This is a genomic window from Streptomyces xanthochromogenes, assembly GCF_014650455.1.
Lineage (GTDB): Bacteria > Actinomycetota > Actinomycetes > Streptomycetales > Streptomycetaceae > Streptomyces > Streptomyces xanthochromogenes.
Genome location: NZ_BMUZ01000004.1, coordinates 341,491 through 719,429, shown reverse-complemented (window position 1 = coordinate 719,429; position 377,939 = coordinate 341,491). Strand labels below are relative to the sequence as shown.

The window sequence follows — 377,939 nt, the reverse complement described above, 5'->3', positions numbered from 1 at the left end:
CGGTGCGGGCCGCGGCGGGGGCTGGGGCACGGGCGGCGCCGGCGGTGGCGGCGGTTCCGGCGGCCGCGGGGTGGGGGTGGGCGTGGGATGCGGGTGGGGGTGCGGATGCGGGTGGGAGTGCGGCGGCCAGGGGCACCGGTGGCCCGTGCCGGCGACCGCCCAGGGCGAGCCGCTGCTGCCCTGCGTCACGGAGGCGTAGGCACAGGCGTCGGCCTGGGTGGCCGGGGCGGGTGCCGACAGGAGCACGGTGAAGGCCGTTGCGGCGAGCAGCCGTCCGGCGAGGTGTCGTCCTTGCGCTAGTCGTCCTTGCACCAGGTGATCATCGGGCTGTTGAGCCGCCGCCATAGGGGGCGTAGAACCGATTCGCCTGAAGGGGGGAGTTCCCGGCGGATGTGCGTTCGCCGCGTTGACCGGCTGTTCGGGCCCGTTCGGAAAAATTTCCTCGTCCGGGTTGAACGCACCGTCACCCGCCGCCCGTACTTAGGGCCATCAACCGGCGCACCCCGCGCCTCAACGGCCTTACGGACAACGGGAGTTGACATGGGTACCTGGCGCAGCGCAGCGCTCGCGGCAGCGGCGGCGGCAGTACTGGCACTCACCGCGACGGGCTGCGGCCAGGACAAGGGCAGCAGCTACGCGGGCAGTGGCAACGGGCAACCGGTCGGCAACGCGAGCACCGCACAGCAGCCCGGCGACAACGCCTATGGTTCGAGCGGCGGTTACGGGCAGGCGGGCGGCGCCGAGGCGGCCGCGAAACAGGCGGGACAGCTGACGGTCAGCGACAGCAAGGAGCTCGGCAAGGTCCTCACCGACAGCGCCGGGTTCACGCTCTACCGCTTCGACAAGGACACCGCGAGTCCGCCGAAGGCCACCTGCGAGGGCGACTGCGCCAAGGCGTGGCCTGCGGTGCCCGCCGACGGCGTCACCGCGGCCGCGGGCACCGACGCCGCCAAGATCGGCTCGGTCACCCGCGCCGACGGCACCAAACAGCTCACCATCGGCGGCTGGCCGATGTACCGCTATGCCAAGGACACCAGCCCCGGCGACACCAACGGGCAGAACGTGGGCGGCACTTGGCACGCCGCCGCGCCCGACGGCAAGAAGGCCTCGGCCGAGGCCGCGCCGGCGCCCGCCGCCGCGCTGCCGGGCCTCTCGGTCCGCAAGGACGCCAAGCTCGGCGACGTCATCGTGGACGCCCGCGGCATGACCGTCTACCGCTTCAAGAAGGACTCGGCCTGGCCCATGAAGTCCGCCTGCACCGGCGCCTGTCTGCAGAAGTGGCCGGCGGTCGCGCCGGTCGGCAAGAACGACACCAAGGGCATCGCCCTCAAGGGCTTCGTCACCTTCGACCGGCCCGACGGGGTCAAGCAGCAGTCGATCACCTGCTGGCCCGTCTACACGTTCTCGGGCGACACCAAGCCCGGCGACACCAACGGCCAGGGCGTGGGCGGCACGTGGTACGCCGTGTCCCCCGAGGGCAAGCTCGTCGGCGCGCCCAAGTAGCCCGGGGCCCAACGCCGTCGGCCCGTCACCGCGACCCCCCACGCGGCGGCGGGCCGACGCACGTGTCCAGCCGGCGATACGATGGCGCGCGCTCTTGTGCAGACCCGTACGATACGGCGCACATGCCGTGGGCGTGTGACTAATAACGGACGAGCATTTTCCGTTTTTACTCGCTCTCTTGGCGGACGATCAGTAGCCTCAGGCGCAAACAATGGTCATGGTCATGGCCGTCCTGCGGCGACTTGTTGGAGACATTGATGGAGCGTCCCGCCTGGGCCCCTCAGGGCATCGACATCTCGGTGCCGAGCGTGTCCCGCATATACGACTACTACCTGGGCGGTTCGCACAATTTCGAGGTCGACCGGGAAGCGGCCCGCGAGGCCATGCGCTTCATGCCGGGCCTTCCCAAGGTCATGCAGGCGAACCGGGCCTTCATGCGCCGCGCGGTGCGATTCGCGGTGGACGAGGGAATCACCCAGTTCCTGGACATCGGATCCGGAATCCCGACTTTCGGAAATGTCCACGAGGTCGCCCAGTCGGCGAACCCCGAGGCCCGCGTCCTGTACGTCGACCACGACCCGGTGGCCGTCGCCCACAGCCACGCCGTCCTGGAGGGCAACGGCCGCGCCGGGATCGCCGCGGCCGACCTGCGCAAGCCGCAGGACATCCTGAGCGCCGCCGAGGACTCCCAACTCCTCGACCCGTCCCGGCCGGTCGCGCTCCTCCTGGTCGCCGTGCTGCACTTCGTCGAGGACCAGGACGACCCGTACACGGCCGTCGCCACCCTGCGCGACGCGCTCGCCCCCGGCAGCCTCCTGGTCCTCACGCACGCCGCCTACGAGGGCATCCCGCTCAGCGAAGAGGAGGCCGGCGGCACGGTGGGGGTCTACCGCAACATCAAGAACCCGCTCGTGATGCGCTCGCGCGAGGAGGTCACCGGGTTCTTCGACGGGTTCGAGGTGCTGGAGCCCGGCGTGGTCTCGATGCCGCTGTGGCGGCCGGAGGGCGAGGCCGACCAGGAGGATCCCTACGCCTTCTCGGGCTTCGCCGGTGTGGGGCGCAAGGCGTGAGCAAGTCGCCCAAACCGCAGGCCCCGGTCCTCGCGCCGGACAGCCCCGAGGACCGGCTCAGACGGTTCGCGACGATATGGAGCCGGGCGATCTTCCCGGTCACCGCGACCTCGCTGACCCGCCCCGAGTTCGAGCAGCACCTCGTCCCCCTCGCCCGCCGGCTCATCGACGCCCTGCACGGGCGGCACTTCGACCCCTCGCCCGCCCAGGAGATCGGCGCCGCCCTGGTCGCGGTGCACTGCACCGACCCGGATGCGCTGAGCCGCACCCTCGGCGTGGTCGAGTCCTATCTCGTCCTGTACTGCGGCACGGGCGACGAGCTGTCCGCCGAAGAGGCACGGGCCCGCTGTGCCCGGCTCCAGCACGCGCTCGCCGCCGGCTTCGCCGTGGCGCTGCGCGAACGCACCCGCTCCGAGCAGGAGGCCATCGCCCGCTCCGCCATGTCGGCGCGCAGCGCGGCCCTGGACGCCCTGCACGCCACCGAGGCCCGGTTCCGGGCCGTCTTCGAGGGCGCCGCGATCGGCATCGGCATCGCCGACCTCGAAGGCCGGGTCCTGGAGGTGAACGAGACCCTCACCCGCATGTTCGGCGGCATCGAGGGCCAGCTGCGCAGCCGCAACGTCAGCGAGTGGGTGCACCCCGAGGACGCCCCGCAGGTCTGGCGGCTCTACGACGAACTCGTCCGGGGCGAACGCGACCACTACCGGGTCGAGAAGCCCTACTACCGCGGCGACGGCACCGTCCTGTGGACCAATCTCACCGTCTCGCTCCTCCGTGACGCGGAGGGACGCCCGCAGTACCAGCTGGCGCTGATGGAGGACACCACCGAGCGTCGGCTGCTCAATCTCCGGCTGCGCTACGAGGCCACGCACGACGCGCTCACCGGACTCCCCAACCGCACCCTGTTCTTCGAGCGCCTGGAGAAGGCCCTGGCGCCGGGCGACGGCAAACGGTTCGGGCTCTGCTACCTGGACCTCGACGGCTTCAAGGCGGTCAACGACAGCCTCGGCCACTCGGCCGGGGACCGGCTCCTGGTCGAGGTCGCCGACCGGCTGCAGAGCTGTGCCACCGGGCCGGGCGAGATGGTGGCCCGCCTCGGCGGCGACGAGTTCGTGGCGCTCACCACGGGCCCGGACACCGCGTTCGAGGCCGACGAGCTGGCCGCGCGCATCCTGAACACCCTCGCCACCCCGATCCGTATCGAGGGCCGCGAGCTGACCGTGCGCGGCTCGATCGGCGTCGTCGAGGGCCCGGCGGGCGAGCGCAGCGCGGCCGAGGTGCTGCGCAGCGCCGACATCACGATGTACCGGGCCAAGTCGGCCGGCGGCAATCGCTTCGAGTTCGCGGACGCCGAGGCCGACGCCCGCGCGATCACCCGGCACGGGCTCACCAACGCGCTGCCGGCGGCCCTGGAGCGGGGCGAGTTCTTCATCGAGTACCAGCCGCTCGTGCACCTCGGCGACGGGAGCGTGCACGGTGCGGAGGCCCTGGTCCGCTGGTCGCACCCGCAGCACGGGGTGCTCGGGCCCGACCGGTTCATCCCGCTCGCCGAGCACACCGGGCTGATCGTGCCGCTGGGCCGCTGGGTGATGCAGGAGTCCGTGCGCCAGGCCCGCGCATGGCAGCTCGCCCACCCCGGCGCCACCGACGGCGGCCCGCTGCGCATCAACGTGAACCTGTCGCCGACCCAGCTCTACCATCCGGGACTGGTCGCCGACACCGTCGAGATGCTGGAGCGCACCGGGCTGACCCCCGGCGCGCTCTGCCTGGAGGTCACCGAGTCCGCGCTCATCGGCGCCGACGACGACCTCCTCAAGCCGCTGCGCCAGCTCGCCGAGATGGGCGTCGACATAGCCCTGGACGACTTCGGCACGGGGTACTCCAACCTCGCCAACCTGCGCCGGCTCCCGGTGAGCGTGCTCAAGCTGGACCGCTCCTTCACCCAGTCCATGCAGCAACTGCCCGCGGACCCGGTGGACATCAAGATCGTCGAGGGGATCGTGTCGCTCGCGCACAGCCTGTCGCTCGCGGTCACCGTGGAGGGCGTCGAGACGGGCGCCCAGGCCGAGCAGCTGAAGGAACTGGGCTGCGACACGGCCCAGGGCTGGTACTACGCGAGGCCCGGCGCCCCGGACCGGATCCACTCGCTGGCCCTCGTGGACGCGGTCTAGGCGGAGCCGCCGCACCTCGCTGCGCCCTGACCCCGCCCGGGCCGCCGTCCCCACGGCGCCCGGGTGGGATCGGGCGCGGCGCGGCCCGACCGCCGACGGGGCCGATGACGCCGCCGTAGCCCACGCGGCCCCGCCCTGTCAGCCCGTAAGGTTCCGGATTCACCGCCCGAGAAGCGCGTCGCTACCTTCCGAAGCGCTCGGCACCCGACGGTTGGACGGACCGTCACCGAGCTTCCCAGGAGGTCACGTTGACCGCGCGCCACCCCACCCGCGTCCGCGGACCGCTCGGCCGCGCCGGGTCACCGCACAGGCCGTTCGCCGCGCGCCGCGCTCGCAGAGCGCCCCACCGGGCCGTCGTGGCGATGTTCGCCTCCGTGCTGCTCGCGGCGGGCATCCTGGCCGGGGCCTCGCCGGCGTCGGCCGCCCCCAGCGATCTGTGCGCCCAGGTCGGCTACACGGCCGGCTTCCGCGGCGACGCCCTGGTGACCGCCGTCGCCGTGGCCCTGGCCGAGTCCAGCTGCAACCCGACGGCCACCAACGTCCAGAACAACACCCCGCCCTCCACGGACCGGGGCCTGTGGCAGATCAACAGCTACTGGCACCGCGAGGTCGACGACAACTGCGCCTTCGACCCCCAGTGCAACGCGAACGCCGCCTACGCCATCTCCTCCGGCGGCACCGACTGGGGGGCCTGGTCCACCTACAACCAGGGCGCGCACCTGCGCCACCTGGGCGAGGCGCGGGACGCGGTGGACCGTCTCGGCCACCACGAGCCGGGCCCGGCCCCGCTGGTGTTCCCCTCGGAGTCCGGGCGGGTGGTGTCGGCCCGTTCGGCGGACGGCCGGCTCGAGATCTTCGCGGCCGGGGCCGACGGCATTCATCACGCCTGGCAGGTCGGGGTGAACGGGACCTGGTCCGAGTGGGAGTCCCTGGGCGGCCCGGCGGGCGCAGAGCTGGCGATCGGTGCGAACGCGGACGGCCGGCTCGAACTCTTCGCGATCAACGGCAGTGTGTTCCAGCACCGGTACCAGACGGCGCCCTCGGCCGGCTGGTCCGGCTGGGAGGACTTCGGCGGGGGCGGCAAGGACATAGCGGTCGGTGCGAACGGCGACGGGCGCATGGAGGTCTTCGCCTCCGGCCCGAAGGGGCTCTTCCACCGGTACCAGACCGCGGCGAACAGCGGCTGGTCGCCGTGGGAGTCGGCGGGCGGCGGCCCCGCCGACAGCCGGATCGAGATGGAGAAGTCGTCCGACGGCCGGCTTGAGGTCTTCGCCATCAACGGGGACGTGTTCCAGCACCAGTTCCAGACCGCGGTCAACGGGGGCTGGTCCGCATGGGAAGAATTCGGCGGCGGCGGAGCCGATCTGACGGTGGATCACAATCAGGACGGCCGGCTTGAGGTCTTCGCCTCGGGGCCCAAGGGCGTCTTCCACAAGTACCAGACGAATCAGACGAGTTGGTCCGGGTGGGAGGCGACCGGCGGTCCCGCCGGCGCCCAGCTCACCAGCGAACGCTCGCCGGACGGCCGGGTGGAGGTGTTCGCGATCAACGGCAGCGTGGCCCAGCACCTGTGGCAGACCGGGGTGAACGCCCCGTACGGCCAGTGGGAGACCTTCGGCGGCGGCGGGTCCGAAGTCGTCGCCGCGACCAACGCCGACGGCCGCATCGAGGTCTTCGGCACGAGTCGGGACGGCGTCCACCACCGCTGGCAGACGGGCTTCTCGTCCTGGTCGGAGTGGGCCTGGCTCAACACCACATCGGGTCCGCCGGTCGGCTGATCCCGGCCCGGGACCGGTCAGCCGCCCGAGCGCAGGCCGGTCCCGATGCTCAGCAGGACCCGCTGCAACTCCCGCGCGGCGCGCGGCGGGTCCACGTCGCTGCGGTGGGCCAGGGCGATGGTGCGGCGCAGGCCGGGGCGGGCCAGCGGGGTCACCCGCAGGTCCCCGGTCCGTGCCGCCACCATGCTCGGCACCACCGCCACCCCGAGCCCTGCCCGCACGAAGCCGAGCACCGCGTCCATCTCGCCGCCCTCCACCGTGAAGGCGGGCTCGAAGCCCTCGGCGCGGCAGGCGGCCACCGTGAGCTCCCGCAGGTCGTAGCCGTGCCGGAACATCACCAGGGGCGCCTCGCGCAGGTCGGCGATGCGCACCGACGCGTCCGTGCCGGGCGGCGGCTCGGCGGCCGAGGAGACCACCACCAGGTCCTCCTGGAGCAGCTCGATCGTGGTGAGCGCGGGGGACGCGGCCGGCAGTGGCAGCACGATGAGCGCCAAGTCCAGTGCCCCGCGCGCCAGTTCGCGAACCAGATCGTGCGAGCCGCCCTCCTCGATGAGGAGCTGGATGCCGGGGTGGCGGTCGTGGAAGGCGCGCAGCACGTCCGGCAGCAGGCCCGTGCAGAGACTCGGCGTCGCGCCGAGCCGCACCCGGCCCCGCCGGAGCTGGGCCAGCTCCTGCACCTCGATGCGGGCGGTGTCGGCGTCCGCCAGGATGCGCCGGGCCAGCGGCAGCAGCGCCTCGCCCGCGTCGGTGAGTGCGATGTTGCCCCGGGCGCGGCTGAACAGCTCGGCGCCCAGCTCGTTCTCCAGCGCCTTGATCTGCTGGGAGAGCGAGGGCTGCGAGACGTGCACGCGCTCGGCGGCCCGGGTGAAGTGCCGGGTCTCGGCGACCGCCACGAAGTAGAGGAGCTGCTGGAACTGCATACTCCTACGATAGGCCATCCCTATGGAGATGAGCCGAACCATGTCTTGGACCTCTTGGGTCGTTCGCCTCTAGCGTCGTTGGCATGGCTCTGGCAACGCGCACCGACAAACGGACGGACAAACGCCCGTCCCTGCCGCGCACACTCTGGGACTCGACCGTCGGCAAGAAGACGGTCATGGCCGTGAGCGGTCTGATCATGCTGTCCTACCTGGTCGTGCACATGATGGGCAACCTGAAGATCTTCTTCGGGGCCGGCCAGTTCGACTCGTACGCGCACTGGCTGCGCACCATCGGAGAGCCCTTCCTGCACTACGAGTGGGCGCTGTGGCTCATCCGCGTGGTGCTCGTGGCCGCCGTCGTGGGCCACGCCGTCGCCGCGTACCAACTGAGCCGCCGGGACATCAGGGCGCGGCCCCGGGGATACGTCCACAAGCGGGCCCGGGCCAGTTACGCGACCCGCACCATGCGCTGGGGCGGCATCATCCTCGCCCTGTTCATCGTCTGGCACATCCTGGACCTGACGACCGGCACCGTGCACTCCGGCTTCCGGCCCGGCCACCCCTACCAGAACGTCGTGGACACCTTCTCCACGTGGTACGGGAACACGATCTACATCGTGGCGATGGCCGCGCTCGCCCTGCACGTCCAGCACGGATTCTGGAGCGCGGCCCAGACCCTCGGCGCCGGCAGCGCCACCCGCGACCGGGTCCTGAAGACCCTCGCGGTCGTCCTCGCGGTGCTGCTCTTCGCCGGATTCGTCTCCGTACCCGTCGCCGTCATGACCGGAGTGGTGAGCTGACATGACCTCGTACACCGACTACACGCTGGGCGACCCGGTCGCCGACGGCCGCGCTCCCCGGGGGCCGATCGCGGAGCGCTGGGACACCCGTCGCTTCGAGGCCAAGCTGGTCAATCCGGCCAACCGCCGCAAGCACACCGTCATCGTGGTCGGCACCGGCCTCGCGGGCGGCTCGGCCGGAGCCACCCTCGCCGAACAGGGCTACCACGTCGTCCAGTTCTGCTTCCAGGACTCCCCGCGCCGCGCCCACTCCATCGCCGCCCAGGGCGGCATCAACGCCGCGAAGAACTACCGCAACGACGGCGACTCCGTCCACCGGCTGTTCTACGACACCGTCAAGGGCGGCGACTTCCGCGCCCGGGAGTCCAACGTCCACCGCCTCGCGCAGATCTCCGTCGAGATCATCGACCAGTGCGTGGCCCAGGGCGTGCCGTTCGCCCGGGAGTACGGCGGGCTGCTCGACACCCGCTCGTTCGGCGGCGTCCAGGTCTCGCGCACCTTCTACGCCAGGGGCCAGACGGGACAGCAGCTCCTGCTCGGCGCCTACCAGGCGCTCTCCCGCCAAATCGCCGCGAGCAACGTGGAGTTGCACGCCCGCACCGAGATGCTCGACCTGATCGTGGTGGACGGCAGGGCCCGCGGCATCGTGGCCCGCGATCTCGTGACCGGGAAGATCGACACGTACTTCGCGGACGCGGTGGTCCTCGCCAGCGGTGGTTACGGCAACGTCTTCTACCTGTCCACCAACGCCATGAACTCCAACGCGACTGCGATCTGGCGGGCCCACCGCCGGGGCGCCTACTTCGCCAATCCCTGCTTCACGCAGATCCACCCGACCTGCATCCCGCGCACCGGCGAGCACCAGTCCAAGCTCACCCTGATGAGCGAGTCGCTGCGCAACGACGGCCGGATCTGGGTGCCGAAGGCCAAGGGCGACAGCCGCCCGGCGGCCGAGATCCCCGAGGACGAGCGCGACTACTACCTGGAGCGCATCTACCCCGCCTTCGGCAACCTGGTGCCGCGCGACATCGCCTCGCGCGCCGCCAAGAACGTCTGCGACGAGGGACGCGGGGTCGGCCCTGGCGGACAGGGCGTCTACCTCGACTTCGCCGACGCCATCGCGCGGATGGGCCGGGCCGCCGTCGAGGCCAAGTACGGCAACCTCTTCGACATGTACGCGCGGATCACCGCCGAGGACCCGTACGGGACGCCGATGCGGATCTACCCCGCCGTGCACTACACGATGGGCGGCCTCTGGGTCGACTACGACCTCCAGACCACCGTGCCGGGCCTGTTCGCGATCGGCGAGGCCAACTTCTCCGACCACGGTGCCAACCGCCTCGGCGCCTCCGCGCTGATGCAGGGCCTCGCCGACGGCTACTTCGTGCTGCCCGCCACCATCAACGACTACCTCGCGCGCAACCCGCACCACGAGCAGGTCACCGCCGCGCACCCGGCGGTCGCCGAAGCCGTCGCCGAGACCGAGGACCGCCTGAACCTGCTCCTGGCCGTGGACGGCGACCGCACCCCCGACTCCTTCCACCGCGAGATCGGCGAACTCATGTGGGAGTACTGCGGGATGGCCCGCACCGAGTCGGGCCTGCGCAAGGCGCTCGACCGCATCCCGCAGATCCGCGAGGAGTTCTGGCGCCGGATCAAGGTGCCGGGCGTCGGCGAGGAGTTCAACCAGGCCCTGGAGAAGGCCAACCGCGTCGTCGACTACCTGGAGCTCGCCGAGCTCATGTGCCTCGACGCGCTGCACCGCGTGGAGTCCTGCGGCGGCCACTTCCGCGAGGAGTCCCAGACTCCGGACGGCGAGGCCGAACGACGCGACGCGGAGTTCTCGTACGCGGCGGCCTGGGAGTTCGCGGCCACCGGCGAGGCCCCCGTTCTGCACAAGGAAGACCTCGTCTTCGAGTACGTCCATCCCACTCAGCGGAGCTACGCATGAAGCTCACCCTGCGCGTCTGGCGTCAGAAGGACGCCAACTCGCCCGGCGCCATGGCCCTTTACGACGTCGACGACATCTCGGCCGACATGTCGTTCCTCGAAATGCTCGACACGCTCAACGAGGAGCTCATCCTCAGGGGCGAGGAGCCGGTCGCCTTCGACCACGACTGCCGCGAGGGGATCTGCGGGGCCTGCTCGCTCGTCATCAACGGCGACGCCCACGGCCCCGAGCCCACCACGACCTGCCAGCTCCACATGCGGTCGTTCCGTGACGGCGACACCATCGACGTCGAGCCCTGGCGTGCGTCGGCGTTCCCGGTGGTCAAAGACCTGGTGGTGGACCGCTCGGCCTTCGACCGGATCATCCAGGCCGGCGGCTACATCAGTGTCCCGACCGGTGCCGCACCCGAGGCGCACGCCACCCCCGTGCCCAAGCCCGACGCCGACTTCGCCTTCGAGCACGCCGAGTGCATCGGCTGCGGCGCCTGCGTGGCGGCCTGCCCCAACGGCTCGGCGATGCTGTTCACCTCGGCCAAGGTCAACCATCTGAACGTGCTGCCCCAGGGCGCCCCCGAGCGTGAGACCCGGGTCCTGGACATGGTCGGGCAGATGGACGACGAGGGCTTCGGCGGCTGCACTCTGACGGGGGAGTGCGCCACGGCGTGCCCCAAGGGCATCCCGCTGCCGTCGATCGCGGCCATGAACAAGGAGTGGCTGCGGGCGACGCGGAAGGCGCGCAAAGTGGGCCGCTGACACGGGTGGGGCGCGCCCCCGGGGGTACTCCGGGGGCGCGCCCGTGTTCTCAACCGGCCCGTCCGAGAGCCGAGTCGACTAGGCCACGGACAGGTCGTCGCCGTACACCGCGCCCTGGCCGTACCAGCCGTGCAGGTAGACGGTGACGGTGCCCGAGGCGCCGGTCGTGAACGGCACGCTCAGCTTGGACCAGCCGGTCGAGCTGGTCCAGGCGCTGGCGGTGGCGCCGCCCCGGACCCCGAGGTAGGCGTAGCTGCCCTGCACCCAACCGCTCAGCGTGTACTTGGTGTTGGGGGCCAGGGTGAGCGTCTGCGCGCACTCGCCGGTGGCCGCGGAGGTGGGCGCGGTCTTCACGGCGTGCGAGCCGCCGTGCACCGGGCTCGCCACCACGGCGGCGCCGCTGTCACAGGTCCACGGAGTGAGCGAGCCGCTCTCGAAACCGCCGTTGACCAGAGCCCCGGTGTTGCCGCCGGGGCCCGACACGGTGAGCGTGAACGTCGTCGAGTGGGTGAGCGTGCCCGCCGCGCCGGTGAGGGTGATCGGGTACGTTCCGGGCGCGGCCGATGCCGATGCCGCGACGGTGAGCTGGGCCGAGGCGCCCGCCGTGACCGAGCTCGGCGTGAGCGTCGCGGTGACCCCGGCGGGAGCGCCGGTGGCGGTCAGCGCCAGGGACTTGGCGCTGCCGGAGGTCACGGCCGTGCTCACCGTGGCGGTGGTGGAGCCGCCGGGTGCCACGGAGGCCGAGCCGGGCGCGACGGCCACCGAGAAGTCGTCCTGGACCGGCCCGCCGCCCCCGGTGAACGGCTCGAAGGTGTGGCTGAAGTACCACGGGTCCTGCGCGATGCCCGAGCAGGTGTCGGAGCCGCCGGTGCCCGGGCAGCCGCCGTTGTCACGCTGGAGGGCCCAGAAGGAGAGGGTGTTGATGCCCTTGGCGGTGGCCCAGTTGTAGACGGCGGTCGCGTCCGCCGTGGTGAACGTCTCGGCCGGGCCGTAGTCGTCGATGCCCGGCATCTCGGTCACGCCGACCATGCCCCACAGCTGGGTGGACGACTTGCCCGGGTAGAGCGAGGCCAGCTGGTTGTAGAGGCCGGTCGCGGCGGTCTGGGTGTCGTTCGCCATGTTGTGCGTGGCGCCGTCGTAGTAGTCGAAGGTCATGATGTTCACGACGTCGACCTTCGCGCCGTACTTGACCGCGCTGTTGAGCACCGCGAGCCCGCTGTCGGCGAGGCCGCCGGTGGTGGTGGGCAGGGTGTAGGAGATCTGCACGGAACGCCCGTTGGCGGCCGCCCAGTCCTGCACCTTCTTGATCGCCTGGTTGCGGCGGTCGATGCCGGCCTTGTTGGTCAGCGAGTTGTCCTCGATGTCCATGTCGAGCCGCGACAGGTCGTAGGTGGTGATGACCTTCTCGTAGGCGGCGGCGATCGAGTCCACGTTGGTGCAGCTGTCGGCGATCTCGGTGCCGCCGTTGTCGGCCGCGTACCCGCCGAAGGACGGTATGACGTCACCGCCGCGCGAGCGGATGGTGGAGATGTCGGCACCGAACACGGAGGACGAGATCGGCTGACTGGTCGAGCCGTTCCAGTAGGGGGTGCAGGACCCCTTGGCCTCGGTCTGCACGAACGCCATCGTCAGGTACTTGGCTCCCGACTTCTGCGCCAGGTCGGCGGGACTGTCGGAGGAGTACGCCTCGAAGTACGGCGCGAAGACATGCGCGGGCAACGGGGTCGCGGCGTGCGCGGCACCCCCGGCCCCGAGCACGAGGCCGGCGGACGCGGCGACGGTACTGAGCGTGGCGAACAGGGCGCGGACGGATCTCGGACGTCTCATCGGGGCTCTCCGACGGGGGGTGAGAGAAGGGTGCGGACGCCCCATGATTGGTCTGGACCAACGACCGGTCAAGGGTCTAGGCCAATTCATTCCGCGCGCTTTGCCTTGGGGCCCAACTGACCTGCGGGGCAAGGGAGTCGGTGTGGTGACGTCCCGTCGGGGACGGCCGCGGCTGTGACTCCCGCCGGAGGATTTTGGCCCCTCGGACGGAACGAAGGGGTGGCCGCTCCGCGCTCCCCTCCGCTAGCGGGCCCCCGTGCCGCCGGCCAGCGCCCTGGCGAGGTAGGGCGCGGTGCGGCTCGTGCCGGAGGCGGCGACTTCGGACGGGGGGCCCGCGGCCACCACGCGGCCGCCCTCGTCGCCGCCGCCGGGGCCGAGGTCGACCACCCAGTCGGCGCCCGCGACCACGCCCATGTCGTGCTCGACGACGATCACCGAGTGCCCCGCGTCGACCAGGCCGTGCAGCTGGCGCAGCAGGATCTCCACGTCGGCGGGGTGCAGACCCGTCGTGGGCTCGTCCAGGACGTACAGGGTGTGTTCGCGGCGCCGACGCTGCAACTCCGTTGCCAGCTTGATGCGTTGGGCCTCGCCGCCCGACAGTTCGGTGGCGGGCTGGCCCAGGCGCAGATAGCCGAGGCCGACGTCCAGCAGCGCGCCCAGACTGCGGGCGGCCGATGGCGTGTCCGCGAAGGCCTCCGCCGCCGCCTCCACCGTCAGGTCGAGCACCTCGGCGATGTTGCGGCCCCGGTGGGTCACTTCGAGGGTCTCGGTGTTGTAGCGGGCGCCGTGGCAGTCCGGGCAGGGCGTGTACGTGCTCGGAAGGAAGAGCAGCTCCACCGAGACGAACCCCTCGCCCTGACAGGTCTCGCACCGGCCGCCCGCCACGTTGAAGGAGAACCGGCCCGCCTTGTAGCCGCGTGCCTTCGCCTCCGGTGTCTCCGTGAACAGCTTGCGCACGACGTCGAAGAGGCCGGTGTAGGTGGCCAGATTGGAGCGCGGAGTGCGCCCGATGGGTTTCTGATCCACCCTCACCAGACGTCCCACGCCCGGGAGTTGTTCGGAGATCGCATCCACGAGGGTGGACTTGCCGGAGCCGGAGACGCCGGTGACCGCCGTGAACACCCCGAGCGGGAACGCCGCGTCCACGCCGTGCAGATTGTGCCGGGTCACACCGGTCAGTTCGAGCCGGCGCAGGGGCTCGCGGACCGTGCGGCGCGGCGCGGGGGAGCGGTCGAACAGGAAGCGCCGGGTCGCCGACTCCTCGACCCGCGCGAGGGCGTCGGGCGGCCCGCTGTGCAGCACCCGGCCGCCGTGTTCACCGGCCAGCGGGCCCACGTCCACCAGCCAGTCCGCGTGCCGCATCACATCCAGATGGTGCTCGACGACGAACACCGAATTGCCCGCCGCCTTGAGCCGGTCCAGGACCGCGAGCAGCGCCTCGGTGTCGGCCGGGTGCAGCCCCGCCGACGGCTCGTCCAGGACGTACACCACGCCGAACAGACCCGAACGCAACTGGGTGGCGAGCCGCAGGCGTTGCAGTTCGCCCGCCGAGAGGGTGGGCGCGGTCCGGTCCAGGCTCAGGTAGCCCAGGCCCAGCTCGACGACCGGGGCGATGCGGGAGAGCAGATCGCCGGTGAGCACGTCCGCGGTCGCACCGCCGCCCGCTTCGGCGAGCAGCGCGGCGAGGGCGGTGAGCGGGAGGGAGACGACGTCGGCGATCGTGCGGCCCGCGAACGTCACGGCCAGCGCCTCGGGCCGCAGCCGGCGGCCCTCGCACACCGGGCAGTCGGCTGCGGTCAGGAAGCGCTCGGCCTTCGCCCGCAGCGTCTGGCTCCTGCTCTCCGCGAACGTCTTCATCACATAGCGCTGCGCGCTGAAGTACGTTCCCTGGTAAGGGCGTTGGATGCGCCCCGCCTCGCGCACCGGATGCACGGTCACCACCGGCTGCTCGGGCGTGAACAGGATCCAGTCCCGGTCCTCCTGGTCGAGCTCGCGCCAGGGCCGGTCCACGTCGTACCCGAGCGTGTCGAGCACGTCGCGCAGGTTCTTGCCCTGCCACGCGCCGGGCCAGGCGGCGATCGCGCCCTCGCGGATCGAGAGCGAGGGGTCGGGCACGAGCAGCGCTTCACTGGTGCGGTGGATACGGCCGAGCCCCTGGCACTCCGGGCAGGCGCCGACGGCCGTGTTGGGCGAGAAGGCGTCCGAGTCCAGGCGCTCCGCCCCCGCCGGATAGTCCCCGGCCCGGGAGAACAGCATCCGCAGCGAGTTGGAGAGCGTGGTCACCGTGCCGACCGACGAACGCGAGCTGGGCGCCGAGCGGCGCTGTTCGAGCGAGACGGCGGGCGGCAGGCCCGAGATCTCGCCGACCTTCGGCGCTCCCACCTGGTGGATCAGCCGGCGCGCGTACGGCGCGACCGATTCGAAGTAGCGGCGCTGCGCCTCGGCGTAGATCGTGCCGAAAGCGAGTGAGGACTTCCCCGATCCGGAGACGCCGGTGAACACGGCGAGACAGTCACGCGGAACGTCGACGTCCACCCCGCGCAGATTGTGCTCACGGGCACCGCGGACACGGACGTACGGATCAGAGGGGCTTTGCATACCGGAATTCTACGGCCGGACGCGCATCCGTGATCTTCAGCCCCGAGGTGTCGGCCGCCCGTGGTCCTCGGACCCGGACGCCGCGTCCAGACCGGCGAGACGGGCGAGCCGACGGTAGGAGCCCAGCAGCGCCGTGCGGTCGTACGTGCTCGTGGTGACCAGGAACTCGTCGGCGCCGCTGTGTCCGATGACCTTCTCCAGGGCGTCGGCCACCTCCTCCTCGGTCCCGTACACCTGGCCCCGCAGCGCCTCCTCGAACAGGGCCCGCTCGCGGTCGGTCATCGTCGACGTGGGGACGTCCTCGGCGGGGGTGAGGGGCGGGAACTCGCCGCGGGTGCGCGAGTACGCCGTCGACCAGGCCTCCGGGAGCAGGATGCGGCGCGCCTCCCGTGTGCTGTCGGCGACGGCGACCGTGCCGGAGACCACGATGTACGGGCGCTCGGACCGCGCCGAAGGGCGGAAGGCGGCGCGATAGTCGTCGATGGCCCGCAGCATCGCGTCCTCGCCCCGTACGTTCGCGATGACCAGGGGCAGCCCGGCCTCGGCGGCGATCCGGGCGCCCTTGCCCGTGGCCAGCACGAACGCGGGGACGGCGAGGCCCTCGGCGGGGCGGGCGTGCACCTGGGGGTGGGCCTGCTGGGTCCCGTCGAAGTAGCCGAGCAGTTCGGCCAGCTGTCCGCCGAAGTCGTCGGCGTCCTCCTTGCCCCGGCCGAGGGCCTTGCGTATCCCGTCGGTGAAGCCCACCGACCGGCCGAGCCCCATGTCGATCCGGCCCGGGAAGAGCGAGTCGAGCACCCCGAACTGCTCGGCCACGACGAGCGGTTGGTGGTTGGGCAGCATCACGCCGCCGGTGCCGACCCGGATCGTGGCGGTGGCCGAGGCGACGGCCGCGGCCAGCACCGCCGGAGCCGATCCGGCGACGCCGGGCACCGAGTGGTGCTCGGACACCCAGAACCGGTGATAGCCGAGCCGCTCGGCCTCGCGGGCCAGCGCCACGGTGTCCCGCAGCGCCTGCGGGCCGTCGTGCCCGGCACGGACGCGCGAGCGGTCGAGTACGGAGAAGCGGGTTGTCGCGATCACAGAGCTCACACAGGGGTCAACGTCCGCGCCGCCCGGGGATTCCCGTGCGGCTCGTGCGGGGCGGGACGGCCCCTCGTGACGCGCCCGCGGCGGACCCGCCCGACGCGGGTCCGCCGCCCGCGCCCTAGCCTGGGCGCGTGATCGACAGAACCCGGCCGTACGCCGTCTTCGACCTGGACGGCACCCTCGCCGACAGCTCGCACCGCCAGCGTCACCTCGACCGCAGGCCGCGCGACTGGGACGCCTTCTTCGCCGCCGCCCCCGCCGACCCTCCGCTCACCGAGGGCGTGGCGCTGTGCCTGGCGGCCGCCGAGGAGTGCGAGGTCGTCTACCTCACCGGGCGGCCCGAGCGCTGCCGCCGGGACACCCTGGAGTGGCTCGCCGGGCAGGGCCTGCCGGCCGGCACCGTGCACATGCGGCGCAACGACGACCGGCGGCCCGCCCGCCTCACCAAGCTGGAGATCCTGCGGAGGCTGGGCCGCGGCCGCGAGATCCGGATGCTGGTCGACGACGACGAGCTGGTCTGCGACGCCGCCGAGCAGGCCGGATTCCGGGTCGTACGGGCACGCTGGACCGGGGCCAGTGCCGCGCTGAAGGACGCCCAGGAGCGCGAGGGCCGTACCTGAGGGCGCACCCCCGGCCATCGGCACTCCGGCCGCACGCGGTCCCGGAGGTCCCGGAGGTCAGACCTCCGCGTCGTCGTCCAGCCGGAAGCCCACCTTCAGCCCGACCTGGTAGTGCTCGACGACGCCGTTCTCGATGTGGCCGCGCACCTGGGTCACCTCGAACCAGTCCAGATTGCGCAGGGTCTGCGCCGCGCGGGCCACACCGTTGCGGATGGCCTGGTCCACGCCTTCGTGGGAGGTGCCGACGATCTCGCTGACGCGGTACGTGTGGTTGGACATGGAGGTGCTCTCCTCTCGTCGCGTCACTCCACCGTGCCCCACCCGGCCGCACTCCGCGAGACAGCGGCGCGCGGCCCGGCGCCGCCCCGTCCGCGGTTGGCCGGAAAAGTTCGGCACCCGCCGGGTCTTGACCACCTGATTGGTCCATACCAAACTCACGAGGCAACACCCGAACAAGCCCTTCGCGCTTGCCCCCCATGTCGGGTCATGACTGCTTGCCCACACGCAGAAGGTGACCTTTCGTGAGGATCCATCGCGCCCTTGCCTGCTCGCTCGCGCTGGTGTCGGTCTGTGCCGCCGGCGGCTGCGGCACACTGCCGGGATTCGGCGACGACACCACCAAGGTGACCGTCTGGCTGATGCGCAACAGCGCGTCCGACGATTTCGTCCAGCGCTTCGAGCGCGACTTCGAGAAGCAGCACAAGAACGTCGAGCTCGACGTCCGGATCCAGGAGTGGACCGGCATCGGCGAGAAGATCGACGCCGCCCTCAAGGGCAAGGACGCACCGGACGTCATCGAGGTCGGCAACACGCAGGTCCCCCAGTACGCGGCCAGCGGCGGCCTGCTCGACATGACCCTGGAGTCGATCCGTGACTGGGGCAGCGACGCCTGGCTGCCGGGCCTCGCCCAGCCCGGCAACGTGGACGGCATGCAGTACGGCATTCCGTGGTACGCCGCCAACCGCGTGGTCATCTACAACAAGGACCTCTTCGCGGCTGCCGGGATCACCAAGCCGCCGAAGGACCGCGCGGAGTGGCTGGCCGACACGGCGAAGCTCAACTCCGGCGGAAACCAGGGGATTTACCTCGCCGGTCAGGACTGGTACACGCTGGCCGGATTCGTCTGGGACGAGGGCGGGCAGCTCGCCCAGGAGGACACCGGCGACTGGAAGGGAGCCCTCGACAGCCCGGCCGCGCTGCGCGGCATGCAGTTCTACAAGCAGCTCCAGGCGCTCGGCCAGGGGCCGAAGAACGCCGACGAGGAGACCCCGCCGCAGGCCGGCGTCTTCGCCCAGGGCAAGGTCGCCCAAATGATCGCGGTGCCGGGCGGGGCCAAGGCCATCCAGAAGGCCAACCCGGCCCTCGCCGACAAGCTCGGCTACTTCCCGATCCCGGGGCCCACGGACGCGAAGCCGGGCGCGGTCTTCACCGGGGGCTCCGACCTGATCATCCCGCGCAGGACTCCGCACCGGGCGGAGGCCGTCCAGGTCGTCGCGGCGCTGACCGGCGAGAAGTGGCAGACCGACCTGGCCACGACGATGAACTACGTGCCCAACAAGTCCAGTCTGGCGCCCGCGGTCGAGGGCCAGGCCGGCACTGCCACGATGGCCAGGGGCGCCGCGCAGGGCCGGGCCACCCCCAACGCGCCGCAGTGGCCCGCCGTCGAGGCGGACAACCCCATCAAGCCGTACATGACGGCCGTCCTGAACGGAGCCGATCCGAAGAAGGCCGCGAAGACCGCCTCGGACCGGATCACGTCCCTGCTGTTCCCCTGAGCCGGCGTGCGCCCGTACGGAGAAGCGCAGGTTCGCAGGGGCCTGATTCTCCGCGGGCCGCGCCCGTGCGCGGGGCCTGGTTTCGGGTCGTGCGGAGGCGGTGGGGCGAGCCGGGATCGAGCCGCGGGACGGCGGATGTCAGGATGGGGCCCATGCAGAACGTTTACTTCGACATCACCATTGACGGCGAGAACGCCGGCCGCATCGTCTTCCGGCTCTTCGACGACGTCGTCCCGGAGACGGCCCGCAACTTCCGCGAGCTGTCCACCGGCCAGAACGGCTTCGGCTACGCCGGCTCCACCTTCCACCGCGTCATCCCCGAGTTCATGCTCCAGGGCGGCGACTTCACGCACGGCAACGGCACCGGCGGCAAGAGCATCTTCGGCGCCACCTTCGCCGACGAGAACTTCGACCTCAAGCACGACCGGCCGTTCCTGCTCTCGATGGCCAACCGGGGCCCGGGCACCAACGGCTCCCAGTTCTTCGTGACGACCGTCGTCACCCCCTGGCTGGACGGCAAGCACGTCGTCTTCGGCGAGGTCGTCGAGGGCGAGGACCTCGTGAAGAAGATCGAGGCGCTCGGCACCCGCAGCGGCGCCCCGCGCGCCACCGTCGTCATCAGCGACAGCGGCGTCGTCGCCTGACGTCCCACCCGCACACGAACGGCGCCGTCCGACCGGAGCGATTCCGGCCGGGCGGCGCCGTTTCGCATGGCCGGGTGGCGGCATTCGGTGGTGCGCCCGCGCCGGGTTGATCACTATGGGGATGTTGACGAACGCCGGTCAGGGGCACTCGGGCAGTGGACGGGCCCAGTTCTCGTCCCCGTTCTCAGGTCCCAGGGAAAGGACGCACACCGTGGCACGACCGAGGATTCTCGTCGTAGGCGCCGGCTTCGCCGGAGTCGAATGCGTACGGCGCCTGGAACGCCGCCTCCAACCGGGAGAAGCGGAGATCTCCCTGGTCACCCCGTTCTCGTACCAGCTCTACCTGCCCCTGCTGCCCCAGGTCGCCTCCGGGGTGCTCACGCCCCAGTCGGTGGCCGTCTCCCTGCGGCGCAGCGCCAAGCACCGCACCCGGATCATCCCGGGCGGGGCCATCGGCGTGGACCCCAAGGCGAAGATCTGCGTCATCCGCAAAATCACCGGAGAGACACTCGACCAGCCGTACGACTACATCGTTCTGGCCCCCGGCAGTGTGACCCGCACCTTCGACATCCCCGGCCTCGTCGAGCACGCCCGCGGCATGAAGACCCTGGCGGAGGCCGCGTACATCCGCGACCACGTCATCTCCCAGCTCGACCTGGCCGACGCCAGCGACGACGAGGACGAGCGGGCCTCGCGGCTGCGCTTCGTGGTGGTCGGCGGCGGCTACGCGGGCACCGAGACGGCCGCCTGCCTCCAGCGGATCACCACGAACGCGATCAAGCGGTACCCCCGTCTCGACCCGCGGCAGATCAAGTGGCACCTCATCGACATCGCGCCCAAACTCATGCCCGAGCTGGGCGACAAGCTCGGCAGGGCCGCCCTGCAGATCCTGCAGAAGCGCGGCATCGAGGTCTCGCTCGGCGTCTCGATCGCGGAGGCCGGCCCGGACAAGGTCACCTTCACCGACGGCCGCGTGCTGCCCTGCCGCACCCTCATCTGGACGGCGGGCGTCGCCGCCAGCCCGCTGGTCGGCACCCTCGACGCGGAGACCGAGCGGGGCCGGCTCCTGGTCACCCCCGAGCTGACCGTGCCCGGGATGGACGGCGTGTTCGCGCTCGGCGATGCCGCCGCCGTGCCCGACCTCGCCAAGGGCGAGGGCGCCTTCTGCCCGCCCACCGCACAGCACGCGATGCGCCAGGGCCCCAGGCTCGCCGACAACATCGTGGCCTCGCTGCGCAACCAGCCGCTCGCGCCCTACATCCACAAGGACCTCGGCCTCGTCGTGGACCTCGGCGGCCGCGACGCCGTCTCCAAGCCGCTCGGCATCGAACTGCGCGGCCTGCCCGCCCAGGTGGTGGCGCGCGGGTACCACTGGTCCGCGCTGCGCACCAACGTGGCCAAGACCAGGGTCCTGACCAACTGGATGCTGAACGCGGTCGCGGGCGACGACTTCGTGCGCACCGGCTTCCAGGCTCAAAAGGCGGCCACCTTGAAGGACTTCGAGTACACGGACGCCTATCTGACCCCCGAACAGGTCCGTGCGCACACGGCCTCACTGACCGTACGAGGCTGAGGCGGGCGGCGCCTCGCAGCCCGCCCCGCGGCGGCTCTCGCGGGCCAGGCGACGGCCGGAGGCCGCGTACCACCGCAGCCCGACGACGGCCGCGAGGGCGATCTCCACGAGGTCGCCGCCGTAGTACATGAGCTCGGCGGCGGCCGCGAGGTCGCGCGCGCCGAAGGCGGTGCCGGGCGGGGGAGCCGCGTACAGGGTCCTGGCGAGGACGGCGTGCGCGGCTCCGGCGCCGACCAGCGCCGCCCCTCTGAGGACGATGCCGGGCCGGCTCGGCAGCGGGTCGAGCGCGCAGACGACGGCCGCGAACAGCAGCCCCGCCGCGAAGACGTGCACATGGATCAGGGCCCCGAGCCAGGCCCGTTCGTGTGCGGCCGCGAACAGCGGGCCGCGGTACAGCAGCCAGAGGCCGCCCACATCGAGGAGCGCGGCCACCGGTGGATACGCGAGCGCCGCGACCGGCCGGGAGCGCAGCACGGCGAGGAGGCGCCGCCGTCCGCCCGGTGGCAGCGAGCGCAGCGCGAGCGTGACCGGACGGCCGAGGACGATCAGCAGCGGGGCCACCATGCCGGTGGCCAGGTGCTGGGCCATGTGGGAAGTGAAGGTGCCGCCGGGCGGCGCGATGAGGGCGACCGCTGCCAGGACCGCCGCCCCGGCCGTGAAGGAGAGGTCCCGCAGCGGCGACCAGCGATCCCCGCGGCGCCGCAGCCGGGCGGCCGCGAGTGCCTGGACGACCGCCCCGCCCACCGCGAGCCCGGCCGCGAGAAGGGCCAGTGGGCCGTCCTGCTGATGCTGCATCAACTCGATTGTGCGGAAGCCGAGTTGAGGCCTCGCGCGGCGCCGCGGAGCAGGACGGCACCGACGCCGATGAACACCACGGCGAGGACGTTCCACGTCAGGTCGTACGGCACGAGGTCGACGTGGTACCTGATCTGGTGCAGCCCCATCAGCTTGTGCTGGACCGTGCCGTCGTACAGCTGGAACGCCCCCGCGCCGGCCAGGATGCCGCCGACGAGCGCGCGTCGCACCAGGCCCGCCCGCTGGCGCAGATCGGCGACCAGGACCAGGCCGATGACCACGGCGAACCAGCCGAAGGCGTGGAACAGACCGTCGGAGACCAGGGCGACGCCGGGCGTCGAGCGGTCGTAGAAGTGGTGCCAGTGCAACAGCTGGTGGAACACCGTCTCGTCGACGAAGGCGGCGATGCCCACCCCGATGAGGGCGCCCGACCAGGCCGAACGGGCCCGCAGCGGACGGCCACGCGAGGGCTGGGCAGGGGGCTGGGAAGCGGCTGGAGTCGCCATCGGTGGCACATCCTCGGGGGAGTCTGCGGAAGATCGTCCGACGCGGAACTGCACATCCCGTCCGCTGCCCGCAGCCGTAACGGGCAAGCGTTCGAATCAGGCCTTCCTGTCCGCCCGGCGGATTCCGGCCTTCCTGTCGTGCGCCGGTGTCCCGCGGCGCGCAACGCGGACGTCGCGGGGAAGATGAGGGGAGCCGACGGCGTTCGCACAGAGGCCGGCCGAAGCACGGCCGGCCCCCAGGTTCACGGACGAAGGGACCCCACCATGCCTCTCGACGGCGAGTACGAGCCGACCCCCACCGAGTGGGTGCGCAAACAGGTCGACCTCATCGAGCGATCCGGCGGAGCCGAGGGAATGTCGCTGAACGGCATGCGGGTGGTCCTGGTGACGACGCGCGGCGCCAAGAGCGGCAAGCTGCGCAAGACCCCGGTGATGCGGGTCGAGCACGACGGCCGCTACGCGGTGGTCGCCTCGATCGGCGGTGCTCCCAAGAACCCGCTCTGGTACCACAACATCGTCGCCGATCCCCGCGTCGAGCTCCAGGACGGCACCGAACGCCAGGACATGACGGCCCGTGAGGTGACGGGCAAGGAGAAGGCCGAGTGGTGGGAGCGGGCCGTCGCGGCGTTCCCCAACTACGCGGAGTACCAGGAGAAGACGGACCGTGACATCCCCGTCTTCGTCCTGGAGGCGGTGCCCGGCGGCCACTGATTCCGGGCGGGGCGCGGAAATGTTCGGGCACGGGATGCCGTACGGCCACGGCCGCGCACGGCCGCTGGTTCGGTAGAGGCGCGGGCCCGGCGGTCGCCAACGACCGCAGGGCCCGCGCGCCCGGCTCAGCCGGCCGTCGCCAGGGAGAGCGCGAACCGTCCGGCGGCATCCGTCCACCAGTGGCCGGGCACGAACCCGGCGGCGCTCAGCTCGGCCCGTACGCCCTCCTCGCGGAACTTGGCCGAGATCTCGGTGCGCAGTTCCTCGCCCGCCGCGAACGGGACCACCAGGTCGAGTTCCGGGATCTTCACCACCACGTCGCGGCGGGCCCGCAGCCGCATCTCGATCCACTCCTCCTCGCGGTTCCACAGCGCCACGTGGTCGAAGTCGTCCGGGTCGAAGTCCGCGTCCAGCTCCCGGTCGATGACGTCGAGCACGTTCTTGTTGAACGCGGCCGTCACCCCGGTGGGATCGTCGTAGGCGCGGACCAGGACGGACTCCTCCTTGACGAGGTCGGTCCCGATGAGCAGCGAGTCACCCGGAGCCATCAACTTCCGTACGGAGGTCAGGAATTCGGCGCGCTCGGCGGGCAGCAGGTTGCCGATGGTGCCGCCGAGGAACGCGACGAGCCGGGGCCCGGGTGCCTCGGGGAGTTCGAGGACCCGGGTGAAGTCCGCGATGAGCGCGTGGACGCGCAGGTCCGGGTGGTCGGCGAGCAGCCCGTCGGCCGCCCCGGTCAGCGCGCTCTCGCTCACGTCGACGGGGATGTACGTGAGCGGCGTGGGCAGCGCGTCCAGGAGCAGCCGGGTCTTCTCGGAGGAACCCGAGCCCAGTTCGACCAGCGTGTGTGCCCCGGTCGCGGCGGCGATGTCGGCAGCGCGGTCGGCGAGGATCTCCCGCTCGGCGCGGGTCGGATAGTAGTCGGGAAGCCGGGTGATCTCCTCGAACAGCTCGCTGCCACGAGCGTCGTAGAACCACTTCGGCGGAAGGGACTTGGGGGCCCGGGTCAGACCGTGCAGCACATCGGCGCGCAGTGCGGCCCCGGTGGCGTCCTCGGGCAGGGTGCGGGTCAGCTGGAACGGGCGCACTACTGGGGCTCCTTGAGGGGGGTGAGGAGGACGTCGGTGCGGCTGGCGGTGAGCAGGGTGCGGTCCGGCACCTCGCGCCAGTGCGGATCGTCGTCGTGGGGCTCGGAGGCGACGACGGTGGAACGGCCGGGCTCGTGCAGATACCAGAGGGTGTCGCCCCAGGCGGTCGCGGTGATGGTCCCGCCGTCGGTGAGCAGCAGGTTCAGTCGCGAGCCGGGTGCCGCGGCGGCCAGTTCGACGACCGTGTCGGCCAATGCCTGCCCCGGCTCGTCACCGCTGTCGAGTCGGTGCAGGACCAGTGCCCACACGAACGCGGAGTCACAGCGCGCCTCCAGGCGGAGCAGGGCTTCGGCGGGCAGTGCGGCAGCCGGTCCTGCCACACTGCCGGGCCAGCCCCGCAGGGCGCCGTTGTGGCTGAACAGCCGGCGCCCGGAGGCGAACGGCGCGGCCGCCGCCTCGCCGTCCGCGCCCGCCTCGGTGGCGTCCCGCACCGCGGCGAGCAGGGTCCCGGTCCGCACCACCCGGGCCAGGTCCGCGAAGTTCGGGTCGGCCCAGATCGGCCCGGCCCGCCGGTAGCGGGCCGGGGCGGGGTCGCCGTCCGCGTACCAGCCGACGCCGAAGCCGTCGGCGTTGACCGTGCCGTAGCGCTGGCGGCGCGGCGCCCACGACTGCCGGTACAGGGCGTGCGACGGCCGGACGAGAAGCGTCTCCAGCGCCAGCGGCGGTCCGGTGTAAGCGATATGACGGCACATCAGGCGTCATCCCGTGCGGTGCGGAAGCCGGCGAAGATCTGCCGGCGCACCGGCAGGTCCCAGTTGCGGAAGGTGCCCCGGCAGGCGACCTCGTCCACCGAGAACGCCCCACCGCGCAGCACCTTGTGCCCGGGGCCGAAGAACACCTCCGAGTACTCGCGGTAGGGGAAGGCCACGAATCCTGGGTAGGGCAGGAAGTCGCTCGACGTCCACTCCCACACGTCGCCCATCAACTGCCGGATTCCGAGGGGGGACTGTCCCTCCGGGTAGGCGCCGGCGGGCGCGGGACGCAGATGGGTCTGGCCGAGGTTGGCGTGCGCCGCGGTCGGGTCGGCGTCGCCCCAGGGGTAGCGCCGCGAGCGGCCCGAGACCGGGTCGTGACGGGCCGCCTTCTCCCATTCCGCCTCGGTCGGCAGGCGCCGCCCGGCCCAGCGGGCGTAGGCGTCGGCCTCGTACCAGCTGACATGCAGGACGGGCTCGTCCAGCGGCACCGGCTCGGTCACCCCGAAGCGGCGCCGCAGCCACTGGCCGCCTTCCCGGCGCCAGAACAGCGGTGCGTTCAGGTCGTGTTCGCGGACCATCGTCCAGCCCGCGGGGTCCCACCAGCGCTCCTCGCGGTAGCCGCCGTCCTCGATGAAGCGGAGGTAGGCGCCACAGGTCACCGGGGTCGTGTCGAGGTGGAAGGAGGAGACCACGCGATGGTGGGCCGGGCGCTCGTTGTCCAGCGCCCAGGGTTCGGTCGAGGTGCCCATGGTGAACGGGCCGCCAGGTACGAGGACTTCGGACGGCAGACCCTCGGTGGAGCCGGGCGGCGGCTCGGGGGCGGTGAGCGCGGCAGGGCCCGACCGCAGCTGATGGGTAATCAGCATGGTCTCGTCGTGCTGCTGTTCATGCTGGGCGATCATGCCGAAGGCGAACGCGGCGTCCGTCAGCGGACCGCCGCGCAGCGGGGTGCTCTCCAGTACGTCCAGGGCCCGGCCCCGCACATCGGCGGCGTACCGGCGCGCCTCGGTGGGGGCGAGCAGCGGCAGGGTGGGGCGCGCGGCACGCGGATGCTCGAAGGCGTCGTACAGGGAGTCGATCTCCGGCCGGATCGCGTCCTGGCCGGCGACGGCACGCAGCAGCCACTGCTCCTCCTGGTTGCCGATGTGCGCGAGGTCCCAGACGAGCGGGGACATCAACGGCGAGTGCTGTGCGGTGAGTTCGTGGTCGTCGACGCTTGAGGTGAGCGTGCCGGTGCGGGCGCGCGCAGCGGTGAGCGCTGTCAGGGCGCGGGCCCTGAGCAGCTCCGGGTCGGTCATAGGTGGAGGTCCTTCGGTGCGGCGGGCGAGGGTGTGTCGTCGGCCGGACATCGGCCTCGTGCGACATGGCGATCGGTGAAGTCGGCCACCCGGTCCTGGACGTCCCGGGTGGCGCCGAGCCGGGGGAGCGCGCCGAGCGCCGCCGTGAAGCAGGCCATGGCCGCCTCGCGCAACTCGGGGTCGGCGAGACCGTCGTGGGCCGCCGCGCGCCAGAGCGGATTGCGTGGCGCGGGCTGTGAACCGGCGCGCTCGGCTAGGGGTTTGACGGTCCGGTAGGCGAGCTCGGCCGCCTCCGGGTCGTCGAAGAGCGCGGTGGTCACGGCGAGCGGCACGGTCCATCCGTCGTCGCCGGGCTGTGCGTCGATCATGCGCAGTTCCAGATGGCCGCGCGGCCGGACCGGCGGGAACAGGGTGGTGAGGTGATAGTCGAGATCGGTGCGGGTGGGCGGCCGCGGCGCCTTGGTGCGCAGCCACTGCCGGAAGGTGAGGCCCGGCGGGGCGGACCACGGCCCGTGGTCGGAGCGCACGCACATGACCGGGGCGTCCAGGACGTGTGCCGCCCAGGACGCGCGCGGCGGGGCGTGGAGCGGTGGGGCGAGCGCGCACACCGGGTCGATGGCGCTCCAGTTGGCCTGCCGCACCGAACGCCAGCCGGTCGAACGCCCCTGCTGGAAAGGTGAGTTGGCGAACGCGGCGACCAGGACGGCCCCCAGGAGGTGGGCCATCAGCCAGCGCCGCCCGAAGCCGAGCGGGCCGGGCTCCTCGTACCCGGCGTCGAGGCAGACCTGCACGGACGCCGAGGAGCACATCATGGCCCGGCCCGCGGGACCCGTGCGGTCGAACCGGGCTTCCATGGCGTCGTACCGCGCCTCGCGGAGCATGCGGCGCGGGGGATGCCGGGGTTCCTGGCCGAGTCCGACGAGGGTGAGGCCGCGCTCCTTGAGGGCGCCGCGGACCGTCATCAGGTCCGCGGAGACGGTGGAGATGCACTCCATGAGGGATGCGGCGGGCAGCGAGCTGAGCTCAAGCTGACCGCCGGGTTCGACGGTGAGGGGCGTGCGCACCGGCAGGGCGCGCAGGGCCGCGTAGGCGGATCGGAGTCGGTCGTGCGGAACGGGGAGCAGGGGCTGGTGCAGATCGTGGACGAGCCATTCCAGCTCCACGCCCACGGTGCGTGGCGGACCCGTCTTGAAGCAGATACATCGCAGCAGGTCCTCGGCCTCTGTCTCGGTCAACTCACCTGCGGTCATGGGCGGATGTCCGCCTTTCCGGGGGCTCGGATACACATGGCGTCCCACCTAAGTCTTCGGCGCCGCCGCGCACAAGAGCGCCTCCCCGGGCGGATATTCGATTGCGACAATCTTTCGCACAGGTTCACGATGCCGTTCATGAGTGTACGATTGCGCGCGATTGCCCGCCACACGGTGGAGATCACCGACATCGGCCGCTACGTGACCGGGAACGGCCGTACGGTCTCGATCGCCGAGCCGGTGGCGGCCGCTCTCGCCGGGACCACCCTGCACGGCCCGGACCCCGTCCCGGTCACCCCCGACCGCGACCGCGCGACCCGTGTCCAGGTCACCCCGGAGAGCAGCCTCGACGCGGCCCGGCGGATGGTCCACGCGGACGGAACGGGCAGGGTCGCGGTCCTCGCCTTCGCCTCCGCGCGCAACCCCGGCGGCGGTTTCCTCAACGGGGCCCAGGCGCAGGAGGAAGCGCTGTGCCGCTCCTCGGCCCTGTACGCCACGCTGCTGCGCGTCCCGGAGTTCTACGCCCACCACCGCGCGGACCGGGACGTCTTCTACACCGACCGCGTCATCCACTCGCCCGGCGTCCCGGTGTTCCGCGACGACCGCGGCCGGTTCCTGGAGGCGCCCTTTCGGGTGGGCTTCCTGACCTCGCCGGCGCCGAACGCGGGAGTGATCAGGTCCCGTACGCCCGAAGCGGCACCCCGCATCGGGCCCGCCCTCGACGCGCGGGCCGAACGCGTGCTGGAGACGGCCGCGCTGCACGGCTACCGGCGTCTGGTGCTCGGCGCGTGGGGCTGCGGGGTGTTCCGGAACGACCCGGCGCGGGTGGCCGAGGCCTTTCGCACCCACCTGACGGGGGAGGGCAGGTTCGCGGCCCATTTCGACGAGGTCGTCTTCGCGGTCCTCGACCGCGGCAGCGAACGGGCCACGGTGCGTGCGTTCGAACGCGCCTGGACATAGCGGTGCGCGCCGCGCCCGTGCGCCGGGGCCGATGCCCCTGCCCGGAGCGATGGCGGCGGGCAGGGGCGCCGGCCCGGAACGAGGCCGTCTAGCGCCAGCCGTACCGTTCCCGCAGCCGCTCCGCGACCAGGGCGAAGCGGGGCAGGTCCAAGGCGCAGGCCTCGCGGCGCATGCCCTGTTCGTGCAGCCGCAGCACCCGGTCGAGGTCCACCCAGGACTCACGGCCCTCCCGGTCCCACGGGCCGACGCCGATCGGCACCCATTCGCGGTCGTGGTCGTGCCGCTTGCTGGACAGCTGCACGGCGAGCAGCGTGCCGGCCGCCTCGCGGGCCACCACCAGCACCGGCCGGTCCTTGCCCCGCCCGTCGTTCTCCTCGAACGGCACCCAGGTCCACACGATCTCGCCGGGATCGGGATCGCCGTCACGGTCCGGGGCGTAGTCCATGCGCACGGCCGCCACCTCGTGGGGGTCGGCCTGGCTGGTGGCGGTCGGGCCGCTTCGGCCGGGCAGCGGCGGGCGGTCGGTGTGATCGTCGAGATACGCAGTCATCCGGACACCGTAGGGCCTGTACGGCCCAATTCGTGGCGCGGGCGGGCCGGTAGGGCCGCAGGCTCGGACGCATGCCCCTTCGCTCCGGCGCGCGAACGCGCCTCGCCGCCCTGTGCGCCACCGCCGCGACCCTGACCGCCCTCCTCCACTCCCCGGCACGCGCCGGCGAACCACTCCCCGCGCCCCCGTCGCGTACCGTCTCCGGCTGGCTCCCGTACTGGGACCAGGAGGGCGCGTACGCGGATGTGCTGCGGCATGCCGACCAGCTGCACACCGTCAGCCCGTTCTGGTACCAGGCGAAGGCGGCCGACCGGATCGACGGCCACCCGGGCGCGGGCGAGACCCGCATCATCGACGGCTTGCACCAGGCGGGAATCAAGGTCGTGCCGACGGTCATGGAGACGCTGAAGGCGGGCGAGCTGGCGGCGATCCTCACGGACCCGGCCGCCCGTACCACTCATGTCGAGACGCTGCTCGCGCTGGTGCGCAGCCGGGCGTACGACGGGATCGACATCGACTACGAGTCCATCGCCCCGACCGGCGACGCCGACTACCCGGCGGTGCGCACCGCCTATGCCGCCTTCGCCGGCGAACTGTGCGGGCGGCTGCGCGCGTTGGCCAAGAGCTGCGTGCTCACGGTGTCCCCGCAGACCGCGACCACCGGACGGATCTGGGACTACGCGGCGCTCGGCCGGGTCGCCGACCGGGTCCGCATCATGGGGTACGACCTGCACTGGCAGGGCGGCGACGCGGGCCCGCTGGCCAGCCCCCAGTGGTACGACGACATCCTGCGCCGGGCCACCGTGCTGATCCCTGCCGACCGCCTGGAGATGGGCGTGCCCGCGTACGGGTGGGACTGGATGGAGGGCGGGAAGACCCGCCACGTGACGTGGAAGGAGGCCGAGGCCCTGCGCGTGGCGAAGGGTGCGCCGTACCGCCTCGACCCCGATTCCGGCACGCCCCACTTCACCTACGAGGAGGACGGCGCCGTCCGGCAGGTCTGGTACCAGGACGCGGCGGGCCTCACCGCGGACCTGCCGGTGCTGAGCCGCTACGGCATCCACCACACCGCGATCTGGGCCCTCGGCTTCGAGGACCCCGCGGTGTGGCCGGTCCTGGGACGTGTCTGAACATGGCTGGATCCGGGCGGAGCCGGAATACACCGGCCCCGGCTCCGAGCATGCGCTCGGCCGCGGGTGCTCAGGGCGCCGGGAGCGGTTCGCCCGTCTCCAGGAGGGTCTTCAGGCTGGACAGGACCGGCGGCCAGCCCTGGCTGCACATGCCGTGCAGGATGCCCTCGGGGTCGAAGTCCTGGGTCACGGTCAACTTGACCTGGCGGCCCTGGGGTTCGAGGTCGAACGTCACGGTGGAGCGGCGCTCCACGGCGAGTTCGGCCCGCACCTCCTCGGCGATGTCCACCGCCCGCGCCCACTGCTCGGTGAACGTGTGCCAGGTGTAGGCGAGTTGACGGTACGGGTCGGAGACGATGACCACCTGTTCCGGGTCGCTCATCGTGGCTCCGCCCTGCTTCCAGACGAGCGGGGCGCCCGTGGTCCAGTCGCTCTCGAAGGCCACGCCCCAGTAACGCTCGGTGAAGGCGGGCTCGGTGAGCGCCTGCCACAGGCGCTCGGGGGTGGTGGCGATGTAGGTCGTGTACACGAACGTCTTGCTGTCCATGGGGCTCTGCTCCAGTGCTCTCTTCAGATCCGCGAGGGCGGTGACCCGGCCGCGGTCGAAGCGGCTGATCCACCGCTCGGCGATGGCGTTGATGGGGACGGCGTTGAGGTAGTGCAGCTTTTCCCGCCCCCGGCGCTCCGTGGTGACAAGACCGGCGCCCTCCAGGGCGGCCAGGTGCTTGCTCACCGACTGGCGGGCCATGTCGAGCCCGGCGCACAGCTCCCGCAGGGTCTGCCCGTCGTGGTCCCGCAGCCGGTCGAGGAGCCGACGTCGACTCGGGTCCGCCAGGGCTCTGAACACCGCGTCCATGTGTCTTCACCCCCAGTCATGCAGCTGTCCGGCTGCCTCTCCATGATTGGCACCCGGACGGCTGCATGTCAAAAGGAAGGCCGGTCAGCTCCCCGCCACCGTCGCCGTCGGCACGTTCCACCCCGACACCCGCAGGCGCGGCGCCGCGCCGTGCAGGTCCGCGGTGCGGTAGGTCGCGGTCAGGGTCGCCGACTCGCCGGGCCACAGGGTCACCTGGTTGTCCGACCAGCGGACCGGCAGGACCGGGGTGCCCTTCGGCTCCACCAGGTGTACGTCCGTCAGGAGCGCCGGGGTCGCACCGGAGCCCGTGTTCCGCACGGTCACCGTCGTCGTCGAGGTGCCGTCCACGGCCGTCGTGCTCACGTCCGTCGCCCTCACCTGCGTCCTCGGCATCGCGGACAGGCCCCTGAGGTCGGCGTAGGACGTGGTCGGGGTGTGGAACCAGTCGGTGTGGGCGTAGTCGAGGGTGTCGGGCCTGGTGGATAGCCAGTACACATTGCGGCTCACCTCGCGGCCCGAACCGTCGGTGAGGACGAGCTTCGCCAGATAGGTCGCGGGGAGGCCGCTCACCGCGGGGACGGTCAGGGCCGTGCTGCTCGCGCCGTCGCCGGCGACGTCGACACCCGTCACCGTGCGGTCGTACTTCCGGATGCCCTCGGGGGTGAACAGCGAGACGCGCGCGGTCAGTCCGGAGGCCGCGGCCGGACGGCTGTTGACCACGGTCACCGCGCGGTTGTCGTAGGAGTACTGGATGTGCAGCGGCTCGTTCGCCTTCTTCGCGCCGAAGTAGGCGCCGCCCTGGTCGAGGTAACGGTCCGTCAACTGCCAGTGCAGGGACGTCCATCCGCTGTTGAACATCCAGTACACGACACCGGTCGCGGGTTTCGAGGCGTCCTTGGCGTTGCGGCCGTACGCCTCGAACTGGGCCCGTACGTTCTCGTACTGGGCGAGCTGCGCCTTGCGTACGTAGTCGTCGAGGCCGGCCGGGGCGCCGTAGCGGCCGGTCAGGGCGTCGTCGTACAGCTTGAGGGTGGCGAAGGTGGCGGAGGGGGAGCGGTGGTACTGCTTCGCCGAGGGGGACTTCCACAGGGTGGCGAGCTCGGCCGGTGACAGCATGCGGCGCAGGGTGTCGAGGGTGGGGATGTCGGGCCCCGCGCTGGTCTCGGAGTTGAAGCCGGTCGCTCCGCCCTCCCGCTTGTCGTACCAGTAGTCGGGCGGCACCCAGTCGTAGGGCCCGGTCATCTTCATGCCCGAACTGCCGCTGATCGGGGCCGAGTTGTCGGACGCGGCGGCGACCACCGGTGTCGGCCAGTCGGCCGCGTCCAGTGCGTCCACATACGTCTTCTCGATCGTCCTGTCCGGCGCGAAGTCGCTGCCGATCAGGAACGAGATCACGCTGGGGTGGTCGCGCAGGCGGGCGGCCTCCGCGGCCATGGATGCCCGCGCCACCGGGTAGTCGGCGGCCGTCCACGGGTCGCCCGTCTCGTCGCCGTTGACCTGTCCCTCCCACTTGTCGCAGCACTCCCAGCCGGGGAGGGTGAGGATGCCGTAGCGGTCGGCGAGGTCGAAGAACTCGTCCGGCTCGATGTGCCCTTCCAGGCGGATGGTGTTGAGCCCGAGGTCGAGGGCGTACCTGAGCCGGTCCTCCACGTAGGTGCGGTCCCAGCGCAGGTACGCGTCGGGGGACCAGCCGCCACCCTTGATCAGCAGGGGGCGCCCGTTGATCGCGTACTGGCGGGCGCCCGCGGCGTTGAGCGGGGCCTTCACATCGCGGATGCCGAACGTCTCGTGCGCGGCGTCGGAGGTGCGGGACGAGACCGACGCGGTCAGGTCGAGGGCGTAGAGGGGCTGCGCGCCCATGCCCGCGGGCCACCACACCCGCGGTGCGGCCAGGCGGAGCCGGGGATGGGTGGCCGGGGTGAAGATGACCGGTTTCGTCTCGTGCGGGGCGAGCGTCACGTCCTGGCCGAAGGAGATCTCGCCGATCGTGCCGCGGATCCTCGCCGTGACCGGGGCCGCCGAGTCGTTGCGGGCCTCGGCCTTCACGGTGAGGTCGGCCGAGGAGAGGGACGGCACCGCGAGGGCCGTCACCACGTGCGCGTCGCGCAGCGCGACCGGGCCGCCGCGCCGGACCAGCACATCGCGGACGATGCCCATGTTCTCGTCCGGAGGCGGCTGCAGCCAGTCGATCCAGCCCATCGTGAGGTTCTTCTTCGGGTCGTTGGGCTGGACGCGGAAGGCGACCGTGTTCGTGCCCGCCTTCACCAACTCGCTCACGTCCAGCTCGTGTCGGGTGTACGCGCCGGTGACGGCGCTCTTGTCGGCGACCTGTTTGCCGTTGACGTACACGTCGGCCGCCGAGATCACCCCGCTGAAGTCGAGACGGGTGCGCGACGCGGTGTCGGTGACGTCGAAGTCCGCGCGGTACCACCACGGGACCGTGAAGTCCGCCTTCGGGATCTTCTGCTGGTTGGTCGAATAGAAGGGGTCGGCGTAGGTGCCGGCCGCGAGCAGCGCGGCGAGGACCGTGGAACGGGGGCCGGCCGGGTACCAGCCGGCCGTCGAGTAGCCGGGGCTCGAAACGGCGGCGGGGGAGTCGGTGACCTCGGCCGTCGACCGGACGGCGTACCCGGCGAGCGCGGTCGCGCGGCCCGGGGCCGGATCGACGGAGGTGGCGGGGGTGGGGCGGGGGTGGGCGACGGGTGTGGCCGACGAGGTGCCGGCGGTCAGGGCGAGGAGCAGCCCGAGCACCGCTACGGCGGCGGTCCTCGGGCGTACGGAGACGGGGCGGTGGAACACGGTGGTCTCCCAGGGGGCTGGTCGGGACTTCCGCGCATCGCTACGGGTGGACGCCCAGGCGGCCACCCCAAGTAAGGGAACCTTACTGACTTCTTGGGGACGCTGGAGGCGCTGATAGGCGCATGTCAATCACAGGCCCGAGGAGTGACACCGTGTCCTCAGTGCGCCGTGCGCCGCTCGAAGGCCACGTCCCGTGCCGTGCCGAGAGCCGTGGCCACCGCGCCGAGCAGCACCGCGTCCTCACCGAGCGAGCTCCGCGCCACCTTCGGCCTGAGCGGGGTGAGTGCTCGCAGCGTCTCGCGGACGGGGCGCAGCAGCAGGTCCGCGCTGTGGCCGACGCCCCCGCCGAGCACCACGAGATCGGGGTCGAGGACGGCCGCGACGACGGCGACGGTGTGCGCGATCCGCTCGCCCTCCAACCGAACCGCCTTGACTGCGGCGGGCGTTCCGGCCCGCGCCGCGTCGAAGACGTCCTTCGCGGTGAGCGTGCCCGCCATGCCGAGCGAGCGGGCGGCCGCGACGACCGCGTCTCCGGAGACCGCGTCCTCCAGGGTGTCCGGCTGCCGGCCGCCCGGCCACGGCAGGAAGCCGATCTCGCCGGCCCCGCCGTGCGCCCCGGTGAAGGGCTGGCCCTCGCTGACGACGCCCATGCCGAGACCGGTGCCGATCATCACGTAGACGAAGAGCCTGCTGCCGGCGCCGATGCCGAAGGTGTACTCGCCGAGGGCCGCCAGATTGGCGTCGTTGCGTACGGCCAGCGGTATGCCGAGCCGGTCCCGCATCTGGTCGAACAGGCCCGGTCTGCCCCAGCCCGGCAGATGCTGGGCGTAGCGGACCCGTCGTTTCTCGGCGTCGTACACGCCGGGCGTGCCGACCACCGCCTGGGCGACCTTGTCCGCGTCCACGCCCGAGCCCTCGACGAGCCGGTGGGCGCTGGTGACGACGAGATCGGCCATGGAGGCCGAGGTGCGCGCGTGGTTGCGGACCTCGGAGCGGGCCACCACCGTGCCGTCGAGGTCGGCGAGGGCGATGCGAAGCCAGGCCCGGCCGATGTCGATGCCGAGCGCGTAACCGGCCGTCGGGTCGGGCGCGTAGAGCACGGCGGCCCGGCCCCGTTCGGGGGTCATCGTGCCCGCCTCGCGGACCAGGCCGGCCGCTTCGAGCGAGGCGAGTGCGCTGGACACGGTGGGCTTGGACAGACCGGTGTCGCGGGCGAGCTGGGCGCGGGAGGCCGGGCCCTCGGCGCGCAGCCGGTCGAGCAGCAGGCGCTCGTTGGAACTGCGTTGGCGCTGGGGGTTCCAGGGCAGGTCGCCACCCTCGTCGCTGCTGGTCATCACATCATTCTCACGCATCGCTCCGAGCGGCTCGTTGACGACCCCTTGACGGTGAAAGTAAAGGTACTTAACTTAAGCACGCCCCCTGCCGAGGGGAATCCCTGCGCCACGCGTCGGCAGTAGCTTCCTTATCCAGACATCAGCCCAGGGAGGACCCCGTGTCCGCAACCCCTCCGCCCGCCGGCGGCTTCGTCCGCCGGATCGGGCTCTTCCAGGCCACCGCCATCAACATGAGCCAGATGTGCGGCATCGGCCCCTTCGTGACCATCCCCCTGATGGTCGCCGCCTTCGGCGGCCCCCAGGCCGTCATCGGGTTCGTGGCGGGCGCGGTCCTCGCGCTCGCGGACGGTCTGATCTGGGCCGAACTCGGCGCCTCGCTGCCGGGCTCCGGCGGCAGTTACGTCTATCTGCGCCAGGCCTTCCAGTACCGCACCGGTCGCCTCATGCCGTTCCTCTTCGTCTGGACGGCGATGCTCTTCATCCCGCTCGCCATGTCCACCGGCGTCGTCGGCTTCGTGCAGTACCTCGGCTACCTGGCCCCGGACCTCGGCAGGACCGCCGGTGACCTGATCGGGCTGGGCATCATCGCGCTCGTGGTCCTGCTGCTGTGGCGGGGGATCGAGAACATCGCCCGGATCACCGCCGTGATGTGGGTCGTGATGATCGCTTCGGTGAGCCTGGTGATCATCGCCGCCGCCACCGACTTCAGCCCCCACCTCGCCTTCCACTACCCCGCCGGCGCCTTCGAGTTGACGAGCAGTCACTTCTGGATCGGGTTCGCGGCCGGACTCACCATCGGCATCTACGACTACCTCGGCTACAACACAACGGCCTACATGGGTGCCGAGATCAAGGACCCCGGACGCACCCTGCCGCGCTCCATCATCTACTCCATCTTCGGCATCATGGCGATCTACCTGCTGCTCCAGATCGGCACGCTCGGCGTGATCGACTACCACCGGATGCTGGACCCGAACGACATCGCCTCCTCCTCGGTCGCCTCCGCGGTCCTGGAGAAGGCCTGGGGCAAGACCGCCGCCGACGTGGTGACCGTCCTCATCCTGATCACCGCGTTCGCCTCGGTGTTCGCGGGACTGCTCGGCGGCTCCCGGGTCCCGTACGACGCCGCGCGCGACAAGGTGTTCTTCCGCCCCTACGCCAAGCTGCACCCCCGGCACCGCTTCCCGATGCTGGGCCTCGCCACCATGGGCGTCATCACCGCCATCGGCTTCATGATCGGCCGCCGCACCGATCTGACCACCCTCATCCAGCTGCTCACCACGGTGATGGTCATCGTGCAGGCGCTCGCCCAGATCCTCGCCGTGACCGTGCTGCGCAAGCGCCAGCCCGCACTGCGCCGCCCGTACCGGATGTGGCTCTACCCGCTGCCGAGCCTGGTCGCCCTGGTCGGCTGGCTCACCATCTACGGATACTCCGACAAGAACTCGCCGGGCCGCCATCCCATCGAATGGTCGCTCGCCTGGCTCGCGCTCGGCTGCGTCGCCTTCCTGCTGTGGGCGCGCTTCGAGAAGGTGTGGCCGTTCGGGCCGCGCGAGATCCACGAGGAGTACCTCGACCAGCAGGCCGCCCGGACGCTCCCGGTCTGACCCGGTGCGCAGGGTGGCCCCCACTCCGACGCGCCGGTCGGGTGGGGGCCGTCCGGCCGCCCAACAGGCCTAGTTCCGGCCCCCGTTGACCTCCTCGGTGATCGGTATGGGCTTCGAGCGGGGCGAAGGAGCGGCCGGGGACGGCCCGTCGGGGGCGTCCCCGTTCTGGTTCATCGACGCGAGCAGCTGGCGCGCGAGACCCAGGCCCGTGCCGCCCATCGTCAGCGCCTTCGCGAACATCTCCGACATGCCCTCGGCGCCGTTCAGGAGCACCATGTGCTCCACATTGCCGAAGGCGGAGGCGCCCGCCTCCACGATCTGGGGCCAGTTCTCGGCGAGTTGCTGGGCGACCACGGCCTCCTGGTTCTCCGCGAGGGCCGCCGCCCGCGCCTTGATGGCCTCGGCCTCCGCGAGGCCCTGGGCCTTCGCCGACTCGGCCTGCGCGAGGCCCCTGGCCTGCGTCGCCGCGGCCTCCGCCTCGCCCGTCGCCCGGGTCGCCTTCGCGGCCGCGAGCCCGCGCGCCTCGGTGGCCTGGGCCTCGGCGGCCGCGGCCGCCTTCACCCGGGTCGCCTCGGCCGCCGCGGCGAGCTCGGTCTCCTTCGCCTTGGCCTGGGCGGCCGAGATGCGGGCGTCACGCTCGGCCTCGGCCAGCGTCCGCTTCTCGTACGCCTGGGCGTCGGCCGGCTTGCGTACGTCCGCCTGGAGCTGCTGTTCGCGCCGGTGGGCCTCCAGTTCGGCGACCCGGGTCTCCTGGACCACCACTTCCTGCCGGGCGGCGGCGTCCGCGAGCGGACCCGCCTGGCGCGAACTGGCCGCGGCCTTGTCCCGCTCGGCCTGATAGCCGGCCTGCAGGATCTCGCTGTCCCGGGTCGCCTCCGACATCCGCGCGAACGCGGCCTGTTCGGCCTCGGTCGCCCGCAGGTTGGCCTCGGCCTGCGCGATGCGCGCGTCCCGCTGCACCGCCGCGGCGTGCGGCATCGCCAGGTTCTTGATGTAGCCGGTCGGGTCCTCGATCTCGTGGATCTGCAGCGAGTCGACGATCAGGCCCAGCTTCTCCATCTCCGTACCGCAGGCCGCCCGGGTCTGCCCGGTGAGCTTCTCGCGGTCCCGGATCATGTCCTCGACCGTCAACCCGCCCACGATGGAACGGAGATGACCGGCGAAGACGTTGTGCACCCGGTCCGACATCATCTTCTGCTGGTCGAGGAAGCGGCGGGCCGCGTTCGCGATCGACACGAAGTCGTCGCCCACTTTGAAGATGACCACGCCGCGCACCCGCAGCGGAATGCCCTGCTGGGTCACGCAGTCCACCGACAGCTCGGTCTCGTTGAGATCGAGCGACAGCTTCCTGACCGCCTGTACACCGGGCAGTACCAGGGTCCCGCGACCGGTGACGATCCGGAACCCCATGCCCTCGCCGAGCCCCTCGGTCCGGTGCTTGGACCCGGAGATGACGAGTGCTTCGTTCGGTTCGGCCACCCGCCACATGAGCTTGAACAGGCCTACCAGAACGATGATGGCGGCGAGAACGAGTCCCGCCGCGACGCCGATGACCATCGGCATACGCCCCCTTCACGCAGTGCCGCTCGGCACTGACGAGGGGAGTTTGCTCCCGGCCACCGGTGGCGGGAAGACGCTGACGGTTCCTTGTCGCAATCTTGATACGCACCGGCGAACACGCAGGTGAAGGCGGGGGCCAACGTGAGCGTGGGAGTGCTCAGTTGTCGTATGCGGCCATCACGTACACCGTGCGCGGAGGCAGATATTCCACCACCGTCACGACCGTCCCCGTCTCCAGCCGGCCGGTGCCCGGCGCGGGGTGGGCCAGGAAGTGCTCCGCCCCGCCGCGAATCCTGACGATGACCTCACCCACGAGCCCGGGCCCGATCGTTCCGGTCACCCGGCCCGGCAGCCCCACCATGTCCTCGCTCATCGGGGGAGCGTAACCGACCCGCCGGGCGCACGTTGCGGGTGCGGCATACGGTACTGCCCATGACGCAAAGCGACGGCGACCTGGACGGCCTGGTACGCAAACGGATCCGCGCCCTGCGCCTGGCCCAGGGCTGGTCCCTCGACGAGCTGGCCTCGCGGGCCAACCTCAGCCAGTCCACGCTGAGCCGGATCGAGAACGGGCAGCGCCGCCTCGCCCTGGACAGCCTCGTCACCCTGGCCCGCGCCCTCGACACGACGCTGGACCAGCTCGTGGAGACCGCCGCCGAGGACGTCATCACCAGCCCGACCATCGACGCCACCCGCGGACAGATGCGCTGGCCCGTCAAGGCGGACCCCGGGATGAGCGTCATCCGCCAGCGCATGACCGAGCCCCCGCCCGACAACCCGGCGCGGATGCGGGCCCACCCCGGCCGCGAATGGCTCGTCGTCCTGTCCGGCACCGCGGTGCTGCTGCTCGGCAACCGCCGCATCCGCATCGAGACGAACCAGGCCGCCGAGTTCCCCACGATGCTGCCGCACGCCATCGGGGCGGAGGGCGGCCCGTGCGAGGTGCTCGGCATCTTCGACCGCGATGCCCGGCGCGGTCATCAGCGCGGTGACAGCGGTGGTGCGGACACCGGCTGAGCATCGCCGGGCCGCCGCGGGCCGGCGGATCTCTTGCGCGTTCGGCAGCCGATCGGGGCATCGTCTTGCGCATTCGCGGGCGCGCCGCGCCGCGGCCGCACGACCGGCTTAGCGTGGGCGTCATGAGTCACGCAAGCCCGCACACGGCACCCGACCACCACACCGGCCACGGCCACGGACCGCACGCCCACCCCTTCCGGCACGACGCCGACGGCGAGGCGGAGATCCTCGACCTGGACGCGGCGGTGCTCGCCGAGCACATCGCCTCCATCACCGCGACGCTCCCGCTCACCGCCGACCCGCACCACATCGTCGACCTGGGCTGCGGGACCGGCACCGGCACCTTCGCCCTGCTCGCCCGCTTCCCCGGGGCCCGGGTGACCGCCGTCGACAGCTCGGCGGACCATCTGCGGCGCCTGCGCGAGAAGGCCGAGGACAAGGGAGTGGCCGACCGGGTCCGTACGGTGCGGGCCGACCTCGACATCGACTGGCCCGACCTCGATGCGCCCGAACTCGTCTGGGCCTCGGCCTCGATGCACCACATGGCCGACCCGGACCGCACCCTGCGGGCGGTCCACGACCTGCTCGTGCCCGGCGGCCTGTTCGCCGTCGTCGAACTGTCCAGCTTCCCGCGCTTCCTGCCCGAGGACGCCCCTGCCGAGCGCCCCGGTCTGGAGGAGCGCAGCCACGCCGCGAGCGAGCGCCACCACGCCGAGCACGTGCCGAACCGCGGCGCCGACTGGGGGCCCATGCTGGCCGGAGCCGGGTTCACCATCGAGGACCACCGCACGATCACCGTCCACCTCGACCGCTCCCACAGCGACGCCGTCGGCCGCTATGCCCTGCAGAGCCTGCGTCGTATGCGCGACACCGTGGTGCGGAACCTGTCGGCCGAGGACCTCGCGGCGTACGACCAACTCCTCGACACCGAAAGCCCGCAGAGCATCCTGCACCGCGACGACCTCGCCGTACGGACCGAGCGCACGGTCTGGGCCGCCCGGCGCCGCGACTGAGACCGGCGTCGCGACCGGGACCGAAGCGACCGGGACCGGCGCGACCCGGCGCGGTGGACGGGACGGCGGAGCGAAGGGGACGGGCCCGACCGGCGCGACCGCCGCGGCGCCCGGGGCCGGCCCGCCGACCGGATGTCCGCATGTCCGGATGTGACAGGGAATCGTCATTGCGGCCACGAGGCGGTGCGAAGAGGATGGGTGCATGCCCACTTCGCACCGGGTCGTCATCGCGGTCTTCCCCGACGTCGACCTCCTCGACGTCACCGGACCTGCCGAGGTCTTCGCCCTCGCCAACCGGGAGACCGGCGGCCACGCCGGGTACGAGGTGTGCCTCGCCGGCCCCGCCGCCGGCGAGGTGCGCACCTCGGCGGGGGTGCGGCTGGTCGCCGACCTGTCGTTCGCGGAGGTCGGCCGGCGCGTGGACACCCTGCTCGTGCCCGGCGCGGTCGACCTCACCGACGCGGGGCCCGTCGCCCGCATCGACCCGGATGTCGTGTCCTGGGTGAAGGACACCGCACCGCACGCCCACCGGGTGGCGTCGGTGTGCGTGGGCGCCCACGTCCTCGCCGCGGCCGGACTCCTCGACGGCAGGACGGTGACCACCCACTGGCTGACGGCCGCCCAGCTCGCCGCCGAGCACCCGGAGGTCACCGTCGACCCGGACCCCATCTTCGTCCGCACGGACCGGGGACGGCTGTGGACCGGCGCCGGGATCAGCGCCTGCCTCGACCTCGCCCTCGCGCTGGTGGCCGAGGACCAGGGCGAGGAGGTGGCCCTCGCGGTGGCCCGGCAGCTGGTGATGTACCTCAGACGCCAGGGCGGCCAGAGCCAGTTCTCCGTGCCGCTCAGCCGGCCCGCCACCTCCCGGCGCGACATCGACGAGCTGCGCCTGTGGATCGCCGACCACCTCGACGAGGACCTGTCGGCCCAGGCCCTCGCGGCCCGCATGTGTCTGAGCGAGCGGCACTTCGCCCGGGTCTTCAAACAGGAGACCGGCGCCAGCCCCGCCGCCTATGTCGAGGCCGCCCGGGTGGAGGCGGCCCGGCGCCTGCTGGAAACCAGCGACTGCCCGCTCGACGAGGTCGCGAACACATCCGGGCTCGGCTCGGTCGAGACCCTGCACCGGGCGGTCAGACGCCAGCTCGCGACCACCCCGGCCGCCTACCGCCGCCGCTTCCGCACCCAGCCCGCCTGACCCCCACGAGTCCTCCCGAGCGCGAACCCGACGGCTTCGCCATGCCCGGAACACGACCACCCTTCCACCTGATGATGCATCAATTCCCTTACGAGAGGCTCCAGATGAGCACCGAACAGAACTCCGGCAACCGTCCTTCCGCACCCCTGCGCGAGGTGGTCGGCCTCGACAGCCGGCCGCCGAAGCTCGGCGACAGCGTCCTGATCCTGGTCGACTACCAGAACACCTACCGCACCGGCGTGATGGCCCTGGAAGGTGCCGAGGAGGCCCTCGCGGCCGGGGCGCGCCTGCTGGAGAAGGCCCGCGCCGCGGGCGCACCGGTCGTGCACATCATCAACGACGGTGGCGAGGGCGGACCGTACGACATACGTGCCCACATCGGAGCCATCAGCGACGAGGTGGCCCCGAAGGACGGGGAGCCCGTGGTGGTGAAGCAGTTCCCCAACTCCTTCCACCTCACCGACCTGGAGCAGACCCTCACCGAGCTCGGCGCCGCCCCGGGCAGCGGCAAGGACCTGGTCATCGCCGGATTCATGACCCACATGTGCGTCAACTACACCGCACAGGGCGCCTTCAACCTCGGCTACCGGCCCACGGTCGTCGCCGAGACCACGGCGACCCGCTCGCTCGCCACCCCCGCCGGCACGGTCCTGCCGGCGCACGACCTCCAGGCCGCCGCGCTCACCGCGATCACCGATCTGTTCGGGGTCGTGGTGCCCACGGTCGACGCGCTCCCGGCCTGAGTGGGAACGTCCGGGCGGCCGGAACGGGGGTCCGGCCGCCCGGCGACATCAGATCCAGCCGTCGAGCGAGGCCATGAAGCCGTCGAAGTCGTCACGGTGGATGGTGTGCCCGGCGCCCTTGACCGTCCGGACCTCGAAGCCGCGCGCCTCCAGGCGGGCCGCCTCGGCCGCGTCGTAGAGGAAGCTCGCCTCGGCGAGCTGGACGAGGGAGGGGACGACGGCCTTCGCGGGGACCAGGTCCGAGCCGAACATCGCGGCGAGACCGAGAGCCGTGTTCTCGTCCCAGAGCCCGAGCGTGGCCAGCTCGATGTCGACGTCCTCCTCCTCCCAGCGCGGGTTGAGCTCCGCGACCATCTCCCGGGTCGCCGCCTTGAACTGGGCGAAGATCTCCGGACTCACGCTCTCCTGCGGGGAGTTGACGTTCCATGCGGGGTCCGAGTAGACCGCGCGGGCCGGCCGCAGCCGCTCGGCGGCGAGCGAGAGGGAGAGCGCGCCGAGCGAGTGGCCGATCGCCAACTCCGCCCCGGAGGGCAGGGTTTCGACGAGGTCGTCGGCGAAGAGCTCGGGGCGGTACTCGCCGCGCCCGCTCGCGCCGTGGCCCCGCAGGTCCACCGCGATGACGCGATAGCCGCGCCCGGCGAGCGCCGGGCCCACCTTCCGCCAGGTGCGGTGGTCGGCCATGATCCCGTGGATCAGGAGCGCGACACGGTCGCCCTCGCCCCAGGTGCGGGTGTTGAGCTGCACGATGTTGCCTTTCGGTACGGGTGTTGCCGTCGGTCGGAGGGTGTACGGGCCCGGGGCGGGCGGTGCGGTCAGGTGCGGGCCCGCCCCGGAACCGTACGGATACGGACCCCGGACCGGTGCGCGTGTCAGGCGCGCGCGGGCCCCGGACCCGTACGTCTGTCAGCGCACGGACCTGATCGGGCGCACGGCGAGCGCGCCCAGGACCGAGAGCACCGCTCCGGCCAGGAAGAGTGCGGTGTAGCCGCCGCTGGCCGAGACGATCAGGGAGGCCGCGAACGGGGCGACGATCTGCGGGCCCGCGTTGGCGACGTTCAGGACGCCCATGTCACGGGCCGCGTCCTCGGCCTTCGGCAGGACCAGGGTGACGAGTGCGGTGTCGACCGCCATGTAGCAGCCGAAGCCGAGGCCGTTGACGACCGCGAACGCGATCATCGCGGGCCAGCTCGGCGAGACGGCCGGGATGATCAGGGCGGCCGCGGAGAGCGCCGCCGAGGCCCCGACGAACAGCTTGCGCCGGTCGTGGCGGTCCGACAGCCAGCCGCCGAGCACGGTGGAGACCACCATGGCGACGGCGTTGACCGGTGTCAGGACCGCCACGGCGTGCTCGGGCGAGAGGCCCGCCGGGAGGTGGGTGTGGTCCTGGAGGATGTAGAGCTGATATCCGGCCACCGAGAAGTACCCGAGCACGAGCAGCGCCCGGCCGATGAACGCCCAGCGGAAGTCGTGGTCGTGCAGCGCCCCGGTGAACGCGGCGAGCTGTCGGGCGAACGGCAGCGGCGCCTTCGCCGGCCGTCTCTCCTCGCGGGTCCCGGCCGTGAAGACGACCGCGGCCACGGCGATGAGGGCGCCGAAGACGAGATATCCGGTGCGGTAGTGGTCGGAGAAGGCGGCGCCGAGCAGCGCGCCGACGGTGGAGCCGAACGGCAGCCCGAGCCCGACGGCGGCCGACGCCTTTCCACGGGCGGAAAGCGGCACCCGGTCGGGGACCACCGAGGTGAGAGCGGCCTGGTAGACGTTGAGGACGGCCTGGCCGAGACACCAGACGATGGTCACGAGCAGCAGAGTGTGGACCGTGCCGAGCAGCAGCATCACGGGCAGCGCGAGCAGGCCGCCGCCGAGTATCCAGGGATTGCGGCGCCCCGAACGGTCGGAGAGCGCGCCCGCCACCGGGTTGAACACGGTCGCGAAGATCGCCGAGACACCGGAGACGAGGCCGAAATCGGCGACCTTGTGCGCGGCGTCGATGTGCTCGATCTGCAGCGCGAGCAGCACCCCGGGGACGCCGATGTAGAGGGCGTACATCGCGGTGTTGCCGAGCAGCAGCAGGGGAAGCAGCCCGCGTGCGGGCCGGGAAGCCGGTTCGGTGACGGCCAGGGGGATGCCGGTACCGGGGGAGGAAAGGGCCACGCTGCCCTCCGAGGAGTGGGAAGAGGCGGACGAGGGGCACGAGCGCGTGCGGCGCGGGGCCCGACCGGCGCGGAACGAAGGTTCCGGACGGCGGAGGACTCCTGGTGACACCGGTGACCGACGGGACGACGGCCTCCGACCGGCGGGGCCACGACCCGGCTGGTTCATGACTCATGCTTACACGTGTCAACTGCTCGTGTAAGCACTGTGTAGCATCGAATTCAGGCCATCCGCTAGACCCCGGCCCGGACGCGTCTGGAAAGATGCCGATCGCGATGAGCCAGACACCCAAGCAGCCTGCCGACCGTCCCGTCCCGACCAGTGCCGATGTGGCCCGGCTCGCCGGGGTCTCCCGGGCGACCGTGAGCTACGTGCTCAACAACACCTCGGCGGTGCGGATCAGCGAGCCCACCCGGATCAAGGTCCGGGCCGCCGCCGAGGAACTGGGCTACGTCCCGCACGCCGCGGCCCGCAGCCTGCGCGCCGGGCACACCCGCATCGTGCTGCTGCCGACGGCCCACATCCCGGTGGGCCCGCTCTACAGCCGGTTCTTCAACGAGCTCCAGTGGGAGTTGCGCCGGCTCGACTACACGGTCGTGCAGTACGGCAGCCTCGGGCTCGGCGCCGACGAGGCGGCCCGTGCGTGGGCCGAACTGCGGCCGGTCGCGGTGGTCTCGCTCGGTGAGATCGAGCTCACCCCGCAGGGCGTCCAGCTCCTCAAGCGCTCAGGGGCCCGGGCGGTCATAACGCTGGGCCCGCAGCGCGTCGAGGGCGCCCACGCGCTCGTGATGGACCAGCGCGAGGTCGGCGGGAGCGCCGTGGCCCACCTCCGCGAGCGGGGCCGCCGCCGGATCGGCGTGCTGATCCCCGAGGAGCCCGGCCTCGAACTCTTCTCCCGACCCCGCCTGGCCGGCGCCCGCAAGGCCGTGCACGGCACGGACGCTGTCGTCGAGCCGGTGCCGATGGCGTACACCGAGGAGTCCGCGGCCCAACTGGCCGCCCGCTGGCGCGAGTTGGGCCTCGACGCGGTGTTCGCCTACAACGACGAGTACGCGATGCTCCTGATGCGCGCCCTGCAGGACGCTGACATCGATGTCCCGGGCGAGACGGCGGTGATCGGCGCGGACGACCTCCTGCTCGGCAGACTGCTGCGCCCCCGCCTCAGCACGGTGCACGTCGAGATGGTGACCGGCCGCCACCTGGCCGAACTGGTCGACCGCGTGGTACGCGACCCGGACGGCGCCCCGGAGCGGCACGACCTGATGGGCGCCCGGGCGCTGCCGCGCGAATCCAGCTGAGCGGGTGCGCGGGACGGGGTGCGCCAGGGGCGCCGGGTGTCTAGCGTTCGGAGCATGAGCCATCAACCGCAGTACGCGAACCGGCCTCCGCAGCGCTTCGAGATCCTGCTGGTTCCCGAGCACGTCGAATCCCGGGGCGACGCCTCCGTGGTCGACAGCGCCGTACGGTCCGCCGTCGTCGAGGCGACCGGCGAGACGGGGGTCTCCGGCTACCCCCGTTACGCGGGGCACGGCATCGAGGCCGAGATCGACTCCGCCGGGCGGGCGGTCGAGGCGCTGCTCGTCGACGGGTCCGAACTGGACATCGGTCTGACCGCCGTGGTCAGGGACGTCCCGCCCCGGCCCGGTGGCTGATCGGGTTCCGGCCGGGGCCCGTTGACAGCGGACGGCGAGGGGCAGAGACTCGGGCGCAGCCAATCATGAACATCACTTCACTGGACGAACAGGCTGCTGTGGTGGCCGCGGAGCGGTGAAGAGATCCGTGGGAGAGACCCGATGAGCATCCGCGACGTGTACATCGTCGACGCCGTCCGCACCCCGATCGGCAAGTTCGGCGGCGCCCTCGCGGCGGTGCGGCCCGACGACCTCGCCGGCCATGTGGTCAGGTCCCTGGTGGACCGGACCCCGGAGCTCGACCCGGCCCGCATCGACGACGTGTATTTCGGTGACGCGAACGGGGCGGGGGAGGACAACCGCGATGTGGCCCGGATGGCCGTGCTGCTCGCCGGGCTGCCCGTCTCGGTGCCCGGAGTCACCGTCAACCGGCTGTGCGGCTCGGGCCTGGAGGCCGTCATCCAGGCGGCCCGCGCCATCGCCGTCGGCGACGCCTCGATCGCCGTCGCGGGCGGTGTCGAGTCGATGTCCCGTGCCCCCTGGGTCCTCCAGAAGCCCGAACGCGCCTTCCCCGCCGGGCACCAGCAGATGTTCTCCACCACCCTCGGCTGGCGCATGACCAACCCGAGGATGCCCGAGCAGTGGACGGTCTCGCTCGGTGAGGGCGCCGAACTCGTCGCCGACCGGCACGGCATCACCCGCGAACAGCAGGACGCCTTCGCCCTGGAGAGCCACCGCAAGGCCGCCGAGGCCTGGGCCAAGGGCCTGTACGACGGCGAGGTCGTCCCGTACGACGGGGTCGAGCTCGCCCGTGACGAGTGCATCCGCGAGTCCTCCCTCGAAGCGCTCGCCCGCCTCAAGCCCGCCTTCCGCACGGACGGTTCGGTCACCGCCGGCAACGCCTCGCCGCTCAACGACGGGGCCGCCGCCCTGCTCCTCGTCGACGAGGAGGGCCTGCGCGCCACCGGGCGCGAACCGCTCGCCCGCATCCGGAGCTCCGCCGTGACCGGCATCGAGCCCCAGCTGTTCGGGCTCGGGCCCGTCGAGGCGGTCCGCACGGCACTCGCCAAGGCCGGCAAGGGCTTCGCCGACCTCACCACCTTCGAGCTGAACGAGGCGTTCGCCGCCCAGTCGCTCGGCTGCCTCGCCGAATGGCCCGGCCTCGACCCGGCCGTGGTCAACCCGCGCGGCGGTGCCATCGCGATCGGCCATCCGCTCGGCGCCTCCGGCGCCCGCCTCGCCGGGGCCGTGGCCCACCAGCTCGCCGCGGCCGGCTCGGGCACGGGCCTCGCGGCCCTGTGCATCGGGGTGGGCCAGGGTCTCGCCCTCGTACTGGAACGCTGACCGGCCCGGGGGCCGGCGGCGTCCGCGCAGGAGACCTCAACGTGCCCGCGCCGTACAGGACTTGACCGGTCGGTCCGAATCGCCGCCCATCGCAAGCGACTTCACTCCTCCGAACAAATCCCCCGGCACGGGGCCTCACCCCCCCCCGACGCGAATCGCCGCCTTCCACAAGGGGCTCCATCCCCCCGACGCGAATCGCCGCCTTCCACAAGGGACTTCATCCCTCCGACGCGCAAGTGACTGGAGAGCCCTCATGACCCTGCTCGACCCCAAGACGTGGCAGCCCGCACGGCTCGCCGGGGATGAGTACGAGGTCGTCGAGCCCGCCACCGGCGAGTCGCTCGGCGCCGTCACCCTCGCCGACGGCGAGGACGTGGCGGCGGCAGCCGCAGTCGCCGTCGCGGCCCAGACCGCCTGGGCACGCACCCCGCACCCCGCACGCGCCGCCGTACTGCGCCGCGCCGGTGACCTCTTCGCGCACCACGCCGACGAACTGCGGGAATGGCTGGTGCGCGAGTCCGGCTCGGTCCCCGGCAAGGCCGACTTCGAGCTGCACGTCGCCGCCCAGGAGTGCTACGAGGCGGCCGCCCTAACCTCCCGGCCGCTGGGCGAGATGCTCCCGAGCGAACAGCCCCGGCTGTCCTACACCCGCCGGGTCCCGGTCGGCGTGGCCGGGGTGATCGCCCCGTTCAACGCCCCGCTCATCCTGTCCGTCCGCTCGGTGGCTCCCGCGCTCGCGCTGGGCAACGCGGTGCTGCTCAAGCCCGATCCGCGCACCGCGGTCTGCGGCGGCCTCGCGGTCGGGGCCGTGTTCGCCGAGGCCGGGCTGCCCGAGGGACTGCTGCACATCCTGCCCGGCGGCGCAGGGACCGGCCAGGCACTTGTGGCCGACCCCCGGATTCCCGTCATCTCCTTCACCGGGTCGACCGCCGCCGGCCGCCGTGTCGGCGAGGCGGCCGGACGCCAACTCAAGCGCGCCCACCTGGAGTTGGGCGGAAACTCCGCGCTCGTCATCCTCGCGGACGCGGACCTGGAGGGTGCCGTCGCCCAGGCCGCCTGGGGCTCCTACTTCCACCAGGGCCAGATCTGCATGACCACGGGCCGGCACCTCGTACACGACTCCCTGTACGACGAGTACATCGAGCGGCTCGCCGCCAAGGCCGAGGCGCTGACCGTCGGGGACCCCTACCGTGAGCGGGTCCACCTCGGCCCCGTCATCGACCGGGGCCAAGTCGCCAAGATCCACGCCCTGGTGGAGTCCAGCACCGCACGCGGCGCCCGGCTCGTCGCCGGCGGCAGCCACCGCGACCTCTTCTACCGCCCGACCGTCCTCGCCGACGTCGACGACCGCACCCCCGCCTACACCGAGGAGGTCTTCGGGCCGGTCGCGCCGGTGCGCTCCTTCGCGACCCTGGACGAGGCCGCGGCGCTTGCGGCGAGCGGCCCGTACGGTCTCTCGCTCGGCATCGTCACCCGGGACACCGCACTCGGCCTGGAGCTCGCGGACCGAGTACCGACCGGGATCGCCCACATCAACGACCAGACGGTCAACGACGAGGCGGTGGCCCCCTTCGGCGGGATCGCGGCCTCCGGCACCGGTGCCCGCTTCGGCGGGGGTGCCAACCTGGACGCCTTCACCGAACTGCGCTGGACCACCGTGCGCCGCGAGCCCGCCGACCACCCCTTCTGACCTGCGGGGACCGCTGTCCGCACAGCGCGACCCCGATCGCGAGGACCGGACACCGGTCGGGCATCCTTGGCCCGGTGCACTCGGTCTTCTCCGGATTCCTGCCCATCTGGACCATCACCGCGTTCGGCTGGGTCGCCGGGCGGTACGGCCTGCTCGGCGACCAGGCCCAACAGGTGCTCGGCCGCTTCGCGTTCACGTTCGCGATGCCCTCGCTGCTGTTCCTGACGATGGCGAAGTCCCGGCCCGGGGACCTCGCACAGCCCGGCGTCGCGGTCTTCGCCCTCAGCCTGCTCGCCGTCTTCGGGGCCGGCCTGGTGGCGAGCGGGCGGCTCTTCGGACGCAGGCGGGCCGAGCAGGCGATCGGAGCGATGGGCGCGTCCTATGTGAACTCGGCGAACCTCGGCATCCCGATCGCCGTGCACGTCCTGCACGACACCTCGTTCATCGTGGCCGCGGCCCTCTTCCAGATGCTGTTCATCACGCCGCTGATCCTGGTCCTCATCGAACTCGACGTACGCCGTGACGCACCCAGGCGATGGCTGCGCATGCTCCAACTCCCCCTGCGCAACCCGGTGGTCGGGGCCTCGGCCGCCGGGGTGGCCGTCGCCGGGCTCGGCCTCCACCCGCCCGCCGAGGTGACCTCACCGCTCACCATTCTCGGCGGCGGCGCCGTCCCCGCCGCCCTGTTCGCGCTCGGCATGTCGCTCACCGCGCGGACCACGGCCGCCCCGGGGGAGCGGGCCGAGCGCGCCCTGCTCGTCACCCTGAAGACGGCCGTGCAGCCGCTCCTGGCCTACGCGTTGGGACGCTGGGCCTTCGGGCTCGGCGGGCCCGAACTGTTCGCGGTGGTGCTCTGCGCAGGGCTGCCCACCGCACAGAACGCCTTCATCTTCGCCTCCGAATACCGCCTCGACACCGCGCTGCCCCGGGACACCGTGCTGCTCTCCACCCTCCTGTCGATGGCGTCCCTCTCGTTGATCGCGGTCCTGCTCGGCTGAGGGCGCAACCGTCTCAGCAGGGCTGACGCCACACGTCCAGCTTGAGGTTCTTGCGCATCGAGGAGAGCCCCAGCTTGTCGGACTCGGCACAGAAGTCCTTGGTGGGGAGCTCGTACTCGACGTGGAACACCGCCTTGTCCGCCTTCACGAACGGTGTGAGCTTCGCGCACTCGTCGTACTGCGCGCACTGCTCGTTGACCGCGAACTCGAAGTCGGGCACCAGCTCGGGGATCTGCTGGAGGTCGTTCTTGAGCCCCACCGCGAGGCCCCGCGCATGGGCGATCCCCGCGAGCATGCGGTTGTACGCCAGCTGGTCCGCGGCCGTGAGCGGGAAGCCCGTCTTGTTGGCGTAGCCGTCCATGAGGTCGGGCTCGACGCCGTCGAAGCCCTTCTGCTGGCACATGTCGAAGCGGCGCTCCATCAACGGCCGCAGCACATCGATCTGCCGGATGTCGAGCCAGCGCTCGCCCTCCCAGCCGTTGTTCTCGCCCTGCACCGAACTCGGGAAGTCCCCCTTGTCCGACCGGAAGTTCTCCCAGGCGCCGGCGTTGATGTAGCAGATCGCCTTGCGGCCCTGGCTGTGCAGCTTGGCGACATCGGCCGCGGTGTTCTCGAAGCCGTCGATGTCGTACACCGCGACGTCGGGGCCGTCCTGCACCCGGCCGTTGAGCTGCCACTGCCAGGCGGTGCCGGGCCTCGGCTGCCAGATCTTCGCCTTCGCCGGGCCGCTCGGAGCGGGCGGCGCGGGCGAGGAGGGCGACGAGGAAGGGGCGGTGCTGCCGGGCGACGGCTTGCCCGGTCTGCCGGGGGCCGGGGTGTGCGTGGGCGCGGGTGCGCTCGACGTCGGTGTGGGTTCGTCCGGGCCGTCCGCGTCGTCGTCGGAGGTGCCGGACGAGCAGGCGGTCGCGAGCAGCAGGAGCGTGACGGCGGTGCACAGCAGCGCGGTCGAACGGCGGGGCGGGGTGCGGTTCATGGTGTCTTTCCGGGAAGCACGGGCGGCAGCGCCGCCCACGGGTTGGGCAGCTCGCGCTCGACCACGCAGCACACGCCGGCGCCACGGTCCCCCGTCGTCCGCAGGGCGAGCGCGAGGAGCGCCCCGGGCACGCCGTACACCAAGTGGCAGAGCCGCTCGGGCGGTTGGCGGTCGGCCCAGCCGGGCCGGGAGAACGTGGACACATAGGTCGTCCAGTGTCCCTCGAAGGTGACCACCAGATCCGCCAGGCGCAGATAGCCGGGCGCGGGATGCACTCCCGGGTTGAGCACCAGCGTCGTGGTGCCCGCCTTCCGCGCGGCCCGGGTCACCTGCCGTACGAACGGCAGGCCGGTGCGGTCGGCGGGTGCCCGGTCGAAGAAGCAGCCGTCGGTGCCGTACCAGGCGCGATGACGGTCGATGTCCCGGACCACTTCGTCCAGGGGCCGGGCGCCGTAGTCCAGGTCGACATAGCCGAGCACCCGTACACCGGCCGAGCGCAGCGCCTCGACCGGGCCGGTGAACGCCGAATCCGGGGCGGTGCCCGGGCCGTCGGCCGCGTTCAGCACCACCCCGTACACATCGTCCGCCGCCTCGGCGAGCCGCCGCCAGGCGGCCGGGTCCTCGGCGGGGTGGACGTAGAGGGGAACCAGCAGCATCAGTGCACCGGTTCCCGGTCCGGCTCGGCGCACACGGCCGCCCACAGTGCCGCCACCGAGCCGGCGAGGTCGTGCCGGGGCGACCAGCCGAGCGTGGTGCGGGCCGCGGCCGGGTCGGAACACTGCCAGGGCACGTCCGCCGAGCGCGCCGAACCCTCGGCGTTCTCCTCGATGTGGCCCTTGAACCCGGCCGCGCGGGCCAGCTCGTGCACCAACTCCCGGACGGGTACTGCCTGTCCACGGGAGATGTTCAGGATCGGGGGCAGCGGGCCGCCGCCGGTCGCCGCGAGGACCGCGGCGTGCGCGACGTCCCGCGCGTCCACGAAGTCGCGGTGCGCGGAGAGGTCGCCGAGGCGTACCGAGGACCGGGGTCCGAGGTCGCGCAGTTGACGGGCCAGCCGGCCCGGCAGCCCGGCGGCGGGCGCGCCGGGACCGACCGGGTTGGTGATCCGCAGCACCACGGCGTCGAGCCCCGACGAGGTGACGGCCAGGGTGCCGGCCAGCTTCGTGGCCCCGTACAGCGTGGTGGGCCGGGCCGCGGTCTGCTCGGTGACGCGTTCTCCGATGCCGCTCGGCCCGTACTCGGCCGCGGAGCCGAGGTGGACGAGCCTGGCGGTCGGGGCCGCCTCGCGCAGGGCCGCGCACAGCACGGCGGGGCCCCGGACGTTGACCTCGGCGAGGGGCACGGACTGCGGGCCGACCGCGCCCGCGCAGTTGACGACCGCGTCGGGCGCGAACGAGAAGAGCTGTTCGGCGAGTTGGGCCGGGGCGACGGTGGCGAGGTCCACGGCGAGGTCCGACGTGGAGCTCCGGCCCGTGCCGAAGTACCGCACGCCGGGCAGGGCACGCAACTCCTGGGCGACATGGCCGCCCAGGTAGCCGCTGTGCCCCAGTACGAGGATGCGCATGGGGCGGTCAGGCCCCCTTCAGCAGGAGGGAACGGTGGGTGGTGAACTCGGCGTTGGCCCGGTCGTAGTCGTCCGGGCGCCCTATGTCCAGCCAGTAGCCCTCGAACGCGTAGGCGTGCGGCGGGGTTTCGGCCTTGAGCAGGTCCAGGACCAGCTCGTCGAAGCCCAGCGGCAGGCCGGGCGTGTAGTTGGCCAGCGTGTCGAGCGACAGGCCGTACACGCCCATCGACACCCGGTAGTCCATGCTCGGCTTCTCGGTGAAGGCGACCACCTTGGTGTCGTCGGTGGTCAGCACCCCGAAGTCGATGTGCACCTTGCGGGCGTAGGTGGCGATGGTCAGCGGCGCGCCGCTGGTCCGGTGCTGGGTGAGCACGTCCGCGTAGTCGAGGTCGGTCAGGATGTCCCCGTTCATGACGAGGAAGGATTCCGGCAGCCGGTCCCGCATGGTCAGGAGCGGGCCGATGGTGCCGAGCGGGCTCTCCTCGGTGCTGTAGTCGATGTCCAGGCCCCAGCGTTCGCCGTCGCCCACGTAGGCGCGGATGATCTGGCCGAGGTGGCCGATGGCGATGGTGCAGCTGGTGAACCCGGAGGCCGCGAGCTGGCGCAGCACGATCTCCAGGATCGCGTGCTGGTCGCCGATCGGGACCAGCGGCTTGGGCAGCGCCGTGGTGTACGGCCGCAGCCGGACGCCCTTGCCTCCGGCGAGTATCACTGCGTGCATGGGAGCCTCCCTAGGGTGGGGACTGCAGAGTCAGATGTTGTAGATGCCGGTCTTGTAGCGTGCGAGGTTGCCCGGGTCGCGGAAGAACTCCGCGGTCCGCTCAAGGCCCGACTCCAGGCCGAACCCCGGCTGCCAGCCGGTGGCCTCGGTGAGCCGGCTCGCGTCCGCCACCAGACGCATCACTTCGGAGTTGGCGGGCCGGATGCGCTGCTCGTCCTCGCGGACGTCGAGCTCGGCGCCCATGACCTTGCCGATGAGCCGCACCAGGTCCCCGACCGATATCTCGGTGCCGGTACCGGCGTTGAACGTGCGCCCCACGACGCGCTCGGCGGGGGCGGTGCCCACCGCGAGGAAGGCCCGCGCGGTGTCGGCGGCGAACGTGAAGTCCCGGGTGGGGCGCAGATCGCCGAGTGTGATGGTGCGTTCGCCCGCCGCGACCTGGCCGATGACGGTGGGGATCACGGCTCGCATCGACTGGCGCGGCCCGTAGGTGTTGAACGGCCGCAGCGTGACCACCGGCGTCGCGAAGCTCGCGAAGTAGCTGTCCGCGAGCCGGTCCCCGCCGGCCTTCGAAGCGGCGTACGGGGACTGGGTGTTGATGGGGTGGTCCTCGCTGATCGGCACGGTCTGCGCGGTGCCGTACGTCTCGCTGGTGGACGTGTGCACCAGGCGCGGCGTGCCGAGGGCGCGGACCGCCTCCAGGACGTTCAGCGTGCCCGTGACGTTGGTGTCCACGTAACTGTGCGGGGCCTGGTACGAATACGGGATCGCGATCAGGGCAGCCAAGTGGTAGACGGCTTCGGCGCCCTCGATCAGACCGCGTACCGAGCCGGGGTCGCGGACGTCGCCGAGGACGATGTCCACCTGGTCGAGGACCTCGGGGGACAGCGTCTCCAGCCAGCCGTAGGACGAGAACGAGTTGTACTGGGCCATCGCGCGGACCCGGTGGCCCGAGGCGACGAGGGCCTCGGTCAGGTGGCTTCCGATGAAGCCTTCGGCTCCGGTGACGGCGACAAGCGGTGCGGAGGACAACTGCCGCTCCTCTCAAGGTGGTTCGGTACGTGTGGTGATCGTTCGCGTGCGGTGTGTGAGGCCCGTGGTCCGGCTGGGGCGCCGGGTGGGGCCGTGGTGCGGGGTCAGGCGTGTGCCGTGGGCCGCCCGAGCAGGTGCAGGGTGGTGCCCGTCAGGGCCAGGGCGGCGGCCGTACAACAGAGGAACTCGGTGAGCGGTCCCGGCGGCGGTGCGGCCAGGGCCGCCGAGGCCACCCCGGTCGCGGCCGCGAGGCTGACCGCGGCCGGCACCCAGGCGATGCCGAACGCCTGGAGCAGCAGCGCCGTCCACAGCAGGGCGGCGAGCGCGAGCAGGGGTGCGGGCTCCGCGCCGGTGAGCAGTGCGGCCGGGATCAGGGGCAGCAGGTAGACGAGCAGGCAGCCGCCGAGGACGGCGGCCGAGCGCCACCGGAAGGCGGCCGGGGTGGCCGTCGCCCGCAGCGCCGCGACCGACAGGCCCCGGTAGCGGTAGAGCAGCCACTCGGCGGGGCCCATGCTGAGGGTCAGTGCGATCACCGCCAGTGGATGCTGCTGCCCGGCGAAGGCCACCAGCACTCCGGCGGCGAGCCCGAACAGGCCGTACGGGAGCGATGCCACCAGCGGCGGACTCACCGGGGCGGACGCGGCGGGCAGCTTCAGCGTCCCGCGCAGACAGTGGGCGGCGGCCCCGGCCACCAGGACGAGCGTGAACACGCTGATCCCGATCCGCAGCGGCGCGCCCGGCTCGCGGAACGGCAGCGCGGCGGCCCCGACCATCAGCGGGGCGAGCGCGCCGAGCAGGAGCCGCTCGCGGGCCAGGACCAGCAGGACGCCGGCCGCCGCGAGATAGCAGGACTGACCCGCCACGAAGAACGCGGCGGGGCTCGGCCCCACGATCGCCAGGCCCGTCACGAAGGCGAGCAGCGCACCGAGCGGCGCGCCCGCCATCAGGGTGCGGGCCGCCTCGGCCCGGCCCGAGGCCATCCGCAGATAGGCCCGGTGGCCGAGCCCCTGCCCCCAGGCCCACGAGATCAGGCCCGCCACGACCAGGGCGAGCACCGCCCGGTCGCTCTGCCACAGCCGTGCGGTGAGCGGATAGGCGAGCCCGGGCAGCGCGAACAGCGCGCCGCGCAGCCCACAGCGCACCGGGTCGGGCTTCCAGGGGTCGGCGGCCGCGGGCGGCTCCGGGAAGCTGCGCGGTACCCGGCCGTACAGGTCCTCGGCCAGCGCGAACAGATTGCGGTGGCCGTACTCGTCCGCGATCTGCTGGGCCGTCAGGCCCTCCGACTCCAGGACCGCCGCCACCTCGTAGGCGTGGACGGCGGGCCCTATCTGATCGGCGAGTTCGGCGGCGAGACGGTCCACCGCCGCGTCCTTGCCCCACCGTGCGGGCCGCCGGCCCGGCAGGCGGAGCGTCATCGTCGACTCGGTGGCGAGCCGCAGGGTCAGGGTGTCGTCGCGGCCGTCGGGCGGCTCCAGACGGATGGGCCCGCTCACCCCGCCACCCGGCTCAGCTCATCGGCCGGCACCCCGGCCCGTACCAGGCGCAGCGCCATGGTGGCGTCCTCGCTGTCGTCCCTGCGCCGCGCCGGGACGAGCCGGTCGCGTGCGGAGAGTTCGAGATAGATGGCCCGGAAGGTGTCGACGGTCTGGCGCAGGGTGAACTGCTCGACGACGCGCAGCCGCGCCGCTTCCCCCATCGCCGCCCGACGGGCCGGATCGCCCAGGAGCTCCAGAGCGGCCGCCGCCATCGCGGCCGGATCGCGCGGCGGCACCACGAGACCGGTCTCGCCGACCGCCTCGCGCACCCCGCCCACATCCGTCGAGACCGTGGCCCGGCCGCAGCTCATCGCCTCGATGAGCGTGAAGGGGAAGCCCTCGCTGATGCTGGACAGCATGACCACGTTCCCCGCGGCGTAGGCGTCCCTGATGTCCTCGACGCGGCCCTCGAAGGTGACCGCCCCGCCTTGGTCGAGCGATTGGGCGAGCGCCTCGCAGCGCTCCCGGTAGGCCTCGCCGCCCCGGGGCGTGCCGCCGAACAGCCGCAGCGTCGCCTCGGGCAGCTCGGCACGCACCTTGGCGAAGGCGCGGATGAGCGTCTCCAGGTCCTTGATCGGGTCGACCCGCCCCGCCCAGCTGAGCGTCGGTGCGGTCGGCTCGGGTCCGGCGGGCGGGAATGCCGCCGGGTCGACCCCGTTGTAGACGGTGCGTATGAGCTGGGGGTCGGCCCCGCCCTGCTCCTCCCACAGCCGGTTGTACTGGTTGCCCGGCGTGATCAGCGCGGCCCGGCGGTACGTTTCCTCGGCGAGCAGCCGGAAGAACCCCAGCAGGACGGCCTTGACCGGCCAGCGGTAGGGCGCGGTGCGGTAGCCGAGGTAGCGCTCGCGCAGATAGACCCCGTGTTCGGTCAACAGCAGCGGCACGCCGTGGAGTTCGGCGCCGACGAGGCCGGGAAGCACCGCCACGCCCCCGCTGACCGCGTGCGAGACGCCGTGGGTGGGCGGGGCCGCGGCGAGCGGCCGCAGCGCGTGCTCCAGGAGCGCGGTCGCGGTGACCGCGTCGTGCAACGTCGGCCGGGCCTCGCGCACCGCGAGCCCCGGCCGGTTCCACACCTCGGTGAGGACCCGTATCGCCGCGTCACCGCGCAGCGCGGGGCTGAGCTGTCCGTCGCGGGCGGCCCGGGCCATCTCGTACAGGGCCGGCCCGAAACCGTCCTCGGCCGAGGGGTCGAGCAGGGCGGTCAGGAAGCGTTCGTACGCGGCCATGAGGCGCCGTTCCTGTCGGCCCCGCGGGGCCGAACCACCGGGCGCGGGACCCCACATGGGGACCGAGACGGCCTCGGAGGCGTGCGGCGGGAGGTCCCAGACGGTGGCTTCGCGTCCGGTACCGGTGACCGCGATGATGTCGAAGTCGATGTCGGGCATTCCGGTGACGAGCTGGTCGCACCAGACGCTCACCCCGCCGTGGCTGTGCGGATAGGTGCCCTCGGTGAGCAGGGTGACCCGCGCCGCGCCGGAGCGCGGCGCGCGGTGTGGTACGTGCATGCATGCGCTCCGCGGCTGAAGAGAGCGGTGGGTGGTGAATACGGCCCCGCGGTCCGCCGCCGCGGTGGCGGCGGACCTTCGGAGCTGGAGCGGACCGGTGTCAGCGCCGCTCGGCGCTGTACGGAACCGGCTTGGTGACACCGGCGGGGACCGGCGTGTGCGGTGCGCTCCCCGGTGTCGCGCGCCCGGCGGAGGCCGCCGGGCGGGACTGCGGGGCCAGGGCCCGCGCGGGGGCCGGAGCCAGGGACAGGGCGACGCTGCTCTGCCCGGACGCCGGCGACACCCAGCCGGACACGCTCCCGGCATAGGCCTGGCCGAACGCGGTGGTGCCGCTGCCCAGGACCTGGCTGGTGCCGTTCGGCATCGTCGCGGTGACGGCCACGCCCGAGGGGGCCTGCACGGTCACGCTGTCGCCGATCCGGTACGCGGTGACCTGGCCGGCCTTGACCGCGGCGTTCCAGGCGCCCCGGTTGCGCAGCTCGGCGCCGATGTCCTTCATCCGCAGGTTCACCAGCGGCGCGCTCGCCGCGTACAGCGCCTTGTACTGGTCGAGCACCCCGTCGAGCACGGGGTAACCGATCCGGTCCTCGGCGAGGTTGGACTGGTGGATGAAGTGCGGCCTGGGGTCGTTGCCGAGCACATGGCCGAGGGCGACCCGGGTCTCCAGGGGCACGATGTGGCCCGCGTACCCGGTGGCCGGGTCGAGCGGCGCGGGCAGACACGTGGTGTTCGGCAGGTCGTCGCACAGACCGCTGCCGCCCTGGGTGCGGCTGGTGTAGATCCAGTTGTACTCGTCGACCTGCTCGGTGGCGTGGCCCGCGTTGTAGAAGATGTTGATCGGGTAGCGGGCGACGGTGAGCGCCGGGCCGACCTGTCGCTGCTCGGGGTCGCGCGACATGTCGGCACCCAGCCACGCGATCCTGTTCGTGGTGAGGGAGGGCGCCAAGTAGGGGTTGTCCTGCGGCTGTTGGGGCAGGAGCTTCATGCCGGAGTGCTCTCCGGTGACCAACTCGTCGGACTCGACCGGAAGTCCGGCACCCTGTGCCCACTGCTGGTTGTCGGATATCTCCTTGGATATCTCCGACTGGCTGACGTACTTGGTGGAGCCGTCCGGGTTCGTCGCGCACTTCCACGGCACGACCGTGACGTTCTGCTCGCAGCCCAGGAAAGCGTGGTCGTAGGTGTGGTTGATCCAGCGGAAGTCGCCCTTGGACGCTACGAATTCGTCGGCCAGCTCGTCGGCGCCGTTGTGGTTCTCGCGGTACTCGACGCTGCCGCCGCCGTTGTAGGCGAGGTCGAGCGTGAAGCCGCGGGACTTCTCCCAGGCGACGGCGTTCTTCACGTCGGCCGGGGTCATCCGGATGGAGTCCTCGACGCCCTGCCCGGGCGGGCAGTCCACGTCGCCCGGCGTGCAGTTGAGGGTGGAGTCCCACCGGTCGTCACCGGCGAAGACGTCGTCCACGTGGACCGCGAAGTAGTTCCGGGAGGCGCCGAGCCGGACGTTCTGCGTCATCCAGTCGACGATGCCCCGGGCGAGCAGCTTGAACTGCTCCTGGTACTGGTTGTACGCGAAGGTGACGACCAGCTCGCGGCGCCCGTCGTGGCGGTATTCGCCGACGAGGCTGCCGTTGCCGGACTTGCCGGGGATCGGCGCCTCGACGTAGCTCGTGAAGTCCGCGCCCGCGGCCGGCTGGGCGAGGAAGGCGTAACTCTCTCCCACCGAGGGGGAGTTGTCCTCGAACGGCACGCTCCCGTTGAGGTAGCCGAACGGTCCGGTGCCGCGCCCGGCGGCGGTCACCTGGGCCTTGATGCCGTCCACCGAGCCGCTGTAGCCGCTCGTGGCGGCCGGCTGCAGACCCACCTGCGGACGCGCGTAGGTGTAGGCGTCGACCTGGGGTATCGCATACGTCTTCTCGTACGCGGAGAGCGCGGCCATTTCGGCGGAGCCGGCCGGGAAGGGGTTGTCGTTCGGCAGCACCACGGCCTGGAACTTGGCCCGGGGCGCGCCGTTCACGGTGTCGGCGAGGAACGCCTGGTCGATCACGGGGCGGCCGGACTGCGTCAGATCGACCTCGGTGTACGGAGTGCCCTCGCCGTCGAGCTCGGCGGTGATGGCATCGGTGGCGGGCCCGCCGTCCGACACGACCAGGACCTTGAGGTCGACGCGCGGCGCGGGCGTCGCCGAGTACGCCGGCGCCGCCGGTAGGCCCATGGCCAGCAGAACCGTGCCTGCAGCCAGGCCGGTGATGTGTCTGCTGCGGTGTGTATTCCGCTTCACGCGGTGAAGTCCCCTCCCCTGGAGGTCCGTTCGGCTCCCCTGCCTGTGCGGACCCCGCCCACGGCGCAACGGCCGCGCCCCGATGAGGAGGGCCTGCCGTTCCGCTCTGACGCGTCACATAGTGCGGGTCTTCGAGGAGTTTTCGAGTGGCTACTGTGAAACATGACGAAAAAATGTGGGCTACGTGATGGGGCGCAGGCCGGTGCACGAACCGGTGTGAGCCGTTCCGGTCCTTCGCGCCGGGATGCGCCGGGCCCGGAAAATCGGAGCAGTCCGGCGGGGTAACCGCTTTCGGTACAGGGGGCGCACGCGGGCGCAAACCACCAATGGTCCAGACAACCAGGCGTTCCGGGACGTATACGGTTTTCGGCCACACGAGCGAAACATCCGCTCGAATCCGCGCCGTCGAAGGTGGTTTTCAGACACACGAAACCGGCCGACCCGGGGGGATGGGCCGACCGGCGAACGTGGGCCGCGGAGAAGGGCGGCCGGTGTGGTGCTAGCGGGTGCCTGCCGGGGTGGGAGTGGCGCAGTTGACCCGCAGCGTCGGGGAGTTGAAGGTGCCGTCCTTGTGGCTCTGGCTGTCGTTGTACTCGTAGTAGACGTACGAGTAGAACGCGATGTTGCCGTTGCAGCCCGAGTCCGCGGCCACCTGGACCGGGATGGTGACCGTGCGGCTGGTGCCGGGCGCGACCGGCACGGAGTAGTTGACCCCGATCGTGGTGGTGCCGGTCCCGGTGCAGGTCACGCCGGTCCCGGAACACGAGGCGAGCGCGTACTTGAGGTCGGCGCGCTGGGTGGTCGCCCAGGTCGGCTGCACCGACTGGTAGACGAACCACACATCGGTGGTCTGGTTGTTCGTGAAGGTCATGCTCAGGTTGACCGTGCTGCCGGGCGTGGCCGTGGTCGCGTCCGCGCTGAAGCTCACGTCCGGGGTGGCGGCACTGGCGGACTGGCCCATGCCGAACAGGGCGAGGGAGGAGGCAAGGGCAGCGGCGAGGCCGAAACGCCTCAGGTGTGTGATTCGCATGAGGACGGAGAGTAGGAGGAAGACCACGCAACGTCCGCCGGATCCGCACATGGTGAGGAGCTGCTGGCTCGAACCCGGCGGGCACGAACTGGCCGTCGGACGAAGCCGGTTGGGCTCTTGACGGAATACCGTCCGCAGCCCGGAGGGGGCGCGGCCCACGGCCGCGGCCGAACGCCTGACCGATAATCGATGCTGCCCGGCACACCCAGCAATGGCGCATTCCGCCCCCGGACGCGGCACGGCCCCCTGCCCCGGAAGGGGAGGGGGCCGTGCGCCGCGGGAGGGCCCTGCGGCCGCGCGTTCAGTCCTGCTGCGGGGTCTGCTGCTGCGCCTGCTGCTGTGCCGCCTCGACCGACTTGCGGACCTCGTCCATGTCCAGCCCGCGGGCCTGGCCGATGACGTCCTCCAGGGCCGCCTCGGGCAGCGCGCCCGGCTGGGCGAAGACCGCCACGTTGTCGCGGACGATCATCAGGGTCGGGATCGACCGGATCTCGAAGGCCTGCGCCAGCTCCTGCTGGGCCTCGGTGTCCACCTTCGCGAAGACGAGGTCGTCATGGCGCTCGGACGCGGCCTCGTACACCGGGGCGAACTGGCGGCACGGGCCGCACCACGACGCCCAGAAGTCGATCAGCACGAACCCGTTGTCGGACACGACCGAATCGAAGTTCTCCTTGGTCAGCTCGACAGTGGCCATCACTCACACCTCTTCCCGGCCCCGGGGGTGGGACCGTTTCGCACAACCGCGTGCTCGGACGCGGTATTCCATCCTTGGCGGGTGCCCCTGTGGCCACCGAGTACACCGGGCACCAGACTGTGCGTATGACGGAAGCCGAGGAATACGACGTGGTGGTGCTGGGTGCGGGACCGGTGGGCGAGAACGTCGCCGACCGGGTGCGCGCGGCCGGCCTGAGCTGTGCGGTGGTGGAGAGCGAACTGGTCGGGGGCGAGTGCTCGTACTGGGCCTGCATGCCCAGCAAGGCCCTGCTCCGCCCGGTCGTCGCGCGGGCCGAGGCCCGCAGGGTGCCGGGACTGCGCCAGTCGGTGCAGGGCCCGCTCGACGTCCAGGCCGTCCTGGAGCACCGCGACGACTACACCTCGCACTGGAAGGACGACGGCCAGGTCGAGTGGCTCGACGGCATCGGCGTCCACCTCTACCGCGGCCACGGGCGTCTGTACGGCACCCGCAAGGTCAGCGTCACCAGCCCCGAGGGCGAGCACCACGTCCTCACCGCCCGGCACGCCGTCGCCGTCTGCACCGGCAGCCGCGCCCAGCTCCCCGACCTTCCGGGCCTCGCCGATGTGAACCCCTGGACCAGCCGCGAGGCCACCAGCGCACAGCAGGCGCCGGGCCGGCTCGTGGTGGTCGGCGGGGGAGTGGTGGCCGTCGAGATGGCCACCGCCTGGCAGGCCCTGGGCTCCCGGGTCACCGTCCTGGTGCGCGGCGAGGGGCTGCTGCCGAAGATGGAGCCGTTCGCCGGGGAGCTGGTCGCCGACGCGCTGCGCGAGGCGGGCGCCGAGCTGCGGACGCACACCTCGGTCACGGACGTCGTACGCAATGTGTCGACCGGCGCGGTGACGGTCTCGGTGCGCGGGCCCGAGGGCGACGAGCGCCTTGAGGCCGACGAGATCCTCTTCGCGACCGGCCGGGCCCCCCGCACGGACGACATCGGCCTGGAGACCGTCGGCCTGGAGCCCGGCTCCTGGCTGCCCGTCGACGACTCCTGTCGCGTCGAGGGCAGCGACTGGCTGTACGCGGTCGGCGATGTGAACCACCGGGCGCTCCTGACCCACCAGGGCAAGTACCAGGCCAGGATCTCGGGCGCGGCCATCGCGGCCCGTGCCGCCGGGACGCCGGTCCTGGAGAGCGACCCCTGGGGCGCCCACGCGGCGACCGCCGACCACGCGGCCGTGCCGCAGGTCGTCTTCACCGATCCCGAGGCCGCGTCCGCCGGGCTCACCCTCGCCGAGGCACAGGCCGCGGGCCACCGGGTGCGGGCGGTCGACTACGACATGAGCGGCGTCGCAGGCGCCGGGCTCTACGCCGACGGCTACACGGGCCGGGCCCGCATGGTCGTCGACGAGGACCGGGGAGTCGTGCTCGGAGTCACCTTCGTCGGGCCCGGCGTCGGCGAGCTGATCCACTCGGCGACCGTGGCCATCGCGGGCGAGGTTCCGCTGGAGCGGCTGTGGCACGCCGTCCCCTCCTACCCGACGATCAGCGAGGTGTGGCTGCGCCTCCTGGAGACCTACCGGGGCTGAGCCCGGCCCGGGGCCGCTCGACGGCGACCCGATCCGCCGGACGGTCCCTACGCGGCGAACACGTCGACGCCGGTCAGCTCGGCGGACAGCGCCCACAGGCGGGCGGCCTGCTCGGGGTCGGTCGCGTGCGGGCGCACACCGGCGGTGAGCGCTTCGGCGTCGAGCTCCCCGTCGGTGACCCCGTTGGCACCCGCGGCGGCGGGCTCGGCGACGTCGCAGTCCTCGCAGTAGACGCCGCCGAGGCCGGCGAGCTGCGGGGAGGTCGCCGCCCAGACCTGGGTGGCGGCGCCCTGCTCGGGGGTCTTGAAGTCGAGCGACCAGTTGCCCTCGGCGTCGACCCAGCCCGCCGCGACGCGCTCCTCGTCGGTGACGTGGCGCACCAGCGGGGTGTTGATCTCGCCGGGGTGTACCGCGAACGCGCGGACTCCGGCGTCCCGGCCCAGCCGGTCGAGGTGCACGGCGAACAGCACGTTGGCGGTCTTGGCCTGCCCGTACGCCTGCCACTTCTCGTAGCCGAGCCGGAAGTGCGGGTCGTCCCAGCGGATGGCGGAGAGCTGGTGGCCCCGCGAGGAGACAGCCACGACCCGGGCGCCGCCGTCGGCGAGGGCCGGCCACAGCCGGTTGACCAGGGCGTAGTGCCCGAGGTGGTTCGTGGCGAACTGGGCCTCCCAGCCCGGGCCCACCCGGGTTTCGGGGCAGGCCATCACACCGGCGCTGTTGATCAGGACGTCGATGGTGCGGCCGGAGGCGAGGAAGCGGTCGGCGAAGGCGCGCACGCTGTCGAGGTCGGCGAGGTCGAGCGTGTCGACCTCCGTGTCCGCGATGTCCGCGACCGCCGCTCGGGCGACGTCGAGCCGCCGGGAGGGGACGACGACGTGGGCGCCCGCCTCGGCGAGCGCGCGGGTCGTCGCCAGGCCGATGCCGGAGTAGCCGCCGGTGACGACCGCGAGCTTTCCGGTGAGGTCGGTCCCGGCGAGCACGTCCGCCGTGGTGCTGCGGGCTCCGAAGCCCGATCCGGTGCTGTGCTGAGGGGTGTACCGCTCGGAAGTGGTCATGTCGACGAAGCTACGAGTTGAAGTGCACTCTCAGTCAACTGGCTTTTTCTGCCGGTGGGTTGACGGTCATCGTCCCTCTAGATCGCCCTTCGGCCCGGGAGCGGCCTCGCCCTCGGACCGGTGCTCGGGGGAGCGGGGCTGCACCGCTTCCGGGTCGGCCGCCACCGGCTGCCACACCCGGGGCCAGCGGCGCTGGACGAGGGCCGCGACCAGGCCCGCCGCGATGCCGGTGATCATGGGCTCGCCGTGGCCGTCGCCGAGCAGCAGCAGGAGGGCGCCGTCCACGACGATCGCTGCGGCGAGCAGATAGTGGCGCCGACCGGGACGGATGAGCAGGGCGAGTCCGGCGATGCTGGTGGCGAGCCGGAAGGTGAGCCCCGAGTTCCCGCCCCCGGGAGGCCCGTGGACCAGGAACGTGTCCACGCTGAACACGAGCATCAGGGCCGGGACGAACGCCAGCATCATCCGGCTGCCCCACACCCGCTCGGCGGCGTATCCGATGAGGGCCAGGACGAAGAGGTTGAACGCGGTTCCGCCGACTCCGCCGTCCTGCACCATGAAGGAGGTGTACGCCCGCCACCACTGGCCATGATCGATGATCTTGTCCGAGTCCCGGTGCAGGACGTCGTAGATCCCCGGGAACGCGAACTGGAGCAGCGAGGGAATCGCGACGATCAGCCACAGGCCGATCGCCACCTTCGGCGGCTTGCGAAGGCTGAACGTCCGCTGGGGCAGACCGTCCATGACCTTCATGACCGCAACGATCATCAAGACGTACAGGACGGGCGACAGAAAATGGTCGGTCATGACCCTTATCTACCCCGAGCCCCTCCCGGCCTGCCCCCACCACGCGGTATCGGCCACGCCCGCCGGGCACTCCGAACACCCGTTGCGGTAGGCCGCGTACGCCTTCAACTGGTCCCCGGGGCGCGGGAATTCGGCTTGATCCCGTCGGCGGGCGCGAGTGCCTGGCGGGGCTGGAGTGCAGCCGGGGGCGGAGGAGCACCGCCGGTGCGTAATACTCCCTGTATGACTTCACGCATTACGTCGCCCCGGGTGGGAGGCGGGCTGGACATTCGGCGCGCGACCGCCCGGGACGGCAAGCGGCTGACCCGTCTGGTGCGAAACTCCCGCGCCTACGAGGGCCCGTACGCGCCGATGGTCGACGGATACCGGGTGGGGCCGGACTACATCGAGACCCACGAGGTGCACGTGGCGGTCGACCGCGACGGCCGGGTGCTCGGCTTCTACGCGCTGGTCCTGACGCCGCCGGAGCTGGATCTGCTGTTCGTCGCTAACGATGCCCAGGGGCTCGGCGTCGGCCGTCTCCTGGTCGGTCATCTGCGGGAGCGGGCGCGCGCCGCGGGCCTCGACCGGGTGCGCATCGTCTCGCACCCGCCCGCCGAGGGCTTCTACCTCGGGGTGGGCGCGCACCGGATCGGTGTCGTGCCGGCCGACCCGCCCGCCGTGATGTGGGACCGGCCGGAGCTCGAACTCCCCGTGGGCGAACGGGGTCATCCGGTTGCCCCTGGCCGATATGCCGGATAAGCCCACTTGCGTTATGAATCGGCTTGGCAGGCCATCCGCGACTGCCACCGCGCCGGAGGGGGCCCTCCGTGCGATGGGGCCGCGGGGCTCCGAGACGGCCGAGAGAGGGCGACATGGCGGACAGCGCGGGACAGCCGGGGGACGACGGCGTGCGGGGCGACCGGAGCGGCCGTGGCGCGGTGCCTCCCAGCGGCGCGACGGCGGTCGGCCGGCGGCGCCGGCTGCCGTGGAAGGCCCGCAGTGATCTGACGGCTCATCAACTCAAACGGCGCAAACTGGCCACGCGGGGTGCGCTCGCGGCGTGCCTGCTGTGCGTCGGCGCGGTCGGCTACTCGGTGGGCGAGGCGCTGACGTACCCGGGCGACGACAGCACGGCGGCCCGTCTCGCCGGGTGGGCCCGCGAGCACGAGATGGGCGTGGTCGTCGACAAGCTGGAGAACCTGCAGTACCGGATCGACCCCCCGGAGGTCGGCGGCTCCCTGCCGAGTGCCGCCCTGGCCCGGATGCGGGCGACGGCCCCGCCGGTCCCGGTCCACCACCAGAACGTGCCGCTGCGCGCCCCGATGCGGCCACTGGTCAGCCCGGGGCTGCCGGGCGAGGGGGTGTGGCGGGTGCTCAGCGCCGCGCACGGCGACCCCGTCGTCCAGGGCACCTATGTGCGGCCCGACGCCGACCACACCTCCTACCAGGCGGCCATCGCCTGGATCAGCGGCAAGAAGGCGCGCTTCGAACTGCACCCCGGGGTGCGCGAGCCCGGCGGCACCTTCTCCGTCCCGCCCAACGTCCCGGAGGGGAGGCGCACCGGCCTCCTCGCCACTTGGAACGGCGGCTTCAAGGTCACCGACGGCGGTTCGCGCGGCGGCTTCTACCTCGGCGGAGAGACGGCGGGGGAGCTGCGCGACGGCGCGGCGTCGGAGGTCTTCTACAAGGACGGATCGATCAGGATCGGCCAGTGGGGGCGCGACATGCGCATGACGCCCGATGTGGTCGGCGTGCGCCAGTGCCTCGACCTCATGGTCGACGGCGGCAAGGTCGTGCCGGACATCGACGTCGACTCCAAGTGGGGCGCCACCGACCAGAGCCGCATGTTCGTCGAGCGCTCGGGCGTCGGGGTGACCGCGCAGGGCGATGTCGTCATGGTCGTCGGCCAGGCCCTCACCGCCCGCACCCTGGCCGAACTCATGCAACACGCGGGTGCCGTGCGCGCGATGCCGCTCGACATGAACCGGGCCTGGCCCTCCTTCATGAGCTACGACCCCACGAAGAACCCGGCCAACCCCGAGCCCACCAACATCCTCGACTTCGACAACCCTCCGGAGCGCTACTACAACCAGGCGACCAGGGACTTCGTGGCCGTCTACGCGAAGTGACCGGACCGGCCATGCCTCTACTTGCACGGATGTGCAAATAGAGGCTACGGTCGACACGTCAGGACGGAGAGACCGGGAACCAGGCCCAGGGGGTGAGGACATGGAGCGAAGTCGCGGCGGCGCGGACCGGCATCGGACGCGCGACCCCCTGTCCCCACACCCCCGCGGCCCCCGGTAACGCCCCTCGGCGTGCCGCGAGGCCGGCACGTCCGGCCGCCCGCGGCCGGGTGAGAGGAGCTTTCCGTGTCCACCCTCACCACCTTCGACTTCGCGCTGCGGCTCGCCGTCGGCGTCGGCTGCGGCGCGCTGATCGGGATCGAGCGCCAGTGGCGGGCCCGCACCGCGGGGCTGCGCACCAACGCCCTGGTCGCCGCCGGGGCCACCCTGTTCGTGCTCTACAGCGAGGCGGTCGGCGACGAGACGAGCCCCACCCGGGTCGCCTCCTACGTCGTCTCCGGCATCGGATTCCTCGGCGGCGGCGTCATCCTGCGCGACGGCGCCTCCGTGCACGGCCTCAACACCGCGGCCACACTGTGGTGTTCGGCCGCGCTCGGAGTCCTCGCCGCGTCCGGCCGGCTCGACCTCGCGCTGATCGGCACCGCGGCCGTCCTCGCCGTGCATCTGCTGCTGCGCCCCGCGGGCCGCCTGCTCGACCGGGCGCCCGCGCCCCGTTTCGGCCCCGAGACGTCCGAGGTCGAGGACGTACGGGACGAGGCCCGGGCCCCCGCCGGATGCGACCGGCCGGTCGTGGGCCGGCCGTCCGTCAGGTTGCCGGCACGCCGACCTGGGACCAGGCCTTGAGCACCGCCTGGATCTCGTCGCTCTCGCCGTAGAGGCTGCGCGCGGTCGCCGCGGTGAGCCGCGCGAAGTCGGCGAACTGGGCGTCCTTGTCGAGTTCGCCGCCGGTGAGGGTGGCGTACCAGATCTTCCCGGCGCGCTCCCAGGCGTTGCCGCCGAGCGCGGTGGCCAGCAGGTAGAAGGCGTGGTTGGGGATGCCCGAGTTGATGTGCACCCCGCCGTTGTCGCGGCTCGTGCGGACGTAGTCCTTCATCGTGCCCGGCTGCGGGTCCTTGCCGAGCTGCGGGTCGTCGTACGCCGTGCCGGGCGCCTTCATCGAGCGCAGCGCCTCGCCGTGGACGCCGGGGCCGAGCAGGCCCGCGCCGATGAGCCAGTCGGCCCGGTCCGCGCTCTGGCCGAGGGCGTACTGCTTGATGAGCGTGCCGAACACGTCGGACACCGACTCGTTGAGCGCACCCGACTGGCCGAAGTAGTCGAGGTTCGCCGTGTACTGCGTGACCCCGTGCGTCAGTTCGTGGCCGATGACGTCGACCGGCAGGGTGAAGTCGAGGAACAGCTCGCCGTCCCCGTCGCCGAACACCATCTGCTCGCCGTTCCAGAAGGCGTTGTCGTACTTCTCGCCGTAGTGCACGCTCGCGACCAGCGGCAGCCCGGAGTCGTCGATGGAGTGGCGCCCGTACGCCTTCAGATACAACTCGAACGTGGCACCCAGGCCCGCGTGCGCGCGGTTGACGGTGGCGTCGTTCGAGGGCTGGTCGCTCTCCGCGTGCACCTTGGTGCCGGGCAGCGTCTCCTGGTGCCCGGCGTCGTAGATGGTGCGGTCGGGCTTGTCGGACGGCGAGCCGGTGGGGGCGGCGGCGCCGCGGACCGTGGTGATCCGGCGCTGGGTGCGCAGCTGGGCGTCGTGCTCCAGGGTGCGGCGCGCGGGCCCGTACACGGCGGGGTCCTCGTGCTGGGCGAGCCGGTCGAGGATGTGAGGGGGGATGACGGAGCAGAAAACGGCGGGATTGTTCATGCCCAGCAATGTCGCACAGGGTGACGCAACTGTCACCGCACGCAGTCGAGTTGGCTGGAATATGACGTCCGAAGGGCGCCCCTGGTCGGTCAGGGGCGCCCGTGCCGTCCGTGGTCCGCGGGCCCGCGCCCGCGAGCCCCGTCGAGTGCGGGACTCAGGCTCCGGACTCGGGGAACTCGCCGGCCATGGCGGCGGCCATCCGCAGATGCGGAGCCGCCTCGGCCGGGCGGCCCTGGCGCTCCAGGGTGCGGCCCAGCATCAGTGCGGCGTACTGCTCGACCGGGTCGCGGGCGAGCACGGCCCGCAGTTCCGCCTCGGCCTTCTTCAGCTGGGCCGAGTGGTAGTAGGCGCGGGCCAGGAGCAGGCGGGGTGCCACCTGCTCGGGCACCTCGGCGACCAGGCCGGTCAGGATGCCCGCGGCCGTGACGTACTCCTTGGCCTCGAAGAACATCAGGGCCCGGCTCCAGCGGTCGGCCGCGGTGCCGAACTCGTAGTAGCTGTCGGTGACTTCATCGCGTGCAGTGGTCATGGGGCGTCCTGTTCCGCGGCCCCGGGGGTGGGGGCCTTGCGTCTCGCTCAACACGAGAGCGTTGTTGAACATTCCACTACCCTGTGGAGGGCGCGCCGCGGACCCGGTTCGCTCAGCGCGCGGCGGCCCTGTGCCGCTTCGCCAGTACGGCGACCAGGGCCACGATCGGGACGATCAGGGCCAGCGTGACCGGGCCGGTGCCCCAGCCCAGACCCGCCCTGCCGGCGGGTACGCCCATCCAGTCGGCGAACGAGGCGCCGAGGGGCCGGGTGAGGACGTACGCCCACCAGAACGCGGCCACCGCGTTGAGCCCGAGGTAACGGCCGGCCAGTGCGGGCACGGCGATCAGAGCGGCGAAGAGCACGCCCGACGTGAGGTACCCGAGGTGCAGCGTGCCCGCCGTGAGGTCGCCGACCGCGGTGCCGAGGGCGAAGGTGGCGAGCACGGCGGCCCAATAGAAGGTCTCCCGGCGGCGGGTGCGGATGCTGTGGATCGACAGCGTCCCCTCGCTCAGGCGCCAGGCGACGAACACCGCGGCCAGCGTCACGGTGAAGGCCGTCGTCGAGACCGCGTACGGGACGCCCGCGATCACGTGGACCACATCGGCGGCCATGGTGCCGAACACGCTGACCATGACGATCGCCGACCAGTAGGTCCAGGGCCGGTAGCGGTCGCTGCGGAACTGCGCCACGAGCGCGACGGCCAGGCCGGTGAGGCCGAGGGCGCCGGCGGGGACGGGGCCCAGGGTGCGGCCGAGGTAGTCGGAGGCCGTCTCGCCCATGCCGGTGGTGAGCACCTTGACGATCCAGAAGAGGGCGGTGACCTCGGGCACCTTGCTCAGGGCGGAACCGGCCGGGCGGCCTGCCCGGTGGGTGCGCCCCTCCGGTAGCGGCCTCGCCATCGCCTCACTGCTGGGCTGCCCCATGGTCGTTCCCGCCCTCCCGGCGCGCCGCGCCCGGCCTCAACTGCCCTGATTCCGGGCATGGTTGGGCCCACCGTGTCCGGCCGGGCGGCGATCGCGACCCGGCGAATGTCTACGTGACTGTAGACGATGAAGCTGTGGGGTGGGCGAGGGGGTTCCCCGGCTCGCGCCATGCGGTGCGCGGCCGCTGTGCAGGTTTGTGACCTGGGGTGACTCCCGCGTGAAGGTCCGGCTGGCTGGGGAGGGGCTGCTGGGGCTGTGAGGTGGGGAACCGAAAGGAGACTGGGCCGACGGAATCAATGGGGCCGCCAGGACTGACAAGACCGACAGGGGTGACAGGGGTGACAGGGGCGGCGGGGGCCGACGGGGCCGGTAGGTGCGGCAGGGGCCGGCGGGGCCGGCGGGGCCGATGGGTCGAGGGGCGGTTCCGATCGGCTCGGCGCCGTTGCCGGATGGCGATCGCGCTACGCTCGCCGAACGGCGTCGGCCGCCCGGTAGATCGGGTACCACCTGCGGCGATACCCGATGTCGTGGGCCGCTCCCGCCGAACGCGGCACGGCGGGCCCGCGAGGGAATAGGTTGGCCGCATGAGCAATCTCGATCGCCAGCCCGCGCTCTCCGTCTGCGGCGGACGCGGCTTCGTCGTGGCCGAGCCGGTGCGCGAGCTCCTCTCGCCCCGCACCGTGCGGCTCGGCGAGTCCACCGAAGTACGCAGGCTGCTGCCGAACCTGGGCCGCCGGATGGTCGGCGCCTGGGCCTTCGTCGACCACTACGGCCCCGACGACATCGCCGACGAACCCGGCATGCAGGTGGCCCCGCACCCGCACATGGGCCTGCAGACGGTGAGTTGGCTGCACGAGGGCGAGGTGCTGCACCGCGACAGCCTGGGCAGCCTCCAGACCGTACGCCCCCGGGAACTGGGCCTGATGACCTCCGGCCGGGCCATCAGCCACTCGGAGGAAACCCCCAAGTCGCACAGCCGCTACCTGCACGGAGCCCAGCTGTGGGTCGCCCTGCCCGACGCCCACCGCAACGTCGAGCCGCACTTCCAGCACCACGCCGATCTGCCGCATGTGACCGCGCCGGGTTTCGACGCGACGGTCATCCTCGGTGAACTCGACGGCGCCGTGTCACCGGGCAGCGCGTACACACCCATCGTCGGGGCCGACGTGACCCTGACGGCCGGGGCCGAGCCCAAGCTCCCGCTGAACCCCGACTTCGAGTACGCCGTCCTGTCCATGTCGGGCGAGGCCCACGTGGACGAGGTGCCCCTGCTCCCGGGCTCGATGCTCTACTTGGGCTGCGGCCGCACCGAACTCCCCCTCCGCGCCGCCTCCGACGCCTCCCTGATGCTGCTGGGCGGCGAGCCGTTCGAGGAGGAGATCGTCATGTGGTGGAACTTCGTCGGCCGCTCCAACGACGAGATCCAGCAGGCCCGTTCGGACTGGATGACGGGTTCGAGGTTCGGCGAGGTGAAGGGCTACGACGGCCCTCCGATCCCGGCGCCGCAACTCCCGGGAGTGCCGCTGAAACCGCGGGGTCGGGCGCGCTGATCCGGGCTCATGTGCGATGGGTCCGACTGATGGGGAACGGATCACTCCGCCCCGGCGTCGACCCTTCGACGGCATACGGCACCGCGTCGACCCGTCGACGGCATACGGCACCCTCCCGTTCGAGTGCGGGCCGGCGGCCGGTTCCCCCGTACGGTCCCTACCGCGTTGCAGAGCTCGGTGGGCCGTCCTTGTGTGGAGGTGACACGACAACCACAACCCGTGTCACACGAAAGGATTGTCATGCGTCTCCGCAAAGGCATCGCCGCTCCGGTCACCGGCCTGGCTGCCGCAGCTGTACTCGTTCTCTCCATCAGCCCGGCCGCGGCCGGTACGGACCCCACGCCACCGGTCGCCCCGCCGGCCGTGCCCGCCCTGCCGGTGACCCCGCCGGCTCTCCCGGTGACGCCGCCTTCGCTGCCGGTGACCCCGCCGGCTCTCCCGGTGACGCCGCCTTCGCTGCCGGTGACCCCGCCGGCCCTTCCGGTGACGCCGCCTTCGTTGCCGGTGACCCCGCCCGCCAAGTAGCGGGGCGGAAGCTCGCGATGTCTCCGGGCCGCGGCTGCTTCAGTGGTCCACTCCGGCCGTGGGTCGTGCCCGCTGGTCTGGGTCACCGCTGGGCAGCCCGGTCCGGGGCACCGGGGGCGGTGGCGGTGGAGTCGGGACCGCTGCCCCGCGCGGACGACTCCTGCGGTATGTGAGCGCACCGGCCGTATGGGGGCGCGAGTCTCACCGTGCCGTCGTGACCCCCGCACTCGCCGCGTGGTCATGGGCGCTCCACCCGTCGCGCCGGTTGCGGTGGACGGTGAAGCGGTCGAAGAGCACGGGCGTGGGGAACGGGTCGGCCGTGGTCGCCTCCCGGGAGTGGTAGTAGCTGACGGTGATGCTGGTCCGGCCGCCGGGAACCCGGCCGGGGTCGACGTCGAAGACGGCCATGCCGTAGGGGTGGGCGGTGTCGGGGTCGCGTACCGCCGACCAGGTGGCCTTCTCCTTGGCGTCCGGGTCGGCCTTGAACGGCAGCCGCTTGGTGCGCACGAGGGCGTCCGGCACACCGCTGCCGTCCGAGTCGCCGAGGTACGTGTCGTCGTGCGAGGCCGTTCCGCCGCCGCCGAGAATCAGGTGCACCGTGCCCTTGGAGGTGTCGATCTCCTTCAGCCCGTCGTCCACGACGCTGGGCCGCAGCAGGCTGCCGGGGTCGGTGCCCCGCACCGGGTGCGTACGCTCGTAGTCGTGGTCGTGGCCGCACAGGACCAGGTCGACCGCGTACCGGTCGAACAGCGGAAGCAACTGTTCGCGGATGCCGATGTCGCCGCCGTGGCTCGCGGCCGAGGACGACATCGCGAACTGGTGCATCGACACGACGACCCAGTCCACTTCCCTACCTGCCCGAGCCCGTGCCAACGTCCTTTCCAGCCAGCGTAGTTGGGCACCCTCGCTGTAGCCGCTGATGTAGACCGACCGACCGGTGGCCGGATCGACGCTCGCGTCGTCCTCGATCGCGATGTCGTTGCCGTCGACCGAGAGGAACAGCACCGAACCGACCTGGAAGCTGTACCAGTTGCCGCAGTGGTCACGGGACTGGTTGTCCGGCAGGTCGAACCGGGCGTGGTACGAGGCGTATCCCAACTCCCCGCCCCCTGCCTCGACTTCGTGGTTGCCCGGGGCCGGCATCCAGGGGCGGTTGCGCGCCGAGACCGACATGTTGTTCATGAACGCGTTCCAGCACTGCGGCTGCTGGTCCTGGTTGTTGTTGGCGTACGCGAGGTCGCCGTTGAGGAGGTGGAACAGCGGGTTGAACCGCTCGACCTGGCGCACCGCGGCCGCGCCATGGATCGCGGACTTGCTCCAGGAGGCCGATCCCGTGCCGAGGTCGCCGAAGCTGGTGAACCGGAACGCGGCGCGCTCCCGGCCGGGGGCGGTGCGGAAGGACCCGCGGACCGGGGCGGCGCCGTCGTGGACGATCTCGTAGACGTACGAGGTGTCGGGGTGCAGGCCGTGCAGCCTCGTGTGGTGGGTGTACGTCTCGACCTTGTTCAGGCCGTCGACGTAGGTCCGCGTCCGCGCCGGGAAGGTGTGGCCGAATCCGCCGTGGGCCGTGCCGAGCCGGAGCCGGGGCCGGCGCACCGAGGCACCGCTCGCCCAGGAGACCGTCATCTCGCGCGAGGGCTCGTTGCCGTACTGCAGGTGCACCTGCTCGGGTCCTGCGGTGCCGGCGACGGCGGGCCGGCTCCACAGCAGTGCGGAGGCGGGCACCGTGGCGAGGGCACCGGCGGCCGCCGTGCTTCTGAGAACCGTCCTGCGCGAGGGATGTGTCACTTGCGGCCTCCTGAAGTCCCGGAAATCGTCCGGAGACTGACAGCGGGGGCCGACGTCACGGACAGCGGGGCAGGGCCGCATGGCGAACAGCAGGTGAACGGGCTTGCCGGACAGGGCAATTGCCGACGGACCGGGGCGCCCGGGGCCGCCGGCCCGCAAGACCCCGACCGCTCAGGCTCTGGTGGCTCCGGCGCGTTACGACGGCTCGGACCGTTGCCGGTACTGGAGCGGTGAGCAGCCCAGGTGCTTTCGGAATACGCGGGCGAAGTTGCCCGCGTTGGGGAAGCCGCAGCGGGTGCCGACCTGGGAGATGAGTTCGCCGCTGGTGGTGAGGAGATGGCACGCGGTCTCGACACGTAACTCGGTCAGGTACTGCACCGGTGTCTTTCCCGTGGCGGTGGAGAATTGGCGAACGAAGTGGTAGCGGCTGAGCAGGGCCTCCCTGGCCATGTCTTCGAGGGTGATGTGTGCGGCCAGGTTCTCGCGCATGTAATCGGTCACCGCGAGCAGGCGCTCCGGATTCAGGCCATGGGTGTCGGACCGCTGGTCGATGTGTGGGTGGAGCAGATGGGCAGTGAGGTAGTGCGCCGCTCTGAACGCGTAGTGCTCACCCACGCCCGCATCGTGCGCACGCAGCAGACCGGGGGCCATGGCCGCGGCCACGGGGTCGAAGACCCGAGGAGTCTCCAGGCTCGACAGGTCGCGAAGGTCTACTTCCGGATGCTCGTCCGCGTAGTAGCGAAAGTGTTGGGTGGGCAGTGCGATGAAGGCCACCTCGGCGCGCTGTTTCCCGGCCGGCGGCTGCCACAGCCGCACCGCGCTCTTGCCGACGAGGCGTGAGGTGTCTCCGGAGACGAGCGTGGTCCGGTGCCATCCGGAATCGTCCGGGTACTCGAACTGGCACAAGCCTCTCAGGGGAGCCACGATAGTGAACCAGTCCTGGCGCGGCTGATATGTCATACGGCCCTGATCAGGAATGATTCGCCGCTCTATGGTCAGCGAATCCCACAGCGGAACACCACGAGAGTTGGCCATCTCCGTGTCGCCTTTCCGGTCGGTACGACATGGGTGCTCACCGCCAGCGTCCCGGGGCCTCGCCGAAGCCGGGTTGAGTGGGTGAAGCCGCTGTTCACAGGAGACGACAAGGTTGGGTGGGCGCGGTGCGAACAGGTCGAGGCTCCCGTTGCGGACGGATGACCTTGGCAGTCGTCGTCCTGAACCGGAGCCTCGATGTGCGGCCAGTCTGCCATTGCTCGATTCGCCAAGTCGCCTGTGTTGGCGCGAAGTTCACCGTTGTCGTCGGCCAATTGGCCAGTTCGACTCGTGGTCCCACGCCGTTGCGGCGGCAGGCGTCGTCCGTTCGTGAAGGTGCTGCTGATCGTCCCGTCCGAGGTGGTGACGGATATGCCTTCGTCATCGGCGCTCAGGATGCGGGTGGGGGACCGCTGCCCGGACCCGATCGGCCACGGGCGAGAAAACATGGCCGGATGGCGGGGAGGGCTTTCGGGCCACCCCTTGTGCCGATTCGGCCAGCGGGCCGATTGCTCCACGGGCCCCGGTGGGAGGCCCGGTCGCCGAGTTCCGGGGCGAGTGCTCAGCGCTCTCGGCCGCACTTCGGCGGAGGTGTCGCCGTCCCGTACGCGTCCGGTGCGATTCCGTCCCGGTCAGCGCCCTGCCGGTGCCCGTACTCATCAATTCGGCCAGCTGGACCGGAAACCGGCCCGGAGGGCCCGGTTCCGGCCCATCGCACGGATGGCGATGCGTGCGATCCCCCGACCGGTCCGGCCGTCGGGTTCACCGCAAGATGCCGTGGACCGCTCAGCCCACCTCGTACGCACGTTTCGCGAGGGCGTCCGCGGCCGTATAGCCGCCGTCCACGGTGATGTCGGTGCCCGTGACGAATCGAGCGTCTTCGGAGAGCAGGAATGCCACGACCGAGGCGATGTCGTCGGGGAAACCATTGCGCCGCAGCGGGGTCAATCCGGCCGACTCCGTGGGTGCGTCGGCGTCGATGTGGCAGGGCGAGACGGTGTTGACCCGGATTCCGGACGGCCCGAGCACATTGGCGAGGCTCTTCGTCAGGTTGGTGAGCGCGGCCTTGCTCGCCGAGTAGGCCAGTGAATCGAAGGAGCCCAACGCGCCCGCCGTGCTGGATATGTTGACGATCGAGCTGCCGGGCGGCATGACGGGGGCGAGCGCGATCGTGGTGGCCAGTGGGCCGCGGACGTTGACGTCGAAAACCCCGTCCCAGGAGTGCAGGCTCGACTCCCAGGAAGCGAACTCGATCACTGCGGCATTGTTCACGATCCCGTGGAACGGGCCGCTCGATGCCAGGTGGCCGAGTGCCGCGGCGGATTCCTCCCGGTCACGGAAATTGAGGTGGACCATTTCCTTGATGCCGAGGGAAAGGAGTTCCTCCGCGTCGGACGCTCCGGTGTTGTAGGTGCCGACGACGGTGGCTCCCTGCCTGGCCAGCTCCAGTGCGATGCCGCGGCCGATGTCCTTCGAGGCTCCGGTGACCAGCACGCGCTTGTCCGTGATCATCACGCGTCCACCGTCGCTGTCGCTGTCGCTGTCGCTGTCGCTGTCGCCGGGCGGGCCTGCCGGTCGGGAGCGGCGGCCAGGATGTGGGCCAGCCGCCGTGCGAGGGCCAGGGTCGTGAGCGAGGGATTGGCGGCGCCCATGCGGGCGAAGGTCGCCGGTCCGCAGGCGTAGAGGCCCCGGACGGCGGCGAACGCGTGGTGCTCGTCGAGCACGTCCCCCAGCCGAAGCGTGCAGCCCTCGTGGTCCTCGGTGCCCAGCAGACTCGACCAGGTGAAAGGCCCTTCGGAGGCCTCGGCGCCGATCGACTCCGGCAGTACGAAGGCGTTCGTGCGGACCGGGTGGTCGAAGTCGTCGAAGACCAGGGGCTCCGCGGCGAGGCCGAAGTCGGCGGCCAGCAGGCTCCAGACCTCGCCCAGCACCGTGCGCTGGCGCTCGATGACGTCACGGTCCGGTGGGGCCGGCTCCGCCGTGACGGTGGTGCGCCACGGGAAGTCCCCGGACGGCTCGCACGTGACGTGGCTGCCTGCCGTGGGCAGTTGCTCGCCGGTGAGCCGCACGTCGAACTGGACGACGCCGGGTTCGGGCCGCTCGACGGTGACGAACAGGTTGGACCGGACTCCGTCGTCGCATGCGGTGATGTACGAGCCCGGTGCGACATCCCGGGGCCCACGGGACGCCCCTTCGCCGCGGGATTCACGGTCGGCCGCGTCGGCGTCGGCCGAGTCCCGCACGCGCAGGAAGAAGCCCTGGACGATGTGGTCGGTCAGCCCGTCCAGCCGGGGCGTGCGGCCGGGGTCGGCCACCTGAAGCGCCTGGATGGCCAGTCTGGTGCTCTCGATGGTCCCCGCCGCCAAGACGACCGAGTCCGCGGTTATGCGGCGGCCCGCGCCGTTCGAGCCGGCGTCCCGGACCTGTACTCCGCGGGCCTGTCCGTCCCCGATGTCGACCGAGAGGACCTCGGTGCCGCACAGGAACCGGATGCCGGGTGGGCCCTCGATCGCGGCGCCCGACACGGGGTGCCGCCAGTGGTCAAGCGGCGAATACGCGTACCAGCGGCCGCTGTCACCGAACCGGGTTTCGGCCTGCGGAGTGCGAACCAGACGGAACTCACCCACCTGCAGGGCGAGTTGCTGCGAAACGAGCGGGGCCGGATCCACTCCGAGGTCGGCCGCGACCCGTTCGTACAGCGGTCTGCCGCCCTGCCAGGAGCCGCGCAGATCCGTCACGATCGACTCGGGCCAGTCGGTCAGCGCCCAGTCCTCCACCGGAAGGGCCGCGCCGTACCAGTACAGGGAACGGCCGCCGAGGCGCCGGCGCAGGCCCGCGCTGCCGGCGTAGTGCGGGGCGGATGCCGATGTCCAGGAGCGCTGGAAGTGCGGGTCCCCGGCGGGATCGAGGAACGTGCGCAGCGCCTGGTCGGGATCGTGCGCGGAGTTGATGTGCAGCAGATCCCGCGCCGGTCCGGCTTCGACGACCAGGACGTCGTCGACACCGAGCGCGGCCAGGTGCCGGGCGACTTCGAGGCCCGCGAGCCCGCCTCCGACGATCACCACCCGACAGTGCGGGTCATCGGTGTGCGGAGCCGCGGGCCACTGCCACGCGGCGAGATGTGGCGGGAGGTCAGCTGTCGACACGGTGGTTCTCCGTCTTGGGTTCGTCGGGTCCGTGCTTGCGGCCCACGGACAACGGTCGATCGAGAGGTGAACGGGACACGAAAGGGTGTGGCCGGTCCTCGCGCGGATGTGTTCCGGGAAATTCCCGGGAGAGGAGACGCAATCGCCCCAGGGAGAAGGGGAGGGGATCGGCCGGTTCGCCGAAGAATCCTTGATGAAGGTCCCTCGGCGGCAAAGTCACCTGGACGCCCGCTGTCCAACTCTATGGATTCAAGTGAACTGCGGTTGACGGAAGTTGCGCAGTCCCCGGCCGATGTTGCGAGGGCATCGCCCCGCATTGCCGAGCCGCACATCCGGCACCTCGCAACATCGAGCATGTACTGCGCAACTCCGGTCAACCGCAGTCCACTTGAGTGCTTAGAGTTATGTCCTCGACACCACGCACCAACAACAACCCACTTCTTCCACCAGCAGAGCACGGTCGATTCGACCCGCCGGCCGTGTCCGTTCCCAGCTGATGCCCTGGGGCGACCACGCGTCCGCACGGCGCGCACCACCTCACCCATCGCCGTCTGTCCGCTCCCTGTCAGCCTGTAACCGGAGGGCGACTTGGACTCAGAGAAACCCGGCTCCGTCACATCGGATGTGGCCTCGTCGGATGGAGAAGATCCGTCGTTCCCGAAGGAGGACCGCGATATGGGCGGCGCGTCGCCGGATCGTGTGCACGATGCCCCCTCGGTCACGGCCTTCGACCACATCAGACTGGACGTGGCCGACATCGATGTCGCCGAGCGGTTCTACGCCGACGCGCTCGGACTGTCCAGTGTCGTGCGATACGAGCTGGCCGATCGCGTCATCCTGCAGATGGCTCCGGACGGCAGGCCGGCCGGTGTGGAGCTGTGGCAGCAGCGAGACCTCGTGCCGGACCCGCACCCGACCCACCACGTCGCGTTCCGGGTCGCCGACGTCCCGGCACTGGTGGAACACATCCGCGCGCTCGGCTACCGAGTGATCGCCGAGCCGTACCGGATCGAGCAGGAGACGGTGGCGTTCGTGGCCGACCCCGACCGTCACACCATCGAACTCAACGACTTCCTGGGGCGCCCAACAGTAGGAGCACCGGCATGACGGCCGACACCTCGACGGCTACCGACCACCTGAGGCAGCTCACCACTGCCCTGCCCGAACTCGACCTGTCCCGCGTCACCAACTGGGGCGTGCGCCTTGCCCAGTTGGGCGGTGAAGGGCGACGCCTGCTGGTGGCCGGCAACGGCGGGTCCGCGGCGCAGGCCCAACACCTGACGGCCGAGCTGGTGGGCCGGTTCGAGACGGAACGCCGGCCGATGTCCGCGCTGTCGCTGCACGCCGAGACGTCCTCGGTCACCGCGATCAGCAACGACTACGGTTACGAAGAGGTCTTCGCCCGGCAGGTCCGGGCGCACGCCCGCCCCGGCGACATCGTGCTGCTCATGTCCGGCTCGGGCCGCAGCACCAACCTGCTGCGCGCCGCGGAGGCCGCACACGAGGCCGGCGCGGCGACCTGGGCGCTGACCGGACCGGCGCCCAACCCGCTGGCAGAGGTGGTGGACGAAGCGGTGGCCGTGGCGGCGCGGGCGGTGTCCACGGTGCAGGAGTGTCATCTCGTGGCGATCCACCTGATGTGCGCTGCCATGGACGCCGCGGTTGCCGCCCGGGACGACTCCGTCACGAACGGCGCCGCCGCTGCCGTGCCGTCCACGTCGTTGCCCACGCCCGCCCCATCTGCCGCTTCGGGCAAGGCTGTTGAGGGGCTGAGGCCGACCGCGGCACGTGGGGACCGTACGCACGTAGTGGTGGTCGGCGACGCCTTCCTCGACCGGGACCACCTCGGGCGGGTGGAGCGGGTCGCGTCCGACGAGCCGGCCCTGGTCGTGACCGGCGGCACCACCCACGTACGCCCGGGCGGTGCCGCACTGGCCGCCGTGCTGAGCGCGCGGCAGGGGCCGGTGACCCTCGTCACCGCGCTGGGCCGGGACGCGGCCGCCGACCAGCTGCGCGCGCTCCTGGACGACGCGGGGGTCGAGGTGGTCGACCTCGGGCTGGACGGATCGACCGCGGTGAAGACACGCATCCGTGCGGCCGGGCGCACCGTGGTCATGCTGGACGAGCACGACGTCTGCCCCCCGGTCGGGCGGCTTGCCGAAACGGCCCTGGACGACGCGCGGCGCGTACTGACCCAGGCCGGGGCCGTCCTGGTCTCCGACTACGGTCGCGGCGTCGCAGCGCACCCGGACCTGCGTGCCGTACTGACCGAGGCGGCCCGGCTTTCGCCCCTGGTCTGGGACCCGCATCCGCGCGGTGCGGCGCCGGTCTCCCACACCGCGGTGGTCACCCCCAACAGTCGCGAAGCCCGGTTCGTCGCCTCCTTCGAGGGCGGCGACACCCTGTCCGACGACATCGAGGCGGCGCGCGCGGTGGCCCGGGAGTGGGGACCGGTCCAGGTGGCGCTCACCCGGCACGAGCACGGTGCCGTCCTGCTGGCCGATGCGGATCTGCCGCCGTTGGTCGTGCCCACGACGGTCGCCGCGGGAGTGACGGCCGATCCCTGCGGCGCCGGCGACTTCTTCGCCGGTCACCTGGCCACCATGATGGCTCGCGGCCAGCTGCCCAGCGAGGCGGTGGCTTCGGCGGTGGAAGCGGCATCGGCGTACGTCGCTGCGGGCGGTCCCAGGTCCCTGGACCTCCCGCCCGAGGACGATTCACCCCTGCCGGGAGCCCCGGGCGCAGGTCCCGTCGCGGGCGCGCAGGGACCGGTCGAGCTCGCCGGTGCGGTCCGTGCCAGGGGCGGCACGGTGGTCGCCGCCGGAGGGTGCTTCGACCTGTTGCACGCGGGACACGTCCGGCTCCTGGAGCAGGCGCGCCGGCTGGGTGACTGCCTCATCGTCTGTATGAACAGCGACGACTCGCTGACCCGGCTGAAGGGCCCCTCACGGCCCATCGTGCCGGCGGCCCAACGCGCCCTCGTACTCGAAGCACTGTCCTCGGTGGACGCCGTTCTCGTGTTCGACGAGGACACCCCCGAAGAGGCCATCCGCGCGCTGCGGCCGTCGATCTGGGTCAAGGGCGGCGACTACGCGGGCATGGACATTCCGGAGGACAAGCTGGTCGGCTCCTTGGGCGGACGGACCGTCGTCGTGCCCTTCGTCGCCGGCTGGTCGACGTCGTCCCTGATCGAATCGGCAAGGACCCGGTGATGACGCGACGCCCTTCCCCCCACCCGCGACGGCAACTCCCCGTCAGGACACACGAACCGGACCAGAAGGGCGGCAGGCGTGAGTGAACAGAGCGTGCTCGTCACCGGGGCGGCCGGCTTCATCGGGCGGCATGTGGCGCGGGCCTTTCTGAGCGCCGGGTACCGGGTGACCACGGTGGACCTCACCACCCCGCCCACCGATCTGTGCCGGGACACCACCGTGCACACCGGTTCCTTCGACGATCCGGCGGTGCTCGGGGCGGTGGCGGCCGGGCGGTTCACGGCCGTGGTGCACCTCGGCGCGATCAGCAGCACGGTCGAGGACAACTGGCAGGCGCTGGAGCAGACGAACATCACCGGCCCCGCGGCGCTGGCCGACGCCTGCGACCGCAGCGGTACGCGTTTCGTCTATGCGTCCTCGTCCAGCGTCTACGGCGAGATCGCCGAACGGCGGCCGCTGCCGGAATCCGCACTGGGGTCCGCCGCGTGTTCCGGCCCGCTGAACGCCTACGCCCGCTCCAAGGCCCGGTTCGACACCCACATGTCCACGCGGTTCACCGCCGGTGGCGGGCCGGGGTGGGCCGGACTGCGGTTCACCAACGTCTTCGGCACGGGGGAGCGGCACAAGAAGGCGATGGCCTCCATCATCGGCCAGTTGCTCCTCGCCGCCGCCCGGCAGGAGCCGCTCACGCTCTTCGCCGACACCCTGGAAGCGTGCCGGGACTACATCCCCGTCGCCACGGTCGCACGGACCTGTGTCCTCATGGCGGACCCGACGGCGCCCCGCGGCGTCTTCAACCTCGGATCGGGCCATGCGACGAGCTTCGCCGAACTGCTGCGCTGGTGTGCGGAGTTCACGAATTCACCGCTGAACGTGCGGCTGGTACCGAACCCCCACATCGGCCGGTACCAGTACTGGACCTGCGCCGACATGTCCGCGCTCGACGCGTCCCTTCCGGCGCGCCCCCGGCCGGGCCCGGGCGACCTACGGAACGCCGCCCACGAGCTGTACCGGCATTTCACACACACGAACGACCGTAGCTGAAGGCACGTCAGCCGGGGCACGGATGCAGTCGATCGATGGAATCACCGCAGGGATGGAGATCACGTGAGTATTGAGACGGTCGTGCTGAGCAAGGACCAACTGGACATGCTCATGCCTTTGATTGTCGAGCAGCAGCACGACTGCGGGAAGGAGGTCGACCTGGACAGTACGCGCACCTTCTTCGAGGGCCTGGTCGGCCATGAGGCGACCTTCCAGATCGTGGCGGTCGAGGACGGGGTCGCCGTGGGGCTGGCGATGGTGGACCCCATTCCGAACCTCCAGTTCGCCGACAACGTCGCGTACATCCACGACGTCTACGTGACCGAGGCCCTGCGCGGCAGCCGTGGCATCGGGGCGCTCCTGGTCGCCTCGTCGTTCGTCGAGGCGATGCGGCGCGGCTACGAATTCGCCGAGGGCGAGACCGAGCCGGACAACAGTCCCGCGCGCAAGCTCTACGCCCGTCTGGCCGCGAAACTGGGGGTCGGCTTCAAAGAAGTGGACTCCATGCGCTACCTCCTGGACCTCCGTCCCGCCATCGAGCGGGCACACAGCGAGCCCGAGTACCTCGACCGGCTCGCCACTCCCCGGCTCCTCAGCCGGCTGAGCGCCCGGCCGTGAGCCGGTGGCCGGCGCGTCGTCCGTGGCGCGCCGGTCGGCCCGGTCGATGACGGCCGCGCCCGCGCCACCGCCATCCGTATGGCGCACGACCCGTACGCCGCACGACCCGGGCCGGCCGTCGACCGGCCCCTGGACGCCGACTTGGAAGGGCAAGCATGCGCACGGCAATGGCCGTCATCAACGAAGGCGTGGGCAACGGGATCATCGCCGCACCGCTCCTGGCCGCGTTCGAGCGGAGCCACCCGGGATGGCGCTACTTCATGGCCCCGAACGTCGCACTCGACACCGCATGGGTGCGCGGGGCAGCCGGTATGCGGGGTGCCTCCGGGACCTTCCCGGCACTGTGGCGACGATTCCTGCCGACCCACCGGCGGGAGCTGTGGGACTTCGTCGAACGCGAAGGTGTGGACCTGGTCGTCAACCTCAGGATGGAGTCCGCCGACGAGGACGGCAACTACTTCGAGTTCCGGGCGGAGGCGGCGAAACGGGGCGTCGAGTGCTGGGATCTGCACGAGCTGGGTGACCGCCCGCAGCGGCTGCCCTTCGGTGAGCAGGCCGCGAGTCTCCTGCGCGCGCACGGCGTGCCGGTCGACCTGACCCGCCCTGCCTGGCTGGCCGAGCGGCGGCAGCCCCGCCCCGGGGTGGTGGGCTGCTACGTCGGTGCCAGTGCCGAGGTCAAACGCTGGCCCGCACAGGACTGGTCGGCTCTGATCACGCAGCTGAACGAACGAGGCCTGAACGTGGAAGTGGCGGTGGGCCGCGCCCCGGACGAGCAGGCACTGGCACGGCGGTTGTCCTCGGAGCGGGGCGTCACCGACACGGTGTTCCTGCACTCGCTCGAAGCCCTGCGCGACTGGATCGCGGGACTGGACGTGCTGGTCAGCAACGACACGCTGGCCGTGCACCTGGCCGCCGCGTTGGGGTGCCCGGTGGTCACGCTCTACCTGGCGACCGACGGCGACATCTGGTCACCGGCCGCGCCCCCCGAGGTCTCGCGGATCGTGCAGAGCGCCTTCGCCCTGACGTGCTCCTACATGAAGCCGAACGGCACCTGCCGGCGCTACTACACCGGCTGCCCGGCCCCCTGCGCGGCCGATGTGCGGCCGGCCGACGTGCTGATCGAACTGGACCAACTGGAGTGGAGTGTGCGGCAATTGAGTCACCAGAAGGTGGTCAAATGACCCGCCGACGCGCGATCGCGGTCCTCGGCGGCCGGCCCGGCAACGCGGGATCGGACGTGCTGCGCCTCGCGGAAAAGGTCGGCGAAGAGCTCGCCCGGCGCGGCTACGGCCTGATCAGCGGAGGCGAGGGAGGCGTGGCGGCCGCGGCCAACAAGGGCTGCCGGGCGGTCGGCGGCGACACCCTCGCACTGCTGAAGTGGAACCGCCTGGCCGACGCCGAGGACGGGACCACCTGGGCGCTGCCCACATCGATGGACCTGGCCCGGAGCAACATCCTCAACTGGTGCGGCGACGGCATGATCGCGTTCGAGGGACGCTACGGCACCCTCACCGAGATCGGCCTCGCCCTGGACACCGGACGGCCCCTGCTGGTTCTCGGCCACCACCCCTTCCTGACCGCCGAGGCGTTCGCGGCGCCCACCTGCCGCGTCGTACCGGACCCGAGCCCCGAGCAGGCCGCCGAACTGGTCGATCTGCTGGAGGAGTTGATCGCGGCGGGCGAGCGGGCATCGGTGCGGCCCGGCGCCGCCGTCGTCGAGGACGACCAGGTGGACGAGAGCGGCATCGGGTTGCGGCGGGCGATACCGGAGGACCTCGATCTGTTCCGCCGGACGTTCGGCGATGCCGACGTGCAGGCGTGGCGGGCGCTGGAGCCCAGCGACGGGGTGCTCAGCAGATTCCAGCACGAGCGCTGCCTGGTGATCCTCGAACGCGGTCGTTCCGTCGGCTTCCTGGAGTACCGCAAGGAGGAGGACCCGGAGTTCGACCACATCCGGATCGAGGCGCTTGCGGTGTGCGACCCGGCCGACCGGGGCCGGGAGATCGCCACCCGGGCGCTGAGCCTGTTCGCCCGGTCCGTCTTCGCTGCCGACGGGCACCGCGTCACTGCCGCGCCGCCCGCCGACAACGCGGCTGCCGTGCGCTGCCTGGAGAAGGCGGGCTTCCGGTCGGTCGGCCGGATGAGGGCGTACGAACGCCACCGCGAGGCCTGGCGGGACGCTCTGCTGATGGATCTCGTACCGGGCGACCTGGCCGGCCGGCCGCCGTCGGAGCCGGCACGGGCAGCGGTCGGCCGCCGATAACAGGACAGAGTCAGACGAGGGAGGGATCGCCATGGCAGGACCAGGAGTTTCCCGCATCGGCCCGGAGGAAGAGGCCGAACTGCTCAGCGTCGTAAGGGAACGAGAGCTGAGCCGGTACCGCTTCGACGACCACGACGGGGTCGCGCTGCCGTCGAAGGTGTCCCTGTTCGAGCAGGAATTCCGTGCCCTCACCGGTGCACGCCACTGCCTGGGCATGAACAGCTGCACCAGTGCCCTGTACGCCGGGCTGCTCGCCGCAGGCATAGGTCCCGGCGACGAGGTGATCGTGCCGGGCTACACCTTCATCGCCTCGATCGCCGCCGTCGTCCATACGGGGGCCGAGCCGGTGCTCGCCGAGATCGACGAGGGGCTGCTGCTCGACCCGGAGGACGTGGCCGCGAAGATCACGTCACGTACGAGGGCGGTGATCGCCGTGCACATGCTCGGAGCGCCGTGCGACCTCGACGCCCTGGACGCGGTCACGCGTGAGCACGGGCTGCTACTCGTGGAGGATTGCGCGCAAGCCGGCGGCGGCACCTACCGCGGCCGCCATCTGGGTACGGTCGGTGGGTTCGGGGCGTTCAGTCTCAACGTCTTCAAGACCTTCACCGCGGGCGACGGCGGCGTGCTGCTCACCGATGACGCCGAGCTGTACGAGACGGCGTTCGCCCTGCACGACCACGGCGCCGCGCCGCTGCGGCTGGGTGTCACCGACGGGCCGCCGCTGTTCGGTCTGAACCTGCGGATGCACGAACTGACCGGTGCGCTCGCGCTCGCCCAGGTACGCAAACTGCCGGACATTCTGCGGACGTTGCGAGCCAACCGGGACAGGTTCGCGGACGCGATCGGCGATCTGCCCGGGGTGACGCGTCGCAAACTGCACGATCCGGACGGCGACTGCGCCACGGTGCTCGGGTACACCTTCGCATCCGCGGCCATGGCCGACGAGGTGGCGGCCCGGCTCGGCACGATCACCCTGAGCCGGTCCGGCAAACACAACTACGCCAACATGTCCCAGCTGCGGCCGGACCTGGTCGCCCCGGCGGATTCCGCGCCGCGCAGGCCGGATCGCGCCGTCGTGCGGCGCTCGTATCCCCTCGGCAGCCTGCCGCGCACGGACGACCTGCTCAGCCGCAGCATCGTGTTGAGTGTCGGGGTGGTCGACTCCTATCTCGGCAGCGGCGTGGGCATCGACGTGGACGCCGACGACGACACCATCGAGGCGGCGGCACGGCTGTTCAGGACCACGGTGGAGGACGTGGCCAAGGCGGCGTCATGACAGTGCTGCGGGAGCGCGGCCGCGGGGTGGCCGCGGCCGGAGCGCCTCTGCCGCCCGCCGTGGCACAGGCGTTGGGGTGGAAGGGACGCGCCGGATGAACGGCGTCGCTTTCGAGCACGGGGCACGGGCGGCAACGCGTTTCCTGGACACGCACCGGCTCTCGGCGCGGACGCCCTTCCAGACGGCGGGCTGGTGGCGGGCATGGATCCGTGAGGCCGCGGACGCGGAGGGCACGACCCCGGTGCTGGTCCATGTGACACGTACCGACCGGCCCACCCTGGTGGTCGGCCTGCAGTTGCACCGGGACGCCGACACCGCGCTCCTGCGCCCGTTGTCCTGGCCCTGGGCCGACTACAACGAGGTCGCGGCGGTGGACGACGCCTCGTCCACCGCACCGGAGCCGGACATAGCCGGGCTGGCCGACGCGATCGACCGGTGTCAGCGGGAGTTCGGTGCCCGGCTGGAGCTGAGCAACCTGCTTCTCGGCGGTCCGTTGCTGCGGGCCGTGTCCGAGCTGGGCGCCACGCCCCGGCCCTCGGACACCGTCTTCCGGCTCGACCTGACCGACCCCGACATCGTGCGACGCGTCAGTGAGCGGAGGGACATGCGGCGAAAGCGCCGCCGCATCGAGCGTCTCGGCACGCTCCGGCTCACCTGTGCGGACACGCCGGATCGGGTCGCCGCCAGACTGCCTGACTTCATAGAGCTGCACACGCGACAGTGGGGCGAACGGCCCGACACCGTCGCGCCGTTCGACGGGGGAGTGGTCGACCGGACGTATGCGGCCATCGCGGCCGAGCCCTCCAGTACCGCGCGCATACACGAGTTGTGGCTCGACGACACCTTGCTCGCCGGATGGTTCGGCTTCCTGCACGAGCGCACCTACTACGCCTACCGGGCGGCCTACGACCCGGGCCACGCCCGCGACTCACCGGGGCACCTGCTGACCGCCGCGATGGTCGGCGAACTCGCCTCCGGAGGGACGGACACCTTCGACCTGACCCGTGGCGCCTACCCCTACAAGCTGGAACTGCCCAGCAGCCAGGAGCCCACGATGACGGTGGGCCGGGAGCAACCGTGCCCGGTGTGACTCCCCCCGCGCGAAGGCGCCCTGCCCAGGTGCGCACCCTCGGCCGGTCGTCGCTCCGCCGGAGTCCTCACCGCCGTCACCGCACCGGCCGGGGGCGGCCACGACCGTGCTCGGACTTCAACAACTCGGACTACGCACGACGATGGGGTGCCTGTGGAACCGTTGGCCGAAGTGGAGACACTCGTGGTCGGCGCCGGAATGGCCGGCCTCGCGGTGGCGGCGGAACTCGGCCGAAGGGGCCGGGAGTCCGTGACCGTGCTGGAGGCCGGGCCCGACCGGGGCCGCGCACACGTCCAGGCCGAACACACCTCGGACGAAGCGCTCCGGCTCTGGCTGCGACCGGAGTCCGACCCCGACTTCCGACGCCCCTACGAGGGTGACGACGGAGCCTACGGTGACCTGGCGGGCCTGCGCCGCCGCGTCGGCGGACGCTCGCTCTACTGGGGTGGCGTACTGCTGCCCGTCGAGCCATGGGCCCTCTCCGAGCAGTGGCCGAAGGAAGTCGTCACCGAACTCACCGAGACGTGGGACGGCGGGCCGTCGCTGTACCAGCGGGTCGTCGACGACATGGTCGGCTGGGGCGCCGAGCCTCCGGGTGCTCCCGGACTGACCCTTGGCGCACTGGACTTCGACCGCACACCGCACGCCACCCGCCCGGAACCCGCCGGAGGATGGAGCGCGTTCAGTCCATTGGCCTGGTGGGAGGACGACGGTGACCCGAGGGTGCGCCGTGTGCCGATCCTCGCCGAGCACGATGTGCTCGGGGTCCGGGTCGACGACGGCAGGGCGACCGGTGTGCTGGTGCGCACCGAGGACGGTGAGCCGCGCGAACTGCGGGCGAACCGGGTGGTGCTGGCCGCCGGTACGGTCATGAACAGCCGGCTGGCGATCCAGGCTCTGGCCGCCTCGGACGCCGCGGCGCCGCGTGAGCTGCCGGGGCTCGTGGACAAGATCTCGCAGGGCTTCACGGTCGCCTTCGACGCCGATCGGCTCCCCGATGCCGTGCGGGCGGCCGCTCACGACGGCCACGTCTACCACCGGACCGGCACCGCCGACGGCCGGTCCAACCAGTTCGTGCGCTTCAGCGAAGGTGTGAACGGCCAGGTGAACATGGACAGTTGGACCATGGGCGAGCAAGTCCGCGGCCCGCACAGCCAGGTGCGCTGCACCGGCCGGGACGCCGGCGAATGGCCCTGGCCGACGGCGGTGCACGCCCCGCTGGACGCGGCCGATGCGCCGGTGCTCGCCACGCAGCGGCGCCTGCTGGGCGAGCTGTGGTCCGAGATGGCGCGGCTGCTCGGCGTCCCGGCCGAGCCGCTCCGGTTCTCGCCGCGGCACGGATCGCCCGACCTGGCCGCCCGGCTGACGGCGGTCCGCACACCGAAACCCCTCACCTATAGCTTCCCGCTCGGCTCCGAGCAACACGAGGCGGGCACACTGGCCTTCGGCGAAGTCCTCGACGAGCAGCACCAGTTCACCGCCGTCGCGGGTCTGTACGCGTGTGGGCCGTCGGTGATGCCACGCACCGGAGCGGCGAACCCGTCCATGACGACGCTCGCGCTCGGCAAGCGGTTGGGAGCGATCCTCGCCGGGTGACGGGTGACGGGTGACGGGTGACGGGTTCCAGAGACAGAGAGCAGAGCGGGTTCAGGGACAGAGAGCAGAAGGGAGTCCTGATGCGGGAAGCGACGAAGCGCGGCATGTCGATAGCGGTTTCCGGCACCGAATTCACGGACGCCGACGGTGTGGACGGCCTCATCGAGATGGCCAGGTCCGCTCAGTGCGACGCGGTGGAATTCTGGTATCCGAAGAACGGCCGGCGGGACGGTGTCGACGCCGCGCTCCACAAGCTCGACCGTGCCGGGCTGTCCATAGCCTGCGTGTCGACGCCAAGTCATCTGTACGGCGCGGGCGGTGCGGACGGCGTCGCGCTGCTTCACGAGGCGATCACCTTGGCGGCACGAACCGGCGCCAGCCGGGTGAACACCTACTTCGGCCACGCACCGGTAGTCGACGACGAGCGGGCGATCGCGGCATACGCCGACGCGCTGGCCCCGGTCCTCGACCATGCCGCCGCTCAGAAGGTGGTGGTGGTCCTGGAGAACGAGTTCGACGCGTTCGGGTGGGACCCGCTCGGGTCCGACATCACCAGGCGGCCGACAGCGTTGGCGGCACTGTTCACCCGGGTGGGCTCGCCCTGGTTCGGCCTGAACTTCGATGCCGCGAACTTCCTCTGCGCGGACGTCTCCCCGGGCCGTGACGCCTTGCCCCTGCTGCTGCCCTGGGTGCGCTACGCCCATGTGAAGGACGTACGCCGAGCGTCGCTCGAAACCCCCCGCGAGGGCTGGGTCCGCTACACCGATCACGGCAGGGCGTACGACACGACGTCCCTCGGCACGGGGGAACTGGACTGGCCGACGATGATCACAGGCCTGGCGGCAGTGGGCTACGACGGCTACCTCACACTGGAGCCACATTGCAGGCCGTCGGGCCTGCTTGTCGAGACGGCTCACGCGGCCGACCACCTGCGGGACCTGATGAAGGCCCATGCGCCGTCTCGTCGATGACCGGGGAATCCGGATGCCGCGCGGCCATGGGGCATCCCAACTGACATGTCTCTCAACGAAGTTGAGACATCCACATCTTCTGCTCTCGGCCGGTCCGACGAGTGATCGGGTCGAGTCGGCGTCGGCCGGTCGGAGTCGGCCGGGACGGCCATCGAGGTGGCGGCGGTTGCTCTCGGGGCACGTCGTCCGTAGGTGAAGCGCTCCGGGAAAGACCTTCGACGAGGAGTACACCGCCTTGCTCAACCGTCAGCACCCCCGCCCCGGCGCGGACGTCGTGACCTCCACGGGCGGCGCGCCATCGCTGTGGCGCAACCGAGACTTCCTGACCCTCTGGAGCGGTCAGGTCGTCTCCACGCTCGGCGCCCGGATCAGCTCGACAGCGATGCCGCTGCTCGTCCTGGCCACGACCGGCTCGCCCGCCGACGCGGGGCTGGTCGGTGCCGCAGGCACCCTGCCCTTCCTCATCGCCTACTTGCCGGCCGGGCCACTCGTGGACCGGTACGACCGCCACCGGATTCTGCTGACCAGCGAGATCCTGGCCGGCCTCGCGCTGTCCACCGTGCCGATCGCCCTGTGGCTCGGGCTACTGACAGTCGCTCAGCTCATCGTCGTCGCGTTCGTCCAGGGGCTGTGCTTCGTGTTCTTCAGCGTGGCGGAGACGGCGGCCCTTCCCCGGATCGTGCCACCCGTGCTGCTGCCCGCCGCCGTGGCCCAGAACGAGGCCCGCAGCCGGGGCGCGGCGCTGGCCGGCGGGCCGCTGGGCGGGCTGCTCTTCGGAATCGACCGCGCCCTGCCCTTCCTGGCCGACGCGATCTCGTACGCCGCCGCCTCCATCGCGCTCCTGTTCCTCCGCAAGGACCTGCAGGGCAGGACGACCGCGCCGGCCGAGCCGCTGTGGCAGGCGACGCTGACGGGCCTGCGGTGGATCTGGCGCCACCCGCTGATCCGGACGGCGGTCCTGCTGATCACCGTGACGAACATGGTCTTTCAGGCGCTCGTCCTGACGGTCGTCGTCCTCGCCCAACGCCACGGTGCCGGTCCCAGTGCCATCGGCACGATGCTGGGCATCTACTCCGGAGGAGGGCTCGCCGGTGCACTCGTCGCCGTCAAGGGCCACCGTTACTTCACCCCCAAAACGGTCATCATCGGGGTCAACTGGATCTGGGCGGCGCTCCTTCCGCTCTTCCTCTTCACCACCAACCCCCTGGGGATCGGCCTGATCGGCGCGGCGACCTCGTTCATCAGCCCCGTGTGGAACGTCGTGATCTTCAGCTACACCGCGCTCCTGGTCCCCAACGACATCCTGGGCCGGGTCACCAGCGCCGCGATGACCCTCGCCTGGGGCGTCATGCCCATCGGTTCGCTCGCCGCGGGACTGCTGCTGACCGCGGCAGGCCCCCGCGGTGCCGTCCTCGCCCTCACGGCCGTCATGGTCGCCACGGCGGTCGGCGCGACCATCAGCCCGGCCGTCCGGCACGCCCCGCCGCTGAGCCCGCCCGACGCTGTTGACGACACCAGCCCGGCACCATGACCGACCCGGCACGCACCAGGGCCCCGCGACGGCGGGCGGTGTTCCTCGACCGCGACGGCACGCTCACCGAGCCGCGGCACTATCCGTCGCGCCCCGATGACCTGGTACTCCAGGCGGGCGTGGGGCCGCCGTTGCGCACCCTCCGGCGTCACGGGTTCGCCCTGATCGTGGTCACCAATCAGAGCGGACTGGCCCGGGGCCTGATCGACGAGGCCGCCGTCGAGCCGATGCACCGGCGGCTGCGGGAACTCCTGGCCCGCCACCGGGTCCAGCTGGACGGCATCTATCTGTGCCCGCACCATGTGGCCGGTATCGTGCCGCGTCTGTCCATCGCCTGTTCCTGCCGCAAGCCCGCTCCGGGCATGCTCCACCGGGCCGCCGACGAGCTCGGCTGCGACCTGTCCTCCTCCTGGATGATCGGCGACTCGCGGTGCGACATCGACGCCGGCCACCGCGCCGGAACCCGCACCGCCCTGGCCGGCCCGCGGCTTCTCGCCGGTGCCGCACCGACCCTCCATCGGACGACGACGGCCCGGGCGCTGCGTGCCGTCGCGAGCGCGGAGAGCCTTCCCGTAGGGAAGTAGGACTCAGCCGATCACCGGGAACTCCCTGATGTCCGACCGGACCAGGAGCAGGCATCCTCCCCTGCGGAACGAAGGGGTTGTCGTGCCCGACCCGGCCCTGGCGCCGTGACCGCAATACCGGGCGTCGACCAGGCAACAAGTGCCAACTCCTCGCTCGGAGGGCGGCCTACCCTTTCTGTTCATGTCAACCCTCCCCGACATCGTCACCTGGTCCATACCCGCCTTCGTGCTGCTCACCGTCATCGAGATCATCCTCGTCCGGCGCCATCCCGACGACGAGGACGCCGGGTACGAGGCGAAGGACGCGGCGACCAGTGTCAGCATGGGGCTCGGCAGTCTTTTCTTCGGCTTCCTCTGGAAGTTCCAGGACGTGGCGATCTACAGCGTCGTCTACGAACTGACGCCGCTGCGCGTGCCGTTGCTGTGGTGGACCCTTCCACTGATGTTGATCGCACAGGACTTCTTCTCCTACTGGTCCCATCGGAGCCACCACGTCATCCGGATCCTGTGGGCCTGTCACGTGGTCCACCACTCCAGCCGGAAGTTCAATCTGACCACCTCGCTGCGCCAGCCCTGGATGACGTTCACCGTGGGGTTCTTCTTCCTCCCGATGGTCGCGGTCGGAGTGCATCCGGCGGTGCTGGCCTTCTGCAACTCCCTGAACCTCGTCTACCAGTTCTGGGTCCACACCGAGCGCGTCGACAAGATGCCCCGGTGGTTCGAGTTCGTCTTCAACACGCCGTCGCACCACCGTGTGCACCACGCGTCGCAGGGCGGCTACCTGGACCGGAACTACGGCGGAGTCCTCATCGTCTGGGACCGCCTGTTCGCGACGTTCGTCCCGGAGGGCGAACGTCCGGTCTACGGGCTGACCAAGAACATCCGGACGTACAACCCGCTGAAGGTCGCCTCGCACGAGTACCTGGCCATCGTCAAGGACATGAAGGCGGCGGCCAGTTGGCGTGCACGGATGGGCCACATGTTCCACGAACCCGGCTGGCGTCCGCAGGAGGGGGCTCCCGCGTCGGTGGTGTCGCTCATCAAGGAACCTGCCGGGCAAGGGCGTTACTCCTCGGGCAGTGAGGCCATGTCCTCATCGGGCGCGTGACCCGCTGCCCCCGGAGCGGATGCCGCGGCACCGCGTAGGCAGGCCGAGCCAGGGGCGGTCGCCGGTCGGTGACCGGCGGTCAGTTCGCCGCTGAGCGTCTTGTGCAGGTCGGCGCTGGGCGGGTTCAGTCCGACGATCTCGACCCGCTTGCCGCGCTGCCCGTACTTGGTCTCGATCGCGTCGAGGGCGGCGACGGAGGAGGCGTCCCAGATGTGGGTGGCGGACAGGTCGATGACGACCTCGTCCGGGTCGGTGGCGTAGTCGAACCGGGTGACCAGGTCGTTGGCGGAGGCGAAGAAGAGTTCGCCGGTGACGGAGTAGACGACCCGGCCGCCGTCGGGGTCGGTGACCGATGTGATGTCGACCAGGTGCGCGACACGCTTGGCGAAGATCACCAGCGCGGTGATCGACCCGACGACGACGCCGACGGCGAGGTTGGAAGTGGCGACCACGACGGCGGCGCCGGGACCACCCTGCTGACCCTGGGGAAGAACACCAGCAGCAGCAGGCCGCCGGCGATCAGCGGGTAGACGGCCCACGGCACGTCGTGCATCTCGGGAACCTGCGCCATGAAGACCAGGATCGCGAGCGCGTTGACGAAGCCGACCATGACGGAACGCGGCACGAACCGCATCAGCTTCGCCACGCCGAGCGCGCCCAGGGCGATCTGGAAGACACCGGCCAGGATCACGGCCGCGACGAGGTAGCCGAAGCCGTACTCCCGGTTGAGCGGGGCGATCACCAGGGCGACGGCACCGGTCGCGGCGGAGATCATCGCGCGTCGGCCGCCGACGACCGAGATCGTCACGGCCATGGTGAAGGAGGCGAACAGACCGATCGCCGGGTCGACCCCGGCGATGATCGAGAACGAGATCGCCTCGGGGATCAGGGCGAGCCCGACGACCAGGCCGGCCAGGATCTCGGTGCGCCACACCTTCGGGTCGGAGATCCATTCGGGCTTGAGGCCGCGCATCCGCGCCATGGCGGATGCGGCGGTGGAGGCAGACAAGAGCGGCAGTACCTGTCAGGGTCGGGCACGCCGGGCGTCACCGGTGCGCGCGGAAAGATGCGGAAGGGCCGGGCCGGGGTTCCGCGGTCCGAGTGCGGCGGCCCGAGGTCGCAGGAGCGCAGGCGCAGGACGTACGGCCGCTGTGCGGCGAAGGGTCATGGCGGGCAGGCGGCGCAACTCGTCGTCGGCATGCGCACGTTCTCTCCTGCCGGCATCGGTCCTCGGCGGGGGCATCGTCGGCCCCGACACGGCTGACGGTCACGGGAGGAATCCACCCCGAGCCGGGGGAGGGGTGGTTTGGGACCGGCCCCGACGATCACTTACCCTACCCTAACGTTAGGGTAGGGATTGGCGTCGGCCGCCTGTGCCCCCTGGTGACACAACCCCTGGTGACACAAGAGGAAGGGCGCCCGCGTGAGCGAGCACATGCAGATCGGTGAGGTCGCCTCGCGTACGGAGCTGTCGCTGCGGACCATCCGGCATTACGAGGACACCGGACTGGTGATCCCCTCCGCCCGGTCCCAGGGCGGCTTTCGCCTCTACACGGAGGCGGATGTCGTTCGGCTGATGGTCATCCGGCGGATGAAGCCGCTCGGCTTCACCCTCGACCAGATGCGCGACCTGCTGGATGCCACCGGCCGCCTCGACGCCGCCGACCCGGCGGAGGGCGCCGAACGCCAGGAACTCGTCCGCCGAGTGCGGGAGTACGAGCAGGCCGCCGTCCGGAAGATCGATGAGCTGCGCGTCCAGTTGGCCCGCGCCGAGGACTTCGTCTCCACTCTCCGCACCCGACTCGACCAGGACGGCTGCACCTCCGGCTCCTGAAGTCCCCGTCGGCTACGGGCTGCTGGGCCCGCGCCGGTGACGGAAACCGGTCACGGCGGCTCGGCGGCGGCAACAGGCTTACGAGGTGGCCGACTTGGGCACGTGGGGCGGCGCGTTGCGGGGATCGGTGGTGGCGCGCCCCGCCCGCCCCGGGGGGCGTCAGGTGCGGTGCGCGGGGAGCCAGCCGTTCTGGACCGCGTGGACGCCCGCCTCGAAGCGGCTGTGTGCCTCCAGGGCCTCCATGAGCTCCGCCGCGAAGCGGCGCGCGGTGCGGGTGGAGACCCCGAGGCGCTTGGCGATGGCATCGTCCTTGAAGCCCTGGGCGAGCAGCCGCAGGGCCTCGCGGTGCTGCGGGGTCAGGCCGTCGGGGTCGCGTTCCACGGTGGGCACCAGCGGGGTGGCGGCGTGCCAGGTGCTCTCGAACAGCTCGCACAGAGCCGTGAGGATGCCGGGGCCCGTGAGGACCACCGCGCCCCTGCTCGCGTCGGTGGGGTCGAGCGGGAGCACGGCCTCCTTGCGGTCCGCGATGATCATCCTGATGGGCAGGCCGGGAGCCGTACGGACGTGTCCGCCGCGCTCGCGGAGCCACTGCACGTGATGGAGCGTGGGCTGGTGGTTGCGGATGCTGTCGAGGTACACGGTCCGGACGGTGACGCCGCGTTCCAGCAGGGTGGCGTTGGGCCCCCGGCTGGCTTCGAGGTCGCTCTCCGTGTGGGCGCCGCCCGGGGCCAGGGTCATGATCTCCTGCCGGACGTCGGCGGCGAGCCTGGCGAGGCGGTCGCGTATCTCCTCGGCGCCGGTCAGTTCCTCCGTGTGGAGGCCGGCGGAGGGTCCCTGCAAGGAGGAGCATTCGGCGACGAGTTGTGCGGCAGCCGCCCGAGCGGTTTCGACGCGTTCCTGATGGGCGGCGAGCTCGGCCTGCTGGCGGGAGAGCAGCAGGCTCATGGCCTGTTCCGGCCCCAGTACGCGGAAGGCGGACTCGGCTTGGCCGGACGGTCTGACGAGCGCGAGGGCGTGGAGCCGGTCGAGGCAGTCGCGCAACTTGTCCTCGGGCAGCCCGAGTCGCTGTGACAGCGCGCACAGCCCGTCGTCGCGATGGGCCAGCATGGCGCGGTAGACGCGTTCGGTGTCCGTGTCGAGTCCAAGTACGGCCAGCATGAGGAGTGTCCCCCGATCGGTGATCGTGTCCATGAAGGGCGGTGGAGGGTCGGCGCGGTGAGCTCCGCGACGCGCGTGACTGCGAGGTTGATCAGCCTCTGGGCGGTCCTGCGGACAGGCCGCGGCGACTTCGGGTGGGTGCATGGGGCATGGAATGAACTTCCGTTGCGTCCGTGATCTTGTCAAGGTCGTCTTTCGGCCCCGGGGCGCCGCGAGGAGTGGCCGGGTGTCTCTGTCGTGCCTGGTCAGAGCCCGTCAGATGGCCCCGGCCGGTCGTCCCTCGGCCAGGAGGCCGATGCCGGCCGGAATTCATACGCCGCTGCCGGACGCTTCACCTGTTGTCGGTCTGCCTCCCTTCGGGCGTCACCGAATCCGTCCCGGGCGTCAGCGGGCCCGACGACGGCCGCGCACCCGAGGACGGCTGCGCACACCAAGATGCGGACCTCGGCCGTATGGCTCCGGGGTCCGCTCCTGTCGAGTCCTGTCGAGTTCCGCCGATCACGGTTTGCGGGATGTGGGCCGCTGTCCGGATGCCCGGAAAACGCGGCGTGATTCATTCGACGGCGAAGAACCAACTGCCGGGCCCCGGCACATCGCGGTCCGCGAAGGTGCCGCGCAGGCACGGCAGTTGCTCCCGGCGCGACGGCCGGGCTCCGGCTGACGGCGTCGGGGTGACGCCATCGGTCACGGGGTGCGGCCGGTCACGGGGTGCGGCCGGCCTCCGTCGTCGGTGTGCCGGGCGCGCCGGGGAGTGCTCCCTGGTCCTGCGCCGGCTCCGCCTCGGGCGACTTCTGCGATCCGGTACGCAGGCCGAAGAACCAGGCGGCGATCGTCGTCAGGACACTGAGTGCCCCGGCCGCCATGAACACCGGCCGCGGGTTGCCGTGGTTGAGCGTGGTGAGCGCTCCGCCGGCCAGGGCTCCGATCGGACTCGCGGCGAGCGCGGCCACCCTGGCCGTCGCGGTGACGCGGCCCAACAGGGCTCGGGGGACCAGGCGTTGGCGCAGGGTGCGGATGAGCACCACCGCCGTCACGGTGGAGCCGCCGAGCAGCAGGTTCAACAACAGCAGCGGGACCAGGGACGTCGCCACGCCGAGGCAGGCCAGCGTGGTGCCCAGACAGGCCGCGCTGAACGCGATGAGCGTTTCGTGCCGCATCCTGCGGCCGAGCCGGAGCGCCACCGCGGTGCCGAGCACTCCGCCCACACCGCCCGCCGCGACGACCGCGCTCGCGGCGGAGGCGCCGAGGTGGAGGGTGTCGCGCAGATAGAACACCAGGAGGTAGCCGACGGCGAGGAACAGATTGGCACTCGCCTGGAGGCAGGTCACCACGAGCACCACCCGCAGGGACCGCAGGCAGCGGAACCCCTGGACCAGATCCCCGCCCACGCCCCGCAGGGCCGTTCGCAGCGGCGGGGTGGCGGCCCGGCCCGTGCGGTCCCTGCCGTCCAGGACGCGCAGCACGGTGACGAAGGAAACGGCGAACGTGCAGGCGTTGACCAGGAGCGCCACTTGCAGGCCCCACAGCGCCGACAGCACGCCGACCAGACCGGGACCGACGATCTGCGCGCTCTGATTCGCCGCTTCCAGAAGGGAGTTCGTCCGTACGAGCCGGTCCTCCTCGACCAGGTCGCGCACCGCCACCGTCAGCGCGGTCTCGAAGAAGACACCGGCCCCCGCCGCCACGAACGCCAGGGCGAGGATCACCGGAACCGACAGGTGCGAGGAGGCCGAAAGCACGGCGAGGACGAGGAAGATGCCGAACCGTATGACGTCCATGGCCAGCATGACGTTGCGGGGGTTCAGCCGGTCCACCAACGCACCGGCCGGCAGGCCGACCAGCAGATAGCCGACGGTACGGGGGATGGCGGCCATCACCGCGGCGTAGGGGGAGCCGCTGACTTCGAGGACGAGCAGGGGAATCGCGAGGATCGCGAGGCCGTCGCCGATCAGGGACACGCTCTGCCCGCCGAGGAATACGCGGAACGCCAGGGGCGAGGGGCGGACGGGTGCCGCTTGGGCTGTGGCATGCGTCATGAGGGCTACCGTCTCTGCCGATCGTTCTGGACAGCTCGTGTCCGCGGGCACCGTGTCCGCGGGCGACTTCGAAGACACGAGTCACACAAAGGGAATCGATGCGCGATGGTGCCGTCGATCCGCGCCGGATTCCGGAGTGTCGCCGAATTCACGGCGTCGCACCCGCAGAACACATTGCATTCGGTGAACGGACAGGATCAACCCTTCGGGTCTGGACGGTATCGGCCACTGCATCCACCGGCCAGTCGTAGAACAGGGCAGAACGGGCATAGTTGGGCGCGTGGCCGAATGGAGGGGAAAGGCTCCGGGGCTGGGCGGAGCCGGGAAGTGCGGAGGGGCCGGCTTCGGCGGTGGCGTCCGGAAAAGGGTCCCCATGTCTTCATTGGTGGTGTATCAATGGTCAGTCGGAAACCGGACGGATCACCGGTCCCTGCGGCCACCGCAGTGCAGATCGGCGCGATTCCCGGCACCCCGGGCAGCCGGACCCCGGGCATGAACCGTCCACCTTGTCGCCGGACCAGGCACCACCCTCGTGGGCCGCCCGGTGCCGACGTCCCCGAGGTGGCAACTACCGTGGCCGTTGCGGGCGTCGATGCCGTACGAGTGTCGGCCGAGGCGATTCCAGGAGATGGCCCGGACGTTCTCCGGACGAATGAACTGTGCTGAATCCCAAGGCACTTGTGCGTACGGGCCGGTGCACGGGGGCTGCCTCCCGTCGGGCCGTGGACTGCGCCGGCGCGCGAACACACGTGATCGGGAAGGGGGAACCATGTATCTCGTACATGTCCGTCTGGACGGGCCCGCGGAGACGCCGCTGCCCTGTGGGGCGGCGGCTCTGTTGATGGGCTGCGCCGACCCCGACGACGGTCTGGAACACGTCAGCGTGGCTCCGGACGGCGCGGGTGGGCCGGTTCTCGGCCTCTTTCTCGTCGCCCCCAGCCTGGTCGTCGCCGAACGGGTGGCCGCGACCGTCTGTACCCGCGCACTCGCCCGGCATTCCCCGCTGGCGCCCTTCCGGATGGCCTCCTGCGGTGTCGTACTGATTCCGGAGTACTGGGACATGCTGGCTTCGCCGGCGCCGCTGGACGGGATAGGACACAACATGTTCCGTCCACCGGATTCCCCTTCCGGAGCGGCCGGCGAGTGGGCAGAGTAGTCGTACCGGCGAGGCGGGACGAGCCAAAAGCGCTCCTGACGGACGCCGGTAGTTCGCCGAAAGTACAGAAAGCAATTCACCGAAAGGTCCTTCTGTGAGCCTCACCCCGACTTTCAGGACCGTCGCTTCCGGCTGCATCGCGCTCAGCGCACTCTTCTTGGCGCAGGCGGCCCTCGCGGGTGTTACTCCGCCGTCCATCACGCAGGTCCGTGCCGGCGGTTCGTCCGTCGTGTCCGCGCCCGACGGCACCACGTCCCGCCCCGCCGCCGGCCTGAACGGCACGGACGATGTGACCTGGGGCAGCTGAGCCCCGAGCCTCCGGCCCCGCGGGGGAGTGGAGCGGCACCCCGACGCCCCGGCCCCGCGACGAGCATGCGCACGGCGTCCTCGGGACGCGCACTCCGTCACCTCCCCCCACACATGCAGGGTCGGCCGAGCAGTACGGCCGGGCCCGACGCGCAGAACCACGCATGGACGAGCCCGGGCCGATCCGCGTCGATCGCCGCGATCCGCCGCGCGCCCGGGCTGCCGGCCCCCTTCCCCGACGGCGCCGCGCCCCCACCCGCCGCACCCGGCCCATGCGTCCCCACCCTGGAACTGACATGGAGCAGCACAGACCATGACGACTGTCATCACCCCGCGCACCAAGGAACTCCTCGACCAGGGCTACACCCTGCTGGAGGGCGTCACCACCGACGACGAGGCCGCCGAGGCCCTGCGTGACCTCGGCACACTGGTACCGCAGTACGACGGGCAGTTGCGCTACCAGGTGAAGGCCGCCCCCGGTTTCGAAGACCGGCGGTACTCCAAGAGCACCAACACCATCCTCGTGCACACCGAGGCCCCCGGCTGGAACCCGCCGCCCCGCTATCTCGCCCTGCACTGCCGGGTCCAGGCCAAGTGCGGCAGCGGACAGACCGAGCTCGCCGACGCGTACGCCTTCACCGCCTCGCTCAGCCAGGCCGAGCGTGACGTGGTGCACGGCGAGAGCATCGACTGGGTGGGACACAACACCGGGGGAACCGGTACGGCCGGAGTCCGCCGCCCCGTGGTGGAGCGCACCCCCGAGGGCCGTGACATCGTCCGGTTCAGCTACAACCTGCTGACGGCCGGCCACTACGACCCGCCGGTCGACGCCGAAGTGGCGCACGAGGAACTGCCGTTGGGTGCCCTGGGGGCCGAACTGGCCGTGCGGGCCGAGACGTTCTTCCGTGAGAACAAGGTGTCCGTCCTCATCCCGGAGAACTCGATCCTCGTCTGGGACAACCAGCGGATGCTGCACGCCCGTTCCTCCTACACCGACGCGCGACGTCACCTGACGCGCTACTGGCTCCAGTAGTCCCGAGCGCGGCCCCCGCCGCAGCCGGACGCGGCCCGATCACCAGTGGTGCCGGCCGGCACCGCCGTCCCCGTACTCCTGCGCTCCCCGTACTCCCTGTGAGGAATGTGATGAACCGAGACTCCCCCACCCTTGAAGGCGCTCCCGACGAGGCCCTCGTGCAGGAGATGGAGGGCTCGCCGCTGCCCGAAGGGGTCCCTTCCTTCGACCCGAACGACCCGGTGGAGAACGCCGTGATCCGCCGACTCGTCGGCAACTGGCACCGCCGGGCCACCGTGAAGCGCGAAGAGCCCGACCTCGACGAGCTCTTCGACACATCGCGGGCCGACTACCCCGAGCAGATCCTGCCCTTCCACGACCACCCGACCTACCTGGCGCTGGCTCCGGAGAAGCGGTCCGAACTGCTGAGCTGGGCCTGGATCGCGTACAACCGGCACACCGTCATGGCCGAGCAGAAGGTGGCCAATCCCGCCTTCGCCCTGGTCATGGAGGGGGAGTACCCGGGCCTCAGCGGGGAGGCGCTCAACCTGTCGCTGGCCCAGGCGATGGTCGACGAGCAGTACCACACGCTCATGCACCTCAACGCGAGCGCCGTGACCCGCCGCCGGCGGGGCCACGCCCTGCCGGACGCCGCGCTGCCGCTCTCCCACACCGCGCGCGTCCACCAGGAACTGCGGGACCGGGCCGGCGGGCGCGCGGAGAAGTCCCTGACGACGCTGGCCTTCGCCACCGTCTCGGAGATCTCCATCAACGCGTACCTCGACCTGCTCGCCGAGGACACCGCGATCCAGCCGATCAACAGCACGACCGCGAAGCTGCACAACCGCGACGAGTACTGCCACGCGTCCATCTCGCACGTGCTCGCGGAGATGGTCTACCACCACCTCGACGCCCCGCAGCGCAGGTACTTCCTGGACATGCTGATGGAGGGCCTCGACGCCTTCGTGGCCAACGACTACTCGACCTGGCACCGGATCGTCGACCTCGCGGGCATCGACGGTGGGCACGAGATGCTCGCCGACTGCCAGGCGGAGGCGGGCCGCAAGCGGCTGGTACGTGACTACACCGGACTGCACAAGCTGGTGGAACAGATGGGTGTGGCCGACCAGGTGGACTTCGACTGGTCCCGCTCCCACATCGCCTCCTGACGCCGCCCTCGCAACGACGGGTGGCGGATGCCCCGCCACCGAGGACCCTTGAGGATTCCGTGTGAAGACCTACTCCCACGAACGCCTGGCGGCGCTCGCTGCCGACCGCGGGATGTCCGACGAGTACCTGCGCGACCTGCGGGTCGTCTCCTCCGTACTGCCCTTCAAGGTGAACGAGTACGTCGCCGACCAGCTCATCGACTGGTCGGCGGCGCCCGACGACCCGATCTTCCGGCTCACCTTCCCGCACCGCGACATGCTGCCGCCGGAGGTCTTCGACAGCATCGTGGCGCTGCACGACAGCGCCGCGCCGCGCGAAGTCCTGCGCAAGGCCGCCGCCGACGCCCAGGAGCTCCTGAATCCACACCCCGGCGACCAGCTCGAAGCCAACGTGCCGACCCTGGACGGACGCAGGCTCGACGGGCTCCAGCACAAGTACGCCGAGACGCTGCTCGTCTTCCCCTCGCAGGGCCAGACCTGCCACGCGTACTGCGGATACTGCTTCCGCTGGGCCCAGTTCGTCGGCGTGGCCGAACTCCGCCAAGCCCTGCGTTCACCCGCCGACCTCACGGGCTATCTGGCGGCCCACCGCGAGGTGACCGACGTCCTGTTCACGGGCGGCGACCCCATGATCATGAAGACGGCGGTCCTGAAGCGCTGGATCGAGCCGCTGCTCGACCCGGCCATGGAGAGCGTGCGCACCCTGCGCTTCGGCACCAAGGCGCTCTCGTACTGGCCGGCCCGGTTCACCTCCGACGCCGATGCCGACGATCTGCTGCGGCTGCTCGAACGCTGTGTCGCGGCCGGCAAGCACGTCGCGGTGATGGCGCACTTCTCGCACCCCAGGGAGCTGGAGACCCCGGTCGTGCGGGAGGCGATCGCCCGCCTGCGGTCGACCGGCGCGGTGATCCGCGCCCAGGCGCCGCTGATCGCCCACGTCAACGACCGGGCGGAGGACTGGTCGCGGATGTGGCAGCAGCTGGTGGAGCTGGGTGTCGTGCCGTACTACATGTTCGTCGAGCGCGACACGGGTGCCCGCAGCTACTTCGGCGTCCCGCTCGCCAAGGCCCTCGACATCTACAACGACGCCATCCGCGGAGTCTCGGGCCTCGCCCGCTCCGCCCGTGGCCCCGTGATGTCGGCCTCGCCCGGCAAGGTGCTGCTCGACTCCGTGAGCACCGTGGCGGGGGAGCGGGTCTTCTCGCTGCGGCTCCTCCAGGCCCGCGACCCCCAGCTCGTAGGGCGGCAGTTCTTCGCCCGGTACGACCCGGAGGCGGAGTGGTTCGACGATCTGCGCCCCGCCCTCGGGTCCTGGTTCCCCGGGCAGCCGGACACCGGTGCGCACCCGGCGTCGCAAGCGGGCGACCTGTGAGGATCACCGCGCACGAGACCTCTCTGACGCAGCGTCACCTGTGGCGCTCCGCCCGGGAAGCCATCCCGATGACGCGCACCGTGATCGTCGAGGCCGAGCAGGACGGCGTGTCCGGCTACGGCGAGGCGTCCTGCTTCATGGCGGACCACTACAACTCCGGCCTGGACCGGATGCACGCCGATCTGCGGCGGACGGCGCCCCTGCTGGCCACGCTCGACGTCGACGCTCCGGGAGGGGCCGACGCCGTCTGGCGCAGGCTGGCCGCCGCGCTGCCCGCTTCGCCCTTCGTGCTCGCGGCCCTCGACTGCGCGATCCACGACCTGCGGGCCCGCCTGCACGGGGTGCCGCTGTGGAAGTCCCTCGGCCTGGACCGGCCGCAGGGCCTGCGCTCCAGCTACAGCATCGGCCTCGACACCCCCGAGGCGATGCTCGGCAAGCTGCGCGAACGGCCGGGCTGGCAGGCGTACAAGGTCAAGCTCGCCGACCCCGGCGACCTCGGCATCCTGCGGGAGCTGCGCCGCGAGACCGACGCGCCCTTCCTCATCGACGGCAATTGCGGCTGGGAACCGGCGCGGCTGGTTCCCGCCCTCCCGGACCTGCACGCCCTCGGGGTCCGGCTGATCGAGCAGCCCTATCCGCGCGACGCCTGGGAGCAGGCCCGCGCCCTCAAGGAACTCAGCCCGATCCCCGTCATCGCCGACGAGAGCATCACCTCGCCGGCCGACCTGGACGCCTGCACCGCGGCCTTCCACGGCATCAACGTGAAGCCCATGAAGTCCGGCGGCATCACCCCGGCCCTCGCCCTGCTGCGCGCGGCCCGGGAACGCGGCCTGATCACCATGCTCGGCTGCATGCCCGAGTCCGCCGCCGGCGTCTCCGCCACCGCGCACCTCGGCGGCCTGGTCGACCACCTCGACGTCGACGTGGTCGACCTGCTTGCCGTCGACACCGGGCAGGGACTCACGCTCGACGCCACCGGCCACGTCGACCTGCCGGAGCGCCCCGGCTCCGGGTACCTCCCGGACCCCACGGCCCACGGCTGGTACGTCCACCAGGTCCCGGCCGAGCGCGTACACCCCGTCCGCCGGTCCGCCGGGGGCCCCGCCCAGCCCACCGCGAGTCCCGCACCTTCGCAGGACGACCACCCCGGCACCCGGCACCTCGCGGTGCTGCGGCGGGGCCGTGCGGTCGGTGCCGCCTCCCTGTACGCCGAGGACCCCCCGGACGGGTACGCCGTACCGGGGGCGCGGCCCGGGCGCGGACGACGCCTGCACGGCGTGGCCACGCTGGAGGAGGTCCGCGGCACCGGAGCGGGCGCCTCGCTCCTGCGCACCGCCCTCACCCTCGCCGCGCTGGACGGCGCCGACACCGTGTGGGCCCAAGTCCCCGACGCGGCCCTCGGCTTCTGCCGCAAGCACGGCTTCGACACCCTCGGCCGGCCCCTGGACCTGCCGGACACCGGCCGCCACCACCTCGTGCACAGGAGCACCCGTTGATCACCGAAGAACTGACCGGGACACCCCGCGCCGAGTCCGCCCCGCCCGCCACGGGCCGCACGATCCCGTCGCGACAGGCACGCACCCTCGCGCGTGAGGCACTCGTCGCGCAGGGCCTGCCCGCCGCCGAGGCGGAGCAGGTGGCCGACGCACTGGTCACCACCTCGCTGCGCGGCATCGACACGCACGGCCTGCGCCTGCTCCCGCAGTACGCCGCGGAGTTGGCCACCGGCGTGGCCAAGGCGGGGGCACGGCCGACCGTCGTACAGGACAAGGGCGCCGGGCTGCTTCTCGACGCCGACGGCTCGCTGGGCGTGCTGGCCGGCCTCGCGGCCGCACGGCTCGCCGCCGAGCGCGCCGCGCGGTTCGGGGTCGCCGCCGTCGGCGTCCGCAACTCCAACCACTTCGGCGCCGCCTCCGTCTACACGCGCACCCTGGCCCGCACCGGCCTGGTGGGCATCGCCGTCACCTCGGCCGCCTCCCGGGTGGCGCCGTACGGGGGCGTCGAGCCGCTGTTCGGCACCAACCCCATCAGCGTGGCCGCCGGCAGCGGCGACGAGGAGTTCGCCCTGGACATGGCGACCAGCCAGGTCTGCTTCGGCGAGGTGAAGCAGCGCCGGACCGAGGGCCGGGACCTGGACGGCGGCTGGGCGACCGACCGGCACGGGCGGCCCACCGCGGAACCCGACGCGGCGTACGCGCTCTCGCCGCTGGGCGGCTACAAGGGCCAGGGCCTGGCGATGGCCGTCACGCTGCTCGGCGCCGTCCTCACCGGCACCGCCCCCGACTGGCGGCTCTCCCAGGTCGGCGAGGGCACCCCCGGCGAGAGCAGGGGCATCGGGCACCTGGTGCTCGCCCTCGACCCGGCCGCGTTCACCGGCACGGACGGCTTCGCCGCCGGCCTGACGGATCTGCTGACCACCGTGCGCGCCTCGGCCCCGGCGACCGACCGTCCCGTCCTGGCCCCCGGCGACCCGCAACGCGCCCATGAGCGGGACCGGGAGGCCCGGGGCATCCCCCTGGACGCGGGCACCGCGGCGGCTCTCGACGAACTCGCCGCACGCCTCGGCCTCCCCGGGACCGAGGAGGTCCCCGCGTGATCCTCGTACTGATCAGCCCACGGCAGGCGGGCCTGCCGTTCGCGCAGTGGCTGCCGGAGGAGGCGGGCCGGCTCGTGGCGGTCACCGCGTCCGGCGTCCCCGTCGGCCCCGGCTTCGCCGACGTCGTCACCGTGGACGACTACACGAACGACGACGCCGTCCTCGCCGCCGCCCGGGAAGCCGGCCGCAGGCACCGGCCCCGGGCCGTGCTGGCCCTCGCCGAGGCCGACGTCGAGCGGGCCGCCCTGCTGCGCCACGAGTGGGGACTCCCCGGCCTCGACACCACCGCGGCCGCCGCGTACCGCGACAAGGTACTGATGAAGCGGTACGCGCGCACGGCGGGCATACCCGTGCCCGCCTTCGCGCCCGTCGACGATGTGCGCGGCATCACGGACTTCATGGCCGCCCACCCCGGCCGGGTCGTCGTCAAGCCGAGGGGCGGGTCCGGATCGACCGGCGTGCACGTGCTCGACGCACCCGGCCGGGCGGACGACCTCGCCGGTCAAGTGGCGGGCGGTTCCTACGAGGTGGAGGAGTTCATCGAGGGCGCCCTGCACCACGTGGACGTCTTCCGGGTGGCGGGCGAGCCCGTCGCGGCCGTCGCCTCCCGGTACACCGGCGCCGGCTGCCTGACCCACTGGGCGGACGCGCCGCTCGGCTCCCGCAACCTCGACCCCGTCGACCCGCTGCACGAGCGGCTGGTCGCCGAGACGTGGCGCCTCATCGACGCGCTGCCCTCGCCCGACACCGTGTGCGCGCACGCGGAGTTCTTCGTCACCGACGAGGGCCGGATCGTCCTGTGCGAGGTCGCCGCCCGCATCGGCGGCGGCCCCATTCCCGCCATGCTCCGCCACGTCCTCGGCACCGACCCCAGGGAGCTGTGGGCTCGCGTGGAGTGCGGGCTGCCCGTCGCGCTCGACACCGTGAGGGAGCACGCGCGCACCGCCCCCCGAGCCGCGTTCTGCGGCATCCCACCGAGGCACGGCCGAGTCCTTCGACTGCCTCAAGTGCCGCCCGGTGTAAGGGACTTCGTGCTCAGCACCCAGGTCGGCGACGACTGGAGCGGAGAGCGCTACCGGCTGCGCAAGTCCGGCGACTTCCTCGCCACCTGGGTGGTGACCGACCCGGACCCCGCAGCCCTGGACGGCCGTCTCGACGCCACCGCACAGCTGGTCGGTGCGGGCTTCGGCTGGGAGGACGTCGACGAGCCCGGCCCGGTCGCGGCCGGGTCCGGTGCCGCTGACGGGGGAGTGCGATGACCGGGACCCCGACCGTGGCGATCCAGGACGGCCCCTACACGGCCCGGCTGTTCGCGCCCGACGACCACCCGGAACGGGACGACACCACCGGCCACGACGAGCAGGAACTCGTCTGGGACGACACCCGGTGGCTGCGCTTCACCGCGCACACCGACCTCCACGAGACCCACTGCCTCCAGGTGCTCGAAGGGGACCGGCCGGTGGCGCTCGCCACGCTGCTCCTCACCCGCCGGGCCGGCGGCCTGCTCTTCTACGACGCCCCGCGTCTCGCCGGCACCGCCTCGCCCATGGCCGAGCCCGAACTCCTCGACCCGGCCGAACGCGAGCACTGGGACCGGCTGACGGCGTCGCTGCCCGAGGGCCGCCCCGACCAGTACCCCTCGCTGGCCCTCGCCACCTTCGGCAACCACCACGGCGTGGCCCACGCCCGCGGGCGCTCCCCGCGACAGCGCGCGTCGGTCATGGCCGCGCTCCCCGCTCTCGTGCGACAGGCGGCGGCCCAACTGGGCTGCCGCAGCGCGGCGTTGCTGTACGTGGGGGAGCCCGAGGCCGAGGCGGTGGACGCGGCCGCCACCCGCGCCGGATACCGGGCCACGCTCCTCGGGGCCGACGCCGTACACGAGTTGAACGCCGACACCTGGGACCAGTACACGGCAGGCCTCGGCAGTCGACGCCGCAGGGGCCTGCGCAAAGAGGTCGGCGCCTACGAACAGAGCGGCTTCCGTACCGTGGCCACCACCGGCCCGGCGGCCCTCGACGACACGGTGATCGACCTCCAGGTGGCCCACCGCGAGAAGTACGGCCTGCCCGGCGGACTCGACCGCGTACGCCGCGACTTCGCCGCCCTGCGCGAGGAGATCGGGGAGTCGTGCGTGGTGCTCGGCGCCGTCCGCGAGGACCGGATGCTCGGCTTCGCGCTGTACCTCCGGGCGGGCGACTCGCTCTTCCTGCGCACCGTGGGCTTCGCCCCCGAGGGTGCGGGCTGCTACCTCGCCCTCACCTATCACGAGTCCACCCGCTGGGCCCTGGAGAACGGCATCCGCCGCATCCACTACGGGCTCGCCACCTACGAGGCGAAGTTCCAGCGGGGCTGCCAACTCCGGCCCCGCTGGGGCTGGTTCGCCTTCCAGGAGCCGGACGCCGCCGCCTACCGCGAGGTGCTGGACCTCCAGTCCCGCAGCATCGAGCGCCGTCTGGAACGCGTCGGCGCCCCGGCAACCCCCCTCCCGTCCCGCCCTTCCCCGCCCGCACCGACGCCTCTCGGAGCCGCACGATGAAGCTCACGCCCACCAGCGACATCTGGATGGACGGCAAGTTCGTCCCCTGGGACCAGGCGCAGGTACACGTCCTCACCCCCAGCCTGCACTACGGATGGGGTGTCTACGAAGGCATCCGCGCCTACCCGACCGCCGAGGGCCCCGCCGTCTTCCGGCTGCGCGAACACCTCCAGCGCCTGCACGACTCGGCCCGCGTCTACCTCATGGACCCCGGCCACACCGTCGAGGAGCTCACCGAGGCCAGCCTCGAACTCCTGCGCCGCACCGGCCTGGAGAGCGGCTACCTGCGCCCGCTGGTCTACCTCGAATACGGCACCATGGGCGTCGCCCCCCGCCTCGACAGCGCCAGGGTCGCCATCGCGGCCTGGCCCTGGGGCTCGTACCTGGGCGAGAAGGCCGAGCAGGAGGGCTGCCGGCTGATGGTCAGCAGCTGGCAACGCAACGGGCTCCACTCGGTCCCGCCCCTGGCCAAGGCCACCGGCGCCTACGTCAACTCCGCACTGGCCAAGGTCGCCGCGGTCCGGGCCGGCTACGACGACGCGCTGATGCTCACCCCCGCGGGGCACGTGGCCGAGGCGTCCGCCGCCAACGTCTTCTCCGTACGCGACGGAGTGATCGTCACCCCGCCGGTCAGCGACAACATCCTGCCCGGCATCACCCGGGACACCGTCATCACGCTCGCCCGCGACCTGGGACACGAGGTCAGGGAGCAGAGCCTGACCCGCAGCGAGCTCTACGTCGCGGACGAGGCGTTCCTCACCGGCACCGCCGCCGAGATCGTCCCGATCGCCTCCGTCGACGACCGTCCCGTCGCCGAGGCGGGCTGCGGGCCGGTCACCCGCCAGCTTCGTCAGGCCTTCCAGGACGTCGTCCACGGCCGCACGAGCGACCCCCACGGCTGGCTCACCCGTCTGTGAGAACCCCCGCACGCCCCCTTTCCACGAGGTGAACCTGCATGCCCGAGCACGTCCTGGTCATCGGCAGCGGCCGAGACCTCCCCACCCGTCTGCGCCGCTCCCGGGCCGGCACCCGGACCACCGTCGTCTGCCGTCTCGACTACCTCTCCAAGCTGCGGGAGACGACGGAACACACCCGGATCATCGGGGTGCGCCCCGAGGCGCCGGCCGAGGAGTGGACCGAACTCGCCGAGGCCGTGCATGCCCGTGACCCGTTCACCCGGATCGTGGCCTTCGGCGAACGCGACCAGGACAAGTGCGCGGCCGTCGGCCGGGCCCTGGGGCTCGCCGCGCACTCCCCGGCCACCGTCGCCCTGGTGCACGACAAGCACGCCATGCGCGTCCGGCTGCGCGAGGCCGGCGTCGACTCCACAGCCTCCGCCGTGGTCTCCGACGTCGACGAACTGCGGGCGTTCCTCGCCGCGCACGGCACCCCCTGCATCGTGAAGCCGGCCGAAGGCTCCTTCAGCAAGGGCATCGCCCTGGTCCGCGAGATCGACGAGGCCGCGGCCGCCTTCGGACGGGCCAGTGGTGAACTCGGCGACCTGCACGGCACCGAGGTCCTGGTGGAACAGTTCCACGAGGGCCCGCAGTTCAGCGTGGAGGCCTTCTCCGAGGCGGGCGAGCACCAGATCGTCGCGATCACCCGCAAGTACTCGGACCCGCGGAACTTCGTCGAACTGGGCCACGTGAGCCCCGCACCGCTCGAACCCGCCCAGGAGAAGCAGGTCCACGACTACGTGGAGCGGATTCTCGACGCCCTCGGCATCGCGTCCGGGGCCACCCACACCGAAGTCGTCCTGAGCGACGCCGGGCCCCGGGTGATCGAGACGCACGTACGCATGGGCGGCGACGAGATCCCGGCCCTGGCCCACGACGTGACCGGCGTCGACCTCGCCGAATGTCTCATCCGGCACACCCTCGGCGAGCAGGTCCTGCCCGGCATCCGGGCCACCCTCGCCGCACCCCGCACCCCGAGGAGCTCGGCGATCTGGTTCGCCGCGCTGCCCGCCCCCGGCGTGCTCGCCGAGATCACGGGGCTGGCAGCGGCCCGCGAGGTGCCCGGCGTCACGGAGGTGGAGTCGCTGGTCGAGCCGGGCGCCGCCATCGAGACCCTGGAATCCTCCGCGTCGCGGGTCGCCCACGCCCGCGCGGTCGCGCCGACCGCCGAAGCGGCCCTGGCCGCCGCCCGGGAGGCGATCGGCCGCCTCACCTTCCACGTGGGCGTACGCGCCGCGGACCAGGGAGCCCTGTGACCACCGCCCCGCCGCGCCCCCAGCGCATCACCCTGGCCGACTTCCACGAGGCCGCCCGCGCGGTGCTGCCGGCCGACGCGTACGACTACCTCGAAGGGGGCGCGGCGGACGAGCGGACGGTGCGCTGGAACGCCGAGGCGTACGAGCGGCTGGCCCTGCTGCCGAGGGTGCTCACCGGCACGTCGGGCGTGGACACGCGCCGCACCCTCTACGGCACCGAACTCCCCTCGCCGGTACTGCTCGCCCCGACGGCCTCGCACGGCTTGTTCCACCCCGAGGCCGAGGCGGCCACGGTGCGGGGCGCGGCTGCCGCGGGAGCGCTCACCACGGTGAGTACCTTCTCCACCCTGACGCTGGAGGAGATCGGCGCCGCGGCCACCGGACCGTGGTGGTTCCAGCTGTACGTGCAGCGGGACCGGGCGCTCACCGCCGATCTGGTGGGGCGGGCCCGGGCGGCCGGGGCGAGCGCCTGCGTCGTCACTGTCGACACCCCGGTCACCGGGCTGCGGGAACGGGACCTGCGCAACGGCTTCGCGCTCCCTTCCCACGGAACTCCCGCCAATCTGGCGGGAGTTGACGGCTCGGCGGACCGCGACAACTCCGATCCGGTACACCGCGGCATCCACGACCCGCGCATCGACCCCGCGGTCGGCTGGTCGGACCTCGAATGGCTGCGTACGGTCTCCGGACTGCCGGTCCTCGCGAAGGGCGTCGTGCGCCCCGATGACGCCCGCCGGGCCGCCGAGGCCGGGATCGGGGTGTGGATGTCCAATCACGGCGGCCGCAACCTCGACACGGCGATCGCCCCCCTTGCCATGCTGCCCGCCGTCGCCGACGCGGTGGCGGGCCGGGTACCGGTGCTCGTCGACGGAGGCATCCGCCGCGGCACCGATGTGGTGAAGGCGCTGGCACTCGGCGCGGACGCCGTGGCGATCGGCCGCCCCTACGTCTGGGGCCTGGCGGCGGACGGTGCCGAGGGTGTCACCGCGGCCCTGCGCGCCCTGCACCGCGAGACGGAACTCGCCCTCGCCCTGCTGGGCGCCCCCGACCTGGCGTCCCTGACCCCGGACCTCGTGCGCCCGGCCCGGTGAGCGCCTCGTAGCCCCGGAACTCCCGGCCCGCCCCCCTTCGCGCCGACGATCCGCAGGCGAAGGGGGCGGCCGGAGCCGCCGTTGTCCGCGAGCGCCTCCGGGCCGACAGCAGCCCGGTGACGTGCATCTTTCCCGGGAAAGCGGTAACAGGGAGGAACGTGGAGCTATTGACGATTCGGACGGTACTGGGGCTGACCATCGCACTGGTCGGCCTGTTGTGTGTGGGTGCGGGACTCCTGTGGCCCCGGTTGGCGCGCCATCTCTCGGGCGGGCGATCGTGGAGCGCCGTCTCTCCTCGATGACACCGGGTGCACGGCCTGTTCGCTTCCGCACTGGACTTACTAGGACGTCCAACTATATGTTCGGTGCAAGGCCCGCGGTGTCAGGGAAGCCGGTGTGATTCCGGCGCGGTCCCGCCACTGTGACCGGGGAGTGCGTTCTCGTCGAGACGTCCGCCACTGACGGAGACACCCGTCGGGAAGGCGTGAGGGCGCGCGCTGATCCGGGAGTCAGGATACCGGCCGCGGGGTGTTCCGTGTTGTCCACGAGGATGGAGCAGACACGCATGGCACCGGTCCGTACCCACGACCCAGGTGATCCGGCGGAGCGATCGGCGATGCCCGTACACGGCGTCGACTCCTAGCTCCGCGACGGCTCTTCGGCCTTCGCGTCCCATGGCCCGTACCTCCGCGCGCCCCACCGGGCGGCGCGGTGGCCGAGCCGTGCCATCCCCGGATCCCCACCTGACGAGAGCAGGCTCATCGTGGTCCGTGAACTCACCCACTTCATCGGCGGCAAACGCACACCGGGCACCTCCGGGCTCTTCGCCGACGTGTACGACCCCAACACCGGCACCGTCCAGGCCCAGGTCCCGCTGGCCGGGCGCGCCGAGACCGAGGCGGCCATCGCCGACGCGGAGGAGGCCCAGCGGGGCTGGGCCGACTGGAATCCCCAACGGCGTGCCCGGGTCCTGCTCAAGTTCCTGCAACTCGTCGAATCCGAACGGGACTCGCTGGCGCGGCTGCTGTCCGCCGAGCACGGCAAGACCGTGGCCGACGCCCACGGGGACCTCCAACGCGGCCTGGACGTCGTGGAGTTCGCCGCGGGCATCCCCCATCTGCTCAAGGGCGAGTTCACGGACAGTGCGGGGACCGGCATCGACGTGCACTCGCTGCGCGCCCCACTCGGGGTCGTCGCCGGCATCACCCCGTTCAACTTTCCCGCGATGATCCCGCTGTGGAAGGCCGCCCCGGCGATCGCCTGCGGCAACTCCTTCGTGCTCAAGCCGTCCGAGCGCGACCCGTCCGTGCCGCTCAGGCTCGCCGAACTGTTCGTGGAGGCGGGGCTCCCGCCCGGCGTCCTGAACGTCGTCAACGGCGGTAAGGAGGCGGTCGACACGCTGCTCGACGACCCCAGGGTCCAGGCGCTCGGCTTCGTCGGCTCCACGCCGATCGCCGCCCACGTCTACGCCACCGCCGCGGCCCGCGGCAAGCGCGCCCAGTGCTTCGGCGGCGCCAAGAACCACATGATCGTGATGCCGGACGCCGACCTCGACCAGGCCGTCGACGCGCTGATCGGCGCCGGCTACGGCTCGGCCGGCGAGCGCTGCATGGCGATCTCGGTCGCCGTACCCGTGGGGGAGGAGACCGCGGACGCGCTCGTCGCCCGGCTGAAGGAGCGCATCGCCGAGCTGCGCATCGGCCGCTCCGACGACCCCGATGCCGACTTCGGCCCGCTGGTGAGCCGGGACGCTCTCGACCGGGTGCGCCGCTACGTCGACATCGGCGTCACCGAGGGTGCCGAACTCGTCGTGGACGGACGGGACTTCACGCTCCCCGGCCACGAAGGCGGCTTCTTCGCCGGGGCCTCACTCTTCGACCGGGTCTCCCCGCGCATGCGCATCTACCGCGAGGAGATCTTCGGCCCCGTGCTGTGCGTGGTGCGCGCCGCGGACTACGAAGAGGCCCTGCGCCTGCCCAGCGAACACCCGTACGGCAACGGCGTCGCCCTGTTCACCCGCGACGGGGACACCGCCCGCGACTTCACCCGCCGCGTCAACACGGGCATGGTCGGCATCAACGTGCCCATCCCGGTACCGGTCGCCTACCACACCTTCGGCGGCTGGAAGCGGTCCGGCTTCGGCGACCTCAACCAGCACGGGCCCGACTCCGTCCGCTTCTACACCCGCACCAAGACCGTCACCTCGCGCTGGCCCTCCGGGGTCAAGGAGGGCGCGAGCTTCACGATCCCGACGATGGGATGACCGCGATGCACGCCACCCGCGCCCCCGACCGCGGCGCCCTCACCCCCGACCAGCTCGCCCTCGTCGAGGTCACCCTCGACTTCACCGAGGAACACCTCGCGCCGCACGCCGTCGCCTGGGACCGGGAGAAGCACTTCCCCGTCGACGTCCTGCGCAAGGCCGCCGGACTGGGCCTCGGCGGCGTGTACGTACGCGAGGAGTCCGGCGGCACCGGGCTCACCCGCGCCGACGGCGTCCTCGTCTTCGAGGCGCTGGCCACCGGCTGCCCCTCCATCGCCGGCTACCTCTCCATCCACAACATGGTCGCCTGGATGATCGACCGCTACGGCGACGCCGCACAGCGCGCCCGCTGGCTGCCCGGCCTCTGCGCGGCCGAGTCCCTCGGCAGCTACTGCCTGACCGAGCCGGGCGCCGGATCGGACGCGGCCGCCCTGCGCACCCGCGCCGAACGCGACGGCGACCACTACGTCCTGACCGGCGTCAAGCAGTTCATCTCCGGCGCGGGTGCCAGCCGGGTGTACGTCGTCATGGCCCGCACCGGCGAGGCGGGCCCCGGCGGGATCTCGGCGTTCGTCGTGGAGCGCGACGACGCCGGGCTCTCCTTCGGGCCCAACGAGCCGAAGATGGGCTGGAACGCCCAGCCCACCCGCCAGGTCGTCCTCGACGGCGTCCGCATCCCCGCCGACCGCAGGCTGGGCGCCGAGGGCGACGGCTTCCGCATCGCGATGAACGGGCTCAACGGCGGCCGCCTCGGCATCGCGGCCTGCTCGCTCGGCGGCGCCCGGAGCGCGCTGCACCGCAGCGTGGCGTACCTCGGTGATCGCGAGGCGTTCGGCGCGCCCCTGCTCGACGCGCAGGCACTGCGCTTCACGCTGGCCGACATGGCGACCGAACTGGCCGCCGCCCGTGCCCTGGTCCGCCAGGCCGCCGACGCTCTCGACCGGGGGGACCAGGGCGCACCCCAGCTGTGCGCCATGGCCAAGCGGTTCGCCACCGACACCGGCTACTCCGTCGCCGACCGGGCGCTCCAACTGCACGGCGGATACGGCTACTTGAGCGATTACGGCATCGAAAAGATCGTCCGGGACCTGCGCGTCCACCAGATCCTGGAAGGGACCAACGAGATCATGCGACTCATCGTGGCACGCGAACTGAGCGGGGCCGGCCGGTGACCGGCGCACACACCGAGGAGACCGTCCTGCGGCGCACCGAGGGACGTGCCGCCCACCTCGTCCTCAACCGTCCCAAGGCCCTCAACGCACTGACCCACGCCATGGTCCGGTCCATCGACCGGGCGCTGACCGACTGGGAACACGACCCGGCGATCGAGGTCGTCGTCCTCACCGGCGCGGGTGACCGCGCCCTGTGTGCGGGCGGCGACATCCGCGCCATCCACGAGGACGCACGCGGCGGCGACGGCACCGCCTCCCGGGACTTCTGGCGCGACGAGTACCGCCTCAACGCCCGCATCGCCCGCTACCCGAAGCCGTACGTCGCCGTGATGGACGGCATCGTCATGGGTGGCGGGGTGGGCGTATCGGCGCACGGCAGCGTGCGCCTGGTCACCGAGCGCTCCCGTGTCGCGATGCCCGAGACCGGCATCGGCTTCGTCCCCGATGTCGGCGGCACCTACCTGCTGGGCCTGGCACCCGGGGAACTCGGCACCCATGTGGCGCTCACCGGAGCCCAGTTGGAAGCCGGCGACGCCCTGCTGTGCGGCCTCGCCGACCACTGCGTCCCGTCCGTCGAACTGCCCGGCCTGCTGGCCGGGCTCGCCGACCGGCCGCTGCGGGAAGTCCTCCAGCGGTACGTCGGGGAGGCACCGCCGAGTGCGCTCGCCGCCGAGCGGGACTGGATCGACGACTGCTACGCGGCCGACACCGTCGAAGAGATCCTCGGAAGGCTCCTCGCCCACGGCGCGCCCGCCGCCAAGGAGGCCGCCGAGACCCTGCTCGCGAAGTCGCCCAGCGCGCTCAAGGCGACCTTGGAGTCGCTGCGCCGGGCGCGCCGCCTCGCCTCCCTGGAGGAGGTCCTCGACCAGGAGTACCGCGTCTCGTGCGCGGCCCTCTCCACGCCGGACCTGGCCGAGGGCATCCGCGCCCAGGTGATCGACAAGGACCGCGCTCCGCACTGGAACCCCGGCACGCTCGCCGAGGTCGCCGACACGGACGTGGCCCGGTACTTCGCCCCGCTCGGCGACCGGGAACTCGGCCTGGGCGCCACCACCCGCGCATCGGAGGTCCCGTGGTGAACGGCAAGGTCATCGCATTCATCGGGCTCGGCCACATGGGCGGGCCCATGGCCGCCAGTCTGGTGCGGGCCGGACACCGGGTCCTGGGCTACGACGTCGTCACCCGGTCGCTGGACGCCGCCGCGGCCGCCGGTGTGACGCCCGCCGCGTCGGCGGCCGCGAGCGCCGCCGAGGCCGACGTGGTCGTCACCATGCTGCCCAGCGGCCGGCACGTCCTCGCCCTCTACCGCGAGGAGGGGCTGCTGGAGGCCGCCCGTCCCGGCACGCTCTTCATCGACTGCTCCACCATCGACGTCGCGGACGCCCGCCTCGCCCACGAGGCCGCGACGGCCGCCGGACACCGGGCGCTCGACGCCCCCGTGTCCGGCGGCGTGGTGGGCGCCGAAGCCGCCACCCTGACCTTCATGGCGGGCGGCTCGCCGGACGAATTCACGGCAGCGGAACCGCTGTTGGCCGCCATGGGCAGGAGGTCGGTGCACTGCGGCGGCCCTGGTGCGGGGCAGGCCGCGAAGATCTGCAACAACATGATCCTCGGCATTTCGATGATCGCGGTGAGCGAGGCCTTCGTCCTCGGCGAGAGCCTGGGCCTCACCCACCAGGCGCTCTACGACGTGGCCTCCACCGCGTCCGGCCAGTGCTGGGCCCTGACCGTCAACTGCCCCGTACCGGGCCCCGTCCCCACCAGTCCCGCCAACCGCGACTACCGGCCGGGCTTCGCGGCCCCGCTCATGGCCAAGGACCTGGGGCTCGCGGCCAACGCCGTCCGGTCGGCAGGGGTACGGGCCGAACTCGGCCTCAGGGCGGCGGAGTTGTACCAGGCGTTCGCGTCCGGCGCCGGAGCGGACCAGGACTTCTCGGGGATCGTGGAGTCGATCAGGCAGCGGTCCGCCGACGGCCCCGCCCGGCGGGAAAGGGAGGGTGCGGGCTCATGACGTACGAGACGATCCTCGTCGAGCGCACGGGCCGTGTCGCCGTGCTGACACTCAACCGGCCGAAGGCCCTCAACGCGCTCAACCTCCAGGTGATGCGCGAAGTGGTCGAGGCGGCCGGGTGTCTGGACCGTGACCCGGAGGTCGGCTGTGTCGTGATCACCGGGTCCGAGAAGGCGTTCGCGGCGGGCGCCGACATCAAGGAGATGCGGCCGCAGGGCTACCTCGACATGTACCTGAGCGACTGGTTCGCCGCGTGGGACCGGCTCGGCGACCTGCGCACTCCCACCGTCGCCGCGGTCTCCGGTTACGCCTTGGGCGGTGGCTGTGAACTGGCCATGCTCTGCGACATCCTGCTCGCCTCCGACACCGCCGTGTTCGGCCAGCCCGAGATCAAGCTCGGTGTCATCCCGGGCATCGGTGGCTCCCAGCGGCTCACCCGGGCCGTCGGGAAGGCCAAGGCCATGGAGCTGTGTCTGACCGGGCGCACCATGGATGCCGCCGAGGCCGAACGGGCCGGGCTGGTCTCCCGCGTGGTCCCGGCCGGGAACCTCCGCACCGAGGCCCTGGCCGTCGCGCGGACGGTGGCGGAGATGTCGGCGCCGGTGGCGATGATGGCCAAGGAGGCCGTCAACCGGGCCTTCGAGACGACCCTGGCGGAGGGCGTCCGGTTCGAACGGCGCCTGTTCCACGCGGTGTTCGCGACGGAGGACCAGAAGGAGGGGATGGCTGCCTTCACCGACAAACGGCCGCCCGCTTTCCGTCACCGCTGACGCCGCTTCCGGCCGGACCCCGGACCGTGTCGTCCGGCGGCCCGGCCGGGGTCACCCCCGCTCGCCCGCCGTGTTCACCGCGTGGGGCACGTGGGTCCGCCGGTCGGGGTCGACGGACAGTCGGCCGTCGGCCGGTGGACGGGCCCGTTGGACGTCGAGATGCCGAGTACACGGGCCAGTTCGACCCGGGTCGTGCCGCGCTCGGTGCGCAGCCTGCGCAGTTCGGCGTGCGCGCAGATCTTCCGAAGGGGAGGCCGCGCCATGGCGATGCGCCTCCTTGTCCGCTGGAGTGGCTCCGGCACTCCTTGCGCCGCGTCGGTGCCCGTGTGGTGAAGCCACCATCCGCACCTTTCGCAGCATTCGCAGTTCCGCGGCGCACGGGCGGACGGATTTCGCAGATGGGAGGGGTGGCTCACGGGCCGGGCGTGGAAATGATCGTGGTGAAGGGCACGAGGCCCGGGACAGCGGTCTCGGCCCGTCCGTGCACCCATGAGGAGCCTCGTGATCGACCATCAGGTACGTGTCCACCCCAGCGCCGACCGGCTGCCCCGCCAGGAGCAGCTTGCCTGGCGGCTGGCCGCCGTTGCCACCGCCACCCAGGAGGCCGCGGAGCTCGACCCGGAGGCCGCCGCGATGGCCGTCAACCGCGTGATCGACAACGCGGCGGTGGCGATCGCCTCCCTGCGCCGCCGACCGGTCGCCGTGGCCCGCACGCAGGCCGCGCCGCACCGGGCCGCCCCGGGTGCCTCCGTGTTCGGCACACGCGGACGGATCTCCCCGGAGTGGGCGGCCTGGGCCAACGGCACCGCGGTGCGCGAACTCGACTTCCACGACACCTACTTGGCCGCCGACTACTCCCACCCGGGCGACAACATCCCGCCGCTGCTCGCCGTCGCCCAGCACACCGGATGTTCCGGGGCGGACGTGCTCCGGGGCATCGTCGCCGCGTACGAGATCCACGTCGCGCTCGTGAAGGGCATCTGCCTGCACGCCCACCGCATCGACCACGTGGCGCACCTCGGCGCCGCGACGGCGTGCGGAATCGGGGCGATGCTGCGGCTGCCGGTCGAGACGGTGTACCAGGCGGTCGGACAGGTGGTGCACACCACCACCGCGACCCGGCAGTCCCGCAAGGGCGAGATTTCCAGCTGGAAGGCGTTCGCCCCCGCCTTCGCGGCCAAGGCGGCGATCGAGGCGGTGGACCGCGCGATGCGCGGAGAAGGCGCGCCGTCGCCGATCTACGAGGGTGAGGACGGCTTCCTCGCCCGGATGCTCGACGGGCCCGGCGCCGCGTACACGGTCACGCTGCCGGAGCCCGGCGAGGCACGCCGGGCGATCCTCGACACGTACACCAAGGAACACTCGGCCGAGTACCAGGCACAGGCGGTCATCGACCTCGCGCGGCGGCTGCGCGAAAAGGCCGGACCGCTCGACCGGGTGCGCTCGGTGGTGCTGCACACCAGCCACCACACCCACCACGTGATCGGCTCGGGCGCGAACGATCCGCAGAAGTACGATCCGGCCGCCGGCCGCGAGACCCTCGACCACTCGGTGCCGTACATCTTCGCCGTCGCCCTGGAGGACGGCGTCTGGCACCACGAGCGGTCCTACGCCCGTGAGCGGGCCCGGCGTCCCTCGACGGTCGAGCTGTGGCAGAAGATCTCCACGGTCGAGGACCCGGACTGGACCCGCCGCTACCACGACCCGGACCCGGCACGGCGCGCCTTCGGCGGCCGGGCCGTGATCACCCGGGACGACGGCACGGTCCTGGAGGACGAACTCGCCGTCGCCGACGCCCATCCGTCCGGTGCCCGGCCCTTCGACCGCGACGGCTACACCGGCAAGTTCCGCACCCTCACCGAGGGCATCGTGACCCCGGCCGGCCAGGACGCGTTCCTCGGCACGGCGAGCCGTCTGGCCGAGCTGGACACCGAGGCGCTCACGGGCCTCTTCCCGGAGGCCGACACCGAAGCGGTCGCCGCGTACGACGCGACGCTCCCGAAAGGACTTTTCTGATGCCGCACACCCGCACCACGCCCACCGGACGCCGCCGGGCCCTGCGCGAAGGGCTCGCTTCGGGGCGGCTGTTGCGCATGCCGGGAGCGGTCAACCCGTACACGGCACGGCTGATCCAGGAGCACGGCTTCGAGGCCGTGTACCTCTCCGGGGCCGTCCTCGCAGCCGAGTTGTGCCTGCCGGACATCGGCCTGACCACATCCACCGAGATCGCGGCCCGGGCCCAGCAGGTGACCCGGGTCACCGATCTGCCGGTCCTCATCGACGCCGACACCGGATTCGGCGCACCCGTGAACGCCGCCCGCACCGTCCAGCTCTTCGAGGACGCCGGGCTCGCCGGGATGCACCTGGAGGACCAGACCGCCACCAAGCGCTGCGGGCACCTCGACGGCAAGACGCTCGTGACCCGCGACGAGATGGTCCGGCGGATCCGCGCCGCCGTCGGCGCCCGGCGCGACGACGACTTCCTGCTGATGGCCCGCACCGACGCGCGCGCCGTGGAAGGGCTGGACGCCGCCATCGAGCGGGCGAAGGCGTACGTCGACGCCGGAGCGGACGCCGTCTTTCCCGAAGCGCTCTCGGGAGAAGCCGAGTTCGAGGCGTTCCGCGAGGCCCTCGACGTGCCGCTGCTCGCCAACCTGACCGAGTTCGGCAAGAGTCCCCTGCTGACCACGACCGCACTGGAGAGCCTCGGCTACAACATCGCGCTCTACCCGGTGACCCTGTTCCGTCTCGCCAACGGGGCCGTCGAGGACGGGCTGCGGACGCTGGCGGCGGAAGGCACCCAGGAGTCCCTGGTGCCTCGCATGCAGACCCGGTCCCGGCTCTACGAGGTCCTCGGCTATGCCGACTACACCGCCTATGACAACGCCGTCGCGGACTTCACCCTCCCGCCCGGTGACTGACGTCCGTCCGCGCGGCCCGTACCCCGTGCTGGAGGACCCCATGACCACCGCTTCGCCCCTGCACACGCCCCTGCGGCACGCCGTGATGAGCCGCATCACCGGCTGGACCGCACACATCACCGAACAACTCGCCCACAACGCTCTGATCCGCCCGCCGGCCTCGTAGGACGGTCCGGATCAGCGGGCGGTGCCCGGCGCGGTGTAGGGCGCGGCGGGAACGGGCCGGCCTAGCGGCCGCTGGAGCGTGTTCGCTTCGAGGGGGTCGGCCGCCAACCGTGTTCGAGCAGGTCGAAGGCCCGGGTGACGGCTTGGCGGGGGTCGTCGTGGCCGCGTGCGACGCGGGGTGCTTCGAGTGCGAAGTGGGCCAGTGCCGTGCAGCCGGGATCGTCCTCGGGCAGGCCGCACTCCTGCGCGATCGCGCGGGCGAGTGCTCCGGTGTGCCGGAGCCACATGGCCTGCACGTAGTCGCGCAGCGCCGGGGTGGTGTTGATCAGCTCGAAGAACGCGGTGAAGCGCGCGTCCGTGCCGGTCGCCGCCATGCGGTAGCGCAGCGCGTGCTCGCACAGGGCCGCGGGGATCGACTGCCCCGCCGGGCGTTCGCGCACGGCGGCGAGCAGGCGGGCTTCCTGGTCGGCTTCCTCGTCGAAGACGAGGGCCTCCTTGACCGGGAAGTGCTTGAACAGGGTGGTGGTGGACACGTCCGCCTCGTCCGCGATCTCACGGATGCCGACGTCGTCGTATCCGCGCTCCAGGAACAGGCGCAGCGCCGCGTCGGCGATGGCCTGTCGGGTGGCGGCCTTCTTGCGCTCGCGGCGCCCCGTCGGCGCTGCGGTGGGGGACTGGCTCTCGGGCATACGGCCGATCATACCGTTAAGGTTGCTCGACTTTAAAAGTGAAACCGTTGCACTTAGTGATTCGTTGTGCTTTTCTGGAGGAGGAGCCCGGCCGGCGGAATCGGCGCCGTGCGAGGCCAGATCTCCGCGGCCCGGCTGCGGCTGCGGCAGCGCTCGTCGTCATCGAAGCGCCGCTCGGAAGCCCGGCCCACCCGCGCCATCACCCGCCGGGAAAACACTCCGGTCCGCGCGGCCCACCGACACCTCTTCAGCGCCGCGCACGCCGGATCGATCCCGGCCGTCCACGGTTATGAACGGAGCACACCATGAACCCCACCCCGCGCATCGCGATCATCGGCGCCGGCCCCGGCGGCCTCACCTGCGCCCGCATCCTGCAGCGGCACGGCATCGCCGTCGCCGTGCACGACCGCGAGAACGGACCCGGAGCCCGCGACCAGGGCGGGAGCCTCGACCTGCGCGAGGGCGACGGTCAACTCGCGCTGCGCGAAGCCGGACTCCTGGACGAGTTCGTCCGTCTGTCCCGGCCCGAGGGGCAGGAGATGCGCCAGTTGGATCCGGCCGGGAAGCTGCTCTTCCACCACACCCCGGACGCGGACGAACGCTTCAAGCCCGAGATCGACCGCGGCGACCTTCGAGACCTCCTCCTCGACTCCCTGGAGCCAGGCACCGTGCGCTGGGGTCACACCCTCCGCTCCGTCGACTGGCCCGCCGAAGGTCCCCGGCGGCTGCGCTTCGCCGACGGGACCGTGGTCGAGGCCGACCTCGTCATCGGCGCGGACGGCGCCTGGTCCACCGTCCGTCGTGCGGTCTCCGACGCCACCCCCGAGTACAGCGGTGTCAGCTTCCTGGAGGCGTGGTTCCACGACGTCGACAACGAACACCCCGACATCGCCGAACTCGTCGGCCAGGGCGGCGCAGGCGTGGCCGACGGCGAGCGCGGCCTGTTCGCCCAGCGCAACAGCGGCGGCCACGTCCGCGTCCACCTCGTCCAGCGCGTCCCCTCCGGCTGGATCACCGACGCCGGCCTCACCGCCCAGGACACGGCCGGCATCCGCGCGCTCCTCCTCGACCGGTACCGAGACTGGTCGCCCCGGCTGCGCCGGATGATCACCGACAACGACGGCCCGTACGTGCAGCGGCCCATCCACGCCCTGCCCGTACCGCACACCTGGGACCAGAACCCCGCCGTCACCCTGCTCGGCGACGCGGCCCACCTCATGCCGCCGCTCGGAGTCGGAGTCAACCTCGCCCTGCTCGACGCCTGCGAACTCGCCCTGGCGCTTGCGCACAACGACACGGTCGCCGACGCCGTCCGCGCCTACGAGGCGACGATGGTCCCCCGATCCCACGAGATGCAGAAGCTCCTGGACCACGGCGCCGAAGAACTGATCTCGGCCGAACTGCCCGACTTCGCAGCCGACATGACCGGCTGAAATCCCCAATGCGATGCCTTTGCCAGGGAAATGCCGCACCACGTTTTCGGGCGCCGGCGAATTCCCGGGCGACAACATGCCTGTGGGCTCCCCGCCTTGTTCCTGACGGGGAGCCCACATTTCGGCAATTGCGCGCCGTGCGCCTACCAGCGGTACCAGCGGCCGCTTCCTCCCTTGGGCCGGGCGACGAAGCCGACCAGCCAGACGACGAGCACGATGATCGCGATCCACCAGAGAGCCTTCAGTGCGAAACCCGCGCCGAAGAGGATCAGAGCCAGCAGAAGAACGAGAAGCAGGGGAACCATAGTTATCAACCTCCGAGCCACCGAATGCCCCCGTGTGACAAGCCCACACACGTTCGAGGCGGCTGTTTACAAGTTTCTCGGCCGGGCAACGGTCTTTGCCCTCTCCGGTGCGCCGCAGCGGTGCCGGGCTCGGCCGGCCGGCTGCCCGGGGGGCGATCACCCCGCCTCCTCGGATGGCTTAAAGTTCCGGTGGGGTCGCTCGATCCCCGCGAAGAGAGGAGCCCTGTGGCCGACAAGCACGTCTCGGAACGTCTGATCGCTCTGCTGTCGGGCCGGGGTGAAGACCTGGGCGCGGAGTGGGCGGAGAAGGTGACCGGTTCGCTGGGCGGACGGGTGGCCCGTGCCGAGGTCGAGCGCGAATTGCGCGAGATCTACGCCGCGCTGGTCGCCGCGCTGAGCGACGGCAGTGTGGACGGGTACGACGAAGCGTTCGGTGAGGTACGTGCGCTGCTGACCGAACTGTCCCGCAACCGGGCCCTGCAGGGCTTCACTCCCACCGAGACCGCGGTGAGCGTGTTCGCGCTCAAGCAGGTTCTGGAGCCGTCCCTCGTCGGCGAGGACAGCGATGCCGATGCGTACCTGCGGTTCGCCGCCCTCCTTGACACCCTCGGCCTGTTCACCATCGAGGTCTACTCCCGCACCCGCGAGGAGCTGATTGCCGCGCAGGCGGAGCAACTCCTCGAACTGTCCACCCCCGTCGTGAAGCTGTGGGAGGGCGTGATCGGCGTCCCCCTGGTGGGCACCCTCGACTCGGCGCGCACCATGGTGGTGATGGAGAAGATGCTCCAGGCGCTCATCGACACCGGGTCGGAGCAGGCGATCATCGACATCACCGGTGTCCCGACGGTGGACACCGAAGTCGCCCAGCACCTCCTGAAGACGGTGGTGGCGGCGCGTCTGATGGGCGCCGAGTGCACGATCTCCGGCATCCGTCCGCAGATCGCGCAGACCATCGTCGCCCTTGGCATCGACTTCGGAGACATCGTCACCAAGTCCACGCTCGCCGACGCCCTGCGCCACGCGCTGCGCCGATCCGGCACCACCGTCTCGCGTACGGCGCCGCAGGCCGGTGCGCGGTGACCGAACGGGTTCCCATCCTGAGGATCCGGCAGGTACTGCTGGTGTCCATCCAGACCGACCTGGACGACCAGGACGTGCTGCTGCTCCAGGACGACCTGGCCCAGGCGGTGGTGGACAGCGGGGCGCACGGCGTGGTCATCGACATCACCGCCGTGGAGATCGTCGACTCGTTCGTGGGGCGGATGCTGGCCACCATCGCCTCGCTGTCCCGCTTGCTCGACGCGCAGACCGTCCTGGTGGGCATGCGTCCGGCCGTCGCCATCACCCTGGTCGAACTGGGCCTCTCCCTCGGTGGCGTGAGGACCGCGCTCACCTTGGACAAGGGGCTGCGCATGCTGGAGGACGACCGGGTCGAGCGGGGCTCCGAGGGCACCGCGCCGGATGCCGTGGCCCACGCATGACCGGCCCCTCCCGTACCTCGGAGGTACTGGAGATCACCACCACCGCCGGGGTGGTGCAAGCCCGCCAGCAGGTGCGCGTGCTGGCGCAGCAGTGCCGGCTCTCCCTGGTGGACCAGACCAAGCTGATCACCGCCGCGAGCGAACTGGCCCGCAACACCCTCGTCCACGGAGGCGGCGGCACGATGACCGCCCTCCTGGTGGAGGAACGCGCCAGGCGCGGCGTACGGCTTTCCTTCGCCGATCACGGTCCGGGGATCGCGGACGTGGACCTGGCGTTGACCGACGGATGGACCTCCGGCACGGGCATGGGCCTCGGCCTGTCAGGCTCCAAACGCCTGGTCGACGACTTCGTCCTGGACACCACGCCCGGTGAGGGCACCACCGTCACCATCACCAAGTGGGGCCGATGACCCTCACCCGTCCACCGGTCCTGGTGGACTACGAGGACGTGGCCTGGTTCCGCGACCAGCCCGAAGCGGCCAGGGGCGCGGCCGCCGCGCTGGGGCGAAGGGTCGGCCTGGGTGAGCAGCGGACCGCCCAACTGGTCCTCGCGGTAGCCGAGTTGACCGGCAATCTCACCAAGCACGCCATCGACGGCTCCCTCCTGCTGCGGGTGGTGCGCACGCACCCCGAACCGGGAGCGGACGCGTCGGCCGGGGTGGAGGTGATCGCCGTCGACGGCGGCCCCGGCATGGCCGACATCCCGGCCGCCCTGCGCGACGGGATGTCGACCAGCGGCACCCTGGGCATCGGCCTGGGCGCGGTCCAGCGCCTCGCCGACACCTTCGACATCCACTCCCGGCCCGGTACCGGCACGATCCAACTCGCCCGCTTCTGGCCGCGTCCCGCGCCGCGGTCCGCGAGCGGCGAGCCGGCGGTGGCGGGCCTCACCCGGCCGATCAGCGGCGAACAGACCTGCGGTGACGCCTGGGCCGCACGCGCCGACAGCGGACATGTGCCGTCCGGCGGCGGCCATGCACCGGTCGGCAGCGAGCGCGTGACGGGCGGCGGTCACGTACCGGCCGCCCGAGACCATGTGCCGACGGCCGGACCGCGAGGGGGCGGGGCCTCCACGCAAGGCCGGTCCGGCGCGGAACGCCCCAGCTGGTCGGCCCTGACCAACCCCCGCTCGTACCAGGCGCGGCCGGCCGTCCCGTCGCGCGCCGGGACCCCGCCGGAAGCACCGGCGTGGCCGGGCCCGAGCGATGTCCGGCCCGCCGTGGCCGGCCGGACGGCTCCGGTGCGGGCCGCGGTGCCGGGGCGCGGGGAGGGCCTGCTCGTGATGTGCTGTGACGGGCTCGGGCACGGCCCGCAGGCCGCACTGGCCGCGCAGGCCGCCGTCCAGGCATTCCATGCCGCGACCGGCCGCACCCCCGGGCAGGTGATGGAGCACGTGCACCGGGCGCTGCGCGGCACCCGCGGCGCCGCCGTTGCCATCGCACGTCTGGAGCCGGACGGGCGGCTGCTGTTCTGCGGAATCGGCAACATCACGGCGGCCCTGGTCACCGCGGCGGACCGCACCACGCTGATGTCCCAGCCCGGTATCGTCGGCCATCAAATGCGTCAACTGCGCACGTATGAAACCGAGTTGCCCGCCACCGGCGTTCTCGTCATGCACTCCGACGGGCTGAGCGAACGCTGGAGCGCCGCCGACCTGGCGGGGCTGCTGCACCATCCGCCCGGGGTGATCGCCGCGAGCCTGCTGCGCCAGGCCGCGACCCGCCGCGACGACGCCGGCGTGGTGGTCGCCCGTACGCCCCGCTGAGGACACGGTCGCCGACCCGTCCCGCGCGGGGTACGCCCTGGCCCGGGGACGTACCGGCCTGGTCGGGCCGATCTCAGCCGAGACCGCGATGGGCGGCCCACAACCCCGCCGCGCGGTCGGCGGCGTCGGCGATCAGGGCGGCCAGTTCGGGTCGGTCGGGCACGGAGAACGAGACGTACCCGCTCCGCCCGCCGCCGACCGGTCGGCCGTAGGCCTTGGCGGCGAGGTGACCGTCCGGGAGGAGCCGGACGTTGAGTGTGGTCAGGGTGAACTCCTGGCCGCGTCTCGTGTCCGTCCAGCGAAGTGCCTCCGGGACCGTGACGTTGATCGCCAGAGCACTCACTTCCAGGTCGTTGCTCATGAACGGATGCTCTCACGCACCTCGGTGCGGGCAGGGGCCTTCGCGCGAGCCTCAGCGAGTGGGGCGGGCAGCGCCGTTGCCGTCCGCGCCCCGTCCCGGGGGTGTCGGCGCACGCCCCGGGCCGTGCGGGCTTCTGGCCAAGGGCTGACACGGTGGGCTCGTGGATGGCACAGTGGAACAATGCGCCCACGCTCTACCTCCCAGTCGCAGAAGGCAGCGGACACCGCGGCAGAGGTGAGTGGGCTGCTCGGTGTGCTGTTCGGACGGGCTCAGGCGAAGGCTCCGGCCGGTCCCGTATCGGCGTCGCAGACGCGTGCCCTGGTGGCGATCGAGCGTCTTGAGGGCGGAAATCTGCGGGCGTTGGGCCAGGCGCTGGGATCGAGTGCTCCCGCCACGAGCCGGCTGTGCGACCGGTTGGAGGCAGCGGGCCTCATCGAGCGACGTCTCAGTACCGCGAGCCGCCGGGAGCTGGAGCTGTCGCTGAGCCGGCAGGGGCGTGCGCTGCTCGACGAAGTGCGCCGACGCGAGATGTCCGAGCTCCAGCCCGTGCTGGGTGCGATGCCACCGGAGGCGCTCGACCACCTGGCCAAGGGGCTGGCCGCCTTTCGTGAGGCGGCGGCCGCGGCCGTGGACGGAGCCACCGAGGACGTGCGCCGGACCGTGGCGCAGGACCCCGCGGACGAACCCCGCCTGCGAATCGCCCGCCCCGCCTGAACCGGCGGTGCGGCCGCCGGGCGGGAGCGTGTCCCCGGGTCGGCTTGAGTCCCCGGACGGGGTCGTGCCCCGGGCCGGGTGCCCGGACTGGGGCAACTGTTGCGAAAAAGCAACTGATCGTCCTAGTCTCGTCACCCGTCAGGAGAAAGCTGCGGATTCCCACGGAGATGGTGAGCGCCCGCGCGTGCCGCCGATCGAGGCCGAGGCCGGCGACGCCGTGCTCGTGGAGGAACCGGTGCCGGACAGTGCCGGGGCGCGCCTCTCGATCTCGTACGGGCGTGGTCGTCGGCGGACGCACTCGTGCGGCGCGGAAGGCATGTCGCGCGTCACCCGCGCCCGCGCCCACCAGCGGCCGACTCCTTCGGCGACGACCTCGTCCGCACGGCCCGGACCTCCGCCGTACCCGGCGGCCCGGCCGACGACGGGGCAGTGCTGCTATTCGAATGGACGGTATGACTTCCGAACGCGAACAGACGTCGACAGCCGGTGCCGGGTGGCGCACCTTCACGGTCAGGAGGTGGTTCCTGCTCGCCCTGGGGGTGATGGGGGCCATGACGCTCGTCACGGCCGGTGTCGGAGCAGCCGTTCTGTCGCGTACCAACGAAGCGGCCGACCGCCTCGTCCACAACGTCGCACCGGCCCGGACCGCGGCCTTCCAGCTGCAAGCGGCGCTCCTCGACCAGGAGACGGGTGTCCGCGGTTTTCTCCTGACGGGTGACGAGACGCTGCTGGCCCCCTATGAGCGCGGTCGCACGGCCGAGAGCGGCGCGCGAGCCCAACTGGACACACTGGTAAGGGAGATGGGGCTCCGCTCGGACACGCTCTCCGCGCTCGACGGTGCGGTGAAGCGCTGGCAGGAGAGCTTCGCCGTCCCGGCCGTCGCTGCCACCAGGGCCCACGCCGGCACCGTCTCCGTGGCGCAGGGCAAGGCCGAGTTCGACCAGGTCCGTACGCGCCTGGCCACCGTCCAGAGGCAGTTGCAGACGGAGCAGGAGCGGGCCGGGGCGCACCTGGCCGATGTGCGCGCGCAGCGCGACCACACCTTCCTCGCCGCGCTGGCGCTGTTCGTCCTGATCGGCGCGGGGCTCGCGCTCCTCCTGCAGTTCACCGTCGTCCGCCCGCTGGAGGAAGTGCGTACGGCTTCGCGGCGCGTGGCCGACGGGGACTTCGACCATCCCATCCCCGCACACGGGCCGGCCGACGTCCGGGGGCTGTCCAAGGCGGTCGAGGCCATGCGCCTGCGCGTGGTGGGGGAGTTGACCGCCGGCCGGCGCAGGGAGGCCGTACTCGCCGAACAGGCGACGGAAATGGACGCACAGGCAGTCGAGCTGCGCCGCTCCAACGCCGAACTCGAACAATTCGCCTACGTCGCCTCGCACGACCTCCAGGAGCCGCTGCGCAAGGTGGCGTCCTTCTGCCAGCTCCTGGAGAAGCGCTACGGCGACCGGCTCGACGAGCGCGGTACGCAGTACATCGCGTTCGCCGTCGACGGCGCGAAGCGCATGCAGACCCTCATCAACGACCTGCTGACCTTCTCCCGCGTCGGACGCGTCAACGACGCCTGCGACGCCCTCGACACCAACACCGTCGTGGACCGCGCGCTGCGCAACCTGGCCGCCGCGGTGGAGGAGCACAATGCCCGGATCGACTGCCCGGAGGATCTGCCCGGGGTGACGGGCGACGCCACCCTGCTCACCATGCTGTGGCAGAACCTGCTGGGCAACGCCGTCAAGTTCCGTCACCCCGACCGGGTTCCGCACATCCGGGTGAGCGCAGAGCCGGACGCGGAAGCGGGTTTCGTGCGGTTCGCCGTCGCCGACAACGGGATCGGCATCGCCCCCGAGTTCGCGGAGAAGGTGTTCGTCATCTTCCAGCGTCTGCACAGCCGGGACGCCTACGGAGGCACGGGCATCGGTCTCTCCGTGTGCCGGAAGATCGTTGAGCACCGGGGTGGCCGCATATGGGTGGACACTGCCCATACGGACGGGACACGGATCGTCTTCACGCTCCCCGGCGCCTCCGCGCCCGACGGCTCGACACTGCCCGCACCGCAATCCGAAGGAGTCGCCTGATGACCACACCCCCGCCGCAGCCCATCGAAGTCCTGCTCGTGGAGGACGACGCGGGCGACGAGCTCATGACGCGTGAGGCATTCGAGGACAACAAGATCGGCAACACCCTCCATGTGGTCCGCGACGGCCTGGAGGCGCTCGACTTCCTCTACCGGCGCGGGGACCACACCGAGGCGCCCACGCCGGACCTGATCCTGCTGGATCTGAACCTGCCGAAGTACGACGGCCGTCAAGTGCTCGAACAGATCAAGGCGGACCCGGAACTGAGCCACATCCCGGTGGTCGTGCTGACCACCTCCTCGGCCGAGGAGGACATCCTGCGCAGCTACAAGCTGCACGCGAACGCCTATGTCACCAAGCCGGTGGACCTGGACCAGTTCATTCTGGCCATCCGTCAGATCGACGACTTCTTCGTCACGGTGGTCAAGCTGCCGAAGGGCTGATCGCCGGACGTTCCCGCGGTTTCCGCCCGGCCCTAGACGTGAACGGGGCCGTCGCGGAGCGCCGCGGCCCGGCCGGTGTGGATGGCGAAGACGCCGCCCATGCCGAGAATCCGCAGGAGTCGCAGCACGGGCCACGACGGCGCAAGGAGGCGCAGGCGGTCGCCGAGACCGGAGCGTGCCCGCAGGAGGGTGTTGACGATGGCGGTGTCGGCGAACAGGACGGCCGACAGATCGACCACCACGGGTCCACGGCCGGAGCGGGTCGCTTCGTCCAGCGCCAGGCGCAGGGGCTCCGCCGAATCGAGGTCGATCTCCCCCGCCACGGACAGAACCACTGTGTCCGTCCCGTGGTGCGTGCGGAGGAGCATGCGCTGATCGATGACTGGGGTGTCCAAAACTGGCCCCTCGGATGGTGGCGGTGAAGCCGGTTGAGGCCCGATGGGGAGCTCAAGAACTCCCGTCGTCGTAAGGGGAGGCCCCGTCAGGAAGGCCCGATCGGGCGACTGTCCCAACCGTAGCGCCAACTGTTGCGAAAGGGCAACAGTTCTTGTGGGTTAATGATTGGGTCAAGGAAGCATCCCGGTGCGGGTACTCCGGGGAACACGTGCTGGGCGGCCGCAGCGGGCCGGTACGCTACGGCGTCCGGACCGCACCCCCTGATGACGAAGGCAGGCTGACGGTGAGCCGTTTCCTGGCCGTGGAACGAGCCGTGCGCAGTGCGCCCCCGCACGCCCTGCTCGACGCCGCACGCAGCGCACTCGTGGAGCACTACGAGGCCCACGGCGTGGAACTCCTCATGGCCGACTACGGCCTCACCGTCCTGCAACCGGTCACCGCACTGCCCCACACCGCCCGGCCGCTGCCCCTGCACACCAGCCCCGAGGGGCGCGCCTTCGGCAGCCAGGAACCCTTCGGCCAGTACGCCGCCGAGGACGGGGCGGTGGACCTGCACCTGCCGGTGACCGTACGCGGCGACAGACTCGGCATCCTCACGGTCCGCCTGCCCAAACACAGATGCAGCCCGCAGGCCGTCGATGAACTCACCAGCCTGGCCGAGCTGTTGGGGCACGAGATCATCGTCGCCGAGCGGGACACCGACCTCTATCTGCAGGCCCGACGGGCCAGCCGCCTCACCCTCGCCGCCGAAATGCAGTGGCAGCTCCTCCCCGGACGCTCCTGCGCCCGCCAGGAATACGCGATCGGCGCCCAACTGGAGCCGGCCTACGCCATCCACGGCGACAACTTCGACTGGGCCACCACCGCCGAGAGCCTCACCCTCACCATCACCAACGGCATGGGTGAAGGCATCCAGGCCTCGCTCCTGACCAACCTCGCCGTCAACGCCCTGCGCAACGCACGCCGTGCCGGCATCGGCATCGCCGATCAGGCCGCCCTGGCCGACCAGGCCCTCTACGCCCAGCACGCCGGCGCCCAGTACGTGTCCACCTTGCTGCTGTCCTTCGAACTCGCCACGGGGCACGTCCGGATCGTCGACGCCGGGTCCCCGCAGCTGTGGCGTCAGCGCGACAAGGCCGTCGAACGCATCCCCATCGAGGCGCAGTTCCCCCTGGGCATGTTCGACGAGACGCCCTACGTGACGCAGGACTTCCAGGTCCTCCCGGGCGACCGGCTGATCTTCGTGAGCGACGGGGTGTACGCCGCTGCCGGCCAACGGGGCGAGGCGTACGGGGAGCGCGCGCTGGCCCGGGCCATCCAGGCGGCGAGCCTGCTGGCCGCGGCCGCGGTGCCGCGCGCCATCCTCGGTGAACTGTCCGCCTACCGGGGCGACGCGGCGGACGACGACGAACTCGTGGTCTGCCTCGACTGGTTCGGCCGCGGGACCCCCGAAACCCGGTAGACGGCCGCGGCAGCCCCGAGGTCCGGCAGATGAGCGTGCTGCGCCCCGCCGCCGATCGGTGACACTTGCCTAGTTGCGCAAGTGGTGCTTAGATCCGGGCAACTGGAGAACAGGGGCCTGCCGCATGAAGATCTCACCTCACCGACCCGGGGCGGTCGGTACGGCTGCCGCAACCCTCGGTCTCTGCGCGGCGATCGAGGCGCTGGGCTTCGCGTACGCCCCGCCCGGAGCGCGAACGTTGCTCTGCAGCGCCGTGGCCGGCACGGCCGCCGCCGGACTGGTCCTGTTCGTCGCCCACCGACGGGCACGGCGGAGCGGCCCACGGCCGAGCTTCGACGTCATGGCGGCAGGCGCGTGCGGCGACGCCCGGCATCAGGACCACTTCCCGATGGACGCTCTGCGGCCGCTCCTGCTGGGGGCGGATCCGCCCAGCCTGAACAGCTGTTACACGGCTTGGACGCTCGCCCTCCACGGCCACGACGCCCCGAGTGTCATCGGACTGCTGGGCCTCCGGGCCGACGCCGCGTGGCTGCTGGCCGAGCGGGCCGCCAAGTGCCGTTCCCGTACGCCTGCGACTCGTCCCCACCGGACTCCGCGCGCGTACAGAATCCGGTAGCCGTCCGGTAGTTGGAGCACCGATGTGAGATCAGCGACAGCTGCTCGACTCCGACGAGATCCCGCCACTCCGGACCGGCGCGTCGGGGGCGCCGCGGGCCCCGCGCCATCGCCCCGCCCGCGTCGCCGCTTCCTCGCGGGCGCCGGTGGGTAGGAGTCGTGCATGGCTGACGCGGTAGATGCAGATGAACTCCTGAGGCGCATTCGCGGAGCCCGTGACTGGGCGATCCAGGAAGAGGGCCGGCTCCTCGCCGAGGCCGAGGCCGCCTCCGGGCCGGACGGGGCTGCCGTACCCGCCGGGACGGCGAAGACGTTCGCCGTGGTGCGATCGGTGCTCGACAAGATCATCGAACCGGGCAGGGACCCCGACACCCCCTGACCGCCCCGGCGAAGCGTGCGCGGATGCCCGGCTCACCCCGACGACGCGAAGGGGGCGGGGCTCAGCTGTGCGGCGGGCGGGTCGCCGTCTCGAGGTAGAAGGTGTCGATGCTCTGCACCGCCTGCTCGAACTCCTGGAGGTTGACCGGCTTGGTCACGTACGCGTTGGCGTGGCTGCTGTAGGCGTCGGTGACGTCGTCGGGCGCCGAGGACGTGGTGAGGACGACGACGGGAATGGTCTGGAGGTCCTCGTCGGTCTTGAGGACGCGGAGCAGCTCGCGGCCGTTCATGCGGGGCATGTTGAGGTCGAGCACGATGAGATCCGGGCGCACGCTGTCGGGGTCGCGCAGGTGCTCCAGGGCGGCCACTCCATCGGTGGCCTGCACGAGATTGCGGGCTCCACGCTCGGAGAGGGCTTCCTCGATGAGCATGGCGTCGGCGATGTCGTCCTCGACGAGCAGGACGTCGAAGGCGCGGGCGGGGGCGGTCGTCATCGGTTGCTCCGTAGGTGCTTCGGGGGAGTGGCGGAAGAGTTCCGGCCAACGTCGGCGGGCGCCCTGACGGGTCAGGCCGCATGCCTCGCCGATTTGCGGGTATCCGGCACCAGCCTGTGCTGCTTGTTCGGCCGCGGACCGCTGGAGACGTTCGGCGGACCGCTGGACCTGGACGAGGACGTGCAGCAGTGTCAGCGCGGGTGCTGCGCCGGCGGCATCCGGCTGTCCGGGATCTCGCAGCATCTGCTGGACGATGCGCCGCGCAAGGATGCCGACCGCCGCGTCCGTGACCTCGGCCGTCGCAGGGGACGGGGTCACGGACGGGAAGTTCTTGCCTGGCATGTCTGGCACCTTAGGCCTCTGAGCGGCCCCGCGACAACATCTGTTGTCGTAGAGGCTCTACAGTGTCCGCGGCGCCGATTCGTGGCGGCACAGGCGGAGGGGTGCAGGGATGACCGGCGACGAGGAGCTGCCGCGGGAGCGGCGGCTTTCCGGGTGGACGACACGGCGGTGGCTTCGCGTCGGGGTGGCCGGCTCTTTGGCCGTGCTGGCCGTGCTGGGTGCGACCGGGGCGTGGGTGCTGGGGCGTACGACCTCGCTCAGCGACACCCTGGTGAACGTCAAGTCTCCGGCCCTGAGCACCTCGTTCCGGCTGGAGTCGGCTCTGCTCAACCAGGAGACCGGCATCCGGGGCTACGGGCTGACCGGGACTCCTGACTTCCTCAAGCCGTACCAGCAGGGCCTTGCCGATCAGGCGACGTACACCGTCACGCTCTCCCGGCTGGTGGGCGGCGACGACGCCGAGTCCGCTGATCTGCGCAGCGTGCAGGACGCGGTCGAGAAGTGGCAGGCACGGATCGCCCGGCCGATCGCGGCCACACCCGCCGGGGTCGCCTCGCCGCTGGCCTCCGAACGCGCCGCGGAGGGCAAGACGGACTTCGACGCGCTCCGGGCCGCGATGGCACGGCAGCAGGAACGCCTCCGGACCGACCAGGCCCGGGCCCGCGAGGACCTGGCCGCCACCATGCGGCTGCGCAACTGGGTGTTCGTCGCGATCGCGCTGGTCATCGTCGCGCTGGCCGGGCTGATCTTCGAGGCCATGCGTCGTGGCGTCACCAAACCGCTGGAGCGCCTCGGAAGGGATGCCCGCAGCGTGACCGACGGCGACTTCACCCGCCCCATCGTCGCGACCGGCCCCGCGGACCTGCGCCGGCTGAGCGGGGAGATCGACTCCATGCGGCAGCGCCTGGTGCGGGAGCTGGAGGTCAGCGAACAGGCACGGCACCATCTGGACACGCAGGCCGCGGAACTCCAGCGCTCCAACGCGGAGCTGGAGCAGTTCGCCTACGTGGCCTCGCACGACCTGCAGGAGCCGCTGCGCAAGGTCTCCAGCTTCACCCAGCTCCTCCAGCGCCGCTACGCGGGTCAACTCGACGCCAAGGCCGACCAGTACATCGCCTTCGCGGTCGACGGCGCGAACCGCATGCAGACCCTGATCAACGACCTGCTGGACTTCTCGCGGGTCGGCCGGGTGCACCACACCCACGAGAGCGTCGCGCTCGACGCCGTGGTGGAGCGGGCCGTGTCCGCCCTCGCGGTCAGCATCGAGGAGACGGGCGCCGAGATCAGTTGCGAGGAGTTGCCGACCCTGGTCGCCGATCCCACGCAGATGGGCATGCTGTGGCAGAACCTGATCGGCAACGCGGTCAAGTTCCACCGCCCCGGACAGCCGCCGCACATCCATGTGTCGGCGGCGCGCGAGGGGGCGCTGTGGCGGTTCTCGGTCACCGACGACGGCATCGGCATCGCGCCCGAGTACGCCGAGAAGGTCTTCGTCATCTTCCAGCGGCTGCACACCAAGGACGCCTACAGCGGCAGCGGCATCGGCCTCGCGATGTGCAAGAAGATCGTCGAATTCCACGGCGGCGCCATCGCCGTCGACCAGGAATACGCGGGCGGCACCCGCATCACCTTCACCCTCGCCGAAGCGCCTCCGGCGACCGCCGAACCACTACCGGCGTCCGAACTGCCCCGTGGGGACGGCTCGTTGGGGAGGGGTGCGGGCGAGCGGCCGACGGCGGTCCGCCCCGGGACGGAGCCGACGCCATGACGAGCGCGGCCGCCACCCTGCCCGGCGCACGGCCCGGTGAACCGGTCTACCGGGTTCTCCTGATCGAGGACGACGAGGGCGACGCACTGCTCGTCGAGGAGCTGCTCCACGACACCGGCCTGCGCTTCCAGCTCACCAGCCGGGCCAGCGTGGCCGACGCCCGCGCCGAGCTGGCCGCGGCGCCCCTCGACTGCATCCTGCTCGATCTGCACCTGCCGGACGTGTCGGGCACCGACGCCGTCACCACCGTCCGCGCCCTCGCCCCGCACACCGCGGTGATCGTCCTGACCGGTCTGTCCGAGGCGCAGGCCGGCCCCGAAGCCATGGCCGCCGGAGCCCAGGACTATCTCGTCAAGGGCAAGGTGGAGGCGGAACTGCTGCGCCGCACCCTGAGCTATGCCGTCTACCGCAGCCAGACCGAACGCGCCGGCGCCGAGGCACAGGCCGCGCGGCTGCGCGCCGAGGAGATGGCCCGTCTGGAGCGGGGGCTGCTGCCGCAGCCGATCCTCGACACCTCCACGGTCCGGGTCACCTCGCGCTATCTGCCGGGCGGCGAGCTGGCCCTGCTCGGCGGGGACTTCCTCGACGTCGTGGAATGCGACGACGGCCTCCTGTGCGCCGTGGTGGGCGACGTCAGCGGGCACGGTCCGGACGCGGCCGCACTCGGAGTCTGCCTGCGGATCGCCTGGCGCTCACTGGTCCTGGGCGGCCACCGCGGCCCGGATCTGCTGCACCTCATGGAACGCATCCTGATCGCCGAACGGGACAGTCACACCCTGTTCGCGACCTGTGCCCTCCTCACCATCGAGGAGAAGGCCCGCACCGCCACCCTGCACCTGGCCGGCCACCACGAGCCGCTGCTCACCACGTCGCAGGGAACCCAGGAGGTGGCCGCGGCCCACGGCATCGCCCTGGGCATCGCCCCCGACCAGCGCGACTGGCCGGCCACCGTGATCCCGCTCCCCGACAGCGGCGCGCTGACCCTCTACACCGACGGCCTCACCGAAGGGCACAACGGCAAGACGAACGGCCGGCTCGGCGTGGAAGGCCTGCTCGGCCTGATCGACCGGCTGCCGCCGACCGACCCCGCCGCCCAGGTGGACCGCCTCATCGAGGAGACCCACGCACTGAACGCCGGACGCCACTCCGACGACCTCGCCGTGCTCCGCCTCGACTGGGGAACGGCCTGACGACCACCCCGTGGCGGGGAGTCCCGCAGCCCGTGCCATGACCGGGGCGCCGAGCCGGGCTCGGCTAGGCTCAACACGTCTGTGAATACTCTGCCGAGTGGTCGAGCGGCGGCCGGAAGGGGGTCAGGTGAGGACGGCGCGGGCGTTGGCAACGCTGGACGAGGTCGAGCTCGGGGATCATGTCTGCTGGCGCAGGGACCCGGCAGCGGCGCTCCTGGCCGACGCACGGGCCTTCGTGGCCGACGGCGCCCTGTACGGAGACAAGATCGTCGTTATCGGCGGCATGGGCGAGACCTTCGACATTCCGCGTGATGCCGTGCCCTCGGCCTCGGTCGTTCTCGATTTCTCGGAGGTTTCTGACACCGCCTCGGTCCTGGCCGCGGTGCGCCGTGAGGCGCGTACCGCGCTGCGTGAGGGTTTCCGCTCCGTACGCGTCCTGACCGAGCGCGGTCCCAAGGCGGCCCCCGACGGGGTCGAGGAGCTCCTTGATCAGGAGCTCAAACTCGACCAGTTCGCATCCGAGAGCGGTGCGATCGTGGTCTGCGCCTTCAGGCCGTCGCAGTGGAACGAGCCTACGCTGGAACACGTGGCATGTGTGCACCCTCACGAGGTGGGCACACGCGCTGAGCGCCCGGCCTTCCGGATGTTCAGCACGGGTGCCGACAGTTGGAGCGTGGACGGGGTGATCGACTCGGAAGGCGCATCGGCGTTCAACGCGGCGCTGCGAGCGGCCATCGCGCAGGCGCCCACGATGACGCTGCGGTTCGACACCCTCGAAATGATCGACGCGGCCGGTATGCGCGCCCTCGTCGACGCGGCCCGCCGTCTGCCCTCCCGCCGCATCGTCGTGGAGGGCGCCAACGAAACCGTGCGCCTGTGCTGGGAACTCGCCGGCTACGAGGCGGCCGACCTCTCGGTGGTGATGGGCGCATGAGCGTCCCCCTGACTTCGAAGACACCCGCCGGGCAGGAGCCCTCCTTCCGCCACGAGCTGTACCCGTACCGAGGCGACACCCAGTTCCTGACCGGCACCCTGGGCTTCATCCGCGAGGCCCTCGACGCGGGGGAGGCGATCATCATCGCCGTGCCTGCCGACAAGGCGTCGCTGCTGCGCGAAGAGCTCACCGACGAGCCGGCCGTCACGTTCGTCGAGACGTCGAAGGCCGGTGCCAACCCCGGCCGCCACATCGCGGCCTGGACGGCCTGGATGAGCGAGCAGGGCGAGGGGGGCCGGCCGGTCCGTGGCATCGGCGAGACCGCGTGGCGCCTGGCGCGCAACGCCGCGCACCTCTCCGAACTGCGCTACAACGAATGGCTGCTCAACCGGGCCTTCGCGCGCAGCCCGGCGTGGTCGATGCTGTGCCCCTACGACGCCGCCGACGAGGACCGGAGTGCGCTGCGGTCCGTCTCGCGCTGTCACCCGCTGATCCACCAGGACGGACAGTCCGTGCGCAACGAGGGATATCTCAGCGCCGACGACTACGTCTTCGACGCACTGCCCGACCCGTGTGATCCGCTCCAGGAGCTGGCCTATACGCACGGCGACCTGTCCGCGGTCCGGTCGAAGGTGTCCCGATGCGCCGCCGACGCGGGTGTCCCCGAGGACCGGCTGCCCAAGCTGGCGGTGGCCGTCACCGAGATCGCCACGAACAGCATCCGGCACGGGGGAGGGCGGGGAACCCTGCGGAGCTGGACCCAGGACGCGACGTTCCTGTGTGAGTTCCGGGACGCCGGATACATCTCCGACCAGCTGGCCGGCCGCACCCGCCCCACCGCGGAGCAGATGGGCGGACGCGGCCTCTGGCTCGCCCACCAGCTGTGCGATCTGGTCGAGATCCGGTCCACGCGGGACCAGGGCACCACCGTCCGCCTCCACATGGACATCCCGCAGTAACCGCCATATGGACATCCCGCCGTGGACGGGGCGGCGGCTGCCCGTTCCGTACCCTGGGGGGCATGCGCATACGTCCCACTCTGAGCTGGACCCCCACCGGGGAGCTCGCGCCGGGCACCACGGACCTGGGCCCGGTCACCGAGGCGCTGAGCGGCGGGGGCGTGCTCGTGCTCAGCGGGGCGGGCATCTCCACGGAGTCGGGCATCCCGGACTACCGGGGCGAGGGCGGGAGCCTGAGCCGCCACACCCCGATGACCTACCAGGACTTCACGTCCGGCGCTCGGGCCCGGCGCCGCTACTGGGCCCGCAGCCACCTCGGCTGGCGTACCTTCGGCCGCGCCCGCCCCAACACCGGACACCGGGCCGTGGCCGCCTTCGCGCGGCACGGCCTGCTCTCGGGCTTGATCACCCAGAACGTCGACGGGCTGCACCAGGCCGCCGGGAGCGAGGACGTCGTGGAGCTCCACGGCAGCCTGGAGCGGGTCGTCTGCCTCTCCTGCGGCGCCTTCAGCCCGCGCCGAGAGCTGGCGAGGAGGCTGGAGGAGGCCAACGCGGGCTTCGCGCCGGTCGCGGCCGCCATCAACCCGGACGGTGACGCCGACCTCACCGACGAGCAGGTCAAGGACTTCCGAGTGGTGCCCTGCGCGCTCTGCGGCGGCATCCTCAAACCGGACGTGGTGTTCTTCGGCGAGAGCGTCCCGCCCCAGCGGGTCGAACACTGCCGCGCGCTGGTCCGCGAGGCGTCCTCGCTGCTGGTCCTCGGGTCCTCCCTGACGGTGATGTCCGGTCTCCGGTTCGTCCGCCAGGCGGCCGAGGCCGGACAGCCGGTACTGATCATCAACCGGGACCCGACCAGGGGCGACCGGCACGCCGCCGCGCGCATCGCCCTCCCGCTGGGTGCGGCCCTCACCACCGTCGCGGAAGAGCTGGGTGTCACCATCCGCGACTGAACGCGCCGGCGGGCCCCCGAGTACGCGCCGGGCCGGCCACCGGATCACTCCGCCGGGACGGCCCCCGCTCCCGTGGTGCCGGCGGCGTGGGCGTAGCGGGTGGCCAAGGCGCTGAAGGCGGCGGCCAGTTGGGCCGGACCGATGACGTCGATGTCGGCGTCGAAGCGGCCGACGGCGGCGGCGAGACCGGTCCAGGACCAGGAGCCGAGGGTGAGCCGGCAGCGGTGGGGGCCGAGCTCTTCCACGATGGCGTCCCGGGCGAACGGGGCGACCGCGGCGGCCGGGAGGTGGAGCACGACCACGCCTTGGCACGGCCAGTCGGTGGTGGTGCCGTCGGTGCCGCGGAACCGGCCGGTGACGAAGGCCGAGACGTTGCCACCGGGGAGGTCGCGCGGGGTGAAGCGGGGGCCGGTGGGCGTGCGGGGCCGAATGCGGTCGACCCGGAAGATGCGCCAGTCCTCGCGGTGCAGGTCCCAGGCCACCAGGTACCAGTGATGCCGCCAGGCGACCAGGTGGTGGGGCTGTACACGGCGGGGCCCATCGGCCGGGCTGCCCGCGCCCTGCCCCGGGGCGAGGTAGCCGAAGCGCAGCTCCTCGCGGGCGCGGATGGCCCGGCCCAGCTCCACCAGGACCCGGGCGTCGGCGTGGGCGTGGTCGGCCTTCTCGGGCGGTTGCACCGCGGTGATGCGCAGCAGATCCATGTGGTGGCGCAGGCGGGGCGGGATGACCCGGCCGAGGGTCGCCAGCGCGCGGGCGGCGTCTTCGGCGACGGGGGTCCCGGCGGCCGCGGTCTGCAACGCGACGGCGAGGGCGACGGCCTGCCCGTCGTCGAAGAGCATCGGGGGTAGATGGGTGCCGGCCTCCAGGCGGTAGCCGCCGGCCGGCCCTTTGACGGTCGTGATCGGGTAGTCGAGTTCGCGCAGCCGGTCGATGTCACGGCGCACGGTGCGCGCGGTGATGCCGAGACGCGCGGCGAGGTCGGCGCCGGACCAGTCACGGGGCGTCTGAAGAAGCGAGAGCAGAGCGAGCAGCCGGGCCGACGTCTTGTGCATGACGCCCATACTCCACGGAGTACCGGACACGTCCTGTCCGCTACTCCTGCCATCGTGGCGGACGAGCCGCTCGGGGTGCGCCCCAAGAGCACCCCCGGTCGCGGCAGCCGCCTTCCTTCGAGGCGGATCACACCCCGCCGCCCTCCCTCACCCGCCGGAACTCCCACACGATCTCCCACACGCCCCTGCGACGACGCCCGTTCCGCCAGCGGGCCGCCGCGTGAGAACGCCGAGAAGGCCCATGACTGTCCTGGACGCCCGCGCCCTCAATCGCGCCACCCTCGCCCGCCAGTACCTGCTCGCACGCGGCGACACGACCGTGCCTCAGGCGGTGGCCCATCTGTGCGGGATGCAGGCGCAGGAACCCCAGGAGCCCTTCATCGGGCTGTGGTCGCGCCTGTCCGGCTTCCAACCCGGGCTCCTGGACGGCGCGTTGACCGCTCGCGCGGTGGTGCGTACCCATCTGATGCGGCGCACCGTCCACCTCGTCACCGCCGCCGACGCGCTCGCCTGGCGATCCCGCCACGACACCATGCTGCGTCAGCGGGTGCTGGGAACCTACCGGCGCGAACTGGCCGGGATCGACCTGGACGAGGTCGCGGCCGCCGGCCGCGCGGTCATGGCCGACCAGCGGCCCCGCACCATGACCGAGCTCGTGCGGGCGCTCGACGACCGCTGGCCCGGTCCACCGCGCCGGGTTCTGGGCGAGCTGCTCGTCGCCGCGCTCGTCCCCATGGCCCAACTCCCGCCCCGCGGCCTGTGGCAGCGGACCGCCGGGGTGCGCAACCTGCCGCTGAGCAGCTGGCTGGAGCGGGACATCGACCCCTTGCCCGCCGATGCCGGTGATCCGGTCGGACAGTGGATGCTGCGCCGCTACCTCGCCGCTCACGGGCCCGCCGCCCGTGCGGACGTCCGCGCCTGGTGCGGACTCGCCGGACTTCCCGCGGCCGTCGAAGCCGTCCGGGACGAACTCGTCGTCTTCCGCGACGAACGCGGCCGCGAACTGCTCGACCTGCCCGGAGCGCCCCGCCCCCACCCCGACACCCCGGCCCCCGTCCGGTTCCTTCCGGCGTTCGACAACGCCATCCTCGGCTACCACGACCGCAGCCGCATCATCGACGCCGCCCACCTCGGGCTGTCCGTCGCGGGTCACCGCACGGTTCTCGTCGACGGACGGGTCACCGCCACCTGGACCGTGCGCGAGCGCCAACTCCGCATCAGCGCCCTGCGCCCGCTGACGGCCGCTGAACGAGAGGCCGTTCACACCGAGGCGCAGGACCTGACCGCCTTCCTGGACGACGGCATCGAGCGCATCCGACTCGACGCGGAAGGCTGACGGTCCGGGCCCCCAGCGGCAGGCGATCGGCAGGCCGTCCGCCCACGTCCGGAGTGCCGGACCCTGCCTCTACGGTGGAGGCATGATCGATCGAGTGCCGCTACCGCCCGTCCTGCACCCGCTGTTCCCCGACGGCGCCACCGCCCGTTCCACGCTAGGTGCTTCGCTGCCGCCGGGGCGGCTGATCGTCCCCGCGGGATCAGGGGGAGCGCCGGTGATGTGGCTGAGCGACGGACCCGCGCCGGCCGGGCTCTGGGAGGAACTCCAGCGGGAGCACCCGCATTCGGGGCTGTGGCCGCTGCTGCTGACGCATCCGGCGGGCGACCTCGACTTCCGCCCCTGGGCCACGGGTGAACTCGCCCCGGAACAGGCGTCCTTGGCGTTCGGCCACGACCCCGCCGCCGTGCTGCGCGACTGGTGGAACTCGCCGTCCACGGCCCGCCCCGACGACCCCGGGGAGGCGGCGGACCGGCTGCGGATGCTGGAGCCCTACGGCCACGAGTGGCCGGGCCCGGCCCCTTCCCCGGCCCCGGCGGAGAAGGGCGACCCGATGGCCGCCGCGGCCGCTGCCGCACAGTGGCTGCTGCACCACGATCCCAAGCTGCGGATCGGCCTGGTCCGTGCGGACAGCGGCGCCGAAGCCCTGGCCGTCTGCGGCTGGACCGGAGCGCGGAACCACACGGGCGCCGACCGGATCGGCGCCGTCCTGCGCAGCTGGGAGGAGCGGTACGGCGCCCGGCTCGTCGAAGTCGGCCTCACCGGGCTGCGGTTGAGCGTGCCGTGGCGGCCGGCCGACCTGGACGAGGCCCTGCCGCTGGCGGCCGAGCACGTCGCGTTCTGTCCCGGCAACGTGCTGCGGGGCACCGAGAGCCTCATCGACTACGCGGAGGAACTCGTCGTGGAGAAGTGCTGGTCGTTCTGGTGGGCCTGACCGCGGCCGGTGCCCGCGGTCAGGCGTGCAGCGCGTCGATGGCGTCCTCGACGGTGGGCTGGAAGGTGAAGAGCTGATCGAGGCCGATGATGCGGAAGACGTGCATCAGGTCGGGGTTGACGGCGACGAGCGACAGGGAGCCGCCCTCCTGGCGCGCACGCCGGTCGGCGCCGATCAGGACGGTGATGCCGGTCGAGTCGCAGTAGGTGAGCTCGGAGAGGTCGATCAGGACCGGGACTTCGGGCCCGAAGGACGTGTCCTGGATGAGCCGGGAGAGCTCGGGCGCCGTGTGGTGGTCGAGCTCTCCGGCGACGGCCAGCACCGTGGCCCCGCGGGAGTGGGTGTGTCGGGTGGCGGTCAGAGTGGGGTCGGTCACCGGTTCTCCTGAGCGGATGGGGGCGTGCGGTGGGGCGGGACGGGCAACGTGGTGTCTTCACTCACCCCAGTACCCGGTTCGGCGAAGAGCTTGTGCACCTTGGGCGGCGAACCGGCGGTGGCGCGGGCGGACGCCGGGCGGGCCGGTCCCTTCTCGCCGAGCGGGCCGACGCTCGGGGTACGGGCCTCGCCGAGACGGCCGGAACCAGCCCCCGGCACGTCGACCGGCGCGGTGAGCCGTCGCGGCCCGTCCCGCACCACGGCGTGGACGTCCCGGTGCACGGCGTATGCGGCCGCCGCCATGTCTCCCCCGCCCCTCCTGGTCGACCGTGCCTGTTGGTGCGAGGCGCGGCTGTCCTATCCTACGGATCACGTCAACGGCCTCGGCTCGGATGGTCCGGCGATCATGCGGGTATCTCGAGGTCAAGCGGGCCGTGGCACGCTTCGGGGACGGCAGTACGACGGGCGTCGGCAGGTGCTCCGGCACCGGCCGTCGTGAACGATAGGGGTGGGCAGTGACGCGTTCCGAGGATGCCGAGTCGGCAGCGACGCCGACGGCCGGAACCGATGTGTTCGCCGCGGACACGGCGATCGCCCGGGATCTGGCTCTGGTGGACTGGGCGGCGACCACCCCGCTCGGGGACCCGGAGGGCTGGCCGCAGAGTCTGAAGACGACCGTGAGCATCCTGCTGTCGTCGAAGTTCTCGATGTGGATGGCCTGGGGACCGGAGCTCACGTTCTTCTGCAACGCCGCCTACCGGCGCGACACCCTGGGCCGCAAGTACCCGTGGGCGCTGGGCAGGCCGGCCCGTGAGGTCTGGGCGGAGATCTGGAACGACATCGGTCCCCGTATCGACACCGTGCTCACCACCGGCGAAGCCACCTGGGACCAGGCGCTGTTGCTGTTCGTGGAGCGCTCCGGGTATCCGGAGGAGAGCTATCACACGTTCTCCTACAGCCCGCTGCGCGACGACGCCGGTCTCGTCGTCGGCATGCTGTGCGTGGTCAACGAGGAGACCGAGCGGGTCATCGGGGAACGGCGGATGGCCACGCTGCGCGACCTGGGATCCGATCCGAGCGTCGTGCGCACCGAGCAGGAGATGCTCGACTTCGCCCGCGTCCAGCTGAGCCGGAACCCGCACGACCTGCCGTTCACGCTGACCTACCTCCTCCAGGACGACGGCAGTGCCGCACTGGCCGCCCTCACCGGCATCGATGACGACCACCCGGCCGCCGTGAAGCTCCTCCCCGCGGGCTCGGAGACGGTGTGGCCGACGGAGGCCCCGGTGCGGGGGGATTCCGTGCTGACGCCGCTGGACGGCGCCCTGTTCGCGGACCTTCCGACGGGCGTGTGGGCCGAGGCGCCCGTGCAGGCGCTGGTGGTGCCGCTGCGGCAGCAGGGCGGCGCCCCGTACGGGTTCATGGTGGTCGGCCTGAACCGGTACCGGGATCTCGACGAGGGATACCGCGGCTTCGTCGAACTGGTCGCCGGACATGTCGCCACCGGTGTCGCCAGTGCCCGCAGCTACCAGGCGCAGGAGCGCCGCGCGGAGGAACTCGCCGAGCTGGACCGGGCGAAGACGACGTTCTTCTCCAACATCAGCCACGAGTTCCGTACGCCCCTGACGTTGATCATGGGGCCCGTCGAGGAGCTGAGGCACCGGCTCACGGACGGGGAAGCCCGCGAGGAACTGGAGGTGATCCACCGCAACGGGCTGCGCCTGGGCAAGTTGGTCAACACCCTCCTCGACTTCTCCCGCATCGAGGCCGGCCGGATGCAGGCGCAGTACGAGCCGGTCGACCTGGCGGCGGTGACCGGTGAACTGGCCAGCGTGTTCCGCTCCGCCGTCGACCGGGCAGGCCTGGACTTCCGGGTCGACTGTCTTCCACTGCCCGAGTCGGTCTTCGTCGACCGGAGCATGTGGGAGAAGGTGGTTCTCAACCTGCTCAGCAACGCGCTGAAGTTCACCTTCGACGGCTCGATCCGGGTCGCAGTCGGCGTCGAGGACGGCATGGCGGTGGTGACGGTCGACGACACCGGGATCGGTGTCGCTGCGCACGAGATGCCCCGCCTGTTCGAACGGTTCCACCGCATCGAGAACGCCCGCTCCCGCTCCAACGAAGGCAGCGGCATCGGTCTGGCCCTGGTGAAGGAACTGGTCGGACTGCACGGCGGCGACATCAGTGCCACCTCTGTCGAGGGCCGGGGCACCAGGTTCACCATCCGGCTGCCCTTCGGCTCCGGGCATCTGCCCGCCGGTGCCGTTCTCCGGGAGGCGGGCACCGGCCCGACCGCCATGACCGACCCCTTCGTGCAGGAGGCCCTTCGCTGGCTGCCCGACGAACAGGCCACGACGATGTCCGTCACGGCCGGGAGCGTCGTCGACGGGAGCCCCGACGCCCCGGCCCCCGGTGCGGAGGCGGCCCACGTACTGATCGCCGACGACAACGCCGACATGCGCGAGTACCTCACCCGCCTGCTGCGCGGTGCTGGGTATCGGGTCAGCGCGGTGGACGACGGCCGACAGGCGCTGCGCACCATACGGGCGACGGCCTTCGACCTGGTGATCAGCGACGTCATGATGCCCCACATGGACGGCCTCGCCCTGGTCGCGGCCCTGCGGGCCGACTCACGAACGGCGTCGGTCCCAGTGCTGCTGCTGTCCGCGCGGGCCGGTCAGGAGGCCTCCATCGAGGGGCTGCAGGCCGGCGCCGACGACTACCTCGTCAAGCCGTTCGCGGCTGCCGAACTCCTCGCCCGGGTACGCGCGAACATCGAGCTGGCGCGGCTGCGCAGCCATCACGCCCGCTGGCGCACCGCGCTGGTGGACTCCCTGCAGGAAGCCTTCTTCGTCTGCGACGAGGACGGTGCCGTCGTCGAGATCAACAGGGCGTTCACCGACATCCTGGGGTACGGGCCCGAGGGCCTGCCCTACCGGGCGATCCACCCCTGGTGGCCCGACGCCACCGACTCCGAGGCGCATCAGCAGGTCAGCGACGCCTTCGCCCTGCTGCTCGGCAGCACCAAGGGCTCCTACACCATCCCGATCACCCACCGGGACGGCCACCGGCTGTGGGCCACCGCCACGTTCAACCAGGTCGACGATCCCGACACCGGCCGCCGCGTGACCGTCGGCACCTTCCGCGACGTCACGGCCGAGCACTACGCGATCCAGCGCGAAAGCGCCCTGGCCGCCCTCGGCACCTGCCTGGCCCGAGCCACCAGCCTGCCCCAGGCGCTGGCCGGGGCCCTGGACGAACTGAAGAAGCTCTGGCGCGCCCGAGGGGTCATGGCAGCCGTCTTCGACCACGGCGACGAACCCACCCTGACCTCCACCGACGGGACGCCGGTCTGGGCGGAACTGCCCGCCGAACGGCGTGGGACGCTCGACTCCCTTCGCCAGGGGCCGGTCCTGACCCCGGCCGTCAACCCCACCGGAGCCGGCATCCTCCTGGAGTTCCCCGACGGCCCGCTCGCGCTGTGGATCGACCTGGGGGAGAACCGGCCGTTCACCGGAGAGGACCAGCTGCTGCTCTCCCTCCTGGCCGGTCATCTCGCCCAAGGCCTGAACCGTGCCCACCAGATCGACCAGCAGCGCGAGACCGCCATCGCCCTGCAGCGGGCCATCCTCGGCCCCGCCCAGCTGCCCGACGGATTCGCCGTACGGTACGAGCCCGCCACCCAGCCCCTGGAGGTCGGCGGCGACTGGTACGACACGGTCAGCCTGCCGGACGGCCGCATAGGCATCGTCGTCGGGGACTGCGTCGGCCGGGGCCTCGAAGCCGCCAGCGTCATGGGCCAGTTGCGCAGCGCCTGCCGCGCCCTGCTGCTCCAGGACGCCAGCCCCGCCCAGACGCTGATGGCCCTGGACCAGTTCGCCGCCGGCGTTCCGGGCGCGGCCTGCACCACCGTCTTCTGCGGTGTCCTCAACGCCGACACCGGACAGCTGACTTACTCCAGCGCGGGCCATCCGCCCGGCATCCTCGTCCAGCCGGACGGCACCACCCGGCTCCTCGAAGACGGGCGGTCCCTCCCGCTCGCCGTCCGCACCGGCAAGCAGCGGCCCGAGGGCACCTGCGTCATATCGGCCAGGTCCACGCTGCTCCTGTACACCGACGGGCTCGTGGAGCGCCGCCGCCGTCCGCTCAGCGCGGGCATCGACCAGGCCAGCGAAGCCCTGCAGGACGGCCGGAATACCGCGGTCGACGAGCTCGCCACCGATGTCATGGCAAGGCTGGCTCCCGTCGGCGGCTACGACGACGACGTCGCCCTGCTGCTCTACCGTCACCCGGCGCCGCTGGAGATGTCGTTCCCCGCCGAGTCCTCCCAGCTCGCCCCCGTACGCAAGTCGCTGCGCAGCTGGCTCGACCAGTGCGACCTGCCCCCCACCACCGTGCAGAACGTCCTGGTCGCCGCGGGAGAGGCCTGTGCCAACGCCATCGAGCACGGCCACCGCGACGCCCCCGGCGCGACCATCTACTTCCGTGCCGAGGCCTATGTCGACAATCTGCGACTGACCATCGCCGACACCGGCCGCTGGAAGGCCCCGCAGCCGGAACTCAACACCCACCGCGGGCGGGGGATGCGACTGATGCGGGCGCTGATGCACCAGGTCACCGTCACTCCGGGTCCGTCCGGCACCACCGTCGACATGCACGCGAGGATCGTCTGATGACCACTGCCCTGACCCTCTCCCACGGACGACGGTCCGACGGAACGGAGCTGCTGACCGCGGTCGGCGAGATCGACATGAGCAACGCCGCCGAGCTGGCCCGCGCCCTCGCGGGCACGGCCGGCCCGTTGGTCCTCGATCTCACCGAGGTCGAATACCTCGACAGCGCAGGCCTCAGCGTCCTGTTCCCGCACGCCGAGCGCCTGCAGCTCGTCACCAATCCGCTCCTGGACCCCGTCCTGACCATCTCGGGCCTCAGCGACCTCACCACCGTCCACGGCGCATAGCCGCTGCGGGGCGGGTCGGCCGAGGCATCGCCCGCTTCAGGTGAGGGCGATGACGAGGAGGGTGAAGGCGGCGACGATGACGGCGACGCGGACGTAGTGGTAGCGGTCCCAGCGGTGCATCTGCTGCTTCCAGTCGGCGGGCCGGTTCTCGGCGGTCCAGGCCTTGCCCCGGTTGTTGATCGGGACGAGCAGCAGGAGCGACATGATCACGCTGACGATCAGCAGTGCGGCGGCGACGATGACGAGGCCGGTGCCGTCATGGTGCCGTCCGGCGACGGCCCAGATCGCGGCGAGCACCAGTGAGCCGATGTACCAGAACGGCATCACGGCGCCGAGCATCCGGCCCCCGTGGGAGCGGGCGCTCTGATTGCTGTCGTCGGGGAGGCCGTTGAAGATCGGGTTCATGACGAAGGCGACGGAGAACTCCACCCCCACCATCAGGCCGACGACCACGGTGGTGATGACCTCAAGTGCGGTGAGCATGATGACCCTCCGGGGGTTCTAGCGCTGCTAGGTGATGAGGCAACGCTAGACCTGCAACCGCTCGCTTGTCTAGCGATGCTAGAATTCAGTCATGTCGGTACAGGAACGCAAGGAACGCGAACGGGCGGACCGCGAACGCCTCATCGTGGCGGCGGCCCGCGAACTCGCCGAGCACCAGGGCTGGGACGCGGTCACCACCCGCCGGCTCGCCGAGCGCATTGAGTACAGCCAGCCCGTCCTCTACAGCCACTTCCGCGGCAAGCGAGAGATCATCGGCGCCGTCGCCCTCCAAGGCGCGAGCGAGCTGGCCGCGGCGGTCCGGGCCGCGACCGCCGCGGCGGACGGCTCCCGCGCCCGGGTTCACGCCCTCGCCCACGCCTACCTCGACTTCGCCACGCGCAACCCGGCGGTCTACGACGCCATCTTCCAGCTCGACGGCGGCCTCCCCTACGCGCGGGAGGACACCCCGGAGCCGCTGAAGGACGCCTTCGCCGCCCTGCTGGAGACGCTCGGCGAGGTTGCCGGCGACGGCATCGAGCCGGGTCTTTTCACCGAGACGGTCTGGGCGTCCCTGCACGGCCTGGCGACCCTGGCCAGGTCGGGACGGCTCCCCCCGGAGGACGCCGAACGAAGGGTGGAGCTGCTCGTGGACCGGCTCGCCAGGATCTGACGGTCCGTCCGGACGGGCCGGGCGCTCAAGAGCCGGACCGGCCGCCGGTCCGCACGCCGGCGCCCCGATGGCGAGCGCCGGCGTCGGCGGCCGGCGGTGGCCGCCGTCTCGTACGCGGTCAACGTGCCTGCATCAGAAGGCACTTGACCCGTGACGGCTCACCGGGCGGGCTTCCCCGGCTGGTCGTGGGTCGAGCAGTGGATGCCGCCGCCCCCGGAGGCGATGGTGTCGATCTTCACCATCACGACGTCGCGGTTGGGGAAGTGCTCCTGGAGGATGCCCTTCGCGCGGTCGTCGGCCGCCGCGTCGCCGAAGCGGGGCATGAACACGGAGTCGTTGGCGACGTAGAAGTTCGCATAGGTGGACACGAACGCGTCGCCCCGCCCGGTGATCCTGTCGAGGTCGGGCTGCGGCAGGTCGATGATCTCAAGTCGCTTGCCCCGCGCATCCGTTGCCTGCTTGAGGGCCGACCTCGCCTGGTCCGCCGACCGCGACCAGACGTCCGGCGGGCTGCCGGGGAAGGCCTGGTCGACCAGGACGACGCCCGGCGCGGTGAAGCGGGCGATGCTGTCGACGTGCGCGTCCGTGATGTCCTTGCCCCGCACACCGGCCAGCCAGAGCACCTTCTTCACGCCGAGGCTGCTCTTGAGCTCGGCCTCGATCTGGTCCCGCGACTTGCCGGGGTTGCGGTTCTTGTTGACCACCGAGCTCTCGGTGACCATCAGCGTGCCCTCGCCGTCGGTCTCGAAGGAACCGCCCTCGGCGACCAGCGGCGCCTTGGTGCGCGCGATGCCGTACTTCGCGAGCAGCAGACGGCCCACCTGGGCGTCGTTCGAGTGGACCTGCTTGTTTCCCCATCCGCTGAAGTTGAAGTCGACGCCCAGCGTGTGCCCGTCCTCCTCGACGAAGACCGGCACCGTGTCGCGGGCCCACAGGTCGTCCACGGCCAGCGGAATCACCTCGACCTGGGAGCCGCACGCCTTCTGGGCCGCCGCCTGCTGCTCGGGCCTGGCCATCAGGACCACCGGCTCGTACTCCGCGACCGCCCGTGCCACCCGTGCGATGTCCGCGCGCACGGACGGGAGTTCCTCGCCCCACACCGAGTCGAGCGCGGGCCACGACATGAACGTACGGGCGTGGCTGTCCCACTCGGCGCCGAAGTGGCGGCCCGCCGCCTGCTCGCCCGCCGACGCGGGGGAGGCGGAGGACTGCCCGGCCGGGGCATCCCCCGGGCTGCAGGCCGCGGTGGTGAGGGCGAGGGCGCCGAAGCCGGCGAACGCGCGCAGCGCGGTGCGACGGGACATGGGGGGAGGGGTCACGGTGAAGCTCCTGCGTCGTGCTGGTGGGGCGCCGTTCGGGGCGTACGAAGCCGGACTGGTGCCGGGCAGAACCCGAAGAGCGGTCCCTTGGGAGGAAAGTAGCCGAGGGGGTTTTTCTTTTCGCGCACCCGGGGCGCGCGTGCGTGTTGGGCGGCTGCGCGGGCGGGCACCCGGTTCGCGGGCGGAGAGCGGATCAGGGGTGCGGCTGCTGCATCGTCGAGCAGTGGATTCCGCCACCGCCCTCCATGAGACGGTCCACGTCCAGCTGGACCACCTCGCGGCCGGGGAACGCCTCGGCCAGGGCCCGGCGTGCCGCGCCGTCCTTCACGCTGTCGCCGAACTGTGCCGTGATGACCGCGCCGTTGACGAGATGGAAGTTGAGGTAGGAGTCGACGAACGCGGAACTCCGTGACCGCACGGTGTCGGGACCGTCCACCCGGATCACCCGCAGACGTCGGCCGCGGGCGTCGGTGGCGGCCGAGAGGATCGCGAACTGCTCGCGCGCGTCACGGGCCCAGACGTCGTTGCGGTCGTCGGGCGGCAGCTGCACCATGACGACACCCGGGCGCACGAAACGGGAGGTCACGTCGATGTGGTTGTCGGTGATGTCCCGGCCGCGCACTCCGGGAACCCAGATCATCTTCTCGGCGCCGTACGTCCTGAGCACGGCCTCCTCGATCTCGGGGCGGCCGAACCCGCGATTGCGGTTCTTGTTCACGAGACTGCTCTCGGTGGCCATGACCGTACCGTCGCCGTCGGTCTCGACCGAGCCGCCCTCCCCGACGAACCCGGCCCAGTGGAACCCGAGGCCGGTGAACTCGGCCACGTGCGGGGCGACTTCGGCGTCGTCGCCGTGGCTCTGCTTCCGGCCCCAGCCGTTGAAGTTGAGGCCCACGGCGTCGAGGCCGCCGTGACCGTCGCGACGGAAGACCGCGCAGGTGTCACGCATCCAGAGGTCGTCGGTGGGGATCGAGTCGATGACGGTGACGCCCGGCCCGCACGCGGCCCTGGCCTGCATGGCCGCGTAGTCGTCCGGAGCGCACAGGACGACGGGCTCGTACGCCGCGACCGTGCGGGCGATCAGCGCGATGTCCTGCTGGACGCCCCCCAGCCGACGCCCCCAGATGGACCGGCGCGACGGCCAGGACATCCAGGTCCTGGCGTGCGGCACGTCGTCCGCCGGCACCCGTGCGGCGCCGTCCGCGCGACGCGCGGCGGGTTCGGCGGCGGGGCTCGTGCCGAAGAGGGCATCCAGCAGACGCCTGCCCGTGGGGAGGTGGCTCATGGGTGGTGCTCCGCATCAGGTGCTTGTGGATCGGGGGGGTGGGCCTGCGGTGTACGGGAGCCCTCGGCGTGCCGATGCCGCGCGGGCCGTCGCTCCCGTGTGTACGGCGATGGGTGCGTCCGCACACCGGGACACACCGGAAGCCCGGGTGCCGGTCGTGCCTCCACTTTGACACTGACTGAAAATTCAGTCAAGAAGGTCGGGCTGGGCCGGGACGCACTCGGCGTGACGGATTCCGGGCCCGGGCGAGACCTACGCGGCGGGAAGGAGCTCCCTGTTCAGGGCCGCCTCCACATGGGCCCTCGCCTCCAGGGTCGTGATCAGGCCGGCCAGCCAGCGGCCGCTCAGCCCTTCGACCAGGGCGGTCAGCCGGATCGCGGCGGCCCGCGAGTCCACGGACGCCGGGATGGTGCCGTCGTCCTGGCCGTCGGCGATCAGCTCGGCCAGGTCGACGAGCCAGCGTTCGGTCAGCGCGGTCAGGACCGGCCGCAGCCCTTCGTCGAAGGTGGCCGCGGCGCGCACCTCGGCCCACACCGCCGAGTTCTCCCGTACCGCGGCGTCGTCCTGGAACTCCGCGGCCAACAGCCGCAGGAGCAGTTCCCGGGCGGGGGAGTCGTCGTCCTCCGCGATGTCCGCGTACCCCTCGGCGCGGTCGTTGACGTACTCGAGCGCGCTGGTGACCAGGCCCGCGCGGTCGCGGAAGTGGTAGTAGATCAGCGTTTTGGAGACGCCCGCCTCGGCGGCGACGTCCTCCACCCGCAGCCCTCGGACGCCCCGCAGGGCTATCACTCGGCAGGTCGCTTCCAGCAGCTTGGCGCGTCGAGTACTCACGTTCGTACAGTAACCAGTCAACAGCGGTGCGCTCGCCGTGCGGCACGCACCGGGCCCGCCGTTACGGGTGGTCCAGCCGTTCCAGCTCGACGGCCACGGCGTCGAGCAGCAGGGTGCGGGCGTGCGCCGGCGGAAGGATGCCGCTGAGCCAGCGCATGCTGAGCCCTTCGACGAGAGCGGTGAGCCGCTCGGCGCAGGCGGCCAGGCTCGCGGCGGGGGACATGGGGCTGACCCGGCCGAGCAGTTCGGCGATCTCCTGCACCCAGATCAACGTGGCCTTGGCGAGGTCTTCACGGAGTTCGGGATCGAAGACCGCGTTCGCCCGCAGCTCGCCCCAGGCGGTGCTGTTCTCCCTGACCAAGGGTTCGTCCTGCAGCTCCAGGAGGAGGGTCTGCTCCAGTTCCCGGCGCGGGTCGAGGGGTTCGGCCCGGGGCTCGCGCTCGGTGGTGTAGCGCTCGGCCCGGTCGCTGATGAACTCCAGGGTGCGGCGCAGGATTCCGGCCCGGTCCTTGAAGTGGTAGTAGATCAGCGCGGTGGACACCCCGGCCTCGGCGGCCAGCTCCTCCACCCGCAGTCCCCGCACACCGCGCCGGGCGATGACCCGCGCGGCTGCTTCCATGATCGCTGTTCTACGGTCACCCACGGTTCCCCACCCTATCTGCCCCATCTGCCGTAGCGGGCCGAGTGGTGACGGGCAGGTACGGCAGGCGGGGCCCGGCGGCCGGGGTGCCGCCGAGGAGGAAGGCGAAGCGCGGCACGCATCGGGCCGCCTGGTGTGCGTAGCGCCTTCGGCGCGGTCGGCTGTCGGTTTGGGCTGTCGAATCTATTGACTGAATTTTCAGTCAGTGAGATGTTCAGGCCACGCGCCGCCGACCCGCAACGGAGTCGGCCCGCATCGAAAGAGGACTCCCTCATGCTCATCCAAGCCCTTCTCCCGGCATCCGCGCCGGGCCTCAAGCCGGAGCCGCGGACATGCGGTTGACCCCGACGGAACGTGACCGGCTGCTTTTGTTCGGTGCCGCGGAACTGGCCCGGGCCCGTAGGGCCCGGGGGCTGCGGTTGAACGTGCCGGAGGCGACCGCGCTGATCGCGGACACGGTGTGCGAGGCGGCCCGCGACGGCGCCCGCCTCGCCGAGGCCGTCGCCGCGGCCCGCAAGGCCCTCAGTCCCGAGGACGTACTGCCCGGCGTCCCCGACGTCGTCACCGAGATTCATGTGGAGGCGGTCTTCGACGACGGAAGCAGGCTGGCCGTGGTCGGCGATCCCTTCGGCGGCGGTGGCGGCCTCGGCGAACTCGCACCGGGCGCGCTGCTGCCCGTCGCCGGGGACGTCCGCGGCCCCGAGCCGGTACGCGTGCTCACGGTCCGCAACACCGCATCGGTCCCGATCAGTGTCACGTCGCACTTCCATTTCTTCGAGGCCAATCCGCGGCTGGATTTCGAGCGGGCTGCCGCGTATGGGATGCGGTTGTGTGTGCCGGCGGGGTCGTCGGTGAGGTTCGGGCCCGGGGAGAGTGCGGAGGTCGGCCTCGTGCCCATCGGCGGCGACCGCATCGCGATCGGCTTCGCGGGCCTGGTCGACGGCCCCCTTGACGCGCCCGGCGCCAAGGACGAGGCCTTGCGCAGGGCCGCCGCCTGCGGATACCTCGGAACCGGCGCGCGAGAGGGAGACAAGTGATGGACCCGTACGAGTACGCCTCCGTGCACGGCCCCCGTGCCGGGGACCGTGTCCGGCTGGGGGACTCCGGTCTGACCGTGCGCGTCGACTCCGACTCGCAGGCCCCGGGCGACGAGTTCCTTGCGGGCTTCGGCAAGACGGCCCGGGACGGGCTGCATCTGAAGGCCGCCGCCGTCCGCGAGACGTGTGACGTCGTGATCAGCAATGTGGTCGTCATCGATGCGGTGCAGGGCATCCGCAAGGTGTCGATCGGTATCCGTGAGGGGCGGATCTGCTCGGTCGGGCGGGCCGGGAATCCGGACACGCTCGACGGGGTGGACGTGGTCGTCGGTACCGGCACGTCGATCGTCTCCGGTGAGGGGCTGATCGCGACCGCCGGGGCGGTGGACACTCATGTGCATCTGCTGTCGCCGCGCATCATGGAGGCCTCGCTCGCCTCGGGTGTGACCACGATCATCGGCCAGGAGTTCGGCCCGGTCTGGGGTGTGGGCGTGAACTCGCCGTGGGCGTTGCGCAACGCGTTCGCGGCGTTCGACGCGTGGCCGGTCAACATCGGTTTCCTGGGCCGGGGTTCGTCCTCGCATCCGGCTCCGTTGGTGGAGGCTTTGGCGGAGGGCGGGGCGTGCGGGTTCAAGGTGCATGAGGACATGGGCGCGCACACCCGGGCGCTGGACACGGCGCTGCGGGTGGCGGAGGAACACGATGTCCAGGTCGCCCTGCACAGCGACGGGTTGAACGAGTGCCTGACCGTCGAGGACACCTTGAAGGTGCTGGAGGGGCGGACGATCCACGCCTTCCACATCGAGGGGTGCGGGGGCGGGCATGTGCCGAACGTGCTGAAGATGGCGGGGGTGCCGAATGTGATCGGCTCCTCGACGAATCCGACGCTGCCGTTCGGGCGGGACGCGGTCGCCGAGCACTACGGGATGATCGTCTCGGTGCACGATCTGAAGACGGATCTGCCGGGGGACGCGGCGATGGCCCGGGACCGTATCCGGGCGGGCACGATGGGTGCCGAGGACGTGCTGCACGACCTCGGTGCGATCGGGATCACGTCCTCGGACGCGCAGGGCATGGGCCGGGCCGGTGAGACGGTGCGGCGCACGTTCGCGATGGCCGGGAAGATGAAGGCTGAGCTCGGTGCGCTGGAGGGTGACGGGGACGGTGATGACAACGCGCGGGTGCTGCGGTACATGGCGAAGCTGACCATCAACCCCGCGATCGCGCACGGGCTCGCGCACGAGATCGGGTCGATCGAGGTCGGCAAGATGGCCGACATCGTGCTGTGGCGGCCGGCGTATTTCGGTGCGAAGCCGCAGATGGTCCTGAAGTCCGGTTTCCCCGCCTGGGGTGTCACCGGTGATCCGAACGCGGCCACCGACACCTGTGAACCCCTCGTGCTGGGGCCGCTGTTCGGGGCGCACGGCGGGACCGCGGCCGAGCTGTCCGTCGCGTTCGTGGCGAAGGCCGCCCTCGACCAGGGCGGCGACCTGCTGCCCACCCGGCGGCGCCGGGTCGCGGTACGCGGCACCCGCGGCATCGGCCCCGCCGACCTCCTGCTCAACTCCCGTACCGGTGCGGTCGGCGTCGACGGCCGTACCGGGCTCGTCACCCTCGACGGCGACCCACTGCGCTCCGAACCGGCCGACTCCGTCTCCCTCAACCGCCTCTACTTCCTGTAGACGCATCGACGCATCGACGCATCGACGGATCGCAGCATCGAGGCACCGCCGAGCTGCCGGCGCGCCGAGGAACGGACGAGCCGCCGAGCTGCCGACCCGCTGACGAGCGGCCGAGATCGTTCGGTGTCATGTCTTGACTGAATTTTCAGTTCGGTGGAGTATTCCGGGCACACCAGCGGTCAGCACGGTCATCGACCCGCTCGGCGAAGCCCCCCGGCTGCCGAACCGAACCGGCCACGCACCCTCGTGGCCCCCTTTGCCGCCCCTTCCTTTGCCCTTCCTCGCGAAGGCCCGTCGAAGACCAGACGAAGACCTGACGAAAACCTACGAAAAGAGCTGTGATGACCTTCCGCATGCCCGCCGAGTGGACCGAGCACGAGCGCTGCCTGATGGCCTGGCCCACGCGCGGCGATCTCTGGGGCGCCGTCCTTGAGCAGGCGAAGCAGGAGTACGCCCAAGTGGCCCGAGCCATCGCCGGGTTCGAGCCGGTGACCATGGTCGCGCCGCCCGGCCACGGCGAGGAGGCCCGCACCCGGTGTGGCGAAGGCGTCGACGTGATCGAACTGCCTCTGGACGACTCCTGGTTCAGGGACTCCGCACCGATCTTCGTGCTCGACCCCGATGGCCACCGCGCCGGCGTCGACTTCCGGTTCAACGCCTGGGGCCGCAAGCACCACCCGTACGACGCCGACGACCGGCTCGGCGCGCTGCTCCTGGAACACCTCGGCGAGGCCGGGATCCGTTCCGAGATGATCCTCGAAGGCGGTGCGATCACCGTGGATGGCGAAGGCACTCTGATTACCACCGAGCAGTGTCTGCTCCACCCCAACCGCAATCCGGGCCTGACCCGGGACGAGATCGAGGCCGAGCTGAAGACCCGGCTCGGTGTCACCAAGGTCGTGTGGCTGCCGTACGGCGGGCTCCTGGACACCGAGACCGACGGCCATGTCGACGGCGTCTGTGCCTTCGTCGCTCCGGGCAAGGTCGTGGTCCAGCTCCCGGACGATCCCGCGCACCCCGACTACGCCCGGATGCGCGCCAACCGCGCGATCCTCGAAGTCACTCCCGACGCCCAGGGCCGCACCCTGGAGATCGTCGACCTTCCGCAGAGCGCGTTCACCGAAGTCGACGGCGCCCCCGTCGAGGTGGGCTACCTCAACTTCTACGTGGCCAACGGCGGCGTGGTCGTCCCGGTGGCAGGCCTGCCCCAGGACGCCGAGGCGCTGGCCGTGATCGCCGCCGCCTGCCCCGACCGCAAGGTCGTCGGGGTGCCCACCACGGCGCTCGCCCACGGTGGCGGCGGCATCCACTGCATCACCCAGCAGGTGCCCGCCGCGCCCCGCCGCACCTGATCCCTCCCGCAAGCGCCGCCCGCCCGGCCCTGACCGCCCAGGCCCGGGCCGGCCCCCCCGCCCCACCCCATCGCGCCCGTACGGAGAGGAACCGCGCCGATGCCCACCCCACCGCCCCGGCCAGGAGTACGCCGTCCCCACCGGCTCGCCCTGATCGCCGCGGCTCTGTCCGCCGCCCTCCTGATGTCCGCCTGCGCGGGGCCGCCCGGCACCAACTCCCCTGCCGCGGCAGCGGACTTCGAGCTGTCCGCCGGTACTCCGCCCGCGAAGGGCGAGATCGACTCGTTCGGCTGGGCCCTGTACGCGGAGCCGCCGACGCTGGACTACATCTCCGCCTTCGACTACCCGCAGAACATGATCCTCTCCAATGTCTGCGAGAGCCTGATGCGCTGGACGCCCCAGCTCAAGACGGTGCCGGGGCTCGCAGAGAAGGCGAGCAACCCCGACCCTTCGACCTGGATCTACGATCTGCGATCCGGCGTGCGCTTCCACAACGGGGCCACGATGACCGCGGACGACGTCGTGTTCAGCCTCGGCCGGCAGATGAACCCCGACAACGGGGCGTCCTGGGCGCAGGTCTTCGAGAACGTCGCCTCCGTCACCAAGACCGGCCCACTCCAGGTCACGGTGAAACTGAAGCGGCCCGACTCCCAGTTCCCCCAGTACATGGCGACCGCCGCGGGCGTGGTCGCGAGCCGGGCCGGGGTCGAGGCGGCGGGCAAGGACTACGGCACATCGGGCGGCCTCGGCTGCACGGGACCGTACGAGCTCGGCAGGTGGGAGAAGGGCCAGTCGATCGAGCTCGACCGGTTCGCCGGGTACTGGGGGAGCAGGGCCAAGTCCGGCACAGTGGTGTTCCGCTTCCTCACGGACTCCTCGGCGCGCACGAAGGCGATGCTCAGCGGTGAAGTGGACGGCGGCTACCTCATCCCCACCGAGAGCTACGGCGCGCTGCGCTCCAGTGGCGTGGGCACCCTCTACTTCGGCGAGGGCCTCAGCACCGACAACGTCAACGTGACCAACATGCACGGCGTGCTCGGCGACGTCCGCGTGCGGCGCGCCCTGTCCCTGGCCCTCGACCGCAAGGGCTTCGTCAAGACCGGCCTGGGCGGTGGCGGGACCGTCACCCACTCGCTCACCACCAGAGCGGCCTGGGCCGAGGCGCCCGAGCAGAGCCGACAGGCCGCCTTCGCGGGGCTCCCCTCCACCGAGCCGGACCTGGGAGAAGCCAGGAGGCTCATCAAGGAGGCCGGGGCCACCGGGAAGAGGGTGACCGTCGCGACCAGCGCGATCGGACAGGACGTGTCCCTGCTCGCCACCGCACTCCAGGCGGCCGGCACCCAGATCGGGCTCGACGTCCGGCTGAAGACGATCGCCCCGAACGCGTTCACGGCACTGTTCACCGACCCCAAGGCACGCGAGGGCATCGACCTGTTCCCGGAGACGTACTACGACTCCGTCACCGACCCGCTGGACCTGCTGAGCAACTTCCGTACCGGCGCCTACCAGAACTACGCCGGGTACAGCGACCGCTCGTACGACCGGCTCGTGGACCGGGCGCGTGCCGCCTACGACCCGGCCACCCGGTTCGCCGTGGAGGCGAAGCTCCAACAGAAGGCCGTCGAGCAGGTGTTGTGGATACCGGTCGCCGAATGGCCGACCACGGTGTTCCTCAACAAGCGGATCACCGGCGCCCCCACCACCATCTCCTACCTCTACTACCCCTGGGCGGCAGACGTGGGGGCCGCACGGTGAACTTCCTCAGATTCGGCCTGCGTCGCCTCGCCGAGATGGCGCTCACCCTCCTCGCGGCCTCGTTCGTCATCTTCGGCGCGATGTATCTGGCGCCCGGCAGCCCGGCCGACTTCCTGCTCTCGGGACGTTCCGCGTCCCCAGCCGCACTGGAGGCCGTCAACCGGCAGTACCACCTCGACGAGCCCTTCGCCGTACGGTATTTCCGCTGGCTCGGCCAGCTGCTGCACGGTGACTTCGGCCGCTCGATCACCTACCGCACCGATGTGTCACGGCTGCTCGCCGACCGCCTTCCCAGCACCCTGCTCCTGGTCGCCATGGCCTTGGTGCTCGTCGTGGTCGTGGGGCTCGTGCTCGGCCGGATCGCCGCGGTGCGCGGCGGCGCGGTGGACGCGACGATCCTGGTCACCACCACGCTCGCCGTCGGCACCCCGTCCTTCGTCGCCGCCGTGATGCTCCAGGGCCTGTTCGCGGTGCGGCTGCACTGGTTCCCGGCCGGCGGGACCGGCGACGGGTTCGTCCAGATGCTCTGGCACCTGACGCTGCCCGCCGTTGCGCTCGCCCTGTACCTGATCGGCATGCTCGCCCGGGTCACCCGCAGCGCCATGGTCGAGGTCCTCGGACAGGAACACGTGACCGTCGCCCTCAGCCGGGGCGTGCCCCGGCGCAAGGTGATGGGCCGTCACGTGTTCCGCAACGCGCTCGGCACCGTCCTCACCACCGGTGGCCTGATCGTGTCCACGCTCCTGGTGTGCACGGTCCTCGTCGAGTCGGCGTTCGGTGTCGGCGGCATCGGACAGCTCCTCGAACTGTCCATCACCACCAAGGACTTCCCCACCGTGCAGGCCATCTCGCTCACCATGGTCGGCCTGTTCATGGCGGTGAACCTCGCCGTCGACCTGGCACACCCCCTGGTCGACCCGCGCATCGCCCTCGCCCCCCGGAGGTCACCCGCATGAGCGTCGCCGTCCTGCGGCGCCCGGGCCTGTCCCGGCTCCGCACCCCTCGCGCACCCCTGTACGCGCTGTGTCTCGGTTTCGTCACCCTCGTCGTGCTCGCGGCACTGCTCGCCCCCTGGATCTCTCCCGCCGACCCCAACGCCGTGGACCTGGGCAACGCACTCGCGGGCCCCTCCGGCGCCCACCCCTTCGGCGTCGACTCCTCCGGCCGCGACACGCTGGCCCGGCTGGTCACCGGCGCCCGCACCTCGCTGCTCGGGCCGCTCGGGGTGGTCGCCTTCTCCACCCTGGCCGGCGTGGCCATCGGAACCACCGCGGCCTGGCGCGGCGGCTGGCTCGACTCCGTACTCTCCCGCAGCACGGAACTCGTCTTCGCCTTCCCCGGCATGCTCCTCGCGATCCTGATCGTCGCGGTGTACGGGGAGGGGCTCACCGCCCCGGTCGTCGCGCTGGCCGTCGCCTACCTCCCGTACGTCAGCCGACTCACCCGCTCCCTGGTGCTGGCCGAGCGCCAACGCCCCTACATCAGCGCGTACTTGGTGCAAGGTCACTCCGCAGCGCAGATCTGTCTGCGGCACGTCCTGCCCAACGTCGGACCCGTCGTCCTCGCCCAGTCCACGATCAACTTCGGGTACGCCCTCATCGACCTGGCCGGGCTCTCCTTCCTCGGCCTGGGAGTGCCCGCACTCACACCCGACTGGGGCCGCATGGTGCTCGACGGCCAGACCGCCATCCAGCGCGGCTACCCGCTCTCCGCGATCTGGCCGTGCGTCGCGATCGTGCTCACCGTCGTCGCGTTCAACGTCGTCGGCGAGCGGTGGGCGGACCGTGTCGCGAGGAGGGACCGATGAACACCCGTGACAGGCACGGCAGTTCCGCGCCCGCGGACTCCGTCACCGCCTCGCCCGTGCTCGACATTCGGGGGCTGCGCCTTCGTCTTCCGCGCACCGCACGGCCCGTACTCGACGGCGTCGACCTCACCGTCGCCGCCGGGGAGACCGTCGCCCTGGTCGGCGAATCGGGCTCGGGCAAGACGCTCACCTCGCGCAGCGTGCTGCGCCTGCTTCCGCCCGGCGCCACCGCGGAAGGCGTCGTCGAGGTCGCGGGCGAGGACGTGCTCGCCATGAACGCCGTACGGCTGCGCGCGCTGCGCACCGGCACCGCCGCGATGATCTTCCAGGACCCCCGTGCGGCCATCAACCCGCTGCGCCGGATCGGGGACTTCCTCACCGAGAGCCTGCGCCTGAACACCGGGACGCCCGCCGAGGAGGCCGAGCGGCGCGCGGGGGAGATGCTCGTGGCGGTCGGGCTCACGCCGGCCGCGCTGCGACGCCACCCGGGACAGCTCTCCGGCGGCATGCTCCAGCGCGTCATGATCGCGGCCGCGTTGATGGGAGAGCCCGCGCTCCTCCTGGCCGACGAGGCCACCACCGCCCTCGACGTCACGACCCAGGCCGAGGTGGTCGCCCTCCTCGGTGACCTCCGCGACCGCTTCGGCACCGGGCTGCTCTTCGTCACCCACGATCTCGGCCTCGCCGCGACCATCAGCGACCGGGTGTACGTGATGTACGCCGGGCGCATCGTCGAGACGGGCCCCGCCGACGTCCTGTTCGCCCGGCCCCGGCACCCGTACACGGCGGCCCTGCTCGCGGCCACCCCGAGACTCGACGCACCGCGGGGACGGCTGAACGCCATCGACGGCCAACCCCCGGATCTGCGAGCCGAGTTGAGGGGGTGCCCCTTCGCGCCGCGCTGCGTCCACGCCACCGCGCTGTGCACGGAAGAGGCGCCCGAGGACCGGGTGTTCACGGACGGCCCCGGCGGGCCCGCGCACCGGGTCGCCTGCCACCACAGCGACCGCGTCCGGCAGGGGGCCGACCATGGCTGAGACCGTGCTGCACGTCAGCGGCCTGCACCGCCGGTACGGAAGCGTCCGGGCGGTCGACGACGTGTCGTTCTCCCTCGCCAGGGGCGGCTCGCTCGGCATCGTCGGTGAATCCGGCTCGGGCAAGACCACCACGGCGCGGATCGTGGTGGGTCTCGAGTCCCCGGACGAGGGCCACATACGGATACGCGGCGACGAACGTACGGGCCGGGTGCGGGGCAGGGCGGCCCGGTTGGCGCGGGCCCGCGAGATCCAGATGGTCTTCCAGGACCCCTTCCTCTCCCTCGATCCGAGGGTGAGCGTCGAGGCCGTGCTGCGGGAGACCCTGCGCCTCCACTTCCCCGGCATCGACCACGCCCGCCGAATCGCCGAACTCCTCGACCAGGTCGGCCTGGGCTCCAGGACCCGTGACGCGCTGCCCCGGCAGCTCTCGGGCGGGCAACGCCAGCGCGTCGCCATCGCCCGCGCGCTCGCCGTGGAACCGGCCATCCTCGTCCTGGACGAAGCCGTGGCGGCCCTCGACGTGTCCGTGCAGGCCCAGATCCTCAACCTGCTGGCCGACATCCGCGCGGAGACCGGCGTCGGCTACCTGTTCATCACCCACGACCTCGGCGTAGTGCGCTGTGTCACCGACGACGTGATCGTCATGCGACAGGGCCGGATCGTCGAAGCGGGCGCCACCGAGCGGGTTCTCGCGGCGCCCCAACACCCGTACACCCGGCTTCTGCTGGAGTCCGTGCCGCGTCCCGGCTGGGACCCGCACGCCATCGCGGCCGCACGCCGGGCCCTGCACCACGCCCCGGCCGGCCCGGACCGCACCAACGGACAGAGCACCGTACTCAACTGATCGGAGATCAGAGATGAACGACCACTCTGCACCACGCGTTCCCGCCCCCGGCCACGTCGGCAGGCGCACCTTCCTGGCCGCCACCGGAGCCGCCGCGGCCTGGGCGGTCACCGCGGGCGGCCGGGCGCATGCCGCACCGGCTCCGGCCGCAGCGGGCTTCGCCGTGCCCGTCGACACCACTTCGCACACCCGCACCTGGATGGCGTGGCCCGACAGCAGTGCCATCTGGGGGCGCCAACTGGCCGGCGTCCAGGCCGATATCGCGCTCATCGCGAAGACCGTCGCCCGGTACGAACCCGTCACGCTCTGCGCCAACCCCGCCAGTGTGGCGAAGGCCCGCAGCGCCTGCGGCCCGGCCGTGACCGTGATCGGCTCGATCCCGGTCGACGACTGCTGGATGCGTGACACCGGACCGGTCTTCCGCACCAACGGCGCCGGCGGTCTGGACGCCGTGGGCCTGAACTTCAACGGCTGGGGCAACAAACAGACCCACGCCAAGGACGCCCTGGTCGCCCAGCGGATCGCGGCGAGCCTCGGGGTCCCGTTCACCGCGGCGGCCCTCGTCGGTGAGGGCGGTGCGGTGGAGACGGACGGGAACGGCACCCTCATGGCGACCCGGAGCAGTCTCATCAACGCCAACCGCAACCCCGGGCTCAAGCAGGCCCAGATCGAAGCGGCGCTGTGCGACGCGTTCGGCGCGGACCAGGTCATCTGGTTCAACGGCGTGACCGGACGGGACATCACCGACGACCACGTGGACGCGACCTCCAGGTTCCTGGCGGCCGGGTCCGGCCTGGTCCAGATGCCCCTGGCGACCGACACCGACGCCTGGGCGAAGGACGCCCGCCAGCAGTACCAGATCCTGTCGAAGGCCAAGGACGCCGACGGCGATCCCATCAGGGTCGCCCAGATCCAGGGCCCCGACTACGGCCGCATCCGGTCGAGCGACCCCGACTTCGTTGCCGCGTACGCCAATTACTACGTGTGCAACGGTGCGGTGATCTCCGCCCAGTTCGGCGACGCGCGCGCGGACGCCGCGGCCAGGTCGAGCCTGCAGCGACTGTTCCCGGGCCGGGTGGTGGAGCAGCTCGACATCGACAGTCTCGGCGCGGGCGGCGGCGGCATCCACTGCGTCACCCAGCAGCAGCCCCGCCCCTGAGCGGGGGCAGGGCTGCCTGCTTTCACACCCCGCGGAGTGCGGAACGGCCCGCATAGCGGGCCGAGTCGCCCAACTCCTCCTCGATGCGGATCAGTTGGTTGTACTTCGCCGTGCGGTCGGAGCGCGAGAGCGAGCCGGTCTTGATCTGACCGCAGCCGGTCGCGACCGCGAGGTCCGCGATGGTGGTGTCCTCCGTCTCGCCCGAGCGGTGCGACATGACGGCCGTCCAGCCCGCCCGGTGGGCCGTCGCCACCGTGCCGAGGGCCTCGGTGAGCGTCCCGATCTGATTGACCTTGACCAGGACCGAGTTGCCGACGCCGGTGCGGATGCCCTCGCTCAGCAGCGTCTCGTTGGTGCAGAAGACGTCGTCGCCGGTGAGCTGACAGCGGTCGCCGACGCGGGCGGTGAGCTCGCGCCAGCCGTCCAGGTCGTTCTCCGCCATCGGGTCCTCGATGGAGACCACGGGGTAGCCCTCGATGAGCGCGGCCAGGTAATCGGCCTGCTCGGAGGGTGTGCGGCGGACCCCCTCGCCCGTGTAGTCGTACACCCCGTCGCGGAAGAACTCCGACGACGCCGGGTCCATGACCAGGCCGATGTCCGTACCGGGCCGGTAGCCGGTGCGCTCGATGGCGGCCACCACGAAGTCGAGCGCCTCCTCGGCGGTACGCAGCGCGGGTGCGAAGCCGCCCTCGTCTCCGACGCCCGTGGAGTGCCCGGCGGTCAGCAGATCGCGGCGCAGGGTGTGGAAGACCTCGCTGCCCATGCGGACGGCCTCGGCGAAGGTGTCCGCACCCACCGGCGCGATCATGAACTCCTGGAAGTCCAGCGGGTTGTCGGCGTGGGCGCCGCCGTTGACGATGTTCATCATCGGCAGCGGCAGGAGGCGGGCGTCGGCGCCGCCGAGGTAGCGGTAGAGCGGCTGGTGGTGGGCCGCTGCGGCTGCCTTGGCGGCGGCGAGGGAGACACCGAGGATCGCGTTGGCCCCGAGCCGGGCCTTGGTGGGCGTGCCGTCAAGGGCGGTCAGCGCCGAGTCGAGCCCGGCCTGGTCCACCGCGTCCCGGCCGCGCACGGCCGACGCGATCTCCCCGTTGACGTGGGCCACCGCCCGGTCGACGCCCTTGCCGTGCCAGCGTGCGGCGTCGCCGTCGCGCAGTTCCACGGCCTCCCGGGCGCCGGTGGAGGCGCCGGAGGGGACGGCGGCACGGCCCAGGGACCCGTCCGCCAGGACGACGTCGACCTCGACCGTCGGGTTGCCCCGGCTGTCGATGATTCGGCGGGCGCGGACGGTCTCGACGGTGGTGTCGGCGGTGCCGACCGGGCGTGCGGACATGGGAGTTCCTTCCCGTTGTCGTATGTCGGGCCCCGGCTGCGACAGCGCTGGCGCTGAGCCCGACAAGGCGGACCCTACAGCAATACTGCACAGCATTGCTGCTCAGTTTTGCTGCACAGCATCGCTGTGCAGGTCGGCGGGGCAGCCATACTGACCAGCGGGTTAAAGTGCCCTATGCCCACGGAAGCCGCCGCCATCGCCACCGAACTGCGCACCGCGATGGGCAAGCTCACCCGACGCGTCAAACACGAGGACCGCATCCCGTTGGGTCAGGCCGCCGTGCTCGGCGCGCTCGACCGCAATGGCGCCATGACCACCAGCGACCTCGCCGCCGACCAGCGCGTACGCCCCCAGTCGATGGCCCGGGCGGTCGGGCTGCTCATGGAACAGAGCCTGGTCACCCGCCGCGCCCACCCCACCGACGGCCGCAAGTCGCTGGTCGAGCTCTCCCCGGCGGGCAGGTCCGCGCTCGAAGCGGAGCGCGGCCGCAGGGCCGGCTGGCTCGCGCAGGCCATCGAGGCCGAACTCACCGATGAGGAAAGGGAGTTGCTGGCTCGGAGCGCCGCCCTGCTGGAGCGCCTCGCCACGCGCTAGCCGGGCCGGATCGACTGCCGACGTACGCATCCCTGCGCACCGCCTGCCCGCAGTGCCTGACGGTACGTCAAGAAGTGTGCCGCAGAACCAGGATGTGGTCGGTGACCTCCGCCTTGCGGCCGTCGGGGCCGGTCGCGATGCGGCGGGACGGCTCCGCGCGTTCGATCGCCCAGGCCGACGGGTCCAGGTCGAGGCCGGCCGCGACCTGGAGCGGGGTCGGGAAGTACGCGTCGGGGTCCTGGTTCCACGACCAGGGAGCGGTCGAGCCGTGGTCGACGACCAGCAGACGGCCGCCCGGGCGCAGCGCGTGTGCGGCGCCGCGCAGGACCTTCGACCGGTCCAGGTCGAAGGGGGTGTGCAGGTAGTGGGCGTTGATCAGGTCGAACCCGCCCAGGGGAAAGGACTCGTGCAGATCGTGCTGCCGCGCGTCGACCCGCTCGCCCAGGCCGCCCGAGCGGGCGAGGTCGCCGAGGCGCTCGACCGCCACCGCCGAGATGTCGACGGCGGTCACCTGCCAGCCCCGGCGGGCGAGCCACAGCGCGTCGCCGCCGCTGCCGCAGCCCAGGTCCAGGGCGGCGCCGGGCCGCAGGGCCGAGACGATTTCGGTGAGTCGGACGTTCGGGCGCGGATCGGCGGCCATCGGTCGCTTCGCGTAGACGTCCTGCCAGTACGTGACCGCGTCGGTCGTTTCGGGGGTGCTCACGGCGGGCTCCTCGGGTGTCGGTACGGATGCGCCCAGTCTCGGCGGACCACCTCGGGTTGGCACGAAAACTTGCCGCTCCGGCAAGATGGCCGAATGGACCGTGGAACAGAGGACGTGCTCGGCGCGGTGGGCCCTCGGCTGCGTGCGCTGCGGCGCGAACGCGGGATCACCCTGGCCGACCTCGCCGCGACGACCGGCATCTCGGAGAGCACCCTGTCCCGGCTGGAGAGCGGGCAGCGCAAGGCGACCCTGGAGCTGCTGCTGCCGCTGGCCCGGACGTACGACGTCCCGTTGGACGATCTCGTCGGCGCCCCGCGCACCGGCGATCCCCGCATTCATCTGAAGCCGGTCCAGCGGTTCGGGATGACCTTCGTGCCGCTGTCCCGGCAGCCCGGCGGCGTACACGCGTTCAAGATGATCATTCCCGCTCGCCCGGAACCGCCGGCGCCGACCCCGCAGACGCACGAGGGCTTCGAGTGGCTGTACGTGCTCAGCGGCCGCCTGCGGCTGGTGCTCGGCGAGCGGGATCTGACCCTGCCGCCCGGTGAGGCGGCCGAGTTCGACACGTTCCTTCCGCACTGGCTGGGCAGTTCCGACGGCGGCGCGGTCGAGCTTCTGGTCCTGTTCGGTCTGCAAGGGGTGCGTGCGCATGTGCGGGACGGCTTCCGGGCGTCGTTCCGGGGCGCGCCCTAGCGGCGTGCCGGGGGAGTGTCCGCGCGGAGCGCTCCTCGGGTTCAGCCGTCCCTGCGCTCCGTCACGAGCAGCGTCTGAAGGACCCGGCCGCAGTCGCCCGACCCGTCGTACATCAGCCCCGTCGCCAGGCCCGAACCGGCCGGGCTCGACGCCGTCTCCGAGCGCAGGCACAGCCATTCGCCGACCGGGTCGCGGTGCAGGGCGAGCGTGACGTCCGTGTTGATGACCAGCCCTTCACGGTGGTCCAGTTCGAACGCCACCGCCCAGCTGCTGTCGGCCAGCGTGAGGGCCCGGGTCAAGGCGGTGTCCCGCTCCCCGGCCACCAGGGGGACGCGCTGGCGGGCCCAGACGGTGCCGGGGCCGGGCGAGTCGAAGCTCCGGCCGTCCTCGAACCGCCATTCCATCGCGGAGACGTAGCCGCCCAGGTACGCCCCCGTCATGCTGCCGAGCGGTCGCGGCCCCGGCAGGGGCGGCGCGGCGGGCCCGTGCCGCAGTGAGGGCGTGTCGTCGGGGCTGGCCACCATCCGCCAGGCGCGGGCGAGCAGCACCGGCTCGCCGTCCGCCGTCAACTCGCCCTCCAGGAGCTCGACTCGGGCGCCGGTGCGCACGGCCCGCACCTCTACCCGCAGGTCCGCGACCGGCACCGGACGGAGCAACTCCACGGTGACGCGGGCGATCCTCGAACCGGGCCGCCCGGGGTGCCGTTCCATGGCCCGCCCCACGAGGGCCGACGGAGGACCGGCGTGCTGGGTCTTGGGACTCCACGGGCCTGCGGTCGCCGGTGTGCTCTCGAAGTAACCGTCGGCGAGCTCGCGGTAGAAGGAACCGGGCCGTGCGGGGGAGGCGGATTCGGGTTCAGGGCTCATGGCGAAAATCTGTAGACCATGAGGCATCGGAGGGGCAAGGGGCCTTCGGCCACGAGATCCGCCTCGCACCTTCGACGCGGCCATCAGCACCCTCGGAACGGCGGCGCAGCCGCCCGGCGCCATCACCGTCGACGGGGAAGAGCGGTCGACGGTGAACCCGCCCGCCGGCGCGCCGTGGGCGAAGGCGGCCTGGCAGCACGACGTGAACACGACGGAGGAGGCTTCGGGCCGGCGCGCGCCGACCGGTGCTCAGGCCGGCAGGCGGCTGGAGTGGGAGGACCGGCGGGCCGCGGACAGCAGGGCGTGGATCTGGGGGCCCGCGTGCTCGATGTCCTTGACGGGCCGGGGGAAGGGCAGCCGCACGTCCTGGTGGGTGGCCGGGTACTCCAGGCGCAGGGTCAGACCGTAGCGGTCGAGGGCCACGGGAAGGACGCGGGACAGCGAGCTCTTCACCTGCGGCCGCACGAGCCGGAGCAGCAGCGGAACGAGGTCCTTGTGGCTGTCGACGAGGTGGTTCAGCATGCCCGCCTCGCGGGTGGCCAGCGGGTCGAGCTCCGTCTCCTGGAGCGCGTCCAGGGAAATGTCCGTACGCCCCTGTGCGTCCTCGATCCAGGCCCCGGCGAACTCCATGCAGGTGCTCTCCGTGGAGCCGGGGTCGTAGGGGGCGCTCAGCAGCCCCGCAAGGGTCACGCGGGCGCGCATCCGGTCGCGTACCGGGGTGGGGGCGATGTCGGTGAGCTCCAGGCGGGTGGACAGCGGGCCGGTCCGCCGTGCGTGGCCGAGGTCGCCGGGCTCGTGCAAGTGGATGCGGCCCGCCGCGCCGCCCTCGCCGGCGCAGTAGACCTCGTGCCGGCCCTCGTCGGTCACCACGGTCATCGAATGGGCCGCCGCGAGGATCGACCGTACGCGCTCGGCGGCGGTCGGCGTGGTGGAGCGGACGCGGAAGGGGCGCATGCGGGTTCCTCCTGGGAGGCGGCGTCGATACCCAAGCCCTCTGCTTAGGTATGCCTAACCTAACCCATCCGCGTGGACTCGTCGTCGGCGCCGTGGCGGGAGGGGCACGAGAGGCGCGCGATTGACCCGGCTGCGCAAGTGAAACCCCGTGCGGACAACGGGAATTGCCCACTTTTGAGGGACAGCACGGCTCGTCGCTGCCTCGCTACGATCGGCGGCACCCCCGGGTTCCCTGAAATTTCACCGCCATGGGGTCCGCGCCCGACGGCGGAGGGCACCGGGGCTCGACGCGCGCGGGGCAGGCAACGGCTCGCGCAGTTCAGACGGAGAGAGGCGGTAGCGAATGGCAGGCTATGGCAACGGCGTACGGGCCGACGAGATCGCGAACGCGGTGTGGGTGAAGGCGACCGCGAGCGATGCCTACAACGACTGCGTCGAAATTGCACGGCTTCCCCAGGGGGAGGTGGCACTGCGCAACTCCCGCTTCCCGCAGGGGCCGGCGTTAGTCTTCACCTCCTCCGAACTGGCGGCCTTCCTTGATGGCGCGCGCAAGGGGGAGTTCGACGGAATGGTTGGCTGAAAACCCGTAGAGACGGGTTGTGGCGGCCACCCCGGTTCCTCAGGATGGGCGCGTATCGGCGACGGTCGCCGTGCGCTGGAGGAGTCAGGGTGGCCGCACGCGTTCTCGATCCGGTTCCGGACGAGGAGCCCGGGAAGCCGCGTGCGAGCGCCGCCCCGCCCGCGCGCGTGCTGGGCATCCGGCTGCGCGAGATGCGGCTCGAAGCGGGGCTGCGCGGCCAGGACGTGGTGGCGGCGGGCGCGATCGGCTCGGCCTCCAAGCTCAGCCGGTACGAGACGGCCAACGGCGATGCGAGGCCCGACACCGAGACCGTGACCCGGCTCGCCACGCTCTACGGCTACGACGACCGGGAATCGCTGAGAGCGCTGACCAGCCTCGTGGACGACGCGAACCAGCACCGCTGGTGGACGGACTACCGCGATGTGGTGGACAAGTCACTGCACAACCTGATGGCGGTCGAGAGCGCCGCGAGGGAGATCCGGACCTTCTCCGACTCGCTGGTGCCCGGTCTGCTCCAGACCTCCGACTACGCCCGCGCCATCATGCAGGCCCCCTATCTGGGCAAACCGGACCATCCCACGATCGACCGCCGCTGGGAGGTGCGGCGGCGCCGGCAGCAGATACTCGAATCGCCCGAGGCGCCGGACTTCTCGGCCGTGATCGCCGAAGGGGCGCTGCGCAAGTGGGTGGGCGGTCGCAAGGTGATGCGCGGTCAGCTGCGGCACCTGTTCAACCTCGCGGAGAACCGCGACCGGGTGCACATCCGCATCTTCACCGACCGGGCCTGCGCGCGGGTGTTCCCGCCGACGACCGCGATGACGGTCTTCAAGTTCCGGCCGCGGGAAGAGCCGGACATGGTCTATACGGAGGGGTTGAACAGCGGCGGGACCTGGCTGAGCGAGCTCGCCGACGTCGACCTGCATGCCGCGTCGATGACCGAGCTGATCCAGCACAGCCTCGGCAAGCGGGAGACGCTGGTCCTGTTGGAGCGGCTCATCGCCGGGTTCGCCGACGACGAGGGGCGGGCCGGGGACTAGGGCCGGACGACCTTCCCGACGCCGCCGTACTCGATCCACTCCTGGGTCGCCTGGCGCGGGAAGATGTCGGTGTCCGGGTACCAGGTGGAGACCTCCACGGGTTCCTCGGCCTTCTGCAGGGCGAGGCCGTCGAAGTACCGCCGCACCTCGGCGGTGGACCGCACCCGCCCCCACGTGCCACCGGTGGTCTCGCGCATGAACTCCGTCACCTCGTGCCGGAGTTGAGCATGGTCACTGGCGAGCTGTGAGACGACCAGATGACTGCCGTCGGGCAGCCGGTCGGCCACGTCCTTGACCAGCTGCCAGGGGTCGTCGGCATCGGGGATGCAGTGCAGGACGGACACGAAGAGCGCGGCGACGGGCTCCCCGTCCTCGATCAGGCGGCGCACCTCGGGCCGCCCGAAGTTGCCGTCGACGTCGCGCATGTCGCCTTCGATGACCGCGGTGGTCTTCAGGTCCTCGGCGAGCATGAGCCGCCCGTGCGCGTGCACGAGCGGGTCGTTGTCGATGTAGACGACCTGGGCCCCGGGCTGGGACTCCTGGGCCACCTGGTGGACGTTGGGGCGGGTGGGCAGCCCGGAGCCGTGGTCGATGAAGCGACGGATGCCGCACTCCTGGGCGAGGTAGCGCACCGACCTCACCAGGAACGCCCGGTTGATCAGGGCGAGTTCACGGGTGCTGGGCGCGATCTCCAGTAGCGTGCGGCAGGCTTCCCGGTCCGACGCGTAGTTGTCGGTTCCGTTGATGAGGAAGTCGTACATGCGCGCCACGCTCGGCGTGCTCACATCGATGGAAATGGCTCTCTCCCTGGTCGGGCGCGGCCGTTCGACCGGGCCGCGGCTGGAACCGGTTGACAGGAGAGCCATGCTAGGCCCCAACTGATGTGCTGTGGAGCCCAGTTGGGGGTGCGTGTGGACGGCCCCGGCGATTCTCGGCCGGTCCGACTACAGCCGGGTGACGCGGAGGTAGATGACCACGGTCCGGTCCGCCCATGCCATCGGCGCGGCCATCACCAGCGCCTCCGGAGGCAGCCCCATCCACACCACGCCCGCCACCGTGGCGGTCACCAGCACCGAGGCCCAGCGGGCCGTGACGGCGAGTATGCCGACCACCGCGGTCTGGGCGATCACCTGCAGTGGAAGGGCGGTGTCGGGCCGCTCCGGGAGCAGCAGGACGAGCTTCCGGTAGACGCGTTCGAGCACGACGTTCTCCTCGGGGTGGTTCGGTGGTCGTTGCCGCCCGAACACAACCACCGGTCGGGCCGGGCTCGCCAACGCGGGAAAACCCTGAAAGCCCGGCGGGAACTCCACCCGGGCTCCTCGCCCCACCGCCCGCCACCTCCGCTTCACCGGGCTGTGTGCGCCGGCGCACCAAGAAGCTTTCACACAAGGGGTGTTGGGGCCGAGCCTCGACTCAACCCGAACGTATGAACATGGGAACGCCGTAACCAATGGCGGCCGAAATTTCACGATGCCCAAGTGGCGGGGGTGTGAACGCGGAAGAGCGACGCCCCGGGTGGGGGCGCCGCTCTCGGGTTGGTCGCTGTCGCTGTCGCTGTTGCGAAGGGGTCAGACCCGGTCCGCCGCGATGAGGACGTACTGGAACGAGCCGTCCCGGTAGGAGTTGATGAACGCCTCCTCGATGCCCGTGACGAGCGAGGACGTGGCCCGCAGCTCCCAGTAGGGCAGGGTGTCGGGGGTGAGGTCGATGACGGCCTGCGGGACCAGGCGGTTGTCGGCCATCGCGCGCAGGTACTCGCGGCGCGAGTGGATGTTGCACTCGAAGTGCGCGTTGATCTGCGAGACCCACTTCGAGGGCTGGCCGTACCGCGGGTTCCAGCAGCCGGTGATGGTCACATAGCGACCGCCCACCCGCAGGATGCGGGAGTGCTCGGCGAACAGGTCGTCGAGATCCACGTACATGCTGGACTCGTTGTTCCACGAGCCCGCGGCCTGGCCGGTCTCGAAGGGCGTGGACAGCATGTTGCAGACCCGGGAGCGGACGTGGTCCTGGATGCCGAGTTCGCGGGCCCGGTTGTTGGCGAAGTCGGCCTGCTTGGCCGACAGGGTGACACCCTCGACCTTGCACCCGAAGCGCTGGTGCGCCATCACCATCGAGCCGCCCCGGCCGCAGCCGGCGTCCACCAGGGTGTCGTCGCGTCCGATCTCACCCAGGTGCCCCAGGAGGACCTCGGCCTGCGCCGACTCCAGCCGGTGCAGCTCGCTGATCAGCTTCTTCTCACTCTCGCTGTCACTCGGGTCGCCGAGCGCGGAGTGGTCGACGTCGCCGATGCCGTAGTGATGGTGGTAGAGACCGTCGACATCGCCGAGACGCAGGTTCACGGGCCTGGCCTCGCCGTCCCAGTAGCGCGCGATGTCGCCCTGGTAGGGCGTAGCCGGGCCGGGGATGAAGAGGGAGGCGTCGGTGGCGGTGAGTTCGGTGCTGGTCACAGATGAGTCCATTCTTCCTACCAGAAGTCGGGCAGGCTGTAGCGATAGGTGTTCGTTTGGTGCCAGTGGTGGTTTCCGTCGACCCAGGCGGCCACGCCGCGCAGGAAGCGCTGCACGTTCGGGAGGGGGCAGTCGGTGGCCAGGGCCTCGGCTGCGGACTCGAAGTCGTGCATGAGGTCGTTGTGGACCTCGACCGACTTCAGATAGGCCTCCCGGTCGGAGAGGTCCTCCCGCTCGGCGATCACGACGGGCAGGTTCAAGTGCCGCCCGGGTGCATCGAGTTCCTTGGTGTACGAGTACAGGTCGTTCACGATGGTCGTCGCGTTGCCGGCGAGCGCGATGACCTTCTGCATGTCGGCCCGCGCGTGCAGGTCCGCCGGCAGTTCGTAGCCACCGACGGTGTCGGTGATGGTGGGACAGGGGCGGAAGTTGTTGAACTGGCGCATCGCCAGGTACTCCCACACCTCGGGAACCCGGTCCTGCTGCGCCCAGGCCGCCTCGGCGAGGTACCCCAGGTGCAGCCGGGCCATGTCGTGCCGGTACCGGTCGGACTGTGAGTCGCTGGCCGCCCGGACGAAGTACTCCATGGCGGAGCGGTATGCCCGCCGGGGCGCGTCCGAGTGCAACGACCGGGCCCACTGGGACTGGTACTCCCCGGTCGTGTACAAGGGGTCGAGGGCGGTGTGGGCGAGCAGCAGCCGCTCGCCGAGGCCGATGGGCGAGCCGCCGTGGTCCTCGCAGTAGCAGTCGTCCACCGCGTTCTCGGCCACCATGAGACGGGTGGCGAGCATCAAGTGGTCGACCGACGGGGCGTCCGGGTGGCAGACGACCATGTAACGGCCCACGGAGAAGCCGTCGAACTCCTCCTCCCAGTCGTCCGGGTACAGCGAAACCTCGTCCAGCGCCCAGGACTTGATCCTGCGGCTGACCTCCTCGACCCGGACCGGATCGGGTTCGGCCACCGGGTGGTAATAGAGGCCCGGAATCGGGGTGCCCTCGACCACCGGCAGCTCTGCCGGTACCGGCGTCTCCTCGCGCAGGGTCAGGCGAAGGCCCGACGTGCCGATTCCGCGGGGGCCGCGCAGGAGCCGGTCCAGGTCGGTGCTCTGCGGCGGCACCTCGACGTCCGGCAGCCCGGCCGCGGGCACGGCGGGGGGAGCGGGGGAGGGTGGGGCCGGTGCCGTCGGGGCCGAGATGGGCGCGGCCGGGACGGGAGGGGCCGGAGCGGTCGGAACGGCGATGGAAGGTACCGGAGCCGGGGCAGGTGCGGTGGACCGGCTGGGCACGCCCGGTGGCGCACCCGTGGCGGCCTTGATGTCACGGGCACGGGCCGCCGCGTCGGCGAGGGTGTAGGCCCCGAAGTGGGCGACGGCCTCGGGCAGACTCGACTGAGGAGGTGTCAGATCGGGAGCGGGCAATCCAGGACTCCTTGGTGCGGTGGGCGGCTGTCCCCGGGCGGTTCGGGCATGCTCGACCGGCCCCGGAGGCAGTGCGGGGTCGCGCGGTGTCGGGCGGGCCGGGCCGGCTAACTGGGCCGGCGGGCGATCTGCACGTTCTCCAGGACGCCGACCGCGTCCGGCACGAGAATGGCGGCCGAGTAGTAGGTGCTGACGAGGTAGGAGGTCATCGCCTTCTCGTCCAGGCCCGTGAAGCGGACCGAGAGCCCCGGTTCGTACTCGTCCGGCAGGCCCGTCTGCCGCAGACCGATGACACCCTGGCTGTCCTCGCCGGTACGCATGATGAGGATGGAGCTGGTCATCTCCGGGGTGATGGGGATCTTGTCGCAGGGCAGGATCGGCACCCCGCGCCAGGCCTGCACCAGGTGACCGTCGAGATCGACCTGGGCGGGGCGCAGGCCGCACGCGTTGAACTCGCGGCCGATCGCGGCGATCGTCCTCGGGTGGGCCAGATAGAACCTGGAGCCGCGGCGCCGACAGAGCAACTCGTCCATGTCGTCCGGGGTCGGCGGGCCGGACCGCGGCTGGATGCGCTGCTTGAAGTCGGCGTTGTGGAGCAGGCCGAACTCCCGGTTGTTGATGAGCTCGTGCTCCTGGCGCTCGCGCAACGCCGCGATCGTGAGCCGGAGTTGCTCCCCGGTCTGGTTCATCGGCCCGTTGTACAGGTCGGCGACCCTGGTGTGCACCCGCAGAACGGTCTGAGCCACCGAGAGCTCGTACTCGCGCGGAGTGGCCTCGTAGTCGACGAAGGCGCTCCGCAGTTCGTGCTCGCCCTTGTGGCCGGCCGACATCGCGATCTCGGCCTCGCCCTTGTGGTTCTGCCGTCGGCGCGGAAGCGTGACGAACCGCTCCACGTGGTCCCGCAGGGCCGGTGCCGAGGAACGAACACTGTCGAAGTCGGCGCGGGAGAGCGTGAGCAGGGTGCCCGAGGTCTCGGCGGTCGCGGTGTGCTCCCAGCGGGCGGTCTCGTCCAGCAGGCCGTGTTCGCCGAAGTGGTCGCCGTCGCCCAGCACGTCGAAGGACAACTCGTCCCCGTACCCGCCGACGGAGGTCTGGCCGATGCGGCCATGGGCGATCAGATACAGCCGGTCCGCCGGGGAGCCCCGCTCGACCAGCGTCTCGCCGGCCGCGAAGTCCCGCTGGACGCAGCGGTCGGCGAGCGCGGTGAGCACCTCCACGTCGTCGAAGCCGCGCAGCAGCGCCAGTTCACCCAGCTGGTGAGGGATCACCCGGACCGTGGCGCCGTCCTGGACGAACTCCACCCGACCGTCGCCGACGGTGTAGGTCAGGCGCCGGTTGACGCGGTAGACCCCGCCCTTGGCCTCGACCCAGGGGAGCATCCGCAGCAGCCAGCGGTCGCTGATCTCCTGCATCTGCGGGGCGGACTTGGTGGTGGTGGCGAGGTTGCGCGCGGCGGCCTTGCCCAGGGACTGCCGTGGCGGCTCCAGTCGAGTGTCCGGGCTCGAGTCAACAGTCATCGGGCGAGCGCTCCTTGGTCGGGTCGGCGACGGGCGTACGGGACGCGCCGGGCAAGAGGAGGGAAAGGGGGTATACGAACGGATTCCGTCCAGAGCCAGAAGGACACTAACGGCCGGTTCGCCCACCGGACCAAGGGAAGCCGGGGACATTAACTCGATACGATGATCGCGCCTTCGTGATGTTTGCCCGGGTACCGATGGGATTCGGTCAGGCTGAACACCGCCTCCGGACCTTCCCTCGGTGCGTGTACGGGGCGTGGGGCCGGGCTCCCCGAGCCGGCCGGGACGCCGTCCACACAGGTGGGCCGCGCTGGGCAGGGGCGGGAGAGCGGCCGGGGCTGTTCCTGCCCCGCACACCGCCGCGGGTCTCCCCGGCAAGGGGGCAGCGGAAACGCGTCATGGTCCGTCCGCGCCTTCGCACAGTTCGAGATTGGGGCCGGGCGGAACGTGAACACATCGGCGCCCTGCCCGCCGCGCTCCGTCCACCCCGTGGGCACCCGGGTGGCGGATCTCGCCCGTCGCCGGGGGAAGCCACAGGTCAACGACATGGTGGTCCGGCGCGAAGTGGCGCAATATTGCGGCAACACCACGGGGACGGCCCGCCCGGTACGTTCCCTGCCATGCCAGCAGAACCCGCTCCCGCCTCGCTTCCGGTCGCCGCCGCGCGCCGTCGGCGACTGCGCGCCGACCAGGCCCGGCAGCTCGCCGACCTGCTGCGCCACCAGATCCTGGCGGGCGGCTTCCCCGGCGGTGTGCTCCCGCTGGAACACGCCGTCGCCGCCGACTACCGCGTCAGCCGCAACACCGTGCGCCAGGCCCTGGAGATGCTGCGCGACGAGCAACTGGTCGAGCGCCAACCCGGCGTCGGCACCGTGGTGGTCTGCGAGAAGAAGTATCCGCACGGCCTGGACCGCCTCCAGGGCCTGGCCGAGACCCTGCACGAGCACGGCAGGGTCACCAACGAGGTGCGCACCGTCGGCCCGGTGCGTGCCCCGAGTCCGGTGGCGCACCGGCTCGGCCTGCCGGAGCAGAGCGATGTGCTGTGCGTCGAGCGGCTGCGCCGGCTGAACGGGCTTCCGCTCTCGCTCGATCTGTCCTACCTGCCGCTGGACGTGGGCGGTGAACTGCTCGGCTGCGACCTGGAGAACACCGACGTGTTCCGCCTCCTCGAATCCCTGACCGGCGGCCCGCTCGGTCACGCCGAGGTCTGCATCGAGGCCGTCAACGCCGACGCCCACTCGGCGGCCGTGCTCCAAGTCCCGCGCGGTGCGGCCGTGTTGATGCTGGAGCGGATGACCCATATGCCCGACGGGCGACCCGTGGAACTGGAGTTCATCCGCTTCCGCGGGGACCGCATCAGCATGAGCGGCGTGCTGCACCGCTCCCTTTGAACCCCGAACCCGCCTTCCCCGAACCCGCCTTCCCTGCGCCTCTTCCCCCGCGCCCCTTTCCTGGAGACCCCCATGCCTCTCGTACCGCAGCGCGCCGATGTGCCGGTGACGATCGACGAGTCGAAGTGCATCGACGGCTGCACGCTCTGCGTCGACATGTGCCCGCTCGACTCCCTCGCGATCCACGCGGACAGCGGCAAGGCGTACATGCACGTGGACGAGTGCTGGTACTGCGGCCCCTGTGCCGCCCGCTGTCCCACCGGCGCGGTCACCGTCAACATGCCCTATCTGCTCCGGTGAAAGGCCCAACCACCATGTTCCGCAGGCGAGTTGCCACGCACCTCGCCCTCGCTCTGGCCCTACCGCTCGCCACCGCCTGCGGGGGTGGGGCCGGCGCCGACGCCGGGGGCGGGGCGAAGACGGTCACCGTCACCGTCGGCTACCAGTCCAAGACCATCAACACCGTCACGGCGGGCACCCTGCTGCGCTCCCTCGGCTACTTCGAGCAGGAACTCACGGCCCTCGGCAAGCGGGACGGCACCACGTACGAGGTGAAGTGGCAGGACTACGCGACCGACGCCCCGATCACCGCCCAGATGGCGGCGGGCAAGATCGACATCGGGTCGATGGGTGACTTCCCGGTCCTGCGGATGCCCGGCGAGATCGGCGGGATGGGCGCGCGCACCCCGCACGAACTGATGCGCTGCGCCGAGGTGTCGTTCATCCGGGACTGCGCCGAGATGGCGGCCCGCGCCTCGCTGGCCCGCACCGAGTCCCGCTGGGGCCTCTACCACGAGCGCCTCGACCACCCCGAGCAGGACGACGCGGGCTGGCTGCACCACCTCGATCTGCGCAAGTCCCCTTCCGGGGCGATGGAGTTCACCGCCCGGCCGGTCGAGCCGTACGTGGTCCCCGTCCCCGAGTTCGCACCCGTCGGCGGGCCCGAGCGGCCGCTCGGACAGGTCGCGCTGATCCCGGTGGCCACGGCGGGCCCCGGCGCCGCCGCCTCCCGTCCGGCGGGTGCCGCGGCTCCGGCCCCCGCGGCTCCCGGGGCGGCATCCGACCCCGCCCTGCTGCGGCTGCTCACGCTGGCCGAGGAGTCCCCCGATCTGGACGCCCTCCGCCCCTACCTCGCCGACCCCGACCCCGCGGTCCGCACGGCCGCCGTCACCGCACTCGGCGAGACCGTGCCGTCCGGCGCGGGGCCCGTACTGGCCGCGCGCCTGCGCGACAACGCGCCCCAGGTGCGCTCCGCCGCCGCGGCCGCCCTGCGCGAACTGGTCGAAGTACTGCCCGCCGAGGCCGAGTTGGGGGCCGCGCTGCGGGCCGCGCTCGACGTGCCCGACCCCGCCGTGCGCACCGCCGCCCTGGAAGTGCTGCGGGCGCTGCGCCTGGGCGGGGCGCCGGTGTACGCGGCCGCGCTCGCGGACGCCGACATCGAGGTCCGCATCCACGCGGTGCGGGGCCTCGTCTCGGTGGACGCGACCGGGGACCTGGCGTCGGCCGCGTTCGACGCCGCCCGCGAGGTGCGGGTCGCGGTAGCCCGAGGCCTCGCGGCCGTACGCACCCCCGAACCGGCACCGCTCCGCCCGCTCCTCGCCGACCTCGACCCGCTGGTCAAGGCGGCCGCGTTCGCCGCGCTCGCGGTGACCGGCTGCCCGCCCGCATACACCGGACCGGCCACGAGCGCGCTCATCGATCCCGCGTGGCAGGTCCGGGCCGGGGCCGCCGCCGCGCTCAGGGCGGCCGAGCCCGCCGAGGCCGTACCGGCGCTGGCCGGTGCCCTGGCGGACGCCAACGCGGACGTGCGCAAGGCGGCCATCCAGGCCCTGCTCGCCCACCGCGCCCACCCGGAGGCGCGCGACGCACTGGCGACCGCGACCGGGGACAGCGACGCCGACGTCCGCGCCTACGCGGCCCGCGCAACCTCCTGACGCGATCCGGGCAGCGACGGCCGAACCGGGCCTTTCCGGAGCCGGGTTCACGCCGGGCGGGAGAGGAAGATCACGCCAGGTGGGACGGTCTTGGCCAGTTCCCGGCCGCGCGGTACCGTCAGTCCGATATCGACGACGCCAGAACGGAAGCCGGTGGAAATCCGGCACGGTCGCGCCACTGTGAACGAGTCGCCCAGGAGAGGCGGATCGGAGTCAGACCCGTAGCCGTCGTCATGTGCACCACCGAGATGGGACGCGAACTCCCAGAGGAGGCCCCTGCCATGGCGCAGCATGTCGCCCAGCCGACTGCCACCACCCCCGCCCTTCCCGCAAAGCTGCCGCTGAGCGCCGTCGCCCCCTGGGCGGCCTTCTTCGGCATCCTGATGCTGGTCCTGCTGTACTTCGTCGGCGCCGAACAGGGCGCCACCTCCGTCGTCAACGGCGCGGGGGTCCACGAGTGGGTCCACGACGCCCGTCACCTGCTCGGCTTCCCCTGCCACTGATCGAGGGACGCCGAACACCCATGAACTCCGCAACGGTCAGAAACCTCCTCGTGCGGGGCATGCTCGCCGGCCTCGGTGCCGGCCTGCTCGCCCTCGTCGTGGCGTACTTCCTCGGTGAGCCCGGCGTCGACAGCGCCATCGGCTTCGAGGAGGCGCACGCCCCGGCCCACGAGCACGAGGTCGAACTCGTCTCGCGCTCCCTGCAGTCCACCGCCGGTCTCGCCACCGGCGTCCTGGTCTACGGGATCGCCTTCGGCGGCATCGCCGCGCTCGCGTTCTGCTTCGCGCTCGGCCGGGTCGGCCGCTTCTCCCCGCGCGCGACGGCCCTGCTCCTGTCGGGAGCGGCGCTGCTCGCCGTGTACGTCGTGCCGTTCCTGAAGTACCCGGCGAACCCGCCGTCGGTCGGCGACCCCGACACCATCGGCAAGCGGACCTCCCTGTACTTCCTGATGATGGTGCTCAGCGTGCTGCTCGCGATCGCCGCGACCATCCTGGGCAAGCGCCTCGCGCCGCGCCTGGGCACCTGGTACGCCACGGTCGTCGCGCTGGCCGTCTTCGCCCTGGTGATCGGCCTCGCGTACGCGTTCCTGCCGGTCATCAACGAGGTGCCGACCGACTTCCCGGCCACCCTGCTGTGGCGGTTCCGGCTCTCCGCACTGGCCATCCAGGCCACTCTGTGGGGCGGACTCGGCCTGATCCTCGGCGAGTTGGCCGAGCGCCTGCTCAACCCGAAGCCGGCGGCCGCTCCCACGGGGGCGGTACCGGCGGCGAACTGAGCCGCACCGCCCGGGTCCTTCGGGACCGCACCGGCGAAACGCGCGCGGGCGCGAGCGACACCGGCACCTACTGAGAGGGCCCCCGGACGGATCCGGGGGCCCTCTCGGTCTCCGGCCCTCTCCCGTCCCGCCGGACCCCGCTCGACGCAGGGATCGCCCCGACCCCCGGACCCCGCTCATGATCGTTCGCGGTGACCGCTAAATGTCGACTCGACCGGTATGTGCAGACAGGCAAAAGACCGGGCCGCGGCCGGGGCGGTGGTGCCGCTTGCATCGAGAGAGCCACGGAGCATACTGGTCGGGCCCCGATCACTCACAGAACGACTCCATGGCCAAGAACAGCACCTCCCCGACCACCGTCCCCGACACCGCGTGGCTGGGGCGCGGGCGCCACCTCGGGCCCGAGCCCGAGCGCGACGTCCGGCGCAACCTGATCGCCCTCAAGGCGGCCGGGGTGCTGGACGACTTCCTGGACCTCGACCCCGTCGAGGCGGCGCGCCCCACCGTCCTGTACCCGCGGGACGAGTCCGCCGACCCCGGCCCGTCGGCCCGCCGCCTCTTCGAGGCCCGCTGGCGGGTGTCCGACGACGTCACCGTGCGCGCACAGCTGACCACGTACGAGCCCGACAGCCGTCGCAAGGGGGACGAGGGCGTCACCTGGGTCCTGGCCGCCGAGGCCGAGCGGGCGTGGGACGCGCACTGGCCGTCGCCCGCGACGATGTTCTGGCCGGACAGCGACCAGATCGACTGGGACCACGACACCGTGGCGAACCTGCGGCTGCGGACCACGAACCACCTGCCGAAGGACGACGACGAGCTGCGTCACCTGCTGCGGGACTGCACCCGGCAGAGTTGGTACATCCATGTCGTGGTGCACGAGGCGATGACGCCGGACGCCCGGGGCCAGCGCCCGATCTCGGCCTTCCTGCCGGCGAGCCTGCGCCACCGGGTGATCGAGCACCGGGGCACGCCGGAGCAGGCGCAGATCGCCGACCACGCGATGAAGCGTGAGCTGAGCGTGCGGATGCCTCGCGGTGGCGGCGTCGTGCTGCCCACGGCGCCGCCGAGCGCGTGGTACGACGCGGACCGCTTCACTGTGCGCACCGTCTTCCTCGACGGCTCGGAACCGACCGAACTCCTGGACAGAATCCGGGAGTTCGCGGCCCTGCCGCAGCCCCTCGCGGCCGACGCCGAGCAGGCGCTGACCCGCCTTCGCCGGGGCTGGCACCTGCTCGACCCGCAGGAGGAGCTGGCCCACGCCCAGGCGATGGCCGCCCAGTACGCGGAGGCACTCGACGCCATGACCCACCAGCGCGACCTCTATCGCGAGGCGGCGGAGGCGGCCCACGCGGCCCTCGCCGAGGCACCCGGCGTGGACGCCCCCAGGCTTCCGGGCCCGAGGCCGGTGAAGGCGGAGGCCTCGCCCCTGAGCGGCCTGACGAAGGCGTTCGGGCGCCTGCGGGGGCCCGGCAAGTAGCCGACGACCGGGCCGGGGCCGCCGCTCGCGCCCCGGCCCGGCCGGCCGCCGCTCACGCCAGGTCGAGCAGGCCCGTGTACGTGCCGCCGAATCCCCGGTGCTCGTCGACCAGGTGGATCTCCAGGACCCAGTGCGCCTGCCGGCCCTCGTCGGTGGTCCTGCGCAGGGGCCGGTCGTTGTCCGGGGAGATCCAGGCCTCGGCCCGTACCGCGTCCGCCCGTGCGGGCGGGGTGGCGTCCGTCAGACGGCCCGCGTGCCATCCGCCCAGCGTCCAGCCCGCCTTGGTGGCCAGGGTCCGGGCCTCGGCGTACAACGCGGCTCCCGTCATGGGGAGTTCGGCGTGGAAGGCCTCGCGGACGGCCGTGAAGACCCTCGGCAGATCGTCCAGGAGCCGGAGCCGGTCGGGGTCCCGCCCGGCAACTGCCGTACGGGCGAAGGCGGTTCCGTAGCCGGCGAACATCGGGCCGAGGTCGGCGATCACCAGGTCGTCCGCCTCGATGACCCGGTCGTCCGTGGGTTCCTGGCCGCCGGGCAGGACGCACTGCGGTCCCGACCGCACCACCGGAAGCGGACGGCGCGGGACCCGGGGTGACATCTCGCGGGCCAACTCCCATATCCGGTAGGCCACTTCGCTCTCCAGCCACCCGGGGGCGATCAGCCCCCGGGCGGTCACCTCGGAGAACAGGGCCCGGGCGGCCCGCTGCCCCTCGACCAGCCCCAGGGCCCGCAACTGCTCGTCCATCCGGTCCGGTACTGCCATGGTGCCGTTCCTCTGCTTCCGCTGCCTCGCGTACGGGTGCTTACGGCACGGCCCGCACGACCACCAGGGAGCCCTCGTAGACCGGCCGGTGGCGCAGCGACCCGAACTCCTCGTCCCACGCCCCGGAGGCCAGATCGCGGCGCAGGTCGGTGTCGAAGCGTTCGCGGGCCAGGTCGTCGACGAAGCTCCAGGCGGAGCAGGCCTGACGGGCTGCCGGGTCGAGGAGCTTCTCGGGGCGCCCGTAGTAGGCCTCGTTGAAGCCGTCCGTGCAGTCCAGCGGGATGGGCACGGCCCGGACGGTGCAGTTGCCGCCCAGGGCGGCGGCCACCTCCTCGACGGCCGGGTAGCGCCGTGCCTCGGTGTCGAGGACCTCGGGCGCGTACCGGTACAGCCAGAAGTCGCGTACCAGGGCGGGATCGCAGGTGAGGACGACCACGGGGCCGCGGGTCACCCGCCGCATCTCGCGCAGCCCGGCCCGGACGTCCGACCACTGGTGCACGCTGAACAGCGTCATCGCCCCGTCGAACTCCCCGTCCGTGAACGGCAGGTTCTCGGCCACGGCGTCTATGGCGCGCACCAGGCGGGCGGGCCGCTGGGCACGCATCGACTCCGAGGGCTCCACCGCCGTCACCGCCTGCGCCGCGTTCTCGTAGGATCCCGAGCCGGCGCCGACGTTGAGGACTGTCCGGGCGGTGCCGAGCGCCTCGGCGATGTGCCGGGCGATCCGCTCGTCGGGGCGGCGGTACGTGGAATACCCGGAGCCGATGGTGCCGTAGTCGACGTCTCCGGCGCTGCCGTCCTCGGTGCGTGTGGTCATGGGTTTGCCTCGCTTCGTGAGCAGGAACCGTGGAAGGGTCCCGCGCGCCCCTCGGTTGTGCCGGGCGGGAGCGGGGGACCGGCAGGGGGGGACTACGACCAGAGCCGGAAGCGTTCCCAGCCCTGCTCGGCCCGCTCGTACCGCAGCCGCGTGTGGACGCGGCTCCTGGCCGCCTGCCAGAACTCCACCTCCGCCGGAGCGAGGGTGTAGAGCGTCCAGGCGGCGTCGACGAGCGCCGGCTCGCTCCGGACCTGGGCGAGGGACTTCTCCAGAGCCTCGTCCCGCTCGGCGGTGTCCGCCAGGTACTGGCTCTGCCGTCCGAGCAGTGACTCGGCGCGGGCGGTCGCCGAGCGGCTCAGGAAGTCGGCCGCGTTGTCCTCGGTGGAGCCGGGCACCACGGCCCCGCGCAGCCTGACCTGCCGCCCGTGCTCGGGCCAGTAGAAGGTGAGCGCGGCTCGCGAACGGACCGCCAGCTGACGCCCCTTGGGGCTGAAGCCGTGCCCGGCGAACTGCCAGCCGCCGGCGTCGACGCCCTTCAGGATCAGGACGCGTGCGTCCGGGTCGCCGGCCTCGTCGACCGTGGACAGGGTCATCGCGTGCGGGTCGCGCAGCCCGTCCCGCACGGCCTCGGAAAGCCAGGACATGAACAAGGTCGTGGGATCGGCCGGTGCCTGCTCGGGCTCGAACTCGGGAAGCGGGCCTGCGAACACCTCGATGTCCCGCAGCCACGCGCGCACGGCAGTGCCGTGATCCCCGTAGTCCATCTGTTGCCTCCTCCGCGGGACACCGTCAGGGTCCATCCTGCATCTACGGCTGAAATTCGACAATTATCTGGCAGATGCTTGGGTGATGGCCCAAATGGCATGGCATGCGCGCCCTGGAATTTGGAGGTAGGGACAAGCGGAGCGGTGTATTTACGTGGCTTGTTCCGTCCGGTCGGGTCGCTTCCCCCTCCAGGGCCGCGTCCCCCCGGTTTGGCTGGCCAGGGTCGCGCGGGCCAGGAAGTGGCCGGAGGCGTCCTCGTACTCGTCCAGGTGCCAGCCCGTCGCCGTCAGGGCGGGTCGCAGATTGTGCTCGGCGAGCAGGTCGGCGGGGTCGAGTGGCCGCCCGTGGCGGGCGGCACGCTCCGCGCGGCCGGAGGGGTGGAACAGCAGGAGCACGCAGTCGCGTGCGGCCACGCGGGCCCACTCGGCGAGGGCGGTGCGGGGATCGGGCAGGTGGTCGAGGAGCCCCGCCGAGAAGATCCCGTGCACACAGCCGCGCGGCACGGGCAGCCGGGTGCAGTCGGCCGTGAGGAGATGCCCGTGGCCGGTACGGCCGTGCCGGGCGGCGGCGAAGAGCATGGCCGGTGTGACGTCGACGCCGATGACCCGGCCGCGCGGCCCGACCAGTTCGCGCAGCGCGGGCATCGCGCGGCCGGTGCCGCACCCGAGGTCCATGGCCGTGGTGCCGGGCCGCAGGCGCATGCGGGTGACGGCGGCGGCGTAGGCGGGGGCCTGGTGGGCGAAGCGGTCCTCCCAGGCGTCCGCACGCCGGGTGAAGAAGGCCCGGGTGACGGTGCGTTCGGCCCGCGCGGCCACCAACTCGGCGAAGCGGCACAGGAGTTGCTCGCACCCTTCGCCGGGCGCGGCATCCTGGGCGCCTGCCGGTCCTCCGGTGGGCCGCACGCCCCACGCGCTGCCGCCGAGACGGAAGGTGTGGGGCGGCGGCTCCGATCCGGCGAAGAGCGCGTCGGTGGCGGTGGCCGCGGTGGCTTCCAGGCCTCCGCCGAGGGCGTCGGTGGCCGCTGCCCGCGCCGCGGACCCGGTCAGCAGCTCGGCACCGGCGCCGAGGGCCAGGACCGGCACCTGCGCGGCGATCGCGGCCCACACCAGGGCCGCCGCCGTGGTGTCGGCGCGATCGGGGGCGTCGAGCAGGATCAGGCCCTCCGCGTCACCGAGGTCGAGGGGCGCGGCGGCCCCCGGTCCGACGCGTACGCGCCGGACGGCGAGGCCGGCCGCGTCGAGCGCGCCGCTCACCGCCGCGGGGGTCTCTGCGGACGCCTGCTGCATGACGACCACGGCCATCGCGCGCTCCTCACATACGAGCCCTTCCGGCCGTACCGGTTGGCATCTATGCAAGGATGTGCCCACCCGATCCGCATATGCCAGACCATCTCTGGTGCTGAGACGTCGTGTCATGCGAAGGACAGGTGCCGGGGGGTCCCGCCGGGGGAAGTCCTAGGAGGCCCCGCACCGAACCGCGAACGGCGTGGGGCCTCCTGCCGGGTGTCCCGCGACGGCGAGAGCCACTCAACCGCCCCGTCCCGGTGCCTCAAGTGAATCAAGGTGCCCAGGAGGCGGGCTACTGGAGCAGGACACAGAAACAAGCCCGTGTGGCCGGGATGTGCACGGTCAATCATCCAAGAGGAGATCTGCGCATACCAGGTAGCATTTGCGAGGCAGAAGGGGGTTTTGATCTTGCTGTTGCCGGTTCGGATGAGGGGTGAGGTGCGTGGCGGTCAGTGAATCCGTCCCTCCGGGACACGGGCCGGTCCCGCCGGGTCGGGGGCCCGTTCCGCCCGGCGGGTGGCCCGTTCCGCCGGGGCAGCGGGTGGTGAAGGGGTGGCCGGTCTCGCACTACGGGCCCGTGCCCCGCTTCCGTGCCGAACGCTGGAACCTCCAGGTCTTCGGATCCACCGCGACGGGGGAGAAGTACACCTGGAGTTTCGACGAGATCATGGCGCTTCCCGCGGCCACGGTCACCACGGACCTGCACTGCGCCTCGGGCACCACGACCCTGGACCACGAGTTCTACGGCGTACCCGCGTCCGTCCTGCTGGAGCTCGCTCCGCCCGACCCGCGGGTCACCCATGTCATGGCCTGGGCGGAGTACGGCTACAACGCCAATCTGCGGCTCGCTGACTTCGCCTCGGAGCGGACCCTGATGGCGACGCACCACAACGGCGAGCCCCTCACCGTCGAGCACGGTTTCCCGCTGCGGCTCGTCGTGCCGCAGCTGTACGGCTACAAGGGGCCGAAGTGGCTGCGCGCCATCGAGTACATGACCCAGGACCGGCGCGGGTTCTGGGAGGAGCGGGGCTATCACAATCTGGCCGACCCCTGGACGGAACAGCGCCACTCGTACCAGGAGGACGAGTAGCGCTGTCGCACGGCCGGCCGGTGCCGATCAGGCGCCGGCGGGCGCCCCCGCGGAGCGCGCGCGCCGCCGCTGGTCCATGGCCAGCCAGACGCGGTCCCGGGTTACCGGCATCTCGGTGAACCGGATGCCGGTGGCGTCGCGCAGCGCGTTGGCGAAGGCGGGGCCCACCGGGTTGAACGGGCTCTCGCTCATCGACTTGGCACCGAGCGGCCCGATGGCGTCGGTGGTCTCCATGAAGTGCACCTCGGTGCGCGGCACGTCCGCGTACTGCGGCAGCCGGTAGCGGCGGAACGCGGCGGTGGTGACCTCCCCCCGGTCGTCGACCCGCACGTTCTCGAAGAGGGTGGCGCCGAGCGCCTGGGCGACACCGCCCTCGACCTGGCCCCGGCACTGCATCGGGTTCATGACCTTGCCGGCGTCGGCGGCGTGCACACTGCGCAGGATGCGGATCTCGCCGGAGTCGGGGTCCACGGCGAGCCGGAACCACTGGGCGTTGAAGGCGACCGAGCGGGGCGAGCCGCCCCAGTGGCCGTCGGCGGCGATCTCCTCCTCGGCGCCCGCCGCGATCGCCGCCTCGTGCAGTTCCTTGAGCGTCACCACACGACCCGCGCAGTCGACGGCCTCCGCGCCGAGCACGCACAGATGCCGGGCCACCCCGGTGTGCCGGGCCGCGAACGTCCGGAGCCGCTCCGCCAGCGAACCCGCGGCCAGCAGCACGGCCTTGCCGGCCACGACCGTGCCCGCCGAGCCGAAGGCGCCGGTGTCGTGGCGGACCACGTCCGTGTCGGACTGCCGGATCGTGAGCCGGTCCTCGGTGGTGTTGAGGGCCCCCGCGGTGATCTGCTTGTGGACGGTGGTGGTGCCGTTGCCGAACTCGGCCGTGCCGACGGCGATGTCGTACGTTCCGTCGGAGAGCAGCGACACCCGGGCGTCGGCGTAGTGCCCGCCGGGCGGGCCGGTCGCGATCATCGCCATCGCCGTGCCCTGTCCGACCAGCCAGCCCTCGGGTGCCTTCGCGGAACTCTCGTCCTCGGCGAGCGTGTTGCGGACGACGTCCAGGCACTGGTCGAGGCCGTACGAGGCGATGTGCAGGTCCTCCTCCTCACCGATCGGGCTGTGCATCGGCTCGCCCGGACCGATGATGTTCTTCTCCCGGAAGACCAGCGGGTCGATGCCGAGCCGGCGGGCCAGCTCGTCCATCACGGACTCGACGGCGAAGGTGACCTGGCCGAGGCCGTAGCCCCGGAAGGCGCCCGCCGGAACCACGTTGGTGTAGACCGAGAACGCGTCCACCTTCTTGTGCGGGGCCCGGTAGACGGCGAACGACTCGCCCACGCTGTGGAACATCACCGCGGGTCCGTGGTTGCCGTACGCCCCGGTGTTGGAGACCACGCGCATCTGGATCGCGGTCAGGATGCCGTCGGCGCGAGCGCCGACCTTGATGCCGATGGTGAAGGGGTGGCGGGTGGTGGCCCCGTAGAACTGCTCGGCGCGGGTGTACTCCAGCTTCACCGGGCGGCGCAGCTTCAGCGCGGCCAGCGTCACGATGTCCTCGGTCAGCATCTCCTGCTTGCCGCCGAAGCCGCCGCCCACCCGTCCCGCGACCACCCGGACCTCGTCCTCGGGCAGGTCGTACAGGGCGCACAGGGCGCGCCGCGTCAGGAACGGGGTCTGGGTGGAGGAGCGGACGGTGAGTCGCTCGCCGGTGCCGTCCTCCTTCGGCTCGAAGTAGGCGACACAGCCGTGCGTCTCCAGGCTGGCGTGCTGGACGCGCTGGGTGCGGAAGGTCTCCTCGTAGATCACGTCGGCCTCGGCGAAGCCGTCCGCGACACAGCCGATCTCGCCGTGCACCTCGCCCGCCACGTTGTTCTCCACGCGGGCGATCCGCACCTCGGATCCCTTGCCCTCATGGATCACGGGCGCGCCGGGGGCCATCGCCTTCTCCGGGTCGACGACGTACGGGAGCTGCTCGTAGACCACTTCCACCCGGCGGCAGCCCTCCTCGGCGGCCTGCTCGCTGTCGGCGACGACGGCGGCGACGCGCTGGCCGACGTAGCGGACGGTGTCGTCGAGGACGCGGGTGTCGTCGGGGTCCTCGGTGGGGTGCTCGTGGCGGGCCGACGAGTACAGGGTGTCGGGCGCGTCGTGGTGGGTGAGCACGGCCCGCACCCCGGGCACGCGGAGCGCCTCGGTGGTGTCGATGGAGACGATCCGGGCGTGCGGATGCGGGGAGCGCAGCAGCTTCAGGTGCAGCAGGCCGGGCACCTCGACGTCGAAGGTGTAGCGCGCGGTGCCGGTCACCACCTGGGGGCCCGCCGGTGCGCCCAGACTCTTGCCGACCGCCTTGCCCGCACAGGGGCGTTCGGTGTGCCGCACGCCGCGCACCGCGTCCTCGATGGCGCGGTAGCCGGTGCAGCGGCAGATGTTGCCCTTGAACGCGCGGGGCAGGTCGGCCAGTTTTCCGTCGTCGTGCTCGGTGCCCCGCTCGGCTTCGAGGGCGGCCGTCGTCATCAGGAATCCGGCGGTGCAGAAGCCGCACTGGAAGCCTTGCGCGTCGAGGAACTTCCTTTGTACGGGGTGGAGTTCACCCTCCGGCGAGGCCAGTCCCTCGACCGTGGTGACGCTGCGGCCCTCGGCCCGCACCGCCGGGTACAGACAGCTGTGGACCGGTTCGCCGTCCACATGCACGGTGCAGGCCCCGCAGTCGCCCTGGTCGCACCCCTTCTTCACACCGAACCAGCCGCGCTCGCGCAGATAGGTGCGCAGACACTGGCCGGCGCGCGGCTCGGCCTCGAAGCGCTGGTTGTTGACCTCGATGTCGAAACTCATCGCACACCGTCCCTGGAGAGCTGAGTCAGTTCGTGGCGCACTTCCTCGGCGAGGCGCAGCCCCATGTGGTGCCGCCACTCGGGCAGTCCGTGGATGTCGTCGTACCAGTCGTCCTCGCGGACGGTCGCCTCGATGACCCGCCGCAGCTCACCCTTGGTCGGGGGCAGCGGGAACCAGAAGCGGAAGGGCCGCACGGTCGCGGCGCTGATCGTCACGGCCATCGACCCGTCGACCGGGTCGAGCGTGCCGATGACCAGGGCGCCCGAGCGGCCGAGCCCGTACAGGGATGCCTGGCGGTAGGCGGTACGGCAGTCGAGGGCCCGCGCGGGCAGGGTGACCGAGCGGAACAGCTCGCCCTCCTGGAGGACCTTGCGGCCCGCACCGGTGATGAAGTCGACGATCTTGACGGTGCGCGTCGCGCCGGTCTGCGACTGGAGCAGACACGAGCCGTCGAGCCCTGCGGTCAGCGAGATCATGGGCCCGGCTGGCAGCCCGTTGCACAGGTTCCCGCCGACGGTCGCCATGTTCCAGATCTTGAACGAGGCGAGGAACGCCCGGCAGCACTGGGAGAACAGAGGAGCGGCCTCGGCGGAGAGGGTCCGCCCGAACCGGTACAGCTGCGCGATGGTGCAGGTGGCCGCGATCTCCAGGGAGCCGTCCGGATCGAGGATCAGCGGCTCCCAGCCCATCCGGCTCAGATCCACCAGGCGCCGCAGCTGAGGCTGCGGCTCCGAGAACAGGTAGGTGCCGCCGCCCAGCCACGCGTCCCCCGGCTGCCAGGGCTCGCGAAGCCGTGCGTCCCGCACGTCCGCCACCGTGTTCAGATCCATGTCTCCCCAACGCCCTTCGGCCGTGCCATCCACGCCAGTGAAGCCCGGGGGGAGGCCGAAAACGACTGGTTCAGCACACGGAAAACGTCTCGGTGGCGGGCGGTGCACTGGATGAATCACCAGGGTGGGGAGCGACGCCCGGCCGAAAGGCGACAGCCGTCCGGCCGCCGCATCCCTGGGGCGCGGCGACCGGGGACCTGCCGGTGATTCAGCGGGGGCTGCCGCCGTGCTGCGCCTCGGCGGCGGTCTTCAGGTCGCGGAGCCAGCCTTCGAGGCCGGCGCCGAGGATGCTGGTCGCGGCGGGCACGTTCGCATCGACCTGCGGGCCGGTGTGGGTCTCCTCGGTGCGGACGAGGACGCCGCCCCTGACCTTGGTGAAGTTCCATACGTGGACGCCGTCGATGTGCAGGCCCTGCCCGTCCGCGGGGCCGGTCCAGCGGATGCACGAGCCGTATTTCATCTGCCGCACGGTCGACGTGATGGTCAGGCTGGTGGCGGGAGTCGAGGGGTTGGGGGGAACCGGAGTGGTCCACCGGAAGGCCGCGCCGGGGCGCAGGGGGCCGTGGTAGAGCCGCTCCATCGTGGCGACGGGGCCCTGCCAGGACGGCCAGCGCCCCACCTCGGTCTGGAGCTTCCAGATGGTGCTGAGCGGGGCGTGGATCACGGCCTGGGTGCGGTAGCGGACGGCGGCGCCGGAGTCGACGCCCTCCCTGCGGCAGGTCAGGGACGCGGCGGACCCGGAAGCGGCCCCGGCGGGTGCCGCTGCGGCGCCGAGCGCGGCGAGAACGAGCGGGACGGCGAGCAGGGCGGCGCGGGCGCGGCGGGTGCTGAGCATGACGTATCCCCTTGAATGAGAAGGCGTGCCGTTAGTTATAAGTTCTAACACTCCGCCGAAGTGGGCGTCAACAAGGATGGTGAGACCCTCTAACTGGATGCATCGCGGGCGGAGTTGGTGCGTGCCGATCGACAACGTCGAGTACCGGCCCGATCGTGGGGGCGTGCCGGCCCGATCGCAGCCGGCGCTGGACCGGGTGCGGGCAGGCACCGCACCCTGGTCGGGTGTCCGAGATCGGCTCCACCCTCCATGTCCCGTCCGCCCCGCCCGTTCCGCCCTGGTTCGCGCGGCCGGGCGCCCGAACCATCCGGCTCTCCGAGCCCGCGCCCGCCGGGGTGCGCGCCTTCCACACCGGGCTGCCGGACTACGCACCCACGCCACTGACCGAACTGACGCCCCTGGCAGCCGAGTTGGCGGTCGGCAGGGTCTTCGTCAAAGACGAGTCGTGCCGTCTGGGGCTGCCCGCGTTCAAGGCGCTCGGTGCGTCCTGGGCGGTCCATCGCATCCTCGCCGAGCGCGCGGAGGCGGCCGGCGGCACCGCCCCCGGCCCGCTGACCCTGGTGACCGCGACCGACGGCAACCACGGGCGCGCCGTGGCCCGCGTGGCACGCCTGCTCGGGCAGCGCGCGCACGTCTTCGTCCCCCGGGGCGTGCACCCACGGGCGTTGTCCGCCATCACGGCCGAGCGGGCGGAGGTCACCGAAGTCCCCGGAGCCTACGACGAAGCGGTACGGCTCGCTGCCGAGGCGGCCGGGCAGGCGGACGCGGTCCTGGTCCAGGACACGGCCTGGCCGGGCTACGAACAGGTCCCGGGGTGGATCGTCGAGGGCTACTCCACCCTCTGCGCCGAGATCGACGAGCAGTTGACGGGCGCGGGCGTCGACGCCGGACCCGGCCTCGTCGCCGTGCCCGTGGGCGTGGGGTCCCTCGCCCAGGCGGTCGTGAGGCACTACCGAAGCCGCCCCTCCGGGCCCGCGCTGCTCTCGGTCGAACCACGGGCCGCGGCCTGCGTCCTGGCCAGCCTCGCGCGGGAGGCGCCCGTCAGCATCGCCACCGGACACACCAGCATGGCCGGACTGAACTGCGGCACCCCCTCCAGCATCGCGTGGCCCCACCTGCGCGACGGGCTCGACGCCGCCGTCGCCGTATCCGACCGCGAGGCCGCCCTTGCCGGGGCGCGCCTCGCCGAACTCGGAGTCTCCTCGGGGCCCTGCGGCGCCGCGGGGCTCGCCGGGTTGCGGGCCGCGCTCTCCGGGCCGGGAGGCGGCCGGCACCGCAGGGCACTCGGGCTCGGCCCGTCCTCCGTGGTCGTCCTCCTCAGCACCGAGGGCGCGGCCGCGAACCCGCACGCCGCGCACGGCAATCCGGGCTGAGCGGGGTACCGGCCCACGCGGCTCGGTCGGGTGCCCGGCCGTCGTGGCCCGGCCGAGGTCCACCTCGCGCACGCGCGGGGGCCGTCCGCACCGTGGGCGGCCTCTGGGCAGCGGCGGCCCGGTTTGCTAGCTTCGGGCCATGGTCCCGCAGGCTGAGAACTTCGCGTCGCGTCGCTATGTCGACCTGCGACGCCAGGGCACGGCCACCTGTCGCACCGGCTGAGGCGGCCGGGAGCAGCGCGTCCCGAGCCGCCGAGTACGAGACGGCGCGGTGTCGGACCAGCTCCCCGAGGAAGTGCCCCATGTCCCGTTCAGCGGCCCCCCTTTCCCTACTCGATCCGCCCGCCGCACCGGCAGCACGCCGGGCCGCGGACGGTGCCCGGCGCCGGACCAGCGCCAGCGCGGTCCTGCGTACCGTCCTTGAGCACGGGCCGGTCGCCCGCAGCACCATCGCCCGCCTGACCGGCCTCTCCCCGGCATCGGTGACCGACCACTGCGCGCGCCTGGACGCGCTCGGCCTGATCCGGGAGACCGCGGCGCCGCGGAGAGCCAAGGGGGCCGGGCGCCCCCATGTGCCGGTCGACCTGGACGCCGACCGGTTCGTGGTCGGCGGGGTGCACGTGGCGGTGCCCTACACCAGCGTCGCCCTGCTCGACCTGCGCGGGCGGGTGGTCGCGGAGCGGCGCCTTAGCCATGACGAGGGCACCGAGCCCGGCCGCGTACTCGCCAACGCCGCCCGAGGACTGGGCGCGCTGCTCTCCGAGGCCGAAGGGCGCCTCCCGCTGGGTGTCGGAGTGGCGGCGGGAGGCTGGGTGGACCGGGATTCCGGGACGGTCGTGGAGCACGCACTCCTCGGCTGGCGGGACGTCGCCGTACGCGACGCGATCAGCGAACGCACCGGCCTCCCGGTCCAAGTCGACGGCCACGCGCGGGCGTTGGTGAACGCGGAGCGCCTGTTCGGGCGGGCCCGGGGGAGCCGCAGCATGCTGCACCTGTTCGTGGGCAACGTGGTGGACGCCGCCTTCGCCACCCATGACGAGGTGCACCACGGCCCCCGCTCACAGGCGGGAGCCATCGCCCATCTGCCGCTCGCGGGCGCCACGGAACCGTGCGAGTGCGGCCAAACGGGATGCCTCCAGGCCGAGTTGAGCGAGCGCACACTGTGCCGCCGGGCGCGTGAACGCCGGATCATCCGCTCGGCGAACCCGGTGCACGTGGTCCGCGCCGCGGCCGAGGGCGACCCGGCCGCTGCCCGCCTCCTCGTGGAGCGGGCCGGGATGGTCGGGCGGGCGGCCCGGCTGCTGCTCGACGTCCTCAACCCGGAGACCGTCGTCGTCACCGAGGTCGGCGTGATGTCCCGGCAGGACTGCCTCACCGCGCTGCGCGAGGCCGTGGGGCGCCGGGACGCGCTGGTCGTGCCGAGCAGTTTCCCGGACTCCGTCCTTGCCGTGGCGGGCGGCTCGGTGGCCCTCGACGTCCTGTACCGCGACCCGTTGAGCGTGCCGGCGGCGCCGAAGAGGAACTCCGCGGAGCCGGCCAGGAGTTCCGAGGAGTCGAATTAATTCAGAAACTCCGAATGTTGACAGGCATTGTGGGCGGAAGCGAGGATTCTCGGCATGAGCAGCGCGCAGGAATTCTCCCCGGTGATCATCCGGTCGCGGCAGGTCCGCTACCGGAGCGCCGGTGTCGCGCCGATGCCATCGCGACCGGTTCTCCTGACCAGGTGCCGGGTCATCGACCTGATGCGGATCGGCCGCACCCTGTGTTGCTGATGCGCCGGTGCGGCCGCGGCCGCCCGTCGGTGGTGCGCCGTTGAATTGCCGCGCCGCATAAGGCTATTGAGTACTCGGGCGTAAATGCCACCCGCACGATCGCATGCGCATGCCCGGCGTCGTCCCGGCCCGTCGAGGTCTTGGCGTCGTGACTCGCTGACGGCGTGCGCCCGCATTTCTCTACTGTGCCGCGTCCGGATTTCGCCCACGCGTTTTCCTTTCCGCGCCCTTTTCCGTGTCCTTTCCCGGCCCCGCCGTGTCCGCACGCCCCGCCCCGCCCTGCCCGCACGCGATGCGGCGCGCCCCTGTTCCTCCTGCCATCACGGAGTTCTTCCATGCCACCAGCGTCCCCAGCCGTGCCCGGTGTCGACCGGCGGCTGTTCCTGTCCTCACTGCTCGGCGTCGCCGCCGCTGCCGGTCTCAGCGGCTGTGCGGGTGCCCAGGCCGCCGACACCGTGACCAAGGGGTCCGCGTCCGCCCCGCTGTCCAGCACCGTCCCGGCCGGCACACGCCTGAAGATCGCCTCGTACCAGGGAGTACAACAACTCCAGTTCAAACTGGCCGGGTTGGAGGACCTGCCGTTCACCGTGTCGGACTGGGTGAACACCGGCGCCGGCCCCGACGTCATCAACGCCTTCCGCGCCAAGTCCCTGGACGTCGCCAACAACGCGGGAATTCCCCCGATCCAGGCGCACTTCCAGGGGTACGACGCGAAGATCGTCGGGATCGGCATCACCCGGAAGCCCACCTACGTCTTCGCCACCAAGCCCGGCAGCGACATCAAGGACGTCCAGGGTTTCAAGGGCAGGAAGCTGGCCTTCTCGCAGGGGCAGGCGCAGGGTGTCGTCCTGCTGCGGGCCCTGAAGCAGGCCGGGTTGACGGATGACGATGTACAGCTCGTGCCGCTGACCAGCAATCAGTTCTTCACCGCGCTCCAGGCCGGCCAGGTCGACATCGCCCCGCTCGCCAACAGCCAGGCGCCCGCCTATCTCAAGCAGTACGGGCCCAAGGGCGCGCACAGCATCACGACCGGCGTGGTCGACCTGCTCAACCTGCTGTGGGCGCCGGCCTCCGTGCTCGCCGACCCCGCCAAGGCGGCCGCGGTCGCCGCGTACGTACCGCGCTGGGCCAAGGGCCAGGTGTGGGCGTACGAGCACCCGGACGTCTGGAACGAGGAGTTCTACGTCAAGACCCAGAACCTCACGCTCGCCCAGGCCCGGTCGATCACGGCGCTCGCCAACAAGCCGCTCTTCCCGCCCAGTTGGGAGGAGGCGATCCGGTGGGAGCAGGAGACCGCGGATCTGCTCGCCGAGGGCGGCTTCGTGAAGAAGTTCCAGGTCGGCTCGCTCTTCGACCGCCGCTTCGAGGGCCTGGCGGCCAAGGCCGTCGCGGCCGAGTACCAGAGGTGACCGCCGTGACCACCACCGCGCCCACCCCCCTGGTGTCCCCGCCCGCCGCGGCGGCGGCCCCCGTCCGCGGGCCCGGGCGCCGCGCGCTCGCGCCCGGCAGGCGGCTGCCCGCCGCGCGGTTGATCGGACCCGGCCTGGTCCTCCTGCTGTGGGCCGCGGCGTCCGCCGCCGGGCAGCTGGACCCCGCCGCGATCCCCGCGCCATGGACGGTGCTGCGCACCGCCGGCCACCTGTGGAGCGACGGCACCCTGTCCACCGATGTGCTCACCTCGCTGGAACGCGCCGGATACGGCTTCGCCCTCGGGCTCACCGGCGGAGTGGTCCTCGCGCTCGCGGCCGGGCTCAGCCGGGTCGGGGAGGCGCTGATCGACGGGACGGTCCAGCTCAACCGGGCGATTCCCACGCTCGGACTGATCCCCCTGTTCATCCTCTGGCTCGGCATCGGCGAGACCTTCAAGATCGCGATCATCGCCATCGTCGTCTACATCCCGATCTACCTCAACCTGCACGCCGCCCTGTCCGGCATCGACCACCGGTACGTCGAACTGGCCGAAGTCCAGGGCCTGTCCAGGGTCCGTTTCATCCGGCAGATCGTGGTCCCCGGTGCCCTGCCCGGCTTCTTCGTGGGGCTCCGGCTCGGGGTGACCGGGTCCTGGCTCTCGCTGGTCGTCCTGGAGCAGATCAACGCCACCAGCGGCCTCGGCTACCTGATGTTCCAGGCCCAGAACTACGGCCGCACCGACATCATCCTCGTCGGCCTGCTGATCTACGGCGTCTTCGGCCTCGTCTCCGACAGCGCGGTCCGCCTCGTCGAACGGAGGGTGCTGTCATGGCGACGCACGCTGAGCAACTGACCACCGCCCAGGCTCCCGCGGTCCGCCTCACCGGGCTCACCCGGTCCTTCGATGGCCGCACCGTCCTCGACGGCATCGACCTCGACATCCCGGCCGGCCAGTTCACGGCCCTGCTCGGGCACAGCGGCTCCGGAAAGAGCACCCTGCTGCGAGCCATCGCCGGACTCGACCACCAGGTCACCGGAAGCGGTGAACTCACCGCCCCGGACCGGGTGTCGGTGGTCTTCCAGGACTCCCGCCTGCTGCCCTGGCGCCGCGTCCTCGACAACGTCCTGCTGGGCACGGACGGCAAGGAGGCCGCCGAACAGGGCCGTGCCGCACTCGCCGAGGTCGGGCTCGCGGGACGCGAGCGGGCCTGGCCCAACGAGCTGTCCGGCGGCGAGGCACAACGCGCCGCACTGGCCCGCTCGCTGGTCCGCCACCCCGAACTCCTGCTGGCCGACGAGCCGTTCGGCGCCCTGGACGCGCTGACCCGCATCCGCATGCACGTGCTCCTGCGCGAGCTGTGGCAGCGCCACCGGCCCTCCGTCCTGCTCGTCACGCACGACGTGGACGAGGCCATCGTCCTGGCCGACCGGGTCCTGGTGCTCGACCGGGGCCGCATCGGCCTCGACCTCACCATCGACCGCCCGCACCCGCGCTCGTACCGCGACCCGCTCCTCGGCGAGTACCGCGAGCGCCTGCTCACCGCGCTCGGCGTCACCGCACACGAGGAGCGGCATCCGGACCGCACGCCTCAACAGCTCGCCCACCACCAGGAGGACCCCCAGTGACCCGGCGCCAACTCCATCTCAACGCCTTCCTCATGAGCACCGGGCACCACGAGGCGTCCTGGCGGCTGCCCGAGAGCGACCCGTACGCGAGCCTCGACCTCGACCACTACCGCGAGCTCGCCCGCATCGCCGAGCGCGGCACCTTCGACTCGCTCTTCCTCGCCGACGGGCCGGTCCTGTTCAGCCACGTCGGCCAGCGCCCCGCCGGCGTCCTGGAGCCGCTGACCCTGCTCACCGCGCTGGCCGTGGCGACCGAGCACATCGGTCTGATCGCCACCGCCTCCACCTCGTACAACTCGCCCTACAACCTGGCCCGCCGGTTCGCCTCGCTCGACCACATCAGCGGCGGCCGGGCCGGCTGGAACATCGTCACCACCGCGGGCGCGGAGGCCGCCCGCAACTTCGGGCTCGACGACGAACCGACCCACGCCACCCGGTACGAACGCGCCGCCGAGTTCCTCGACGTGGCGCTCAAGCTCTGGGACAGCTGGGAGGACGACGTCGTCGTCGCGGACAAGGCGGCCGGTGTCTGGGGCGACGGCGAAAAGATCCATCCGCCGCGCCACCAGGGCACGTACTTCAGCGTCGAGGGCGCGTTGAACGTCCCGCGCAGTCCCCAGGGTTACCCGCTGCTGGTGCAGGCGGGCTCCTCGGGAGACGGCAAACGGTTCGCGGCCCGGTACGCGGAGGCCGTCTTCACCGCCCAGCAGACGCTGGGGGACGCACAGGCCTTCTACGCGGACCTCAAGTCACGGGCCCGCGCGGCGGGACGGGACCCCGAGCACATCAAGATCCTGCCCGGCATCCTGCCGGTCATCGGCTCCACCGAGGCCGAGGCGCGTGCCCACGAGCAGGTCCTGGAGGACCATATCGTCCACGAACACGGCCTCCACCGCCTCGAACGGCTGCTGCACCTGGAACCCGGCGTCCTTCGGCTGGACGCCCAACTGCCCGCGGATCTGCCGCCGGAAAGCGCCATCGAGGGGGCCAAGAGCCGCTACACGCTGGTGGTGGAGCTCGCCCGCCGCGAGCGGCTCACCGTCCGCGAACTGATCGGCCGCCTCGGCGGCGGGCGCGGCCATCTGACCTTCGCCGGCACACCCGAGCAGGTGGCCGACGCGATCGAGAGCTGGTTCACGCTGGGCGCCGCCGACGGCTTCAACATCATGCCGGCCGTCCTGCCGTCCGGCCTCCAAGCCTTCGTGGACCACGTCGTGCCCATCCTGCGCGCCCGTGGCCTGTTCCGCACGGAGTACGGCCCCCGGGGCACCCTGCGCGACCGCTACGGCCTGCCCCGCCCCGCCAACCAGCACACCGTCCCGGCCCTCAGCCGGGTCTGAGCCACGACCGAAAGGACCCCGCACATGTCCGGCATCGAGATCCGCAAGGTCACCGCGCACATCGGCGCCCAGGTGTCCGGCGTCGACATCGCCAGGCCGCTCGACGAGGAGAGCGTGGCAGCCGTGCGCGCCGCCCTCAACGAGCACAAGGCCCTGGTCTTCGACGGCGTCGAGCTCGACGACGAGGGCCAGCAGGCCTTCGCCCGCCACTTCGGCGACCTCACCACCGCCCACCCCACCGTCGCCGCCGTCGCGGACGCGCCCAACGTGCTCCCGGTGGACAGCGAGCGCGGGCGCGCCAACCACTGGCACACCGACGTCACCTTCGTCCTCAACCCGCCGCAGGCCAGCACCCTGCGCAGCATCACGATCCCGCCGTACGGGGGCGAGACCCTGATCGCCAACTCGGCCGCCGCGTACCGCAGTCTGCCCCAGCCGCTGCGGCAGTTCGCCGACACGCTGTGGGCCGAGCACACCAACGACTACGACTACGCGGTTCCGGAGGAGGACGTCGACGACCAGAAGGCCGAGCAGCGCGCCCAGTTCACCTCGATCAACTTCCGCACCGCCCACCCGGTGGTCCGCGTCCACCCCCTGACCGGTGAACGCGGCCTGTTCATCGGCGGGTTCGCCCAGCGGATCGTCGGTCTCTCGGTCGGAGAGTCGCGCAAGATCCTCGATCTGCTCCAGGCGTACGTCGTGCGCCCGGAGAACGTCCTGCGCTGGCGCTGGTCGCCCAACCAGCTCGTCCTCTTCGACAACCGGATCACCCAGCACTACGCCATCGACAACTACGACGGGCTGCCGCGCCGCCTGAACCGCGTGACGGTCGCGGGAGACGTGCCGGTGGGCATCGAGGGCAAGGAGAGCTACTCGATCGCGGGGGACGCCTCGCACTACACGTCCGTCGCGGCCGTGTAGCCGTGCAGGCGTGCAGTTGACGGGATGGGGGCGCGTCAGGACGTGGTGAGCACCTGACGCGCCAGGGTCAGGGCCGAGTCGCGGCCGTGGGCGAGGTCCTCCTCGGTGAAGACGGGGACGCGCAGCCGGGGCGGGATGCCGGGGCCGTCGAAGGTGCGGCCTCGTGCGTCCAGGTACTTCTCGTTGGGCAGGAACACCGCCCAGTCCTTGCCCTCGGGGTCCTTGCCCAGGGGGCGGAACAGCACGTCGGAGAAGACACCCTGGGTGTTCTCGCCGATCCGGGTCACCCCGGGGGCGCGGCCCATGAGGGCCTGCGCGAAGGTCTCCGCCGCGCTGACCGAGCTGCCACTGGTGAGCAGCGCGACCGGCCCCGTCCAGCGCGGGGCCGTCGACGGCCGGACGGTGATCGGCTGGGGCCTGGTGAAGCGGGTCGGGTCGTCGGGGTCGTTCCGGGCCACCTTGCGGTAGGCGGTGTACGCCCGGTCGGTCAGGCGCGAGGCGATCCGCAGGCCGAGCGCGTCCGACCCGCCGCCGTTGAGCCGGACGTCGATCACCAGGCCGCGCAACGGGTCGGCACCCGTCGTCGCGCCGTGGGGGAGCAGCGCGTCCAGGGCCCGGTCGAGCTCGGCCGTCTGCTCCTGGAAGCTGTCACCGGCGGCGTACCCGTCGAAGGAGTCGACCCTCAAATAGCCCAATCTGTACGGCAGTTCACCGACCGCGAGCTTGCCCTGCCCGAAGGTCCGGGCCGGAGCGACGAGCTGACGGGCGACGTTCGCCGCGGCGCGGGTGCGCAGGTCCGTGGTCGGAACCCGGGTGCCGGGCCGCAGGCCGAAGTAGACCGTCCTGCCCTGGTGGACGAGTGCCGTGTGCGCGTCGCCGAGCGGGCGGATCATGTCGATGAGGATCTGCTGGAGCTGTGCGTCGGTGGTGTCCGGTGTGACGAGCGGACGGTAACGGGCCCTGACCGCCTGCCAGTCGATGCCTTTGGCGGCGAAGAACGGGTAGTTCTCCGCGAAGGTCGCCCAGAACCGGTCGAAGACGGCGAGCGGCCCCGCGTCGACGGGCTGTCGGCACCGTTCGGGCAGCGCGGGCAGGCGTTCCAGGCGGCGTACGCCGGCCGCGTCGTCGAGCGCGAGCACCGCATGCCTGCGCCCCTCCGGCGTGAAGGTCATCGATGCGGCCGGCCCCTGGCCGTACCGGGTCGCCCCGTTCGCTCCGGGGCTCCCCACCTGCCGGGCCGTGAGCGCGCCTGGCAGACAGCCGGCACGGGTGGTGTCGTACGTCGTAAGGCTGCCGTCCGAGACCGTGACCAGGGTGCCGTAGCCGTCCATCCGCCACACCCCGTCGAGCGGGCCGTTCCCGGCCGCCGATGCGGGAACCACCCCCAGGGCACCGACGGATAGCGCCAGAGCCACCCCGATCGCCGCCGCCCGGGCCACTGCCGCCCCGCCCGCCATCCGTGCGCCCACCTCTGCACCCTTCTCCGCCGATCACCCTCCCCTGCGACGCTAGCGGCGGTCCCGGCGCGACACATCCACCACGCCGGTGGGGTGCCCCCCTCCCCGAGGAGGAGTTCGCCATGGCCGACCGGCACCTGCGGAGGATCGACGGCCTAGGCTTCCCCCTGGCATCAGCCCCGACCCCAGGAGCGCACATCGTGTTCGACCCCGCACCGGAGCACCCCTACCCCGACAGCGTCCGCCCGGACGAGGTGCCCGCCCCCCACGCGCTGCTCGCGCCCGTGCTCGGCCTCCTCGGCCGCTGGTACGGCCGGGGCGAGGGTGAATACCCCACCCTCGACGGGGACTTCGCGTACGCGCAGGAGGTCACCTTCAGCCACGACGGCCGCCCCTTCCTGCGCTACGAGGCCCGGGCGTGGCTGCTCGACGCGGAGGGCGCCCCGCTGCGCCCATCGGCGCGCGAGAGCGGCTGGTGGCGACTCCAGGCCGAAGGGCGGATCGAAGCCCTGATCACCCAGCCCACCGGCATCGCGGAGATCGCGGTCGGCGCCGCGAGCGGCAGGACGGTCGACCTCGCGACCCAGGAGGTGGCCGTCACCCCCACCGCGAAGCAGGTCGACGCCACCCGTCGCCGCTACGAGCTGACCGCCGACGACACGCTGGCGTTCACGCACGACCTGGCCGCGGTGGGCCAGGCGCTGCAGCACCACCTCTCGGCCCGACTGCGCCGCCGCGACTGACCGGGGCTAGCAGGGGGTCGAAGCGCCGTGCTGGCGGTTGATGTTGTCGTTCGACATCCAGCCGGCGGTGCTTGAGCCCTCTACGCGCACATAAGTCCACCTGTTTCCATAGGCGTTGGTCACATAGCAGTGGTACCAGAGCTTGGTGCCGGACTTGGCGAGCGAGACCGCCGGGCAGTTCCGGTACGGGCCGCTCTCCAAGTGGTAGTCCCCGGCCATGTACCCGTACGAGCCCGGTGCCGGGTCCTTGTGGCTCCAGCCGCCACAACTCGTGGACACGGGACTGGCCTTGGCCGATGCCGGGGGTTTCGAGCTGCTCGGTGTGGCACTGGGCTTCGCCGAGGAGCTCGGGCGCTTCGAGGGCGAGGGTGACGGTTCGGCCTTCGTGGTCCCGGACTTCGAGGGGGTCGGGCTGCCGCTTCCCCCGTCGGGCAGCTTCGCCGCGTACGATTCGTCGCCGGCCGCCGGGGTTCCGCCCTCCGGCCCGGCCCCTGCCCCGGGCCCAGGTCCGGCCGCCCGGGCGTCGCCTCCCCGCGCCTCGGCTTCCTGATGGTTCGTCAGAACGTAGCTGATGCCGCCGCCGGCCAACACCACGGCGGCGGCGGCCGCCACCACCACGCGGCTGCGGCGCCGCCCGCGACCGGCCGGGGTCCGGCGCCCCGCGGTCACGTCGTGCTGCGGAACCGTGGGCGGCGGTGTGGCGATGCCGAAGGGCACCTGGTGGTGCGGGTAGGCCGCTTCCGTCACCGGTACCGGCGGGGGAGGCGGCCCGAAGGCGGCGGGAGGCGTCGGCGCGGTGGGGGCCGTCGGTGCGAGGCTCACCGTGCCGGTCGTGTGCTCGGGGCGGCCCGCTGCCTGCGGGACGCCCCCCGCGGCCACCTGCTCCAGCATCCGGCGCGCCTGCTCGGCGGTCGGCCGGTGCTCCGGCTCCTTCGCCATCAGGGCCTGGAGGACCGGAGTCAGTCCGCCCGCCCGGCGGGCCGGTGGCAGCGGGTCGGTGACGATCGCCGACAGGGTGGACCACACCGACGTACGACGGAACGGAGTCGTTCCCTCCACCGCCGCGTACAGCGTCATGCCGAGCGCCCAGATGTCCGAGGCGGGGCCCGGCTCGCGGCCCTGCGCGCGCTCGGGCGGCAGGAAGTCGAGCGAGCCGACGAGCTCGCCGCTGCGCGTCAGTTTGGACATGGCGTCGTCGCCGGTGGTCTCCATGGTGGCGATGCCGAAGTCGGTGAGCACCACCCGCCCGCCCCGCTCCAGCAGGATGTTGCCCGGCTTCACGTCGCGGTGCAGCACGCCGGCCCGGTGCGCGGCGTCGAGGGCGTCCATCAGCTCGGCGCCGATCGCGGCGGCCTCGCGCGGATCGAGGGTGCCGCGCTCGGCCAGCACGTCGTCGAGGGAGGGCCCGTCGACGAGTTCCATGACGATGACCGGCAGCCCCCGTTCCTCGGTCACGTCGTGCACGGTGACCACGCCGCTGTGCCAGATGCGGGCCGCGGCCTGCGCCTCCCGCCGCATCCGGGTGCGCAGATCGGCCAGTTCGGCTGCGGACGCGTCGGTGTGGGCCCGCAGGATCTTGACGGCGACCTCGCGGTTGAGGAGCTCGTCCACGGCTCGGGCGACCACGCCCATGCCGCCGCGGCCGATCGTCGAGGTCACCCGGTACCGCCCGCCGAGCAGGCTGCCGATCAGCGCACCGCCGTTCTCTTCCCCCGCTGGCACCGCGTGCTCCGTTTCCTGGTGGCCGCCACCGTACGGCCTGGCGGGACCAGAGTAGACGTACGATCACGCACCCTCATCAGGGGCTGAGGACTCGCTCCCCGGATTCGGGCACGGGCCGCCAGGCGGGTGCGAGGGCGACCCCAACTCGCTTTCGTGCAGGGCCTGTTGTCCTCCCGTGCACTCCTGGTCGCTACGACTGGGCGGCATCGAAGTGCCGCTCGTGCCGCAGTCGGCCGGCGGGCCGCCCGCCGCCGAGCCGGGCCTGCGCGGCGTGCGTCATCTGGACGGCCGCTCGGAAGCGGCCCCTCGGCACCCGACCGTCACGGGCATGCCCTGGACGTCGGCGTTCGGGCGATGCCGAGCCCGGTGGTGGTTCGGGCGCCGCGCAGTGAACGGCGCCACCGGGGAGTCCGTCTCCTGGGACGGGCGGCCGACGACGGGGCCGCCTCCGGGGCGTCCCGCCCCCTTCGACTCCGCCTCCGGGCCCAGGGTTTGGCTCTGGCCATGTTGGCTACCCGGTGTGATGAGGCCTCCACAGGCTCCCCATCGCGAGACGGACGAGAAGAGGACAGGTCTGATATGAACAATCGGCTGGGATTGGGGCTCGCGGTAGGCGCGGGCTATCTGCTCGGGCGCACCAAGAAGGCAAAGCTCGCGTTCGGCATCGGCACACTGGTCATGGGCAAGCGCCTGCAGTTGAGCCCGCGGGCGATCGCGGACTTCGCGGCGGCCCAATTGGCCGGCAACCCCCAGTTCAAGGAGATCGGCGACCAGCTCCGCGGCGATCTGCGCGGGGTGGGCAAGGCGGCCACGGGCGCGCTGCTCAACCGGCAGATCGAGGGACTTGCCGACCGGCTGCACGACCGCACGCTGGGTGTGCAGGACCGCATATCGGGCGTTGTTCCGAACGTGACCGGCTCGGCGCGGGACGAGGAGCCGGAAGAGCCGGAAGAGCCAGAAGAGTACGAGGAGGACGACGAGCGCCCCGCGAAGTCGTCGTCCAAGTCGTCCTCCCGTTCCTCCTCTCGTTCCTCCTCCGGCAGCGACTCGGGCAGCGGCTCGGGCCGGGAGTCGGGTACGGGGTCGGCCAAATCCTCCGGGCGGCGTTCGAGCCGGAGCTCCAGCAGGGCTTCCGACTCCGACGGGGGGCCGACGAGCAAGCCCCGTTCGACCACGCGCTCTGCCGCCAAGTCGGCTTCGTCCAGGGCTACTTCGGCCACGAAGGCGACCAAGTCCGTGCAGCGCACGGCCAAGCGGGCGCCGGCGAAGAAGACGGCGAGCCGGCGCGCGGCCCAGGGCGGTGAGGACCGTGGCTGAGTCGAAGAACCCGCTGAAGGACAGCCCCGCGGTCGACCATCTGAAGTCGGAGCTCCAGAACTATCTGCTCGCCCAGGGCGAGCGGCTCCTCGTGGGCGTGGGCCACAAGCTCGGCGAGACCACGGGCAAGCTCAACGACATAGCCGAGGGCAACAGTCCCGGCTTCGCCAAGCTGGCACTCGAAGGCGGCCGCAAGATCGCCGAGGGCAAGGGCCCGGTGCGCACCGCCGTCGAACTGGGCGCCTCGCACCTGAAGGACAACGCCAAGGAGATGTTCAAGAGCCTCGGCGGCAAGCGCAAGAAGGGCGGCGGCGGGCGCAAGCCGACCGTCATCATGGAATCGGTGGACGTGGGCGTCCCCGTGCGCGAGGCGTACGACCAGTGGACCCAGCTCCAGTCGTTCGCCACCTTCGCCAAGGGCGTGAAGAGCGCGACCGTCGCCGACGACACCACGTCGGACTGGAAGGTGAAGGTCTTCTGGTCCAGCCGCAGCTGGAAGGCGCACACCACCGAACAGGTGCCGGACGCCCGCATCGTGTGGACCTCCGAGGGCGCCAAGGGCAGCGTGAAGGGCGTCGTCACCTTCCACCCGCTGGGCGAGAACATCACCCGCGTCCTGCTGGTCATGGAGTACTACTCCAAGGGCCTCTTCGAGAAGACCGGCAACATCTGGCGTGCCCAGGGCCGTCGCGCCCGCCTCGACCTCAAGAACTTCGCGCGCCACATCGCGTTGCGCGGCGAGGCCGAGGGAGGCTGGCGAGGCGAGATCAGGGACGGCGAGGTCGTCGTGAGCCACGAGGACGCCGTGGCCGAGGAGGAGCAGCGGGAGGCGGAGCAGTCCGACCGCGAGGACGACCGGGACGAGCCCACGGACGAGGTCCAGGACGAGGATCAGGACTTCGAGCGGGACGAGGACGAGGGCGAGCCGGAAGAGGACCGGAATCCGGAGCAGGAAGCGGAGCCGGATGAGGCCGACCCCGAAGCCGACCCCGAAGCCGAGCCCGAAGAGGAGTACGAGGACGAGGCGGAGGGCGACTTCGAGGGCGAGTACGAGGACGAGGAGGAACCGGAGGCGGAGTACGAGGACGAGCCGGAAGGGGAGGCCGAGGACGACCCCGAAGAGGTTTCGTCCGCGCGCAAGCGCCGCTCCTACGCGGGCGCCCGGAGCGACAGCCGCCGGTGACCGGCCGCGAGCCGCCTTGCGGGCGGAGGGCGGTCCACGACGTCCCTCCGCCCGCAAGGGGCACGTCTCCGGCATCCGAACGGCATCCGAACGCCATCTGACGGACCATCACACAGCATGCCGCTACAGGGACTTGGTGAATGAGCACAGACACGGCAGACAAGAAGGACCGTAAGACCCGCCTGACCGTCCTTGTGGCGCTCGGCGCCAACCTACTGATCGCCGCGGCCAAGGCCGCGGCCGGAGTCTTCGCCGGGTCGCCCGCGCTGCTCTCGGAGGCAGCGCACTCGGTGGCCGACAGCATGAACGAGGTCTTCCTGCTCGCGGCACTGCGCCGCAGCCGGCGCCCGGCCGACGAGCAACACCCCTTCGGTTACGGCAAGGAACGCTACTTCTGGTCCCTGCTCGCCGCCGTCGGCATCTTCGTCATGGGCGGCTGCTTCTCGTTCCTGCAGGGCATCGAGGCGCTGCGCTCGCACGAGCAGGAGTCCACCGGCGGCTACATCGCGGGCCTCTCCGTCCTCGGTGTGGCGCTCCTCGCCGAGGGCGGCTCGCTGCTGCGCGCCCTGTACCAGGTGCGCGGCCAGAGCGGCGGCATCGGCAGCGACCCGGCTCTGCGCACCGTCATCGCCGAGGACGGCACCGCGGTGCTCGGCGTGCTGCTCGCCGGTGGGGGCATGGCCCTGCACATGGTCACCGGCCAGGTCGTCTGGGAGGCCTCGGCCTCGCTCGCCATCGGTCTGCTCCTGGTGTACGTGGCGTACCGGCTCGGCAAGGACGCCCGCGAGCAGCTCATCGGCGAGGCCGTCGCTCCCGAACTGCGGGACGACATCAGGGCGTTGCTGGACCGGCAGCCCGAGATCGACAACGTGGCCAGCCTTCTGACGATGCGTCTCGGCCTCGACTCGACGCTCGTCGCCGCCCGCATCGACCTGCGGCCCGGGCTCGACAGTGAGCACCTGGAGCTGGTCTCCGAACGGATCAAGGCCGCCGTGGTGAAGGAGTGGCCGGAGGCGGACCAGGTGTTCCTCGACATCACGGAGGCGCCCGCGGACCCGCCCGGCGGGACGCATGAATCGCACGAGGCGCGCGAATCGCACGGGGCACGTGCAGGAGACGGGGTGCGTGGGGGAGACGGGGCACGGGAGACGGGCGAGCCGCACGAACCCGATGTGACGCGCTGACGAGGATGTGACGCACCCGGGTGCAGGCCGTTCGGGGTGCCCGGAATCCATCGGTGCCGTTCGGAGGATTTCCCCAGGTGATCTAGGGTCGCCGGAAAACCCGCACGGCACCCTGGAGTTCGCCTTGGAATCGGCACCCACGCCACCGGCCCCGCGGAAGGCGGGCTGCATGGTCGGTCTCTTCTGGATCGACGCGGAGAACGTCCACCTGGGCACGCCCGGCGCGACGGCGACGGCGGAGGTGCTTCTCACGCCCGAGGTGCTGCGGGTGACCGGGCCCGCCGCGGGGCAGTGGCCCTGGGGCGAGGTGACCGCCCTGACGGTGACCGGGGCGCCTGTCCGCTCGGCCGGGGTGCGATGGGCCGGCCGAGCCGCGACGGTGGCCGCGGCCGCCCTCGACCTGTGGATGCCCGGCAGCCCCGAGATGATGACGGTGGCGGTCGGCACCCGCGACGGCGCCCGCGTCGAGGTGCTCGTCCCGTCCGGCGCCGCGACCGCCTACACCCGGCGGGAGGTCGACCTCTCGCACGCGCTCCTCACCCGCTTCGTCGAGGGCACCTCCTCGCCCGCCCTCCCGAGCCGGTGGTGGGGTGCGCGGGACGTGACCGGCCTGCTGCGCTCGCGCGAGCGGGAGGCCGTACTCGAAGAGTGGCTCGCCGCCCCCTGACGCCGGTGCGGCTCGACATGCCGATGCCCGGCCGCGGTTGGCGGCCGGGCATCGTGAGGGGGCGTCAGTTGTGCGGGCGCCCGTAGTAGCCGCCGACCTGCTCGTGGTAGGCCGGGTCTCCGAGGTGCTTCTCCTTGTCGAACTCGGGGGAGTTCTTGATCTGTTCCTTGGCGCACGCGACGTAGATCTTCTTCTCGGTCGGGTCGATGCGCGTGAGGACCCCGGCCGGCAGCAGGACGGACTTGCCGAAGATCCACGGGCCGGTGTCGACGACGATGTACGAGGAGCTGACCTCCTCCGAGTACTTGTCGACCTTGCCGATGCTTCCGTCGGTCGCTTCGACCTTGTAGCCGGTGAGGTCGGTGCCCGGCTGGTACGCGGCTGCCTCGGGGTAGGCCCAGATGTTCGCCATGGTGGAACGGTCCCTTCGTATGGACGATGGGTGCGGATGCGGACGGCGGGCGCCCTTGACGCACGGCGCCGCGTCCGCGCAACGCCCGGGTGCCCCCGGCCCCCGCCCCTACACACGGCCTGCCCGCCCGAGTCGATCCTTTCGGCCGATCGGCCGCCCCGGGGCGTGCCGCGGGGTACGCGTGTGGTCGGTTGTTTGTCGGTCCACGCAGGACGAGGTGAGGAGTTGAGCGGTGTGACCGGCATGGATGAGTTCCTCGACCGCCTGGACTACCCGATGTACGTCGTGACGGCGGTGGCGGGTGAGGAGCGCGCCGGGTGCCTCGTGGGGTTCGCCTCGCAGTGCTCGATCGAACCAGTGCGCTTCATGGTGTGGTTGTCCACTGCCAACAGGACCTACCGCGTGGCGAGTTCGGCCGAATTCCTCGCCGTGCACCTGCTGGGCCGCGCCCAGCACGACCTGGCCGAGCGATTCGGTGGCCGTACGGGCGACGAGGTGGACAAGTTCGCCGGCCTCGCCTGGCGCGAGGGCCCCGCGGGCACGGCGCTGCTCGACGCGGTGCCGACGTGGTTCGTGGGGCGGGTGGAGAGCCGCGTCGAGGGCGGGGACCATGTCGGCTTCCTGCTCGCCCCGGCCGAGGCGTCGGCGGGACCCGGCGACCGGCAGCCGTTCCGGCTGAGCGACGGCGCGGACATCGACGCCGGTCACCCCGCCAAGGACACCTGAGAGCCACGGCGCCGGTGTACCCAGGGCGCCCGGGATGCGTGGCGCCCGCAGGCCCCGCCCCTGCGCGGAGCCTCAGGCGGAGCGGGTCTTGGCCAGCAGCTCGCCGATCTCGGCCGTCGTGCCGGACTCGCCGAGGCGGGGGAAGATCCGCTCGACGCTGTTGCGGTGCGCGTCCGCGTTCAGGTCCGTCATCGCGTCGGTGGCCAGGGTGACGTGGTAGCCGTGCTCGTGCGCGGCCCGGGCGGTCGACTCGACGCCGATGCTGGTGGCCACGCCGGTCAGCACGATCTGGGTGACACCTCGGCGGCGCAGCTGGAGGTCGAGGTCGGTGCCGTGGAAAGCGCCCCAGTTGCGCTTGGTGACGGTGATGTCCCCGGGGTGCCCGGCGATCTCGTCGACGATGACGTCCCAGCCCTGCGGCGGCTGCCCGCCGTGCCCGGCGTTCTCCGTACGGCCCCGGGGAGCGTCCGCGCCGTCGGGGGCGAACGAGACGCGGACCAGGACGACGGGGAGCCCGTGCGCGCGGAAGGCGTCGGCCAGTTCGGCCGAGCGGGCCACGACATCGGCGGCGGAGTACGGCTCGGTAGGGGCGGCGACGATGCCCCGCTGAAGGTCGATGACGACGAGCGCCGTGTTCTGGTCGAGCGTGGTGAGAGCCATGGTGGTGCCTTTCCTGCGTGTACGTGATTCGCTCAACTGCTCTGATTTCAGGGCCTGTTGAGGGGGTGGGGCCAGTGGTCGTGGCGGACGCCCCGGACCGGTGGCCGGTCGGCGTCCGGGATCACGGCTCGCCGAGCCGTTCGAGGAGGGCCATCGCCTCGGAGATCGTGGCGCGCTCCTCCTCGGTGTAGCGGTCCTGGAAGGCCTGGGTGAGCCACTCGGCGCGGGCCTGCCGATTTCCCTCGGCGCGCTCGCGGCCCGCCTCGGTGAGGGTGACCAACTGGCGGCGGCCGTCCCGCGGATCCTGGCTGCGCCGGATCAGGCCGTGCTGGTCGAGCGCGGCGAGAGTGGCGGCCATCGACTGGGGGCGTACGCCTTCAGTGGCCGCCAGTGCGCTGGCGGAGGCAGCTCCGCCCTTTTCGACGAGGGCGAGCGCGGACACCTGCGAGGGCGTGAGGTCCTGGGTGTCCGCGACCTCTCGCAGCCGTCGCCGCAGCCTGCTGAACGCCACCCGCAGGTCGCGTGCCGCGCGAAGGGCGGACGCGGAGATGCCGTCGGCGGTGTCTTCCATGTCGTCACCGTAAGTTCTTCAGTCCAGACTGTCCAGTTTCAGCTGAACAGGCCTGCCTGGCGGACGGCGCGGACGACGCGGACCACGCGGAAAGCGGGGCGCCGGCGACGGGCGCGAGCGCGGGCTGCCGCGGCCCCACGCACAGTGCCGCCGACCGGATGCGGGGCAAACGGGCGGCGGCACTGGGTGTACGCGGCGGTGGCGTCGGGGACGCCGGGGTGGGTCAGGAGCGGGGGCCGTCGGCCTGACGCGCTTCCTTCTCCTTGTTCTTCTCCTTGATGCGGACCGACTCCTTGCGGACCTCGGCCTGAGTGGTGCGCTCCTTCTGCAGCCACTCGGGGTTGTCCTGCTTCAGCGCGTCGATCTGCTCCGTGGTGAGGGCCTCGGTGACTCCGCCACGGGCGAGGCCCGCGATGGAGACGCCGAGCTTCGCGGCGACCACGGGCCGGGGGTGCGGGCCGGTGCGTCGCAGGTCCTGGAGCCACTGGGGCGGGTCGGCCTGCAGGGCGTTCAGTTCACTGCGCGAGACGACTCCCTCCTGGAACTCTGCGGGGGTGGCCTCAAGGTACACACCCAGCTTCTTCGCCGCGGTCGCGGGCTTCATCGTCTGGGTGGTCTGGTGCGACGTCATGGTCCCAAGAGTAGCGAGCGTGTGCGATACCGCCGACCACGACCGGTAACCTGGCGGAGTGACAGGCTCGGAAGAACCCCCATCGTTCCGGCTCGCCTATGTTCCTGGTGTGACGCCGAGCAAGTGGGTGCGGATCTGGAACGAGCGGCTGCCGGACGTCCCCCTCACCCTCAGCACGGTCTCCGCGGCCGAGGCACCCGACATGCTGCGCGGCCGGGGAGCGGACGCCGGGTTCGTACGGCTGCCGATCGACCGCACGGATCTCAGCGCGATCCCCCTCTACACCGAGACGACGGTCGTCGTGGTCCCCAAGGACCACCTCGTCGCCGCCGTCGAAGAGGTGTCCGCAGACGAGCTGGCCGACGAGATCGTGCTGCACCCCCTGGACGACACCCTGGACTGGGAGCGCCCGCCGGGCCTGCCCGCCTTCGAGCGCCCCGCCACCACCGAGGACGCCGTCGAGCTGGTGGCCGCCGGGGTGGGTCTGCTCGTCGTGCCGCAGTCGCTGGCCCGCCTGTACCACCGCAAGGACCTCACCTACCGGACGATCACGGGTGTGCCGGAGTCCCGCGTCGCCCTGTCGTGGCCGGAGGCGGAGGTCACCCCGGACCTGGTGGAGGAGTTCATCGGGATCGTCCGCGGCCGTACCGTGAACAGCACCCGTGGCCGCACGCCCACTCCGCCCAAGCCGAAGGAGAAGCGCGCCGACAAGAGCGGCGCCCCGCGCAAGCCCGCAGCGGGCAAGACCGGTGGCAAGGCGGCCAAGGCGGGCGGCAAGAACGCCCGCGGTGGTTCCGGCGCCCCGAAGAGCGCCGCCAAGCGCGGCAAGCCCCGCCGCCGCCCGTAACCCGCGGAGGTCGACCGGCCCGGCTCAGCCCTCGCTGGGCCGCGCCCGTACGTGCATGCGCTCGCCCTGCGCGCCGTACAGGGAGAGGAACTCCACCGGCCGGTCGCCCGCGTTGGCGAAGCCGTGGGGGGTGCGGGTGTCGAACTCGGCGGCTTCGCCCGCGCCGAGCACCAGGTCGCGGTCGCCCAGCGCCAGCCACAGTCGGCCCGACAGGACGTACAGCCACTCGTAGCCCTCGTGCACGTTGAGCTCGGGCCGTACGCCGTCGGGGGCCTGCCGGGGCGGCACGATCTGCTTGTAGGCGTGCAGCCCGCCCAGGTAGTGGGTCAGCGGCACGAAGGTCTGGCCGTAGCGGGTGAAGGGCTTCGGGTGGATGCGCGGGTCGCCGGTGGCGGGCGCCCCGACCAGCTCGTCGAGCTGCACCCGGTACTCACGGGCCAGTGGAAGCAGCAGCTCCAGGGTCGGCTTGCGCTGCCCCGACTCCAGGCGGGACAGGGTGCTCAGGGAGATCCCGGTCGCCTCCGCCACCTGGGTGAGCGTGCTGCCGCGCGCCTGTCGCAGGGACCGCAGGCGCGGTCCCACGCCGGTCAGTACATCGGTGACGTCGTCCTGAGCCATGCTCCTATTTGCCGTATCGGCAAGATGTTTTGTCAACCGGGCAGGTCCGGGCACACCATCGCGGCATGGAGGTGGGACACATGAACGAGCGAACGGAACACGCCATGAACAGCACACCCGGAGGTGCCCGGCCGGAGATCCACGACATCGTGGTGATCGGCGGCGGTGCCGCTGGACTGAGCGGGGCGCTCACGCTCGGCCGGGCCCGGCGTTCGGTCCTGGTGGTCGACGCGGGGGAGCCCCGCAACGCGCCGGCCGCCGCGGTCCACGCCTACCTCGGCCACGAGGGCACCGCCCCCGGTGAGCTGCTGGCCGCTGCACGAGCCGAAGTGCGCGGCTACGGAGTCGAGTTGAGGCAGGGCCATGCCATCGCCGCCCGGCGTGAGGGCGAAGCCTTCCGGGTCGACCTCGCCGACGGCACCCGCGTACAGGGTCGCCGGCTCCTGGTCACCACCGGCCTCGTCGACGAACTCCCCGATGTCCCCGGGCTCGCCGAGCTGTGGGGCACCGACGTGCTGCACTGCCCGTACTGCCACGGCTGGGAGGTGCGGGACCGGGCCGTTGGGGTGCTCGGCACCGGTCCGCTCGGGGTGCACCAGGCCCTGTTGTGGCGGCAGTGGAGCGAGGACATCACGCTCTTCGTGCACACCATGGACGAGTTGGACGAACGCGCTTGCGAGGAACTGTCCGCCCGGGGTATCGGCGTCGTGGTCGGGGAGGTCGCCTCCCTCGCGACGCGCGACGGACGTCTGACGGGCGTACGTCTCGCGGACGGCACGCTGATGGATCGTCAGGTTCTGGTCGTGGCAGGGAAGTTGACGCCCAGGGCGGGAGTCCTCTCCTCGCTCGGGATCGCGCCCACCGACCTGGAGATGGGCGGCACCGTCATCGGCGCCCACATCGCCGCCGACCCGACCGGCGCCACCGAGGTGCCCGGCGTCTGGGTGGCGGGCAACGTGGCGAGCCCGACCGACCAGGTCGTCGCGGCCGCGGCCGCCGGGGTGCGGGCCGGTGCCGCGATCAACGGCGACCTGATCGCGGAGGAGACCCGCGCGGCCGTCGCGGCCCGCCGTGCGCGGCTCGCCGGGGCGCCGTTCTCCGCCCGGTTGGAGCGCGAGGTGTGCGAGGTGGTGCTCGGCGACCGGCGGCACGGCTTGTGACAACGGGGCCTGCGGCCCGCCCGCTCCGGGGCGACGTAACCTTCCTCTGGCCGGGCGGCGGCAACATCCGCCCGGCGTACGGGAAAGGAACAAGTCCAGGTGAGAGCAGTGTTCGGCGTCCTCGGCGCCGTCCTCGTGCTCGGGATCTTCTCCTCGGTGCTGCGCACCCTGGTGATTCCGCGGCCGACCCGGTCCAGCTTCACCCGGATCGTGCAGCAGGCGGTACGGTGGCCCTTCCAGCGGGTGGCGGACCTGGCGCGCGGAGCGGAGACCAAGGACCGGGTCCTCGCGCCCGTCGCCCCACTGTCCATCGTGATCACCCTGATGGGCTGGCTGTTCTGCTTCATGGTCGGATACGGGCTGCTGGAGGCTGCGGTCAGCGGCCTCGGTCTGCGTGAGTCGCTCACCGAGTCCGGCTCCTCCCTCTTCACCCTCGGCTTCGCCGCCGGCAACCGGGCCTCCCTGAACGCCATCGACTTCTGCGCGGCGGCCACCGGGCCCATCGTCATCGGCCTCCAGATCGGCTATCTGCCCACCCTGTACGCGGCCTACCAACGCCGCGAAACCGAGGTCACGCTGCTCCAGGCACGTGCGGGCAGCCCGCCCTGGGGACCGGAGATCCTCGCCCGGTACGCCCAGGTCGACGTCGTCAACAGCGTCGGCGAGCTGTTCCGCAGCTGGGAGCGGTGGAGCGCGGAGGTCGGCGAGAGCCACACGACCTACCCCGTACTCATCCACTTCCGCTCCCCGAAGGCCACCCGCAACTGGCTGATCGCCCTCCTCGCGGTGATGGACGCGGCCGCGCTGCGCCTCGCCTTCAATCCGTCCCATCCGCAGTCCGAGGTGCGCATGGCGCTGCGCGCGGGCTTCGTCTGTCTGCGCGACATCGCCGACATGCAGGGCATCGCCTACGACGCCGACCCGCACCCCGAAGGCCCGCTCGAACTCACCTACGAGGACTTCCTCGTCGGGGTGGCCCGGATGCGGGAGCAGGGCTATCCCACCGAGCGGAGCCCCGAGGAGGCATGGCCGCACTTCCGGGGCTGGCGGGTCAACTACGAGGAGCTCGCCCAGCGTCTGGCGCGGGACATCGACGCCGTACCGGCCCCGTGGTCCGGTCCGCGCCGTACCCCGGTCGCGATCCGTACGCCGGTGACCCCGGTGGACCGCCGGCCCGCACCGCCCCCGTTCAAGAGCGCGTAACAAGCCAGAAGTTACCCCTAGGTATCTAGTGACTTATCACGCCTGCGCCAGTAGAACCTGTTCTCACTCCATCGAGAGTGAGGAATGTCACATGAGTGACACTACCATGCAACATTCGGGTTCCGAGGGTGTTTCGCGGCGCAGATTCATCGCTGGAACAGGTTCTATTCTCGGCGCTGCGGCGCTGGTGGGGCACGGCTCGTCCGCCTTCGCCGGCACCAGCGCGAGGGCCGCCGCGATCGGCGACGGCGCACGCGTCCCGGCCCTCGTGATCGGTACCGGGTACGGCGGTTCGGTCGCGGCGCTGCGCCTCGCCCAGGCCGGCGTCGACGTGCAGATGGTCGAGATGGGCATGGCCTGGGACACGCCCGGATCGGACGGCAAGATCTTCTGCAACACGACCTCGCCGGACTACCGCTCGTACTGGCTGCGGACCAAGACCAAGCAGCCCCTGAGCAACTTCTTCGGCATCCCGATCGACCGGGACATCCCCCGCTACACGGGGATTCTGGACGCCGAGGACTTCAGCGGCATCACCGTCTACCAGGGCCGGGGCGTCGGGGGCGGCTCGCTGGTCAACGGTGGCATGGCGGTCACGCCCAAGCGGGAGAACTTCGGCGCCATCCTCCCGTCGGTCAACCCCGACGAGATGTACAACACCTACTATCCGCGCGCCAACGCCGGGCTCGGCTCGGGGCTCATCGACCCGGCCTGGTTCGACACGGTGGACTGCTACCAGTTCGCCCGCGTCGGCCGCAAGCAGGCCCAGCGCTCCGGCTTCCCCTTCGTGTTCGTGCCCGACGTGTACGACTGGGACTACATGAAGCAGGAGTCGGCCGGGACGGTCCCCAAGTCGGCCGTGGCGGGCGAAATCCTGTACGGCAACAACTACGGCAAGAAGTCCCTGCAGAAGACCTATCTGGCCCAGGCCAGGTCGACCGGCCGGGTCACCATCTCCCCGCTGCACCGGGTGACTTCGGTCTCGCCCGGGTCCGGCGGCAGCTACACCGTCGTCATCGAGCAGCTCAACACCAACGGCGACGTCACCGCCACCAAGACCGTCACGGCGGACAAGGTGTTCTTCGCGGCGGGCAGCGTCGGCACCAGCAAGCTCCTCGTCAAGCTGAAGGCCACCGGCGCCCTGCCCAACCTGAACGGCGAGATCGGCCGGGGCTGGGGCGACAACGGCAACGTGATGTGCGGCCGGGCCAACTACATGTGGGACCCCACCGGCAAGGTCCAGGCGTCCATCCCGTGCGGCGGCATCGACAACTGGAACGCGGGAGGCGCGTTCGCCGAGGTGGCGCCGCTGCCCACCGGCATCGAGACGTACGCCTCGTTCTACCTGTCGATCACCAAGAACCCCAACCGCGGCACGTTCTCCTGGAACCCCACGGCCGGCCGGGTCGACCTGGACTGGCAGACGGCCTGGAAGCAGGCGTCCATCGACATGGCGAAGAGCATCTTCGACAAGATCAACGCCACCGAGGGGACGATCTACCGGACCGACCTGTTCGGCGTCTACAAGATCTGGAACGACACGCTCACCTACCACCCGCTGGGCGGTGCGGTGCTGAACAAGGCCACCGACAACTACGGGCGGCTGCAGGGGTATCCGGGCCTTTACGTCATCGACGGCTCGCTCATCCCGGGCAACACCAGCGTGAATCCGTTCGTCACCATCACGGCGCTCGCCGAACGGAACATCGAGAAGATCATCGCCGTCGACCTCAGGTGACGGCAGAACGCGGGGCCGCCCGGGACGCCGGGCGGCCCCGTTTCAGTGCGTCGGAAGGACGCACACGGAGTCGAGGCCGAGCACGTGGTTGAGCCGGCCGAACGCCAGCCACGACCCGAGGCTCATGCTCAGCTCCACGATCTCCACCTGGCTGTAGTGCGCGGTCATCCGCGCCCAGAACTCCTCGTCGAGCCCGTGGTGGTCCACCGCGTACCGCTCGGCGTACTCGGCGGCGAGCCGGGTGCGGTCGTCGAAGGCGTCGGTGGTGCGCCACTCGGCGACCGCGTCCGCGAAGCCCTCCTCGACCTTCTCGCCGTCCCGGTCGGTGCGCCAGTCCAGGCAGAACTGGCAGCCGTTGATCTGCGCGATGCGCAGCCTGGCCGCCTCGAACTCCCGCAACCCCAGGGTCGTATGGGCGTAGACGGACAGGGAGAAGTTCGCGGCGGCCATGCCGATGCCGGGGACCATGTCGCCCCACACGTACCCGATGGGCTCCTGGCCCTCGGGGATGTCGATCCTCATCATCGTTGTTTCCTTCCGAGCCTGCCGACTGCCGGGCGCAGTGGGACGTCGAGCGCGTCGTAGAGCCCGGGCTCCGCCTCGGCGAGCCAGTCGATGGCGTTCACCAGACGGCCCACCGCGGTGGCGTTGCCGCCCGCCGAGCGGTTCTCGCCCTCGTCGGTGGCCTCGACGGTGACCTCGATGTGCGGGCGCCCCTCGATCACGACGCGGTGCGCCCCGTCGCCGCCGTCGGGCGGCGCCGGCCAGTCCGGGGCGCAGGAGGGGTGGATACGGGTGATGTGCTCGATGACGATGCGCGGTTCGCCGTCGACGATGCCCTGCACCTCGAACCGGACCGCGCCCTGTGTACCCGCCTCGAAGGTGCCCATCGTGCGGGTGGCGACGGTGGCGTCGAGGGCCCGGCGTTCCAGGGTCTCGCGGATCTCTTCGAGCTCGACACCCAAGGCCCGTGCCATGAGCCGGAGTTGACCGCCCCACACCATCGTCGGGATGGACGGCGCGAGCATCAGGGGCTCGTAGTCCATCGGATGCCCCATGCCGATCAGATGGCGGACCGACTCCTCCTGGTCGTAGGTGGAGTAGTCGAAGACCTCCTGGCAGCGGATCGCGTCCACGGTGGACCCGAGGCCGCTGATCAGCAGGGGCAGCACGTCATTGCCCCAGCCCGGGTCCACCCCCGACACGAACAGGCTGCCGCCGCCCTCGGCGATGGCGTCGAGCACCGGGTCCCGGAACTCGGGCGGCGCGCTGCGGTGGTCGTAGAGCGGATACAGGGCGGGGGTGACCACCACGGCCCCGGCCCGGATCGCGCGGGTCACGTCGGCGAGCGCCTCGTCGGGCCGGATGTCGCCGGAGGCGGCGTACACCACGGCGCCTGGTCCCGAGGCGAGGACGGCCGCGATGTCATCGGTCGCGGTCACGCCCAACCGGCCTTCCGCGCCTGCCAGTTGGGCGGCGTCGCGGCCGACCTTGGCCGGGTCGTGGACGAGTACCGCGGAGAGTTCCAGTGCGGGATGGGCCTCGACGGCGCGTATCGCCGCACGCCCGACATTGCCGGTGCCCCAGACAACCGTGGAAATCATGCGCGGAGGGTAGCGAGACGGACCTGAGGTTCCTAGTGCCGTGGCCGGAAAAGATGCGGCACTTCGGCCGTCCCGCTACTGGCGTCCCGCTAGGACCGTTGGCCCCGATGAGCCGGCCGGAGCGGGGAGGCGCGGACCTGGGTGAGATGGGCGAAGACGACGATGTTGCTCTCGTACCCCGTCTTCGTGCTGAACCGGCCGCCGCAGGTGATCACGCGCAGCTCCGGCCGGCCCGTCGAACCGTAGACCTCCTGGTCGGGGAAGCGTGCCTTCTCGTACGTCGTGACCCTGTCCACCGTGTACACGGCGACCCGGCCGTCCGCCCGGCGGGCCTCGACCGTGCGGCCGGGGCGCAGCGTCCGCAGGGCCGCGAAGACGGCGGGCCCGGTCCTGGTGTCGCGGTGTCCGACGGCCACGGCAGTCCCCAACTCGCCCGGGGACGGCCCGCCTTGGTACCAGCCCGCCACCTTGGCGTCGTCCACGGGCGGCGTGGTGAGGCGGCCCTGGGCGTCCAGGCCGAGCGGGACGACCGGTGCCTCGATGCCGAGGTGGGGGACCGCCAGTGACACCGCGGGGGACGGCGGCAGCGGGACCGGCACCGGCGGGCGAGTGGCCGCCGGGCCCCGGCTGTCACCGGCGGACGAGACCGTCACCTCGCCGTCGCGGGGCCCGGCGGCCGTCGTCGCCGGGCCCTCGTCGTCCTGTGCCCACCAGACGCCGCCCACCACCAGGGACAGCGTCAGCGCCGCCGTCCGCGTCAGGCGGTAGGCGCGCGTCCGTCGCCGGGTGAGGGGTGCGCCTCTACGCTGCGCCATCGGGGCGGCGGCGCAGACGGCGGATGTACAGCACCCCGGCGACCGAGACGAGCCCCACGCCCGCCACCGCCCCGGCCTGCGGGACACCCGCGCTCTCGGCGAGACCGCCGCCGCCCGCGGGCACCCCGCCGTGCGGTGCCACGCGGGTGGAGACGGGCGTCTTGCACTGGACATCGAACACCTTCTGCTTGCCCGCGCCCTTGCCGCCGACGATGTTCCACACGAGCTTGTACTGCCCGTCGGGCAGCGTCAGAGGTGTGGAGTGCCCGGTGCCGGCGGCGAGTTGGAGGGTTCCGGACAGTGACGCGCCGCCCGCCCTGACGGGCTGGGTGCTGATCTGGTACGTGACGCCCTGGACGGTGTCGAAGTTGAAGGCGTCCAGGTAGAAGCCGCAGACCTTGGGCTCGTTGCGCTGGTCCGTGAACTGCGTACCCATCGAGTGGATCTTGACGTCGCCGTTGTCGCCGGGGGCGGCGGATGCCGTGGGCGCGCCCGCCAGGAGCGTCCCCGCGACGGTGAGCGCGGCGACGGCGGCGACGCGCGTACGCGGACTGCGGAGGGTGGGCACGGTGGTCTGGGCGTGAAGGGCTCGGGCAGGCATGTGCGTTCCTCTGGCTCGAATGATTGTCATACAAATGAGGTCTCTGGGGGACTCCCTTTCATGCCCCTGGGGTGTCGCGCACGCACCCCGCCGTGCACCCCGCCGGATATCACCCGTCCGCCCCAACGAACGACCGCGGGGCGCGCGGAGCGGACCCCGGCGCACCACCGGAGTGTGCGCCCGTCTGCTCCCGCACCTGCCCGGTCGGCGTGAAATGCCCTGCTGGCGGGCTTGGCGCGACGAAATACTGGGCGGTGTTCTCGCGGGGTGGGCCCAGCGGTGCGACCGTCCGGCCGTGGCCTCCCCGCTTCCGCGCGATCCTCGGCGGCCGGCCCCTGGGGCCCGGCCCCAGGGGACCGCCGACGAGAAAGAGGTGCTCCACCCATGCGCCGTACGCACTCGTTCGCCGTCGCCTCCGTGGCCCTGGTCGCCGCCCTCGGCGCCGTCCCCACCGCGACCGCGGCCCCCGCCCAAGCGGCGGCCTACAACTGCACGTCCGGATACTTCTGCATCTACAGCGGCTGGAACGGCGGGGGAACCCGCTGTCAGTGGTCGCAGTCCAAGCTGGCGAACACCGCGGACAACTGCTCCTTCATCCAGAAGGGCCAGAAGGTCCTCTCGCTGTGGAACAAGACCGGCCACCGCGTGCAGTACTACACCCAGACCAACTACAACGCGCGCGTCGGGTCCACCGAGTCCGGCAAGGGCGGCAACCTCCAGGGCAGCTACCAGATCCGGTCCTTCGAGCCCCAGTAGACGGGCCCGGGCGGAGCCCAAGGGGGTTGATCCATCGGGGGGTTGGCGAGCGACCTTACCCATTTGGCGTGATGGCGGTGTTGTCCCCGCGCCACGCGGTGCGCGAGCGTGCTGTGTCATGGACCCCGACCGCACCTCCCCCTCCCTCTCCCGCCGTCAACTCCTCGCCGCCGCGGGCGCCGCCGGGGCCGTCACCGCCGTCGGCGTCGTGCCCGCCCCGGCCCTGGCCGCGCCGCGCACCAGGCTCTCGCTGTCCTTCACGGCCGCCACCAACGGCGCCGCGAGCCTCTCGCCCGCGGGGGACCGGCTGATCGCCGAGATCCAGGACGTCCTGTGGTCCCTGCCCCGGGCCGGCGGCAGGGCCGAGCCGCTCACCCCGGCCGGACTCGAACCCACCCGTCCCGTGCACGCCCCCGACGGAGAGCTCATCGCGTTCAGCGCGTACCAGGGCGGCACCTACCACATCTGGACCATGCGGCCCGACGGGTCCGAGGTGCGCCAACGCACCGAAGGGCCCTGGGACGACCGCGGCCCCGCCTGGTCGCCGGACGGCACGCGCATCGCCTTCTCCTCCGAACGCGGCGGCGATCCGGTGGCGGGCAGCCCGTACCGCATCCACGTACTCGACCTGCGCACCGGCCGCGCCACCCGGCTCACCGGCCTCTCCGGCCAGGACGGGCCGCTCCAGGACGGCCCGTTCGAGGACTTCGACCCGACCTGGTCGCCCGACGGCAGGCGGATTCTCTTCGTCCGCGCCAAGGGCGTCACCACGCCGTTCGGGACCGGTGTGGACGCCAAGACCATCGCGGCCGTCCCCGCCCAGGGAGCGGCCGAGGTCACCACCGTCCACATCGAGACCGAGAACGCCCAGGTCATGACGCCGGCCCTGCACCCCGACGGCCATCGCCTCGGCTATTTGCGCACCACCGCGGCACCCAATGCCTCCTGCGTCCTGGTCGTCGACGGCGAGCCCGTTCCGGTCGCCGGAGACATCGCGCCGACGCCTCCGCGCTGGACGCACGACGGCAGACTGCTGCTCACCGTGAACGGCGCGTTCACGCTGGTGCGCCCGGAGAAGCCCGCCGAGGCCGAGCCCATCCCCTTCGAGGGAGTGCTGCCCGTCGACCGCCGGCGCTACCCCGTCAAGTCGTACGACCTCGGCGAGGAACGGGTGCGCCCGGTGCGCGGCATCCATCTGCCCGCGCTCTCGCCCGACGGCAGAAGCATCGCCTTCGCCGCCCTCAACTCGCTCTGGCTCGCGGACACTTCGGGGGGCAAACCGCCGAGGCTGCTGCGCCAGGCGGCGCCCACGCAGTACCTGCTGGGCCCGGTCTGGGCGCGCGACGGGCGCTCACTTCTATACGCCGACGACCGCGACGGACTGTTCGGCATCTACCGGCACGACCTCTCCGACGGGACGGAGAGCGCGCTCGCGACCGGCGGGCGGGTGTTTCCGGCGCTCTCGCCCGACGGCGGAAGGCTCGCCTCGATCGACATGTCGGGGCGGCTCGTCGTGCGGGACCTCGCGAGCGGCGCCGAACGCGTCCTGGTGTCGGCGCTCGCCGCGGGCGGGCTGCCGGGACGGCCGAGCTGGTCGCCGGACGGCCGCCATCTCGCCCTGTGCGACCGCAACCGGCTCAACCTGCGGTTCCGCGAGGGCTACAACGTCATCCGGGTGGTCGACACCACGACCGGCGCCGACCGGCTGCACGCCGTGGCCCCGCACGTCCCCATCTCCGACCGTTACGACTCCGGGCCCGTGTGGTCACCCGACGGGCGCTGGATGGCGGTCGTCGTGGAGTCCGCGCTGTGCGTCCTGCCCGTCGCGCCCGACGGCACCCCGCAGGGCACGCCGCGCACCCTCACCACGGAGCCCGCCGACCACCCGTCCTGGTCCGGCGACTCCAGGACGCTGCTCTACCTCTCGGGCGCGCGGCTGCGGCTCATCGGCGTCGACGGCGGTGGCGCCCGTACCGTGCGGGTGGCGCTCGACCAGCGCAGGCCGACGCCCGCGGACACCGTGGTGCACGCCGGACGGCTCTGGGACGGCACCGGCGAATCGGTGTGCGAGGACGTCGACATCGTGGTGCGGGCGGGTCGCATCGCCGCCGTCGAGGCCCACCGCAAGCGTGCGGCGCGGCGCGTCGTCGACGCCTCCGGGCAGACCGTGGTCCCCGGGCTCTGGGACACCCACACCCACCCCTGGCAGAGCACCTACGGCGGCCGTCAGACGGCCGGCCAGCTCACCTACGGCATCACGACCGCCGTGTCGCTCGGCGGTTCCGCCTACGAACAGGCCCGCATTCGCGAGGCGGTGGCCACCGGCCGGCTCGCCGGGCCGCGCCTGCTGACCACCGGGGAACTGCTCGACGGCTCCCGCGTCGCCTACAGCATGGGCCGGGCCCACCGTACCGAGGAGGGCCTGAGGCGTTCCCTCGAACGCGGCGTCGCCCTCGACTGGGACTTCGTCAAAACCTATGTACGGGCGCCCAGTTGGCTGATGCGCGAGGCCGCCCGGTTCGCCCACGAACGACTCGGCGTGCGCTCGGGAAGCCATCTGCTCTCCCCGGGCGTGCAGATCGGACAGGATCTGACGACCCATCTCCTGGCCACCCAACGGGCCGAGTTCGGCCACGCGACCACCGCGACCGGGCGGGCCTACGAGGACGTCCTCGAGATCTACACGGCTCGCGGCATCGACTTCGCCCTCATCGTGACGCCGTTCACCTCCGCGCCGCTGCTGGGCGCGGACCCGGCCCTGGCCGACGATCCCCGGGTCAGCACCGTGATGCCGCCGTGGGACTCGGCTGCCGTACGGCAGTCGGCCGGCACGCCGCCCACCTCGGCCCAACTGGCCACCCTGCGCACGGAGATCGACGTGTACCGCCGAGTGATCGACGGCGGCGGCCTGCTCGCACTCGGCACGGACCAGCCGCTCGTGCCCGTCGGGCTCTCCCTCCACCTGGGGCTTCGCGCCCTCCATCTGGGCGGCCTCTCCCCGGCGGCGGCCCTGCGGACCGTGACCGTCCACCCCGCCCGCCTCTTCGGGCTCGACAAGGACCTCGGCACGGTCGAGCGCGGCAAGCTCGCCGACCTCACCCTCGTCGACGGCGACCCGTTCGGCGACTTCGACTCCCTGGTGCGCACCACGGGCGTGCTCAGGGGCGGCGTGCCGTACACCACCGCCGATCTGGTGTCCGCCTTCCAGCCGCACGAGCGGCACCCGGCGGCGCGGGCCGAGGACTGGCTGGAGGTGGGCCGGGTCATGCGCCGAGAGGGCTGCTGCGACGCCGGACTGTGAGACGCCGGGCCGGGCCGCCCGCGTGGCCCGGCCCCGCGGGTCCGGGACGCACGACGGCGACCCGAGAACGCCGAGCCCCCTGTGCGCCCCCGGATCACAGCGGTTTCCCCGAACAGCCCACCAGGACGCGCGGCCGGGCGGGGGCGCGGGCTCCAATGAACGGGTGACCGCGCCTCCCGACGACTGCCTCGCGCGCAATGAGTGGATCTGCGGCGCGTATCTGACGAGCCGTGGCCACATCCTGTGGGACGCGGTGGTCCAGCACCTCCAGCTGACCGCGGTCTCCGTGGCGATCGGCCTGCTCATCGCCGTACCGCTGGCCGTCGCGGCCCGCCGCTGGCGCTGGGCGGCCGGCCCCGTCCTCGGCATCACGACCATCCTCTACACCATTCCGTCGCTCGCCATGTTCTCGCTGCTCCTGCCGGTGTACGGGCTCTCCGCGTCGATCGTCGTCGCGGGTCTGGTCCTGTACTCGCTGACCCTGCTCGTGCGGAACATCCTGGCCGGGCTCCGGGCCGTGCCGGAGGACACCCGGCAGGCGGCCCGCGGCATGGGGTACGGGCCGGTGCGGCTGCTCCTGGCGGTGGAGCTCCCGCTGGCGGTCCCGGCCGCCATGGCAGGACTGCGGATCGCCACCGTCTCGGCGGTGTCCCTGGTGACGGTCGGCGCGATCGTCGGCTACGGCGGGCTCGGCAACCTGATCTACTCCGGGATGAACACCTACTTCAAGGCACAGGTGCTCACCGCCTCCGTGCTGTGCGTGGTGATCGCCGTCGCCGCCGACCTGCTGCTGCTCGGCATCCAGCGCCTGCTGACCCCCTGGACGCGGGCGGTGCCCTCATGAACACGCTCTCCGACACCTGGTCGTGGCTCACCTCGGCCGCCCACTGGTCGGGCGAGAACGGCATCTGGAACCGGCTTGGCCAGCACCTGTGGCTCACCGCGCTGTGCCTCGTCCTGAGCTGCCTCATCGCGCTGCCCGTCGCGCTGGTCCTCGGCCACCTCGGCAAGGGCGGCACCCTCGCCGTCAACATCTCCAACGTGGGCCGCGCGGTGCCCACCTTCGCCGTCCTCGTCCTGCTCCTGCTCACCCCGATCGGCAAGTACGGCGAGTGGCCGACCATCATCGCCCTGATCCTGTTCGCCGTGCCGCCACTGCTGACCAACGCCTACGTCGGCATGCGCGAGGTCGACCGCGACGTGGTGCGCGCGGCCCGGGGCATGGGCATGACCGGACGCCAACTCCTGTTCCGAGTCGAGCTCCCGCTCGCCCTGCCGCTGATCCTCACCGGGGTGCGCATCGCCGCGGTTCAGCTCGTCGCGACCGCCACGCTCGCGGCCCTGGCGGGCGGCGGTGGGCTCGGCCGGATCATCACCGCCGGGTTCAACCTCGCCTCGACGCCCCAAGTCGTCGCCGGTGCCATCCTGGTAGCGGTCTTCGCCCTGGTCGTGGAGGGCCTCTTCGAGGTGGTCCAGCGCTTCGCGCCCCAGTGGGCGAGGGGCGGATTCGGATGAGGCCGCGCCTGCTGCTCGCCGCCCTCGCCCTGACGGCGGTCACCGCCTGCACCACCGGCCCGAGCCTGGAGAAGCAGGGCACGGTCACGGCGCCGCCCGGCGACAGCAAACACCTGACGATCGGCTCCGCAGGGTTCACCGAGAGCGATCTGCTCGCCCAGATGTACGCGCAACTGCTCGCCAAGGCGGGCTACAGCACGAAGATCCTGTCGGTGACCAACCGGGAGATCTACGAACCCGCCCTGGAGAGCGGCCAGATCGACGTCGTGGCGGAGTACGCGGCCACCTTCGCGGACTGGCTCAACGCCAAGGCGCACGGCGCCGACGCCAAGCCCGTCGGCTCGCCCGATCTGGACAGCACGATGACGGCGCTGCGCGCCCTCGCCACCCCGCGCGGCCTCACCGTCCTCGACCCCGGCCGGGCGGTGGACCAGAACGCGTTCGCCGTCGCCCGGTCCTACGCGCGCGAACACCGGCTCAAGACGCTGAGCGACCTCGGCGCGGCGAAGCTTCCGGTACGGCTGGCCGCGGGCGACGAATGCGTGCAACGCCCCTACTGCGAGCCGGGGTTGAAGAAGGTGTACGGCATCGACGTGACCGCCGTCGATCCCAAGGGCGTCGGCACCACTCCGGCCAAGCAGGCCGTCCAGAGCGGCCAGGACCAGATGGTCCTGACCACCACGACGGACGCCACGCTCGGCCAGTTCGGCCTGGTGCTCCTCGCCGACGACAAGCACCTGCAGAACGCGGACTACATCGTGCCGGTGGTCAACCGCTCACGGGCCGGCAGCGCGGGCGTCACGCGCGCGCTCGGCCGGCTCAACACGGTGCTCACCACGGCCGACCTGGCCTCCCTCAACGAACAGGTCGACAGCTGGCGCCGGTTGCCCGAGGACGTGGCGAGGAACTACCTCAAGTCGAAGCACCTGATCTGACGCCACGGGCAACAGGCCTACCGCTTGAGGAAGTCGAGCACTCCCTGGGCGATGGGCGCATCGGTCAGCAGGTTGTTGTGGGCGAGACATCCCGCATCGGTGTTGACCGCACCGGACAGCGGGACACTGCTGTTGGGCAGGATGAACTCGTCGCAGTGCGACCAGAACGTGGCGTACTTGGTCGGGCCCGGGGTCTCGCCGCCGCTCGCCAGATGGCTCTCCACGTACGAGTTCGGGGTCATGTCCCGGCATCCCTGGTCCCAGATCGCACACGCCCAGGCCAGGCTCGTCCCGTGGTTGGGGCCGCCGAGGGACACCCAGTGCCGCACCACGTTCGTGCCGCCGCCGAACTTCACGTACCAGCGGGTGGGCAGACTGCCCTGGCTGTGCGCGACGATGTCGACCTGCGAGGAGCCGGTCTGGGCGCGCACGGAGTCGACGTACGCGGCGAACTGGCCGGCCAGCACCTCGTTGGTCGACCGGCTGGAGTCGTAGCCCCACGCGAAGAGGTCACCGTCGGGGTAACCGGCCTGCTTGAAGCGGTCCTTCATGGTGCCCCACACGCCGGGATCGGCGTTGCGGCCGTGCACGAAGACGACGGGGACCGGGGCCGCGGCCGCCGGGTCGGCCTGGGCGGTGGGGGCGAGGGCGATCGTGCCGGCGAGCAGAGCGAGCGCGGTGGCGGCGGGTGCGAGGCGCATGGCGGCTCCAGCGGGGGTGGGGTGCGGGGATGCCCCGTACGAGGGCTACCGGATGGTAACCATGCGCTCCGTGGAACGTAAGAGGCGGGCGGGCCCAACTTCAACCGTGTTTGGGTGAGTTGGGGGCACCAGGTCCCGGGCGCTCAGGCGTCCGCGACCGAGTCGAAGTCGACCTCCGTCCGCTCCACCCCCAGCGCGTCCGCGTCCACCGAGCGGCGCAGCGCCTCGTGCAGCTTGGCGGGGGTCAGGACACCGAGGAAGCGGGCACCGTCCACCACGGCGACCCAGCCCGCATCGTGCTGCAGCATCTCGCTGAAGGCCTGCTTGAGCGGCGCCCCGACCGGCACCCAGGCCTCCATGCGCCGCGCCAGGTCCGCGACCGCGCCCGCACCCGCGAGGGAGAGCTCGTCGGTGGCGACCCAGCCGTGCAGCTCGCCGCCCTCGTTCAGCACCACCGCCCAGCGCGCCTCCTCGCCACGCAGCCGGGCCGCGGCCGCCGCCGCGCCCTCGTCGAGCCGTACGACCGGCGGCTGCTCCAGGTCGTCCGGCTCCACCGTCGTGACCGACAGCCGTTTCAACCCCCGGTCCGCGCCGACGAATTGGGCCACGTACGCGGTGGACGGCGCCCCCAGGACCGATGCGGGAGTGTCGAACTGCTCGATGCGCCCCGACCCGTACACCGCCATGCGGTCGCCCATCCGCACGGCCTCCTCGATGTCATGGGTGACCAGGAGGACGGTCTTGCGCACGGTCGCCTGGAGGCTCAGGAACTCGTTCTGGAGGCGTTCGCGCACGACCGGGTCCACCGCGCCGAACGGCTCGTCCATCAGGAGCACCGGAGGGTCCGCGGCCAGCGCCCGCGCCACGCCGACCCGCTGGCGCTGACCGCCCGAGAGCTGCGCGGGGTAGCGCGGTCCGTACGTCGACGGGTCGAGCCCCACCAGGTCGAGCAGCTCGGCCGCCCGGGCCCGGGCCTTCGCCCGCTTCCAGCCGACCAGCGCGGGGACCGTCGCGGTGTTGTCGAGGATCGTGCGGTGCGGGAAGAGGCCGACCTGCTGGATGACGTAGCCGATCCGGCGGCGCAGCTTGACCGGGTCGAGCGTGGCGATGTCCTCGCCGTCGACCAGGATGCGGCCCGAGGTGGGCTCGATGAGCCGGTTCACCATCATCATCGTGGTCGTCTTGCCGCAGCCGGACGGCCCGACCAGGGTGACCAGTTCGCCCTCCGCGACCTCGAAGGACAGGTCGTCGACGGCACGGGTGCCGTCCGGGTAGACCTTGCTGACCTGCTCGAACCGGATCATGGACCCACGCTAGGAGCCCCGGGCCCCGCCCGCACTCGGGCCGGTCCGGGGGAGTGGGCCGGAGCGGGTCCTGTCCGGCGCCCGACCCGCCGCCCGCTCAGGCCGCGGCGGGCAGCAGCACCCGGAACACCGCGCCCTCGCCCGGCGCGGTCCGCAGTTCCACCCGGCCGTCGTGGGCCTGTACCAGGGCCGAGGCGATGGCGAGGCCCAGGCCCGCGCCGCCCCCGGTCTGCCGGCTGCGTGAGGCGTCCACGCGGTAGAAGCGCTCGAAGACCCGGGCCGCCTGTTCGGGCGCCAGACCCGGCCCGGAGTCCGCGACCTCGATGAGGCAGAAGCCCTCGGCCGCACCCACCCCGATGCGTACCGGCGTACCCGACGGCGTGTGCGCGACGGCGTTGCCCACGAGGTTCGCGACCACTTGGCGCAGCCGCGCCTCGTCGCCGAGGACCGGCGCCGGTCCCGGCGCACCCGTGCCGTCGGGCCCGGTCAGGGACACCTCGCGGGTCGGGTCGAGGGCCCGGGTGTCGTGCAGGGCGTCCACCGCCAGGGTGCGCAGATCCATCGGGGCGAGCTGGAGCGGGCGCTGCTCGTCCATGCGGACCAGGGTGAGCAGGTCCTCGACCAGGCCGCCGAGCCGTACCGCCTCGCTCTCGATGCGGGCCATGGTGCGCTTCACATCGGCCTCGTCGGGGAGCGCACCCATCCGGTACAGCTCGGCGAAGCCGCGGATGCCGGCCAGCGGGGTGCGCAGTTCGTGGCTGGCGTCCGCGACGAAGCGGCGCATCTGCCCCTCCGACTCGGCGCGCGCCGCGAACGCCGATTCGAGCTGGGCGAGCATCCCGTTGAGCGCACTGGTGAGCCGCCCGGCCTCGGTGCGCGGCGAGGCGTCCGGCATGCGGTGCGAGAGCGGCCGGCCGGCCGCGATCTCCGCCGCCGTCGCCTCGATGCGGCGCAGCGGGCGCAGCCCGGCCCCTACCGCGAACCAGCCCGCCACCCCCAGCAGCAGCGCGACGACGACCCCGATGAGCTGGAAGGCGGTGGCCAGATGGTCGACCGTGGAGGACACCTCCTCCAGGGGCGCCGCCACGACCACCCCCGCGGGCAGCGCCGGGTCACCGCTGTCCACCGGCACGATCAGCATCCGCCAGCTGCCGCCGCCGTGATCGCTGGGCACCTCGAAGGGCTTGCCGAGACGGGCCCGGAGCGCCGCCGCGTCCATCACCGGCCAGGTCGGCCGGGGATCGCCGGCCGAGACCGGCTGGCGGAACTGCTCGGTGACCTTGCCGTCGTCCGCCGCGAACGCGATGACGTACTGGCTCGGCAACCAGGCCCGGCCGCCCCCCGTTCGGCCGGGCCTGGGCGCGGGGGTGCCCTCGACGCCGACCCGGTGCGCCACCGAGTCCCCGAACCGGTTCAGCTGCTGGTCCACCCGCTGCACCAGCTGGGCCCGCACCGAGCTCAGGACCACCGTGTCGCTGACGGTGAGCCCGAGCGCCACCAGGGCCATGGCGAGCAGCACGAGCCGGGAGCGCAGCGACAGCGCGGCGAAGCGGCGCGGCAGCCGGCCGAGCCGCGCTGCGAGGTACCTCAGCATCGGGCGGACACCTCAGGACTGGGGCCGGCGCAGCACGTAGCCGATGCCGCGCACGGTGTGGATGAGCTTGGGCGCGCCGTCCGCCCCGGAGTCGACCTTGCGGCGCACGTACGAGATGTACGACTCGACGATGCTGAGGTCGCCGCCGAAGTCGTACGCCCACACGTGGTCCAGGATCTGGGGCTTGGACACGACCCGGTCGGCGTTGGTCATCAGATAGGCGAGCAGCTTGAACTCGGTGGGGGACAGCGACACCGGCCGCCCGGCCCGCAGCACCTGGTGACCCACCGGGTCGAGTTCGAGGTCGCCCGCCACCAGACGGCCCTCGCCGCTCGGGCCGCCCGTGCGGCGCAGGATGGCGCGGATGCGGGCGATCAGCTCCTCCAGGCTGAACGGCTTGGTGACGTAGTCGTCGCCGCCCGCCGTCAGGCCGCTGATCTTGTCGTCGACGCCGTCCTTCGCGGTGAGGAACAGCACCGGCAGATGGTCCGCACCCGGCCCCGCGCCCGGCTCCTCGCGGAGCCTGCGCACCACCGCGAAGCCCGTCATGTCGGGCAGCATCACGTCGAGCACCACCAGGTCCGGGCGCTCCTTGGCGACGGCCGCGAGCGCGTCCGCTCCGGTGGCCGCCGAGACGACCTTGAAGCCGACGAAGCGCAGCGAAGCCGACAGCAGCTCCCTGATGTTGGGCTCGTCGTCGACGACCAGCAGGCTCGCCTCGGGCACGGCAGCGTCCGTCGGGGCCATCGGGTTCCTCCTCGTGACGGCGTGGGCGGGTGGGTGCGCGGTCAGCCCCGGCCCCCGCCGAAACCGGTCGCGCCGCCCTGGGTGACGGTGGTCGCGGCGACGTCTCCCGAGGCATTTCGACTGCCGCGCACGGTCACCGTCTGGCCCGGCTGCAGATCGGACACCTTGCCGCTCTTGGCCTCGGTGACCTGGGTGCTGCCGGCCGTGGTGACCTTGACGACGTTGCCCTGGGTGTCGGTGACGTAGAGGGTGCTGCCGTCGACGAGCTTCACCGTACCGATGGTCGGTCCGCCCGCCGCGCCCGGGCCCGCACCGGCACCCTGCCGTTGCCCGCTCTGGGCGCCCTGCGCGGCGCCGAAGCCCTGGCGCTGGGTGCTCCCCGCGGCGCCGCCACGGGCGGCCGTGGCCGGGGAGCGCTGTGCCGAGGAGGTGTCCTGGTTCTGGTTCTTCTCCACCAGGGCACCCCCCGCGAACGCGAGCCCCGCCACCAGACCGCCCGACAACAGCAGGGTCAGCCACGGCAGTTGAGGCCGGGGCGGCGCGTTGAGCTCGGCCGAGATGTCCCGGGTGTCCGGTGGCTCGGCGAGGATGTCCTCCGGATCGCCGGCCTGCGTGGGGCCGGCGTTCTCCAAGATCTCGGCGTTGCCGAACATGTCCTCTCCCTGTCCGTACATGGGGTTCATTCGTGCCGCAGCGCTTCGATGGGCCGCAGGCTCGCGGCGCGGTTGGCGGGATAGCCGCCGAAGAACAGCCCGATGGCCACCGCGATGGCGAAGGCTCCGACGACCGATTCGGGGATGATCACCGGCTTGATGCCGACGATCGTGAAGTGCGAGCCGATCAGGCCGGCGGCGACACCGAGCCCACCGCCGATCAGCGAGAGCAGGGTCGACTCGGCGAGGAACTGCCCGAGGATGACGCCTCGCGGGGCTCCGATCGCCTTGCGGATGCCGATCTCACGGGTTCGCTCGGTCACCGTCACCAGCATGATGTTGGTGATGCCGATCCCGCCGACCAGCAGTGAGATCGCCGCCACCGCGCCCAGCAGCACCGTGAACGTCTTGTTGGTGTCCGCCTGCGTGGTGAGCAGGGAGGCCTGGCTGCTCACCCGGAAGTCGAGCGCGGTCGGGTCCTTGATGCCGTGCCGGCCCATCAGCACGGTGGTGATCTCGTTCTGCGCCTGGGTGGTGGCGTCCGCCGACTTGGCCTCGACGAGGATCTGCCCGATCGAACCGAACCCGGTGAAGGCGTTCTGCACGGTCGGCAGCGGCGCGACCACCACGTCGTCCGGGTCCTGGAACCCGGTGCCGCCCTTGGTGGCGAGCACCCCGACCACCGTGAACGGCGTGCCCCCGAGCGTCATCTTCCTGCCGACCGGGTCCGCGTTGCCGAACAGGTCGGTCGCCGTGGTCGAGCCGATCACGGCCACCTTCCGCGAGCCGAGCACATCGTCGTTGCTGAAGTAGTCGCCGTGCGTCACCTTGCTGTTGGACGCCTTGAAGTACGCCGGGTAGGTGCCGACGACCTGGCTCACCGTGTGCGAGGTGCCCTCGTACAGGGCGGTTTCCGACGTGGTGGTCTCCGGGGCGACCGATTCGATGTGCGGGGCGGCCGCCGGGTCGGCGAGCGCCCGCGCGTCGTCCACGGTCAGCGGCTTGGTGACGGTCGCCGAGCGCGAGCCCCCGAAGCCGCCGCCCGAGGACACCGTGAGCGCGTTGGTGCCGAGCTTCTCGATCGAGTCCTTCACCGCCTGCGAGGAGCCGTTGCCCACCGCCAGGAGCACGATGACGGCGGCGACGCCGATCAGCACCCCCAGCATCGTCAGGGCGGAGCGCACCTTGTTCGCCGCGAGTCCGCCGAAGGCGAAGCGCAGCGTCTGGAAGAGGCTCACCGGCCGCCTCCGACCAGGGAACCGGACTCGCGCAGCACGGGCGGCGGGCCGTCGACCGGTGCCTGCCGCACATCGTCGACGATCCGGCCGTCGACGAGCCGTACGACCCGCTTGGCGTGCCGGGCCACCTCGTCCTCGTGGGTGATCAGCACGACGGTGCGGCCGGACGCGTTCAGGCGGTCCACGACCGCGAGCACCTCCTCGGTGCTGTGGCTGTCGAGGTTTCCGGTGGGCTCGTCCGCGAGCAGCATCGCGGGCGCGGTCACCAGGGCGCGGGCCACGGCCACGCGCTGCTGCTGGCCGCCGGAGAGCTCGTTGGGCCGGTGGTCCATCCGGTCGGCGAGGCCCACCAGGGTCAGCGCGGCCTCGGCCCGACGGCGCCGCTCTGCGGGCTTGACCCCGGCGTACGCCAGCGGCAGTTCGACCTGGGCCAGGGCCGGGGTGCGCGGCACGAGGTTGAACGACTGGAAGACGAAGCCGATCTTGCGGTTGCGCACCAGCGAGAGCTGACGTTCGTCGAGGCCGCCGACATGGATGCCGTCGAGCAGGTACCGCCCGGAGGTCGGCACGTCGAGGCAGCCCAGGATGTTCATCAGGGTGGACTTGCCGGAGCCCGAGCTGCCCATGACGGCCACGAAGTCGCCCTGCTGGACGACCAGTTCGACCCCGAGGGCCTCACCGCTCACCGGATCGAGGGGCCCGCTGAGCGCGTGGACGGCGGCGTCGCCGTGACCGTACGTCTTGATCAGCGAGCGCACCTCGATCACCGGAGCCGGCGCCCAGGGCCCCTCGTCGGGCTTGGACCCGGGCAGCGCGGCGGCCCTGCGCGGCCATCGGAGCGGCGGCGTCATCCGCGGCCACCCCCGCCGCCACCGGCACGAGCGCCGCCGCCCGTGGTGGTGCCGCCCCCACGGGTGCGCCCGGGGGCGCCGCCGCCGAACCCGCCGGGGAAGGTTCCGCTCGGGAAGCCGCCCTGGCCGGTCGCGGACACACTGGCGAGCTGGACCTTCTCGCCCTCGCTGAGCCCGCTGAGGATCTGGTCGGAGCTGTCGCCCTCCAGGCCCACCGTGACCGGGGTGCGCTCGGTGCTGCCGTCGGCCTTGACCACGGTCACCGTACGGTTGGCGCCGGTGCCGGTCACCGCGGTGGTCGGCACCGTGAGGGCGCCGGAGGCCTCGCCCGTGACCACCTGGATGCTCGCGCTGAGCCCGGTGCGCAGATCGGCGGTGGGGCTGGTGACGGTGAGGGTGGCCGCGTACTGAACCGCGCTCCCGGAGCCGCTGTTGCCGCCTCCGCCCGAGCCGGAGCCGCTGCTGACGGGCAGTGAACTCACCGCGAGCACCCTGGCGTTGAGGACCTTGTCGGACTCGGCGTTGAGCGTGACCGTCGCCGCCTGGCCGGGCTTCAGCTTGAGCGCGTCGGCCTCGGAGAAGTTCGCGGTGACCTGCATGCCGGACGGGTTGGTGAGCACCACGAAGCCGGACAGAGTGGATGAGGAGGCCGAACTGGCGCTGCTGGAGCTGGAGTTGGAGCCACCGCTCGAACCTCCGCTGCCGCCGCTCGTTCCGTTGCCGCCCGTGCCGGTGACGGTGTCGCCCGTCTTCGCCGACACGGACGCGACGGTCCCGGCGACCGGGGCGGTCAGCGTGGTGCCGTCCACCGCGCGCTGGGCGGCGTCCACCGCGTTCTGCGCCTGGGTGAGCTGGGCCTCGGCCTGGGCGAGCTGGGCCGGGTCGACCGTCGGGGTGGCGGCGGGGACGGGCGCGGTGTTGGCGCCGCCGCGCGTCGACGAGCCGCCACTCGTACCGCTCGCCGTGCTCGAACTCGCCTGGCCCTCCTGCACCTTGGTGAGGTTGGCCTGCGCCGCCGTCAGGGACGCCTGGTCCTGGGCCAGGGTCTCCCTGGCAGCGGTCGCGTCGACCTTGCCGAGGACTTGGCCGCGCGAGACCTTGTCGCCGGGTTTGACGTCGACCTCGGTGAGCTTGCCGCCGGTGGTGAAGTTCACCCCGGCGTCGCTCGGCGAGGCCAGCGACCCCGAGCCGGACACGGTGGCGAGGACCGTGCCCCTGGTGACCGCGACGGTCTTCTCACCGGTCCGCGCGGGAGCGCTGTCGTGGCTGGTCACCGCGGCGTAGGCGCCGCCGGCACCGGCCAGGACGGCCACACCGAGCACCGAGTTGATCAGGACGGCTTTGCGCCGTCGTGGGAGCACCTTCATGACGGCGGATCCTGGCCGCCCGCACTTTGGAACCCCTGGGAGCATTCTGGGAGTTCCCTGGGAACACGCATGCGGACCGAACTTCTCATGAAGGACTTACCGGTACGTATCGCACCGCCACCCGCGCCCCGGACGCTCCTCGCGGACCCCGACCCCCAGGGAACTCCCAGCCCTTCCCCCGGCGGCGCCCACCCGCGTGCGGTTCAGTCATGGGTCGCCGACGGCGTGCACAGCGAGGCCGTCGTCCGCCCAACGTACCGAGGAGACACCGGACATGACCTGGACCAAGGGCAGGCCCGCCACCGCGCGTGCCGCGATCGCGGCACGCGCCGCAGTGTCCGCCGCCGCTGTCACGGCGTGCGGCCTGCTGCTAGCGGCCTGCTCGTCCTCGGCCGCGAACAGCAGCGCCCAGGCGAAGCCCACGGCCTCGGCGTCCGCCGCGGCCAAGGGCATGGACGCCTACCGCCAGTGTCTGGCCCAGCACGGCGTCACGATGGCGCCGCGCCCGAGCGGCAGCGGACGGCCCAAGGGGGCGGGCCGTCCCAGCGGCGCGACCCGGCGACCCGGCGGTGGCGGGTTCGGCGGCTTCGGAGGCGGGGCCTCCGCCGACCCGGCCCAGCGTCAGGCGGCGCAGGCCTGCGCGAGCGAGCGGCCGCAGTTCAACGGGCGGGGCGGTGGGGGTGCCAACAGCACTGCGATGAAAGCGTTCACCAGCTGCCTCAAGGACCACGGGGTCGTGCTGCCCTCGCCGTCGCCGGGTGCGGGAGGCGGCGGGCTGCGCGGTCTGAACACCACGGATCCGAAGTCCGCGTCGGCGCTCCAGGTCTGCAAGGCACTTCTCCCGCAACGGAGTTCGGGAACTCCGACCCCCTCGTCGAGCCCGACGTCCTGAGCGCGGGCCCTGCTCCCGACCGCGGACCGTGGTCGCTCCTCGCCCAGTTCCTCGCGCCCCTTGGTGGCACTGGTGTCGGCCGGCATCGGGCATTTTCAGCCTGTCCGGCGATTGAGGACGAGCGCCCTTCAGGCGCGAACGGGGGTCTGGGGGCGGAGCCTCCAGGAGGTACTGGAGACTCCGCCCGCAGCGGGGGCTACACGTGCGGCCGGTGGCCGCGTTCCTGCTTGGGGAAGGACTGGTCGGCACCAGGCAGCTTCGGCTTCGGCAGCGTCGCCACCTCACGCTTGGCCTCGGCCAGTTGCTCCGCCGTGTCGTCCGGCAGCCGAGGCGGCTTGGGCTGCCCGCTGTTGAACCGGAACGCCGAGGTCAGATCGCCGAAGGTGCGGCGACGCCACTGGCTGATGTTCGGCTCCTTGACCCCCGTGAAGTGCTCCAGGAACCGCAGTGCGGACGTGTGGTCGAAGGCCTCGCTCGCCACCCAGCCGCCCACGGTCCACGGCGAGACGATGATCGCCGGGACCCGGAACCCGCCGCCGATGGGCAGTCCGCCCACGAACTCGTCCGCGGTACCCGCCTTCGGGGTGGGCGGGGCCACGTGGTCGAACAGACCGTCGTTCTCGTCGTAGTTGAGGATGAACGCGGTCTTCGCCCACACCTTCGGGTTCGACGCGATGGCCTCGATCTTCTGCGCCACGAAGTCGGCCCCGGCGGCCGGCAGGTAGTCCGGGTGCTCGGACTGGTAGCTCGTCGGCATGATCCAGGAGACCGCCGGGAGCCGGTCGGCCGCGGCGTCGTCCTCGAAGGTGCCCACGGGCTGCGGGCGCACCCCGCGCTCGTACAGCGCGGAGCCCGGCTTGGCGTCGCGGAAGCTCTGGAACTGTTCGAGCAGGTTGCACCCGTAGTCGTCGTCCTGCTGGTAGACCTTCCAGCTGATCCCGGCGGCCTGGAGCCGCTCCGCGTACGTCGTCCAGCGGTACGGCTTGGGCGCGGTGTTGTTGAGCACCGGGCCGCCCTTGGTGCCGCCCGGGTCGATGCTGCCCGTCATCCAGTAGAGCCGGTTGGGCCACGTGGGGCCGAAGACCGAGCTGTAGTAGTTGTCACAGATGGTGAAGGTCTCCGCGAGCGCGAACTGGAACGGGATGTCCTCGCGCGTGTAATAGCCCATCACATAGGGCCCGTTGGCGCCGTCCGCCTTGCGGTGGGCGGGCAGCCACTGGTCCATCTTGCCGCCGTTCCAGGACTGGTGCTGCACCGACCAGGCATGGCTCGTGGACGGGATGGCCTGCGCACTCGTGCTGCGCGTGTCCAGGTGGAAGGGCAGCAGATAACCGCGCGGGTTCACCGAGTCGGGCTGGTAGAACACCGAACGCCCGTTGGGCAGTTTGAGGGCGTTCGGATCGCTGAACCCCCGGACGCCCGACAGCGTTCCGAAGTAGTGGTCGAACGAACGGTTCTCCTGCATCAGCATGACGACGTGCTTGACGTCCCGCAGCGAGCCGCTCCGGGGCGGCCCGGCGGCGACGGCCTTCTGGACGCTGGGCGGCAGCAGGCTGAGCGCCGCCGCACCTCCGATCGCCCCGGCCGCCGATCCGAGGAGTCTGCGTCGTGTCAACTCGGCCATGAACGCCCCTTCCAGAGCTGTCGGTTGAGACCAGTGACGTGGACCTGCCACTCAGTCTGGTCCCGTTCGGTGTGGGGCGGTGGAGTCAACCGGTGAACACGCGCCCAACGAAGAGCAAGAGCTTGCCCAAACCCGGGCCCGAGCCTCATCCGTCCCACCGCACGGCACCGCGTCAGGGGTGTGTGGCACATCGACGTCCTTCAGTGGGTGTCCGCCGCCGGTCCGGCGAGGATCTGGTCCTGGTGCGGTAGTACCAGGTCTCTCCAGGCCGCCTCGGTGGCCGCACGGGCGATGTCGTCGTAGAACCCGGCGTGGGTGAGCCTCAGTCGCGTCCCGGAGGCGTGCGGCGCGAGCTCGACGGTGACCACCGTCTCCGCCCCCGCCGTGCCTCCGCGGCCGGTGACCCAGGTGAGTTCGACCAGCCGGTCGGTTTCGAGGCGCAGGAAACGGCCGTAGTGCGGGTGCCGGGTCGGGGGCGTGCCGGGCTCCGGCGCGTATTCAGTCTCGAAGAAGAACGGCATGTTGACGCGGGGCGTCATCGTCACCGATCCGGGGGCCGCGAACCAGAGGTCGAACCGGTCCGTCCACGCGCGGTAGAGGGCGTGCGGATCCGCCCGCATCTCACGCTCGATGACGAGGCGGTGGGGGCGGTCCGACAGATCGGGCACCCGGGAGGGGTCGCTGTTCACGAGGCGGTGCTCCATTCCGCGCGGAGGCCGGGATCACGAATACCGCAAGCGGCCCCCGTCGGCGCTGTGTTGAAGGAAGTCGGCCCGGACCTGGTTGATCCATCGGGCAGCGTCTAGTCTCGAGTGACCTGACGGCTGGTCAGCATAGGGAAGGGGAGAGGCGTTGATCGACACCCTGGACCGGCGGGTCGCCGAGGGCGAGGAGCGGATCAGGCTCGATGTCCGTACGGGGATCGGCGTCCTCAGCCTGTGCCGGCCCGACAAGCTGAACGGGTGGAGCTGGGAGGCCAGCCGCCAACTGGGCCTGCTCGCCGACCGGATCCGCTTCGACGAGTCGATCAGGGTCGTGCTGCTCCGGGCCGAGGGCCGCGCCTTCTGCGCGGGGATCGATGTCACCGCCCCGGGCGGCGCGATCACCGGACGCTCCCCGGCCGAACGCACCCATCACTACTACGAGGGCATCCGCTGGGTCCATGAACGCTTCGCCGCCTTCGCGCGCCTTCCGCAGCCCGTGGTCGCCGCGGTGCAGGGCTACTGCCTCGGCTTCGGCTTCGAGCTGACTCTGATGGCCGACATCAGGATCGCCGCCGACGACGCCGTGTTCGCCCTTCCGGAGACCGGCATCGGGGTGGCCGTCGACGCGGGCGGCGACCTGCGCATCGCGCGCGACGCGGGCGCCGGCTGGGCCAAACTCCTCGCGCTCACCGGACGCCGCATCGACGCCCCCACTGCCGAACGCATCGGAATCGTCCAACAGGTGGTGCGAAGGGCCGAGTTGGAGTCGGCCGCCATGGAGCTCGCGGGCGAGATCGCGGCCAACGCGCCCCTGGCCGTGCGGTCCGTCAAGCGGAACATCGACGCCTTCGCCGACGCGGGCCTGGCCGAGGCGCTGGACCGCACCGCCCTCGCCGCGGCCCTCACCCTCACCTCCGAGGACGCCCGGGAGGGCTACTCCGCCAAGGCCGGTCGGCGCCCCGCGGCCTTCGACGGGAAGTGAGCGGGCGGCCGCGGCGCTACTGCCCGAACGGCCCGCGGCCGAGCTGCTCGCGCACGCTGTTCACCGGCGGCGTCACCAGGGCGCGCCGCTGCCAGTTCGCCCCGTCCACCACCAGGGTGTGACCGCTGATGAAACGGGCGTACGGAGAGGCGAGGAAGGTGGCGGCCCAGCCGAGCTCGCGCGGCAGTCCGACTCTCAACGCAGGCTGACGTAGGGCGAGTTCACCCTCGTCCGCGGCACGGTCGAGGCCGCGCAGGATCGACTCGGGCAGATCCGGGTGCGGCATCAGGCCGGGCACCAGACCGTTGACCTGAATGCCGTACGGGCCCCACTCCACGGCCAGGGTCTCGACGAGATTGCGTACGCCCGCCTTCGCCGCCGCCGAGTGGGCGTGGCCCGGGCCGCCGGTCCAGGCGTACGAGGCGCCGATGTCGATCACCGAGCCGGGGGTTCCGGCCGCGAGGTGGCGGCGGCCGAACTCGCGCGTCATGAACCAGGTTCCGGTCAGCGTGATGTCGAGGACCGCGCGCCAGGCATTCGGCGACAAGTCCTCAGCAGGAGAAGGAAAGTTGGCGGCCGCGTTGTTCACCAGGACGGACGGCGGGCCGAGCGCCGACTCGGCCGCGTCGAAGACCTCGGCGATCCGCTCCGGCTCCCTGATGTCGCACACCGCCGTCACGACCCGCCCGCCCAGCCCGGCCAGCTCCTCCTGCGCGGCCTTGAGCCGGTCCGCCGAGCGGCTCACGATCACGAGGTCGGCGCCGAGCCGCGCGAACTCGGCGGCCATCGCCTTGCCGAGCCCCGACCCGCCCCCGGTGACCAGGACGACGCTGCCGTCGTACGTGCCCGGGGGCAGCGCGCACGTTCCGAGCGGGGGAGGCGCGGGCAGCCCGGGGTGCGGGGGGCGCGGCGGTGGTGCGGCTGCATCCATGGCGTATCTGTACCGGGTGCCGCCACAAACCACCAGGGCCGCGCGGTGGTCGGGCGTGCGGAGGCGAGGAGCTCCCGCCGCCGGGGCGGGCCGGGGCCCGGAGGCACCGGGCCCGCGGGCCGGGCCCGATCCGGCGAGCTCTTTCCCCGGAAGCAAGCGACCGCTTAGTATGCCCTGGAGCAGTGCAACGTACTCAGCGATGCGGAACGTACTCAGCGGTGCGCGGCCGCATCGCGTCCGGCGTGTGGAGGCCCCGAATGCAGGCATGGCGAGTGCACGAGAACGGCGAGCCGGGCGAGGTGATGCGGCTCGACGAGGTCGACCGGCCCGAGCCCGGCCCCGGCCAGGTGCTGCTGCGGGTCCGTGCCGCGAACATCAACTTCCCCGACGCGCTGCTCTGCCGCGGCCAGTACCAGATCCGGCCGCCGCTGCCGTTCACTCCGGGTGTGGAGATCTGCGGGGAGACGGAGGACGGCCGCCGGGTGATCGCCAACCCCGCACTGCCGCACGGCGGACTCGCCGAGTACGTCGTCGCCGACGAGACGGCCCTGCTGCCCGCGCCCGAGGCGCTCGACGACGCCGAGGCCGCGGCCCTGCACATCGGCTACCAGACCGGCGTGTTCGGGCTGCACCGCAGGGCCCACCTCCAGGCGGGCGAGACGCTGCTCGTGCACGCCGCCGCCGGGGGAGTGGGCAGCGCCGCCGTGCAGCTCGGCAAGGCCGCCGGGGCCCGTGTCATCGGCGTCGTCGGCGGGGCCGAGAAGGCCGCCGTGGCACGCGAGTTGGGCTGCGACCTGGTCATCGACCGGCGCACCGACGACATCGTGGCCGCGGTGAAGGAGGCCACCGCGGGACGAGGCGCCGATGTCATCTACGATCCGGTCGGGGGTGACGCCTACGCCAAGTCCGCCAAGTGCGTCGCCTTCGAGGGCCGGATCGTGATCGTCGGCTTCGCCGGCGGATCGGTCCCGGCGCCCGCGCTCAACCACGCCCTGGTGAAGAACTACTCGATCGTCGGACTGCACTGGGGCCTGTACGCACAAAAGGACCCGGACTCGATCGCACGCTGCCACCAGCAGCTCACCCGGCTCGCGGCCGAGGGCGCGATCAAGCCGCTCATCAGCGAGCGGGTCCCGCTGAAGGACGCCGCGGCCGCGGTGCAGCGCGTCGCCGACGGCACGACCACCGGCCGAGTGGTCGTCCTCCCGGACGGAGCCGCCCGATGACCGATGCAGCCGAACTGCGCACCCTTACCCGCGAGTTGCTCGAAGCGCACCCCCCTGCCGCCACGGAACCGCTCGACTTCCTCAAGGCCCGCTTCGACGCAGGGCTCGCCTGGGTGCACTACCCGGTAGGCCTCGGCGGCCTCGATGTGCCGCGCTCGCTCCAGGCCGTCGTCGACGCCGAACTCGCCGCCGCGGGGGCACCCGACAACGACCCCCGCCGGATCGGCATCGGCCTCGGCATGGCCGCGCCCACCGTCCTCGCGTACGGCACCGAAGAGCAGAAGCGGCGCTTCCTGCGTCCCTTGTGGGTGGGCGAGGAGGTCTGGTGCCAGCTGTTCAGCGAGCCCGGCGCGGGCTCCGACCTCGCCGCGCTCGGCACCCGCGCGGTGCGCGACGGCGACGACTGGGTGGTCGACGGGCAGAAGGTGTGGACCTCAAGCGCCCATCTGGCCCGCTGGGCCATCCTCATCGCCCGCACCGACCCCGGCCTGCCCAAGCACCGGGGCATCAGCTACTTCATCTGCGACATGACCGACCCCGGCGTCGAGGTCAGGCCGCTGCGGCAGATCACCGGCGAGGCCGAGTTCAACGAGGTCTTCCTCACCGGGGTGCGCATCCCCGACGCCCACCGGCTCGGCGAGGTCGGCGAGGGCTGGAAGGTCGCCCAGACCACCCTCATGAACGAGCGGGTCTCCATCGGCGGCATGCGCATCCCGCGCGAGGGCGGCATGATCGGCCCGGTCGCCCGCGCCTGGCGGGAGCGGCCCGAGCTGCGCACCCACGACCTGCACCAGCGGCTGCTCAGCCTGTGGGTGGAGGCGGAGGTCGCCCGGCTCACCGGCGAACGCCTTCGCCAGCAGCTCGTCGCGGGCCAGCCGGGCCCCGAGGGCTCCGGCATGAAGCTGGCCTTCGCCCGCCTCAACCAGGAGATCAGCGGCCTGGAGGTCGAACTCCTCGGCCAGGACGGCCTGTTGTACTCGGACTGGACCATGCGCCGGCCCGAGCTCGTCGACTTCACCGGCCGTGACGCCGGCTACCGCTATCTGCGCTCGAAGGGCAACTCGATCGAGGGCGGCACGAGCGAAGTGCTCCTCAACATCGTCGCCGAACGCGTACTGGGCCTGCCCGCCGAGCCGCGCAACGACAAGGACGTCGCCTGGAAGGACCTGGCCCGATGACAGCACAGACCGCCGAAGAAGCAACCCCGGACCTGCTGTATTCCGAGGCCGAGGACGACCTCAGGGCGGCCGTGCGCTCCCTGCTCGCCGACCGCACCGACACTCCCGCTGCCCTGGCCCGTGCGGAGTCGGACACGCCCTGTGACCGGGAGCTGTGGCGAGCGCTCGGCGCGGGCATGGAGCTGGCGGGGCTGCTCGTGCCCGAGAAGCTCGGTGGACAGGGCGCCTCGCACCGCGAGGCCGCGGTGGTCCTGGAGGAGATCGGACGGTCGGTGGCTCCGGTACCGTTCCTCACCAGCGCCGTCATGGCCACCGAGACCCTCCTCGCACTGGGGGACGCGAACGAGGAAGTGGCGTCCCTCGTACGCGAGTTGGCGTCGGGGCATCGGACCGCGGCCCTCGTCGTGCCGTTCTCGGCGGGGCCGTACGCGGTGCGGCTGCCGGAGACGCTGACCGGGACCGTCTCCGCGGTCGCGGACGCCGCCACCGCCGATGTGCTGCTCGTGCCGACGGGCGAGGGCCTGTACGCGGTGGACGCCGCCGAGGCCACGGTCGTCGCGCTCACCCCGCTCGACCTGACCCGCCCGCTCGCCGCCGTCAGCCTCGACGGTCTGCGCGGCACCCTGCTCGCCGGGCCGGACGCCACGCTCGCCGCGGTGCGCCGGGGGCTGCTCGCCGGGGCCGGGCTGCTCGCCTCCGAACAGCTCGGGGTCGCCGAGTGGTGCCTGACCGAGACGGTGTCGTACACCCGCGAGCGCAAGCAGTTCAACCGGCCGGTCGGCTCCTTCCAGGCGCTCAAGCACCGGATGGCGCAGCTCTGGCTGGAGGTCGTCTCGGCGCGCGCCGCCGCCCGCAACGCCGCCGACGCGCTCGCGACCGGCAGCCCCGAGGCGCCGCTCGCGGCGGCGGTCGCCCAGGCGTACTGCGCCCGGGTCGCGGTGCACGCCGCCGAGGAGTGCGTCCAGCTCCACGGCGGCATCGGCATGACGTGGGAGCACCCTGCCCACCTCTATCTGAAGCGCGCCAAGTCGGCCCAGATCGCGCTCGGTTCGGCGGGTGAACACCGGGCGGGCATCGCGGACCTGGTCGACCTGCGGGCGCCCTGACGGACATCCCGGCGTTCCCGTCCATCCCGCGGACGGGAACGCCGGACCGGCCGCGCGATGGACATGATCGGCCGATGAGCGAGCACCGGCGCACCGCGCCTTCCAAGACGGCCGACGACCGTACGTCGCTGACCGCGTTCCTCGACCACCAACGCGAGACCCTCGCCTGGAAGTGTGCGGGACTCGGCCCGCGGCAGCTGAGGACGAGGGCCGTGCCGACCTCGGGCCTCACCCTGCTCGGCCTGGTACGGCACGCCGTCGAGACCGAGCGGAGCTGGTTCCGGCTCGTCCTGGGCGGTGAGCGGCTCACCTCGTACTGGCCGCGCACCGCCGCCGGGGAGTTCGGCGAGTTCGACGTCGAGGACGCCGACGCGGACGAGGCGTTCGCGGCCTGGCGGGCTGCCTGCGAGGACTCGCGGTCCGCGGCGAACGCCGTCAACTCCCTCGATGAGACTGTGGAGTTCAGGGGCGAGAGCATATCCCTGCGCTACATCCTCACCCACATGATCGAGGAGTACGCCCGCCACAACGGCCACGCCGATCTGCTGCGCGAGGCCCTCGACGGCGCCACCGGCGAGTAGCCGCCCTCCGCCCTCGCCCCGGCCGGCCCCGGTCCACTCCTTCAGCTGGACCGGGGCCGTCCGCTTTTGACCAGCCCTTTACGCAGAGGTTTAATTGCGATTTGTTCGCAATAGCAGTTGATCTTCAGCAAGGGGTGTGGGCCGCATGACCGCCCGTTCCATACGTGCCACGGCCGCCGCCGTGCTGGCCGGGGCGCTCGCCGTGGGCGCGGGTGCCTGCTCGAATCCGGGTGGTGGATCGGGCGGGAGCGGGAAGAAGGACTCCGCCGTCGTCGGCATCGCCTACGAGCCCGAGACGCTCAGCCCGCTCCTCGGCTACGGCAAGGACGGCAACTCCAAGCTGTTCGACGGCCTCCTCACCTTCGACGCCGGCATGAAGCTGCGGCCCGCGCTCGCCACCGCGCTGCCCGAGGTCGGCGCCGACCGGCTGACCTACACGTACAAGCTGCGCCAGGGCGTGAAGTTCAGCGACGGCAAGCCGTTCTCGGCCAAGGACGTCGTCTTCACCTACACCAAGATCCTCGACCCGAAGACCAACAACCCGTCCAAGGGCGAGCTCGACGCGGTGAAGTCCGTCGAGGCCCAGGGCGACGACACGGTGGTCTTCACCCTCAAGTACCCCTACGCGCCGTTCGCCGAGCGGACCGTGCTGCCCGTCGTCCCCGAACACGTCGCGGCCCAGCAGGACGTCAACTCGGGCGCCTTCTCCCGGGCGCCCGTCGGCACCGGGCCGTACACCCTCGCCAAGTGGTCGAAGGGCGAGAAGATCACCTTCGCGGCCAACCCCACGTACTGGGGCGGCGCCCCCGCGGTGAAGAAGTTCACCATGGCGGTCATCAAGGACGACGACGTCCGCGCCACGCGACTGCGCGCGGGCGACCTCGACGGCGCGATCCTGCCGCCGAACCTCGCCAACACCTTCAAGGGCGACCGGGGCAAGAAGACGTACACGGCCAAGACGTACGACTACCGCAACGTCACCCTGCCCACCGGCAACAAGGTCGCCGGCGACACCGCCGTGCGCCGCGCCCTCGACCTCGCCGTGGACCGCGAGGCCATGGTCGACCGCATCCTGGAAGGCGCGGGCAAGCCCGCCTACGGTCCGGTGCCGACCGGCAGCGAGTGGTTCGCGGCCGGCACCGAACGCGCCCACGACCTCGACCGCGCCAAGCGGCTCCTGGACGACGCGGGCTGGAAGCCGGGGGCCGACGGAATCCGCGAGAAGGACGGCGTCAAGGCCGCGTTCCCGCTCTGGTACCTGTCGGGCGACAAGCTCCGTCAGGACCACGCCCTCGCCTTCGCCTCCGACGCCAAGAAGGCGGGCATCGCCGTCACCACCCAGTCCGGCACCTGGGAGGTCATCGAGCCCCGGATGAAGCAGGACGCGGTCCTCGCCGGCGGCGGCTCCCCGGGCGACCCCGACTTCGACCAGTACAACCTGCTCAAGTCCTCTCTCGCGGGCGACGGCTTCAACAACATGGCCTCCTTCGCCGACCCCACCGTGGACAAGGCCCTCGACGACGGCCGTCGCAGCGGGGACCGGGCCGTCCGCAAGGCCGCGTACGACACCGTCCAGCGCGAACTCGTGAAGAACCCCGGCTACACCTTCCTCACCCACATCGACCACCTCTACGTCGTCAACGACACCTGGGACGGCCTGTCCACCCAGGTCGAACCGCACGACCACGGACTCGCCTCCGGGCCCTGGTGGAACGTCGAGAAGTGGGCGCCGAAGAAGTGAACCGGCGCCTCCCCTGGAGGGCGATGGCCCGCATGACGGGACGGCGGATGCTGTCCGCCGTCCCCGTCCTGCTCGCCGTCACCTTCGGCGTCTTCGCGGTCGCCGCCGCCTCCCCCTTCGACCCCGTCAAGGCGTACGCGGGCACCGCCGGGCTCACCGCCTCGCAGTCGGACCTGGACCAGTTGCGCGCCAACCTCGGCGCGGACCAGCCGTTCGTGCACCGCTGGTGGGACTGGATCACCTCGGCCCTCACCGGCGACCTCGGCGACTCCAGCGTGCTGCGCCAGCCCGTCGCCGATGTCGTCGCCGAGCGCCTCGGCTGGTCGGCGCTGCTCGCCGCGACCGCGTTCGTCCTCGCGATCCTGCTGGGCACCGCCCTCGGGGTACTCGCCGGGCGCCGTCGCGGCGGCCTCCTCGACCGCTGCGTCAGCTCCGCCGCCTACACCCTCGAAGCCGCCCCCGCCTTCTGGCTCGGGCTGCTCGCCATCTGGCTGTTCGCCCTCAAGCTCGGCGCGCTGCCGTCCGGCGGCCTCACCGACACCGCGAGCGACACCGTCACCGCCGGGCAGGTCCTGAGCCACCTCGTGCTCCCGGCCGCCGTGCTCGGCCTCTCCCAACTGCCCTGGTTCTTCCTGTACGTACGCCAGGGAGTGGGCGACGCGCTCGCGGAGGACCCGGTGCGCGGGGCGCGGGCGCGCGGCCTCGCCGAACGCACCGTCCTGACCGGGCACGCCCTGCGCTCCGGGATGCTCCCCATGCTGACCCTGATCGGCTCCCGGGTGCCCGAACTGATCACCGGCGCGCTGCTCGTCGAGACGGTGTTCAGCTGGCCCGGCATCGCCGCCGCCACCGTGCAGGCCGCGACCTCGGTCGACTTCCCGCTGCTCGCCGCCCTCACGGTGCTCGCGACGGTCGCGGTGCTCCTCGGCAACCTGCTCTCCGACCTCCTGTACGGACTCGCCGACCCGAGGGTGGGATTCGATGGCTGACATCCGCTCCATCCGTGCGGTCCGCCCCGTCCGTGACATCCGCCCGAACCGGTCGACCCGCACCCTGCGCGTAGGGGCCTCGGCCGCCGTCATGGCGGCCGTCGTGCTCGCCGTGCTCCTCGTGCCGCCCCTCGTCCAGCTCGACGAGCAGGCCGTGGACCTGGCCCGCAAGCTTCAACCCCCTTCCTGGCAGCACCCGTTCGGCACCGACGACGTCGGCCGCGATCTGCTCCTTCGCTGTGTGTACGGGCTGCGGGTCTCGCTGCTGGTCGGAGTCGTCGCGGCGCTCGCCGCCACGCTCATCGGCACCGCCGTGGGCGCGATCGCCGGCGCGTTCGGCGGCTGGACCGACCGGGTCCTCATGCGGCTCGTCGACACCTTCTCGTCCGTGCCGCACCTGCTGCTCGGCATCTTCGTGGTGGCGATGTTCCGCCCCGGTGTCTGGCCGGTGGTGGTGTCGGTCGCGCTGACCCACTGGCTGTCCACGGCCCGCATCGTCCGCTCCGAGATCCTGTCGCTGCGCTCCCGGCCCTACATCGACGCGGCGATCTCGGGCGGCGCCTCGCGCCGGCGGGTCGCCGTGCGCCACCTGCTGCCCGGGGTGCTGCCGCAAGCCGCACTGGCCGCCGTTCTCATGGTGCCCCACGCCATGTGGCACGAGTCCGCCCTGTCCTTCCTCGGCCTCGGGCTGCCCGCCCACCAGGCGAGCCTCGGCAACCTCGTACAGAGCGCGCGCGGCTCGCTGCTCGCGGGGGACTGGTGGCCCACCCTGTTCCCCGGCCTCCTCCTGATCGTGCCCACCCTCGCCATCGCGGGCCTCGCCGGTGCCTGGCGGGACCGGCTCGCCCCGCGTCGCCGATCGGAGCTGATGCTGTGACCGCCCGAGCGATCCCGGACGGGGCGGACCCCGCGGCACCCGCGCTGTCCGTGCGGAACCTCTCCGTACGCTTCCGCATGCGGGGCGGCGCGCACGTCGCCGCCGTCACCGACGCCTCCTTCGACCTCGCGGCGGGGGAGTGCCTCGCCCTCGTCGGCGAGAGCGGTTGCGGGAAGTCGGTCCTGGCCTCCGCGCTGCTCGGTCTGCTGCCCGCCAACGCGGGCCTCGACGGCGCGGCGCTGCTCGACGACGGTACGGACCTGCTCACCGCCGGCGAGCGCTCGCTGGCCCGCACGATACGGGGCCGGCGCATCGGCCTCGTACCGCAGAGCCCGGCCGCCCACCTCACGCCCGTACGGACGGTGCACAGTCAACTGGCGGAGACCGTGCGGGAGTTGACGCCGGTCCCGCGCAAGCGGACGGGCCTCGCGACGCGGGCCGCGGCCGAGCGGGCCGCCTTCCCCGCCGACCACCTCGACCGCTACCCGCACGAGCTGTCCGGCGGCCTGGCCCAGCGCGCCGCGACCGCCCTCGCCCTGGTGGGCGACGCGCCCCTGCTGCTCGCCGACGAACCGACCACCGGCCTCGACCGGGCCCTGGTCGAGCGCACGGCCGACGAACTGCGCCGCACCGTCGACGAGGGCCGGGCGCTGCTGATGATCACGCACGACCTCGCGGCGGCCGCCCGGATCGCGGACCGGGTCGCCGTGATGTATGCGGGCCGTATCGTCGAACTCGCCGATGCCACCAGGTTCTTCGGCGAGCCGGGTCCCCGGCACCCGTACGCTCGTGGTCTGCTCGATGCCCTGCCGGAACGTTCCTTCAGGCCGATTCCCGGTATGCCGCCGGAGTTGGGGGACCTCCCGGCGGGGTGTGCTTTCGCACCTCGCTGCGAGCGGGCCGACGCGCTCTGCGGCACCCAGCCGCGGTTCGACGGCCGGACCGCCTGCCACCACGCCCCCGCGGAGGACCCCAGCCGTGCTTGAGCTCAGCAACATCACCGCCGGCTACGAGCGGGGCAAGCCCGTCCTGCGGGACGTGAGCCTGGCCGTGGCCCGCGGCGAGGCGGTCGGCCTGCTCGGCCCCAGCGGCTGCGGCAAGTCCACGCTCGCCCGGGTCGCCGCCCTGCTGCACCGCCCCGACGCCGGAACCGTCGTCCTCGACGGCACCACCGTCCACGACTACCGCCACCGCGCACCGCGCGCCCTGCGCACCACCGTGGGCGTGGTCTTCCAGTCGCCCCGGCAGTCCGCCGACCCGAGGCTCAGGCTGCGCGACCTGATCGCCGAGCCGCTCAAGGCGACCGGACGCCGCATCGAGATCCGCGAGCGGGTCGACGAACTCGCCCACGCGGTGGGCCTCGGCGGCGACCTGTTGACCCGGGGCGCCCACGAGGTCAGCGATGGGCAGCTCCAACGTGCCTGCCTGGCAAGGGCGTTGGTGCTCCGCCCCCGCCTGCTGATCTGCGACGAGATGACCGCCATGCTGGACGCCTCGACCACGGCCGCCCTGGTCGCGGCGGTCGAGGCCTACCGCCGCGAGACCAAGGCCTCCCTGCTGGCCGTCGGTCACGACCAGGTGCTCCTCGATCGCTGGTGCGACCGCACGGTCAGCTGGGCGGCGCCCTCGGCGGCATGAGCGGCGGCTCCCGGCGACGCTGTCCGGCGCAGGGGGAGTGGTCCAACGCCGGTGGACCCGCGGGCCGGGGCGCCTTCCGTCGGCACGCCCACGCCGGGCAGGCGGGGTCACAGGCAGTCAACACCCGTACGGCGGACACGTCTTGAGCCGGTCGGTGGCTTCCCCTCCGCCACACTGTCGCCCGAATGCCGCGAATCCGGCGCGGCGGAGGAGGCTCGTCATGGCTGTTTCGATCTCGGTGGTCCTGCTGCTCGTGGTCCTCGCGGTGATCTTCCTGAGGAGCGGCGGGCTCAAGCTCTCGCACGCAGTGGTCTGCGCCCTGCTCGGCTTCTTCCTCGCCGGTACCAGCATGGCGGCCACCATCCAGGACGGGCTCAACGCGACGGCGGGTGTGGTCGGTAGCCTCAAGCCATGACCCAGGTCCGCCCGAAGATCACCGACGAGCAGCGGCGTGCTCGCGTCGGCGCCCGCCACCTGCTCGCGCCGGCCGCCCGCGCGAGCGCCCCGGAGGCGGTCGCCGATGCGGTGCTCGCGCTGCACGCCACCGACCCCGCGTCGGTGTACCTGTCCGTCGCCGCGCGCCTGAAGGAACCGTCCGTGGCGGACCTGGAACGCGCGCTGTACGAGGACCACACGCTGGTGCGGATGCTCTGCATGCGGCGCACCATGTTCGTGGTGCCGCGCGAGCTCGCCCCCGTCGTGGACGCCTCGACCGCGCGCGCCGTGGCCGCGCGCGAGCGCCGCAACCTCGCGAAGGTCATCCAGGAGCAACTCGGCTTCGACGACCGCTGGTTCGCCGAGACCGAGACGGCGGTCCTGGCCGCGCTGGCCGGACGCGGGGAGGCGACGGCGGCACAACTGTCCGATGCGGTACCGGACCTGAAGGCGCAGATCGTGCAGTCCGAGGGCAAGCCGTACGAGGCCCGGCCCCGCATCACCAGCCGCTTCCTCGGGGTGATGGCCGCCGAGGGCCGCATCCGGCGCGGCCGCCCGCTGGGTACCTGGGCCTCCAGTCAGTACCGCTGGATCCCCGCCGAGCCGCACCCCGAACTGCCCCTGGACGAGGCGAAGGCCCACCTGGCCGCCCGGTACCTGGCGGCCTTCGGCCCGTGCACCACCGAGGACGTCAAGTGGTGGACGGGCTGGACCCTCACCGACACCCGCAAGGCGCTGGCCCGTTCGGAGGCGGTGGAGGTGGACCTCGACTCCGGACCCGGCCATGCGCTGCCCGCCCACCTCGAAGCGCCCGCCGAGTCCGAACCCTGGGTGGCGCTGCTCCCCGCGCTCGACCCCACGCCGATGGGCTGGCGCGAGCGCGACTGGTACTTCGACGTCGACCACAAGTCCGAACTCTTCGACACCAACGGCAACATCGGGCCCAGCGTGTGGTGCGACGGGCGCATCGTGGGCGGGTGGGCTCAGCGCGGTGACGGCGAAATCGTCACGGAACTCCTGACGACGGACGGGGTGGGACGCGAGGCCCGCGCCGCGATCGACGGCGAGGCGGCCCGGATCGCCGCGTTCTTCGCCGACGTGCGGATCAAACCGAGCTTCCGCACCCCATTGGAGCGCCGGCTCGCCGGGTGAAGGCTCAACTGGGCCTCGGCGAAGTCGTGTTGCGTACACGTGAAGCAAACATGAAACAGCCTCACCTTCCATGGACACTTCACGCGGCGGCCCCTAACGTCCGGTGGCGGCGCGACGACCGTCGTAGGTACGCACCCCAAGGAGCCGCATGTCCCGCAGAGCGCTCGCCCGCGCACTGGCCCTGACGCTCGCCTTCTGCGCGAGCACCCTCGTGGGCCCGGCCGGGGCCCTGGCCGCCGAGATACCGAAGGCGCCCGGACACCGCCTGGTCAGCCCGTACGAGGGCGCCCCCGCGACCGCGCAGCCGGTCCCCGCCCCGGCCCCCGCCCAGAACCCGTTCATGGCGGCCAACGGCCGCAACGGGATGCACGGCGACTCCTGGGGGAGCGGGACCCACCCCTACTCCGGGCCGCTCGGCCGCGACCCCCAGGTCACCAGCGAGCAGATCGCACCGCTGGGCGGCGAGTGCGCGACCGCCACCTTCGACGCGGCGGGCCGGCTCCTCACCGTCTGCGGCACCTTCCAGGGCTTCAAGCTGAAGCTCCTGGACCCGCACAGCCTGGCCACCCTCGCCGAGTACCAGCTGCCGCAGCGCTCCTCCACCGTCGAGGCCATCACCCGGCTCGACTTCGAGAAGATCTTCAAGGACACCTCGGGCGGCGCCTACTTCTACCTCGACAACCAGGACCGGGTGGTCCTCGCCGACTCCCGCCACCACATCCTTCGGATCGCCCACAGCCAGGCGGCGGACGGCAGTTGGGCCTTCGCGGTCGACGACGACTGGGATCTCGGCGGCGTGGTGCCGCACGACTGCGTCAGCTGGACCAACCTCTTCCCCACCGGCACCTGCGACCCGGTGACGTCCGTGATGCCCGACTGGCAGGGGCGCATCTGGTGGGTGACCCGGCTCGGCCGCGTCGGCACGGTCGACCCGGCCACCGGGGCCGTCCGCTCCGTCCGGCTGGCCGGCGAGGAGATCCAGAACTCCTTCTCGGTGGCCGAGGACGGCGTGTCCATCGTCTCCGACCACGCCCTCTACAGCTTCCGGGCCGCCGCCGACGGCACCCCCGTCGTGCAGTGGCGCCAGACCTATGACCGGGGGACCGGCACCAAGCCCGGCTCCGTGAACCAGGGTTCGGGCACCACACCCGATCTGTTCGGCGACGGCTATGCGGCGATCACCGACAACGCCGACGACCGGATGAACGTCGTCGTCTACCGGCGTGGCAACGACGTGCCGGACGGGCAGCGCGAGGTGTGCCGGATTCCCGTCTTCGGCTCCGGGCGGTCGACCACCGACAACTCCCTCATCAGCTGGGGCAACAGCCTCGTGGTGGAGAACAACTACGGCTACGAGAACCTGACTTCGCTCACCTTCGGCCGCAGCGTCGTCGGCGGTGCCACCCGGATCGACGTGCGCGCGGACGGCAGCGGCTGCGACACGGTGTGGCAGAGCGCGGTCCGCTCGCCCTCCGTGGTGCCGAAGCTGTCCACCGCCAACGGGCTCGTGTACTTCTACGAGAAGGAGCCCAACGCGCTCGGCATCGACGCCTGGTACCTGACCGCCGTCGACTTCCGGACCGGAGCCGTTCGCTGGAAGAAGCTCACCGGCACCGGCCCCGCCTACGACAACAACTGGGCCCCGATCACCATCGGGCCGGACGGCACCGCCTACATCGGCGTGTTCAACGGCATCGTGGCCGTGCGCGACCGGGGCTGACGAGCGGGCGGCGGCGGGTTCAGATCAGGCGCGACCGGATGAGGAACCGCACCCCCTCCGGCGCTTCCAGGGAGAACCCGCTGCCGCGGCCCTCCACCACGTCGACGATCAGCCGGGTGTGCCGCCACAGCTCGTACTGACTCGTCGACATCCAGAACGGCACGGGCTCCTCGACGCCGGCCACCGCGAGGGACGCCAGCAGAACGTCGGAACCGCCGGTGCGGAACTCACCCGCCGGGTAGCACATGGGAGCGCTGCCGTCGCAGCAGCCGCCCGACTGATGGAACATCAGAGGGCCGTGGGCCGCGTGCAGCTTCCGCAGCAACTCGCCTGCCGTGGGCGTGAGTTCAACGGGTCCGACGGGTTCAACGGGGCCGGCGGCCTCACCGACTTCGGCCGTCCGAGGTCCGGCCGGGTCCGGGCGGTCAGCGGGCGTCATCTCTCCCTCGCTCCTCCTGTCCGCGCGGCGGCCCAGGACGGGCCGTGCCGCACGGTCAGGCAGCCTCAGCTCACCATGCCCGGGGTTGCGGGCGGGTTGCAAGGCGTCAGATGAGGTCCATCGCGGCCACCTCGTCGGGGCTGCCGTAGCTGACCGGCCCCTGGAAGCGGCGCCGAGCGGTCGCGAACCACCAGACGGTGGCGATGAGCAGCACCACGCCCAGCGCGATCGGCGCGTAGTTGAACGAGTCGACGGTGATGGGGGAGACCTGCGGCAGCATGAACAGCACGCTGCTGAGCACGATCCAGATCACGGCGATCGCCGCGACCGGCCTGCCCCAGCGGCCCAGGTTCCACGGGCCGGGCTGGAAGTCGTTCAGCCGCAGCCGCAGGAAGATGGGCACGCCGTACGCCAGGTACAGGCCCACCACGTTGACGCTGACGATGGCGGTGAAGGCGGTGTGCGACCACCAGCCCGGAATGATCAGCACGAGCGCACAGGCCGCGGCGAGCCACACGGCCTTCACGGGCGTACGGGTGCGCAGCGAGACCGAGTGCCACCAGCGCGAGCCGGGCATCGCGCCGTCGCGCGAGAAGGCGAAGATCTGGCGGGTGTTGCTGGTCATGTTGGCCAGGCCGCAGAAGAGCATGGCACCGATCACGATCAGCAGGAGCAGCTTGGCGGTGCCCATGCCGAGCGCGTCGACGAGGATCTGCACGGGGGGCGCGGCCGCGCCGATCTCGGCCGCGTAGTCCCGGATCGCGTACACCAGGGCGAGCATCAGGACGAGCCCGGCGAGGGCCGAGTAGATGATCGCGCGCATGATGCCCTTGGGCGTGTTGACGGTGGCCTGGACCGTCTCCTCGGACATGTGGAAACTGCCGTCGAAGCCGGTGAACGTCCAGCTCGTGACGAGCAGTCCGAGCATCGCGGCGTACAGGCCGTTGTCGAAGCCGGTGCTGTTGACGAAGTGCGTCGCGAACGAGACCGGCTGGTGCGAGGCGGGCTTCACGGTGAGCGCGACGACGATCACCACCATGCCGATCAGGAGCCACCACACGGAGATCCGGTTCACCACGGCGACCAGTTGCACGGTGTAGGTGTTGGCGAGCGCCTGGAGCAACAGGATCGCCGTGGCGATGCCGACGGTCTCCTGCGGCGTGCCCTCGTAGGAGGGCCACTGCATGGTGATGAACGCCTGGATGAAGGTGGCGGCGGCGTAGTTGGTCGCGGCCGTGCCGCCGACCTGGCCGACGAAGTTGAGCCATCCCGTGTACCAGGACCAGGCGCCGCGGTGTCGCTTGGCGAGCTTCCCCGCGGAGAAGTACAGGGCGCCGCTGGTGGGGTAGGCGGAGGCGATTTCACCCATCGCGGCGCCCACGAACAGCACCATGACGGAGACGCCGATCCAGCCGAAGACAAGAATCCGGGGGCCACCGGCACCCATTCCGAAACCGAATGCGGAGAAAATTCCGGAGATTATGTTGATGATGGTGAAGGATATGGCGAAATTGTCGAAGGCATGGAATCTCCGGGTAAGTTTCCGCGGATATCCCATCGCATGCAGAGTGGCGTCGTCGTCCAGTGCCACGGATGTTTCTCTGGCTTGGCCGGGTGGGCGGGTGCGGGACTTCTGCTCGGACACAGTGGCAACCTTTCCTCGGGGATGAAAAGACGCGTGGGTCTCGCGGCCGGGCCGTTGTCGCCCGGTGGTGGTCAGGCCGGTGCGGGGGTCGGGAGGCCGCAGGAGCGCCGGGCCCTGGTCAGCTGTTCCCCGGGATCGCCGAACACGCTCCAGGGCATGCGCGAGGCGTAGGGGCCCATGGCCGTGAGGACTTCCCGTGCTTCGAATTCGCGCTTCGCCATGAACAGGGCGTGCGCCAGATAGGCGAGATCGAGGACCGGTGTGAAGGGGTAACTCGCCGCCTGGGGAAACCAGTTGTGGTAAATGCCGAGGGTGGTCGTGGCCCATTGCGGCTGCTGCCAGGTGTGATCCGCGAGCAGTGCCTTCGGATCGTAGTCCTCGACGAGCGCGACCAGCGGAAGCAGCCGCAGCGCGGAGGTCGCGGGTGCCCGGTGGCTGAGGAAGGAGGCGACGTCCCACCGCGCGCTCGCCGAACCGCCGTACCGGGTGAAGAAGCAGGCCAGAAAGCGGTGGTGGGCCTCGCGGTGCCAGGGGTCGAGCCGCAGCACGTGCGAGAACATCTGCCAGGGGCCGGCGGGCGCGGTCAGGAGCCCCCGGGGGGCGGGGTCGCGGGGCCCATCGATACGGGCCAGGGCGAGTTGGGCCACCCACGGGGTGGGATCGGTGGGCAGCAGTCGGGCCGCCCGCACGCAGGCCGCCTGTGCTATGCGCAGGAGGGCGTCGGCCCGCGAGTCGCCCGCGTCCGCCATCCGCAGCGCGCGGATCATCGCCACCCGCGCCCCCAACAGGGCCGCCTCCGGGCCGGGTTCCTCCGCCATCCAGCGTTCCGCGAGGTCGGAGTCGGCCGCCTCCGACGCGAGCACCAGGGAGCGATGGGCCCTCAACTCCCAGTTGCCGCGCGCCTCTTGGAGGACGTTGTGCGCACCCAGGTATCGTCCGGCGCGCACGTCCGTGCACGCCCGCGCCAGCTCGCGATCGTCGGCCGCCGGATGCCACACGTAGTGTCCCTCGAACGAGCCGGCAGCCACGATCCTCTCCCCGTCCCCGCAGACCACACCCTGCGCCCTACGAATTCCAGCCATGCTGAATTCCGCCGGAGCCTGAGCGGTCACGCAGGTTCACCGACAGCGACCCACACCTTACTCATCCTTTAGGCATATCGAAACTCACCGTCCGGAATATCTGCTTCCGTGCCCATTGGGGAAGGGTGCCGCGGCGCGCTTATTCATTGGCTCCGAGTCAGTTTTCGATGGCGCATTCCCACCCCTGTCGTGCGGGTATGCGTCTGGCATATGCGCGACCGCACGGAGGGATACCGGCCCGGCCCGGCGCGGCAGCTCCGCGGCGGCAGTCCTCGGAGGACGGCACAAAAGTCCAAGCCCGGCCGACGGTTGTCCGTGGACGGTGCCTCGCGGGGTGCACAGACTGCCCACCACGCGGTCGGCCGGGTGCCGACGAGCGCCGTGCACGCCCCCACACCCGTGGGCTCCACCCGAAGGAGTGCCCGTGTCCTCCCCCACCTTCAGAGCAGTCGCCGCGGCCGTGGGCGCCGCGGCTCTGGCACTGGCCGCCGCCGTGTCGCCCCCCGCGGCGGTCGCCGTCCCCGCCGCCACGTACACGATCGGTGTCGGAACGCCGGTGCCGTACACGCACCCGACGGACACCCCCGCCTCGCCGTACGTCGACAAGGACGGCACCTTCTACTTCCAGCAGTCGGCCGCCCTGTACGGCGCGAAGGACCCCCGGTACTGGGACTTCTTCACCGGCGCCGACATGGACAGCGCCACCCGGTCGAGCGCCATCAGCGACGCGGTGAACCCGGCCAACCCCAACGACAAGAACAACGACACCACGTGGCGCTGCAACAACAGCCCGACCGGCGTCGAGGCCACGTACGCCGTCGGCAACGCGGGGTACTCGCAGAAGAACTACTGCGATCTGTCCGGGATGTGGGTCGACCCGGACACCGGTGACTGGTACGGGCTGGTGCACAACGAGTTCACCCCGGCGCCCTTCGGTGACGGCATCCACTTCGACGCGATCGACTACGCGGTGTCCAAGGACCAGGGCCGCACCTGGACCGTCAAGGACCACGCCATCACCTCGCCGTACAGCACCAAACGCGGTGACACGGCGCAGTTCCCACACGAGACGTACTCCTACGGCGACGGCGACCAGCGCCTGTTCGTCGACCCCGCGTCCGGCTACTTCTACGTCTACTACGGCTCGCGGATCGTCGCGAAGGGCGGCAACTGGGAGGACAGCCTCGCCCATGTGGCACGGGCGCCGATCTCCTCCAAGATGGCCAGGGGCTCCTGGCAGAAGTGGTACGACGGCCACTGGTCGCAGCCGGGTGTGGGCGGCCTGGAGAGCAACATGGTGCCCGTGGACGGCTCAAGTGGCAGCGGGTACACGCCCGTTGCGGGCGACTACAGCCCCGCCAACGCCGGCACCGTGAGTCAGCAGATCGCGGCGGGTCAACTCCCATCCAAATCACCGCTGTTCGTCATGAACATCACCTACAACGCCTATCTCGGTCTCTACATCGGCGAGCCCGAGGCCGTCAACGGGACGGCTCCGCAGCGCTTCTACGCCACCGACGACCTGGCGAGCCAGCAGTGGCGCCTGATCGGCGACACCGGCGGCTACACCAACAACTCGTGGTACCGCTGGTTCCTCGACGGCGCGAACCGCACCAACTCCACCGTCGTCGGCAAGACCTTCCGCTCCTACTGCTCCATCGACTGCCAGGGCGGCTCCGACGGCGAGTACGTGGACGTCACGATCGGTTCCTCGGCGCCCGCCGCGCCCCCGGTGGACGTGACCCGGGCCTACCGGATCGCCAACGGCGACGGCCGTGCCCTCGCCCAGAGCGCCGGGAGCGCGGCCACCACCTCGGGTGCATCGCCCACCGGATCGGCCCTGGAATCCTGGGTGTTCACCGCGAACGGCGACGGCTCGTACCGCATCGCCAACGCCTCCACCGGACAGCTCCTCGGCGTGCCGGCCACCTCGAAGGCCGGGCGTGCCTGGGGTGCCAAGCCGACGGTCGCCGCCGCCGGGACGGGCGGGCCCACGGTCGGCCAGCAGTGGTTCATCGTCCCCGTGACCGCCACCGGCTCCTACCGTCTGGTCAACCGCTACAGCGGTCTGGTCCTCGGGATGTCCTCGGCCTCCGGCCGCTCCGCCGAGACCACCCCCACCCGCAGCTGGACCGACAGCACGGGCAGCGCGGTCGGCGGCGCCCGCAGCGCGGCCGAGCAGACGCTCACCCTGACCCCCACCGGCTCGGCTCCGGGCGGCCCGCTCGACGGCAGCCACACCCTGGCGGCCTCGGGCAAGGCCCTCGACAACCCCGGCCACTCGACGACCCCGGGCACCCAGCTCATCACCTGGAGCCCGAACAGCGGCCCCAATCAGAGCTGGACGTTCACCCGGCAGTCCGACGGCAGCTACCAGATCGCGAACGGCGAGTCGAAACTGTGCGCCGACGTGTCCGGCAGCTCCGGGGCGGCCGGCGCCAAGGTCATCCAGTGGACCTGCACCGGCGGAGCCAACCAGCACTGGGTCGTCACGGCGGCCTCCGGTGGCGGCTACACCGTCCGGTCCCAGTCCAGCGGGCTGCTGCTGACCACCGCGTCCGCGGCCGACGGGGCGCTCGTCACCCAGCAGCCGGACACGGGCTCGGCACTGCAGCGCTGGTCCGTCGGCTGAGGCGGCGGCAGGACGGCGGGCAGGCGGCGGGCACCACTTGAACGATCAAAATCGGAGGGGGTTAGCATATGAGCGCCGCCTAGCTCGAAAGATGAACCTGTGACTGTCAATGACGACTCGTTCACCAACTGGAAGAACCGCGAGGAGATCGCGGAGTCGATGATCCCCATCATCGGGAAGCTGCACCGCGAGCGGGACGTCACGGTCCTGCTGCACAGCCGCTCCTTGGTGAACAAGTCGGTGGTCAGTCTTCTGAAGACCCACCGATTCGCCCGCCAGATAGCCGGCGAGGAGCTCTCGGTCACCGAGACGCTGCCCTTCCTGCAGGCTCTGACCACCCTCGATCTGGGCCCCTCGCAGATCGACATCGGCATGCTCGCCGCGATGTACAAGGCGGACGACCACGGTCTGTCGGTCGCGGAGTTCACCGCGGGCGCCGTCATCGGCGCCACCGGTGAGAACAAGATCGAGTGCCGTGAGCCGCGCGACGTCGTCCTCTACGGCTTCGGCCGTATCGGGCGGCTCGTCGCACGACTGCTCATCGAGAAGGCGGGCTCGGGCAACGGGCTGCGCCTGCGGGCCATCGTGGTCCGCCAGGGCGGCGAGCAGGACATCGTCAAGCGCGCGTCCCTGCTGCGCCGTGACTCCATCCACGGCCAGTTCCAGGGCACGATCACCGTCGACGAGGCGAACAGCACGATCATCGCCAACGGCAACGAGATCAAGGTGATCTACGCGGGCGACCCGTCGGAGGTCGACTACACGGCGTACGGGATCAAGAACGCCATCCTCATCGACAACACCGGCAAGTGGCGCGACCGCGAGGGCCTCTCCAAGCACCTGCGTCCCGGTGTCGACAAGGTCGTCCTGACCGCGCCCGGCAAGGGCGACGTGCCCAACATCGTGCACGGCGTCAACCACGACACGATCAAGCCGGACGAGCAGATCCTGTCCTGCGCGTCCTGCACCACCAACGCGATCGTGCCGCCGCTGAAGGCGATGGCGGATGAGTACGGCGTGCTGCGCGGTCACGTGGAGACCGTCCACTCGTTCACCAACGACCAGAACCTGCTGGACAATTACCACAGCTCGGACCGCCGCGGCCGCTCCGCGCCGCTGAACATGGTCATCACCGAGACCGGTGCCGCCTCCGCCGTGGCCAAGGCGCTGCCGGACCTGAAGGCGCCGATCACCGGCAGCTCGATCCGGGTGCCGGTGCCGGACGTCTCGATCGCCATCCTCAGCCTGCGGCTCGGGCGCGAGACCACCCGCGAAGAGGTCCTCGACCACCTCCGCGACGTCTCGCTGACCTCGCCGCTGCGGCGCCAGATCGACTTCACCACGGCGCCCGACGCGGTCTCCAGCGACTTCATCGGCTCGCGCCACGCCTCGATCATCGACGCGGGCCCGACCAAGGTCGACGGCGACAACGCGATCCTCTACCTCTGGTACGACAACGAGTTCGGCTACTCCTGCCAGGTCATCCGGGTCGTCCAGCACGTCTCGGGGGTCGAGTACCCGACCTACCCGGTGCCGGTCCTCTGACCCTGCCCGCCCGCTGACCCCGAGGGCGACCGGATGCCCTGCGCATCCGGTCGCCCTCCGGCGTACGGCCCGTCCGGCAGGCCCGTACCGCCGATGCCGCCTATCGTGAAGAACACAAGATCGAAGAGGCGTCACGCGGGCAGGTGCATCTGTGAACGGGTCCGGCATCGACTTCGAGGCGGTCTTCCGGGCGCTGCCCGCCCCGGTGGCGCTGCTCACCACCGACCTCGTGTACGCAGACGTCAACGAGGTGTTCCTCGGCACGACCGGACGCCGCCGCGAGGACCTCGTCGGCCGCTATCTCTTCGACGCCTTCCCCGAAAATCCCGGCGACCCGGACGCCAGCGGGATGCGCAACCTGGAGGCGTCGCTGCGCAGGGTGGCCGCCACCGGGGAGCGGGACGCCATGGCCCTCCAGCGCTACGACGTGGAGGACCCGGCCCGGCCCGGTGTGTGGGAGGAGCGGTACTGGAGCCCGGTCAACACGCCCGTGTTCGACCGGAACGGCAAGGTGGTCCTGCTGCTGCACCGGGTCGAGGAGGTCACCGAGCTCATCCGCGCCCGGGACCGGAGCGCCGCGGCCGGGGACGAGAGCCGCGCCCGGGTCCTGGAGGCCGAGCTCTACAGCCGGGCCAGTGAGCTCCAGGAACTCAACGAGCAGCTGCGGCGAGCGCACGCGCGGGAACACGAAGTGGCCCTGTCCCTCCAGGCCGCGATGCTGCCCGTGCCCGGGCCGCTCGGGGACCGCCGCGCCGCCGTGCGCTACCTGCCGGCCGTCAGCGCGCTCAACGTGTGCGGTGACTGGTACGACCTGGCCGAGCTCTCCGGTGGCCGGCTCGCGGTGGCGGTCGGTGACGTCGTCGGTCACGGCCTCGCCGCGGCCGGCGTGATGGGCCAGCTCCGCAGCGCCCTGAGCGCGGCGTCGAGAGTGGCCGAAGGCCCCGCACAGGCCCTGGAGGTGCTCGGCCTGTACGCCCGGTCGGTGACGGGTGCCGAGTCGGCCACCGCTTTCCTGGCCGTCGTCGACTGGAACGGAAACACCGTCACCTACAGCAGTGCCGGACATCTGCCCGCGGCGCTGCTGCACGAGGACGGCAGCGTGCAGTTCCTGGACGCCGCGACGGATCCGCCGCTGGGCGCCCGCCCCGAACACGTCGCCCGCCCGGAGACGACGACGGCCTTCACCGAAGGCGCCGTGCTCGTCCTCTACACGGACGGACTCGTCGAGCGCAGGCACGAGGACATCGACACCGGTCTTCGCCGACTCGCGGACTCACTCGCGAGCCACCACGGAGCCGACCCCGAAGCCCTCGCGGACGCGGTCCTCGGGGATCTGGTCCCGGCCGGGGGAGCAACCGACGACACGGCTTTGATCGTCATCGGCCTCTAGGCCGTCCTCGGCTTTCCCGAGGCGTACTTCCCGGGCCGCGCCCGTCACGGGCACGGCCCGGGAAGTGCTCGTACGACAGACCGGGCCGGGCGCGGCACTCCGTGGAGCGCGCCCGCCCGGCCGCCGTCTACCAGTAGTGTCGCCGCCCGCCGACCGCGTGGCCGACGGATCCGAGGAGCCACAGGATGGCTCCGATGACCAGCAGAATGATGCCGATGGTCCACAGGATGGAGATGCCGGCCACGAAGCCGACGACGAGCAGGATGATTCCGAGGACGATCATGATGTCCTCCGATCTGGCAGAAGGGTTCCAGCTCCTACTGACCAGAGTAGTTCCGTGCCGGTCACAAGGGACCGGTTGCGCACGGCCAATCTCCTCCGGGCCGTCCGACGGGCCCGCTAGCCGTTCGACAGGCGGAGCTGGAGATCGACCTCCTGGTCGCCCGCCGCGCTGCCCGCCGTCTCCACCGAGAAGGCCGCGGCCAGGGTGTGACGGAGCCGGTCCACCGCCACCGGGCCGCCCTGGAGGTCGGCGGTGACCGGGCCGGCGAGGATCACCCCGGTGACGTCGGACGGCGCGTGATCGGCACGGAAGCTGCCGGTCCAGGTGGCGGGCCTGGGCCCCTCGCGACGGCCGGGCACGTCATTGTCGCGATCCGAGTCGAAGTGGGTGGCGAGCACGTCGAAGACCGCGTCCGCGTCGGCGGCCGAACACTCGCCGAGCATGACGTGCACCAGGTCGGGGGAGTCGGCCGCGGGGGAGGTCGAGGAAGCTGAGTCGTTCACGCTGTTCTCCGTGGTTGTCGTTCGGTGGGTGAGTGCCGCGGCGATGGCCCGGCGCGTGGCGGGCGTCCTCGGGCCGGTCGTGCCCGCGGGGTCAGGTCCGGCAGAGGCAGAAGGGGTGGCCCGCCGAGTCGGTGTAGAACGCGGCTGGCGCCTCGGGGCCGGAGCAGTCCAGGGCCATGAGGCAGTGGGGCCGTGCCGGTCTCCTCGACACGGCCGTCGGTCCGGGGTTCGCGGCGGTTCACAGTTCGCGCAGAGCCGGCAGCAGCTCCCTCTCGGCCCAGTCGATGAAGGGGAGTTGGTGCCCGCCGCCGACCTGGACGAGCGCGATCTCCGTGAACCCGGCTTCGGCATAGGGGCGTACGGCCTCGACGAAGTGGTCGACGTCGTCGCCGCACGGAATGCCCTCCGCCACGTCCTGCGGGGTGACGAAGCTGGTGGCGCCCTCGAAGCCGGAGGGGCCCGGCAGTTCCGAGTTGACCGGCCAGCCCGCGAACGCCCAGCGGAACTGGTCGTGCGCCCGGGCGATCGCCGCGTCCCGGTCGGGGTCGTAGCAGACGGGCAACTGCCCTACGCGGGGCTTGCCCTGGCCGCCGTGCCGGTCGAAGGCGTCGATCAGTTCCTTCTTGGGCTCGGTGGCGATGACGAGGTCCGCGAGCCGCCCGGCCAGGGAGCAGGACCGCTCGCCCGAGACGGCGATGCCGATCGGGGGCAGCTCGTCCGGCAGGTCCCACAGGCGGGCGTCGGCGACGTCGAAGTAGGCGCCCTGGTGGTTGACCGTCTCGCCCGAGAACAGCGCGCGGATGATCTCGACGGCCTCCTCCAGCATGTCGAGGCGTACCTTGGCGGTGGGCCAACCGCCGCCTGTCACATGCTCGTTGAGGTTCTCGCCGGAGCCGAGGCCGAGCCGGAAGCGCCCCTGGGACAGCGACTGCATCGTCGCCGCCTTCTGTGCCACGACGGCCGGGTGGTACCGGACGGTCGGACACGTCACATAGGTCATCAGCGGAATCCGGCTGGTGGCCTGAGCCGCCGCGCCCAGCACGCTCCACGCGTAGGGGGCGTGGCCCTGGGACTCCAGCCACGGGAAGTAGTGGTCGGACGTGACGGAGAAGTCGAAGCCGGCCCGCTCGGCCGCGACGACGCCCTCCACGAGGGAGCGGGGGTTCGCCTGCTCGGTCATCATCGTGTAGCCGATTTGCACCATATGTCACCCTTTGCCGAACCGCTCCAACCGAAACCTCCGCCTTCACCCGGCCGTCGGCATCCCGGGTACCCGATGCGGTGGCGCCCACGCGGTCGCCGCCGTCGGAGGGGGCGACCGGGCGGCGGGCGGGACTCCCGCGGCGCGGCAGGTTTCGGCTGCGCCGGCGCGGCAACCCGACCCCGCAGGCACGGTCATCCCCGCAAGGAGTCGTCGTGGTCCTCGTAGCCGTTCTGCTGCCCAACCTGATGCTGGTCGCCGTACTCGCCCTCGGGCGGTACGAGGAGCTCGTCCTCGGCGGGAACGAACCGGCCGCCGAGCCACCCGGGCGGCACCTGGTCGCGGTGCCCGACCTGCCGCCCGCCGAAACCGCGCCGCACGGGGAGGCGGAGGTCCCGTACGACCGGGCGACCGCACGCCGTCGACTCGCGGCGTGATCAGCCGCCCGCGCCACGAGGTGTTGTGGGCCACGAACGGCGGCATGATCGACAGTGGGGCGGAGCCCCCGGTGGCGGGTTCCGCGGCGGCGGAACGAAGCGGCAACTTCGGCAATGGCGGAACGAAAGGCGTGAACGCATGACACGTGCGGCCCTGTTCGACGTCGACGGCACCCTCGTCGACACCAACCATCTGCACGTCGTCACCTGGTGGGAGGCCTTCCGCCAGTCGGGGCACGACGTGACGATGCACGACATCCACCGGGCCATCGGGCTCGGCTCGGACGACCTCGTCGAGCACCTGCTCGGCGAGGACCGCGACCGGGACGAGGACGAGAAACTCGCCGCCGCGCACACCGCCCTGTACGGCGCCTACTTCGAGCGTCTGCCCCCGCTCGACGGCGCCCGCGATCTGCTGCGCGAGCTGGCATCGAGGGGCTGGCGCATCGTGCTCGCCACCTCTGCGGGCGGCCCGGAGCTGAAGGCGCTGCGCCGGGCCATCGACGCGGACGACGTCATCGAGGGCGTGGCCAGCGCCGACGACGTCAGCGAGGGGAAACCCGCCCCCGACCCGGTGCACCGGGCCCTCGAACTGGCCGGGGCCGAACCCTCGGACGCGGTGTTCGTGGGGGACACGGTGTGGGACATGAAGGCGGCCCGCTCGGCGGACGTACGCGCCGTCGCCCTGCTCACCGGCGGCATCGCCCGCGCGGACCTCGAAGACGCCGGGGCCCAGGCCGTGTACGGCGACCCCGCCGAACTGCTCTCACACCTGGACACCAGCGTCTTCGCACAGCTGGAGCGCACGGACTGACGCGACAGCGCTTGGCAGGACGGCACGCGACGTTCCGGAGATGCCGGGTGGTTCAAGTCCCGCCCGGCATCGGGCGGTTGAGGGTGACGCCCCCTGTCGCGCGGCTCGTCAGCCGAGTTGGGGCAGCACCTTGGTGCGGTAGAAGTCGAAGAAGCCCTGCTGGTCCTTGCCGATCTGGTTGATGTAAACCGTGTCGAAGCCCGCGTCCACGTACTCCTTGACCGCTGCCACATGGGCGTCCGGATCCGGCCCGCACGTGACGTTCTCGCGGACCCGGTCGGGCGTGACCAGTTCCGAGGCCTGCTCGAAGTGGCGCGGGGTGGGCAGGATCTGCGGAAGTTCACCGGGCAGTTGCTCATTGGCCCACAGCCGGTGTGCGGTGGCGACCGCCTCTTCCTCGTCCACGTTCCAGCAGACCTTCAGCCCGGCGTACACCGGCTTGGTGCCACCGCCGCTGCGCCGGAAGCGCTCGATCGACGAGGAGTCGGGAGCCATCGTGATGAAGCCGTCGCCGATCCTGCCCGCCACCTCCGCGGCTTGCGGGCCGAAGGCGGAGACGTCGATGGGCACGGGCTCGTCGGGGACCGTGTAGAGGCGGGCGTTCTCCACCGTGTAGTGCTTGCCGTGATGGCTGATCTGCTCCCCGGTGAAGAGCTGGCGCATCACCCGGACGGCCTCCTCCAGCATCTCCAGGCGGACCGGGGCCTCGGGCCACGGATCGCCCAGGATGTGCTCGTTGAGTGCCTCGCCGCTGCCGATGCCCAGGCGGAACCGCCCGCCGAGCTGTACGGCGCTGGTGGCCGCGGCCTGGGCGATCACGGCGGGATGGGTGCGCAGGATGGGACACGTCACCGCGGTCTCCACCGGCAGCGAGACCGCCTGGGACAGCGCGCCGATCACCGACCAGACGAACGGGGACTGCCCCTGGTCGCCGTTCCACGGGTGGTAGTGGTCGGAGATCCACAGCGCCGTGAATCCGGCCTGCTCCGCCATCCTCGCCTGCTCCACCAACTCGGCGGGGCCGTGCTCCTCGCTGGACAGGAAGTAGCCGTATTCCGTCATCGGAGACTCCTCGGGAGGGGTGGGCGCGATCCCTGACCGGGTGGCCGCGGAACGGGCCGGGAAACATCGCGGGCCCCACGGATTCCGCGCCGCGCACCGGCACTCACACCCGTCACTCCGAGCACGGCCCGGAGGCCCGCGGGTGCGGGGCGGGGCGGCGGTCCACTGGCGGGGGCGGCCCGGCTCGGGTAGCGGTAGAGGGGTGTGGGTGCGCTGGTCAGGGGTACGGGCGAAGCGACCGGTACTGGGCCGGGCGCCCACGCCGTCCCCTCTGCGGGCACCGTCCCGCCGCGACGGCCCATCGGCGCTGTCCACACCGCCGATGCGGGCCCCGGCCCTTTCCAGTACCGCACGAAGTCATGAACCCACATCGCGATCCGCGCGGTGCACCGAGAAGGGAGCGGCAACATGAAGGTGGCATTCCTCGTGGCGACGGAAGGCATCGAGCAGGTCGAGCTGACCGAACCCTGGAAGGCCGTGGCCGACGCCGGCCACACTCCGGAACTGGTCTCCACCGAATCCGGTCGCGTACAGGCCTACAACCACCTGGACAAGGGCGACACCTTCCCGGTGGACCGGACCGTCGGTGACACCGGACCCGGCGACTACGACGCGCTGGTCCTCCCCGGCGGCGTCGCGAACCCGGACGCGCTGCGCGTCGACGAGGACGCGGTCGCGTTCGCCAAGGGCTTCTTCGAGCAGGGCAAGCCCGTCGCGGCCATCTGCCACGCACCCTGGACGCTGGTGGAGGCCGATGTGCTGCGCGGCCGCACCCTGACGTCCTGGCCGAGCCTGCGCACCGACATCACCAACGCGGGCGGCACCTGGGTCGACGAGCAGGTGAAGGTGTGCACCGGCGGCCCCAACACCCTGATCACCAGCCGCAAGCCCGACGACCTGAAGGCGTTCTGCGAGGCCTTCCTCGACGTGCTCGGGAACTGACCCGGCCAAGAAGGCGCCCCGGCGGACCGGGGTGCCTTCCGCGGGGCGGTTCGATGTTTCCCCGCCGCCACCCGTGGTAGTCGGAAGTGCGTTCCTTGCGTACGAAGGAATGAAGGCGCCGGACGGGTTGGGACCATCAGCCGCCGGCGCCGCCCTTGTCCGGACCCGCCCGAGCCCTCGCTCACGGGGCGGTGGCCTCGGACGTGATGAGGTCGATCACGGACGGGAAGCCGCCATCGGCCAGCGCCTCGCGCTGACGGTCGGCGCCGTTGCCCTGGCGCAGCAGGCGGTGGATGAGCGAACCGACCTCGCGCTCGTCGCCGGATTCCGCCAGGTCCTGTGCGACGTGCTGGGTGAGCTGGCACAGCGTGTCACCGGCGGGGCGCGGCCGGCCCGCCGAGTCGATCAGGGTGCCGCCCAGACCGTGCCGGGCGGCATGCCAGACCGCGGCCTGCAGCAGCTCCGGCGCGCACTGCGGCTCGGGCTCGCCCGCCTTGTGCGCGCGCAGGGCGGTGGCGGCGAGGGCGCGTACGACGCCCGCGAGCATCACCGCGTCGTCCGCCCTCAACTGCACGTCAAGACACCGCAGTTCGAGGGTCGGGTAGCGCTCGGAGAGCCGCGCCTGCCAGTACAGCTGGCCGGTGTCCAGGATGACTTTGGACTCGACCAGGGCCCGGGTGCGCCGCTCGTAGTCTTCCAGGTCGTCGAACCGGGGCGGGGGGCCGCAGACCGGCCAGCGGCTGAAGACCGGGGTACGCCAGCTCGCGAAGCCGGTGTCCCGGCCCTGCCAGAACGGGGAGTTGGCCGACATGGCGAGCAGTGTCGGCAGCCACACCCGGATCCGGTTCAGGACGGACACGGCGACCTCCCGGTCCGGCATCCCGACGTGTACGTGCATCCCGTTGATGAACTGTTCCTCCACCAACTGCGCGGCGCGGGCCCGCAGATCCTGGTAGCGCGGCTCGTGGGTCACCTCGGTGGGGGCGGAACCGGTCAGCGGGGCGGCCGCGGTCGTCGCGAGCCGGCAGCCGTGCTGCTCCGCCGCGGCTCCGACCGCGTGCCGCAGACGCAACAGGTGACCGCCCACCTCGTCGAGGGTCGAGCAGACCGGCGTCGCGACCTCGACCTGGGCCAGGAGCAGCTCGGGCTGTACCTCGCGCTCCTGCACCATGGGTTCGAGACCGGCGGCCGTACGCACCTCGTCGGACAGCGGTACGGGGAGACCCGAGTCCGGGTCCACCAGCAGATACTCTTCTTCGACCCCAAGGGTGATCACAGGATGTGCGTACCCGCTGCGGGCCATCCGTACGCGATGTCCGGGGCGCACCCGGGCCGTCGCACCGGGCCCCGAGGGGCCGGGCGCCGGGGGGCCCGGTGCATCAGACGTCGCTGAGGCACCGCACGTCGGCGAGCTCGGCCCGCTCGGCCCGGGGGTGCGGCCGGGTGTCGAACCGCGGCAGGCCGGGAACGCTCGCCGCGGCGGTGAGCACGGGGCGCGGGGGCAGCGGACGCAGGGGGCGCAGCTCCTGCGGCTGGGCGGTGAGCGTGAACCACACGACCTTGCCACCGGGTGTGTTCTGGGTGCCCCAGCTGTCGCTGAGGTGGGCGATCAGGGCGAGTCCGCGGCCGCGCTCGGCGAACGGCCGGGGGCCCTGCAGCCGGGGCAGCCGGGGGTCGCCGTCGGCCACGGACGCGGTGAGCTGTCCCCGGGCCCAGCGCAGTTCCAGGACGCAGTCGTGGTCGCCCTGGGTGTGGCGGTGGACATTGGTGAGCAACTCGGTCACGCCGAGGCTGACGGGCTGGATGATGCTCTCCAGCCGCCAGTGCCGAAGATGTGCGGCGACGATGCGGCGGACCTGGGGTATGCGGGCCGGCGTCGCGTCGAGGCCGAGGGTGTACTGGCGGGGACTGTCGATGGTGAACACTGCGACTCCCTTGTCGGCGGGAGCGGCTCGCCGGCCACTCCCACGTCCGCAGCCACGCGAGGGCTACTAAAAGTAGCCGGTCGGGTACAGCGCGGATTCATCCAGCATGACCCGTACGGCCGCATCCGCAACACGAGGCCCCGGAGCCCCGGGGGAGTGGCCCGAAACGCCGGTGGTGGCGGGGTCGGCGGGCAGCGGGAGCTCCGGCGCGCGATAGTGGAGGTGTCTGTGACCGGTGCGCCGGCCCGGTGACCGGCCTGCCGGAACTTCTGGGAAGCGAGGGCTTCAGTGACGCCCCCATCAACTGACTCCACCGCCCGACTCGGCTCCGGGGCACCGGTGTTCGGCGCCCCGTGCTGGGTGAGCCTGATGGCCCGTGACCTGGACGCCGCGCTCGACTTCTACGGCGAGGTGATGGGCTGGTCCTTCGGGCCCGTCAAGCTCGGCGACGAATTCCGGGTCGCGCTGGCGGACGGAAGGCCGGTCGCCGGCATCTCGGCGCTGGCTTCGGCGTTCCAGGTCGCCGTCGCCTGGACCCCCTACTTCGCGGTCGAGGACGCCGATGTCACCGCGTCCCGCATCCGCGAGCGGGGTGCCACGGTCGCGGTCGGCCCGGTCGCGGTGTATACGGGCCGGGGCGCCCTGGCCGCCGACCGGGACGGGGCCGTCTTCGGGATCTGGCAGGGGCCGCTCGTCTCGAACTGGGAGAGCTGGCGCGACACGGCTCCCGCCTGGACCCGGCTGCACACCCGGGACGCGTTCGACGCGGCGATCTTCTACGGCGAGGTCCTCGACTGGGTCTCCGGGCGGCCCGGCTGCTGCGACGTGCAGTACGAGCACGACGAGGTCGTCCTGCGGCACGGGGGCCAGATCGTCGCCAGGCTGACGTCGGGCGCCGTGGAAGCCGCCCCCGACCCCAACCTGCGGCCGCACTGGCACACCCACTTCGCCGTCGACGATCCGCACGCCCACGCGGAAAGGGCGCGCGCGCAGGGCGGAACCGTCCTGGCCGAAGGCATCTCGTCCACGGGGCCCTGGGCCCGCATCAGTGACCCCGACGGCGCGGCCTTCACCCTCAACGGCAAGGGCTAGGAATCCCTGAGGGGCAAGGGAGGCGGGGAGGGCCCGGACGAAGGGCGGCCCCGCGCGTTGCGCTCCCCCCGTCGGCGCGGCACGATGCCGGAGCGGGGGCCGGACCCGGTAGCGATCGTGGAGGTGGCCTTCGATGTGCCGACTGTTCGGACTGAGCAGCGCGCCGCGCCGCAGCCACGCCACCTTCTGGCTGCTGGACGCCCCCGACAGCCTCGCGAAGCAGAGCCACCGCGATCCGGACGGTACGGGTCTGGGCTACTTCGACCCCGATGGCACGCCCCAGGTGCGCAAGGCGCCGGACGCCGCCTACCGGGACCGTGAGTTCGCCCGGGAGGCCCGCGAGGTCTCGTCGGGCACCTTCGTCGCGCACATCCGCCTCGCCTCGACCGGCGGGCTCACCGCGCCCAACACCCACCCCTTCGAGCAGGCGGGACGACTGTTCGCGCACAACGGGGTCGTCGAGGAACTGGCAGCGCTGGAAGCCCACTTGGGGCCGGACCTGTCGCTGGTGCGGGGGGAGACGGACTCCGAGCGCGTCTTCGCGCTGATCACACGGGAGACCCGGGACGCGGGCGGGGACCTCGGGGCCGGCATTGAGCGCGCCACCCGCTGGATCGCGTCCCGACTACCGCTGTACGCGCTCAACTTCGTCCTGACCACCCCGGACGAGCTGTGGGCCCTGCGCTACCCCGACACGCACGAGCTGTACGTACTGGAACGCGAGGCGGGCGGCCCGCACGGAACGCGGCACCTCGACCACAGTGGCACGGGCGGCCGGATGCGGATCCACTCCGGAGACCTCGCCGACATCCCGGCGACGGTCGTCGCCAGCGAGCGCATGGACGAGCACCCCGACTGGCGGCTGATGGAACCCGGCGAACTGCTCCACGTCACCCCCACCGGCCGCGCCGACCGGCGCCTGCTCCTGCCCGACCCGCCGGCCCGTCCGCTCCGGCTCGCCGACCTGACCGGCCGGGCCGCCCGCTCGCAGACGGCGGGAGGCTGAGCCGGGGTCAGCGGCCGAGGGCCTTGCGCAGCTGCTGCTTGTTCATCGACGAGCGGCCCTCGATGTTGCGCTTCTTGGCCTCTTCGTAGAGCTGGTCCTTCGTCGGGCCCCGAGCGCCGCTGTGCGAGTGCTCGCCGCCGCGCTGGTACGCCGACTTCCTGTCCCGCGTCGACGTCCTGCTCGCCGTCTTCGACTCGCCCGAACGTGCCCGCTCCTTGTTCACGGTCCGCGCGGCGATCTCCTTCGCGCGCTCGGCGGAGGCCCCACGCTCCTCGGCGCTCTCCTTGATGTGCTCGTACTGGCGTTCCCGCTTGGGACTTGAACCTGCCGGCATGACGTGTCTCCTCGCCTTGTGACCCCGGCCTGCCCGGGGTCTCCACGAACCTGGCGCGGTGGTGCGGGGCGCCGCACGGGAGCGGGCCTCGGCCCGTGTGTCAGTTCACTGCGGCCCGTCACGGAAGGCGACATCAGGGCGTCCGGGCGGGTGAGCCACGACGGCTAGGCGCGGTGCTCCGGGTCCGTGGGCTCCTGGCCCTGCGAGGCCTCGGGCGGCTGCCAGGAATCCGAGCCCGGCTGCGGCTCCTGGGGAGGCATCGGCTTGTTCTGCGTGCGTCGGCTCCCGAACCAGAAAGCCGCGATCAGCACGGCGACGATGATGACGCCCACGCCGGTGAACAGCCAGGTCGTGGAGGACGCGGCGAGTGTCTGCGAAGCAGCGAAACTGGTCATGGAAAGCGCCTACCCCCTCGGTGCCCGGCCTGACACCGAGATCTCCACGACTTCCGGCTTCCGGCCCCGCACATCGAGCACATCGAGGGATCGCTTACTGTGCGTGACGGTTCGGGATGCGGCGGCGTCGGGGCGCTGTTTCCCTGGGGGTATCCGTAAACCCCCTGATGTCCAGGAGTGATCATGAGCGTCGCAGACGAGTTCCGTGCCCGTGCCCAGCAGATGCGCGAGAAGGCGGATCAGCTGGAGCAGGCCGCAGAGCGTGCCTCGGACCCGGCGGAGCGCCGGCGCCTGCAGGACAAGGCCCGCCGCCTCCAGGAGCAGAGCAGGTCGCAGGGGGACAGCACGGGCATCGACCCCATGTGAACTTCGATGCCCGGCAGTACCGCGGCGGCTCCTCGTACCCGACGGGAGCCGCCGCGACGCGTGCGCCCGCGAGGTCAGCCGAACAGGACGCCCGGCAGGGCGAGACCGCCGAGCAGGGCCGTGCCCACCAGGAGCCAGGCGACGTAGTCGCCGATGTGCCCCGAGTGCAGTCGGCGCAGCGGCTGCATCCATGCGTGCGGCTCGCGTCCCGGCGGACTCTGGATCGCCGCCCCGGCGAGTCCCGCGCCGAGGGCCGCCGAGGCCACGCCCAGAAGCAGACCGGTGAGCGTCCAGTGCGGGGCGTGCTGCGGCTCGGCGCCGAAAACCCGGCCCACCGCCCGCGCCAGGCCCGGCACCAGGCCCGTGGTGAGCGATCCGGCCAGCAGGAAGGCCGGCACCGCGATCATCGTGACCGGTACCCGGCCGAGCGGGCCCGCGGTCTCGGGCTCCTCGCCCCCGCCGTCCGTCTCCTGCCCCGGGCCGTCGGCGGGGCGTGGTCCGAGCCCGAAGAACACCCGGGCGGCGACCCGTAGCACCGCGCCCGCGGTGACCGCGGAGACGGCCACGAACAGGACGCTGAAGCCGGTTCCGCCCGCCTCCTCGGTGACCGACTTGCCGAGCCCCGTGCCGAAGGGCGGCAGCCCCGCCAGGGCCGGGGCGCCCGTCACGAACAGGATGCCCACGACCCGCAACTCCTTTGCCCGCCCGTGCAGTTCGTGCTCGTCCACGCTGGCGTACCGGTCGAGCAGGATGCCGGTGCAGGCGAACAGGGCGGCCTTCGCACCCGCGTGGCCGAGGACGTAGAGCGCCACGCCACCGGTCGACCCGGGCTCCATCAGGCCGAGTCCGGCCAGGAAGAGACCGGTGTGCGCGACCGTCGAGTACGCCAGGAGGCGTTTGATGTGGCGCTGCTGCCAGCACATCAGCGCGCCGACCAGGGCGCCCAGGGTGCCGAGCACGACGAAGGCCCGTCCGGCGTCGGGGGCGGGCACCCCGCCCGGCCCGGCGAACACCGTGGCGTACACCCGCCAAGCCCCGTACAGGCCGAGCTCGACCATGACTCCGGAGAGCAGCATGCACACCGGGGTCGGGGCCACCGCGTGGGCGTCCGGCAGCCAGAAGTGGAAGGGCAGGGCCGCCGCCTTGACCAGGAGGCCGGTCAGTACGAGGGCGAAGGCGGCGAGCACCAGGGCGTCGGGCCCGCCGTGGGCGTCGAGCTGCTGCCCGATCCGGCGCATGTTGAGCTCGCCGGTGCGCGCGTAGAGCAGCACGATTCCGGTCAACGTGGCGTACGCGCCGAGGGAGTTGAGCACTCCGAAGGTGAGAGCGCCCTGGACCGCTTTCTTCTCCTCCACGCGGTAGCCGGTCAGGGCGTAAGCCACCACGCTCATCAACTCGAAGAACACGAAGGCGTTGAAGAGGTCGCCGGTGAGAGCGAAACCGCACATGCCCGCCTGGAAGAGCAGCACGAGCGCGGGGAAGGACCCCGCGTGCCGGTGCGGCGGTTCGTCGAAGTAGCGCCAGGAATAGACCAGGACGGCGACGACCAGGACGGAGACCAGTGCGGCCAGGCCCGTGCCGGGGCCGTCCCCGACCAGTTCGATGCCCACGCCCTCGCCGCCCACGGGGTGCCAGCCGCCGACCCCTGCGACGGCGTCCGGCGAGGAGTCCAGCAGCAGTGCGATCGTGAGCCCGGCCGTGGCCGCCGCCACCGCGCAGCCCACCGATTCCGCCACGATGCGGGGCAGTCGCCGCCCGGCCGCCACGAGGGCGGCGGCGCCCAGCAGGGGCAGGGCCACGGCCAGGGGGAGCAGTTGGTTCATCCGCGCAGCTCGGAGAGTTCGTCGGGGTTGACCGTGCCGTGCCGCTTGGCGACCTGTATCACCAGGGCGAGCAGCAGCGCGGTGACGTGGTGCCCACCACGACGTCGGTGAGCGCCAGGGCCTGGACGACCGGGTCCACCAGCGGCCGCGCACCCGGCCGCACATCGGAGAAGACCGGAGCGGTGCCGCCGTCCCGGTACCCCACCGCGAGCAGCAGCACATAGGTGGAGGACTGACACACCGTCAAACAGCCGACCGCGTGCACCAGATGACGGCTCGTCGCCAGGCCGTAGCAGCCGATCAGGAAGATGTATCCGGCGACCAGATACGGAACTGCGTTCATCACGGCCGGCCCACGCCCCCGCTCACGATCGTTTCCCTTTCTCGCGTGCCGGCCCCTGCTCGATCTCGACGGCCTGGTCGAGGAAGCGGGCGAGCAGCACGACCACCGCGCAGGTGACCTCCATGCCGACCGCCGCGTTGAGCAGCGGCACCGTCCCGCCCGAGGCGAGCGTGTTGAAGGTGCCGAGCGGCAGGAGGTTGGCGAGGAACGCGGAGCCGCCGAGCAGCCCGGCGATCCCGAGCACGGCATAGGCCGCCTCGCCCACCGCGTCCCCGACCTCGTACAGGCCGACCGGCCTGATGTGCTCCAGGGCGCGGTAGTCCGCACCGATGTACAGCAGGTGCGGGGCGGTCGCCACGACCACCCCGCCCTGGAACCCGCCGCCGGGGCTGAGCTGGCCGTGCGCGATCACGTACAGGCCGCAGAGCAGGGCGAGCGGCAGCATGATCCGCGCGTAGCGGCGTAGCGCGGGAAGGATCCTGGCCGGGGCGGGCGGCACCGCGCGCTCGTCGCGGGTCTGGCGCAGCAGGACGACGGTGCCGAGCACCGCGCCGAACAGGATGCTCTCCTCGCCCAGGGTGTCGAAGGCCCGCAGATCGAAGTTGACCGACGAGATGACGTGGGCGGTGTGCCGTGAGAGAGAGGCCGCCACCGCCCGCTCGCCGTAGGGGTGTTGACCGCCGCCGAAGCGCGGCAGCCGCACAGCGGCGGCGACGAGCAGGACGGCCACCCCGAGCCCGCCCGTGGCGAGGACCCACATGCGCAGCCGCCGGCTCATCGCTCACCGTCCTCGGGCTGCCCCCGGCGCCGTACTTTGCGCACGGACAGCAGGATCAACAGCGGCGTCAGGGCCGAGCCCACCGCGAGCTGGGAGAGGCCCACGTCGGGGGCCTGGAGGACGGTGAAGAGCACCGCGAGGGCAAGGCCGAGCACCGCGAGCACCAAGGCCTGGCGGGACGGGTCGCGCACCACGACGGCGGCGGTCGCCGAGGCGGCGACGAGCAGCAGCGAGAGCAGGGTGAGGGCATCAGTCACGGCTCGCCGCCGCTCCCTTGGGGAAGCCGCCCGACAGAGCCCGGGAGGCGATCACGTTGCCGGCGACGAGCAGGGCGCCGATCAGGACGAGCTTCACCGTCGCACGCCCCGCTCCGGTGGCCAGGCACATCGCCACCACGACCACCACGGCGGCCGAAGCGGCCACCACCGTCAGCGCATGGGCGTGCGGCGGGTCATCATCGAGGTCCTCGGCGAGCAGCCGTGCGTAGACCAGCGTGCCGGCCGGACCGAGCACGGCGAGCACCAGGGCGAGATCCACGTAGGACGGGCGGGCGTACCCCTGCGAGAGCAGCAGCAGCACCAGGCACACCACGGACGTACCGAAGTTCTGGGCGACCACCCGTCGTTCGAGCGGGCCGGTGGCCACGCCCCACACCACGGGCCCGAACCCCACGGCCAGGAGCACCGTCGCCGCCACGAGCCAGCCGTTCACCGGCCGCTCATCGCCCGGCGCCCGGCCCGTCCTGTGCCCGTCATCCGGATGGCCGCCCGGGGAACCGGCATACAAGGCCGACGGGGGGATACCTGGCTAGGGTCGGAGCTGGAAGAGACCGGCTCCGGCGCCCGTCGTCGTACGACCGCGCGGGGCGGTCGCCACCCGGGGTGGTGGCGCACCGGGACCCCGTCCCGGTCTCGAAGAGAGGTACTGGCAGATGGACCCGTCGTACGCCTGCGCCTCACCCGCGCCGGTCCGGACCGGAGGCCGTGATGACAGCGCCGCCGCCTGAGCGCGACGGTGAGCACGAGCCCGCCGAAGCGCCCTCCTTGGCACCTGCGGCAACCGGCGGACGATCCCGCGGAACCAGAGTCGTCTTCGGCAGGTCATGGCTCTCCAGCGGCTTCGGCCTCGGCCTCGGGGCGACCCTCGCGTGGCTGACCGTGCAGACCGTCCTGGAGGTCGGCAGCCTCCTCACGCTGCTGCTCCTCGCCGTGTTCATCGCGCTCGCGCTCGAACCCGTCGTGGCCTGGCTCACCCGGCACCGCCTGCCCCGGGGCTGGGCCGTTCTCGTGGTCCTCGTCGTGCTGCTCGCGCTCTTCGCCGGGTTCCTCGCGCTGGTCGTGCCCCCGGTCACGGACGAGGTCGACGCGCTCGTCAAGGCGGTGCCCGACTGGCTGAAGCAGCTGCAGAACCACGACTCGGCGCTCGGCAGGTTCGAGGACCGCTACCACGTCCTGCAGAAGGCCAAGGACCAGTTCTCCAACGGGGGCGCGGCGGGCCTCGCGGGGGGTCTGCTCGGCGCCGGCCGGGTGGTGGTCGGAGCGGTGACCTCGGCCGCCGTCGTCATCGTCGTGACGATCTACGTGATGGCGTTCCTGCCGTCCCTGAAGCGCTTCTTCCTGCGCTTCGTCGCGGCCCGCAAACGCCCGCACGCCCGGGACGTCACCGACGAGATCCTGATCCGCGTGGGCCGCTACATGCTCGGCAACGTACTCACCTCGGTGATCGCGGGGCTCGCCACCTTCATCTGGTGCGTGGTCACCGGTGTCCCCTATCCCGCGGCTCTCGGCGTGTTCATCGCGCTGATGGACCTGATCCCCATCGTGGGCACCACCATCGGCGGCCTCGTCGTGAGCCTGGTGGCGCTGTCGGTGTCCTTCCCGGTGGCCCTGGCGACGGCGGGTTTCTACGTCGCGTTCCGGATCGCCGAGGACTACCTGATCGTGCCGCGCGTGATGAAGTTCGCCGTGGACGTCCACCCCCTGGTGACGGTGGTGGGCGTGTTGTTCGGCGGCGCGCTGCTCGGCATCGTGGGGGCCCTGGTCGCCATCCCGGTCGCCGTCGCGATCGGTCTGATCCTGGACGAGCACGTCTTCTCACGGACCGACGCGTCCTGAGCGACGACGCTGACGCGCCGAGCAGGCCTCAGACCCTGGTCTCGCTGTAGCCGCACACCCACGTCAGGGCGTCGTGCACCCCGCGCGTGAAATCCCTGGCGCCCGCCTGGGTGGTGGGGTCCTCCAACTGCACGACCGCCGCGTCCACCTCGGCGGTGAGCAGCCGCAGGTCCGGCGGCGGCCGGCGGGCGGACGTCCCCGTGACCGGCGCCCGGTCCGCGCGGCCCATGGCCCAGCGGTAGGCCGCGGCCACGCCCAGGGCGAACTGGGCCGGCGCGTCGGACCGGTTGGTCAGGTACTTGAGCGCCAGGTCGACATCGCTGGGGGACCGGACGCCGATCAGCGTGGTCCCGCCGTCCGGCCCGACCTGCTCGTCGGGTGTGGTTCCGTCCTCGGGTGCGGTCACTTCACTCACCTTCGCTTACCGGTCGTCGCCGTTGTGGGGGTTCAGTGGGCGGGTACCCCATGAGCGGCGCCATCGGCATGCCGAGCACGGCTTTCCGGCCGTCGGCGACTCCGCCCGACCACCATGCTCCTCGCAGCGAGCGCCGCCGGGGCGGGCCGCTCGGCCAGATGGGTCACTGCCGGTGCCCGGTGCCACGCGTGGGGCACGTGCTCACGCCGGGCCCTGCCCAGAGGGTTGCGGAAGGACACCTGCGAAGCAGGCGGCGCGGGGGCACCTACTAACCTGACCGCATGACGATGCACAAGGCCGTCCCGGTGGGCGTGGACGCGATGATCGAGGACCTCAGGACACTCGTCGAGGTCGAGTCGCCGTCGCGCGACCGCGAGGCCCTCGCGGCATCGGCCGAGACCGTCGCCGCCGTCATCGAGAACCGGCTCGGCGGGCGTGCCGTCCTCGTCGAGAGCGCGGCCGGGCCGCACGTCCAGTGGTCGGGGGGCGGCGATCCGAAGGTGCTGATCCTCGGCCACCACGACACCGTGTTCCCGCTGGGCACCCTGGCCCAACGGCCGTTCAAGGTCGAGAACGGGCGGGCCACCGGCCCCGGGGTCTTCGACATGCTGGGCGGTCTGGTGCAGGCCGTGCACGGCCTCGCGGCCCTTGAGGACCGGTCCGGCGTGGAGATCCTGGTGACCGCGGACGAGGAGGTGGGCTCCCACTCCTCGCGGGCCCTGATCGAGGAACGGGCCCTGGCCTGCGGCGCGGTGCTCGTGTTCGAGGGTGCGGCCGACGGGGGCGGCCTGAAGACCGCACGCAAGGGCTGCGGCACGTTCCAGGTCTCCATCAACGGCCGCGCCTCGCACGCCGGGCTCGAACCCGCGGCCGGGGTCAACGCCCTGGTCGAAGCGGCCCACCAGGTCCTGGACATCGCGGCGCTCGGCCGCCCGGAGATCGGCACCACGGTCACCCCGACCGTCGCGGCGGCCGGCACCCTCGACAACGTCGTGCCCGCCCGTGCGACCGTCGTCGTGGACGTACGCGTCGAGTCGGCCGAGGAGAAGACCCGCATCGAGGCCGCCTTCGCGGCGCTGTCCCCGCATCTCGACGGAGCCGGGATCACGGTCGAGGGGGCGGTGGGCCGCCCGCCGATGCCCGAGGAGGCGTCGGTCGAACTCTTCGCGCTGGCAAGGGAGTTGGCGCCCGGGATCGAGGGTGTGGCGGTCGGCGGCGGCAGCGACGGCAACTTCACGGCGGCGCTCGGCGTGGCGACGCTCGACGGACTCGGCGCGGTCGGGGGCGGTGCCCACGCCGACCACGAGTATCTGATGGTCGACAGCATGACCGGGCGCGCGAACCTGGTCACCGGTCTGGTGGCGGCCCTGCAGAACCGCTAGCGGATCGGGCGGCGCCCGGTTCAGGGGGTCCGGTGCGGCTGCTCGACGCCTTCCGTCGACGCCCGGGGGAGCGCGTCGATGATGGTGAAGGAGCCGTCCAGGCGGACGATCCGCAAGATGTGGGACACCCGGGGCGTCCCGCGGATCAGCCGCAGGGCACCGCCCCGGTACGCCACGTGCTCGCGTATCGCCAGCAGCAGCCGGATGCCCCCGGCGTCCAGGAAGGTGACCGCGCGCAGATCCACCACCACGTCGGTGGCGGCCGCGCGGACCAACGCATGGACGCGGGGCCCGAGTTCGCGATGGGCCAGCATGTCCAGCTCGCCGTGCAGCTCGATGATGATGGTCGTGCCAACGGTGCGGGTCCGCAGCCAGAAGGCCAGTTCGTCAGCGCTCACGTCGCGCCTGCCCGTCTCTTGTTTCCTGGAGCCTGGATGCCGCCCCCGACATCCGGAACTTTTCACTCTCCGTGACCACTTGGCGGGCCGCGAAGCGGGGCCGAACCGCAATCCCCCTGGTAATCCTCATGCCCCAACGAACGGGGAAACTCACCTGTGTGACGTTCTGTAATGGTGCGAGTTTCGGACAACCTGCCGAACTGTCGTACGGGAAGGCCCCATCGGCCCCCGGCCGGGTCCACGGCGCCGGCCCGTCCGGGGCCGCGTGCCGTGTCGGCTCGGGATGCCCTCGCCCGGCACCGTCAGACCCGGAACGCCCGGTCGAGCACCGATCCGATGCGTTCCCAGGCCGCCAAGTCGCGCTCCACCGGCGGCAGTTCGGTGCCCCGGCCGGCGCCCCACTCCTGGGCGAGTGCCACCGGATCGTCGCCGGAGGCGGCCGACGCGGCGAGTGCGGCGGCGCCGAGGGCGACCAGTTCCGTTCCCGTCGGCAGGACGAGGGGCCGTCCGGAGAGGCGCCCTACGGTCTCCACCCAGGTGCGCCCCTGGGCGCCGCCCCCGATGAGGCGCAGCGGCCGGGAGGCGGTGGTGGGGGAGGCGGGGTCGAGGGCGCATGCGTCCAGCACTTCGTCCAGCGCGCGCAGAACGGTGAAGACGGCGCCTTCGTAGGCGGCGCCCAGGAGTTGCCGGGGTGTGGTGGTGTGGCGGAGGCCGGTGAGCAGTCCGGAGGCGGACGGGAGATCGGGGGTGCGCTCGCCGTCGAGATAGGGGAGGAGTACGGCCTCGCCACCGGGTGCCGCGTCGTCGCGGTCGAGGCCGAGCAGGGTGGCGATCCGGTCGACCGCGAGCGTGCAGTTCAGGGTGCAGGCGAGCGGGAGGTGGTGTCCGTCCGCCGAGGCGAAGCCGTTGAGGGCCGGGTTGTCCGGCCTGGTGCGGGTCGCCGCGAACACGGTGCCCGAGGTGCCGAGGCTCAGTACGGGATGGTCAAGGAGCCCGGCGCCGCCGAGTCCGAGGCCGACGGCCGCGCTCATGTTGTCACCGGTTCCGGCGGCCACGGCGACCGTCGGGGGCAGCCCGAGCGCCTCGGCGGCCTCCGTCGTGAGACTGCCCACCCGGGTGCCGCCGGTCGGCGCCACCGTGGGCAGCAACTCCGGTGCGAGGTCGAGGAGTTGAAGGATCTCCGGGTCGTACGCGCCGGTGGCGGTGGAGTACCAGCCGGTGCCGGAGGCGTCGCCGGGGTCGGTGACCGCGACGCCGGTCAGCCGTTCGGTGAGGAAGTCGTGGGGCAGTCGTACCGCGGTGCAGCGCTCGGCCGCCGACGGGTCGTTCTCGCGCAGCCACCGCCACTTTGCGGCCGTCACCGCGGCGACCGGAACGGACCCGGTGCGGGTGGTCCAGGCGGCCGGTCCGCCCAGTGCCGCGGTGAGGGCGGCTGCCTGGGGTGCCGAGCGGGTGTCGTTCCACAGCAGGGCGGGCCGCAGCGGTCGCCGGTCCCTGCCGAGGACGACCAGGCCGTGCTGCTGCCCGGCCACCGCAAGGCCGAGGACCGCGGACGCCGGCGCCCCCGACTCCTTGAGCCCGGCCGCGACGGCCTCCCGCAGGGCGTGCCACCACTGCTCCGGGTCGCTCTCCCGGGCGCCGCCCGAACCGTCGACGCGGTGCGGGGAGCGGCCGACGGCCAGCGTCCTGCCGGTGACGGCGTCGGCGAACAGGGCCTTGGTGGACTGGGTGGAGCTGTCCACGCCGATGACGACCGGGCTGTGCGGCATCCGGGCACCTTTCTTGCGGGCTGATGGGCCCTGCGGGGCCGGGCTGGGGCCGTGAGGCATTTGACGATGAAGGGAACAAAACGGCGAGCGGACAACAGATACTGGCGTGCCAAATTAGACGAACGGGCGGGGTTACGGAAGCACCGACTGTCATGCAGTATTTGGTAAGTCAGAAAACAAATGACCATGCGCCCGCTCTGGTCGGGCCGCGACAAGGTGGCGACGAGGATGACGGAACGCTTCACCCCGACCCCCGAGGACAAGTTCTCCTTCGGGCTGTGGACCGTGGGCTGGCAGGGGCGCGACCCGTTCGGGGACGCGACCCGGGGCGCCCTCGACCCGGTCGAGTCGGTCGGTCGGCTCGCCGACCTGGGCGCGTACGGCGTGACCTTCCACGACGACGACCTGATCCCCTTCGGCGCCTCGGACACCGAGCGGGACGCGCACGTCAAGCGGTTCCGGCAGGTGCTCGACGCCACCGGCCTCGTCGCGCCCATGGCCACCACGAACCTCTTCACGCACCCGGTCTTCAAGGACGGCGCGTTCACGGCCAACGACCGTGACATCCGGCGGTACGCCCTGCGCAAGACCCTGCGCAACATCGACCTGGCCGTCGATCTCGGCGCCCGCACCTACGTCGCCTGGGGCGGGCGCGAGGGGGCCGAGTCCGGCGCAGCCAAGGACGTGCGCGTCGCACTGGACCGGATGAAGGAGGCCTTCGACCTCTTGGGCCAGTACGTCACCGAACAGGGCTACGACCTGCGCTTCGCCGTCGAGCCCAAGCCCAACGAGCCGCGTGGTGACATCCTGCTGCCCACGGTCGGCCACGCCCTCGCCTTCATCGAGCGGCTCGAACGTCCCGACCTGGTCGGGGTGAATCCCGAGACCGGGCACGAGCAGATGGCCGGGCTCAACTTCACCCACGGCATCGCGCAGGCCCTGTGGGCGGGCAAGCTCTTCCACATCGACCTCAACGGCCAGTCCGGCATCAAGTACGACCAGGACCTGCGCTTCGGTTCGGGGAATCTGCGCGACGCCTTCTGGCTCGTGGACCTGCTCGAAACCTCCGACTACACGGGCCCCCGCCACTTCGACTTCAAGCCGCCGCGCACCGAGGACATGGACGGCGTCTGGGCGTCGGCGGCCGGAAACATGCGCAACTACCTGATCCTGAAGGAGCGTTCGGCCGCCTTCCGCGCCGACCCCGAGGTGCGCGAGGCGCTGCGGGCGGCCCGTCTGGACGACCTCGCCCGGCCCACCGCCGAGGACGGCCTGGCCGCACTGCTCGCCGACCGCGCCGCCTTCGAGGACTTCGACGTCGAGGCGGCGGGAGAGCGGGGCATGGCCTTCGAGCACCTCGACCAGCTCGCGCTTGACCACCTGCTCGGGGCCCGCTGAGCACGGGTCAGGACAGTCCGGCCCCGTCCACCACGTCGGCCGCGTCCAGCACGTCGGCCGCGTCGGCCGCGTCGGCCGCGGCCGGCGGCCGAATGGCCAGGGGTTCGTCGAAGCCGCTGAACGAGGTGGTGCCGGTCTCGTGGCCATGAAGGGGCCACAGCAAACGATCCGATGCGTGTGCCCGCGCCTCCTACCAGGGAACCCGGTCGCCATGACGGTCCAGGAACTGGAGGCCGGGATCGCCCGCCCGGGCCTCCAGGACGTCGACGACGGCCGGGATGCTCTCCCGGGGGTCGAGGGGCGCGTCGGGCCCGCCCAGCCGGGTCCGGTTGTGACCGGGGTCGATGAGGAGCTTGGTGTGCCCGTCGTCGCCGTGGCGGGTGGCGTAACTGCGCATCAGCTGGTTGAGCGCGGCCTTGCTGGCCTTGTAGAGCTCGTAACCGCCCTCGGTGTTCAGTGAGACGCTGCCCTGCTCGGAGGACATGACCGCGACCGTCCCACCGGGAGCCACGAGAACGCGGAGCGCCTCCAGTGCGCGCAGCGGGCTCAGGGCGTTGGTGACCATCACCTCGGTGAACACCTCGGTCGGGACCTCGTCGATGGGGAGGTCGCCCCGGTCGATCGCGGCGTTGACGAAGAGCAGGTCGAGCCGGTGGCCGGTCAGGCGCTCGCGCAGTGCGGCCAGTTCCCCGGCGCTCGTCATCTCCAGTAGTTCGACCTCCAGCCGTCCCCCGCAGGCGTCGGCGGCCGCCCGCAGTGCGCCACCGTCCCGGCGGGCCGTGGCCACAACGCCCCAGCCCCGTGCGGCGAGTTCACCGGCGAGGACGAGCCCCAGGCCCCGGGACGCGCCGATGACGAGGGCTCGGCGGGTGGGTGAGACGGACATGTGCGCTCCTTCAGGGTGACGGGCCGGACCCGGAGGAGCTTAGACGAGACGTAGTGTCTGGACAATGCGTCCAGACAGAACCCAGTTGTCACCTGGACGGGACCACCGGGGGAAGTGGATGGACGGGATGTCCGGCCGGAGTGGGTGGACAGGGCGTCTCGGCATCGCGGCCGGGCGGTCCGCGCCGGGTGCGGGCGGGTATCGTGCGCGTATGCCCGCCGCCAGTTCCCCATCCCGCAGGCCCCACTCCGGCAATCGGCGCGACGAGTCCGCACGCCTGGCCGTGCTGCACGCCGCGGACGATCTTCTCGTCGAGCACGGCTTCGGCTCGCTCACCGTCGAGGCCATCGCACGCCGGGCCGGGGTCGCCAAGCAGACGATCTACCGCTGGTGGCCCTCGAAGGTGGAGATCCTTCTCGACACCCTCATCGAGGACAGCGACAAGCGGATTCCGGTTCCGGCGGAGAAGCCCACCGCGGCGAACATCCGCCGCTATCTGCGCGGCTTCGCCCGCTTCGTCACCCGTGACCCGGCGGGGAAGGTGCTGCTCGCCCTCATCGCCGAGGCGCAGCACGACGCCGACACGGCCACGAGCTTCCACAAGCGCTACCTCGGCCCGCGTCGCGCCCGGGAGCGCGAGATGCTCACGCGGGCGATCGAGGCGGGGGAGGTGGCGCCGCGTCTCGGCGCCGACGCCACGATGGACGCGCTCGTCGGCCCGATCGTGTACTGCGCCCTGACTGGTTCGAGCCTTCCCCGAGGTCTCGTGGACACCCTGGTCGACGATCTGCTCAGGCCCGCAACCGATTGACCGCCGCCTGTTCGCGGCGCCCGCGCTAACCGCCCGGGCGGGGTGCGGACCGGTGTGGGGTGGCGTGCATCGAGCCGAGCAGGCTCAGCGCGTGGGCCGAGGGGGAGCCGGGTTCCGCGTGGTAGACGATCAGTTGCCGGCCGGGTGCCGCGCGCACGTCGAAGGCGTGATAGGTCAGGCTCAGGGCGCCCACCTCCGGGTGGCAGAACTCCTTGGCGTCGTGGGTCTTGCCGCGCACCGCGTGGGTCTTCCAGAGCCGGTCGAACTCCGCGCTCCCTTCGCCGAGTTCGCAGACCAGTGCACGCAGCCGGGGGTGGTCCGGTTCAAAGCCCGTCGCCTCGCGCAGGTTGGCCACGATCGCCTGGGCGGTCCACTCCCACCGGGTGTGGAAATGCCGGGCCGCGGGGTCGAGGAAGGCCATCCGCGCCAGGTTGTCCGCGGGCTCGAAGGGGGCGTACAGGGCATCGGCCAGGGCGTTGGTGGCGAGCAGGTCGAGGGCCCGGTCGACCACGAACGCCGGGGTGTTCGGACAGCCGTCGATCAGCAGGCGCAGCGCCGCACCGACCGCCCGCGGAGTGTGGCCCACGAGGTGGCCGGGAACGGCCCCCGTCAGCCGGAACAGGTGCGCCCGGGAGTCCGGATCGAGGCGCAGCGCACGGCTCAGGGCGTCGAGCACCTGCGGTGAGGGGTTGCGCTCCCGGCCCTGTTCCAGGCGGGTGTAATAGTCCGCGTTCACACCCGCCAGGACGGCGACCTCCTCGCGGCGCAGCCCGCTGACCCGGCGGAGGCCGTAAGTCGCCATCCCGATGTCCTCGGGCCGCACGCCCGCCCGGCGTGCGCGCAGGAACTCCCCCAGGCCGTTGTCGCTCATGCGCCCCAGGCTACGGCCGCGCGGGGCCGGTCTGCCTGGGTGTGCCGCACCCGGGCAGATCGCTCAGGCGGAGGCCGGGTGCCCGTCGCCGAACTCCCACGAAGCGATGTCGCGGTAGTGGATCGGCCCCGGGCCCCGGCCGATGTTGCTGCCGACCAGGTGCAGACGCTCGGCCGGCCACGTCCGGCCGGCGAACGCGGCGAGCCCGGCCGCCACCCTCATCACGCCGGACGGATCCTCGCGCCGGGCCCTGGCCAGGGTCAGATGGGGGCGCAGTGGCCGCTCCTCGAAGGCGATCCCGCACTCCCTGACCGCGGCACGGACTTCGGCGGTGAGTCCGTGCAGCCCGTCGAGGTCCCCCTCGATCCCGCTCCACAGCACCCGCTCGTCGAAGTGGCCCGCGCCGCGCAGGGAGAGCTGGAGCGGCGGACGGCCCGCCGCGAGTTCGCCGAGCGGCCGCCTCAGCCCCGGGACGGACGCGACCGGCAGTTCGCCCAGGAACGCCAGGGTGATGTGCCAGTCCTCGATGCGGTTCCAGCGCAGCCCCGGATACGTCTCGTACGCGGACCGCAGCGCCCGCGCGAGCTCGTCCTTGGCGTCGTCGGGCGGGGCCAGCGCCATGAACACGCGGACGGTGGCGGCCTGGATGGGATCGTTCACGTAGGACTTCGTACACCACCGGCGGCCGGGACGGTGAGCCGCCCTGCGGGGCCCGGGCCGTGCGGGCCCTGCGAGATCATGGACCCGCAGCCGCTCCACCGAGCACCGTTGGGTGCGCCTACCCGTCGCACCCGTACCGACCGAGGAGTCCCATGTCCGTCGTGATCCGACAGCCGGGCGTCGTAATGACCGACCACCTCTTCCAGGTTCCGCTGGATCACGCCGTCCCCGGCGGCGAGCAGATCGAGGTGTACGCCCGTGAGGTGGTCGCGGCCGGCAAGGAGCGTGCTGAACTCCCCTGGCTGCTCTACCTCCAGGGCGGACCCGGCGGGCGGGCGGGCCGCCCGGTGGGCCGGGACACCTGGCTCGACCGTGCCCTGGACGACTACCGGGTGCTGCTCCTCGACCAGCGCGGCACCGGCCGGTCGACCCCCGCCACCCGCCAGACCCTGCCCCTGCGCGGCGACGCCGCCGCCCAGGCCGATCACCTCGCCCACTTCCGGGCCGACTCGATCGTCCGCGACGCCGAGCTGATCCGGCACGCACTGCTCGGCGCGCAGGGCCGGTGGAGCCTGCTCGGGCAGAGCTTCGGCGGGTTCTGCACCTTGACGTACCTCTCGCTGGCCCCCGAAGGGCTGCGCGAGGCGATGATCACCGGCGGTCTCGCGGGGCTGCGCAGCAGCGCGGCCGACGTCTACCGGGCGGCCTATCCGCGGGTGGCGCGCAAGAACGCCGCTCACTACGCGCGCTACCCGCGGGACGTCGAGGCCGTCCGGCGCATCGCCGAGCACCTGCTGGTGGCGCCCGCCGAACTGCCCGACGGCGGCCGGCTCACCGTCGAGGCCTTCCAGGCACTCGGCCTGATGCTGGGCAGTGGCAGCGGTTCGGACCTGCTGCACTACCTCCTGGAGGACGCCTGGGTCCGGGGAAGTGCCGGGCGCGAGCTGTCCGACACGTTCCTGGCCGGGGTGCAGTCGAAGCTCTCCTTCGCCGAAGGCCCGCTCTACGCCGTACTGCACGAGTCCGTCTACGGACAGCGGTCGGTGGACCCCGGGCCGACCGGCTGGGCCGCCGAGCGGGTGCGTGCGGAGTTCCCCGGTTTCGACGCGGCCAAGGCCCTGGCGAACGGCGCCCCCGTCCAGCTCACCGGCGAGATGATCTACCCGTGGATGTTCGAGACCGACCCGGCGCTGCGACCGCTGCGCGAGACGGCCGATCTCCTCGCCCGGCGCACGGACTGGCCCGATCTGTACGCCCCCGACGTGCTCGCGGCCAACGAGGTGCCGGTGGTGGCCGCCGTCTACCACGACGACATGTACGTGGACACCGCCGACTCCCTGGCCACCGCGGACGCGGTACGCGGGCTGCGGACCTGGGTCACCGACGAGTGGGAGCACGACGGCCTGCGGGTGAGCGGCGGCAAGGTCCTGGACCGGCTGATCCGCATGGCACGCGGCGAGGCGTAGCCGAAGCGGGGGCGGCGGGCGCGGGTCACCGGGCCGGACACCGGCCCGCGCCGGGCGGACGGGTGGCTTGCGGGGCGTTGTCAGTGGCCACCGGCAAGATGTTCGACATGACGACACCCGCTGCACTTCTTGCTGATGACACCGCCTATGCCGAGGCGGTGGAGACCGCGGTCAAGGCCGCGGCGGCCTACTACGCCACGGGCGAGAGCGCGTTGGACGACGAGGCGTACGACCGCCTGGCGCGGGCGATCACCGCCTACGAGGCGGAGCATCCCGAGCGGGTGCTGCCGGGCTCGCCGAGCGGCAAGGTGGCGGGGGGCGCGGCGCAGGGCGACGTGCCGCACACCGTGGCGATGCTGTCGTTGGACAACGTGTTCTCGCCGGAGGAGTTCACGACGTGGGCCGCCTCGGTGGAGCGCCGCATCGGGCGGCCGGTCGCCGGCTGGAGCGTGGAGCCGAAGCTCGACGGCCTGGCCGTCGCCGCCCGCTATGTCGACGGACGGCTCGCCCGGCTGATCACCCGGGGCGACGGCAGAGCCGGCGAGGACGTCTCGCACGCCATCGGCACGATCGTCGGCCTGCCCGAGAAGCTCGGCGAACCCGCGACGCTCGAAGTGCGCGGCGAAGTCCTCATGACGACCGACCAGTTCGAGCGGGCCAACACGGTGCGGACCGCCCATGGCGGCGCGCCGTTCGTGAACCCCCGCAACGGCGCTGCCGGGTCGCTGCGGGCCAAGGACCGCCCGTACACCGTCGAGATGACCTTCTTCTGCTACGGGGCGCTGCCCTTGCCGGACACCGCGGCCGAACTGGCCGACGCCCTGGGCGAGTCGACGCACAGCGAGGTGCTCGACCGGGTGGCGGGGCTCGGGGTCCACACGGCGGCGGACACGGCGGTTCCGCCGCGCACCGCGTCCGGTGTGGCCGAGGTCCTGGAGCGTGTGGCGGAGATCGCCGGGCTGCGGGCGGAGCTGCCCTTCGGCATCGACGGAGTCGTCATCAAGGCCGACAGCGCCGCCGACCAGCGGGACGCCGGATCCGGCACCCGCGCCCCGCGTTGGGCCATCGCGTTCAAGCTGCCCGCCGTGGAGAAGGTGACCACACTGGTGTCGGTGGAGTGGAACGTGGGCCGCACCGGCATCATCGCGCCGCGTGCCGTGCTCGAACCGGTCCGGATCGACGGGTCCACCGTCACCTATGCCACCCTGCACAATCCGGCCGACATCACGCGCCGCGACCTGCGCATCGGCGACCACGTGATGGTCTACAAGGCGGGCGACGTCATCCCCCGTATCGAGGCACCGGTCGCCCATCTGCGGACCGGCGCCGAGCAGCCGATCGTCTTCCCCGAGGTGTGTCCGCAGTGCGGCTCCGAGATCGACACCAGTGAGCAGCGCTGGCGCTGCGTGCGGGGCCGCGACTGCCGGGTGGTCGCCTCCATCTCCTACGCCGTCGGCCGCGACCAGCTCGACATCGAGGGCCTGGGGACGACGCGCGTCGTCCAGCTCGTGGACGCCGGGCTGGCCGGTGACGTGGCCGATCTGTTCACCCTGACCCGTGAGCAGCTCCTGAGCCTGGACCGCATGGGCGAGACCAGCACCGACAACCTCCTTGCCGCGATCGACGCCGCCAAGCGCCAGCCGCTGGCCCGGGTGCTGGCCGCGCTCGGAGTGCGGGGGACCGGGCGTTCCATGTCCCGCCGGATCGCCCGCCACTTCGCCACGATGGACCGTCTGCGCGCGGCCGACGCGGCCGCGATCGAACAGGTCGAGGGCATCGGTACGGGCAAGGCCCCGGTGATCGTGGAGGAACTGGCCGAACTCGCCCCGCTGATCGACAAGTTGACGGTCGCGGGCGTCAACATGACCGAGCCCGGCGCGACCCCGCCTCCGGCCGGGGGCGAGGAGCCGGCGCCGTCCGACGTCGGGGGACCGCTGGCCGGCCGGACGGTGGTGGTCACCGGGGCGATGACGGGCAGCCTGGAGAAGCTGTCCCGCAACCAGGTGAACGAGCTCGTCGAGCGGGCCGGAGGCAAGTCCTCCTCCAGCGTCTCCAAGCGCACCGCGCTCGTCGTCGCCGGCGAGAAGGCGGGCTCGAAGCGCGCCAAGGCCGAAGAGCTCGGCATCCCCCTCATGACCCCGGCCGAGTTCGCCGCTCTGGTCGCCGATTTCCTCGACGAGGAGTGAACTCGCTTTGGAGTCCCCGGGCGAGGGGCGCGGGGGCGGAATCCGCGCCGGAAGCGGACTCGTGCGCTGCTCCGGACAACTGGCCGACGTAGTAGCGGAGTTGGACGGTGGGAGGCGGGAAGGGTACCTCTGTCCTCCGGTGTCCGGTTCGTTCGTTCGTCGGTTGTCGGCCGGGTCGTTCGGGCATTCTCGGTGGGGTGGCCGCGGTGCGGCCGTGAGCACCCTGGGGAGGAGTGCCATGGAGTGGGAGAGCGACGAGTTCGGCGCATCGCACGCGGGGCGGGCGGCCGCGGTCCTGGACGACGGCAGTGAGCCCGAGCCGATGCCCCTCGGTGCCGACAGCGGCCCCTTCGGCGGCACGACGAGCGACTGGTGGATCTACGACGGCACACTGGGCGCGCCGCTCGCCACGCAGGTGCGGGGCGTCTGCACCTGCGGCTGGCGCGGCACCGGCCTCCACCGGATCGACTGGTCCCAGGTGGACGACGAGCGACCGTACGACACCGAGATCCCCGGCCCGTACGACGACTGGAAGGACCACATCCGGCACGTCGAGGCCCGGACGGTGCCCGTACCGGCCGAACTCGACGATCTGGTGGCCAGGTTGGACATGCGCCTGAGTTCCCTCGCCGACGACGCACCGCTCGCCGCGCTGCGCGTCGTCGCCGCGCTGGAGCGCCTCACCGGCCGGGTCGGCACCGTGGCTGCCTTCCACACCCGAGCCGATGAGGTGCCCTGGGAATCGGTGGGCCAGGCCCTGGGCCTGACGGAACAGGAGGCCCGCTCCCGCGTGGCGTCCTACCGCTATCGCTTCTAGCCGGCCGACCTCGGCCGACCCGTTCGCCCGTGCCGCCGTCAGAGGCGGAGCGGTGCGGCCGCCCTGGCCATCGCCGGGTCCGTGACGGTGGTCGTGCCCGTCTCGACGTGCCCGGCCAGGCGGCGCAGGAAACCGTCCGAGGTGCCGGCGGTGACCGTGAGGTCGTACCAGCCGCTCGCCGTCGCGAACGAGGCGGAGACCGGGGCGGCGATGGTGGTGTGGGCCGGTACCGGATACGTCCAGGGTCCGCCGGTGGCGTACGCGTTGTCCGTGACCGTCACCGTGGCCGCGCTGCCACCGGAGTTGGTGAAGGCCAGCCGCACCTCACCGCGCGTCGTGTCGTAGCCGACGGCGACCTCCGGCGAGGCGGCGGTGCCGGCACACGCGGTGACACGGTTGCCCACGAAACGGCGGTGGAAGCCGTTGGGCCCGTACAGGGACAGGTCGTAGGCGCCGGTGCCGGCCGCCCAGTAGTCCGAGACGGTGGCTCCGGCCCCGACCGTGTACAGCCAGGGGCCGTCCGTGCGATAGGCGTTGGGGTAGACCGAGAACGTCACGCCTGCCGTACCGGTGTTGGCCATGTCGATCCAGAACTTGCCGCCCGCGCAGTCCGTCCTGCCGTTCGCGTTCGGCTGCCACGGCAGCGCCCGCGCCGGTTTGGTCCCCGACTCCTGTACGGGCAGGGCCTGTTGGGCGGGAACCTTCGGCGCGGGCAGGGTGGAGCACTGGGTGTCGGCGCCGGAGACATAGCCGCTGGTGTCGGGGAGCGACGGCCAGGACGGGTCGGTCGTGCCGAAGCCGAACGCCGAGGTGAGGTCGCCGCTCACCGTCCGCCGCCAGGCGCTGATGTTGGGCTCGTGGACACCGAAGCGCTGCTCCAGGAAGCGGATCACCGAGGTGTGGTCGAATACCTGGGAGCATACGTAGCCGCCCCTGGTCCAGGGGGACACGACGATCAGGGGGACACGCGGACCCATGCCGATCGCCTTGCCGCCGGATATCTCGCCCGTCGTGCTGACCGAGCTGATGCCCTGCGTTGCAGAGGCGGGCGGGACGGGCGGCGGCACGTGGTCGAAGAAGCCGCCGTTCTCGTCGTAGTTGAGGATGAAGGCGGTCTTCGACCAGGTGCCCTGGTTCGCGGCCAGGGCCGCGAGCAGCCGCGCCGAGAGGTCCTCGCCCCAGGCCGGCTTGTAGTTGGCGTGTTCGGACTGTGCGGCCGGCGCGATGATCCACGACACCTGGGGCAGGGTGCCCGCCTCGATGTCCTTCGTGAAGGCGGTCACGAGGTCGGGCACGGTCGCCATGCCCTTGTCGTGCAGGGCCGAACCGGCCTTCGCCTGCTTGAAGTTGGCGAACCAGGCCAGTGCGTTGTCGTCGAAGTTGTCGCTCTGCTGGTAGATCTTCCAGCTGATCCCGGCCGCTTCCAGGCGCTCCGCGTAGGTGGTCCAGGTGAATCCGGCCGAGGGCTCGGTGTTGTCGAGTACGGCGCTCTGGCCCACGGACAGTCCGTTCGAGCCCGTGAACAGATGCAGCCGGTTCGGGTTGGTCTGGGTCAGGGTCGAGCAGAAGTAGTGGTCGCAGACCGTGAAGGCGTCCGCGAGTGCGTAGTAGAACGGCAGGTCCGCGCGCTTGAAGTGGCCCATGCCGAGGCCGGGCGTGCGCGCGGTGTTCCAGGCGTCGTACTTGCCGCCGTGCCAGATGGCCGTGTCCACGGGGTAGCTCATGGCGGGCGCGTCGGCGCAGATGGCGCTGGTCGTCGCGGTGTCCATGTGGAACGGCAGGATGTGGCCGTCGGCGTTCGCGTAGGGCTGGTGGAACACGGACTTGCCGCTCGGCAGGCCGATGGCGTTGCGGTCGGCGAAGCCCCGCACCCCCTTCAGCGACCCGTAGTAGTGGTCGAACGCCCGGTTCTCCTGCATGAAGACGACCACGTGCTGGATGTCGTCGATGCTGCCGCCACCGACCGCGGGGGCGGCCAGCGCCTGCTGGAGGGCGTCCGGCAGTGCGGACAGCGCCGCCGCGCTGCCGGTGGCGCCTGCCGCCATGCTGATGAATCTGCGTCGGGACACGGGACCCATGGCACTCCTTGGGGTGAGGGCAGTCGACCGCTCGGGGTGAACTGACCTTCGGGGGAGGGGAGTTGACGAAACGGCCGTACGACGAGGGTGTCTGGTCGTACGGCCGTCGCGTCTGCGCATGAGCCTGGTGCCACCGGGTGGCCGCCGGTCGCGGGTTGCCTGTCCGGGACCGAAACAGGCCTTGAAGACTGGGCTAGTCCCGTTATTGATTCGTTACCGGGTCGGGCCTGTTGGTTACCAGCGGTACCAGCGGCCGCTGCCGTTCTTCGGCCGGGCGATGAAGCCGATCAGCCACAGGACCAGCACGACGATCGCGATCCACCACAGGATCTTCAGGGCGAAACCCGCACCGAAGAGGATCAGTACCAGGAGCAGGACGAGGAGCAGTGGGACCATCGTGATCAGCCTCCAGGCTGTCGGGTATCGCCATTGTGCGGCGGTATGTGGGGGTTCGCACCCCGTGATCCTTTAGACCGCGATGGTGTGGCCCGCGTACAGGGCCGAGCGCCCCTCGCCCCACGCGGTGAGGAGATGCCGGGCCAGGCGGTCCTCGACCAGTCCCGTGGCATCGGCGCCGAAGGCGATGTCGGCGTCCAGGAAGGGCTCGTCGGCCAGGAGACCGGCCACGACCTCGTGGCGCACCACTTGTTCGTGCACCGCGTCCGCCTCGACGTGCTCCGCGTAGAAGTGTTCGGCCGCCGGGCCCGCCTCCAGGCGACGCATCGCGGCGGCGAGCCTCCGCGAGCCGGGGGACGAGGTGATCTCCACGGCCGCGAAGTGGCCGATCAGCGCTCCGCGCAGAGCCCGGTGCAGACCGAAGAGGGACATGAGGTTGACCGTGACCAGGGCCTCGGCCGGCGCCTCGTCGACATGGCGGCCGTAGGCGGAGTCCAGGCCGAGATCGTCCATCAGGTTCGCGAAGAGCTGTGCGTGGATGCGGTCGGCGTGCCCCGCACCGAACTCGTCGTACTCGATGGCCACCATGCCCGCCTTGGCGCGCCCGCGCAGCCGGGGCACCACCCACAGATGGGGGTCGGCCTCCTTGAGGTGGTAGAGCGAGCGGAGCTTTACGTACTCCCGCATCTGCCACAACTCCCCGTCGCCCGACAGGTGGTGGCTCACGCTTCCGGTGGCTTCGACGGGCTCGACGAGCAGTTCGTCGAGCGCCTGCTGTGCGGTGCGGCCGTGCGGGGTGTCGGCACGCAGCGCGGCCAGGAAGGGGCGTTCCAGGTCGCGGCGCAGGGTGAGCAGTGCCGGGTCCCATTCGAGCTCGTCGGCCACGCCCTCGAAGCCGCGGTAGTGCAGCTCGTACAGCGCGTACAGGGCGAGTTGGAGGTCGTCGCCGTACGGGTCGGCGGCGTCGACGGCCGAGGCGTCGGGCAGTGCGGCGTCCGGGCCGTGGCCCAGAGCGGTGACCACGGCCCGGGACAGCGGCCCGCGTGGTGTGGGCAGGGCGGTCACGGGGTGCTCTCCGGGGTGTCGGTGGCGGCGTCCTGGTGGCGGACGCGGCGGCGGTGGCTGGTGTCGCACCACGGCGGGGTGCGGGTGCGCCGGCACATGCAGACGGCGACGACGAAGCGGTCCGAGCGGGCGACCGTGCCGTCGGCGGCCGTCACCTCCACCGGGCCCTCGATCAGGACGGGGCCCTCCGGATCGACGGCGACCCGCCGTGCGGGGGCGGCGGCCCCGGTCTGTTCAGATGTGTTCGGCACGGATCACCACCAGTTCCTCCATCGTGTCGTCCGGTCCCACCAGACCCCGGGCGCGCAGCCACCCCAGGCGCGAGCGCAGCACGGGCCCGTAGGGAATGAGCTCCCGGTCGGCCACCTTCGCCCGCAGGCCGGCCGCTTCCAGCACGTCCAGCGTCGCGTCGGTGCCGCTCAGCGCCGAGTGCACCAGGAGGAACACGCCGTGCGGTCCGAGGAGGGCTGGGGCTGCCCTGCCGAGCTGGTCGAGCACCTGGCGCCCGTCGACCCCGGCGTCCCAGGCCCGTGCGGCGCCCCGGGTCGGCGGCCGGCGGTGGGGTGCGGGTACATAGGGCGGGTTGCTCAGGATCAGATCGAAGCGACGGCCGGCGAGGTCCTCGATACGGCCCCGGTGGACATCGACCGGCAGGCCCGCCCGCCAGGCGTTGAACCGGGTGCTCCACACCGCCCGCCGCGAGACGTCGAGGGCGGTCACCCGTGCGCCCAGATGTGCCGCGTAGAGCGCCAAGGCGCCGCTGCCGGTCCCGATGTCCAGCACGTCCAGGCCGGAGAGCGAGCCTTCGTGGCGCAGCGCGGCCGCGAGCAGACGCGTGTCGTGCTGCGGCGCGTACACACCGGGCAGTCGCCACAGCCGGTCCGTCGGGGCGAACCGGGCCAGAGGCGCGTCAGGGGTGGTCGAACGTGCCATGCGAGGCCTCGCTGAGCGGGTCGGTGAAGCGGTTTGCCGTAGTAATCGAGGAAGGGGGTCTCCCACCAACCTTCCTCGCTTTCTGCTCTGCGTCCATTCGAGTCGTCACGGTGCGTGCACCGTGGCCGACAGAGTGCCCCCGGAATCCGCGTTGAAGCGGGGAGCACGGGAGTTTCCCGTGGGGCGGAAGAGAGAGGGGAGGCGCTGCGGCCCGGTGGGGCTCAGGCGGGGGAGATGTGCAGCCGCAGGGTGAGGCCGGTGTCGTGGGCGCGGACCTCGACGAGGTCGCAGAGCTGGTGGATCATCCACAGGCCGCGCCCGCCGTCGCTCGACGCGGGTGAGGGCCTGCGGCGGCCGGCCAGCGGGTTGGTCAGCCGGCCGCCGTCACGGATCTCCGCCACCGCGGTCCCGCAGTCGCCGGTCCACAGCCGCAGGCTGCCGCTGCCGCCCCCGTGGGCGACGGAATTGGCGGCGGCCTCGTTGACGGCGATGACGAAGTCGCCGCGGCGCAGGGGAGTCAGCTTCGTATCCCGCACCCAGGCGTCGGTCCGCTCGCGGACCTCGCCGAGCCGACCGCCCGTGTACATCAACTCCACGTCGGTGGCGGCGGGTTGGGGCAGTGGCAGGTCGCAGTCCGCGCAGACGACCTCGGCGCGGACATAGGCGGAGCTGGCGCGGACGCGGCTGTCCTCGATGAGCGTGGGATGGGTACGTCTCGCGTCGTCGAGCAACCGCGGGGGCAGGGCGGTGGCGTCGTACGTGCACAGGACGGTGCCCCTGCGGTCGGTGAACGCGGTGTTGACCAGGGCCTCGTGGCGGGTCGCCTCCAGGATCTCGGCAGGCGAACGGCCCGCCCAGATCGGCTCGCCCACGATCCGGGCGGCCCGGCCGGGATGCTGGTCGGCGAAGCCCTGGAACGCGGCGAGGATGCGGCCGGGGTTGCGGCCGAGCTCGGTCATGTCGGCGAACTCGACGGCGGCGGCGTCCGGGCCGAGGTCCTCGCGCAGGGCGTCGAGGCGGGGCCCGGGGACGGCGACGAGGACCGGCTCGTCCGCCGCGAGGGCGTCCCGCACGAAGCCGCCGGTCCCGCGGACGTACTCGTCGAGGTCCCGGTAGAAGAGCGCGGGATGGACGAAGGTCTCTGCGTCCGGACACGTGGTGACGGTGTCGGTCATGCGGGCACCTCCCCGGCGGCGCACGCGTCGGGAAGAAGCCGCGCCGACCGGCGCGGTGCGTACGGCCGACTCTGGGACGTCGGGCGGTGCCCGTAGTCGCGGTTCCCACTGTCGGCGGTCGGCGGGCGGTGCCCGAAGTCGGAGTTCCCACCGTCTGCGGTCGGCGCGGCGAGGCCGTCGGATGTCGACACATGGCCCCCTTTCGTGGCGCCGACACGGGCGATGAACGGTGCTGAGCCTAGCTCGCCCGGTGCGCGAGTGCCCGGGGTCCGCCAGGTCAGGACAGTTCCGGCGGCCCGGCCCGGTGGGTCCGGGCGGTGGGATAACCTCCTCGGCGGTACGTGTGCGCCCGGTGTGGATCGCGTGAGTTCGGTGTGCAGGCCACGTATCAAATGGGGCGACCATGGCGGGCCGTTGGCCTGGCGTACGACGGAGGCGAAGTTCGATGGCTGGCTCGACAAAGCCCGGCGTTGCTCAGCAGCGGACCGCGGGATCCTCCGGTCCCGCCCAGGTCGGGGAGTCGGAACTGCGACAGCTGCTCGCGGGCCTGACCGCGGTACGGGACGGCGACTTCGGCACCCGGCTGCCCGGCGAGACGGACGGCCTGCTCGGCGAGATCGCCACCGTCTTCAACGGGATGGTCGACCAACTCTCCCTGTTCACTTCCGAGGTGACCCGGGTGGCCCGGGAGGTCGGCACCGACGGGCGGCTCGGCGGCCAGGCCGAGGTGCCCGGCGTCTCCGGTACGTGGAAGGACCTGACCGACTCCGTCAACGCGATGGCGGGCAACCTCACCAGCCAGGTCCGTGACATCGCCCAGGTGGCCACCGCGGTCGCCCAGGGCGACCTCTCGCAGAAGATCGACGTGGCGGCCCGCGGCGAGATCCTGGAACTCAAGAACACCGTCAACACGATGGTGGACCAGCTCTCCGCCTTCGCCGACGAGGTCACCCGCGTCGCCCGCGAGGTGGGCAGCGAAGGCCGTCTGGGCGGCCAGGCGCAGGTGCCCGGCGTGGGTGGCACCTGGCGGGACCTGACCGACTCGGTCAACTTCATGGCGGGCAACCTCACCGACCAGGTCCGCAACATCGCCCAGGTGACCACGGCCGTGGCCCGTGGCGACCTCTCGCAGAAGATCACCGTCGATGCCCGGGGCGAGATCCTGGAGCTGAAGAGCACGGTCAACACGATGGTGGACCAGCTCTCCGCGTTCGCCGACGAGGTGACCCGCATGGCGCGCGAGGTCGGCACCGAGGGCATCCTCGGCGGCCAGGCCGACGTCAAGGGTGTCTCGGGCACCTGGCGGGACCTGACCGACTCCGTCAACGGCATGGCCGGCAACCTCACCGCGCAGGTCCGCTCGATCGCCCAGGTCGCCACCGCCGTGGCGAAGGGCGATCTGTCGCAGAAGATCACGGTCACCGCGCGCGGTGAGGTCCTGGAACTGAAGGACACCATCAACACGATGGTCGACCAGCTCTCCTCGTTCGCCGGAGAGGTGACCCGGGTGGCCCGCGAGGTGGGTACCGAGGGGCGGCTCGGCGGGCAGGCGGACGTCCGTGACGTCTCGGGCACCTGGCGGGACCTGACCGAGTCGGTCAACGTCATGGCCGACAACCTCACCGCACAGGTCCGTTCCATCGCCGAGGTGACGACGGCGGTCGCCAAGGGCGACCTGTCGCAGAAGATCCGGGTGGACGCCCGGGGCGAGATCCTTGAACTCAAGGAGACCATCAACACGATGGTCGACCAGCTCGGCGCGTTCGCGGACGAGGTGACGCGGGTCGCGCGCGAGGTCGGCACCGAGGGCAACCTGGGCGGACAGGCCACCGTCCGGGGTGTCTCCGGCACGTGGAAGGACCTCACCGACAACGTCAACGTGATGGCCTCGAACCTCACCGGGCAGGTCCGCTCGATCGCCCAGGTCGCCACCGCGGTCGCCAAGGGCGACCTCTCGCAAAAGATCAACGTCGAGGCCAAGGGCGAGGTCGCCGCGCTCGCCGGGGTCATCAACACGATGGTCGACACGCTGTCCGCGTTCGCCGACGAGGTCACCCGCGTCGCCCGCGAGGTCGGCACCGAAGGCACTCTCGGCGGGCAGGCCCGCGTCCCGAACGTCGCGGGGACCTGGAAGGACCTCACCGACAACGTCAACTTCATGGCCCACAACCTGACCAGCCAGGTCCGCAACATCGCGCAGGTCACCACCGCCGTCGCGCAGGGCGACCTGACCCGCAAGATCGACGTGGACGCACGCGGCGAGATCCTGGAACTCAAGACCACGATCAACACGATGGTGGACCAGCTCTCCTCCTTCGCCGCCGAGGTCACCCGCGTCGCCCGCGAGGTGGGCAGCGAGGGCAGGCTCGGCGGACAGGCCGAGGTCGAGGGCGTCTCCGGCACCTGGAAGCGGCTCACCGAGAACGTCAACGAACTGGCCGGCAACCTCACCCGGCAGGTCCGCGCGATCGCCGAGGTGACCGGCGCCGTCGCCGAGGGCGACCTGACCCGGTCCATCACCGTCGACGCCTCGGGCGAGGTCGCGGACCTGAAGGACAACATCAACTTCATGGTGGAGTCGCTGCGCGAGACCACCCGGGCCAACGAGGAACAGGACTGGCTCAAGTCCAACCTGGCCCGGATCTCCGGTCTGATGCAGGGGCGCCGCGACCTCGCCGTCGTGGCCGAGCTCATCATGGACGAGCTCACCCCCCTCGTCTCCGCCCAGTACGGCGCCTTCTACCTCGCCGAGGAGACCGGCGACGGGGTGTACCTCAACCCGATCGGCTCGTACGCGCGGCCCGACGCCACGCTCGGGGCGCGCTTCAAGCTCGGCCAGTCCTTCGTCGGCCAGGCCGCCCGCAGCAAGCGCACCATCGCCGTCGACGACCTGCCGGCCGACTACGTGTCCGTCTCCTCGGGCCTCGGCAGCACCGAGCCCGTCTGCCTGATGGTGCTGCCCATCGTGGTCGAGGAGCAGGTCCTCGGCGTCATCGAACTCGCCACCGTGCACGCGTTCACACCGATCCACCGAGACTTCCTGGAACAGCTGATGGAAGCCATCGGCGTCAACGTCAACACGATCACGGCCAACGCCCGCACCGACGAGCTCCTCGGTGAATCGCAGCGGCTCACCGCCGAACTCCAGACCCGCTCGCAGGAGTTGCAGGCCCGGCAGGAGGAACTCCAGTCCTCCAACGCCGAGTTGGAGGAGAAGGCCGAGCTGCTCGTCGCCCAGAACCGCGACATCGAGACCAAGAACCTGGAGATCGAGCAGGCCCGCCAGGAACTGGAGGACCGCGCGCACCAGCTCTCGCTGGCCTCCAAGTACAAGTCCGAGTTCCTCGCCAACATGAGCCACGAGCTGCGCACCCCGCTCAACAGCCTTCTGATCCTTGCCCAGTTGCTGGCCCAGAACCCGAGCCGCAACCTCACCCCCAAGCAGGTGGAGTACGCCGGCATCATTCACTCCGCGGGCTCCGACCTGCTCCAGCTCATCAACGACATCCTCGATCTGTCCAAGGTCGAGGCGGGCAAGATGGACGTCAGCCCGGAGCGGATCTCGCTGCGCAAGCTCCTCGACTACATCGAGGCCACCTTCCGGCCCGTGACCAGTCAGAAGAGCCTGACCTTCACGGTGGCGACCGCCGACACCCTGCCCGCCGAACTGCTCACCGACGACTACCGGCTGCGCCAAGTGCTGCGCAACCTGCTCTCCAACGCCGTCAAGTTCACCGAGAAGGGCGGCGTCGAGCTGCGGATCGAACTGCTCACCGAGCAGCTCGCCCCCGAAGCGGCCCGGCGCGGCGGCCCGGTGATCGCCTTCCACGTCGTGGACACCGGCATCGGCATCGCACCGCAGCACCTCGAAACCGTCTTCGGCGCCTTCCAGCAGGCGGACGGCACGACCAGCCGCAAGTACGGCGGCACCGGCCTCGGCCTGTCGATCAGCCGCGAGATCGCCTTCCTGCTCGGCGGGGCGATCACCGCGGAGAGCGCACTGGGCCAGGGCAGCACGTTCACCTTCTACCTGCCGGTCGCCCGGCCCGACTACGCCGAACTCAACGCGCAGGTCGGCCGCCCCGTCCTGCCGGCCGCCGCGCCCCAGGAGGAAGCCGCCGCCGAGCCCGAGCCGCACCGTCCGGCCGTGCCGGCTCCCGAACCCGTACAGCCCAAGCGGCTGCTCGTCGTCGAGGAGCGCTCGCGCGGTCTGCTGTCCCTCGTCGCGGAGAGCGCGGTCGGCGATCTGGCCGCCCACCCCGACCTGGGCGACCCGCGCGGCCCGGTGGAGATCACCGCGGCCGTCGGCGTCAACGAGGCCGCCGCGGCGCTGGCCGCGACCCCCTGCCACTGCGTGGTCCTTGAGCTGGACCTGCCGGGTGACGCGGCGCTGCGCTTCCTGGAGGACATGGCGCGGGACGCCGCGCTGCGCGGGGTTCCGGTCCTGGCCCACAACAACCGCCGGCTCGGCACGGAGCAGGAGCAGATCCTCCAGAAGCGGGCCGCGTCCCAGCCGTTGGAGCTGATCTCCAGCCTCGACGAACTGCGCGAGCGCATCGCCCTGCACCTGAGCGCGGACCAGCCCGGAGACGTCCTCCCCCTGGTACGCGCCGACGAGCCGGTGCTCGTCAGCCACCAGGTCGACAGCTCGCTCACCGGACGCACGGTCCTGGTGGTCGACGACGACGACCGCAACCTGTACGCCATCACCGGCATCCTCGAACTGCACGGCATGGCCGTCCTGCAGGCCGAGAACGGCAGGGTCGCCATCGACACCCTGACCTCGCACCCCGGCATCGACCTCATCCTGATGGACGTGATGATGCCGGAGATGGACGGCTACACGGCCACCTCGGCCATCCGAGCCATGCCCGCCCACGCCGATCTGCCGATCATCGCCGTGACCGCCAAGGCGATGGTCGGCGACCGGGAGAAGAGCCTGGCCTCCGGAGCCAGTGACTACGTCACCAAGCCCGTGGACGCGCACGAGCTGGTCGCACGGATCAAGCGGCAGCTGACCGCCTGACGCCGTCCGGCCGCCTCACCGACCCGTCCAACTCCCAAGGAGCGAGCTTGTGTCCAAGCCCCATGAAGCCGGGGACGAGCACAGTGGCGGCCGCCTCACCGCCCCGGAACTCCCTTTGCCGGAGCAGAGGTTGACCACCGCTGCGGCCCCCGAAGGCGCGCCCGCCACGACGGCGGCCGCCGAGGGCGCGGGCGCGGTGGGCCGGCTCGCCGGCACCGTCCACCGGCTGCAGGGGCAGCTCCGGCGCGCCCAGGCCGAGGCCGATGGCCGCGCCCTGGTCGACCTGGCCAGCGGAATCCTCGTCGAACGCCTGCGGTGCAGTCCGGTCGAGGCGGCGGCGCAACTGGAAGGCCTCGCCGCGCAGGCCGGCCTCTCCACGCTGGAGCTGGCGGCCGACCTCGTCAACCAGGCGACCCGGGACGACATCGCCGGCCTCGCCCGGGACTTCGTCGCCGAAGCCGGCCAGCCGGCCCGCGCGTCCGTCGGCCTGCGTCTGCGCAGCGCCGAGGCGGGCGCCCTCTCGGCCGGCGACGCGCAGTCCGTGGCCCAGTCGATCCTCCAGCACGCCCTGGCCCCGCTGGGCGCGGTCGCCGTCGCCATCTGGGCCGCCCACGCCGACCAGTCCCTCTCGCTGGCCGGCAGCGCCGGGTTCGGCGACGAGGAACCGGCGCGCTGGCGCCATGTGCCGCCCGGGGTTCCCACCCCGGCCCGGCGTGCCCTCGACAACCGCGCCACCACGAGTTATGACACCCTCGCCGGGGCGGCGCTGCCGTCCATCGGGCTGCGGGAACTGAGCGGGGGCCGGGTCGCGGTTCCGGCCGGCGCCGGCGGCCGCATCATCGGGGTACTCGAAATCTGCTGGGCCGAGCCGCTGCCCGTGCGGTCCCAGTCCGTCGACCGTCAGCTGCAGGTCCTGGCCGAGCTGTGCGCGATCGCCCTGGAGAGCCATCCGTTCAGCGAGCAGGACCCCCGGTCGAAACAGCCCGCCGACCCCCGGCTGACCGAACTCCTCGACCTCGCCGACGGACTCAACGACCCGTGTCTGGTCCTCCAGCCGCTCCTCGATACGGCGGACACCCCCGCCGACTTCCTGATCCGCCACGTCAACACGGGCTTCGTCGACTTCGCGGGCCGGCCCAGGAACATGATCGCCGGCGCTCTCCTCCTGGACGCCTACCCGCTCGTGGCCGAACCCGGGGGTCTGTTCGACAAGGTGGAGCACGTCCTGGCCACCGGTGAGCCCTTCCGAGCCGAGCGCATGCGGCTCGCGGCGGTGGTGGACACCGTTCCGCTGACCACCCAGGCCCAGGTCAGCATCAGCCGCCAGGGCGCGCACGTCCTTGTCGTGCTGCGCCTGGAGGACGGGACGCCGAAGGTCGCCAGCCTGTTGCAGCACGCCCAACGCCTCGGCCGGATCGGCGGGTTCGAGGAGAACCTGATCACCGGCGACATCGCGTGGAACGACACCCTCTTCGACCTGTACGGCCTGCCACCCACCGCCGAACCGATCCCGCTCGACCAACTGGCCGCGCACGTCCACCCGGACGACGCCCACTCCATCGGCCGGTTCCTGCGCTCGCTCCTCCACCACCACCGTCCCGCGTCGACCGCCTTCCGGTTGCAGCGCGCCGACAGCGTGGCCCGGCACATCCGCGTCGTCGCCGAGCCGGTGCTCGACGAGAACGCCCGGGTCACCTCGGTGCGCGGCGCCTACCAGGACGTCTCGGCCCAGCACTGGACCGAGGTGGCGCTCGCGGCCACCCGGGACCAACTCGCTCAGAGCCAGCAGGAGACGGCCGAGCGCAACCGGCTCGCCCTCCGGCTCCAGCACGCCATCATGCCGCCCAGCCACGGGCCCGTTGACCTGCACAACCTGAGTGTGGCCGTCCGCTACCGCCCCGCGGAGAAGGACCACCTGGTCGGGGGCGACTGGTACGACGCCGTGGCGCTGCCGTCAGGCCAAGTGCTGCTGTGCGTGGGCGATGTGGCGGGCCACGGCATCGAGGCCGCGACCGGGATGGTCGCGCTGCGCAACGCGCTGCGGGGCCTCGCCACCACCGGCGCCGGGCCCGCCCAGCTGTTGGCGTGGCTGAACACCGTCACCCACCACCTCACCGACAACGTCACGGCGACCGCGGTCTGCGGCCTGTACGACCCCGGCTCCCGCCAACTGCGCTGGGCCAGGGCGGGTCATCTGCCGCCCGTGCTGCTGCGCGACGGCAAGGCGGCCACGCTGCCCAAGGTCGGCGGCATCCTGCTCGGCGCCGTCGGCCAGGCCACGTACGAGGAGGGGCACACCCAGCTGGAGCCCGGTGACACGCTGCTGATGTACACGGACGGACTGATCGAGCGGCGGGACCGGTCGGTGCAGGACTCACTCGAGAGCCTGCTCCAAGTGGCGGGCAAGCCGCGCCAGTTGGGCCGTGGGGGCCAGCTGGAGGACCAGCTCGACCATCTGCTGCGCTATACGAACGCGGACACCGACGACGACACCTGTCTCATCGGAGTCACCGTGCGCTAGCGGCCGTCCGGGGGCGTCGATGCGTCCCGCCGCTCCTGGCAGGGGCGGCATGTGGGGCAGGTGAACGAACTGTCCATGAGGAGCGGCCCCGCGCATCCGGGGGGGGGGAGTGGATGGCGGGGCCGCAAGCCCGGGCCAGGTCGGGGGGACGCCTGGCCCTGAGGGGGGCTTGAAAATCGAATGCCCCCGTCCCGCTGGGTCATGCGTGTGACCTGCGCCACGTCGTTGCGAGGGGTGGCGCCTCGGTGTCATGCCCCGCGGGCCCGTTCGAAGCGGGCGCGGCCCTCGGCGAGGTCGACGACGGGTTCCGGGTAGTCGAGCCCGGCCCGGTCCGCCTCTTTGAGCTTCCAGGGTTCGTGCACGAACTTCCGCTCCAGATCGGCGAGTTCGGGAACCCAGCGCTTGACGTAGGCGCCCTCCGGGTCGAAGCGCTTGCCCTGGATCACCGGGTTGAGGACCCGGTTGGGGCGGGTGTCGGTGCCGGTCCCGGCCACCCACTGCCAGTTGAGCTGGTTGTTCGCGACATCGCCGTCCACCAGCAGATCCAGGAAGTGCCGGGCGCCGGTGCGCCAGTCGGCGTACAGCGTCTTGGTCAGGAAACTCGCCACCAGCATCCGGCCCCGGTTGTGCATCCACCCCTCGTGGGCGAGCTGCCGCATCGCCGCGTCCACCAGTGGATAGCCGGTGCGCCCGTCGCGCCAGGCGGTGATCTCCCGCTCCTCGTCGCGCCACCGGTCGCCGCGCGGCCGGTAGTCCCGGTGGGCGGCGGCGGGGCGGGCCGCGAGCACCTGGTGGTGGAAGTCCCGCCAGGCCAGCTGGCGTACGAAGGCATGGGCGCCCGGGGAGTCCTCGCGCCGGGCGAGGCGGACGAGTTCGACGGCGGAGAGCGCGCCGAAGTGGAGGAAGGGGGAGAGGCGGGAGGTGGCGTCGCCCGCCAGATCGTCGTGGCCGTCCTCGTACCCGGAGACGGGTCCCGCGAGCCACTGCCGCAGCCGCTTGCGGCCCGCCGTCTCGCCGCCCTCGACGAGCGCGGGCGACACTCCCTTCACCGAGGCGCGCCGGGGCAGGGACCCCGCCGCCACCTTGGGCACGGAGATCTTCCTCGGGGTCGGCGCCACTTCGCGCAGGCCCTCCTGAGACCAGCGCCGGAAGTACGGCGTGAACACGGTGTAGTGATCCCGGTCCGCCGGAACCACGGCGCCCGGCGCGAGCGCGGTCACCACCGCGTCGTGCACCGACAGGCCGCAGCCGAGCGGCTCCAGCGCCTCCCGCAGCCGCTCCTCGCGCCGCGCGGCGTACCCGCTCACGCCGCTCGCGACATGCACCCGGTCGGCCCCCACCGACGTCACGACGGCACAGACCTCCCGCACCACGTCACCGCCGCGGACCACCAGGTGCCCGCCGCGCGATCGCAGGCCGGCGTCCAGATCGGTCAGGCAATCGGCGAGGAAGGCCCGCCGGTTGGGTGCGTCGAACCCGGCGGCCCGCACCCCGTCGTCGTCCACGAACAGCGGGACCACCTGATCGGATCCGCGGACGGCGGCGGAGAGCACGGGGTTGTCGTGCAACCGCAGATCGGAAGTGAACAGGACCACGGACACCGTCACTGGGTCGTCTCCTCGGGGCGTACGTCATGGACTGGGCGGGCGGCGCCGACGCCGGAGCTGCCGGGCACCGGCAGTCCGATCCTCCTGGACATCGCCCGCCCCGCAGGTGATTCGGAGCGGGCGTGGCGAAGGGTTGGTCCGACATTGGAGGAGTTGGAGGAGTTGGAGGAGGGGGTACTGCCGGGTGCGGTATGTGACCGGTTGGGCTGCGGTCCCGGGGATACCGACGCGAGGTGCGACCGCCCCGATCGGGGTCCGTCGTGCGGGGGAGAGGTCGGCCCCGCATGATCGGCAACAGGGACCCGTACGAGGACAACCGTACAGAGAGGGAGCGCCCGGTGGCCGCAGGAGACGAGACACAGCAGGACCGGGCGTCGCTCCGCTGCCTGGTGACCGGGGCCACCGGGTACATCGGCGGGCGGTGCCGGCTGCTGCGGCTGCGCGCGGAGATGCGGCTGCCCGGTCTCGCGTGGCTGGAGATGAGCCTCGAGGCCAAGGGGCCCGGCCGCAGCCGGTACCGGCAGCGTGCCGTCTTCCATCCGCGGGGTCTGCTCGGCCATGCCTACTGGTGGAGCGTCTCGCCCTTCCACGCGATCGTCTTCGGCGGGATGGCCCGCAACATGGCGAAGGCCGCCGAGGCCGAGAGCGGGCGATCGTCGCAGGTGCGGGGCGCGGGGGCCTGAGGGGGCCGGGGTGCCGGCCGCACCGAGCGGGACTTATGGTGGGGCGGGCCCACGTTCGGCCATGGGGAAGCGGGGCAGAAGCCTCAGTACATCCACAGTCCAGGGCGAGTTTTCTGGGGGTTTCGATCATGGCGCGCCCGCCTGCCAGCACCGGCGCTTCGCCGAGCGCCGCGCACGTCAGCACGGGGCCGGCCACCGCGGCCCAGGCCCGTGACGAAGCCCGTGCCTTCCTCTCCGCGCTGGCGCCCCGGCCGTCCCGGGAGAGCGCCGAGAACGTCCTGCTCGTCGTCTCCGAACTCGTCACCAACGCGCTGCGGCACGCGGGCGGCGTCACGGCGCTGCTGTTCGCCGCCGACCCCGGTCTGCTGCACATCACCGTGCGCGACCCGAGCCCGCAACCGCCGCGCGAGCGCACGCCCGACATGCGCGGGTGCGAAGGCGGCTTCGGCTGGGTCCTGGTCCGCGACCTCGCCCGCAGCGTGGCCGTCACCCCGTGCGGCGAGGGCGGCAAGAACATCTGCGTCGCCCTGCCGCGTTAGCCGCGTGAGCAGCGGAAACAGTTTCTCCCCGCAAGGTGCTTCGGCCACTTGGGGGACACTGTGCATGATCCGGATCGAAAGGGGCACCCGAGGGCTTCGACGGATGAAGCACGGTGACTAGGGAGGTTGTCCTCATGGCAGCGGCGCAGGTGACGGGGCCGGAGCGGACGGACCGGACGGCAGCCATGACCATGGACCCGGGGGTGGGGGACTTGCCCTGGGTGGAGGATGCGGGGAAGGTCGCGCCGAAGGACGCGCGCGAGCTCTCGAAGGTCTTCTTCGAGCGGCTCCAGGTACTGGAAGAAGGCACCGCCGACTACCAGTACGCGCGCAACACACTGATCGAGATGAACCTGTCGTTGGTGCGCTTCGCGGCCGGCCGCTTCCGCAACCGGGGCAGTGGCGAGATGGAGGACGTCATCCAGGTCGGCACGATCGGCCTGATAAAGGCGATCGACCGGTTCGAGCTGTCGCGCGAAGTGGAGTTCACCTCCTTCGCCGTCCCCTACATCGTGGGGGAGATCAAGCGCTTCTTCCGTGACACGACGTGGGCCGTGCACGTGCCGCGTCGGCTCCAGGAGCTGCGGGTGGAGATCGCGAAGGCCAAGGAGACCCTCGCCCGCGATCTGGACCGCGACCCGACGGTGAGCGAACTCGCCGCGCTCCTCGACCGGGACGAGGAAGAGGTCGTCGAAGGTCTCGTCGCGGCCAACGGCTACACCGCCGGCTCCCTCGACATGTCCGCCGACGCCGAGGAGTCGGGCGGCACGGCCGGTGGCCGCAGCCGTACGCTCGTCGACTTCATCGGCGAGGAGGACCCGGGCATGGAGAAGGTGGAGAACCTCCAGTCCCTGGCCCCCTTGATGGGCGAGCTGACCGAGCGCGAACGCCGCATCGTGAGCATGCGCTTCGGCCAGGAACTGACACAGGCCGAGATCGGTACCGAGCTCGGTGTCTCGCAGATGCAGGTCTCGCGCCTGCTGACGCGGATCCTGGCCAAGCTCCGGGCCGGAATGACCGAGGACCAGCCCGCGCACGCCTGACACACAGGCGGTGCCGCGCCGGGGGCCCGAGACGGGCCGGGCCCCCGCCGCCGCTGAAGGATTTCCCCCTGGGCGGGTGCCCGCTGCCCGAGCCCGGACGCTGGAGGAGATCCGTGAGTTCCCTGTGCGAGACCGTGTTCATGAACCTGGAGATCGACGCCACCGAGCGGATCCCCCTCGTGACACGGCTCGTCTACGAGACGGACGACCCGTTCGCGGTCCGCGTCCGCTTCGAACTGCAGGAGGACGTTTCCGTCACCTGGACGATCGAGCGCGACCTGCTGTCCCAGGGCCTCGCCCGGGAGGTCGGCGACGGAGACGTACGCGTCTCCCCCCGGTCCGTCGACGGCCGGCGCGAGGCGCGCATCGAACTCGCGGGGTGCGGCCTCGACGGCGAATGGGGCCGCGCGGTGTTCTCCGCGTGGGAGCCCGCGCTGCGCGATTTCCTCGACCGGACGTACGAGCTGGTTGCGCCGGGCGAGGAAACGGTGGACGTGGACGCGTTCCTCTCCCAGATCCTGGCCATGGGCTGAACTCCCTTTCCGCCCAAGGCGTTCCGGCCTGTTTGAACTCCGCCGAATCGGCCAGGCGTAGGGCGTACCCGCAAAGAATTCATGGTGGAGGCGACACGATGTCTGCCGATGAGAAGGCCGGTGCCAAGGCCGAACAGGCAAAGGGCAAGGTCAAGGAAATGCTCGGCCGCATGACCGGTAACGACCGGCTCACCGCCGAGGGGCGTATCGACCAGGTCAAGGGCGAGACCCGCGAGCAGAAGCAGAAGGCGAACGAAGCCTTCCGGCGCTAACCCGACCGCCCGGACACGACATCGACAAGGAAAGGGGCACCTTCGATGAACGAGGACCTGTGGGGCTTCAAGGACACCAGCGGCCACCTCGCCGGCGTTGATCTGCGCGGCTGGAAGGTGGAGGCTGCCGACGGCGACATCGGCAAGGTCGACAACCACTCCGACGAGGTCGGTTCCGCGCACCTCGTGGTGGACACCGGCCCGTGGATCTTCGGCAAGCGCGTCCTGCTGCCGGCCGGCACGGTCACCAGGCTCGACCCGGACGACAAGAAGATCCATGTTGCCCTCACCCGGGACCAGGTCAAACACTCCCCGGAGTTCGAGCCCGCCACCCACCTCGACGATCCCACCTACCGGGACATCGTCGGCCGCTATTACGGGGCTCCCCTCATCTGAACTCCCTTCTGAAACAGCGTGGTTGGTGGCCCACCGGATGTCCGGTGGGCCACCGTCCTGTGTGCCGGGCCTTTGCGCCGAGCCTTTGCGCCGAGTCTTTGTGCCTGGTCTTTGTGCCTGGTCTTTGTGCCTGACCTTTGCATCGGCCCGTCGGCATTCCCTTTTTTCGTACCGCACCCGTTTGGGGCCGGATTTTCGAGGAAGGCGACATATCGGACCGGTGAACGGTCCAGCGGATAGCAGCAAAGGCGAAATGGAGTGAAGCAGTGTCTGTCGTGAAGAGTTCGCTGTCCGATGCGGATCTGAAGGTCGTCGGCTCCGCCCTGCAGGGCGCCCTCGTCGACCTGGTCGACCTGTCGCTCGCGGCCAAGCAGGTGCACTGGAACGTGGTGGGCCCGCGCTTCCGCTCCGTGCACCTCCAGCTCGACGACGTCGTGACCACGGCACGCCAGCACTCGGACACCGTCGCGGAGCGCGCCTCGGCGCTCGGGGTGAACCCGGACGGGCGTGCCGCGACCGTCGCCGGGAGCAGCGCGATCGGCACCATTCCGGAGGGCTGGATCAAGGACTCCGAGGCCGTGGAAGTCATGGTCGTCGCCCTCGGCCGGATCACGGAGCGGATGCGGGAGCGCATCAAGGCCACCGACGAGCCCGACCCGGTGAGCCAGGACCTCCTCATCGCGCTGACCGCCGACCTGGAGAAGCACGCCTGGATGTTCCAGGCCGAGAACAGCTGAAGCCACGCATCCGGAGCGGGGCGGCCCACCGGGGCCGCCCCGCTCCGTCGTGCCCGCGCCGCTCGGGATGCCGGACGGCGTGAGCTGTACGAGGCTGATGATGCGGGCGGCGGCCGGCCGTCCGGATCGAGGGACAGAGGAACGATGGAAAGCAACAAGGGGCCCCACGGCGACCCCGGCACGACGATTCGGTACGCACCCTGGCCCCGGCCCGCGGACTCACCGCCCGGAGCGACCGGATCACCGGTGACCCTGAGCGTGAACGACGCCCCCGTCGAGGTCGAGGTCGATCACCGCACCACGCTGCTCGACCTGCTGCGCGAGCGGCTCGCCCTGACGGGCTCCAAGAAGGGCTGCGACCACGGCCAGTGCGGAGCGTGCACGGTGCTCGTGGACGGACGGCGGGTCAACAGCTGTCTGCTCCTGGCCGTCGCCGTGGACGGCTGCGCCGTGGTGACGGTGGAGGGCCTGGCCAGGACGGAGGACGCCGACGGCGACCTCCACCCGATCCAGCGCGCCTTCCTGGAGCGCGACGCCTTCCAGTGCGGCTACTGCACCCCCGGTCAGCTCTGCTCGGCCGTCGGCATGCTGGCCGAGGCCAGGTCGGGACAGCCCTCCGTCGTCACCGACCCGGACCTGGCGGCGGACGGCCCGGTACCGCTGACCGACGAGGAGATCCGCGAGCGGATGAGCGGCAACCTCTGCCGGTGCGGGGCCTACCCGCACATCGTCGAGGCGGTCCAGGACGTGGTCTCGTGAAACCCGTGTCGTATCTGCGCGCGGGCAGCGTGGAAGAGGCGGCCTCCGCCCACGGGGGCCGGACCGAGGCCCGCTACCTGGGCGGCGGCACCAACCTCGTCGACCTGATGAAGCTCGGTGTGGAGCGCCCCGAGGTCCTGGTCGACATCACCCGCCTCCCGCTCGACGACGTGCGGGAACAACCCGATGGTTCCGTACGCGTCGGCGCGACCGTGCGCAACAGCGACCTCGCCGCGCACCCACTGATCCGCGAGCGCTACCCCGTCGTCTCGCAGGCCGTCCTCAGCGGCGCGTCGGGCCAGCTGCGCAACATGGCGACCACCGGGGGCAACCTCCTGCAGCGCACGCGCTGCGCCTACTTCCAGGACCTGGCGAAAGCCTGCAACAAGCGGGTTCCGGGCAGCGGTTGTGCGGCCATCGAGGGCGTCAACCACGACCACGCCGTCCTCGGCCACTCGCCGCACTGCGTCGCGACGAACCCGTCCGACCTGTGCGTGGCGCTCGCCGCCGTGGACGCCGTCGTGGAACTGGCCGGGCCCGGCGGCGGGCGGACCGTTCCCGCAACGGAGTTCCACCGCCTGCCCGGCGACCAGCCCGAACTCGACACCGTGATCCGCCCCGGCGAACTGATCACCGCCGTCCTCCTTCCGGCGCTTCCCCATGGCGCGGTCTCCCACTACCGCAAGGTGCGCGAGCGGGCCTCGTACGCGTTCGCGCTTGCCTCGGTGGCCGCCGTCCTCCAGCTGGAGGACGGCGAGATCCGGCATGCCGGCGTCGCCTTCGGCGGGCTCGCCCACCGGCCCTGGCGCGCCCGGCGCACGGAAGCCGCCCTGCTCGGCACCCGGCCGAGCCCCGAATCCGTCGCCCGGGCGGTGGAGGCCGAGCTCGCCGAGGCCGTACCGCTGCGGGACAACGCCTACAAGGTGACGCTCGCCCGCGACCTCGCCACTCAGGTCCTCGGCTCGCTGTCCACAACGGCCTGACGCCTCCTCGGAGGACCGCCGCCCCTGATCCGCCTGGGAGGAGAACCGCCATGGCTTCGCACGCGAACGCGCTCGGCGCACCAATAGAACGCCGCGAGGGTCGCGCGAAGGTGACCGGCGAGGCGCTGTACGCCACCGAGTACACGCCGCCGGGCTGCCTGTACGCCTGGCCGGTCACGGCCACCGTCGCGCGGGGCCGGATCGCCTCCCTCGACATCGCCGACGCCCTCGCCCTGCCCGACGTGGTCGATGTCCTCACCCCCGAATCTGCGCCCCGCCTCGGCACGTCGGACGACGCGACCCTCGCCGTCCTCCAGGACGCGAAGGTTCCGCACCACGGCTGGCCGGTGGCCGTCGCGATCGCCGACACCATCGAGGCGGCCCGTGCCGCCGCCGAGGCCGTGCGGGTCACCTACGCCACCGAGCCGCACGAGTCGGTCCTCGGCGACAACACCGCCGACGCCTACCGCCCCGAGGAGGCCAACGGCGGCCATCCCGCGGAACGCAGGCGCGGCGAACCGGAAGAGGCGTTCGCCGCGGCCCCGGTGCGCGTCGACGTGCGCTACCGGGTGCCGCCGCTGCACAACCACCCGATGGAGCCGCACGGCGCGACCGTGAACTGGCACGACGGCCGGCTGACCGTGTACGACAGCAGCCAGGGCTCCGACACCGTACGGTCCGTCCTGGCCGACCTCTTCGGGCTCCCCGAGGAGCAGGTCACCGTCATCAGTGAACACGTCGGCGGCGGGTTCGGTTCCAAGGGCACGCCACGGCCGCATGTCGTGCTCGCCGCGATGGCGTCCCTGCACACCGGCCGTCCCGTCAAACTCGCCCTGTCCAGGCGGCAGTTGACCGAACTCGTCGGCCACCGCGCACCGACCGAGCACCGGCTGCGGCTCGGCTCGGACGCCGACGGCACCCTCGCCTCGGTGATCCACGAGGTCACCACGCACACCTCGCGGGTCAAGGAGTTCGTCGAGCAGGCTGCCGTGCCCGCCCGGGTCATGTACGCCAGCGGCAGCAGCCTCACCGACCACAAGGTGGCCGCCCTCGACGTGCCCACCCCGTCCTGGATGCGTGCCCCGGGCGAGGCACCCGGCATGTACGCCCTGGAATCGGCCGTCGACGAACTCGCCTGCGCCCTCGGCCTGGACCCCATCGAGCTGCGGGCGCGCAACGAACCGGGCCGTGAGCCGGACAGCGGGCTCCCGTTCAGCAGCCGTCACCTCGTCGAGTGCCTGCGCGAGGGCGCGCGGCGCTTCGGCTGGGCCGACCGCGACCCCCGGCCGGGGATCAGGCGCGAGGGGGCGTGGCTCACCGGCACCGGTGTGGCCTCGGCGACCTACCCGGTCCTGGTCTCGCCCAGCCGGGCGACCGTCACCGCCCATCCCGACGGGCTCCACGTGGTGCGGGTGAACGCCACCGACATCGGCACCGGGGCCCGTACCGTCCTCGCGCAGGTCGCGGCGGACGCGCTCGGCGTGGGTGTCGAGAGCGTCCGTACCGAGATCGGCTCCACCGGGCTGCCGCAGGCGCCCCTCGCCGGCGGCTCGTCCGGCACCGCGTCCTGGGGCTGGGCCGTGCACGACGCGAGCCGCGCCCTGGCCGGTCAACTCCAGTGCCACACCGGCCCGTTGCCCCCCGACGGGCTCACGGCGTCCGCGGACACCAAGGGTTCGGCGGACCAGAAGTCCGCCTACGCGCGGCACGCCTTCGGCGCCCACTTCGCACAGGTGGCGGTCGACACCGGCACCGGCGAGGTACGGGTACGCAGGCTGCTCGGCGTGTACGCGGTCGGGCGCGTCCTCAACGCACGGACCGCCACGTCCCAGTTCATCGGCGGCATGGTGATGGGACTCGGCATGGCCCTCACCGAGCGCGGCAGCGTGGACCCCGCGTCCGGCGCGTTCATCGGCAGCGACCTCGCGGGCTACCACGTACCCGCGCACGCCGATGTGCCCGCCATCGAGGCGCACTGGATCGAGGAGCGGGACGACCACCTCAACCCGATGGGCAGCAAGGGCATCGGCGAGATCGGCATCGTCGGCACCGCGGCGGCCATCGGCAACGCCGTCCACCACGCCACCGGCGTCCGCTTCCGGGAACTCCCGCTCACCCCCGACCGGGTGCACGGCGGCCTGTGAGCGGCGACGCGGCTTCGGCGGGCGGGACGCGGAACGGGGTGGGGGACCGCCTCACACGACAGGAGGTGGCCGGCCCGTGAGCACGCAGTACGCCGATGAACCGGGCGGCGGCGAGCGATTGTTGGAGGAGCTGCTCGCGCAGGCGCACAGCGCCACGCCGATGGACCTCCCGCTCCTCGTCAACCGCTGTGCCGAGGCGTTCGGCCTCGGGGAGGTCGTCATCTACCTGACGGACATCCAGCAGCGCAGCCTGGTCGCCCTCACCGAAGGACTCCCCACGCTGGACATCGACGCGTCCGTCGCCGGCTGGTGCTACCGGACGGTGTCCCTGCGGGTGGAGGACGTAGAGGGCGGCCTGTTGTGCCTCTGGCTGCCCGTGGTGGACGGCGCGGAGCGCCTGGGCGTGCTCGGCGTACGCGCGCGTTCCGTGGACGCGCTGCGGCTGCGCCGCTGCCGGATGCTGGCCGGGGTCGTCGCGATGGCCATCACCTCCAAGCGCGCCTACAGCGACAGCTTCGCCCGCCGCGCTCGCGCCGAGCGCATGCAGCTGCCCGCCGAGATGCTGCGCGCCTTCCTGCCGCCACGCACCATCGGCAACGACCACGTCGTGTCGACCGCCGTGCTTGAGCCGGCCTACGAGATCGGCGGCGATGCCTTCGACCACTCACTCACCCAGTCCACCCTGCACGCCGCGATCCTGGACGCCATGGGTCACGACCTCGCCTCGGGCCTGACCACCGCGGTGGCCCTGGCCGGCTGCCGCAGCGCCCGGCGGGCCGGGCTCGGGCTGCTCGACCTCGTCGACACCATCGACCAGGCACTCGCCCAGTGGCTGCCCGACAAGTACTGCACCGGCATCCTGACCCAACTCGACCTGGCTTCAGGGGTGTTCAGCTGGACCAACTGCGGCCATCCGCCACCCGTGCTGATCCGGGACGGGCGGGTCGTGGACGGCACGCTCGAACGTACCCCCCAGCCGCCGATGGGCCTGCCGGCCCGGTTCAGCAAGGGCCCCCGCGACCTCCACGAGGTGCCCCTGGAGCCCGGCGACCGCGTACTGCTCTACACCGACGGGGTCACCGAGGCGCGTACCGCGGGCGGCGGCGAGTACGGCATGGACCGGTTCACGGACTCCATCATCCTGGCCACCGCCGCGGGCGAACTCCCCGCCGAGTCACTGCGCCGCCTCATCCACGCGATCCTCGACAGCGAGGACAGCGACCTGCGCGACGACGCCACCATGCTGCTCATCGAATGGTGGCCCCCCACGGCCCGGCCCACCCAGCCCGTCGCCCGCCTGGGCTGACTTGGTCCCCGGGCCGGCGAACGGCCAAGCGGTGTTCGATATGTGGCGGGCTGACAGGAATGCGGCGGGCGGGGAACAGGCACCCTTATGGAGATGAACCAGACCCACTCCCAGGCATCGCCCGACGTCCCGCTGCGCGCCGTCGCGCTCGTGTGCACCCTCTCCCCGTCCCCCGCCCGGTCGAGCTCGCAGCTCCTCGCCGCCCATACGAGCCACCTCGCCCGGCGCCTCAAGGCGGCCCCCTACCCGGCACCCTGACCCCACGGCGGGGCCTTCGTCCGTCGATCCACGGGCGAATCGCGGGGCCCTCCGCCCGATGGTTACGGGGAGTGATCTGGAGAGGCGCGCAGTGAGGAGCACACCTAGGATGACGAGGGTCGGGCCCTGCCCGGACTGGCGTTGAGCGCGGTCCGGATGCCGAAGCGGCCCCTACCCGATCCACGGACACGTGGAGGTACCCATGCGCATCACCCACATCGCCACGACGGCCGCCGCCGCGGCGCTGACCCTCACCGGAACCACGGCCGCCTTCGGTGCGGCCAGCCCCTCCGCCACTGCGGACGCGGTGTTCCTGCAGGCCATCCACCAGGCGAACCTGGCCGAGATAGCCGCGGGCAAGGACGCCGGTACGCATGCGAGCAGCAGCTGTGTGAAACAGGTCTCGGCCATCATCGTGCGCGACCACACCAAGCTCGACGCCAAGGGCGCGGCTCTCGCCAAGACCAAGAACATCACCCTGCCGAAGGAGCCCACCGCGGCGCAGCAGAAGTCGCTGTCCGCGCTGAAGCCGATGAACGGCACCGCGGCCTACGACACCGCCTGGCTCAAGGTCCAGAGCAGCGGCCACCAGCAGGCGCTCGCGCTGATCGACAAGGAGCTGAAGTCCGGTAACGACGCCCAGATCCAGGCGGCCGCCAAGGAGGCCCGCCCGATCGTCGCCGCGCACCTGAAAATGGTGGAGGGCGGCAAGTGCCACGCCATGGCGAGCAGCAGCCCGTCCCCGCAGTGACGCTGCTGCCGGCATCCGTTCCCGCGCCCCCTCGCCCCCACGGGTGAGGGGGCGAGGGCGTGCGGGCCCGGTGCTTCGCTCAACCCGGCTTCGCGCAGCGGTCGTTGAGCCGGGCTGCCGGGACGCCCTCTGATCGCTCAACTGCCCCTGCGATGAGCAGAGTTGATCGATCAGGGGTCTCTTTCGAGCTTCGAAGAACACCGGTTCGAGCGTTGAAGAACGCCGGGCTCCGGTCGCCGGGCGCGCTCGTTTCCGGCCAATGAGTCCGACGGATGGAACCGTTCCGCGCCGGGGTCGCCGCGGGGTGGGCGGGGGCGTGATGCCGCCCGGGGGAGCCGGATGCGGCGGACCCGCCGATCGTGACGCGCCCGGGGCGCGGTGGTGGTCACCGGTTCGCCGCCGGAAAGGTGCATATGCCGGTCGGAGTGCGCGAACTCGCCACCAGGGCACGGAGGTTCACCGCCGCGAAGCGGGCGTGGAGGGAGCGCGAAGGCATCCGGGAGCGCGACGGGCGGCCGCACTCCTTCCCTTTCGTCCCTTTGGAGGCCGGCCCGCGGGCGGGCCGAACCGCGGATCAAGTAATCGGTTACTTTGCCGGGCCCTTACACAGTTCGATTCCGGCCTCGGCGGCGCGACTCTTGTGGGCCGAGCGGGCGTCTGATTAGGCTCCCGCTCGTTTCGATTCCTGCACATGTTCTTCGCAACTTGACCAACTGTGGGGTGGCTGTGCGCGAACCGGAGTTCCCGGGTCTCCCGGGGACCTCTTCAGGGGCGGGAACGTGATGGCCCCCGGCACCACCGCCGCCGAGCGACGGGCGGCCCGCCGGCCGGTGCCCCGTGACGTCCGGCTGTTCTGGTGGGCGAGCGCCTCCGACGCCCTGGGCACCCAGGCCTCCGGTGTCGTACTGCCGTTGCTGCTGCTCGGCCTCGGCCATTCCGCCGCGACGGTCGGCCTCGTCGCGGGGGTGTCCACGGCGGCCGGGCTGCTGCTGGCCCCGCTGGCGGCCGTTCCGGCCGACCGGGGGTCCCGCAAGGCCGTGATGTTCTGGTCCGCGACGGTCTCGGCGCTCGCCATGGCCGGGGTGACGGCGGCGGTGGCCACGGGGCAGCCACCGCTCGCCCTCGTGCTCGGCGCGGTCCTCGTGGAGCGGCTCTCGACCGCGGTGTACGAGGCCGCCGCGGCCGGCACCGTGGCCATGATCGCCCCGCCCGCCGACTGCCCGCGCGTGGTGGCCGGGCTGGCGGCGGGCGACCAGGGCGCGCTGATCCTGGGCCCGGCCCTCGGCGGTGCGCTCTACCAGCTGGCCCGCGCCCTGCCCTTCCTCGCGGACGCCGTCTCCTACGCCGTCGCCGCCGGATGCGTACGGGCGCTGCGCTCGGACCTGCGGCCCGCGCACCACCCGGCCCCCGGGGCCGCGCCGAGCGGCTCGGTGCAGGCGGCCGAAGCGATCGCCGGAGCTTCCCCAACTCCCCTACCTGACAAGGGACGTCCGGGACTGCGGAGCGAGCTCGGCGCAGGACTCGCCCTCGTTCGCACCTCGCCCTTCCTCCGGCTCGTGGTGACCTGGACCGCCACCGTGAACGGGGTGATCGTCGCGCTCTACTACGGCGCGGTGTTCACCTTGCAGAAGGGCGGTCACGGCGGCGCGCCCATGGGCCTCGTCCTGGCGCTGTCCGGCGCCGCGGGCCTCGTCGGGTCGCTGGCCGCGCCGCGTGTCGTGGGGCGCATCGGCGCCGCGCGGCTGCTGGTGACGGTGTCCTGGCTGCTCGTCCCGCTCGCGGCCGGCCTCGCCACCGCCGACGGACCCTGGACGTACGGCGCGTTGTTCGGGGTGTTCTGCCTCCTGATGCCATTGGTCGCGGTCGTGCTCCAGTCCCGCGCCCTGCAGGAGACGCCGCCCTCCCTGCAGGCCCGCACCGGCGCGGTCCTCGCGAGCGCCGTCGGTGGGTCGGCCGCGCTCGCGCCGGTCGTGGCCGGGGTGTTCGTGACCCGCGTCGGGACGGCCGCGCCCGCCGTGATCTGCGCAGGACTGCTCACCGCCCTCGCCTGGCGGACCACCGTCGTACGGTCCCGGCTCACGGGGGCGACGGCATGAGCAGGAGCTACCAGGTCTACCGCGCGGCCCTGCCCGAGGTGTGTGCCGCCCAGCCCGCCAAGATGGTGTTCACCGCCGACGCCGACGGCCGTTGCGAAGTGTTCACCTGGGACGCGGACACCCGCCGGGCCCGACAGGTCACCGACCGCCCGCACGGCACCCTGCACGGCGCGATCGACCGCGACGCCCGGGTGTGGTGGTTCGACGAGGACGACCACGGAGCCGGGCGCTGGCGGTTCCAGCCGTTCGAGGGCGGCCCCGACCTGCCGGGTCTGCTCGGCGTGCCCGAGGGCGAGCCGCGCGGCCTCGCGGTGAGCGACGGCGGACGCGTGGCCATGGGCATCGGCGATGCCCGCTCCACCACCGTGTACCTCGGCCCGCGTGGCGGTGCCGCCCGCGAAGTGACGCGCGTCGACGGGCACGCCACCCTGTCCGGGATCACCCCCGACGGCCGCCTCCTCGCCCTCGGCGGCGCGGCCGGATCGGCACGGGCCGTGACCGTAATCGCCGACGACGGCACCCCGTGCGCGGTGCTCGCCGGGGACGGAGGCGGGGGCCGGCTCTGGTCGCTGGGCTTCGCGCCCACCGCGCGACATGCCGAACTCTTACTCGTCCGGGAGTCCAACGACCGCTACCTGCTGGCGAGTTGGACCCCGGACGCCGGACTCGTCACCCACTCCTGGTGCGCCTTCGACACCGAGATCACCGCTCGCTGGCACCCCGAAGGACTCTCGTTCCTCGTCCGCCAGGACCGGCACGGCCGCAGCACCCTGCACCGCGTACACCTCGCGGAGCGCACCGTCGAGCCCGTACCGACACCGCGCGGGACCCTCCTCGATGCGGCGCCGCGTGCCGGGTCCGATGTGCACGTCCTCTGGACGGACACCGCGACACCGCCCCGCATGGTCTCCACCGCCGGCACCGAGTTGCCCCCGACGCACGGCATTCCCGAGAGGGTGCCCGGCGAGCACCGGGACCTGTGGACACCCGGCCCCGACGGGCCCGTGCACTCGCTGCTCAGCCTGCCCGAGGGACGGACGGGCGCGGTTCCCGCCGTCTTCCTCGTGCACGGCGGTCCCGCCGACCACGACCGGGACGCCTACGACGGCGTCGTGCACTCCCTCGTCGCCTCCGGATTCGCCGTCGTACGCGTCAACTACCGCGGCTCCACCGGCTACGGACCCCGCTGGCGGCGGGCGTTCGGCGAGGGCGTCGGACTCACCCAGGTCGCCGACCTCGTCGCGGTCCGCGCCGACCTCGTGGCCCGCGGCGTGGTCCGCGCGGACGCGGCCGGGCTGTGGGGCACCTCCTGGGGCGGCTATCTGGTGCTGCTCGCCCTCGGCACACACCCCGACCTGTGGCAGGCGGGCGTCGCCGTCAAGCCCGTCGCCGATTGCGCGACCGCCTACCGCACCACCACCCCGGCGCTGCGCGCCCTGGACGAGCGCCTTTTCGGCGGCACCCCCGACGAGGTGCCCGAGCGCTACGAGCGCAGCTCGCCCCGCCACTACGCCGCCGCCGTCCGCGCACCCCTGCTGGTCGCCGCCGCGACCCGGGACGCCAAATGCCCGCCCGGCCAGGTGCGCGACTACCTCACCGCCCTTCAACTCGTCGGCGCACGCCACGAGTCGATGTGGCTCGACACCGGCCACGACGGCTACGAGGCCGACGACCATGTGGCCGTGCTGCGCCGCGCCGTGGTCTTCCTCGACCGCGAACTGCGGCAGGGGCAGGCCCGTACCACCACCCCCCAGACGCCCCGCTCCGACCGGAGCGGGGATTCCGGACGGGAGCGCTCCCCAGCGCCCGCCGGAACAGGCGGTACCCACACAGAGAGGAGTTCCGGCCATGCAGAAGGACATCATCCACAATGACCCGCTCGCGGGTGACGAGGAAAACCGCAAGCCGAGCGTCGGCGTGACCATCAAGGTTCCGTTCCGCAACGCCGAGGACGGCGAAGAGGACTGATCCTCGCCGGTCGGTCCCGCGGCCGTGAGCCGCGGGACCGACCGGGCACTACCGCCCAACTCCGGCCCCCCGGGCCTCGTTCCCTCCACGTCTCCGCACATCCCGAGGAGCCGACATGCGTGTTCTGCTGGTCAATATGCCCTGGTCGCCCATCGACCTTCCCTCGCTGGCCCTGGGAATCCTCAAGCGCAGCGTGGACGAGCGCGTGCCCGGCGCCAGTGCCGAAGTCCTGCACGCCAACCTCGAATTCACCGACTGGATCACCGAGCGCACCGAATTCACCTCCGACGACTACGAGTACTACGCGCTCTCCTCCTACTTCATGGGCTGCGGCGACTGGGTGTTCTCCTCCGCGCTCTACGACGACCCCGCCTGGCGGGACGAGGAGTTCGCGGCCGCGATGAAGGGAAAACTCCGCAAGTCGCGACTGCGGATGTCGCAGGAACTCCACCGCCAGGTACCGGAGTTCGTGGAGATGATCGCCCAGCGCATCGTCGAGTACGCGCCCGACGTCGTCGGCTTCACCTCCACCTTCCAGCAGAACACCGCGGCCCTCGCCGCCGCCAAGCACGTCAAGCGGCTCGCCCCGCACATCGTGACCGTGATGGGCGGCGCCAACTGCGACGGCGAGCAGGGCGAGGCCGTCCACCGCAACTTCCCGTTCGTGGACCACGTGATCCGCGGCGAGGGCGAATCCGCGTTCCCGCAGCTGCTGACCGCGATCGCCGAGGGTGCCGGCGACGAGGTGCTCTCGAAGGTGCCGGGCCTGTGCCACCGCGATCCCGGGGGCCGGAGCGTCGTCAACGCGATGGCCACGAGCCCGCTGCCGCCGGCCACCATCCTGGCCCCCGACTACAGCGGCTACTTCGAGCGCCTCGCCACCTCCGTGGCCCGCAACTGGGTCGAGCCCAAGCTCGTCGTCGAGGGCGCGCGCGGCTGCTGGTGGGGCGAGAAGCACCACTGCACGTTCTGCGGCCTCAACGGCTCGTTCATGCAGTTTCGCTCCAAGAGCCCGGACACGTTCTTCGAAGAGATCATGGAACTCGCCCGCCGCCACCGGGTGCTCGACATGTACCTCGTCGACAACATCCTCGACATGGGATACCTCACCACGGTGCTGCCCCGCATCATGGAGAGCGGCTACGACCTGCGGATGCACATCGAGATCAAGGCCAACATGCGGCGCAGCCAGCTGCGTACGCTCGCCGAAGCCGGACTCATCTACGTACAGCCCGGCATCGAGAGCCTCAACAACCGGGTGCTCGACCTGATGGACAAGGGCGTCAGCGGCTGCCAGAACGTGCGCATGCTCCGCGACGGCGCCGAGACCGGCCTCTCCGTCGCCTGGAACTATCTGCACGGCTTCCCGGGCGAGACCGCCGAGGACTACGACCCCGTCATCGCCCAGATCCCCGCACTCGAACACCTCAACCCTCCGGTCGACCTCTCGGCGCGGATCGCCATCGAGCGCTTCAGCCCCTACTTCAACCGCCCCGAACTCGGCTTCGACGGCCTGCGTCCCGAGGAGCACTACCGCTTCACCTACGACCTGCCCGAGTCCGAGCTCTACGACCTCGCGTACGTCTTCGAGGCCCCCCAGCGCGGCATCACCGAGCCCACGGTCACCGCGCTCAACGACGCGCTCGACGCCTGGAAGAAGCACCACGCCGACGCCCGGCTCACCCACACCGACCTCGGCGACCGCATCGTCCTGGTGAGCAGGCGGCGCACCTTCGCCTGGCGCGCGATGGAAGTGACCGACCCGTTCGAACTGGCGGTCTTCCGCCTCCTCGACCAGCCGCACGCGGTCACCGCGCTCACCCGCAAGGCGGCGGCCCGCGCCAAGGGCGCCGAGCGCACGGAGCACGAGGTGCAGCAACTGCTCGACTCCTGGCTCGCGTTGGGCCTGGTCTTCACGGACGGCGGCCAGTACGTCCACATCGCGCCCTCGGCCGTCAACGAGGACCTGCTGCGCCTCGACTTCATGCGCCATGCCCAGGCCGCCCTCGACGCCGACGAGCAGCCCGCGCGGCCCGAGCCCGTGAGCGTCTGAGCCCGCGCGTGTCCGACACAGAAGCAGGAGACGACCGATGAGCACCGCCCTCACCACCGCGACCGAAGCCCTCGGGGTCGCCGCCTGGCGCGACTACGACCCCGAGGCCTGCACCCTGCCGGGGATGTACCTCGGCGAGATGGAACTGACCGGCCCCCCGGCCGAGGAGAGCGACCGGCTGTGGAAGCTGGGCGCCCGGCGCGTCCGGCTGCCCGAGCCCGTCGACCTCGCCGAACTCGCGGCGCCGGGCGCGGCCGAACGCGCCGTGCGCGCCCTGAGCCTGGTCCGCGACCTGACGGCGCGTGCCGTCCTGGTCGAATGGAAGCTCCGCCTCGACCCGGCGGCGCCCGACGACACCTGGCGCACCCTCAGCCACCTCCAGCCGCCCCAGCGCATCGAGGGGCCCGCGGACGCGACCGCGGACCTGCGCCGGTGGCGCGACGGCCACTACCTCTGCAAGTGCCTGTGGCGCCAGGGCCCGGGCTTCGTCCAGATCCGCGACCGACGCTGGGGCGACCTGCGCCGCTTCACGGCCGAGGAGCCGGAGTACCACCGGACCATCGAAGCCCTGGCCTACGGAGCCCCGGCCGCATCCGTGCCTGCCGCCGTACTGGCCGACTTCCTCGGCGAGCGCCTCGTCCTGGCGGTGGGGGAGCTCGCCTGGTGGATGCCGTACCGGGTGAACCGCTGGATCCAGGAGGCCATGGCGATCTGACCGGCCGGGGACGGGCCGCCGCGCGCACGGCGCGGTGGCCGCTCCGGCGTGCGAGGGTCAACCACCGCGCGGGGAGCGGCACTTCACTTGGCGGTGTTGCGACGCCGCCGCACCCGGCGGCGCAGCCGCGCGGGCCACTTGCGGGTGTCGCGGGGCTCCACGTACGGCTCCTCGCCCTCGGGGTGACCGCCGCTGATCGCGCGCTGGCGGGCCAGCTCGGCGTCCAGTTCGAGGCCGAGCAGGATCGCCAGGTTCGAGAGCCACACCCAGATCAGGAAGATGACCAGCCCGGCGAGCGTTCCGTACGTCTTGTTGTACGAGCCGAAGTTCGCCACGTACAGCGCGAAGCCGCCCGATGCGGCCAGCCACAGCAGGACGGCGAGCAGGCTGCCCGGGCTCAGCCAACGCAGGCCCGGGCCGCGGACGTTGGGGGCGCGCCAGAAGAGCAGGGCCACCATGAAGACCATCAGGAGCAGGAGCACCGGCCACTTCGCGATGTTCCAGGTCGCGACCGCCGCGTCGCCCGCCCCGATCGCGTCCCCGGCGCGCTGGGCCAGCGGGCCCGTGAAGACCACGATCACCGCGCTGACCGCGAGCACCACCATGAGCGTGACCGTCAGGGCGAGCCGCAGTGGCGTCAGCTTCCACACCGGCCGGCCCTCGGGCAGGTCGTAGACGGCGTTGGCGGCACGGATGAACGCGGCGACGTAACTGGACGCCGACCACAGGGCCGCGATCAGGCTGACCACCGCGACGACGCTGCTCGTACCGCCGTTGCCCTGCAGCTGCCGGATCGCGCTGTCGAGCAGATCGTGGACGGGGCCGGGCGTGAGGTGGCCCAGGTTGTCCAGGATTCCGCGCGTGGCCTTCTCGCCCATCACGCCGAGCGTCGAAACGAGCACGAGCAGCGCGGGGAACAGGGACAGCACCCCGTAGTAGGTCAGGGCGGCCGCCTTGTCGGGCAGGTCGTCGTCGAGGAACTCCCGGCCGGTACGCCGAAGAACCGCAAGCCAGGAGCGGGCCGGGAGGTCGGTGGGCGCACTGGGCTCGTCGTCCGACCCGGCCGGGGAGGCGGTGTGGCCGGCCGGTTCCACGTTCGGTGTCGCACCCGCCGTTTCCCGGGCCGCGGGGTCGGCCGTCCGGCCGCGGAGACGGCTCCAGTACGAACTCGGGGTGTGCGAGGTATCTGCCATGCCTCTCGGGTCCCCTCGAAGTCGCCGCTCACGCGTCCGCGCAGGCGGGGACTCCGTTCCGGTGACCGGTGAGCCGGCGACACGTGCCCGAGCCGAGTCCGCCCGATGGTGTGACGCTCGGCAGCGGGCACCGCACACCGTGGGGTGGCCCCGGGCCGAACGCCGCACCCGAGTCGTGCTCGTGGGCCACACTGTGCGCCATGGCGGGCAAGATTCCTGACGAGACGAGCAGCTTCGTGGGACGGCGGGAGGAGCTGCGACGCGTCGAGCGGGCCCTCTCCGTCCACCGGCTGGTGACGTTGACCGGAACCGGCGGGGTCGGAAAGACCCGGGTCGCCCTACGGGCCGCCGCGCGCGGGGGCCCCGGCCATCGCGACGGGGTCATCTGGGCCGAGCTGTGGCCCCTCATGGGCAGCGACCTGCTGATCGCGACGGTCGCCGACGCGGCCGGTCTCGCCGACCACACCCCACGGCTGGCCGCCGACGCGCTGTGCGCGTGGCTGGCCGAGCGCGAGGCGCTCCTCGTCCTCGACTCGTGCGAACACCTCGCGGCCGACTGCCGTCGGCTCATCGGTCAACTCCTGCGTTCCGCACCGGGCTTGACGGTCCTGGCCACGAGCCGACAGCCCCTGGAGGTCGACGGGGAACGCGTCCTCGCCATCGGCCCGCTGCCGGTCGACGGAACGCGCGGGGCACGAGCACCCAGTGACGCGGCGCGGCTGCTGCTCTCCCGGGCCGCCGAAGCCGCACCCGATGTGGACGTGGACTCCCCGCGCGAGCGGGCCGCCGCCGACGCGATCTGCCGCCGCCTGGAAGGCATTCCGCTCGCCCTGGAGCTGGCGAGCGGCCAGTTGCGGCAGCGCCGTCTGACGGATCTCGCCGGGGCGCTCGGCTCGCCCCTCACGATGCTGAGCGGCGAGCCGAGCGCCCGGCCACCCCGGCACGCGAGCCTGCGCACCACGATCGGCTGGAGCCACGAACTGTGCACCCCCGCCGAACGGCTGCTGTGGGCGCGGCTCTCCGTACTGCGTGGCCCCTTCGACGCACGCACGGCCCAACTGGTCTGTTCCGGTGGCCCGTTGAGCAAAGACGGCGTGGCTGACGCTCTGTCAGGGCTGGTCGTCAAATGCGTCGTCCAGCGCGACGGCGATCGCCATCGCATGCTCGACTCCCTCAAGGAGTACGGGCGCATGTGGCTGGAGGAGCTCGGCGAGCGCGAACAGCTGGCGGACCGGCACGCCGCGTACTTCCACGAAGTCGTCCGGCGGGCCGACGAGCGCTGGCTCGGCCCGGAACAGGCCCGGGAGTACGGGAGGATCGCGCAGGCGCACCCCGACCTGTGTGCCGCGCTCGACCACCTGATGAACGACCCCGGCGGTGCGGCGGTCGACCTGGCCGGGCGCGTCGCCTTCTTCTGGAGCTGCTGCGGCCATCTGCACGAGGCCCGCCACTACTTGGAGCGCGCGCTGCTCGAACACCGGGAACCCGGGCCGGTGCTGACCCGGGCGCTGTGGGCGCTCGGCATCGTGCGGCTGCTTCAAGGGGAGCCGGAGCCGGCCGCGCAGCTGGCCGCCCACTGCGCGAGGGCGGCGGAGGAGGACGAGGACCCCGAAGCGGCACTGGGGGCCGCCTACTTGCTGAGCCTCACCTACCTGATGACCGGTAGGCCCCTGGTCGCCCAGAGCCTCGCCGAAAGCGCCCTCGCCGAGGCCGCCGAGGACGACTTCGTCTCCCCCTCGCGCCTCCGATGCCGCCTGATCACCGTGTTCACGCGGACCGCGCTGGGCGTCTACGACGAGGCGGAGGGGCTCGCCCGGCGGCTCCTCGCCGCCTGCGAGCAGCGTGACGAGGTCTGGACGCGCTCCTACGTGGAGTACCAGCTGTCCTTGATCGCCCTGTTCCGGGACCGGCCCGCGGAGGCCGCGGAGCACGCACGGGCGATGCTGCGGGGCAAGCGCCGGCTCGGCGACCGGTTCGGCATCGCCCTGGGCGTGGATCTGCTGGCGGCGGCCGCCGCCGAGCAGGGCGAGGGCGAACAGGCCGCCCGGCTCTCCGGCACCGGGCAGACGTACTGGCGCAGTGTCGGGCATCCGCAGCGCGGCACTCCGGAACTGGCCGCGGTGCGTGAACGCACCGATCTGCGGGCCCGTACCGCGATCGGTGACCACGCCTACCGGGTGGCGCGCCAGCGCGGGGCGTCCGACACCCGCGCCACCCTCGCCCTGGCCCTCGGCCCGGCCGAGCCCCCCGCCCCGCCCGAGTGATCCGGCTCGGCCGGGCCGAGCCGGATCAGTCGAGGACCGCCACCGCTTCGACCTCGACCAGGTGGGCGGGCGAGTCCAGGGCCGCGACGCCCAGGAGCGTGCCCGGCGGGGCGATGGCCGTGCCGAGCGCGGCGGACGCGCGGGCGATTCCGTCGAGGAGCAGCGGCATCTTCTCCGGGGCCCAGTCGACGACGTACACGGTCAGCTTCGCCACGTCGGCGAACGTCGCGCCCGCCCCCGCCAGCGCGGTGGCGACATTGAGGTAGCAGCGCTCGGTCTGTGCGGCGAGATCGCCCTCGCCGAGCGTGGTCGCGTCGGCGTCGACGGACACCTGCCCGGCGAGGAAGACGAGCTTCGATCCGCTCGCGACCGACACCTGGTGGTAGACGCCGACCTCGGGCAGTCCTTCGGGGTTCACAAGGGTGATGGTCATGCCGCCCGCTTCCGTGTGCGAGAGCGCACGGGCCCGCTGCCGCGTGGCCCAACTCGCCCTCGGTCTCTTGTAGTTACTCGGGAACCGTAGGAGAGTGGCCGCTGACATGGAAGAACGCACTTTCCAGTGACTGGGGAACCCGATGGTGACCAAGCAGCTCAGGAGCACGGCCGAGGACGCGGACCTGAGCCGCGCGGACTCGCTGGCCCGGGAGATCTTCACCGACATAGCCAACAAGTGGGCGTTCCTGATCATCGAGGCGCTCGGCGACGGCACCCTGCGCTTCGGTGCGCTGCGCAACGAGATCCAGGGCATCAGCCACAAGATGCTCACCCAGAACCTGCGCATGCTGGAGCGCAACGGCCTGGTCGAGCGCGATGTGCACCCCACGGTGCCGCCGCGGGTCGAGTACACCCTCACCGAGCCGGGCCGGGCCTTGCGCGCGGCGGTCTCCGGGATGTGCGGCTGGACCCAGCGGTACCTGGACCACATCGAGGCGGCCCGCAACCGCTTCGACGCCGTCTGACGGGCAACTGTTTCCCGAGCGGAGCAAACCTTGGGCGCACCGGCTCCGAATGACTCCTGTAGCGACCTATGTCCAGGAGGATCACCGCGTGAAAGAAGTGGTGCACATCAGCGGAGCCCGCTCCGCCGGGCCCGACCTGCCCGAACTGCTCGATCGCGTGGCGCGGGGTGATCAGGATGCGTTCAGTTCCCTGTACGACGCGGTGGGCGGCCCCGTCCTGGGTCTCGTCCGCACGGTGGTACGTGACCCCGCCCAGTCGGAGGAGGTCGCCCAGGAGGTGCTGGTCGACGTGTGGCGGACGGCCGCGCGCTACCGGCGGGACCGGGGCAGCGTCATGAACTGGGTGCTGACGCTCGCCCACCGCAGAGCGGTGGACCGGGTGCGCTCCGCCCAGGCGGCCACCGAGCGTGAGCACAAGGCCGCGCTCCTGGAACAGACCCCGGCCTTCGACGACGTGACCGAGCAGGTGGAGAGCCGTCTTGAGCGGGAACAGGTGCGCCGCTGTCTGCGTACCCTCACCGAACTCCAACGGCAGTCCGTGACGCTCGCCTACTACCGCGGCATGACCTACCGAGAGGTGGCCGAGCTGCTCGCCGTCCCGCTGGGCACGGTGAAGACCCGACTGCGCGACGGGCTGATCCGGCTGCGCGACTGCCTGGGGGTGGCCGGATGAGCATCGCCGATCTGCACACACTGACCGGCGCGTACGCGCTGCACGCCCTGTCGGAGGAGGAGCGGAGCGAGTTCGAGCGGCATCTCGCCGACTGCGAGTCCTGCGCCCAGGAGGTGCTGGAGCTCACCGCCACCGCGAGCCGGCTCGGGCTCGCCGTGTCGGTCACCCCGCCCGTCGAACTCAAGACCGCGGTGCTGCGCCAGATCGCCGTGGTCCGCCAGGACGCCCCGCACCCACCGGCACAGCCCGGGTCCACCGGCAGCCGGCTGCGCCGAGCGCGCTGGTCGCACTTCGCGCTGGCCGCCTGTCTCGCGGCCGCTGCCGGGCTCGGCGGCGTCGCGGTCTGGCAGCACCAGGTGGCCGACAGCGCGCAACAGCGGGCGGACGCGGCCCAGGGGCAGTCCCAGCAGCTCGCCGAGGTCCTCGCGGCACCGGACGCGAAAGCCGCCACCGGCACCCTGAAGGGCGGCGCGACCGGCACGCTCGTGGTGGCCCACAGCAGGAACCAGGCCGTCTTCGTGGCCTCCGGGCTGCCCAGGCCGCCGGACGGCAAGGTCTACCAGCTGTGGTTCGACGACGCGGGCACCATGCGGCCGGCGGGCCTGATGAATCCGGCACGCAGTACCGAAGCGGTCCTGCTGTCGGGGCCGGTCGACCAGGCCTCGGGCATGGGCATCACCGTCGAACCCGCCGGTGGCTCACCCGCCCCGACTTCGGCGCCGCTGGCGGTGATGAACTTCGCCACGGCATGAACGGCATGAACGGCATGAACGGCATGAACGGCGTGAGGAGGCGTGAGGGGCGTGAGGGGCAGCCAACTGCCCGTGCGGAACGCCCGGTTCGCGATCGCCCGTGCTTGGTCGCCCGCTTCATCACACGCGCTCCCGGCCGCGCCGGACCGGTGTGAGGTGCCGGAACGGGCGACGGCGGGCCGCATGTGTGTGTTCCGGGGCCGCGCCGACACGCCGCGTCGGCGCTTGCGCTGCGTGTAGCGCGCGGGCAGGGGAAAGTTGGGTTACGTATGCCGCGTGCCGGACATCTGGCCGCGCTCGGCGGCACGCGTACCCCGCCCGGACCGGAGGTCACCGTCCCACGACCCCGGATCCCACACCCACCGAGGACGACGCACAGGTGCCCATGAAATCAAGCAGGCCGGGGCCCACACCCCCGGGTCATCGAGGTCGCGGGTTCGGCTCGGGGAGCCCGCAGACCGAGCGCATGGTGCGGACGCTGCTGCGCCGTCGCAAGAAGAGCCTGAGCGCGGACGACGTCAAGGTGGCCGACAAGCCCGCCGTGCGCCGGGCCGTGTCGGCGGCCGCGCTCGGCAACACGATGGAGTGGTTCGACTTCGGCGTCTACGCGTACGTCGCCGCCACCCTCGGCAAAGTCTTCTTCCCGTCGAGTTCGCCGGGCGCCCAGGTCATCTCGACGTTCGCCACCTTCGCCGCCGCCTTCGTCGTCCGGCCCATCGGCGGGCTCGTGTTCGGCCCGCTCGGCGACCGCGTGGGACGCCAGAAGGTGCTCGCCGTCACCATGATCATGATGGCGATCAGCACCTTCGCGGTGGGATTCCTGCCGGGCTACAAGTCGATCGGCCTCGCCGCACCCATCCTGCTGCTCGTCTGTCGGCTCGTGCAGGGCTTCTCCACCGGTGGTGAGTACGCCGGGGCCACCACCTACATCGCCGAGTATTCGCCGGACCGCATGCGTGGCTTCCTCGGCAGCTGGCTCGACTTCGGCACGTTCGTCGGGTACTCGCTCGGCTCCGGCCTGGTCACCGTCCTGACCGGTGTCCTGTCGGAGGACCAGATGCTCGACTGGGGCTGGCGGATCCCGTTCTACATCGCCGGCCCTCTCGGGCTCATCGGCCTCTACATGCGGCTCAAGCTCGACGAGACACCCGCGTTCCAGGAGGCCGAGGAACGCGGCCGGCAGGCCGCCGGGCGCGGCGGTGCCACGCCCGAGGAGGAAGAGCGCCTGGAGCAGGCCCGCATGTCGGGGCGGGGCCGCCTCAAGGAGGTCTTCACCCACCACTGGCAGGCCATGCTGGTGTGCATCGGGCTCGTACTGCTCTACAACGTCACCAACTACATGGTGACGTCGTACTTGCCGACCTACATGAGCACCACCCTCGGCCAGTCCGAACTCACCTCGCAGCTCCTGGTGCTCGGCACGATGGTCCTCGTCGTCCTCACCATCACCGCCGTGGGCCGTTCCTCGGACCGGTACGGCCGACGGCCGCTGTTCCTGTGGGGCGGCATCGCGATGGTCGTCCTCGCGGTGCCCGTCTTCCAGCTCATCCGGCAGGGCGGCATCGTCCTGCCCGCCATCGGCTGCGTCGTCCTCGGGTTGCTCCTGGTCTGCTTCGCGGGGACGAGCGCCGCCACGCTGCCCGCGCTCTTCCCGACCCATCTGCGCTACGGCGGCCTGTCCCTCGCGTTCAACCTCTCCGTCTCCCTGTTCGGCGGTACGACTCCGCTGGTGGCCTCCGCCCTGGTCAACGCGACGGGCAATGAGCTCGTGCCCGCCTACTACCTGATGGTGGCCGGGGTGATCGGGGTGATCTCGGCGCTGTTCCTGCGGGAGACCGCGGGCAAGCCACTGCGCGGCTCTTCGGCCATGGCCGAAACGGAGGAGGAGGCCCGCGAGATGGTGGCGCAGAGCCGCACCCACGCGGGCCGCCGGGCCCGGGACGTCTGGTTGCAGCTGCGCCAGGGCCATCTGCCGCATCTGCCGCACCGGTCCCAGGGGAAGGGCGAAAAGGACGACCGCAGGAACCGGCCCGGCTGACGCGATGCCCCGGAGTGGGACGCGGTGTGCCTCAACGTCCCTTGCTTGAAAGGGGAGTTGCAGCACACCACATCCCGGGCGAGAGAGGTCAGGAGGGCCCGCCCTCCCTCGCCGCGCACAGCCGCTCCCACGCCTGAGCGAACACCTCGTGCAGCGGCGCCGTCGGCAGGATGCGGCGCGGGGCAACAGGGAATCGGGCGGGACGATCGTGCTGCGGACGGCCGCACGCCCCACCGACATCGCCGCCGGGTCCGGGAACACGGCGGCGCGCCCCGTCACCCCGGCCGGAGCCGGGCGGTCCGCGGCGTTACCGTCAGTGCCATGGACGACGGTGATCTTCGAGGATGGCGTCAATGCCTGCTCAGCGGGGCGGTGTTCGCCGTGTGCATGGCGGGCACCACACTCCCGACCCCCCTCTACGGCCTCTATCAGGACAAGTTCGGCTTCTCCGAGCTGACGGTCACGATCGTGTACGCCGTGTACGCCTTCGGGGTCATCGGCGTGCTCCTGCTCGCGGGCAATGTCTCGGACACCGTGGGCAGGAGGCCGGTGCTGCTGTGCGGCCTGGGCTTCGCGGCCGCGAGCGCGGCCTGCTTCCTGTGGGCCGACGGCCTCGCCTGGCTGTACGCGGGCCGGCTCTTCTCGGGTCTTTCGGCGGGTCTGTTCACCGGGGCCGCCACGGCGTACGTCATGGACCTGGCACCACGCCACGGGGCCGCACGCGCCACGTTCGTGGCGACGGCCGCCAACATGGGCGGCCTCGGCTGCGGCCCCCTGCTCGCCGGACTGCTCGCGCAGTACGCCGGCCACCCGCTGTCCCTGCCGTTCATCGTGCACCTGGCCCTGGTGGCCGCCTCGGCCGCGGTGGTGCTGTGGCTCCCGGAGACCGTACGGGAGCCACAGCGCCTCAGCAGTGCGCGGCCGCAGCGCCCGGGGCTGCCCGCGCGGGTGCGGCCGTTGTTCGTGCCCGCGGCCGTCGCGTCCTTCGTGGGGTTCGCGCTGTTCGGGGTGTTCACCTCGGTGAGCCCCGCCTTCCTCGCGAAGTCCCTCGACGTCTCCAACCACGCCGCGAGCGGTCTTGTCGTCGCGCTGGCCTTCTTCGCCTCGACCGGCGGGCAGTTGGCCGTCGGCAGGGTGGGCCTGCGGCGTTCGCTGCCCGCGGGATGTGCCGCGCTGCTGGCCGGGCTCGCGCTCCTCGCGGGCGCGCTCCGCTGGGACCTGCTGGTGCTGATCGTGCTGAGCGCGCTGGTCGGTGGCTTCGGACAGGGGCTGACGTTCCGTGCGGCGCTGTCCGCGGTGGCCCAGGCGTCCCCCGAGCGCCATCGCGCGGCGGTGATCTCCACCCTGTTCGTGGTCGCCTACACGGGCATCTCGGTGCCGGTGATCGGGGTGGGCGTCCTGGTGGGCCCGCTCGGCCTGGAAGGGGCGGGTCTCGTGTTCATCGGCTGCATGGCGGTGCTGGCCTGCTTCGCGGCCGTCTACCTGCTCCGGCGGCCCGTACCGGAAAAGGCGTGAGGCCCTCGGGCAAGCGGGCTGGTCCCGCCCGGCCGAGGGCCTCACGCCCTGCTCGCCAGTGCCTGCGGACCGGGATCGCGCACCGGCCCGCCGCGTGATCGGGGCCGCTACAGAGCGGGCACCGGCAGCGCCAGGTCGACGGTGACCGGACCCTCACCGCCGTGGTGGGTGGCCGAGGACGCCAGCGGCGCGTGGCCCGTGGCCGTCGCGGCCAGGACGTAGGCGCCGCCCCGCGGGACCGGCACCGCGTACCGGCCGCTCTCGTCGGTGTGCGCGGAGCCGGCCTGGCGGCCGTGCCGGTCGATCAGCGTGACCTTGGCACGAGCGACGGGGGCGCCGGACGCGCCGACGACCCGGCCGTGGAAGGCGGCCAGCGCCTCGGTGGCCCGTTCCAGCGCCGCGTCCTCCTCGCTGCTGGCCCGCAGCTGCGGCTTGGCCGCGGGGCGGCCCTTGGGCAGGAAGACGGCGAGCGCGAGACCGCCGGCGACCGCGGCCGTGGCGATCAGGAACGAGACGCGGAAGCCGTGCATGGTCGGCAGCGCGACCGAACCGAAGTTCTGCGAGGTGTTGGCGAGCACCATGCCGATGACGGCGCTCGAAACCGACGTACCGATCGATCGCATCAGGGTGTTGAGGCCGTTGGCCGCGCCGGTCTCGGACGGGTCGACCGCGCCGATGATCAGTGCCGGGAGCGAGGAGTAGGCCAGGCCGATGCCCGCGCCGACGACGACCGAGATGATGATGGTCTGCCAGGCCGCGCTCATCAGGCCGAGGCCCGCCCCGTAGCCGACCGCGATGATCAGCATGCCGAGGATGAGGGTGGTCTTCGGGCCGTACTTGGCCGAGAGACGTGCGTAGACCGGGGCCGTCAGCATCATCGTCAGGCCGAGCGGAGCCACGCACAGACCGGCTACGACCATCGACTGACCGAGGCCGTATCCGGTGGCGGAGGGCAGCTGGAGCAGCTGGGGGAGTACGAGGGAGATGGCGTAGAAGGCGACGCCGACCATCGTGGAGGCGAGGTTGGTGAGCAGCACCTCGCGCCGCGCGGTGGTGCGCAGGTTCACCAGCGGCGCCTTGACGCGCAGCTCCATCACGCCCCACAGGACGAGGACCAGGACCGCCGCGCCGAGCAGACCGAGCGTGGTGGCCGAACCCCAGCCCCAGTCGCTGCCCTTGGTGATCGGAAGCAGCAGCAGGACCAGACCCGCGGAGAGGCCGAGTGCGCCGAGCACGTCGAACGTGCCCTCCGCCTTGACCCTGCTCTCCGGCACGAAGAAGAGGGTGAGCACGATGGCCACCACGCCCAGGCCCGCCGAACTGAAGAACAGGGCGTGCCAGTCGGCGTGCTGGGCGATCAGGGCGGCGGCCGGCAGCGCGAGTCCGCCGCCGACGCCTATGGAGGAGCTCATCAGGGCCATCGCGGAGCCGAGCTTCTCGCGGGGCAGCTCGTCGCGCATCAGGCCGATGCCGAGCGGGATGGCGCCCATCGCGAAGCCCTGGAGGGCACGGCCGACGATCATCACGACGAGTTGGTCGGTGAAGCCGGCGATCAGCGAGCCGATCACCATGATGGCGAGGCTGACCAGGAGCATGCGGCGCTTGCCGTTCAGATCGCCGAGCCGGCCCATGATCGGCGTGGCCACGGCGCCGGCGAGCAGCGTCGAGGTCATGACCCAGGTGGCGTTGGACGGTGAGGTACTGAGCAGCTCCGGCAGGTCCTTGATGACCGGCACGAGCAGGGTCTGCATCACCGCGACCGTGATGCCGGCGAAGGCGAGGACGGGGACGACACCACGTATGCCGCGTGGCGCGGCCTGTTGGTCGGTCGTCGGCTGGGACATGAGGGAGCCTCCGGAGGCTGAGTAAGGTCGGCGGCGGCCCCTGGGCGGGGTACGTGTGTCTTGAACCCGTTTCCCCAGGCGACTATTCCGGCGGGCTCTTATGAATTCCATATCTCCGCGAATCTTGACCTGGTTGGGAAGCGCTTGACCTGTTCATTGCCTTGCGCCCGGCGCCCGGAAGCCGTGCGCATCCCTACCGCGGCGGCATGCAGTTCCGGTGGAGCGCTACGGGACGGGTGGGACCGGCTGCGGCAGAATCCGGGCCATGAAGGTCACCGAGCGTGCACTCAACCGGGCCACCCTGAGTCGTCAACTCCTTCTGGAACGAGCACAGTTGAGTGTCCCCGAAGGGTTGAGGCAGCTCGTCGCGCTGCAGGCCCAGCATCCGGCGTCCCCGTACATCGCGCTCTGGAACCGGCTCGCCGGCTTCGACCCGGCCGAGCTCGACGAGGCCTTCGCGCGCCGCGGAGTGGTCAAGGCGACCCTGATGCGCATCACGCTGCACGCCGTGCTCGCCGAGGACTATCCGGTCTTCCGCGCGGCGATGCAGCCGACGCTGTACGCGTCCCGCCTCGGATACCGCTTCGCCGCGGCAGGGCTGACGCCGGCGGATGCCGAGGAACTGGTGCCGGAGCTGCTGGCCTTCGCCGACCGGCCCCGCACCATGGCCGAGATGCGGGCGTGGGTCCAGGAGCGGCTCGGCGCCGAGCGCGGGGACGGGGGCTGGTGGGGGCTGAGGGCGTACGCGCCGCTGCAGCACGCGCCGACGGCGCCGCCTTGGTCCTTCGGCCATCGGCCGTCGTTCGTCGCGGCCGATCCGGCGCCCGCGGTCGCCGGACGCGAGCCGGACATGCAGGCGCTACGGGCCCTGATCCTGCGGTACTTGGCCGGCTTCGGTCCCGCTTCGGTGGCGGACGCGGCCCAGTTCCTGATGATGCGCCGGTCGACCGTCCGTCACGTCATGACGGCTCCGGACGGCGACGTCGAGCAACTGCAGGGCCCGGACGGGCTCGCCCTGTACGACCTGCCCGACGCACCTCGGCCCTGCGCGGACACCCCGGCCCCGCCCCGCCTCATGGCCATGTGGGACAGCGTCCTGCTCGCCCATGCCGACCGCGACCGGATGATTCCGCCCGCGTACCGCCCCTCGGTGATCCGGACCAACGGCGACGTCCTGCCGACTCTGCTGGTCGACGGGTATGTCGCCGGAGTGTGGCGGCCCACGCCCGAGGGCGTCGAGGTGACGGCCTTCCATCCGCTGACGCGGGCCGTCTGGGACGGGCTCGCCGAGGAGGCCGAGGCTCTGGCCGGACTCCTCGACGGCCGCGAGACCACGCCCTACAGCCGCTATCACCACTGGTGGGCCAAGCTCCCCGCGGCCGAGACGCGACTGCTGCCCACGGCACGGTGACCGACGCCGACCCGAGTAGGACAGGTGCCGTCCGCCTCTGCTCCTAGCCTGGGCCGGGTAGCCGCGGTGGTCCAAGCCATCGCCGAACCAGCAGGACCGGCAGTGCCCGCACTGCCGGCCCCCGCAGACATCGAATGGGAGGAAGCCATGCAGATCGCCGTCACGACGCCGACCGGCAACGTCGGCCGCCATGTGGTCGCGACACTGGTCCGGGCCGGTGTCCGGCCGCGTGTCCTGCTCCGTGACCCCGCCCGACTGGCCCCCGAGGTCCGGGACGAGGTGGACGCGGTACGGGTCGACCAGTACGACGCCGACACGGTCGTCGCCGCCACGCGCGGTGTCGACGCCCTGTTCTGGGTCGACCCGAGCACCGCGAGCGGCGACCCGCTCGCCGACTACGCCCGTGCGACCACCAGCGTCGTACGGGCCGTCACGGAGAACGGCATCGGCCGGGTCGTCTTCCAGAGCAGCGTGGGGGCCGAGAAACGGCACGGCGCCGGCGAGATCGACGGGCTGGCGCTCACGGAGACCGCCCTCGACGACACCGGCGTCGACGTCACGCACCTTCGCTGCGGCTACTTCTTCACCAACCTGGAACTCCAGCTCGACGCGGTACGGGCCGGCCGCCTCCAGGTGGTCCTGCCGCTGGACCAGCCCATGGCCTGGGTGGCGCCGCGCGACATCGCGGAGGTGGCCGTCACCCGCCTCCTGTCGTCGGCGTGGTCCGGGCGCAGTGTGCAGGCGGTGCACGGACCCGCCGATCTCAGCTGGCACCAGGTCGCGGAGATCCTCACCGCGGCCACCGGCCGGCGGATCGTCGTCGAGCGCATCACGGACGACGCGATGCGCGCCCAGCTCCAGCGCGCCGGAATGCCCGACGGAATGGTCGAGTCCGTGCTCGGCATGTCGACCGGCCTTCGGGAGGACTTCGTACCCGAACAGCACCGCACGGTCCGCACCACCACCGCGACCACTCTCGCGGCCTGGGCGTATGACCACCTCAGGCGGCGCCTCGACGACGCGTCGTGAGTACGGCGGGCCATTGCGTGATGGGCGGGCACGAGCTCACCCATGACCAGCGAAACCCACCCACACCACTCGGATAACATGATCGGCGCTGATGACCCCGTCATCGGCGCCACTACATCACGATGACGAACCGAGCCAGTACGAAGAGTGACCTGTTAACCAACATCTAGCAAATCGGCCAAACAATTGACAACGATATCATCGCGGGTGTTTTCCCGAATAAATTACAAAATTCCGTCGACGTGGCGTACACCACGGGCGATGATGTGGGCTGCGGTGGTCGTGGTGGCCCTCGGGTTCCTCATCGTGCTGGAGATTGCGGCGCGTCATTACGGCCAGCCGGGGCCGATCACAAATCAGGCGAAAGAAATCATATTCGCCCCTAAATCCGGACCATTGCTGTATGCCAGCATGGCCTTGATGATGGTGGTGCTGACCTGGCGTGAGCGGGCCATCGCGATGGCGGCCGCCGTCGGCATCGACATCGTCTTCTTCCTGGTTCGCTGGGCCGTCGACACCAAAATGATGTTCGGCAATGGCGCATTGTGGGTGATCGTGGCCTGCGTGGTCATCGCTTTCACGCGCCGCACCGGTCAAGAACGCGTCCTGCTCCTGAAGGGCGTCGGCCTCGGACTGCTTCTTGTGGCCGGCCGCAAGACGGGCGATGCCTGGCTCCTCATCACGTCGAAAACCCGCCCGGCGGTGCTCGACCAGTATGTGGCGACCGCCGATCACGCCCTGGGCAACCCCTCCTGGCTGGTGGGCCGGTTCGTGAAATCCACCGGCCCGATCGGCGCCCACATCCTTGATTATGTGTACATCCAGCTCGCGGTGGCCGCGGTTCTTGTCGCCATTTATCAGCTGCGCAACGTATCGACCGAGCGCCGCTTCCCGGCGCATCATCTGGTGCGGACCTTCCTGGTCATCGGCCTGCTCGGGCCCGCCTTCTACATGATCTTCCCGGTGGTCGGCCCCATCTTCGCCTATGGCGCGGACGGCGGACATTGGGCGGTGGCCAATGTGTGGCCCAACTCGGCTTCCATCAGCGTCCCGCACCATATGCCGTTCAACGAGATCACCCCTCGCAATTGCATGCCGAGCCTGCACACGGCATGGGCAACCACGATCTTCATTCATTCCCGGAAGGGCCCGAAGCTCCTGCAGATCGCGGGCGCCTTCTGGTGGATCGCGACGCTCGGCGCAACCCTGGGATTCGGCTACCACTACGGTACGGACATCATTGCCGGAGTCGTTTTCGCGCTGACGATCGAGGCGGCCCTCCGTTCGCTCGCCCGCGGCTGGGACCGGACGGGAGCACAACTGGTCGCGTACGGCGCGGTGATCTTCACTGCCCTCCTGGTTTCGTATCGCTATCTGTCGACGACGATGGCCGAACACCCCTGGATATTCGGTCCTCTTCTCATGCTGGCGACGTTCTCGGTGATCCACTACTTCATCAGGACCACGAAGCAGTGGGAGCCGCAGGCCGTCCCCGTACGCAAACTGGAACCGCAGGCCGGGCCGCAGCCCGAACTCGTCTGAGTGGTCGGCATGGGCCGAGTGCGGAATCAGCCGTCAACCGCGTTGCCCCGCCCCGGCCGCGACCCGTCCCCTTCCTTGGGGGACGAGCACGCCGCCGGGGCGGGACAACGCCCCGGCGGCGTCCTCGTGCCGACCGGGCGCCGTCATGTGCCGGAGCCGGCCACCAGCACGATCTTCCCGCGTACGCGCCCGTCCTCACCGGCGCGCTGTGCCTCCGCAACCTCGGCGAGCGGGTAGGTCCGCACCACCGGAGGCGTGAAGCGCCCGGACTCGATCAGGCCGCCGATCTCGTCGAGCACATGGAGCGCGCGGCCGGAGTCGCCCCGGCTGAACACGACGCCGTACTTCCGCGCCCCCTCGAAGTCGGCGATCGTCACGACGCGCTCCGGCCGGCCCGCGAGCTCGACGAGGTCGGGCAGGACGCCGCTCCCGGCCACGTCGAGGGCGAGGTCGACGCCCTCGGGCGCCAGTCCCCTGACCCGCTCGACCAGGCCCTCGCCATAGGTGACGGGCTCGGCTCCCAGCGAGCGCAGATACGCGTGGTTCGCCGCACTCGCGGTGCCGATCACCCGTGCACCGCGCGCCACGGCGAACTGGACCGCCGCGCTGCCGATGGCCCCGGAGGCGCCACTGACGAGCAGTGTGCCGCCGCTCGCGACGCCGAGCCGGTCGAGCGCGCGCGTGGCCGTCTCGATGGCGGCGGGCAGCGCGGCAGCGGCGGGGAAGTCCAGCGTCCGGGGGATCGGCGCGTAGAAGGACAGCACCGCGAGTTCGGCCTGCGCCGCACCGTCCCCCGCGAAGCCGAACACGCGATCGCCCAGGGCCACGTCCGCAACACCCTCGCCGAGCACGTCGACGACACCAGCCGCCTCGTAGCCCAGGGTCTGCGGAAGCTCCGGGTCCATCTGCCCTTGGCGCTTCTTCCAGTCGCTCGCGTTGACCCCGGCGGCGCGCACCGCGATCCGGACTTCACCGGGGCCCGGCTGCGGATCGGGGAGGTCCACGAGTTCGAGCACCTCGGGACCGCCGAACCGACTGAAACGCACTGCCTTCACGATGGGCTCCGATCGACACGCGGTGCCGCGCACGCCGCGCGGACCAGCTGAGACGTACAAGCTAAGCCACGCCTTCGCCGGGCCTGTGCCAGGTCAGTGAGTACCGGCGCAGCACGTGCCGGCGGTACCGCATGCCGGGCAGCAGCCGCCGGGCCGCCTCCCGCACCTGGCCGTAGCTCATCTCCGCGGCGGCGATGGGCATGCCCTGCGGAGTCCGCGCGTGACGCAGCAGCTTCGTGACGCGTACGACCGGGGCCGTCGCGATCATCGTCGCCCATTCCGTCGCGCTCGCCTCGCGCGCGAGGCCGACCACCACCAACTTGCCGCCAGGGCGCAGGAGTTCACGCATGCGGAGCAGGGCGGCCTCGAAGTCCATGTGGTGGACCGTGGTGACCGAGCAGATGAAGTCGAAGCCCCCAGTGGGGAGGTCGGCGGTGAGGAAGTCGCCCTCGACGAACGTGAGATCGCCGCGGGCGGTGGCCAGTTGACGGGCGCGGGCGATCATCTCGGGCGACTTGTCGATTCCCGTGACCGCCTTCGCCCGCCCGGCGAGCCTGCGGGCAAGCAGCCCGTCCCCGCAGCCCACGTCCAGCGCCGCGCCGCATCCCTCGGGCACCGCGCGGAGGACGGTGGGGTGCCGGGCGACGTTGGTGTTCCAGTACGGCAACGGCTCGCATCGGCGCATCGGCTCATCATAGGCGGCGGTGTGGGGACACGCGCCTGCCGTGTCGGGCTCCGGCAGCGAGGGCGTCCGCGGCCCCGGGCCAGGACTGATCCAGGCCTCCCCGGGTGCGACGTACCCAGGCAGCGTCCGTCCTGGTGGGCCGCCCCGCACCTGACGAGACTCGGCCGGACAAGCCGGTCCCGAATCCGTCTCCAGGCACCACCACGGGTTCACCGCGACGGGCGACATCCGCGACGGGGTGCTCCAGCACGAGCACCCCGCCCCGCGCCGAGAGGGAGAACCGCATGACCGAGCCCACCACCACCGAGCCCACCAAGGTCGTGGCCATCACCGGCGCCAGCAGCGGGATCGGCGAGGCGACCGCCCGGCGCCTCGCGGCCGACGGTCACCGGCTGCTCCTCGGAGCCCGCCGCACCGACCGCCTCGACGCACTGACCAGAGAGCTCAACACCGCGGGCGGTACCGCACAGTTCCAGCGGCTGGACGTCACGGACGCCGCCGATGTACGCGCCTTCGTGCATGCCGCCGAGGAACGCTTCGGCCGGCTGGACGCGTTGGTCAGCAACGCCGGAGTGATGCCGCTCTCGCCCCTGGCGGAACTCAGGACCGAGGAGTGGGACCGCATGATCGACGTGAATGTGCGCGGGGTCCTGCACGGCATCGCCGCCGCCCTGCCCGGCATGAGGGCCCGAGGCGGCGGGCACTTCGTGACCGTCGCCTCCGTCGGTGCGTACGAGGTCTCGCCCACCGCCGCCGTCTACTGCGCCACCAAGTTCGCCGTCAGGGCGATCTCCGAGGGGCTGCGCCAGGAGTCCACCGGGAACATCAGGGTCACCCTCGTCTCGCCGGGCGTGACCGAGTCCGAACTCGCCGACCACATCTCCGACCCCGCCGCCCGCGCGGCGATGAAGGCCTACCGTGCGGTGGCGCTGCCCGCCTCGGCCATCGCGGACGCCATCGCCTACGCGCTGGCCCAGCCCCCGGAGGTCGACGTCAACGAGATCGTCGTCCGCCCGGCGGCCAGCGCCCAATGACCCGCCGTCGTGGAACCTCGAACCCGAGCTGCATAGGATCGGCTCGACCTGTGGCCAGAAATGGCCGCCATTTGCTGTGACTTGGGGCATGCCGAGTCGGAGCCCCACCGTCCGTGTTCCGTACCCCCTTCGGCGCCGCGCTGCCCAAGGGGCCCCGGACCACGGGGTGTCCGGCGCCGTGCCCCGGGAGAGGGGAGGCGCCGTGGCGTCCGTAGGAGAGAGACTGAGCAGGGCGCGCGAGCGGGCCTTCATCGGCCGCGAGGAGGAACTCGCCTGCTTCGGGCGGGCGTTGACGGGAGACCCCGATGCGCCGTTCGCGTTCTATGTGTACGGGCCGGGCGGCATAGGGAAGTCGACGCTCGTACGCTGTCTGGCGGACCAGGCGCGTGCGGCTGGCCGAACGCTGCTCGAAGTGGACGGTCGCTTCGTGAGTCGGGATCCGGCCGACTTCGAGCGCGCGGCGGGTCCGCTCCTCGACGTCCCCGGCACGGTGCTGTTCGTCGACTCCTTCGAGCACTGCCAGTGGCTGGAGAGCTGGCTGTGGCACCGGTTCCTGCCCCGCGCCGCCGAGGACACCCTGGTGGTCCTCGCGGGCCGGCAGGCGCCACAGCTGCAGTGGACCGCCGACCCGGCCTGGGCCGGACTCCTGTACGTCCGTGAGATCGGTCCTTTCTCCGATGCGCAGGCCCGCAGCCTCCTGGAAGCCGCGCAGATCCGGCCCGAACTGCATGAGCGCATGCTCCACTTCGCCGGAGGCAACCCCCTGGCCCTCTCGCTCGCGGCGGCCGTGGGATCGTCGGGCGGGACCGGCGAGGAGGCCTGGGCCCCCTCCGCCGACATCCTGCGCACCTTGCTGGCCGGGCTGATCGGGGACGTTCCGACGGCGGCCCACCGGCGCGCCCTTGAGGTGGTGGCCCAGGCGCACTCCACGTCGGAGGAGCTGCTCGGCGCGATCCTGCCCGACGAGGACACCCATCTCCTCTTCGGCTGGCTGCGGGAACTGCCCTTCATGGAGGCCACTCCCCGGGGCCTGTACCCGCACGACGCCGCGCGCGAGACCCTCGCGGGCGATCTGCGCTGGCGGGCCCCCAACGCCTTCACGGACGTGCGCCGACGGCTGGCCGAGGAGTACCTGCGCATACTGCGCGAGGGGACCGAGGAACGCATCAGTGTCGTCCCCGACGAACTCTTCTACCTCTTCCGGGAGATGGGGACCCCCGCCCGGCGCGGCATCTGGACCGCGGAGGAGGAGGTGCACGAACGCCCCCTGCAACCAGGCGACATCGAGGCCGTGCTGCGCATGGCCGAAGAGACCGAGGGCCGCGCCTCCGTGGACCTGGTGCGCTACTGGCTGGAGCGCCAACCGCGGGGCTTCGGCGTCTTCCGGTCGGTGAGCACCGGCGAGACCGTCGCCTTCACGGGACGCCTCGTCCTGCCGGCGCCGCCCGACCCCGCGGACCTCGCCGCGGACCCCGTCGTCGCGGCCGCCTGGGAGTACACCGCGGCCACCGCACCCGTGCGCCCCGGCGAGCACATCGCCATGACCCGGTTCTCGATCTGTCCCGAGCGCTATCAGATGCCCTCACGCGTCATCGACCTGAGCAACTCCCGTGCCCAGGGAGAGGCCGCGCGCGCCCGCGGCCGGGCCCACGGCTTCGTCGTCTACCAGGACGCCGACGCCTGGTCGGACCGCCTCAAGGGCATCATGCACGACACCGGGGCACGGCCCCGGGTCGGCGGCCACACGTACGGGCTCTTCTGCAACGACTGGCGGCAGGTGTCGGTCGAGGCCTGGATGCGGCACCTGATCACCTCGACCAAGGTGCCCGGCCCGTCCGGGCCCTCGGGCTTCTCGCGCGCCTCGTTCGACCAGGCCGTACGGGAAGCCCTGCCCCACTGGCGCGACACCGGGGCCTTCGCCGCCTGCGCTCTGCTGCGCACCCGCATCGCCGCGGACTTCGCCGAGCCCGTCGAGGAGTTGCGCACGCTGTTGTGCGCCGCCGTCGACGAGCTCGCACGTGACCCCCGCGGAGTGCGCGCCCGCGACGCACTGACCGCGGGCTACTTCTCCGGTGCGCCCACCCAGGAGGCCGCCGCCCGCCGCCTGGGTCTCCCGTACGGCACCTACCGCCGCCACTTGCGCCAGGGCCTGGACCTGCTCTGCGCAGATCTGTGGGAGCGGGAGTTGCAGAGGCCGCACTGACAACGGTCAAGGCACACACGTGAGTTGACGCTCCATGCGCAAGTCGCCCGATGTGTGTGCTTGGCCGTCCGGAACGCCGCGTGGACAGGAGCGGACAGGAGTGGACAGTCCCCGCGCCCGTCCGGCCTGGAAAGTGGACAGCGCCCGGCACGAAGGTGTGCGTCATGAAGGAAGCACGCACACAGACGGAGCGGAGAGTGCCCCGGGCCCCCCGGCCCGGAGCAGCGCTCGCGGCACTGGCCGCCGCGCAGTTCACCGTCATGCTCGCCACCTCGGTCGTGAACGTGGCGCTGCCGGAGATCCGCGCCGGGGTGGGCCTTTCGGACACCGGGACCACCTGGGTGGTCAACGCCTACGGCCTGGCGTTCGGGGCACTGCTCCTGGCCGGCGGGCGGGCGGCCGACCTCCTCGGCCGCCGCCCGGTCCTCGTCGCCGGGCTCGGCCTGTTCGTGGCGGGCTCGGTGGCGGCGGGCCTCGCCACCGGCCCGGCCCTGCTCATCGCCGCCCGCGCCACCCAGGGGCTCGCCGCCGCGGCCGTCGCACCGGCCGCGCTCGCCCTGGCGATGTCCCAGTACCCGTCACATGCCGGGCGGGGCAAGGCACTTGGGGTGTGGGGCGCGGTGTCCGGGGCCGGGGGAGCGGGCGGTGTCCTGCTGGGCGGCCTGCTCACGCAGGCCGGAGGCTGGCCGTGGATCTTCCACTCGGTGGCGCTCGGGGCGATCTTCGTCCTGGTCGCCGTGCTGACCCTGGTGCCCGACGCGGCCCGGCCGGAGCCCGGGCGGTTCGACCTGCTGGGAACCGTCACGGTCACTCTCGCCCTGACCTGCCTGGTCTGGGGCCTGACCGGCGCACGCGGTACCGGCTGGGCCGATACGCGAATCCTCGGCGCTCTCGGTGCCGCCGCCCTGTTGCTGATGGCCTTCGCCGTCATCGAACACCGGCGGCCGTACGCGCTGATCCCGCCGGGGCTGCTGGCGACCGGCCGGGTGGCCGCGGGCAACCTGCTGATGGCGCTCCTCGGTTCCGTGTGGATCGCACTGTTCTTCTTCCTGCCGCTGTATCAGCAACAGGCCCTCGGATCGGGCCCGTTGGCCACTGGCCTTGGCCAACTCCCGCTCGCCTGCGCCAGTATGCTCGGCGCCGCACTCGCCCCGGCATCTCCCGGCGTCTCGGTGTCCCCGCGACCGTGACCGGGGCCCTGCTCACGGAAGCCGCCGGGCTGCTGTGGCTGGGCAGGATCAGCGCCCACGGAAGCTACGCCGCCGACCTCCTAGGCCCGAGCCTCCTGGTCGGCCTGGGGCTCAGCGTCGCCTTCGTCCAGCTCACCGCGCTGGCCGTGGACGGCGTGCCGCAGCGGGACGCGGGCTTGGCCGGCGGCCTGGTCAACACCACCCGCCAGGTCGGCGGCGCGATCGGGCTCGCCGCCCTGGCGACCCTGGCCGGGTCGGTCACTGCGCACGCGCACCAGCCTGCCCCGGAGGCGCTCACCTCCGGGTACCGCACGGCCTTCCTCGTCTCGGCCGCGGTGCTGGTCGCCACCGCACTCCTCGCACTGCTCCTCACTCGCCGAACCCGGCCCGCGCCGCGGCCGGTCGAAGCCCCGGGACCGGCCGAGCCGTGGCAGGACCGGGCGACCGACGGGTCGTCCGTCGTCTGACGAACCGTTCGGCCCGCGAAGCCCAAACCACCGAGCACACCGCACGACACACCCCTCACACGTCGACCTTCCCGACACGGCCTCCCGCGACGCACGACGTCCTTCCTCGGCGCGACGTCCCACGACGCGAACCGCACCGACCACACCACCTCACGCAAAGGACCTGACATGACCAGCAAGCCCTACCTGACCGGCCACTACACCCCCGTCGCCGACGAGATCACCGCCACCGGTCTCACCGTCGAGGGCACCCTGCCACCCGAGCTGACCGGCCGGCTGCTGCGGAACGGCCACAACCCCAAGCCCGGCGTCACCCCGACCCACTGGTTCAAGGGCAGCGGCATGGTGCACGGCATCCGGCTGCGCGAAGGCCGCGCCGAGTGGTACCGCAACCGCTGGGTGCACACCCCAGCCCTCGAAGGTGCCCCGTACATGACCGACCGGGGCCCCGACCTGGCCGCGAGCACGGCCGGCACCCATGTCATCGAGCACGGCGGACGGTTGCTGGCGCTGTGCGAGGCCAACCTCCCCTTCGAACTCACCCCGGACCTCGGCACCGTCGGCGCCCACGACTTCGACGGCAAGCTGCGCGGTGCGATGACCGCGCACCCCAAGGAGGATTCGCTGTCCGGTGAGCTCCACTTCTTCGGCTCCTCGCCGTTCCCGCCGTATCTCATGTACTACGTCGCCGATGCCAAGGGCGCGATCGTGCACAGCGGCGAGGTGCCCGGAGCCACCGCCTCGCTCAAGCACGACTTCGCCCTCACCCGTCGCCACGTCGTCTTCATCGAGGGCAACGTCACCTTCGACCCGGCGGAGCACTCCGGCATCCCGTACTCCTGGAGCGACCGCCAGCCCGCCCGCATCGGTGTCCTGCCGCGCGGCACCGACGGGGCCCGGCACGTGCGCTGGTTCACCATCGAGCCGGGCAACATGCTGCACGTCTCCAACGCGTACGAGGACGGCCAGGGCCGCATCGTCCTGGAGGGCCCCACCGTGGACCGCGCGGGGTTCGAGCTCTCCTGGAACTGGTGGGTCGGCGCGCCGGGACGCGGCAGTGAGCCCAACGCCCGTTCCTACACCCGCCGTTGGGTGATCGACCTCGTGGACGCAAGCGTCGACGAGCAGATCATCGACGACCTCGCGGTGGAGTTCCCGACGCTGAACGAGGACTACCTCGGCGCCGAGAACCGCTACCAGTACGCCATCTCCTTCCCCGACGAGAAGGGGTTCGGCGGATACGGGATCGTCAAGTACGACCGCACCACGGGCGCCCGCCGCATCCATCAGGTCGGCGACGCGCGGCTGCCCGGCGAGGCCGTCTTCGTCCCCGCCGCCGGAGGCACCGGCGAGGACGAGGGCTATCTCCTGACGGTCGTCTCCGACCTGAAGCAGGACGCCTCGCAGCTCCTCGTCCTCGACGCCTCGGGCCTCGAACGGATCGCCACCGTCCATCTGCCCCGGCGGGTGCCCGCCGGAATCCACGGGTCCTGGATCCCCGACAGTGCCTTGGACGCCACGCAGTTCTGATTATTCGTCACATAGCCACTCCATAAGCGCAGTTGGAAGCCCCGAACCACGCCTCGTGCCCTCGCACCGGCCGAGGCGGCCGATCAAGGAACGTCGACATGACAAGAAACCACAAGTACGCCGGCCTCGTCGCCGCCTGTCTCGCCACCTTCGTGGCCGCCCTCGCCGTACCGGCGATCGCACAGAACCAGGACGACGGTCGCACGGTCACCACCCACGGCATCGACTGGCACGCCTGCGCCGACGCGGACTTCAAGGGCATGCAGTGCGGATCCATCGAGGTCCCGGTGGACTGGTCCCACCCGGGCGCGGGCAGTCTCGACCTGAACATGGTCCGGCGCCCCGCCGACGATCAGGCACACCGCCAGGGCACCGTGCTGCTCAACGACGGCGCGGGAGGCTCCTCGATCGAGCAGCTCCGTCTGGCGATGCACATCAAGATGCCGCAGTTCGCCGGTGACATGACCCAGAAGTTCGACCTCCTCGCGGTGGATCCGCGCGGGGTCGGACACAGCACTCCGGTCGTGTGCGGCGAGCCGGCCAAGCCCGCCGGGGTCACCCATTTCCCCCGGGACCGGGCCGCCTACGACGCGCTCGCCGCCCACAACCGGGCCTTCGCCGAGGACTGCGTCCGTCGCAACGGAGCCCTTGTCGGTCACCTCGATCTCACCAGCACCGCACGGGACTTCGAGGCGGTGCGCAAGGGGCTCGGGGACCAGCGGCTCAACTGGTACGGCATCCACTACAGCACGCTGCTCGGACGCACCTACGCCCAGCTCTACCCGGGCCGTCTGCGCACCATGGTGCTCGACACCGCCCTGGACGACACGGGCTCGCCCCTCACCCGGGTCAGGCAGGAGGCGGCCGCCGCCGAGACGGCGTTCAACCGTTTCGCCGCATGGTGCGCCACGTCGAAGGACTGCGCCCTGCACGGCCAGGACGTCGGGGCGGCGTACGACGCGCTCGTCGCCGGGGCGGACCGCGACCCGGTCCCGACCAAAAGCGTGGGCCATCGGCCGCTGACGGGTGAGGACATCCGCGAGGCCACCCAGGACTTCCTCACCCTCACCCTCCACCGGCCGGAGCTGGCACAGGCCATCGCCGAGGCACGGGCCGGCGACGCGACCGGCTTCCTCCACGACCCGGACGACACGCTCGACCCGGTCCAGGTGCAGGTGCCGGCCTGCCTGGACAACCCCCGCCCGATCCACACGCCTGCACAACTCGCCCAACTTCAGAAGGAGTTGGCAGCCGTGTCCCCGCACCTCGGTGGCGCCGTACGCTCCTACAAGGCCATCGTCGGATGCCTGGGCTGGCCTCTCCCGGCCGAGCCCGTCGAGGCCGGGCCCACGATCAAAGACACTCCGGGCGCGCTGGTCCTCCAGTCCACGCGGCAGGCACTGGCCCCGTTCGCGGCGGGCGCGGCGATGGCCGCCCAGCTGCCCGGCAGCGTCGTGCTCGCCCATGAGGGCGACGACTACAGCATGTTCCTGTCCTCGCGGTGCGTCCGGGACGCCACCAACCGCTACCTGACGACCCGGGCGCTGCCCGCCGTCGGCACCGTCTGCTCGGACTGACTCCGGCGCGGCCCCGCCCCGCTCCAAGGACCTCAAGTTCCTTGGAGCGGGGCGGGGTTCTGGCTGGTGAGGCGGGGTACCCGGCGGGCACCAACCGGATAGGGGAGATGCCATGCTGGCCATAGGTGCGGCGGTTCTGTTCGTGATCGCGTTTCTGATCAACGCGGCGGACATATCGACCAACCACGTGTTCACATCCACCAACGTCATGCTGATCGGCCTGGCCCTGCTGGCCCTGCACGTGGCGGGCATCGGCAGCGGGTGGGCGGGGAGCCGCCGACGCTGAACGACGCCGGCGGGGGCGCGGCGCTGACGCTCGTACGGGTCGCGCCGCCGCCGCCCTGGAGTCGCTCCGGAATTGGACAGGGCGTCGAAGTAAACGTGAAAGAGTGAGTCGCTTTTCCGGAGGGCGCGGGGGCGCGCATGGTTTAACTCGCAACTGCTTAATGCTCCCGCGCGCCCGAGTGAGACATGTATTCCGTCCGGGCGTCGGTGATAAAACTGTCGTTGTCCAGCTCGACGGACGGTGTACAAAACAGAAAGGCGGCGTCATGATTCAAGGCGTCAAGCGTGTGATCGCGCTCGGGGCGGCCACTGCCGCGCTCACCGCGGGGGTGGCTTTCTCCTCGGTCGGGGCAGTGGAGGCGGCCCCGCAGCACACGGTCGCGGCAGCGGCCCACGGTGGCAAGCAGAAGTGCCACGTGGTCAAGGGCTACTGGACGAAGACGTGGCACAAGCCCACGCGCGACCGGCACGGCAAGGTCCACCCGGGGTACTGGACCAAGACCTGGCACAAGGCCCACAAGGTCTGTCACCGTTAATGCCGGCGGGCTCGCGCAAAAGTTTCCCGAGCCGCCACTGAAGAAGTCGTAAAAAACGGCGCGGCGCCCTCTGCCGGAATTCCGGCAGAGGGCGCCGCGTCATTTGTCTCCAGCGCCTTCTGTGAATTCCCTGTGGAAGAGGGGCGCAGGCGCCCGACGCGAGGCATTTGAATAGCCGTGCGCTTGGGGCGGGCGCCGCGGCGCGGGCCCGAGCCGTCCTCGACCGAGGGGCGACCGCGTTGTCAGTGGCTCCGTCTAGCGTCGGATGCCTGGGACCGGAACGGCCGGGGCCACGGGCGAGGGAGTGGGCATGGGCAACATCAGCATCGACACGAAGGCGCTGCCGCGGCTCCTCACGGACGGTTCGGCCGCCCACGGGTCGTCCCGCCACGGGGCCTCGTACCAGCAGGCCTTCGCCGACCTGGCCGCCACCCATCTCGGTGAGCCGCCCAGGCGGATCGTGCCGCTCCTGCGCACCGCCGCCGACCGGGCGCTGCTCGGGTTCACCCCGGCGGATCTGTACGAGCAGGCGGAGGCGATCAGCACCGGACGTCGGTACGAGCTGAGGATCACCCTCACCTAGGGCTCCCGGTGGCCCGTCGAAGGCGCCCGAGCCCCACCCGGGCTGCGGCGTGTTCGGGCTGTTCACCTGCATAATTCCATTCCAGGCAATGATTCAATGCCGAAGTTCCCATTGTGGCAACACCGCTGACCTCCGCAGGATGAGGACGTACCGAACGGCACGACCTACGAGGTTTTCATGATCGTCATTACCGCTCCCACCGGGAACATCGGCCGCCACCTGCTCACTCGACTCCTGGAGTCCGCACCCGCGTCCGGCGAGGAGCTGCGCGTGATCGTGCGCGATCCCGCCCGGCTGTCGGACGAGGTGCGCGGACGCGTCGAGGTGGTCCCCGGCTCGCACGGCGACGCCGACGTCGTCGACCGTGCCTTCGAGGGTGCGGACGCCGTCTTCTGGCTGGTCCCGCCGGACTCCTCGCTCTCGCCGAGCGACGGCTACAGCGGGTTCACCCTCCCCGCCGCGAAGGCGCTCGCCACCCACCGCGTCGGCCACGTCGTCGGCGTCTCCGCGCTCGGCCGTGGCACCCCGCTCGCCGACCGGGCGGGCCTGGTCACCGCCTCCCTGGCCATGGACGACCTCATCGCCGACAGCGGGGTCGCCTACCGGGCCCTGGCCAACCCGTCCTTCTTCGAGAACCTCCTGGAGGAGGCGGAGTCGATCCGCGACAAGGGGGTCTTCACCGACAACGTCGACGCCGACCGCAGGGCCCCGCTCGTGGCCGTGGCCGACATCGCGGCGGCCGCCGCGAAGCTGCTCCTCGACCGTTCGTGGCGCGGCGTCGACAGTGTCCCGGTCCTAGGGCCGCAGGACCTGTCCCCCAACGACCTGGCCCGCATCATGACCGAGCAGCTCGGCCGCCCGGTCCGCTACGAGCGCCAGCCGCTCGACGAGCTGTACACCACCCTCATCGGATACGGCCTCAACGACGCTTTCGTCCAGGGCATCGCCGACATGAAGCGGGCCAAGGACGAGGGCCTCGACGCAGGCGTGGCCCGCACCCCGGCCACCGCGTCGCCCACCACCTTCGAGCAGTGGTGCGCCGAGACCCTCAAGCCCGCCGTCCTCGCCTGAGGGCCGCAGGCCGTCCCCGGGCGCGGGCCGCCAGGCACTCCGCCCAACCATCCATCCAGCACGGCCCTTTGGAGGCACCCCGATGCCCGCTGAGGAATCCGGAACCACGCCGCCGGTCACGGCGTTCATGCTCGTCAAGACCACGCCCGAGTGGCTCGCCCTGACCGTCGAGGAGCGCGTGGCGGCCTTCACCACCCAGGTCCTGCCCGTCATCAAGGCCAAGACCACCGGCGTCCGATCGCGCTTCTACGACACGGAGTTCTACTCGGCACGCGTCACGGACGTCTGGGTGTGGGAAGCGGAGGACCACCACGCCTATCAGCTCCTGGTCGACGCCCTGCGTGAAACCCCGTTCTGGGACCGCTACTTCGAGGTCGTCGACCTCCTCGTCGGCACCGAGAACGGTTACGCCCGCACCTATGGTGTGGAGGCGGTCACCACGATCGCCACCTGATCCCGCGAGGTCGGCCGACGGTACCGGGCCAGGTCGGCCGGTACCGGGCCGGGCCCTCGGGCACCCCCTGTTGTTACGACGGGTTGATAAGCCTATTGTAACTATTCATGGAAGACGTCATACCTCCCGCGGAAGACGCCGCTGAGCTCGCGGCGACGCTCAAGCTGGCCGTCGGCCGGATCGCCCGGAAGCTCCGCCAGGCGCATGCCGTGGGCGACACGACACTCTCCGAGGTGTCCGTGCTGGCCCGGCTGGAACGGGACGGGCCGGATTCGCCGGGAGCGCTCGCGGAACTGGAGCGCGTCCGGCCGCAGGCCATGGCCACCACCCTGGCCGCCCTGGAGCAGCGCGGTCTGGTCAGCCGGCAGCCGGACCCCGCGGACCGGCGCCGGGTGGTGATGACGGTGACCGATGCGGGGCGCACGGTGATCCGGGACCGGCGGTCGGAATCCGTACAGGGTCTAGCCAACGCGATCGAAGCGGAGTTCACGCCCGCCGAGCGCCATGAACTCGTCACGGCGCTGTCGCTGATCGAACGACTCGCGGAGCGGCTGTGACCGTCAACGACCCCCGGTCCGGCAAGACCGCTTCCGGCAAGACCGCTTCCGGTGCGACCGCTTCCGGCAAGGGCGCTTCCGGCGAAGGCGGCGGCACCCCTCATCTGGAGCGGGAGGACCGCCACCAGGACGACCGTTACAAGTGGATCGCCCTCTCCAACACCACCCTCGGCGTGCTGATCGCCACGATCGACGGATCGATCGTGATCATCTCCCTGCCCGCCATCTTCCGCGGCATCGGGCTCGATCCGCTGGCGCCGGGCAACATCGGCTATCTGCTGTGGATGATCCTCGGCTATCTGCTGGTGTCCGCCGTACTCGTCGTCTCGCTCGGGCGCCTCGGTGACATGTTCGGCCGGGTCCGCATGTACAACATGGGCTTCGCCGTGTTCGCCTGCGCCTCGCTCGCGCTGTCCCTCGATCCGTTCAAGGGCGGCAGCGGAGCGCTGTGGCTGATCGGCTTCCGGGTCGTGCAGGCGGTCGGCGGCTCGATGCTGACGGCGAACTCGGCGGCCATCCTCACCGATGCCTTCCCGACGAGACAGCGGGGCATGGCACTCGGCGTCAACCAGATCACCGCCCTGGCAGGCCAGTTCCTCGGCCTGATCGTCGGCGGCCTGCTCGCCACGGTGGACTGGCGGGCGGTGTTCTGGGTCAGCGTGCCGATCGGCATCGTCGGCACCATCTGGTCGTACCGCAGCCTGCGCGAGACCGGCAGCCGCCGGCCGGGACGGATCGACTGGGCCGGGAACCTGACGTTCACGGCGGGCGCCGGCGCGCTCCTCGCGTCGATCACCTACGGTATCCAGCCGTACGGAGGCCACTCGACGGGCTGGACCAACCCCCTCGTCCTCGGCGGACTCAGTACGGGCGTGCTGCTTCTGGTGATCTTCTGCGTGGTCGAGACGCGCACACCCGAGCCGATGTTCCGCCTGAGCCTGTTCCGCAACCGGGCCTTCGCGGCGGGGAACCTGGCGGCGCTGCTCACCTCGATCGCCCGGGGTGGCCTCCAGTTCATGCTGATCATCTGGCTCCAGGGCATCTGGCTGCCCCTGCACGGCTACGACTTCGAGCGCACCCCACTGTGGGCGGGCATCTTCATGTTGCCGCTGACGCTGGGATTCCTGATAGCCGGGCCGGTCTCGGGCTATCTCTCGGACCGGTTCGGGGCCCGCCTCTTCTCGACCAGCGGCCTTGTGCTGGTCGCCCTCTCCTTCCTCGGTCTGCTGGCCCTGCCGGTCGACTTCTCGTATCCGACGTTCGCGGCGCTCCTGCTGCTCAGCGGGGTGGGTCAGGGAATGTTCTCGGCACCCAACACCTCCGCGATCATGGGCAGTGTCGCGCCGGAACAGCGAGGCGTGGCGTCGGGGATGCGTTCGACGTTCCAGAACTCGGGCACCGCCCTGTCGATGGGGCTCTCCTTCTCCCTGATGATCGTCGGTCTCGCCGGTTCGCTGCCGCACGCGCTGAGCAGCGGCCTCCAGGCACAGGGCGTCCCCGCGGGCACGGCCGCGCAGGTGGCGGGGCTGCCGCCGGTCAGTACGCTGTTCGCCACGTTCCTCGGCAACAACCCGATCAGTCATCTGCTCGCCCCCAGCGGGGTGTTGGACACCCTGCCCGCGCACAACGTCGCGGTCCTCACCGGGCACAGCTTCTTCCCCCAACTGGTCTCGGGCCCCTTCCACGACGGACTCGTCACCGTGTTCGGCGTGGCCACCGTCATGTCCCTGGTCGCCGCGCTCGCTTCCCTTCTGCGCGGCCGACGCCCCTCGTCGTAACGGCTCCGCCGCCGACATCCCTCGTAATAACGGCTCCGCCGCCGAGTCGCCCACACCGGCAGACATTCACCGCACCAAACGCAAAGGACCGTACGCATGACGAACAGCGCCCTCCTCGTGATGGACATCCAACGGGGCATCGTGGACCGCTTCCCCGAGAACGTCACCGCCGACTACCTGACCCGCATCGGTACGGCGATCGACGCCGCCCGCGCGACCGGGACGCCGGTGGTCCACGTCGTGATCGGCTTCCGGGCCGGGCACCCCGAAGTCAGCACCCGCAACAAGGCGTTCGGCGCGGTCGCCGGTTCGGCGGCATTCGTCGATGGCGACGCCAGTGCCGACATCCACCCCGCTCTCACGCCGCAGCCCGGCGACGTGGTCGTCACCAAGAAGCGGGTCAGCGCCTTCGCGGGCAGCGACCTCGACATGGTCCTGCGCGGTGCCGGTGCCACCCACCTCGTGCTGGCGGGCATCGCCACCAGCTGTGTGGTCCTTTCCACCCTGCGCCAGGCCGCCGACCTGGACTTCGGCCTGACCGTTCTCTCGGACGGCTGCCTGGACGGCGACGCGGAGGTGCACCGTGTGCTCACGGAGAAGGTCTTCCCCCGGCAGGCCGATGTCGTCACCGTCGACGAGTGGGTCAAGGCCGGGGCCGAGCGGCAGGCCGGCTGAGCCGCGCGGCGGTGGCCCCGCGTCTAGACTCGGGGCCATGAGCCGGAAAGACCGCGCCGGCCGGACGATCGCGGCTACCGCGAGCTCGGTCTACGGCGCCCTCCTGAACCGCGAAGCCCTGGAGGCGTGGCTGCCGCCGGACGGCATGCGGGGGCGGATCGAGCGCTGGGAGCCGCACAGCGGCGGCGGGTTCCGGATGGTGCTCACCTATCTCGATCCCGCGGAAAGCCCCGGCAAGACGTCGGACGCGACGGATGTCGTCGACGTCGAGTTCGCCGAGCTCGTGCCCGGAGCACGGGTGGTGCAGCGCGCCGTGTTCGAGGCGGACGACCCCGCGTACGCGGGCACGATGACGCTGACCTGGGACCTCGTCGACGGTGGCGAAGGCACCGACGTGATGGTGACCGCCACCGATGTCCCGCCCGGCATCGACCGGGCCGCCCACGAAGCGGGCATCGCCTCCTCGCTGGCCCACCTCGCCGCGTACCTGGAAGCCGGCCCGAGCCTCCGCTGAGGCGTCGCTGTCCCTCCGCCGGCCTCGCGCACAGCGCATGTCCCGGTCCGGCCGCGGACCGCCCTCCGGATCGTTGGCCGGCGCCCGCCGCATTTTGCAGCCGCTGTCACCGGCCGGACCCACGGGGGCCGTGCCCGCCGCCGGGAGCCGTCGGCCCCGAAACCCGCGGGCTCACCTCATCGGTCCCGGATTCCGAGGTCCGCCCGCATCAGCGTCCGCATGGTCACGAGCCGGGGCTCGGCCTGCCTGACCGTGACGATCAGCTCCTCGGCACTCTCCCCCTCGCGCGCGAGCCCGCGGTCTATGCGCTTGGCCGCGGCGTCGACGCCCGCGAGAACTCTGTTGAGTTCGCGCGAAGCCTCCAGGATGCGCAGCGGGACGATCATCTGCGCCGAGGCATAGCGGTCGCGGTAATCCCGGCGGGACTCCTCCAGGCGCGTGCGGTCCTCGTCGGTGTAGACGCCGTCGCGCATGCGGTGCAGGGCATCCTTGAGCAGGGTGTGGAACTGCTCCGAAGCGCGGTTCATCGCCGTGTACGCCTCGCGGCGCTCTTCGAACGACCTTCTGCGGTCGGCGAGTTCGGCTTCCGCGGCGCGCTCGCGCACGTTGAACCGCTGGGGGAGGACCGCACCGAGGAGTGCCCCGCCGAGGCCCGCCGCCGCGGTGATGGCGGTGGCCAACGCGTCTGACATGCGCGGACCATATCGCGGTCCGGCGTTCCGTGGCTTGAACGCGTTCGAAGAAGGGGGGAGTGTGCGCTGCCCGGCACGATCGCGGCCCCACAACAGCGTTGATGCGAGGGGAATTTGGGCGCGAGACGCTGTCCGCGCACGAGCGCCGACTCGACCGCACCTGTACCGGAGTGCGGCCGCGCCGGAGTGCGGCCGGGCGCCCGCGCCGGAATGCGGCCGTTGACCCGTGGACTCGCACCGGAACGCGGCCGTACCTCTCTGCCGCCGTGCCGCCGTGCTCAATCGTCGGAGACGACGCGTCCGTCCTCGTCGAGCGACGGGTGGAGGCGTGTGGGCTCCTGCGTGTTGACGTCGGACGGGCGCGGGCCCTCGGGCCCGTCGCCGCCCCACCGCAGCAGCCGACGGGTGCGGGCGATCTGGTAGACGGTGCCCTGGAACTCCAACCGGTTGACGCGACCGGCCCGCAGCGCGGCCGCGGCCCGCGCGTAGGCGGCGAGAGGCCCGGCGGTCCCGGCGCCCGAGGACTCGGTCTCGGTACGGGCGTCCGCGTCCATGGGGCCGTCGACCGGGATGAGGCCGTTCATGCGCGGCCATGCCCAGGTCAGCGAGAAGTCGAGGGACCGGCGTGCCGCGTGGGCGGTCGCGTGCGGACCGTTGACCGGTGCCCAGGCGTTCGCCGTCTGCTCCACGACCGTGAACGTCGGGGGCAGCAGCAGGATGTCCGGGTGCGTGGTGACGGCCCGGCGCGAATCGGCCAGCACGTCCCGGGGGAACCGGTCCCCTGAGTAGCACAGGTCCCGCAGCGCGAGCCGTTCCGCGATCTGCGTGGGGGTGACCGGAGCCGACGGGTCCAGCATCAGACCCTCGTCGACGGCCGGCCCCCTGGCTCCGCGGGACCAGTCCGGAACCAGGGGCTCGGCATCGGTGGGGCGCGGACCCTCCATCTCGCCCAGGGCCCCCACGGCGGCGTATTCCTCGGCACGCACGATCCGGTACCGCGTCCCGGCCGCGGAGAGTTCATCGACGTGCTCGGTCTCCAGCTTCGCGACCGCGGCCAGCAGGGCGCGCCGCTCGACCTTGTCCGCGGCGCCGTCCTTGGCGCGGAACCACAGCAGTGAGTTCAAGCTGTCGCGCGCCTGTTGCGGGCAGCCGAGCGTCACGGCGACGATCACCCGCCACACGTGCTCGTCGCCTTCCTCCTGCGCCGCCACCCCGAACAGCGGGCCCCGCACGACCAGATTCCCCGTGCGGGCCACGGCGTCGAGGGCGTCCGCCTCGACCGCGGCCTCCACCGGCTCCACCGGAACCCGCACCACCATCGGCCGTGCGCCGCCCCGTCCTGCGTCCCCATGCTCCATGCGGCCATCCTGCCGACCGCGTCGCACGACCGTCCCTGGATCAGCGGATCGGCCACCTCGTCCGCGCGCGGGGATTACGCTGCGCCCCTCGCCGCTCCGAGGCCGCCCAGGACGTCCGTCAAGGCCGGACACGACAACTGCCCGGCGGATTCTCCGTACCCCGTCCGTGCGATCGGCGGCGACGGGCGTGCTTACGATCTTCGATGGCGAGGCCACGGCCGACGTTCGCCGTCACCCCACCTCCTACCGGAACGGACCCGACGTGAGCCTGCGGCACATAGACCCGAAGCAGCGCGGCTTCCTGATCGTCAACTCGCATCCGGCGGGCGCCGCCGAGACGGTCGGCCGGACGTGGGACCGCATCCCGCCGCGTGCCGACGGCAGCGCTCCCGTCGTGCTGCTCCTCGGCCACAGCGCGGGCTACGGACTCGCGACCCTGCTCACCGGTCTGCGGCAGCACGGCATCCGAGGCGTCGGGGTCGCGTACGAGGCTGCCGAGACCGAGCGGCGTACCGCCTCCGCGGGCTGGTACCGCACCGCGCAGGCGGCCCGGCTGGCGACCGAGGCCGGATGCGACTTCGTCTTCGTCAACACCGACGCGTTCTCCGACAAGGGCAAGGACGAGGCCCTCGACCTGGTGGAGCGGCGGTTCGGGAAGGTCGACCACCTCATCTACAGCCTCGCCGCGCCACGGCGTACCGACCCGGAGACCGGCACCGTCCACCACTCGGTGATCAAGCCGCTCGGCGCGCCCTACGAGTCGCCCGCCCTGGACTTCTCCGACGGCACTCCGAAGGCGACGAGCGTCCGGCTGGAGGCGGCGACGACGCAGGAGAAGCACGCCACCGAGCAGGTGATGGGCGGCGCGGACTGGCAGCTGTGGGTGCGGCACCTCGCCGAACGCGCTTTGCTCGCCGACGACTTCACCACCGTCGCGCTCACCTACATCGGCTCCGAACTGACCGCCCCCGTCTACCGGCAGGGCACCATCGGCGCCGCCAAGGAGCATCTGGAGCGCACCGCGGGGCAGTTGAACGCGGGCGTCCTCGCCGGGCGTGGCCGGGCGATGACCGTCGTCGCCGGGGCGGCGGTCACCCAGGCCTCCAGCGCGATCCCCTCCATCGCCCTGTACACCACGTTCCTGCGCACGGTCCTCGGCGACGGCTTCCGGACCACCGACCAGCAGGCCGTGGACCTGTGGGACCAACTGCTCGGCAACAAGCCCCTCGTGACGGACGAGGCGGGCCGCGTCCGGCTCGACGGCTGGGAACTCGACCCGCGGGTCCAGGACCGGGTCCGTGAGCTGTGGGCCGACCCGCAGGCAGGGCTCGACCGGTCGGCGGCCGGGGCCGACTGGTTCATCGGGCAGATCCGCGAGCTGTACGGCTGGGGCCTCGACGGCGTCGACTACGACGAGGCCGTCGAGACCTCGGTCGCCTGGCCTGCGCCGTAACCGCTGGGGCGCAGGGCCCCTCGACGGAACGCCGCCTACGCCGTGCGATGCGTCATCACCATGCGTGCGACCTCCACCCGCGACTTGGCACCCAGTTTGCGATAGGCGCGGGTGAGGGCCGCTTCCACCGTCTTGACACTGACCACGAGACCCGCCGCGATCTCGCGGTTGGTGGCGCCCTGGGCCGCTCGGGCGACGACGCTGCGTTCGGTCGAGGTGAGGTGGTCCGACCAGGCGCCGGCTTCGGCCGGCGGGGCGGGGGCATCCTGGGCGCGGTCGCGTTCGGTGCGGGTCAGTGCGATCCAGGGGCGGGCGTCGGCCTTGCTGAAGATGCGCAGGGCGCTCGCGAAGGAGGTGCGGGCACCGGTCTCGTCCTGAAGCAGCCGCCGGACCCGGCCCAGGGCCGCCCGGGTGCGGGCCTCCTCCAGCGGATAGCCGGTGGCCCGCAAACGCGTGGCGGCGCTCTCCAACGTCCTTGAGGCGACGCTCAGTTCGCCCCTGCTCGCATCGATCGCCGCCTTCGACCGGTCCAGCGTGGCGAGGACGCCGGGGCGGCCGAGGCGCTCGGCCTGGCGCCGGGCCACGGCGATGACCGCTGCCGCCTCGTCCGGCGCGCCGGTTGCGGCCAGGGCTTCCGCGAGATCGGCGTGCCACCGTCGGGTCGCCGGATCGCGCTGGCCCTGCGCCGTCTCCAACTCGCCTGCCCTGCGCAGGAGTTCCACGGCCCTGGCGCTCTGGCCGACGAACAGTCTGATCCTTCCCTCGGCATGCAGGGCCCGCGGCAGGAAGAGCCGGTCGTCGTCGTCCTCGCTGTGCCGCCTCGCCGTCTCGGCCGCGGTGAGCGCCCGGCGCAGGCTGCCCCCTGCCGTCTCGGCGAGCGAGAGCGCGTACCAGGCGGGACCCTGGCTCAGCCCCGCCTCCTCCACGATGCGCAGGCTCTGGCGGGCGATGGTCAGGGCCGGCCGGCACCGTCCGCGCTGGATCTCCACCTGGGCGAGGCCGATGAGGCACTGGCTCAGGCTGTCGGCCGAACCCCGCTGCCGCAGTCGGTAGACGAGGGTGCGCAACTCGGCTCGCGCCTCGTCCAGTTCGTCGCGCACCAGGTGGAACCGGTACTTGAGGTAGACGGGCCCGTTGTGATGGGTCATCGCGTGTACGTCGTGGGGCGCGGCGAGAGCGGCGGTCAGTGTCGTCTCGGCCTCCGGCAGGCCCAGGAAGAGCTCCAGGGCCGCCTGTTGGGTCAGTGCCATCAGCTCGGTCCTGCGGTCGCCGGTGCGCGCCGCGAGTCCGGCCGCGCGGACCGCGTGGCCGTGGGCGCGCGCCGCTGAACCGCCCACCATCCAGGCGCGCCAGCTCATCCGGTAGTGCAGCTGGGCCAGCAGCTCGGGGTCGCCCGCGGCGTCGCGTACCGCCTCCGGGAAGACGTCCGCTATCTCGGCCATCGCCTGACCGCAGGAGTCGATGACCACGTTCCAGGCGCGCACCCGGTCGGCCGGCCGCTCGGCGTCGCCGAGCACCTCGTGCGCGAGCCGTCGCGCGAAGTCCAGGTCTCCGGCCTCGATGCCGTCCTCGGCCGCGGTGAGCCTGCGGTCGATGTCGATGTACGCCTGCCCGGCGGGTGTGTACTCGGCGGCCAGACGTCCGAGCCTGGCCGCCGTCCCCGGGGCGCCTCTGCGGCGGGCCGCCGAGGCCGCGGCGGCGAGCCGGGTCGCCACGGCGGGATCGGGGCCCGCCGTCAACCGGGCCATGTGGTGGGCGCGTTCGACCGTGTCGTCGCAGGCGTCGGCCAACGCCCGGTGCGCCTCCACGAGGTGCTCGTACGGGGTCTCGGCCCGCAGCACCATCGGGGTGAGCGGGTCGAGGAACCTGACGGCTCCGTTGTCCGACTCCGTCAGGGCGCGGATCAGACCGTGCCGTACGCAGAGGTCCAGATCGGCGGCGGCGTTCGGCCGGCCCGCGCGCCGCAGCAGCTCCACGGTGGGCCGTCCGGACGCACCCGCCATCACCAAGGTGTCCCGGGCGCTCGCGGTCACCGCGCCGAGTCGGTCCAGGACGGGGCGGCTCAGGGAGTCCGGGACGGGGAGCGGGTCGTCGGGTCCGGGCAACTCGGCACCCTTGAGGCGGACGTGTTCGTCGAGGGCCGCGCTCAGTTCGAGGGCCGTGGCGGGCGTGCCGCCGCTCGTCTGGTGCAGGCGTGTGATCAGCGGGCGCGGCCAGCCGGGGTGATCGTGCCGTTCAAGCAGCTCGGCGAGCTCGTGCGCGGTCATGGGCGGGACCGCGATCCTGCGGACCGGAGGCGGGCAAAGACCGAGTGCGCTGTCGCAGCCGTCCGAACGGTGTGCAAGGGGTGCGGGGATGAGCCCTGTACGCAGGGCGGCCAGTACCGACACACCTGGATCGGCCCGCCGGGCAAGATAGTTGAGCACCTCGGCGGTCGGCCGGTCCAGCCACTGCGCGTCGTCGATGACCAACAGGAGGGGTCCCGCGTCGGCGAGCAGCGCGAGCACCTTGCGGACGGCGATCCGCAGGACGAGTGCCTCTCGCTCGGTGGCCGGACCGGCGCCGTCGCCGGGTCCGGTGGCCGGCGGTGGGCCGAAGCGTCGCAGCAGGGTTCGTTCGAGTACCGCCCTTTCGTGGGCGGCAAGCCTGGTCAGGGTGTCGTCGGCCACGCCCGTCAGCAGGTCGATGAGGCCGAGGAAAGGGCTGTCGCGTTCGGCGTACGACGGTGCGCAGCGCAGTACCCGGTGGCCGTATTCGCCTGCTTCGGCGACGAGTTGGGACACGACGGTGGTCCTGCCGATGCCCGCGGGGCCGGTGAGGAGGACGCCGCCGCCGTGGGAGAGATGGGCCCGCACGGTGTCGCGGAGGGCGCCGCGCTCGACGGCGATCGGTCCGGTTCCCGTCGCCAGGGTGGTCGGCTCGATCGTCACAAGCCCCTCCGGACACAGCCTCGTTCACGCCTCGGGCGTCGATCATGAACTTGCCATTCGTGGTGCCGCGCCGAATGTAGGACCGGCCTCGGCGAAAGGTCAAGACCAAAGGTCAAGACCAATCGTGGATCGGCCGTCGGCCCGCCGCAGGCCGGTCGGCCCTACGCGGGCATGCCGACCGGGCCGCCGGTCCAGGAGACCAACGGCCCGTTCGGGCGGGGGAGTTGAGGCTAGGAGGCAGCCGGGTGGATCAGCAGGCGCCACCGTCCTTCCAGACCGCCCAGGAGCCGGGCGCCCCCGGCTCGGCGCCGGTCGAGTACCACTGCGAGGACCACTTGTGCCCGTTGTACGCCACCTGGTCGCCCGGCACGTAGCTGGTGGACGCGTTCCAGGCGGGGATGCTGCCGCAGCCCTGCGGAGGGTTGCCGCCGCCGCTGATGGTCCAGGTGAAGGAGGCTGTACCGGTGGCGTTGTCGGTGTTCTTCGCCGTGACCGTCACGCTGTAGGTCCCGGCCGTGGTCGGCGTACCGGAGACGAGACCGGTCGAGGAGTTGATCGACAGGCCCGCAGGCAGGCCGGTCGCGCTGTAGGTGAGCGTCTCGCCACCCGGGTCGCTCGCCTGGATCTGGACGGACGCGGCGGTTCCGACGGTGCCGGTCTGGTTGCCCGGGTTCGTCACCGAGGGCGCGCCCGGCTGGCTGTTGCAGCTGCCGGGTACCGGGTCGGTCCCGGTGACGCTGACCGCCGCCCAGGCGGCGTCGATGGTGTTGTACTCGGTGCAGTGCGCGCCGTACAGATCGGCGGCGGCCTTCAGCGAGTCGGTGCGGGCCTGGTGGTAGTTCTCACTGCTGTTGGCGTAGGAGGCCAGCGCCTTGTACCAGATCTTGGCGGCCTTGTCGTTGCCGAGGCCGGTGACCGTGGAGTTGTTGCAGGTGGGGCTGTTGCCGTAGCCGTGGTCACCGCTGCCGACGGCCGCGAGGAAGAACCAGTGGTTCAGCGGGCCCATCGAGTAGTGCGGGTCCAGGCCGCCGTTGCTGCTGTTCCAGCAGTTCGGGGACTGGCCGTCGAGGGACGGGTTGTACATGTAGCGCAGCGGCTTGTTGTCGCCGTTGATGTTGATGAGCTCGCCCATGGTGTAGTCGGGCTTGTCGACGGGGTTGTTGGCGTAGAACTCCACCATCGTGCCGAAGATGTCGCTGGTGCCCTCGTTCATGCCGCCGGTCTCACCGGTCTCGTCCCAGCCGGTGAGCGCCCCGCTCACACCGTGGCTCATCTCGTGCCCGGCGACGTCGAGTTCGACCAGCGGGCGCGCGTTGGACTGGCCGTCGCCGTAGGTCATCTGCGTGCCGTCCCAGAACGCGTTCACATACGCGTTGCCGTAGTGCGTCCGCGACGGCACGCCCCGGCCGTCGCCGAAGATGCCGTTGCGGCCCTGGACGTTCTTGTAGTAGTCGAACGTCTCCGCCGCGCCGTAGTGGGCGTCCGCGCCGGCGGAGGCGGGGTCGCTGGTGGAGCCGTTACCGAAGGTGCCGGTCGAGCTGGTGAAGACCGAACCGGTGCCGCTCGTCGCGTGGTTGAGGTTCGTGGTGTAGCCGTTGCCGTGCGAGGGGTCCGTCATCGAGTACCCGCTGCCGCTCTGGGTGACGTCGAGGGAGACCCTGCCGCTGTAGATCGACTGCCCCGTCCCGGCGACCGTCGGTGCGGCGGCCTGCGCCACCGCACCGACCTTCGAGGCGCCTGCGTTCGCGGCCCCCTCGGCCGCGAACGTGCTCACCTCGTCATTGGTCCGCACGACCTTGCCGGTACGGGCGTCCACCAGGACGTGCAGACGGCTGGGGGTCCCGTCGGGGCGGGTGCCGACGACGACGGTCTCCCAGACCAGGGTGGCGCCGGTGCCCGCCATCTGCACCGCGAGGTGCGAGGCGGAGACCGAGCCGATGTGCCCCTTGAAGGCGCCCTTCGACGCCTTCACGGCGTCGGCGGCGGCCAGTTGGGGCTCGGTGGAGACCGCCCCCGAGGTCGCCGAACCGGTGGCGAGCGACTGGTAGGTGCCGTCGTTCTTCAGGTGCACGACGACGTCGCCGCCGTACGTGGGAAGGCCCTTGTACGTGCGGTCGAAGCGGACGGCGGCGGAGCCGTCCCGGTCGACCACCAGGTTGCGGACCGAGAAGGCGTCACCGTCGGCCTTGTGGGCGGCGCCGGCGTGGGAGGCCAGCGCCTTCTGGGCGGCGTCCACGACACGGCCGCGCACGGCGGGCGTCGGATCGGCGGTGTACGGGGCCGCCGAGAAGGCGCCGGGACCGGCGGTCGGCGACGGGTTCGGCGTGGGCGCGGCCGTGGCGGCGGGCAGGGCGATGGCGGAGGCGGACACACAGGCCAACGCGACCGTCAGGAGTCTCGCGGCTCTTGGTATCTCCATAGGAGTGGGGGTTCCTTTCGCTTCGGGCAGGGGGTGTTGTCCGCCGTGGTCGCGCAAGGCGATGGGGGAAGCAGCGGACAGGTACGGGGGTGCTGTCGACGCCGCTCGTGGCAGGAACCGCGCCGACGCACGAGTGTCCGGGGCGGCGGAGCCGGCGGCCAGGCACTGCGGCGGGGGAGAGGGGTTTCCCTATGGGAGCGCACGGGCCCGCGCGCCACCGGCCAGGAGTGTAGGAATCGTGACCGGGGGCAGCAGAAAACGTGTCCGGACCGCGCCGACCGAAGGGTCCCTCCCGATGCTGATGGCCCACCCCGCAGTGCTCCGAGCGCTCCTCGACGAATACACCGCGCTCAGCTCCCCGCACGCGAGCGAGGCACGAGCTGCGAACCGTCGGCGCCTGGACGACGTGGCGTACACCCTGTGTGTGTCCACGGGCACCCGTGACATCGACTCCGCCGTGACCGCCGCCCGGCACCGGCTGTCCGGCGCGCGCGCCTTCGACGATTCCGTGACGGGCGCCGTCAGCGTCTGAGAGCCGTGCTTTCCCGCCGGAGGGACACGTGCGGTGTGCAGGACGCGGGCTTCGATACGACAGTTGGGGCACAGCCGGTCCGCGCCGGCGATCATTCGGAAGGACCCTGCATGACGGACAACCCCGCTCCCGACGCCCGGGATGTGGCCGTCCTACGGGAGGAACTCGCGCGGCTGCGCGAGGAAGCCCACCATCTGCGGGCGCAGGTCCGCACCCGGCCGCTGATCTCGCACGCCCAGGGAATCCTGGAGGAGCGCTACCGGCTGCCGGACGCGGAGGCCGCCTTCGCGCTGTTGCGGATCGCCTCGCAACACCACAACGTGAAACTCCGCGTGCTCGCCGAGGCCGTCACCCGGAGCCCAAGACCCGAGGGCCGTGGAACCACCTGGTTTTCCGGCCCCTCGACCCAGCCGCCCCCGTCGCTCGAATCCATCGGCCTCGCCGCCACCGACAACGCCGACCGCGCCACCGTGCTGAGTGGGGTGCTCTCCCAGACGCTGGCCGTCGTCGGCGCGGGCATGGGCAACGTACAGATCGCCGACCCGGCCGCCGAAGGGCTGCGCATCGTGCAGCACACCGGCCTGAACGCGCGGTTCGTCGAGCACTTCGCCGTGGTTTCGGCCGGCACCACCTCGTGCGCCCGAGCGGCCGAGGAAACCGTACTCACCACGGTCCACGACGTGGCCACAGACCCGGCCTTCAGCGAGCCGGACCGCCGGGCCATCCTGCTGGCCGGCAGCCGCGCCTGTCACAGCATCCCGCTCGTGGACGAGGACGGCAGCTGCGTCGGGGTGGTGTCCGCCCACCTCGCCCGCCCCACCGCCGATCTGCACCCCGCCCAGGTCAAGGCGCTGGACACCGTCGGCCACGATGTGGGCCGGTGGCTCGGTTGGCAGGAACGCGGCGTGCTGCGCGAGGCGTTGGAGCACCTCCATGTGCTGGGGCGCCGGAGTCTGGGCGGCGGCTCGTAGCGCGTCGGTCCCGGTACGCCGACCCCCGACGCGCCGCGGTGGGGGCGACGGGAATGCCCGCCGCCCCCACCACACACCGCCTCGCACCTGACCGTCACACCCGGCCGCGCCAGCCGCCGGTCTCCACACCACGGCTCTCGATGTACGTCTTGAACCGCTTCAGGTCCTGCGTGATCTGGCGCTTGACCAGACCGAGCTTGTCGGCGGCGTGCTCGACCGCGCCCTGAGGTTCGTGCTCCAGTTGCAGCATCACCTTGGTGTTCCGGTCGTCCAGGCGGTGGAAGGTCACCACACCGGCCTGGTGGACCTCGCCGTCGACCGTGGTCCAGGCGACCCGCTCGTCCGGAATCTGCTCGACGACCTTCGCGTCGAACTCCCGTGACACACCGTCGACCTTCGTGACCCAGTGGGTGAGCGTCGGCGTGCGTTGCTCGATGCGCTCCACGCCCTGCATGAACAGGGGAAACTCCTCGAACTGGGTCCACTGGTTGTACGCGACGCCGACCGGGACGGCGACCTCGACGGACTCCTCGACCTTTGCGACCTTCGACATGGATGCGGCTCCTTTCGACGTGTTCGTCTGTGGTTCCGGCCGCGTACCCGAGTGATGGATGTGTACACGTCGGCCGCGGGGTGCGGTCCCGGCGCGGCTTGTTGCACGTCGTCCGGGATGGCCTGCGCGCAGCCGGGTACGCGTCGCAGGGCCGAGGAATCAGGAGGCGATACCCCATGACCACCCCACCGTCCCGGCACGGCGCGGACGGCTCGTCCGAGCCGGTGCAGGAACTGGTCCAGCGCGCCTCGCATCAGCTCACCGAGCTGGTACGGGCCGAAATGCGCCTGGCCCAGGCAGAGTTGAAGGAGAAGGGCAAACGGTACGGCAAGGGCGGCGGCCTGTTCGGAGGGGCGGGCCTGACCGGATTCCTGACCCTCCAGGCGCTGGTCATCACGGCCATCTGCGCCCTCGCCGTTCCGCTGCCCGCGTGGAGCGCGGCGCTGATCGTGACCGCCGTACTGGGGCTGATCACCGCGGCCCTGGCACTGAGCGGCAAGAAGGAGGTCACCCGGGGCGGGCCGCCCGCGCCCCGGCAGACCGTCGAGAGCGTCAAGTCGGACGTGGCGGAGATCAAGGAGAGTGCACGGCGATGACCCAGTCACCCCCATCGGGCCCCAACGCCTCCGACCGCGAACAGCTCGGCCACGAGGTGGAGCAGGCCCGCCATGAACTCGGCCGCACCGTCGAGGCGTTGGCCGCCAAGGCCGATGTCAAGGCACGCGCAGCCGACCGGGCGGCCGAGCTCAAGGAACAGGTGGGCACCCGGGTGTCCGACCTGTCCGACGACGTCAGGGCCGCCGCACACGTGGTGCAGGAGAAGCTGCCCGCACCACCCGCACCGGTACGCGACATGGCCGGGCGGGGTGCCCGGTCCGCCCGGGAGCACTCCACACTGCTGTTCGCCGCGGCGGGGGCGGCGGTCGCCGGCTGGCTGCTGCTGCGCCGCCGTGATCGGAGGCGCTCATGAACGCGGATCGGAGGCGGGCATGAACGCGGTGAAGATCGCCTACAAACCGGTGGGCCTCACGCTCGGCATCCTCAGCGGCATACTCGCCGAGCGCCTCTTCCGACGGGCATGGCGGCTGATCGACGACGAGGAGGAAACCCCCGGCGCCACCGATGAGGACCGGAGCTGGCAGGCGGTCCTGCTCGCCGCGGCCCTGCAGGGCGCGATCCTCGCGGGCGTCAGGGCCGCCGTGGACCGCGCGGGCGCCACCGCGACGCGTCGAGTGACGGGCACCTGGCCTGGCTGATGGGCTCGGGGGCGTCCCCCGGGTTCGGGCGGGGCCCATCGAACGGCACCTGGACACCGGTTCCATCCGTATTTCATCGGTCCTCCCTAGCGTCGGTCGCCGACGAACGGGGAGGGTTCCGATGACGCCTTTCAGATCATGGCTCGGCAGACTGCTTCTGCTGCTCATGGCGGGCGTGGTCGCGCTGAGCGTGACCACGCCCGCCGCCGCGAAAGCGGCCGACTCGTCCGACCGAGGGGGCCCGATCACCCGCAGCGAGGTGATCTGGCGGGCCCAGTACTGGGTGGACCAGGCGCCCTCGTACAACCAGGGCGGGTCCTATCCGGGGCCCGGCGGCGACTACAACTACCGTACGGACTGCTCGGGTTACGTCTCCATGGCGTGGCACCTCGACGCCAACCCGAGCACCCAGGGGCTGCCCGGGTTCTCCCGTGAGATCGGCCGGGACGAACTGCGCGCGGGCGACGTGCTCAACTCGTTCTACGACCACGTCCTGATCTTCCACGAGTGGACGGACGACCACGGCGGGTTCTCCTACTACAGCTTCGGCGGCGGCAGCAGCGGTGTCGCGCCGCCCGGGCACCTCTACGCCAACATCAACAACGCCACGCTCGACGGCCACCCCAACGGCGACTACAAGGCGCTGAGATACCTCAACATCATCGACGAGTCGGCGACGCGGCCGCATCCGTACGCGTCGGGCCGCGTGGTGTCGGGGCGTTCCTCGGACGGCCGGTTGGAGAGCTTCGCGGCCGGCGCCGACGGGGTGTACCACGCGTGGCAGACGGCGGTGAACGGCGACTGGTCCACCTGGCGGTTGGAGGGCGGACCGCACAACGCACAGCTGGCGCTGGCCCCGAACGCGGACGGACGGCTGGAGTTGTTCGCGCTCTCGGACAGCACCCTCGACCACATGTGGCAGACGGGCCCGAGCGCGGGCTGGTCGGGCTGGGCGAACTTCGGTACGGGCGGCTACCGACTGGCGGCGGGCAGCAACGCCGACGGTCGCATCGAGGTGTTCGCCTCGAACGCGAACGGGGTGTTCCACCGCTGGCAGTCGGCGCCCAGCGGCGGCTGGGGAGCCTGGGAAGGCGTGGCCGGCGGACCGGCGAATTCACGCCTCGCGATGGAGAACGCGCCCGACGGGCGCCTAGAGGTGTTCGCGCTCTCGGACAGTACGTTCGGGCACCTGTGGCAGACCGCGGTGAACGGCAACTGGTCGGCGTGGGAGGACTTCGGCGGCGGCGGTCACGACTTGGCCGTCAACCACAACACCGACGGCCGGCTGGAGGTCTTCGCCTCCAATGCCAAGGGCGTGTTCCACCGGTGGCAGACCAGCCCGACCGCCTGGTCGGAGTGGGCGGGCACCGGAGGGATCTCCAACGCCGAGCTGACGACGTCCCGTTCGGTCGACGGCCGGGTCGAGGTGTTCGCCATCAACGCCGACACCGCGAGCCACGCCTGGCAGACCGGCCCGAACGCGCCGTATTCGGCGTGGGAGAACTTCGGGACGGGCGGGACCGAGATCGGCGCGGCCAACAACGCCGACGGCCGCATCGAGCTGTTCGGCACCAGCCACGCCGGTGTCTACCACCGGTGGCAGACCGGGTTCTCGACCTGGTCGGCATGGGGCTACCTGAACGACGCCGGCCCCGCGGTCAACTAGCGGTTTCGACGTGGACCCTCCCAGGCCGCCTGCCCGGGCCCGCGGGCCGCGGAAGGTCCACGTCCCGCCCTGTCGAGTGGAAGCGGATGCATCGTGCGTAGTTCCCGAGTGTGGTGGGCCGTGCTCACCCTGGTACTGCTGACGGCGGCGGCCCTGCCCGCCGCGGCCCGCCCGGCGCTCGCCGCGGCGGCGCCCGGGCGGGTGGGGGCGGCACCCTTCGTGCAGATCTACGATCCGAGCGCGGGCGAGGCGAGCCCGTGGTACCTCAACGACCACACCTTCGTACGGGACGACCAGGGCCTCTGGCACCTGTTCGGCATCACGCACGCCGAACCCGCCGACGACCGGGACGAGACCACCTTCGCGCACGCCACCGCGCCGAGCCCGCACGGGCCCTGGACGAAGCGCCCACCCGTCCTGACCGCCGACCCGGCGCTGGGCGAGACCCACCTGTGGGCACCGAATGTCATCAAGGACGGGTCGACGTACTACATGTTCTACGCGGGGGGCGGCGCCGACCCCGCCAACTCCGCGATCAGCATGGCCACTTCGACCGATCTGTACACCTGGACCCGGCACCCGGGCGGCCCCCTGTTCCGTGACGGCTACGAGGCGCGCGACCCCATGGTGGCCAGGGTCGGCGACCAGTGGGTCATGTACTACACCGCGACCGCCGACCCCGGCGGCGGAAACCACGTGGTGGCCCTCCGCACCAGCACGGATCTCGTGCACTGGAGCAGCCGGTCGATCGCGTTCACCGACCCCACGGGCGGACAGGGCGCGGGCAACACCGAGTCCCCGTTCGTGGTGTTCGCGGAGGGCACCTGGCACCTGTTCCTCGGGCCACGCGGCGGCTACACCGGCACCGACGTGTTCTGCGGATCAGACCCGCTGCACTTCTCCCTCGACCAGCTCTGCGGTCATGTGTTCAGCCATGCCGCCGAGGTGGTCAACGCCGAGGGTCGCTGGTGGATCAGCCACGCGGGCTGGGGCCAACGGGGGGTGTGGCTGGCCGGACTCGACTTCACCAAGGGCAGCGGGCAGTACGCGGTCGAGGCGGGCTCGGACCCCGGCGAGCGGGTGGTGATCGTTTCCGGTGCCGACGGGCGGCAGGAGGCGTTCGCGGGTGGTCCTGACCAGGTGTGGGGGCGCTATCAGACCGTACGCAACGGGTCCTGGTCCGACTGGTATCCGTTCGGCGGGCCGAAATCGGCGAGCCTGGCCGTGGCACGCGACTTGGACGGGCGGCTCGAACTGTTCGCGTCCGGCGAGGGCCGGGTGGACCGCCGGGCCCAGACGGCGCCGAACCTTTGGCAGGACTGGGAGAACTTCGGCACGGCCGCCCATGATCTGACCGTGGCGCAGAACGCCGACGGCCGCCTCGAACTCTTCGCGAGCGGGCCCCGGGGCAGCTACCACCGCTGGCAGACCGCGCCGGGCGGCAACTGGGCCGGGTGGGAGGCCTTCGGCGGTCCGGCCGACGCGGTGATCGCCACCGGCCGGGACGCGAGCGGGCGGATCGAGGTTGTCGCGGCCGCAGGCAACACGGTGTTCCGGCGCGGGCAGGCCGTGCCCAGCGGCGGCTGGAACGCCGGGTTCGAGGAGTTCGGCACCGTACCGGGCGTCACTCATCTGGCGCTCGACAGACGGCCGGACGGCGCGCTCGACCTGGTGGCCGGCGGATCGACCGGCCTGTGGCGGAAGGTCCAGGCCGGGCCCTCGGGCGCCTGGTCCGCATGGGCCGCCTTCGGCGGGCCGTCGGACGCGCGGGTCCATGTGGCACGCAACGCCGACGGCCGGATGGAGGTCTTCGCCGCGAGCCGTACGGGCATGGCACACCGCTGGGAGAACGGGTCCGGCTGGTCGGCTTGGGAGACCTTCGGACCCGGCGCGACCGGAACCGGATACGGCACCAACGCCGACGGCCGTACCGAGATCATCGCCGGAAGCCCCACGGGGCCGTTGAGCGGGCGTTACCAACTGGTGCCCAGCGGCAACTGGTCGCCCTGGTCGGCCGTCGGCGGACCGCCCCTTGCCTGAGAGCCGGCGCCCGGGGCCGACGGCGAACACGGCGGGTCAGGCTGCTCCGTACTGGTGAGCCGGGGCGCCCTGCCACTCGATCTCCGGAGAGTCCCCGTCGACCATGGCCTCGGCGTCGGTCTCGTCGATCCCCGACTGCCGGAGGAATTCGATGACGTCCACGTCGGAGTAGGCGACGCCGATGTCCTGGCCGAGCGCGGTGACATGACGGCCACCACGCCCGAGGGGCCGGTGCACGATGATGGGCGGTTCGATCATGCCTCCACCCTGGCTCGCCGACCCTGCCCGCGCATGCCGGGACGAGGGCAGGGGTGCGAAGGGGGAGGGGCGTCAGGGTGTGCGGCCCTGGGGCCCCCGGCGGTAGCCGGCCCAGATCGGTCCACCGGCACGCTGGAGGACGGTGTGCACGGTGGCCTCGAACTCGGCCGCCCCGCCGGGCTGATCGGCGACGGCGGCCGCCGCCGCCCCGGTGAGCCGTCGGTGCAGACCGGGGTCGGCCGCGGCGAGGCGCCGGGAAAGCCATTTGGCGGTGCCCAGCCAGTTTCCGCCGATGAGCAGGGCGAGCTCGGAAGCGCCCTGGAGCAGGGCGGCCACCAAGTACGTGCGCTCCAACGGGTCCGTGCAGCCCCGGAGGTCGTCGAGGGTGTCCGTGAGCGCGTACCGCCGGTCCTCGCACTCGGTGGCGGTCATGGGCGGGGGGCCCGCGGCCAGTCGCTGACGGGACTCCGCCTGGAGCGCGGCGCCGAATCCGTCACGGTCGGCCAGCAGCATGCCGTCCGCGCACATGGCGAGGAGCGGAGACTGCCGCGCGGCCGTCTCCCGATCGGCGAACGCCCGCCAGACGGCCTCGGTCTGGACGAACAGCTCCACCGGCCAGCCGCTGTGGACGAGGCTCTCCCGGAAGGGGGCGGGCGGCCCGTCCAGCAGCACCACGATGTCCAGGTCGGAGGTGGCGGTACGGCGCGCGGTCAGCACGCTCCCGGCCAGAAAGGCGGCCCGAGCCTCGGGAAACCGGCTGAGTACCAGAGCTTCGGCGGTCTTCACATGATCCATGGGCCCAGTGTGCCGCCCGGTGCGGCGGACCTGACGGGCGCCCGTGCCACCCGGGGCGACTCGCGGGCGAATGCCTGGACCCGGCTAGCGCTTCGCCTTCGTCCAGGGCCGGACCCCCAGTTGACCGGTGGTTCCGAGGTCGAGGTGGGGCGTGACGGTCACCGGCGTGGAGCCGGCCTTCGCGCGTACGCGTACGTAGGGGATGTTCGCCGCGGTGCCCGACTGCGTGGTGTTGCGCCAGACCAGGCTCGCCACCGCCGATTCACCGGGCCGCAGGGTGATGGGGCGGGGCTCTTCGTCGGGACCGGCGCCGGTGGTGATCCCGCCGCTGCCGCGGAGGATCGTGATGCCGGTGACGGGGTTGAGGTCGTCGTCGAGGAGTTGCAACTTCGGGTAGCCCTCGATGGCGTAGTCGCGCTTGCCGCAGTTGTCGAGGTGCAGGCCCACGACGCGCAGGCCCATGGCCGCGTCCCCGTCGTCGGCGCTGACCCGGATGCCGGAAGCGGGACACGCGCCCGCCGGGACGGGGGCCTCTCCCGCGGGCACCCTGTTCACTTCGAGGACCTTGGCCCGCGTCACCCGCCCGGCGCCGGGCGCCAGTTGTCCGGGCCGGACCGAGCCCCGGACGGTCTTGCCGGGGCCGACGTCGCGCACGGTCGCCGTCCGGTTGGCCATGGCCCCGCCGTCACTGCTCATGAAGGTGAAGACGATGGAGTACGTCAGGGCCTCGGCGGTGTTGTTCGTGACCTCGAAGGCTGCGACGATCCCCGAGTCCGCGCGTGCCGAAAGGCTGTCGGCCGAGACCGCAGTGCCGCGCGTGGGCGAGGGAGAGTTCGACGGCACGGTCAGCGAGGTGATCCGTACGCCGTCCTTGCCCGGGTCGTCCACCGGCGTACTGGACGACGGCCCGGTCGCGCCGGTGCCACCGCTTCCCGAGCCCGCGTGTTCCGTCCCGCAGGCGGTGATCAGCAGGGTCGCCGTGGCGAGCACGGACACCGGCACGAGTGAGGCTGGTCTTCGCATGCGATCACCTCATCAGGGCGGGCATCGCGGGCATGTGGCGGAGGCCATAATTCCGGTCACGGGACTGTCACAACTGGCCCGTTGGGAGGGGCCGCCGCGGCCCCGGCCATGCCGAAGGGGCCCGGATACCGATGAGGATCCGGGCCCCTTGCGACAGCGGTGGCCGACCGGTCAGGCCTTGTCCGCCGCCCGCTGCTGTGCGGGCTTGCGCAGCAGCACGGTGGCCGCCAGGACGGCGGCGACCACGGCGCAGAGCACGGCGATCGTGGTCGCGCCGGCGAACGTGCTGCCCAGGCTGTTCCTGAGCAGGTGCACGGACTTGAACCCGGCGCCCACGGAATGGACCGCCGCGGTGGCGACGGCGGCGCCGGCGCCGAGCGCCCACGCCCAGACCGTGTCGTACAGGGGGAGCAGGACCGCCAGGGTCAGGCAGATGGCTGCGATGACCATGGACGCGGCCGCGGTCCTGTTTCCGGTGTGTACGGCCATGATGTCGTTCGGCAGGTGGAGCACGCCGATCAGGAGCAGCGCGGCCGCCGCCGGCCAGCGGAGCACCGACCGGAGCGCCGGTGCTCTGGACGCTGCGGTTCCCGCCGTGGCGGCACCCGCTTCGGGAGCCGCCGGGCCGTTCTCGACGGGCCCGCTTTCGACCGGACCGCTTTTCGCCGTGCCGCTCTCCGCAGGCCCGCTTTCGACCGGACCGTGGGCCGGTGTGCTGTGGGCCGTCGCGCTGTCGACCGCCGGCGCGTGCTCGCCCGGGCCGGTGAAGACCGGTCCGCCGTCGCCCTGGTCGCCATTGACCGGGGCGGCGGACGGCGGCATCACGGCTGCGGCCGTCATCGGCATGGGTGCCGGGACCGGGGCCTCGGGCACCGCCGGGGCGGTGTCCGGGACCGGCGGCGCGAGGGCCTCCGGGCCGAAGGGCACGAGAGCCGTCTCCTGAGACGGCGCCGGCTCGTCCCGCGGCGCGTTCGCGTGCGGGTGGCAGTCGGCGATCAGAGCGGCCACGTCTTCGATGGACCGCTCCGCCGCGACTGCCCGAAGAGCCGTGTCCGCCTCGTCGTCCGTGTGCGGGGGTTTCTTGAGCAGGGAGATCAGCTGACGGACTTCGTCCAGGGGGCGAGACACGGCAGCCAGGTGCAGGGCCTCGTCGCCCGGTCGTGGCTGTTCGCCGGTCTGGTTGAGGAGATGCGCCAAGGAGGCCACCTCGTCCAGAGGCCGGGACAGGGCCACTGCGCGGAGCAGAGTGAGCCGGGCCTTGTCGTCCGGACTTGTCGAGTCCTGCTCGTCCGGTATGGGGGGGCTTTGGTCAGATGCCATGGAACGCTTCCTTTGCCGAGGCTCCTATGAAGATCACTGCGGCAGTCACTGTGTGCTGTCTGCTGCACACATCCGGTTTCAGGACAGCGGACATACGCCGCGCCCGCCATTCCGCCGGGGCGACGCGGCGCGGGTCGTGAGCCGTCTTCGACGGCTCGCGCGAGCACCGCCGCGCCCCGGGCCGATCCCCTCCGGCGCAGGGCCGACCTGGGGTTCCCCGCACGCCCGCCGTCCTCCGGCGCCTCGCGCGCCCCGCCCCGGGCGGTGCTCGAGAGCCGTGACCACTGCTCGGCCGAACGGGTGGGGAAGGGCCCGGCGACGACTACCGTGCCGCCAGGTACCCGAACGGCCCCTCGTGCTGCCGCACGGGCACGCGCCGGGATGTGCGTCCGCGCGCCCTGGCGTGCTCCCGCAGGAGGGGTGACGGGGGGCCGGAACCACCGCGACGATGAACTGCCGCCACCAACCAACCGACCGGCCGCGAAACCCGGCGGCCGAGACCCTGCGGGAACGCCCACCGCCGCCACGACACGTGCCCGATCACGCGAGGGCACGCGCCGCGGGCGCAGGACCGGCGCGACGACGATGCGAAACGCTCGTCCATGACGTGATGCCGTGCCTTGGCGCGGCATCACCTCACCACGTCACCGCGTTACCGGGGCGGACAACGGCGCTGCGCCGTCCGTCCCCCACCCGGCCGGGCCCCGCCGTCCCACGCCGCCGCGCGCCGCCGACGCGAGGGCCCACCACGCCCGCCGGGCGCCGCACGGCCGACGTGGGCACCACGGTCGGCAGGAGCAACTCACATGTCACGGGGGAACGATGGGACGACGCTGGCTGATCACGGGATGTTCCTCGGGTCTGGGGCGGGCCCTGGCCGGCGCCGCGGCCGCGGCCGGGGACGAACTGGTCGTCACGGCGCGCAAGACCGCCGACCTGGAAGAGCTGGCCGCCGCCTGGCCGGGCCGCATCGTTCCGGTGCCGCTTGAGCTGCGCGACGCGGTGTCCTGCGACGAGGCCGTCCGCACCGCCGTCGACCGTCTCGGCGGCGTCGACGTCCTGGTGAACAACGCCGCCGTCGGGCTCTTCGGCGCGGTCGAGGAAGTCTCGGACGCCGAGCTGCGCGACCAGTTGGAGACCCTCCTCGTAGGCCCCTGGCGGCTCACTCGGAGCGTCCTGCCGCTGATGCGGGCCCAAGGGCACGGCCACATCCTCAACATCTCCTCCGTGGTCGGCCGCATGGCCCTGCCGGGCCTCGGCGCCTATGTAGCCGGGAAGCACGCGCTCGAAGGGATGAGCCAGGCCCTGGCCATCGAGGCCGCGCCGCACAACATCCGCGTCACCGTCCTGGAACCGGGCATGTTCGCCACGCGGTACGGCGCGTCCCTGACCGAGGCGCACCGCCGCATCCCCGCATACGACGGGACCAACCTCGAGATGCTCCAGGGCACCCGCGGCCTCGTGGACAACCCGGAGACCGGGCGCCCCGAGGACTTCGCGGCGCGCGTCCTCGACATCGTCGCCGCCGAGGCCCCGACGCCCCTGCGCATACCGATAGGCGACGACGCGTTCGGCTATCTGGAAGCGGACGAACAGGCGTCCCGTGAGGAGCTCGCCGCAGCCCGGATCATCGTGCGAGGCCCAGGAGTCTGAGCCGATAGCCTTGCCCCGTCGGCGAGTTGAGCGCCGGCGCCGCGCTCGGCCGAGCGGCCCGGCGGGCTTCACAGGACGGAGGAAGGGCGCATGGCGCAAGGTCCCGGGGCGGGGCGGCCCGCGATGCCCGCGATGTTCCCCGCGGTGCAAGAGGCGTACGGCCCGGCCGATCTCGGGTCGGAGCCGTTGTTCGGCGGAGGCTTCATCAACTTCGGCCACTGGCAGGGCGCCGACCTGGGCCGGCCTCTGACCGAGGCCGACCGGGTCAGGAGCCAGCAGGAGATGTACCGCCATGCGCTGGCCACGCTGGAGCCCACCCAGGGGCTGCGCGCCGTCGAAGTGGGCTGTGGGCTCGGCGCCGGCGCCGCGGTGGCACTGGAGGAGTACGGCTTCGCGCACATCACCGGAATGGACATCCATCCCGAACAGCTCGCCCGCGCCGAACAGCGCAACGCCCTTCTGCTGAGCGGTAGTTCGGAGCGGCTGCGGTTCGCGCACGGAGCCGCCGAGTCCATGCCGTTCGACGACGGCTCGTTCGACTGCCTCTACAGCATCGAAGCCGCCCAGCACTTCCGTGACGTCGGCGCGTTCGCCCGGGAAGCGGCACGGGTGCTGCGGCCCGGCGGACGCGTCGTCGTCGCGAGCTTCTTCGTGCCCGACGCCGATCCGGCCCGGCCCGGCCGGCTGGCCGAGCTCTTGGACACCTTCGCCACCGGCCTCGATGTCGCCCACAGCGTGCCGGAACTGGTCGGAAGCATGCGGGACGCCGGCCTCACCTCGGTGCGTGCCACTTCGATCGGGGCGTCGGTGTGGCCGGGCTGGGACCGCTGGCTGTCCGCCCTGTGGGAGCCCGGCACCTGGCCCCGCAACTTCCTGCGGGCCTTCGACGAGGGCAGCCTCGACTACTTCACGGTCACCGCACGACGCCCTGCCCGCCAGTCCTGACCCAAGCGCCGGACTTCGGGCGGCGTGCGGGGCGACGAGGCGACCTACCGCTCCGTCGATACGGCTCCCAGGGCTGCGGCGCGCTCGGCGCGACGGGCGAAGACGGACTCCTTGACGTCGTCCATCTCCCGCAGGACAGCACGCCGCTGACGCTTCGTCAGCCGGTCGACGTAGAGCAGCCCGTTGAGGTGGTCGGTCTCGTGCAGGAGACAGCGCGCGAAGTAGCCGGTGCCCTCGATCACCACGTCCTTCCCGTCCTTGTCCAGGCCGCGCACCACGGCCCGCTCCGCGCGGTGCACATCGTGGGTGGGGCCGGGTACGGACAGACATCCCTCGCCCGCGTCCAGCAGGCGGCGTTCCTCCGGGGCCGCCGGATCGACGACCGGATTGAGCACATGGCCGACGTGGCGCACATCGTCGTCGTCGTAGCAGTCGTACACGAACAGGCGCAGATCCACGTCGACTTGATTGGCCGCCAGGCCCGCGCCCTCGGCGACGTACATGGTGAGGAACATGTCGTCGATCAGCTGGGAGAGCCACGGTGTGCCGAACTCCGCGGCGGCCGGCGTGCAGGGTCGGTGCAGGATGTCCTCGCCGGCCACGGTGACCCGCAGCACCTGCCCGCGCGCCGACTCGGGAGCCCGTACCGGATAGTCCCCCTCGACCGGAATGCCCTGAACTCGGACCCGGTGGTCGGTGACAGGCCTTGTTGTCATGATTGCGGTTGCCCTTCGAAGTAGGTGGTGCCGGGGTGGCGGGCGGCGCGGGGGGCCAGGTGCTGGTCGCCGGCGCCGAGCCGAAGCCGATCGCCGACCGGGCCACCCGTTGCCTCCCGACCGGTCGGCCGGGGCCGGCTGCCCCCGGCGTGAGGACGTCTCCGTCCCCCAAGTCCCGGGCGGGCAGGGCCGGAAGTGTGTGGCTGTGGCGATACCACGTACGACGGCAGGCCCCTGACCCGGCCCGTCGACCGAACGGGTACGGGCGTGCCCGGGCACCCTGTCGACTGCCCGGCCATCGTACGACCCGAGGCGCCGTCGCCCGGCATGCGGTGCGGGACGGGAGTGCGGTACGTACGAGGGCACGGATCGAGCGGTCAACTCGGTTGCCCTGGCGTGCCGTTGTTCGCGGATGGGGCGCGTGCGCACCGATGGGCGGAAGCAGGCGTTCTCCGGGAACGTGTGTTTGGCATAGTTGTAACGCATTTATGACATTGGCGCGGGCAGCTGCTGGGGAGGGATGCAGTCGACCAATGTTCCGGCGGTGCCCTACGGGGGCCGCCATCAGGATCGGAGTTTGCGTGATGCGTATCGCCCCGAAGATCGCCGCCACCGCCGTCGTCGCCGTACTGGTGGGAGCGGTGGGCGGGGGAGTGGCCCAGGCGTCGCCGACGGTCTCACCGGCCGGGCACGGAGCTCCCTCCGCGTGCCGCCCGGCGAACCACATCGCGAAGATCAAGCCCGCCCCCGCCTCGTCCGGGCACCGTCATTACCGGGTCACCCTGACCGCGGCCCGGGGATACGGCGACTGTGCGCTGGCGGGCTCGCCGACCGAGGTGCGGTTCTCCCACCACGGTTCGCCGAGCCGGGTCTCCGCCGGGCACTACGGCTCGCAGAGCCAGGCGGTGAAGTTCGGCCCGGGCCACCCGGTCCACTTCGACATCCAGGTGCCCAATGGCGGAGCCGGTGCCGCGGCCGACGAGGCCTCCTTCAGCCTCCGGACGCCCGGAGGCGGCGTGATTCCGGGCAGGTCGACGGCCGATGGGCAGCTCAGGGTTGCTCCCGGCACGGTCATCGGGCCGGTGCAGCCCGGAGCCTGATGGACCGTCATGAGACGGAGTGATGGGAAAGGCCGACGTGCCGGAAGGCCGACGTGCCGGCAGTCACCCCGTCTCAAGCCGTCAAACCCCCCTGGCCGAACCGGCGTTTGTATGCCGACGGGGTGATCCCGGTCTCGCGTCGCATCAACGCCCGCAAGTTGGCGGCGGTGCCGAGCCCGCTGCGGCGCGCGACCACCTCGAAACGGGATTCACCCCGCTCGATCAACCGGCAGGCCAGGGACAGACGTTCCCCTGTGAGCCACGCCAGCGGCGTCGTTCCCAGCTGGGTCCGGAACCGGCGGTGCAGCGTCGCCGGGCTGACCGACGCGCGTACCGCGAGGTCCCGCACGGTGAGCGGTGAGTCCAGTCGTTCCTGGGCCCAGGCGAGGACGGGTGCCAGGGACTCGTCGGGCAGGTCGGGCATGGGCCGCTCCACGAACTGCCGCTGCCCGCCGTCCCGGTGTGCGGCGAAGACCAGACGCCGGCTCACGGAGTTGGCGATCTCCGCGCCGTGG

Annotated in this window: 348 protein-coding genes, 4 pseudogenes and 1 riboswitch (1 of these 353 running past the window's edge); of the genes and pseudogenes, 212 read left to right on the top strand and 140 right to left on the bottom strand. The window is 71.8% G+C overall.

Annotated elements, in window-relative coordinates:
- A partial coding sequence (locus IE267_RS39620; RefSeq protein ID WP_229861117.1) for a hypothetical protein occupies positions 1–312 on the bottom strand: 312 nt, incomplete at its 3' end.
- Positions 313–540: 228 nt separating this feature from the next.
- On the opposite strand from IE267_RS39620, the gene IE267_RS14265 reads away from it, so the two are divergent.
- The 4 genes from IE267_RS14265 to IE267_RS14250 all read left to right on the top strand — a co-directional run bounded on the left by IE267_RS14265 (position 541) and on the right by IE267_RS14250 (position 6,522).
- Positions 541–1,503, top strand: coding sequence for an SCO0930 family lipoprotein (locus IE267_RS14265; RefSeq protein WP_189763439.1), 963 nt, complete (start codon positions 541–543; stop codon positions 1,501–1,503).
- 257 nt (positions 1,504–1,760) lie between these two features.
- On the top strand, positions 1,761–2,573 hold the full coding sequence (locus tag IE267_RS14260) for an SAM-dependent methyltransferase (RefSeq protein ID WP_167151967.1): 813 nt from the start codon (positions 1,761–1,763) through the stop codon (positions 2,571–2,573).
- Positions 2,570–4,744 (top strand): putative bifunctional diguanylate cyclase/phosphodiesterase, encoded by a 2,175-nt coding sequence (locus IE267_RS14255; protein WP_161244906.1) that lies wholly within the window; start codon positions 2,570–2,572, stop codon positions 4,742–4,744. The genes IE267_RS14260 and IE267_RS14255 overlap by 4 nt, the downstream gene beginning before the upstream one ends.
- Before the next feature lie 362 nt (positions 4,745–5,106).
- Positions 5,107–6,522, top strand: a complete 1,416-nt coding sequence (locus tag IE267_RS14250; RefSeq protein ID WP_189763496.1) for a DUF8189 domain-containing protein — start codon at positions 5,107–5,109, stop codon at positions 6,520–6,522.
- A 17-nt stretch (positions 6,523–6,539) separates the two neighbouring features.
- Here IE267_RS14250 and IE267_RS14245 read toward each other — a convergent pair whose 3' ends face one another.
- Positions 6,540–7,442, bottom strand: a complete 903-nt coding sequence (locus IE267_RS14245) for a LysR family transcriptional regulator (protein WP_189763438.1) — start codon at positions 7,440–7,442, stop codon at positions 6,540–6,542.
- Between the two features lie 83 nt (positions 7,443–7,525).
- Between IE267_RS14245 and IE267_RS14240 the strand changes: the two genes are divergently transcribed.
- Genes IE267_RS14240 through IE267_RS14230 form a run of 3 tightly spaced genes read left to right on the top strand, consistent with a single transcriptional unit; the run spans position 7,526 to position 10,945 of the window.
- Positions 7,526–8,242 (top strand): succinate dehydrogenase, encoded by a 717-nt coding sequence (locus IE267_RS14240; protein WP_189763437.1) that lies wholly within the window; start codon positions 7,526–7,528, stop codon positions 8,240–8,242.
- Position 8,243: 1 nt separating this feature from the next.
- Positions 8,244–10,193: a fumarate reductase/succinate dehydrogenase flavoprotein subunit gene (locus tag IE267_RS14235; protein ID WP_189763436.1), complete on the top strand. Its 1,950-nt coding sequence runs from the start codon at positions 8,244–8,246 to the stop codon at positions 10,191–10,193.
- Positions 10,190–10,945, top strand: a complete 756-nt coding sequence (locus tag IE267_RS14230; RefSeq protein ID WP_189763435.1) for a succinate dehydrogenase/fumarate reductase iron-sulfur subunit — start codon at positions 10,190–10,192, stop codon at positions 10,943–10,945. Before IE267_RS14235 ends, IE267_RS14230 begins: the two co-directional genes overlap by 4 nt.
- 78 nt (positions 10,946–11,023) lie before the next feature.
- On the opposite strand, the gene IE267_RS14225 is transcribed toward IE267_RS14230, so the two are convergent.
- The 3 genes from IE267_RS14225 to IE267_RS14215 form a co-directional block, all read right to left on the bottom strand.
- A complete protein-coding gene (locus tag IE267_RS14225) occupies positions 11,024–12,772 on the bottom strand; it encodes a glycosyl hydrolase family 18 protein (protein WP_167151953.1) in 1,749 nt (582 codons plus the stop codon).
- A gap of 243 nt (positions 12,773–13,015) precedes the next feature.
- Positions 13,016–15,370 (bottom strand): ATP-binding cassette domain-containing protein, encoded by a 2,355-nt coding sequence (locus IE267_RS14220; protein WP_189763434.1) that lies wholly within the window; start codon positions 15,368–15,370, stop codon positions 13,016–13,018.
- A gap of 36 nt (positions 15,371–15,406) precedes the next feature.
- Positions 15,407–16,459: an LLM class flavin-dependent oxidoreductase gene (locus IE267_RS14215; RefSeq protein ID WP_189763433.1), complete on the bottom strand. Its 1,053-nt coding sequence runs from the start codon at positions 16,457–16,459 to the stop codon at positions 15,407–15,409.
- A 128-nt stretch (positions 16,460–16,587) separates the two neighbouring features.
- Between IE267_RS14215 and IE267_RS14210 the strand changes: the two genes are divergently transcribed.
- On the top strand, positions 16,588–17,076 hold the full coding sequence (locus IE267_RS14210; protein ID WP_189763432.1) for a phosphatase domain-containing protein: 489 nt from the start codon (positions 16,588–16,590) through the stop codon (positions 17,074–17,076).
- Positions 17,077–17,133: 57 nt separating this feature from the next.
- Here the strand turns inward: IE267_RS14210 and IE267_RS14205 are convergent, their stop codons facing one another.
- Entirely contained in the window at positions 17,134–17,355 is a 222-nt protein-coding gene (locus IE267_RS14205; protein ID WP_161252389.1) for a dodecin, read from the bottom strand.
- Positions 17,356–17,597: 242 nt separating this feature from the next.
- Here IE267_RS14205 and IE267_RS14200 point away from each other — a divergent pair, with 242 nt between their 5' ends.
- The 3 genes from IE267_RS14200 to IE267_RS14190 all read left to right on the top strand — a co-directional run bounded on the left by IE267_RS14200 (position 17,598) and on the right by IE267_RS14190 (position 21,068).
- Positions 17,598–18,851: an extracellular solute-binding protein gene (locus IE267_RS14200; protein ID WP_167151940.1), complete on the top strand. Its 1,254-nt coding sequence runs from the start codon at positions 17,598–17,600 to the stop codon at positions 18,849–18,851.
- A gap of 152 nt (positions 18,852–19,003) precedes the next feature.
- Positions 19,004–19,495 (top strand): peptidylprolyl isomerase, encoded by a 492-nt coding sequence (locus tag IE267_RS14195; protein ID WP_167151938.1) that lies wholly within the window; start codon positions 19,004–19,006, stop codon positions 19,493–19,495.
- Positions 19,496–19,706: 211 nt separating this feature from the next.
- Positions 19,707–21,068: an NAD(P)/FAD-dependent oxidoreductase gene (locus IE267_RS14190; protein ID WP_161252404.1), complete on the top strand. Its 1,362-nt coding sequence runs from the start codon at positions 19,707–19,709 to the stop codon at positions 21,066–21,068.
- Here the strand turns inward: IE267_RS14190 and IE267_RS14185 are convergent.
- Both IE267_RS14185 and IE267_RS14180 read right to left on the bottom strand, forming a co-directional pair.
- Positions 21,048–21,863: a cytochrome c oxidase assembly protein gene (locus IE267_RS14185; RefSeq protein WP_189763431.1), complete on the bottom strand. Its 816-nt coding sequence runs from the start codon at positions 21,861–21,863 to the stop codon at positions 21,048–21,050. The genes IE267_RS14190 and IE267_RS14185 overlap by 21 nt on opposite strands.
- Complete coding sequence (locus tag IE267_RS14180; protein WP_189763430.1) at positions 21,863–22,369, bottom strand: DUF2243 domain-containing protein; 507 nt, start codon at positions 22,367–22,369, stop codon at positions 21,863–21,865. Before IE267_RS14180 ends, IE267_RS14185 begins: the two co-directional genes overlap by 1 nt.
- Before the next feature lie 264 nt (positions 22,370–22,633).
- On the opposite strand from IE267_RS14180, the gene IE267_RS14175 reads away from it, so the two are divergent.
- Complete coding sequence (locus IE267_RS14175; protein ID WP_161252411.1) at positions 22,634–23,080, top strand: nitroreductase family deazaflavin-dependent oxidoreductase; 447 nt, start codon at positions 22,634–22,636, stop codon at positions 23,078–23,080.
- Positions 23,081–23,205: 125 nt separating this feature from the next.
- Here the strand turns inward: IE267_RS14175 and egtD are convergent, their stop codons facing one another.
- From egtD to egtA, 4 genes are read right to left on the bottom strand one after another with little or no spacing between them, the layout of a single operon-like run.
- On the bottom strand, positions 23,206–24,168 hold the full coding sequence (gene egtD, locus IE267_RS14170) for an L-histidine N(alpha)-methyltransferase (protein WP_167151931.1): 963 nt from the start codon (positions 24,166–24,168) through the stop codon (positions 23,206–23,208).
- Entirely contained in the window at positions 24,168–24,920 is a 753-nt protein-coding gene (gene egtC, locus IE267_RS14165; protein WP_167151929.1) for an ergothioneine biosynthesis protein EgtC, read from the bottom strand. The genes egtD and egtC overlap by 1 nt, the downstream gene beginning before the upstream one ends.
- Complete coding sequence (gene egtB / locus IE267_RS14160) at positions 24,920–26,221, bottom strand: ergothioneine biosynthesis protein EgtB (RefSeq protein WP_189763429.1); 1,302 nt, start codon at positions 26,219–26,221, stop codon at positions 24,920–24,922. Before egtB ends, egtC begins: the two co-directional genes overlap by 1 nt.
- Entirely contained in the window at positions 26,218–27,471 is a 1,254-nt protein-coding gene (gene egtA, locus IE267_RS14155) for an ergothioneine biosynthesis glutamate--cysteine ligase EgtA (protein ID WP_189763428.1), read from the bottom strand. The genes egtB and egtA overlap by 4 nt, the downstream gene beginning before the upstream one ends.
- A gap of 138 nt (positions 27,472–27,609) precedes the next feature.
- On the opposite strand from egtA, the gene IE267_RS14150 reads away from it, so the two are divergent.
- On the top strand, positions 27,610–28,431 hold the full coding sequence (locus tag IE267_RS14150) for a TIGR02452 family protein (RefSeq protein ID WP_189763427.1): 822 nt from the start codon (positions 27,610–27,612) through the stop codon (positions 28,429–28,431).
- Between the two features lie 88 nt (positions 28,432–28,519).
- Here IE267_RS14150 and IE267_RS14145 read toward each other — a convergent pair whose 3' ends face one another.
- Positions 28,520–28,981: a type II toxin-antitoxin system PemK/MazF family toxin gene (locus IE267_RS14145; protein ID WP_167151919.1), complete on the bottom strand. Its 462-nt coding sequence runs from the start codon at positions 28,979–28,981 to the stop codon at positions 28,520–28,522.
- A 71-nt stretch (positions 28,982–29,052) separates the two neighbouring features.
- Here IE267_RS14145 and IE267_RS14140 point away from each other — a divergent pair, with 71 nt between their 5' ends.
- On the top strand, positions 29,053–30,111 hold the full coding sequence (locus tag IE267_RS14140) for a glycosyl hydrolase family 18 protein (RefSeq protein WP_167151917.1): 1,059 nt from the start codon (positions 29,053–29,055) through the stop codon (positions 30,109–30,111).
- A 70-nt stretch (positions 30,112–30,181) separates the two neighbouring features.
- Here the strand turns inward: IE267_RS14140 and IE267_RS14135 are convergent, their stop codons facing one another.
- The 3 genes from IE267_RS14135 to IE267_RS14125 all read right to left on the bottom strand — a co-directional run bounded on the left by IE267_RS14135 (position 30,182) and on the right by IE267_RS14125 (position 35,100).
- The gene (locus tag IE267_RS14135) at positions 30,182–30,967 is read right to left on the bottom strand and encodes an ArsR/SmtB family transcription factor (protein ID WP_189763426.1); all 786 of its coding nucleotides are present in this window, start codon (positions 30,965–30,967) and stop codon (positions 30,182–30,184) included.
- Positions 30,968–31,051: 84 nt separating this feature from the next.
- On the bottom strand, positions 31,052–33,766 hold the full coding sequence (locus tag IE267_RS14130) for a glycoside hydrolase family 2 protein (RefSeq protein WP_189763425.1): 2,715 nt from the start codon (positions 33,764–33,766) through the stop codon (positions 31,052–31,054).
- Between the two features lie 158 nt (positions 33,767–33,924).
- The gene (locus IE267_RS14125; RefSeq protein ID WP_167151913.1) at positions 33,925–35,100 is read right to left on the bottom strand and encodes an ROK family transcriptional regulator; all 1,176 of its coding nucleotides are present in this window, start codon (positions 35,098–35,100) and stop codon (positions 33,925–33,927) included.
- 158 nt (positions 35,101–35,258) lie between these two features.
- On the opposite strand from IE267_RS14125, the gene IE267_RS14120 reads away from it, so the two are divergent.
- Entirely contained in the window at positions 35,259–36,707 is a 1,449-nt protein-coding gene (locus IE267_RS14120; protein WP_189763424.1) for an APC family permease, read from the top strand.
- A gap of 69 nt (positions 36,708–36,776) precedes the next feature.
- Here IE267_RS14120 and IE267_RS14115 read toward each other — a convergent pair whose 3' ends face one another.
- The gene (locus tag IE267_RS14115) at positions 36,777–38,270 is read right to left on the bottom strand and encodes a flotillin family protein (protein ID WP_189763423.1); all 1,494 of its coding nucleotides are present in this window, start codon (positions 38,268–38,270) and stop codon (positions 36,777–36,779) included.
- 154 nt (positions 38,271–38,424) lie between these two features.
- A complete protein-coding gene (locus IE267_RS14110) occupies positions 38,425–38,628 on the bottom strand; it encodes an NfeD C-terminal domain-containing protein (protein ID WP_161244409.1) in 204 nt (67 codons plus the stop codon).
- A gap of 71 nt (positions 38,629–38,699) precedes the next feature.
- Between IE267_RS14110 and IE267_RS14105 the strand changes: the two genes are divergently transcribed.
- The 4 genes from IE267_RS14105 to IE267_RS14090 all read left to right on the top strand — a co-directional run bounded on the left by IE267_RS14105 (position 38,700) and on the right by IE267_RS14090 (position 42,235).
- The gene (locus tag IE267_RS14105) at positions 38,700–39,284 is read left to right on the top strand and encodes a helix-turn-helix domain-containing protein (protein ID WP_189763421.1); all 585 of its coding nucleotides are present in this window, start codon (positions 38,700–38,702) and stop codon (positions 39,282–39,284) included.
- Between the two features lie 122 nt (positions 39,285–39,406).
- Positions 39,407–40,297, top strand: coding sequence for a class I SAM-dependent methyltransferase (locus IE267_RS14100; protein WP_189763420.1), 891 nt, complete (start codon positions 39,407–39,409; stop codon positions 40,295–40,297).
- 202 nt (positions 40,298–40,499) lie between these two features.
- Positions 40,500–41,492 carry a GlxA family transcriptional regulator gene (locus IE267_RS14095; protein WP_161258480.1) on the top strand — a complete coding sequence of 331 codons (993 nt, stop codon included), beginning with the start codon at positions 40,500–40,502 and terminating at the stop codon, positions 41,490–41,492.
- Between the two features lie 104 nt (positions 41,493–41,596).
- Positions 41,597–42,235, top strand: a complete 639-nt coding sequence (locus IE267_RS14090; RefSeq protein WP_189763419.1) for a cysteine hydrolase family protein — start codon at positions 41,597–41,599, stop codon at positions 42,233–42,235.
- Positions 42,236–42,283: 48 nt separating this feature from the next.
- Here IE267_RS14090 and IE267_RS14085 read toward each other — a convergent pair whose 3' ends face one another.
- Together IE267_RS14085 and IE267_RS14080 are read right to left on the bottom strand one after the other, a co-directional pair.
- Entirely contained in the window at positions 42,284–42,979 is a 696-nt protein-coding gene (locus tag IE267_RS14085) for an alpha/beta fold hydrolase (RefSeq protein WP_189763418.1), read from the bottom strand.
- Between the two features lie 159 nt (positions 42,980–43,138).
- Positions 43,139–44,386 carry an MFS transporter gene (locus IE267_RS14080; RefSeq protein WP_189763417.1) on the bottom strand — a complete coding sequence of 416 codons (1,248 nt, stop codon included), beginning with the start codon at positions 44,384–44,386 and terminating at the stop codon, positions 43,139–43,141.
- Positions 44,387–44,661: 275 nt separating this feature from the next.
- Here IE267_RS14080 and IE267_RS14075 point away from each other — a divergent pair, with 275 nt between their 5' ends.
- The 5 genes from IE267_RS14075 (at position 44,662) to IE267_RS14055 (ending at position 50,049) form a co-directional block, all read left to right on the top strand.
- Positions 44,662–45,684: a LacI family DNA-binding transcriptional regulator gene (locus tag IE267_RS14075; RefSeq protein ID WP_189763416.1), complete on the top strand. Its 1,023-nt coding sequence runs from the start codon at positions 44,662–44,664 to the stop codon at positions 45,682–45,684.
- A gap of 54 nt (positions 45,685–45,738) precedes the next feature.
- Positions 45,739–46,038 carry a hypothetical protein gene (locus tag IE267_RS14070; protein WP_189763415.1) on the top strand — a complete coding sequence of 100 codons (300 nt, stop codon included), beginning with the start codon at positions 45,739–45,741 and terminating at the stop codon, positions 46,036–46,038.
- Positions 46,039–46,179: 141 nt separating this feature from the next.
- On the top strand, positions 46,180–47,361 hold the full coding sequence (locus IE267_RS14065) for a thiolase family protein (protein ID WP_189763414.1): 1,182 nt from the start codon (positions 46,180–46,182) through the stop codon (positions 47,359–47,361).
- A gap of 253 nt (positions 47,362–47,614) precedes the next feature.
- The gene (locus IE267_RS14060) at positions 47,615–49,051 is read left to right on the top strand and encodes a benzaldehyde dehydrogenase (protein ID WP_189763413.1); all 1,437 of its coding nucleotides are present in this window, start codon (positions 47,615–47,617) and stop codon (positions 49,049–49,051) included.
- Between the two features lie 74 nt (positions 49,052–49,125).
- Positions 49,126–50,049: an AEC family transporter gene (locus IE267_RS14055; protein WP_167151890.1), complete on the top strand. Its 924-nt coding sequence runs from the start codon at positions 49,126–49,128 to the stop codon at positions 50,047–50,049.
- A 13-nt stretch (positions 50,050–50,062) separates the two neighbouring features.
- Here the strand turns inward: IE267_RS14055 and IE267_RS14050 are convergent, their stop codons facing one another.
- The 10 genes from IE267_RS14050 to trxA all read right to left on the bottom strand — a co-directional run bounded on the left by IE267_RS14050 (position 50,063) and on the right by trxA (position 61,381).
- Positions 50,063–51,022 carry an endo alpha-1,4 polygalactosaminidase gene (locus IE267_RS14050; RefSeq protein ID WP_189763412.1) on the bottom strand — a complete coding sequence of 320 codons (960 nt, stop codon included), beginning with the start codon at positions 51,020–51,022 and terminating at the stop codon, positions 50,063–50,065.
- On the bottom strand, positions 51,019–51,681 hold the full coding sequence (locus IE267_RS14045; RefSeq protein WP_167155937.1) for a spherulation-specific family 4 protein: 663 nt from the start codon (positions 51,679–51,681) through the stop codon (positions 51,019–51,021). The genes IE267_RS14050 and IE267_RS14045 overlap by 4 nt, the downstream gene beginning before the upstream one ends.
- Complete coding sequence (locus IE267_RS14040; RefSeq protein ID WP_189763411.1) at positions 51,678–52,586, bottom strand: NAD-dependent epimerase/dehydratase family protein; 909 nt, start codon at positions 52,584–52,586, stop codon at positions 51,678–51,680. The genes IE267_RS14045 and IE267_RS14040 overlap by 4 nt, the downstream gene beginning before the upstream one ends.
- Before the next feature lie 7 nt (positions 52,587–52,593).
- Positions 52,594–53,307, bottom strand: a complete 714-nt coding sequence (locus IE267_RS14035; RefSeq protein ID WP_167151884.1) for a sugar phosphate nucleotidyltransferase — start codon at positions 53,305–53,307, stop codon at positions 52,594–52,596.
- Between the two features lie 30 nt (positions 53,308–53,337).
- Positions 53,338–54,339: a GDP-mannose 4,6-dehydratase gene (locus tag IE267_RS14030; RefSeq protein WP_167151882.1), complete on the bottom strand. Its 1,002-nt coding sequence runs from the start codon at positions 54,337–54,339 to the stop codon at positions 53,338–53,340.
- A gap of 104 nt (positions 54,340–54,443) precedes the next feature.
- The gene (locus tag IE267_RS14025; RefSeq protein ID WP_189763410.1) at positions 54,444–55,832 is read right to left on the bottom strand and encodes a hypothetical protein; all 1,389 of its coding nucleotides are present in this window, start codon (positions 55,830–55,832) and stop codon (positions 54,444–54,446) included.
- Positions 55,829–57,379: a GT4 family glycosyltransferase PelF gene (gene pelF, locus IE267_RS14020; protein ID WP_161258523.1), complete on the bottom strand. Its 1,551-nt coding sequence runs from the start codon at positions 57,377–57,379 to the stop codon at positions 55,829–55,831. Before pelF ends, IE267_RS14025 begins: the two co-directional genes overlap by 4 nt.
- Before the next feature lie 100 nt (positions 57,380–57,479).
- Positions 57,480–59,591 carry a hypothetical protein gene (locus IE267_RS14015; RefSeq protein ID WP_189763495.1) on the bottom strand — a complete coding sequence of 704 codons (2,112 nt, stop codon included), beginning with the start codon at positions 59,589–59,591 and terminating at the stop codon, positions 57,480–57,482.
- Positions 59,592–60,156: 565 nt separating this feature from the next.
- A complete protein-coding gene (locus tag IE267_RS14010) occupies positions 60,157–60,687 on the bottom strand; it encodes a hypothetical protein (protein ID WP_189763409.1) in 531 nt (176 codons plus the stop codon).
- 301 nt (positions 60,688–60,988) lie between these two features.
- Positions 60,989–61,381: a thioredoxin gene (gene trxA, locus IE267_RS14005; RefSeq protein ID WP_161258529.1), complete on the bottom strand. Its 393-nt coding sequence runs from the start codon at positions 61,379–61,381 to the stop codon at positions 60,989–60,991.
- Between the two features lie 125 nt (positions 61,382–61,506).
- Between trxA and IE267_RS14000 the strand changes: the two genes are divergently transcribed.
- Positions 61,507–62,946: a dihydrolipoyl dehydrogenase family protein gene (locus IE267_RS14000; RefSeq protein WP_167151872.1), complete on the top strand. Its 1,440-nt coding sequence runs from the start codon at positions 61,507–61,509 to the stop codon at positions 62,944–62,946.
- A 47-nt stretch (positions 62,947–62,993) separates the two neighbouring features.
- On the opposite strand, the gene IE267_RS13995 is transcribed toward IE267_RS14000, so the two are convergent.
- Complete coding sequence (locus IE267_RS13995; RefSeq protein WP_189763408.1) at positions 62,994–64,001, bottom strand: SDR family NAD(P)-dependent oxidoreductase; 1,008 nt, start codon at positions 63,999–64,001, stop codon at positions 62,994–62,996.
- Positions 64,002–64,067: 66 nt separating this feature from the next.
- Complete coding sequence (locus tag IE267_RS13990) at positions 64,068–64,808, bottom strand: rhomboid family intramembrane serine protease (protein WP_189763407.1); 741 nt, start codon at positions 64,806–64,808, stop codon at positions 64,068–64,070.
- A 222-nt stretch (positions 64,809–65,030) separates the two neighbouring features.
- Between IE267_RS13990 and IE267_RS13985 the strand changes: the two genes are divergently transcribed.
- The 3 genes from IE267_RS13985 (at position 65,031) to IE267_RS13975 (ending at position 67,720) form a co-directional block, all read left to right on the top strand.
- Positions 65,031–65,549 (top strand): GNAT family N-acetyltransferase, encoded by a 519-nt coding sequence (locus IE267_RS13985; RefSeq protein ID WP_189763406.1) that lies wholly within the window; start codon positions 65,031–65,033, stop codon positions 65,547–65,549.
- A 113-nt stretch (positions 65,550–65,662) separates the two neighbouring features.
- Positions 65,663–66,919 (top strand): phosphodiester glycosidase family protein, encoded by a 1,257-nt coding sequence (locus IE267_RS13980; protein WP_189763405.1) that lies wholly within the window; start codon positions 65,663–65,665, stop codon positions 66,917–66,919.
- Between the two features lie 243 nt (positions 66,920–67,162).
- Entirely contained in the window at positions 67,163–67,720 is a 558-nt protein-coding gene (locus IE267_RS13975) for an MgtC/SapB family protein (protein WP_189763404.1), read from the top strand.
- On the opposite strand, the gene IE267_RS13970 is transcribed toward IE267_RS13975, so the two are convergent.
- From IE267_RS13970 to IE267_RS13960, 3 genes are all read right to left on the bottom strand, one after another.
- Positions 67,683–68,732, bottom strand: a complete 1,050-nt coding sequence (locus IE267_RS13970) for a M4 family metallopeptidase (protein ID WP_167151858.1) — start codon at positions 68,730–68,732, stop codon at positions 67,683–67,685. The genes IE267_RS13975 and IE267_RS13970 overlap by 38 nt on opposite strands.
- 154 nt (positions 68,733–68,886) lie before the next feature.
- Complete coding sequence (locus IE267_RS13965; protein ID WP_161258551.1) at positions 68,887–69,261, bottom strand: tetratricopeptide repeat protein; 375 nt, start codon at positions 69,259–69,261, stop codon at positions 68,887–68,889.
- 112 nt (positions 69,262–69,373) lie between these two features.
- On the bottom strand, positions 69,374–70,186 hold the full coding sequence (locus tag IE267_RS13960) for a COG4705 family protein (RefSeq protein ID WP_205380379.1): 813 nt from the start codon (positions 70,184–70,186) through the stop codon (positions 69,374–69,376).
- Positions 70,187–70,770: 584 nt separating this feature from the next.
- On the opposite strand from IE267_RS13960, the gene IE267_RS13955 reads away from it, so the two are divergent.
- Entirely contained in the window at positions 70,771–71,736 is a 966-nt protein-coding gene (locus IE267_RS13955; protein WP_189763403.1) for a pirin family protein, read from the top strand.
- A gap of 240 nt (positions 71,737–71,976) precedes the next feature.
- Positions 71,977–72,261 carry a hypothetical protein gene (locus IE267_RS13950; RefSeq protein WP_167151852.1) on the top strand — a complete coding sequence of 95 codons (285 nt, stop codon included), beginning with the start codon at positions 71,977–71,979 and terminating at the stop codon, positions 72,259–72,261.
- A 201-nt stretch (positions 72,262–72,462) separates the two neighbouring features.
- On the opposite strand, the gene IE267_RS13945 is transcribed toward IE267_RS13950, so the two are convergent.
- The 4 genes from IE267_RS13945 to IE267_RS13930 all read right to left on the bottom strand — a co-directional run bounded on the left by IE267_RS13945 (position 72,463) and on the right by IE267_RS13930 (position 78,227).
- Complete coding sequence (locus IE267_RS13945) at positions 72,463–74,049, bottom strand: purple acid phosphatase family protein (protein WP_167151850.1); 1,587 nt, start codon at positions 74,047–74,049, stop codon at positions 72,463–72,465.
- Between the two features lie 195 nt (positions 74,050–74,244).
- A complete protein-coding gene (locus tag IE267_RS13940) occupies positions 74,245–75,084 on the bottom strand; it encodes an AraC family transcriptional regulator (protein ID WP_189763401.1) in 840 nt (279 codons plus the stop codon).
- A gap of 783 nt (positions 75,085–75,867) precedes the next feature.
- Positions 75,868–76,593 (bottom strand): SDR family NAD(P)-dependent oxidoreductase, encoded by a 726-nt coding sequence (locus IE267_RS13935; protein WP_167151846.1) that lies wholly within the window; start codon positions 76,591–76,593, stop codon positions 75,868–75,870.
- Positions 76,593–78,227, bottom strand: coding sequence for a GMC family oxidoreductase (locus IE267_RS13930; RefSeq protein WP_229861115.1), 1,635 nt, complete (start codon positions 78,225–78,227; stop codon positions 76,593–76,595). Before IE267_RS13930 ends, IE267_RS13935 begins: the two co-directional genes overlap by 1 nt.
- 675 nt (positions 78,228–78,902) lie before the next feature.
- Here IE267_RS13930 and IE267_RS13925 point away from each other — a divergent pair.
- The 13 genes from IE267_RS13925 to IE267_RS13865 all read left to right on the top strand — a co-directional run bounded on the left by IE267_RS13925 (position 78,903) and on the right by IE267_RS13865 (position 93,523).
- The gene (locus IE267_RS13925) at positions 78,903–79,334 is read left to right on the top strand and encodes a VOC family protein (protein WP_189763399.1); all 432 of its coding nucleotides are present in this window, start codon (positions 78,903–78,905) and stop codon (positions 79,332–79,334) included.
- The gene (locus IE267_RS13920) at positions 79,331–81,439 is read left to right on the top strand and encodes a PfkB family carbohydrate kinase (protein ID WP_189763398.1); all 2,109 of its coding nucleotides are present in this window, start codon (positions 79,331–79,333) and stop codon (positions 81,437–81,439) included. Before IE267_RS13925 ends, IE267_RS13920 begins: the two co-directional genes overlap by 4 nt.
- Positions 81,440–81,517: 78 nt before the next feature.
- Positions 81,518–82,483 (top strand): NAD-dependent epimerase/dehydratase family protein, encoded by a 966-nt coding sequence (locus IE267_RS13915; RefSeq protein WP_189763397.1) that lies wholly within the window; start codon positions 81,518–81,520, stop codon positions 82,481–82,483.
- Positions 82,484–82,546: 63 nt separating this feature from the next.
- Complete coding sequence (locus tag IE267_RS13910) at positions 82,547–83,101, top strand: GNAT family N-acetyltransferase (RefSeq protein WP_167151838.1); 555 nt, start codon at positions 82,547–82,549, stop codon at positions 83,099–83,101.
- A 155-nt stretch (positions 83,102–83,256) separates the two neighbouring features.
- Positions 83,257–84,282 carry a glycosyltransferase family 9 protein gene (locus IE267_RS13905; protein ID WP_189763396.1) on the top strand — a complete coding sequence of 342 codons (1,026 nt, stop codon included), beginning with the start codon at positions 83,257–83,259 and terminating at the stop codon, positions 84,280–84,282.
- Positions 84,279–85,364, top strand: a complete 1,086-nt coding sequence (locus IE267_RS13900; RefSeq protein ID WP_189763395.1) for a GNAT family N-acetyltransferase — start codon at positions 84,279–84,281, stop codon at positions 85,362–85,364. Before IE267_RS13905 ends, IE267_RS13900 begins: the two co-directional genes overlap by 4 nt.
- Positions 85,365–85,395: 31 nt before the next feature.
- Positions 85,396–86,643, top strand: coding sequence for a DegT/DnrJ/EryC1/StrS family aminotransferase (locus tag IE267_RS13895; RefSeq protein ID WP_189763394.1), 1,248 nt, complete (start codon positions 85,396–85,398; stop codon positions 86,641–86,643).
- Positions 86,644–86,737: 94 nt separating this feature from the next.
- Positions 86,738–87,733 (top strand): GNAT family N-acetyltransferase, encoded by a 996-nt coding sequence (locus IE267_RS13890; protein ID WP_189763393.1) that lies wholly within the window; start codon positions 86,738–86,740, stop codon positions 87,731–87,733.
- A 171-nt stretch (positions 87,734–87,904) separates the two neighbouring features.
- Positions 87,905–89,329: an FAD-dependent oxidoreductase gene (locus tag IE267_RS13885; RefSeq protein ID WP_189763392.1), complete on the top strand. Its 1,425-nt coding sequence runs from the start codon at positions 87,905–87,907 to the stop codon at positions 89,327–89,329.
- 80 nt (positions 89,330–89,409) lie between these two features.
- Positions 89,410–90,300 carry a sugar phosphate isomerase/epimerase family protein gene (locus IE267_RS13880; protein WP_189763391.1) on the top strand — a complete coding sequence of 297 codons (891 nt, stop codon included), beginning with the start codon at positions 89,410–89,412 and terminating at the stop codon, positions 90,298–90,300.
- A 235-nt stretch (positions 90,301–90,535) separates the two neighbouring features.
- Positions 90,536–91,831 carry an MFS transporter gene (locus IE267_RS13875; RefSeq protein WP_229861113.1) on the top strand — a complete coding sequence of 432 codons (1,296 nt, stop codon included), beginning with the start codon at positions 90,536–90,538 and terminating at the stop codon, positions 91,829–91,831.
- Positions 91,828–92,415, top strand: coding sequence for a D-glycero-alpha-D-manno-heptose-1,7-bisphosphate 7-phosphatase (locus tag IE267_RS13870; RefSeq protein ID WP_189763390.1), 588 nt, complete (start codon positions 91,828–91,830; stop codon positions 92,413–92,415). Before IE267_RS13875 ends, IE267_RS13870 begins: the two co-directional genes overlap by 4 nt.
- A 181-nt stretch (positions 92,416–92,596) precedes the next feature.
- Positions 92,597–93,523: a sterol desaturase family protein gene (locus IE267_RS13865; RefSeq protein WP_189763389.1), complete on the top strand. Its 927-nt coding sequence runs from the start codon at positions 92,597–92,599 to the stop codon at positions 93,521–93,523.
- 68 nt (positions 93,524–93,591) lie between these two features.
- Here the strand turns inward: IE267_RS13865 and IE267_RS13860 are convergent.
- Positions 93,592–94,505 (bottom strand): annotated as a pseudogene (locus tag IE267_RS13860) (sodium-independent anion transporter); the annotation flags it as partial.
- 453 nt (positions 94,506–94,958) lie between these two features.
- Here IE267_RS13860 and IE267_RS13855 point away from each other — a divergent pair.
- Positions 94,959–95,357, top strand: coding sequence for a MerR family transcriptional regulator (locus IE267_RS13855; protein WP_189763492.1), 399 nt, complete (start codon positions 94,959–94,961; stop codon positions 95,355–95,357).
- A gap of 159 nt (positions 95,358–95,516) precedes the next feature.
- Here IE267_RS13855 and IE267_RS13850 read toward each other — a convergent pair whose 3' ends face one another.
- Positions 95,517–96,515: a helix-turn-helix transcriptional regulator gene (locus IE267_RS13850; protein WP_167151820.1), complete on the bottom strand. Its 999-nt coding sequence runs from the start codon at positions 96,513–96,515 to the stop codon at positions 95,517–95,519.
- Between the two features lie 701 nt (positions 96,516–97,216).
- Positions 97,217–98,551, bottom strand: a complete 1,335-nt coding sequence (locus IE267_RS13845) for an MFS transporter (protein WP_189763388.1) — start codon at positions 98,549–98,551, stop codon at positions 97,217–97,219.
- A 769-nt stretch (positions 98,552–99,320) separates the two neighbouring features.
- Here IE267_RS13845 and IE267_RS13840 point away from each other — a divergent pair.
- From IE267_RS13840 to IE267_RS13760, 17 genes are all read left to right on the top strand, one after another.
- On the top strand, positions 99,321–99,707 hold the full coding sequence (locus tag IE267_RS13840) for a hypothetical protein (protein ID WP_167151816.1): 387 nt from the start codon (positions 99,321–99,323) through the stop codon (positions 99,705–99,707).
- A gap of 94 nt (positions 99,708–99,801) precedes the next feature.
- Positions 99,802–100,014, top strand: a complete 213-nt coding sequence (locus IE267_RS13835; RefSeq protein ID WP_167151814.1) for a hypothetical protein — start codon at positions 99,802–99,804, stop codon at positions 100,012–100,014.
- Between the two features lie 312 nt (positions 100,015–100,326).
- On the top strand, positions 100,327–101,046 hold the full coding sequence (locus IE267_RS13830) for a TauD/TfdA family dioxygenase (protein WP_161256790.1): 720 nt from the start codon (positions 100,327–100,329) through the stop codon (positions 101,044–101,046).
- A 110-nt stretch (positions 101,047–101,156) separates the two neighbouring features.
- Positions 101,157–102,194: an AurF N-oxygenase family protein gene (locus IE267_RS13825; RefSeq protein WP_229861111.1), complete on the top strand. Its 1,038-nt coding sequence runs from the start codon at positions 101,157–101,159 to the stop codon at positions 102,192–102,194.
- A gap of 61 nt (positions 102,195–102,255) precedes the next feature.
- Positions 102,256–103,566 carry a KamA family radical SAM protein gene (locus IE267_RS13820; RefSeq protein ID WP_202520059.1) on the top strand — a complete coding sequence of 437 codons (1,311 nt, stop codon included), beginning with the start codon at positions 102,256–102,258 and terminating at the stop codon, positions 103,564–103,566.
- Positions 103,473–105,062 (top strand): GNAT family N-acetyltransferase, encoded by a 1,590-nt coding sequence (locus IE267_RS13815; protein ID WP_268251545.1) that lies wholly within the window; start codon positions 103,473–103,475, stop codon positions 105,060–105,062. The genes IE267_RS13820 and IE267_RS13815 overlap by 94 nt, the downstream gene beginning before the upstream one ends.
- The gene (locus IE267_RS13810; RefSeq protein WP_229861109.1) at positions 105,059–106,162 is read left to right on the top strand and encodes an Ldh family oxidoreductase; all 1,104 of its coding nucleotides are present in this window, start codon (positions 105,059–105,061) and stop codon (positions 106,160–106,162) included. The genes IE267_RS13815 and IE267_RS13810 overlap by 4 nt, the downstream gene beginning before the upstream one ends.
- Positions 106,159–107,421 (top strand): ATP-grasp domain-containing protein, encoded by a 1,263-nt coding sequence (locus IE267_RS13805; RefSeq protein ID WP_229861106.1) that lies wholly within the window; start codon positions 106,159–106,161, stop codon positions 107,419–107,421. Before IE267_RS13810 ends, IE267_RS13805 begins: the two co-directional genes overlap by 4 nt.
- A complete protein-coding gene (locus IE267_RS13800; RefSeq protein ID WP_189763387.1) occupies positions 107,418–108,698 on the top strand; it encodes a GNAT family N-acetyltransferase in 1,281 nt (426 codons plus the stop codon). The genes IE267_RS13805 and IE267_RS13800 overlap by 4 nt, the downstream gene beginning before the upstream one ends.
- A complete protein-coding gene (locus IE267_RS13795) occupies positions 108,695–109,615 on the top strand; it encodes a branched-chain amino acid transaminase (protein WP_161256799.1) in 921 nt (306 codons plus the stop codon). Before IE267_RS13800 ends, IE267_RS13795 begins: the two co-directional genes overlap by 4 nt.
- 38 nt (positions 109,616–109,653) lie before the next feature.
- Positions 109,654–110,910: an ATP-grasp domain-containing protein gene (locus IE267_RS13790; RefSeq protein ID WP_189763386.1), complete on the top strand. Its 1,257-nt coding sequence runs from the start codon at positions 109,654–109,656 to the stop codon at positions 110,908–110,910.
- Positions 110,907–112,001 carry an alpha-hydroxy acid oxidase gene (locus tag IE267_RS13785; protein WP_189763385.1) on the top strand — a complete coding sequence of 365 codons (1,095 nt, stop codon included), beginning with the start codon at positions 110,907–110,909 and terminating at the stop codon, positions 111,999–112,001. Before IE267_RS13790 ends, IE267_RS13785 begins: the two co-directional genes overlap by 4 nt.
- Before the next feature lie 360 nt (positions 112,002–112,361).
- Positions 112,362–112,541: riboswitch (cobalamin riboswitch) on the top strand.
- A 223-nt stretch (positions 112,542–112,764) separates the two neighbouring features.
- Positions 112,765–114,264: a CoA-acylating methylmalonate-semialdehyde dehydrogenase gene (locus IE267_RS13780; protein ID WP_189763384.1), complete on the top strand. Its 1,500-nt coding sequence runs from the start codon at positions 112,765–112,767 to the stop codon at positions 114,262–114,264.
- Between the two features lie 5 nt (positions 114,265–114,269).
- The gene (locus IE267_RS13775; protein WP_189763490.1) at positions 114,270–115,436 is read left to right on the top strand and encodes an acyl-CoA dehydrogenase family protein; all 1,167 of its coding nucleotides are present in this window, start codon (positions 114,270–114,272) and stop codon (positions 115,434–115,436) included.
- On the top strand, positions 115,433–116,515 hold the full coding sequence (locus tag IE267_RS13770; RefSeq protein ID WP_189763383.1) for an enoyl-CoA hydratase/isomerase family protein: 1,083 nt from the start codon (positions 115,433–115,435) through the stop codon (positions 116,513–116,515). Before IE267_RS13775 ends, IE267_RS13770 begins: the two co-directional genes overlap by 4 nt.
- Positions 116,509–117,447, top strand: coding sequence for a 3-hydroxyisobutyrate dehydrogenase (gene mmsB / locus IE267_RS13765; protein WP_268251544.1), 939 nt, complete (start codon positions 116,509–116,511; stop codon positions 117,445–117,447). Before IE267_RS13770 ends, mmsB begins: the two co-directional genes overlap by 7 nt.
- Complete coding sequence (locus IE267_RS13760; protein ID WP_189763382.1) at positions 117,444–118,217, top strand: enoyl-CoA hydratase; 774 nt, start codon at positions 117,444–117,446, stop codon at positions 118,215–118,217. Before mmsB ends, IE267_RS13760 begins: the two co-directional genes overlap by 4 nt.
- A gap of 74 nt (positions 118,218–118,291) precedes the next feature.
- On the opposite strand, the gene IE267_RS13755 is transcribed toward IE267_RS13760, so the two are convergent.
- Complete coding sequence (locus tag IE267_RS13755) at positions 118,292–118,480, bottom strand: helix-turn-helix domain-containing protein (protein ID WP_189763381.1); 189 nt, start codon at positions 118,478–118,480, stop codon at positions 118,292–118,294.
- 238 nt (positions 118,481–118,718) lie between these two features.
- On the opposite strand from IE267_RS13755, the gene IE267_RS13750 reads away from it, so the two are divergent.
- From IE267_RS13750 to IE267_RS13740, 3 genes and pseudogenes are all read left to right on the top strand, one after another.
- On the top strand, positions 118,719–120,233 hold the full coding sequence (locus tag IE267_RS13750; RefSeq protein WP_189763380.1) for an MmgE/PrpD family protein: 1,515 nt from the start codon (positions 118,719–118,721) through the stop codon (positions 120,231–120,233).
- A complete protein-coding gene (gene prpB / locus IE267_RS13745) occupies positions 120,233–121,138 on the top strand; it encodes a methylisocitrate lyase (protein WP_189763379.1) in 906 nt (301 codons plus the stop codon). The genes IE267_RS13750 and prpB overlap by 1 nt, the downstream gene beginning before the upstream one ends.
- 79 nt (positions 121,139–121,217) lie before the next feature.
- Positions 121,218–121,304 (top strand): annotated as a pseudogene (locus IE267_RS13740) (citrate/2-methylcitrate synthase); the annotation flags it as partial.
- A 61-nt stretch (positions 121,305–121,365) separates the two neighbouring features.
- Here the strand turns inward: IE267_RS13740 and IE267_RS13735 are convergent.
- Entirely contained in the window at positions 121,366–121,992 is a 627-nt protein-coding gene (locus tag IE267_RS13735; protein WP_189763378.1) for a TetR/AcrR family transcriptional regulator, read from the bottom strand.
- Positions 121,993–122,297: 305 nt separating this feature from the next.
- On the opposite strand from IE267_RS13735, the gene IE267_RS13730 reads away from it, so the two are divergent.
- Entirely contained in the window at positions 122,298–123,425 is a 1,128-nt protein-coding gene (locus IE267_RS13730) for an FAD-dependent oxidoreductase (protein WP_189763377.1), read from the top strand.
- Between the two features lie 143 nt (positions 123,426–123,568).
- On the opposite strand, the gene IE267_RS13725 is transcribed toward IE267_RS13730, so the two are convergent.
- Positions 123,569–123,730 (bottom strand): hydrophobic protein, encoded by a 162-nt coding sequence (locus tag IE267_RS13725; RefSeq protein WP_100575597.1) that lies wholly within the window; start codon positions 123,728–123,730, stop codon positions 123,569–123,571.
- A 225-nt stretch (positions 123,731–123,955) separates the two neighbouring features.
- Here IE267_RS13725 and IE267_RS13720 point away from each other — a divergent pair, with 225 nt between their 5' ends.
- Genes IE267_RS13720 through IE267_RS13705 form a run of 4 tightly spaced genes read left to right on the top strand, consistent with a single transcriptional unit; the run spans position 123,956 to position 126,976 of the window.
- The gene (locus tag IE267_RS13720; RefSeq protein ID WP_167162364.1) at positions 123,956–124,810 is read left to right on the top strand and encodes an STAS domain-containing protein; all 855 of its coding nucleotides are present in this window, start codon (positions 123,956–123,958) and stop codon (positions 124,808–124,810) included.
- Positions 124,807–125,211 carry an STAS domain-containing protein gene (locus IE267_RS13715; RefSeq protein WP_167162363.1) on the top strand — a complete coding sequence of 135 codons (405 nt, stop codon included), beginning with the start codon at positions 124,807–124,809 and terminating at the stop codon, positions 125,209–125,211. Before IE267_RS13720 ends, IE267_RS13715 begins: the two co-directional genes overlap by 4 nt.
- Positions 125,208–125,621, top strand: coding sequence for an anti-sigma regulatory factor (locus tag IE267_RS13710; RefSeq protein ID WP_161246968.1), 414 nt, complete (start codon positions 125,208–125,210; stop codon positions 125,619–125,621). Before IE267_RS13715 ends, IE267_RS13710 begins: the two co-directional genes overlap by 4 nt.
- The gene (locus tag IE267_RS13705; RefSeq protein ID WP_189763376.1) at positions 125,618–126,976 is read left to right on the top strand and encodes an ATP-binding SpoIIE family protein phosphatase; all 1,359 of its coding nucleotides are present in this window, start codon (positions 125,618–125,620) and stop codon (positions 126,974–126,976) included. Before IE267_RS13710 ends, IE267_RS13705 begins: the two co-directional genes overlap by 4 nt.
- Before the next feature lie 73 nt (positions 126,977–127,049).
- Here IE267_RS13705 and IE267_RS13700 read toward each other — a convergent pair whose 3' ends face one another.
- The gene (locus IE267_RS13700; protein ID WP_167162358.1) at positions 127,050–127,337 is read right to left on the bottom strand and encodes a hypothetical protein; all 288 of its coding nucleotides are present in this window, start codon (positions 127,335–127,337) and stop codon (positions 127,050–127,052) included.
- A gap of 180 nt (positions 127,338–127,517) precedes the next feature.
- Between IE267_RS13700 and IE267_RS13695 the strand changes: the two genes are divergently transcribed.
- The 3 genes from IE267_RS13695 (at position 127,518) to IE267_RS13685 (ending at position 130,566) form a co-directional block, all read left to right on the top strand.
- Positions 127,518–128,051: a MarR family winged helix-turn-helix transcriptional regulator gene (locus IE267_RS13695; protein ID WP_167162356.1), complete on the top strand. Its 534-nt coding sequence runs from the start codon at positions 127,518–127,520 to the stop codon at positions 128,049–128,051.
- Positions 128,052–128,503: 452 nt separating this feature from the next.
- Positions 128,504–130,123: a sensor histidine kinase gene (locus IE267_RS13690; RefSeq protein ID WP_189763375.1), complete on the top strand. Its 1,620-nt coding sequence runs from the start codon at positions 128,504–128,506 to the stop codon at positions 130,121–130,123.
- Positions 130,123–130,566, top strand: a complete 444-nt coding sequence (locus IE267_RS13685; protein ID WP_100578868.1) for a response regulator — start codon at positions 130,123–130,125, stop codon at positions 130,564–130,566. Before IE267_RS13690 ends, IE267_RS13685 begins: the two co-directional genes overlap by 1 nt.
- Positions 130,567–130,598: 32 nt before the next feature.
- Here the strand turns inward: IE267_RS13685 and IE267_RS13680 are convergent, their stop codons facing one another.
- Positions 130,599–130,934, bottom strand: coding sequence for an STAS domain-containing protein (locus IE267_RS13680; protein WP_161244411.1), 336 nt, complete (start codon positions 130,932–130,934; stop codon positions 130,599–130,601).
- Between the two features lie 311 nt (positions 130,935–131,245).
- Between IE267_RS13680 and IE267_RS13675 the strand changes: the two genes are divergently transcribed.
- From IE267_RS13675 to IE267_RS13665, 3 genes are all read left to right on the top strand, one after another.
- Complete coding sequence (locus IE267_RS13675) at positions 131,246–132,424, top strand: PP2C family protein-serine/threonine phosphatase (RefSeq protein WP_189763374.1); 1,179 nt, start codon at positions 131,246–131,248, stop codon at positions 132,422–132,424.
- A gap of 124 nt (positions 132,425–132,548) precedes the next feature.
- Complete coding sequence (locus IE267_RS13670; protein ID WP_167162351.1) at positions 132,549–133,040, top strand: hypothetical protein; 492 nt, start codon at positions 132,549–132,551, stop codon at positions 133,038–133,040.
- Positions 133,041–133,202: 162 nt separating this feature from the next.
- Positions 133,203–133,418: a hypothetical protein gene (locus IE267_RS13665; protein WP_189763373.1), complete on the top strand. Its 216-nt coding sequence runs from the start codon at positions 133,203–133,205 to the stop codon at positions 133,416–133,418.
- 61 nt (positions 133,419–133,479) lie between these two features.
- Here the strand turns inward: IE267_RS13665 and IE267_RS13660 are convergent, their stop codons facing one another.
- Positions 133,480–134,253, bottom strand: a complete 774-nt coding sequence (locus IE267_RS13660; protein WP_189763372.1) for a response regulator — start codon at positions 134,251–134,253, stop codon at positions 133,480–133,482.
- A gap of 109 nt (positions 134,254–134,362) precedes the next feature.
- On the opposite strand from IE267_RS13660, the gene IE267_RS13655 reads away from it, so the two are divergent.
- From IE267_RS13655 to IE267_RS13635, 5 genes are all read left to right on the top strand, one after another.
- Complete coding sequence (locus IE267_RS13655) at positions 134,363–136,021, top strand: sensor histidine kinase (protein ID WP_189763371.1); 1,659 nt, start codon at positions 134,363–134,365, stop codon at positions 136,019–136,021.
- A complete protein-coding gene (locus IE267_RS13650) occupies positions 136,018–137,211 on the top strand; it encodes a PP2C family protein-serine/threonine phosphatase (RefSeq protein WP_189763370.1) in 1,194 nt (397 codons plus the stop codon). The genes IE267_RS13655 and IE267_RS13650 overlap by 4 nt, the downstream gene beginning before the upstream one ends.
- A 145-nt stretch (positions 137,212–137,356) precedes the next feature.
- A complete protein-coding gene (locus IE267_RS13645; RefSeq protein WP_229861104.1) occupies positions 137,357–138,145 on the top strand; it encodes an MEDS domain-containing protein in 789 nt (262 codons plus the stop codon).
- The gene (locus IE267_RS13640) at positions 138,142–139,104 is read left to right on the top strand and encodes an anti-sigma factor RsbA family regulatory protein (protein ID WP_189763369.1); all 963 of its coding nucleotides are present in this window, start codon (positions 138,142–138,144) and stop codon (positions 139,102–139,104) included. Before IE267_RS13645 ends, IE267_RS13640 begins: the two co-directional genes overlap by 4 nt.
- Before the next feature lie 62 nt (positions 139,105–139,166).
- On the top strand, positions 139,167–140,054 hold the full coding sequence (locus tag IE267_RS13635) for an NAD-dependent protein deacetylase (protein ID WP_167162339.1): 888 nt from the start codon (positions 139,167–139,169) through the stop codon (positions 140,052–140,054).
- Positions 140,055–140,098: 44 nt separating this feature from the next.
- Here the strand turns inward: IE267_RS13635 and IE267_RS13630 are convergent, their stop codons facing one another.
- Complete coding sequence (locus IE267_RS13630; protein ID WP_189763368.1) at positions 140,099–141,106, bottom strand: helix-turn-helix transcriptional regulator; 1,008 nt, start codon at positions 141,104–141,106, stop codon at positions 140,099–140,101.
- A 241-nt stretch (positions 141,107–141,347) separates the two neighbouring features.
- Between IE267_RS13630 and IE267_RS13625 the strand changes: the two genes are divergently transcribed.
- Entirely contained in the window at positions 141,348–142,442 is a 1,095-nt protein-coding gene (locus tag IE267_RS13625; RefSeq protein ID WP_189763367.1) for a winged helix DNA-binding domain-containing protein, read from the top strand.
- Positions 142,443–142,524: 82 nt separating this feature from the next.
- Positions 142,525–143,373, top strand: coding sequence for a DUF4253 domain-containing protein (locus tag IE267_RS13620; protein WP_189763366.1), 849 nt, complete (start codon positions 142,525–142,527; stop codon positions 143,371–143,373).
- Positions 143,374–143,392: 19 nt separating this feature from the next.
- Here IE267_RS13620 and IE267_RS13615 read toward each other — a convergent pair whose 3' ends face one another.
- Together IE267_RS13615 and IE267_RS13610 are read right to left on the bottom strand one after the other, a co-directional pair.
- Positions 143,393–143,749 (bottom strand): STAS domain-containing protein, encoded by a 357-nt coding sequence (locus IE267_RS13615; RefSeq protein WP_167162331.1) that lies wholly within the window; start codon positions 143,747–143,749, stop codon positions 143,393–143,395.
- Positions 143,746–144,051, bottom strand: a complete 306-nt coding sequence (locus IE267_RS13610) for a hypothetical protein (RefSeq protein WP_167162329.1) — start codon at positions 144,049–144,051, stop codon at positions 143,746–143,748. The genes IE267_RS13615 and IE267_RS13610 overlap by 4 nt, the downstream gene beginning before the upstream one ends.
- A 212-nt stretch (positions 144,052–144,263) precedes the next feature.
- Here IE267_RS13610 and IE267_RS13605 point away from each other — a divergent pair, with 212 nt between their 5' ends.
- Both IE267_RS13605 and IE267_RS13600 read left to right on the top strand, forming a co-directional pair.
- Entirely contained in the window at positions 144,264–148,421 is a 4,158-nt protein-coding gene (locus IE267_RS13605) for a SpoIIE family protein phosphatase (RefSeq protein WP_373304542.1), read from the top strand.
- Complete coding sequence (locus IE267_RS13600; protein WP_161245912.1) at positions 148,421–148,708, top strand: STAS domain-containing protein; 288 nt, start codon at positions 148,421–148,423, stop codon at positions 148,706–148,708. The genes IE267_RS13605 and IE267_RS13600 overlap by 1 nt, the downstream gene beginning before the upstream one ends.
- A gap of 36 nt (positions 148,709–148,744) precedes the next feature.
- Here IE267_RS13600 and IE267_RS13595 read toward each other — a convergent pair whose 3' ends face one another.
- Complete coding sequence (locus tag IE267_RS13595; protein ID WP_189763365.1) at positions 148,745–149,191, bottom strand: anthrone oxygenase family protein; 447 nt, start codon at positions 149,189–149,191, stop codon at positions 148,745–148,747.
- Between the two features lie 91 nt (positions 149,192–149,282).
- On the opposite strand from IE267_RS13595, the gene IE267_RS13590 reads away from it, so the two are divergent.
- Positions 149,283–149,861: a TetR/AcrR family transcriptional regulator gene (locus IE267_RS13590; protein WP_189763364.1), complete on the top strand. Its 579-nt coding sequence runs from the start codon at positions 149,283–149,285 to the stop codon at positions 149,859–149,861.
- 158 nt (positions 149,862–150,019) lie between these two features.
- Here the strand turns inward: IE267_RS13590 and IE267_RS13585 are convergent, their stop codons facing one another.
- From IE267_RS13585 to IE267_RS13570, 4 genes are all read right to left on the bottom strand, one after another.
- Entirely contained in the window at positions 150,020–151,165 is a 1,146-nt protein-coding gene (locus tag IE267_RS13585) for an agmatine deiminase family protein (protein WP_189763487.1), read from the bottom strand.
- A 208-nt stretch (positions 151,166–151,373) separates the two neighbouring features.
- Positions 151,374–152,465 carry an agmatine deiminase family protein gene (locus IE267_RS13580; RefSeq protein WP_189763363.1) on the bottom strand — a complete coding sequence of 364 codons (1,092 nt, stop codon included), beginning with the start codon at positions 152,463–152,465 and terminating at the stop codon, positions 151,374–151,376.
- 252 nt (positions 152,466–152,717) lie between these two features.
- Positions 152,718–153,296, bottom strand: coding sequence for a TetR/AcrR family transcriptional regulator (locus IE267_RS13575; protein WP_161245908.1), 579 nt, complete (start codon positions 153,294–153,296; stop codon positions 152,718–152,720).
- Positions 153,297–153,357: 61 nt separating this feature from the next.
- Entirely contained in the window at positions 153,358–153,915 is a 558-nt protein-coding gene (locus IE267_RS13570; RefSeq protein ID WP_189763362.1) for a TetR/AcrR family transcriptional regulator, read from the bottom strand.
- Positions 153,916–154,268: 353 nt separating this feature from the next.
- Here IE267_RS13570 and ureA point away from each other — a divergent pair, with 353 nt between their 5' ends.
- The 9 genes from ureA (at position 154,269) to IE267_RS13525 (ending at position 164,609) form a co-directional block, all read left to right on the top strand.
- On the top strand, positions 154,269–154,973 hold the full coding sequence (gene ureA / locus IE267_RS13565; RefSeq protein WP_189763361.1) for an urease subunit gamma: 705 nt from the start codon (positions 154,269–154,271) through the stop codon (positions 154,971–154,973).
- Positions 154,973–156,655, top strand: coding sequence for an urease subunit alpha (locus tag IE267_RS13560; RefSeq protein ID WP_189763360.1), 1,683 nt, complete (start codon positions 154,973–154,975; stop codon positions 156,653–156,655). Before ureA ends, IE267_RS13560 begins: the two co-directional genes overlap by 1 nt.
- Positions 156,656–156,996: 341 nt before the next feature.
- Positions 156,997–158,007 carry an agmatine deiminase family protein gene (locus IE267_RS13555; protein WP_229861102.1) on the top strand — a complete coding sequence of 337 codons (1,011 nt, stop codon included), beginning with the start codon at positions 156,997–156,999 and terminating at the stop codon, positions 158,005–158,007.
- A gap of 99 nt (positions 158,008–158,106) precedes the next feature.
- Complete coding sequence (locus tag IE267_RS13550; RefSeq protein WP_189763359.1) at positions 158,107–159,762, top strand: ABC transporter substrate-binding protein; 1,656 nt, start codon at positions 158,107–158,109, stop codon at positions 159,760–159,762.
- Complete coding sequence (locus tag IE267_RS13545; protein ID WP_189763358.1) at positions 159,759–160,718, top strand: ABC transporter permease; 960 nt, start codon at positions 159,759–159,761, stop codon at positions 160,716–160,718. Before IE267_RS13550 ends, IE267_RS13545 begins: the two co-directional genes overlap by 4 nt.
- Positions 160,715–161,569, top strand: a complete 855-nt coding sequence (locus IE267_RS13540) for an ABC transporter permease (protein ID WP_167162311.1) — start codon at positions 160,715–160,717, stop codon at positions 161,567–161,569. Before IE267_RS13545 ends, IE267_RS13540 begins: the two co-directional genes overlap by 4 nt.
- Complete coding sequence (locus IE267_RS13535; RefSeq protein WP_189763357.1) at positions 161,566–162,606, top strand: ABC transporter ATP-binding protein; 1,041 nt, start codon at positions 161,566–161,568, stop codon at positions 162,604–162,606. Before IE267_RS13540 ends, IE267_RS13535 begins: the two co-directional genes overlap by 4 nt.
- Positions 162,599–163,450: an ABC transporter ATP-binding protein gene (locus IE267_RS13530; RefSeq protein ID WP_189763356.1), complete on the top strand. Its 852-nt coding sequence runs from the start codon at positions 162,599–162,601 to the stop codon at positions 163,448–163,450. The genes IE267_RS13535 and IE267_RS13530 overlap by 8 nt, the downstream gene beginning before the upstream one ends.
- 13 nt (positions 163,451–163,463) lie before the next feature.
- Positions 163,464–164,609, top strand: coding sequence for an agmatine deiminase family protein (locus tag IE267_RS13525; RefSeq protein WP_189763355.1), 1,146 nt, complete (start codon positions 163,464–163,466; stop codon positions 164,607–164,609).
- A 22-nt stretch (positions 164,610–164,631) separates the two neighbouring features.
- Here IE267_RS13525 and eno read toward each other — a convergent pair whose 3' ends face one another.
- Positions 164,632–165,939, bottom strand: coding sequence for a phosphopyruvate hydratase (gene eno / locus IE267_RS13520; RefSeq protein WP_189763354.1), 1,308 nt, complete (start codon positions 165,937–165,939; stop codon positions 164,632–164,634).
- 174 nt (positions 165,940–166,113) lie between these two features.
- On the opposite strand from eno, the gene IE267_RS13515 reads away from it, so the two are divergent.
- Positions 166,114–166,533, top strand: coding sequence for a MarR family winged helix-turn-helix transcriptional regulator (locus IE267_RS13515; protein ID WP_167162299.1), 420 nt, complete (start codon positions 166,114–166,116; stop codon positions 166,531–166,533).
- A gap of 67 nt (positions 166,534–166,600) precedes the next feature.
- On the opposite strand, the gene IE267_RS13510 is transcribed toward IE267_RS13515, so the two are convergent.
- On the bottom strand, positions 166,601–167,236 hold the full coding sequence (locus IE267_RS13510; RefSeq protein WP_189763353.1) for a class I SAM-dependent methyltransferase: 636 nt from the start codon (positions 167,234–167,236) through the stop codon (positions 166,601–166,603).
- A 93-nt stretch (positions 167,237–167,329) separates the two neighbouring features.
- Here IE267_RS13510 and IE267_RS13505 point away from each other — a divergent pair, with 93 nt between their 5' ends.
- A complete protein-coding gene (locus tag IE267_RS13505; protein ID WP_189763352.1) occupies positions 167,330–167,929 on the top strand; it encodes a helix-turn-helix domain-containing protein in 600 nt (199 codons plus the stop codon).
- A gap of 41 nt (positions 167,930–167,970) precedes the next feature.
- Here IE267_RS13505 and IE267_RS13500 read toward each other — a convergent pair whose 3' ends face one another.
- Both IE267_RS13500 and IE267_RS13495 read right to left on the bottom strand, forming a co-directional pair.
- Positions 167,971–168,795 carry a thioesterase family protein gene (locus IE267_RS13500; protein WP_189763351.1) on the bottom strand — a complete coding sequence of 275 codons (825 nt, stop codon included), beginning with the start codon at positions 168,793–168,795 and terminating at the stop codon, positions 167,971–167,973.
- A 249-nt stretch (positions 168,796–169,044) separates the two neighbouring features.
- Complete coding sequence (locus IE267_RS13495; RefSeq protein WP_167162295.1) at positions 169,045–169,749, bottom strand: DUF2470 domain-containing protein; 705 nt, start codon at positions 169,747–169,749, stop codon at positions 169,045–169,047.
- A 343-nt stretch (positions 169,750–170,092) separates the two neighbouring features.
- Here IE267_RS13495 and IE267_RS13490 point away from each other — a divergent pair, with 343 nt between their 5' ends.
- Positions 170,093–170,329 carry a DUF397 domain-containing protein gene (locus IE267_RS13490; protein WP_161255460.1) on the top strand — a complete coding sequence of 79 codons (237 nt, stop codon included), beginning with the start codon at positions 170,093–170,095 and terminating at the stop codon, positions 170,327–170,329.
- A gap of 89 nt (positions 170,330–170,418) precedes the next feature.
- Positions 170,419–171,366 (top strand): helix-turn-helix domain-containing protein, encoded by a 948-nt coding sequence (locus IE267_RS13485; protein WP_189763350.1) that lies wholly within the window; start codon positions 170,419–170,421, stop codon positions 171,364–171,366.
- Here IE267_RS13485 and IE267_RS13480 read toward each other — a convergent pair.
- From IE267_RS13480 to IE267_RS13460, 5 genes are all read right to left on the bottom strand, one after another.
- Positions 171,363–172,232: an SAM-dependent methyltransferase gene (locus IE267_RS13480; RefSeq protein ID WP_189763349.1), complete on the bottom strand. Its 870-nt coding sequence runs from the start codon at positions 172,230–172,232 to the stop codon at positions 171,363–171,365. The two genes, IE267_RS13485 and IE267_RS13480, sit on opposite strands and share 4 nt — an antisense overlap.
- Positions 172,233–172,310: 78 nt before the next feature.
- Entirely contained in the window at positions 172,311–172,568 is a 258-nt protein-coding gene (locus tag IE267_RS13475; protein ID WP_167162288.1) for a hypothetical protein, read from the bottom strand.
- 366 nt (positions 172,569–172,934) lie between these two features.
- The gene (locus tag IE267_RS13470) at positions 172,935–173,816 is read right to left on the bottom strand and encodes a geranyl diphosphate 2-C-methyltransferase (protein ID WP_161255473.1); all 882 of its coding nucleotides are present in this window, start codon (positions 173,814–173,816) and stop codon (positions 172,935–172,937) included.
- A 17-nt stretch (positions 173,817–173,833) separates the two neighbouring features.
- Entirely contained in the window at positions 173,834–175,234 is a 1,401-nt protein-coding gene (locus IE267_RS13465) for a family 2 encapsulin nanocompartment cargo protein terpene cyclase (RefSeq protein WP_189763348.1), read from the bottom strand.
- 107 nt (positions 175,235–175,341) lie between these two features.
- A complete protein-coding gene (locus IE267_RS13460; protein WP_189763347.1) occupies positions 175,342–176,751 on the bottom strand; it encodes a family 2B encapsulin nanocompartment shell protein in 1,410 nt (469 codons plus the stop codon).
- Positions 176,752–177,371: 620 nt separating this feature from the next.
- Here IE267_RS13460 and IE267_RS13455 point away from each other — a divergent pair.
- The 6 genes from IE267_RS13455 (at position 177,372) to IE267_RS13430 (ending at position 182,832) form a co-directional block, all read left to right on the top strand.
- On the top strand, positions 177,372–178,142 hold the full coding sequence (locus IE267_RS13455; RefSeq protein WP_189763346.1) for a GntR family transcriptional regulator: 771 nt from the start codon (positions 177,372–177,374) through the stop codon (positions 178,140–178,142).
- A gap of 72 nt (positions 178,143–178,214) precedes the next feature.
- Entirely contained in the window at positions 178,215–178,442 is a 228-nt protein-coding gene (locus tag IE267_RS13450; protein ID WP_161255889.1) for a 4Fe-4S dicluster domain-containing protein, read from the top strand.
- Positions 178,443–178,456: 14 nt separating this feature from the next.
- Complete coding sequence (locus IE267_RS40130; protein ID WP_189763345.1) at positions 178,457–180,076, top strand: HEAT repeat domain-containing protein; 1,620 nt, start codon at positions 178,457–178,459, stop codon at positions 180,074–180,076.
- A 281-nt stretch (positions 180,077–180,357) separates the two neighbouring features.
- The gene (locus IE267_RS13440) at positions 180,358–180,579 is read left to right on the top strand and encodes a CbtB domain-containing protein (RefSeq protein WP_161255878.1); all 222 of its coding nucleotides are present in this window, start codon (positions 180,358–180,360) and stop codon (positions 180,577–180,579) included.
- Positions 180,580–180,599: 20 nt separating this feature from the next.
- Complete coding sequence (locus tag IE267_RS13435) at positions 180,600–181,355, top strand: CbtA family protein (RefSeq protein ID WP_189763344.1); 756 nt, start codon at positions 180,600–180,602, stop codon at positions 181,353–181,355.
- A 328-nt stretch (positions 181,356–181,683) separates the two neighbouring features.
- Positions 181,684–182,832 (top strand): hypothetical protein, encoded by a 1,149-nt coding sequence (locus IE267_RS13430; protein ID WP_189763343.1) that lies wholly within the window; start codon positions 181,684–181,686, stop codon positions 182,830–182,832.
- 52 nt (positions 182,833–182,884) lie between these two features.
- On the opposite strand, the gene IE267_RS13425 is transcribed toward IE267_RS13430, so the two are convergent.
- The 4 genes from IE267_RS13425 to IE267_RS13410 all read right to left on the bottom strand — a co-directional run bounded on the left by IE267_RS13425 (position 182,885) and on the right by IE267_RS13410 (position 186,475).
- A complete protein-coding gene (locus tag IE267_RS13425; RefSeq protein ID WP_229861101.1) occupies positions 182,885–183,592 on the bottom strand; it encodes a M24 family metallopeptidase in 708 nt (235 codons plus the stop codon).
- A 40-nt stretch (positions 183,593–183,632) separates the two neighbouring features.
- Positions 183,633–184,409 (bottom strand): class I SAM-dependent methyltransferase, encoded by a 777-nt coding sequence (locus IE267_RS13420; RefSeq protein WP_189763342.1) that lies wholly within the window; start codon positions 184,407–184,409, stop codon positions 183,633–183,635.
- Between the two features lie 92 nt (positions 184,410–184,501).
- On the bottom strand, positions 184,502–185,173 hold the full coding sequence (locus tag IE267_RS13415; protein WP_189763341.1) for a pyridoxine/pyridoxamine 5'-phosphate oxidase: 672 nt from the start codon (positions 185,171–185,173) through the stop codon (positions 184,502–184,504).
- 150 nt (positions 185,174–185,323) lie between these two features.
- The gene (locus IE267_RS13410) at positions 185,324–186,475 is read right to left on the bottom strand and encodes a class I SAM-dependent methyltransferase (protein ID WP_189763340.1); all 1,152 of its coding nucleotides are present in this window, start codon (positions 186,473–186,475) and stop codon (positions 185,324–185,326) included.
- A 562-nt stretch (positions 186,476–187,037) separates the two neighbouring features.
- On the opposite strand from IE267_RS13410, the gene IE267_RS13405 reads away from it, so the two are divergent.
- Positions 187,038–187,550, top strand: coding sequence for a molybdopterin-dependent oxidoreductase (locus IE267_RS13405; protein ID WP_308432619.1), 513 nt, complete (start codon positions 187,038–187,040; stop codon positions 187,548–187,550).
- 27 nt (positions 187,551–187,577) lie between these two features.
- Here the strand turns inward: IE267_RS13405 and IE267_RS13400 are convergent, their stop codons facing one another.
- The 3 genes from IE267_RS13400 to IE267_RS13390 all read right to left on the bottom strand — a co-directional run bounded on the left by IE267_RS13400 (position 187,578) and on the right by IE267_RS13390 (position 192,044).
- Entirely contained in the window at positions 187,578–190,379 is a 2,802-nt protein-coding gene (locus IE267_RS13400) for a molybdopterin-dependent oxidoreductase (RefSeq protein ID WP_189763339.1), read from the bottom strand.
- Entirely contained in the window at positions 190,376–191,209 is an 834-nt protein-coding gene (locus IE267_RS13395; RefSeq protein ID WP_167162266.1) for an FAD binding domain-containing protein, read from the bottom strand. Before IE267_RS13395 ends, IE267_RS13400 begins: the two co-directional genes overlap by 4 nt.
- Positions 191,210–191,417: 208 nt before the next feature.
- Positions 191,418–192,044, bottom strand: a complete 627-nt coding sequence (locus tag IE267_RS13390; RefSeq protein WP_189763338.1) for an SRPBCC family protein — start codon at positions 192,042–192,044, stop codon at positions 191,418–191,420.
- A gap of 224 nt (positions 192,045–192,268) precedes the next feature.
- On the opposite strand from IE267_RS13390, the gene IE267_RS13385 reads away from it, so the two are divergent.
- The 8 genes from IE267_RS13385 (at position 192,269) to IE267_RS13350 (ending at position 200,486) form a co-directional block, all read left to right on the top strand.
- Positions 192,269–193,417, top strand: a complete 1,149-nt coding sequence (locus IE267_RS13385) for a diaminopropionate ammonia-lyase (protein ID WP_229861097.1) — start codon at positions 192,269–192,271, stop codon at positions 193,415–193,417.
- Between the two features lie 302 nt (positions 193,418–193,719).
- Positions 193,720–194,979: an ROK family transcriptional regulator gene (locus IE267_RS13380; protein WP_189763337.1), complete on the top strand. Its 1,260-nt coding sequence runs from the start codon at positions 193,720–193,722 to the stop codon at positions 194,977–194,979.
- A gap of 54 nt (positions 194,980–195,033) precedes the next feature.
- Entirely contained in the window at positions 195,034–195,189 is a 156-nt protein-coding gene (locus IE267_RS13375) for a hypothetical protein (protein WP_167162260.1), read from the top strand.
- Between the two features lie 335 nt (positions 195,190–195,524).
- Positions 195,525–196,598, top strand: a complete 1,074-nt coding sequence (locus IE267_RS13370) for an ABC transporter substrate-binding protein (RefSeq protein ID WP_189763336.1) — start codon at positions 195,525–195,527, stop codon at positions 196,596–196,598.
- Positions 196,595–197,452: an ABC transporter permease gene (locus tag IE267_RS13365; protein WP_189763335.1), complete on the top strand. Its 858-nt coding sequence runs from the start codon at positions 196,595–196,597 to the stop codon at positions 197,450–197,452. The genes IE267_RS13370 and IE267_RS13365 overlap by 4 nt, the downstream gene beginning before the upstream one ends.
- A complete protein-coding gene (locus IE267_RS13360; RefSeq protein WP_189763334.1) occupies positions 197,428–198,225 on the top strand; it encodes an ABC transporter ATP-binding protein in 798 nt (265 codons plus the stop codon). The genes IE267_RS13365 and IE267_RS13360 overlap by 25 nt, the downstream gene beginning before the upstream one ends.
- The gene (locus IE267_RS13355; RefSeq protein ID WP_189763333.1) at positions 198,222–199,565 is read left to right on the top strand and encodes an LLM class flavin-dependent oxidoreductase; all 1,344 of its coding nucleotides are present in this window, start codon (positions 198,222–198,224) and stop codon (positions 199,563–199,565) included. Before IE267_RS13360 ends, IE267_RS13355 begins: the two co-directional genes overlap by 4 nt.
- Positions 199,566–199,589: 24 nt before the next feature.
- A complete protein-coding gene (locus IE267_RS13350) occupies positions 199,590–200,486 on the top strand; it encodes a TauD/TfdA dioxygenase family protein (RefSeq protein WP_189763332.1) in 897 nt (298 codons plus the stop codon).
- A gap of 35 nt (positions 200,487–200,521) precedes the next feature.
- Here the strand turns inward: IE267_RS13350 and IE267_RS13345 are convergent, their stop codons facing one another.
- Entirely contained in the window at positions 200,522–201,955 is a 1,434-nt protein-coding gene (locus IE267_RS13345; RefSeq protein WP_229861095.1) for a S41 family peptidase, read from the bottom strand.
- Between the two features lie 188 nt (positions 201,956–202,143).
- Between IE267_RS13345 and IE267_RS13340 the strand changes: the two genes are divergently transcribed.
- The gene (locus IE267_RS13340; protein WP_167162248.1) at positions 202,144–202,686 is read left to right on the top strand and encodes a heme-binding beta-barrel domain-containing protein; all 543 of its coding nucleotides are present in this window, start codon (positions 202,144–202,146) and stop codon (positions 202,684–202,686) included.
- A 6-nt stretch (positions 202,687–202,692) separates the two neighbouring features.
- On the opposite strand, the gene IE267_RS13335 is transcribed toward IE267_RS13340, so the two are convergent.
- Positions 202,693–204,408 (bottom strand): serine/threonine-protein kinase, encoded by a 1,716-nt coding sequence (locus IE267_RS13335; protein WP_189763331.1) that lies wholly within the window; start codon positions 204,406–204,408, stop codon positions 202,693–202,695.
- A 579-nt stretch (positions 204,409–204,987) separates the two neighbouring features.
- Between IE267_RS13335 and IE267_RS13330 the strand changes: the two genes are divergently transcribed.
- From IE267_RS13330 to IE267_RS13315, 4 genes are all read left to right on the top strand, one after another.
- Positions 204,988–205,725 (top strand): DNA primase, encoded by a 738-nt coding sequence (locus IE267_RS13330; protein ID WP_189763330.1) that lies wholly within the window; start codon positions 204,988–204,990, stop codon positions 205,723–205,725.
- Positions 205,718–206,908, top strand: a complete 1,191-nt coding sequence (locus tag IE267_RS13325; protein WP_229861093.1) for an SRPBCC family protein — start codon at positions 205,718–205,720, stop codon at positions 206,906–206,908. The genes IE267_RS13330 and IE267_RS13325 overlap by 8 nt, the downstream gene beginning before the upstream one ends.
- A gap of 140 nt (positions 206,909–207,048) precedes the next feature.
- Positions 207,049–208,092, top strand: coding sequence for a cation diffusion facilitator family transporter (locus IE267_RS13320; protein WP_189763329.1), 1,044 nt, complete (start codon positions 207,049–207,051; stop codon positions 208,090–208,092).
- Between the two features lie 169 nt (positions 208,093–208,261).
- Positions 208,262–208,759, top strand: coding sequence for a hypothetical protein (locus IE267_RS13315; RefSeq protein ID WP_189763328.1), 498 nt, complete (start codon positions 208,262–208,264; stop codon positions 208,757–208,759).
- A gap of 64 nt (positions 208,760–208,823) precedes the next feature.
- Here the strand turns inward: IE267_RS13315 and IE267_RS13310 are convergent, their stop codons facing one another.
- A complete protein-coding gene (locus IE267_RS13310; RefSeq protein ID WP_167162239.1) occupies positions 208,824–209,171 on the bottom strand; it encodes a PRC-barrel domain-containing protein in 348 nt (115 codons plus the stop codon).
- Positions 209,172–209,405: 234 nt separating this feature from the next.
- On the opposite strand from IE267_RS13310, the gene IE267_RS13305 reads away from it, so the two are divergent.
- Positions 209,406–209,897 (top strand): flavin reductase family protein, encoded by a 492-nt coding sequence (locus IE267_RS13305; RefSeq protein WP_189763327.1) that lies wholly within the window; start codon positions 209,406–209,408, stop codon positions 209,895–209,897.
- A gap of 72 nt (positions 209,898–209,969) precedes the next feature.
- Here IE267_RS13305 and IE267_RS13300 read toward each other — a convergent pair whose 3' ends face one another.
- The 3 genes from IE267_RS13300 to IE267_RS13290 all read right to left on the bottom strand — a co-directional run bounded on the left by IE267_RS13300 (position 209,970) and on the right by IE267_RS13290 (position 211,759).
- Positions 209,970–210,557 carry a hydrolase gene (locus tag IE267_RS13300; RefSeq protein ID WP_189763326.1) on the bottom strand — a complete coding sequence of 196 codons (588 nt, stop codon included), beginning with the start codon at positions 210,555–210,557 and terminating at the stop codon, positions 209,970–209,972.
- A gap of 121 nt (positions 210,558–210,678) precedes the next feature.
- Complete coding sequence (locus IE267_RS13295) at positions 210,679–211,128, bottom strand: MarR family winged helix-turn-helix transcriptional regulator (protein ID WP_167162235.1); 450 nt, start codon at positions 211,126–211,128, stop codon at positions 210,679–210,681.
- 223 nt (positions 211,129–211,351) lie between these two features.
- Positions 211,352–211,759 carry a DUF5997 family protein gene (locus tag IE267_RS13290; RefSeq protein WP_161253407.1) on the bottom strand — a complete coding sequence of 136 codons (408 nt, stop codon included), beginning with the start codon at positions 211,757–211,759 and terminating at the stop codon, positions 211,352–211,354.
- 58 nt (positions 211,760–211,817) lie between these two features.
- On the opposite strand from IE267_RS13290, the gene IE267_RS13285 reads away from it, so the two are divergent.
- Positions 211,818–212,606: a LysR family substrate-binding domain-containing protein gene (locus IE267_RS13285; protein ID WP_167162233.1), complete on the top strand. Its 789-nt coding sequence runs from the start codon at positions 211,818–211,820 to the stop codon at positions 212,604–212,606.
- 24 nt (positions 212,607–212,630) lie between these two features.
- Here IE267_RS13285 and IE267_RS13280 read toward each other — a convergent pair whose 3' ends face one another.
- Positions 212,631–213,224: a helix-turn-helix domain-containing protein gene (locus IE267_RS13280; protein WP_189763325.1), complete on the bottom strand. Its 594-nt coding sequence runs from the start codon at positions 213,222–213,224 to the stop codon at positions 212,631–212,633.
- Positions 213,225–213,304: 80 nt separating this feature from the next.
- Between IE267_RS13280 and IE267_RS13275 the strand changes: the two genes are divergently transcribed.
- The 3 genes from IE267_RS13275 (at position 213,305) to IE267_RS13265 (ending at position 217,325) form a co-directional block, all read left to right on the top strand.
- Positions 213,305–214,384 (top strand): NAD(P)/FAD-dependent oxidoreductase, encoded by a 1,080-nt coding sequence (locus IE267_RS13275; protein ID WP_229861091.1) that lies wholly within the window; start codon positions 213,305–213,307, stop codon positions 214,382–214,384.
- 99 nt (positions 214,385–214,483) lie between these two features.
- Complete coding sequence (locus IE267_RS13270; protein WP_189763323.1) at positions 214,484–215,587, top strand: hypothetical protein; 1,104 nt, start codon at positions 214,484–214,486, stop codon at positions 215,585–215,587.
- Between the two features lie 91 nt (positions 215,588–215,678).
- Positions 215,679–217,325, top strand: a complete 1,647-nt coding sequence (locus IE267_RS13265) for a GMC oxidoreductase (RefSeq protein WP_189763322.1) — start codon at positions 215,679–215,681, stop codon at positions 217,323–217,325.
- A gap of 42 nt (positions 217,326–217,367) precedes the next feature.
- Here the strand turns inward: IE267_RS13265 and IE267_RS13260 are convergent, their stop codons facing one another.
- From IE267_RS13260 to IE267_RS13245, 4 genes are all read right to left on the bottom strand, one after another.
- Positions 217,368–217,847, bottom strand: coding sequence for a carboxymuconolactone decarboxylase family protein (locus IE267_RS13260; RefSeq protein WP_167162441.1), 480 nt, complete (start codon positions 217,845–217,847; stop codon positions 217,368–217,370).
- The gene (locus IE267_RS13255) at positions 217,847–218,929 is read right to left on the bottom strand and encodes an NAD(P)H-dependent amine dehydrogenase family protein (RefSeq protein WP_189763321.1); all 1,083 of its coding nucleotides are present in this window, start codon (positions 218,927–218,929) and stop codon (positions 217,847–217,849) included. Before IE267_RS13255 ends, IE267_RS13260 begins: the two co-directional genes overlap by 1 nt.
- Positions 218,930–219,018: 89 nt before the next feature.
- Positions 219,019–219,744 carry a class F sortase gene (locus IE267_RS13250; RefSeq protein WP_189763320.1) on the bottom strand — a complete coding sequence of 242 codons (726 nt, stop codon included), beginning with the start codon at positions 219,742–219,744 and terminating at the stop codon, positions 219,019–219,021.
- Positions 219,731–220,345 carry a hypothetical protein gene (locus IE267_RS13245; protein ID WP_229861089.1) on the bottom strand — a complete coding sequence of 205 codons (615 nt, stop codon included), beginning with the start codon at positions 220,343–220,345 and terminating at the stop codon, positions 219,731–219,733. Before IE267_RS13245 ends, IE267_RS13250 begins: the two co-directional genes overlap by 14 nt.
- A gap of 384 nt (positions 220,346–220,729) precedes the next feature.
- Here IE267_RS13245 and IE267_RS13240 point away from each other — a divergent pair, with 384 nt between their 5' ends.
- The 5 genes from IE267_RS13240 (at position 220,730) to IE267_RS13220 (ending at position 226,852) form a co-directional block, all read left to right on the top strand.
- Complete coding sequence (locus IE267_RS13240; RefSeq protein WP_189763319.1) at positions 220,730–221,101, top strand: peptidase inhibitor family I36 protein; 372 nt, start codon at positions 220,730–220,732, stop codon at positions 221,099–221,101.
- A gap of 118 nt (positions 221,102–221,219) precedes the next feature.
- Positions 221,220–224,402 (top strand): amidohydrolase family protein, encoded by a 3,183-nt coding sequence (locus IE267_RS13235; protein ID WP_189763318.1) that lies wholly within the window; start codon positions 221,220–221,222, stop codon positions 224,400–224,402.
- 163 nt (positions 224,403–224,565) lie between these two features.
- Entirely contained in the window at positions 224,566–225,246 is a 681-nt protein-coding gene (locus tag IE267_RS13230; protein WP_167162217.1) for an ABC transporter permease, read from the top strand.
- Positions 225,243–225,917, top strand: a complete 675-nt coding sequence (locus tag IE267_RS13225) for an ABC transporter permease (protein ID WP_189763317.1) — start codon at positions 225,243–225,245, stop codon at positions 225,915–225,917. Before IE267_RS13230 ends, IE267_RS13225 begins: the two co-directional genes overlap by 4 nt.
- Positions 225,914–226,852 (top strand): ABC transporter substrate-binding protein, encoded by a 939-nt coding sequence (locus IE267_RS13220; RefSeq protein ID WP_189763316.1) that lies wholly within the window; start codon positions 225,914–225,916, stop codon positions 226,850–226,852. The genes IE267_RS13225 and IE267_RS13220 overlap by 4 nt, the downstream gene beginning before the upstream one ends.
- A 17-nt stretch (positions 226,853–226,869) precedes the next feature.
- On the opposite strand, the gene IE267_RS13215 is transcribed toward IE267_RS13220, so the two are convergent.
- The 8 genes from IE267_RS13215 to IE267_RS13180 all read right to left on the bottom strand — a co-directional run bounded on the left by IE267_RS13215 (position 226,870) and on the right by IE267_RS13180 (position 235,307).
- Entirely contained in the window at positions 226,870–227,553 is a 684-nt protein-coding gene (locus tag IE267_RS13215; protein WP_189763315.1) for a lipase family protein, read from the bottom strand.
- 143 nt (positions 227,554–227,696) lie between these two features.
- On the bottom strand, positions 227,697–228,857 hold the full coding sequence (locus IE267_RS13210; protein ID WP_189763314.1) for an ABC transporter ATP-binding protein: 1,161 nt from the start codon (positions 228,855–228,857) through the stop codon (positions 227,697–227,699).
- Between the two features lie 97 nt (positions 228,858–228,954).
- The gene (locus IE267_RS13205; RefSeq protein WP_189763313.1) at positions 228,955–230,451 is read right to left on the bottom strand and encodes a sensor histidine kinase; all 1,497 of its coding nucleotides are present in this window, start codon (positions 230,449–230,451) and stop codon (positions 228,955–228,957) included.
- A gap of 12 nt (positions 230,452–230,463) precedes the next feature.
- Positions 230,464–231,198: a response regulator transcription factor gene (locus IE267_RS13200; RefSeq protein WP_167162205.1), complete on the bottom strand. Its 735-nt coding sequence runs from the start codon at positions 231,196–231,198 to the stop codon at positions 230,464–230,466.
- 41 nt (positions 231,199–231,239) lie between these two features.
- On the bottom strand, positions 231,240–231,851 hold the full coding sequence (locus tag IE267_RS13195; RefSeq protein WP_189763312.1) for a DUF5666 domain-containing protein: 612 nt from the start codon (positions 231,849–231,851) through the stop codon (positions 231,240–231,242).
- A 26-nt stretch (positions 231,852–231,877) separates the two neighbouring features.
- A complete protein-coding gene (locus IE267_RS13190) occupies positions 231,878–233,089 on the bottom strand; it encodes an ABC transporter permease (protein ID WP_189763311.1) in 1,212 nt (403 codons plus the stop codon).
- Complete coding sequence (locus IE267_RS13185) at positions 233,086–233,940, bottom strand: ABC transporter ATP-binding protein (RefSeq protein ID WP_167162199.1); 855 nt, start codon at positions 233,938–233,940, stop codon at positions 233,086–233,088. The genes IE267_RS13190 and IE267_RS13185 overlap by 4 nt, the downstream gene beginning before the upstream one ends.
- A complete protein-coding gene (locus IE267_RS13180) occupies positions 233,937–235,307 on the bottom strand; it encodes an efflux RND transporter periplasmic adaptor subunit (protein WP_189763310.1) in 1,371 nt (456 codons plus the stop codon). The genes IE267_RS13185 and IE267_RS13180 overlap by 4 nt, the downstream gene beginning before the upstream one ends.
- A gap of 274 nt (positions 235,308–235,581) precedes the next feature.
- Here IE267_RS13180 and IE267_RS13175 point away from each other — a divergent pair, with 274 nt between their 5' ends.
- Positions 235,582–236,199, top strand: a complete 618-nt coding sequence (locus IE267_RS13175) for a hypothetical protein (RefSeq protein WP_189763309.1) — start codon at positions 235,582–235,584, stop codon at positions 236,197–236,199.
- A gap of 196 nt (positions 236,200–236,395) precedes the next feature.
- On the opposite strand, the gene IE267_RS13170 is transcribed toward IE267_RS13175, so the two are convergent.
- Positions 236,396–237,823 carry an alkaline phosphatase family protein gene (locus IE267_RS13170; protein WP_167162193.1) on the bottom strand — a complete coding sequence of 476 codons (1,428 nt, stop codon included), beginning with the start codon at positions 237,821–237,823 and terminating at the stop codon, positions 236,396–236,398.
- A 200-nt stretch (positions 237,824–238,023) separates the two neighbouring features.
- Positions 238,024–238,512, bottom strand: coding sequence for an SRPBCC family protein (locus tag IE267_RS13165; RefSeq protein WP_229861087.1), 489 nt, complete (start codon positions 238,510–238,512; stop codon positions 238,024–238,026).
- Positions 238,513–238,675: 163 nt separating this feature from the next.
- Here IE267_RS13165 and IE267_RS13160 point away from each other — a divergent pair, with 163 nt between their 5' ends.
- Positions 238,676–239,509, top strand: a complete 834-nt coding sequence (locus IE267_RS13160) for an enoyl-CoA hydratase/isomerase family protein (RefSeq protein WP_189763308.1) — start codon at positions 238,676–238,678, stop codon at positions 239,507–239,509.
- Positions 239,510–239,525: 16 nt separating this feature from the next.
- Here the strand turns inward: IE267_RS13160 and IE267_RS13155 are convergent, their stop codons facing one another.
- Entirely contained in the window at positions 239,526–240,440 is a 915-nt protein-coding gene (locus tag IE267_RS13155) for an SDR family oxidoreductase (protein ID WP_189763307.1), read from the bottom strand.
- Between the two features lie 257 nt (positions 240,441–240,697).
- Here IE267_RS13155 and IE267_RS13150 point away from each other — a divergent pair, with 257 nt between their 5' ends.
- The 12 genes from IE267_RS13150 to IE267_RS13095 all read left to right on the top strand — a co-directional run bounded on the left by IE267_RS13150 (position 240,698) and on the right by IE267_RS13095 (position 253,083).
- A complete protein-coding gene (locus IE267_RS13150; RefSeq protein ID WP_189763306.1) occupies positions 240,698–241,666 on the top strand; it encodes an NADPH:quinone oxidoreductase family protein in 969 nt (322 codons plus the stop codon).
- Complete coding sequence (locus tag IE267_RS13145; protein WP_189763305.1) at positions 241,663–242,844, top strand: acyl-CoA dehydrogenase family protein; 1,182 nt, start codon at positions 241,663–241,665, stop codon at positions 242,842–242,844. The genes IE267_RS13150 and IE267_RS13145 overlap by 4 nt, the downstream gene beginning before the upstream one ends.
- The gene (locus tag IE267_RS13140) at positions 242,841–243,950 is read left to right on the top strand and encodes an acyl-CoA dehydrogenase family protein (RefSeq protein ID WP_189763304.1); all 1,110 of its coding nucleotides are present in this window, start codon (positions 242,841–242,843) and stop codon (positions 243,948–243,950) included. Before IE267_RS13145 ends, IE267_RS13140 begins: the two co-directional genes overlap by 4 nt.
- A gap of 74 nt (positions 243,951–244,024) precedes the next feature.
- The gene (locus IE267_RS13135) at positions 244,025–244,531 is read left to right on the top strand and encodes a DinB family protein (protein ID WP_189763303.1); all 507 of its coding nucleotides are present in this window, start codon (positions 244,025–244,027) and stop codon (positions 244,529–244,531) included.
- Positions 244,532–244,676: 145 nt separating this feature from the next.
- Positions 244,677–246,272: an ABC transporter substrate-binding protein gene (locus tag IE267_RS13130; protein WP_189763302.1), complete on the top strand. Its 1,596-nt coding sequence runs from the start codon at positions 244,677–244,679 to the stop codon at positions 246,270–246,272.
- A 23-nt stretch (positions 246,273–246,295) separates the two neighbouring features.
- Positions 246,296–247,261, top strand: a complete 966-nt coding sequence (locus tag IE267_RS13125) for an ABC transporter permease (RefSeq protein WP_189763481.1) — start codon at positions 246,296–246,298, stop codon at positions 247,259–247,261.
- Positions 247,254–248,138: an ABC transporter permease gene (locus IE267_RS13120; protein ID WP_189763301.1), complete on the top strand. Its 885-nt coding sequence runs from the start codon at positions 247,254–247,256 to the stop codon at positions 248,136–248,138. Before IE267_RS13125 ends, IE267_RS13120 begins: the two co-directional genes overlap by 8 nt.
- Complete coding sequence (locus IE267_RS13115; RefSeq protein WP_373304549.1) at positions 248,120–249,124, top strand: ABC transporter ATP-binding protein; 1,005 nt, start codon at positions 248,120–248,122, stop codon at positions 249,122–249,124. The genes IE267_RS13120 and IE267_RS13115 overlap by 19 nt, the downstream gene beginning before the upstream one ends.
- Positions 249,117–249,776: an ABC transporter ATP-binding protein gene (locus tag IE267_RS13110; RefSeq protein WP_189763300.1), complete on the top strand. Its 660-nt coding sequence runs from the start codon at positions 249,117–249,119 to the stop codon at positions 249,774–249,776. Before IE267_RS13115 ends, IE267_RS13110 begins: the two co-directional genes overlap by 8 nt.
- Positions 249,777–249,996: 220 nt before the next feature.
- A complete protein-coding gene (locus IE267_RS13105) occupies positions 249,997–250,191 on the top strand; it encodes a hypothetical protein (protein ID WP_100576307.1) in 195 nt (64 codons plus the stop codon).
- Positions 250,188–251,363, top strand: a complete 1,176-nt coding sequence (locus tag IE267_RS13100; RefSeq protein WP_189763299.1) for a winged helix DNA-binding domain-containing protein — start codon at positions 250,188–250,190, stop codon at positions 251,361–251,363. Before IE267_RS13105 ends, IE267_RS13100 begins: the two co-directional genes overlap by 4 nt.
- Positions 251,364–251,511: 148 nt before the next feature.
- Positions 251,512–253,083: a hypothetical protein gene (locus IE267_RS13095; RefSeq protein ID WP_189763298.1), complete on the top strand. Its 1,572-nt coding sequence runs from the start codon at positions 251,512–251,514 to the stop codon at positions 253,081–253,083.
- A gap of 19 nt (positions 253,084–253,102) precedes the next feature.
- Here the strand turns inward: IE267_RS13095 and IE267_RS13090 are convergent, their stop codons facing one another.
- The 3 genes from IE267_RS13090 to IE267_RS13080 form a co-directional block, all read right to left on the bottom strand.
- Positions 253,103–253,522 (bottom strand): DUF779 domain-containing protein, encoded by a 420-nt coding sequence (locus IE267_RS13090; RefSeq protein ID WP_189763297.1) that lies wholly within the window; start codon positions 253,520–253,522, stop codon positions 253,103–253,105.
- Between the two features lie 106 nt (positions 253,523–253,628).
- Complete coding sequence (locus IE267_RS13085) at positions 253,629–255,080, bottom strand: amino acid permease (protein WP_167162433.1); 1,452 nt, start codon at positions 255,078–255,080, stop codon at positions 253,629–253,631.
- Between the two features lie 158 nt (positions 255,081–255,238).
- Entirely contained in the window at positions 255,239–256,195 is a 957-nt protein-coding gene (locus IE267_RS13080; protein WP_189763296.1) for a hypothetical protein, read from the bottom strand.
- Between the two features lie 478 nt (positions 256,196–256,673).
- On the opposite strand from IE267_RS13080, the gene IE267_RS13075 reads away from it, so the two are divergent.
- From IE267_RS13075 to IE267_RS13065, 3 genes are all read left to right on the top strand, one after another.
- Entirely contained in the window at positions 256,674–258,881 is a 2,208-nt protein-coding gene (locus tag IE267_RS13075; protein ID WP_189763295.1) for an RICIN domain-containing protein, read from the top strand.
- Positions 258,882–258,980: 99 nt separating this feature from the next.
- The gene (locus IE267_RS13070; protein ID WP_161245425.1) at positions 258,981–260,426 is read left to right on the top strand and encodes a glyceraldehyde-3-phosphate dehydrogenase; all 1,446 of its coding nucleotides are present in this window, start codon (positions 258,981–258,983) and stop codon (positions 260,424–260,426) included.
- A gap of 151 nt (positions 260,427–260,577) precedes the next feature.
- Positions 260,578–261,816, top strand: a complete 1,239-nt coding sequence (locus tag IE267_RS13065; protein ID WP_189763294.1) for a PP2C family protein-serine/threonine phosphatase — start codon at positions 260,578–260,580, stop codon at positions 261,814–261,816.
- Between the two features lie 127 nt (positions 261,817–261,943).
- Here the strand turns inward: IE267_RS13065 and IE267_RS13060 are convergent, their stop codons facing one another.
- The 3 genes from IE267_RS13060 to IE267_RS13050 all read right to left on the bottom strand — a co-directional run bounded on the left by IE267_RS13060 (position 261,944) and on the right by IE267_RS13050 (position 263,806).
- Positions 261,944–262,099: a DUF6131 family protein gene (locus tag IE267_RS13060; protein ID WP_167162163.1), complete on the bottom strand. Its 156-nt coding sequence runs from the start codon at positions 262,097–262,099 to the stop codon at positions 261,944–261,946.
- A 116-nt stretch (positions 262,100–262,215) separates the two neighbouring features.
- Positions 262,216–262,602, bottom strand: a complete 387-nt coding sequence (locus IE267_RS13055) for a hypothetical protein (protein ID WP_229861085.1) — start codon at positions 262,600–262,602, stop codon at positions 262,216–262,218.
- Positions 262,603–262,840: 238 nt separating this feature from the next.
- Entirely contained in the window at positions 262,841–263,806 is a 966-nt protein-coding gene (locus tag IE267_RS13050; protein ID WP_167162159.1) for an LLM class F420-dependent oxidoreductase, read from the bottom strand.
- Between the two features lie 212 nt (positions 263,807–264,018).
- On the opposite strand from IE267_RS13050, the gene IE267_RS13045 reads away from it, so the two are divergent.
- Positions 264,019–264,240, top strand: coding sequence for a hypothetical protein (locus IE267_RS13045; protein ID WP_189763293.1), 222 nt, complete (start codon positions 264,019–264,021; stop codon positions 264,238–264,240).
- Between the two features lie 139 nt (positions 264,241–264,379).
- Positions 264,380–265,054, top strand: a complete 675-nt coding sequence (locus IE267_RS13040) for an HAD family hydrolase (RefSeq protein WP_167162155.1) — start codon at positions 264,380–264,382, stop codon at positions 265,052–265,054.
- 108 nt (positions 265,055–265,162) lie between these two features.
- On the opposite strand, the gene IE267_RS13035 is transcribed toward IE267_RS13040, so the two are convergent.
- Positions 265,163–266,116, bottom strand: coding sequence for an LLM class F420-dependent oxidoreductase (locus tag IE267_RS13035; protein ID WP_189763292.1), 954 nt, complete (start codon positions 266,114–266,116; stop codon positions 265,163–265,165).
- 408 nt (positions 266,117–266,524) lie between these two features.
- Here IE267_RS13035 and IE267_RS13030 point away from each other — a divergent pair, with 408 nt between their 5' ends.
- Entirely contained in the window at positions 266,525–267,058 is a 534-nt protein-coding gene (locus IE267_RS13030; RefSeq protein ID WP_167162151.1) for a type 1 glutamine amidotransferase domain-containing protein, read from the top strand.
- Positions 267,059–267,239: 181 nt separating this feature from the next.
- Here the strand turns inward: IE267_RS13030 and IE267_RS13025 are convergent, their stop codons facing one another.
- Together IE267_RS13025 and IE267_RS13020 are read right to left on the bottom strand one after the other, a co-directional pair.
- The gene (locus IE267_RS13025) at positions 267,240–268,334 is read right to left on the bottom strand and encodes a carboxylate-amine ligase (RefSeq protein WP_189763291.1); all 1,095 of its coding nucleotides are present in this window, start codon (positions 268,332–268,334) and stop codon (positions 267,240–267,242) included.
- A gap of 103 nt (positions 268,335–268,437) precedes the next feature.
- Complete coding sequence (locus tag IE267_RS13020; protein WP_229861083.1) at positions 268,438–268,983, bottom strand: ATP-binding protein; 546 nt, start codon at positions 268,981–268,983, stop codon at positions 268,438–268,440.
- Positions 268,984–269,352: 369 nt separating this feature from the next.
- Between IE267_RS13020 and IE267_RS13015 the strand changes: the two genes are divergently transcribed.
- Both IE267_RS13015 and IE267_RS13010 read left to right on the top strand, forming a co-directional pair.
- Positions 269,353–270,075, top strand: coding sequence for a VOC family protein (locus IE267_RS13015; protein WP_189763290.1), 723 nt, complete (start codon positions 269,353–269,355; stop codon positions 270,073–270,075).
- A gap of 133 nt (positions 270,076–270,208) precedes the next feature.
- Positions 270,209–271,081: a class II glutamine amidotransferase gene (locus IE267_RS13010; RefSeq protein ID WP_189763289.1), complete on the top strand. Its 873-nt coding sequence runs from the start codon at positions 270,209–270,211 to the stop codon at positions 271,079–271,081.
- Between the two features lie 7 nt (positions 271,082–271,088).
- Here IE267_RS13010 and IE267_RS13005 read toward each other — a convergent pair whose 3' ends face one another.
- Positions 271,089–271,415 carry a plasmid stabilization protein gene (locus IE267_RS13005; RefSeq protein ID WP_167162143.1) on the bottom strand — a complete coding sequence of 109 codons (327 nt, stop codon included), beginning with the start codon at positions 271,413–271,415 and terminating at the stop codon, positions 271,089–271,091.
- A gap of 164 nt (positions 271,416–271,579) precedes the next feature.
- The gene (locus IE267_RS13000; protein WP_161257384.1) at positions 271,580–271,810 is read right to left on the bottom strand and encodes a DUF6479 family protein; all 231 of its coding nucleotides are present in this window, start codon (positions 271,808–271,810) and stop codon (positions 271,580–271,582) included.
- 183 nt (positions 271,811–271,993) lie between these two features.
- Here IE267_RS13000 and IE267_RS12995 point away from each other — a divergent pair, with 183 nt between their 5' ends.
- Positions 271,994–272,176, top strand: coding sequence for a DUF6381 family protein (locus tag IE267_RS12995; protein WP_161257387.1), 183 nt, complete (start codon positions 271,994–271,996; stop codon positions 272,174–272,176).
- Between the two features lie 74 nt (positions 272,177–272,250).
- On the opposite strand, the gene IE267_RS12990 is transcribed toward IE267_RS12995, so the two are convergent.
- The 5 genes and pseudogenes from IE267_RS12990 to IE267_RS12970 form a co-directional block, all read right to left on the bottom strand.
- Positions 272,251–273,999, bottom strand: a complete 1,749-nt coding sequence (locus IE267_RS12990; RefSeq protein WP_189763288.1) for a complex I subunit 5 family protein — start codon at positions 273,997–273,999, stop codon at positions 272,251–272,253.
- Positions 273,996–274,342 (bottom strand): annotated as a pseudogene (locus IE267_RS12985) (NADH-quinone oxidoreductase subunit K). Before IE267_RS12985 ends, IE267_RS12990 begins: the two are co-directional and overlap by 4 nt.
- A 22-nt stretch (positions 274,343–274,364) precedes the next feature.
- The gene (locus IE267_RS12980) at positions 274,365–275,120 is read right to left on the bottom strand and encodes an MnhB domain-containing protein (protein WP_189763287.1); all 756 of its coding nucleotides are present in this window, start codon (positions 275,118–275,120) and stop codon (positions 274,365–274,367) included.
- A complete protein-coding gene (locus IE267_RS12975; protein WP_189763286.1) occupies positions 275,117–275,377 on the bottom strand; it encodes a Na(+)/H(+) antiporter subunit B in 261 nt (86 codons plus the stop codon). Before IE267_RS12975 ends, IE267_RS12980 begins: the two co-directional genes overlap by 4 nt.
- The gene (locus IE267_RS12970; RefSeq protein ID WP_189763285.1) at positions 275,370–275,831 is read right to left on the bottom strand and encodes an MrpF/PhaF family protein; all 462 of its coding nucleotides are present in this window, start codon (positions 275,829–275,831) and stop codon (positions 275,370–275,372) included. Before IE267_RS12970 ends, IE267_RS12975 begins: the two co-directional genes overlap by 8 nt.
- A 275-nt stretch (positions 275,832–276,106) precedes the next feature.
- On the opposite strand from IE267_RS12970, the gene IE267_RS12965 reads away from it, so the two are divergent.
- Positions 276,107–277,234 (top strand): AI-2E family transporter, encoded by a 1,128-nt coding sequence (locus tag IE267_RS12965; protein WP_189763284.1) that lies wholly within the window; start codon positions 276,107–276,109, stop codon positions 277,232–277,234.
- Between the two features lie 28 nt (positions 277,235–277,262).
- Here IE267_RS12965 and IE267_RS12960 read toward each other — a convergent pair whose 3' ends face one another.
- Entirely contained in the window at positions 277,263–277,640 is a 378-nt protein-coding gene (locus tag IE267_RS12960; protein ID WP_229861079.1) for a hypothetical protein, read from the bottom strand.
- A gap of 290 nt (positions 277,641–277,930) precedes the next feature.
- On the opposite strand from IE267_RS12960, the gene IE267_RS12955 reads away from it, so the two are divergent.
- A complete protein-coding gene (locus IE267_RS12955) occupies positions 277,931–279,031 on the top strand; it encodes a M20 family metallopeptidase (RefSeq protein WP_189763283.1) in 1,101 nt (366 codons plus the stop codon).
- A gap of 20 nt (positions 279,032–279,051) precedes the next feature.
- On the opposite strand, the gene IE267_RS12950 is transcribed toward IE267_RS12955, so the two are convergent.
- Together IE267_RS12950 and xylB are read right to left on the bottom strand one after the other, a co-directional pair.
- Positions 279,052–279,429, bottom strand: a complete 378-nt coding sequence (locus IE267_RS12950; protein WP_167162125.1) for an STAS domain-containing protein — start codon at positions 279,427–279,429, stop codon at positions 279,052–279,054.
- A 302-nt stretch (positions 279,430–279,731) separates the two neighbouring features.
- Complete coding sequence (xylB, locus tag IE267_RS12945) at positions 279,732–281,198, bottom strand: xylulokinase (RefSeq protein ID WP_189763282.1); 1,467 nt, start codon at positions 281,196–281,198, stop codon at positions 279,732–279,734.
- Positions 281,199–281,426: 228 nt separating this feature from the next.
- Here xylB and xylA point away from each other — a divergent pair, with 228 nt between their 5' ends.
- The gene (xylA, locus tag IE267_RS12940; protein ID WP_189763281.1) at positions 281,427–282,596 is read left to right on the top strand and encodes a xylose isomerase; all 1,170 of its coding nucleotides are present in this window, start codon (positions 281,427–281,429) and stop codon (positions 282,594–282,596) included.
- Positions 282,597–282,603: 7 nt separating this feature from the next.
- Here xylA and IE267_RS12935 read toward each other — a convergent pair whose 3' ends face one another.
- Together IE267_RS12935 and IE267_RS12930 are read right to left on the bottom strand one after the other, a co-directional pair.
- Entirely contained in the window at positions 282,604–282,759 is a 156-nt protein-coding gene (locus IE267_RS12935; RefSeq protein WP_189763280.1) for a hypothetical protein, read from the bottom strand.
- A 27-nt stretch (positions 282,760–282,786) separates the two neighbouring features.
- Positions 282,787–283,482 (bottom strand): SDR family NAD(P)-dependent oxidoreductase, encoded by a 696-nt coding sequence (locus tag IE267_RS12930; RefSeq protein WP_189763279.1) that lies wholly within the window; start codon positions 283,480–283,482, stop codon positions 282,787–282,789.
- A gap of 211 nt (positions 283,483–283,693) precedes the next feature.
- On the opposite strand from IE267_RS12930, the gene IE267_RS12925 reads away from it, so the two are divergent.
- A complete protein-coding gene (locus IE267_RS12925; RefSeq protein ID WP_189763278.1) occupies positions 283,694–284,293 on the top strand; it encodes a TetR/AcrR family transcriptional regulator in 600 nt (199 codons plus the stop codon).
- A gap of 25 nt (positions 284,294–284,318) precedes the next feature.
- On the opposite strand, the gene IE267_RS12920 is transcribed toward IE267_RS12925, so the two are convergent.
- Positions 284,319–285,164, bottom strand: a complete 846-nt coding sequence (locus IE267_RS12920; RefSeq protein ID WP_189763277.1) for a helix-turn-helix domain-containing protein — start codon at positions 285,162–285,164, stop codon at positions 284,319–284,321.
- A gap of 63 nt (positions 285,165–285,227) precedes the next feature.
- Positions 285,228–285,785: an RNA 2',3'-cyclic phosphodiesterase gene (thpR, locus tag IE267_RS12915; RefSeq protein WP_189763479.1), complete on the bottom strand. Its 558-nt coding sequence runs from the start codon at positions 285,783–285,785 to the stop codon at positions 285,228–285,230.
- Positions 285,786–285,976: 191 nt separating this feature from the next.
- On the opposite strand from thpR, the gene IE267_RS12910 reads away from it, so the two are divergent.
- The 3 genes from IE267_RS12910 to IE267_RS12900 all read left to right on the top strand — a co-directional run bounded on the left by IE267_RS12910 (position 285,977) and on the right by IE267_RS12900 (position 290,293).
- Complete coding sequence (locus tag IE267_RS12910; protein WP_167162113.1) at positions 285,977–287,290, top strand: alpha/beta fold hydrolase; 1,314 nt, start codon at positions 285,977–285,979, stop codon at positions 287,288–287,290.
- Between the two features lie 98 nt (positions 287,291–287,388).
- Positions 287,389–289,476 (top strand): NAD-dependent DNA ligase LigA, encoded by a 2,088-nt coding sequence (gene ligA, locus IE267_RS12905; RefSeq protein ID WP_189763478.1) that lies wholly within the window; start codon positions 287,389–287,391, stop codon positions 289,474–289,476.
- Positions 289,477–289,714: 238 nt separating this feature from the next.
- Positions 289,715–290,293: a hypothetical protein gene (locus tag IE267_RS12900; RefSeq protein WP_161254246.1), complete on the top strand. Its 579-nt coding sequence runs from the start codon at positions 289,715–289,717 to the stop codon at positions 290,291–290,293.
- 38 nt (positions 290,294–290,331) lie between these two features.
- On the opposite strand, the gene IE267_RS12895 is transcribed toward IE267_RS12900, so the two are convergent.
- From IE267_RS12895 to IE267_RS12870, 6 genes are all read right to left on the bottom strand, one after another.
- Complete coding sequence (locus tag IE267_RS12895; protein ID WP_189763276.1) at positions 290,332–292,371, bottom strand: phosphocholine-specific phospholipase C; 2,040 nt, start codon at positions 292,369–292,371, stop codon at positions 290,332–290,334.
- Between the two features lie 234 nt (positions 292,372–292,605).
- Complete coding sequence (locus tag IE267_RS12890) at positions 292,606–292,767, bottom strand: DUF5670 family protein (protein ID WP_100576273.1); 162 nt, start codon at positions 292,765–292,767, stop codon at positions 292,606–292,608.
- Between the two features lie 72 nt (positions 292,768–292,839).
- Entirely contained in the window at positions 292,840–293,832 is a 993-nt protein-coding gene (locus IE267_RS12885; protein ID WP_189763275.1) for an iron-containing redox enzyme family protein, read from the bottom strand.
- A complete protein-coding gene (locus tag IE267_RS12880) occupies positions 293,829–294,083 on the bottom strand; it encodes a CDGSH iron-sulfur domain-containing protein (protein ID WP_189763274.1) in 255 nt (84 codons plus the stop codon). The genes IE267_RS12885 and IE267_RS12880 overlap by 4 nt, the downstream gene beginning before the upstream one ends.
- Positions 294,067–294,765 carry a HemK2/MTQ2 family protein methyltransferase gene (locus IE267_RS12875; RefSeq protein ID WP_167162105.1) on the bottom strand — a complete coding sequence of 233 codons (699 nt, stop codon included), beginning with the start codon at positions 294,763–294,765 and terminating at the stop codon, positions 294,067–294,069. Before IE267_RS12875 ends, IE267_RS12880 begins: the two co-directional genes overlap by 17 nt.
- Before the next feature lie 221 nt (positions 294,766–294,986).
- On the bottom strand, positions 294,987–295,940 hold the full coding sequence (locus tag IE267_RS12870) for an anti-sigma factor RsbA family regulatory protein (RefSeq protein WP_167162103.1): 954 nt from the start codon (positions 295,938–295,940) through the stop codon (positions 294,987–294,989).
- A 445-nt stretch (positions 295,941–296,385) separates the two neighbouring features.
- Between IE267_RS12870 and IE267_RS12865 the strand changes: the two genes are divergently transcribed.
- Positions 296,386–300,966 carry a HAMP domain-containing hybrid sensor histidine kinase/response regulator gene (locus IE267_RS12865; RefSeq protein WP_167162101.1) on the top strand — a complete coding sequence of 1,527 codons (4,581 nt, stop codon included), beginning with the start codon at positions 296,386–296,388 and terminating at the stop codon, positions 300,964–300,966.
- 49 nt (positions 300,967–301,015) lie between these two features.
- Positions 301,016–303,487 (top strand): SpoIIE family protein phosphatase, encoded by a 2,472-nt coding sequence (locus tag IE267_RS12860; protein WP_229861076.1) that lies wholly within the window; start codon positions 301,016–301,018, stop codon positions 303,485–303,487.
- A 248-nt stretch (positions 303,488–303,735) separates the two neighbouring features.
- On the opposite strand, the gene IE267_RS12855 is transcribed toward IE267_RS12860, so the two are convergent.
- The gene (locus IE267_RS12855) at positions 303,736–305,094 is read right to left on the bottom strand and encodes a cryptochrome/photolyase family protein (protein WP_189763273.1); all 1,359 of its coding nucleotides are present in this window, start codon (positions 305,092–305,094) and stop codon (positions 303,736–303,738) included.
- A 425-nt stretch (positions 305,095–305,519) separates the two neighbouring features.
- On the opposite strand from IE267_RS12855, the pseudogene IE267_RS12850 reads away from it, so the two are divergent.
- The 17 genes and pseudogenes from IE267_RS12850 to IE267_RS12770 form a co-directional block, all read left to right on the top strand.
- A pseudogene (locus tag IE267_RS12850) lies at positions 305,520–305,777 on the top strand (DUF2867 domain-containing protein); the annotation flags it as partial.
- Positions 305,778–305,905: 128 nt separating this feature from the next.
- Complete coding sequence (locus IE267_RS12845) at positions 305,906–306,316, top strand: ATP-binding protein (RefSeq protein ID WP_189763272.1); 411 nt, start codon at positions 305,906–305,908, stop codon at positions 306,314–306,316.
- A gap of 134 nt (positions 306,317–306,450) precedes the next feature.
- Positions 306,451–307,359, top strand: coding sequence for an RNA polymerase sigma factor SigF (locus IE267_RS12840; RefSeq protein ID WP_373304539.1), 909 nt, complete (start codon positions 306,451–306,453; stop codon positions 307,357–307,359).
- A 113-nt stretch (positions 307,360–307,472) separates the two neighbouring features.
- A complete protein-coding gene (locus IE267_RS12835) occupies positions 307,473–307,892 on the top strand; it encodes an SsgA family sporulation/cell division regulator (RefSeq protein WP_167162095.1) in 420 nt (139 codons plus the stop codon).
- A gap of 98 nt (positions 307,893–307,990) precedes the next feature.
- Positions 307,991–308,164, top strand: a complete 174-nt coding sequence (locus IE267_RS12830; protein ID WP_167162093.1) for a CsbD family protein — start codon at positions 307,991–307,993, stop codon at positions 308,162–308,164.
- Between the two features lie 45 nt (positions 308,165–308,209).
- The gene (locus IE267_RS12825) at positions 308,210–308,560 is read left to right on the top strand and encodes a PRC-barrel domain containing protein (RefSeq protein WP_161248795.1); all 351 of its coding nucleotides are present in this window, start codon (positions 308,210–308,212) and stop codon (positions 308,558–308,560) included.
- A gap of 266 nt (positions 308,561–308,826) precedes the next feature.
- On the top strand, positions 308,827–309,297 hold the full coding sequence (locus tag IE267_RS12820; RefSeq protein WP_167162091.1) for a Dps family protein: 471 nt from the start codon (positions 308,827–308,829) through the stop codon (positions 309,295–309,297).
- Between the two features lie 144 nt (positions 309,298–309,441).
- Positions 309,442–310,056 carry a (2Fe-2S)-binding protein gene (locus IE267_RS12815; RefSeq protein WP_189763271.1) on the top strand — a complete coding sequence of 205 codons (615 nt, stop codon included), beginning with the start codon at positions 309,442–309,444 and terminating at the stop codon, positions 310,054–310,056.
- Positions 310,053–311,039, top strand: a complete 987-nt coding sequence (locus IE267_RS12810) for an FAD binding domain-containing protein (protein WP_189763270.1) — start codon at positions 310,053–310,055, stop codon at positions 311,037–311,039. The genes IE267_RS12815 and IE267_RS12810 overlap by 4 nt, the downstream gene beginning before the upstream one ends.
- Positions 311,040–311,089: 50 nt before the next feature.
- Positions 311,090–313,183, top strand: a complete 2,094-nt coding sequence (locus tag IE267_RS12805) for a xanthine dehydrogenase family protein molybdopterin-binding subunit (protein ID WP_189763269.1) — start codon at positions 311,090–311,092, stop codon at positions 313,181–313,183.
- A gap of 76 nt (positions 313,184–313,259) precedes the next feature.
- Positions 313,260–314,489, top strand: a complete 1,230-nt coding sequence (locus tag IE267_RS12800) for a PP2C family protein-serine/threonine phosphatase (RefSeq protein WP_229861074.1) — start codon at positions 313,260–313,262, stop codon at positions 314,487–314,489.
- 93 nt (positions 314,490–314,582) lie between these two features.
- Entirely contained in the window at positions 314,583–314,747 is a 165-nt protein-coding gene (locus tag IE267_RS12795) for a hypothetical protein (RefSeq protein WP_189763499.1), read from the top strand.
- A 202-nt stretch (positions 314,748–314,949) separates the two neighbouring features.
- On the top strand, positions 314,950–315,498 hold the full coding sequence (locus IE267_RS12790) for a DUF4142 domain-containing protein (RefSeq protein ID WP_167162083.1): 549 nt from the start codon (positions 314,950–314,952) through the stop codon (positions 315,496–315,498).
- 782 nt (positions 315,499–316,280) lie between these two features.
- The gene (locus IE267_RS12785) at positions 316,281–317,594 is read left to right on the top strand and encodes an MFS transporter (RefSeq protein ID WP_189763268.1); all 1,314 of its coding nucleotides are present in this window, start codon (positions 316,281–316,283) and stop codon (positions 317,592–317,594) included.
- Positions 317,591–319,468: a S9 family peptidase gene (locus IE267_RS12780; RefSeq protein ID WP_189763267.1), complete on the top strand. Its 1,878-nt coding sequence runs from the start codon at positions 317,591–317,593 to the stop codon at positions 319,466–319,468. The genes IE267_RS12785 and IE267_RS12780 overlap by 4 nt, the downstream gene beginning before the upstream one ends.
- A 209-nt stretch (positions 319,469–319,677) precedes the next feature.
- Positions 319,678–321,615 (top strand): RiPP maturation radical SAM C-methyltransferase, encoded by a 1,938-nt coding sequence (locus IE267_RS12775; protein ID WP_189763266.1) that lies wholly within the window; start codon positions 319,678–319,680, stop codon positions 321,613–321,615.
- A gap of 37 nt (positions 321,616–321,652) precedes the next feature.
- Positions 321,653–322,330 carry a DUF5825 family protein gene (locus tag IE267_RS12770; protein WP_189763265.1) on the top strand — a complete coding sequence of 226 codons (678 nt, stop codon included), beginning with the start codon at positions 321,653–321,655 and terminating at the stop codon, positions 322,328–322,330.
- Between the two features lie 83 nt (positions 322,331–322,413).
- Here the strand turns inward: IE267_RS12770 and IE267_RS12765 are convergent, their stop codons facing one another.
- Complete coding sequence (locus IE267_RS12765; protein WP_167162073.1) at positions 322,414–323,523, bottom strand: YihY/virulence factor BrkB family protein; 1,110 nt, start codon at positions 323,521–323,523, stop codon at positions 322,414–322,416.
- Between the two features lie 200 nt (positions 323,524–323,723).
- On the opposite strand from IE267_RS12765, the gene IE267_RS12760 reads away from it, so the two are divergent.
- Positions 323,724–325,787: an ATP-binding protein gene (locus IE267_RS12760; RefSeq protein WP_189763264.1), complete on the top strand. Its 2,064-nt coding sequence runs from the start codon at positions 323,724–323,726 to the stop codon at positions 325,785–325,787.
- Positions 325,788–325,812: 25 nt separating this feature from the next.
- Here IE267_RS12760 and IE267_RS12755 read toward each other — a convergent pair whose 3' ends face one another.
- On the bottom strand, positions 325,813–326,220 hold the full coding sequence (locus IE267_RS12755) for a RidA family protein (protein ID WP_167162069.1): 408 nt from the start codon (positions 326,218–326,220) through the stop codon (positions 325,813–325,815).
- A 142-nt stretch (positions 326,221–326,362) separates the two neighbouring features.
- On the opposite strand from IE267_RS12755, the gene IE267_RS12750 reads away from it, so the two are divergent.
- The 5 genes from IE267_RS12750 (at position 326,363) to IE267_RS12730 (ending at position 331,724) form a co-directional block, all read left to right on the top strand.
- Entirely contained in the window at positions 326,363–326,746 is a 384-nt protein-coding gene (locus IE267_RS12750) for a winged helix-turn-helix transcriptional regulator (RefSeq protein WP_167162067.1), read from the top strand.
- A gap of 88 nt (positions 326,747–326,834) precedes the next feature.
- Positions 326,835–327,419 (top strand): sigma-70 family RNA polymerase sigma factor, encoded by a 585-nt coding sequence (locus tag IE267_RS12745; protein WP_100576248.1) that lies wholly within the window; start codon positions 326,835–326,837, stop codon positions 327,417–327,419.
- Positions 327,416–328,171 carry an anti-sigma factor gene (locus IE267_RS12740; RefSeq protein ID WP_167162065.1) on the top strand — a complete coding sequence of 252 codons (756 nt, stop codon included), beginning with the start codon at positions 327,416–327,418 and terminating at the stop codon, positions 328,169–328,171. Before IE267_RS12745 ends, IE267_RS12740 begins: the two co-directional genes overlap by 4 nt.
- Before the next feature lie 466 nt (positions 328,172–328,637).
- Entirely contained in the window at positions 328,638–330,209 is a 1,572-nt protein-coding gene (proP, locus tag IE267_RS12735) for a glycine betaine/L-proline transporter ProP (RefSeq protein WP_189763263.1), read from the top strand.
- Positions 330,210–330,530: 321 nt separating this feature from the next.
- Positions 330,531–331,724: an MFS transporter gene (locus IE267_RS12730; protein ID WP_167162061.1), complete on the top strand. Its 1,194-nt coding sequence runs from the start codon at positions 330,531–330,533 to the stop codon at positions 331,722–331,724.
- Positions 331,725–331,831: 107 nt separating this feature from the next.
- Here IE267_RS12730 and IE267_RS12725 read toward each other — a convergent pair whose 3' ends face one another.
- On the bottom strand, positions 331,832–333,568 hold the full coding sequence (locus IE267_RS12725) for an MFS transporter (RefSeq protein WP_167162059.1): 1,737 nt from the start codon (positions 333,566–333,568) through the stop codon (positions 331,832–331,834).
- A gap of 265 nt (positions 333,569–333,833) precedes the next feature.
- Here IE267_RS12725 and IE267_RS12720 point away from each other — a divergent pair, with 265 nt between their 5' ends.
- The 3 genes from IE267_RS12720 to IE267_RS12710 all read left to right on the top strand — a co-directional run bounded on the left by IE267_RS12720 (position 333,834) and on the right by IE267_RS12710 (position 337,550).
- Positions 333,834–334,979, top strand: coding sequence for a winged helix DNA-binding domain-containing protein (locus IE267_RS12720; protein WP_189763262.1), 1,146 nt, complete (start codon positions 333,834–333,836; stop codon positions 334,977–334,979).
- 102 nt (positions 334,980–335,081) lie between these two features.
- On the top strand, positions 335,082–336,008 hold the full coding sequence (locus tag IE267_RS12715; protein ID WP_229861071.1) for an NmrA family NAD(P)-binding protein: 927 nt from the start codon (positions 335,082–335,084) through the stop codon (positions 336,006–336,008).
- Between the two features lie 261 nt (positions 336,009–336,269).
- Complete coding sequence (locus IE267_RS12710) at positions 336,270–337,550, top strand: phosphatase PAP2 family protein (protein ID WP_189763261.1); 1,281 nt, start codon at positions 336,270–336,272, stop codon at positions 337,548–337,550.
- A gap of 143 nt (positions 337,551–337,693) precedes the next feature.
- On the opposite strand, the gene IE267_RS12705 is transcribed toward IE267_RS12710, so the two are convergent.
- Both IE267_RS12705 and IE267_RS12700 read right to left on the bottom strand, forming a co-directional pair.
- Positions 337,694–338,605: an NADP-dependent oxidoreductase gene (locus IE267_RS12705; RefSeq protein WP_189763260.1), complete on the bottom strand. Its 912-nt coding sequence runs from the start codon at positions 338,603–338,605 to the stop codon at positions 337,694–337,696.
- A gap of 61 nt (positions 338,606–338,666) precedes the next feature.
- On the bottom strand, positions 338,667–339,290 hold the full coding sequence (locus tag IE267_RS12700; RefSeq protein WP_189763259.1) for a class I SAM-dependent methyltransferase: 624 nt from the start codon (positions 339,288–339,290) through the stop codon (positions 338,667–338,669).
- 284 nt (positions 339,291–339,574) lie between these two features.
- Here IE267_RS12700 and IE267_RS12695 point away from each other — a divergent pair, with 284 nt between their 5' ends.
- The 15 genes from IE267_RS12695 (at position 339,575) to IE267_RS12630 (ending at position 353,744) form a co-directional block, all read left to right on the top strand.
- On the top strand, positions 339,575–340,324 hold the full coding sequence (locus tag IE267_RS12695) for an SDR family oxidoreductase (protein WP_189763258.1): 750 nt from the start codon (positions 339,575–339,577) through the stop codon (positions 340,322–340,324).
- A 202-nt stretch (positions 340,325–340,526) separates the two neighbouring features.
- Positions 340,527–342,527: an AAA family ATPase gene (locus IE267_RS12690; RefSeq protein ID WP_229861069.1), complete on the top strand. Its 2,001-nt coding sequence runs from the start codon at positions 340,527–340,529 to the stop codon at positions 342,525–342,527.
- 164 nt (positions 342,528–342,691) lie between these two features.
- A complete protein-coding gene (locus tag IE267_RS12685; protein ID WP_229861067.1) occupies positions 342,692–343,717 on the top strand; it encodes an MFS transporter in 1,026 nt (341 codons plus the stop codon).
- Positions 343,714–344,184 (top strand): MFS transporter, encoded by a 471-nt coding sequence (locus IE267_RS39595; RefSeq protein WP_229861065.1) that lies wholly within the window; start codon positions 343,714–343,716, stop codon positions 344,182–344,184. Before IE267_RS12685 ends, IE267_RS39595 begins: the two co-directional genes overlap by 4 nt.
- 168 nt (positions 344,185–344,352) lie before the next feature.
- Complete coding sequence (locus IE267_RS12680) at positions 344,353–345,714, top strand: carotenoid oxygenase family protein (protein WP_189763256.1); 1,362 nt, start codon at positions 344,353–344,355, stop codon at positions 345,712–345,714.
- 98 nt (positions 345,715–345,812) lie between these two features.
- A complete protein-coding gene (locus IE267_RS12675; protein WP_189763255.1) occupies positions 345,813–347,291 on the top strand; it encodes an alpha/beta fold hydrolase in 1,479 nt (492 codons plus the stop codon).
- A 112-nt stretch (positions 347,292–347,403) separates the two neighbouring features.
- A complete protein-coding gene (locus IE267_RS12670) occupies positions 347,404–347,577 on the top strand; it encodes a hypothetical protein (RefSeq protein ID WP_167162040.1) in 174 nt (57 codons plus the stop codon).
- A gap of 265 nt (positions 347,578–347,842) precedes the next feature.
- Positions 347,843–348,112: a hypothetical protein gene (locus IE267_RS12665; RefSeq protein WP_189763254.1), complete on the top strand. Its 270-nt coding sequence runs from the start codon at positions 347,843–347,845 to the stop codon at positions 348,110–348,112.
- Between the two features lie 310 nt (positions 348,113–348,422).
- Positions 348,423–348,695, top strand: a complete 273-nt coding sequence (locus IE267_RS12660) for a hypothetical protein (protein ID WP_189763253.1) — start codon at positions 348,423–348,425, stop codon at positions 348,693–348,695.
- 177 nt (positions 348,696–348,872) lie between these two features.
- Entirely contained in the window at positions 348,873–349,766 is an 894-nt protein-coding gene (locus IE267_RS12655) for an NAD(P)H-binding protein (protein WP_189763252.1), read from the top strand.
- Between the two features lie 82 nt (positions 349,767–349,848).
- On the top strand, positions 349,849–350,220 hold the full coding sequence (locus IE267_RS12650) for a darcynin family protein (RefSeq protein WP_189763251.1): 372 nt from the start codon (positions 349,849–349,851) through the stop codon (positions 350,218–350,220).
- 107 nt (positions 350,221–350,327) lie between these two features.
- Positions 350,328–350,777 (top strand): MarR family winged helix-turn-helix transcriptional regulator, encoded by a 450-nt coding sequence (locus IE267_RS12645; RefSeq protein WP_189763250.1) that lies wholly within the window; start codon positions 350,328–350,330, stop codon positions 350,775–350,777.
- Positions 350,778–350,881: 104 nt separating this feature from the next.
- The gene (locus IE267_RS12640) at positions 350,882–352,555 is read left to right on the top strand and encodes an MFS transporter (RefSeq protein ID WP_373304548.1); all 1,674 of its coding nucleotides are present in this window, start codon (positions 350,882–350,884) and stop codon (positions 352,553–352,555) included.
- A gap of 96 nt (positions 352,556–352,651) precedes the next feature.
- Entirely contained in the window at positions 352,652–353,230 is a 579-nt protein-coding gene (locus IE267_RS12635) for a cysteine hydrolase family protein (RefSeq protein WP_189763249.1), read from the top strand.
- A gap of 37 nt (positions 353,231–353,267) precedes the next feature.
- Entirely contained in the window at positions 353,268–353,744 is a 477-nt protein-coding gene (locus IE267_RS12630; RefSeq protein ID WP_189763248.1) for an SRPBCC family protein, read from the top strand.
- Positions 353,745–353,920: 176 nt separating this feature from the next.
- Here the strand turns inward: IE267_RS12630 and IE267_RS12625 are convergent, their stop codons facing one another.
- Together IE267_RS12625 and IE267_RS12620 are read right to left on the bottom strand one after the other, a co-directional pair.
- Positions 353,921–354,436, bottom strand: coding sequence for a hypothetical protein (locus tag IE267_RS12625; RefSeq protein ID WP_167162026.1), 516 nt, complete (start codon positions 354,434–354,436; stop codon positions 353,921–353,923).
- A 278-nt stretch (positions 354,437–354,714) separates the two neighbouring features.
- Positions 354,715–355,794, bottom strand: coding sequence for a DUF5954 family protein (locus tag IE267_RS12620; protein WP_189763247.1), 1,080 nt, complete (start codon positions 355,792–355,794; stop codon positions 354,715–354,717).
- A 262-nt stretch (positions 355,795–356,056) separates the two neighbouring features.
- Between IE267_RS12620 and IE267_RS12615 the strand changes: the two genes are divergently transcribed.
- Entirely contained in the window at positions 356,057–357,247 is a 1,191-nt protein-coding gene (locus IE267_RS12615; protein ID WP_189763246.1) for an enoyl-[acyl-carrier-protein] reductase FabV, read from the top strand.
- Positions 357,248–357,282: 35 nt separating this feature from the next.
- Here IE267_RS12615 and IE267_RS12610 read toward each other — a convergent pair whose 3' ends face one another.
- The gene (locus IE267_RS12610; RefSeq protein ID WP_229861064.1) at positions 357,283–360,177 is read right to left on the bottom strand and encodes an AAA family ATPase; all 2,895 of its coding nucleotides are present in this window, start codon (positions 360,175–360,177) and stop codon (positions 357,283–357,285) included.
- A gap of 250 nt (positions 360,178–360,427) precedes the next feature.
- On the bottom strand, positions 360,428–362,596 hold the full coding sequence (locus IE267_RS12605; RefSeq protein WP_189763245.1) for a M4 family metallopeptidase: 2,169 nt from the start codon (positions 362,594–362,596) through the stop codon (positions 360,428–360,430).
- 295 nt (positions 362,597–362,891) lie between these two features.
- On the opposite strand from IE267_RS12605, the gene IE267_RS12600 reads away from it, so the two are divergent.
- Both IE267_RS12600 and IE267_RS12595 read left to right on the top strand, forming a co-directional pair.
- Entirely contained in the window at positions 362,892–363,128 is a 237-nt protein-coding gene (locus tag IE267_RS12600) for a DUF5133 domain-containing protein (RefSeq protein WP_189763244.1), read from the top strand.
- A 110-nt stretch (positions 363,129–363,238) separates the two neighbouring features.
- Positions 363,239–364,099 (top strand): ANTAR domain-containing protein, encoded by an 861-nt coding sequence (locus IE267_RS12595; protein WP_189763243.1) that lies wholly within the window; start codon positions 363,239–363,241, stop codon positions 364,097–364,099.
- Positions 364,100–364,193: 94 nt separating this feature from the next.
- Here IE267_RS12595 and IE267_RS12590 read toward each other — a convergent pair whose 3' ends face one another.
- Positions 364,194–364,652 carry an SRPBCC family protein gene (locus IE267_RS12590; RefSeq protein ID WP_161245811.1) on the bottom strand — a complete coding sequence of 153 codons (459 nt, stop codon included), beginning with the start codon at positions 364,650–364,652 and terminating at the stop codon, positions 364,194–364,196.
- Positions 364,653–364,828: 176 nt separating this feature from the next.
- Between IE267_RS12590 and IE267_RS12585 the strand changes: the two genes are divergently transcribed.
- From IE267_RS12585 to IE267_RS12565, 5 genes are all read left to right on the top strand, one after another.
- Positions 364,829–365,248, top strand: a complete 420-nt coding sequence (locus tag IE267_RS12585) for a phage holin family protein (protein WP_189763242.1) — start codon at positions 364,829–364,831, stop codon at positions 365,246–365,248.
- Complete coding sequence (locus IE267_RS12580) at positions 365,245–365,622, top strand: DUF3618 domain-containing protein (protein ID WP_189763241.1); 378 nt, start codon at positions 365,245–365,247, stop codon at positions 365,620–365,622. Before IE267_RS12585 ends, IE267_RS12580 begins: the two co-directional genes overlap by 4 nt.
- A gap of 19 nt (positions 365,623–365,641) precedes the next feature.
- Entirely contained in the window at positions 365,642–365,908 is a 267-nt protein-coding gene (locus tag IE267_RS12575; RefSeq protein ID WP_189763240.1) for a DUF4235 domain-containing protein, read from the top strand.
- A 121-nt stretch (positions 365,909–366,029) separates the two neighbouring features.
- A complete protein-coding gene (locus IE267_RS12570) occupies positions 366,030–367,574 on the top strand; it encodes a PLL family lectin (protein ID WP_229861062.1) in 1,545 nt (514 codons plus the stop codon).
- Positions 367,575–367,667: 93 nt separating this feature from the next.
- Positions 367,668–369,614, top strand: a complete 1,947-nt coding sequence (locus tag IE267_RS12565; protein WP_229861060.1) for a DUF8189 domain-containing protein — start codon at positions 367,668–367,670, stop codon at positions 369,612–369,614.
- A 36-nt stretch (positions 369,615–369,650) separates the two neighbouring features.
- Here the strand turns inward: IE267_RS12565 and IE267_RS12560 are convergent, their stop codons facing one another.
- The 4 genes from IE267_RS12560 to IE267_RS12545 form a co-directional block, all read right to left on the bottom strand.
- Positions 369,651–369,872 carry a hypothetical protein gene (locus IE267_RS12560; RefSeq protein WP_161245814.1) on the bottom strand — a complete coding sequence of 74 codons (222 nt, stop codon included), beginning with the start codon at positions 369,870–369,872 and terminating at the stop codon, positions 369,651–369,653.
- A 72-nt stretch (positions 369,873–369,944) separates the two neighbouring features.
- Positions 369,945–370,667, bottom strand: coding sequence for a nucleotidyltransferase domain-containing protein (locus IE267_RS12555; RefSeq protein WP_189763239.1), 723 nt, complete (start codon positions 370,665–370,667; stop codon positions 369,945–369,947).
- A gap of 84 nt (positions 370,668–370,751) precedes the next feature.
- A complete protein-coding gene (locus IE267_RS12550; RefSeq protein WP_189763238.1) occupies positions 370,752–371,690 on the bottom strand; it encodes a DUF4232 domain-containing protein in 939 nt (312 codons plus the stop codon).
- Positions 371,691–371,861: 171 nt separating this feature from the next.
- The gene (locus IE267_RS12545) at positions 371,862–373,010 is read right to left on the bottom strand and encodes a hypothetical protein (protein ID WP_189763237.1); all 1,149 of its coding nucleotides are present in this window, start codon (positions 373,008–373,010) and stop codon (positions 371,862–371,864) included.
- Between the two features lie 822 nt (positions 373,011–373,832).
- On the opposite strand from IE267_RS12545, the gene IE267_RS12540 reads away from it, so the two are divergent.
- Positions 373,833–374,663: an SDR family oxidoreductase gene (locus IE267_RS12540; protein ID WP_189763236.1), complete on the top strand. Its 831-nt coding sequence runs from the start codon at positions 373,833–373,835 to the stop codon at positions 374,661–374,663.
- A 90-nt stretch (positions 374,664–374,753) separates the two neighbouring features.
- Positions 374,754–375,608: a class I SAM-dependent methyltransferase gene (locus tag IE267_RS12535; protein WP_229861058.1), complete on the top strand. Its 855-nt coding sequence runs from the start codon at positions 374,754–374,756 to the stop codon at positions 375,606–375,608.
- A 44-nt stretch (positions 375,609–375,652) separates the two neighbouring features.
- On the opposite strand, the gene def is transcribed toward IE267_RS12535, so the two are convergent.
- Complete coding sequence (def, locus tag IE267_RS12530) at positions 375,653–376,324, bottom strand: peptide deformylase (RefSeq protein WP_189763235.1); 672 nt, start codon at positions 376,322–376,324, stop codon at positions 375,653–375,655.
- A gap of 584 nt (positions 376,325–376,908) precedes the next feature.
- Between def and IE267_RS12525 the strand changes: the two genes are divergently transcribed.
- On the top strand, positions 376,909–377,424 hold the full coding sequence (locus IE267_RS12525) for a DUF4232 domain-containing protein (RefSeq protein ID WP_189763234.1): 516 nt from the start codon (positions 376,909–376,911) through the stop codon (positions 377,422–377,424).
- 73 nt (positions 377,425–377,497) lie between these two features.
- Here IE267_RS12525 and IE267_RS12520 read toward each other — a convergent pair whose 3' ends face one another.
- A protein-coding gene (locus tag IE267_RS12520; RefSeq protein WP_167162004.1) for a GlxA family transcriptional regulator crosses the window boundary here: on the bottom strand, positions 377,498–377,939 show its 3' end. 557 nt of this gene lie beyond the right edge of the window; only the last 442 of its 999 coding nucleotides appear in the window; its start codon lies beyond the right edge, outside the window — the gene reads right to left on this strand; the stop codon is at positions 377,498–377,500.

What these genes read in the sequence shown, in the direction of transcription:
- IE267_RS13495 (WP_167162295.1), bottom strand. Translation starts at nt 169,749, where the DNA reads ATGCGCCCCTTCCGCGTCCGCTCCACCACGCCGACCGCCGCCGAGCGC.
- IE267_RS14035 (WP_167151884.1), bottom strand. Translation starts at nt 53,307, where the DNA reads ATGCACGCAGTGATACTCGCCGGAGGCAAGGGCGTCCGGCTGCGGCCG.
- IE267_RS14070 (WP_189763415.1), top strand. Translation starts at nt 45,739, where the DNA reads ATGAGCCATCAACCGCAGTACGCGAACCGGCCTCCGCAGCGCTTCGAG.
- IE267_RS12825 (WP_161248795.1), top strand. Translation starts at nt 308,210, where the DNA reads ATGAACGAGGACCTGTGGGGCTTCAAGGACACCAGCGGCCACCTCGCC.
- IE267_RS14050 (WP_189763412.1), bottom strand. Translation starts at nt 51,022, where the DNA reads ATGAACCGCACCCCGCCCCGCCGTTCGACCGCGCTGCTGTGCACCGCC.
- IE267_RS12660 (WP_189763253.1), top strand. Translation starts at nt 348,423, where the DNA reads ATGGGCAACATCAGCATCGACACGAAGGCGCTGCCGCGGCTCCTCACG.
- IE267_RS13280 (WP_189763325.1), bottom strand. Translation starts at nt 213,224, where the DNA reads ATGGCTCAGGACGACGTCACCGATGTACTGACCGGCGTGGGACCGCGC.
- ureA (WP_189763361.1), top strand. Translation starts at nt 154,269, where the DNA reads ATGCGGTTGACCCCGACGGAACGTGACCGGCTGCTTTTGTTCGGTGCC.
- IE267_RS12540 (WP_189763236.1), top strand. Translation starts at nt 373,833, where the DNA reads ATGGGACGACGCTGGCTGATCACGGGATGTTCCTCGGGTCTGGGGCGG.
- IE267_RS13650 (WP_189763370.1), top strand. Translation starts at nt 136,018, where the DNA reads ATGACGAGCGCGGCCGCCACCCTGCCCGGCGCACGGCCCGGTGAACCG.
- IE267_RS13970 (WP_167151858.1), bottom strand. Translation starts at nt 68,732, where the DNA reads ATGAACAATCCCGCCGTTTTCTGCTCCGTCATCCCCCCTCACATCCTC.
- IE267_RS13000 (WP_161257384.1), bottom strand. Translation starts at nt 271,810, where the DNA reads ATGACCAGTTTCGCTGCTTCGCAGACACTCGCCGCGTCCTCCACGACC.
- IE267_RS13825 (WP_229861111.1), top strand. Translation starts at nt 101,157, where the DNA reads ATGAACCGAGACTCCCCCACCCTTGAAGGCGCTCCCGACGAGGCCCTC.
- IE267_RS13955 (WP_189763403.1), top strand. Translation starts at nt 70,771, where the DNA reads ATGAGCAATCTCGATCGCCAGCCCGCGCTCTCCGTCTGCGGCGGACGC.
- IE267_RS13125 (WP_189763481.1), top strand. Translation starts at nt 246,296, where the DNA reads ATGGCCCGCATGACGGGACGGCGGATGCTGTCCGCCGTCCCCGTCCTG.
- IE267_RS14260 (WP_167151967.1), top strand. Translation starts at nt 1,761, where the DNA reads ATGGAGCGTCCCGCCTGGGCCCCTCAGGGCATCGACATCTCGGTGCCG.
- IE267_RS12620 (WP_189763247.1), bottom strand. Translation starts at nt 355,794, where the DNA reads ATGGAGCATGGGGACGCAGGACGGGGCGGCGCACGGCCGATGGTGGTG.
- IE267_RS13235 (WP_189763318.1), top strand. Translation starts at nt 221,220, where the DNA reads ATGGACCCCGACCGCACCTCCCCCTCCCTCTCCCGCCGTCAACTCCTC.
- IE267_RS13315 (WP_189763328.1), top strand. Translation starts at nt 208,262, where the DNA reads ATGGTCGGTCTCTTCTGGATCGACGCGGAGAACGTCCACCTGGGCACG.
- IE267_RS14065 (WP_189763414.1), top strand. Translation starts at nt 46,180, where the DNA reads ATGAGCATCCGCGACGTGTACATCGTCGACGCCGTCCGCACCCCGATC.
- IE267_RS14000 (WP_167151872.1), top strand. Translation starts at nt 61,507, where the DNA reads ATGACGGAAGCCGAGGAATACGACGTGGTGGTGCTGGGTGCGGGACCG.
- IE267_RS13455 (WP_189763346.1), top strand. Translation starts at nt 177,372, where the DNA reads ATGCCAGCAGAACCCGCTCCCGCCTCGCTTCCGGTCGCCGCCGCGCGC.
- IE267_RS13360 (WP_189763334.1), top strand. Translation starts at nt 197,428, where the DNA reads ATGGCGACGCACGCTGAGCAACTGACCACCGCCCAGGCTCCCGCGGTC.
- IE267_RS13085 (WP_167162433.1), bottom strand. Translation starts at nt 255,080, where the DNA reads ATGGGATATCCGCGGAAACTTACCCGGAGATTCCATGCCTTCGACAAT.
- IE267_RS13310 (WP_167162239.1), bottom strand. Translation starts at nt 209,171, where the DNA reads ATGGCGAACATCTGGGCCTACCCCGAGGCAGCCGCGTACCAGCCGGGC.
- IE267_RS13965 (WP_161258551.1), bottom strand. Translation starts at nt 69,261, where the DNA reads ATGACCACTGCACGCGATGAAGTCACCGACAGCTACTACGAGTTCGGC.
- IE267_RS13890 (WP_189763393.1), top strand. Translation starts at nt 86,738, where the DNA reads ATGAACGGCGTCGCTTTCGAGCACGGGGCACGGGCGGCAACGCGTTTC.
- IE267_RS12900 (WP_161254246.1), top strand. Translation starts at nt 289,715, where the DNA reads ATGGAGTGGGAGAGCGACGAGTTCGGCGCATCGCACGCGGGGCGGGCG.
- IE267_RS13105 (WP_100576307.1), top strand. Translation starts at nt 249,997, where the DNA reads ATGGCTGTTTCGATCTCGGTGGTCCTGCTGCTCGTGGTCCTCGCGGTG.
- IE267_RS13185 (WP_167162199.1), bottom strand. Translation starts at nt 233,940, where the DNA reads ATGACGCCGCCGCTCCGATGGCCGCGCAGGGCCGCCGCGCTGCCCGGG.
- IE267_RS13130 (WP_189763302.1), top strand. Translation starts at nt 244,677, where the DNA reads ATGACCGCCCGTTCCATACGTGCCACGGCCGCCGCCGTGCTGGCCGGG.
- IE267_RS12625 (WP_167162026.1), bottom strand. Translation starts at nt 354,436, where the DNA reads ATGTCAGACGCGTTGGCCACCGCCATCACCGCGGCGGCGGGCCTCGGC.
- IE267_RS12875 (WP_167162105.1), bottom strand. Translation starts at nt 294,765, where the DNA reads ATGGCACGTTCGACCACCCCTGACGCGCCTCTGGCCCGGTTCGCCCCG.
- IE267_RS12870 (WP_167162103.1), bottom strand. Translation starts at nt 295,940, where the DNA reads ATGACCGACACCGTCACCACGTGTCCGGACGCAGAGACCTTCGTCCAT.
- IE267_RS13215 (WP_189763315.1), bottom strand. Translation starts at nt 227,553, where the DNA reads ATGCGCCTCGCACCCGCCGCCACCGCGCTCGCTCTGCTCGCCGGCACG.
- IE267_RS13435 (WP_189763344.1), top strand. Translation starts at nt 180,600, where the DNA reads ATGAACTCCGCAACGGTCAGAAACCTCCTCGTGCGGGGCATGCTCGCC.
- IE267_RS14180 (WP_189763430.1), bottom strand. Translation starts at nt 22,369, where the DNA reads ATGGCGACTCCAGCCGCTTCCCAGCCCCCTGCCCAGCCCTCGCGTGGC.
- IE267_RS14040 (WP_189763411.1), bottom strand. Translation starts at nt 52,586, where the DNA reads ATGCGCATCCTCGTACTGGGGCACAGCGGCTACCTGGGCGGCCATGTC.
- IE267_RS13540 (WP_167162311.1), top strand. Translation starts at nt 160,715, where the DNA reads ATGAGCGTCGCCGTCCTGCGGCGCCCGGGCCTGTCCCGGCTCCGCACC.
- IE267_RS12575 (WP_189763240.1), top strand. Translation starts at nt 365,642, where the DNA reads ATGAACGCGGTGAAGATCGCCTACAAACCGGTGGGCCTCACGCTCGGC.
- IE267_RS13390 (WP_189763338.1), bottom strand. Translation starts at nt 192,044, where the DNA reads ATGCTCAGCACCCGCCGCGCCCGCGCCGCCCTGCTCGCCGTCCCGCTC.
- IE267_RS12805 (WP_189763269.1), top strand. Translation starts at nt 311,090, where the DNA reads ATGGCTTCGCACGCGAACGCGCTCGGCGCACCAATAGAACGCCGCGAG.
- IE267_RS13620 (WP_189763366.1), top strand. Translation starts at nt 142,525, where the DNA reads ATGATCGATCGAGTGCCGCTACCGCCCGTCCTGCACCCGCTGTTCCCC.
- proP (WP_189763263.1), top strand. Translation starts at nt 328,638, where the DNA reads ATGGTGCGGACGCTGCTGCGCCGTCGCAAGAAGAGCCTGAGCGCGGAC.
- IE267_RS13240 (WP_189763319.1), top strand. Translation starts at nt 220,730, where the DNA reads ATGCGCCGTACGCACTCGTTCGCCGTCGCCTCCGTGGCCCTGGTCGCC.
- IE267_RS13960 (WP_205380379.1), bottom strand. Translation starts at nt 70,186, where the DNA reads ATGGGGCAGCCCAGCAGTGAGGCGATGGCGAGGCCGCTACCGGAGGGG.
- IE267_RS13635 (WP_167162339.1), top strand. Translation starts at nt 139,167, where the DNA reads ATGCGCATACGTCCCACTCTGAGCTGGACCCCCACCGGGGAGCTCGCG.
- IE267_RS13795 (WP_161256799.1), top strand. Translation starts at nt 108,695, where the DNA reads ATGAAGCTCACGCCCACCAGCGACATCTGGATGGACGGCAAGTTCGTC.
- IE267_RS13135 (WP_189763303.1), top strand. Translation starts at nt 244,025, where the DNA reads ATGAGCGAGCACCGGCGCACCGCGCCTTCCAAGACGGCCGACGACCGT.
- IE267_RS13275 (WP_229861091.1), top strand. Translation starts at nt 213,305, where the DNA reads ATGAACGAGCGAACGGAACACGCCATGAACAGCACACCCGGAGGTGCC.
- IE267_RS13730 (WP_189763377.1), top strand. Translation starts at nt 122,298, where the DNA reads ATGAACCCCACCCCGCGCATCGCGATCATCGGCGCCGGCCCCGGCGGC.
- egtA (WP_189763428.1), bottom strand. Translation starts at nt 27,471, where the DNA reads ATGACCGCAGGTGAGTTGACCGAGACAGAGGCCGAGGACCTGCTGCGA.
- IE267_RS12710 (WP_189763261.1), top strand. Translation starts at nt 336,270, where the DNA reads ATGATGTGGGCTGCGGTGGTCGTGGTGGCCCTCGGGTTCCTCATCGTG.
- IE267_RS12675 (WP_189763255.1), top strand. Translation starts at nt 345,813, where the DNA reads ATGACAAGAAACCACAAGTACGCCGGCCTCGTCGCCGCCTGTCTCGCC.
- IE267_RS13220 (WP_189763316.1), top strand. Translation starts at nt 225,914, where the DNA reads ATGAGGCCGCGCCTGCTGCTCGCCGCCCTCGCCCTGACGGCGGTCACC.
- IE267_RS12730 (WP_167162061.1), top strand. Translation starts at nt 330,531, where the DNA reads ATGGACGACGGTGATCTTCGAGGATGGCGTCAATGCCTGCTCAGCGGG.
- IE267_RS13705 (WP_189763376.1), top strand. Translation starts at nt 125,618, where the DNA reads ATGACCCTCACCCGTCCACCGGTCCTGGTGGACTACGAGGACGTGGCC.
- IE267_RS14245 (WP_189763438.1), bottom strand. Translation starts at nt 7,442, where the DNA reads ATGCAGTTCCAGCAGCTCCTCTACTTCGTGGCGGTCGCCGAGACCCGG.
- IE267_RS13170 (WP_167162193.1), bottom strand. Translation starts at nt 237,823, where the DNA reads ATGGCCGAGTTGACACGACGCAGACTCCTCGGATCGGCGGCCGGGGCG.
- IE267_RS12590 (WP_161245811.1), bottom strand. Translation starts at nt 364,652, where the DNA reads ATGTCGAAGGTCGCAAAGGTCGAGGAGTCCGTCGAGGTCGCCGTCCCG.
- IE267_RS13670 (WP_167162351.1), top strand. Translation starts at nt 132,549, where the DNA reads ATGAAGATCTCACCTCACCGACCCGGGGCGGTCGGTACGGCTGCCGCA.
- egtC (WP_167151929.1), bottom strand. Translation starts at nt 24,920, where the DNA reads ATGTGCCGTCATATCGCTTACACCGGACCGCCGCTGGCGCTGGAGACG.
- IE267_RS13330 (WP_189763330.1), top strand. Translation starts at nt 204,988, where the DNA reads ATGAACAATCGGCTGGGATTGGGGCTCGCGGTAGGCGCGGGCTATCTG.
- IE267_RS13800 (WP_189763387.1), top strand. Translation starts at nt 107,418, where the DNA reads ATGACCGGGACCCCGACCGTGGCGATCCAGGACGGCCCCTACACGGCC.
- IE267_RS12665 (WP_189763254.1), top strand. Translation starts at nt 347,843, where the DNA reads ATGATTCAAGGCGTCAAGCGTGTGATCGCGCTCGGGGCGGCCACTGCC.
- IE267_RS12550 (WP_189763238.1), bottom strand. Translation starts at nt 371,690, where the DNA reads ATGCGAAGACCAGCCTCACTCGTGCCGGTGTCCGTGCTCGCCACGGCG.
- IE267_RS13905 (WP_189763396.1), top strand. Translation starts at nt 83,257, where the DNA reads ATGCGCACGGCAATGGCCGTCATCAACGAAGGCGTGGGCAACGGGATC.
- IE267_RS12840 (WP_373304539.1), top strand. Translation starts at nt 306,451, where the DNA reads ATGGCAGCGGCGCAGGTGACGGGGCCGGAGCGGACGGACCGGACGGCA.
- IE267_RS12720 (WP_189763262.1), top strand. Translation starts at nt 333,834, where the DNA reads ATGAAGGTCACCGAGCGTGCACTCAACCGGGCCACCCTGAGTCGTCAA.
- IE267_RS14145 (WP_167151919.1), bottom strand. Translation starts at nt 28,981, where the DNA reads ATGACTGCGTATCTCGACGATCACACCGACCGCCCGCCGCTGCCCGGC.
- IE267_RS13870 (WP_189763390.1), top strand. Translation starts at nt 91,828, where the DNA reads ATGACCGACCCGGCACGCACCAGGGCCCCGCGACGGCGGGCGGTGTTC.
- IE267_RS13725 (WP_100575597.1), bottom strand. Translation starts at nt 123,730, where the DNA reads ATGGTTCCCCTGCTTCTCGTTCTTCTGCTGGCTCTGATCCTCTTCGGC.
- IE267_RS13350 (WP_189763332.1), top strand. Translation starts at nt 199,590, where the DNA reads ATGTCCGGCATCGAGATCCGCAAGGTCACCGCGCACATCGGCGCCCAG.
- IE267_RS14175 (WP_161252411.1), top strand. Translation starts at nt 22,634, where the DNA reads ATGCCTCTCGACGGCGAGTACGAGCCGACCCCCACCGAGTGGGTGCGC.
- IE267_RS13990 (WP_189763407.1), bottom strand. Translation starts at nt 64,808, where the DNA reads ATGACCGACCATTTTCTGTCGCCCGTCCTGTACGTCTTGATGATCGTT.
- IE267_RS13320 (WP_189763329.1), top strand. Translation starts at nt 207,049, where the DNA reads ATGAGCACAGACACGGCAGACAAGAAGGACCGTAAGACCCGCCTGACC.
- IE267_RS13420 (WP_189763342.1), bottom strand. Translation starts at nt 184,409, where the DNA reads ATGACCACACGCACCGAGGACGGCAGCGCCGGAGACGTCGACTACGGC.
- IE267_RS13195 (WP_189763312.1), bottom strand. Translation starts at nt 231,851, where the DNA reads ATGTTCGGCAACGCCGAGATCTTGGAGAACGCCGGCCCCACGCAGGCC.
- IE267_RS13265 (WP_189763322.1), top strand. Translation starts at nt 215,679, where the DNA reads ATGAGTGACACTACCATGCAACATTCGGGTTCCGAGGGTGTTTCGCGG.
- IE267_RS13710 (WP_161246968.1), top strand. Translation starts at nt 125,208, where the DNA reads ATGACCGGCCCCTCCCGTACCTCGGAGGTACTGGAGATCACCACCACC.
- IE267_RS13920 (WP_189763398.1), top strand. Translation starts at nt 79,331, where the DNA reads ATGACGGCCGACACCTCGACGGCTACCGACCACCTGAGGCAGCTCACC.
- IE267_RS13505 (WP_189763352.1), top strand. Translation starts at nt 167,330, where the DNA reads ATGGACCGTGGAACAGAGGACGTGCTCGGCGCGGTGGGCCCTCGGCTG.
- IE267_RS13880 (WP_189763391.1), top strand. Translation starts at nt 89,410, where the DNA reads ATGCGGGAAGCGACGAAGCGCGGCATGTCGATAGCGGTTTCCGGCACC.
- IE267_RS12990 (WP_189763288.1), bottom strand. Translation starts at nt 273,999, where the DNA reads ATGAACCAACTGCTCCCCCTGGCCGTGGCCCTGCCCCTGCTGGGCGCC.
- IE267_RS13900 (WP_189763395.1), top strand. Translation starts at nt 84,279, where the DNA reads ATGACCCGCCGACGCGCGATCGCGGTCCTCGGCGGCCGGCCCGGCAAC.
- IE267_RS13940 (WP_189763401.1), bottom strand. Translation starts at nt 75,084, where the DNA reads ATGGCCAACTCTCGTGGTGTTCCGCTGTGGGATTCGCTGACCATAGAG.
- IE267_RS13415 (WP_189763341.1), bottom strand. Translation starts at nt 185,173, where the DNA reads ATGGACTACGGGGATCACGGCACTGCCGTGCGCGCGTGGCTGCGGGAC.
- ligA (WP_189763478.1), top strand. Translation starts at nt 287,389, where the DNA reads ATGTTCGACATGACGACACCCGCTGCACTTCTTGCTGATGACACCGCC.
- IE267_RS13255 (WP_189763321.1), bottom strand. Translation starts at nt 218,929, where the DNA reads ATGATTTCCACGGTTGTCTGGGGCACCGGCAATGTCGGGCGTGCGGCG.
- IE267_RS13245 (WP_229861089.1), bottom strand. Translation starts at nt 220,345, where the DNA reads ATGCCTGCCCGAGCCCTTCACGCCCAGACCACCGTGCCCACCCTCCGC.
- IE267_RS13700 (WP_167162358.1), bottom strand. Translation starts at nt 127,337, where the DNA reads ATGAGCAACGACCTGGAAGTGAGTGCTCTGGCGATCAACGTCACGGTC.
- IE267_RS12740 (WP_167162065.1), top strand. Translation starts at nt 327,416, where the DNA reads ATGAGCATCGCCGATCTGCACACACTGACCGGCGCGTACGCGCTGCAC.
- prpB (WP_189763379.1), top strand. Translation starts at nt 120,233, where the DNA reads ATGCCGCACACCCGCACCACGCCCACCGGACGCCGCCGGGCCCTGCGC.
- IE267_RS14235 (WP_189763436.1), top strand. Translation starts at nt 8,244, where the DNA reads ATGACCTCGTACACCGACTACACGCTGGGCGACCCGGTCGCCGACGGC.
- IE267_RS12930 (WP_189763279.1), bottom strand. Translation starts at nt 283,482, where the DNA reads ATGTCCGTCTCACCCACCCGCCGAGCCCTCGTCATCGGCGCGTCCCGG.
- IE267_RS13095 (WP_189763298.1), top strand. Translation starts at nt 251,512, where the DNA reads ATGTCCCGCAGAGCGCTCGCCCGCGCACTGGCCCTGACGCTCGCCTTC.
- IE267_RS12845 (WP_189763272.1), top strand. Translation starts at nt 305,906, where the DNA reads ATGGCGCGCCCGCCTGCCAGCACCGGCGCTTCGCCGAGCGCCGCGCAC.
- IE267_RS12980 (WP_189763287.1), bottom strand. Translation starts at nt 275,120, where the DNA reads ATGAGCCGGCGGCTGCGCATGTGGGTCCTCGCCACGGGCGGGCTCGGG.
- IE267_RS13980 (WP_189763405.1), top strand. Translation starts at nt 65,663, where the DNA reads ATGGCGGACAGCGCGGGACAGCCGGGGGACGACGGCGTGCGGGGCGAC.
- IE267_RS13060 (WP_167162163.1), bottom strand. Translation starts at nt 262,099, where the DNA reads ATGATCGTCCTCGGAATCATCCTGCTCGTCGTCGGCTTCGTGGCCGGC.
- IE267_RS14150 (WP_189763427.1), top strand. Translation starts at nt 27,610, where the DNA reads ATGAGTGTACGATTGCGCGCGATTGCCCGCCACACGGTGGAGATCACC.
- eno (WP_189763354.1), bottom strand. Translation starts at nt 165,939, where the DNA reads ATGTCCGCACGCCCGGTCGGCACCGCCGACACCACCGTCGAGACCGTC.
- IE267_RS13180 (WP_189763310.1), bottom strand. Translation starts at nt 235,307, where the DNA reads ATGAAGGTGCTCCCACGACGGCGCAAAGCCGTCCTGATCAACTCGGTG.
- IE267_RS12600 (WP_189763244.1), top strand. Translation starts at nt 362,892, where the DNA reads ATGCTGATGGCCCACCCCGCAGTGCTCCGAGCGCTCCTCGACGAATAC.
- IE267_RS12775 (WP_189763266.1), top strand. Translation starts at nt 319,678, where the DNA reads ATGCGTGTTCTGCTGGTCAATATGCCCTGGTCGCCCATCGACCTTCCC.
- IE267_RS13630 (WP_189763368.1), bottom strand. Translation starts at nt 141,106, where the DNA reads ATGCACAAGACGTCGGCCCGGCTGCTCGCTCTGCTCTCGCTTCTTCAG.
- IE267_RS13120 (WP_189763301.1), top strand. Translation starts at nt 247,254, where the DNA reads ATGGCTGACATCCGCTCCATCCGTGCGGTCCGCCCCGTCCGTGACATC.
- IE267_RS14075 (WP_189763416.1), top strand. Translation starts at nt 44,662, where the DNA reads ATGAGCCAGACACCCAAGCAGCCTGCCGACCGTCCCGTCCCGACCAGT.
- IE267_RS13040 (WP_167162155.1), top strand. Translation starts at nt 264,380, where the DNA reads ATGACACGTGCGGCCCTGTTCGACGTCGACGGCACCCTCGTCGACACC.
- IE267_RS12830 (WP_167162093.1), top strand. Translation starts at nt 307,991, where the DNA reads ATGTCTGCCGATGAGAAGGCCGGTGCCAAGGCCGAACAGGCAAAGGGC.
- IE267_RS13205 (WP_189763313.1), bottom strand. Translation starts at nt 230,451, where the DNA reads ATGCTGAGGTACCTCGCAGCGCGGCTCGGCCGGCTGCCGCGCCGCTTC.
- IE267_RS12580 (WP_189763241.1), top strand. Translation starts at nt 365,245, where the DNA reads ATGACCCAGTCACCCCCATCGGGCCCCAACGCCTCCGACCGCGAACAG.
- IE267_RS14205 (WP_161252389.1), bottom strand. Translation starts at nt 17,355, where the DNA reads ATGTCCAACCACACGTACCGCGTCAGCGAGATCGTCGGCACCTCCCAC.
- IE267_RS13755 (WP_189763381.1), bottom strand. Translation starts at nt 118,480, where the DNA reads ATGGCGCGGCCTCCCCTTCGGAAGATCTGCGCGCACGCCGAACTGCGC.
- IE267_RS13760 (WP_189763382.1), top strand. Translation starts at nt 117,444, where the DNA reads ATGACGTACGAGACGATCCTCGTCGAGCGCACGGGCCGTGTCGCCGTG.
- thpR (WP_189763479.1), bottom strand. Translation starts at nt 285,785, where the DNA reads ATGGCGCTGGCCCCGCCCGACGACGCCAAGGACGAGCTCGCGCGGGCG.
- IE267_RS13005 (WP_167162143.1), bottom strand. Translation starts at nt 271,415, where the DNA reads ATGCCGGCAGGTTCAAGTCCCAAGCGGGAACGCCAGTACGAGCACATC.
- IE267_RS13375 (WP_167162260.1), top strand. Translation starts at nt 195,034, where the DNA reads ATGAGCAGCGCGCAGGAATTCTCCCCGGTGATCATCCGGTCGCGGCAG.
- IE267_RS13595 (WP_189763365.1), bottom strand. Translation starts at nt 149,191, where the DNA reads ATGCTCACCGCACTTGAGGTCATCACCACCGTGGTCGTCGGCCTGATG.
- IE267_RS12570 (WP_229861062.1), top strand. Translation starts at nt 366,030, where the DNA reads ATGACGCCTTTCAGATCATGGCTCGGCAGACTGCTTCTGCTGCTCATG.
- IE267_RS13680 (WP_161244411.1), bottom strand. Translation starts at nt 130,934, where the DNA reads ATGCTCCTCCGCACGCACCACGGGACGGACACAGTGGTTCTGTCCGTG.
- IE267_RS13610 (WP_167162329.1), bottom strand. Translation starts at nt 144,051, where the DNA reads ATGGCGGCGGCCGCATACGCCGTGCACCGGGACGTCCACGCCGTGGTG.
- IE267_RS13410 (WP_189763340.1), bottom strand. Translation starts at nt 186,475, where the DNA reads ATGGCCGTGGTCGTCATGCAGCAGGCGTCCGCAGAGACCCCCGCGGCG.
- IE267_RS14140 (WP_167151917.1), top strand. Translation starts at nt 29,053, where the DNA reads ATGCCCCTTCGCTCCGGCGCGCGAACGCGCCTCGCCGCCCTGTGCGCC.
- IE267_RS13400 (WP_189763339.1), bottom strand. Translation starts at nt 190,379, where the DNA reads ATGAGTTTCGACATCGAGGTCAACAACCAGCGCTTCGAGGCCGAGCCG.
- IE267_RS14185 (WP_189763431.1), bottom strand. Translation starts at nt 21,863, where the DNA reads ATGCAGCATCAGCAGGACGGCCCACTGGCCCTTCTCGCGGCCGGGCTC.
- IE267_RS13555 (WP_229861102.1), top strand. Translation starts at nt 156,997, where the DNA reads ATGACCTTCCGCATGCCCGCCGAGTGGACCGAGCACGAGCGCTGCCTG.
- IE267_RS12895 (WP_189763276.1), bottom strand. Translation starts at nt 292,371, where the DNA reads ATGGGTCCCGTGTCCCGACGCAGATTCATCAGCATGGCGGCAGGCGCC.
- IE267_RS12995 (WP_161257387.1), top strand. Translation starts at nt 271,994, where the DNA reads ATGAGCGTCGCAGACGAGTTCCGTGCCCGTGCCCAGCAGATGCGCGAG.
- IE267_RS14095 (WP_161258480.1), top strand. Translation starts at nt 40,500, where the DNA reads ATGCCCACTTCGCACCGGGTCGTCATCGCGGTCTTCCCCGACGTCGAC.
- IE267_RS12780 (WP_189763267.1), top strand. Translation starts at nt 317,591, where the DNA reads ATGAGCAGGAGCTACCAGGTCTACCGCGCGGCCCTGCCCGAGGTGTGT.
- IE267_RS13295 (WP_167162235.1), bottom strand. Translation starts at nt 211,128, where the DNA reads ATGGAAGACACCGCCGACGGCATCTCCGCGTCCGCCCTTCGCGCGGCA.
- def (WP_189763235.1), bottom strand. Translation starts at nt 376,324, where the DNA reads ATGACAACAAGGCCTGTCACCGACCACCGGGTCCGAGTTCAGGGCATT.
- xylA (WP_189763281.1), top strand. Translation starts at nt 281,427, where the DNA reads ATGACGGAACGCTTCACCCCGACCCCCGAGGACAAGTTCTCCTTCGGG.
- IE267_RS13550 (WP_189763359.1), top strand. Translation starts at nt 158,107, where the DNA reads ATGCCCACCCCACCGCCCCGGCCAGGAGTACGCCGTCCCCACCGGCTC.
- IE267_RS13010 (WP_189763289.1), top strand. Translation starts at nt 270,209, where the DNA reads ATGTGCCGACTGTTCGGACTGAGCAGCGCGCCGCGCCGCAGCCACGCC.
- IE267_RS12725 (WP_167162059.1), bottom strand. Translation starts at nt 333,568, where the DNA reads ATGTCCCAGCCGACGACCGACCAACAGGCCGCGCCACGCGGCATACGT.
- IE267_RS13590 (WP_189763364.1), top strand. Translation starts at nt 149,283, where the DNA reads ATGTCGGTACAGGAACGCAAGGAACGCGAACGGGCGGACCGCGAACGC.
- IE267_RS13580 (WP_189763363.1), bottom strand. Translation starts at nt 152,465, where the DNA reads ATGAGCCACCTCCCCACGGGCAGGCGTCTGCTGGATGCCCTCTTCGGC.
- IE267_RS12545 (WP_189763237.1), bottom strand. Translation starts at nt 373,010, where the DNA reads ATGGCATCTGACCAAAGCCCCCCCATACCGGACGAGCAGGACTCGACA.
- IE267_RS13665 (WP_189763373.1), top strand. Translation starts at nt 133,203, where the DNA reads ATGGCTGACGCGGTAGATGCAGATGAACTCCTGAGGCGCATTCGCGGA.
- IE267_RS13695 (WP_167162356.1), top strand. Translation starts at nt 127,518, where the DNA reads ATGCGCCCACGCTCTACCTCCCAGTCGCAGAAGGCAGCGGACACCGCG.
- IE267_RS12965 (WP_189763284.1), top strand. Translation starts at nt 276,107, where the DNA reads ATGACAGCGCCGCCGCCTGAGCGCGACGGTGAGCACGAGCCCGCCGAA.
- IE267_RS12920 (WP_189763277.1), bottom strand. Translation starts at nt 285,164, where the DNA reads ATGAGCGACAACGGCCTGGGGGAGTTCCTGCGCGCACGCCGGGCGGGC.
- IE267_RS13210 (WP_189763314.1), bottom strand. Translation starts at nt 228,857, where the DNA reads ATGATCCGGTTCGAGCAGGTCAGCAAGGTCTACCCGGACGGCACCCGT.
- IE267_RS12595 (WP_189763243.1), top strand. Translation starts at nt 363,239, where the DNA reads ATGACGGACAACCCCGCTCCCGACGCCCGGGATGTGGCCGTCCTACGG.
- IE267_RS13140 (WP_189763304.1), top strand. Translation starts at nt 242,841, where the DNA reads ATGACAGCACAGACCGCCGAAGAAGCAACCCCGGACCTGCTGTATTCC.
- IE267_RS12535 (WP_229861058.1), top strand. Translation starts at nt 374,754, where the DNA reads ATGGCGCAAGGTCCCGGGGCGGGGCGGCCCGCGATGCCCGCGATGTTC.
- IE267_RS13300 (WP_189763326.1), bottom strand. Translation starts at nt 210,557, where the DNA reads ATGGCTCTCACCACGCTCGACCAGAACACGGCGCTCGTCGTCATCGAC.
- IE267_RS12655 (WP_189763252.1), top strand. Translation starts at nt 348,873, where the DNA reads ATGATCGTCATTACCGCTCCCACCGGGAACATCGGCCGCCACCTGCTC.
- IE267_RS13395 (WP_167162266.1), bottom strand. Translation starts at nt 191,209, where the DNA reads ATGGATCTGAACACGGTGGCGGACGTGCGGGACGCACGGCTTCGCGAG.
- IE267_RS12790 (WP_167162083.1), top strand. Translation starts at nt 314,950, where the DNA reads ATGCGCATCACCCACATCGCCACGACGGCCGCCGCCGCGGCGCTGACC.
- IE267_RS14240 (WP_189763437.1), top strand. Translation starts at nt 7,526, where the DNA reads ATGGCTCTGGCAACGCGCACCGACAAACGGACGGACAAACGCCCGTCC.
- IE267_RS13530 (WP_189763356.1), top strand. Translation starts at nt 162,599, where the DNA reads ATGGCTGAGACCGTGCTGCACGTCAGCGGCCTGCACCGCCGGTACGGA.
- IE267_RS12645 (WP_189763250.1), top strand. Translation starts at nt 350,328, where the DNA reads ATGGAAGACGTCATACCTCCCGCGGAAGACGCCGCTGAGCTCGCGGCG.
- IE267_RS13155 (WP_189763307.1), bottom strand. Translation starts at nt 240,440, where the DNA reads ATGGATGCAGCCGCACCACCGCCGCGCCCCCCGCACCCCGGGCTGCCC.
- IE267_RS12635 (WP_189763249.1), top strand. Translation starts at nt 352,652, where the DNA reads ATGACGAACAGCGCCCTCCTCGTGATGGACATCCAACGGGGCATCGTG.
- IE267_RS13370 (WP_189763336.1), top strand. Translation starts at nt 195,525, where the DNA reads ATGCCACCAGCGTCCCCAGCCGTGCCCGGTGTCGACCGGCGGCTGTTC.
- IE267_RS14125 (WP_167151913.1), bottom strand. Translation starts at nt 35,100, where the DNA reads ATGACCAGCAGCGACGAGGGTGGCGACCTGCCCTGGAACCCCCAGCGC.
- pelF (WP_161258523.1), bottom strand. Translation starts at nt 57,379, where the DNA reads ATGCACGTACCACACCGCGCGCCGCGCTCCGGCGCGGCGCGGGTCACC.
- IE267_RS12955 (WP_189763283.1), top strand. Translation starts at nt 277,931, where the DNA reads ATGACGATGCACAAGGCCGTCCCGGTGGGCGTGGACGCGATGATCGAG.
- IE267_RS13660 (WP_189763372.1), bottom strand. Translation starts at nt 134,253, where the DNA reads ATGCCAGGCAAGAACTTCCCGTCCGTGACCCCGTCCCCTGCGACGGCC.
- IE267_RS14220 (WP_189763434.1), bottom strand. Translation starts at nt 15,370, where the DNA reads ATGCAAAGCCCCTCTGATCCGTACGTCCGTGTCCGCGGTGCCCGTGAG.
- IE267_RS12695 (WP_189763258.1), top strand. Translation starts at nt 339,575, where the DNA reads ATGACCGAGCCCACCACCACCGAGCCCACCAAGGTCGTGGCCATCACC.
- xylB (WP_189763282.1), bottom strand. Translation starts at nt 281,198, where the DNA reads ATGCCGCACAGCCCGGTCGTCATCGGCGTGGACAGCTCCACCCAGTCC.
- IE267_RS13735 (WP_189763378.1), bottom strand. Translation starts at nt 121,992, where the DNA reads ATGCCCGAGAGCCAGTCCCCCACCGCAGCGCCGACGGGGCGCCGCGAG.
- IE267_RS13480 (WP_189763349.1), bottom strand. Translation starts at nt 172,232, where the DNA reads ATGGCTCTCCTGTCAACCGGTTCCAGCCGCGGCCCGGTCGAACGGCCG.
- IE267_RS13985 (WP_189763406.1), top strand. Translation starts at nt 65,031, where the DNA reads ATGACTTCACGCATTACGTCGCCCCGGGTGGGAGGCGGGCTGGACATT.
- IE267_RS13790 (WP_189763386.1), top strand. Translation starts at nt 109,654, where the DNA reads ATGCCCGAGCACGTCCTGGTCATCGGCAGCGGCCGAGACCTCCCCACC.
- IE267_RS12890 (WP_100576273.1), bottom strand. Translation starts at nt 292,767, where the DNA reads ATGGTCCCACTGCTCCTCGTCCTGCTCCTGGTACTGATCCTCTTCGGT.
- IE267_RS12925 (WP_189763278.1), top strand. Translation starts at nt 283,694, where the DNA reads ATGCCCGCCGCCAGTTCCCCATCCCGCAGGCCCCACTCCGGCAATCGG.
- IE267_RS12785 (WP_189763268.1), top strand. Translation starts at nt 316,281, where the DNA reads ATGGCCCCCGGCACCACCGCCGCCGAGCGACGGGCGGCCCGCCGGCCG.
- trxA (WP_161258529.1), bottom strand. Translation starts at nt 61,381, where the DNA reads ATGGCCACTGTCGAGCTGACCAAGGAGAACTTCGATTCGGTCGTGTCC.
- egtB (WP_189763429.1), bottom strand. Translation starts at nt 26,221, where the DNA reads ATGACCGACCCGGAGCTGCTCAGGGCCCGCGCCCTGACAGCGCTCACC.
- IE267_RS14105 (WP_189763421.1), top strand. Translation starts at nt 38,700, where the DNA reads ATGACGCAAAGCGACGGCGACCTGGACGGCCTGGTACGCAAACGGATC.
- IE267_RS12750 (WP_167162067.1), top strand. Translation starts at nt 326,363, where the DNA reads ATGGTGACCAAGCAGCTCAGGAGCACGGCCGAGGACGCGGACCTGAGC.
- IE267_RS14110 (WP_161244409.1), bottom strand. Translation starts at nt 38,628, where the DNA reads ATGGTGGGGCTGCCGGGCCGGGTGACCGGAACGATCGGGCCCGGGCTC.
- IE267_RS13625 (WP_189763367.1), top strand. Translation starts at nt 141,348, where the DNA reads ATGACTGTCCTGGACGCCCGCGCCCTCAATCGCGCCACCCTCGCCCGC.
- IE267_RS12605 (WP_189763245.1), bottom strand. Translation starts at nt 362,596, where the DNA reads ATGGAGATACCAAGAGCCGCGAGACTCCTGACGGTCGCGTTGGCCTGT.
- IE267_RS13640 (WP_189763369.1), top strand. Translation starts at nt 138,142, where the DNA reads ATGAGCGTCCCCCTGACTTCGAAGACACCCGCCGGGCAGGAGCCCTCC.
- IE267_RS13525 (WP_189763355.1), top strand. Translation starts at nt 163,464, where the DNA reads ATGAACGACCACTCTGCACCACGCGTTCCCGCCCCCGGCCACGTCGGC.
- IE267_RS13690 (WP_189763375.1), top strand. Translation starts at nt 128,504, where the DNA reads ATGACTTCCGAACGCGAACAGACGTCGACAGCCGGTGCCGGGTGGCGC.
- IE267_RS14225 (WP_167151953.1), bottom strand. Translation starts at nt 12,772, where the DNA reads ATGAGACGTCCGAGATCCGTCCGCGCCCTGTTCGCCACGCTCAGTACC.
- IE267_RS14090 (WP_189763419.1), top strand. Translation starts at nt 41,597, where the DNA reads ATGAGCACCGAACAGAACTCCGGCAACCGTCCTTCCGCACCCCTGCGC.
- IE267_RS12555 (WP_189763239.1), bottom strand. Translation starts at nt 370,667, where the DNA reads ATGGATCATGTGAAGACCGCCGAAGCTCTGGTACTCAGCCGGTTTCCC.
- IE267_RS13150 (WP_189763306.1), top strand. Translation starts at nt 240,698, where the DNA reads ATGCAGGCATGGCGAGTGCACGAGAACGGCGAGCCGGGCGAGGTGATG.
- IE267_RS13500 (WP_189763351.1), bottom strand. Translation starts at nt 168,795, where the DNA reads ATGAGCCCTGAACCCGAATCCGCCTCCCCCGCACGGCCCGGTTCCTTC.
- IE267_RS14060 (WP_189763413.1), top strand. Translation starts at nt 47,615, where the DNA reads ATGACCCTGCTCGACCCCAAGACGTGGCAGCCCGCACGGCTCGCCGGG.
- IE267_RS14265 (WP_189763439.1), top strand. Translation starts at nt 541, where the DNA reads ATGGGTACCTGGCGCAGCGCAGCGCTCGCGGCAGCGGCGGCGGCAGTA.
- IE267_RS13260 (WP_167162441.1), bottom strand. Translation starts at nt 217,847, where the DNA reads ATGAGGATCGACATCCCCGAGGGCCAGGAGCCCATCGGGTACGTGTGG.
- IE267_RS13450 (WP_161255889.1), top strand. Translation starts at nt 178,215, where the DNA reads ATGCCTCTCGTACCGCAGCGCGCCGATGTGCCGGTGACGATCGACGAG.
- IE267_RS12865 (WP_167162101.1), top strand. Translation starts at nt 296,386, where the DNA reads ATGGCTGGCTCGACAAAGCCCGGCGTTGCTCAGCAGCGGACCGCGGGA.
- IE267_RS14195 (WP_167151938.1), top strand. Translation starts at nt 19,004, where the DNA reads ATGCAGAACGTTTACTTCGACATCACCATTGACGGCGAGAACGCCGGC.
- IE267_RS13845 (WP_189763388.1), bottom strand. Translation starts at nt 98,551, where the DNA reads ATGACGCATGCCACAGCCCAAGCGGCACCCGTCCGCCCCTCGCCCCTG.
- IE267_RS14115 (WP_189763423.1), bottom strand. Translation starts at nt 38,270, where the DNA reads ATGCCGATGGTCATCGGCGTCGCGGCGGGACTCGTTCTCGCCGCCATC.
- IE267_RS14010 (WP_189763409.1), bottom strand. Translation starts at nt 60,687, where the DNA reads ATGCGAATCACACACCTGAGGCGTTTCGGCCTCGCCGCTGCCCTTGCC.
- IE267_RS12760 (WP_189763264.1), top strand. Translation starts at nt 323,724, where the DNA reads ATGGCGGGCAAGATTCCTGACGAGACGAGCAGCTTCGTGGGACGGCGG.
- IE267_RS12815 (WP_189763271.1), top strand. Translation starts at nt 309,442, where the DNA reads ATGGAAAGCAACAAGGGGCCCCACGGCGACCCCGGCACGACGATTCGG.
- IE267_RS13090 (WP_189763297.1), bottom strand. Translation starts at nt 253,522, where the DNA reads ATGACGCCCGCTGACCGCCCGGACCCGGCCGGACCTCGGACGGCCGAA.
- IE267_RS14230 (WP_189763435.1), top strand. Translation starts at nt 10,190, where the DNA reads ATGAAGCTCACCCTGCGCGTCTGGCGTCAGAAGGACGCCAACTCGCCC.
- IE267_RS13995 (WP_189763408.1), bottom strand. Translation starts at nt 64,001, where the DNA reads ATGACCACTTCCGAGCGGTACACCCCTCAGCACAGCACCGGATCGGGC.
- IE267_RS13425 (WP_229861101.1), bottom strand. Translation starts at nt 183,592, where the DNA reads ATGGCAGTACCGGACCGGATGGACGAGCAGTTGCGGGCCCTGGGGCTG.
- IE267_RS12765 (WP_167162073.1), bottom strand. Translation starts at nt 323,523, where the DNA reads ATGGCAGATACCTCGCACACCCCGAGTTCGTACTGGAGCCGTCTCCGC.
- IE267_RS13430 (WP_189763343.1), top strand. Translation starts at nt 181,684, where the DNA reads ATGGCCAAGAACAGCACCTCCCCGACCACCGTCCCCGACACCGCGTGG.
- IE267_RS13380 (WP_189763337.1), top strand. Translation starts at nt 193,720, where the DNA reads ATGTCCCGTTCAGCGGCCCCCCTTTCCCTACTCGATCCGCCCGCCGCA.
- IE267_RS13850 (WP_167151820.1), bottom strand. Translation starts at nt 96,515, where the DNA reads ATGCTGGCCGTACTTGGACTCGACACGGACACCGAACGCGTCTACCGC.
- IE267_RS13100 (WP_189763299.1), top strand. Translation starts at nt 250,188, where the DNA reads ATGACCCAGGTCCGCCCGAAGATCACCGACGAGCAGCGGCGTGCTCGC.
- IE267_RS12585 (WP_189763242.1), top strand. Translation starts at nt 364,829, where the DNA reads ATGACCACCCCACCGTCCCGGCACGGCGCGGACGGCTCGTCCGAGCCG.
- IE267_RS13895 (WP_189763394.1), top strand. Translation starts at nt 85,396, where the DNA reads ATGGCAGGACCAGGAGTTTCCCGCATCGGCCCGGAGGAAGAGGCCGAA.
- IE267_RS13200 (WP_167162205.1), bottom strand. Translation starts at nt 231,198, where the DNA reads ATGGCCCCGACGGACGCTGCCGTGCCCGAGGCGAGCCTGCTGGTCGTC.
- IE267_RS13175 (WP_189763309.1), top strand. Translation starts at nt 235,582, where the DNA reads ATGACCTGGACCAAGGGCAGGCCCGCCACCGCGCGTGCCGCGATCGCG.
- IE267_RS13145 (WP_189763305.1), top strand. Translation starts at nt 241,663, where the DNA reads ATGACCGATGCAGCCGAACTGCGCACCCTTACCCGCGAGTTGCTCGAA.
- IE267_RS13460 (WP_189763347.1), bottom strand. Translation starts at nt 176,751, where the DNA reads ATGACTGTTGACTCGAGCCCGGACACTCGACTGGAGCCGCCACGGCAG.
- IE267_RS12795 (WP_189763499.1), top strand. Translation starts at nt 314,583, where the DNA reads ATGAACCAGACCCACTCCCAGGCATCGCCCGACGTCCCGCTGCGCGCC.
- IE267_RS12650 (WP_189763251.1), top strand. Translation starts at nt 349,849, where the DNA reads ATGCCCGCTGAGGAATCCGGAACCACGCCGCCGGTCACGGCGTTCATG.
- IE267_RS13535 (WP_189763357.1), top strand. Translation starts at nt 161,566, where the DNA reads ATGAACACCCGTGACAGGCACGGCAGTTCCGCGCCCGCGGACTCCGTC.
- IE267_RS12525 (WP_189763234.1), top strand. Translation starts at nt 376,909, where the DNA reads ATGCGTATCGCCCCGAAGATCGCCGCCACCGCCGTCGTCGCCGTACTG.
- IE267_RS13775 (WP_189763490.1), top strand. Translation starts at nt 114,270, where the DNA reads ATGCACGCCACCCGCGCCCCCGACCGCGGCGCCCTCACCCCCGACCAG.
- IE267_RS12670 (WP_167162040.1), top strand. Translation starts at nt 347,404, where the DNA reads ATGCTGGCCATAGGTGCGGCGGTTCTGTTCGTGATCGCGTTTCTGATC.
- IE267_RS13560 (WP_189763360.1), top strand. Translation starts at nt 154,973, where the DNA reads ATGGACCCGTACGAGTACGCCTCCGTGCACGGCCCCCGTGCCGGGGAC.
- IE267_RS12910 (WP_167162113.1), top strand. Translation starts at nt 285,977, where the DNA reads ATGTCCGTCGTGATCCGACAGCCGGGCGTCGTAATGACCGACCACCTC.
- IE267_RS14250 (WP_189763496.1), top strand. Translation starts at nt 5,107, where the DNA reads ATGTTCGCCTCCGTGCTGCTCGCGGCGGGCATCCTGGCCGGGGCCTCG.
- IE267_RS13015 (WP_189763290.1), top strand. Translation starts at nt 269,353, where the DNA reads ATGGCCCGTGACCTGGACGCCGCGCTCGACTTCTACGGCGAGGTGATG.
- IE267_RS13490 (WP_161255460.1), top strand. Translation starts at nt 170,093, where the DNA reads ATGGCAGGCTATGGCAACGGCGTACGGGCCGACGAGATCGCGAACGCG.
- IE267_RS13685 (WP_100578868.1), top strand. Translation starts at nt 130,123, where the DNA reads ATGACCACACCCCCGCCGCAGCCCATCGAAGTCCTGCTCGTGGAGGAC.
- IE267_RS13950 (WP_167151852.1), top strand. Translation starts at nt 71,977, where the DNA reads ATGCGTCTCCGCAAAGGCATCGCCGCTCCGGTCACCGGCCTGGCTGCC.
- IE267_RS12700 (WP_189763259.1), bottom strand. Translation starts at nt 339,290, where the DNA reads ATGCGCCGATGCGAGCCGTTGCCGTACTGGAACACCAACGTCGCCCGG.
- IE267_RS13515 (WP_167162299.1), top strand. Translation starts at nt 166,114, where the DNA reads ATGCCCACGGAAGCCGCCGCCATCGCCACCGAACTGCGCACCGCGATG.
- IE267_RS12770 (WP_189763265.1), top strand. Translation starts at nt 321,653, where the DNA reads ATGAGCACCGCCCTCACCACCGCGACCGAAGCCCTCGGGGTCGCCGCC.
- IE267_RS13600 (WP_161245912.1), top strand. Translation starts at nt 148,421, where the DNA reads ATGACCACTGCCCTGACCCTCTCCCACGGACGACGGTCCGACGGAACG.
- IE267_RS13655 (WP_189763371.1), top strand. Translation starts at nt 134,363, where the DNA reads ATGACCGGCGACGAGGAGCTGCCGCGGGAGCGGCGGCTTTCCGGGTGG.
- IE267_RS40130 (WP_189763345.1), top strand. Translation starts at nt 178,457, where the DNA reads ATGTTCCGCAGGCGAGTTGCCACGCACCTCGCCCTCGCTCTGGCCCTA.
- IE267_RS13570 (WP_189763362.1), bottom strand. Translation starts at nt 153,915, where the DNA reads ATGGAAGCAGCCGCGCGGGTCATCGCCCGGCGCGGTGTGCGGGGACTG.
- IE267_RS13865 (WP_189763389.1), top strand. Translation starts at nt 92,597, where the DNA reads ATGTCAACCCTCCCCGACATCGTCACCTGGTCCATACCCGCCTTCGTG.
- IE267_RS12630 (WP_189763248.1), top strand. Translation starts at nt 353,268, where the DNA reads ATGAGCCGGAAAGACCGCGCCGGCCGGACGATCGCGGCTACCGCGAGC.
- IE267_RS12560 (WP_161245814.1), bottom strand. Translation starts at nt 369,872, where the DNA reads ATGATCGAACCGCCCATCATCGTGCACCGGCCCCTCGGGCGTGGTGGC.
- IE267_RS13250 (WP_189763320.1), bottom strand. Translation starts at nt 219,744, where the DNA reads ATGGCGCAGCGTAGAGGCGCACCCCTCACCCGGCGACGGACGCGCGCC.
- IE267_RS13290 (WP_161253407.1), bottom strand. Translation starts at nt 211,759, where the DNA reads ATGACGTCGCACCAGACCACCCAGACGATGAAGCCCGCGACCGCGGCG.
- IE267_RS13855 (WP_189763492.1), top strand. Translation starts at nt 94,959, where the DNA reads ATGCAGATCGGTGAGGTCGCCTCGCGTACGGAGCTGTCGCTGCGGACC.
- IE267_RS13935 (WP_167151846.1), bottom strand. Translation starts at nt 76,593, where the DNA reads ATGATCACGGACAAGCGCGTGCTGGTCACCGGAGCCTCGAAGGACATC.
- IE267_RS13840 (WP_167151816.1), top strand. Translation starts at nt 99,321, where the DNA reads ATGTATCTCGTACATGTCCGTCTGGACGGGCCCGCGGAGACGCCGCTG.
- IE267_RS12680 (WP_189763256.1), top strand. Translation starts at nt 344,353, where the DNA reads ATGACCAGCAAGCCCTACCTGACCGGCCACTACACCCCCGTCGCCGAC.
- IE267_RS13050 (WP_167162159.1), bottom strand. Translation starts at nt 263,806, where the DNA reads ATGGTGCAAATCGGCTACACGATGATGACCGAGCAGGCGAACCCCCGC.
- IE267_RS12685 (WP_229861067.1), top strand. Translation starts at nt 342,692, where the DNA reads ATGAAGGAAGCACGCACACAGACGGAGCGGAGAGTGCCCCGGGCCCCC.
- IE267_RS13830 (WP_161256790.1), top strand. Translation starts at nt 100,327, where the DNA reads ATGACGACTGTCATCACCCCGCGCACCAAGGAACTCCTCGACCAGGGC.
- IE267_RS14015 (WP_189763495.1), bottom strand. Translation starts at nt 59,591, where the DNA reads ATGGGCCTACCGGCGGCGCCGGCGTACTCGGCGACGCCCGCGCCGCGC.
- IE267_RS12755 (WP_167162069.1), bottom strand. Translation starts at nt 326,220, where the DNA reads ATGACCATCACCCTTGTGAACCCCGAAGGACTGCCCGAGGTCGGCGTC.
- IE267_RS13035 (WP_189763292.1), bottom strand. Translation starts at nt 266,116, where the DNA reads ATGACGGAATACGGCTACTTCCTGTCCAGCGAGGAGCACGGCCCCGCC.
- IE267_RS13925 (WP_189763399.1), top strand. Translation starts at nt 78,903, where the DNA reads ATGGGCGGCGCGTCGCCGGATCGTGTGCACGATGCCCCCTCGGTCACG.
- IE267_RS13225 (WP_189763317.1), top strand. Translation starts at nt 225,243, where the DNA reads ATGAACACGCTCTCCGACACCTGGTCGTGGCTCACCTCGGCCGCCCAC.
- IE267_RS13030 (WP_167162151.1), top strand. Translation starts at nt 266,525, where the DNA reads ATGAAGGTGGCATTCCTCGTGGCGACGGAAGGCATCGAGCAGGTCGAG.
- IE267_RS14135 (WP_189763426.1), bottom strand. Translation starts at nt 30,967, where the DNA reads ATGGACGCGGTGTTCAGAGCCCTGGCGGACCCGAGTCGACGTCGGCTC.
- IE267_RS14100 (WP_189763420.1), top strand. Translation starts at nt 39,407, where the DNA reads ATGAGTCACGCAAGCCCGCACACGGCACCCGACCACCACACCGGCCAC.
- IE267_RS13585 (WP_189763487.1), bottom strand. Translation starts at nt 151,165, where the DNA reads ATGTCCCGTCGCACCGCGCTGCGCGCGTTCGCCGGCTTCGGCGCCCTC.
- IE267_RS13440 (WP_161255878.1), top strand. Translation starts at nt 180,358, where the DNA reads ATGGCGCAGCATGTCGCCCAGCCGACTGCCACCACCCCCGCCCTTCCC.